This window comes from Rahnella sp. PD12R (assembly GCF_019200965.1).
GTDB classification, from domain to species: domain Bacteria; phylum Pseudomonadota; class Gammaproteobacteria; order Enterobacterales; family Enterobacteriaceae; genus Rahnella; species Rahnella laticis.
Window position 1 is genome coordinate 115,343 of record NZ_JAHTMS010000001.1, and the last position, 461,373, is coordinate 576,715.

At 53.8% G+C, this 461,373-nt stretch carries 401 protein-coding genes, 10 tRNA genes, 1 other RNA gene, 3 pseudogenes and 2 riboswitches (1 of these 417 running past the window's edge); of the genes and pseudogenes, 215 read left to right on the forward strand and 200 right to left on the reverse strand.

Features of this window, described 5'->3' with window-relative positions; genetic code table 11:
- The 3 genes from upp to hda form a co-directional block, all read left to right on the forward strand.
- Positions 1-158 carry the end of a uracil phosphoribosyltransferase gene (gene upp / locus KWG64_RS00510; protein ID WP_104922995.1) on the forward strand. 469 nt of this gene lie to the left of the window's left edge, so the window shows 158 of its 627 coding nt (coding positions 470-627); its start codon lies off the left edge, out of view; it ends in the stop codon at positions 156-158.
- A 79-nt stretch (positions 159-237) separates the two neighbouring features.
- Positions 238-1,530 (forward strand): uracil permease, encoded by a 1,293-nt coding sequence (uraA, locus tag KWG64_RS00515; protein ID WP_195814259.1) that lies wholly within the window; start codon positions 238-240, stop codon positions 1,528-1,530.
- A 165-nt stretch (positions 1,531-1,695) separates the two neighbouring features.
- A complete protein-coding gene (hda, locus tag KWG64_RS00520; protein ID WP_104924777.1) occupies positions 1,696-2,403 on the forward strand; it encodes a DnaA inactivator Hda in 708 nt (235 codons plus the stop codon).
- A 59-nt stretch (positions 2,404-2,462) separates the two neighbouring features.
- Here the strand turns inward: hda and arsC are convergent, their stop codons facing one another.
- Positions 2,463-2,819 carry an arsenate reductase (glutaredoxin) gene (arsC, locus tag KWG64_RS00525; RefSeq protein WP_218520632.1) on the reverse strand — a complete coding sequence of 119 codons (357 nt, stop codon included), beginning with the start codon at positions 2,817-2,819 and terminating at the stop codon, positions 2,463-2,465.
- Between the two features lie 26 nt (positions 2,820-2,845).
- Positions 2,846-4,222 (reverse strand): annotated as a pseudogene (locus KWG64_RS00530) (M48 family metalloprotease); the annotation flags it as partial.
- A 420-nt stretch (positions 4,223-4,642) separates the two neighbouring features.
- On the opposite strand from KWG64_RS00530, the gene KWG64_RS00535 reads away from it, so the two are divergent.
- Complete coding sequence (locus KWG64_RS00535) at positions 4,643-5,707, forward strand: AI-2E family transporter (RefSeq protein ID WP_218520633.1); 1,065 nt, start codon at positions 4,643-4,645, stop codon at positions 5,705-5,707.
- A gap of 109 nt (positions 5,708-5,816) precedes the next feature.
- Here KWG64_RS00535 and bcp read toward each other — a convergent pair whose 3' ends face one another.
- Positions 5,817-6,284 (reverse strand): thioredoxin-dependent thiol peroxidase, encoded by a 468-nt coding sequence (gene bcp, locus KWG64_RS00540; RefSeq protein ID WP_195823609.1) that lies wholly within the window; start codon positions 6,282-6,284, stop codon positions 5,817-5,819.
- Positions 6,285-6,309: 25 nt separating this feature from the next.
- Entirely contained in the window at positions 6,310-6,876 is a 567-nt protein-coding gene (locus KWG64_RS00545) for a glycine cleavage system transcriptional repressor (RefSeq protein WP_152327942.1), read from the reverse strand.
- Positions 6,877-7,021: 145 nt separating this feature from the next.
- Here KWG64_RS00545 and dapA point away from each other — a divergent pair, with 145 nt between their 5' ends.
- From dapA to ypfH, 7 genes are all read left to right on the forward strand, one after another.
- Complete coding sequence (dapA, locus tag KWG64_RS00550; RefSeq protein WP_152327943.1) at positions 7,022-7,903, forward strand: 4-hydroxy-tetrahydrodipicolinate synthase; 882 nt, start codon at positions 7,022-7,024, stop codon at positions 7,901-7,903.
- A 16-nt stretch (positions 7,904-7,919) separates the two neighbouring features.
- The gene (bamC, locus tag KWG64_RS00555) at positions 7,920-8,999 is read left to right on the forward strand and encodes an outer membrane protein assembly factor BamC (protein WP_195823608.1); all 1,080 of its coding nucleotides are present in this window, start codon (positions 7,920-7,922) and stop codon (positions 8,997-8,999) included.
- Positions 9,000-9,055: 56 nt separating this feature from the next.
- Positions 9,056-9,769 (forward strand): phosphoribosylaminoimidazolesuccinocarboxamide synthase, encoded by a 714-nt coding sequence (purC, locus tag KWG64_RS00560; RefSeq protein WP_015698209.1) that lies wholly within the window; start codon positions 9,056-9,058, stop codon positions 9,767-9,769.
- Between the two features lie 226 nt (positions 9,770-9,995).
- Positions 9,996-10,874, forward strand: coding sequence for a neutral zinc metallopeptidase (locus KWG64_RS00565; protein ID WP_195814254.1), 879 nt, complete (start codon positions 9,996-9,998; stop codon positions 10,872-10,874).
- A gap of 114 nt (positions 10,875-10,988) precedes the next feature.
- The gene (locus KWG64_RS00570) at positions 10,989-11,441 is read left to right on the forward strand and encodes a DUF441 domain-containing protein (protein WP_101075569.1); all 453 of its coding nucleotides are present in this window, start codon (positions 10,989-10,991) and stop codon (positions 11,439-11,441) included.
- Between the two features lie 10 nt (positions 11,442-11,451).
- Complete coding sequence (locus KWG64_RS00575; RefSeq protein WP_218520634.1) at positions 11,452-13,491, forward strand: tRNA(Met) cytidine acetyltransferase TmcA; 2,040 nt, start codon at positions 11,452-11,454, stop codon at positions 13,489-13,491.
- A 108-nt stretch (positions 13,492-13,599) separates the two neighbouring features.
- Positions 13,600-14,250, forward strand: a complete 651-nt coding sequence (ypfH, locus tag KWG64_RS00580; protein ID WP_152327947.1) for an esterase — start codon at positions 13,600-13,602, stop codon at positions 14,248-14,250.
- Positions 14,251-14,317: 67 nt separating this feature from the next.
- Here the strand turns inward: ypfH and KWG64_RS00585 are convergent, their stop codons facing one another.
- From KWG64_RS00585 to KWG64_RS00610, 6 genes are all read right to left on the reverse strand, one after another.
- Positions 14,318-15,418, reverse strand: coding sequence for a phosphoserine transaminase (locus KWG64_RS00585; protein ID WP_218520635.1), 1,101 nt, complete (start codon positions 15,416-15,418; stop codon positions 14,318-14,320).
- A gap of 2 nt (positions 15,419-15,420) precedes the next feature.
- A complete protein-coding gene (locus tag KWG64_RS00590) occupies positions 15,421-16,692 on the reverse strand; it encodes a RimK family alpha-L-glutamate ligase (protein ID WP_218520636.1) in 1,272 nt (423 codons plus the stop codon).
- A 129-nt stretch (positions 16,693-16,821) separates the two neighbouring features.
- Positions 16,822-17,007: a YpfN family protein gene (locus KWG64_RS00595; RefSeq protein ID WP_152327950.1), complete on the reverse strand. Its 186-nt coding sequence runs from the start codon at positions 17,005-17,007 to the stop codon at positions 16,822-16,824.
- A gap of 15 nt (positions 17,008-17,022) precedes the next feature.
- Positions 17,023-17,697, reverse strand: a complete 675-nt coding sequence (locus KWG64_RS00600; RefSeq protein ID WP_218520637.1) for a M15 family metallopeptidase — start codon at positions 17,695-17,697, stop codon at positions 17,023-17,025.
- Positions 17,694-18,821, reverse strand: coding sequence for a succinyl-diaminopimelate desuccinylase (gene dapE, locus KWG64_RS00605; RefSeq protein WP_218520638.1), 1,128 nt, complete (start codon positions 18,819-18,821; stop codon positions 17,694-17,696). Before dapE ends, KWG64_RS00600 begins: the two co-directional genes overlap by 4 nt.
- 1 nt (position 18,822) lies before the next feature.
- Entirely contained in the window at positions 18,823-19,206 is a 384-nt protein-coding gene (locus tag KWG64_RS00610) for an ArsC family reductase (RefSeq protein WP_218520639.1), read from the reverse strand.
- Positions 19,207-19,405: 199 nt separating this feature from the next.
- Here KWG64_RS00610 and ypfM point away from each other — a divergent pair, with 199 nt between their 5' ends.
- Positions 19,406-19,465: a protein YpfM gene (gene ypfM, locus KWG64_RS25840; RefSeq protein ID WP_152328030.1), complete on the forward strand. Its 60-nt coding sequence runs from the start codon at positions 19,406-19,408 to the stop codon at positions 19,463-19,465.
- A gap of 174 nt (positions 19,466-19,639) precedes the next feature.
- On the opposite strand, the gene acrD is transcribed toward ypfM, so the two are convergent.
- Positions 19,640-22,795 carry a multidrug efflux RND transporter permease AcrD gene (acrD, locus tag KWG64_RS00620; RefSeq protein ID WP_218520640.1) on the reverse strand — a complete coding sequence of 1,052 codons (3,156 nt, stop codon included), beginning with the start codon at positions 22,793-22,795 and terminating at the stop codon, positions 19,640-19,642.
- 315 nt (positions 22,796-23,110) lie between these two features.
- Between acrD and KWG64_RS00625 the strand changes: the two genes are divergently transcribed.
- Together KWG64_RS00625 and nudK are read left to right on the forward strand one after the other, a co-directional pair.
- Positions 23,111-23,401: a helix-turn-helix domain-containing protein gene (locus KWG64_RS00625; RefSeq protein ID WP_195814246.1), complete on the forward strand. Its 291-nt coding sequence runs from the start codon at positions 23,111-23,113 to the stop codon at positions 23,399-23,401.
- A 72-nt stretch (positions 23,402-23,473) separates the two neighbouring features.
- Entirely contained in the window at positions 23,474-24,064 is a 591-nt protein-coding gene (gene nudK, locus KWG64_RS00630) for a GDP-mannose pyrophosphatase NudK (RefSeq protein WP_152327956.1), read from the forward strand.
- A gap of 67 nt (positions 24,065-24,131) precedes the next feature.
- On the opposite strand, the gene KWG64_RS00635 is transcribed toward nudK, so the two are convergent.
- A complete protein-coding gene (locus KWG64_RS00635) occupies positions 24,132-25,307 on the reverse strand; it encodes a hypothetical protein (RefSeq protein WP_218520641.1) in 1,176 nt (391 codons plus the stop codon).
- 256 nt (positions 25,308-25,563) lie between these two features.
- On the opposite strand from KWG64_RS00635, the gene KWG64_RS00640 reads away from it, so the two are divergent.
- Positions 25,564-26,634, forward strand: coding sequence for a DUF1176 domain-containing protein (locus tag KWG64_RS00640; RefSeq protein WP_218520642.1), 1,071 nt, complete (start codon positions 25,564-25,566; stop codon positions 26,632-26,634).
- 90 nt (positions 26,635-26,724) lie between these two features.
- On the opposite strand, the gene ybcJ is transcribed toward KWG64_RS00640, so the two are convergent.
- On the reverse strand, positions 26,725-26,943 hold the full coding sequence (ybcJ, locus tag KWG64_RS00645) for a ribosome-associated protein YbcJ (RefSeq protein WP_152327959.1): 219 nt from the start codon (positions 26,941-26,943) through the stop codon (positions 26,725-26,727).
- A gap of 32 nt (positions 26,944-26,975) precedes the next feature.
- Complete coding sequence (gene folD / locus KWG64_RS00650; RefSeq protein WP_195823599.1) at positions 26,976-27,848, reverse strand: bifunctional methylenetetrahydrofolate dehydrogenase/methenyltetrahydrofolate cyclohydrolase FolD; 873 nt, start codon at positions 27,846-27,848, stop codon at positions 26,976-26,978.
- Between the two features lie 185 nt (positions 27,849-28,033).
- On the opposite strand from folD, the gene KWG64_RS00655 reads away from it, so the two are divergent.
- Both KWG64_RS00655 and KWG64_RS00660 read left to right on the forward strand, forming a co-directional pair.
- Positions 28,034-28,951 carry an L-lactate dehydrogenase gene (locus KWG64_RS00655; RefSeq protein WP_218520643.1) on the forward strand — a complete coding sequence of 306 codons (918 nt, stop codon included), beginning with the start codon at positions 28,034-28,036 and terminating at the stop codon, positions 28,949-28,951.
- 147 nt (positions 28,952-29,098) lie between these two features.
- A tRNA-Arg gene (locus KWG64_RS00660) sits at positions 29,099-29,175 on the forward strand.
- A gap of 46 nt (positions 29,176-29,221) precedes the next feature.
- On the opposite strand, the gene KWG64_RS00665 is transcribed toward KWG64_RS00660, so the two are convergent.
- Complete coding sequence (locus tag KWG64_RS00665) at positions 29,222-30,181, reverse strand: quinone oxidoreductase (RefSeq protein ID WP_218520644.1); 960 nt, start codon at positions 30,179-30,181, stop codon at positions 29,222-29,224.
- A gap of 137 nt (positions 30,182-30,318) precedes the next feature.
- Here KWG64_RS00665 and KWG64_RS00670 point away from each other — a divergent pair, with 137 nt between their 5' ends.
- The gene (locus KWG64_RS00670) at positions 30,319-31,242 is read left to right on the forward strand and encodes a LysR family transcriptional regulator (protein WP_218520645.1); all 924 of its coding nucleotides are present in this window, start codon (positions 30,319-30,321) and stop codon (positions 31,240-31,242) included.
- Here the strand turns inward: KWG64_RS00670 and KWG64_RS00675 are convergent.
- Positions 31,227-31,562: a hypothetical protein gene (locus tag KWG64_RS00675; protein ID WP_152326409.1), complete on the reverse strand. Its 336-nt coding sequence runs from the start codon at positions 31,560-31,562 to the stop codon at positions 31,227-31,229. The genes KWG64_RS00670 and KWG64_RS00675 overlap by 16 nt on opposite strands.
- A 322-nt stretch (positions 31,563-31,884) precedes the next feature.
- Between KWG64_RS00675 and KWG64_RS00680 the strand changes: the two genes are divergently transcribed.
- The 3 genes from KWG64_RS00680 to KWG64_RS00690 all read left to right on the forward strand — a co-directional run bounded on the left by KWG64_RS00680 (position 31,885) and on the right by KWG64_RS00690 (position 34,601).
- Entirely contained in the window at positions 31,885-33,324 is a 1,440-nt protein-coding gene (locus tag KWG64_RS00680; RefSeq protein ID WP_255562076.1) for a sugar porter family MFS transporter, read from the forward strand.
- 32 nt (positions 33,325-33,356) lie between these two features.
- Complete coding sequence (locus tag KWG64_RS00685; protein ID WP_218520646.1) at positions 33,357-33,911, forward strand: sugar O-acetyltransferase; 555 nt, start codon at positions 33,357-33,359, stop codon at positions 33,909-33,911.
- A 282-nt stretch (positions 33,912-34,193) separates the two neighbouring features.
- On the forward strand, positions 34,194-34,601 hold the full coding sequence (locus KWG64_RS00690; protein WP_218520647.1) for a cupin domain-containing protein: 408 nt from the start codon (positions 34,194-34,196) through the stop codon (positions 34,599-34,601).
- 64 nt (positions 34,602-34,665) lie between these two features.
- Here the strand turns inward: KWG64_RS00690 and KWG64_RS00695 are convergent, their stop codons facing one another.
- The 3 genes from KWG64_RS00695 to KWG64_RS00705 are packed head-to-tail and all read right to left on the reverse strand — an operon-like array spanning position 34,666 to position 37,391.
- Complete coding sequence (locus KWG64_RS00695; protein ID WP_218520648.1) at positions 34,666-35,571, reverse strand: MurR/RpiR family transcriptional regulator; 906 nt, start codon at positions 35,569-35,571, stop codon at positions 34,666-34,668.
- A 57-nt stretch (positions 35,572-35,628) separates the two neighbouring features.
- Positions 35,629-36,549: a PstS family phosphate ABC transporter substrate-binding protein gene (locus tag KWG64_RS00700; protein WP_218520649.1), complete on the reverse strand. Its 921-nt coding sequence runs from the start codon at positions 36,547-36,549 to the stop codon at positions 35,629-35,631.
- Positions 36,546-37,391 carry a substrate-binding domain-containing protein gene (locus KWG64_RS00705; RefSeq protein WP_218520650.1) on the reverse strand — a complete coding sequence of 282 codons (846 nt, stop codon included), beginning with the start codon at positions 37,389-37,391 and terminating at the stop codon, positions 36,546-36,548. Before KWG64_RS00705 ends, KWG64_RS00700 begins: the two co-directional genes overlap by 4 nt.
- A gap of 519 nt (positions 37,392-37,910) precedes the next feature.
- Here KWG64_RS00705 and KWG64_RS00710 point away from each other — a divergent pair.
- From KWG64_RS00710 to KWG64_RS00725, 4 genes are all read left to right on the forward strand, one after another.
- Positions 37,911-40,097 carry a TonB-dependent siderophore receptor gene (locus KWG64_RS00710; protein ID WP_218520651.1) on the forward strand — a complete coding sequence of 729 codons (2,187 nt, stop codon included), beginning with the start codon at positions 37,911-37,913 and terminating at the stop codon, positions 40,095-40,097.
- A gap of 314 nt (positions 40,098-40,411) precedes the next feature.
- Positions 40,412-41,395 (forward strand): diguanylate cyclase, encoded by a 984-nt coding sequence (locus tag KWG64_RS00715; protein WP_255562060.1) that lies wholly within the window; start codon positions 40,412-40,414, stop codon positions 41,393-41,395.
- 50 nt (positions 41,396-41,445) lie between these two features.
- Entirely contained in the window at positions 41,446-41,811 is a 366-nt protein-coding gene (locus tag KWG64_RS00720; RefSeq protein WP_195814232.1) for a hypothetical protein, read from the forward strand.
- Between the two features lie 50 nt (positions 41,812-41,861).
- Positions 41,862-42,380, forward strand: coding sequence for a cupin domain-containing protein (locus KWG64_RS00725; RefSeq protein ID WP_218520653.1), 519 nt, complete (start codon positions 41,862-41,864; stop codon positions 42,378-42,380).
- Positions 42,381-42,423: 43 nt separating this feature from the next.
- Here the strand turns inward: KWG64_RS00725 and KWG64_RS00730 are convergent, their stop codons facing one another.
- Positions 42,424-42,669 (reverse strand): hypothetical protein, encoded by a 246-nt coding sequence (locus KWG64_RS00730; RefSeq protein ID WP_104922965.1) that lies wholly within the window; start codon positions 42,667-42,669, stop codon positions 42,424-42,426.
- Positions 42,670-42,969: 300 nt separating this feature from the next.
- Here KWG64_RS00730 and KWG64_RS00735 point away from each other — a divergent pair, with 300 nt between their 5' ends.
- The 4 genes from KWG64_RS00735 (at position 42,970) to cspE (ending at position 47,718) form a co-directional block, all read left to right on the forward strand.
- Complete coding sequence (locus KWG64_RS00735; protein ID WP_218520654.1) at positions 42,970-45,087, forward strand: prolyl oligopeptidase family protein; 2,118 nt, start codon at positions 42,970-42,972, stop codon at positions 45,085-45,087.
- 189 nt (positions 45,088-45,276) lie between these two features.
- On the forward strand, positions 45,277-46,410 hold the full coding sequence (locus KWG64_RS00740; RefSeq protein WP_218520655.1) for an ABC transporter substrate-binding protein: 1,134 nt from the start codon (positions 45,277-45,279) through the stop codon (positions 46,408-46,410).
- A gap of 183 nt (positions 46,411-46,593) precedes the next feature.
- Complete coding sequence (locus KWG64_RS00745; protein ID WP_218520656.1) at positions 46,594-47,331, forward strand: DUF2076 domain-containing protein; 738 nt, start codon at positions 46,594-46,596, stop codon at positions 47,329-47,331.
- A 177-nt stretch (positions 47,332-47,508) separates the two neighbouring features.
- Positions 47,509-47,718: a transcription antiterminator/RNA stability regulator CspE gene (gene cspE, locus KWG64_RS00750; RefSeq protein WP_009636912.1), complete on the forward strand. Its 210-nt coding sequence runs from the start codon at positions 47,509-47,511 to the stop codon at positions 47,716-47,718.
- Positions 47,719-47,794: 76 nt separating this feature from the next.
- On the opposite strand, the gene KWG64_RS00755 is transcribed toward cspE, so the two are convergent.
- The 3 genes from KWG64_RS00755 to crcB form a co-directional block, all read right to left on the reverse strand.
- Positions 47,795-48,982, reverse strand: coding sequence for a multidrug effflux MFS transporter (locus KWG64_RS00755; protein ID WP_218520657.1), 1,188 nt, complete (start codon positions 48,980-48,982; stop codon positions 47,795-47,797).
- A gap of 9 nt (positions 48,983-48,991) precedes the next feature.
- The gene (locus KWG64_RS00760; RefSeq protein ID WP_195814226.1) at positions 48,992-49,648 is read right to left on the reverse strand and encodes a TetR family transcriptional regulator; all 657 of its coding nucleotides are present in this window, start codon (positions 49,646-49,648) and stop codon (positions 48,992-48,994) included.
- 463 nt (positions 49,649-50,111) lie between these two features.
- Positions 50,112-50,495 carry a fluoride efflux transporter CrcB gene (crcB, locus tag KWG64_RS00765; RefSeq protein WP_104922959.1) on the reverse strand — a complete coding sequence of 128 codons (384 nt, stop codon included), beginning with the start codon at positions 50,493-50,495 and terminating at the stop codon, positions 50,112-50,114.
- 65 nt (positions 50,496-50,560) lie between these two features.
- A riboswitch (Fluoride riboswitch) is annotated at positions 50,561-50,623 on the reverse strand.
- 73 nt (positions 50,624-50,696) lie between these two features.
- On the opposite strand from crcB, the gene KWG64_RS00770 reads away from it, so the two are divergent.
- Positions 50,697-51,128: a GNAT family N-acetyltransferase gene (locus tag KWG64_RS00770; protein WP_218520658.1), complete on the forward strand. Its 432-nt coding sequence runs from the start codon at positions 50,697-50,699 to the stop codon at positions 51,126-51,128.
- Positions 51,129-51,131: 3 nt separating this feature from the next.
- On the opposite strand, the gene KWG64_RS00775 is transcribed toward KWG64_RS00770, so the two are convergent.
- Positions 51,132-52,478 (reverse strand): aminotransferase class I/II-fold pyridoxal phosphate-dependent enzyme, encoded by a 1,347-nt coding sequence (locus KWG64_RS00775; protein ID WP_218520659.1) that lies wholly within the window; start codon positions 52,476-52,478, stop codon positions 51,132-51,134.
- Between the two features lie 210 nt (positions 52,479-52,688).
- Between KWG64_RS00775 and KWG64_RS00780 the strand changes: the two genes are divergently transcribed.
- From KWG64_RS00780 to KWG64_RS00800, 5 genes are all read left to right on the forward strand, one after another.
- The gene (locus tag KWG64_RS00780) at positions 52,689-53,651 is read left to right on the forward strand and encodes a nitrate ABC transporter substrate-binding protein (RefSeq protein ID WP_255562061.1); all 963 of its coding nucleotides are present in this window, start codon (positions 52,689-52,691) and stop codon (positions 53,649-53,651) included.
- Positions 53,652-53,664: 13 nt separating this feature from the next.
- Complete coding sequence (locus KWG64_RS00785; protein ID WP_195823563.1) at positions 53,665-54,459, forward strand: deaminated glutathione amidase; 795 nt, start codon at positions 53,665-53,667, stop codon at positions 54,457-54,459.
- A 182-nt stretch (positions 54,460-54,641) separates the two neighbouring features.
- Positions 54,642-55,550 (forward strand): ABC transporter substrate-binding protein, encoded by a 909-nt coding sequence (locus tag KWG64_RS00790; protein WP_218520661.1) that lies wholly within the window; start codon positions 54,642-54,644, stop codon positions 55,548-55,550.
- Positions 55,547-56,530: an amino acid ABC transporter permease gene (locus tag KWG64_RS00795; protein WP_195814220.1), complete on the forward strand. Its 984-nt coding sequence runs from the start codon at positions 55,547-55,549 to the stop codon at positions 56,528-56,530. The genes KWG64_RS00790 and KWG64_RS00795 overlap by 4 nt, the downstream gene beginning before the upstream one ends.
- On the forward strand, positions 56,527-57,324 hold the full coding sequence (locus KWG64_RS00800) for an amino acid ABC transporter ATP-binding protein (RefSeq protein ID WP_152326429.1): 798 nt from the start codon (positions 56,527-56,529) through the stop codon (positions 57,322-57,324). The genes KWG64_RS00795 and KWG64_RS00800 overlap by 4 nt, the downstream gene beginning before the upstream one ends.
- A gap of 49 nt (positions 57,325-57,373) precedes the next feature.
- Here KWG64_RS00800 and KWG64_RS00805 read toward each other — a convergent pair whose 3' ends face one another.
- On the reverse strand, positions 57,374-58,438 hold the full coding sequence (locus KWG64_RS00805; protein WP_218520662.1) for a diguanylate cyclase: 1,065 nt from the start codon (positions 58,436-58,438) through the stop codon (positions 57,374-57,376).
- 258 nt (positions 58,439-58,696) lie between these two features.
- On the opposite strand from KWG64_RS00805, the gene tatE reads away from it, so the two are divergent.
- Positions 58,697-58,900: a twin-arginine translocase subunit TatE gene (gene tatE / locus KWG64_RS00810; RefSeq protein ID WP_095921144.1), complete on the forward strand. Its 204-nt coding sequence runs from the start codon at positions 58,697-58,699 to the stop codon at positions 58,898-58,900.
- Positions 58,901-59,002: 102 nt separating this feature from the next.
- Here the strand turns inward: tatE and lipA are convergent, their stop codons facing one another.
- The 14 genes from lipA to leuS all read right to left on the reverse strand — a co-directional run bounded on the left by lipA (position 59,003) and on the right by leuS (position 74,064).
- Entirely contained in the window at positions 59,003-59,968 is a 966-nt protein-coding gene (gene lipA, locus KWG64_RS00815; protein ID WP_152326431.1) for a lipoyl synthase, read from the reverse strand.
- Positions 59,969-60,277: 309 nt separating this feature from the next.
- The gene (locus KWG64_RS00820) at positions 60,278-61,219 is read right to left on the reverse strand and encodes a YbeF family transcriptional regulator (RefSeq protein ID WP_218520663.1); all 942 of its coding nucleotides are present in this window, start codon (positions 61,217-61,219) and stop codon (positions 60,278-60,280) included.
- A gap of 160 nt (positions 61,220-61,379) precedes the next feature.
- Positions 61,380-62,063: a lipoyl(octanoyl) transferase LipB gene (gene lipB, locus KWG64_RS00825; RefSeq protein WP_218520664.1), complete on the reverse strand. Its 684-nt coding sequence runs from the start codon at positions 62,061-62,063 to the stop codon at positions 61,380-61,382.
- A 72-nt stretch (positions 62,064-62,135) separates the two neighbouring features.
- A complete protein-coding gene (ybeD, locus tag KWG64_RS00830) occupies positions 62,136-62,399 on the reverse strand; it encodes a DUF493 family protein YbeD (RefSeq protein ID WP_101075657.1) in 264 nt (87 codons plus the stop codon).
- A 125-nt stretch (positions 62,400-62,524) separates the two neighbouring features.
- Entirely contained in the window at positions 62,525-63,733 is a 1,209-nt protein-coding gene (dacA, locus tag KWG64_RS00835; protein WP_101075658.1) for a D-alanyl-D-alanine carboxypeptidase DacA, read from the reverse strand.
- Positions 63,734-63,887: 154 nt separating this feature from the next.
- Positions 63,888-65,039 carry an endolytic peptidoglycan transglycosylase RlpA gene (gene rlpA / locus KWG64_RS00840; protein WP_218520665.1) on the reverse strand — a complete coding sequence of 384 codons (1,152 nt, stop codon included), beginning with the start codon at positions 65,037-65,039 and terminating at the stop codon, positions 63,888-63,890.
- Positions 65,040-65,048: 9 nt separating this feature from the next.
- Positions 65,049-66,161, reverse strand: coding sequence for a peptidoglycan glycosyltransferase MrdB (gene mrdB / locus KWG64_RS00845; protein WP_112287630.1), 1,113 nt, complete (start codon positions 66,159-66,161; stop codon positions 65,049-65,051).
- Positions 66,162-66,167: 6 nt separating this feature from the next.
- A complete protein-coding gene (mrdA, locus tag KWG64_RS00850) occupies positions 66,168-68,072 on the reverse strand; it encodes a peptidoglycan DD-transpeptidase MrdA (RefSeq protein ID WP_152326435.1) in 1,905 nt (634 codons plus the stop codon).
- Between the two features lie 38 nt (positions 68,073-68,110).
- On the reverse strand, positions 68,111-68,581 hold the full coding sequence (gene rlmH, locus KWG64_RS00855) for a 23S rRNA (pseudouridine(1915)-N(3))-methyltransferase RlmH (RefSeq protein ID WP_013576495.1): 471 nt from the start codon (positions 68,579-68,581) through the stop codon (positions 68,111-68,113).
- Between the two features lie 3 nt (positions 68,582-68,584).
- Positions 68,585-68,902, reverse strand: coding sequence for a ribosome silencing factor (gene rsfS, locus KWG64_RS00860; protein WP_152326436.1), 318 nt, complete (start codon positions 68,900-68,902; stop codon positions 68,585-68,587).
- Positions 68,903-69,108: 206 nt separating this feature from the next.
- Positions 69,109-69,786: a nicotinate-nucleotide adenylyltransferase gene (gene nadD, locus KWG64_RS00865; RefSeq protein ID WP_195823557.1), complete on the reverse strand. Its 678-nt coding sequence runs from the start codon at positions 69,784-69,786 to the stop codon at positions 69,109-69,111.
- Between the two features lie 14 nt (positions 69,787-69,800).
- Positions 69,801-70,841, reverse strand: a complete 1,041-nt coding sequence (holA, locus tag KWG64_RS00870) for a DNA polymerase III subunit delta (protein WP_195814215.1) — start codon at positions 70,839-70,841, stop codon at positions 69,801-69,803.
- Positions 70,838-71,467 (reverse strand): LPS assembly lipoprotein LptE, encoded by a 630-nt coding sequence (gene lptE, locus KWG64_RS00875; protein WP_195823556.1) that lies wholly within the window; start codon positions 71,465-71,467, stop codon positions 70,838-70,840. Before lptE ends, holA begins: the two co-directional genes overlap by 4 nt.
- Before the next feature lie 14 nt (positions 71,468-71,481).
- Entirely contained in the window at positions 71,482-74,064 is a 2,583-nt protein-coding gene (leuS, locus tag KWG64_RS00880) for a leucine--tRNA ligase (RefSeq protein ID WP_218520666.1), read from the reverse strand.
- 269 nt (positions 74,065-74,333) lie between these two features.
- On the opposite strand from leuS, the gene KWG64_RS00885 reads away from it, so the two are divergent.
- Entirely contained in the window at positions 74,334-74,831 is a 498-nt protein-coding gene (locus KWG64_RS00885) for a zinc ribbon-containing protein (RefSeq protein ID WP_195814212.1), read from the forward strand.
- A gap of 49 nt (positions 74,832-74,880) precedes the next feature.
- Here KWG64_RS00885 and KWG64_RS00890 read toward each other — a convergent pair whose 3' ends face one another.
- From KWG64_RS00890 to miaB, 9 genes are all read right to left on the reverse strand, one after another.
- Positions 74,881-75,606: an amino acid ABC transporter ATP-binding protein gene (locus tag KWG64_RS00890; RefSeq protein WP_195814211.1), complete on the reverse strand. Its 726-nt coding sequence runs from the start codon at positions 75,604-75,606 to the stop codon at positions 74,881-74,883.
- On the reverse strand, positions 75,603-76,280 hold the full coding sequence (gene gltK / locus KWG64_RS00895; RefSeq protein ID WP_195823554.1) for a glutamate/aspartate ABC transporter permease GltK: 678 nt from the start codon (positions 76,278-76,280) through the stop codon (positions 75,603-75,605). The genes KWG64_RS00890 and gltK overlap by 4 nt, the downstream gene beginning before the upstream one ends.
- 2 nt (positions 76,281-76,282) lie before the next feature.
- Positions 76,283-77,023, reverse strand: a complete 741-nt coding sequence (locus KWG64_RS00900; RefSeq protein ID WP_195814209.1) for an amino acid ABC transporter permease — start codon at positions 77,021-77,023, stop codon at positions 76,283-76,285.
- Between the two features lie 190 nt (positions 77,024-77,213).
- Complete coding sequence (locus KWG64_RS00905) at positions 77,214-78,110, reverse strand: amino acid ABC transporter substrate-binding protein (protein WP_165059420.1); 897 nt, start codon at positions 78,108-78,110, stop codon at positions 77,214-77,216.
- Between the two features lie 437 nt (positions 78,111-78,547).
- Entirely contained in the window at positions 78,548-80,077 is a 1,530-nt protein-coding gene (gene lnt, locus KWG64_RS00910) for an apolipoprotein N-acyltransferase (protein ID WP_218520667.1), read from the reverse strand.
- 7 nt (positions 80,078-80,084) lie between these two features.
- The gene (gene corC / locus KWG64_RS00915; protein WP_101075684.1) at positions 80,085-80,963 is read right to left on the reverse strand and encodes a CNNM family magnesium/cobalt transport protein CorC; all 879 of its coding nucleotides are present in this window, start codon (positions 80,961-80,963) and stop codon (positions 80,085-80,087) included.
- A 111-nt stretch (positions 80,964-81,074) separates the two neighbouring features.
- Positions 81,075-81,548, reverse strand: coding sequence for an rRNA maturation RNase YbeY (gene ybeY, locus KWG64_RS00920; RefSeq protein WP_218520668.1), 474 nt, complete (start codon positions 81,546-81,548; stop codon positions 81,075-81,077).
- Positions 81,545-82,621, reverse strand: coding sequence for a PhoH family protein (locus KWG64_RS00925; RefSeq protein WP_195814206.1), 1,077 nt, complete (start codon positions 82,619-82,621; stop codon positions 81,545-81,547). The genes ybeY and KWG64_RS00925 overlap by 4 nt, the downstream gene beginning before the upstream one ends.
- 269 nt (positions 82,622-82,890) lie before the next feature.
- The gene (gene miaB, locus KWG64_RS00930; protein ID WP_195823552.1) at positions 82,891-84,315 is read right to left on the reverse strand and encodes a tRNA (N6-isopentenyl adenosine(37)-C2)-methylthiotransferase MiaB; all 1,425 of its coding nucleotides are present in this window, start codon (positions 84,313-84,315) and stop codon (positions 82,891-82,893) included.
- Between the two features lie 188 nt (positions 84,316-84,503).
- On the opposite strand from miaB, the gene ubiF reads away from it, so the two are divergent.
- The gene (ubiF, locus tag KWG64_RS00935) at positions 84,504-85,688 is read left to right on the forward strand and encodes a 3-demethoxyubiquinol 3-hydroxylase (RefSeq protein ID WP_218520669.1); all 1,185 of its coding nucleotides are present in this window, start codon (positions 84,504-84,506) and stop codon (positions 85,686-85,688) included.
- Between the two features lie 107 nt (positions 85,689-85,795).
- Here ubiF and KWG64_RS00940 read toward each other — a convergent pair.
- The 11 genes from KWG64_RS00940 to nagB form a co-directional block, all read right to left on the reverse strand.
- Positions 85,796-85,870, reverse strand: a tRNA-Gln gene (locus KWG64_RS00940).
- 44 nt (positions 85,871-85,914) lie between these two features.
- A tRNA-Met gene (locus KWG64_RS00945) sits at positions 85,915-85,991 on the reverse strand.
- Positions 85,992-86,083: 92 nt separating this feature from the next.
- A tRNA-Gln gene (locus KWG64_RS00950) sits at positions 86,084-86,158 on the reverse strand.
- Between the two features lie 65 nt (positions 86,159-86,223).
- Positions 86,224-86,298, reverse strand: a tRNA-Gln gene (locus KWG64_RS00955).
- Between the two features lie 23 nt (positions 86,299-86,321).
- Positions 86,322-86,406: transfer RNA gene (locus KWG64_RS00960), tRNA-Leu, on the reverse strand.
- Positions 86,407-86,414: 8 nt separating this feature from the next.
- Positions 86,415-86,491: transfer RNA gene (locus KWG64_RS00965), tRNA-Met, on the reverse strand.
- 227 nt (positions 86,492-86,718) lie between these two features.
- Positions 86,719-88,383, reverse strand: coding sequence for an asparagine synthase B (gene asnB, locus KWG64_RS00970; protein WP_120506273.1), 1,665 nt, complete (start codon positions 88,381-88,383; stop codon positions 86,719-86,721).
- A gap of 362 nt (positions 88,384-88,745) precedes the next feature.
- Positions 88,746-89,498 carry an HAD-IIA family hydrolase gene (locus KWG64_RS00975; protein WP_101075809.1) on the reverse strand — a complete coding sequence of 251 codons (753 nt, stop codon included), beginning with the start codon at positions 89,496-89,498 and terminating at the stop codon, positions 88,746-88,748.
- 57 nt (positions 89,499-89,555) lie between these two features.
- Positions 89,556-90,779 (reverse strand): N-acetylglucosamine repressor, encoded by a 1,224-nt coding sequence (locus KWG64_RS00980; protein ID WP_195814203.1) that lies wholly within the window; start codon positions 90,777-90,779, stop codon positions 89,556-89,558.
- 20 nt (positions 90,780-90,799) lie between these two features.
- Positions 90,800-91,939 (reverse strand): N-acetylglucosamine-6-phosphate deacetylase, encoded by a 1,140-nt coding sequence (gene nagA, locus KWG64_RS00985; protein ID WP_218520978.1) that lies wholly within the window; start codon positions 91,937-91,939, stop codon positions 90,800-90,802.
- Between the two features lie 149 nt (positions 91,940-92,088).
- Positions 92,089-92,889, reverse strand: a complete 801-nt coding sequence (gene nagB / locus KWG64_RS00990) for a glucosamine-6-phosphate deaminase (protein ID WP_152326454.1) — start codon at positions 92,887-92,889, stop codon at positions 92,089-92,091.
- Positions 92,890-93,362: 473 nt separating this feature from the next.
- Here nagB and nagE point away from each other — a divergent pair, with 473 nt between their 5' ends.
- From nagE to chiQ, 4 genes are all read left to right on the forward strand, one after another.
- Positions 93,363-95,309, forward strand: a complete 1,947-nt coding sequence (gene nagE / locus KWG64_RS00995) for a PTS N-acetyl glucosamine transporter subunit IIABC (protein WP_195814202.1) — start codon at positions 93,363-93,365, stop codon at positions 95,307-95,309.
- A 191-nt stretch (positions 95,310-95,500) separates the two neighbouring features.
- Positions 95,501-97,171, forward strand: coding sequence for a glutamine--tRNA ligase (glnS, locus tag KWG64_RS01000; protein ID WP_218520670.1), 1,671 nt, complete (start codon positions 95,501-95,503; stop codon positions 97,169-97,171).
- Between the two features lie 468 nt (positions 97,172-97,639).
- A complete protein-coding gene (locus KWG64_RS01005; protein WP_165059726.1) occupies positions 97,640-99,052 on the forward strand; it encodes an OprD family outer membrane porin in 1,413 nt (470 codons plus the stop codon).
- Positions 99,053-99,065: 13 nt separating this feature from the next.
- Positions 99,066-99,407 carry a ChiQ/YbfN family lipoprotein gene (gene chiQ, locus KWG64_RS01010; protein ID WP_195814200.1) on the forward strand — a complete coding sequence of 114 codons (342 nt, stop codon included), beginning with the start codon at positions 99,066-99,068 and terminating at the stop codon, positions 99,405-99,407.
- Positions 99,408-99,560: 153 nt separating this feature from the next.
- On the opposite strand, the gene fur is transcribed toward chiQ, so the two are convergent.
- The gene (gene fur, locus KWG64_RS01015; protein WP_152326459.1) at positions 99,561-100,016 is read right to left on the reverse strand and encodes a ferric iron uptake transcriptional regulator; all 456 of its coding nucleotides are present in this window, start codon (positions 100,014-100,016) and stop codon (positions 99,561-99,563) included.
- A gap of 316 nt (positions 100,017-100,332) precedes the next feature.
- The gene (gene fldA, locus KWG64_RS01020) at positions 100,333-100,860 is read right to left on the reverse strand and encodes a flavodoxin FldA (RefSeq protein ID WP_095921178.1); all 528 of its coding nucleotides are present in this window, start codon (positions 100,858-100,860) and stop codon (positions 100,333-100,335) included.
- 410 nt (positions 100,861-101,270) lie between these two features.
- Between fldA and KWG64_RS01025 the strand changes: the two genes are divergently transcribed.
- Positions 101,271-102,935 carry a methyl-accepting chemotaxis protein gene (locus KWG64_RS01025; protein ID WP_218520671.1) on the forward strand — a complete coding sequence of 555 codons (1,665 nt, stop codon included), beginning with the start codon at positions 101,271-101,273 and terminating at the stop codon, positions 102,933-102,935.
- 65 nt (positions 102,936-103,000) lie between these two features.
- Here KWG64_RS01025 and ybfE read toward each other — a convergent pair whose 3' ends face one another.
- Complete coding sequence (gene ybfE, locus KWG64_RS01030) at positions 103,001-103,282, reverse strand: LexA regulated protein (RefSeq protein WP_104924773.1); 282 nt, start codon at positions 103,280-103,282, stop codon at positions 103,001-103,003.
- 255 nt (positions 103,283-103,537) lie between these two features.
- Positions 103,538-104,326: an esterase gene (gene ybfF, locus KWG64_RS01035; protein ID WP_195823982.1), complete on the reverse strand. Its 789-nt coding sequence runs from the start codon at positions 104,324-104,326 to the stop codon at positions 103,538-103,540.
- 233 nt (positions 104,327-104,559) lie between these two features.
- Between ybfF and seqA the strand changes: the two genes are divergently transcribed.
- The 3 genes from seqA (at position 104,560) to KWG64_RS01050 (ending at position 107,695) form a co-directional block, all read left to right on the forward strand.
- Positions 104,560-105,114, forward strand: coding sequence for a replication initiation negative regulator SeqA (gene seqA, locus KWG64_RS01040; protein ID WP_218520672.1), 555 nt, complete (start codon positions 104,560-104,562; stop codon positions 105,112-105,114).
- Between the two features lie 24 nt (positions 105,115-105,138).
- Complete coding sequence (gene pgm / locus KWG64_RS01045) at positions 105,139-106,782, forward strand: phosphoglucomutase (alpha-D-glucose-1,6-bisphosphate-dependent) (RefSeq protein WP_218520673.1); 1,644 nt, start codon at positions 105,139-105,141, stop codon at positions 106,780-106,782.
- A 172-nt stretch (positions 106,783-106,954) separates the two neighbouring features.
- Positions 106,955-107,695 (forward strand): PadR family transcriptional regulator, encoded by a 741-nt coding sequence (locus KWG64_RS01050; protein WP_218520674.1) that lies wholly within the window; start codon positions 106,955-106,957, stop codon positions 107,693-107,695.
- Here the strand turns inward: KWG64_RS01050 and kdpE are convergent.
- Genes kdpE through KWG64_RS01080 form a run of 6 tightly spaced genes read right to left on the reverse strand, consistent with a single transcriptional unit; the run spans position 107,685 to position 115,593 of the window.
- On the reverse strand, positions 107,685-108,374 hold the full coding sequence (gene kdpE / locus KWG64_RS01055; RefSeq protein WP_195814195.1) for a two-component system response regulator KdpE: 690 nt from the start codon (positions 108,372-108,374) through the stop codon (positions 107,685-107,687). The two genes, KWG64_RS01050 and kdpE, sit on opposite strands and share 11 nt — an antisense overlap.
- Entirely contained in the window at positions 108,371-111,070 is a 2,700-nt protein-coding gene (kdpD, locus tag KWG64_RS01060) for a two-component system sensor histidine kinase KdpD (RefSeq protein ID WP_218520675.1), read from the reverse strand. The genes kdpE and kdpD overlap by 4 nt, the downstream gene beginning before the upstream one ends.
- 10 nt (positions 111,071-111,080) lie before the next feature.
- On the reverse strand, positions 111,081-111,674 hold the full coding sequence (kdpC, locus tag KWG64_RS01065; RefSeq protein WP_218520979.1) for a potassium-transporting ATPase subunit KdpC: 594 nt from the start codon (positions 111,672-111,674) through the stop codon (positions 111,081-111,083).
- A gap of 30 nt (positions 111,675-111,704) precedes the next feature.
- On the reverse strand, positions 111,705-113,771 hold the full coding sequence (gene kdpB, locus KWG64_RS01070; RefSeq protein ID WP_218520676.1) for a potassium-transporting ATPase subunit KdpB: 2,067 nt from the start codon (positions 113,769-113,771) through the stop codon (positions 111,705-111,707).
- A gap of 43 nt (positions 113,772-113,814) precedes the next feature.
- Positions 113,815-115,503 carry a potassium-transporting ATPase subunit KdpA gene (kdpA, locus tag KWG64_RS01075; RefSeq protein WP_218520677.1) on the reverse strand — a complete coding sequence of 563 codons (1,689 nt, stop codon included), beginning with the start codon at positions 115,501-115,503 and terminating at the stop codon, positions 113,815-113,817.
- Positions 115,504-115,593 (reverse strand): K(+)-transporting ATPase subunit F, encoded by a 90-nt coding sequence (locus KWG64_RS01080; RefSeq protein WP_101075733.1) that lies wholly within the window; start codon positions 115,591-115,593, stop codon positions 115,504-115,506. It lies immediately after the preceding gene.
- A 315-nt stretch (positions 115,594-115,908) separates the two neighbouring features.
- Here KWG64_RS01080 and KWG64_RS01085 point away from each other — a divergent pair, with 315 nt between their 5' ends.
- The 6 genes from KWG64_RS01085 to KWG64_RS01110 all read left to right on the forward strand — a co-directional run bounded on the left by KWG64_RS01085 (position 115,909) and on the right by KWG64_RS01110 (position 121,015).
- Positions 115,909-116,115, forward strand: coding sequence for a YbfA family protein (locus tag KWG64_RS01085; protein WP_104924772.1), 207 nt, complete (start codon positions 115,909-115,911; stop codon positions 116,113-116,115).
- 186 nt (positions 116,116-116,301) lie between these two features.
- The gene (locus KWG64_RS01090) at positions 116,302-117,255 is read left to right on the forward strand and encodes a DUF523 and DUF1722 domain-containing protein (RefSeq protein ID WP_218520678.1); all 954 of its coding nucleotides are present in this window, start codon (positions 116,302-116,304) and stop codon (positions 117,253-117,255) included.
- A gap of 10 nt (positions 117,256-117,265) precedes the next feature.
- Positions 117,266-118,705 (forward strand): deoxyribodipyrimidine photo-lyase, encoded by a 1,440-nt coding sequence (gene phrB / locus KWG64_RS01095; protein ID WP_218520679.1) that lies wholly within the window; start codon positions 117,266-117,268, stop codon positions 118,703-118,705.
- 35 nt (positions 118,706-118,740) lie between these two features.
- Positions 118,741-119,721 carry an MBL fold metallo-hydrolase gene (locus tag KWG64_RS01100; RefSeq protein ID WP_218520680.1) on the forward strand — a complete coding sequence of 327 codons (981 nt, stop codon included), beginning with the start codon at positions 118,741-118,743 and terminating at the stop codon, positions 119,719-119,721.
- 256 nt (positions 119,722-119,977) lie between these two features.
- Positions 119,978-120,493, forward strand: coding sequence for a hypothetical protein (locus KWG64_RS01105; RefSeq protein WP_195814188.1), 516 nt, complete (start codon positions 119,978-119,980; stop codon positions 120,491-120,493).
- A 9-nt stretch (positions 120,494-120,502) separates the two neighbouring features.
- Positions 120,503-121,015 carry a DUF5384 family protein gene (locus KWG64_RS01110; protein ID WP_218520681.1) on the forward strand — a complete coding sequence of 171 codons (513 nt, stop codon included), beginning with the start codon at positions 120,503-120,505 and terminating at the stop codon, positions 121,013-121,015.
- Between the two features lie 60 nt (positions 121,016-121,075).
- Here KWG64_RS01110 and KWG64_RS01115 read toward each other — a convergent pair whose 3' ends face one another.
- Positions 121,076-122,539 (reverse strand): FGGY-family carbohydrate kinase, encoded by a 1,464-nt coding sequence (locus KWG64_RS01115; protein ID WP_255562062.1) that lies wholly within the window; start codon positions 122,537-122,539, stop codon positions 121,076-121,078.
- 13 nt (positions 122,540-122,552) lie between these two features.
- Positions 122,553-123,842, reverse strand: coding sequence for a nitrate/nitrite transporter (locus KWG64_RS01120; protein WP_218520682.1), 1,290 nt, complete (start codon positions 123,840-123,842; stop codon positions 122,553-122,555).
- Positions 123,843-124,161: 319 nt separating this feature from the next.
- Here KWG64_RS01120 and KWG64_RS01125 point away from each other — a divergent pair, with 319 nt between their 5' ends.
- The 5 genes from KWG64_RS01125 to KWG64_RS01145 all read left to right on the forward strand — a co-directional run bounded on the left by KWG64_RS01125 (position 124,162) and on the right by KWG64_RS01145 (position 129,652).
- Positions 124,162-124,947, forward strand: coding sequence for an SDR family oxidoreductase (locus tag KWG64_RS01125; RefSeq protein WP_152326474.1), 786 nt, complete (start codon positions 124,162-124,164; stop codon positions 124,945-124,947).
- A 68-nt stretch (positions 124,948-125,015) separates the two neighbouring features.
- On the forward strand, positions 125,016-126,470 hold the full coding sequence (locus tag KWG64_RS01130; protein WP_165059451.1) for an FAD-binding oxidoreductase: 1,455 nt from the start codon (positions 125,016-125,018) through the stop codon (positions 126,468-126,470).
- 82 nt (positions 126,471-126,552) lie between these two features.
- A complete protein-coding gene (locus tag KWG64_RS01135; RefSeq protein ID WP_218520683.1) occupies positions 126,553-127,917 on the forward strand; it encodes an MFS transporter in 1,365 nt (454 codons plus the stop codon).
- Positions 127,914-128,696: a hypothetical protein gene (locus tag KWG64_RS01140; RefSeq protein WP_218520684.1), complete on the forward strand. Its 783-nt coding sequence runs from the start codon at positions 127,914-127,916 to the stop codon at positions 128,694-128,696. Before KWG64_RS01135 ends, KWG64_RS01140 begins: the two co-directional genes overlap by 4 nt.
- The gene (locus KWG64_RS01145) at positions 128,693-129,652 is read left to right on the forward strand and encodes an electron transfer flavoprotein subunit alpha/FixB family protein (protein WP_218520685.1); all 960 of its coding nucleotides are present in this window, start codon (positions 128,693-128,695) and stop codon (positions 129,650-129,652) included. The genes KWG64_RS01140 and KWG64_RS01145 overlap by 4 nt, the downstream gene beginning before the upstream one ends.
- Here the strand turns inward: KWG64_RS01145 and KWG64_RS01150 are convergent.
- From KWG64_RS01150 to KWG64_RS01160, 3 genes are all read right to left on the reverse strand, one after another.
- Positions 129,649-130,215 carry a glycerol-3-phosphate responsive antiterminator gene (locus KWG64_RS01150; RefSeq protein ID WP_101075745.1) on the reverse strand — a complete coding sequence of 189 codons (567 nt, stop codon included), beginning with the start codon at positions 130,213-130,215 and terminating at the stop codon, positions 129,649-129,651. The genes KWG64_RS01145 and KWG64_RS01150 overlap by 4 nt on opposite strands.
- Positions 130,216-130,302: 87 nt before the next feature.
- Complete coding sequence (locus tag KWG64_RS01155; protein WP_218520686.1) at positions 130,303-130,575, reverse strand: ferredoxin family protein; 273 nt, start codon at positions 130,573-130,575, stop codon at positions 130,303-130,305.
- Positions 130,572-131,855, reverse strand: coding sequence for an FAD-dependent oxidoreductase (locus tag KWG64_RS01160; RefSeq protein WP_218520687.1), 1,284 nt, complete (start codon positions 131,853-131,855; stop codon positions 130,572-130,574). Before KWG64_RS01160 ends, KWG64_RS01155 begins: the two co-directional genes overlap by 4 nt.
- Positions 131,856-131,984: 129 nt before the next feature.
- Here KWG64_RS01160 and KWG64_RS01165 point away from each other — a divergent pair, with 129 nt between their 5' ends.
- Positions 131,985-132,728 carry a type 2 GTP cyclohydrolase I gene (locus KWG64_RS01165; protein WP_195814179.1) on the forward strand — a complete coding sequence of 248 codons (744 nt, stop codon included), beginning with the start codon at positions 131,985-131,987 and terminating at the stop codon, positions 132,726-132,728.
- A 116-nt stretch (positions 132,729-132,844) separates the two neighbouring features.
- Here the strand turns inward: KWG64_RS01165 and KWG64_RS01170 are convergent, their stop codons facing one another.
- The gene (locus KWG64_RS01170; RefSeq protein ID WP_218520688.1) at positions 132,845-134,290 is read right to left on the reverse strand and encodes an MFS transporter; all 1,446 of its coding nucleotides are present in this window, start codon (positions 134,288-134,290) and stop codon (positions 132,845-132,847) included.
- 228 nt (positions 134,291-134,518) lie between these two features.
- Here KWG64_RS01170 and pxpB point away from each other — a divergent pair, with 228 nt between their 5' ends.
- Genes pxpB through nei form a run of 5 tightly spaced genes read left to right on the forward strand, consistent with a single transcriptional unit; the run spans position 134,519 to position 138,304 of the window.
- Complete coding sequence (pxpB, locus tag KWG64_RS01175) at positions 134,519-135,184, forward strand: 5-oxoprolinase subunit PxpB (protein WP_218520689.1); 666 nt, start codon at positions 134,519-134,521, stop codon at positions 135,182-135,184.
- Entirely contained in the window at positions 135,178-136,107 is a 930-nt protein-coding gene (pxpC, locus tag KWG64_RS01180) for a 5-oxoprolinase subunit PxpC (protein WP_195823530.1), read from the forward strand. Before pxpB ends, pxpC begins: the two co-directional genes overlap by 7 nt.
- A complete protein-coding gene (gene pxpA, locus KWG64_RS01185; protein ID WP_195823529.1) occupies positions 136,097-136,834 on the forward strand; it encodes a 5-oxoprolinase subunit PxpA in 738 nt (245 codons plus the stop codon). The genes pxpC and pxpA overlap by 11 nt, the downstream gene beginning before the upstream one ends.
- A 25-nt stretch (positions 136,835-136,859) precedes the next feature.
- Entirely contained in the window at positions 136,860-137,510 is a 651-nt protein-coding gene (gene pcp, locus KWG64_RS01190) for a pyroglutamyl-peptidase I (protein WP_195823528.1), read from the forward strand.
- A complete protein-coding gene (gene nei / locus KWG64_RS01195) occupies positions 137,510-138,304 on the forward strand; it encodes an endonuclease VIII (protein WP_218520690.1) in 795 nt (264 codons plus the stop codon). Before pcp ends, nei begins: the two co-directional genes overlap by 1 nt.
- 61 nt (positions 138,305-138,365) lie before the next feature.
- Here nei and KWG64_RS01200 read toward each other — a convergent pair whose 3' ends face one another.
- Positions 138,366-139,649 (reverse strand): citrate synthase, encoded by a 1,284-nt coding sequence (locus KWG64_RS01200; protein ID WP_152326489.1) that lies wholly within the window; start codon positions 139,647-139,649, stop codon positions 138,366-138,368.
- An 828-nt stretch (positions 139,650-140,477) separates the two neighbouring features.
- Between KWG64_RS01200 and sdhC the strand changes: the two genes are divergently transcribed.
- The 25 genes from sdhC to pnuC all read left to right on the forward strand — a co-directional run bounded on the left by sdhC (position 140,478) and on the right by pnuC (position 162,834).
- On the forward strand, positions 140,478-140,867 hold the full coding sequence (gene sdhC / locus KWG64_RS01205; protein WP_104922897.1) for a succinate dehydrogenase cytochrome b556 subunit: 390 nt from the start codon (positions 140,478-140,480) through the stop codon (positions 140,865-140,867).
- Positions 140,861-141,208: a succinate dehydrogenase membrane anchor subunit gene (gene sdhD / locus KWG64_RS01210; RefSeq protein ID WP_152326490.1), complete on the forward strand. Its 348-nt coding sequence runs from the start codon at positions 140,861-140,863 to the stop codon at positions 141,206-141,208. Before sdhC ends, sdhD begins: the two co-directional genes overlap by 7 nt.
- Positions 141,209-141,211: 3 nt before the next feature.
- On the forward strand, positions 141,212-142,978 hold the full coding sequence (sdhA, locus tag KWG64_RS01215) for a succinate dehydrogenase flavoprotein subunit (protein WP_152326491.1): 1,767 nt from the start codon (positions 141,212-141,214) through the stop codon (positions 142,976-142,978).
- Between the two features lie 19 nt (positions 142,979-142,997).
- Positions 142,998-143,714 (forward strand): succinate dehydrogenase iron-sulfur subunit, encoded by a 717-nt coding sequence (locus KWG64_RS01220; protein WP_195814169.1) that lies wholly within the window; start codon positions 142,998-143,000, stop codon positions 143,712-143,714.
- Between the two features lie 393 nt (positions 143,715-144,107).
- Positions 144,108-146,915: a 2-oxoglutarate dehydrogenase E1 component gene (gene sucA, locus KWG64_RS01225; protein WP_195823526.1), complete on the forward strand. Its 2,808-nt coding sequence runs from the start codon at positions 144,108-144,110 to the stop codon at positions 146,913-146,915.
- A gap of 45 nt (positions 146,916-146,960) precedes the next feature.
- Positions 146,961-148,190: a 2-oxoglutarate dehydrogenase complex dihydrolipoyllysine-residue succinyltransferase gene (gene odhB / locus KWG64_RS01230; RefSeq protein WP_101077380.1), complete on the forward strand. Its 1,230-nt coding sequence runs from the start codon at positions 146,961-146,963 to the stop codon at positions 148,188-148,190.
- Positions 148,191-148,286: 96 nt separating this feature from the next.
- Complete coding sequence (gene sucC / locus KWG64_RS01235; protein WP_101077379.1) at positions 148,287-149,453, forward strand: ADP-forming succinate--CoA ligase subunit beta; 1,167 nt, start codon at positions 148,287-148,289, stop codon at positions 149,451-149,453.
- Complete coding sequence (gene sucD / locus KWG64_RS01240; protein ID WP_195814167.1) at positions 149,453-150,325, forward strand: succinate--CoA ligase subunit alpha; 873 nt, start codon at positions 149,453-149,455, stop codon at positions 150,323-150,325. Before sucC ends, sucD begins: the two co-directional genes overlap by 1 nt.
- Before the next feature lie 720 nt (positions 150,326-151,045).
- On the forward strand, positions 151,046-152,614 hold the full coding sequence (cydA, locus tag KWG64_RS01245; RefSeq protein ID WP_218520691.1) for a cytochrome ubiquinol oxidase subunit I: 1,569 nt from the start codon (positions 151,046-151,048) through the stop codon (positions 152,612-152,614).
- A 15-nt stretch (positions 152,615-152,629) separates the two neighbouring features.
- A complete protein-coding gene (gene cydB / locus KWG64_RS01250) occupies positions 152,630-153,769 on the forward strand; it encodes a cytochrome d ubiquinol oxidase subunit II (RefSeq protein ID WP_195814166.1) in 1,140 nt (379 codons plus the stop codon).
- Positions 153,770-153,779: 10 nt separating this feature from the next.
- Entirely contained in the window at positions 153,780-153,893 is a 114-nt protein-coding gene (cydX, locus tag KWG64_RS01255; protein WP_101077375.1) for a cytochrome bd-I oxidase subunit CydX, read from the forward strand.
- 2 nt (positions 153,894-153,895) lie between these two features.
- A complete protein-coding gene (gene ybgE / locus KWG64_RS01260; protein WP_195814165.1) occupies positions 153,896-154,189 on the forward strand; it encodes a cyd operon protein YbgE in 294 nt (97 codons plus the stop codon).
- 151 nt (positions 154,190-154,340) lie between these two features.
- Complete coding sequence (gene ybgC, locus KWG64_RS01265; RefSeq protein WP_095921211.1) at positions 154,341-154,745, forward strand: tol-pal system-associated acyl-CoA thioesterase; 405 nt, start codon at positions 154,341-154,343, stop codon at positions 154,743-154,745.
- A complete protein-coding gene (tolQ, locus tag KWG64_RS01270) occupies positions 154,742-155,431 on the forward strand; it encodes a Tol-Pal system protein TolQ (RefSeq protein ID WP_013576430.1) in 690 nt (229 codons plus the stop codon). Before ybgC ends, tolQ begins: the two co-directional genes overlap by 4 nt.
- 11 nt (positions 155,432-155,442) lie before the next feature.
- A complete protein-coding gene (gene tolR / locus KWG64_RS01275) occupies positions 155,443-155,874 on the forward strand; it encodes a colicin uptake protein TolR (RefSeq protein WP_013576429.1) in 432 nt (143 codons plus the stop codon).
- A gap of 115 nt (positions 155,875-155,989) precedes the next feature.
- Positions 155,990-157,243 (forward strand): cell envelope integrity protein TolA, encoded by a 1,254-nt coding sequence (tolA, locus tag KWG64_RS01280; RefSeq protein ID WP_218520692.1) that lies wholly within the window; start codon positions 155,990-155,992, stop codon positions 157,241-157,243.
- Between the two features lie 130 nt (positions 157,244-157,373).
- Positions 157,374-158,666, forward strand: coding sequence for a Tol-Pal system beta propeller repeat protein TolB (tolB, locus tag KWG64_RS01285; protein ID WP_195823523.1), 1,293 nt, complete (start codon positions 157,374-157,376; stop codon positions 158,664-158,666).
- 47 nt (positions 158,667-158,713) lie between these two features.
- The gene (gene pal / locus KWG64_RS01290) at positions 158,714-159,223 is read left to right on the forward strand and encodes a peptidoglycan-associated lipoprotein Pal (RefSeq protein WP_152326499.1); all 510 of its coding nucleotides are present in this window, start codon (positions 158,714-158,716) and stop codon (positions 159,221-159,223) included.
- A gap of 9 nt (positions 159,224-159,232) precedes the next feature.
- Positions 159,233-160,027: a cell division protein CpoB gene (gene cpoB, locus KWG64_RS01295; protein ID WP_152326500.1), complete on the forward strand. Its 795-nt coding sequence runs from the start codon at positions 159,233-159,235 to the stop codon at positions 160,025-160,027.
- 197 nt (positions 160,028-160,224) lie between these two features.
- A tRNA-Lys gene (locus tag KWG64_RS01300) sits at positions 160,225-160,300 on the forward strand.
- Positions 160,301-160,314: 14 nt separating this feature from the next.
- Positions 160,315-160,434: non-coding RNA, RtT sRNA (locus KWG64_RS01305), on the forward strand.
- A 70-nt stretch (positions 160,435-160,504) separates the two neighbouring features.
- Positions 160,505-160,580 (forward strand) — tRNA-Lys (locus KWG64_RS01310).
- 68 nt (positions 160,581-160,648) lie between these two features.
- A tRNA-Lys gene (locus tag KWG64_RS01315) sits at positions 160,649-160,724 on the forward strand.
- Positions 160,725-161,005: 281 nt separating this feature from the next.
- Positions 161,006-162,070, forward strand: a complete 1,065-nt coding sequence (nadA, locus tag KWG64_RS01320) for a quinolinate synthase NadA (protein WP_195814162.1) — start codon at positions 161,006-161,008, stop codon at positions 162,068-162,070.
- A gap of 41 nt (positions 162,071-162,111) precedes the next feature.
- Complete coding sequence (pnuC, locus tag KWG64_RS01325) at positions 162,112-162,834, forward strand: nicotinamide riboside transporter PnuC (RefSeq protein ID WP_218520981.1); 723 nt, start codon at positions 162,112-162,114, stop codon at positions 162,832-162,834.
- A 64-nt stretch (positions 162,835-162,898) separates the two neighbouring features.
- Here pnuC and zitB read toward each other — a convergent pair whose 3' ends face one another.
- A complete protein-coding gene (zitB, locus tag KWG64_RS01330; protein WP_195814161.1) occupies positions 162,899-163,849 on the reverse strand; it encodes a CDF family zinc transporter ZitB in 951 nt (316 codons plus the stop codon).
- 129 nt (positions 163,850-163,978) lie between these two features.
- Positions 163,979-164,320, reverse strand: coding sequence for a protein YbgS (locus KWG64_RS01335; RefSeq protein ID WP_195814160.1), 342 nt, complete (start codon positions 164,318-164,320; stop codon positions 163,979-163,981).
- A 213-nt stretch (positions 164,321-164,533) separates the two neighbouring features.
- Here KWG64_RS01335 and aroG point away from each other — a divergent pair, with 213 nt between their 5' ends.
- Positions 164,534-165,586, forward strand: coding sequence for a 3-deoxy-7-phosphoheptulonate synthase AroG (gene aroG / locus KWG64_RS01340; protein ID WP_152325451.1), 1,053 nt, complete (start codon positions 164,534-164,536; stop codon positions 165,584-165,586).
- Between the two features lie 66 nt (positions 165,587-165,652).
- On the opposite strand, the gene KWG64_RS01345 is transcribed toward aroG, so the two are convergent.
- The 8 genes from KWG64_RS01345 to KWG64_RS01380 all read right to left on the reverse strand — a co-directional run bounded on the left by KWG64_RS01345 (position 165,653) and on the right by KWG64_RS01380 (position 173,082).
- Positions 165,653-166,123: a GNAT family N-acetyltransferase gene (locus KWG64_RS01345; protein WP_218520693.1), complete on the reverse strand. Its 471-nt coding sequence runs from the start codon at positions 166,121-166,123 to the stop codon at positions 165,653-165,655.
- Between the two features lie 82 nt (positions 166,124-166,205).
- Positions 166,206-166,958 (reverse strand): 2,3-diphosphoglycerate-dependent phosphoglycerate mutase, encoded by a 753-nt coding sequence (gene gpmA / locus KWG64_RS01350; RefSeq protein WP_152325453.1) that lies wholly within the window; start codon positions 166,956-166,958, stop codon positions 166,206-166,208.
- A 205-nt stretch (positions 166,959-167,163) separates the two neighbouring features.
- Positions 167,164-167,496, reverse strand: coding sequence for a PsiF family protein (locus tag KWG64_RS01355; RefSeq protein WP_152325454.1), 333 nt, complete (start codon positions 167,494-167,496; stop codon positions 167,164-167,166).
- A 163-nt stretch (positions 167,497-167,659) separates the two neighbouring features.
- Entirely contained in the window at positions 167,660-168,706 is a 1,047-nt protein-coding gene (gene galM, locus KWG64_RS01360; RefSeq protein ID WP_218520694.1) for a galactose-1-epimerase, read from the reverse strand.
- Positions 168,700-169,848 carry a galactokinase gene (gene galK / locus KWG64_RS01365; RefSeq protein WP_218520695.1) on the reverse strand — a complete coding sequence of 383 codons (1,149 nt, stop codon included), beginning with the start codon at positions 169,846-169,848 and terminating at the stop codon, positions 168,700-168,702. The genes galM and galK overlap by 7 nt, the downstream gene beginning before the upstream one ends.
- Positions 169,848-170,897 carry a galactose-1-phosphate uridylyltransferase gene (gene galT / locus KWG64_RS01370; protein ID WP_218520696.1) on the reverse strand — a complete coding sequence of 350 codons (1,050 nt, stop codon included), beginning with the start codon at positions 170,895-170,897 and terminating at the stop codon, positions 169,848-169,850. The genes galK and galT overlap by 1 nt, the downstream gene beginning before the upstream one ends.
- A gap of 19 nt (positions 170,898-170,916) precedes the next feature.
- Complete coding sequence (galE, locus tag KWG64_RS01375) at positions 170,917-171,933, reverse strand: UDP-glucose 4-epimerase GalE (protein WP_195814154.1); 1,017 nt, start codon at positions 171,931-171,933, stop codon at positions 170,917-170,919.
- Positions 171,934-172,176: 243 nt separating this feature from the next.
- Positions 172,177-173,082 carry a LysR substrate-binding domain-containing protein gene (locus KWG64_RS01380; RefSeq protein ID WP_218520697.1) on the reverse strand — a complete coding sequence of 302 codons (906 nt, stop codon included), beginning with the start codon at positions 173,080-173,082 and terminating at the stop codon, positions 172,177-172,179.
- Between the two features lie 137 nt (positions 173,083-173,219).
- Between KWG64_RS01380 and KWG64_RS01385 the strand changes: the two genes are divergently transcribed.
- Positions 173,220-173,984, forward strand: a complete 765-nt coding sequence (locus KWG64_RS01385; RefSeq protein ID WP_218520698.1) for a hypothetical protein — start codon at positions 173,220-173,222, stop codon at positions 173,982-173,984.
- A 35-nt stretch (positions 173,985-174,019) separates the two neighbouring features.
- Here KWG64_RS01385 and modF read toward each other — a convergent pair whose 3' ends face one another.
- The 3 genes from modF to KWG64_RS01400 all read right to left on the reverse strand — a co-directional run bounded on the left by modF (position 174,020) and on the right by KWG64_RS01400 (position 176,641).
- Complete coding sequence (modF, locus tag KWG64_RS01390; protein WP_218520699.1) at positions 174,020-175,486, reverse strand: molybdate ABC transporter ATP-binding protein ModF; 1,467 nt, start codon at positions 175,484-175,486, stop codon at positions 174,020-174,022.
- A 128-nt stretch (positions 175,487-175,614) separates the two neighbouring features.
- Positions 175,615-176,397 (reverse strand): molybdenum-dependent transcriptional regulator, encoded by a 783-nt coding sequence (gene modE / locus KWG64_RS01395; protein ID WP_218520700.1) that lies wholly within the window; start codon positions 176,395-176,397, stop codon positions 175,615-175,617.
- A 79-nt stretch (positions 176,398-176,476) separates the two neighbouring features.
- Entirely contained in the window at positions 176,477-176,641 is a 165-nt protein-coding gene (locus KWG64_RS01400; protein WP_195814345.1) for a hypothetical protein, read from the reverse strand.
- Between KWG64_RS01400 and KWG64_RS01405 the strand changes: the two genes are divergently transcribed.
- From KWG64_RS01405 to modC, 4 genes are all read left to right on the forward strand, one after another.
- A complete protein-coding gene (locus KWG64_RS01405) occupies positions 176,586-176,744 on the forward strand; it encodes an AcrZ family multidrug efflux pump-associated protein (protein WP_152325463.1) in 159 nt (52 codons plus the stop codon). The genes KWG64_RS01400 and KWG64_RS01405 overlap by 56 nt on opposite strands.
- 185 nt (positions 176,745-176,929) lie before the next feature.
- A complete protein-coding gene (gene modA / locus KWG64_RS01410; protein ID WP_195823510.1) occupies positions 176,930-177,703 on the forward strand; it encodes a molybdate ABC transporter substrate-binding protein in 774 nt (257 codons plus the stop codon).
- A gap of 227 nt (positions 177,704-177,930) precedes the next feature.
- Positions 177,931-178,620 (forward strand): molybdate ABC transporter permease subunit, encoded by a 690-nt coding sequence (modB, locus tag KWG64_RS01415; RefSeq protein WP_104922867.1) that lies wholly within the window; start codon positions 177,931-177,933, stop codon positions 178,618-178,620.
- Position 178,621: 1 nt separating this feature from the next.
- The gene (gene modC / locus KWG64_RS01420) at positions 178,622-179,683 is read left to right on the forward strand and encodes a molybdenum ABC transporter ATP-binding protein ModC (RefSeq protein WP_195814148.1); all 1,062 of its coding nucleotides are present in this window, start codon (positions 178,622-178,624) and stop codon (positions 179,681-179,683) included.
- On the opposite strand, the gene KWG64_RS01425 is transcribed toward modC, so the two are convergent.
- Positions 179,680-179,934: a helix-turn-helix domain-containing protein gene (locus KWG64_RS01425; protein WP_195814147.1), complete on the reverse strand. Its 255-nt coding sequence runs from the start codon at positions 179,932-179,934 to the stop codon at positions 179,680-179,682. The genes modC and KWG64_RS01425 overlap by 4 nt on opposite strands.
- A gap of 143 nt (positions 179,935-180,077) precedes the next feature.
- On the opposite strand from KWG64_RS01425, the gene KWG64_RS01430 reads away from it, so the two are divergent.
- On the forward strand, positions 180,078-180,350 hold the full coding sequence (locus tag KWG64_RS01430) for a helix-turn-helix transcriptional regulator (RefSeq protein ID WP_218520982.1): 273 nt from the start codon (positions 180,078-180,080) through the stop codon (positions 180,348-180,350).
- 63 nt (positions 180,351-180,413) lie between these two features.
- Here KWG64_RS01430 and KWG64_RS01435 read toward each other — a convergent pair whose 3' ends face one another.
- Positions 180,414-181,235 carry a pyridoxal phosphatase gene (locus tag KWG64_RS01435; RefSeq protein WP_218520701.1) on the reverse strand — a complete coding sequence of 274 codons (822 nt, stop codon included), beginning with the start codon at positions 181,233-181,235 and terminating at the stop codon, positions 180,414-180,416.
- Positions 181,236-181,416: 181 nt separating this feature from the next.
- Between KWG64_RS01435 and pgl the strand changes: the two genes are divergently transcribed.
- Together pgl and KWG64_RS01445 are read left to right on the forward strand one after the other, a co-directional pair.
- Positions 181,417-182,418, forward strand: coding sequence for a 6-phosphogluconolactonase (gene pgl, locus KWG64_RS01440; RefSeq protein ID WP_195823507.1), 1,002 nt, complete (start codon positions 181,417-181,419; stop codon positions 182,416-182,418).
- A 254-nt stretch (positions 182,419-182,672) separates the two neighbouring features.
- Positions 182,673-184,184, forward strand: a complete 1,512-nt coding sequence (locus KWG64_RS01445) for a methyl-accepting chemotaxis protein (RefSeq protein ID WP_195814145.1) — start codon at positions 182,673-182,675, stop codon at positions 184,182-184,184.
- 72 nt (positions 184,185-184,256) lie between these two features.
- On the opposite strand, the gene KWG64_RS01450 is transcribed toward KWG64_RS01445, so the two are convergent.
- The 3 genes from KWG64_RS01450 to KWG64_RS01460 form a co-directional block, all read right to left on the reverse strand.
- Positions 184,257-185,537, reverse strand: coding sequence for a putative acyl-CoA thioester hydrolase (locus KWG64_RS01450; RefSeq protein ID WP_218520702.1), 1,281 nt, complete (start codon positions 185,535-185,537; stop codon positions 184,257-184,259).
- A gap of 169 nt (positions 185,538-185,706) precedes the next feature.
- Positions 185,707-186,402, reverse strand: coding sequence for a type 1 glutamine amidotransferase domain-containing protein (locus KWG64_RS01455; protein WP_218520703.1), 696 nt, complete (start codon positions 186,400-186,402; stop codon positions 185,707-185,709).
- A 27-nt stretch (positions 186,403-186,429) separates the two neighbouring features.
- Positions 186,430-187,467, reverse strand: coding sequence for an NADP-dependent oxidoreductase (locus KWG64_RS01460; RefSeq protein WP_195823503.1), 1,038 nt, complete (start codon positions 187,465-187,467; stop codon positions 186,430-186,432).
- Between the two features lie 270 nt (positions 187,468-187,737).
- On the opposite strand from KWG64_RS01460, the gene aphA reads away from it, so the two are divergent.
- Complete coding sequence (gene aphA / locus KWG64_RS01465) at positions 187,738-188,451, forward strand: acid phosphatase AphA (protein WP_101077409.1); 714 nt, start codon at positions 187,738-187,740, stop codon at positions 188,449-188,451.
- 60 nt (positions 188,452-188,511) lie between these two features.
- Here the strand turns inward: aphA and KWG64_RS01470 are convergent, their stop codons facing one another.
- Both KWG64_RS01470 and KWG64_RS01475 read right to left on the reverse strand, forming a co-directional pair.
- On the reverse strand, positions 188,512-189,291 hold the full coding sequence (locus tag KWG64_RS01470; protein ID WP_208951617.1) for an ABC transporter substrate-binding protein: 780 nt from the start codon (positions 189,289-189,291) through the stop codon (positions 188,512-188,514).
- 35 nt (positions 189,292-189,326) lie between these two features.
- Positions 189,327-190,481 (reverse strand): methionine aminotransferase, encoded by a 1,155-nt coding sequence (locus tag KWG64_RS01475; protein WP_218520704.1) that lies wholly within the window; start codon positions 190,479-190,481, stop codon positions 189,327-189,329.
- A gap of 157 nt (positions 190,482-190,638) precedes the next feature.
- Here KWG64_RS01475 and KWG64_RS01480 point away from each other — a divergent pair, with 157 nt between their 5' ends.
- Positions 190,639-191,601, forward strand: coding sequence for a LysR substrate-binding domain-containing protein (locus KWG64_RS01480; protein ID WP_218520705.1), 963 nt, complete (start codon positions 190,639-190,641; stop codon positions 191,599-191,601).
- Between the two features lie 42 nt (positions 191,602-191,643).
- Here KWG64_RS01480 and bioA read toward each other — a convergent pair whose 3' ends face one another.
- On the reverse strand, positions 191,644-192,921 hold the full coding sequence (gene bioA / locus KWG64_RS01485; RefSeq protein WP_218520706.1) for an adenosylmethionine--8-amino-7-oxononanoate transaminase: 1,278 nt from the start codon (positions 192,919-192,921) through the stop codon (positions 191,644-191,646).
- Positions 192,922-193,057: 136 nt separating this feature from the next.
- Between bioA and bioB the strand changes: the two genes are divergently transcribed.
- From bioB to bioD, 4 genes are read left to right on the forward strand one after another with little or no spacing between them, the layout of a single operon-like run.
- Positions 193,058-194,095, forward strand: a complete 1,038-nt coding sequence (gene bioB / locus KWG64_RS01490; protein WP_218520707.1) for a biotin synthase BioB — start codon at positions 193,058-193,060, stop codon at positions 194,093-194,095.
- Between the two features lie 2 nt (positions 194,096-194,097).
- The gene (gene bioF / locus KWG64_RS01495) at positions 194,098-195,249 is read left to right on the forward strand and encodes an 8-amino-7-oxononanoate synthase (RefSeq protein ID WP_218520708.1); all 1,152 of its coding nucleotides are present in this window, start codon (positions 194,098-194,100) and stop codon (positions 195,247-195,249) included.
- Entirely contained in the window at positions 195,233-196,024 is a 792-nt protein-coding gene (gene bioC / locus KWG64_RS01500; RefSeq protein ID WP_218520709.1) for a malonyl-ACP O-methyltransferase BioC, read from the forward strand. The genes bioF and bioC overlap by 17 nt, the downstream gene beginning before the upstream one ends.
- 47 nt (positions 196,025-196,071) lie before the next feature.
- Entirely contained in the window at positions 196,072-196,761 is a 690-nt protein-coding gene (gene bioD / locus KWG64_RS01505; protein WP_218520710.1) for a dethiobiotin synthase, read from the forward strand.
- A gap of 9 nt (positions 196,762-196,770) precedes the next feature.
- Here bioD and KWG64_RS01510 read toward each other — a convergent pair whose 3' ends face one another.
- Complete coding sequence (locus tag KWG64_RS01510) at positions 196,771-197,481, reverse strand: ABC transporter ATP-binding protein (protein ID WP_195823489.1); 711 nt, start codon at positions 197,479-197,481, stop codon at positions 196,771-196,773.
- 1,144 nt (positions 197,482-198,625) lie between these two features.
- On the opposite strand from KWG64_RS01510, the gene uvrB reads away from it, so the two are divergent.
- The 3 genes from uvrB (at position 198,626) to KWG64_RS01525 (ending at position 201,665) form a co-directional block, all read left to right on the forward strand.
- Positions 198,626-200,632 carry an excinuclease ABC subunit UvrB gene (uvrB, locus tag KWG64_RS01515; protein ID WP_152325483.1) on the forward strand — a complete coding sequence of 669 codons (2,007 nt, stop codon included), beginning with the start codon at positions 198,626-198,628 and terminating at the stop codon, positions 200,630-200,632.
- 52 nt (positions 200,633-200,684) lie between these two features.
- On the forward strand, positions 200,685-201,053 hold the full coding sequence (locus tag KWG64_RS01520; protein WP_195823488.1) for a VF530 family DNA-binding protein: 369 nt from the start codon (positions 200,685-200,687) through the stop codon (positions 201,051-201,053).
- A gap of 87 nt (positions 201,054-201,140) precedes the next feature.
- Complete coding sequence (locus KWG64_RS01525) at positions 201,141-201,665, forward strand: isochorismatase family protein (RefSeq protein ID WP_195823487.1); 525 nt, start codon at positions 201,141-201,143, stop codon at positions 201,663-201,665.
- Positions 201,666-201,754: 89 nt separating this feature from the next.
- On the opposite strand, the gene yvcK is transcribed toward KWG64_RS01525, so the two are convergent.
- On the reverse strand, positions 201,755-202,663 hold the full coding sequence (gene yvcK, locus KWG64_RS01530; protein ID WP_195823486.1) for a uridine diphosphate-N-acetylglucosamine-binding protein YvcK: 909 nt from the start codon (positions 202,661-202,663) through the stop codon (positions 201,755-201,757).
- A 296-nt stretch (positions 202,664-202,959) separates the two neighbouring features.
- A riboswitch (molybdenum cofactor riboswitch) is annotated at positions 202,960-203,117 on the forward strand.
- Here yvcK and moaA point away from each other — a divergent pair.
- From moaA to KWG64_RS01560, 6 genes are all read left to right on the forward strand, one after another.
- Positions 203,107-204,093: a GTP 3',8-cyclase MoaA gene (gene moaA, locus KWG64_RS01535; protein ID WP_218520711.1), complete on the forward strand. Its 987-nt coding sequence runs from the start codon at positions 203,107-203,109 to the stop codon at positions 204,091-204,093. Its footprint overlaps the riboswitch before it by 11 nt.
- A gap of 31 nt (positions 204,094-204,124) precedes the next feature.
- The gene (gene moaB / locus KWG64_RS01540; RefSeq protein ID WP_218520712.1) at positions 204,125-204,637 is read left to right on the forward strand and encodes a molybdenum cofactor biosynthesis protein B; all 513 of its coding nucleotides are present in this window, start codon (positions 204,125-204,127) and stop codon (positions 204,635-204,637) included.
- A gap of 2 nt (positions 204,638-204,639) precedes the next feature.
- The gene (moaC, locus tag KWG64_RS01545; RefSeq protein WP_195823484.1) at positions 204,640-205,143 is read left to right on the forward strand and encodes a cyclic pyranopterin monophosphate synthase MoaC; all 504 of its coding nucleotides are present in this window, start codon (positions 204,640-204,642) and stop codon (positions 205,141-205,143) included.
- On the forward strand, positions 205,140-205,385 hold the full coding sequence (gene moaD / locus KWG64_RS01550; RefSeq protein ID WP_195823483.1) for a molybdopterin synthase sulfur carrier subunit: 246 nt from the start codon (positions 205,140-205,142) through the stop codon (positions 205,383-205,385). Before moaC ends, moaD begins: the two co-directional genes overlap by 4 nt.
- 1 nt (position 205,386) lies before the next feature.
- Complete coding sequence (moaE, locus tag KWG64_RS01555) at positions 205,387-205,839, forward strand: molybdopterin synthase catalytic subunit MoaE (RefSeq protein ID WP_152325490.1); 453 nt, start codon at positions 205,387-205,389, stop codon at positions 205,837-205,839.
- 118 nt (positions 205,840-205,957) lie between these two features.
- Entirely contained in the window at positions 205,958-206,668 is a 711-nt protein-coding gene (locus KWG64_RS01560; RefSeq protein ID WP_013576373.1) for a Bax inhibitor-1/YccA family protein, read from the forward strand.
- A gap of 461 nt (positions 206,669-207,129) precedes the next feature.
- Here KWG64_RS01560 and KWG64_RS01565 read toward each other — a convergent pair whose 3' ends face one another.
- Both KWG64_RS01565 and mdtG read right to left on the reverse strand, forming a co-directional pair.
- Complete coding sequence (locus KWG64_RS01565; RefSeq protein ID WP_218520713.1) at positions 207,130-207,402, reverse strand: hypothetical protein; 273 nt, start codon at positions 207,400-207,402, stop codon at positions 207,130-207,132.
- Between the two features lie 21 nt (positions 207,403-207,423).
- On the reverse strand, positions 207,424-208,629 hold the full coding sequence (mdtG, locus tag KWG64_RS01570) for a multidrug efflux MFS transporter MdtG (protein WP_195814126.1): 1,206 nt from the start codon (positions 208,627-208,629) through the stop codon (positions 207,424-207,426).
- Positions 208,630-209,009: 380 nt separating this feature from the next.
- Here mdtG and rhlE point away from each other — a divergent pair, with 380 nt between their 5' ends.
- A complete protein-coding gene (rhlE, locus tag KWG64_RS01575) occupies positions 209,010-210,413 on the forward strand; it encodes an ATP-dependent RNA helicase RhlE (protein ID WP_195814125.1) in 1,404 nt (467 codons plus the stop codon).
- A gap of 71 nt (positions 210,414-210,484) precedes the next feature.
- On the opposite strand, the gene KWG64_RS01580 is transcribed toward rhlE, so the two are convergent.
- Entirely contained in the window at positions 210,485-211,132 is a 648-nt protein-coding gene (locus KWG64_RS01580; RefSeq protein WP_218520714.1) for a metalloregulator ArsR/SmtB family transcription factor, read from the reverse strand.
- Between the two features lie 120 nt (positions 211,133-211,252).
- Here KWG64_RS01580 and KWG64_RS01585 point away from each other — a divergent pair, with 120 nt between their 5' ends.
- The 4 genes from KWG64_RS01585 to pbpG all read left to right on the forward strand — a co-directional run bounded on the left by KWG64_RS01585 (position 211,253) and on the right by pbpG (position 215,342).
- Entirely contained in the window at positions 211,253-212,698 is a 1,446-nt protein-coding gene (locus tag KWG64_RS01585) for an MFS transporter (RefSeq protein ID WP_195814124.1), read from the forward strand.
- A 58-nt stretch (positions 212,699-212,756) separates the two neighbouring features.
- Positions 212,757-213,686, forward strand: coding sequence for a tRNA dihydrouridine(16) synthase DusC (dusC, locus tag KWG64_RS01590; RefSeq protein WP_218520715.1), 930 nt, complete (start codon positions 212,757-212,759; stop codon positions 213,684-213,686).
- 51 nt (positions 213,687-213,737) lie between these two features.
- Positions 213,738-214,163, forward strand: a complete 426-nt coding sequence (locus KWG64_RS01595; protein WP_218520716.1) for a VOC family protein — start codon at positions 213,738-213,740, stop codon at positions 214,161-214,163.
- A gap of 240 nt (positions 214,164-214,403) precedes the next feature.
- Positions 214,404-215,342 (forward strand): D-alanyl-D-alanine endopeptidase, encoded by a 939-nt coding sequence (gene pbpG / locus KWG64_RS01600; protein WP_195823477.1) that lies wholly within the window; start codon positions 214,404-214,406, stop codon positions 215,340-215,342.
- A gap of 297 nt (positions 215,343-215,639) precedes the next feature.
- Here the strand turns inward: pbpG and KWG64_RS01605 are convergent, their stop codons facing one another.
- Positions 215,640-216,272: an aspartate/glutamate racemase family protein gene (locus tag KWG64_RS01605; RefSeq protein WP_218520717.1), complete on the reverse strand. Its 633-nt coding sequence runs from the start codon at positions 216,270-216,272 to the stop codon at positions 215,640-215,642.
- A 266-nt stretch (positions 216,273-216,538) separates the two neighbouring features.
- Between KWG64_RS01605 and KWG64_RS01610 the strand changes: the two genes are divergently transcribed.
- From KWG64_RS01610 to KWG64_RS01630, 5 genes are all read left to right on the forward strand, one after another.
- Positions 216,539-217,258 carry a gluconate 2-dehydrogenase subunit 3 family protein gene (locus KWG64_RS01610; protein ID WP_195814119.1) on the forward strand — a complete coding sequence of 240 codons (720 nt, stop codon included), beginning with the start codon at positions 216,539-216,541 and terminating at the stop codon, positions 217,256-217,258.
- Positions 217,259-217,314: 56 nt separating this feature from the next.
- Positions 217,315-219,087 (forward strand): GMC family oxidoreductase, encoded by a 1,773-nt coding sequence (locus KWG64_RS01615; RefSeq protein ID WP_152325501.1) that lies wholly within the window; start codon positions 217,315-217,317, stop codon positions 219,085-219,087.
- 2 nt (positions 219,088-219,089) lie between these two features.
- Positions 219,090-220,397 carry a cytochrome c gene (locus KWG64_RS01620; RefSeq protein ID WP_218520718.1) on the forward strand — a complete coding sequence of 436 codons (1,308 nt, stop codon included), beginning with the start codon at positions 219,090-219,092 and terminating at the stop codon, positions 220,395-220,397.
- 228 nt (positions 220,398-220,625) lie between these two features.
- Positions 220,626-221,240, forward strand: a complete 615-nt coding sequence (locus tag KWG64_RS01625; RefSeq protein ID WP_218520719.1) for a hypothetical protein — start codon at positions 220,626-220,628, stop codon at positions 221,238-221,240.
- Positions 221,241-221,440: 200 nt separating this feature from the next.
- Positions 221,441-222,031, forward strand: a complete 591-nt coding sequence (locus KWG64_RS01630; RefSeq protein ID WP_152325503.1) for a Yip1 family protein — start codon at positions 221,441-221,443, stop codon at positions 222,029-222,031.
- Positions 222,032-222,107: 76 nt separating this feature from the next.
- Here KWG64_RS01630 and dld read toward each other — a convergent pair whose 3' ends face one another.
- Positions 222,108-223,799 carry a D-lactate dehydrogenase gene (gene dld, locus KWG64_RS01635; RefSeq protein ID WP_218520720.1) on the reverse strand — a complete coding sequence of 564 codons (1,692 nt, stop codon included), beginning with the start codon at positions 223,797-223,799 and terminating at the stop codon, positions 222,108-222,110.
- A gap of 206 nt (positions 223,800-224,005) precedes the next feature.
- On the opposite strand from dld, the gene phnC reads away from it, so the two are divergent.
- The 4 genes from phnC (at position 224,006) to phnE (KWG64_RS01655) (ending at position 227,834) form a co-directional block, all read left to right on the forward strand.
- Complete coding sequence (gene phnC, locus KWG64_RS01640; protein ID WP_195814115.1) at positions 224,006-224,839, forward strand: phosphonate ABC transporter ATP-binding protein; 834 nt, start codon at positions 224,006-224,008, stop codon at positions 224,837-224,839.
- 114 nt (positions 224,840-224,953) lie between these two features.
- Positions 224,954-225,886 (forward strand): phosphonate ABC transporter substrate-binding protein, encoded by a 933-nt coding sequence (gene phnD / locus KWG64_RS01645; protein WP_015698041.1) that lies wholly within the window; start codon positions 224,954-224,956, stop codon positions 225,884-225,886.
- A 161-nt stretch (positions 225,887-226,047) separates the two neighbouring features.
- Positions 226,048-226,911 carry a phosphonate ABC transporter, permease protein PhnE gene (gene phnE / locus KWG64_RS01650; RefSeq protein WP_218520721.1) on the forward strand — a complete coding sequence of 288 codons (864 nt, stop codon included), beginning with the start codon at positions 226,048-226,050 and terminating at the stop codon, positions 226,909-226,911.
- The gene (gene phnE, locus KWG64_RS01655) at positions 226,911-227,834 is read left to right on the forward strand and encodes a phosphonate ABC transporter, permease protein PhnE (RefSeq protein WP_218520722.1); all 924 of its coding nucleotides are present in this window, start codon (positions 226,911-226,913) and stop codon (positions 227,832-227,834) included. The genes phnE (KWG64_RS01650) and phnE (KWG64_RS01655) overlap by 1 nt, the downstream gene beginning before the upstream one ends.
- Before the next feature lie 75 nt (positions 227,835-227,909).
- Here the strand turns inward: phnE (KWG64_RS01655) and KWG64_RS01660 are convergent, their stop codons facing one another.
- Complete coding sequence (locus KWG64_RS01660; RefSeq protein ID WP_218520723.1) at positions 227,910-229,031, reverse strand: cupin domain-containing protein; 1,122 nt, start codon at positions 229,029-229,031, stop codon at positions 227,910-227,912.
- 157 nt (positions 229,032-229,188) lie between these two features.
- Complete coding sequence (locus KWG64_RS01665; RefSeq protein WP_195814112.1) at positions 229,189-230,568, reverse strand: NAD-dependent succinate-semialdehyde dehydrogenase; 1,380 nt, start codon at positions 230,566-230,568, stop codon at positions 229,189-229,191.
- A 360-nt stretch (positions 230,569-230,928) separates the two neighbouring features.
- Here KWG64_RS01665 and KWG64_RS01670 point away from each other — a divergent pair, with 360 nt between their 5' ends.
- Both KWG64_RS01670 and ddlA read left to right on the forward strand, forming a co-directional pair.
- Complete coding sequence (locus KWG64_RS01670) at positions 230,929-231,258, forward strand: DHCW motif cupin fold protein (protein WP_101077302.1); 330 nt, start codon at positions 230,929-230,931, stop codon at positions 231,256-231,258.
- Between the two features lie 52 nt (positions 231,259-231,310).
- Positions 231,311-232,408 (forward strand): D-alanine--D-alanine ligase, encoded by a 1,098-nt coding sequence (ddlA, locus tag KWG64_RS01675; protein WP_218520724.1) that lies wholly within the window; start codon positions 231,311-231,313, stop codon positions 232,406-232,408.
- 131 nt (positions 232,409-232,539) lie between these two features.
- Here the strand turns inward: ddlA and KWG64_RS01680 are convergent, their stop codons facing one another.
- From KWG64_RS01680 to KWG64_RS01695, 4 genes are all read right to left on the reverse strand, one after another.
- Positions 232,540-232,797, reverse strand: a complete 258-nt coding sequence (locus tag KWG64_RS01680; protein WP_218520725.1) for a DUF1471 domain-containing protein — start codon at positions 232,795-232,797, stop codon at positions 232,540-232,542.
- Between the two features lie 153 nt (positions 232,798-232,950).
- Entirely contained in the window at positions 232,951-233,208 is a 258-nt protein-coding gene (locus KWG64_RS01685; protein ID WP_013576350.1) for a YdgH/BhsA/McbA-like domain containing protein, read from the reverse strand.
- A 167-nt stretch (positions 233,209-233,375) separates the two neighbouring features.
- On the reverse strand, positions 233,376-233,633 hold the full coding sequence (locus KWG64_RS01690) for a YdgH/BhsA/McbA-like domain containing protein (RefSeq protein WP_195814106.1): 258 nt from the start codon (positions 233,631-233,633) through the stop codon (positions 233,376-233,378).
- A 415-nt stretch (positions 233,634-234,048) separates the two neighbouring features.
- Entirely contained in the window at positions 234,049-234,306 is a 258-nt protein-coding gene (locus tag KWG64_RS01695) for a hypothetical protein (RefSeq protein WP_218520726.1), read from the reverse strand.
- Positions 234,307-234,508: 202 nt separating this feature from the next.
- Between KWG64_RS01695 and KWG64_RS01700 the strand changes: the two genes are divergently transcribed.
- Together KWG64_RS01700 and KWG64_RS01705 are read left to right on the forward strand one after the other, a co-directional pair.
- Positions 234,509-235,168: a TetR/AcrR family transcriptional regulator gene (locus KWG64_RS01700; RefSeq protein WP_165059540.1), complete on the forward strand. Its 660-nt coding sequence runs from the start codon at positions 234,509-234,511 to the stop codon at positions 235,166-235,168.
- A gap of 3 nt (positions 235,169-235,171) precedes the next feature.
- Complete coding sequence (locus tag KWG64_RS01705; protein ID WP_218520727.1) at positions 235,172-236,059, forward strand: oxygenase MpaB family protein; 888 nt, start codon at positions 235,172-235,174, stop codon at positions 236,057-236,059.
- Between the two features lie 2 nt (positions 236,060-236,061).
- On the opposite strand, the gene abgT is transcribed toward KWG64_RS01705, so the two are convergent.
- From abgT to KWG64_RS01720, 3 genes are all read right to left on the reverse strand, one after another.
- The gene (abgT, locus tag KWG64_RS01710) at positions 236,062-237,585 is read right to left on the reverse strand and encodes a p-aminobenzoyl-glutamate transporter (RefSeq protein ID WP_218520728.1); all 1,524 of its coding nucleotides are present in this window, start codon (positions 237,583-237,585) and stop codon (positions 236,062-236,064) included.
- Between the two features lie 92 nt (positions 237,586-237,677).
- Complete coding sequence (locus KWG64_RS01715; RefSeq protein WP_218520729.1) at positions 237,678-239,132, reverse strand: M20 family metallopeptidase; 1,455 nt, start codon at positions 239,130-239,132, stop codon at positions 237,678-237,680.
- Positions 239,132-240,448 carry a M20 family metallo-hydrolase gene (locus KWG64_RS01720; protein WP_101077292.1) on the reverse strand — a complete coding sequence of 439 codons (1,317 nt, stop codon included), beginning with the start codon at positions 240,446-240,448 and terminating at the stop codon, positions 239,132-239,134. Before KWG64_RS01720 ends, KWG64_RS01715 begins: the two co-directional genes overlap by 1 nt.
- 345 nt (positions 240,449-240,793) lie before the next feature.
- Between KWG64_RS01720 and KWG64_RS01725 the strand changes: the two genes are divergently transcribed.
- Both KWG64_RS01725 and KWG64_RS01730 read left to right on the forward strand, forming a co-directional pair.
- Positions 240,794-241,690, forward strand: a complete 897-nt coding sequence (locus KWG64_RS01725; RefSeq protein WP_218520730.1) for a LysR family transcriptional regulator — start codon at positions 240,794-240,796, stop codon at positions 241,688-241,690.
- A gap of 157 nt (positions 241,691-241,847) precedes the next feature.
- On the forward strand, positions 241,848-242,954 hold the full coding sequence (locus KWG64_RS01730; protein ID WP_218520731.1) for a suppressor of fused domain protein: 1,107 nt from the start codon (positions 241,848-241,850) through the stop codon (positions 242,952-242,954).
- A 754-nt stretch (positions 242,955-243,708) separates the two neighbouring features.
- Here the strand turns inward: KWG64_RS01730 and KWG64_RS01735 are convergent.
- On the reverse strand, positions 243,709-245,205 hold the full coding sequence (locus KWG64_RS01735; protein ID WP_218520732.1) for an MFS transporter: 1,497 nt from the start codon (positions 245,203-245,205) through the stop codon (positions 243,709-243,711).
- A gap of 364 nt (positions 245,206-245,569) precedes the next feature.
- On the opposite strand from KWG64_RS01735, the gene KWG64_RS01740 reads away from it, so the two are divergent.
- The 4 genes from KWG64_RS01740 to KWG64_RS01755 are packed head-to-tail and all read left to right on the forward strand — an operon-like array spanning position 245,570 to position 249,442.
- Positions 245,570-246,505, forward strand: a complete 936-nt coding sequence (locus tag KWG64_RS01740; protein ID WP_218520733.1) for an ABC transporter substrate-binding protein — start codon at positions 245,570-245,572, stop codon at positions 246,503-246,505.
- A gap of 59 nt (positions 246,506-246,564) precedes the next feature.
- Positions 246,565-247,734 (forward strand): ABC transporter permease, encoded by a 1,170-nt coding sequence (locus tag KWG64_RS01745; RefSeq protein ID WP_218520734.1) that lies wholly within the window; start codon positions 246,565-246,567, stop codon positions 247,732-247,734.
- On the forward strand, positions 247,731-248,675 hold the full coding sequence (locus KWG64_RS01750; protein ID WP_195814098.1) for an ABC transporter ATP-binding protein: 945 nt from the start codon (positions 247,731-247,733) through the stop codon (positions 248,673-248,675). The genes KWG64_RS01745 and KWG64_RS01750 overlap by 4 nt, the downstream gene beginning before the upstream one ends.
- A complete protein-coding gene (locus KWG64_RS01755; RefSeq protein ID WP_152325527.1) occupies positions 248,672-249,442 on the forward strand; it encodes an ABC transporter permease in 771 nt (256 codons plus the stop codon). The genes KWG64_RS01750 and KWG64_RS01755 overlap by 4 nt, the downstream gene beginning before the upstream one ends.
- Positions 249,443-249,505: 63 nt before the next feature.
- On the opposite strand, the pseudogene KWG64_RS25845 reads toward KWG64_RS01755, so the two are convergent.
- Positions 249,506-249,607: pseudogene (locus tag KWG64_RS25845) on the reverse strand (hypothetical protein); the annotation flags it as partial.
- Positions 249,608-249,831: 224 nt separating this feature from the next.
- Here KWG64_RS25845 and yedA point away from each other — a divergent pair.
- From yedA to KWG64_RS01800, 8 genes and pseudogenes are all read left to right on the forward strand, one after another.
- Positions 249,832-250,749, forward strand: a complete 918-nt coding sequence (yedA, locus tag KWG64_RS01765) for a drug/metabolite exporter YedA (protein WP_218520735.1) — start codon at positions 249,832-249,834, stop codon at positions 250,747-250,749.
- Between the two features lie 243 nt (positions 250,750-250,992).
- Positions 250,993-255,084: an RHS repeat-associated core domain-containing protein gene (locus tag KWG64_RS01770; protein ID WP_218520736.1), complete on the forward strand. Its 4,092-nt coding sequence runs from the start codon at positions 250,993-250,995 to the stop codon at positions 255,082-255,084.
- Positions 255,081-255,389: a hypothetical protein gene (locus KWG64_RS01775; protein ID WP_218520737.1), complete on the forward strand. Its 309-nt coding sequence runs from the start codon at positions 255,081-255,083 to the stop codon at positions 255,387-255,389. Before KWG64_RS01770 ends, KWG64_RS01775 begins: the two co-directional genes overlap by 4 nt.
- A gap of 177 nt (positions 255,390-255,566) precedes the next feature.
- A complete protein-coding gene (locus tag KWG64_RS25585) occupies positions 255,567-256,049 on the forward strand; it encodes a hypothetical protein (RefSeq protein ID WP_255562063.1) in 483 nt (160 codons plus the stop codon).
- Entirely contained in the window at positions 256,042-256,242 is a 201-nt protein-coding gene (locus tag KWG64_RS01785) for a hypothetical protein (RefSeq protein WP_218520738.1), read from the forward strand. The genes KWG64_RS25585 and KWG64_RS01785 overlap by 8 nt, the downstream gene beginning before the upstream one ends.
- 226 nt (positions 256,243-256,468) lie before the next feature.
- Positions 256,469-257,053: pseudogene (locus tag KWG64_RS01790) on the forward strand (RHS repeat-associated core domain-containing protein); the annotation flags it as partial.
- A 2-nt stretch (positions 257,054-257,055) separates the two neighbouring features.
- Entirely contained in the window at positions 257,056-257,364 is a 309-nt protein-coding gene (locus KWG64_RS01795) for a hypothetical protein (RefSeq protein WP_218520739.1), read from the forward strand.
- Positions 257,365-257,497: 133 nt separating this feature from the next.
- Positions 257,498-258,076 (forward strand): hypothetical protein, encoded by a 579-nt coding sequence (locus KWG64_RS01800; RefSeq protein ID WP_218520740.1) that lies wholly within the window; start codon positions 257,498-257,500, stop codon positions 258,074-258,076.
- 93 nt (positions 258,077-258,169) lie between these two features.
- Here KWG64_RS01800 and mglC read toward each other — a convergent pair whose 3' ends face one another.
- From mglC to KWG64_RS01835, 7 genes are all read right to left on the reverse strand, one after another.
- Positions 258,170-259,180, reverse strand: a complete 1,011-nt coding sequence (gene mglC / locus KWG64_RS01805) for a galactose/methyl galactoside ABC transporter permease MglC (protein WP_101075966.1) — start codon at positions 259,178-259,180, stop codon at positions 258,170-258,172.
- A gap of 18 nt (positions 259,181-259,198) precedes the next feature.
- Positions 259,199-260,734: a galactose/methyl galactoside ABC transporter ATP-binding protein MglA gene (gene mglA / locus KWG64_RS01810; RefSeq protein ID WP_195812832.1), complete on the reverse strand. Its 1,536-nt coding sequence runs from the start codon at positions 260,732-260,734 to the stop codon at positions 259,199-259,201.
- Between the two features lie 223 nt (positions 260,735-260,957).
- On the reverse strand, positions 260,958-261,956 hold the full coding sequence (gene mglB, locus KWG64_RS01815; RefSeq protein WP_195812833.1) for a galactose/glucose ABC transporter substrate-binding protein MglB: 999 nt from the start codon (positions 261,954-261,956) through the stop codon (positions 260,958-260,960).
- Between the two features lie 251 nt (positions 261,957-262,207).
- Positions 262,208-263,239 (reverse strand): HTH-type transcriptional regulator GalS, encoded by a 1,032-nt coding sequence (galS, locus tag KWG64_RS01820; protein WP_152324227.1) that lies wholly within the window; start codon positions 263,237-263,239, stop codon positions 262,208-262,210.
- Positions 263,240-263,509: 270 nt separating this feature from the next.
- Complete coding sequence (gene yeiB, locus KWG64_RS01825; RefSeq protein ID WP_218520741.1) at positions 263,510-264,664, reverse strand: DUF418 domain-containing protein YeiB; 1,155 nt, start codon at positions 264,662-264,664, stop codon at positions 263,510-263,512.
- Positions 264,665-264,814: 150 nt separating this feature from the next.
- Positions 264,815-265,483: a GTP cyclohydrolase I FolE gene (gene folE, locus KWG64_RS01830; protein ID WP_218520742.1), complete on the reverse strand. Its 669-nt coding sequence runs from the start codon at positions 265,481-265,483 to the stop codon at positions 264,815-264,817.
- A gap of 124 nt (positions 265,484-265,607) precedes the next feature.
- On the reverse strand, positions 265,608-266,735 hold the full coding sequence (locus KWG64_RS01835) for a YbfB/YjiJ family MFS transporter (RefSeq protein WP_218520743.1): 1,128 nt from the start codon (positions 266,733-266,735) through the stop codon (positions 265,608-265,610).
- 200 nt (positions 266,736-266,935) lie between these two features.
- Between KWG64_RS01835 and KWG64_RS01840 the strand changes: the two genes are divergently transcribed.
- From KWG64_RS01840 to fghA, 3 genes are read left to right on the forward strand one after another with little or no spacing between them, the layout of a single operon-like run.
- Positions 266,936-267,862 carry a LysR family transcriptional regulator gene (locus tag KWG64_RS01840; RefSeq protein ID WP_218520744.1) on the forward strand — a complete coding sequence of 309 codons (927 nt, stop codon included), beginning with the start codon at positions 266,936-266,938 and terminating at the stop codon, positions 267,860-267,862.
- Positions 267,863-267,909: 47 nt separating this feature from the next.
- Positions 267,910-269,034, forward strand: coding sequence for an S-(hydroxymethyl)glutathione dehydrogenase/class III alcohol dehydrogenase (locus KWG64_RS01845; protein ID WP_152324232.1), 1,125 nt, complete (start codon positions 267,910-267,912; stop codon positions 269,032-269,034).
- Positions 269,035-269,046: 12 nt separating this feature from the next.
- The gene (fghA, locus tag KWG64_RS01850) at positions 269,047-269,904 is read left to right on the forward strand and encodes an S-formylglutathione hydrolase (protein WP_218520745.1); all 858 of its coding nucleotides are present in this window, start codon (positions 269,047-269,049) and stop codon (positions 269,902-269,904) included.
- A gap of 1,000 nt (positions 269,905-270,904) precedes the next feature.
- Here the strand turns inward: fghA and gsiD are convergent.
- The 5 genes from gsiD to KWG64_RS01875 all read right to left on the reverse strand — a co-directional run bounded on the left by gsiD (position 270,905) and on the right by KWG64_RS01875 (position 277,351).
- Positions 270,905-271,819, reverse strand: a complete 915-nt coding sequence (gene gsiD / locus KWG64_RS01855; protein ID WP_195825026.1) for a glutathione ABC transporter permease GsiD — start codon at positions 271,817-271,819, stop codon at positions 270,905-270,907.
- 8 nt (positions 271,820-271,827) lie between these two features.
- Complete coding sequence (gene gsiC / locus KWG64_RS01860) at positions 271,828-272,748, reverse strand: glutathione ABC transporter permease GsiC (protein WP_195812840.1); 921 nt, start codon at positions 272,746-272,748, stop codon at positions 271,828-271,830.
- Positions 272,749-272,857: 109 nt separating this feature from the next.
- A complete protein-coding gene (gene gsiB / locus KWG64_RS01865; protein ID WP_195825028.1) occupies positions 272,858-274,414 on the reverse strand; it encodes a glutathione ABC transporter substrate-binding protein GsiB in 1,557 nt (518 codons plus the stop codon).
- A 73-nt stretch (positions 274,415-274,487) separates the two neighbouring features.
- A complete protein-coding gene (gene gsiA / locus KWG64_RS01870) occupies positions 274,488-276,344 on the reverse strand; it encodes a glutathione ABC transporter ATP-binding protein GsiA (protein ID WP_101075980.1) in 1,857 nt (618 codons plus the stop codon).
- Positions 276,341-277,351 (reverse strand): isoaspartyl peptidase/L-asparaginase family protein, encoded by a 1,011-nt coding sequence (locus tag KWG64_RS01875; protein WP_218520746.1) that lies wholly within the window; start codon positions 277,349-277,351, stop codon positions 276,341-276,343. The genes gsiA and KWG64_RS01875 overlap by 4 nt, the downstream gene beginning before the upstream one ends.
- Positions 277,352-277,633: 282 nt before the next feature.
- Here KWG64_RS01875 and tsgA (KWG64_RS01880) point away from each other — a divergent pair, with 282 nt between their 5' ends.
- The gene (gene tsgA / locus KWG64_RS01880) at positions 277,634-278,833 is read left to right on the forward strand and encodes an MFS transporter TsgA (RefSeq protein ID WP_195812843.1); all 1,200 of its coding nucleotides are present in this window, start codon (positions 277,634-277,636) and stop codon (positions 278,831-278,833) included.
- Between the two features lie 82 nt (positions 278,834-278,915).
- Here tsgA (KWG64_RS01880) and KWG64_RS01885 read toward each other — a convergent pair whose 3' ends face one another.
- Positions 278,916-279,824 carry a LysR family transcriptional regulator gene (locus KWG64_RS01885; protein ID WP_195812844.1) on the reverse strand — a complete coding sequence of 303 codons (909 nt, stop codon included), beginning with the start codon at positions 279,822-279,824 and terminating at the stop codon, positions 278,916-278,918.
- 159 nt (positions 279,825-279,983) lie between these two features.
- On the opposite strand from KWG64_RS01885, the gene xapA reads away from it, so the two are divergent.
- Together xapA and tsgA (KWG64_RS01895) are read left to right on the forward strand one after the other, a co-directional pair.
- Entirely contained in the window at positions 279,984-280,817 is an 834-nt protein-coding gene (gene xapA, locus KWG64_RS01890) for a xanthosine phosphorylase (protein ID WP_218520747.1), read from the forward strand.
- A gap of 9 nt (positions 280,818-280,826) precedes the next feature.
- Positions 280,827-282,023, forward strand: coding sequence for an MFS transporter TsgA (gene tsgA / locus KWG64_RS01895; protein ID WP_218520748.1), 1,197 nt, complete (start codon positions 280,827-280,829; stop codon positions 282,021-282,023).
- A gap of 72 nt (positions 282,024-282,095) precedes the next feature.
- Here tsgA (KWG64_RS01895) and KWG64_RS01900 read toward each other — a convergent pair whose 3' ends face one another.
- Complete coding sequence (locus tag KWG64_RS01900; protein WP_101075987.1) at positions 282,096-282,329, reverse strand: DeoR family transcriptional regulator; 234 nt, start codon at positions 282,327-282,329, stop codon at positions 282,096-282,098.
- Positions 282,330-282,574: 245 nt separating this feature from the next.
- Here KWG64_RS01900 and moeA point away from each other — a divergent pair, with 245 nt between their 5' ends.
- Both moeA and moeB read left to right on the forward strand, forming a co-directional pair.
- The gene (gene moeA / locus KWG64_RS01905; protein WP_218520749.1) at positions 282,575-283,816 is read left to right on the forward strand and encodes a molybdopterin molybdotransferase MoeA; all 1,242 of its coding nucleotides are present in this window, start codon (positions 282,575-282,577) and stop codon (positions 283,814-283,816) included.
- A 2-nt stretch (positions 283,817-283,818) separates the two neighbouring features.
- Complete coding sequence (gene moeB, locus KWG64_RS01910; protein WP_218520750.1) at positions 283,819-284,580, forward strand: molybdopterin-synthase adenylyltransferase MoeB; 762 nt, start codon at positions 283,819-283,821, stop codon at positions 284,578-284,580.
- A gap of 181 nt (positions 284,581-284,761) precedes the next feature.
- On the opposite strand, the gene KWG64_RS01915 is transcribed toward moeB, so the two are convergent.
- Together KWG64_RS01915 and KWG64_RS01920 are read right to left on the reverse strand one after the other, a co-directional pair.
- Complete coding sequence (locus tag KWG64_RS01915; protein WP_101075990.1) at positions 284,762-286,354, reverse strand: ABC-F family ATPase; 1,593 nt, start codon at positions 286,352-286,354, stop codon at positions 284,762-284,764.
- Positions 286,355-286,542: 188 nt separating this feature from the next.
- Positions 286,543-287,430, reverse strand: coding sequence for a nucleoside-specific channel-forming protein Tsx (locus KWG64_RS01920; protein WP_101075991.1), 888 nt, complete (start codon positions 287,428-287,430; stop codon positions 286,543-286,545).
- A 351-nt stretch (positions 287,431-287,781) separates the two neighbouring features.
- Here KWG64_RS01920 and KWG64_RS01925 point away from each other — a divergent pair, with 351 nt between their 5' ends.
- Positions 287,782-288,243: an antitoxin Xre/MbcA/ParS toxin-binding domain-containing protein gene (locus tag KWG64_RS01925; protein WP_195812849.1), complete on the forward strand. Its 462-nt coding sequence runs from the start codon at positions 287,782-287,784 to the stop codon at positions 288,241-288,243.
- Positions 288,240-288,698: an RES family NAD+ phosphorylase gene (locus KWG64_RS01930; RefSeq protein ID WP_218520751.1), complete on the forward strand. Its 459-nt coding sequence runs from the start codon at positions 288,240-288,242 to the stop codon at positions 288,696-288,698. The genes KWG64_RS01925 and KWG64_RS01930 overlap by 4 nt, the downstream gene beginning before the upstream one ends.
- A gap of 45 nt (positions 288,699-288,743) precedes the next feature.
- Here KWG64_RS01930 and KWG64_RS01935 read toward each other — a convergent pair whose 3' ends face one another.
- Together KWG64_RS01935 and KWG64_RS01940 are read right to left on the reverse strand one after the other, a co-directional pair.
- Positions 288,744-289,196 (reverse strand): DMT family transporter, encoded by a 453-nt coding sequence (locus tag KWG64_RS01935; protein ID WP_218520752.1) that lies wholly within the window; start codon positions 289,194-289,196, stop codon positions 288,744-288,746.
- A 3-nt stretch (positions 289,197-289,199) separates the two neighbouring features.
- A complete protein-coding gene (locus KWG64_RS01940) occupies positions 289,200-289,634 on the reverse strand; it encodes a DMT family transporter (protein ID WP_195812971.1) in 435 nt (144 codons plus the stop codon).
- 117 nt (positions 289,635-289,751) lie between these two features.
- Here KWG64_RS01940 and KWG64_RS01945 point away from each other — a divergent pair, with 117 nt between their 5' ends.
- A complete protein-coding gene (locus tag KWG64_RS01945; protein WP_218520753.1) occupies positions 289,752-290,681 on the forward strand; it encodes a LysR family transcriptional regulator in 930 nt (309 codons plus the stop codon).
- Positions 290,682-291,274: 593 nt separating this feature from the next.
- Here the strand turns inward: KWG64_RS01945 and KWG64_RS01950 are convergent.
- From KWG64_RS01950 to betI, 4 genes are all read right to left on the reverse strand, one after another.
- Positions 291,275-291,733 carry a GNAT family N-acetyltransferase gene (locus KWG64_RS01950; protein WP_218520754.1) on the reverse strand — a complete coding sequence of 153 codons (459 nt, stop codon included), beginning with the start codon at positions 291,731-291,733 and terminating at the stop codon, positions 291,275-291,277.
- A 122-nt stretch (positions 291,734-291,855) separates the two neighbouring features.
- Entirely contained in the window at positions 291,856-293,541 is a 1,686-nt protein-coding gene (gene betA / locus KWG64_RS01955; RefSeq protein ID WP_218520755.1) for a choline dehydrogenase, read from the reverse strand.
- Between the two features lie 24 nt (positions 293,542-293,565).
- Positions 293,566-295,035 (reverse strand): betaine-aldehyde dehydrogenase, encoded by a 1,470-nt coding sequence (gene betB / locus KWG64_RS01960; protein WP_218520756.1) that lies wholly within the window; start codon positions 295,033-295,035, stop codon positions 293,566-293,568.
- A 45-nt stretch (positions 295,036-295,080) separates the two neighbouring features.
- Positions 295,081-295,668, reverse strand: a complete 588-nt coding sequence (gene betI, locus KWG64_RS01965; protein WP_218520757.1) for a transcriptional regulator BetI — start codon at positions 295,666-295,668, stop codon at positions 295,081-295,083.
- Positions 295,669-295,904: 236 nt separating this feature from the next.
- On the opposite strand from betI, the gene KWG64_RS01970 reads away from it, so the two are divergent.
- Positions 295,905-297,959: a choline transporter gene (locus KWG64_RS01970; protein ID WP_217153151.1), complete on the forward strand. Its 2,055-nt coding sequence runs from the start codon at positions 295,905-295,907 to the stop codon at positions 297,957-297,959.
- A gap of 54 nt (positions 297,960-298,013) precedes the next feature.
- Here the strand turns inward: KWG64_RS01970 and KWG64_RS01975 are convergent, their stop codons facing one another.
- Positions 298,014-298,889: an alpha/beta fold hydrolase gene (locus tag KWG64_RS01975; protein WP_218520758.1), complete on the reverse strand. Its 876-nt coding sequence runs from the start codon at positions 298,887-298,889 to the stop codon at positions 298,014-298,016.
- 171 nt (positions 298,890-299,060) lie between these two features.
- Here KWG64_RS01975 and leuC point away from each other — a divergent pair, with 171 nt between their 5' ends.
- Together leuC and leuD are read left to right on the forward strand one after the other, a co-directional pair.
- Positions 299,061-300,467: a 3-isopropylmalate dehydratase large subunit gene (gene leuC / locus KWG64_RS01980; protein ID WP_218520759.1), complete on the forward strand. Its 1,407-nt coding sequence runs from the start codon at positions 299,061-299,063 to the stop codon at positions 300,465-300,467.
- Between the two features lie 10 nt (positions 300,468-300,477).
- Positions 300,478-301,086, forward strand: coding sequence for a 3-isopropylmalate dehydratase small subunit (gene leuD / locus KWG64_RS01985; protein WP_195812860.1), 609 nt, complete (start codon positions 300,478-300,480; stop codon positions 301,084-301,086).
- Positions 301,087-301,091: 5 nt separating this feature from the next.
- Here leuD and KWG64_RS01990 read toward each other — a convergent pair whose 3' ends face one another.
- The 5 genes from KWG64_RS01990 to KWG64_RS02010 form a co-directional block, all read right to left on the reverse strand.
- Entirely contained in the window at positions 301,092-302,006 is a 915-nt protein-coding gene (locus KWG64_RS01990; protein WP_218520760.1) for a LysR substrate-binding domain-containing protein, read from the reverse strand.
- A gap of 24 nt (positions 302,007-302,030) precedes the next feature.
- Positions 302,031-303,137: an endonuclease/exonuclease/phosphatase family protein gene (locus KWG64_RS01995; RefSeq protein WP_195825046.1), complete on the reverse strand. Its 1,107-nt coding sequence runs from the start codon at positions 303,135-303,137 to the stop codon at positions 302,031-302,033.
- A gap of 245 nt (positions 303,138-303,382) precedes the next feature.
- Positions 303,383-305,059, reverse strand: coding sequence for a kdo(2)-lipid A phosphoethanolamine 7''-transferase (gene eptB, locus KWG64_RS02000; protein WP_218520761.1), 1,677 nt, complete (start codon positions 305,057-305,059; stop codon positions 303,383-303,385).
- 236 nt (positions 305,060-305,295) lie between these two features.
- Positions 305,296-306,753, reverse strand: coding sequence for a heavy metal sensor histidine kinase (locus KWG64_RS02005; RefSeq protein ID WP_255562064.1), 1,458 nt, complete (start codon positions 306,751-306,753; stop codon positions 305,296-305,298).
- On the reverse strand, positions 306,746-307,420 hold the full coding sequence (locus KWG64_RS02010) for a heavy metal response regulator transcription factor (protein ID WP_218520762.1): 675 nt from the start codon (positions 307,418-307,420) through the stop codon (positions 306,746-306,748). The genes KWG64_RS02005 and KWG64_RS02010 overlap by 8 nt, the downstream gene beginning before the upstream one ends.
- Positions 307,421-307,632: 212 nt before the next feature.
- Here KWG64_RS02010 and KWG64_RS02015 point away from each other — a divergent pair, with 212 nt between their 5' ends.
- From KWG64_RS02015 to KWG64_RS02030, 4 genes are all read left to right on the forward strand, one after another.
- The gene (locus KWG64_RS02015; RefSeq protein ID WP_152324262.1) at positions 307,633-308,256 is read left to right on the forward strand and encodes a hypothetical protein; all 624 of its coding nucleotides are present in this window, start codon (positions 307,633-307,635) and stop codon (positions 308,254-308,256) included.
- A 26-nt stretch (positions 308,257-308,282) separates the two neighbouring features.
- Positions 308,283-308,924 carry a cytochrome b/b6 domain-containing protein gene (locus tag KWG64_RS02020; protein WP_218520763.1) on the forward strand — a complete coding sequence of 214 codons (642 nt, stop codon included), beginning with the start codon at positions 308,283-308,285 and terminating at the stop codon, positions 308,922-308,924.
- Positions 308,917-309,681, forward strand: a complete 765-nt coding sequence (locus KWG64_RS02025; protein WP_218520764.1) for a molybdopterin-dependent oxidoreductase — start codon at positions 308,917-308,919, stop codon at positions 309,679-309,681. Before KWG64_RS02020 ends, KWG64_RS02025 begins: the two co-directional genes overlap by 8 nt.
- A 379-nt stretch (positions 309,682-310,060) precedes the next feature.
- Entirely contained in the window at positions 310,061-310,396 is a 336-nt protein-coding gene (locus KWG64_RS02030; protein WP_218520765.1) for a DUF1493 family protein, read from the forward strand.
- A gap of 110 nt (positions 310,397-310,506) precedes the next feature.
- Here the strand turns inward: KWG64_RS02030 and ompX are convergent, their stop codons facing one another.
- Entirely contained in the window at positions 310,507-311,040 is a 534-nt protein-coding gene (gene ompX / locus KWG64_RS02035) for an outer membrane protein OmpX (RefSeq protein WP_195812882.1), read from the reverse strand.
- Positions 311,041-311,438: 398 nt separating this feature from the next.
- Between ompX and rhtA the strand changes: the two genes are divergently transcribed.
- The 10 genes from rhtA (at position 311,439) to ybiO (ending at position 321,164) form a co-directional block, all read left to right on the forward strand.
- On the forward strand, positions 311,439-312,413 hold the full coding sequence (rhtA, locus tag KWG64_RS02040) for a threonine/homoserine exporter RhtA (RefSeq protein WP_218520766.1): 975 nt from the start codon (positions 311,439-311,441) through the stop codon (positions 312,411-312,413).
- 189 nt (positions 312,414-312,602) lie between these two features.
- Entirely contained in the window at positions 312,603-313,166 is a 564-nt protein-coding gene (locus KWG64_RS02045; RefSeq protein WP_218520767.1) for a fasciclin domain-containing protein, read from the forward strand.
- Positions 313,167-313,230: 64 nt separating this feature from the next.
- The gene (locus KWG64_RS02050; protein ID WP_152324271.1) at positions 313,231-313,812 is read left to right on the forward strand and encodes a sigma-70 family RNA polymerase sigma factor; all 582 of its coding nucleotides are present in this window, start codon (positions 313,231-313,233) and stop codon (positions 313,810-313,812) included.
- Positions 313,809-314,486: an anti-sigma factor domain-containing protein gene (locus tag KWG64_RS02055; RefSeq protein WP_218520768.1), complete on the forward strand. Its 678-nt coding sequence runs from the start codon at positions 313,809-313,811 to the stop codon at positions 314,484-314,486. The genes KWG64_RS02050 and KWG64_RS02055 overlap by 4 nt, the downstream gene beginning before the upstream one ends.
- 416 nt (positions 314,487-314,902) lie before the next feature.
- The gene (dps, locus tag KWG64_RS02060) at positions 314,903-315,406 is read left to right on the forward strand and encodes a DNA starvation/stationary phase protection protein Dps (protein ID WP_015696542.1); all 504 of its coding nucleotides are present in this window, start codon (positions 314,903-314,905) and stop codon (positions 315,404-315,406) included.
- 102 nt (positions 315,407-315,508) lie between these two features.
- Positions 315,509-315,775, forward strand: coding sequence for a DksA/TraR family C4-type zinc finger protein (locus KWG64_RS02065; protein WP_152324284.1), 267 nt, complete (start codon positions 315,509-315,511; stop codon positions 315,773-315,775).
- 401 nt (positions 315,776-316,176) lie between these two features.
- The gene (gene glnH / locus KWG64_RS02070; RefSeq protein ID WP_152324285.1) at positions 316,177-316,920 is read left to right on the forward strand and encodes a glutamine ABC transporter substrate-binding protein GlnH; all 744 of its coding nucleotides are present in this window, start codon (positions 316,177-316,179) and stop codon (positions 316,918-316,920) included.
- Between the two features lie 110 nt (positions 316,921-317,030).
- Complete coding sequence (glnP, locus tag KWG64_RS02075; protein WP_152324286.1) at positions 317,031-317,690, forward strand: glutamine ABC transporter permease GlnP; 660 nt, start codon at positions 317,031-317,033, stop codon at positions 317,688-317,690.
- Complete coding sequence (gene glnQ, locus KWG64_RS02080) at positions 317,687-318,409, forward strand: glutamine ABC transporter ATP-binding protein GlnQ (protein WP_165058189.1); 723 nt, start codon at positions 317,687-317,689, stop codon at positions 318,407-318,409. The genes glnP and glnQ overlap by 4 nt, the downstream gene beginning before the upstream one ends.
- 529 nt (positions 318,410-318,938) lie before the next feature.
- Positions 318,939-321,164, forward strand: coding sequence for a mechanosensitive channel protein (gene ybiO, locus KWG64_RS02085; protein WP_218520769.1), 2,226 nt, complete (start codon positions 318,939-318,941; stop codon positions 321,162-321,164).
- A 466-nt stretch (positions 321,165-321,630) separates the two neighbouring features.
- Here the strand turns inward: ybiO and KWG64_RS02090 are convergent, their stop codons facing one another.
- Complete coding sequence (locus tag KWG64_RS02090) at positions 321,631-322,941, reverse strand: PAS domain-containing methyl-accepting chemotaxis protein (RefSeq protein WP_218520770.1); 1,311 nt, start codon at positions 322,939-322,941, stop codon at positions 321,631-321,633.
- Between the two features lie 340 nt (positions 322,942-323,281).
- The gene (gene rlmF, locus KWG64_RS02095; protein ID WP_152324291.1) at positions 323,282-324,250 is read right to left on the reverse strand and encodes a 23S rRNA (adenine(1618)-N(6))-methyltransferase RlmF; all 969 of its coding nucleotides are present in this window, start codon (positions 324,248-324,250) and stop codon (positions 323,282-323,284) included.
- Between the two features lie 197 nt (positions 324,251-324,447).
- On the opposite strand from rlmF, the gene KWG64_RS02100 reads away from it, so the two are divergent.
- Entirely contained in the window at positions 324,448-325,080 is a 633-nt protein-coding gene (locus KWG64_RS02100; protein WP_218520771.1) for a flavin reductase family protein, read from the forward strand.
- Positions 325,081-325,152: 72 nt separating this feature from the next.
- Here the strand turns inward: KWG64_RS02100 and KWG64_RS02105 are convergent, their stop codons facing one another.
- The 4 genes from KWG64_RS02105 to dinG form a co-directional block, all read right to left on the reverse strand.
- Entirely contained in the window at positions 325,153-327,015 is a 1,863-nt protein-coding gene (locus tag KWG64_RS02105) for a M3 family metallopeptidase (protein ID WP_218520772.1), read from the reverse strand.
- 111 nt (positions 327,016-327,126) lie between these two features.
- A complete protein-coding gene (locus tag KWG64_RS02110; protein WP_104921359.1) occupies positions 327,127-327,468 on the reverse strand; it encodes a zinc ribbon domain-containing protein YjdM in 342 nt (113 codons plus the stop codon).
- 791 nt (positions 327,469-328,259) lie between these two features.
- The gene (ybiB, locus tag KWG64_RS02115) at positions 328,260-329,222 is read right to left on the reverse strand and encodes a DNA-binding protein YbiB (RefSeq protein WP_218520773.1); all 963 of its coding nucleotides are present in this window, start codon (positions 329,220-329,222) and stop codon (positions 328,260-328,262) included.
- A 61-nt stretch (positions 329,223-329,283) separates the two neighbouring features.
- The gene (gene dinG, locus KWG64_RS02120; RefSeq protein ID WP_195812892.1) at positions 329,284-331,458 is read right to left on the reverse strand and encodes an ATP-dependent DNA helicase DinG; all 2,175 of its coding nucleotides are present in this window, start codon (positions 331,456-331,458) and stop codon (positions 329,284-329,286) included.
- Between the two features lie 312 nt (positions 331,459-331,770).
- Here dinG and ompC (KWG64_RS02125) point away from each other — a divergent pair, with 312 nt between their 5' ends.
- Both ompC (KWG64_RS02125) and KWG64_RS02130 read left to right on the forward strand, forming a co-directional pair.
- Positions 331,771-332,880 carry a porin OmpC gene (gene ompC / locus KWG64_RS02125; RefSeq protein WP_195812893.1) on the forward strand — a complete coding sequence of 370 codons (1,110 nt, stop codon included), beginning with the start codon at positions 331,771-331,773 and terminating at the stop codon, positions 332,878-332,880.
- A gap of 205 nt (positions 332,881-333,085) precedes the next feature.
- Positions 333,086-333,892 (forward strand): 5'-nucleotidase, lipoprotein e(P4) family, encoded by an 807-nt coding sequence (locus KWG64_RS02130; RefSeq protein WP_218520774.1) that lies wholly within the window; start codon positions 333,086-333,088, stop codon positions 333,890-333,892.
- Between the two features lie 754 nt (positions 333,893-334,646).
- On the opposite strand, the gene cirA is transcribed toward KWG64_RS02130, so the two are convergent.
- The 6 genes from cirA to yieE form a co-directional block, all read right to left on the reverse strand.
- Entirely contained in the window at positions 334,647-336,620 is a 1,974-nt protein-coding gene (gene cirA, locus KWG64_RS02135; protein ID WP_218520775.1) for a catecholate siderophore receptor CirA, read from the reverse strand.
- Positions 336,621-336,806: 186 nt separating this feature from the next.
- Positions 336,807-337,643: an ABC transporter ATP-binding protein gene (locus KWG64_RS02140; protein WP_104921353.1), complete on the reverse strand. Its 837-nt coding sequence runs from the start codon at positions 337,641-337,643 to the stop codon at positions 336,807-336,809.
- Positions 337,643-338,725: an iron ABC transporter permease gene (locus KWG64_RS02145; protein WP_218520776.1), complete on the reverse strand. Its 1,083-nt coding sequence runs from the start codon at positions 338,723-338,725 to the stop codon at positions 337,643-337,645. Before KWG64_RS02145 ends, KWG64_RS02140 begins: the two co-directional genes overlap by 1 nt.
- A gap of 41 nt (positions 338,726-338,766) precedes the next feature.
- The gene (locus KWG64_RS02150) at positions 338,767-339,942 is read right to left on the reverse strand and encodes an ABC transporter substrate-binding protein (protein WP_218520777.1); all 1,176 of its coding nucleotides are present in this window, start codon (positions 339,940-339,942) and stop codon (positions 338,767-338,769) included.
- A gap of 212 nt (positions 339,943-340,154) precedes the next feature.
- Positions 340,155-341,630, reverse strand: coding sequence for an amino acid permease (locus KWG64_RS02155; RefSeq protein WP_195825073.1), 1,476 nt, complete (start codon positions 341,628-341,630; stop codon positions 340,155-340,157).
- A 134-nt stretch (positions 341,631-341,764) separates the two neighbouring features.
- Positions 341,765-342,634, reverse strand: coding sequence for a DNA-binding transcriptional regulator YeiE (gene yieE, locus KWG64_RS02160; RefSeq protein ID WP_152324304.1), 870 nt, complete (start codon positions 342,632-342,634; stop codon positions 341,765-341,767).
- Between the two features lie 270 nt (positions 342,635-342,904).
- Here yieE and KWG64_RS02165 point away from each other — a divergent pair, with 270 nt between their 5' ends.
- The 3 genes from KWG64_RS02165 to KWG64_RS02175 all read left to right on the forward strand — a co-directional run bounded on the left by KWG64_RS02165 (position 342,905) and on the right by KWG64_RS02175 (position 345,352).
- Complete coding sequence (locus KWG64_RS02165) at positions 342,905-344,005, forward strand: YeiH family protein (RefSeq protein WP_218520778.1); 1,101 nt, start codon at positions 342,905-342,907, stop codon at positions 344,003-344,005.
- 88 nt (positions 344,006-344,093) lie between these two features.
- Positions 344,094-344,951: a deoxyribonuclease IV gene (gene nfo, locus KWG64_RS02170; protein WP_165058213.1), complete on the forward strand. Its 858-nt coding sequence runs from the start codon at positions 344,094-344,096 to the stop codon at positions 344,949-344,951.
- Between the two features lie 2 nt (positions 344,952-344,953).
- Positions 344,954-345,352, forward strand: coding sequence for a hypothetical protein (locus KWG64_RS02175; RefSeq protein ID WP_218520779.1), 399 nt, complete (start codon positions 344,954-344,956; stop codon positions 345,350-345,352).
- Positions 345,353-345,821: 469 nt separating this feature from the next.
- Here KWG64_RS02175 and fruA read toward each other — a convergent pair whose 3' ends face one another.
- From fruA to fruB, 3 genes are read right to left on the reverse strand one after another with little or no spacing between them, the layout of a single operon-like run.
- Complete coding sequence (gene fruA / locus KWG64_RS02180) at positions 345,822-347,519, reverse strand: PTS fructose transporter subunit IIBC (protein ID WP_218520780.1); 1,698 nt, start codon at positions 347,517-347,519, stop codon at positions 345,822-345,824.
- Positions 347,520-347,534: 15 nt separating this feature from the next.
- Entirely contained in the window at positions 347,535-348,470 is a 936-nt protein-coding gene (fruK, locus tag KWG64_RS02185) for a 1-phosphofructokinase (RefSeq protein ID WP_056778537.1), read from the reverse strand.
- Positions 348,467-349,597, reverse strand: coding sequence for a fused PTS fructose transporter subunit IIA/HPr protein (gene fruB / locus KWG64_RS02190; RefSeq protein WP_218520781.1), 1,131 nt, complete (start codon positions 349,595-349,597; stop codon positions 348,467-348,469). Before fruB ends, fruK begins: the two co-directional genes overlap by 4 nt.
- A 475-nt stretch (positions 349,598-350,072) precedes the next feature.
- Here fruB and KWG64_RS02195 point away from each other — a divergent pair, with 475 nt between their 5' ends.
- The 4 genes from KWG64_RS02195 to KWG64_RS02210 all read left to right on the forward strand — a co-directional run bounded on the left by KWG64_RS02195 (position 350,073) and on the right by KWG64_RS02210 (position 355,052).
- On the forward strand, positions 350,073-351,287 hold the full coding sequence (locus KWG64_RS02195) for a sugar efflux transporter (RefSeq protein WP_218520782.1): 1,215 nt from the start codon (positions 350,073-350,075) through the stop codon (positions 351,285-351,287).
- Positions 351,288-351,467: 180 nt separating this feature from the next.
- Positions 351,468-352,145, forward strand: a complete 678-nt coding sequence (locus tag KWG64_RS02200) for a VWA domain-containing protein (RefSeq protein WP_218520783.1) — start codon at positions 351,468-351,470, stop codon at positions 352,143-352,145.
- A 4-nt stretch (positions 352,146-352,149) separates the two neighbouring features.
- A complete protein-coding gene (locus KWG64_RS02205) occupies positions 352,150-352,902 on the forward strand; it encodes a PP2C family serine/threonine-protein phosphatase (RefSeq protein ID WP_218520784.1) in 753 nt (250 codons plus the stop codon).
- Positions 352,903-352,904: 2 nt separating this feature from the next.
- Positions 352,905-355,052 (forward strand): topoisomerase DNA-binding C4 zinc finger domain-containing protein, encoded by a 2,148-nt coding sequence (locus KWG64_RS02210; protein WP_218520785.1) that lies wholly within the window; start codon positions 352,905-352,907, stop codon positions 355,050-355,052.
- 141 nt (positions 355,053-355,193) lie between these two features.
- On the opposite strand, the gene KWG64_RS02215 is transcribed toward KWG64_RS02210, so the two are convergent.
- Positions 355,194-355,448, reverse strand: coding sequence for a YkgJ family cysteine cluster protein (locus tag KWG64_RS02215; protein ID WP_101076044.1), 255 nt, complete (start codon positions 355,446-355,448; stop codon positions 355,194-355,196).
- A gap of 244 nt (positions 355,449-355,692) precedes the next feature.
- On the opposite strand from KWG64_RS02215, the gene yeiP reads away from it, so the two are divergent.
- Both yeiP and KWG64_RS02225 read left to right on the forward strand, forming a co-directional pair.
- Positions 355,693-356,265 carry an elongation factor P-like protein YeiP gene (gene yeiP / locus KWG64_RS02220; protein WP_218520786.1) on the forward strand — a complete coding sequence of 191 codons (573 nt, stop codon included), beginning with the start codon at positions 355,693-355,695 and terminating at the stop codon, positions 356,263-356,265.
- 274 nt (positions 356,266-356,539) lie between these two features.
- Positions 356,540-358,009 carry a mannitol dehydrogenase family protein gene (locus KWG64_RS02225; RefSeq protein WP_218520787.1) on the forward strand — a complete coding sequence of 490 codons (1,470 nt, stop codon included), beginning with the start codon at positions 356,540-356,542 and terminating at the stop codon, positions 358,007-358,009.
- A 58-nt stretch (positions 358,010-358,067) separates the two neighbouring features.
- Here the strand turns inward: KWG64_RS02225 and KWG64_RS02230 are convergent, their stop codons facing one another.
- Positions 358,068-358,799, reverse strand: a complete 732-nt coding sequence (locus tag KWG64_RS02230; RefSeq protein WP_195812905.1) for an FCD domain-containing protein — start codon at positions 358,797-358,799, stop codon at positions 358,068-358,070.
- A gap of 257 nt (positions 358,800-359,056) precedes the next feature.
- Positions 359,057-359,365: a hypothetical protein gene (locus KWG64_RS02235; protein WP_195825079.1), complete on the reverse strand. Its 309-nt coding sequence runs from the start codon at positions 359,363-359,365 to the stop codon at positions 359,057-359,059.
- Between the two features lie 212 nt (positions 359,366-359,577).
- On the opposite strand from KWG64_RS02235, the gene KWG64_RS02240 reads away from it, so the two are divergent.
- The 8 genes from KWG64_RS02240 to yejF all read left to right on the forward strand — a co-directional run bounded on the left by KWG64_RS02240 (position 359,578) and on the right by yejF (position 369,855).
- A complete protein-coding gene (locus KWG64_RS02240) occupies positions 359,578-360,552 on the forward strand; it encodes a GTP-binding protein (RefSeq protein WP_218520788.1) in 975 nt (324 codons plus the stop codon).
- A 61-nt stretch (positions 360,553-360,613) separates the two neighbouring features.
- The gene (locus KWG64_RS02245; RefSeq protein ID WP_218520789.1) at positions 360,614-361,327 is read left to right on the forward strand and encodes a phosphatase PAP2 family protein; all 714 of its coding nucleotides are present in this window, start codon (positions 360,614-360,616) and stop codon (positions 361,325-361,327) included.
- A 428-nt stretch (positions 361,328-361,755) separates the two neighbouring features.
- Positions 361,756-362,331 carry a bifunctional murein DD-endopeptidase/murein LD-carboxypeptidase gene (gene mepS / locus KWG64_RS02250; RefSeq protein WP_152324316.1) on the forward strand — a complete coding sequence of 192 codons (576 nt, stop codon included), beginning with the start codon at positions 361,756-361,758 and terminating at the stop codon, positions 362,329-362,331.
- A gap of 165 nt (positions 362,332-362,496) precedes the next feature.
- Complete coding sequence (locus tag KWG64_RS02255; RefSeq protein ID WP_255562066.1) at positions 362,497-364,080, forward strand: cyclic di-GMP phosphodiesterase; 1,584 nt, start codon at positions 362,497-362,499, stop codon at positions 364,078-364,080.
- A gap of 200 nt (positions 364,081-364,280) precedes the next feature.
- Positions 364,281-366,086 carry an extracellular solute-binding protein gene (locus KWG64_RS02260; RefSeq protein WP_218520790.1) on the forward strand — a complete coding sequence of 602 codons (1,806 nt, stop codon included), beginning with the start codon at positions 364,281-364,283 and terminating at the stop codon, positions 366,084-366,086.
- Between the two features lie 10 nt (positions 366,087-366,096).
- The gene (gene yejB, locus KWG64_RS02265) at positions 366,097-367,191 is read left to right on the forward strand and encodes a microcin C ABC transporter permease YejB (RefSeq protein ID WP_165058222.1); all 1,095 of its coding nucleotides are present in this window, start codon (positions 366,097-366,099) and stop codon (positions 367,189-367,191) included.
- Positions 367,191-368,240 (forward strand): ABC transporter permease, encoded by a 1,050-nt coding sequence (locus KWG64_RS02270; protein WP_195825084.1) that lies wholly within the window; start codon positions 367,191-367,193, stop codon positions 368,238-368,240. The genes yejB and KWG64_RS02270 overlap by 1 nt, the downstream gene beginning before the upstream one ends.
- A gap of 1 nt (position 368,241) precedes the next feature.
- Complete coding sequence (yejF, locus tag KWG64_RS02275; RefSeq protein ID WP_218520791.1) at positions 368,242-369,855, forward strand: microcin C ABC transporter ATP-binding protein YejF; 1,614 nt, start codon at positions 368,242-368,244, stop codon at positions 369,853-369,855.
- Between the two features lie 17 nt (positions 369,856-369,872).
- Here the strand turns inward: yejF and KWG64_RS02280 are convergent, their stop codons facing one another.
- Positions 369,873-370,217 carry a YejG family protein gene (locus KWG64_RS02280; RefSeq protein WP_015689537.1) on the reverse strand — a complete coding sequence of 115 codons (345 nt, stop codon included), beginning with the start codon at positions 370,215-370,217 and terminating at the stop codon, positions 369,873-369,875.
- A gap of 680 nt (positions 370,218-370,897) precedes the next feature.
- Here KWG64_RS02280 and KWG64_RS02285 point away from each other — a divergent pair.
- From KWG64_RS02285 to KWG64_RS02295, 3 genes are read left to right on the forward strand one after another with little or no spacing between them, the layout of a single operon-like run.
- The gene (locus KWG64_RS02285; RefSeq protein WP_218520792.1) at positions 370,898-371,512 is read left to right on the forward strand and encodes a sorbitol dehydrogenase family protein; all 615 of its coding nucleotides are present in this window, start codon (positions 370,898-370,900) and stop codon (positions 371,510-371,512) included.
- Positions 371,512-373,167: a GMC family oxidoreductase gene (locus KWG64_RS02290; RefSeq protein ID WP_195812914.1), complete on the forward strand. Its 1,656-nt coding sequence runs from the start codon at positions 371,512-371,514 to the stop codon at positions 373,165-373,167. The genes KWG64_RS02285 and KWG64_RS02290 overlap by 1 nt, the downstream gene beginning before the upstream one ends.
- Positions 373,164-374,567, forward strand: a complete 1,404-nt coding sequence (locus tag KWG64_RS02295) for a cytochrome c (RefSeq protein ID WP_218520793.1) — start codon at positions 373,164-373,166, stop codon at positions 374,565-374,567. The genes KWG64_RS02290 and KWG64_RS02295 overlap by 4 nt, the downstream gene beginning before the upstream one ends.
- A 60-nt stretch (positions 374,568-374,627) precedes the next feature.
- Here the strand turns inward: KWG64_RS02295 and KWG64_RS02300 are convergent, their stop codons facing one another.
- Entirely contained in the window at positions 374,628-375,371 is a 744-nt protein-coding gene (locus KWG64_RS02300) for an SDR family oxidoreductase (protein ID WP_218520794.1), read from the reverse strand.
- A gap of 12 nt (positions 375,372-375,383) precedes the next feature.
- Positions 375,384-376,148 carry a gluconate 5-dehydrogenase gene (gene idnO / locus KWG64_RS02305; RefSeq protein WP_218520795.1) on the reverse strand — a complete coding sequence of 255 codons (765 nt, stop codon included), beginning with the start codon at positions 376,146-376,148 and terminating at the stop codon, positions 375,384-375,386.
- Positions 376,149-376,354: 206 nt separating this feature from the next.
- Here idnO and KWG64_RS02310 point away from each other — a divergent pair, with 206 nt between their 5' ends.
- The gene (locus KWG64_RS02310) at positions 376,355-377,338 is read left to right on the forward strand and encodes a LacI family DNA-binding transcriptional regulator (RefSeq protein ID WP_218520796.1); all 984 of its coding nucleotides are present in this window, start codon (positions 376,355-376,357) and stop codon (positions 377,336-377,338) included.
- 175 nt (positions 377,339-377,513) lie between these two features.
- The gene (locus KWG64_RS02315; protein ID WP_165058233.1) at positions 377,514-378,869 is read left to right on the forward strand and encodes an MFS transporter; all 1,356 of its coding nucleotides are present in this window, start codon (positions 377,514-377,516) and stop codon (positions 378,867-378,869) included.
- Positions 378,870-378,919: 50 nt separating this feature from the next.
- Here KWG64_RS02315 and KWG64_RS02320 read toward each other — a convergent pair whose 3' ends face one another.
- The gene (locus tag KWG64_RS02320; RefSeq protein ID WP_218520797.1) at positions 378,920-379,573 is read right to left on the reverse strand and encodes an L-fuculose-phosphate aldolase; all 654 of its coding nucleotides are present in this window, start codon (positions 379,571-379,573) and stop codon (positions 378,920-378,922) included.
- Positions 379,574-379,801: 228 nt separating this feature from the next.
- Here KWG64_RS02320 and fucR point away from each other — a divergent pair, with 228 nt between their 5' ends.
- Positions 379,802-380,533 (forward strand): L-fucose operon activator, encoded by a 732-nt coding sequence (gene fucR, locus KWG64_RS02325; protein ID WP_218520798.1) that lies wholly within the window; start codon positions 379,802-379,804, stop codon positions 380,531-380,533.
- Here the strand turns inward: fucR and KWG64_RS02330 are convergent.
- Positions 380,530-381,741 (reverse strand): Bcr/CflA family multidrug efflux MFS transporter, encoded by a 1,212-nt coding sequence (locus tag KWG64_RS02330; protein ID WP_218520799.1) that lies wholly within the window; start codon positions 381,739-381,741, stop codon positions 380,530-380,532. The two genes, fucR and KWG64_RS02330, sit on opposite strands and share 4 nt — an antisense overlap.
- 28 nt (positions 381,742-381,769) lie before the next feature.
- Positions 381,770-382,477, reverse strand: a complete 708-nt coding sequence (gene rsuA, locus KWG64_RS02335) for a 16S rRNA pseudouridine(516) synthase RsuA (protein WP_218520800.1) — start codon at positions 382,475-382,477, stop codon at positions 381,770-381,772.
- 390 nt (positions 382,478-382,867) lie between these two features.
- On the opposite strand from rsuA, the gene KWG64_RS02340 reads away from it, so the two are divergent.
- Positions 382,868-384,631: a DEAD/DEAH box helicase gene (locus KWG64_RS02340; protein WP_218520801.1), complete on the forward strand. Its 1,764-nt coding sequence runs from the start codon at positions 382,868-382,870 to the stop codon at positions 384,629-384,631.
- Positions 384,632-384,783: 152 nt separating this feature from the next.
- Positions 384,784-385,074: a 50S ribosomal protein L25 gene (rplY, locus tag KWG64_RS02345; RefSeq protein ID WP_095922802.1), complete on the forward strand. Its 291-nt coding sequence runs from the start codon at positions 384,784-384,786 to the stop codon at positions 385,072-385,074.
- Positions 385,075-385,311: 237 nt separating this feature from the next.
- Here the strand turns inward: rplY and yejK are convergent, their stop codons facing one another.
- Complete coding sequence (yejK, locus tag KWG64_RS02350; protein ID WP_218520802.1) at positions 385,312-386,313, reverse strand: nucleoid-associated protein YejK; 1,002 nt, start codon at positions 386,311-386,313, stop codon at positions 385,312-385,314.
- 222 nt (positions 386,314-386,535) lie between these two features.
- On the opposite strand from yejK, the gene KWG64_RS02355 reads away from it, so the two are divergent.
- From KWG64_RS02355 to KWG64_RS02380, 6 genes are all read left to right on the forward strand, one after another.
- Positions 386,536-386,763, forward strand: coding sequence for a YejL family protein (locus KWG64_RS02355; protein ID WP_104921319.1), 228 nt, complete (start codon positions 386,536-386,538; stop codon positions 386,761-386,763).
- A 24-nt stretch (positions 386,764-386,787) separates the two neighbouring features.
- A complete protein-coding gene (gene yejM, locus KWG64_RS02360; protein WP_218520803.1) occupies positions 386,788-388,569 on the forward strand; it encodes an LPS biosynthesis-modulating metalloenzyme YejM in 1,782 nt (593 codons plus the stop codon).
- Positions 388,570-388,761: 192 nt separating this feature from the next.
- Positions 388,762-389,727, forward strand: a complete 966-nt coding sequence (locus tag KWG64_RS02365; protein WP_218520804.1) for a glutathione S-transferase family protein — start codon at positions 388,762-388,764, stop codon at positions 389,725-389,727.
- Between the two features lie 79 nt (positions 389,728-389,806).
- Positions 389,807-390,049 carry a DinI family protein gene (locus KWG64_RS02370; protein WP_152324336.1) on the forward strand — a complete coding sequence of 81 codons (243 nt, stop codon included), beginning with the start codon at positions 389,807-389,809 and terminating at the stop codon, positions 390,047-390,049.
- A 219-nt stretch (positions 390,050-390,268) separates the two neighbouring features.
- Positions 390,269-392,041 (forward strand): penicillin-binding transpeptidase domain-containing protein, encoded by a 1,773-nt coding sequence (locus KWG64_RS02375; protein WP_218520805.1) that lies wholly within the window; start codon positions 390,269-390,271, stop codon positions 392,039-392,041.
- Between the two features lie 502 nt (positions 392,042-392,543).
- Complete coding sequence (locus KWG64_RS02380) at positions 392,544-392,930, forward strand: helix-turn-helix domain-containing protein (RefSeq protein WP_218520806.1); 387 nt, start codon at positions 392,544-392,546, stop codon at positions 392,928-392,930.
- Between the two features lie 127 nt (positions 392,931-393,057).
- On the opposite strand, the gene ompC (KWG64_RS02385) is transcribed toward KWG64_RS02380, so the two are convergent.
- A complete protein-coding gene (gene ompC / locus KWG64_RS02385) occupies positions 393,058-394,179 on the reverse strand; it encodes a porin OmpC (RefSeq protein WP_195812927.1) in 1,122 nt (373 codons plus the stop codon).
- Positions 394,180-394,947: 768 nt separating this feature from the next.
- Between ompC (KWG64_RS02385) and KWG64_RS02390 the strand changes: the two genes are divergently transcribed.
- Positions 394,948-396,936 carry a DUF4034 domain-containing protein gene (locus KWG64_RS02390; RefSeq protein WP_218520807.1) on the forward strand — a complete coding sequence of 663 codons (1,989 nt, stop codon included), beginning with the start codon at positions 394,948-394,950 and terminating at the stop codon, positions 396,934-396,936.
- An 825-nt stretch (positions 396,937-397,761) separates the two neighbouring features.
- Here KWG64_RS02390 and KWG64_RS02395 read toward each other — a convergent pair.
- The 4 genes from KWG64_RS02395 to KWG64_RS02410 all read right to left on the reverse strand — a co-directional run bounded on the left by KWG64_RS02395 (position 397,762) and on the right by KWG64_RS02410 (position 416,472).
- Complete coding sequence (locus KWG64_RS02395; protein ID WP_104921308.1) at positions 397,762-398,931, reverse strand: HlyD family efflux transporter periplasmic adaptor subunit; 1,170 nt, start codon at positions 398,929-398,931, stop codon at positions 397,762-397,764.
- Positions 398,932-398,948: 17 nt separating this feature from the next.
- Complete coding sequence (locus KWG64_RS02400) at positions 398,949-401,126, reverse strand: type I secretion system permease/ATPase (protein ID WP_218520808.1); 2,178 nt, start codon at positions 401,124-401,126, stop codon at positions 398,949-398,951.
- Positions 401,127-401,174: 48 nt separating this feature from the next.
- A complete protein-coding gene (locus KWG64_RS02405; RefSeq protein ID WP_218520809.1) occupies positions 401,175-402,554 on the reverse strand; it encodes a TolC family outer membrane protein in 1,380 nt (459 codons plus the stop codon).
- Positions 402,555-402,630: 76 nt separating this feature from the next.
- On the reverse strand, positions 402,631-416,472 hold the full coding sequence (locus tag KWG64_RS02410; RefSeq protein ID WP_218520810.1) for an Ig-like domain-containing protein: 13,842 nt from the start codon (positions 416,470-416,472) through the stop codon (positions 402,631-402,633).
- 845 nt (positions 416,473-417,317) lie between these two features.
- Between KWG64_RS02410 and KWG64_RS02415 the strand changes: the two genes are divergently transcribed.
- Genes KWG64_RS02415 through rcsB form a run of 3 tightly spaced genes read left to right on the forward strand, consistent with a single transcriptional unit; the run spans position 417,318 to position 421,832 of the window.
- On the forward strand, positions 417,318-418,448 hold the full coding sequence (locus tag KWG64_RS02415) for an MFS transporter (RefSeq protein ID WP_218520811.1): 1,131 nt from the start codon (positions 417,318-417,320) through the stop codon (positions 418,446-418,448).
- Positions 418,449-418,486: 38 nt separating this feature from the next.
- Positions 418,487-421,177, forward strand: coding sequence for a phosphotransferase RcsD (gene rcsD, locus KWG64_RS02420; protein WP_218520812.1), 2,691 nt, complete (start codon positions 418,487-418,489; stop codon positions 421,175-421,177).
- 4 nt (positions 421,178-421,181) lie between these two features.
- Positions 421,182-421,832, forward strand: coding sequence for a response regulator transcription factor RcsB (gene rcsB, locus KWG64_RS02425; protein ID WP_013574620.1), 651 nt, complete (start codon positions 421,182-421,184; stop codon positions 421,830-421,832).
- 72 nt (positions 421,833-421,904) lie between these two features.
- Here rcsB and rcsC read toward each other — a convergent pair whose 3' ends face one another.
- A complete protein-coding gene (gene rcsC / locus KWG64_RS02430; protein ID WP_218520813.1) occupies positions 421,905-424,775 on the reverse strand; it encodes a two-component system sensor histidine kinase RcsC in 2,871 nt (956 codons plus the stop codon).
- Between the two features lie 149 nt (positions 424,776-424,924).
- Positions 424,925-427,576: a DNA topoisomerase (ATP-hydrolyzing) subunit A gene (gene gyrA / locus KWG64_RS02435; RefSeq protein WP_195812940.1), complete on the reverse strand. Its 2,652-nt coding sequence runs from the start codon at positions 427,574-427,576 to the stop codon at positions 424,925-424,927.
- A 260-nt stretch (positions 427,577-427,836) separates the two neighbouring features.
- Here gyrA and ubiG point away from each other — a divergent pair, with 260 nt between their 5' ends.
- The 4 genes from ubiG (at position 427,837) to yfaE (ending at position 432,829) form a co-directional block, all read left to right on the forward strand.
- Positions 427,837-428,574 (forward strand): bifunctional 2-polyprenyl-6-hydroxyphenol methylase/3-demethylubiquinol 3-O-methyltransferase UbiG, encoded by a 738-nt coding sequence (gene ubiG / locus KWG64_RS02440; RefSeq protein ID WP_195825113.1) that lies wholly within the window; start codon positions 427,837-427,839, stop codon positions 428,572-428,574.
- Positions 428,575-429,077: 503 nt separating this feature from the next.
- On the forward strand, positions 429,078-431,360 hold the full coding sequence (nrdA, locus tag KWG64_RS02445; RefSeq protein WP_195825114.1) for a class 1a ribonucleoside-diphosphate reductase subunit alpha: 2,283 nt from the start codon (positions 429,078-429,080) through the stop codon (positions 431,358-431,360).
- Between the two features lie 77 nt (positions 431,361-431,437).
- Positions 431,438-432,568: a class Ia ribonucleoside-diphosphate reductase subunit beta gene (gene nrdB, locus KWG64_RS02450; RefSeq protein WP_195825115.1), complete on the forward strand. Its 1,131-nt coding sequence runs from the start codon at positions 431,438-431,440 to the stop codon at positions 432,566-432,568.
- Positions 432,569-432,829: a class I ribonucleotide reductase maintenance protein YfaE gene (gene yfaE / locus KWG64_RS02455; protein WP_195812944.1), complete on the forward strand. Its 261-nt coding sequence runs from the start codon at positions 432,569-432,571 to the stop codon at positions 432,827-432,829.
- Between the two features lie 132 nt (positions 432,830-432,961).
- On the opposite strand, the gene KWG64_RS02460 is transcribed toward yfaE, so the two are convergent.
- The 3 genes from KWG64_RS02460 to KWG64_RS02470 all read right to left on the reverse strand — a co-directional run bounded on the left by KWG64_RS02460 (position 432,962) and on the right by KWG64_RS02470 (position 435,498).
- Positions 432,962-433,444: a hypothetical protein gene (locus KWG64_RS02460; protein WP_218520814.1), complete on the reverse strand. Its 483-nt coding sequence runs from the start codon at positions 433,442-433,444 to the stop codon at positions 432,962-432,964.
- A gap of 40 nt (positions 433,445-433,484) precedes the next feature.
- A complete protein-coding gene (locus KWG64_RS02465; protein WP_218520815.1) occupies positions 433,485-434,690 on the reverse strand; it encodes a nicotinamide mononucleotide deamidase-related protein YfaY in 1,206 nt (401 codons plus the stop codon).
- Positions 434,691-434,952: 262 nt separating this feature from the next.
- Complete coding sequence (locus tag KWG64_RS02470) at positions 434,953-435,498, reverse strand: YfaZ family outer membrane protein (RefSeq protein ID WP_218520816.1); 546 nt, start codon at positions 435,496-435,498, stop codon at positions 434,953-434,955.
- Positions 435,499-435,819: 321 nt separating this feature from the next.
- On the opposite strand from KWG64_RS02470, the gene KWG64_RS02475 reads away from it, so the two are divergent.
- Positions 435,820-437,253, forward strand: coding sequence for a catalase (locus KWG64_RS02475; RefSeq protein ID WP_218520817.1), 1,434 nt, complete (start codon positions 435,820-435,822; stop codon positions 437,251-437,253).
- Positions 437,254-437,308: 55 nt separating this feature from the next.
- Here the strand turns inward: KWG64_RS02475 and menE are convergent, their stop codons facing one another.
- From menE to KWG64_RS02580, 21 genes are all read right to left on the reverse strand, one after another.
- On the reverse strand, positions 437,309-438,685 hold the full coding sequence (menE, locus tag KWG64_RS02480; RefSeq protein ID WP_218520818.1) for an o-succinylbenzoate--CoA ligase: 1,377 nt from the start codon (positions 438,683-438,685) through the stop codon (positions 437,309-437,311).
- The gene (menC, locus tag KWG64_RS02485) at positions 438,670-439,671 is read right to left on the reverse strand and encodes an o-succinylbenzoate synthase (protein WP_218520819.1); all 1,002 of its coding nucleotides are present in this window, start codon (positions 439,669-439,671) and stop codon (positions 438,670-438,672) included. The genes menE and menC overlap by 16 nt, the downstream gene beginning before the upstream one ends.
- Positions 439,671-440,528, reverse strand: coding sequence for a 1,4-dihydroxy-2-naphthoyl-CoA synthase (gene menB / locus KWG64_RS02490; protein ID WP_195816357.1), 858 nt, complete (start codon positions 440,526-440,528; stop codon positions 439,671-439,673). Before menB ends, menC begins: the two co-directional genes overlap by 1 nt.
- Positions 440,515-441,312, reverse strand: coding sequence for a 2-succinyl-6-hydroxy-2,4-cyclohexadiene-1-carboxylate synthase (menH, locus tag KWG64_RS02495; protein WP_218520820.1), 798 nt, complete (start codon positions 441,310-441,312; stop codon positions 440,515-440,517). The genes menB and menH overlap by 14 nt, the downstream gene beginning before the upstream one ends.
- Positions 441,309-442,982, reverse strand: a complete 1,674-nt coding sequence (gene menD / locus KWG64_RS02500) for a 2-succinyl-5-enolpyruvyl-6-hydroxy-3-cyclohexene-1-carboxylic-acid synthase (protein WP_218520821.1) — start codon at positions 442,980-442,982, stop codon at positions 441,309-441,311. The genes menH and menD overlap by 4 nt, the downstream gene beginning before the upstream one ends.
- Positions 442,983-443,005: 23 nt before the next feature.
- Entirely contained in the window at positions 443,006-444,346 is a 1,341-nt protein-coding gene (menF, locus tag KWG64_RS02505) for an isochorismate synthase MenF (RefSeq protein WP_218520822.1), read from the reverse strand.
- A gap of 230 nt (positions 444,347-444,576) precedes the next feature.
- Positions 444,577-444,885: a DUF883 family protein gene (locus KWG64_RS02510; protein ID WP_195816361.1), complete on the reverse strand. Its 309-nt coding sequence runs from the start codon at positions 444,883-444,885 to the stop codon at positions 444,577-444,579.
- Between the two features lie 104 nt (positions 444,886-444,989).
- A complete protein-coding gene (locus tag KWG64_RS02515; RefSeq protein WP_218520823.1) occupies positions 444,990-445,505 on the reverse strand; it encodes a DUF1097 domain-containing protein in 516 nt (171 codons plus the stop codon).
- 204 nt (positions 445,506-445,709) lie between these two features.
- The gene (gene nuoN, locus KWG64_RS02520) at positions 445,710-447,170 is read right to left on the reverse strand and encodes an NADH-quinone oxidoreductase subunit NuoN (protein ID WP_195816364.1); all 1,461 of its coding nucleotides are present in this window, start codon (positions 447,168-447,170) and stop codon (positions 445,710-445,712) included.
- Positions 447,171-447,176: 6 nt separating this feature from the next.
- Positions 447,177-448,706 carry an NADH-quinone oxidoreductase subunit M gene (gene nuoM / locus KWG64_RS02525; RefSeq protein WP_218520824.1) on the reverse strand — a complete coding sequence of 510 codons (1,530 nt, stop codon included), beginning with the start codon at positions 448,704-448,706 and terminating at the stop codon, positions 447,177-447,179.
- Between the two features lie 97 nt (positions 448,707-448,803).
- Positions 448,804-450,651, reverse strand: coding sequence for an NADH-quinone oxidoreductase subunit L (gene nuoL, locus KWG64_RS02530; RefSeq protein ID WP_218520825.1), 1,848 nt, complete (start codon positions 450,649-450,651; stop codon positions 448,804-448,806).
- Positions 450,648-450,950, reverse strand: a complete 303-nt coding sequence (nuoK, locus tag KWG64_RS02535) for an NADH-quinone oxidoreductase subunit NuoK (RefSeq protein ID WP_004936014.1) — start codon at positions 450,948-450,950, stop codon at positions 450,648-450,650. The genes nuoL and nuoK overlap by 4 nt, the downstream gene beginning before the upstream one ends.
- Positions 450,947-451,504: an NADH-quinone oxidoreductase subunit J gene (gene nuoJ / locus KWG64_RS02540; RefSeq protein ID WP_101076100.1), complete on the reverse strand. Its 558-nt coding sequence runs from the start codon at positions 451,502-451,504 to the stop codon at positions 450,947-450,949. Before nuoJ ends, nuoK begins: the two co-directional genes overlap by 4 nt.
- A gap of 12 nt (positions 451,505-451,516) precedes the next feature.
- Positions 451,517-452,059, reverse strand: coding sequence for an NADH-quinone oxidoreductase subunit NuoI (nuoI, locus tag KWG64_RS02545; RefSeq protein WP_101076101.1), 543 nt, complete (start codon positions 452,057-452,059; stop codon positions 451,517-451,519).
- A gap of 14 nt (positions 452,060-452,073) precedes the next feature.
- On the reverse strand, positions 452,074-453,051 hold the full coding sequence (gene nuoH, locus KWG64_RS02550; RefSeq protein ID WP_013574595.1) for an NADH-quinone oxidoreductase subunit NuoH: 978 nt from the start codon (positions 453,049-453,051) through the stop codon (positions 452,074-452,076).
- Positions 453,048-455,774, reverse strand: a complete 2,727-nt coding sequence (nuoG, locus tag KWG64_RS02555; protein WP_218520826.1) for an NADH-quinone oxidoreductase subunit NuoG — start codon at positions 455,772-455,774, stop codon at positions 453,048-453,050. Before nuoG ends, nuoH begins: the two co-directional genes overlap by 4 nt.
- Before the next feature lie 144 nt (positions 455,775-455,918).
- A complete protein-coding gene (nuoF, locus tag KWG64_RS02560) occupies positions 455,919-457,280 on the reverse strand; it encodes an NADH-quinone oxidoreductase subunit NuoF (protein ID WP_104921273.1) in 1,362 nt (453 codons plus the stop codon).
- The gene (gene nuoE, locus KWG64_RS02565; RefSeq protein WP_255562067.1) at positions 457,277-457,813 is read right to left on the reverse strand and encodes an NADH-quinone oxidoreductase subunit NuoE; all 537 of its coding nucleotides are present in this window, start codon (positions 457,811-457,813) and stop codon (positions 457,277-457,279) included. Before nuoE ends, nuoF begins: the two co-directional genes overlap by 4 nt.
- A 2-nt stretch (positions 457,814-457,815) precedes the next feature.
- A complete protein-coding gene (gene nuoC / locus KWG64_RS02570; protein ID WP_218520827.1) occupies positions 457,816-459,615 on the reverse strand; it encodes an NADH-quinone oxidoreductase subunit C/D in 1,800 nt (599 codons plus the stop codon).
- An 81-nt stretch (positions 459,616-459,696) separates the two neighbouring features.
- The gene (locus KWG64_RS02575; RefSeq protein ID WP_101076105.1) at positions 459,697-460,371 is read right to left on the reverse strand and encodes an NADH-quinone oxidoreductase subunit B family protein; all 675 of its coding nucleotides are present in this window, start codon (positions 460,369-460,371) and stop codon (positions 459,697-459,699) included.
- Between the two features lie 22 nt (positions 460,372-460,393).
- The gene (locus KWG64_RS02580; protein ID WP_104921271.1) at positions 460,394-460,837 is read right to left on the reverse strand and encodes an NADH-quinone oxidoreductase subunit A; all 444 of its coding nucleotides are present in this window, start codon (positions 460,835-460,837) and stop codon (positions 460,394-460,396) included.
- Positions 460,838-461,373 lie beyond the last annotated feature (536 nt).

The window sequence follows — 461,373 nt, forward strand, 5'->3', positions numbered from 1 at the left end:
TGGTGCTGGTAGCGGCACCGGAAGGGATCGCCGCTCTCGAAGCTGCGCATCCGGACGTCGAGCTGTACACCGCCTCAGTAGATCAGGGGCTCAACGAGAAAGGCTACATCATGCCGGGGCTCGGCGATGCGGGCGACAAGATATTTGGTACCAAATAAGCAGCAAGCAATAGCCGACTGAGAAGTCGGCTTTTTTTTGATTTTTTTTTACTCGTCATCATTCACAGAGGATCAATTTATGACCCGTCGTGTCATCGGGGTAAGCGAGCGTCCGCCTTTACTGCAGACAATCCCCCTGAGTTTCCAGCATCTGTTTGCCATGTTTGGTGCCACCGTTCTGGTTCCCATTCTGTTCAAAATTAACCCGGCAACGGTGCTGCTGTTCAATGGCATAGGGACTTTGCTGTATTTATTTGTCTGTAAAGGCAAAATACCGGCGTATCTGGGTTCAAGTTTCGCGTTCATTTCACCGGTGCTGTTGCTGTTACCGATGGGGTATGAAGTGGCGCTGGGCGGATTTATTGCCTGTGGTGTGTTGTTCTGCCTGGTGGCGCTGATTGTTAAGAAAGCCGGGATTGGCTGGATTAATGTAATGTTCCCGCCTGCGGCGATGGGCGCAATCGTTGCCGTCATCGGGCTGGAGCTGGCCGGTGTGGCTGCCAATATGGCCGGTTTGCTGCCGGCTGACGGCGTACCGGTGGATTCCAAGACGATCATCATCTCTCTGGTGACGCTGTCGGTGACTATTCTGGGCTCTGTGCTGTTCCGTGGATTCCTGGCCATTATCCCGATTCTGATTGGCGTGCTGGTGGGTTATGCGCTGTCTTTCTTTATGGGTGTCGTGGATGTTTCTGCGATCGCAAACGCGCACTGGTTTGCTCTGCCAACTTTCTATACACCGCGTTTTGAATGGGTGGCGATCCTGACCATTTTGCCTGCGGCGCTGGTGGTTATTGCCGAGCACGTCGGGCATTTAGTCGTGACAGCGAACATCGTGAAGAAAGATTTGCTGCGTGATCCGGGCCTGCACCGTTCGATGCTGGCAAACGGCCTTTCTACCGTGTTGTCCGGTTTCTTCGGTTCTACCCCCAATACCACGTACGGCGAAAACATTGGCGTGATGGCGATCACCAAGGTTTACAGCACCTGGGTTATCGGCGGCGCGGCGATTCTGGCAATCCTGCTTTCGTGTATCGGGAAACTGGCCGCGGCAATTCAGGCCGTTCCGGTTCCGGTGATGGGCGGCGTTTCCCTGCTGTTGTATGGCGTGATTGGGGCGTCCGGTATCCGCGTGCTGATTGAATCTAAAGTGGATTACAACAAAGCGCAGAACCTGATCCTGACTGCGGTGATCCTGATCATCGGCGTCAGCGGCGCGAAGATCCACATCGGTGCGGCGGAGCTGAAAGGCATGGCGCTGGCCACGATTGTCGGTATCTTCCTGAGCCTGTTGTTCAAAGTGATCGAGATTTTCCGCGGCGAAGAACAGATCATTGATATCGAAGACGAGCGGGAAAATCCGCCAGTCTGAGGGTGATCATTCCTGACCGGTTTGCCAGCGCGCAACCGGTCAGGTGCTCGGATCGCAAGCGGTTGCACCGGGCACAGTTCATTTCACCGCGGATCCTTGCTAGAATTCGGCAGTTCCTTTTATTGACGTGACAACATCTGCGGTCTTCATACCGCTTTGGTTGAGGTGCTTCTGAATACGCCGGCACAGCTTTCCCTGCCACTTTATCTGCCCGATGATGAGACTTTTGCCAGTTTTCATCCGGGGGAAAACTCTTCTCTGCTTTCTGCGATTCAGACCGCATTGCATCAGGAACACGGCACGTATATCTATTTTTGGTCCCGCGAAGGCGGTGGCCGCAGCCATCTTTTACACGCTGCCTGCGCCGAATTATCGCAACGCGGTGAAGCCGTGGGTTACGTGCCTTTAGACAAGCGCGCTTATTTCGTCCCTGAAGTGCTGGACGGCATGGAGCATCTGGCGCTGGTTTGCATTGATAATATCGAAGGGATTGCCGGAGATGATGAATGGGAAGCGGCCGTTTTCCATCTTTATAACCGCATTCTCGAAACCGGTCGCACGCGCCTGTTTATTACCGGCGACCGTCCTCCGCGCCAGCTGAATCTCAGCCTGCCGGATCTCGCTTCCCGTCTCGACTGGGGGCAAATCTACAAACTCCAGCCGCTTTCCGATGAAGAAAAACTTCAGGCATTACAGCTGCGCGCCAAACTGCGCGGGTTTGAATTGCCGGAGGATGTGGGCCGTTTCCTGTTAAAACGTCTGGATCGCGAAATGCGGACATTGTTCATGACGTTAGATCAGCTCGATCGCGCCTCGATTACAGCGCAGCGGAAACTCACGATCCCGTTTGTGAAAGAAATTCTGGGGCTGTAAATCAGGGCTGACCGGAGAGGATCCGGGTTCGTGTGGCGAACCCGAATTTGACGCGGGGATTACAAAATCTCTTTCACCTGTTCCGGCGGCCGGCCTAAACGCGCTTTGCCGTTGGCAATCACAATCGGACGTTCAATCAGTTTCGGGTTTTCCACCATCGCCTGCAAAAGCTGAGCTTCACTCAGGCTTTTATCGGCCAGATTCAGCGTTTTATAAATTTCCTCGCCTTTGCGGATTAATTCCCGCGCAGAGCTGAATCCCAGCTTTTTCAGCAAACCTTGCAACGTTTCGACAGACGGAGGCGTGTCCAGATACAGGATCACTTCCGGCGTAATGCCTTCATCTTCCAGCAGTTTCAACGTTTCGCGACTCTTCGAGCAGCGCGGATTGTGATAAATCGCAACTTCACCTGACATAACTTTCTCCCTGATAGATTCAGACATCAGCCTTTCTGATACTGACGGAAACGCCCCTGCAACTGGCGGAGCTGATCAATACGTGCGTCGTAACGGGCCTGTTCCAGGCTGCCTAATTTCTGCAATGCGCTGGCATTACTCAGCATTTCAATTGCCTGATCCAGACGCCCGACCAGCGCCATACTTTCAGCGCGCGCGGCCAGTTCCTGCGCACGCAAGCCTTGCGCGGCAGCGGCCTGAGACAATAAATCCCAGCCGTTCGGGTCGCCCGGATAATTGAACGTATAACGGTTCAGGATTTTCATGGCGTTGGCCGGTTTCGCACCTTCCAGATAGGCATTTGCCAGGTTCAGCTGCAAAACAGGGTTGGAACTGGTCGCCGCACCGGCCTGCTCCAGACGGGCGATCGCCTGCGGAGCGCGTTTGCTGTCGATGTCATTATCGGTGGACAAATCGAGCAACCATTCGTTGCCCGGATAGGTCGTCAGCAGCGGCTCAAGAATGGCGCGCGCCTGATCGAATTTTTTCGCTTTATAGAACAGCAATGCGTGGCCATATTTCGCCGCCAGCTGCTCGCGTACATTGCCGTTGCTCAGCTTTTGCAGATAGTCATCGGAAAGTGGATAGCTTTCTGAGCCGTACATCCCGAGGATACGCACTTTCGCCATCACGTAGTCCTGTGACGACTGGACGAACAGATGTGGCATCTGGTTGGCGCGGTTACGGATATCGGCCAGACGGCTGTCCGGCAGCGGGTGCGTCAGCAGCATTTCCGGCGGACGCGTCGAATAACTGGCCTGATCGGCAAGCTTTTGCAGGAATGCGGGCATGGCCTGCGGATCAAAGCCGGAACGCTGCAACACCTGGATCCCGATGCGGTCGGCTTCCTGTTCGTTGGCCTGCGTGAAGCTGATCATCCCCTGCGCGGTTCCGGCCAGCGTGCCGGTCAGCGCCGCCATCCCCATTTGCGGGCTGGCCATTGCCAGAAGAATCGATCCGAGTGCACCAACCCAGGTCAGCGGCGCGTTACGCTGCTGATCTTCCATCGCACGCGCCAGATGGCGTTGCGTTACGTGAGAAATTTCGTGCGCCATCACCGAAGCCAGCTGGCTTTCGTTATCGGTATAACGAAACAGCGAGGAGTGAAGAACCACGTTGCCGCCGAAGAAGGCAAAGGCGTTCAGCTCATCGTTATTGACGATAAAGAAATGGAAAGGCGTGCGGACGGAATACGCGTGGGCGACCAGACGTTGCCCGAGCGCGTTAATGTATTGATTCAGCAGTGGATCGTTAATCAGCGGCGTACTGGCGCGCATCTGACGGACGTAAAAATCGCCCATCTGCAATTCCTGATTAATACTGAGCGTCCCGCCTGCGGTGGTGCCGATGTCGGGAAGCTGATCGCTCGACACGGGCGCTGACGGTGAACGGGTGTTTTGGGATGAAGAACCAACGGGCGTCGACCAGAATGAACTGTCGTCGGCTCCTGCGGGGAGGACTGTGCCAGCGAACAGGCTGCCCAGGCACAGGGCGATCACCGTTTTTTTCAACCGCATTACCATAAACATTTGCTTCCCAATAAGTTAACCGCGATGCCGATAAGCATTAAGAGCCTTTCATCCATGAACTGTTGGTCACACCATTATTTTGTGACGCTTTTCTTTGCGCCGGTCTCTATAGTAGCTATCCTCGTGAGAGTTTAAAACACTCCGCAGCTACAGTTGTGTGACAACGAAATTTGAAGATAGTTACTTGTGTCTGAGCGCGCAGGGAACGAACAGCGCAAACCCGCCAGACCCGAAATTTACAGGAGTGTTTTCACGATGTTGGACATGTTATTGCAATGGTATCGCCGCCGCTTTACTGACCCGCAGGCCATCGCGCTGCTGGCTATTCTGGTGGCGGGTTTTTGTATTCTTTATTTCCTCAACGGCATTCTGGCACCGCTTTTAGTGGCGATTGTGCTGGCGTATTTACTGGAATGGCCGACGGTGCGGCTGCAACATATCGGGCTTTCGCGCACGCTGGCGGTCAGCGTAGTGCTGATTATATTTGCCGGTATTTTACTGCTCGGCATGTTTGTGGTGGCGCCGGTGACGTGGCAGCAGGGCGTTAATTTGCTGGCCGATTTGCCGAGTATGCTTAACCGTTTCTATGATTTTGCCGCCACATTGCCCAAGCGTTATCCGGCGCTGGTGGATGCGGGCATCATCGATATGATGGCCGAAAACCTGCGCAGCAAGCTGTCGGGGCTGGGCGAATCCGTAGTGAAATATTCACTGGCGTCGCTGGTCGGGTTACTGACGCTGGCGATCTACCTGATTCTGGTGCCGATGATGGTGTTCTTTTTGCTCAAGGATAAAGAGCAGATGCTGAACGCCGTGCGCCGTATCTTGCCGCGCGATCGCGGTCTGGCCGGGCAAGTCTGGGCAGAGATGAATCAGCAAATCACCAATTATATCCGCGGAAAAGTGCTCGAAATGATCATCGTGGGTGTGGCGACCTATCTGGTGTTCTGGGTTATGGACTTGCGTTATTCGCTCTTACTCGCCGTGCTGGTAGGCGTGTCGGTTCTGATCCCGTACATCGGTGCGATGCTGGTGACTATTCCGGTCGTTATTGTGGCGATGTTCCAGTGGGGGCTTGGCGCGGATTTCTGGACGCTGATTATGGCGTATCTGGTGGTTCAGGGAGTAGACGGCAACGTTATCGTGCCGCTGCTGTTCTCGGAAGCTGTAAATCTGCATCCGCTGGTGATTATTCTGTCGGTGGTGGTATTCGGCGGGTTGTGGGGATTCTGGGGCGTGTTCTTCGCGATACCGCTGGCCACACTGGTCAAGGCCGTGGTTCATGTCTGGCCGGATGAATCCCTGAACGAAACCGTTTGAGAGGGCGGCAGATTGTGGTTTAGCAGCAATAAAAAAAAGCGCGTCTGCGCTTTTTTATTTTCCACTACCGCAAGCCAACTTTGTGAAGGTGCGAAGGTGACCTTTTGGCTCAGTTACCGTTGAGGTAAGCCATCACAATGTCGTGGTGGTTGGTAGTTTTGAAGTCGTCAAAGACTTTCTCAACCTTGCCATTTCCGTCGAGCAGGAAGCTGATGCGATGGATGCCGTCGTAGGTTTTTCCCATAAAGGATTTTTCACCCCAGACGCCAAACTGTTCGCAGACCTGATGATCTTCATCGGACAGCAATGTGAAGTTCAGCAGCTCTTTTTCTGCGAAGCGTGACAGTTTTTCTGGCTTATCGGTGCTGATCCCCAGCACTTCAACGCCTGCGCTTTTCAACTGATCCATGTTGTCGCGAAGACCACAGGCCTGCACGGTGCAGCCCGGCGTCATCGCTTTAGGGTAGAAATAGACCAGGACTTTCTGTCCCTGGAAGTCGGCCAGATTAATTTGTTCACCATCTTGATCGGGCAAACTAAATTGCGGCGCAGGGTCACCGGCTTTCAGTGGGCTCATTGTCTTTCTCCGTATCTCTTAGCTGTTACTGCAGTTTATCTTCATTCTCAGAATAACTAACGACATTAATACTGCCTTGCGCTTTCAGTTCTGTACATAGCTGATGGAACGCTTGCTCAATAATTGCCGGGTCGGTATTGGCGGCACTGTGCGCGGTCATCTGAATAGATAACTGTGCGGGCGTGGTCGCATCGGCCGGACGTGTTTTTGACGCAAGTTCGGCGATATTCATCTGATGTGTATCGAATAAATCAGTAAAACGCTCAATCAGATGAGGGGAGTCTTTGACATCCACTTTTACCCAAACCGTAGCAGGCATCGGCGGGCGTTCATGTGCGCTGGTACGCTTCATCACGATCAATAATTCCAGCTCTGCGCCTTTTTGCGGCAGGGTGGATTCAATCAGCGTGATGGCATTCCAGCTGCCGGAAAGCAGCATAATAAACGTAAATTCATCGCCGAGCATCGCCAGACGGCTGTCTTCGATATTACAGCCGCAGCTGCTGACCTGACGGGTGATGGTGTTCACGATACCCGGACGATCGGCACCTAATGCGGTAATAACCAGATAATGTTGTTGTGGCTGCGGCAAATTGTGTCTTCCTGTCGTGCTTGGGAGTATTCCCAAGGTAAACATAAAAAAAACCGCCGGACAAGCGCTTACCGCTCGTTGTTTGCTTGCTTTTGCAGTGGTGTCAAAAGTACCATGAGTGACCTGTTTGTGGAGGGGAAGGTCAATGTTTACGGGAAGTATTGTTGCACTGGTTACGCCGATGGACACCAAAGGTGCTGTCGATCGCGCGAGTCTGAAAAAACTGATTGATTATCATGTGTCCAGTGGTACTGCGGCGATCGTTTCCGTTGGCACGACCGGTGAGTCGGCAACGTTAAGCCATGAAGAGCACGGTGACGTGGTTCTTCAGACGCTGGAACTGGCCGATGGACGCATTCCTGTTATCGCCGGGACCGGGGCAAATGCCACCGCCGAAGCGATTTCTCTTACACAACGCTTTGAAAATAGTGGCGTTGTTGGCTGCCTGACGGTCACTCCCTATTACAACCGCCCGACGCAGGAAGGCCTGTATCAGCATTTTAAAGCGATTGCTGAAAACACGTCTCTGCCGCAAATTCTCTATAACGTGCCTTCACGTACCGGCTGCGATATGTTGCCGCCGACCATCGCGCGTTTAGCAAAATTGAAGAATATTGTTGCTGTTAAAGAGGCAACAGGGAACTTAAGTCGTGTTAGTCAGATCCAAGTGCTGGTTGATGATGAAGATTTCATTCTGCTGAGCGGCGATGACGCCAGTGGTCTGGACTTTATGCAGCTCGGCGGTAAGGGCGTTATTTCCGTCACTGCCAACGTAGCTGCCCGTGAAATGGCTCAACTGTGTGAGCTGGCGGCCTCCGGTAACTTTGCCGAAGCACGTCGCCTGAATCAGCGCCTGATGCCGTTGCATCAGCATTTGTTTGTAGAAGCAAACCCAATCCCGGTGAAATGGGCCTGTAAGGCACTGGGTTTGATGGCAACCGATACTCTGCGTCTGCCTATGACGCCGTTAACAGATGCTGCCCGTCCGGTCGTGGAAGAAGCATTAAAAAGCGCCGGTTTGCTGTAACTCTTAGGAAGATTTGATGGCCTCTTTATTTGACAAGAATAGTTTCCAGATGACCCATTTGCAGAAGTCTGCCGTAGCAAAAGTGGTCGGGGTTTCCCTGATTATGTTGCTGGCCGCTTGTTCAAGCGATCAACGTTATAAGCGCCAGGTAAGCGGCGATGAATCCTATCTGGACGCCGCTGCGCTGCATGAGCTGAAAGCGCCAGCGGGCATGATTTTACCGGTTCAGAACGGTACGTATGAAATTCAGGCCGGTTCAATGCAGGGCGCTGTCGGTAAACAACTCGACATTCGTCCGCCGTCCCAGCCTCTGGCCTTACTGAACGGTTCTCAGACCCAGTTCTCTGGCGATAGCAGCACCGTGCTGCTGGAAAACACGCCGCAAAACCGCGACCTGTGGAACAGCGTAGTGAAAGCCGTTGAGCAAAATAATTACAAAATTGCTAACCGTGATGATGCTAACCAGACTCTGACCACAGATTTCGTTAACTGGAATCGTGCGGATGAAGACTTCCAGTATCAGGGCCGTTATCAGATCAGCGTGAAACAGCAGAGCTACCAGTTAGCGCTGACCGTGAAAACGCTTGAGCTGAAACAGCAGGATAAAGCGGTCACAACAACCGCTGAAATCCAGCGTTACAACAGCCAGATGATGAACGCCATCACGGCGAATCTGGATAAAGTGCAGCAGGATACTCAGGCACGCCTCGACAACCGTCGTGTGGGTGAGATTGATGTCCAGAGCGGCGCGGATGATACCGGTTTACCGGTGCTGATCGTTCGTTCAACGTACGGCGTAGTGTGGGATCGCCTGCCGAATGCCCTGGCGAAAGCCGGCATGAAAGTCACCGACAGCAGCCGTCCGCAGGGTACATTGTCCGTGACCTACAAACCACTGAACGACGACGCGTGGCAGACACTGGGTGCGAAAGATCCGGGCCTCACTTCCGGTGATTACAAAATTCAGGTCGGCGACCTCGATAACCGTAGTAGCTTGCAGTTCCTTGATCCGAAAGGACATGCTCTCAGCCAGTCGCAAAACGACGCGATGGTGGCGGTCATGCAGGCCGCGTTTAGCCAGAGCAGCGCAAAATAATACCAAGGGGCTCCGGCCCCTTTTTACATCTGTTTTTTCCACTGGAGTAAGTAAAGATGCAAAAGTTAGCTGAGTTGTATCGCGGCAAGGCGAAAACCGTCTACACCACCGAAAACCCGGACCTGCTGGTACTGGAGTTCCGTAACGATACGTCAGCACTGGATGGTCAGCGTATTGAGCAGTTCGACCGTAAAGGCATGGTTAACAACAAATTTAACCATTTCATCATGGCTAAGCTGGAAGAAGCGGGTATCCCAACGCAAATGGAACGCCTGTTGTCTGACACCGAAGTGCTGGTGAAAAAACTGGATATGGTCCCGGTTGAATGCGTTATCCGTAACCGTGCTGCGGGTTCGCTGGTAAAACGTCTGGGCATTGAAGAAGGTCTGGAACTGAACCCGCCGTTGTTCGATCTGTTCCTGAAAAACGACGCGATGCATGACCCGATGGTCAATGAGTCTTACTGCAAGACCTTTGGCTGGGTAAACGAGGAAAACCTCGCGCGCATGAAAGAGCTGAGCTACAAAGCGAACGACGTTCTGAGCAAACTGTTTGACGATGCCGGTCTGATCCTGGTCGATTTCAAACTGGAGTTCGGTCTGTTCAACGGTGAAGTGGTGCTGGGTGATGAATTCTCCCCGGACGGCAGCCGCCTGTGGGATAAAGAAACCCTGAACAAGATGGACAAAGACCGTTACCGCCAGAGCCTCGGTGGCCTGATCGAAGCGTACGAAGAAGTTGCGCATCGCATCGGTGTAAAACTGGACTAAGCGACCGCTATTTTTTTAGCGGGGCTGCGCAATCGTTTACGCGGTGCAGCCCGGTGTTCAACGGGTGATGAAAATCATCACCCGCTCTTTTCTTTACGTTTTATTTTCCCTTTTCCTCACTGTTTTATTTCATTTAAATATTCCTCGCCTAAAATTACGTCCCTTCGCAGATGGTATTAATCGTGTGCGCTGGCTAGTCTTTAAAAAAACAGTCCGGAGGTGGGGTATGCGTTGGCAAGGGCGTCGCGAAAGCGACAATGTAGAAGACAGACGCGGAGAAGGATCTAACGGCGGGCCGGGAATGGGCGGTGGCGGAATGCGCCTGCCTATCCGTGGCAAAAGCGGCATCGTGATTATTATCGTCGTGCTGGTGGCCGGTTATTACGGCATCGACCTGACGCCGCTGATTGACGGCGGTCAGTCCGGCGACATACAGCGTCAGACGCAATCGCAATCCATCAGCCCGAAAGATGACGAGCAGGCAAAATTCACGTCCGTGATCCTCGCGTCAACAGAAGACACCTGGAAAGAAATTTTCCAGAAAGAGGGGATGACTTACCGCGAGCCGAAACTGGTGATGTACCGCGGCTCAACCCGAACCGGCTGTGGCACCGGTCAGTCGGTCATGGGGCCATTTTATTGCCCGGCGGACAGCACGGTTTACATCGATCTGTCTTTCTATCAGGATTTGCAGAATAAGCTCGGCGCGGGCGGCGATTTTGCGCAGGGTTATGTGGTTGCGCACGAAGTCGGCCACCATGTGCAAAACCTTCTGGGCACCGAGCGCAAAGTTCGTCAGATGCAGCAGGGCGCTTCGCAAACCGTGGTGAATCAGCTTTCCGTAAAAATGGAACTTCAGGCTGACTGTTATGCCGGTGTCTGGGGCCACGCGATGCAGCAGCAAAACGTCCTGGAAGAAGGCGATTTAAAAGAAGCGCTGGATGCCGCGCAGGCGATCGGCGATGACCGTTTGCAGCAGCAAAGTCAGGGGCGCGTCGTGCCGGACAGCTTTACGCACGGCACGTCTCAGCAGCGCTACACCTGGTTTAAACGCGGGTTTGACACCGGTAATCCTGACCAGTGCAACACCTTCGCCAGCCGCTGATTAAGTGAGAATAAGCTCTGGTCTGCCAGTAAAAACTGTTCAATAATCAATGTCCGACTTTGAGAGGCTCACTGAGCCTCTCTTTCATCTGCATGTTGAACCGCTGGGAACGCCATGGCTTTTCTCGATCCAACCCTTTTAATTTTGCTCGTTTTTGCCGGTCTCGGAATTATCAGTCACAACAGTGCCGTCACTATCGCAATGTTTTTTCTCCTGACGGTGCGCATTACACCGCTCAATAATTTCTTTCCGTGGATTGAAAAATACGGCCTCACCATCGGCATTATTATTTTAACCATTGGCGTGATGGCACCGATTGCCAGCGGCAAAATCAGCGCCAGTACGGTAGTTCACTCTTTCTTTCACTGGAAATCCATTCTGGCGATCCTGGTGGGCGTGCTGGTGTCATGGCTGGGCGGACGCGGTTTGACGCTGATGGGCAGTCAGCCGCATCTGGTGGCGGGTCTGCTGGTCGGGACGGTGCTGGGCGTGGCGATGTTTAAAGGCGTTCCGGTCGGGCCGCTGATTGCGGCAGGTCTGCTGTCGATGCTGGTGGGAAAAACCTGAGCGATAACCCATGGATATTGCGCTAAAAAATACCCTGCAACAGCAGATGCTTGAACAAGGCGTTCGCCGTCTGCTGGTTTTCAGCGGCGAGGCCACGTGGTGTGCCGCACAGGCGGAGCAGTTCGCGCAAGGACAACCTGGCGACTGGGTGTGGGTCGGTGGGTATTCCCCGGCAGGCGCGCAGTCTGTGACTTTTTCTGCGGTTCACACGTTGCTGGGGCAGGAAAAACTGCACGGCATATTCGACGCGCGAACCGGGCTGAATGCCGACGCGCTGGCGGTGTTTTCCGGCATTCTGAAAGCGGGAAGCTGGCTGATTTTACTGGTGCCGGAATGGGATGAGTGGCCGCAGCGTCCTGATGCCGACAGTCTGCGCTGGAGCGAACAGCCGCAGGCGATCCCGGCCCCGCGTTTTATCCAACGTTTTCAGACTTTATTGCTTAATCATCCTGAAATTTCCGTGTGTCGCCAGAATGCGCCTTTAGCCATTTCACCCTTATCACCCGCCGTTGCGTGGACACCGCCCGACGGCCAGCCAACGCCTCAGCAGCATCTGATTTTACAACAGCTGCTGAGTGCGGACTCCGGCGTCTGGGTGCTGACGGCACCGCGCGGTCGCGGCAAATCAACGCTGGCCGGCATGCTCGCCAGCCTCTGGCCGGGCACCTGCCGGATAACCGCGCCGGGTAAAGCGTCCGCAAATCAAATCCTCAGTCATCTTCCGGAATCGGCCTGTTTTATCGCACCGGATGCCTTGCTCGCATTATGTGACGCCGGGCCGGTGACGGACGCCGACTGGCTGATAATCGATGAAGCGGCGGCGATCCCCGCACCGATGCTCATGGCGCTGATCGCGTCGTTTCCCCGCGTTTTACTTTCCACCACGGTTCAGGGCTATGAAGGCACCGGCCGCGGTTTTCTGCTGAAATTCTGCGCCTCGCTGCCGCACTGGCATGATTTACGTCTGACCGAACCGGTCCGCTGGTCAGCACGCGATCTGCTGGAGCCGTTCATCAGCGAGTTATTGCTGTTTTCGGAAGACATTCCCGCCGGAGATACCACGACAGGAACGTCCGAAATATTCTCCATCGATGCCGGCGACTGGCTGCGTGAACCTGCGCTTTTACAGCAGTTTTACGGTTTACTGACCAGCGCGCATTACCGCACCTCGCCGCTGGATTTACGCCGCCTGCTTGATGCACCGGGCATGATTTTCAGTGCCGCGCGGCAGAAAAACACACTGACCGGTGCGCTGTGGCTGGTGGAAGAGGGCGGGCTGAGTGCGGAACTGGCGCATGAAGTCTGGGCCGGAAGGCGGCGTCCGCGCGGGAATCTGGTCGCACAATCTCTTGCCGCGCACGCCGGTTTCCCGCAGGCAGCGGTTTTGCGTTCGCGCCGCATCAGCCGTATTGCTGTTCATCCGGCGTTCCGGCGTCAGGGAATTGCCAGCGAGTTGCTGATGCAGCAAAAACATAGCGCGCAGCAACAGGGGCTGGATTTTATGTCGGTCAGTTTCGGGTATACCGATGAACTCGCCGCGTTGTGGCAGCAGGCCGGTTTTCGTCTGGTGCGCGTGAGTACGCAGAAAGAGGCCAGCAGCGGATGTTACGCCGCGATGGCGCTGTTACCGTTAAGTCATGCCGGAAAGGCGCTGACGGATGCCGCAGAGTCGCAGCTCAACCGCGACTGGCGCTGGCTGGCACCGGAGATTGACCGCCAGCTGCCGCTCCCGTTAACGGGTGATTTATCATCAGATGAAGCCGACTGGCGCGAACTGGCCGGATTCGCGTTTGCGCACCGGCCGCTGGAAAGCAGTTTACCGGCGCTGAACCGCCTCTTATTGCAACTTTCCCTGCCGCTGGTCGCCCTGCGCGCTTACCTGCAACAGGGGAAAAGTGTCGCCGACATTGTGCAGATGCTGCGGCTGAATGGCCGGAAAGACCTGCTGGTCCGCTGGCGTCAGGAAACGGCGCAGGCGCTGAAAGCCACAGATGCGGCGGCGTGTGAGATTTGGCGTCAGCGGGCAATTTCTCCTCGCACTGGCGATTAAATCAACGGTTTTATTGCAAAAAATGGAAAGACTCGTTCAATAAAACCCGATTTCACTGACCGGCGGGCGGCGTATAGTAAGGCCATTAACCTACAACGGGAGAAATTCATGAGCTCAGAACAGATTATTGTCCAGCAACCGGAAGAAAGAGCTAACCAGCTGATTTTACTGTTTCATGGCGTGGGCGATAACCCGATTTCCATGGGCGAGATCGGCAAGTTTTTTGCGCTTTCTTTTCCACAGGCGCAGGTTATCAGCGTCGGCAGCCCGGACATCTGTGATTTTGGCCGTGGCTTCCAGTGGTTCTCCGTGCAGGGCGTGACTGAGCAAAACCGTCAGCCGCGTGTCGATGCGGCGATGCCCGCATTCGTCGAAATTGTCCGCGACTGGCAGCAGAAAACCGGCGTGCCGCCGGAACATACCACGCTGATTGGTTTCTCTCAGGGGACCATCATGGCGCTGGAATCCACCAAAGTGGAAGAACATCTGGCTTCGCGCATTGTGGCTTTCAGCGGACGTTTCTCCGTCCTGCCGGAAAAACCGATTTCTGCCGGTACGGTGGTGCATTTTATTCACGGTGAACAGGATCCGGTGATTAATCCGTTCCAGTCAAAAAGTGCCGCTGAGCGCCTCAAATCATTAGGCTGTGATTGCACCCTGAATCTTCAGCCGGGCATGGGCCACGGGCTGGATTCACACATGATCAATACCGCGATTGCGCATTTGAAAAACTACGAACCGAAGTCTCATCAGCACTGATTTTTACCTGTAAAAAAGCCCCCGCCTGTTGATCCGCCGGGGGCTTTTTTATTGAGATCACAGAGGCTTATTTGCGGTTATGGCGCAGGAAGTCATCCATGAAGTTGGTCAGTTTCTCTGCCGCTGGCAGTGAAAGCGCGTTGTAGATTGAGGCACGGATCCCGCCAATGGCGCGGTGACCCGCCAGACCAGAGAAACCGGCTTCATGGCTTTCTGCCAGGAATTTTTGCTCCAGCGTTTCATCCGGCAATTTAAACGCCACGTTCATCTGTGAACGGTCTTCCTTACTGCTCCAGCCTTTGTAAAATCCGTCGCTGTTATCAAGCATCGCGTACAGCAATTCGGCTTTATGGCGGTTGGTTTGGGCCATATTTTCCAGGCCACCCACGTCGTTGAGCAGCCAGCGGGTGACCAGCAGAACCACGTAAATCGCAAAGACCGGCGGTGTATTCAGGTTGGAATGGGATTCAACCTGACGGCGGTAGTTGAGAAAGGTCGGCAGTTCGTCGGAAGACGCTTTCACTACGGTGTCATGCACCAGCACGATAGTCACACCGGCCGGGCCGATGTTTTTCTGGGCGTGAGCGTAAATCACTGAGAATTTATTGGCATCGCACGGTTTTGACAGGAAATCAGAGGACATATCGCAGACGCGCGGCACATCGTCGCGGCCCACAACGCGCTGGAATTGCAGCCCTTCCACGGTTTCGTTCGAAACGTAATGCAGATACGGTGCGTCCGGTGAAAAGTCCAGTTCGTCATCAGATGGCAGACGGTTAAAACCACAGGACTCACCGCTCCACAGCACTTTTACCGGGCCTTCGCGACGCGCTTCGGTCACCACCTTGCTGCTCCAGTAGCCGGTATCCAGATATTCAGCCGCATGTTTCTGGCCGCGAAGTAATGTCATCGGCACCATGGAAAACTGCTGCGTGGCGCCGCCTTGCAGAAACAGAATATGAAAATCCTTAGACAAGCCGAGCAGGGTACGGATGTTGTTTTCCGTTTCTTCGACGACGGCAGCGAACCAGTCTGAGCGGTGGCTGATCCCGAGGATCGACAGACCAACCTCCGGCACTTCTTTGATGGCGGCCTCGACCTGCGCCAGAACCGTTTCCGGCAATGCGCCGGGGCCACCAGAGAAATTCAGGGCGTTACGTGAAATCATGTTTATTCTTGTCCTGTTAGCGCATCAGCGGAAGTGTCGGCGTGCGCAAAGGCACGGGATAACAGCAACTCGCGGCATGCTGTTTTAACTTTATTCATATGGATTTGTTTGTGCGGGAACATGACTTCCAGATCCATGGCGTGAACCACCATTGCCGGGTCAATTTCAAAGACCAGCAACGAGCCGTCGGGCGCTTCGCTGCAATCAATCCCGACATAATCGAGTTGAGTTGTGTCATAAATGGCCTTCAGTGCGGCCTGGTGGCGCGCGGCGAATTCGTGGAAACTCGTCAGGAAAGCCGCTTCTTCTTCACGTTTTTTGTGATCTTCATACATCGCCGCGTTGACGTAATGCACCATCCAGTGCGATGAAATAGCCATATGGCAGGCGTAAGGTTTACCGTCGATCAGCGATATGCGGTACTTACGGAACTGGCCGTCCGCATTGCTGTAATCAATGAATTTCGACAGGAAATAATCTTCAACGCCAACGCGCGCAAGGTAACCTGCCAGTTCGTCCTGCCGGGTGATTTTCTCCAGACCGTGGCCGCCGTGCGAACCCGCCGGGCGCAGGATCACCGGGAAATCACTGCCCGGTAATGCATCGCTCAGCGTCATTTGCCCGCTTGCGACCGCAGTAAGCAGCGCGTGCGTCACCGGATACGCCTGCGCGATGGTGAGCCCCGGTTTGTTTTGTAAAACGCGGCTGGCGATGTGGCGTTCTGAATTCGGAATGCACTCGGGAGCGTTGATCACCGGCACCGGCCACTGGCGGGTCACGGTTTCCAGTTGTTGCAACAGGAACAGATTTTCGGTGGTCGCGCTGATGCCAATCATCAGCAGGTCATGTTCAGGAATGGGCGCCTCAAACGGCGCTTCCGGCGTGATGTAGTAATAAATCAGGTCGATGTCGCTGTTTTCCAGCAGACAGTCGAGGGGCACGTTGGCGGACAGCGTGCCGGGCACCATCAGCATCAGTAAACGCAGTCTTGCCGGTTTTTGCGCCGCGCGGAGGGTATAAACCTGCTGCATCGCCAGCGCCTGATTCTGGATAGTCAGACCCAGATCGGTGCGTTGCAGGCACAGCATCACCGTGGAAAGGTTCATCCACAAAATGGCATCATCAGGATTTTGCTGCGCACGCGTGACCAGTTCCTGCGCGATCTCGGTGCACTCGTCACCGGCTATGCTCATGCGTAAAAATGGAGCAAGCCCCAGAAATTGCGTGGCGTCGAACGTCGCCTGCTCTGGTGTCGGGGTTGTTAAAGTTGGCAAAGGACTCGTCTCTCCGTACGTCAGTTTCACGTCACATGATACTGGCCGGAGAGAGAGTCAATCGGCGGAGAATCGCTACATAATCCGCCGACTAATATTGATTAGGTTTTTTAGCCGTGCTGACCGGTGTTACTTTTTCTTCGGCCAGTCATCGTCTTTATCCCACTCGGCATTGTTGTCGCGATGCGGTGGAAGTTCAGGTTTATCTTTCAGGTATTTCTTCACATCCACACGGCGTAACTCTTTCATCCCGCTGATAAACATGCCGATCAGAATGATCAGAACGATCCACCAGTAATCTTTAATCCACTCCATGGCGTGCTCCTTAATTTATGTAGGGTTTAGGGCGATAAAACGCGGAAAAATTGTCGCTATCTCACTGATGACCCAGTCAGAACCGGCGATATCCTGGCCCTGCCACGCGCTGATAAGCACCTCCGGCGTCAGCTGTGATTCGCATTGCTGTGCCAGAGGGCGATAACTCAGGTGCCAGGGTTCAACGGCAACGCCGCCACGATCCTGCGCAAAAGGCCGGTAAAAGCCAAACGCTTCCATGTGCGCCGACATCCAGAGGTTCAGCGGATGAAAATAGCCGTTTTCCTCGTATTCCCACGGCTCCAGTTGCAGTGTCCGGCCTTCCGGCAGCAGAGACGGATCGTAAACATCCAGATCGCTGCCCCAGTGGTGGCGGCTTGCGCCCGGCAGTGCCGACCAGCGCAGGATCAGTTCACAACGTTCAGCGGCAGACAACGTGCTGATGTCCACCGGCTGGCTGTTCTTATCTAATACTGGTCGCTCGCCGCGAAATTTGCCATTCCAGATGGCCTGCTGGCGACTGAAATCACGAAAAGTACTGGCGGGCTGCAAATTAAACCCGGCCTGCGTCGCTGCTTTTTGCATTTCTGCAAAGGCACCGGCGGCGGCTTTTTGTAACCGGTGCGGGCCTTCGCCCAATGTGACCAGATGCGCGTCTGAGCGACCGGTCAGCATTTCGTGGCTGATCATGCGACTAACTGTTCCATAATGCGCTGATACATACGGCTGAGAACCTGCAAATCGGCGGCATGTACGCATTCGTTGATTTTGTGGATGGTGGCATTCACCGGCCCCAGTTCGACCACCTGAGCGCCCATCAGCGCGATGAAACGCCCGTCAGAGGTTCCGCCGGTGGTTTGCAGTTCTGGCGTGATTTCGCTGTAGTGGCGAACGGCATTCACGACGGCGTCAACCAGTTCACCGCGGGACGTCAGGAACGGCTGGCCGGACACCACCCAGTTCAGGGTGTACTGAAGATTGTGGCGATCCAGCAGTTCAGCGACGCGCTGCTTAATAATGGCATCGGTCAGTTCAGTGCTGAAGCGGAAGTTAAACTGCACATACAGCTCGCCGGGGATCACGTTATTGCTGCCGGTACCGGCATTGATATTGGCGATTTGCATGCTGGTCGGCGGGAAGAATTCGTTGCCGTTATCCCAGATCGTCGCGACCAGTTCGTTGAGCGCAGGCATTGCGCGGTGTACCGGATTATCGGCCAGATGCGGATAGGCAACGTGCCCCTGAACGCCATGCACGTGCAGGTTGGCGGTCATCGAGCCGCGACGGCCATTTTTCACAATATCGCCCACGCGGGTGGTGCTGGACGGCTCGCCGACCAGGCAAAAATCCAGGCGCTCTTTGCGTTCCATCAGGGCGTTAACCACTTTGACGGTGCCGTTCACGGCGCTGGCTTCTTCATCGGAAGTGATCAGAAACGCCAGACGGCCTTTGTGATTCGGGTTTGCTGCCACAAAACGTTCAGCCGCGACCACCATCGCCGCCAGCGAACCTTTCATATCGGCAGCGCCACGGCCATACAGCATGCCATCGCGCAGGGTTGGCTCGAACGGGCCGGTCACCCACAAATTGTGATCGCCGGTCGGTACGACGTCAGTGTGCCCGGCAAATGCCAGGGTTTTGCCTTCACCGCGTGTCGCCCAAAAATTGAGGGTATCGCCAAAATTCATTGGCTCAATATGAAAACCAATGGCCTGCAGGCGGGCAATCATAATTTCCTGGCAGCCTGCATCGTCCGGGCTGAGGGAAGGGCGGCGGATTAACTGCTGGGCTAAATCGAGAACCGGACAACTCATGTTACTTCACCTGTGCGAGAAATTGCTGATAGCTTTCTGGTTTGAATCCCAGCAGAGACTGGCCATCTGGCGCCAGTAAGAAAGGGCGTTTGATCACCGCCGGATGTTCAAGCATCACGGCTTTAGCGCTGGCTTCGTTATCACAGGCCGTGCGCGTGGCTTCATCCAGCTTGCGCCAGGTGGTGCCGCGCGTGTTGAGCATCGCTTCCCAACCCTGTTTGCTGATGAGGTTTTGCAGCAGCGCGTCGTCCAGGCCTTCAACCCGATAATCGTGGAACTGGCATTCAACGCCATTTTCTTCCAGCCAGCGGCGGGCTTTTTTGACGGTATCGCAATTTTTAATGCCGTAAAGAATAAACGTGGTTTGAGCAGACGTCGTTGCCATAAAAAAACATAACCTGTGAGTAATAAAGGAACTTTTGACCAGCGCAAAAAGCGGGACACGAATAATTCACATAATGAGGCAAAACGCGGGCAGGATCCAGACGGGGCGGGATTGTGATCGCGATTAAACAATCGCGAATGAATTTTTGCGTGTACAAAAAATAGACGTATAATGACGCCGTCCAATCAAGGGTAGAAAAATGTTAGAGCAAGAATTAGGTAACTGGAAAGACTTTATCGACCGTATGTTGAAAGCGTAATTGCCCACAGTACCAGCGACAAAGCAAAGAGAAGATTTATTCACCGTGTCAGCGCGTCATAATAAAAACGTTTGTTCAGGAAGACCATTACGTCCATTAAGCGACGATTTACACCAGCCAATAAATCATTAATAAAAAAGGCGTTAATTCACATTAACGCCTTTTTTGTGCCTGTTATTTGTGTTCGCGCGGGGCGGTGGCGACGATATCTGAGATGACCGGTTCACCGGTTTTCCCCGGGAAGCGGCGGCGGACCAGCACAAAGAACAGCGGAACGAAGAAGATTGCCAGAACGGTGGCAGAAATCATCCCGCCGATAACCCCGGTACCGACTGCGTGCTGACTCGCAGAGCCCGCGCCGGTGCTGGTCGCCATCGGCAAAACCCCGAAGATAAACGCCAGCGACGTCATCAGAATAGGGCGCAGACGCATTCTTGAGGCTTCGAGCGTGGCTTCCACCAGCGCTTTGCCTTTGTGGTTAAGGTCATTGGCAAACTCGACGATCAGAATGGCGTTTTTGGCCGACAAACCGATAATGGTTAACATCCCGACCTGGAAGTAAACGTCGTTTTCCAGCCCGCGCAGCCACGTTGCAATCACCGCCCCGATTACGCCTAACGGCACCACCAGCATGACCGAGAACGGAATCGACCAGCTTTCATAAAGCGCCGCCAGACACAGGAATACGACCAGCAGGGAGATGGCGTACAGCGCCGGAGCCTGCGCACCGGAAAGGCGCTCCTGATAAGAGAGCCCCGTCCATTCAAGGCCGAATCCGGCAGGCAGTTTCGCCACCAGTTTCTCCATCTCATCCATCGCCGTACCGCTGCTGACGCCCGTTGCAGCTTCACCGACAATTTCTACCGCAGAATAACCGTTGTAACGTTCCAGTCGCGGCGAACCGGTCTGCCAGTGCGACGTGGTGAATGCGGAGAACGGCACCATCGTTCCGCTGGAATTGCGTACGTACCATTTATTCACGTCGTCCGGCAACATACGGAACGGTGCGGCGGCCTGAACATAAACTTTCTTCACACGTCCGCGATCAACGAAGTCATTTACGTACGTGGAACCCCAGGCGGTGCTCAGCGTGCTGTTGATATCCGCAACGGAAACCCCCAGCGCCTGCGCTTTTACCTGATCGATGTCGATCTGCAACTGCGGGCTGTCATCCAGACCGTTATGACGAACGCGGCTCAGCGAGCTGTCTTTGCTGGTCATTTCCAGAAGCTGATCGCGCGCGGCCATCAGTGCGTCATGGCCATTCCCGGCGTGATCCTGTAATTCCATATCGAAACCGGCAGATGTCCCCAGCCCGTTGATGGCCGGTGGTCCGCTGGCGATAACACGTGCCTCGCGGATGTGACGGAATTCTTTGGTCGCGCGGTCAATAATGTCGAAGACAGAGTTATGGCCGGAAGTGCGTTTGTCCCAGTCCGTCAGGCTGATAAACAGTCGGGCAACGTTCTGACCGTTACCGCCCGGGCCTGCGCCCAGCGTGGAGAACACGGAAACCACATCATTCTTCTCTTGCGACAGGAAGTAGTGCTCGATTTTTTCGACCACTTTTTGCGTCTGTTGCAGCGTTGAACCCGGCGGCAGCTGAACCTGAACAGTCAGTACGCCCTGATCTTCCTGCGGCAGGAATGATGTCGGCAGCTTCACAAACAGGAACGCCAGAATGCCGAGGATCAGCAGATAACCCAGCATATAACGCACGCTGTGACGGAGAATACTGCCAACGCCGCGTTCATAACGGTGCGCATTCTTATCGAACGTGCGGTTAAACCAGCCGAAGAAACCGGTTTTGCCGTGGTGATGGCCCTTGGCAATCGGCTTGAGAATGGTTGAACACAGCGCCGGTGTGAGGGTCAGCGCGACAAAGACGGAAAGCACCATCGCGGCGACAATCGTGATGGAGAACTGACGGTAGATCGCCCCGGTTGTACCGCCAAAAAACGCCATCGGGATAAATACAGCCGACAGCACCATGGTAATACCCACCAGCGCACTCTGAATTTGCCCCATCGATTTTCGCGTTGCGTCTCTGGGGCTTAGCCCTTCCTCGCTCATCACGCGCTCGACGTTTTCCACCACCACGATGGCGTCATCGACCAGCAGCCCGATGGCGAGCACCATCGCGAACATTGTCAGGGTGTTGATGGTGTAACCGAACTGATGCAGCACCACGAACGTCCCCAGCAAAACCACCGGGACGGCAATGGTCGGGATCAGCGTGGCGCGGATATTTTGCAGGAACAGATACATCACGAGGAACACCAGCACGATCGCTTCGAACAGCGTTTTCACCACGTCGGTGATCGCCGCTTTGACGAATGGCGTGGTTTCATAGGCGATGCGGGTTTCGAGCCCGTGCGGGAAGTATTTTTCCAGTTCCGTCAGACGTGCGCGAACCAGTTTGTCGGTTTGCAGTTCGTTGGCGCCGGACGCCAGCTGCACGCCCATACCGGACGCGGCCTGGCCGTTGTACCGGCTGAGAATACTGTAGTCTTCGGCACCCAGACCGACGGTTGAGACATCGCCGAGTCTGACCTGCGAACCGTCCTGATTCACTTTCAGGGTGATATCGCGAAACTGTTGCGGCGTTTGCAGCTGCGACTGCGCGTTAACCGTAGCGTTGAGCGCCTGTAAATCAACCGACGGCGCGCCGCCGAGCTGTCCGACTGCCACCTGACTGTTCTGGTTTTCAATCGCCGTCACCACATCGCTGGTGGTCATCTGGTAGTTAGTCAGCTTGTTCGGATCGAGCCAGATACGCATCGCATATTGCGTGCCGTAAGCGGTAATGCTGCCGACGCCGTCGATACGGCTTAACGGATCCTGAATATTGGAGGCCACATAGTCGGCGATATCCTGCTTATCCATGCTGCCGTCGGTGGACACGAATGCGACGGTCATCAGGTTGGTATCACCGGTTTTTGAGACGGTGACCCCCTGTGTTTGCACCGCCTGTGGCAATCTCTTCATCGCCTGTTGCAGCTGATTTTGTACCTGCTGTAAGGCCTCATTCGGGTCGGTTCCGGCCACAAAACTCAGGGTAATCTGTGATCTGCCGTTGCTGCTGCTCTGAGAAGACATGTACATCAGGTTGTCTAACCCGGTCATGTTCTGCTCGATGATTTGTGTCACCGTGTTTTCTAACGTCTGAGCTGATGCGCCCGGATAAGTGGCGGTTATACGCACATTTGGCGGAGCCAGATCGGGGTACTGTTCAACGGGCAAAGAATAGATAGCCAGTGCGCCGGACAAGGAAATGATGATCGCTAAAACCCAGGCAAAGATCGGGCGATCGATAAAAAAGTTAGCCATGCGTCAAGAACCTCGTTGTCACTCTGGCGTGAGTGACTAACATCAGCAAACAAACAGAGCGTCAGTAATCTGACAAAAAAATCCCCTGAAAAGGTTTTCTCAGAGGCAGTACCGTCCGGAAAGGACTGAGCGAGTGTTAGGGTGTCGTTCTACGTCAATGCACTTTACCTTCTCATTCCCGATAAAACGTGGAGAAATAAAGGAGATAATGTAAAAAAGCCTCCCCGCACACAGGGTTATGTCTCACACGTATTCGCTGAAACAGTCTACGCTTTGGCTATCTTCTTTTTATGACAATACGCAGGGGTCGTCCAGATGAGTTTGACTTTGAATTCAGTGTTTGCGCGCCGTCTCTATCTTTGCTGGTTGCTCGATAATGAACAAAAACCGAATGTGCCTAAACTGATGGAAATTACCGGCTGGCCGCGCCGCACTTTACAGGACGTGCTGAAAGCGTTACCGGGCATGGGTATCGAACTGGAGTTTGTGCAGCAGGGCGTGCGCAACAACGACGGCTACTATCAGATTTCCGGATGGGGACCGCTGGATCCTCAATGGATTGCCCGGCATCGCGGGCAACTTCTCGACGCAATTGAGCACGGCTGACGCTGGCAGGGGCGTACTATTGCGGCTATGATATCGGGCTTCTCTCACCACTTCTGAGCGGAGGCACGCTAAATGTCATCTCATGGCAGGTCATCTAAAATCGAAAACGTCCGGACCGAGTTACTCTCTGATAACTGGTATGTTCTTCGAAAATTCACCTACGACTTAATCAAACGCAACGGTGAACGTCAGCCGCAATCCCGTGAAGTGTATGACCGGGGAAACGGTGCGACCATTTTGCTTTATAACCGGCCAAAGAAAACCGTTCTGCTGATCAATCAGTTTCGTATGCCAACCTATGTCAACGGTAACCCGACCGGCATGTTGCTGGAAACCTGCGCAGGTTTGCTGGACGACGATTCGCCGGAAGACTGCATCCGTAAAGAAGCGATTGAAGAAACCGGTTTTGCCGTCGGGCACGTCGAGAAACTCTTCGAATGCTACATGTCACCGGGCAGCGTGACGGAAATCGTTCACTTTTTTGCCGCAGAATATGATGAATCGCAGCGGGCGAATGCTGGCGGTGGCGTGGAAGATGAAGATATTGACGTGCTGGAAGTGCCGTTCACCGAAGCGCTGGCGATGATCAAAGATGGCCGCATCAAAGACGGTAAAACGATTATGTTGCTGCAATACGCGCAGTTGCAGGGCTGGCTGGCGTAAAGGTTTTAATCCCGAAAAGGCATTGTTATCTTAAAAGTCAAAGGCACCCGCAGGTGCCTTTGTTGTTTTAGTGTTCCAGACTGATGGCGGTGCTCCCTGCGTGGCCTTTCAGCGCTGACCACGGCAAGACTGACCATTCCGGGCTTTCGCACGAACGTTGTACGCGGGCGAACGTCGGATCAAAATACAGGCCCTTCGGTGTGAAATACCACGCCGGGAACTGCCAGACGGACGGATCCGAATAATCGCAGTCGTCGTCACTATCGTCGGTCGGCTTCTTCATCTGTTCCGGATGCGCCGCAGTAAGCTGTTTCACCAGCCACGGTGCCCATTTTTTATCGCGGTACGCGGCGAAGGTATCGAAATCTACGTCATTTTTGCCCGGTGAGGCGCGATCTTCCGCATTGAGATAATGGAACGGCGCGCCGTCACCGACCCACACGATATCTTCCAGCGTCAGTGTATCCGCCGTTTGGGCGTTCATATTGACCGGCGCTTCGCCGAAATCAGGATGCGCACCGCCACAATCATAGGACGTGAACAGACTGACGCTGACGACTTCCGGACTCATGAATTCCGGCGTAACCGTCTGCTGATATTCGCCCTGACCAAACCGGCTGGCGCCGAGCATACACGCATGCCATCCGCTGACTTCCTGCCATAAACGGGTGCGCAGTTTCTGGTTCATCGCCTGCAAACTGGCGTCCGGATAACCGGACACAATCTCGAAAAGCGTGATTTTCGACTGAGGCTCAACCCACCATTGCAGCTGATAACCCATGAAATTCTCGCTTTTACCGGCCTTCAGCTGCAATTCAGATAACCGCAGATACTCGTAAGGATCGGTATGAATCAGCGAACCGAGGTAGCTGTCGTCGGTAGCCGCCGCCGGAAGTTGCGCAGGTTTTAGCGTCACCGGCAGCGTTTTGCCCTGCGGGTTGGTCCAGTTGCCTTGCCAGCCACCGTTTTCATCTTTGGTCAGGGTAAATTCAGGACGTGGCGTATCGTCAAAATCGTCCAGCCCTTCCTGAAGTTTGAGTTCCTGCCCGTCCAGCGCGCCGTTGAGTGGCAAATCCAGATGGTACTTCTGATAAAAGTACCGGCCCGTCACTTCGTCAGGTTTATTCATGTCCAGCTCAACCACTATGCTGGTTTTTCCCAGTGTGCCGGTGTACACCACCGGCGGCTCTTCCGCCCACGCGGACAGAGAGAACAACGTTATCAGCCAAATCCATAACTTCATCTGAATCTCCCGGAGAAATGAACATCATCCTTTCGCCATTTTTTTTCGTTATTGGCGGAGTCAGTGTACTGAAAGTTTCGTTACGTCACCATTACGTGATTTCGTAAGTGGTGAAAAATAAATGCCTGCAAAAAAATAAATCCGGCAAAGTATCTCTTTCTTATTTCGAATAAAAAATGCTGCATTGTTGGCAGAGTCTTGGCGGCGGTTACGCTATTATCAAAAAAGATAATTTCGAACAGAGCAGAAACTCATAATGAGCAGATGGATTACCGCCCCTTTATGCCTGCTGGCCGGAATGCTGGCTTTCAGCGCGCAGGCCGAGCCAACGCAGGCAATTTATAACGACTGGCAGGTCAGCTGCGACAATCTCAATCACTGCGTCGCCCGAAATTCTCAGGACGGGCAGGAGCTGGTGATGAAAATTACCCGCGAAGCCGGGCCGGAAGGTAAATCGACTGTCAGCATTGATTACCAGCGCAACAGCGATGAACAGTCTGCTGAAGCGCCAATCGCCAGCCGTTTGCAGATGAATGGCAAAACGCTGAGCTTTAATCATCGCGAATGGGATGTCAGCAAAAAACACCTTTCTACCGGTAACCGTCTGGTGGTGAATGATTTTATTGCCGCTATCCGTGAAGGCAGCAGCATTCAGCTGGCCGGTAAAGCCGATACCGCGCAGCCGGTCAGACCGGTTATTTCACTCAAAGGGCTGAAGGCCGCTTTGCTGGCAATCGATGCACAGCAGGAACGCGTTGGCACGAAAACTGCCTGGGCGAACCGCGGAACGAAGCCGGTCAATACCGTTCCGCCGATCCCGGCAACGCCAGTTCTGCCGCGTTTCAGCGAACCTCATGCGCTTTCTGAAACTGAGATTTCGGCGATTACGCAGAATGCCGCGACGACCATTGAGAACAACGATTGCAGCCTCGACCCGTCGGAGCGCGAAGTGCATATCTTTGCACTCAGCAACGAGAAAGCGCTGATGACGGTGAATTGCGATATGGGCGCGTATAACCTTTACGCGCTGGGATTCCTGGTTTCGCGGCAGTCACCGTATAAAATGGACGATCTGGCGCTGAGCATGCCGTTCAAACTGGGCGAAGACGACCAGTCTCCGGAACTCATCAATGCTGATTTTGATCCGAAAACCGGATTGCTGACGACCTACGATAAAGGCCGTGGCGTCGGAGATTGCGGCGTCTCTTCCCGCTGGATATTTGATGGCAAAGCATTCCGCCTGGCCGCGTTTGCGTCAGAGCCAAGCTGTGACGGCTACAGCAGCGGCGGAGAATGGCCGGTGTTGTGGGTCACACAGGCTCCGTAATCTGGTCTTTGCCCTAAAGCAGACATAAAAAATGCCCTGTCAGCGTGAAGCTTGCAGGGCATTTTTTTGAAGCCGGATTGGGTCAGAAGATTAAACTGACGCCTTCACCACGACTTTATTGCTGGCGAACTCAACGTTCTGGTCAGCAACGATTTTGCAGCGTTTACGGGTTTCGACTTTACCGTTGACCTTAACCTGGCCTTCAGCAATCACCGCTTTAGCGGTACCGCCACTGTCACACCAGCCCATAAATTTGAGCAGGTCGCACAGTTCAACGTGCGGATGTTTTTCGAGAAAAAAAGTTTCCATGTATTCCTGACTTTTTGTGTAGAGCTAATTGTTTAAGACTTATTGGCGCTGATATCGTGATATTCCTCGCAAGCCTGCAAGGTATTCTGGATCAGCGTCGCGACCGTCATCGGGCCAACACCGCCCGGCACCGGTGTGATAAAGGAAGCACGCTCAGCGGCGGCATCATATTCCACATCGCCGACAACTTTACCACTTTCCAGACGGTTTATACCGACATCAATGACAATCGCGCCCGGTTTAATCCATTCGCCCGGAATAAAACCCGGTTTACCGACGGCAACCACCACCAGATCGGCGTTTTCGACGTGATGGCGCAGATTTTTAGTGAAGCGGTGCGTGACCGTCGTGGTGCAGCCCGCCAGCAGTAATTCCATGCTCATCGGACGGCCAACAATATTGGATGCGCCGATCACCACGGCGTTCAGCCCGAAAGTATCAACGCCATAACGTTCGAGCAGGGTCACGATACCGCGCGGCGTACAAGGGCGCAGCGTTGGCGCGCGCTGGCACAGACGCCCCACGTTGTACGGATGGAACCCGTCGACGTCTTTGTCAGGATGAATACGCTCGAGCACCTTGATGTTATCAATGCCCGCAGGCAGCGGAAGCTGAACCAGAATACCGTCGATTTCGTTGTCGTTATTCAGCTGATCGATAAGGCCAAGCAGTTCGCCTTCGGTGGTCGTCGCCGGTAAATCGTAAGAGCGGGAAATAAACCCGACTTCTTCGCAAGAACGGCGCTTGCTGGCGACATAAATCTGCGATGCCGGATTTTCACCGACCAGCACGACAGCCAGCCCGGGAGCACGTTTCCCTTCCGCCAGTCGTTGTTGAACACGCGCCGCAACTTCGTTTCTGACTTGCTGCGCAATCGTTTTACCGTCAATAATCTTTGCTGCCATCAGGGAGTAAATCCATCAATTAAAAAATGCAGGGGGATGCGCCTATTTTGTCAGAAGCAGCGGGCGCTGTCAGGCGTTGAATGCGAATAACTTGTTATCGGCGGGTGAGAATTTAACCTGAGACAGTGGCGAAAAAAGTGTCTATTTTAGATGTGACTCTTTTTAAATCATGAGGAAAGGAATAAATGACACGTAAAGTGGGAATCATCGGTGCCGGGCACGTGGGCGCTGACGTCGCGTTTTCATTGGTCACACAGGGCCTGTGCGACATCATTGTTCTGCTGGATGAAAATGAAAAGAAAGCTGCGAGCCAGTCGCTCGAACTGCGCGATATGGCTTCACTGACTGCTTCGCGCGTTCAGGTCATCGCTAATGATTACAGCGAATTGCATGACGCTGACGTGCTGGTCATCGCCGTCGGCCCTAAAACGCTGTTACGCGAAGACCGTTTAGAAGAGCTGGCCGAAACCCGTGCGGCAGTCCGTGAAGTCATTCCCCCTGTCATCGCCAGCGGTTTTGGCGGCGTTATTATCAATATCACCAACCCGTGTGACGTGATCACCCAGATTATTCAGCAAACCAGCGGTCTGCCGGACTCGCAGGTATTCGGCACCGGCACGTCTCTGGATACCGCACGGATGAAACGCGTCGTCGGCGAGTTTTTCGGTTTTGACCCGAAAAGCGTCACGGGCTACGTGATGGGCGAACACGGTGAATCGCAGTTTGTCGCCTGGAGCACCGTCACGCTCGGCGGACGTCCGGTCGCTGAACTGGCAGGCGATCGCGATGTTGACTGGGCAAAAATGGACGACGCCGTTCGCGGTGGCGGCTGGGAAATCCTGCAAGGGAAGGGCTGGACCAGCTTTGGTATTGCGACCGCGACGGCGCGTCTGGTGGATGCCGTGCTATCCAATGCGCAGAGCGTATACCCGGTTTCCGCGTGGGATGAAGAACTTAGCGTGTATATCGGGCAACCTGCGGTGATCGGCATAAACGGTATCGTACAAACTTTGCAGCCGGAACTGACCGCCTACGAAGGCGTGGCGTACCACGCCTCCGCGCGTGTTATCACCGCTGCACTGAAATCTGAGCACGAAAAATAACCACCGCTGATGACATCGACTTATCAGGCATACCGGGAATAACGGCTAATTGTTCAGGCATTAAGCAGAGAGTTTAAAAGCCATTGACTCAACCCGGTCTGCCCGTATAATCCGAACCCGCAACGCTCCCAATTTGGGACAAGCAATGCGCCCTTAGCTCAGTTGGATAGAGCAACGGCCTTCTAAGCCGTAGGTCACAGGTTCGAGCCCTGTAGGGCGTACCATCCTTACTTGTTTTAACGTCTTCAAAAATCCGCTAAACAATTTCCCCTAGGGTACCAATACAATCTTGCCGCTGAAGCTTCGGGTTTCCAGCAGGCGGTGCGCATCTGCGCCGGATGATAATGCGAACTGAGTGACCGGCGGAAGAACGACGCAGCCTTCTTTAATCAGGGCAAAAAGCCGGTCTGCGCGGCGCTGGCGCTCTTCGGCAGAGGTCAGATACGTCCAGAGATCGGCACCCAGTATGCCGTGAGAGCTGAGCTGGAGGCGGGACGGATCGAACTCAGCAAGCGCGCCGCCGGACATACCGAACAGCACTACGCGGCCGCCGTCTTTCAGGGAATCCAGACTTTGGGTAAGCGTTGTTCCTACCGAGTCGAATACTACATCGCAACCCGCGCTCTGCCACAAACGTACCTGCTCAGGCCAGATGTCATAATTTGCAGCCGCATCTGCACCAAGCTCCAGACATGCTTTCTGCTTTTCCTGGCTTGATGCCACAGCAAAGGCGTGGATGCCCTGATGTTTTAGCATCTGAAGCAATAAACGCCCGACGCCACCCGCGGCGGCCAGCACGGCGACGTGCATTCCGGCGCGCAAAGGCAGCACATCGTGAAGCAGATAATCGGCGGTCAGACCTTGCAGCAAAACAGCAGCAGCATCGGTTTCGGACAGCCATTCCGGTAAGCGGATTGCGTGGTCGACCGGCACCCGGATATGGCTGGCGTGTGCCAGCGGGACATCAGCAAAACCGACGCGATCGCCAGTTTTCCAACCTGTAACATTTTCCCCGACCGCAATGACCCGGCCAGCCCCTTCATAACCTGCGATATACGGCGAGGTCCCGGCCAGCGGATAACGGCCCTGACGGCGGTAAATATCAGCAAAATTCAGCCCGGCTGCGGTGACCGCGACCAGTAATTCTCCTGAAGACGGAACGGGATCCGCCGTCTCATGCAGATGTAATACATCGGCCGAACCCGGATTTTCAAAAACCAGTGCTTTCATTGCCTTTCCTTAACTCAATCTTTGTGAATATTGCGGCGATTATCGTGAAGCGGGCGCAGGAGATAAACAGAGGTCTGCTTTATTTATTCGATAATAAAAATTTATAATGGCTCACTTTACCTTCACGGAGCAGAGCAATGGATTACTTAAAGTGTGTCGAATCGTTCATCGCCGCGACAGAATCCGGTAGTTTTACGGCCGCCGCCGATAAACTGGGTATCACGCCTGCAATGGTCGGTAAGCACATCCAGATGCTGGAGACGCGCACGGGCTGCGTGCTGATTAACCGGACCACCCGGCGTCAGGGGCTGACGGAAGCAGGGCACCGTTTTTATCTTTACGGAGTGCAGATCCTCTCAACGATAGAAGATGCCGATTCTCTGGCGCGTCATCTTAACGAACAGGTCACGGGCATGCTGCGTATCAGCGCGCCGGTTGCTTTTGGTCAGCGTATCCTCACGCCAATATTGTCGAAATTTTTGCAACACTATCCCGCCGTCAACGCCGATCTGGTTCTGAGCGACCGCCGTGTGGATATGATTGAAGAGCGTTTTCAGATAGCGATACGTATTGGTAATCTTCAGGATGAAGGTTATGTCGCCGTTCCTTTGCCCCCTTATGAGATGGTGCTGGCAGCCTCACCGTCGTATCTGGACACTCACGGAACACCGGTAACGCCCGCTGATTTAGCCCGACATAATTGTGTCAGTTTCAGCCAGTGGCGCTCTGCTCATCGCTGGCAACTTCTGGGGCCGGAAGGGCAGGTTGATATCGATATCGTCCCGCGCCTTACCGTGGATTCCGGTGAAGCTATCCGTCAGGCCGCATTATCTGGCCTGGGCGTCGTTATGCATTCCTGCGTCACGCTGCAAGATGATATCGACGCCGGACGGCTGAACCGCGTATTACCCGATTACGCGCCGGTATCCAGACCAATGCATTTACTCCGTTTACCCATAAGGCCCGCCGCTACCGTGGTTTCATCTTTCTTTGAATATTTTATGCAGGAATTAGTCCCGCAGCGGGGATTGCCTGCTGGTGATGGTCACATCATCGGGTAAGTTATCTTTTTCTTCACTTTCCCCAGTTTGTCGCTGGCCTTCTCCGACAGCTCAAACAGGACCGGCAGGATATGCGCTGAGGCTTTCAGGTAGGCGCTGACCTGCAAAATGCCTTCGGGCGGCAGCAATTCTCCGTTCTCCAGCCCTTCACTCAGGCACAGCAAACCCTGACACAAACCTTCGGCGGATTCGGACGCCAGTGCGCTCAGGTCGTAAAGCTGCCCCTCGTTAAAATTCCCCAGATCCAGCCCGGCAACCAGTGAGCGAAAAACGGTGACTGAGTTTTGCTGAAATGCTGTGCCGCTTTCGAAATTCATCATGATGTTTATCCTGCGTCAGTAAAATTGAAGCAGCTTTCCGGGCCGCCTTTAATTGCGTTGACTCTATTCCTGACCGGAAAATAAAGAAATGGCCTGTATGTATTTACAGTGTTTTTAATTCAAATCTGGAAAGTGCCTCGCAAATCGTGAGGGGGCGGCTGACACGTTTACTTGCTGTGATTACTGCGGGCTGGTGATCTTGATCACAAAAAATCCGGCGCAGCACGATTGTTTATATATGTACCCGTCCTGCTCTCACTGCGGGGGTGAGTTGTGCTTATCGTGAAGACCGGATTTATTTTTTTCTGATGTCCGTCGCTGTATTTCCTTTTATCCGGAGAAAAAAATGTCGTCATCTGATGTAGCAAAACTGACTGAAAACCCGCTGAAAAATACCAAAGTGATGAACCTCTTTGTGTCTTTTGCGGCGGCAATGGCCGGGCTGCTGTTCGGCCTTGATATCGGTGTGATTTCGGGTGCGCTTCCCTTTATTACTGACCATTTCGTCCTTACCAGCCGGCAGCAGGAATGGGTCGTCAGCATCATGATGCTCGGTGCGGCGTTCGGGGCGCTTGCCAATGGCTGGCTCTCTTTCCGGCTGGGGCGCAAATACAGCCTGATGGCCGCAGCATTATTGTTTGTTCTCGGTTCGCTTGGTTCAGCGTTTGCTTCGAGTGTTGAAATTCTGATGGTTTCTCGTCTGATCCTCGGATTTGCAGTTGGCATCGCCTCTTATACTGCGCCTCTCTATCTCTCTGAAATGGCATCAGAAACTATCCGCGGCAAAATGATCGCGATGTATCAGCTGATGGTAACTCTCGGTATTTTGCTGGCCTTTTTGTCTGATACGGCGTTCAGCGCAAGCGGCGACTGGCGCGCCATGCTGGGGGTTCTGGCGATCCCCGCATTAGTTCTGATGCTCGCGGTCTGCTTTTTACCCAACAGCCCGCGCTGGCTGGCGGCGAAAGGGCAACATATTGAAGCAGAACGTGTGCTGCGGATGTTGCGCGATACCTCTGAAAAGGCCCGTCAGGAACTGAATGAAATTCGTGAAAGTTTGAAGCTAAAACAGGGCGGCTGGAATTTATTTAAGGCCAACAGCAATGTGCGTCGGGCGGTGTATCTCGGCATGTTATTGCAGGCCATGCAGCAATTTACCGGCATGAATATCATCATGTATTACGCGCCGAAAATTTTTAATCTGGCCGGATTTACCAGCACGCGGGAACAGATGATTGCCACGATTATTGTCGGCCTGACGTTTGTTTTGGCGACTTTTATTGCCATCGGCATGGTTGATAAAGCGGGGCGTAAACCTGCGCTGAAAATAGGTTTCAGCGTGATAGCGCTCGGAACGCTGGTGCTGGGATATTGCCTTCAGCAGTTTAATCACGGAACGGCGGGAGCCGGGCTTTCCTGGCTATCGGTGGGGATGACGATGATGTGTATCGCCGGGTACGCCATGAGTGCTGCGCCGGTGGTGTGGATCCTTTGTTCTGAAATTCAGCCCCTCAAAAGCCGCGACTTTGGTATCACCTGCTCTACGACCACCAACTGGATTTCCAACATGATTATCGGTGCGACGTTCCTGACGCTGATGGACAATATTGGCGCCGCCGGGACATTCTGGCTGTACACCGCGCTGAATCTCGCGTTTGTTGTGATTACTTTTATTCTCATTCCTGAAACGAAAAACGTGACGCTTGAACAGATTGAAAGAAATCTGATGGCAGGGAAAAAACTGCGGGATATCGGGCAGTAAGCCGGTTATAAATTTTGAATAGGGAGAAGATTATGTCTGCGCTGACATGCATGGTTAACAGTCTGGATTATCCGATTAATGATGAGGAACTTATTGAAATCCGCTACCAGACCCGGGACAAAGTGGACGAGTTTAATGCACTCGGTGCGCGCCAGGTGGCTGAGAAAGACAGCCTGGTCAGAAAAATATTCGGTCAGGTTGGGAACAACGTTCATTTTGAAAAAGGCATGCGCATCGATTACGGTATTAATACGACGATCGGGGACAATGTTTTTATCAATTTCAATTTTGTCCTGCTCGATTGCGCGCCGGTGTGTATTGGGAATAACGTTTTTATCGGGCCGGATGTGCAAATTTATACCGCTCAACATCCGCTGAATATTGATTTACGCAGGGAACATATCGGGAGCGCGCAGCCGGTCACAATCGGGGATGATGTCTGGATTGGCGGAGGGTGCATCGTTCTGCCGGGCGTCACTACCGGAGCGGGAAGTACAATTGGTGCTGGCAGCGTGGTGACTCGTTCTATTCCACAGGGCGTTATTGCCTGTGGTAATCCGTGCCGGGTAGTTCGTCGGGTAGATTAATTGTGTTAAAGAAACTCCTAAGTCAAATTTAAGTGTTAAAAACATAAAAAAGCCCGCTCCAGGCGGGCCGCAAATGCGAAAAATACAATATTTCTTAAAGTCCGCAAAGGATGAATGAAATTCTAATAAAAATCAATAAATTATCAATTTTTCTAATATTGCATCAGCCGTGCCTTGTGTTTTATTTATGAATCCCGCTCATAACTCCTTTCATATTTTGTCATCTAGTCGTTTAAACGGAATGTCTGTACCTTTTATCAGAACGAGAAAACGGAGAATAAAATGTCTGACAAAATGAGAATTACCAAAAGCGGTTCTGTTCCTTCGCAGAATGGCCCGGAAAGCTATTTTACCGGCAAAGTGCGCATCGATGCGCCGTTCAGCGGTACTGAATCTGCGCGTGTTGGCGGCGCAACCGTGACGTTTGAACCGGGCGCGCGCACGGCATGGCACACGCATCCGCTGGGCCAGACGCTGATCATCACTCACGGTCGTGGGTGGTTGCAGGAAGAGGGCGGTGAAATTCGCGAAATGAATGTCGGCGATATCGTGTGGATCCCTGAAGGGGTTAAACACTGGCACGGCGCGACGTCGGGAAATGCAATGACCCACATTGCGATTGCCGAATCTCTTAACGGCAGCCCGGTTGAGTGGCTGGAAAAAGTGACAGACGCTCAGTATCAGAAGTGATTTTTAGGCATCTGAAATGAACGCGATCCTGTCCGGTTGTGCCGGACGGGATTTCTGCGTTTTTTCATCCGCGCGGATTTTTGCGGGGCTTGGTCATGGAATTACTCAGCTCATAAAGCCGGTTCATGGTCTGAAGCGGGACTTTTGGTGAAGAGGCGGCCAGCGCCAGCACCAGAATTTCGAGGCAAATGACAGGTGTGCCGTGGACGGGGATTTTTTCCGCATCAGCGCTGCGAGGAATAAACACCACGCAGTCCGCTTCTTTGATAAAAACGGATTCGGCCGAGCCGGTCAGTAAAATAGTTGAAATCCCCAGGCGTTTGGCTTCCGCCAGCGTTGTGACACCTTCCCGATGGGCGCTGCGTTGCGCCATCATAATCAGCACATCGCCCGGACGCATGCCGATCAGTTGCTCACTCAGCGACGCGCCGGTGCGGTTAAGCACATACGCGGGCGTCCCGTTACGGTTGAACAAACGGGCGGTATATTCCGCCAGCAGCGAGGAAGCCCCGATGCCAAAAATGGCTATCCGGTCGGCGGCCTGCAACAACGCGTTGGCACGCGAAAGCGCCAGCCGGTTCTTCTCCTCCGACAGCATCTGGCAGGTATAAAGGTAGCCGTCCAGCACGAAATCAATGCTGGAATTGGTATCCGGCGTCAGGGAACTCACCGTTGTTGCCATCTTTGCCGACGACGTCAGCGACTCCCCGAGATAACTGGCCAGCACATTTTTCAGATCGCGCAGGCCGGAAAATCCCAGCGCCTGAATGGCACGCACGACCGTAGCATCCGAGCTTTGGGTATCTGCCGCGATTTCCATGGCGGTTTTATCCAGCACTGCGCCCCGGTGAGTATGAATATACTGTGCGACGGCAAACAGGCGCGGTGATAACTGGTTTTTGCGCAGGCGGAAACGTTCGCCGTAGAGATCCGGGCCGGAGCGGTTGGGTTTAGTCTTCGGGTTTTTCACAGTTACGCCTGTTCATTCACATTGCTGCCATTTTTTACAGTGTACTTCGGGAGCGCCTTACAGGCTTGCCAGTCTTTGCCGTTGATGAGCCAGCATTGACGGTTCAAGCGGTACGTATCCTTCCGGGCTGTGAGTTTGTGCGGCCACAATAGCTTGTCCGGCATCAGACAGCGTCATTTCCAGCCAGGCTTTAACCAACGGATCCAGCGTGGCTCCCGGCGGCAGGTCAAAGCAGAACGAAACATAGCTTGAAAGCGGATAATTCCCCTGCGCCACATTGACTAAATCCGGCGAATAAAATGCGGTATTTGCTTCTGAGGCCAGCGGCAAAATACGCACGTCGTCAGAGAACAGTGCCGCGTTGCACCAGCCCAGGCAGCCCGCCCCGAACGGGTCTTGCGCCACCGCTTCAATCACGGCGCGGCGATCGGCGAGACCTTCATAATGCGCAGGATAATGACGACCGGCCAGATGTGCGTGCCGGAAAGCGGTGGCGTATTTCCCGTTATCCCGCAGGCCATAAAGATGAATGCGCCGGTTGTGCCATTTGCCTTCCAGCCCCAGTTGTTGCCAGTCAGTGATATCTCCGCTGCTATGCCCTGAAGAGAAAACCGAGGCCAGCTGCGCCATGGTCAGCCCCGGCAAAGGATTATCGCGGTGAACATAAATCGCAGGCGGGCTTTTGGCTTCCGGACGCGGCCCGTGGCCGGTATATCCGACATGGATTTCCGTTGGCCGGTAGCCTTTTACGCGCTCAAAAGCTGCCAGTTCATGAGGCCATGGCGCGCGTGACATCGGTGCCAGCCAGCTGGCGTCAGCCGCCAGTGCCATAATCGCCGTGGACGAGCCTTCCAGCGTGCAGTCGAAAGAAATTGCCGGATTCGCTTCGCAAAAAAGTGCGCACCACGGAAGAACCAGAGAAGCCATGCCGTCATTTCCGACAACCGGCAGCGGGAGATTAAGTGTGTTTGAATTCATGAATGCACCGCGATTATTGCACGCTGCTGAGCGAGTTCAGCAGGTTCCAGAGGCAGACAGGTTGTATCTGCGATAATTGCCTGACCTTCATCGGAAAGCAGGAAACCGGCCAGTTTATGTGCGTCGGGGCCTTCACCGGCGGGCAGATAAAGATGCAGAAAACGGGTAAGCGGGTCGCGCGCCTGACCGCTCAGAGGCACTTTACGTAAAAGCGGATGTTCTCCGGCGGTGTCAGCAATGCCAATGCCGTCTGGCGTATTCTCAAGCCGCGCCAGAAGCGTGGCCGAATCCGCCACATATTCAGTCCGCGCAGTCAGTTCACGTCCGGCAAATAAATGCTTTTGTAAGAACACCTGAAGGGCGCTGTCTTCCGGCAGGCTCAGCGGCAGAATACTGGCATCGTGAGAAGACGTAATGAGTTGTCCCCAGTTCGAAAAATCACCCTGTGCATTTCCGCGCGTGAAAATCTGTGAAAGCTGGGTCACCGAAATTTCAGTCAGTGGATTACTGTGATGCACGTACACGGCTGGCGTTGCCGGACTGACCGCAAGCTTCACAGAAGACGGTGCTGAGCCGCGCTGCTTTTTATACGGCACGGATTCCGTGGGCGTAATTTCTCTTTCAATCAGCGCCATCGTGGCACGACGGTTAATCAGAAAGGCAAACGCGGCATCGTCATGGCAAAAAGTGGCGGCGACTGCAATATCAGGGTGAACAAGACGGAATGCCGCAATGATTTTTTCAACCAGCGGCGCGAGTTCTGGCTTGGCGGTAATTCTGATAACGCTTTTCTTTTCAGTGGGGTACTGCGCTGGAGCGGGCAGGGGGCTGTCCGGGTTCAATCTGTTATTCCTTCTGGCTGAGTCTTTAAAACTTGCGCGGATCGTGTGGAACTCTTCCCGATACTGTATGAGAAGAATTATCATTATCTTTTAAGAATCATGATGAAGTACGTAACTGTAGTAGTCAACGCTACGAAGGTGTGCCGGAAAATCAGGGCTTCCCCGGGCGGGTTTTGCAGAACAGATTATGAAAATAATATATTCAATTTCAGAGGGATATAAAAAATAAAATCCCGGTTTTTACCCCGCAGGACTTCTCTTTTTTTCACTTCACCGCCTGACGTTTACTACTACAGTCCCGCGTGATGGAATGATAATCATTCTAATTTAGTGAGCACTTTGATTCCTGTAAGATTGAGCAGGAACTGGCCAGCGGCGCCTGTGTTTCGCGCAATAACCGGGTCAGTAATCAGGTTTTTTTTCCTGAGAAAGTCGGCGCGGATGTGCTGACAGAATAATAAAAGCCGGCCTGAAATTAATTTTGATTTAAATACTTTTACGTATGTTTTTGGGGATTGTATGAACTTCAACAAAATGAAAAAAAATGCGCTGGCGCTGTTAATTGCCAGCGTTCCTGTTTTATTGCCTGTCAAAGAAAGTCTGGCTGAAACGCTTTCCGGCGAAAATAGCGTTAATCACCCTGATCAAAGTAGTGATAATAAAAATCAGCAAAAAGATGACACCATTGAAGTTAACGGAACTTCTTACAGCGAACCTTCAGGATATATTCCCGGCTATGCTGACGTAGGGGCTTATCAGGGACGCGATATGATGGATGTTCCCGCGTCAGTCAGCGTCGTTTCCAAAGACATTATTCAGGCGCAGCAGGGCACCGGCTTATTTGACGCTTTGCGAAATGTGGCGGGTATTGTTCGCCAGCAACAAAGCGGAATTGCTTACGACCAGCTTTCCGTTCGCGGTATTAATCTGGATAACCGCTCAAGTTATATGTTTAACGGCGTTCTGCCTTTTGATAATAACCTGCCGATCCCGATGGAAGATAAAGAGCGTATGGAAGTGCTGAAAGGCGCATCGGCACTTTATTATGGTTTTGTCGCGCCCGGCGGCGTGGTGAATATGGTGACCAAACGGGCGGGGCAGCAGCCTGTCAGAGCGGTAACGTTTTCGACCGATGATAATGGATCGTCCCTCGCGCACGTCGATCTGGCTGACCGCTTTGGTGAAGAGAAGAATTTTGGCGTCCGCATCAATGCCGTCACCAATAATATCCATACGCCGATAGACGGCGATAATGGTAACCGCCGGATGTTCAGCGCCGCGCTGGACTGGCAGGCGACGGACCGGCTTTTACTCAAATATGACTATGAGTCAATCCGGGCACGCATTACTGAACAGGCGGCAATCGCCACACCGACCGCCGTTAACGGCGTCATGACCATTCCTTCGATACCTGATTCGAAAAAGTTGTTATCGATGAAAGGAAAAGACACACATTCCTCGGCAGAAACGCACTTACTTCAGGCTGAATATGCCCTGACCGATAACTGGACGGGTAAAGTCAGCGCCGGGCAATCGCGTACAAGGCGTGACCGCTGGTTGTGGGTATTTGATAATTACAATGCGCAGACCGGCGAGGGAACTGTTTATGGTGCCGATCAGCCCGGCCAAGATTATCTGAACCAGAACGTCCGGGCGGAAATTAAAGGCACATTTGATACCGGTTCCGTTGAGCATGAACTGCTGTTTGGTGGCAGCCAGAACCGCCTTTACCAGCCGAGTTTTGAGACCTACATGTATTCTGCCGCGCAGAATATGTATGACCCGGTGACCATTACATCGCTGACGCGCGCGGCTAAAAACAGCAAAAAAACGCTGACTGACCGCAGCTTTAAAGAACAAACTATCCGCGACGGCGGCCTGTTCCTGCAAGATTGGATCACGCTCAACGATCAGTGGCAGGTGACCGGCGCTGTACGTTACGGGCGCTATACCAGCCAGCAGCTTGATGCGGCTTCCGAAGATGTTCACGCGGTTACGCCAGCCGTCAGCGTGCTTTATAAAGTCACGCCGGATATCAGCCTGTATGCCAGTTATGTGGAAGGTCTGGAATCGGCGGGAACGGCACCATCAACCGCCGCTAACGCCGGGGAATCCCTGAAAGCGGCGGTCAGCAAACAGAAAGAAGTGGGGATCCGCACACGGGTTTACGGCGGACTTTATGCGTCGGCGGCTTATTTCGAGTTGAAACAACCGTCTGCCAGTACCGGCGATGATCTGATTTATTCCCTTAACGGCGAAGCACGATTCCGCGGCGGGGAATTCTCGCTTCAGGGCGACGTCACGGAAAATACGTCGGTGATGGGTTCTGTCATGTTGCTGAGTGCGGAAGTCACCTCAACCACCAATGAAAAGCTGCTGGGGAAAACGCCGGAAAATACGCCGAAAAAAGTGGCGAACATTTTCATCAACCACAAGCTGGATTTCATCGACGGCCTGGCGGTTAATGGTGGCGCGTATTATGTCGGTTCACGGCCGGTGAATGCCCAGAATCAGGCGTTTGTGGCGGGCTATACGACGTACAACGTGGGCGCGAGTTACACCACAAAACTGGCCGGAACCAAGGCCACATTCCAGGCAACCGTGAATAATGTGACCGATAAACGTTACTGGAGCGCAGCAGGCAGCGGCCAGCTGGCGGTCGGGATGCCAAGAACGTTACTTCTTTCCTCGACGTTCGAATTTTAACTTCTCAGGCAATTCAGGACGGGCGGCAAATAAGCTGCCCGTTTTCTCCCTCACGATAAATTCTGCACGTCTGATTTAGCTTTTCGACTTTTTATCCTAAATTACCGCCTTATTCGCTGAACCGTTTTATTTAAGCCTAAAAAACCCCGATGTTCGGCCCATTAAAACCGGTGCTTTCAGTAGCTCTGTGATATCTAACTCGACTACTATAAATAAAAATCAATCATAGAGTCTTTTCTGGTATGGCATATTTTTCTACAGATGAAAGTCTCGTTCGTGAGCGTTCAGATCGTTTCTTACGACGAATGTACTTAATGCGCATACTTGGCACTTTTCTCTGTTTTTTCCCTGTCGCCTCGGTGCTTTTAGAACGCGAAGTTTCCTGGATCCCGCTGGGTTTTCTGGTGCTGAACGCGTTTGTCTGGCCGCACGTGGCGATGCTGATTTCCCGCCGCTCCAAACATCCCAATCAGGCTGAGTTCAGAAACCTGGCGTTCGACGCCATTGCCGGTGGCGCGTGGGTCGCGCTGATGGGCGTGTGTCCGCTGCCTTCTGCGATCATTACGTCTATTCTGGTTGCCGACCGGTTTTCTGCCGGTGGCTGGCAATTACTGCGCCGCGCCGCGCTGTTTTACTGTGCCGGATTTATCCTGTGCTGGCCGCTTTCCGGGATGAGCCTTTATACCGAAGTGAGCGACCGGACGTTATGGCTGACGCTGCCGCTTTCCACGATTTACATTATCGCGTTCAGCGCTGCCAATTATTCCATTTCCCGCAAACTGCGCGATAAGCAGCACGAACTGGAGAAATCGGCGCTGATGGATCCTTTTCTTGGCCTGCCAAACCGGCGTTTGCTCGATCGCCGCCTGATGCTGGAATTTGAACGTTCAAAGCAGGATCTGGCCTGTCTGATGGTGCTGGGCGTCGATGATTTGAAAATGGTGAATGATCTGTTCGGACGCGAAGCGGGCGATTATGTTTTACGATCGGTATCGACTATTTTGCGTAAGGAAACGGCTGAGCACGATTTTCCGGCCATACTGGGCGGAGACGAGTTTGTGGTGATACTGCCGGGCATTTCCGAAGAAGAAGCGTATGCGGTCGGATACCGGCTGCTGCTGAAAACATCGGAAATTCGCCTGTCGCAGGATTCCGGTTTTCAGTGCTCGCTGAGCATTGGCGTGGCGACATCCAGAAATCATGAGAATTACAACCAGTGGCTGGCCGCCGCAGAACGGGCATTGGTGAGCGTGAAAAAGAATGGAAAAAACAGCATTGGCAGCGCGGGCAGGGCTTAGGCCGTTGTTCATCTACACTGAATAGAATGGAAGATGTCTCGGGATAAATAATGAAAAATATCAAAATAATGATGGTAGCAGCGGTGGCAGCAGCAACTTTATTGGCAGGATGTTCATCGATTGATGAACCCGTTGGCGCGGAAGTCTACCGGCCTGCAAACTTTGATGCTTCATTTGCGCAGGGGCAGGCGAGCTATGCGTCTTCCGTATTCTCCATTCTGGAACGTCAGCGTCGTGCGGATACCTATAAAAAGATCTTCGATTTTTGTACAGGCAAATTCCAGACGCTGGGTGAAAGCAATGACGGTGACCGTGTACACATAAGATTTGCGTGCCTGCCGAAACCGGCGACGCAAAGCACGTATTCAAACCAAAGCACTTACTCAATTCAACAAAAATCCCCGTCGCTGTACTGAGGCTGACTGCGTAAAACACATGCAGCGACCGGCGGGAAACGGAGTCAACGATGAGCAAGGAAAGACCCGACTTTATCGCCAACTGGCGTGAGCTCGAAGGGCCGGACGACAGCAGTTATCCGGGCGATGATGAACTGATGTCGATTGGTGCACCGCTCGGCAAAGCGCTGGGGCTGACGCGTATCGGCATTCATCATGAACGTCTGCTGCCGGGGCGACGTACCTGTTACGCGCATGCTGAAAGTTCTGAAGATGAGTTTGTTTATGTGCTGGAAGGGCAGCCTGATGCGTGGATAAATGGCCACCTGCACCGGCTCAAACCCGGCGACGCCGTGGCGTTTCCGCACGGCACCGGCATCTGCCATACCTTCATCAATAACAGTGAAGATGAAGTGCGTCTGCTGGTCGTTGGCGAAGCAAATAAGCCGGAAAACCGCATTTATTATCCGCTGAATCAGGAATATGAAGCGACGCGTAAAGACCGCTGGCTGGATGTGCCGGAACAGAAGTTTGGTGACCACGACGGGATTTCAGATTCCCTAAGGGAAGCAAACAAAAAGCCGGTGTAAAAACCGGCTTATTTGGAATTCATTCATGAAATTGAAGGGACGCTCACTGGATCCCCAGTGACTGCCAGCGTTGCTGACAATACGGCATCATGCGATGAATTTTCAGGCTCTGCGCCTGATGGCGGTTCAGGGAATAACCCTCCGGCGTAATCTCTAAAGTGTCGCCGGTTTGCAGTGTAAAGTCGTTATCAACAGACAGGATCAACTTCAGGTTTTTGAATGCCTGAATGCAGATATATTTCAGTCCGGTCTGTGGGATACTCAGGATATCTATGATTTTCCATTCCATATTCTCGCTCCTTTCCTGTTGCTGCCTGATTTCTGTGTCCCTTTTTCTACCTCAGATCCACGTCATTTTTTGTCATCACAAGGTAATGATTTCTTTATAGGCGTTCAGATAATTTGAATGCTTGAACTGACTCACAAAAAGAAGGCGAGAGAGCCCTCCGGGATCGCATATTCGGATTTTTCGGAAAGATTGCGAATCATCCCTGTTTGAAAAACGCTTGAAATGGCGTGAGCAAAACAGTTATCTAAACCCCAAGTCTGATTTTTGATTTATTTCTCAGGACGGGAAGGACGCGACGATATGACCACAGATTCACGTGAAACAGATTTACGCAAAACAGTGCCAGAAAACGGGCAGGACGAATTTATCTGGCTGGAAGGTTTGCGCAATGAAAAAGCGCTGGCCTGGGCACATGAGCAAAATTCGGTCACACTTTCTGCTTTTACGCACGGAAAGGATTTTGACACGATCCGCGAAAAAGTCCTTCAGGGGCTGAATTCCCCGGAGCAAATTCCGGGTGTCTGGAAATGCGATAACGACTGGTACAACTTCTGGCAGGATGCGAAAAATCCAAAAGGATTGCTGCGCAAAACCACGCTCGATGAATTCCGCAAAGCCGAGCCGCGCTGGGAAACTGTGCTCGACGTCGATGCGCTGGGGAAAGCCGAAAATATTGAATGGGTTTTCTCTGGTTTCTGGAACCTGAAACCGGGCTTTGAGCGCGCTTTCGTGGTGCTTTCACCGGACGGCGGCGATGCCTGCGAAGTCCGCGAATTTGATTTGAAAGCCAAGGAATTTGTCACCGGCGGTTTTTATCTGCCGGTAGCCAAAAGCCGCATCAGCTGGATTGATTTCGACCATATGTTTGTCGCCACCGATTTTGGCGAAGGCTCGATGACCGATTCCGGCTATCCGCGTATCGTGAAAATCTGGCAACGCGGAACGCCGCTCGGCGAAGCGGTGACAGTTTACAGCGCCGGGCAAAAAGACATGATGGCTGCGGGTTATCAGGAATCCGGCGGGGACATCAAACGCAATTACGTGGTGCGGGTTATCGACTTCTATCATCGCGAAGTTTTTCTGGTGGATGACACCCGCGCGCTGGTCAAAATCGACATTCCGGACGATGCCAAATTCACCACCTGGCAGGAATGGATCCTTATCGAACCGTCCAGCGAATGGCAGGTGAATGGCCAGCGCTGGCCGTCCGGTTCGCTGCTCACGATGAATTTCGACGCCTTTATGGCCGGAGAACGCACGCTGAAACCGCTGTTTGTTCCGGATACCGGTTCAGCGCTCAGCGGCGTGACGCAAACCCGCGATCAGCTCAACGGTTATTCACATACCCGCGATCACATCATTCTCAGTCTTACCCGTGATGTGGTGAATCGTCTTGAAGTGCTGACGCCAGAGAACGGCGAATGGCAGCGTGCACCCTTCGGGCATGTGCCGGCGCTGAGTAAAATCAGCGCCTGGGGAGTGGATGATAAAACCAACGAATACTTCATGAGCGTCAGCGGTTTCCTGCAACCTGCGAGCCTTTCGCTGGGCAATCTGGACAACGGCGCTGACGCCGAAGCCGAATTGCTGAAACAGGATCCGTCGCATTTTGACGCCTCCCGCTATCAGGTCAGCCAGCATTTTGCGCAATCTGACGACGGGACGCGCGTACCTTATTTCGTCGTCAGCCGCAAAGATGTGGTTTATGACGGCAAAAATCCGACGCTGTTATACGGTTATGGCGGTTTTGAAGTGTCGCTGGAGCCTTATTATCTGGGCGTCAGCGGCGTGTCGTGGCTGGATCGCGGCGGCGTTTTCGTGGTCGCGAATATCCGTGGCGGTGGCGAGTACGGGCCTGAGTGGCATAAAGCCGCGCTGAAAGAAAAGCGCCTGCGTGCGTATGAAGATTTTGCTTCAGTGGCGAAGGCGCTGATTGCCAGCAAAATCACGTCACCGGCGCATCTGGCGGCGCAGGGCGGCAGTAACGGAGGCCTGCTGGTGGGCAATATGCTGACACGATATCCGGAACTGTTCGGTGCGATAGTCTGCGAAGTGCCTCTGCTGGATATGCAGCGCTACACACAGATTTCCGCGGGGGCATCGTGGATTGCCGAATACGGCGACCCGCAAAAGCCGGAAGAGTGGGCGTTTATCCGCGAATTTTCGCCGTATCACAATATCGACCCGCAGAAAAAATATCCGCCGGTATTATTCTCGACCGCGACCAGCGATGACCGCGTCGGGCCGGATCATGCACGTAAAATGGCCGCGAAGATGCAGGCACTGGGTATTCCTGATGTGTATTTCTACGAGAACACCGAAGGCGGGCACAGCGCGGCGGCGGACAAAACGCAGTCGGCGTTTAAACGTGCTCTGGTGAGCGAGTTCCTGCTGCATTTCATCGGGCGTAAACCGTAACTCCCGTGCACGGCGTGACATGACTGAGCGGGGAAAATTTCCCGCTCAGTCATATTTCGACATGTTTTATCAGGCTTTTTCCCTTCCAAAAGCGTTGCCTCGCCCTTCATTCCTTGTTTATTATTTCCGCTTCATTTGATAACAATTATCAAAATCATTTCTTATTCATTCTCATTTTCGGGGATTTGCATGTTAAAGAATACCGCTCGCGTGCTGTCTGTCGCAGGTCTGATGGCCGCCTCATTTTCCACTTTTGCTACCACCTATCCGCTGACTGTTACCGATCTTAGCGGGCAGAAAGTGACGCTCGACAAAGCCCCGCAGCGCATCATCTTGCAGGATGGCCGCGATATTCTGGCACTTGCCGTGCTGGATAAAGCCGATCCGTTTAAGCGCGTCGTGGCGTGGAACAATCTGCTGAAAACCACCGACAGCGGCACCTGGGACATGCTGAAAAGCAAATGGCCTGAGTCATCCAAAATTCTGGATATGGGATTCACGGACAAAGGGCAGGTTGATCTGGAAACCGTGATTTCCAAAAAACCTGATCTGATGATTGCGCAGGTACGTGCGAAGAATTCTCTGGCACAGGCGGGTGTGCTGGATAAACTTGCCGCGCTGCACATCCCGGTTGTGTTTGTTGACTACGAAGCAGATCCGGCGAAAGACACGGCACCGAGCATCGAGCTGCTGGGTAAAATCGTGAATCAGGAAGACAATGCCCGCGCGTACACCGCGTTCTATAACGAGCACTTCCGGAGCATTCAGAAAGCCGTTGCGGCCATTAAAAACAAACCAAACGTGTTCATCGAGCCGATTGCCGGTCGCGATGATTCCTGCTGCTTTACCCACGGCGACGCGGGCTGGGGCAAACTGATTCAGGCGGTAGACGCCAATAATATCGGCACCAAATTGCTGCCGGGCGCATCAGGCACGGTTTCTCTGGAGCAGGTGATCAGCATGAAGCCGGATGTTTACATCATGACCGGTTCCGCGCGCCCGAGTAAAAACGGTTCCGTGACCCACATTCTGCCGTTCGGTTATGGCGCGAATGAAGCCAGCATCGATAAAGAGGCGAAAGTTCTGCTTTCCCGCACCGGCGTGGCGCAGATCCCGGCGGTCAGCAGCCAGCACGTTTACGGCGTTTACCACCAGTTCTACAACCACCCGTACAATATCGTCGGGATGGAATATCTGGCGAAATTCATTTATCCGGAACAGTTTAAAAATCTGGATCCGGCAAAAACCTACCACGACCTGGTGCGTAACTATACCAATCTGCCGGATCAGGATTTCATTCTGGGTTGGTCACCGAAGAAATAAGTCTTTGAGTCTCCCCGCCTGTGGCCTCGCAGGCGGGTTTTCAACCCCGTCATGGCGTTTCTGCACAAACTTTACCTCCGTCACATTTGTTGACACTCCGTTAATTCATACAAAAATATAACTGTATTACTGTATCTGCATAACGCCGACTGGCGTAGTACGACACATCAATAAGGTGAATTTATGCAATCTGAAGAACAGCGTTTAATTGACGGGCTTTTTAGTCGCTTACAACAGGCTGAGTCCAATACGGCACCGCGCGATGCGGAAGCTGAACGTGTGATTCAGGCCCATATCCGCCAGCAACCGTCTGCCCCTTATTACATGGCGCAGGCGATGATTATTCAGGAAGCGGCGCTGACTAAGCTGAATGCTCAGGTGAAGGAACTGCAACAGCAAAACGAACAGCTGCAACAGCAGGCGCAAAATGCGAAACCGCAAAGTACCGGTTTCCTCGCCGGGCTGTTTGGCGGCGGTTCGGCACAACCTGAACCTGCGCGTCAGTCCTCGCAAGGCAGCCAGCCGATCCCGGGCACGCAGGCCTGGGGCGCACAGCCTCAGCAGCAACAATACGCGCCACAACAGCAGGCTCCGGCTCAGGCCGCGCCACAGGCACCCGGCTTTCTGGGCAGCGCGCTGCGGACTGCCGCCGGTGTTGCGGGCGGGGTTGTGCTGGCAGATATGCTGACCGGAATGTTCCATCACAGTCAGCCGCAGGAAATCGTCAATATCATTGAAGAGCCACCGGTGCAGGATCTGAATCCTGCCGACAGCAGCTTCCTCGACAACTCGCAGGGCTTCGACAGCAATGTGCCGTCCTGGGAAGATGCCTCACTGCATAACGATAATTCTGATTTAGGGTTTGGTTCTGACGACTTTAATTCCGACGATTACAGCAACGACGACGATTCGTTTTTCTAACCGCTTGATGTCAGACGGCTATTAAAGGCCGTTCTGACAGCAGAAAACGGCGGCAGAAAGTGAAGAGTGAGAGCTTTATCGCTTATTGCCATCAGAATTCTGGACAAAAGTTAAATCTGTTGCTGTACTGTATTTGACACACGTTTTGTGTCCAACATTCACGTAAAGGTAAGTTTGATGTCTAAGATTAAAGGTAGCGTTAAGTGGTTCAATGAATCTAAAGGTTTTGGTTTCATTACCCCTGAAGATGGCAGCAAAGATGTTTTCGTTCATTTCTCTGCTATTTCCAGCAACGGCTTCAAAACCCTTGCTGAAGGCCAACGCGTAGAGTTCGAAATCACCAATGGTGCCAAAGGCCCGTCGGCTGCTAACGTTATCGCTATCTGACTTTAGCCGATTTCTTAAAAAACCCGCCGAAGCGGGTTTTTTTTTGCCTGTACATTGGTGCGTATAACGGCAAACCTTACGCGGTTTTGCGCACCAGCGTTACGAACATCAAAATGGCGATCGCGTAACAACCTAAAATCGTCAGGCCCATCGACAGAGCAGGCATGCTGCCAAAACCGGTGACCGGTACGGCAATCGCACCCAGCGCAAACATACACACGCCCAGCAGTGCCGACGCGCTCCCCGCATTTTTCCCCTGACTTTGCATCGCCAGCGACCCGGCGTTCGGCCCGATAATCCCGATCACCATCACCGAGAAGAACAGCGGAACCAGCAGCGTCACCAGCGGCGCATTCAGGCTGGCAGCAATCACCAGCGCAACAGATGCTACGGCCGCAATCACTAAACCGGCTTTAACCAGCGCCATTTCACCGAAACGACGGCTGAGGCGCGTGGAAACCTGCGCAGAAATCACCAGTCCGATGCCGTTAATGGCAAAACACATGCTGAACATCTGCGGGCTGAGATGGTAAATCTGTTGCAGTACGAAAGGAGAAGCGCCGATGTAGGCAAACATTCCCGCCATGATAAAACCTTGCGTCAGGCACAGCCCCATAAACGGACGATGTTTCAGCAGGCTGAATACGGAACCGAGCATGCTGAAAATACCACCTTGCGCACGGCGTTCCGGCTGCAAGGTTTCATGCAGTTTCAGGGATGAGAAGCTGAACAGCAGGATGGCAATAAAGGCCAGCACGGCGAAAATCCCCCGCCAGTTCATCCAGCTGAGCATGGCGCCACCCAGTACCGGCGCGATAATCGGCGCCAGTCCGTTTACCAGCATCAGCAGCGCGAAGAACCGTGTGAGTTCATGGCCGTTGTACAAATCTCTGGCGACGGCGCGTGAAAGCACAGCGCCGCCTGCGCCCGCAATGCCCTGTAACAGGCGGGCGACAATCAGCTGATTGATGTCCTGCGCGACGGCGCACCAGACCGATGCCGCGAGCAGTAACGCGAGCGACCACAGCAAAGGACGCATGCGGCCATAACGATCGCTGAGCGGGCCAAACAAGAGCTGGCCGAAACCGAGGCCGAGTAAACCGGCGGTCAGGCTCAGTTGTGCGCTGGCGGTGGAAGTGTTGAGATCGCCGGCCATTTCAGGCAATGCAGGCAGATATAAATCTGTACATAACGGGCCGAGGGCGGCAAGCGAGCCGAGAACCAGGGCGTAACCGAGGCGTTTTTCTTGCAGATGAGCGCTCATGGTAAAAGTTTATTCCAGTTTGCTGGTGGTTAAATCCGTTTCAAAGAGATCCTGGAAGTAGCGATTGTATAAAGCTTCCAGATGCTCTGCGTCGGCGTGAACGGTAGTCATACGTCGGAATGCGGTGCCCTCACAGATCACCGCCAGAGATTCGACTTTCGCCGTCATTTCAGCCTCTGAAAATTGCGGGAAAGTGGCACTGAGAAGGGATTTTGCTTCGCTGAACAGTTGTTTTTCTGAATCGCGCCAGATTTTTTCTACGATAGGATTGCGGGTCGCTTCTGCGGCAACCTCAAGCATCAGCGCGTGGTCAATCTCTGCCTGTTCTTTTTGTTCGATACACTGATCTTCTTTATAAGGCGCGCTTAAATTGCCAATCCGGCGGTGTGCCAGGTTGTGAGCAACCTGCTGCAAGTTATGCGCGTTGCCGGTCATCAGGCGGATTTTCTTCATCACGATGCGACGAACAATTTCTTCGATGATGGCGTCTTTATTGGCGAAATACCGGTAAATCTGCCCCACACTGAGCTGCGACGTTTTGGCGATTTCGGCCATGCCTGCACCATGAAAACCGTGTTTGCGAAAACACAGCCGGGCGGCAGCAATGATCTGGTCGCGTCGCGCACTGATACGCGCGTCTTTACTGCAAAGTTGTGGGTGAAGCATGGATACCTGGCACCTCTGTTGAAAATGAGTGTGAACGATCATTCTCAATTATAGGCAATAAGGAGGAACAGGTAAATATTTGTATTATGAATGGAATGAAAAGTGACGTTTCGTTTCAGCGCGGTTTGCAGGGATTCAGAAAGGCAAAAGGCGCATCCATCAGGAATGCGCCGTCGGCGGAAAGGGGAGTATTACTGGCGCGCAGGGCGCATCTGTCTAACCAAAATATGCCTGTAAAAAAGCCACTACAGTAAGAATACACAGGGCAACAACCAGAAATTCAGAAGACGTTTTTGGAACGGAAAACATGGCATACCTCAATTTAGAAACCTGAGCGGTTTTGCCATTATCTGCAGATAACATGAAGGAAACATTAAGAAACGCAGAGAAGAGGTGAAGCTGCGTCACAAATTTGTTACGGCGATGCCCGTTGTCATAAAAAAGGCATCGCCGGAAGGTAGGATCAGTGCGCCGTGTACCAGCTGACCAGCATGAAACCGAGCAACGTCAGGGCAATTGAACCGAAAAGATTAAGCGCGATATTGAGCAGGGCATCGCCAAAACGGCCCATTTGCAACAGCGTGACGACTTCAAGGGAAAACGTGGAAAAGGTGGTCAGCCCGCCGCAAAAACCGGTGGTAATGAGCGCCTTAACCACCGGATCGACGCTGTTCATCCGGCCAAAAATCGCGATAGCCAGGCCAATAATAAATGCGCCGATGAGATTGACGGCCAGCGTACCGAGAGGCACCACGGGCGTGATCACATTCATTTTAAGCCCGAGATACCAGCGAGCGACACTGCCAACCGCACCACCAATCAACACAGCAAGAAAGGTACTGAACATAAAAAAACCTTAAAAATAAGTGAAATTCAGAAAGGCCCGGGCACGACGCTACGAACCTCTCGCGAGATTGCGTAGACATCATCAGCCGGTAAAGGCGGTTTGGGAGGAATGTCATCTCCATATTGCAGGCGGTAAGTTTACAGTGTGTGATAGCGATTGTGTAGCCGCGAATGAGAAACAGATTTTAACAAGGAAATAGCCATGTTAATCAGAGAAGGTGATGTGAACGACGCGCAGGTTCTGGCGGGATTACTCGGTGATCTGGATTATCCTAATACGCCGGAAGCGATCGCTGAGCGGATCGTCGCAATGGCCGCCAATCCGGACAGCCGATTGCGGGTAGCCGAGAGCGAAGGGCGCGCCGTCGGTTTTATTTCGCTGCATTTTATCCCGCAAATCGCTCTCGCCGGTGAATTCTGCCGGATCAGTTATTTGTGCGTGAGCAGTGAATCGCGCGGCGGGGGGATCGGGCAACAATTGCTCGATGAGGCTGAAAGGCTGGCCGCCGACCGTGGCTGTGACCGGATGGAAGTTCACAGCCATACGCGCCGTGTCCGCGCGCACGTGTTTTACGCCCGCGCGGAATATGAAGAATCGCCTAAGTATCTGATGAAAAAGCTGACTCCCCGCTGACCATCATGCGCCCAGCGCCAGAACGATGGCGTCGGCAATCAGGTCGACTTTCTCAGGTTTAATCTGGCTGGTGCTGATACGGATAAACTGCCCCGGCCCGATGCGGCTGCGCTCGCCGGGCAGAACAGCAATGCCGCGCGCCGCCAGCGTGACCAGCGCAAACTGTTCCGACGGAACGGGGATCCACATCGCCAGCCCGTCGCGTTCCGGGATATTGACTCCGCGAATGCGCAGGGCGTCAGACATTGCTTTGCGGCGCTGAGCATAAACCGCTTTCGCGTGGGCAATGCTTTCCTGCGTTTTAGAATCTTTGATCAGCCATGCCAGGGCTTCCTGCAAAATACGGCTCGACCATCCCGCCCCGAAATTCCGGAATGATTTGATTTGTTTGATTAAATCTTTCGAACCGGAAATCACCGCCAGCCGTAAATCCGGCCCGTAGGCTTTGGAATACGAACGGACATGTACCGTGCGATCCGGCAATACGCTGCCCATGCTGACGGGCGCGTAACGGGATAATTGCCCGATGCCGTCATCCTCAATAATCAGCGTATTCGTGTGGCGGAGGATTTCGGCAAGCTCCGCGTAACGCTCCGCATTCATGGCGTGGCCGCAGTGTGAATGGGTACGCGGCTGATAAATAAACGCGGACGGATTTTTGGACAACGACAGACTTAGTGATTCCGGCGTCGGGCCGAACTCATCGCATTTTACCGGGATCACCTGCGCGCCGAGATTATCCAGCATATCGAGCAAACGCGTGGCGGTGGGGTCTTCAATCGCCACGACCGAGCCTTGCATGAGCAGGGTTTGCAGCGTGAGATTCATGCCGTCAAATCCGCCGTCGGCAGACATAAACGCCGGTGCGTCGTAAGGCCAGTCGTGACGCGCGGCCTCCAGCAGAGAAGGCGCGATGGCTTCGCGCTGATAGCTGTTCAGATTATCTGCGCCCACGCCGTGCTGCATGGCTTCTCGCAAATCAGGCAAAAGCGCCGGGTCGGGCGATGACAGCGCCAGATCCGCAATAATATGCTCGCCAAAGTTACCGATTTTTTCAAACCTTGCCGGTCGGGGTGACAGCATGTCGCCGCACACCCAGACGCCGTTGCGGCCTCGCCCGGCAATCACTTTTTGGCGACGGAGCTGACCCCAGGCGGCCGATACCGTGGCCGGGCTGACGCCCAGAGCCTGCGCCAGTTCACGGACGGCGGGCAGATGCGTGCCGATCTCGATGACGCCGGAACGGATCATCGCCGCTGTTTCAATTGCAATGCCCCGCATCGAACGATCCTGTAATTGTGTCGCTAACCATTCTGCATCCAGCGTTTTTTCGAGGGGTTTATCTGCCATGTTTTTGCCTTTTGTTCAGTAACAAAGATTCTATTGTACATATTAATTTATGCAATTAGTATCAAACTTAGCCAGCGGAGGCGATAAAATAATCACATTGCGCTGAACATGATCTCCTTCGTAAAAGAATTTGGTGCGTTTCCGATAAGGTTTGTAAACGCACAGTTGTCTTTCTGCATATCAACCATGCTGACACTTAAGGGGATAGATGTGACGATTACCATCAGGCTGGCTGTTCGTGACTGGGATTATTTTACGCCGCTGGCATTGGGCGACCTTAAACCTGAAGGGTTTAATCTCGAGATAGATCGCGTGGGAACGCTGGTGGATAACCTGGCGACCAGTGATAAATATGACGCGGGTGAAGTCTCTTTCAGCCGTTATGCGCAGGGGCGGGCTCGCGGTGAATCTGATCTGCTGGCGATCCCACACTTTCTGATGCGCGGCTTCCGCCAGCGCTGCATCATCACCCGTGAAGACAGCCCGCTGACCGAACTTTCTCAGCTGGCGGGCAAGCGCATCGGCCTGACCGGCTGGCAGGATTCCGGCAACACCTGGACCCGCACGCTGCTGGCGCTGGAAGGCGTCGGTATCGAAGACGCAAACTGGTACGTTGGACGTCTGACGCAATCGCATCCGGTTGTCGATCGTCTGGCCGGATTTGGTCGCGAAGGGCGCATTGAAGCGGTGCCGGAAGAGCGCCCGATGATGGAACTGTTGCAGGAAGGCTGGCTGGACGCCGTATTCACGCCATTCATGCCTGACGGTTTCTTCAAGTCTGATTCCGGTTTCCGTCAGTTCCAGCCTGATTTCCGTGCGGCAGAGCTGGCCTATTTCAACCGCGTGGGTTACATCCCCGGCATTCACCTGCTGGCGATTAAACCTGACCTGGCCGAAGAACATCCGTGGCTGCCTCAGGCGCTGAGTGAAATCATCGACCGTTCTTATCAGGTCTGGATGGATAAACGCGCAAAATATGCCGATACCACACCGTGGCTGCTGGACGACTTACGTCGCACGGTGGTTGATTTACCTGCGGACTGGAACGCAAACGGTTTCGCTGCCAATGAAAAAATGATCGATGATTTTGCACATGAATTATATGCCCAGAAGCTGACGGCGCAGCGCCTCACACCGGCTGATTTGTTCCCTCAGTTCGCCACACAAAAGTGACGGGAGAGTAAAAATGAAAGTTGCATTAGGTCAGTTTGCCGTTTCCCGCGAATGGGAAGCCAACGTTGAAACCTGCCTTTCGCTGATGGCGAAATCTCTGGAAGCAGGCGTGGATTTACTGGTGCTGCCGGAAGGTATTCTGGCGCGCGACATTACCGATCCGGATCTGGTTCTGAAAGCCGCACAACCGCTGGATGGTCCTTTTGTCAGTCAGCTGGTGGCCGCCAGCCGTGGCAATCAGATGACGACCATGATGAGCGTTCATACGCCAGCACCCGATGGTCGCGCGTGGAACGTACTGATTTCTATCAGAAATGGTGAAATCATTTCAGAATACCGTAAGCTGCATCTTTACGATGCGTTCTCCTCGCAGGAATCCAAAAACGTCACGCCGGGCAGCGATGTACCGCCGCTGGTGGAGGTTGCTGGTTTTAATGTCGGCCTGATGACCTGTTATGACGTGCGTTTCCCGGAGCTGGCGCGTCGTCTGGTACTGGATGGCGCGGACGTGCTGGTCTTGCCGGCTGCGTGGGTCAAAGGTCCGCTGAAAGAAATGCATTGGGAAGTGCTGGTCACGGCCCGTGCGCTGGAAAACACCACGTATATGGTCGCCGTCGGCGAATGTGGCGAACGTAATATCGGTAACAGTATGGTGGTCGATCCGCTGGGCGTGGCGATTGCGCGCGCGGCTGAAGCCCCTGCACTGGTTTTTGCTGAGCTGGACAAAGACCGTCTGGCGCATGCCCGTAAAGTATTGCCTGTGCTGGCGAACCGCCGCTTCGGTTTGCCGCAACTCCGCAATGACTGAACCTGACCGCAGCCGGTCCTCAACGGCTGCACCGTCCGGTGAATAAAGCAGTACCGAGCGCCTCACCATGGAACTCGTTTTTCATAAGACTTAAACAAGATCTGAGCCAGGGAAGGTTTTCATTATAAATACACAACATTCATAAACTCACAGACCGACTTTTTACACAGAGGAATAAGAGAATGATGGCAAAAAAATTACGTCAGGCTGCTGCACTGACCGCTGCATTACTTTCCGTAACGTCCATGAATGCCTTTGCTGCTGAAACGGTGGCGATCCCGGCTCAGACGATGGATCCGGCAATTCACGCCAAATTACCTGCGGATATTCAAAAATCCGGTGTGATGACCTCTGTGAACAACGGCTCGTTTCCTCCGTACGAAATCGTGACCGGGGCGAATGGCCTGGACGGTGCGAGTGCGGATCTGGCGCATGCACTGGCAGAAGTGCTGGGTGTGAAAATTGAGCACGCTTCCGTAAGCGGTTTATCCGGCATTCTCAGCGGAATGGCGGCAGGGCGTTATCAGATGGGCATCGGCCCGATTGGTGATTACCCGGATCGTCAGGCGAAAAATGATTTTATTGATTTTGTGAAAGAGTACGTCGTGTTCGGCGTGCGCAAAGGCAACCCGGAAAATATTAATTCTCTGGATGATACCTGCGGTAAACGCATCGCCGTCATGGCGGGTGGTTCTGCCGAACAGGTGATCCGCAAGCAGTCTGAAGTGTGCGTGAAAGACGGTAAACCGGCGGTTACCGTACAATCTTTCTCTGACCAGCCTACCTCGATTCTGGCTGTGCGTTCTAACCGTTCGGACGCGTTCTTCTCTTCTCAGGCACCGCTGACCTATTTTGTTGAGAAAGCGAATGGCCAGCTGGAACTCACCGGCACCGGAAAATCCAATGGTTTTGGCGATATTTTCCAGGGAACGGTGGTCGCGAAGGATTCTCCTGTGCGGGACGCTATTCTGGCGGGATATCAGAAACTGTTCGATAACGGGACCTACGCCATCATCATGAAAAAATGGGGTCTGGAAGGCAACATGATCCAGGCGCCGGGGATCAATCTGGCAAAGGCACAACCTAAATGACTGATAAAACGTATAGTTCAAAGCCGGCAGTCAAGGACGACTATACGCAGGATCCACGACGTAACGTTGAGTTTTCCCACGCGCCACGCAACATTGGCCGCTGGATTGCGTGGATTGTCGTGCTGCTGATTGCCGCCGATGTGATTTGGGCCGTTTCGCATAACCCGAATTTCGAATGGCATGTGGTCGCGCAGTGGTTCACGGAAGCGACGATCATCAAAGGCCTGGGCGTTACGCTCGGCCTTACCGTGGTGTCCATGTTGATCGGGGTGTTCATCGGCCTGATGCTGGCGATCGCCCGTTTGTCTGACAGCCTGTTGCTGCGCAAACTGGCCGGTTTATACATCTGGTTTTTCCGTGGCACACCGCTGCTGGTGCAGCTTTTATTCTGGTACAACATGTCGACGCTGTTCCCCCGCGTGGTGATCGGCATCCCGTTTGGGCCGGAATACATGAGCTGGAATACCAATGATCTGATCACCCCGCTGACGGCGGCGATTGCCGGTCTGGCGCTGAATGAAGCGGCGTATATGGCGGAAATCATTCGTGCCGGTTTGCTGTCGGTTGATAACGGACAGGCCGAAACGGCGCAGGCCTTCGGGATGAGCCGTGGCCGTGCGCTGCGCCGGATTATCATTCCACAGGCGATGCGTTCGATCATTCCGCCAACGGGTAACCAGCTGATCAGTATGATCAAAGCGACATCGCTGGTCAGCGTGATCGCGATGGGCGATTTACTGTACTCGGTGCAAACCATTTACAACCGCACCTTTGAAGTGGTGCCGATGCTGATGGTGGCGGTGGTCTGGTATCTGCTGATCACCTCAGTGCTGAACCTCGGCCAGTCGGCGATTGAACGTTATTATTCCCGTGGGACACGCCGCACGGTGGCGAGCGCCAAGCGTCGTCAGGAAAATGCGGAAGAAAAAGCGGTTCCTGTTATGAATCCACCGGGCCTGGCCCGCAAGGAGGACTTATGAGTCAACTTTCTGCCGACGCTCAGTCATCCGAAACGGCATCTCTGGTTGTTGCCCGTAATGTACATAAAAGCTATGGCGATAACGAAGTGCTGAAAGGCATTGATCTGGATGTCAAACCCAGCGAGGTGGTGGTGATTTTGGGGCCTTCTGGATCCGGGAAATCCACGTTCCTGCGTTGTATTAACCATCTGGAAGATATCGACCGTGGCTCAATCATGGTGGGTGGCGAGCAAATTGGTTACGAGCTGCGTGGCGACAGGTTGCATAAATTGTCCGAACGGGCGATTGCGCGCCAGCGCCGTGATATTGGGATGGTGTTCCAGCAATTTAACCTGTATCCGCACATGACCGTTTTGCAAAATATCATTGAAGCGCCGGTCGGTGTGCATAAGGAAAGCCGCCATGAGGCCGAAAAATATGCCCGTGAGTTGTTGCAGAAAGTCGGGCTGAGCGACAAAGCCGATGCTTATCCGCGTCATCTTTCCGGGGGGCAGCAGCAACGAGTAGCGATTGCCCGCGCGCTGGCGGTGAAACCGAAACTGATGTTGTTTGATGAGCCGACGTCGGCGCTCGACCCTGAACTGGTGGGGGAAGTGCTGGCGACGATGCGTGATCTGGCGCAGCAGGGGCTGACGATGATTGTGGTCACGCATGAGATTGGGTTTGCGAAAGAAGCGGCTGACCGGGTGGTCTTTATGGATCGCGGTTATGTTGTCGAGCAGGGCGCGGCGGATGAAGTGCTGGTCAATCCGCAGCATCCGCGTACGCAGGCGTTTCTCAGCCGCTTTATCTGACGCTTACCGCAGGAAAACCAGACGGGCTGAAACCGGGAACCGGGCAAGTTTAACTTGCCGTTTCCACCCGGTTCCGCCCGTTTTTTTTGGCTTCATACAATGCGTGGTCAGCGGCATTCAGCCAGTGTGTCGCGGTTTCCTGAACGTCATCACATTCAGCAATGCCTGCGCTGATGTGGATCCTCAGGTCAGGATGTTGCGGAAACAGGCTGTTATCGAGCCGGATTTGCAAACGTTCTATCGCGCGCCGGGCCTGTAGCTCCGTGCTGTGCGGCAAAATAGCGGCGAACTCATCACCACCAAACCGGCCGATAATATCGGCGGCGCGCATCGTGTGCTGTAGTTCCTGCGCCAGCAGAATAATGGCCTGATCGCCGACGCTGTGCCCGTAATTGTCGTTAATGGCCTTGAAGTGATCGATGTCGATCAGCACCAGCGTGGTTTTATGCCGGTAACGGCGGAAGCTTTCCAGCTCGGTGTTAAGCAGCGATTCCCAGTGGCGACGGTTGTACAGCCCGGTCAACCCGTCGCGCACGCTAATTTGCATGATGGCCTGTTTATGTTCGGCCAGTTTTCGCGATGTGCGGTAGGTGACGTTGCCGAGAAAAATCGGGTAAATCATGATCATTGGCAGGCAGAGATAAAGCTGGAACGGTGTGGTTTCGGGCATGAAGGGGATATCGGCGACAAGCAGCAGCGCAATGGCAACTGTGATTTGCGCGATAACGCACCGGAAGAATAACCGCTGGCCGCCTGCGGAGATATTATTCATGCCCATCATGGCAAAAATGGTGGCGGAGGGCAGGGCGTTGAAGCCCATCATCGCAATCCAGATGCCGCCAAAAATCGCGTCGGCCTTCAGGTTGTTGATTTCACTGTTAAACGGGGTTGCCGAACGTTTTGCTTTCCAGTAGGCAATGTGCGGCCAGATGAATCCGTTTAAAAACAGCAACAGCCAGAGCCAGACGGGCGTTGTGTGCTCAATCATCACCGAGCCGACACAAAAACTGCCCGTTCCCAGTCCTACGATGCGGGGCAAATAAGTCCTTTTGGCAAAACGTATTCCGGAATGATGAGTATCGTTAACCAGAGTCGTATGAAGCTTTTTCGGCATCGGTTCTCATTACAGGGTCAGTTAACCCGGGCTAATAAATCTGGTCGAAATCAAATTTGAAGGTGTTTTACAGATTTTAAAAACTGAAAGATTTTATGAGCGTGCTATTCAAGCTCATAATAGCTTACTGTGGTCATAATGCGCACAGTTCTGGATCCGTTCTGTTACATTTTAGGGTTGTATTAACGTCGCGAATGGCCGTTAATAACGGCAAATTGTCACTGCTGTATTCCAGCACTCAGTGTAAAGAAGGTATGTATGGAAGGTCTAAGTATTACTAAATTGTTGGTGGTCGGCGTGCTGATCGTTCTGTTGTTCGGTACCAGCAAACTGCGTTCTCTGGGCGGTGACCTCGGTGCTGCACTGCGTGGCTTCAAGAAAGCCATGAATGATGATCCGGCACCTGCTGAAAAAACCACTGCCGAAGAAAAACCAGCCGAACGTGTAGAACACAAAGACTGAGTTTTTACGAAGTTTTTTCCGGTTACACATTTCGGGCATTAAAAAAGGTTGTTCTTGCGAACAACCTTTTTTGCGTTTTGGGCATCAAGAAGTAACGAGATATTACTTCACTTCTAACCCTTTGGCCTGCAGATCGGCGTGATAAGACGAACGCACGAACGGGCCACAGGCGGCGTGCGTGAAGCCCATTTCCATCGCCGCTTCTTTCATCTGGTCAAACTCTTCCGGGCTGACGTAACGCTGCACCGGCAGGTGGTGACGGCTGGGTTGCAGATATTGGCCCAGCGTCAGCATGGTGACGCCGTGGCGGCGCAGGTCACGCATCACTTCGATGATTTCTTCGTTTGTCTCACCCAGACCGACCATCAGGCCTGATTTGGTTGGGATTTCCGGATGCGCTTCTTTGAAACGTTGCAGCAGCGTCAGTGACCATTCGTAGTTAGCGCCCGGACGAACCTGACGGTAAACACGCGGCACGTTTTCCAGGTTGTGGTTAAACACATCCGGCGGACTGGCGTTGAGAATATCCAGTGCGCGATCCATACGGCCACGGAAATCGGGTACCAGTGTCTCGATTTTGATGGTCGGGTTTTTAGCGCGGATCGCCGTGATACAGTCGGCAAAGTGCTGCGCGCCGCCGTCACGTAAATCATCACGGTCAACCGAGGTGATGACGACGTAACGCAATCCCATATCCGCGATGGTTTGTGCCAGTTTTTCCGGTTCATTGGTATCCGGCGCGGTCGGACGACCGTGTGCCACGTCGCAGAACGGGCAGCGGCGTGTACAGATTGCGCCGAGGATCATGAAGGTCGCGGTGCCGTGGTTGAAGCACTCTGAAAGGTTCGGGCATGCGGCTTCTTCACAAACGGAGTGAAGGCCATTCTTGCGCAGTGCGGATTTAATGCCCTGAATTTTCGTTGAGTCCGCAGGCAACTTGATTTTCATCCATGCCGGCTTACGTAACATTTCCTGCCGGTCACTGACCACGGTTTTCACCGGGATTAACGCCATCTTATCTGCATCGCGGTATTTGACGCCGCGTTCCATCTGAATCGGTTTACTCATAATCTTGCAGCTTCCAGGTTCGTCTCTCGTAACTCGAGTTTTTTCAGGACATTCAATGAACTGGCTGATTCATCAAAAAAAGTAGAAATAATACGGAAATTATATCATTGAAGCATCACCGGATTCAGCCCTTACACATGGCCTGAAGTGCTAAATGCTGCATTTATTTAACCTGAAGAAGACTTTAGTCTTTAAAAATCATTCTTATTTAACACTTAATCTTATGATAAATATGATTTTTTAAGTGCGTCTCTTGTTATCTTCTTTCGGTGTTAATGGTGTGTAAATATTTTCGCCTATACCGAAAATTCAGCCGGAAGACGTCAGCGGTTCATCTTGTGAGAAAGCCAGTTTGATCGCATCAATAATCATGCTCAGCGTTTTGTCGCTTTTTGCCGTTTTGTTGTAATACATGATGATATCAAATGACACCGCTGGAATATCCGATTCGAGGATATCGACCGGAAAACTCTTTTGCAGCAGTTCGACCATTTTTCTCGGCAATATCCCCAGCAAATCCGTGTTGGCAACCATCGAGAGAGTATTGATCGCGTTATAGCTGGTAAACACAATAGGGCGGTCAGGCAGGGAGCCGCTGATTTCAAACTGTATACGTTTGAGATCGCTGGCATTTGTCATCACAGTTGTCTGCGGCATGGCCAGCGCCTGTTCGAGCGTAATGGTTTTATCCAGCGTCGGATGATTCTTTCTGCACACAAATACCGCGGTATCTGACATCAGCCGGATGCCTTTCAGCGACTTGTTAAACAGCGGGCTGGTATCAATCACTAAATCAGCACGATGCTGGATCAGCGTATCTTCCGGGTCGCTGAGGGGCAGATGTTTCAGCGTGTAGTTGCTGTTGATTTTCATCAACTCTTTGAGGATCAGCGGAAACGTTTGTAGTGCAACAAACGGGTAGCAACTGATGGTCAGTACACGGGATTTGTCGTTATCGTGCGTGAAGTCCAGACCGGTGAGAATCGAGCTCAATCCCTGACTGATGTGCTGATGCAAATTAATGGCGTACGCCGTCGGGCTGATACCTTGTCCGTTGCGGATAAAGAGCGGATCGGGAAAGGTATTGCGTAATTTCTGAATGGACTGGCTGACTGACGACGGCGTCAGGTTCAGCGCTTTGGCGGCGTGAACAATACCTTTATGCAGATATACCGCTTCGAAAACGGTGAGCAAATTGAGATCAAGGTTACGAAGTTTATTCAGGCTGGCACTAATATCTTTATCATCCATAAATGTTTCCCGGCAGTGTGAAGGACTGTCCCGGTTATGAGCCGGGAAGTGTGCTTATCCGTAAGCGATAAAATGCTAAAAAGTTCAGCGGGTGATAGTAAACCAGAATGCGAAGTAAAACTGCTAAAACGTTGATAAGTCTGATGGTAAAGCACAGAAATCAGAGCGGAGAAGTTACGTACTGCTCAATTTGCCAGGGCAGATAATCCACTTGCTGATAATCAAGACGGTGATTGAAGGATTTCACCAGAACCGGCATAACCTGATCAACGGTCAGCCCCGGCTTTTCCAGGCTAGCCTGTGTCATTTCCAGACCTGCATATCCGCACGGGTTAATCCGGTGAAACGGCTCGAGATCCATATCAATATTCAATGCCAGCCCGTGCAATGAACAACCTTTTCGAATGCGCAGGCCGAGGGAGCAAATCTTTTTGCCATCGACATAAACACCGGGCGCATCGGCACGCGGGTAAGCATCGATAGAAAAGTGCGCCAGCGTATCCACTACGGTTTGTTCGATAGCTGTGACTAACTGACGGACGCCCAGTTTTTTCCGCTTCAAATCGACCATCACATACATCACCTGCTGGCCCGGTCCGTGATACGTGACCTGACCGCCGCGATCGCTTTGGATCACCGGAATATCGCCGGGCATTAAAACGTGCTCTGCCTTTCCTGCCTGACCCTGAGTAAATACGCGCGGATGCTGAACCAGCCAGATTTCGTCCAGCGAGTCGGCGTTCCGGTGCTCAGTGAAATGGTGCATGGCCAGAGAGACAGGCTCATACGGCTGAAGGCCAAGCTGGCGCAGTACGATACGTTCTTGCGGATTATGTGATTGCACGGCAGTTATCGTCAGTAGGAGGAGGGAAAACGCGCGACAGAATTTCTCTCGCGCGGGTCGGTCAGAAAGGGCTTACAGCACCATGCGGACAATTTCGATATTACCCAGTTCAGAATACAGGGTTTCGACCTGATCGATGTGGGTGGCGGTGATCGTAATTGAAACGGAGTGATAATTCCCTTTACTGCTCGGTTTTACCTGAGGGTTGTAGTCGCCAGGCGCATGGCGTTGCACGACTTCCACAACCTGGTCCACCAGCTCGGGTTGTGCCAGGCCCATTACTTTGTAGGTAAAGGAGCAAGGGAATTCGAGCAGTTCGTTCAGTTTGGTTTTCATGTGCACTCCAGCGTGTTGTACAGCGTATTAAGTTTTATCTCTGAAAGTATAACTCCCGCCGAAGCGGGAGCCATAATCTATACCGATTATATGGGGATTGTTGCAAACTTTTTCAAGCGGGCAACTTAGCCAAACCAGTGGTGGAACATCAGCTTGATATAATCGACGATGCGGCCGAAGAAACCGCCTTCTTTCACTTCGTTCATCACGACCAGCGGACGTTCATCAATGGTTTTACCATCAAGCTGGAAATTGATTGAACCCACGACCTGATTTTTCTGCAATGGCGCGTGCAGTTCAGGTGTGTTCAGCACATAGCTGGCTTTCAAATCTTTCATGCGGCCGCGCGGGATGGTCAGATAAGCATCTTTCTCAACGCCCAGCGCAACGCGATCGGTATCACCGAACCAGACTGGCTCAGAGGCAAATTCTTTACCTGCTTTCAGCGGAGAAACGGTTTCGAAGAAACGGAAGCCCCAGGTCAGCAGTTTTTTGCTTTCAACTTCACGGCCTTTATAAGTATGGCCGCCCATGACAGCAGAAATCAGACGCATCTGGCCTTCTGTTGCGGATGCCACCAGGTTATAACCCGCGGAATCGGTATGGCCGGTTTTGATGCCGTCAACGTTCAGGCTGTTATCCCACAGCAAACCGTTACGGTTCATCTGGCGGATGTTGTTGAACGTGAACTCTTTTTCTTTATAGGTTGCGTACTCTTCCGGTACATCGCGGATCAGTGCCTGACCAATCAACGCCATGTCGCGAGCAGAACTGTACTGACCGGCGGCATCCAGACCATGAACGGTACCGAAATGGGTGTTTTTCAGGCCCAGCGCGTTCACGTAGTTGTTCATGATAGCAACGAAAGCATCCTGACTTCCTGCGACGTGATCGGCCATTGCCACACAGGCATCGTTGCCTGATTGCAGAATAATGCCGCGGTTGAGTTCAGAAACCGGCACGCGATCGCCAGGTTTGAGGAACATCAGGGAAGAACCTTTGAACACCGGGTTACCGGTTGCCCATGCGTCCGGGCCCACGGTGACGATATCGGTCGGAGAGATTTTGCCGGCTTTGATGGACTGACCGATAACATAGCTGGTCATCATTTTGGTCAGGCTGGCGGGATCACGACGCGCATCGGCATTCATTTCTGCCAGAACTTTGCCGGAGTTGTAGTCGATCAGGACGTAGGCTTCTGCATCAATTTGCGGAACGCCAGGGATCATTGTTTTTAAATTAACATCGTCGGCATAGGCGGACGCTGCACTGAAAGTGATTACGGTGCCAAATGCGAGGCTTTTGACTAAACGTGAAGTGTTTACAAGTTTCATGATCGGGACAACAACATCCGTGGAGGTAAGTGATAAACGTGCGCCACTATAGCAGAAGAGTCATAAGTCAGACATCTTCGATTACCGGCGCTTACTGACTTTTACTTATAAGAAAAGGGACTTATAAGTCCGGGGCCTGAGCCCCGGAGGGGTATTACATGCTGGCAGTGACAAAAGACTGCTGCTGGGCTTCGCTGGCGAGCCGCTGTTGCAGCTGTACCGCCTGCTGGCGCGTGCTGAAGGGCCCAAGCTGAACGCGGTAAGTGCTGCCATTGGCCTGCACTTTGCCCGGAACATTGAAGCGCTGGCTCAGGCTTTTCTGCCATAACTGTGCGTTCTGAGGATTACTCAGTGCGCCGACCTGTACCATATAACCAGAGCTCGGAATGGCAGTAGTATGCGCGGGTGCGGCGGCAACCGGCGCGGAAGAAGCCGCGATAACTGGCGCCGCGCTGGCTGTTACCACCGGCGCGACAGGTTCGCTGCCTTCAAGAACGCCCGAGCGCAATGGCGTTGGCGCACTCAGAAAACCGCCGCCGCCGCTGTTGCCGGACATTGTGGTGGCCGCAGGCACATTTGCGTTGCTGCTGTCTTCGTCATTGGTCAGCGGTGCTGCGTTCGGATTGCTCAGCGTATTGTTGCTGATCGGACGCACGTCAGACGTGTTGACCGGTTCTGAGGACAGTGTCGGCGTACCCATGCTGCTGGCACCCAGGCTCGGGCGTGATGGCAGGGCATAGGATTGCTTGGCTACGGTGGTACCGATGGTGCCCGGGCCTGACATCGTTCCGTCCGGTGCAACGTTAATGAAATCAACGCGGACTTTGGTGCTGTTAGTCAGGTTCAGACGATCTGCAGCAGCCTGAGACAAATCAATGATTTTGCCCGGAACATACGGGCCACGGTCATTTACACGCACCACCAGCATACGTCCGGTTGCCATATTGGTAACGCGCACATAGCTTGGAATTGGCAGGGTAGGATGCGCCGCCGTCATGGCTGTCGGGTCGAATTCTTCGCCAATCGCCGTGGTATTACCGCCGTTTTCCTGACCGTACCAGGCTGCCTGACCGACTTGCGAGAAGTTTGACGGATCTTTGACGATCTTATAGGTTTTACCGTTGACGGTATAATCCTGCATCGTGCCCTGATTATAAGGTTCGTAACGCGGATCAGCCCCGCCGATTTCCACCACAGGGCCGTTGTAGGCTTGTTGCGGTGCCGGTTGTTGTTGCTGAGTTTCATCAGTGGCGCAGCCACTTAACAGCAAACCGATAATGACAGCTCCAAGCCACTCCTTACGCATTGCTCACCTCTATAAATTTTTTGACAACATTTTTCGATGAGTATGTATCGACATGACGATACCAAACCCTGCCATTAGCACGATGAGTGCCGACCCGCCATAGCTGACCAGAGGCAAAGGTACCCCAACTACCGGGACAATACCACTGACCATACCGATGTTAACAAACACATAAACGAACAGAATCAACATCAAACCACCGGACATTACGCGCCCAAATGTGGTCTGCGCATTGGCCGCGATCACCAGTCCGCGCATGATAAGGCACAGGTAAAGCCCGAGCAGAACCAGCACGCCGATGAGGCCCAGTTCTTCGGCCAGTACGGCAAAGATAAAGTCGGTATGACGCTCTGGCAAGAATTCCAGCTGTGACTGCGTTCCGTGCAGCCAGCCTTTGCCTGAGAGGCCGCCGGAGCCAATCGCAATTTTCGACTGAATAATATGATAGCCCGCCCCGAGCGGATCGCTTTCCGGATCAAGCAGCATCATGACGCGGTCTCGCTGATAATCGTGCATCAGGAAGAACCACAATATCGGAATAAAGGCGGCGACCAGAATGGCGGCGACGGCAATCAGTTTCCAGCTCATGCCCGACAGGAACAGGACAAACAGGCCTGATGCGGCAATCAGAATTGACGTCCCGAGATCTGGCTGCGCAGCAACCAGCAGGGTAGGGATGAAAATCAGCGCCAGTGCAATGGCGGTATTTTTCAATGATGGCGGGCAAACGTCGCGGTTGATAAAGCGGGCGACCATCAGCGGAACGGCTATTTTCGCCAGCTCTGACGGCTGGAACTTGATAATCCCTAAATCCAGCCAGCGTTGCGCACCTTTACTGATACTGCCAAACGCATCGACCAGCACCAGCAGGAAAACGCAGAATATATAAAGATAAGGCGCCCAGCTTTCATAAACGCGCGGGGGAATTTGCGCCATCACCAGCATAATCACCAGGCCCATCAGGATCTGACCGATTTTACGTTCCATCATGCCCATGTCCTGACCGCTGGCGCTCCACATCACGAACGCACTGTATGTCAGCAGCGCAAGTATGATCAGCAACATGGTCAGGTCGATGTGCATTTTCGACCACAATGATCTTTTTTGTTGGTTCTCAGTCATTGCCGGTTAATCACCTTCAGTTCCCGGTGGCGCGGGTGCGTCAGCCGGCAGTTGTGTCGTGTTATCGCCCAGTAAAATATGGTCGAGTATCTGCCGCGAAATTGTCCCTACCGCCGGGCCTGCACCACCGTTTTCCAGCACTACAGCAACGGCGACGGTCGGTTTGTCATACGGCGCGAAAGAGGTCATCAGTTTGTGGTCACGCAGATGCTCAGCAATCTTATGCGCATTATAGATTTCATTGGCTTTCAAACCGTAAACTTGTGCTGTCCCGGATTTCGCAGCCGCTTTGTAAGGCGCATCGGCGAAATATTTACGGGCCGTACCGTTCGGACGGTTGGCAACGCCATACATCCCGTCTTTCGCAATTTCCCAATAACCGGAATGGATATCGCCAATCTGCGTGGTTTCCTGCTGCTGATACGGCACCTGTTTGCCATCCACTTTCGTGCTCAGCAACAGGTGCGGCGTTTTGACATTGCCGTCATTAATCAGCGTGGTCATGGCTTTCATGATTTGCACCGGCGTTGCGGTCCAGTAACCCTGACCGATGCCGACAGGAATAGTGTCACCCTGATACCACGGTTTTTTAAAGCGTTTAAATTTCCAGTCGCGGTTTGGCATATTGCCGCTGCGCTCTTCGGATAAGTCGATACCGCTGTACTGACCATAGCCGAATTTCCCCATCCATTCAGAAAGACGGTCAATCCCCATGTCGTACGCAACCTGATAGAAGAAGGTATCCGCCGATTCCTCAAGGGCTTTGGTCACATTCAGGCGGCCATGACCCCAGTGTTTCCAGTCACGATAGCGCTTGTCTGAGCCGGGTAACTGCCACCAGCCGGGGTCAAACAGAGAGGTGTTTTTGTTGATCACGCCGGTCGTCAGCGCCGACACGGAAATATACGGTTTCACGGTTGACGCCGGAGGATAAACGCCTTGCGTGGTACGGTTGATCAGCGGTTTGTTCGGATCGTTTAACAACGAACTGTAGTCTTTGCTGGAAATCCCGTCGACGAACAGATTCGGATCATAGCTTGGGTTAGACACCAGCGCGCGGATTGCGCCGTCACGCGGATCAGTAACCACCACGGCGGCGCGGCTGCCGGTCAGCAGGACTTCAATATATTGCTGAAGCGGCAGGTCGATGGTCAGATAAATATCTTTCCCGGCCTGAGGCGGCTCCTCATGCAACTGGCGGATCACGCGGCCACGGTTGTTAACTTCCACTTCTTCATAGCCGGTTTTGCCGTGAAGTGTGTCTTCGTAAAAACGTTCGATGCCGAGTTTACCGATATCATGCGTCGCGGCGTAGTTTGCCAGAATGCCGTCTTTATCCAGACGCTCAACGTCGCGATCGTTAATTTTCGACACATAGCCTATAACGTGCGTGAGGGCCGAGCCATACGGGTAATAGCGGCGCTGATAGCCTTTGACTTCCACACCGGGGAAATGGAACTGGTTCACGGAGAAACGTGCGACCTGAACTTCTGTCAAAGCCGTTTTCACCGCAATAGACGTAAAGCGACGCGAACGCTGGCGCTCTTTTTTGAAGTTCTCGATATCGTCCGGGGTTAAATCAACGATAGGTTTCAGCCCTTCGAGCGTGGCCTGAAGATCATCGACCTTTTCGGGCACAAGTTCGAGCTGATAAATAGTGCGGTTTAACGCCAGCGGAGTTCCGTTGCGGTCATAGATAATGCCGCGGCTTGGCGCAATCGGCACCAGCTTGATCCGGTTATCATTGGAACGGGTCTGATAATCCTGAAAACGGACAATCTGCAAGTTATACAAATTGAAAGCCAGGATACCACTAAGTAGCAGAATGCCTATGAACGCCACCAGTGCACGGCGCACAAAGAGGGCTGATTCAGCCGTATAGTCGCGAAAAGGGTTACGATCTATTTTCATCCCACTACTTAATTCATGTTGCTGACATTCACCACCCGTTATTCGCGGTGGTATGGATGATTAGTGGTAATACTCCAGGCGCGGTAAAGGCTTTCCGCGACCAGAACCCGAACCAGCGGGTGAGGAAGTGTCAACGGAGAGAGCGACCAGCTCTGTTCCGCTGCGGCTTTACAGGCCGGTGCCAGCCCTTCCGGGCCGCCGATTAACAGGCTGACATTTCGTCCGTCCTGTTTCCAGCGTTCCAGTTGTTGCGCCAGTTGCGGGGTTTCCCACGGTGTGCCCGGAATATCCAGGGTTACAATGCGATTACCTTTACCGACAGCAGCCAGCATCTGTTCGCCTTCTTTTTCAAGAATGCGTTTGATATCAGCGTTCTTACCGCGTTTCCCTGCCGGAACTTCAGTCAGTTCAAACGGCATATCTTTCGGAAAACGGTGCAGGTAATCGTTAAAACCGGTTTGTACCCAGTCAGGCATTTTTGTGCCGACGGCGACAAGTTGCAGTTTCACGCATTAACCCCAGAGTTTCTCGAGCTCATAAAGCTGACGGCTTTCTTCCTGCATGACGTGAACGATGACTTCGCCCAGATCGACAACAACCCAGTCGGCTTCGTTGATGCCTTTCACGCCCATCGCGTCCATACCGGCCGCTTTCACTTCTTCAACCAGATGTCCGGCGATAGCCACTACATGGCGGCTGGATGTACCGGTACAAATAATCATGCAATCAGTAATACTGGATTTACCTTTAACATCAATGGCAATGATGTCTTGTGCTTTCAGGTCGTCGACTTTATCGACAACAAAATCTTGGAGCGCTTTACCTTGCAAAGGTTCCCCCTGGGGATGTTTGAAACAATTGACCTCACAAGACAGCCGACGGTGAATCACCGAAGTAAAGGCCCGTCTCATGATGGATACACATAGCGGTAATCAGGAAAACAACTGAAAACGTTTAACAATCAATACATTGTATTGGTTAATCACGCAGCGTTATCGAGAGCCGAAATTAAGCGGCGCAGTATACCACGCGTTAGCTACTCGCGGTACAAGCCCTGTGATTCTATATAGCGCTCAACGGCAGATGGCAGCAAATCTGAGCAATCAAGCCCCGCATGACGTCGTTCGCGGATTTCCGTCGCTGAAATATCTAGCAGCGGCGTATTGGCCTGATAAATGAATCCGGCGGGTTTCAGTTTGAGTTTCTCCGCATCGGCCACCCGGTGTGCGTCGTACCAGCGCTGGAGCGCCGGCGTATCGAGCTGTTCCTGATATCCCGGACGCGCCATCACCACCAGATGACAAAAATCGAGCAACGATTCCCAGCGGTGCCACTTGTGCAAGGTCAGCAATGAATCCTGGCCAATGATAAACGCCAGCGGGCAATCATCGCCATGTTCTTTACGTAACGTTGCAAGTGTCTCAATGGTGTAGGACGGCGTATCGACATTCAGCTCACGTGAGTCCACGGAAAACAACGGATTACCTGCAACGGCCAGCTCAACCATGTGCAGACGCTGTTGCGAGCTGGCTTCCGGTTGCGGGCGATGAGGCGGCACGTTGTTTGGCAACAAAATGACCTGAGCAAATCCGGCCTGTCCGGCCAGGCTGGTCACCGGTTTCAGGTGCCCGAAATGAATCGGATCAAAGGTTCCGCCGAAGAAAGCCAGTAATGGTGCCGGGCGTGAGAAAGAATGTGAAGTGGTGAGTGACATACCGGTGTCCTGCTTCAATACGAACCCGAACCTACATAATCAACCGGCAGCGGTTTTCCACACAATAACATGGAGAGGCTTTCCAGTTCTGACCAGACAGACTGACCATAATCCTGTTTCAGGGTGATTTCCATTTGAGTCAGCAAACGGACAGCCTGCGTCAGATGTTCGAGTGATAAACGTTGTAACGCCTGCGTCACCAGCGTCCGGCGGTTTTGCCAGACCTTTTGCTGATCAAAGAGCGTGCGCAATGGCGTCGAATCCATTTTACGCTTCAGGTTAAGCAGCATCAGAAGTTCGCGTTGCACGGTTCGCAGCAAAATAACCGGTTCGCTGTCTTCCTGCTGTAGCTGACGCAAGATGTGCCAGGCACGTTTGCTTTTACCTGCCAGCAGTGCGTCGAGCCAGTGATAGGGCGTAAAGTGCGCGGCGTCGTTGACGGCCGTTTCAACGCGTGGCAGCGTGAGTTTTCCGTCAGGATAAAGCAGGGAAAGCCGCTCGAGGGACTGAGCTAACGCCAGCAGATTGCCTTCATAGCAATAACATAAAAGCTGGTTTGCCGGTTCATCCAGTTCAAGCGATAACGCCTGAGCGCGGCGTGTGACCCAGCGGGGAAGCTGCGCCTGTTCCGGCGTCTGACAGCTGACAAACACGCCTTTATCACTCAGCGCTTTAAACCATGCGCTGTTTTCCTGCGCTTTGGTCAGTTTGGTTCCGCGCAGCAACAGTAAGATGTCGTCATGCAAAAGGGTGGTCAGCTTGAGTAATTGTTCTGCCATCGGCGCAGTCGGGCCATTATCAGGCAGGATCAGCATCAGGGTCTGGCGGCTGGCAAACAGGCTCAGCGCCTGACAGATACTGAAAATTGACTCCCATTCGGTATGGGTGTCGAGGGCAAAAGTGTAGTGTTCCTGAAAATCAGAAAGCTGAGCCGCTTTACGGATGCTGTCCTGACTTTCCTGCAAAAGCAGAGGATCGTTTCCACATAACAGATAACAGGCGCGCAGCCCCTCACGGAGCTGCGCGGCAAGTTGTTCCGGGTAAATTCGGATCATTTTGCGGAAGTGCTGGCCGGAGCCGGGGTTGATACTTCAGAGGTATCATACGACGTGCTGTCAGCTGACCGGGTAGAAATCACTTCTACCTGGCCATTCACTTCATCCGCTTTACGCAGTTCTGACGCATGAACCGTCAGTAACTTACGGATCAGCTGCTGAGCCGCCTGCTGACGCATCTCTCCGATAATAATGTCCTGCTCGTTATCTTTTGCCAGCGCCGTTAACGGGTTGTCAAAGAAGGCGCGGAACACTTTTACATGGATCGGATAGAGGTCTTTACCCGGCATCAGGACTGTTGCACTGACGTCCATTTGCATCTGGTATTCAGCTGTTTTCCCGTCCTGGAAAATTGACGCGGTGCTTCTGCCCGTCGATTCACCACCGATACGCAGCGACGGAATATTCTTACGCTGTTCTTTGGTTGGATCATCAACAATGGTGACGTTACTCAGACGTAACTGAGTTCGTATGTTACGCGTCAACGGACCGTACGGGTCACTACTGTCCAGAACGATGGTTCTCAGCTCGTCCGGAACGTTGGTTTTTCCACGTAAGTGAAAACCACAGCCTGCTGTTACCAGCACTGCTGCGGTCAGCAGCAGCGTCATTATAGGATGTCGCACAGATCCTCCTTGACTCAACCTACAACCAGGTTAAGCAGTTTGCCCGGGACGTAGATTACTTTGCGGACCGTAACCCCATCCAGATATTTTGCGACCAAATGTTCTTCTGCCGCACGCTCGCGCACTTGTTGCTCGGTAGCATCAGCGGCTACGGTGATTTTAGCACGTACTTTACCATTCACCTGCACAACGACCAGTTTGGAATCTTCGACCATGGCCTGCTCATCAGCCTGTGGCCACGGCGCAGTATCCACATCACCTTCACCGTTCAGCGCCTGCCAGAGGCTGAAGCAAACGTGCGGGGTGAACGGATAAAGCATGCGGACAACGGCCAGCAGAGCTTCCTGCAACAGTGCGCGATCCTGTTCAGTTTCCTGAGGTGCGCGGCCCAGCTTGTTCATCAGCTCCATCACCGCGGCGATTGCGGTATTGAAAGTCTGACGACGGCCAATATCGTCGGTGACTTTGGCGATCGTTTTATGCAGGTCGCGACGCAGATCTTTTTGCGCTTCGTTCAGGGAAGCCGCATCAAGGGCAACGGCCGGGCCTTTTTCGGAATGTTCATAAGCCAGTTTCCAGACACGTTTCAGGAAGCGGTTCGCCCCTTCAACGCCGGATTCCTGCCATTCCAGCGTCATTTCTGCCGGAGAAGCGAACATCATGAACAGACGTACGGTATCCGCGCCGTATTTATCAACCATGACCTGCGGGTCGATGCCGTTGTTTTTAGACTTGGACATCTTGCTCATGCCGGCATAAACCAGCTCGCGGCCCTGTGGGTCAGTCGCTTTGGTGATACGGCCTTTTTCGTCGCGCTCAACGGTAGCATCGGCCGGAGAAACCCAGACGCGCTCGCCGCCGTTGCCGGTGTAGTAGAACGCATCCGCCAGAACCATGCCCTGACACAGCAGACGTTTAGCCGGTTCGTCAGAATCGACCAGGCCCGCATCGCGCATCAGTTTGTGGAAGAAGCGGAAATACATCAGGTGCATGATGGCGTGTTCGATACCACCAACATACTGATCAACCGGCAGCCAGTAGTTAGCCGCAGCCGGATCCAGCATGCCTTCGTCATACTGCGGGCAGGTGTAACGCGCGTAGTACCAGGATGATTCCATGAAGGTATCGAAAGTGTCGGTTTCACGCAGACCCGGCATACCGTTCACTGTAGTTTTCGCCCACTCAGGATCGGCTTTAATCGGGCTGGTGATGCCGTCCATGACGACGTCTTCCGGCAGGATAACCGGCAACTGATCTTCTGGTGTCGGGATAACAGTACCGTCTTCCAGTGTGATCATCGGGATTGGCGCACCCCAGTAACGCTGACGGGAAACCCCCCAGTCGCGCAGACGATAGTTCACTTTGCGCTGGCCCACGCCCTGAGCGACCAGTTTATCGGCAATCGCATTGAAGCCATCTTCGTGATTCAGACCGTCGAATTCGCCGGAATTGAACAGCGTGCCTTTTTCGGTCATGGCTTCTGCGTTGACGTCCGGCTGGCTGCCATCCAGATTCAAAATAACGGGCTTAATCTGCAGGTTATATTTGGTGGCAAATTCCCAGTCGCGCTGGTCGTGGCCCGGAACGGCCATTACTGCGCCTGTGCCGTATTCCATCAGGACAAAGTTGGCGACCCAAACCGGCAGTTTTTCACCTGACAGCGGATGAACCGCATACAGGCCCGTTGCCATGCCTTTTTTCTCCATGGTTGCCATTTCTGCTTCGGCAACTTTGGTATTGCGGCATTCGTCAATGAAATCGTTCAGGGCTGGATTATTGATAGCGCCCTGTTGTGCCAGCGGGTGACCGGCGGCAACAGCCACATAGGTTGCGCCCATGAAAGTATCAGGACGGGTCGTGTAAACCGTGACTTTTTCGTCGCTGTCCGCCACGTCGAAAGTGATTTCCACACCTTCGGAACGGCCAATCCAGTTACGCTGCATGGTTTTAACCTGCTCAGGCCAGCTTTCCAGCGTGTCCAGATCGTTGAGCAGCTGATCGGCGTAATCGGTGATTTTGATAAACCACTGTGGAATTTCTTTACGCTCAACCTTGGTATCACAACGCCAGCAGCAACCGTCGATAACCTGTTCGTTCGCCAGAACGGTCAGGTCATGCGGGCACCAGTTAACGGCGGAAGTCTTCTTATAAACCAGGCCTTTTTCATAAAGCTTGGTGAAGAACCATTGTTCCCAACGGTAGTAATCCGGTTTGCAGGTCGCGATTTCGCGATCCCAGTCATAGCCGAAGCCCAGCAGTTTCAGCTGGTTCTTCATGTATTCGATGTTTTCGTAAGTCCACGGCGCCGGTGCTGTGTTGTTTTTCACCGCGGCACCTTCGGCTGGCAGGCCGAATGCATCCCAGCCGATAGGCTGCAGAACATTTTTACCGAGCATGCGCTGGTAACGGGAAATCACGTCACCAATGGTGTAGTTGCGCACGTGTCCCATGTGGAGACGACCTGACGGATAAGGCAACATGGAGAGACAGTAATATTTCTCCTTACCAGGCTGTTCGGTAACTTTGAAGGTTTGCTTCTCTTGCCAGTGAAGCTGAACGTGTGACTCAATGTCTTCTGGACGGTATTGCTCTTGCATGGCGGCCGGTGGTCCTGTGAGTGAAAACAGCTACGCCTGTAGCTCAAAAAGTTTTAATCAAAAGATCCGCATAGCATAGCCGATAAGCGGAGGGTGCAACAACACCCGCTGAAGGGCTAACGGGGATTTCTGCCTTCTTCTGACGCATTATTCATAATCTGCGAGCCAGCCCGGGATAATCTGCGCAACGTATCAGGGATTTACGTCTAAAATAAAGACAATACGCTCCCGCCGGGCAAACGGTCATGTCAGTTCAAGGAGAGGAAGTTATGAGCAATATTACGCAATCTTACCGCCAGTTAGTGTCTTCGCTGACCGAGCGGTTAAAAAATGGCGAACGTGATATCAGCGCACTGGTGCAGGATGCCCGTGTCCGTCTGCAACATGAAGGTAAGTTGTCAGAAATTCAGATTGAACAGTTAACCTCCGCCGTCAGGCGCGACCTGCATGAGTTCGCGCGCAGTTACGGCGAAAGTCAGCGCGCGGTGGCTGAAGATGACGGAACCGACAGCGTATTTTTACGTGTGATTAAAGAAAGTCTGTGGAAAGAACTGGCTGACCTGACGGACAAAACGCAGCTGGAATGGAAAGAAGTGTTTAAAGACGTCAGCCATCATGGCATTTATCACAGCGGGGAAGTGGTGGGGCTGGGAAATCTGGTTTGTGAAAATTGTCATTTTCATCTGGCGGTATACACGCCAGAAATTCTGAGCCGCTGTCCAAAATGCGGAAATACCGAATTTAGCCGTCGCCCGTTTGAACCGTGATATTTGATTGCCTGCTTCCGGAGCAGACCGGAAGCAGGCAATTCACGTTTTAGTGCAGGATTTTCGCCAGGAAATCGCGGGCACGATCAGATTCCGGATTATTGAAGAAGTCGTCTTTATTACGGTCTTCCACAATTTTACCTTCATCCATGAAAATCACGCGGTTTGCCACTTTACGGGCAAAGCCCATTTCGTGGGTGACCACCATCATTGTCATGCCTTCGTTTGCCAGCTCAACCATTACGTCCAGCACTTCGTTGATCATTTCCGGATCAAGTGCGGAAGTCGGTTCGTCAAACAGCATAGCGATAGGATCCATACATAATGCGCGGGCGATAGCGACACGCTGCTGCTGTCCGCCGGAAAGCTGGCCGGGGAATTTGTTGGCGTGAGCGGATAAGCCCACACGTTCCAGCAATTTCAGGCCTTTTTCTTTCGAGGCTGCTTTATCGCGTTTCAGCACTTTTACCTGAGCAAGCGTCAGGTTGTCGATGATCGATAAATGCGGGAACAGCTCAAAATGCTGGAACACCATGCCGACTTTTGCGCGCAGCTGAGCCAGATTGGTTTTTTTGTCATTGACCGGCGTGCCGTTGACCAGGATTTCGCCTTTCTGAATCGGCTCCAGTCCGTTAACGGTTTTGATCAGCGTCGATTTACCCGACCCGGAAGGCCCGCAAACAACCACAACTTCACCTTTTTTAACTTCGGTGCTGCACTCGGTCAGCACCTGAAAGTGCCCGTACCATTTAGAAACATTCTTCAGTGAAATCATGAAACGGTCCTTTTCTTCAAATAACGCACCAGCAAGGAAGCGGAAAGGCTGATAACAAAGTAAATAAGTCCTGCAAACAGCACCATCTCTACCAGCGTACCGTCACGGTCGCCGATATTGGATGCGCTGCGGAAGAAGTCGGCGAGGCCCAGAACATACACCAGCGAGGTATCCTGGAATAAGACGATCGCCTGGGTCAGTAACAACGGCACCATCGCGCGGAAGGCCTGCGGCAAAATCACCAGTTGCATGGACTGCCATTGGGTCATGCCCAGCGCCAGCGCGGCAGAAGATTGCCCGCGGGCAATACTGATAATCCCGGCGCGAATGATTTCGGAATAGTAGGCCGCTTCAAACAAGGCGAACGCAACCATCGCTGAAATCAGGCGGATATCCGTCTTAGGGGATAAACCGAGCACTTTTTGCAGGAAGCCGGGCACAATCAGATAGAACCACAACAACACCATGACCAGCGGCACGGCGCGGAACAGGTTGACATAAGCCGAGGCAAACCAGCTGACCGGTTTGAAAGACGATAAACGCATCACCGCCAGCAGCGTACCCCAGAGGATACCGACAACAATCGCCAGCGACGTGATTTTCAGGGTGATGACCATGCCCTGCCACAAATACGGCAGGCCGGGGCCGATAGAACTCCAGTCAAATTCATGCATTCTTATTTACCTCCCATGTTGCCCGGCAGGCGGACTTTACGTTCTACAAAATGCATCAGGAGCATGATGACGGCATTGATAAGGACGTAGGCAACGGTAATCGCAGTAAATGATTCATACGCATGAGCGGAGTAATCAAGCAACTTGCCGGCTTGTGCCGCCATATCGACCAAACCGATGGTGGACGCGATAGCCGAGTTTTTGACCAGGTTAACCATTTCGGATGTCATCGGTGGCACGATCACGCGGTACGCGTTCGGCAGCAAAACATAACGATAGGTCTGAGGCAGCGTCAGGCCCATTGCCAGACCGGCATTACGCTGGCCGCTTGGCAGTGACTGAATGGCCGCACGCACCTGCTCGCACACGCGGGCAGCGGTGAACAGACCGAGACAGATTACTGACGAGGAGAAGAATTGCACATTCGGTGCCAGCTCTGATTTAAACCACATACCGATATTTTCGGGCAGCAGTTCAGGCACAACCAGATACCAGATAAAGAATTGCACAATGAGTGGCACGTTACGGAAGAGTTCAACGTAACAGGTGCCGATACCGGAAAGGATTCGGTTGGGAACGGTACGCAGTATCCCGAAAAGTGAACCGACGAAGAACGCGATAATCCAGGCGCAAATCGACAGCGCGACGGTGACCTGAAATCCATTCCAAATCCAGCCAAGGTAGGTGGTATTCCCAAAGGGGGCTTGTTGCAAAAATATGCCCCAGTTCCAATCTATTGACATAAAAACTCCGTAAACCGGGTAATGAACTACCCATCTGAGTGATGACGTGATCCGCGTGAAAAATGATTGGAAGGATATGCGGGGTGGGGAACGACCACCCCGCATCCGGTCTGCATCATCACAGGCTGGTGGTCCAGCCTTATTCTTTAATTACACTTCTCTTGGTTATACCCGTCTGTCTGGTATTTTTTTACAGTGCTTTATCGTTTGGTGCTTTGAACAGGGCTTTCATGTCGTCAGACAGTTCAAAGTTCATGTTCAGATTCTTCGGAGGAATCGGTTTTTTGAACCAGGTTTCAAACCACTTGGTCGCTTCACCGGAAGTCTGTGCTTTCACGATGGTGTCATCGACCAGTTTTTTGAAGTCGGCATCATCTTTACGCATCATGCAGCCATACGCTTCTTTGGACTGCGGAGTCCCGATGATTTCCCAGTTGTCTGGTTTTTTGGCTTTCGCACGTTCACCGGCTAACAGGGCGTCATCCATCATGAAGGCAACGGCACGACCGGTTTCCAGAGTACGGAACGAGTCACCGTGGTCTTTCGCGCTGATGATGCGCAGATCCAGTTTTTTCTCTTCGTTAAGCTTATTAAGCAGCACTTCAGAGGTTGTCCCGGAAGTCACCACAACGGTTTTGCCTTTCAGATCAGCGAAGTCTTTAATCTCAGACCCTTTCTTCACTAACAGACGGGTGCCGATAACGAAGATAGTGTCGGAGAAAGCGGCTTGCTGCTGGCGCTCGAGGTTGTTGGTGGTAGAACCACACTCAAAATCATAGGTGCCGTTTTGCAGCAACGGAATACGGTTCTGCGAGGTGATTGGCATCATTTTGACCTGCAGGTTTGGCAGGTTCAGTTTTTTCTTAACCGCGTCAACAATGGCGTCGGAATAGTCCTGTGAATAACCTACGACTTTCTGTTCGTTATTGTAGTAAGAGAATGGCACTGAGGATTCGCGGTGACCTACCACGATAACGCCATTGTCTTTGATTTTTTTCAGGGTGCCGGTCAGTTCTTCTGCGTGAGCAAAGCTGCTTACGGCAACGCTTGCCAACACTACGGATAACGCCAATTTGCGCAATTGCATGTCCAACTCCTTGCTGTCATTAGGGATCCAAATCACGGATCAGAAAGTGCTAATGCCTCGTCATATGAAGCTAGAAAATAACTGAATGTGAATTTTATGAAACCACATTGTTTCTTTTTTGAGACGAGACACGCACCAATTAAAAGCAATTAACGGGCTATGCACTTTGAAAGTGCATGAGGAATAGCCTTTTTGTTCCAAAATGATGCACGACGTCATAAAAAGTAACTAATCAGATATCTTTCAATTAGATGTAGCAAGAGTCATGCCAGAAAGCCTGATTTAACTTCATCACCGGTCAGATAATCAGCGCTTAATGCCGGGTTTATCACAAACGACAGCAGGTAAAAGGGGAAGATTGCTGGGGTTAAAAAGAAGATGCGACAAAACAGTTCAGGCGCCCGAAGACGCCTGATTTAAAGAGAAAATACGAAAACTCAATTTTTGCGACGGCCCAGCCACAGTGCCGCGACGGCCATGATGAGGGTTACTATCCACACCGGCCACCAGCCAACGCGAGCATACGGCGTCATACCGGTTGTCGGCGTGACCTTCACGTTCAGCACCTGACGGGTAAACTGCGGAATTTGGGCGGTTACATCGCCCTGAGCATTCACTACGGCGGTAATACCGTTGTTGGTGCTGCGCAGCAACGGGCGGCCTAATTCCAGCGAACGCATACGCGCCATCTGGAAATGCTGCCACGGGCCAATCGAATGTCCGAACCAGGCATCGTTGGAAATGGTCAGCAGGAAGTTGGTGTCCGGCCGCAGGTTGTCGCGCACCTGTTCGCCAAATACCACTTCATAACAAATAGCGGTGGTCAGATTGAGCCCGCTGACAAACAACGGCTTTTGCACATAATCCCCGCTGGTCAGGCCTGACATTGGCAAATCGAAGAACGGCGCGAGAGGGCGCAGCAGCGTTTCCAGAGGAACAAATTCACCAAAGGGCACCAGATGGTGTTTGTTGAAACGGTTGTCGTCCGGGTAGCGATAAGTTTGTTCACCGCCCAGCACGATGGCGCTGTTGTACACCTTCATGCCTTCTTCATTGCGGCGTGCGTCGATAATCCCGGTGACCAGCTGAGTCCCGTGAGAACGGTAAATATTATCCACCATGCTCAGGAAGCCCTGCTGATCGGACTCAATATCGGAAATCGCGGATTCCGGCCAGATGATCATGCTGGATTTGCCAAGATAAGGACGGCTGAGATCCAGATACGTTTGCAGTGCGCTTTCCAGCGCCTTCGGATCCCATTTCATGGACTGCGGAATGTTGCCCTGAACCAGTGCAACATCAACAGCTTTCTCAGGCTGTTCCTGATACCAGTGGATATGACGCAGCGGCCATGGCAGCAACAACATTGCCAGCGCAATAATACCCGGGGCTTTCCGGCGCTGGTAAATGGCATAAACCAGCAGACCGCTCAGTGAAGTTAGTAACAGCGTAATGCCGTTCACACCGGTGATTGGCGCAAGGCCTTTCAGGGGGCCATTGATCTGGCTGTAACCGAATTCAAGCCACGGAAAGCCGGTCAGTACCCAACCGCGTAGGAATTCAGTAATTTGCCACAGTGCAGGCGCGGCAATTGCCAGTTTCCACCAGGTGGTTTTTGGCCAGAGTTTGCTGAAAATACCGGCAAACAGCATGGTGTACAGCGACAAATAAGCCGCCAGCAAAATCACCAGGAAAAGGTTGATGGCTTCCGGCATGCCGCCAAAGGTGGCGATACTGACGTAAACCCAGTTGACGCCTGTTCCAAACAGGCCAAATCCCCAGCAGAAACCTATCCACGCGGATTGCGCCGGACGGCGATCCAGCGTAAATGCCAGCAGACCGCAGAGTGAGACGATTGCGGCAGGCCAGAAATCATAGGGGGAAAAAGCGAGGGTGCCACAGGCACCGAATAAGAGCGCCAGCAGGGCGCGAACCCGCTGGCGTTGATATAAAGAGGCAATTGCCATGGAGTAATTATTCTTCCAGTATCGGTTGCGGCGCGTCGTCCGGTATTTTTACGTGAACCTGAATAATACGGCGGCTGTCTGCCATCGCAACCTTGAACAGGTAACCGTCAATTTCAATGCTTTCGCCTCGTGCCGGTAAATGGCCGAAGGACTGCATAACCAGACCACCAATCGTATCGACTTCGTCGTCACTGTAATGGGTCTGGAAGACTTCGTTAAAATCTTCAATCGGTGCCAGCGCCCGGACGGTGTAGGTATGGCGGCTAAGCTGGCGGATATCCAGATCTTCAGCTTCGTCATACTCATCGTCGATCTCACCGACAATCAGTTCGAGAATATCTTCGATAGTGACCAGGCCGGATACGCCGCCGAATTCATCGACAACAATCGCCATATGGTAACGCTGGGAGCGAAACTCCTTCAGCATGCGGTCAACACGTTTGCTTTCGGGAACCACCACGGCGGTTCTCAGCACTTTATCAATGCTGAATGGCTCGGACTCTGTGCGCATAAACGGCAGCAGGTCTTTGGCCATCAGGATGCCTTCAATGTGATCCTTATCTTCGCTGATCACCGGGAAGCGGGAGTGTGCGGATTCGATGATGACATCGAGGCACTCTTCCAGCGGTTGATTGCGTTTGAGCGTGATCATTTGAGAACGTGGGATCATGATGTCCCGGACGCGCTGCTCGGCGATATCCATCACGCCTTCCAGCATGTCACGGGTATCGGGGTCGATCAGATCGTTTTGTTCTGAGTCACGGATCAGCTCAACCAAATCGCCACGGTTTTTAGGTTCACCGTGAAAGAGCTGGTTAAGGATAAGGGAAAAGAAGCCCTTCTTGGGACTGGGGCTGTCACTATTTTGTGAATGGTCATCGCTCATGGCGTTTGGTTTAGTTTTCTCGTGTTGGTGGTCATTATGATCAACTCTTAGCCTGAAACGCCTGCGGGAGAGTGATCTCCGTAGCACGCGTTGTATGAATCCGGGCTATTTTCAGTTGTCTTCTTTTTCCGAAATATAGGGATCAGGATAACCCAGTCCCAGCATGATTTCAGTTTCAATCGCTTCCATCTCTTCGGCTTCTTCATCAACGATATGGTCATAACCCAGCAAATGCAAACTGCCGTGGATAACCATATGCGCCCAGTGATCCCAAAGTTCTTTTTCCTGCTCTTTGGCTTCCTTCTCAACAACCTGACGACAAATAATCAGGTCGCCGAGCAGCGGCATTTCCATGCCCGGAGGAGCTTCAAACGGGAAGGATAACACGTTGGTCGGTTTATCCATGCCACGATAAGTCATGTTTAATTCATGGCTTTCCGGGATGTCGACCAGGCGGATGGTCACTTCCGACTCTTCCTGAAACTGCGGAAGCACAGCTTCCAGCCAGGTCTGGAAGTCATTTTCTGACGGTAAACCTGCGTTTTCTTCGCAAGCGATTTGTAGATCGAGGATTACCGTGTTCATTGACTAACCTGCTGGGATGCGTTGTTTTGATGTTCATGTTTACGCTCTGCGGCAATCGCATCGCGACGTTTTTGGTCTTCTTCTTCCCACGCTTCGTAAGCTACAACAATTCGTGCGACAACAGGATGACGGACGACGTCCTCACTGTGGAAGAAGTTAAAGCTCAGTTCTTCAACCGAAGACAATACTTCAATGGCGTGGCGCAGGCCTGATTTCTGATGGCGCGGCAAGTCGATTTGCGTGACGTCACCGGTGATAACCGCTTTCGAGTTAAAACCAATACGGGTCAGGAACATCTTCATTTGTTCGATGGAAGTATTCTGGCTTTCATCGAGAATAATGAAGGCGTCATTGAGCGTACGCCCGCGCATATATGCCAGCGGAGCCACTTCAATAACGTTGCGCTCAATCAGTTTTTCAACTTTCTCAAAGCCGAGCATTTCGAACAGCGCGTCATACAGCGGACGCAGATACGGGTCCACCTTCTGACTCAGATCACCCGGCAGGAAGCCCAGCTTTTCACCGGCTTCAACGGCAGGGCGCGTCAGCAGAATACGGCGCACTTCCTGACGTTCCAGCGCATCAACGGCAGCGGCAACGGCCAGATAAGTTTTACCCGTACCGGCAGGCCCGATACCAAACGTGACGTCGTGATCCAAAATATTAGCAACGTACTGCGCCTGATTCTTCGTACGCGGTTTGATCACGCCACGCTTGGTTTTAATGATGACCGCTTTGCCAAAATCAGGCACGCTTTCAGCCGTTTGCTCAAGCACGCGGCTTTCTTTAATCGCCAGATGGATTTTTTCAGGATCGATATCCTGAATCTCACCACGCAGCGGCGCAGTGTCTACGTATAAGTCGCGCAGAATATCAGCGGCTGCCGCAACCGGCAGGCTCTTTCCAACAAGTTTAAATGCGTTATCACGACGGTTGATTTCAACGCCCAACCGGCGTTCCAGTTGTTTGATATTGTCATCAAACGGCCCGCACAGGCTCAGCAGACGCTGATTGTCTTCGGGCTCCAGTAAAATCTCTTGTGTTACAACGTTCAAACTTATCCTTTGGGTCACTCTGGACCAGTTTACCCTGCATAATTCAGGGTACGTTCAGTGAGACATACGGCCGTAAACTGCTTACAGCCGTCAACCATACCTGAGTTAATAATACATGCCCTTGGCAAAATATGCTGCGGCTTGCCGGCAGTTACATGAACCTGCATCCGGATATGCGGCCTTTCCTGGAAAATTAAACCCTTGAAGCTGGTGTTGCGTCTGAATTCTCAAAAGAAACAGGACGCCGGAGCGCCCTGTGGGGTTCTGTCATTCTTCGCTTTAATGATTCAGGGCTGATAGATCCCAACGCCCAGTTCATTTTCTTTGCGTGTGCGGGCAATAACAGATTGCGGTGATTCGTGCAGGCGCAGCGCCATTTGTTCTTCTGTGCGGATGACCACGCCACGCAGGGAGTTGGCGTAGACATCGACAATTTCGACATCCACGAATTTGCCAATCATGTCCGGCGTGCCTTCAAAATTGACCACACGGTTGCATTCTGTGCGTCCGGTCAGTTCCATAATGTCTTTACGGGACGTCCCTTCGACCAGAATGCGCTGAACGGTACCCAGCGTGGCGCGGCTAAACCGCATCACCTGCTGCGTGATCCGGTCCTGTAGCAGCGCCAGACGCTGTTTCTTCTCGTCCATGCTCACGTCATCGACCATGTCGGCCGCAGGTGTTCCCGGGCGTGGTGAGTAGATGAAGCTGAAACTGACGTCGTAATTGACCTGCGCAATCAAATCCATAGTGCGTTCGAAATCATCGTTGGATTCGCCCGGGAAGCCGATGATGAAGTCAGAACTGAAATGGATATCCGGACGCGCAGCCCGCAATTTACGGATAGTCGATTTGTATTCCAGCACCGTGTGAGGGCGTTTCATCATGGTCAGAATGCGATCAGAACCGCTCTGAATAGGCAGATGCAGGAAGCTCACCACTTCAGGCGTGTCTTTATAGACCTCGATAATATCGTCAGTAAATTCTACCGGATGGCTGGTGGTAAAGCGGATGCGGTCTATACCATCGATGGCCGCCACCAGACGCAGTAATTCTGCAAACGTGCAGATGCCGCCGTCAAAGGAATCGCCGCGGTAGGCGTTGACGTTTTGCCCCAGCAGGTTAACTTCACGCACGCCCTGAGCGGCAAGCTGAGCGACTTCGAACAGGACGTCATCACAAGGGCGGCTGACTTCTTCGCCGCGCGTGTAAGGCACCACGCAGAAACTGCAATATTTGTTGCAACCTTCCATGATGGAGACAAATGCGGTCGGGCCATCTGCGCGTGGTTCCGGCAGACGGTCAAATTTCTCAATTTCCGGAAAGCTGATATCCACGACCGGGCTTTTGGTGCCGCGAACATGGTTGACCATTTCTGGCAGGCGATGCAGGGTTTGCGGGCCAAAAACGATATCAACGCAGGGCGCACGCTTACGCAGCAATTCCCCTTCCTGAGATGCCACACAGCCGCCGACGCCGATAATAATATCCGGGTTTTTCTTTTTTAATAATTTCCAGTGTCCCAGCAGGCTGAACACTTTCTCCTGGGCTTTTTCCCGGATTGAACAGGTATTCAGCAGCAGAATGTCTGCTTCTTCAGCGTTATCCGTCAGCTGGTAACCGTGGGTGCTATCAAGAAGATCGGCCATTTTGGATGAATCATATTCATTCATCTGGCAGCCCCAGGTTTTTATGTGCAGTTTTTTAGTCATCAGCGTGTCAGTACTCAATACGGGGAACATTAGATCGGCAGTGCCGCAGTGCATAGCGTTGTTCAGGGGCGGTATTGTAAACCCTCACCTTAGCGCTGACCAGTGCGGGAAAGCAGCTTAGGCCCTGATGCTGACACAAAAATCCGGTACACTTCGCATAATGAACTGAAATAGAAAGCTGGAATAAAATGAATAATTCAGAGAAGTCATTTGATGCAGTGATTGTCGGTGGCGGGATGGTAGGCGCTGCGGCAGCGCTCGGACTGGCCCGTCAGGGGCTTCAGGTTGCACTGATCGAAAATGAAGAGCCGGCTGAATTTGACGCATCAGCGGCGGCAGACCTGAGAATTTCCGCGATTGGCTGCGCTTCGGTACGGTTCTTGCAGAAATTAGAGGCGTGGCCTGCTGTTGAAAAAATGCGCTCGGTGCCGTATCGCCGCCTTGAAACCTGGGAAGTTGACGGTTCCGACGTAAAATTCGATGCGCAATCACTCGGATTACCGGAGCTGGGATTCATGGTCGAAAACCGTGTGCTTCAGCTGGCGCTCTGGCAGCAGTTTAGTGCTTTCTCCAATCTGACCCGTTTCTGCCCGGCGAAACTGCGTCATCTCCTGCAGCATGACGATAAAACCTGGTCACTTCAGCTGACGACCGGTGAACTGCTGCGTACAAAACTGGTCGTCGCGGCCGACGGGGCGAATTCTCTGGTGCGCCAGCTGGCGGGCATCGGCGTTGATGGTTGGGAATATCGCCAGCACTGTATGCTGATTAACGTTGAAACCGAAACGCCGGATCAGGATGTCACCTGGCAGCAGTTTTTCCCATCCGGCCCGCGCGCATTCCTGCCGTTGTTTGGCAATCAGGCGTCGCTGGTGTGGTACGACAGCCCGCAGCGCATCCGTTATCTGAAAACGCTGAACATGAAACAGCTGACGGCGGAGATTATGCTGGCCTTCCCAGCACGTCTTGGAAAAATCAATGCAATAGCAGCGGGCGCATTCCCGCTGGTTCGCCGCCATGCGCAGCGTTATGTCCTGCCAGGGCTGGCGCTGGTGGGCGATGCGGCGCATACGATCAATCCGCTGGCCGGGCAGGGCGTGAATCTGGGTTATCGCGACGTAGAAGCATTGCTTTCGGTGCTGGAAAAAGCGCGTGACCACGATGAAGCGTGGAGCAGCGAGAGCGTGCTGATGCGTTATCAGCGTCAGCGTCGCCTGGATAATCTGCTGATGCAAAGCGGCATGGATTTGTTCTATACCGCGTTCAGTAACGATCTGGCACCCGTCAAAGCATTGAGAAATCTGGCACTGATGACGGCACAACGTGCAGGGGTACTGAAAACCAAAGCGCTGAAATATGCATTAGGAATTTAATTAAGTGAGAGAAGGGCTGGCCGGATGAATGTCGGCTTGCCTTTTTTTTTGAGTCTGACTCAACCGACAGATAGCAAAAAGCCCGCACGAGGCGGGCTTTCTTAATGTGGCTGGGGTGCCAGGATTCGAACCTGGGTATGCTGGTATCAGAAACCAGAGCCTTACCGCTTGGCGACACCCCAATTTTAAAACTCACTACCTTTTGAGCAGTGTACTGCAAGTAAAATGGTGGCTACGACGGGATTTGAACCTGTGACCCCATCATTATGAGTGATGTGCTCTAACCAGCTGAGCTACGTAGCCAAATTCTACTGACTTACTTCAAAACTTCAAGCACTAATTTAACTAACTTAATAATAAATTTCAAGTGCTTACCAATTATACAGAAAGAAGTATGGCTGGGGTACCTGGATTCGAACCAGGGTATGCTGGTATCAAAAACCAGTGCCTTACCGCTTGGCGATACCCCAACAGTACAACTTCTTCAAATTGGTTTTTTCTCACATTCACACCAGAGGTGCGAAGGGTAAGAAAATGGCTGGGGTACCAGGATTCGAACCTGGGAATGCTGGTATCAAAAACCAGTGCCTTACCGCTTGGCGATACCCCAACTGTGCTGCCGACTCGATGAAATGGTGCGGGAGGCGAGACTTGAACTCGCACACCTTGCGGCGCTAGAACCTAAATCTAGTGCGTCTACCAATTTCGCCACTCCCGCAAAAAAGATGGTGGCTACGACGGGATTCGAACCTGTGACCCCATCATTATGAGTGATGTGCTCTAACCAACTGAGCTACGTAGCCATCTTTTTTCGCGCTACCTTCATCGGCGTTGCGGGGCGCATTATGCGTATATGACCGTTTTGCGTCAACACCTTTTTTGGAGAAAAAGGCGTGAGAGCGTCCATTTGTCTGGCTTATAACCACTCTGGTGATTAATTGGGCAAAAGACATTATTTTTACTGGCTTTACCCATAAAAAAACGGGCCTGAAAAGGCCCGCTTGCTTCATGGAGAATAACCGGTAAAGGCTTATTTATACGCTGACTGGTGAACGCCAACCGCACGGCCAGAAGGGTCATCCATGTTTTTGAACGCTTCATCCCATTCGATGGCTTTCGCTGAAGAACAGGCCACTGACGGGCCGCCAGGAACACATTCAGCCGCGCTTGGAACCGGGAACAGTTCTTCGAAAATGGTGCGGTACAGGTAGCCTTCTTTTGACGTCGGCGTGTTGTACGGGAAACGGAAATGCGCAGTTTCGAGCTGTTGATCGGTAATCTGCTGAGACGCGACTTCTTTTAACGTATCGATCCAGCTGTAACCTACGCCGTCAGAGAACTGTTCTTTCTGGCGCCATGCAACGCTGTGTGGCAGATAAGATTCAAAACATTCGCGCAGGATATGTTTTTCCATTTTGCCGTTGCCGCACATTTTGTCTTTCGGGTTGATGCGCATTGCGACGTCGAGGAATTTTTTATCCAGGAACGGTACGCGGGCTTCAACACCCCAGGCGGACATCGCTTTGTTGGCACGGGCACAGTCATACATGTGCAGAGCCAGCAATTTACGTACGGTTTCTTCGTGGAATTCTTTCGCGTTCGGCGCTTTATGGAAATACAGGTAACCGCCCAGTACTTCGTCGGCACCTTCGCCGGACAGCACCATCTTGATGCCCATCGCTTTGATTTTACGGGACATCAGATACATTGGCGTTGACGCACGAATAGTGGTCACGTCGTAAGTTTCGATGTGATAAATCACGTCACGGATAGCGTCCAGACCTTCCTGCACGGTGAAGTGAATTTCATGGTGCACGGTGCCTAAATGGTTTGCGACTTCCTGAGCAGCGCGCAGATCCGGAGAACCTTCCAGACCGACCGCGAAGGAGTGCAGTTGTGGCCACCAGGCTTCGCTCTGATCTTTATCTTCAATGCGGCGACCGGCAAATTTCTTGGTAATGGCTGAAATCACGGAAGAATCCAGACCACCGGACAGCAGCACGCCGTAAGGCACGTCAGACATCAGATGGCTTTTCACGGATTCTTCCAGCGCATCTTTCAGTGCCGCAGCATCAGTGACGTTATCTTTGACGTTTTCGAAATCGAACCAGTCACGCTGGTAATATTCACGGATTTCGCCTTCCTGGCTCCACAAATAGCTGCCCGCCGGGAATTCTTTGATGGTGCGGCAAACCGGCACCAGCGCTTTCATTTCAGACGCCACGTACATGTTGCCGTGCTCGTCATAACCCATATAAAGCGGGATGATGCCCAGATGGTCGCGGCCAATCAGGTACGCGTCTTTTTCTGTGTCATACAGTATGAAGGCGAACATACCTTGCAGTTCGTCGAGGAACGCCGGGCCTTTTTCCTGATACAGCGCCAGAATGACTTCACAGTCAGATGCGGTCTGGAACTCATACTTGTCGCCCAATTCAGCGCGCAGAGCCTGATGGTTGTAGATTTCGCCGTTTACAGCCAGAACGTGGGTATGTGCTGCGTTGTACAAAGGCTGTGCGCCGTTGTTCACGTCGACAATCGACAGACGTTCATGCGACAGAATCGCTTTGTCGCTGGCGAACACGCCGGACCAGTCTGGCCCGCGGTGACGCATCAGGCGCGAGAGTTCCAGCGCTTTTTTGCGCAGCTCGACGGAGTCAGTTTTGATATCGAGCACACCGAAAATTGAACACATATTTCTATCTCCCTAACGACGTTTCTCTGGCTGTCATTTTTATGTTTGCGAATGAGGATCAACGTTGCCGTTCTTTCAGTTTTAGTCAGGCTTTGTTGTGTTGCTGACTATGAAAATGCGTCAAAACCCTTGTGTTGTGCAAGCAGTTTAACGCTCTTCTGATAAATAGTGTGTTGGTGAGGCTGGTTTGTTAGCGGATATTCAGTTTAATGGTTTTTTTGTTGATGGATTATCAATTTAATGCCGAAAAATTGGTGGGAATTCAAAAAAACAAAAAAACGGATAAAAATCAGTCAGCAAGGTAAAAAAAAACGAGCCTGAATGCAGATTCAGACTCGTTTTCACAGACTTACCCGACGCGGTCAGATGATATCGATATCCGCGACTGAAGGATAAATCCAGGTCGGGCGGAAAGGCATTCCTTCAATATCGTTAAGTGAAGAAACACCGCTCAGCACCAGGATCGTTTCCAAACCCGCCTGAAAACCGGCCAGAATATCAGTTCGCAGGTTATCGCCAACGATGACCGTACCTTCTGAATGTGCCTGCATTTTATTAAGGGCAGAACGGATAATCCACGGGCTCGGTTTGCCGACATAAAACGGCTTACGTCCGGTGATTTTCTCAATCGGCGCGCACAATGCGCCACAGGCAGGGACGAAACCGTGGCCATGATTGTCCGGGTTTGTCGCAATAAAACGCGCACCGTTCGCCACGAAATACGCTGCTTTATGGATCATGTCCCAGTTGTACGAACGCGTTTCGCCGACGATCACAAAGTCAGGATTGATGTCTGTGATGGTAAAACCCGCTTTATACAGCTCGTGAATCAGAGCGCCTTCGCCAACGACGTAGGCTTTTTTGCCCTCCTGACGTTTCAGGAAATCAGCCGTCGCCATCGCGGACGTGAAGAACGCGCTTTCCGGCACTTCAAGACCGGCAGCGCTGAAGCGGTTTGCCAGATCCTGAGCGGTTTGGGAAGGGTAGTTGGTGAGAATGACCAGAGGCATTCCCTGTTCCTGAATTCGGGCCAGAAAGCGATCGGCGCCGGGTACAGCAGTGTTGTCGTGCAACAGCACGCCATCAATGTCACAGATTACATTCTTAATTGTCATGATTTCCAAACCCACATTTTCAGCCCCATTCCTGGCAGCCCATTACTATAGCACGCCTTAATTTTCCATCAGACGCTGCAACAGAACGCCATTCAGCATAGCCCGTTTGACCAGCGCAAACGCACCAATCGCGGACTGATGATTAAGCGCGGAAGTCACAACAGGTAGATTGCGGCGGAAATCTTTCAAAACCTGAGCATTAATGCAGTTTTGGATGGCCGGCAGCAGGACTTTATCCGCTTCCGTAATTTCACCGGCAATCACCACTTTTTGCGGATTAAACAGGTTAATTGCAATGGAAACGCCTTTGCCAAGCTGACGGCCCACATGCTCAATCACTTCAGTGGCCAGCGCATCATGGCGATTGGCGGCTTTGCAGATAGCGGAAATTGAGCAATCGTTCAGGCTGAGTTTGCTGGCGTAGCCCTGCGTGAGCAGATGACGTACACGGTTTTCGATAGCGGCATTCGCGGCGACCGTTTCCAGGCAGCCGAAGTTGCCACAGTGGCACCGTTCGCCCAGCGGGTCGATCTGAATGTGGCCAATTTCACCCACGTTGCCGTTACTGCCGAGGAAAATCTGGCCGTTAACGATAATCCCTGCGCCGGTACCGCGGTGAAGACGAACCAAAATGGAGTCCTGACAGTCGCGGGTTGCCCCGAAATAGTGCTCGGCAAGGGCCAGACTGCGGATATCGTGGCCGACAAAGCTGGTTACTTTGAATCTGGCTTCCAGCGCATCGACTAATTTCCACGCACCGACGCTGATATGCGGCATGTAGCGGACGATGCCTTTATTCGGGTCGACCAGGCCTGGCAAGATCACGGAAATGGCAATCAGCTCGCGAATTTTGCGCTGATTCAGCTCGATAAATTGCGAGATCGCCTCAAATAAGGCGTTCTCAAGCGTTTCCTGAGTGCGTTCTGGCAGTGAATAATGTTGTTCGGCCAGTGATTTTGCGCTGAGATCGTAGAGCGTGATGGTCGCGTCATGGCGGCCAAGTCGAACGGCGATGGTATGAAAAGGGCGGGTTTCGGTGATGATTGAAATAGCGCGGCGACCTCCGGTGGAAGCCTGCTGATCCACTTCTTTGATCAGCCCGCGCTCAAGTAACTGTCGGGTAATTTTGGTGACACTGGCGGGCGCTAACTGGCTCATGTCGGCGATTTGAATGCGCGAAATGGGCCCTTGTTGGTCAATCAGGCGGTAAACCGCCGCGCCGTTTAACTGCTTAACCAGATCAACGTTGCCGATTTGTGCCTGCTGTCCGCCAGTTGTCATCAATGCTGTTATCCGCTCAATTAAACTTCGTCACCATTAACGATAGTTTTTGTGATTTTAAAATCATGAGTGAACGCGGTGAGGTTGGCGACTTTGCCTGCTTCAATGCTGCCCAACTGGCCGTCGAGGCCAATCGCGCGGGCCGGATAAAGCGATGCCATACGCAACGTTTCATCCAGTGCAATGCCGACATGTTCAACGCTGTTTTGAACTGCTTCGATCATGGTCAGCGCAGAGCCGCTCAGTGTTCCGTTTTCGTCCACACAGAGTCCGTCACGGTAGTATATTGTTTTACCGGCAAAAATGAACTCATCAATATTGGCACCCGCTGGCGCAGTGGCGTCGGTGACCAGCACCAGTTTCTCGCCTTTGAGCTTTTTCGCGTTACGAATATTGGCGTAATCGACATGCAAACCGTCGGCAATCACACCGGTATACACCTCCGGTGTATCGAAGATTGCACCAATAAGGCCAGGCTGACGACCTGTAATCGCCGGCATTGCATTATAAAGGTGCGTTGCGAAGGTGATACCAGCCGCAAAACCGGCGCGGGCTTCGGCATACGTCGAATTGGAATGGCCTGCGGAAATCACAATTCCGGCAGCGCGCAGCTGGCGGATATAGCGGGATTCAACCTGTTCCGGCGCAAGCGTCAGTTGCGTGATGACATCGGCGTTTTCACACAGAAAATCAATCATGGCGTCGTCGGGCTTACGGATAAAGGCCGGATTGTGGGTGCCTTTTTTCAACGGGCTCAGATACGGGCCTTCAAGATGCAGACCCAGCGCCTGATTCGGATATTTTTCCAGATACGTGCGCATTACGCTAACGCCCTGCTTCATGTAGTCATCGCTACAGGTGATCAGCGTAGGTAAGAAACTGGTACAGCCGGATTTTTCGTTGGCTTTCTGCATGATTTCTAACGTTTCTACGGAAATTGCTTCCAGTGAATCGTTGAACTGCACGCCGCCACAACCATTAAGTTGCAGGTCGATAAATCCGGGGGCAAGAATGGCACCGTCCAGATCGCGGGTTTCCACATTGTCCGGCAGCTCGCTGACCGCGCAGACACGTTCGATTTTGCCATCGGCAATCACGACCGCATGGTTATCCAGAACGTCGTGGCCGGTATAGATCCGGCCGTTAATCAAAGCGTACATCATGCCCCCTCGTTCGCTTGCCCTTCTCCAGTCACGCTGCTGCTGCGTTGGCTGCCTTACTCACTCCGGTCACTTACTTCAGTAAGCTCCCGGAGATTCGCGTCGTTGCCGCCTTGCTGCAACGCGACTGGCTTTGGGCATAAATTTTGTTAAAGGTTTTTCATATTTTCCGCTTCTAACTCGCGGAAATATTTAACAGTTTTGACTTTCAGTTCCATGGTGGACGGCTCGTCACACACCATAACGGCTTTTGCATGCAATTGCAGGCAACTGATGGTCCACATGTGGTTAATGTTCCCTTCGACGGCCGCTTCAAGCGCTTGCGCCTTCGCGTGGCCGGTGACCAGAATCATCACTTCTTCTGCATCAAGCAGTGTGCCCACGCCAACGGTCAGGGCGTATTTTGGCACCTGAGAGACGTCATTGTCGAAGAAACGGGAGTTCGCGATGCGGGTTTCGTGTGTCAGGGTTTTGATACGGGTGCGTGAAGCCAGTGAAGATGCCGGTTCGTTGAAGGCAATGTGACCGTCGTTGCCCACGCCACCCATGAACAGGTGAATTTTACCGTAAGACTTAATTTTTGCTTCGTACTGACGGCATTCTTCGTTGACGTCTGGTGCATTACCATTCAGCAGATTGATATTTTCGCGTGGAATATCAACGTGATCAAAGAAGTTTTTGTACATGAACGTATGATAGCTCTCAGGGTGTTCCTGCGGTAAGCCAACATATTCGTCCATATTGAAGGTAACCACGTTCTTAAAGCTAACCTGGCCTGCTTTATGCATGGCGATTAAATGTTTGTAAGCTTCGAGTGGTGTGCCACCGGTAGGTAAGCCCAAAATGAACGGGCGGTCGGCAGTGGGTTTGAAGGCGTTAATACGCTCAACGATATGACGTGCTGCCCATTTGCCAACTTCAGTGGTGGTGTTTAAAGGAATAAGTCTCATCACGTACCTCTTAGTTTCAGAATATTGAATATACTGTGTATATCCTTTGTCCTTGACGTTGCAGGGGTGTTGGCTGCTTTCGAATCTCTGCCTGGCTTAACGGAGTAAGCGCAACGGATTTTTCGATTGCCGCCTGCCTGTAACCCAGTGACTCCGGATAAGGAAGTCAAAGCTGTTTTGGTTCAGGGCGGTCATGTTAAGCGTAAACCACCGTGACGGTTTGTGGCTGGCACAATGCCGTCTAGATTTTTTTAATGATAAAATAAGTTTTGTGTGTTGACCAGCCTGATGGCATGTTATGGCCTCTTTTTGGTGACATTTCTCACAAAAATAGAGGTTTTAATTTGCGATACGAAATAATCTTTTTACACTCGCAAAGCAGTTGGTTAAATCGGAACGGTAAATGAGTAAAGGTAGTAACCATACTAATTAAACTACTTAGGTGATTCGCCTGGCGGCGGATAGGGGGAAATGTGAATATTCTTGGATTCTTTCAGCGTTTAGGCAGAGCACTTCAGCTGCCGATAGCCGTGCTACCGGTCGCTGCGTTACTGCTGCGTTTCGGTCAGCCTGATCTTCTTAATATGCCGTTCATCGCGCAAGCCGGTGGCGGGATCTTCGATAACCTGGCCCTGATTTTTGCTATTGGTGTGGCATCAAGCTGGTCTAAAGACAACGCGGGTGCTGCGGCACTGGCGGGTGGTATTGGTTATTTCATTCTGACCAAAGCGATGATTACCATCAACCCGGCCGTCAATATGGGCGTTCTGGCAGGTATCATCACCGGTCTGGTCGGCGGTATGGTTTACAACCGCTGGTCTGATATCAAACTTCCTGATTTCCTGAGCTTCTTCGGTGGGAAACGTTTCGTTCCTATCGCAACAGGCTTCTTCTGTCTGATTCTGGCCGCGATCTTCGGTTACGTCTGGCCTCCGGTGCAGGATGCAATCCGCGCCGGTGGTGAGTGGATCGTAGGTGCAGGCGCATTCGGTGCGGGTATCTTCGGTTTCGTAAACCGTTTGCTGATCCCAACCGGTTTGCATCAGGTTCTGAACACCATCGCATGGTTCCAGATTGGTGACTTCACCAACGCAGCAGGCACAGTATTCCACGGCGACATCAACCGCTTCTACGCGGGTGACGGCACCGCAGGGATGTTCATGTCCGGCTTCTTCCCTATCATGATGTTTGGTCTGCCAGGCGCAGCATGCGCAATGTACTTCGCAGCACCGAAAGAACGTCGTCCACTGGTGGGCGGTATGCTGGTCTCCGTTGCGGTGACTGCATTCCTGACCGGTGTGACCGAGCCGTTAGAATTCCTGTTCATGTTCCTTGCTCCGCTGCTGTATTTAGTCCACGCCATCCTGACCGGGATCAGCCTGTACGTTGCAACTGCGCTGGGTATCCACGCTGGCTTCTCCTTCTCTGCGGGTGCGATTGACTACGCGTTGATGTACAACCTGCCGGCGGCAAGTAAAAACGTCTGGATGTTGCTGGTGATGGGTGTTGTGTTCTTCGTCATCTACTTCGTACTGTTCAGCGTAATTATCCGCATGTTCAACCTGAAAACGCCGGGCCGTGAAGACGACGCCGACCATATCGGTGAACCGGAAGCGAACAGCAATACTGAAGAAGGTCTGAACCAGCTGGCCGTGAGCTACATCAGCGCACTGGGCGGCTCTGATAACTTCAAAGGTATTGATGCCTGTATTACCCGCCTGCGTCTGAACGTGAAAGATGCCGGTACTGTTGATGATGCAGCCTGTAAACGTCTGGGTGCGTCCGGTATTGTTCGTCTGAACAAACAAAGCATTCAGGTTATCGTCGGTGCAAAAGCGGAATCTCTGGCTGATGCAATGAAGAAAGTGATGGCGCGTGGTCCGGTTGCGGCAGGCAGCGCAGCAGCACCTGTGGCTGTGAAAGCGGCTCCGCAGGCTGTTCCGAATAGCGTTAAAGCGGTCGTTGAAACGCTGGTGGCTCCGGTTACCGGTGACATCGTAGCGCTGGATCAGGTGCCAGACGAAGCCTTCGCCAGCAAAGCGGTAGGCGATGGTGTCGCGATTCGTCCTACGGATAAAACAGTCGTCGCTCCGGCTGCGGGTACCGTGGTGAAAATCTTCAACACCAACCATGCGTTCTGCCTGGAAACCACTTCCGGCGCTGAAATCGTGGTGCACATGGGCATCGACACCGTTGCACTCAACGGCCAGGGCTTTACCCGCCTGGTTGAAGAAGGCGCAACGGTCACTGCCGGTCAGCCTGTACTGGAACTGGATCTGGCTTATCTGAACGCTAACGCGCGCTCAATGATTAGCCCGGTTGTGGTCAGCAACATCGATGATTACACCGGTGTGATTTCACTGGCCAGCGGTTCCGTCGTAGCCGGTCAGACCAAACTGTTTGAGATTCAGGGTAAATAATTTCCTGACGCTGATTCAGTTGAGTTAAGTCTTAGCGGGAAGAGAGCAATCTCTTCCCGTTTTTTATTGTTTACGGACACGCGGTATGCAGATAACCACGATTTTATGCAAGTAACGGTTGTTTCCCGACGTGGCTTGTTGGAACATAACAGGTTATCTGTAGAGTCAATGTTGCGTAGAGGAATTGCACAATGAGTGAGGCTGAAGCCCGCCCAACAAATTTTATCCGTCAGATTATTGATGAAGATCTGGCGACCGGGAAACACAATACCGTTCATACCCGTTTCCCGCCCGAGCCTAATGGTTATCTGCATATCGGCCATGCGAAGTCTATCTGCCTGAACTTCGGTATTGCGCAAGACTATCAGGGGCAGTGCAACCTGCGTTTTGACGATACCAACCCGGCAAAAGAAGACATCGAATTCGTTGAGTCGATCAAACACGACGTCCAGTGGTTAGGTTTCGGCTGGAGCGGTGATATTCACTATTCTTCCGACTACTTCGATCAACTGCACGGCTACGCGCTAGAGCTGATCAACAAAGGTCTGGCTTACGTTGATGAATTGTCTCCGGATGAAATCCGCGAATACCGTGGCTCGCTGACGTCCCCGGGCAAAAACAGCCCGTACCGCGATCGCAGCGTAGAAGAAAACATCGCGCTGTTCGAAAAAATGCGCAACGGTGAATTCGCTGAAGGCGCGGCGTGTCTGCGTGCAAAAATCGATATGGCGTCGCCATTCTTCGTTATGCGCGATCCGGTTATCTACCGTATTAAGTTTGCGGAACACCATCAGACTGGCAAAAAATGGTGCATCTACCCGATGTATGATTTCACCCACTGCATTTCCGATGCGCTGGAAGGGATCACCCATTCGCTGTGTACGCTGGAATTCCAGGACAACCGTCGTCTGTACGACTGGGTTCTCGATAACATCACCATCCCTTGCCACCCGCGTCAGTACGAGTTCTCCCGTCTGAATCTCGAATATTCCATCATGTCCAAGCGTAAGCTGAACCTGCTGGTGACGGATAAAATCGTAGAAGGCTGGGACGACCCGCGTATGCCGACCGTTTCAGGCCTGCGTCGCCGTGGTTACACTGCCGCGTCAATCCGTGAATTCTGCCGTCGTATCGGCGTGACGAAACAGGACAACAACGTCGAAATGATGGCGCTGGAATCTTGTATTCGTGACGATCTGAACGAAAACGCACCGCGCGCCATGGCTGTCATCAATCCGGTTAAAGTGATCATTGAGAACTTTACCGGTGAAGATGTGCAAATGGTGAAAATGCCCAATCATCCGAGCAAACCGGAGATGGGGACGCGCGAAGTGCCGTTCACCCGTGAGATTTATATCGATCAGGCTGATTTCCGCGAAGAAGCGAACAAGCAATACAAACGTCTGGTGCTGGGCAAAGAAGTTCGTCTGCGCAATGCGTATGTCATCAAAGCGGAACGCATTGAGAAAGATGCCGAAGGTAATGTGACGACGATCTTCTGCTCATACGACATCGAAACGCTGAGCAAAGATCCTGCCGATGGCCGCAAGGTGAAAGGCGTGATCCATTGGGTTTCCGCTACTGAAGGCAAACCGGCGGAATTCCGTCTGTATGACCGTCTGTTCAGCGTGGCAAACCCGGGCCAGGCAGAAGACTTCCTGACCACGATCAACCCGGAATCCCTGGTGATCGCGCACGGTTTCGTTGAGCCTTCTCTGGTGGCTGCACAGGCTGAAATCAGCCTGCAGTTCGAACGTGAAGGTTACTTCTGTGCTGACAGCCGCTATTCCAGCGCTGAAAATCTGGTCTTCAACCGTACCGTTGGCCTGCGTGATACCTGGGAATCAAAACCCGTCGCGTAAGTCACCGATGAACGATTGCTAAACGCAGCTCCGGCTGCGTTTTTTTATGTCAGAAATTCACGGAATTTTCTTTTTCATCGCGAATTAATGCATTTTTCATGTTTGCTTTTTAGGACCTTCCTTTCCGAATATCAGAGTGCTGAAACGTTTAAATCAATACGATTTTTACTTAATTATCTGTTTTATTTGTCGATTGTCAGAGTCCACTGATTTAAACCTTCGCATTCCTCGTTTGTTACACTTTTTCATCTTTATGTGCACTTTGTCATACTTCAGCCATCAGGGTTTAATTACCCATTGATAATTCGCGTCGCGAAAAATACTCTTAATCCTGCTTTATACGGTTACGCCTCTGGCGGCCGCTTTTAATACCCGTTTGGGTTTTGCACGTTTTTTTAGTCAAAATGAGGAATTTCTATGCACAAGCACCTTAACAGGGGCAGGGGATCGGCTTACCTGAAACCTGTGATGTACACGCTGGCTGGCACTTTGTTGGGCGGCGGAATGATGTTCCCTGAAGAGGCCAGAGCGGCTGGCTTTATTGATGATTCGACGCTGACCGGCGGTGTGTATTACTGGCAGCGCGAACGCGACCGCAAAGATTTGAACAAAACCAAAGAAGAAACCCGCCCTGACGGCACAAAAGTCACGGTGAATAACCCCGATTACGACAAATACGCCACCAACCTTTCGCACGCGACCGCCAACCTGAATCTCGATTTCTCCTCCGGCTATGCCTGGGACATGTTCGGTATCGACGTCGCCGCATTTACCGCGATCGAATTAGCCGAAGCCAGCGACAGCGGACACCCGAACGAAATCGCGTTCTCCTCCAAAAACCATGCGTATGACGAAGATTATTCCGGCGATAAAGGCGGCGTCAGCCTCTATAAAGCGGCCGGTAAATTCAAATACGGCGGATTCTGGGGCCATGCTGGTTACATTCAGCCGACCGGACAAACGCTGATCGCCCCGCACTGGAGCTTTATGCCGGGTACCTATCGCGGTGCCGAAGCCGGGTATAAACATGATTTTGGGGATCCGGGCGAACTGAGTTTCTCCTACATGTGGGCGGATGAATACAAATCGCCGTGGCATCTGGAGATGGATGATTTCCGCCAGAACGACAAGAAAACCGGTGTTTCCTATATCCACTCGCTGGGTGCGAAATACGACTTCAAAAATGATCTCGTGCTTGAAGCGGCTTTCGGTCAGGCTGAAAGTTACGTCGATCAGTACTTCGCCAAAGCGTCGTACAAAATTGATCTGATGGGCAACCCGCTCACCACCAGCTACCAGTTCTACGGCGCGGAAGATCGTATCAGCAACCAGAACGATCCGAACAGCCTGTATGACGGTTTGGCCTGGTTGCAGGCACTGACTTTCGGTTATACCACCGGCCAGTTCAACTGGCGTCTGGAAGGGACGATGGTCAAAGCTGAGGGGAATCAGGGTTATTTTTTACAACGCATGACCCCGACGTACTCTTCTTCTAACGGACGTCTTGATGTGTGGTGGGATAACCGTTCTGACTTCAACGCCAACGGCGAAAAAGCGGTTTACGCCGGTGTGTTATACGATCTGGCGAAATGGGATCTGCCGGGCTTCGCAGTGGGCGGTTCTTATGTTTACGCGTGGGATGCCAAACCGAGTACCAATCCAATCTATGACCAGAGCCAGCGCCTGAAAGAAAGTGCCTGGAGCCTTGATGCGCTGTACACCATTCAGGAAGGTCGCGCGAAAGGTACGCTGTTCAAACTGCATTACACCCAGTACGACAACCACTCGGATATCCCGAGCTGGGGCGGCGGTTACGGCAACATTTTCCAGGATGAAAAAGACGTGAAATTCATCGTTATCGCTCCATTCACTATTTTCTGAGGACACTAAACCGATGAATAAATTACTGATGATGGTCGTGACTTCCCTGTTACTGGCCGGTTGTGCGCCAACGGCTACGCAAACCGAAAATGCGAAACTACGCCAGGCGTACAGCAACTGCATCATAAAAGCAGAAGGCTCGCCGGACAAAGTGGCGTCGTGCCAGACCATTCTTGATGTTCTGAAACAGGAACAGGAGCACAAGCAGTTTGCCGATCAGGAAACCGTGCGTGTGGTGGATTATCAGCGCTGTCTGACGGCGCGTAAAACCGGCGATGGTCAGGCTTACGCGGCAGACTGCGGCAAAATCTGGCAGGAAATTCGTTCTAACAATTCGCCAAAGCCAGCTAATTAACAGGATGTGAACGCTGAGTCATATATTGGCGCCTGATATAAAGAAACAACAAACCCCGGCTTGCCGGGGTTTTGCGTTTTAACTCTCTGCCTGAATCGCTAACATAAAAAAACCGCCTTTCAGCGGTTAATTTATTCGGACTGACCGTGCAGATTACTGCGCAGGTTTGTCATTGTGCAAAGATTCATCTTCGCGGCAATCGCCCGCTTCACAGTGGCCGTACAGATACAGACTGTGGTTGGTCAGTTTGATACCGTGTTTCTTCGCAATCTCACGCTGACGGCCTTCAATGTATTCGTCGCGGAATTCAATAACGCGGCCGCAATCAAGGCAGATCAGGTGATCATGATGATGTTGCTGAGTCAGTTCGAAAACAGACTTGCCGCCTTCGAAGTTATGACGGGTAACGATACCGGCGTCATCAAACTGGTTCAGAACGCGGTAAACCGTCGCCAGGCCAATTTCTTCACCCATATCAATCAGTTGCTTGTACAGATCTTCCGCACTAACGTGATGACCTTCCGGCGCTTGCAGCACTTCCAGGATTTTGAGGCGCGGAAGCGTGACTTTTAAGCCGGCTTTCTTCAGTGCGGTGTTGTTGTCAGTCATGCGGATTCAGTCCTGTTACTATGTGCTAATCAAGTTGAGGCATGCAGCCTGTGGCATCGGCGGCACAAAAATTTGTCGTTTAAGGATTCTTCGTTTAAGGGAAGTGTGCCGATTCTCAAAAACGTAGCCTGTTAATAAAGATCACAAAATGCCTGTCACATTCAATTATGCAACGACTTGATCGATAGAAAAAACAGATGAACTCAGTGTACCTTGATACCACCGAAAGTTACAATTTTGTAGCGGTTAAATTGTTAATTTCAGTAATAGTTTGGCCCTTCAATTGTAGAATAAATCCTCAGGGCCAACAGGGTTTTTAGCCAATAATTTCTGAAAGGCTCAGTTCTTCTGTGATCTGTTTGACCCATGCATCAACACGTTCGTTGGTCAGTTCCGGCTGACGATCTTCGTCAATTGCCAGCCCGATGAAGTGCTTATCATCGGCCAGACCTTTTGAAGCTTCGAAATGATAGCCTTCAGTTGGCCAGTGACCCACGATCACCGCGCCGCGTGGCTCGATGATGTCACGCACGGTACCGAGCGCATCACAGAAGTATTCGGCATAGTCTTCCTGGTCGCCGCAGCCAAACAGCGCAACCAGCTTGCCTTCGAAATCTATCTCTTCCAGCGTCGGGAAAAAGTCGTCCCAGTCACACTGCGCTTCACCGTAATACCAGGTTGGAATACCGATCAGCAAAATATCGAATTTTTCCAGATCCTCTTTGCTGCTCTTCGCAATGTCATGCACCTCTGCAACATCTTTACCCAATTGCTTCTGGATCATTTTCGCGATGTTTTCGGTGTTACCTGTATCGGATCCAAAGAAGATACCTACTACGGCCATAAGATTACCTAACCTCTTGTTCTCAATGAAGTGCTCTGCATTGCAGGCAATAATAACGCAGATGATAGCAAACTCGCGCGGCGGAGAATATGTTTCAGCTCGCCTTCTTAACTGGTGGATAAGTTTATCGGGCAATCTTTTTAAGTGTTATCGCCTTCGTGTGCTTTAAATAACCTCAAACTTATTGAGGATAAAAGCAAAATTAAGAAATAATTTCCGCCACTCCTTAAGTTTGCCCGTTGAACGCCGATAGATGATGCGAGAGGAATCTCAACATAATAAAGAAATCGATGCCCGGAGAGGTGTTCAAACATGTCCGGGGGCAAACGCCTGCTGGCTACCTGTCTTGATTCTCCGCATCCCCGTCAATCCTCAGACCAGAAACAGTCCTGTTTCGAGAGAGGCATATCGTGCAGTTTTTAAAAAATATTACCATCAGGGCCGCATTATTAACGATTCTGGGCATTTTTTGCGTCATGTGGGCGAGTGTGTCTATTTACACCGTCACCTCCCTGAATACGCTCACGCAGAACACCCAAAACAGTACCGAACTGGTCAACAATATGGCGCTGATCAATAAAGGAAATGATCAGTACTTCCGTACCGTCACACGCTTAAGTCGTGCCGTGGGGCAGCTTCAGGCGGATCCGTCAAAAGGGCCGGAAATTTTTGATACGGCAAAACAGTCACTCGATGGTCTGTCACAGGCGCTGGCGAGTTTCAAAACGGCTCCGCATCCGGGATTAGATGAAGCGTCAGTTCAGGAACTGGTCTCAAGTTGGGAAAGTCTGGTCACGCAAGGCGTTACGCCGTTATATTCAGCGGCCGTTGGCAAAAATTTCGATGCCTATAATCAGCTGGCGAACGATACCGTTCCAGCGCTGAGCCGCAATTTTGGTGCCTCAATGACAAAAGTCAGCGGGCAGATTGCGGTCGATTTCGAGGCGGCGCAGACCAAATCAAACCATCTGACTTATTACAGCAAAGTTATTCTGCTGACGGCTTTTTCTCTCGGCCTGCTTATTTTGCTGCTGACCGACCGTTATCTCGTGATGGCGCTGGTGAAACCGCTGGATAAAATCCGCGATCACTTCGCCGTAATTGCCAGCGGCGACCTGACGCATTACCTGGAAGAGTTCGGCAAAAACTGCGCGGGTAAACTGATTCCGCTGCTTAACGTTATGCAGTCCAGCCTGGAAAATACTGTTCAGACCATCCGCAACTGTACCAACCACATCTATCAGGGCGCGTCCGAAATCTCAGCCGGGAATAACGATCTGTCTTCCCGTACTGAAGAACAGGCATCCGCACTGGAAGAAACGGCAGCCAGTATGGAAGAGCTGACGGCAACGGTAAAACACAATGCAGACAACGCGCATCACGCCAGCCAGCTGGTGATGGAAGCGTCTTCTACCGCGCAGAAGGGCGGTAACATTGTGGCTGACGTCGTGAGCACCATGAAAGATATCTCCGGCAGCTCGAAGAAAATTGCGGAAATCACCTCTGTTATCAATAGCATTGCCTTCCAGACTAACATTCTGGCGCTGAATGCCGCGGTAGAAGCCGCGCGTGCAGGCGAACAGGGGCGTGGGTTTGCGGTGGTCGCCAGTGAAGTCCGGAATCTGGCACAGCGCAGTGCGCAGGCGGCGAAAGAAATTGAATCGCTGATCAGCGAATCCGTTTCCCGCGTCGACAGCGGTTCAAAACTAGTGGAAAACGCCGGTCAGACTATGAACGAAGTGGTGCGTTCAATCACGCATGTTACGGATATCATGGCGGAAATCGCTTCGGCGTCTGATGAGCAAAGCAAAGGCATCAGCCAGGTTGCGGTTGCGGTCACACAAATGGACAGCGTAACGCAGCAGAACGCCGCACTGGTGGAACAGGCTTCACACGCGGCGGTTTCGCTGGAAGAGCAGGCTTCATTGCTGAACAACGCCGTCGCAACGTTCAAACTCAAAGACAGCATCACGAATGTCGGAAAACGACCTGCCAGCGTGGTTCCTCAGCCGTTGTTACGGCCTGCAACCGGTGTAATGACATCGAAAAGCAGTGAAAACTGGGAAACGTTCTGAGGTAAGGGTTAAGGCGTAAAAGGAAAGAAAACAGGCGGATAACCGGAAGGTTATCCGCTTTTTTATCAGCCTTCCTGACCGTTAAGATGCGACAGCAACATCTCTTCAATCAGTTCGCTACGACTGATATTGCGTTCTTCTGCCAGCTTATTGAGGGTATCAACAGCATCGGCGTTCATTTTCAGCTCTACGCGACGCAGACCGCTCGCTTTATCGCGGCGTAACTGGTTGCGCTTGTTGATCCTGAGCTGTTCATCACGGGAAAGCGGATTAGTTTTTGGACGCCCCGGACGGCGGTCATCTGCGAACAGATCAATCGTCGTGCGATCCAGTTGTTCTTTTGCCATAGGTAGCGGTACAACCAGGGAAGTTTTTACATCGGAAAACGGCAAGCCGATTCCTGACGAGCGTTTCACACATTTCGGGCTAAGAAACCCTGACCCAATTTACCCCCCGTAACTCGACCTGAGTAAAACGGGGCGGCAAAATTATAGCGCGCAATCATACACTGGCGCGCCTGGGGTTCACAACGCCTGATTGCCCTGATTTCACGTTAACTTTCGAAGTTGTGCAGACTTTTTGCACAATTTATCCCCAGGATGTTAAACCGAAGGCGAATCGATGAAACGATGCACAGCGCGCAGGACGGCGTCGGGTTTTTCTGCGTGCACCCAATGACCGGCTCCGGCGACCACATAGGCTTTTGCCTGTGGGAACTGACGGCCAATATCTTCGCGATACGCATCCTGCACATAAGGCGAATCCCCGCCACGGATGAACAGCGCCGGACGATCCCACGCCGGAACCTCTTCCCAGCCGACAATTTTGGCATACTCGCTCAGCAGAACCGGCACATTGAAGCACCATTCTCCCTGCCGGAAGGACTTCAGCAGAAACTGAATCACGCCGTCTTCCTTTATATACTGATGCATGCATTCGGTGGCGGAAGAGCGATCGCGCAATCCGGCTCCGGTGACGGCATTAATCGCAGCAAAAATCTCATCGTGACGGCGCACGTGATAATCCACCGGCGCAATATCGATGGCGATGAGCTTTTCAATTCTGTCGGGGATCAGCGCCGTCAGTGCCATAGCCGCTTTTCCGCCCATGGAATGGCCGATTACGATGAATTTTTGGAAACCGACTTCATCTAACGTTTCCATTAAATCCTGCGCCATCGCGGCGTAAGACATCTCAGGCGAACGCCCGGATTGCCCGTGATTACGCAAATCAACCTGCAACACTCTATGCTGTTGTTTCAGGTCGCGGGCGAGAATCCCCAGATTATCAAGGGTTCCGAACAGTCCGTGGATCAGGAGAACCGGCAGCGCATCGCTGCCAGCGACTTCAGGTTCTTGCAGGCGATAATGTAATTTCATGGCGAAGTTCATACAGATAAACAATCTCATTAGGTTATCATGAGTAGCGGATGATTTTTTTAAAACAGAAAGTTTCTGCCAGATGCCTGAGCGGGATTTGACAACGTGGAACAGAAGGCGAACGCGGCGAAAACGGGAAGTAATCTGCTTTTTGCTTAGCGACGCAATTCACCTGTTCGTAAACGCGTAGAAATTTGTATAATCCTTTTGAATGAATTTAGTAGAAAAAACAGTACTGGATAAAGATGAAAACTATTGAGGTTGACGAAGAACTCTACCGCTACATTGCCAGCCACACGCAAGCAATCGGTGAAAGTGCGTCTGATATTTTGCGCCGTATGTTGAAATTTACTGCCGGCCAGACCGCTCCTGCCGCGCCAGTAACGTCCGCCGTTATTGCCGGGACCGTCGCACAGGAAAAACCTGCTGCCACCGCCGCGCCGACGTCGCGTGATAAAGTCCGCGCCGTTCGCGAACTGTTACTGTCTGACGAATATGCAGAGCAGACCAAAGCGGTTAACCGCTTTATGCTGATCCTGTCGACCTTGTATTGCCTGAACCCAAAAGAATTTGCCGCTGCGACCGATTCACTTCATGGCCGCACGCGTACCTATTTTGCCGGTGACCAGCAAACCCTGCTGCAAAACGGCATTCATACCAAGCCTAAACACGTTCCCGGAACGCCGTATTGGGTTATTACGAACACCAACACAGGTCGCAAACGCAGCATGATCGAACACATCATGCAGCTCATGCAGTTCCCGGCGGAACTGACTGACAAAGTGTGCGGCACCCTCTAATTTCAGCGTAAGGGAGAAACGCCAGTGGCTAATCACCCCCGTGCAGGGCAACCTGCTCAGCAAAGCGATTTGATCAATGTGGCGCAGTTAACGTCACAGTATTACGTTCTGCAACCGGACCCGCAAAACCCGGCCCATGCAGTGAAATTCGGTACGTCCGGTCACCGCGGCAGTTCGTTGCGTCACAGCTTTAATGAAGCGCATATCCTGGCGATTGCGCAGGCGATTGCTGAAGTGCGTAAAGAGCAGGGCACTACCGGCCCGTGCTACGTGGGGAAAGATACCCACGCGCTGTCCGAACCGGCGTTTATCTCTGTGCTGGAAGTGCTGACGGCCAACGGCGTTGACGTCATTGTGCAGGAAGATAACGGTTTCACCCCGACTCCGGCGGTGTCTCACGCGATTCTGACGCACAATCTCAAAGGCGGCGCACTGGCCGATGGCATCGTCATCACGCCTTCGCACAACCCACCGGAAGATGGCGGGATTAAATACAACCCGACCAACGGCGGCCCGGCAGATACTAATCTGACGTCGGTGATTGAGAAACGCGCAAACGCATTGCTGGCGGCGAAGCTCGCAGGCGTCAAGCGTCAGTCTCTGGATCTGGCGTGGAAGAGTGGTCATCTGGTGGCGCAGGATCTGGTTCAGCCGTTTATTGAAGGGCTGACCGACATCGTAGATATGGCCGCGATTCAGAAAGCAGGTCTGAAACTGGGTGTGGATCCTCTCGGCGGTTCCGGTATCGAATACTGGAGGCGTATCGCAGAGCATTACAAACTGGATCTGACGCTGGTTAACGATGAAGTTGATCAGACTTTCCGCTTCATGCATCTCGACCACGACGGTGTGATCCGCATGGACTGCTCGTCTGAATCCGCGATGGCCGGCTTGCTGGCGCTGCGTGATAAATTCGATCTGGCCTTTGCAAACGACCCGGATTATGACCGCCACGGTATCGTGACGCCTGCCGGTCTGATGAACCCGAACCATTATCTGGCGGTGGCGATTCAGTACCTGTTCCAGCATCGTCCGCAGTGGGGCAGAGACGTCGCCGTCGGCAAAACGCTGGTTTCCAGCGCGATGATCGACCGCGTTGTTGAAGACTTAGGCCGTAAACTGGTCGAAGTCCCGGTGGGTTTCAAATGGTTCGTGGATGGCCTGTTTGACGGCAGCTTCGGTTTTGGTGGCGAAGAAAGTGCAGGGGCTTCTTTCCTGCGTTTCAACGGCACGCCGTGGTCTACCGACAAAGACGGGATCATCATGTGCCTGCTGGCGGCAGAAATTACGGCCGTGACCGGTAAAAACCCGCAGGAACATTACAACGAACTGGCTGCCCGTTTCGGCGCGCCAAGTTACAACCGTATTCAGGCGCCTGCGACTCACGCGCAGAAAGCCGCGTTGTCCAAACTTTCTCCTGAACAGGTGAAAGCAGACACACTGGCCGGTGACCCGATCACCGCCCGTCTGACAAACGCGCCGGGTAACGGCGCGTCTATCGGCGGTCTGAAAGTGATGACCAAAAACGGCTGGTTCGCCGCACGTCCGTCCGGTACTGAAGAAGCGTACAAAATCTATTGTGAAAGCTTCCTCGGCGCAGAACACCGCGAACAAATTGAAAAAGAAGCCGTGGAAATCGTCAGCAAAGTTCTCGCTGACGCCAAATAACACCGTTTCTTAACTGCACCGAAAGCGCTGATTATTCAGCGCTTTTTTTTTGCTCTAAATTTCGATGTAAAAAAGATATATCTAAATGCGCATTCAGACTTGCCAGATTCTGAAATTCGATCTAGTTTAGATATATCGAAATAATTCGATATATCTAAATAGGACATCAACTATGTTTAGCAAAATGTTTGAAGGCCGCCATCGCGGTCACGGAAGCAGAGAAGAAGGGCGTCGCGGTCATTGCCGCCATGAGTCATCTTTTGACGGTCAGAGCGGCGATCACAGCGAACGTCATGCGCTGCGCCGGGACGGGCGTCATCGTGGTGAAGAACACGGCGAAGGGCGTCGTGGTGAAAGAGGTGAAGGTCGCGGGCGCGGTGAAGGCCGCCGCGGAGATCGTGGTGTGCATCGTCTGTTTGAGCACGGTGATTTACGCCGCGTGCTGCTGGCGCTGGTTGCTAAAAAACCGAGTCATGGTTATGAGCTGATCAAAGCGATTGAAGAAGCGTCTTCCGGCCTGTACGTGCCAAGCCCGGGCGTGATTTACCCGACGCTGACGCTGCTCGAAGAACAGGATTTCCTGGAAGCCATCGCCACCGGTAATGGCCGCAAAAGCTATCAGATTACCGAAGCCGGAAAAACGGAACTGGCGCAACATCAGGCCGCTGTCGATGTGATTTTCGCCCGTCTGGCCGGGGCTTCCCGTCCGCGCGGTAATAATCTGGCAGAAGGTATTCATGAAACCATGCAGCGTCTGAAACACGCCCTGCGCGGAAACATGATGCGCGCCGATATTACGCCGGAGCAGGTCGTGCGTGTGAATGCGATTTTGCAGCAGGCCGCCGGTGATATTGAAGCCGCTTTTGCGGATGAAAAGCCCGACACCGACGCACCGGATGCCTCTAAGGCATAAAGCGATAACCCACGCCGGTTTCCGTCAGCAGATGACGCGGACGGGTGGCATCGGCCTCCAGTTTCTGGCGTAAATGCCCCATGTAGATGCGCAGATAGTGGCTGTGTTCGACGTAATTCGGGCCCCAGACGTGGCTCAGTAACTGACGCTGAGTAATGACTTTGCCGCTGTTTGCCAGCAGTTCGGCCAGCAGGCGAAACTCAATCGGCGTCAGATGGCAATCTTTGCCTTCACGCTGTACGCGGCGGTTGATCAAATCTACCGTAACGTCAGCAAAAGTAATCAGCGGGCTTTCCTGTGAATTGCCCGCATGACGACGCAGCGCCACGCGCACGCGCGCCAGCAGTTCACCGACGCCAAATGGCTTGGTGAGAAAATCATCGGCACCGGCATCCAGCGCCGCAATCTTATCTTCCTCGCGGGTGCGGGCCGATAGCACAATAATCGGGATGGCACTCCAGTGGCGCAAATCCCGGATGTACGTCAGGCCGTCACCGTCAGGCAAACCGAGATCCAGAATAATCAGATCCGGTTTGCGGGTGCCGGCTTCAATCAAACCGCGCTGCAACGTTTCACTTTCAAATACCCGCAATCCTTCCGCCTCAAGCGCTGTGCGCACAAAGCGGCGGATTTCTTTCTCGTCTTCCACAATTAAAATATTTACCGGGGATGCGCTCACGTTGCCTCGTCGATGTCAGTGTCCATATCCGTTTCCATGTCAGGCAGTGCTTCCAGCGGAAGCCTGAAGCGGAAACGCGCGCCGCCGTCCGGGGCATTTTCAGCCCAAATCCGTCCGTCGTGTACTTCAATAATGGCACGACAAATCGCTAATCCCAAACCCACACCCGGAATTGCCGATTCTTTATTCCCGCGGGCGAATTTCTCGAAAATCGCATGCTCCGCGCCTTCCGGAATTCCCGGCCCGTTATCCCAGACTTCGATCTCCAGCCAGTCGCCGAGCGGCAACGCTTTGATGCCGATGGTGGCACCGACACCGGCATATTTATGGGCATTTTCCAGCAGATTGATCAGCACACGTTCAATCAGGCTTGCATCGCAATTGACCAGCACCATTTCGGCAGGCAAATCGATTTTTATCGTATCGTTCGCCAGCACCGGTTCCAGCATACGCAGGGCGCTGCCGGTGATTTCCTCCACCGACTGCCACTCTTTGCGCAGATTAAAACCGCCGGACTGAATGCGCGCCATATCCAGCAAATTATTCACCAGCCGCGTGGTGCTCAGCACCTGCTGGCGGATCTGGCTGGCCTGTGGTGCATGTTTCGAGCCTTCGGAGGCCAGATCCAGCGTCAGGATTTCCGCCTGTCCGAACAGCACGGTGAGCGGGGTGCGTAAATCGTGGGAAAGCGCGGAAAGCAGCGAGTTGCGCAGTTGCTCACGCTCCGTTTCCAGACGCGATGACTCCGCGCTGGTCGCCAGATGAAGACGCTCAAGGGCGTTGGCGATCAGCACCGTAAACGTCTGTAACAGCCGCTGCTGTTCCGGCACCAGAAGCTGACGGATATTCGGCGGCTCAACCGCCAGCAAACCGCGCGATTCGCCCGAGGCCACCAGCGGCAGAAGCTGATACGGCACGCCGGGCAGCGTATCGGTCCCGGCCCCGGCGGGCATTTTTTTATCGAAACTCCAGCGGGCAATGGCGTCATCCACCACAATCGAGGTGATTTCACCGGCCGGTTGCACCAGTTCACCGTGTTCATCAGGCAGCAAAATGGCTGTTTTGGCGTTCAGGCTGGAGGAAATGAAGTGACGGCTGGTTTGCGCTATCGCTTCCGGCGTCAGCGACTGGCTCAGCCCTTTGGACATTTCATAAAGATGCTGCGCGCGCTTTTCACGGTGACGGGCGATGCGTGCCTGATAACGCACACCGGCGGTCAGATTCCCGATCAGAATTCCGACGATCAGCATGACGCCGAACGTCACCAGATATTGCGCGTCAGTGACGGCCAGCGATCCGCGCGGTTGCACGAAAAACAGATCAAAGCTGACGACGTTGATCACCGCCGCCAGCACCGACGGCCAGCGGCCATAAAACAGCGCCACGATCACCACGCCGAGCAGATACACCATCACCAGGTTGGCCTGATCGAACGCGGGCACCAGCCACTGTGAAAGCACCGTAATGATGGCGCACAGCGCGACGGCCAGCGCACATCCGCGGATCTGGCGGCTGAAGCGGTCAACGAATGTCCGGGGATCCTGCTCTTTTCGCGACGCATTATGCGGGGTGTCTTCCAGACCGACGACAATCAGATCGAGATCGGGCCCGATCTCCGCCAGCTTATCGGCAAAGCTCGGGCCGAATTTCCAGCGTTTCTCGCGGCGGCGGCCGGTCATCACTTTGCCCAGACGGTGCTCGCGGGCGTAGCGCAGAATCGCCTTTTCTTCCTGCGGATCGGCCAGCGTGGCGGTTTCTGCGCCGAGCTCCTGCGCCAGTTTCAGCGCATGCAAAATGGCGCGGCGCTGGCTTTCCGGCAAACGGTGCAGGCGCGGGGTTTCGACATAAACCGCATGCCACACGCAGCCAAGACGCGCCGCCAGACGTGACGCGACGCGAACTAGTTTCTCGTTGCCGCCGTCGTGACCGATGCACAACAGCAACGCATCGCGGGTATGCCAGACGCGGCTGACGCCCTGATCGTCGCGGTATTCGCGCATCTGGTCATCGACGCGGTCGGCGGTGCGGCGCAGAGAAAGTTCGCGCAGGGCGATCAGATTCCCTTTACGGAAGAAGTGTTCGATGGCACGTTCGGCCTGGCCGGGGATATAAACTTTGCCTTCTTTCAGGCGCTGACGCAGGGAGTCGGGCGGTAAATCCACCAGCACCACTTCGCTGGCATCATCAAATAAACGGTCGGGCACCGTTTCTCGAATAATAATGCCGGTCACGCCGCTGACCACGTCGTTCAGGCTTTCGAGATGCTGAACGTTCACCGTAGTAAACACGTCGATACCGGCATCGAGAAGTTCTTCGACGTCCTGCCAGCGTTTGGGGTGGCGGGAACCGGCAGCATTACTGTGCGCCAGTTCGTCCATCAGGATCAGGGCAGGGCGGCGGGCCAGTGCGGCGTCGAGGTCAAATTCGTAAACCTGACGGCCGCGGTGGTGAATGCGTTTCGGCGGGAGCTGTGACAGGCCGGGCAGCAGCATTTGTGTTTCCTGCCGCCCGTGGGTTTCCACCACACCCACCAGCACGTCGAGGCCGGTGGCGCGCAGACGCTGTGCTTCCTGCAACATAGCGTAGGTTTTCCCGACGCCCGCACAGGCGCCGAAAAAGACTTTCAGTTGCCCGCGCGGCTTCTCATTGGCGAGTGCCAGTAAGCTGTCGGGATCCGGCCTGTTCTCTTCCTTCATACTATCCTTATTATTCAGCTTTCAGCTCATCCAGCGCCCGGTTGAGGCCGAGCACGTTAACGACATCCGGCCCCAGAAAACCAATCAGCGGTGATGAGGTATTATCATCAATTAATTTATTCACTTGCGCCAGTGCCAGCCCGCGCGCGGTGGCAATCCGCTGCGCCTGCCATTGCGCGGCTTCCACGGAAATCTGCGGATCCAGCCCGCTGCCGCTGGCGGTCACCAGATCCACCGGCACGGCCGCCGGGCTTTGCGGATTGGCTTTACGCAGCGCCGCCACGCGATCTTTCACCGCCTGATCCAGCGCCGGATTACTGGCGGCCAGATTGCTGCCGCCGGACGCCATCGCGTTATACGGTGAATCCGATGTCACAGACGGACGCCCCCAGAAGTAATCATTTCGGGTGAAATTCTGGCCGATAAGCGCGGAACCCACGAGTTTATTGCTGCCGTCTTTGAGCAGCGAGCCCATCGCCTGCGGGCGGAATACCAGCTCAGAAACGCCGGTGGTCAGCAGCGGATAGACCACACCGGTGGCCAGCGTCAGCAGAACGGTCATCACCAGAGCAGGGCGGACATAAGCAGTACGGGTTACAGACATCATAGTTTCCTCAGACAGTTAACGTAAACTTCAGCTCAGGTGTAAAACAGTCAAAATCATATCAATCAGCTTGATGCCGACGAACGGTACCAGCAGCCCGCCCACGCCATAAATCCACAGGTTACGGCGCAACAGCGACGCGGCGCTCATGGCTTTATAGCTCACGCCTTTCAGCGCCAGCGGGATCAGAAACACAATCACCAGGGCGTTGAAAATAACCGCAGACATAATGGCCGATGACGGAGACGTCAGGTGCATCACGTTCAGCGCGTTCAGTTGCGGGTAGGTCGCCGCAAAGGCTGCCGGGATAATTGCAAAGTATTTTGCGACGTCGTTGGCGATACTGAACGTAGTCAGCGAACCGCGCGTCATCAGCATTTGTTTACCGATGTGCACCACTTCAATCAACTTGGTCGGGTTGGAATCCAGATCCACCATGTTCCCGGCTTCTTTTGCGGCTTGTGTGCCGGAGTTCATGGCTACTGCCACGTCAGCCTGCGCCAGCGCCGGGGCGTCGTTGGTACCGTCGCCGGTCATGGCAACTAAGCGACCTTCCGACTGATACTGGCGGATCAGCGCCAGTTTGGCTTCCGGCGTGGCTTCGGCCAGAAAATCATCCACGCCCGCTTCGGCGGCAATCGCGGCGGCGGTCAGGCGGTTATCCCCGGTGATCATCACCGTTTTGATGCCCATCTTGCGCAGCTCGGCGAAACGTTCTTTGATGCCGCCTTTGACGATATCTTTGAGTTCGACCACGCCCAGCACTTTCGCGCCTTCTGCGACGACCAGCGGCGTACCGCCTTTGCGTGCCACTGTTTCTACCAGCCCGTCGACCGCTTTCGGGAACGTACCGCCGTTGGATTCCACATGACGGCGGATGGCGTCAACCGCGCCTTTACGGATATTCCGGTCGCCGACGTTCACGCCGCTCATGCGGGTTTGCGCGGAGAACGGCACAAAAGTGGCGTTCAGAGAATGAATATCGCGTTCGCGCAGATTAAAGCGTTGTTTCGCCAGCACCACGATACTACGGCCTTCCGGCGTTTCATCGGCCAGCGACGATAACTGCGCGGCATCGGCCAGTTCCTGTTCCGTCACCTGTGGCGCAGGCAGGAACTGCGAGGCCTGGCGGTTACCCAGCGTAATGGTTCCGGTTTTATCCAGTAGCAGCACATCCACGTCACCGGCGGCTTCCACCGCACGACCACTGGTGGCAATGACGTTGGCTTCCAGCATGCGGCTCATCCCCGCAACGCCGATGGCGGAAAGCAAACCGCCGATGGTGGTCGGGATCAGACAAACCAGCAGCGCGACCAGAACGGTGACGGTCACCGGAATGCCCGCGTGGCTGGCGTCCACGCTAAACAGCGAGAACGGATACAGCGTGGCGGTTGCCAGCACGAAGACCAGCGTCAGTGCGACCAGCAAAATGGTCAGCGCCACTTCGTTTGGCGTCTTGCGACGTTTCGCGCCTTCGACCATGGCAATCATACGATCCAGGAACGTATCGCCGGGGTTGGCCGAACACTCGACCACCAGCCAGTCGGACAGCACGCGTGTCCCGCCGGTGACGGAAGAAAAGTCACCGCCGGATTCGCGGATCACCGGTGCGGATTCCCCGGTGATGGCGCTTTCATCCACGGACGCGCCGCCGATCAGCACTTCGCCGTCACACGGCACGGTGTCTCCGGCTTCGATCAGGACATAATCGCCTTTACGCAGCGTATCGGCCGCGACTTTGATCACCGGTGATTCCGGGCGCGGTTCGTAAATCTTCTTCGCCCAGCTGGTTTTCTGCACGCCTTTCAGGCTCTGCGCCTGCGCTTTACTTCGGCCTTCCGCCAGCGCTTCGGCGAAGTTGGCAAACAGCACGGTGAACCACAGCCACAGCGACACGCTACCGGTGAAAGCGGCGCTGCCGTCGGTGTGGTGTGACAGAATCGCCAGCCAGATAAGCGTGGTGAGAATACTGCCCAGATACACCACGAACATCACCGGGTTGCGCCACTGAACGCGCGGATCCAGTTTTTTCACCGAATCCAGCAGGGCGGTGCGGATCAGTTGAGGTTCAAATAATGCACGTTGTTTACGGCTCATTTTATTAATCTCTATATTCATTAATTCAACGAATTACGCAGCATTACTGTGCTGACCAAACCTGCAAATGTTCCGCGACCGGACCCAGCGCCAGCGCCGGAATAAAGGTCAGCGCGCCGACTAACAGCACGGTGCCGACCAGCAGGCCGATAAACAGCGGGCCGGACGTTGGCAGTGTGCCGTTACCGGCTTTCTGACGTTTTTTCGCCACCAGCGAACCGGCGATAGCCAGTACCGGCAGGATCACGCCAAAGCGTCCGAAGAACATACATACCGCCAGCAACAGGTTGTAGAACGGCGTGTTGACGCTCAGCCCGGCAAATGCGCTGCCGTTGTTATTCGCGGCAGATGACACGGCGTAAAGCACTTCGCTGAAACCGTGCGCGCCGGGGTTTGCGATCCCCGCGCGACCGGCGTCGGTGACCAGTGCCAGCGCGGTGCCGAGCAGCACCAGTGTCGGTGTCACGAGGATTGCCAGCGCGGTCATCTTCATGTCGTAAACGTCGATTTTCTTGCCGAGATATTCCGGCGTACGGCCAATCATCAGCCCGGCGATAAATACTGTCAGCAGCACGAACAGCAGCATGCCGTACAGCCCGGAGCCCACGCCGCCAAACACCACTTCACCGATCTGCATCAGCCACATCGGCACCATGCCGCCGAGTGCGGTGAAAGAATCGTGCATGGCGTTAACCGCGCCACAGGAGGCCGCCGTCGTGACTACCGCATACATTGCCGAGGCCAGAATGCCGAAGCGGCTTTCTTTCCCTTCCATATTGATATTGCTGGTGGCACCCAGCGCAGTGAAGTGCGGGTTGCCTTGCAGTTCGGCGTACATCACCACCACGACTGACACCACGAAAATCACCGACATCGCCCAGACCAGCGCGTTGCCCTGACGGTTGTCACCGACCACGCGACCAAAAGCAAAACACAGCGCGCAAGGGATGATGAAAATCGCCAGCATCTGCGCCATGTTGGTCAGCGCCGTCGGGTTCTCAAACGGATGCGCGGAGTTCGCACCGAAGAAACCACCGCCGTTGGTCCCCAGCATTTTGATGGCTTCCTGAGAGGCCACCGGCCCCATCGGCAGCGTTTGCTGCAAGCCTTCCAGCGTGGTGATGTGCTGATACGCTTCAAAGTTTTGAATCACGCCTTGACTGACGAAGAACAGCGCCAGCAGGAATGACACCGGCAGCAGCAGATAGATTGTGATGCGCCATAAATCCGTCCAGGCGTTACCGATGGTTTGCGCGGAAGGGCGTGCAAAAGCGCGGATCAGCGCAAAGGCAACGGCGATACCCGTGGCGGCAGAAAGGAAGTTTTGTACCGTTAAACCGGCCATCTGACTGAGATAGCTCAGCGAGTTTTCGCCGCTGTATGCCTGCCAGTTAGTGTTGGTCACGAAGCTGACGGAGGTGTTAAACGCCAGATCCCAGGACATCCCGCCGAAATGCTGCGGGTTCATCGGTAAAACGCCCTGCGCCATCAGCATGGCGGTCAGGACAATAATCCCCAGAATGTTGAATACCATGATCGCCAGCGCGTACTGCCACCAGTTCATCTCAGCCTCGCGGCTACCGGAAGTGCGTAATACGCCGTATTCGATGCGCTGTAAAAATGCGCCGGGCTGTCCTTCAATCAGTTGAGCAATAAAGTTACCCAGTGGTTTTGCCAGCAGCAAAAGCACCAGCATAAAACTGGCAATCATTAAGAATCCGGTTGCGGCCATTTAAAAATCCTCCGCATTCAGCAGGGCATAAACCAGATAGCCGAGCAGCAGGAGAACCAGCAATGCGCCGCAGATTACGCCAACAGTCACAATCCACCTCCACAGGTGTGTTTTTATGTTGGGAGGAGAATATGAAAAGGCGGGAAAAGATCCTGAAAAGAAAGGGCATTGCGGTGTAAAAAAAGTATAAAAATGCGCAAATAAAAAACCAATTTGAAACTTAACAAGCGTTTTTATTTAACCGTTCTGTAACACAATTACAGCGATAGCCAGAAATTGGCGAAAATTTACACTTTAAAGTGGTCAGATGAGTAGTAAAGTTTCACCAGTTGCAGTAAAATTATTCACAACTTCCAGTTTCCGAAAAATTTGCACAGGAGCAACGCTATGTCTGATAAGTCCGATATGACTGACTACACGCCGTACACAATGACCCGCATTCTGGCCCGCCGCGCTTTTGTGCTGGCAGCCGGAGTTCTGGCCCTGCCGGTCATGCTTTTCCGTTCAGACCGCGCCCGTTTTTACAGCTATTTACACCGTGTGTGGATGAAAACCAGCGACAAACCGGTCTGGCTGAGCCACGCAGAAATGGCGACACAAGACTTTTACTGATTTGTGAACTGAATCGATTCTTACAGTCGTGCCCGATTAAACCCCGTTTCCCAAACGGGGTTTTTTATTGTCCTTTTCAGAAAACCTGTACAACATTATTTTTATGTATAACTTATGCTAAGGTTATACATGAGGGTGATGATCTGCTGACACTCCCATTTCTTCCTTCAACGCCGGGAGCTGACAATGACGAAAACAATTCCTATTGGCATCAGCGCATGCCTGCTGGGTGACAAAGTCCGTTTCGATGGCGGCCATAAACGTTTTGCGTTTGCGGTAGAACAACTCGCGCCTTACGTTCGCTTCGAACCGGTTTGCCCGGAAATGGCGGTTGGCCTGCCGACGCCGCGTCCGGCACTGCGGCTGGTCAGAAAGGACGATGGCATTGCGATGCGTTTCAGTAATGATGAAACCATTGATATCACTGACAAAATGCAAAATTACGCCGAAATGCGAGCCGCGCCTATGACGCACCTGTGCGGCTATATCGTTTGCGCGAAACCCCCAAGCTGCGGCATGGAGCGCGTGCGGGTTTACAGCGCCAACGGTAAGGATGCGAAGAAAAGCGGCACCGGGATTTTTACCGCGGAGCTGATGAAACAGCATCCGTGGCTGCCGGTGGAAGAAGACGGCAGGCTCAATGATCCTGTCTTGCGCGAGAATTTTGTTGAACGCGTTTTCACGTTGTTTGAGCTGAATCAGCTTCGCGAAAGCGGCCTGACACGCGGCAAACTGATGGCGTTTCACAGCCGCTACAAACTTTCCCTGCTGGCCCATTCACAGCCGGAATACCGTGAGCTCGGGCGTTTTGTCGCCGCGATGGCGGAATGGGATTCCCTCGATGAATACTTTCTTGAATACCGCCAGCGCCTGATGAATCTGTTGCAGCACAAAGCCACGCGTCGCAATCACACCAATGTGCTGATGCACGTTCAGGGCTATTTCCGTAAACAGCTGAATTCGTCACAGCGTCAGGAACTGGCGGGGCTGATCGACCGTTACCGTCAGGGCGTGCAGCCGCTGCTCGCGCCCATCACGTTACTGAAACATTACATGTCGGAATATCCCGACGCCTACCTTTCGGGCCAGCGTTATTTTGAGCCCTATCCTGAAGCCTTATGCTTACGATACGGACATTAGAAGGACAGTTATGACCACGCATTTAGTCTGGTTCCGCAACGATCTGCGCATTACCGATAACCGTGCTTTACACGCCGCCTGTGAGGATCCGCAGGCGCGCGTGATCGCGATATTTATTGCCACGCCGGAGCAGTGGAAACAGCACGAGATGGCGCCGCGTCAGGCGACGTTTATCTACCAGCACCTTCAGGCATTACAGCATTCCCTGGCAGAGCGGGGTATTCCGCTGCATTACCATCAGTGTGATGATTTTGCTGACAGCGTGAGCTGGCTGAAAGATTTTTGCGCCAGTGAAAAGGTTGATGCGCTTTTCTACAACAAACAGTATGAAATCAACGAGCGTGAGCGGGATCTGGCGCTGGAAAAAGCGGTCAGCGATACCGTAATGTGCCACGCTTTTGATGACAGCCTGCTGTTGCCACCGGGGTCTGTTACCACCGGTAACGACGAAATGTACAAAGTTTACACGCCGTTCCGACGGGCTTTTTTGGCGCGGCTGACGGAGTCGGACAGCCGTTCCCTGCCTGCGCCGCAGACGCGTGAAAACGCCGAAAAACCGGTGATGCACAAACTGATGCCGTTTGATTATCCGCTGGCGGCCATCGGGGATGATTTTGCCATCGGCGAAGAAGCCGCCCGCAATCAGCTGCGCAGTTTTTGCCGCGAGCAGGTGCAGGATTACCTCGAACAGCGCGACTTACCGGCCATCGACGGCACCAGCTCGTTGTCGCCGTATCTGGCAATTGGCGTGCTTTCGCCGCGTCAGTGCCTGAACCGTCTGCGCACGGAGTGCCCCGACGTGCTGGAAAAAACCGACGGCGGCGCGTTCGGGTGGCTCAACGAACTGGTGTGGCGCGAGTTTTACCGCCATCTGATCGTCGCCTGGCCGAAGCTTTGCAAACATCAGCCTTTTGTGGATTGGACTGACGGCGTGCGCTGGCGCGATGCGCCGGACGATTTACAGGCGTGGAAAACCGGCAAAACCGGCTATCCGATTGTGGATGCGGCGATGCGTCAGCTAAATTCCACCGGCTGGATGCACAACCGCCTGCGGATGATTGTCGCCAGTTTTCTGGTGAAAGATTTACTGATCAACTGGCGCGAAGGCGAGCGCTATTTCATGTCGCAACTGCTCGACGGCGACCTTGCCGCCAACAACGGCGGCTGGCAGTGGGGCGCTTCCACCGGTACCGACGCCGCACCGTATTTCCGCATTTTCAACCCGACCACGCAGGGCGAACGGTTTGATAAAGCCGGGCGCTTTATCAAAGCCTGGCTGCCTGAGCTGGCGGATGTGCCGGAACGAGACATTCATCAACCGCATCGTTGGGCTGAAAAACAACATCGCGTGCTAGACTACCCGCTGCCGGTTATCGATCACGCCCGTGCCCGCAAGGACACGCTGGCGGCGTTTGAGGCGGCGAAAAAGCGCAGTCAGCCTGAGGGCTGACCTTATCGAGGCTCACCACGACAAGGAGCGATGTGATGAAAAAATACCTGCTGGTGCTGATGATTGGCTGCTGGATTAACCCGGCCGCCGCGGGCTTTGATGTCATCGCCCTTGGGGTGAACGGCGGCGTCGAAGAAGGCAATCTGACGTCGTATCTGGTGCGCAGCGATGACCAGAAACTGTATCTCGGGCTGGATGCCGGGTCGGTTTTACCGGGGATCCGCAAGGCGCTGGAGAAGGGGAATTTCCCTGAGGTGACGGCAGAAAACGCCGCCCCGCTGACGCCGCTGGGCGCTGTTTTCCGTAATCTGATTGGCGGTTATTTTATCAGTCATGGTCATCTCGACCATCTGGCCGGGCTGATTATCAGCTCGCCGGAAGACACGAAAAAGCCGATTTACGGCACCGCCGACACCATCGGCACATTGCGTCAGCACTACTTCAATGGCCGCGTCTGGCCGAATTTCACGGATTCCGGCAGCGGCCTGCGCATCGGCACGTATCGCCTGAATCTGCAACGCCCGGATCAGCGCTTTTCACTGGGGCTGACCGGCCTTGATGGCCGCATCTTCCCGCTCAGCCACGGCGGCACGCCGTCGAGCATGATTCTGGTCAGCCGCAATAAAGAATCTTTTGCTTTCTTCGGTGATACCGGCCCGGATGAAGTGGAGAAATCGAAAAACCTCGACGCCACCTGGCGCGTGCTCGGCGAAGAGATCAAAGCGAAACGCCTGAAAGGGATGATCATCGAAACGTCTTATCCGGACGGCGTGCCCGACAGCAAACTTTTCGGACATCTGACGCCCGACTGGTTGCTCAAAGAACTTGGCTACCTGCAACAATACGCCGGTGGCGAAGGCTCGCTGAACGGGCTGACGGTGATTATCAGCCACGTCAAACCCAGCCTGAAAGCCGGTGCCGATCCCGAAAAAGAGATTATGGCGCAGCTTGAGAAAGGCAATAATCTGGGCGTGAAGTTTGTCCGGATGCAGCAGGGTGACAAACTCGGCCTTTAATTATTTTCCTTCATGACAATGAGCCTGATTTTGATTAAAAATCAGGCTCCTGTTCAGCCCGAAATTAATTGAGATTAGTCCGAAGCAATTGTGGAGAAATAAAATTCCCGCAAACGGCGTGTGGACATTAATTATGGACGAAGTGTTAAGGAACCGTCAGGGTGAATGACAAATCCTGACGGCACGTAAAAATTCCCCGCCGTATTATTTCCTGAGTTTATTTCTCCTACAGAAATGCAAAGCACAGGGAAGAACCGTGAAAAAACAAAACGCAGTTGCCGTCTCATCTTTATTATTAGTGAGCTTATTATCTGGCTGTCAGTCTAATGCCGATCAATATGCGGCTGACGTATTTACCCCCACACAATTAAATTCCCCGCAGGAAACACACACGATAAATATCCTTTCTGTCCTGCCGGCAAAAGTGGCGGTCAGTAATGCGGAGAATCACAACACGGCGGTGATGGTCGGAACGGTGATTGGCGCCATCGCCGGTGCTGTCGCAGGTTACGCGCTGGGTCACGGCGGTGATCTGGCGACAGCCGGCGGGGCCATTGGCGGTGGTACGATTGGTGCGGTTAGCGGTTCAACGGTGAAAACCCAAAATATCGTGGAAGGCGTCAGCCTCAGCTATAAAGACGACACCAAAATTTTCACCTCTGTACAGGTCGGGCGTCCGTGCCAGTTTACTACCGGTCTGGCTGTTATATTTATTACGCAGAAGAATGAAACCCGTATTCAGCCGAACGCAACCTGCCCGGTAAATAAATAAGGGATGAAGATGAAAAATAAAATAGCGCTGTTATTTATTTGTACAATTATTACTCCGGCTGCGGTTTATTCCGCCGATTTACAGCAGCAATTATCCAGTGTGGCGCAGGCTGAAAATCAGGGGCGAGTCGAACAACAGGCGCGCTGGGATGAATATGACGCCCGCGCCGAAGCCTGGTATCAATACCGTGAGGTAGAACGGAATAAGCGTATTGCGGCAGCGAATGCCCGTGCAAGGGCGAAGGAAGCGGAGCGCCTCAAAGATAAACACCGCGACCAGAATTATGAAGACCAGCTGCGGCAACTGAAGATTGATAAACAGAAGCTGGAAGTCGAGCAACTGGCCGCGCGAACGGCGCATGAAAATGAATTTATCGCGCAGGATCTCAAACAGCAGGCCGCACAGACCGACGTAACGCAGTCGCAGGCCGACGCCAACCGCAATCTCTCGCAGGGAAAACAGGCGCAGATGATCAGCGAAGGTAAAGCGCAGGAGATCAAAGCCGGGAAGTGGTTCAATTAATGCAGAGGTTTGCAGGAAACGCCGCCCTTCAGCGCGCAGGCAGAAGGGCGGCGCAATGTGTTAATCCACCAGCGGGCTCAGCGCCTGCAATAGCGGATCTAAATGGGTATTCATTTTCTGATAAACGTCGGCATTCAGGGCGTTATAAAGCTGATGGTTCTTCCCGTCGGGCGTGAAATGTTCGCCCATCCGCACCATCTTTTCGGTCGCTTTTTCGTAGCTGTCAAAAACACCCGCGGCCATTCCGGCATTGACCGCGCACCCGACGGCGGCCGAGCCTTTCATCAGATTACGTCGGGTCGGCACCCCAAACACGTCGGCGAAGATTTGCATGAATAAATCACTGTTTGCGCCGCCGCCGGAAATAATCAGGCCTTTGAACGGTACGCCCAGTTCGTCTGCCATCTTATCCATATGATTTTTCATGGTAAACGCGATGCCTTCGAGCATCGAGCGGTACATATGCGCGCGGGTATGGCGTCCGTCAAACCCGATCATCGCGCCTTTACGGAACTCGGCTTCTGACGGCGGTGCCCAGTCGTGAACCGTCAGCAACCCTTCGCAGCCTGCCGGAATTTTCGTCGCTTCACGGTTGAGTAATTCTTCGATGCTCAGGTTTTTCTCCTGCGCATCGGCCAGCGCGGCGGCACCAAACTGGTCGCGGAACCAGCTGATGGTCCACATTCCGCGGCGCACGCCCATACATTCATACAAATAACGCCCCGGAATTGACGCCTGGAACGGCCAGAAGTTTTGCGCATTTTTGACGTTTTCGTGGCCGAGAACCATCGCGCCAATATAGGTTCCCAACGAAATCAGTGCGATACCCGGCTCCAGCGTGCCAGCGCCCAGCGCCTCGACGGCTTTGTCGTGCGCGGTAGCAATCACCGGGATCCCGGCGGGCAGGCCAATCTGACGCGCGGCTTTTTCACTCAGATAGCCGAGCATCTCACCGGGTTTTACAACATCGAAAACCTGACTGCGGCTCAGGTTGCAGCTTTCCCATTGTGTCGGATCGGTGCTCCAGTCGAGCGTGTCATTGTCCATTGGCCACCAGCCGATGTAATTGGCGCAGGTATCTTTGAATTCGCCGGTCAGGCGGTGAGTGATGTAGCCGGACGTCGTCGTGACATATTTCACCTCGCCGTAGCACTCAAGTGGCTGATAAGGTTTATTCAGGCGCTTATCCATCCAGTTGATCACCGGCCACGCCAGCTCGCCGTTGCCTTTGAGCAGCACGCGGCAGCAGCGGATGACGCACACGCCCATCGCCAGAATCTGGCTCGCGTCGCCGCCCTGCGCGTGGAAGTTGTCCATGACTTTGCCGAAAGCGACTTTCAGGGAATCCCACAGGTCATCGTCCGGGTGTTCAGCCAGCAGCGGCGCGGGGATATCCAGTTTTCGCAACGCCTGTTTGCCTTCGCAGATGACGTTGCCTTCCGTATCGAAAATCACCACTTTTGCACTTTGTGTACCGACATCCACGCCCATCAGATATTTTTTGTTCATTGAAAAGCTGTCCATGTTTAACGCTCCGTTAGATGAATTCCTGTTTTGGCTGCTTTGCGGTCCCGGCCGGAACGGCGTGGCTGCGGATATTTCTGATCATTAATGCCGTAAAAATGAGCACCATGGCCGTGGCCGCGAGGCCGAGCAACCACATGTTGCGATAGGCCACGGCGGCGGGCAGGGTGTCCTGCCAGTGGCCGACCAGCGGATAAACAAACACGTCCGGCAGAAAGCCAATCACTGAGCAAATTCCGACCGTGGTGCCCATGATGTATTTCGGCGTGCGGGCTTCGCCGATGCCGGCAAAATACAGCCCGCGCGAGGCGTAACAGGCGAACGCCAGCAGCAAAATAAGGCCGATGCCAATGAAGACGGATGACGGATGCGCGTTGGTTATCAGCAAAACGGCCAGCGTGATAATGCTGACAAGTGACAGCAGCTGAACGGCGCGGGTCGGGGATTTCAGCCGGGTATAAGTGGTGATAATGCCGCCCAGAGGGCCGCACAGTGCGCGGAAAATCTTGTTGATGACGATGCCCATATAGCTGGCGGCGACCAGCGTCATGCCATACATTTCCGTCAGATAGTTGGTGGAATAGCTGAGGATCGCGTAGATGGTGTAAACGCCGAAAATAATCAGACTGCAATACCAGGTGGTACTGATTTTCAGCACCGAAGTGATGTCTTTCAGGCTGAATTTTTGCGTGCCGCTCTCGTCGCTGCGCACCGTAAAACCGTCCTGCACGAAGAACCAGCACAGCACGCCCAGCAGGATATAAACGCCGCTGTAAATCAGGATCACGGCTTTCAGGCTGGCCGGATTTTCCGGGGCGAACAGGGAAAACACCCACATGGTAAAGACCGCCAGCGCCATCACGCCGACGCCGCGCAGGCCTTCCATCCAGCCCATGATTTTGCCCTGTTCCTCGTGATTCCCGAGCAACGACGCGGCTTTTATGGAAACGGACCACAGCATTAAAATCGTGGTAATGGCAAACGCCACCTGAATGACGATCATCACCCAGAACGGCGGATAGACGGCCATTAATAAGCCCAGCAGGCCGGTGATGATCATGGCGAAACTCATCATTTTTTTGTGTGAGAATTTATCGGCAATAATTCCGCTGGGTGCATATAAAATAATCGCCGTAATACCGAATGTGCTCATAATTAACCCTATTTCGGTATTGGAAAATCCCATGAACTTTGCCATGGGTATTTGGTAGATATAACGCAAGTAAGCCAGGTCAAAACTGACACCGCCGCTGATACTTATTATTGCCAGCGTCAGCCAGCGACGAAAATTAGAAGATTCCATATTGCTGCCCTGTATTTTTAGCGGATTAAGGCAAAAAAAAAGAGAAAAGCAGACTTCCCCGCAGGAGGGAAGTTACTTTTCTCTTGATCTCTGGTAACTGAGAATAGTAATAGCATGCCGCAATATTAATTTACCGTGAGAAATCTCACAGAATTATTAAACGAGTTTTTTGTGAGTCTGCTCACGGAATCCGGCTAATTAAACATGGTACACCTTAAAGCCAGTTACTAGAGCCGATGAGAAAAGTAGCTTCCCTTTATTTCCGGGGAAGATTGCTTTTCTCTTTTTTTTTGGATTTTTTCAGGTAAGGAGCTTCACCATGTCGTTGAACGCGCTGAATGAGTTTTCACTGGATTTCTTCTCTCTGAAAGGAAAAACGGCCATCGTCACTGGCGGAAACAGTGGTTTGGGCCAGGCCTTTGCGGTCGCACTGGCCAAGGCCGGAGCCAATTTGTTTATTCCGAGTTTCATTATGGACAAAGGTGAAACGCGTGAACTGATTGAATTGCAAGGAAGTCGCGTTGAGTTTATGCAGGTAGACATCACCGAGAAAGGCGCACCGGCGCGTGTGATTGAACAATGCCTGAAAACCTTCGGCACGGTGGATATTCTGGTCAACAACGCCGGGATCTGTAAGCTCAATAAAGTGCTGGATTTTGGCCGTGAAGACTGGGATCCGATGATTAATATAAATCTGACCGCGGCGTTCGAATTAAGCCATGAAGCCGCGAAAATCATGATCCCGAAAAATGAAGGGAAAATTATTAATATTTGTTCGCTGTTCTCTTATCTGGGCGGGCAATGGTCTCCGGCTTACTCCGCCACCAAACATGCGCTGGCTGGCTTTACCAAAGCGTATTGCGATGAGCTGGGACAATATAATATTCAGGTCAACGGCATTGCACCGGGATATTACGCCACCGACATTACGGTTGAAACCCGGAAAAACCCGGTCACCAATCAGCGCGTATTAGATCACATTCCGGCAAACCGCTGGGGAGAAACCCAGGATTTAATGGGGACAATGGTCTTCTTAGCCAGTCGCGCGTCAAATTATGTTAACGGACACCTTGTGGTTGTCGATGGCGGTTATTTAGTCCGTTAATTTTGTTATGCGTATTCAGGGTGGTTCCTGAGTCTGATTTAAATTTACTGAAGAAATAAGGATTATTTATGTCGTTATCCCGTGAAGCCATTGTTGATCATTTAAAAGAGATCGTCGGTCCGGCGCAGGTCATTACCGATGAGGAAGTGCTGAAGAAAAACAGCGTCGATCGCTTCCGTAAATATGCCGATATTCATAACGTTTTCACGCTGCCACTGCCTGCGGCGGTCGTGAAACTGCACAACACGCAGCAGGTCTCCGACGTGCTGGCGTTTCTGAATAAACACGAAATTAACTGCGTGCCGCGTACCGGCGCATCCGCCACTGAAGGCGGGCTGGAAACCGTGGTGAAAAACTCGGTGGTGCTCGACGGTTCCGGTCTGAATAAAATCGTCAAAATCGATATCCGCAATATGCAGGCCACGGCGCAGTGTGGCGTGCCGCTGGAAGTGCTGGAAAATCAGCTGCGTGCGCAGGGTTACACCACCGGACATTCGCCGCAGTCCAAGCCGCTGGCGCAGATGGGCGGCCTGGTCGCCACGCGCAGCATCGGGCAGTTTTCCACGCTGTATGGTGCCATTGAAGACATGGTGGTCGGGCTGGAAGCGGTGTTCCCGGACGGAAAAATCACGCGCATCAAAAACGTGCCTCGCCGCGCGGCCGGGCCGGATATCCGTCATGTGATTATCGGGAACGAAGGTGCGCTGTGCTATATCACTGAAGTCACAGTGAAAATTTTCAAATACATGCCGGAAAATAATCTGTTCTACGGTTATACGCTGGAAAACATGCAGACCGGTTTCGACATTCTGCGTGAAGTGATGGTTGACGGTTATCGGCCGTCCATTGCCCGCCTGTATGATGCCGAAGACGGCAGCCAGCATTTTACGCATTTCGCCGACGGTAAATGCGTGCTGATCTTCATGGCCGAAGGGACGCCGGGCATTGCGCGGGCGACCGGTGCAGGCATCGAAGGGATTGTGGCGCAGCATCCGGAATGTCAGAAAGTGGACAGCGCGCTCATCGAACGCTGGTTTAACCACCTGAACTGGGGCCCGGAAAAAGTGGCCGCAGAGCGTGAGCAAATCCTGAAAACCAATAACATGGGCTTCACCACGGAAGTCTCCGGCGACTGGTCGAGCATTCACACTATTTATGAAAATGTCATTCGCCGCATTCGCGATGAATTCCCGCACGCGGACGATATCACTATGCTCGGCGGTCACTCCTCACACAGCTACATCAACGGTACCAACATGTATTTTGTCTACGATTACAACGTGATGGACTGCAAGCCGGAAGAGGAAATCAACAAGTACCACAATCCGCTGAACAAAATTATTGTCGAGGAAACCATTAAGCAGGGCGGCTCGATGGTGCATCACCACGGCATTGGCAAACACCGCACGCACTGGACCAAAGATGAGCACGGCAGCGCCTATTACATTCTGAAAGCGCTGAAAGACGTTTACGACCCGAAAGGGATCATGAATGCGGGCACAATTTATCCGATTGAAAAGTAGTTACTTTTGCCTTCCCCTCTCACGGGGGGAAGGCCGGAACGGGCCGCCGGTTTTACGTCCCTGATTCGACACGGAGCGCAACATGGCCGCAGATAAAACGGTTCAGGTCAGTATGGATGACATCCCGCTCAACGCCTTTCACATCAAAATGGCCGGGCTGACGTTCGGCGCGCATCTGACAGACGGTTATGTGCTCGGCATGATTGGTTTTGCGCTGGTTCAGCTCACGCCGCAAATGCAGCTGACGCCGTTCTGGCAGGGGCTGATCGGCAGTTCCGCGCTGTTTGGCCTGTTTATCGGCAGCCTGGTTCTGGGATGGTTATCCGATCATATTGGCCGCCAGAAAATCTTTAATTACAGCTTTATTATCATCACGCTGGCCTCTGTGGGTCAGTTTTTTGTCCAGACGCCAGAACAGTTGTTCTGGTTGCGTGTGCTGGTGGGTATCGGGCTGGGCGGTGATTATTCCGTCGGGCACACCATGCTGGCGGAGTTTTCCCCGCGTAAACATCGGGGCATTTTGCTCGGTTCATTCAGCGTGATCTGGACGCTCGGCTACGTCAGCGCCACGCTGACCGGACATCTGATGGCCGATTTCGGCCCGGACGCCTGGCGCTGGCTTCTGGCCTCCTCGGCGATCCCGGCGGTTCTGATTATGTTGCTGCGCATCGGCACGCCGGAATCCCCGCGCTGGCTGATGCAAAAAGGGCAATTCGCGGCAGCGCATCGCGTCGTGCTGCGCTGTTTTGGCCCGAACGTCACGCTCAATGATGAGATCGCCGTGGCGACTTCGCATCATCTTAAAACCCTTTTTTCGGCCAGATACTGGCGGCGGACGGCGTTTAACAGCCTGTTCTTTGTCTGTCTGGTGGTACCGTATTTTGCGATTTATACATTTTTGCCCGCCATTATCACCCTCATTGGCCTGACGCCCGGTCTGAGCACGGATTTGCTCCTCAATACTTTGCTGGTGGTGGGATCGCTGGCCGGAATTGGCCTGACGGTGACCTGCTCCCGACGCGGCTTTCTGATTGGCTCGTTCCTTTTGCTGACGTTTTGTCTGGCGGTGATGAGCGTACTTCCTGAAGGTTACGCCGGATTAACGCTCTTTCTGTTTGCCCTGTTCACACTGGCTATTTCAGCGGTCAGCAATCTGGTCGGCGTGTTTCCGGCGGAGAGTTTCCCCACCGATATCCGCTCGCTGGGCGTCGGATTTGCGACGTCGATGAGCCGTTTCGGTTCGGCTATCGGCACCGGTTTACTGCCGGTTTCCGTGCTGACGCTGGGGATCCAAAACACCACGTTGCTGCTGGCGGGAATATTGCTGCTGGGCGCGGTCATTTCGATTCTCTGGGCACCGGAAACCAAAGGCATGACGCTGGTCGGCGCGTCGTCGGTCAGCGCATCTTCACCGCTTACCGTGGTGAAACAAGGAAATGGCCTGTGAATATTGTTGTGTGCGTAAAAGTGGAACCGGATTTATCAATGCTTTCTGCCAGCGACTGGCAGGCGGCTGAGCGCGGCGACATTCCCTATGATTTCGCCCGCTGGCAGCTGAGCGGATTTGACCAGAGCGCGGCAGAAATGGCCCTGAACCTGGCGGAAGCCTGCCTGACATTGCTCACCGTTGGCGGCGAACAGATCACGCCGGTGCTGAAAACGTTGCTGGCGCTGGATTTTCAGCGCGCGGTGCGCATTGATGCAATGTCTGAGGACCTGCGTTTTCATCCCGAAGCCATCGCTGCGCTGATTGCCGGTTTCCAACATCAGGACGAAAAAGCCGGGGTGATTATTTTAGGCCCGCAGAGCAGTGAAGGGCAGAACCGGCAAACCGGACCGCTGCTGGCGGAAATGCTGGGCTGGCCATGCATCACGCAGGTTTGCGATATCGGGCGCGCTGAAGACCCGACGTTGTTGCGCGTCGTCAGGAAAACGCCGGAAGCGGTGCAAACACTCACTGTGCGTCTGCCGGTGGTGCTGGTCGCCGGGCAGGCTGCGCAGGATCGCCTGTTGCGAATTCCGACGCTGAAACAAAAACTGGCGGCGGCGCGCAAACCTCTTGATGTCCTGCGGGCAGCATCGCTCGCGAAATTACCGCCGGTGCCGGTCGTTACGCTGGCTCTGAAAAATTCGCGGCGCGGCGCAATGATCATTGAAGGCGGCAGCCCGGCGGACAAAGCCCGGACGCTGTATACCGGTTATCTGAAATCGCGGGGGAACCGATGAACATCGCTATTATTCTGGATTGCCGCCAGCGGGGATTTTTGTCTCAGGCGCAGATGCAAAATGATTTTCTTCGCGCGAACCCGGTGTTGTCCGGTTCCGCCGAGTTGTGGTTGCTGTATGACGCAGATAAGCCGGACGCGTTACCGCAAATGGCCTGCGATATCCGGCATGTCGTCTGGATTTCACTTCCCGAAAACGGCCTGGCGGAACCGGCGCTTGAGGCTCTGATGGCGCTGTTTGATCAGCGTCCGGCAGAACTTTTACTGTGCGCAAGCGGTGAAGCAGCGGACGAACTGGCCACGCGGCTGGCGTACCGGATCGGTGGTGTCAGCGGAACCGGTGTCGCCGAAATCGAAAAAAGTGAAACGCACTGGAGCGTCGTAAAACCCGCGTACGGCAGCCGGATGCGGGCGACGCGCACGCTGAACGGTTCCCCGCTGTGTATCTCGGTGGCAGCAACGGGGGGGGAACCCGCACAAACCGCGCCGGTTCACGCGCACCAAACGGATTTTTCGCCGCCGCCTGCATCAGCCGGCTGGCTGGTGGATTTTCAGCAGGAAACGCGGCCAGCGGATAACGGTTTGCACAATGCCTCCGCCGTTCTGGTGATCGGGCAGGGCGCGGGCAGCGCGGAACAAGTGCGGCGGCTGGAGGCATTCGCCCGACAAATCCACGCGGAGCCGGGATGCAGCCGTCCGGTGGCGATGAATGCCTGGTGCGATATGTCGCGGATGGTGGGGATTTCCGGCGTGGTCGCGGCGCCCGACGTGTGCATCGTGGCCGGCGCATCAGGCGCCGCGGCGCTGATGGCAGGCATTGATCGCAGTGAATTTATCGTGGCAATCAATACCGACCCGCATGCCGCGATTTTTGCGCAGGCGGACGTCGGCATTGTGGATGATCTGGATGACGTTTTGTCTGCGCTCGCCGCCTGTTATTCCTGCACCAGCGTTTAGAATTTCAGCTGCCATACGCCGGTGTTGGTGGTGGAAACAGCCACCGCACCGGCGTTCAGCGCGCTGGTCGCATCTTCTAAATCACACACCAGCCCGCCGGCAATAATCGGCAAATCGATTTTCTCCGATACCCAGCCCAGCACTTTCGGCATGCAGCCCGGCAAGATTTCCACACAATCCGGGTTCGACTGCGCCACCTGTTTATCGATGTTGTGAAATGAAATCGAGTCGAGCAGGAACATCCGGTGAATACCAAAAAATCCCTGCGCTTTCGCGGCTTTGATCATCGAGGCTTTGGTGCTGATGATGCCATCTGCCGTGGTAACGATTTTCAGAAAATTAATCACGATCTCTTTATTGGACGTGCCGTCCAGCAGATCGACGTGGATAAACGCGTATTTTTCAGCCTTTTTGATCCGCTGAACAATCGCGCCGATATTGCAGATATTCCCGTACAGCACCGAGATGATTTTGCAGTCCGACAGCAGGGCGGCGTTCAGGCTTTCAGTGTCTTTCACTGCGGCGATGACCGGGTGTTGATTCAATAATTGCAAAATAGACACAGGTGAAGCTCCGTTGAAATGTAATGTTATGCAACTGAAAACATAGCAGCTTTCCGTGTTTACAACCCCGCGCCACCTCCCAGAGTTTTACCCGAAACGAAATGTCACGCCGCAACCGGCAGCCGGATAACGCCAGAGGGAAAACGCCTCGTCGCGGCAGACAATCCGGCAGGTGCCGCACTCCAGGCAGCCGTTGGGATCAAAGGTGATTTCTCCGGCTTCGTTCATCCGGTAAAGCCCGGCCGGGCAGGCATTCAGCAGGATCTTCAGCGCACTTTGCTGCGCGTTGCCGGCCACCACAATGTGGGCGGAGTTTTCCGGCTGATAGTGATTTTTGGCGAGTTTGTCATTCAGGTTCACAGGCTACGCGCTCCTTTACGCAGGTCTTTCAGTAACTGCCACAATCCGGCACGGCGGGCATGACGCCAGAGTAAGCGGCGAAGCGGCACGGACGGTTGTTCGCCGACGTGAAAAAGACTGTGCAGCAGATCAGCGGAAAGTTGCGGATAGCGGCTGAACGCCTGTGGCGAACTGAGTAAATCGGCGGGCAAATGGCGGTATTGCGTCATCAGCGGCCACAGCGCGCTGCGCTGCAAATGTTCGCGGTATTGGGAAAGTGAGGCGGCGCTGAAATCGTTGTTCCGATGCGCATGAATCAGCGTTACGGCCGCGGCCTGCGCAGACATCATCGCCAGATCCATTCCGCGAACCGTGTGCCCTGCATTCAGACAAAAACCGGCGCAGTCACCGGCAACCAGCCAGCCATCGCCGGACAGCGGCGCCAGGGCATTCAGCCCGCCTTCGGGGATCATGTGCGCACTGTATTCCATGACTTCAGCCTGTTTAAGCAACGGGCGCAGGGCGGGATGTTGTTTGAAGTCGTCAAGCATCTGCGGCAGGCTGCGCGCACTGTCGCTGAGCTGAGAAAGGTTGCAGACCACGCCGAGCGAGAGAGTGTCTCGATGGGTATACAGAAAACCGCCACCGACTTTTCCGGCGGTCGGCTGCCCCGCAAACAGCCATGCGCAGCCCTGATCGCCTTCCAGCCCGAAACGTTCTTCCAGTTTTTCACGCGGCAGCGCGAGCACCTCTTTTACGCCCGTTGCCATGTTTTCCGCAGAGGGTTTTGGCGACGCGAGACACCGTTGCGCCAGAAGCGAATTCGCCCCTTCCGCCAGAATAACGGCGCGCGCGGTCAGATGGTCATCGCCGATTCTGACGCCGGTCACTCGGCTCCCTTGCTTCATCAACCCTTCGACCTGCGTATCCTTAATGCACTGCGCACCGGCGAGCTGCGCCTGTTCCATCAGCCAGGGATCAAACCGCGCGCGCAATACGGTCCATGAGCAGGCGGCGTCAGCAGTCTGCCGGTGATCCAACGTTGTCATGCTGTCGCCGGTCAGCAGCGAGAGCCTTTCCTGCGTTACGCGGCGTTCAAGCGGGGCGCTTTGCGCGAAACCGGGCAGAATTTGTGAAAGAGTGTGCGTGTAAATGCGCCCGCCGGAACTGTTTTTGCTGCCCGCCTGCGCGCCCCGTTCCAGCAAAATAACGCTGAGCCCCGCGCGGGCTAACAGCAATGCACTGGTACAACCGGCTATTCCGCCGCCGACGACGATGACGTCACAATCATTTTCCTGCATCTTCTTCAGTCCGTTGAAAAGTGAGGAAACCAGAATAACAATCCGGCAGTTCCCGTCATTGATTTTGAGCAGGACTGGCGTTGTCGTATATTATCTGCTGCATTCGCCACGACAGATAAGTGAAACTCCATGAACAATTTCCAGCTTGAAAAGCTGATTAACCAGAAACTGGATATCAGCAACTACAAAGATTATGCGCCGAACGGTTTGCAGGTCGAAGGCCGCAGCAATGTGCAGCGCATCGTGACCGGCGTCACGGCTTCTCAGGATCTGCTGGATGCCGCCATCGCTGTTGAAGCCGATGCGATTCTGGTTCACCACGGTTATTTCTGGAAAGACGAACCGGCTGAAATTCGCGGCATGAAACGCAACCGTCTTAAAACGTTGCTGGCGACTGACACCAATATGTACGCCTATCATTTGCCGCTCGACGGCCACGCGGAACTGGGCAATAACGCGCAACTGGCGAAGCTGTTTGGCATTACCGTGCAGGGCGAAATCGCGTTGCTGCTGCCGTATGGCGAACTCGATACGCCGCTTAGCGGCAACGAATTCCGTCAGCGCATCGAAAGAATTCTGGATCGCAGCGTGCTGCACAGTGCGCAAAATGCACCGGCGGAAATCCGTCGTGTGGCGTGGTGTTCAGGCGGCGGTCAGGGCTACATTCAGAAAGCGGCAGAATTTGGCGTGGATGCGTTTATCAGCGGTGAGGTTTCTGAGCAAACCATTCACATCGCCCGCGAGATGGGGCTGCATTTCTTTGCCGCAGGCCATCACGCCACAGAACGTTACGGCGTGAAAGCGCTGGGCGAATGGCTGGCGGCGGAACATGGGTTAGATGTGATGTTTATCGACATCGATAACCCGGCTTAAGGGCTATCTTATTGGTCATTTTGAATCCGGGCAGTGCTCGTGACAGTCACGTACTCAGTGTACGCTCCCGTCCCTGCGCGCTGTCCGAATCCAAACTGACTGCAACGATTACGCCCTTACTCTGATGATGTTTTCTTCTGCGTTTCCTCTGAAACGCTGTCTTCCAGCAGCGTAAATGCCCGCTGTAATCCGGTATCCACTTCAGGGTCTGCGCCCTGCGGTGGATATTTGCTTTCCTCTTCTTCCCCGACGGGCTCTTCGTCTGTCTCTTCGATAACCGGTTCAACCACGTTTTCGGGGGCGGGCATGGTGTCCTGAATCATCTGTTCGTCAAACGCCGGATTCAGCGCCGGTGACAGCGGTGAACTGCTCAGGCTGTCCGGCATGGCGATGTGCGGAACGGGTGCATCGACCGCCATTTGCATTTCTTCTTCTTTCTTGGATGTACGGCTTAACGCCACAATGCCAGCGCCGCACAACGCGAAAAAGGCATACAGAATATTGCCACCCAGCGGCTGGATCAGCGCGCCAACGGCTAACGGCCCGATACAGGCACCGACGCCAAATGCCATCAGCAAACAGGCGGACAGCGAAACGCGCCGCTCCGGTTCAATCATGTCATTCGCCAGCGCGACCACCAGCGGATAGAGCGTGAACTGCATCAGGCTGACGATAAAACCGATGCCGAGCAGCAGCGGGAAAGAGATATGGCTGAACAGCGCCAGTGGCAGCGCCGTCAGCGCCAGCAAAATGGCGTTAATCCGCATCAGCATGTTGCGGTTATAGCGGTCAGACAGCCAGCTCAGCGGGAACTGCGCCAGCAGCCCGGCGAAAATCGCCAGCGCCATAAACAGACCGGTTTGCTGCGTAGTGAGCGATTGCTGACTGGTGTAAATCGGTGCCATACCGTAGAACGACCCGACCACCATGCCGATGACCAGCGTGATCGCCAGCACTTTGGGAATGGCGCGGATGAAGAATTTCAGCTCCATCGGCGCGGGAGACATATGGCCGACGTTGGTGCGCGTGGTTAACGCAATCGGTACCAGACACAGCGCAAAACACAGCGCGATAACGATCAGCGTTCTGACGCCTAAATCGCTGTTGAGCATCAGAACGACCTGACCGAGCGACATCCCGAGATACGACGCCACCATATAAAATCCGAAGACCACGCCGCGCTGGTTCGCTTCGGCCTGATCGTTGAGCCAGCTTTCCAGCACCATATATTGCACCATCATGCACAGACCGATGATCAGGCGCAGCACCACCCAGACCGAGATAATATCCGTCAGGCCATGACCGAGTACGGCGGCGGTGATAATCCCTGAACAGGATACGTAGGCGCGGATATGCCCGACGCGGGCGATCAGGATATGGCCGACTTTGCCGCCAATCACCAGCCCGATGTAGTTCGCCGCAATGATGGCACCGATCATCGCGCCGCTGACGTTAATCGCCGACAGACGCAGGGAAATGTAGGTAGTGAGCAGGCCGGAACCCAACAGCATCAGTAATGTGGTGGTGTAGAGCGGAAAAAATAAGGCCAGTGGCTTTTTCACGACGTCTCCCTTTCATTTGTGGCGAAAGCGTTATCCAAACGCTAAAAAAAACAGCAACATTTCTGAGAGTAGCAGTTGAAGGCGGCGGGGGAAACCCTGAAGCCGGGAAAGCACGGGCGGACAGGTTGACATGTCCGGTCGGTTTCACGCATAACAGAGAGTAAGTTTCGATTCATTGAGTTGCTGAATAACCCGATGATCCACAACCTTTCTTTAAGGAGTGCCTGAGTGCAACGAGCACGATGTTATCTGCTGGGTGAACGCGCAGTAGTGCTGGAGCTGGAGCCGCCGGTGTCGCTGGCAAGCCAGCAACGGATCTGGGGGCTGACCCAGCGTTTGCAGGATCGTGCTGCCTATCCCGGCGTACGTGAAGTCATTCCTGGCATGAATAATCTGACCGTTCTTCTGACCGATGCCCAGAGTTCTGCGCTGGACGCGATTGAGCGCCTGCAAACCTGGTGGGAAGAGAGCGAGGCCATCGTGCCTGAATCGCGTTTAATTGAGATCCCAGTGATTTACGGCGGCGAGTACGGGCCGGATCTCGGGAATGTCGCGCGCCATAACGGCATGTCCGAGAGCGACGTTGTGGCACTGCATTCCGGCATTGATTACACCGTCTATTTTCTCGGTTTCCAGCCGGGCTTCCCTTATCTGGGCGGATTGCCGGATAAACTGGCGACACCGCGTCGCGGCGAACCGCGCCTGTCAGTGCCTGCCGGTTCCGTCGGGATTGGCGGCAGCCAGACCGGGATTTATCCGCTGGCCACGCCGGGCGGCTGGCAGCTAATCGGCCAGACAACGCTTGCCATGTTTGACCCGCTGCGGGAACAGCCGACGCTGCTGCTGCCGGGCGACAGCGTGCGCTTTGTGCCACAAAAGGAGGGCGTATGCTGAAGGTTTTACGCGCAGGCATGCTGACCACGGTTCAGGATCCGGGGCGCAGCGGTTATCGCCAGCAGGGAATCAGCCAGTCGGGCGCACTGGATACGCCCGCGCTGCGGATTGCCAATCTGCTGGCCGGCAATGACGAAAACGCTGCCGGGCTGGAAATCACGCTCGGCCAGTTCAGCGCACAATTCCACCGGGAAGGCTGGATTGCGCTGACCGGCGCAGGTTGTCATGCGCAGCTCGACGGCAAAGAAATCTGGACGGGCTGGCGTTACGCCGTCAGGCCGGGGCAAGTACTCACTCTTAAAACGCCGGTGCGCGGTATGCGCAGTTATCTGGCGGTGTCCGGCGGGATAGATGTACCGGAAGTGATGGGCTCGCGCAGTACCGATCTGAAAGCGAAGTTCGGCGGTTTTCATGGCCGTCAGTTGCAGGACGGCGACGAACTGCCGACGGGCGACACGTATAATCCGCCTGAAAAATCCGGCGGGATTAAGCAGTTGTTATTCGGTAACCGTATCCGCGCGTTGCCGGGGCCGGAGTATCAGGAATTCAGCGCGCAATCCCGCGAAGAGTTCTGGCGCGCCGCCTGGCAGCTCAGCCCGCAAAGTAACCGCATGGGATATCGCCTGCACGGGCATGTGCTGAAACGCGAAACCGACCGCGAGTTGCTTTCCCACGGGCTGCTTCCCGGCGTGGTGCAGGTTCCGCACGGCGGCCAGCCGATTGTGCTGATGGCCGATGCGCAGACCACCGGCGGTTATCCGCGCATTGCCTGCGTAATCGAAGCCGATTTATACAATCTGGCGCAAATCCGCCTTGGCGAGCCCATTCACTTTGTGAAATGTACGCCGGAAGAAGCGCAGAAAGCGCTGCATGAGCAATCACGTTTTATCGAACAGGTGAAATGGGGGCTGTATGGTCGTTGATCTGAATGCCGATCTGGGGGAAGGCTGCGCCAATGATGAGGCGCTTTTGCAGCTCGTCAGTTCGGCGAATATTGCCTGCGGTTTTCATGCCGGAGACGCACAGACCATGCAGCAGTCCGTGCGCTGGGCGCTGAAATACGGCGTGGCGATTGGCGCGCACCCGAGCTTTCCGGATCGCGAGAACTTTGGCCGGACGGCCATGCAACTTCCGCCGGAAACCGTGTACGCGCAGGTGGTGTATCAGCTCGGTGCACTCGCTGCTATCACCCGCGCCGAAGGCGGCAAAATGGTGCATGTAAAGCCGCACGGTATGTTGTACAACCAGGCGGCGACCGACGCGCTGCTGGCGGATGCCATTGCCCGCGCGGTGTATGACGTTGACCCGACCCTTCGTTTAGTCGGGCTGGCGGGAAGCGAACTGATCCGGGCCGGTGAACGCCTCGGGCTGCAAACGCGGCAGGAAGTGTTTGCCGACCGGCGTTATCAGAGTAACGGCACGCTGGTGCCGCGCAGCCAGCCGGATGCGATGATTGAGAGCGATGAACTGGCGCTGGATCAGACGCTGGCGATGGTGCGTGAACAGAAAGTACTCAGCCGCGAAGGCGTCTGGGTTCCGGTGCAGGCCGACACCGTTTGTCTTCACGGTGATGGTGAGCACGCACTGACCTTTGCGCGCCGTCTGCGCGAAGCGTTTGGTGAGCAGGATATTCAGGTCAGCGCAGGCTGACTTCAGCAAAATCAGGGGAATACCTATGCGTAAAGTCTTAGTCACCGGTATCGAGCCGTTTGATGGTGAAAAAATTAATCCGTCCTGGGAAGTGGTGAAGCAGTTGGGTGATCTGGAGTTGTCCGGTGCGAAGATTGTGGTTCGCCAGTTGCCGTGCGTGTTTGGCAAAGCTATCGACGCGCTGAATGTCGCTATTGATGAAGTGCAGCCGGAAATGGTGATTTGCGTCGGGCAGGCGGGCGGTCGCAGTGATTTCAGCATCGAACGCGTGGCGATAAACATCAACGATGCGCGTATCCCTGATAACGAAAACAATCAGCCGGTGGATGAGACGATTGTCGCTGACGGCCCAGCCGCGTATTTCTCCACCTTGCCGATTAAAACCATTGTGAACGGGTTACGCGAATCCGGTATTCCGGCTTCTGTCTCGCAAACGGCGGGCACCTATGTGTGTAATCACATTATGTATGGCCTGCTGCATCGTCTTGCCCAGCCGTCGTGCAAAGTGGTGAAGGGCGGGTTTATCCATATTCCTTATCTGCCGGAGCAGGCCGCGCGTCATCCGGGCGCGCCGAGTATGTCGGTTCACACGGTGCTCAATGCGCTTGAGCTGACAATTGCCATCGCGCTGCATACCGAGCAGGATTTGCGAATTGCCGAGGGTGCGACTCACTGATGCCTGAAGGTCCTGAAATTCGCCGCGCTGCCGATTTGCTGGCAGCCGCGGTGGTGAACAAGCCGCTCACGGATGTCTGGTTTGCTTTCCCTAATCTGAAGCCTTACCAGTCCGCATTACGTGGTACCAAAATTACGGCGATCGAAACCCGCGGAAAAGCGTTGCTGACGCACTTTTCCAATGGCCTGACGCTCTACAGCCACAACCAGCTTTATGGCGTCTGGCGGATTATTCAGGCCGGTGAAACGCCGAAGGAAACCAAACGTTCGCTGCGGGTAAAACTCGAAACCACGGACGCGGCGATCTTGCTGTACAGCGCGTCTGAGATCGGGCTTTACGATACGGCGGAAATTGAAAATCATCGGTTCCTGCAACGTATCGGGCCGGACGTGCTGGATGAAACCCTGACCGTCGCGCAGGTTCGTGAGCGGTTACTTTCGCAGAAATTCCGCAACCGTCAGCTCGGCGGGATGTTGCTTGATCAGGCATTTCTGGCCGGATTGGGGAATTATCTGCGGGCGGAAATTCTGTGGCTGGCAAAATTGCTGCCCGACCATAAACCGAATGAACTGAATGACGCAGAACTGGATGCACTGGCCGATGCCTGTTTGGCTGTCGCGCGTTTGTCCTACGCCACGCGCGGGACAATGGATGAAAATGTGCATCACGGTGCGTTGTTTCGTTTTAAAGTTTTCGGGCGGACGGGGAAACCCTGCGAGCGTTGCGGCGATCCGATTGAAAAGGGCAGCGTGTCTTCACGGCCATTTTTCTGGTGCCCGGTTTGTCAGGTGTAATGAAAACGTTGAAATGAAAAAGGCTCCCGCGGGAGCCTTTAAAGTCTGAGCAAGTCAGAACTTATTTTTTCAGCTGAGAATGGAAATCGCGTTTGTCGTAGCCGGTGTAAAGCTGACGAGGACGGGCGATTTTGATGCCGTCCTGGTGCATTTCGCTCCAGTGAGCAATCCAGCCAACGGTACGCGCCATCGCGAAGATCACGGTAAACATGGACGACGGAATGCCCATGGCTTTCAGGATGATGCCTGAATAGAAATCGACGTTCGGATACAGTTTCTTCTCGATGAAGTACGGGTCGTTCAGTGCGATGTGCTCCAGCTCCATCGCCACTTCCAGCAGGTTGTCTTTCAGATCCAGCTCTTTCAGCACTTCATGACAGGTTTCACGCATCACTGTGGCGCGCGGGTCGTAGTTTTTGTAAACACGGTGACCGAAGCCCATCAGGCGGAAGGAATCATTTTTGTCTTTCGCACGCTTAACGAATTCCGGGATGTGATCCACGCTGCTGATTTCTTCCAGCATTTTCAGTGCGGCTTCGTTTGCGCCGCCGTGCGCAGGTCCCCACAGGGAAGCGATACCGGCTGCTATACAGGCGAACGGGTTAGCGCCAGAAGAACCGGCGGTACGGACGGTAGACGTCGAGGCGTTCTGTTCGTGATCGGCGTGCAGGATCAGAATACGGTCCATCGCACGTTCCAGAATCGGGTTCACTTTATATTCTTCACACGGCGTGGAGAACATCATGTGCAGGAAGTTACCGGCATAAGACAGGTCGTTGCGCGGATACACAAACGGCTGGCCGATAGAGTATTTGTAACACATCGCGGCAACGGTCGGCATCTTGGACAGCAGACGGTAAGCGGCGATTTCGCGATGACGTTCGTTTTCGACGTCAATGGAGTCGTGATAAAACGCCGCCAGTGCGCCGGTCACGCCACACAGTACGGCCATCGGGTGAGAGTCACGACGGAAACCGTGGAACAGGCGGGTGATCTGCTCATGAACCATAGTGTGACGGGTCACATTGGTTTTGAATTCTTCGAACTGCTCCGGGGTTGGCGCTTCGCCGTTCAGCAGCAGGTAGCTGACTTCCAGGAAGGTTGACTCTTGCGCAAGCTGGTCAATCGGGAAGCCGCGGTGTAACAGAATACCTTCGTCACCGTCGATATAGGTGATTTTGGATTCGCAGGATGCAGTAGAGGTGAAACCGGGGTCATAGGTAAAAAGACCTTTTGAACCGAGGGTTCGGATATCAATTTCATCCTGACCCAGCGAGCCGGTAAGCACGCTTAGTTCAATCGGGTCGTGACCTTGTAGGGTAAGTGTCGCTTTCTTATCAGCCATTTACAGTCTCCTTAGCGCCTTATTTTTAAAAATCAGTAACAACAGAAATGCCTGGAAGCGACGCCTTGAAAGGTCATTATTATTGTCAGCCTTAACTCTGCGATCGGATGGGGAGGGAACGTAGAGCTGAGTCGAATTGCAGTCTCAGACTGCTCTGTGACCAACAAGCGGCGTTTCATCGTTGTTAACGATTCGGTAAATCATTACTGTTCTGTCGCTCAGTACCTGTGAAGAGTATGAGGATTTACACAATCCCCACTTTTGCATAACTTGGGGCTACAGGGAAGACCCTGCATCACGATTGTGTGATCCACTGATTCTTCAGAGACTTTCACCATTTTGGTGCGGTTGGTGTCAGCCGGTATGTGCTCAGTATCACAGTCCTATAGGGATAGCTCATATGTAATGGAAATGTTGATCAAATGTCAAACTAGATAATTTATTTTGTGCCTTTTATGGAAAATGAGAGCTAACTCACTGTTTAAAAGAAATGTGAATAAAGCATTTGTAGGGCAATTGTAATAAGAATGTGATCAACCTATACTCCTACAAGGTCTCCGGGCAATCCGAAGTAGGAGCACCCAGCATCATCTTTTTTGTCTTGAATTTATGAAAATGGACTTAAAGGAAAAACACATTTCTGCGCCGTTTAAGCACATCGGATGTCGTTGTTTGAGCGCGGGAAATGAGAGCTTTTAGGAGCTCAGCTTTCTAACGTGATTGGTGTTGTGAGAATGCGGCCAACGCACCCACAGCGGCAGGAACGCAGGAAAGGATGCTGTCTGACATACTGCTCCGGGCCGGAGGAAGTAAAATAATAAGAGCTGTGTGGGCAAAACCGTGAAAAAACAAAGACCTGTCAATCTGGATCTGCAAACGATCCGGTTTCCCGTTACTGCGATAGCGTCCATCTTACACCGAGTCTCTGGCGTAATAACCTTCGTCGCCGTCGGTATCCTCCTCTGGCTGTTAGGTTTGTCTCTCTCTTCTCCTGAAGGGTTTGCACAGGCTGCTGCCATCATGAATAGCTTCTTCGTCAAATTCATCTTTTGGGGAATACTCACTGCGCTGGCCTATCACGTTTGCGGTGGCGTCCGCCACTTGCTGATGGATTTTGGCTATATCGAAGAGAGTTTGGCTGCCGGTACCCGTTCTGCCCAGGTGGCAATCGGTCTGACCGTCGTGCTGTCAATTCTGGCTGGAGTCCTCGTATGGTAAGCAACGTTTCTGCATTGGGACGCAATGGTGTGCACGACTGGCTGTTACTGCGTGCTTCCGCGATCATCCTCACCTTGTACATCCTTTATATTCTGGGCTTTGTGGTTCTGGCTCAGGAACTGACTTTTGATGTCTGGCATGGCTTCTTCTCTTCCTCCATCACGAAAGTATTCACACTGCTGGCATTGCTGTCGATTTTGATTCATGCGTGGATCGGCATGTGGCAGGTGTTAACGGACTATGTCAAACCGCTGGCCGTCCGACTGGTGCTGCAACTGGCCATCGTCGTCACGTTAGTGGTTTACCTACTTTACGGAACAATTGTTGTTTGGGGAGCGTAGTAAATGAATCTGCCAGTCAGAGAGTTTGATGCTGTCGTTATCGGTGCAGGTGGCGCCGGTATGCGTGCCGCGTTACAGATTTCACAACAGGGCCTGTCCTGCGCCCTGATTTCCAAAGTCTTCCCGACCCGCTCCCATACGGTGTCTGCTCAGGGCGGTATTACCGTTGCGCTGGGTAACACGCATGAGGATGACTGGGAATGGCATATGTACGACACCGTAAAAGGTTCCGACTACATCGGTGATCAGGACGCCATTGAATATATGTGTAAAACCGGGCCGGAAGCGATTCTGGAACTCGAACACATGGGATTGCCTTTCTCCCGTCTTGATGACGGCCGTATTTATCAGCGTCCGTTTGGCGGCCAGTCGAAGAACTTCGGCGGCGAGCAGGCGGCACGTACCGCGGCGGCAGCCGACCGTACCGGTCACGCCTTGCTGCACACGCTGTATCAGCAAAACCTGAAAAACCACACCACGATTTTCTCCGAATGGTATTCACTGGATTTAGTGAAAAACCAGGACGGCGCGATCGTCGGGTGTACCGCAATTTGTATCGAAACCGGTGAAGTTGTTTACTTCAAAGCCAAAGCGACCGTGCTGGCAACCGGCGGTGCAGGCCGTATTTATCAGTCCACCACCAATGCGCACATTAATACCGGCGACGGCGTGGGCATGGCATTGCGTGCCGGTGTGCCGGTGCAGGATATGGAAATGTGGCAGTTCCACCCGACCGGCATTGCCGGTGCCGGCGTTCTGGTAACAGAAGGCTGCCGTGGTGAAGGTGGTTATCTGCTCAATAAAGATGGCGAACGTTTCATGGAACGTTATGCGCCAAATGCCAAAGACCTGGCGGGTCGTGACGTGGTGGCGCGTTCCATCATGATCGAAATCCGTGAAGGCCGTGGCTGTGAAGGTCCGTGGGGCCCGCACGCCAAACTGAAACTCGATCATTTGGGTAAAGACGTTCTGGAATCCCGCCTGCCGGGTATTCTGGAATTGTCGCGTACCTTTGCGCACGTCGATCCGGTTAAAGAGCCGATCCCTGTTATCCCAACTTGCCACTATATGATGGGCGGCATTCCGACCAAAGTGACCGGTCAGGCGCTGCGAGTGAACGCACAGGGTCAGGATGAAGTGATCCCGGGCCTGTTCGCGGTCGGCGAAATTGCCTGCGTTTCCGTTCACGGTGCCAACCGTCTCGGCGGTAACTCACTGCTCGATCTGGTGGTCTTTGGCCGTGCAGCCGGTATGCACTTGCAGGAATCCATTCAGGAGCAGGGCGCAAGCCGCGATGCGTCTCAGGACGATATCGATGTGTCTCTGGAACGTCTGAACCGCTGGAACAACACCCGTTCGGGTGAAGATCCGGTGGCTATCCGTAAAGACCTGCAATCGTGCATGCAGAATAACTTCTCGGTCTTCCGCGAAGGGGATGCAATGGCGAAAGGTCTGGAAGAGCTGAAAGTAATCCGTGAGCGTCTGAAAAGCGCGCGTCTGGATGATACCTCCTCGGAATTCAACACCCAGCGCGTCGAGTGTCTGGAACTGGATAACCTGATGGAAACCGCGTTCTCGACCGCCGTCTCCGCAAACTACCGTACCGAAAGCCGTGGCGCACACAGCCGCTTCGACTTCCCGGAACGTGACGATGCGAACTGGCTGTGCCACACGCTGTATCAGCCGGAAACAGAAAGCATGACCCGCCGTGAGGTGAACATGCAGCCTAAGCTTCGCGCGGCCTTCCCGCCGAAAGCGCGTACTTACTAGGGCGAAGCGGAGACAGATTATGAAACTCGAATTTTCGATTTATCGCTACAACCCGGACGTTGATGACGTTCCGTACATGAAAGATTACGTGCTGGAAGCCAAAGACGGGCGCGACATGATGTTGCTCGACGCGCTGATTTTGTTGAAAGAACAGGATCCTACGCTGGCGTTCCGCCGCTCATGCCGTGAAGGCGTTTGTGGTTCAGACGGCGTGAACATGAACGGTAAAAACGGCCTGGCGTGTATCACGCCGGTCTCAACGTTACGTCAGGGCAGCAAGAAAATTGTTATCCGTCCGTTGCCAGGATTGCCGGTTGTGCGCGACCTTGTTGTGGACATGGGACAATTCTATAAGCAGTATGAGAAGATTAAGCCTTACCTGTTGAATGATGGGAAAAATCCTCCGGCGCGCGAACATTTACAGATGCCGGATGAGCGCGAAAAACTGGACGGATTGTACGAATGTATTCTCTGCGCCTGTTGCTCGACGTCCTGCCCGTCTTTCTGGTGGAACCCGGACAAATTTGTCGGTCCGGCAGGCCTTCTGGCCGCTTACCGTTTCCTTATCGACAGCCGCGATACCGAAACGCAACCGCGACTCGACGATCTGAACGATGCTTTCAGCGTATTCCGCTGCCACAGCATCATGAACTGTGTGAGTGTGTGTCCTAAAGGTTTGAACCCGACGAAAGCGATCGGGCACATCAAATCGATGCTGCTACAGCGGGGCGCCTGAGTTCATAAGGTGATGCCATCAGCGGGAACTCAGGTTCCCGCTGTTATTTACCCGCTTTTGGTTTCGCTTTCTTTAGTTACAAATGCCGTAACTGAGGCTTTGATAGCAAATAAGTAATTTTTTAATAACAAAGTAGCAACAAGTGCAACAAAGTTGCGCCTGACAGGAGTAAGATAGCCGGGTAAAAATCAGGGGGATGGAAAAAAGGGGAAAAAGAAGCAGGGCAACTTCAAAAATCAGTCACGCATCTGGCGGATTTCTGAAGGTTCCTTGAAGAGCCAAACGCTCAACCAACGAACTGTTTTAGTATGGAAAACCGTTTTACCGCGGTGTATCACGGTCAATATTATTAACCACGGCGAAAACTAAAGCTTCAAAGCTTAAGGGATCACGATGCAGAACGGCGCAATGAAGGCCTGGCTGGATTCCTCCTATCTGGCGGGTGCAAACCAGTCTTACATAGAGCAACTCTATGAAGACTACTTAACCGATCCTGGTTCCGTTGACGATAGCTGGCGTTCGATTTTTAAACAGCTACCAACAGTGGGTGTGAAACCAGAGCAACTCCATTCTCAAACTCGCGACTACTTCCGCCGCCTGGCGAAAGATGCGTCACGTTACAATTCCTCCATCAGCGATCCTGAAACGGATGCCAAGCAAGTTAAGGTGTTGCAGTTAATCAATGCCTTCCGCTTCCGTGGTCATCAGAACGCGAACCTTGATCCCCTCGGCCTGTGGAAACTGGACGATGTACCGGATCTGGATCCTGCGTTCCATCATCTGACTGAAGCTGATTTCCAGGAAACCTTCAACGTCGGTTCTTTTGCCATTGGCAAGGAAACCATGCAGCTCGGCGAGCTGTATAAAGCCCTGAAGCAAACCTATTGCGGTTCCATTGGTGTGGAATACATGCACATCACCAACACCGAAGAGAAACGCTGGATCCAACAGCGCGTCGAATCCGTGGCCGGTCGTGCGAAATTCACCAATGACGAGAAGAAAACGTTCCTGAAAGAACTGACCGCAGCAGAAGGTCTGGAGCGTTATCTGGGCGCGAAATTCCCGGGCGCAAAACGCTTCTCTCTTGAAGGTGGCGATGCGCTGGTTCCGATGCTGAAAGACATGATCCGTCATGCAGGCAAAAACGGAACGCGCGAAGTGGTGCTGGGTATGGCGCACCGTGGCCGTCTGAACGTGCTGATCAACGTACTGGGTAAAAAACCTCAGGACTTGTTCGACGAGTTCTCCGGCAAACATAAAGAACACCTGGGTACCGGTGACGTGAAATACCACATGGGCTATTCGTCTGATGTGGAAACCGAAGGCGGTATGGTTCACCTGGCGCTGGCGTTTAACCCGTCGCACCTGGAAATCGTGAGCCCGGTGGTTATCGGTTCTGTTCGTGCCCGTCGCGACCGTCTGGACGAAGCGCGCAGCAATATGGTTCTGCCAATCACCATTCACGGTGATGCGGCGATTACCGGTCAGGGCGTGGTTCAGGAAACCCTGAACATGTCGCTGGCACGCGGTTATGAAGTGGGCGGTACCGTGCGTATCGTCATTAATAACCAGGTGGGCTTCACCACCTCGAATCCAAAAGATGCGCGTTCCACCGATTACTGTACTGATATTGCGAAAATGGTGCAGGCACCGATTTTCCACGTCAATGCCGATGACCCTGAAGCGGTCGCTTTCGTGACCCGCCTGGCATTGGATTTCCGTAACACCTTTAAACGTGACGTCATGATTGATCTGGTTTGCTACCGTCGCCACGGCCATAACGAGGCCGACGAACCGAGCGCAACCCAGCCACTGATGTACAACAAGATCAAGAAACACCCGACGCCGCGTAAAATTTATGCTGACATTCTGACCGAGCAAAACGTGGCCAGTCTCGAAGATGCCACGGAAATGGTCAATTTGTATCGTGATGCGCTGGATGCGGGCGAGTGCGTGGTGGAAGAGTGGCGTCAGAACGACATGCACACTTTTACCTGGTCACCGTATCTGAACCACGAGTGGGATGAAGCTTACCCGAACAAGGTTGAGCTGAAACGCCTGCAGGAACTGGCGCGTCGCGTCAGCCATGTGCCGGATGCTATCGAAATGCAGTCACGCGTTGCCAAGATTTACGGCGACCGTAACGAGATGGCCGAAGGTAATAAGAAATTCGACTGGGGCGGCGCGGAAAATCTGGCGTACGCTACGCTGGTTGACGAAGGCATTCCGATCCGTCTGTCGGGTGAGGACATGGGGCGCGGCACTTTCTTCCACCGTCACGCCGTGATCCACAACCAGAAAAACGGTTCCGTGTATGTGCCGCTGTCGAATATTCATAACAGCCAGGGCATGTTCAACGTCTGGGATTCCGTGCTTTCCGAAGAAGCGGTGCTGGCGTTTGAATACGGTTATGCCACGGCTGAGCCGCGTACGCTGACTATCTGGGAAGCGCAGTTCGGCGATTTCGCCAACGGTGCGCAGGTGGTTATCGACCAGTTCATCAGCTCCGGCGAACAGAAATGGGGCCGCATGTGTGGTCTGGTGATGTTGCTGCCGCACGGTTACGAAGGGCAGGGGCCGGAGCACTCCTCCGCGCGTCTGGAACGCTATCTGCAACTTTGCGCTGAGCAAAACATGCAGGTTTGTATCCCGTCGACCCCGGCGCAGGTTTACCACATGATCCGTCGTCAGGCGTTGCGCGGTATGCGCCGTCCGCTGATCGTCATGTCACCGAAGTCTCTGTTGCGTCATCCTCTGGCGGTTTCTACGCTCGATGAACTGGCCAACGGCAGCTTCCTGCCAGCGATTGGTGAAGTAGACGAACTGGATCCAAAACAGGTTAAGCGCGTGGTGATGTGCTCAGGCAAGGTGTATTACGACCTGCTGGAACAACGTCGCAAAAACGAGCAAACCGACGTGGCTATCGTTCGTATCGAACAGCTGTATCCGTTCCCGCACAAAGCGATTCAGGAAGTGCTTGAGAAATTCTCACACGTTCATGATTTCGTCTGGTGTCAGGAAGAGCCGCTGAACCAGGGCGCGTGGTATTGCAGCCAGCACAACTTCCGTGAAGTGATTCCTTTCGGGGCTTCTTTACGTTACGCAGGACGTCCGGCCTCTGCTTCTCCGGCAGTGGGTTACATGTCCGTTCACCAGAAGCAACAGCAAGATCTGGTTAACGATGCGCTGAACGTTAAATAACGCGTTGGCGTGAGTTAACACTATGGAACATAAGAAGGATTTATAATGAGTAGCGTAGATATTCTGGTCCCTGACCTTCCTGAATCCGTGGCAGATGCGACGGTTGCAACCTGGCATAAAAAACCGGGCGACAGCGTTGAGCGTGACGATGTACTGGTAGAAATTGAAACCGATAAAGTGGTTCTGGAAGTGCCGGCAAGTGAAGCCGGTATTCTGGACAGCATTATCGAAGATGAAGGCGCAACGGTCATTTCCCGTCAGATTCTGGCGCGCATTCGTCCGGGTAACAGCTCCGGCAAGCCAAGCACTGAGAAAAGCTCCGATAAAGAAGCGACTCCTGCTGCACGCCATACCGCCGCTCTGGAAGAAGAAAGCAACGACGCACTCAGCCCGGCAATCCGCCGTCTGATTGCCGAGCATTCTCTGGATGCCAACGCGATCAAAGGCAGCGGTGTCGGTGGTCGTCTGACCCGTGAAGATGTCGAGCAACACCTGGCGAAAGCCAAAGACGCGAAACCTGCGGCTGCACCAGCAGCGGCTCCTGCCGCGACCAGTGCTGCACCGGCTCTGGGTTCACGCAGCGAAAAACGCGTGCCGATGACCCGTCTGCGTAAGCGTGTTGCTGAGCGTCTGCTTGAAGCGAAAAACAGCACCGCAATGCTGACAACCTTCAACGAAATCAACATGAAGCCAATCATGGATCTGCGTAAGCAGTACGGTGATGGTTTCGAAAAACGTCACGGTGTACGCCTGGGCTTCATGTCTTTCTATCTGAAAGCCGTGGTTGAAGCGCTGAAACGTTACCCGGAAGTGAACGCCTCTATTGATGGCGAAGATGTGGTTTACCACAACTACTTCGACGTGAGCATCGCCGTTTCTACGCCTCGCGGCCTGGTAACGCCGGTTCTGCGCGATGTGGATACGCTGGGTATGGCTGACATCGAAAAGCAAATCAAAGAGCTGGCGATCAAAGGCCGTGACGGCAAACTGAAAGTGGAAGAGCTGACCGGCGGTAACTTTACCGTGACCAACGGCGGCGTCTTCGGCTCACTGATGTCGACCCCGATTATCAACCCACCGCAGAGTGCGATTCTGGGCATGCATGCCATTAAAGATCGTCCGATGGCGGTGAACGGTCAGGTTGTGATCTTGCCAATGATGTATCTGGCACTGTCCTACGATCACCGTCTGGTTGATGGCCGCGAATCTGTCGGCTTCCTGGTGACCATTAAAGAAATGCTGGAAGATCCGGCTCGTCTGCTGCTGGACGTTTAGTCCCCGGCGGAACGAAAGAAATAGAGATCGTAAAAATCTGTGGCACAGCCCGCTGTGCCCTGATAAGCCTTCCTACTAAAGAATGGATAGAACATCATGAATTTACACGAGTATCAGGCGAAACAGCTGTTCCTGCGCTACGGCCTGCCAGCACCAACGGGCTTCGCCTGTTCCACGCCGCGTGAAGCGGAAGAGGCTGCATCGAAAATCGGTGCCGGTCCGTGGGTGGTAAAATGTCAGGTTCATGCCGGTGGCCGCGGTAAAGCGGGCGGCGTGAAAGTCGTGAAAAGCAAAGAAGAAATTCGTGCTTTCGCTGAACACTGGCTGGGTAAACGTCTGGTGACTTACCAGACAGACGCACTGGGTCAGCCGGTTAACCAGATCCTGGTTGAATCCGCGACAGACATCGACAAAGAATTGTACCTCGGCGCTGTGGTAGACCGCAGCTCACGCCGCGTGGTGTTCATGGCGTCTACTGAAGGCGGCGTGGAAATCGAGAAAGTGGCGGAAGAAACGCCACACCTGATCCACAAAGTTGCACTGGATCCGCTGGCAGGTCCGCAGCCTTATCAGGGCCGTGAACTGGCATTCAAACTGGGTCTGACCGGTAAGCAGGTTCAGCAGTTCACCAAGATCTTCATGGGTCTGGCCAACATCTTCCTTGAGCGCGATCTGGCGCTGATCGAAATTAACCCGCTGGTGGTGACCACCGCTGGCGACCTGATCTGCCTCGACGGCAAACTGGGCGCAGACGGCAACGCATTGTTCCGTCAGCCAGAATTGCGTGAAATGCGCGATTACAGCCAGGAAGATGCCCGCGAATCTCAGGCCGCGCAGTGGGAACTGAACTACGTTGCGCTCGACGGCAACATCGGTTGCATGGTGAACGGTGCCGGTCTGGCAATGGGTACCATGGACATCGTGAAACTGCACGGTGGTGAACCGGCTAACTTCCTGGATGTTGGCGGCGGTGCGACCAAAGAACGCGTAACAGAAGCCTTCAAAATCATCCTGTCCGATGAAAAAGTGAAAGCCGTCTTCGTAAACATCTTCGGCGGTATCGTACGTTGCGACCTGATCGCCGACGGTATCATCGGTGCGGTGGAAGAAGTGGGCGTCAGCGTACCGGTTGTGGTGCGTCTTGAAGGTAACAATGCCGAGCTGGGTGCCAAAAAACTGGCAGACAGCGGTTTGAACATCATTGCAGCGACCAGCCTGACGAATGCGGCTCAACAAGTTGTCGCGGCAGTGGAGGGGAAATAATGTCGATTTTAATCAACAAGAACACCAAAGTTATCTGCCAGGGTTTCACCGGTAGCCAGGGGACTTTCCACTCCGAACAAGCTATCGCTTACGGCACAAAAATGGTTGGCGGCGTAACGCCAGGCAAAGGCGGCACCGAACATCTGGGTCTGCCAGTGTTCAACACCGTTCGCGAAGCGGTTGAGACCACCGGCGCGACGGCGTCTGTCATTTATGTTCCCGCACCATTCTGCAAAGATTCCATTCTGGAAGCGCTGGATGCAGGCATCAAGCTGATCATTTGTATCACTGAAGGTATCCCGACGCTGGATATGCTGGTGGTTAAAGTGAAACTGGATCAGAGCGATGCGGTCATGATCGGGCCAAACTGCCCGGGCGTGATCACCCCGGGCGAATGTAAAATCGGCATCATGCCGGGCCACATTCACCTGCCGGGCAAAGTGGGTATCGTTTCCCGCTCGGGTACGCTGACGTATGAAGCGGTTAAACAGACTACAGATTACGGCTACGGCCAGTCTACCTGTGTCGGTATCGGCGGCGACCCGATCCCGGGCTCTAACTTCATCGATATCCTGAAGCTGTTCCAGGAAGACCCGCAGACCGAAGTGATCGTGATGATCGGTGAGATCGGCGGTAACGCGGAAGAAGAAGCGGCGGCTTATATTCAGGCACACGTGACCAAACCGGTTGTGGGCTACATCGCCGGTGTGACTGCGCCAAAAGGCAAACGTATGGGCCACGCAGGCGCCATCATTGCCGGTGGTAAAGGTACGGCTGACGAGAAGTTTGCTGCACTGGAAGCTGCAGGCGTGAAGACTGTTCGCAGCCTGGCCGATATTGGCGAAGCCGTGAAATCTGTTCTGCCACAGTAAGTATTGCCCGTCGCGCCGGGCCCTGTTCCGGTGCGAACTGAGTCATTTCATATGACTCTACGATTCGACATGTTGGCCACCCTCGGGTGGCCTTTTTTATTTTTAAGCTAAATATTTAACAATCGCCGATATGAGCTATATTTATTAACAGAGCACGATAGGTTCATTGGAAATAAAAAGTTAATAAATGGGTTTTAAAAGGTAGCGATTTAGATATTTAGCACAACCATAAAAACACAACAAATTAACAATAAATACACCATTAAAGATCAGTGAAACCAACGGTTAACATCCTGAAATGTTTTTTCAGAAATTGATGTAGATATTATAGAAATAAACAATGAGATAGGCTTAAATTGCGTCAGATCAATTCCGGCGATCTGCACTGTTTTGTCGTTAAATTGACCTGTACGCGGAAATCCGCTTTGGGTCACTAAAAAACCTATTTAATGTGTGGGATTACTGGCGTAACATAATGGTCCTGTAACATCAGTTTTTTGTATGTTTACTTTTCCCCGAGATTTTCCCGTTCATCAGCCTCTTAGAGGCTCGCTGGTCGTGTCTTTTCCGGGTATCAGAATGCCTTGAACGGCTTCACTCAGCTGAACTCTGCATTTCTGTTCTACACACATTTGAATACTGGTAGTCATGAGGCGTTCCGGCAACCGGTTCGTCAAAGATCGCAATTTGGGGTCTTCCTCCGAGGAGCAAGGGGTCAAGATGTTTGATATCGTTGAACTGTCGCGTTTACAGTTTGCTTTAACAGCCATGTACCATTTCCTATTTGTCCCATTAACGCTGGGTATGGCGTTTATACTGGCAATTATGGAAACGGTGTATGTGCTTTCCGGCAAACAAATCTATAAAGATATGACCAAATTCTGGGGCAAACTTTTTGCAATTAACTTTGCAATTGGCGTTGCTACCGGTTTAACCATGGAATTCCAGTTCGGGACTAACTGGTCATATTTCTCACATTACGTCGGTGATATCTTCGGTGCGCCTCTGGCGATTGAAGGTTTGATGGCGTTCTTCCTGGAATCAACATTAGTCGGCCTCTTCTTCTTCGGTTGGGATCGCCTGTCTAAAGTTCAGCACATGGCGGTGACCTGGTTTGTTGCCCTCGGCTCAAACCTGTCTGCTTTGTGGATCCTGGTGGCGAATGGCTGGATGCAAAACCCGATTGCATCAACCTTCAACTACGAAACCATGCGCATGGAAATGGTCAGCTTCTCCGAGCTGGTTCTCAACCCGGTTGCGCAGGTTAAATTCGTACACACCGTTGCATCCGGTTATGTGACAGGTGCGATGTTCGTTCTGGCTATCAGCTCTTACTACCTGCTGAAAGGTCGCGATGTGGGCTTTGCAAAACGCTCTTTTGCAATCGCGGCAAGCTTCGGTCTGGCGGCTGTACTGTCTGTTATCGTACTGGGTGATGAATCCGGTTACGAAATGGGTGACGTACAGAAAACCAAACTGGCGGCAATCGAAGCCGAGTGGGATACCCAACCTGCACCGGCCAGCTTCACGCTGTTCGGCCTGCCAAATCAGGACAAAATGGAAAATGAATACGCCATTCAGATCCCTTATCTGCTCGGCCTGATTGCAACGCGTTCTGTGGATACGCCGGTCACCGGTCTGAGAGACCTGATGGCGCAACACGAAGTGCGTATCCGTAACGGGATGAAAGCGTACAACCTGCTGGAAGAGTTACGCGCAGGGAATACCGATCCAACCGTTCGCAGTGACTTTGAAAAAACCAAGCAAGACTTGGGCTACGGTATGTTGCTGAAACGCTATACCGACAAAGTGACTGATGCGACTGACGCACAAATCCAGAAAGCGACGAAAGATTCTATTCCGCGCGTTCTGCCTCTGTACTTCGCATTCCGTATCATGGTTGCCTGCGGCATCCTGATGCTGGTTCTGATTGGTCTGTCATTCTTCGCAGTGGTTCGCGGTAAAATTGGCGAAAAACGCTGGCTGCATCGCGCCGTGTTGTTTGGCCTGCCATTGCCATGGATTGCGGTTGAGTCTGGCTGGTTCGTTGCGGAATACGGCCGTCAGCCGTGGGCGATTGGTGAGGTCTTACCAACGGCCATTGCGCACTCCTCATTGACGGTCGGTGATGTGCTGTCATCAATGATCCTGATCTGCGGCTTGTACACCCTGTTCCTGGTCGCTGAGATGTTCCTGATGTTCAAATATGTACGCCTGGGGCCAAGCAGCCTGAAAACAGGGCGCTATCATTTTGAAAAACCTTCAGCCCCGCTTGAGCAAGCTCAGTAATTAGGGAGTCCGACTATGTTCGATTATGAAAGTTTACGGTTCATCTGGTGGGCGCTGATTGGCGTGCTGTTTATCGGCTTCGCGGTCACCGATGGATTTGATATGGGTGTGGGGATTCTGGTGCGGATCATCGGTAAAACCGATACCGACCGCCGGATCATGATCAATGCGATCGCCCCGCACTGGGACGGCAACCAGGTCTGGCTGATCACTGCCGGTGGTGCGTTATTTGCTGCGTGGCCGATGGTTTATGCAGCAGCGTTCTCGGGTTTTTATGCGGCGATGGTTCTGGTGCTGTGTGCATTGTTCTTCCGTCCGCTGGGCTTTGATTACCGTTCAAAACTCGATAACGCGCGCTGGCGTGGAATGTGGGACTGGGGCATCTTCATTGGTAGCTTCGTGCCATCGCTGGTCTTTGGTGTGGCCTTCGGTAACCTGTTACAGGGCGTGCCGTTCCACATTGATACCGACCTGCGCCTGTTCTATACCGGTAACCTTATTCAGCTGCTGAATCCGTTTGGTATTCTGGCCGGTCTGGTCAGCCTGACCATGCTGATTACGCAGGGCGCAACGTATCTGCAAATGCGTACTGTCGGCGAACTGCATCTGCGGACCCGTAATGCGTCGCAGATTTCTGCACTGATCATGATGGTCTGCTTCCTGCTGGCGGGTATCTGGCTGGTTAAAGGGATTGATGGCTTCACCGTGACTTCTGTACTGGATCACGCGGGCCCGTCAAATCCGCTGCACAAAACGGTTTCTCATGAAGCGGGCGCATGGCTGGCTAACTTCAACAAGATCCCCGCTTTGTGGGCTATCCCTGCACTGGGTGTGATTCTGCCGCTGCTGACAATCCTGTTCTCCCGTTTGAATAAAGCGGCACTGGCTTTCGTCAGTAACTCACTGACTATCGCCTGTGTGATCCTGACGGCCGGTATCACTATGTTCCCGTTCGTCATGCCGTCAATCACTGATCCTAACGTCAGCCTGACCATGTGGGATGCAACGTCTACCTTACTGACGTTGAGAGTGATGACCGTTGTGGCGTGTATCTTTGTGCCAATCATCCTGATTTACACCTCATGGGCGTATTACAAGATGTTCGGTCGCCTCGATAAAGCGTACATCGAGAACAACAAGCATTCGCTGTATTAAGGAGAAAACCATGTGGTATTTTGCCTGGATCCTCGGCACCTTGCTGGCTTGCTCGTTTGGTATCATGACCGCGCTGGCACTTGAGCACAGCGAAGCCAACAAAGCTGCAAAAGAAGAGAAGTAACGATGAGTGTGATCGCGGATAAAGTTTACGCCATCACAGACAAGGGCCCCTTGCGGGCCCTTTCCCTTGTGATGTCGCTGCTGCTTGCCGGTTGTGTTTTCTGGAAACCGGGCATGTTTGCCTCGTCGACCAGCCAGCTGGAAGTGTGGCACGGGCTCATTCTGATATGGGCTGTTTGTAGCGGTGTTATTCACGGTCTGGGTTTTCGTCCGAAAAATTCGGTGTGGAAATCATTTTTTTCACCGTTACTGGCGATGATCGCACTGGCTGCGGGTCTGTTTTACTTCTTCAGCTGACTTTTATCGTCTTAAAAATACACAGATTTACAGTAATCTTCCTATGGGCCGCTCCGGCCCATAATTATTTTCGTTCCGGCATTGCAACCCATTCCCAACCCCAATTCTCTTGCGTATAGTAGTGCCGTCAAATTGCATTACGGGATGTAGAGTGAGTAATTCGTTGTTCCGATGGCCGGTTCGTGTCTATTACGAAGACACAGACGCGGGAGGTGTGGTCTACCATGCCCGATACGTCGCCTTTTTTGAAAGGGCTCGCACAGAGATGTTGCGCCAACGCAATTTTCACCAGCAGCAGTTACTGGGTGAACACGTCGCTTTTGCTGTCCGCCGCATGACGGTCGAATACTTTGCACCAGCTCGCTTAGATGACTTGCTGGATGTTCAGAGTGAGATTACGTCCATTCGCGGAGCTTCTCTTACTTTTGCACAACGAATTCTTGATTCGCATGGAAACCTTCTGAGTTCTGCAGAAGTGTTGATTGCATGCATTGATCCACACCAAATGAAGCCCCGAGCGCTTCCTAAGTCTATTGTCGCGGAGTTTAAGCAGTGACTGACATGAACATTCTTGATTTATTTTTGAAGGCCAGCATCCTGGTCAAGCTGATTATGCTTGTCCTGGTGTGCTTTTCTATCGCGTCCTGGGCGATCATCATTCAACGCACGAAAGTGCTGAATGCCGCCACCCGCGAGGCAGAAGCGTTCGAAGATAAATTCTGGTCCGGTATTGAGCTTTCCCGTCTGTATCAGGAAAGCCAGGGCCGTCGCGAAACCCTGAGCGGGGCAGAGCAAATCTTCCATTCTGGTTTTAAAGAATTCGCCCGTTTACACCGTGCCAACAGCCACGCGCCAGAGGCGGTGATTGAAGGGTCTTCACGTGCAATGCGCATTTCCTTCAACCGTGAACTCGAATCTCTTGAAACACACATTCCTTTCCTTGGCACCGTCGGTTCCATCAGCCCGTATATCGGTTTATTCGGTACGGTCTGGGGGATCATGCACGCCTTTATCGGTTTAGGTTCCGTGAAACAAGCGACCCTGCAAATGGTTGCTCCAGGTATCGCAGAAGCACTGATTGCTACGGCGATTGGTCTGTTTGCCGCTATCCCGGCGGTTATGGCGTACAACCGCCTTAACCAGCGCGTGAACAAGCTTGAGCAAAACTACGATAACTTCATGGAAGAATTCACGGCTATCCTGCACCGTCAGGCTTTCTCTCGCGAAACCAGCAGTAACTAAAGGGGGAGAGTATGGCTCGTTCACGAGGTCGTCGTAACCGGCGCGAAGGTAAGTCGGAGATCAACATCGTTCCGCTGCTGGACGTACTGCTGGTTCTGTTACTGATTTTTATGGCGACAGCACCGATCATTACCCAGAGTGTGGAAGTTGACTTACCTGATGCGACGGATTCTAAAACGGTGTCCAGCGATGATAACCCGCCTGTGATTGTTGAAGTTTCAGGCGTTGGTCAATACACCATTGTGGTGGATCATCAGCGCATGGAACAACTGCCTGAACAACAGGTTATCGCAGAAGCGACCAGCCGTATTCAGGCCAATCCGAAGACGGTATTCCTGATCGGTGGCGCAAAAGATGTGCCTTATGATGAAATCATCAAGGCGCTGAATATGCTGCATCAGGCTGGCGTGAAGTCAGTCGGATTGATGACACAACCTATCTGAGGATAGGTAATTTGTAACACTTATTTGAAACCCGGCATTCCCTGGCTTGCTAAAAGATTAAGGCAGGCGCTACAGGATCCCGGGTTTTTAGTAATCCTGTCTTGGGAAATCTATTTTGGTAAAGGCAACTGCAACTGAACAAAACGATAAGCTCAAACGCGCCGTTATTGTTTCGGTCGTTCTGCATATCATCATTATAGCCCTGTTGATTTGGGGATCGCTGGACGAAGATACCAGCATGAGCGGTGGCGGCGGCGGTAGCGATATCTCAGCCGTAATGGTTGATCCAAGTGCTGTGGTCGATCAGTACAACCGTCAGCAACAGCAACAGGCTGATTCCCAACGTGCTGCCGCAGCGCGTCAGAAAAAATCAGAGCAACAGGCTGAAGAGCTTCAGCAGAAACAGGCCGCAGAACAGCAACGTCTGAAAGAGCTTGAAAAAGAGCGTCTTCAGGCACAGGAAGATGCGAAGCAGCAGGCGCAGGAACAGGCTCAGCAGCAGAAACAGGCCGCTGAACAACAGAAACAAGCGCAGCAGGCTGCTGAGCAGGCGAAAGAACAACAGAAGCAGGCCGAAGCTGCTGCCGCACAGGCGAAAGCTGAAGCGGCAAAAGAAGCGGCTCAGGCTAAGGCCGATGCGGCGAAAGAAGCTGCAAAAGCGCAGGCTGATGCACAGAAAAAAGCCGCAGCCGAAGCGAAGAAACAGGCTGAAGCTGAAGCCGCCGCCGCAGCTGCGGCCGCGAAAAAACAGGCGGAGGCTGACGCGAAGAAAGAAGCGGCTGCTGAGGCGAAGAAACAAGCTGCCGCAGAGGCTAAAGCTCAGGCTGCCGCCGATGCGAAAGCGCAAGCTGACGCAGACGCCAAAGCAGCAGCGGATGCGAAAGCCGCCGCAGCCGCTGAGAAGAAAGCTGAAGCGGCTGCAGCTGCCAAGAAAGCCGCAGCCGATAAGAAAGCGGCCGCTGCCGCTGCCGCAAAAGAATCTGCTGACGCAAATAACTTATTTGACGGGCTGGCCGATTCTAAAAATGCGCCGAAAGGTTCAACGGGCGGTGGGGCTTCTGCTCCGGCAGGTAAAGGAACACAGAAAAAGGCGGGTGCATCCGGTGCCGATATTGCTAACTATGGCAGCCAGATAAAGGCGGCTATCGAGAGCAGATTCTATGACGCGTCATCGTATGCGGGTAAAACCTGTTCATTGCGCGTTAAAATGAACCCGGATGGCTCGCTTATCAGCGTGTCAGCGGAAGGTGGGGATCCAGCACTTTGTCAGGCAGCGCTTGCCGCGGCCCGACAGGCGAAGTTCCCGAAACCGCCTTCTGAAGCAGTCTATGAAGTCTTTAAAAATGCTCCGATAGATTTTAAACCGTAGAAAGACGAAAATAATTTCTTTTCAGAATTTTACGATAGATTGCAGGGTGTAATTCTAGTTTTGTATGCGTTGGTTTGTTAAAATTCTGCTAAATTATCGCGGGCAGATACGTCCAGATAAGGGAGATACAATGAAGCAGGCATTTCGAGTAGCGTTCGGCCTTTTGATGATGTGGGCATCTGTAGCACATGCAGAAGTTCGCATTGAAATTACTCAGGGCGTAGATACCGCTCGTCCGATTGGCGTTGTGCCATTCAAATGGGCGGGTCCGGGTACTCCACCTGAAGATGTTGGCGGCATTGTTGCTGCTGACTTACGCAACAGCGGTAAATTTAACCCTATTGATGCATCGCGCATGCCACAACAGCCAACCTCAGCGGCAGAAGTTACCCCTGCCGCCTGGACTGCTTTGGGCATCGATGCCGTTGTTATCGGTCAGGTTCAACCTGCAGCCGATGGCAGCTATGTTGTTTCTTACCAGTTGGTTGACACCTCGGGTGCTCCGGGCACCGTACTGGCACAAAACCAGTATAAAGTGACTAAACAGTGGTTGCGTTATTCTGCCCATACCGCCAGTGATGAAGTTTTCGAAAAACTGACCGGTGTTAAAGGCGCATTCCGCACCCGTATCGCTTACATCGTGCAGACTAACGGTGGCAAATTCCCGTACGAACTGCGTGTAGCGGATTACGATGGTTATAATCAGTTCGTTGTTCACCGTTCACCAGAGCCTCTGATGTCTCCGGCCTGGTCTCCGGACGGTAGCAAACTGGCTTACGTGACTTTCGAAAGCGGTCGTTCAGCGTTGGTTGTGCAAACACTGGCGAACAGTGCTATCAAACAGATTGCCTCTTTCCCACGCCACAACGGTGCTCCGGCATTCTCTCCGGACGGGTCTAAACTGGCATTCGCGTTGTCCAAAGACGGCAGCCTTAACCTGTATGTGATGAACCTGGGTTCAGGTCAGATCTCTCAGGTCACTAATGGCCGTAGCAACAATACCGAACCAACCTGGTTCCCGGACAGCCAGAACCTGGCGTTCACGTCGGATCAGGGCGGTCGTCCTCAGGTATATAAAGTTAATATTAATGGCGGTGCGCCTCAGCGTCTGACATGGGAAGGCTCACAGAATCAGGACTCTGACGTAAGTGCAGATGGTAAATTCCTGGTCATGGTGAGCAGCGCCAGCGGTACACAGCACATCGCTAAACAAGATCTGGCAACGGGAGCCGTTCAAACATTGACGGACACGTTCCTGGATGAAACGCCTAGCCTCGCACCAAACGGCACTATGGTTATCTACAGCTCCTCTCAAGGACTGGGTTCTGTATTGCAACTGGTATCGACTGATGGGCGCTTCAAAGCGCGTCTTCCGGCAACTGATGGACAGGTCAAATTCCCTGCCTGGTCGCCGTATCTGTAATGCATAGAAAACTATGTATGGCAAAAAATTATAAAAGGATCGAATAGATGCAACTGAATAAAGTGCTGAAAGGGCTGATGCTGGCATTGCCTGTTCTGGCAGTCGCTGCGTGTAGTTCTCACAAAAACGCGGACAACGACCAATCAGGTATGGGTCTGAACTCTGGCACTGGCGCAGAAAGCGGCAACATGTCTTCTGAAGAGCAAGCTCGTCTGCAGATGCAAGAACTGCAGAAAAACAACATCGTTTACTTTGGCCTGGACAAATACGATGTTTCTTCAGAATTCGCTCAGATGTTAGACGCGCACGCAGCATTCCTGCGTAGCAACCCGTCTTACAAAGTGACTGTTGAAGGTCATGCTGACGAACGTGGTACTCCAGAGTACAACATCGCCCTGGGCGAACGTCGTGCTACTGCTGTTAAAATGTACCTGCAAGGTAAAGGCGTTTCTGCCGACCAGATCTCTATCGTTTCTTACGGTAAAGAAAAACCAGCTGTACTGGGTCATGACGAAGCGGCTTACGCTAAAAACCGTCGTGCCGTACTGGTTTACTAAGAGAATAGTATGAGCAGTAACTTCAGAACTCACCTGTTGAGTCTGTCGTTACTGGTTGGCGTAGCGGTCCCATGGGCCGCTACTGCCCAAGCGCCAATCAGTGATGTCGGCTCAGGCTCGATAGAAGATCGGGTCACCTCTCTGGAGCGTATTTCTAACGCTCACAGCCAGCTATTAACTCAACTCCAGCAACAACTTTCTGATTCCCAACGTGATATGGATACTCTTCGTGGTCAAATCCAGGAGAACCAGTATCAGTTGAGTCAGCTTGCTGATCGTCAGAAGCAGATTTTTAACCAGATGGACAGCCTGAGTCAGGGTGCCGCCGGAGCCGCCAGTACGGGCGCTGCAGCAGCCACTGGCGACGCATCTGGTAATGCTGCGGCCGCAACGTCTGACGCAGGTGCTGCACAAGCCCCTGCAAGCACAGGCGATGTGAACAGCGACTACAACGCCGCTGTTTCTCTGGCGCTGGAAAAGAAACAATATGATGAGGCGATCGCTGCCTTTCAGAGTTTCGTTAAAAAATACCCGGATTCTACATACCAGCCTAATGCCAACTATTGGTTAGGCCAGCTGTATTACAACAAGGGTAAAAAAGACGACGCTGCTTATTATTTTGCGGTTGTGGTCAAAAACTATCCGAAGTCCCCAAAAAGTTCTGACGCGATGTTCAAGGTTGGGGTGATCATGCAGGAGAAAGGGCAGGCCGATAAAGCAAAAGCCGTCTACGCGCAGGTCATAAAACAGTACCCAAACACAGACGCGGCAAAACAAGCTCAAAAACGTTTATCTGCGAAGTAGTTCCCAATTCAGGACCGGAAAATGTACATATCGTGCATTTTCTGGGCTTGAGTGTGTGAAAGTCCAGCAGTTAAGCATCTTTGTGAAAATTAAAGTTGCACTGAAAAGTTAAATAAGTAATATATGCCGCCGTTGCCCAGACAACTCCAAACGGCTAACGCTGTTAGAGATTTAGGCAATTTGCAGTAGGTTTAGATGGGCCGTTAGCTCAGTTGGTAGAGCAGTTGACTTTTAATCAATTGGTCGCTGGTTCGAATCCAGCACGGCCCACCACTTTTAAAGTGGATTATGTAGTGAAGCAGTGATGGATGAGAACTCTGGTTCGAGCCGAGCGAAGCGAGACGACAACGCGTAGCGTTGCCCGCAGGGTGAGGTCGAAGACCGAATCAATCCAGCACGCCCCACCAAATCTAAACAAACAGCAAGTGGCTTGCACACCAACTGCAAGACACGAAGGCAGTCAGAAGTATTCAGGAAGGGCCGTTAGCTCAGTTGGTAGAGCAGTTGACTTTTAATCAATTGGTCGCTGGTTCGAATCCAGCACGGCCCACCACTCTTTAAGTGTAAGGTCCTGAATCAGTTTCTGTAAGCCGTGAAGTCAGTAGTACAAAGCATTTAGATGGGCCGTTAGCTCAGTTGGTAGAGCAGTTGACTTTTAATCAATTGGTCGCTGGTTCGAATCCAGCACGGCCCACCATCTAAATCTTAAAATTCAGAAAAAAGCGCCTTTAGGCGCTTTTTTCGCATTCAGACCCCTGTATTTCTCACATTATCTTAATCTGCCTTTATCCACATAATCCCGATACACCTCTCTTTTAAGTCCAGTAAACATTTAAAGCCTTAAGAACAAAATTTGGACGACTTACCTCGTTTTTTACGGTATTTTGTTTAGCATACAAAACCAGTGGGTTTAATCTGTTAAACCGGCTGTGGCTTACGGCCTTCAGGCGCATTGCCTGACAGAATGAGATGAAGAGTATGAGCGAAACATTGGATCTGAATGCGACGGTGTATCCTTTCCCGCCTAAACCCGCAGTTCTGAATGCAGACGAAAAGACCTTCTATAAAGAGAAGATTAAGAAACTGCTGAAAGAGCGCGACGCCGTTATGGTCGCGCATTATTACACTGATCCTGAAATCCAGGCGCTGGCAGAAGAAACCGGCGGCATCGTCGCGGATTCACTGGAGATGGCCCGTTTCGGCAGCCAGCATCCGGCGTCAACGCTGCTGGTGGCGGGTGTCCGGTTTATGGGGGAAACGGCCAAAATCCTCAGCCCTGAAAAAACGGTTCTGATGCCGACACTCAACGCGGAGTGCTCACTGGACTTAGGTTGCCCGGAACAGGAATTCTCGGATTTCTGCGACAGCCACCCCGATCGCACCGTTGTGGTCTACGCTAATACCTCGGCGGCAGTTAAGGCGCGCGCGGACTGGGTCGTCACTTCAAGCATTGCGGTTGAACTGATTGAATACCTGGATAGTTTGGGTGAAAAAATCATCTGGGCTCCGGATCGTCATCTCGGAAATTACGTCCGTAAGCAGACGGGGGCGGATGTACTCTGCTGGCAGGGCGCCTGTATCGTCCATGACGAGTTTAAAACCCAGGCGCTGACCCGGATGAAAGGTTTGTACCCAGATGCGGCCATTCTGGTGCATCCTGAGTCCCCTCAGGCGATCGTTGATATGGCGGATGCCGTCGGTTCTACAAGCCAGCTGATTCAGGCCGCAAAAACGTTGCCGCAAAAACAGCTTATTGTGGCAACGGATCGCGGTATTTTTTACAAAATGCAGCAGGCGTGTCCGGATAAAGAATTGTTTGAAGCGCCGACAGCTGGTGAAGGCGCCAGTTGCCGGACCTGCGCGCATTGCCCGTGGATGGCGATGAATGGCCTGAAGGCTATCGCCGAAGGGCTGGAGCATGGCGGAGCAGAACATGCCATTGAAGTGGATGAAGCGCTGCGTGTGAAATCACTGATCCCGCTGAACCGTATGCTTGATTTCGCGGCTCAGCTGAAATTACGGGCGCAGACTAAAGCGCTTTAAGCCGAAGGTATTTTCAGAACAATTAAGGGAAGGACGTGATGATGGATTTCTTCAGTACCAGCAACATTTTGATTCATATTCCTCTTGGGAAAGGAGGGTATGATCTTTCGTGGATTGAAGCCGTCGGGACGATTTTCGGTTTGCTTTGCATCTGGTTCGCCAGCAAAGAAAAGCTGATCAACTATCCGTTCGGCCTGATCAACGTGACGCTGTTTGCGATTATCTTCTTCCAGATCCAGCTTTATGCCAGCTTGCTGCTTCAGGTGTTCTTCTTCGCCGCCAATATTTATGGCTGGTACGCCTGGAGCCGCCAGACAGCCGATCAGCAGGCGGAATTGCAGATCCGCTGGTTGCCGCGCGGCAAGGCGCTGTTATGGGGCGTTATCTGCGTGGCAGGGATCGCGCTGATGACCTTCAATATTGATCGCGTTTTCGCCGCGCTCACGCTCGTTGCAGTGAATGTGATGCAGGCGCTGGGGCTTAACGTCAATATGCCCGAGCTTCAGCCCGATGCGTTCCCGTTCTGGGATTCATCCATGATGGTGCTGTCGATTGTCGCGATGCTGCTGATGACGCGCAAATACGTTGAAAACTGGCTGGTGTGGGTGGTGATTGATGTCATCAGCGTGGCTATTTTTGCTTATCAGGGCGTTTATGCCATGGCGCTGGAATATGTTCTGCTGACGCTGATTGCCCTTAACGGCTCATGGCTGTGGATCAAAAGTGCCCGACAGAACGGTTCGCGGCCATTGCAGAAAATCTGATCCGTATCCCATAAAAAACGCCTCCATCCGGAGGCGTTTTGCTTTCAGGCGCAGAACCACGGAATCAATGATGATGCGCGTGGCTGTGCCCGTGGTGATCGTGTCCGGAGCTTACTGACTGAACTTCGTTGATCTCACAATCCGGTGTTTCACAACGGCCGTATTCCATCTGAATGGTGGCGTGGCCGATACGGCACTTGTCGAGCAGATGGTGCTGTATGCGGTCGAGCAGGGCGTCATGGTCATGTGGCGGAACAACCTGCACGTGTAGCGTCATCAGGCGCTGTTCACCAATTTGCCAGACGTGAACGTGGTGAACGTTGCGCACTTCCGGGATGCTCATCGACAGATCCTTGCGCAGCTTATCGATATCAATTTCCTGCGGCGTCCCTTCAAGCAGTTCGTGGAAACTCTCGCGCATCAGCCTCCATGCATTACTGAGCACTAAGCACGAAACCAGCACCGACAGAATCGGGTCGATAGGCGTCCAGCCTGTGTACATAATGATCAGCGCCGCCGCAACCGCCCCGATAGACCCCAGTAAATCGCCCAGAACATGCAGCGCCGCAGCGCGCACGTTGATATTGGCTTTCTCTTCGCCCTGATGCAGCAACCAGAACGCCAGAATATTGGCAAAAAGCCCGGCGATCGCAATCACCAGCATGGTCGTACCCATCACCGGCTGAGGGCTGAAGAAACGGGCGATGGCCTCCCACACGATCAGCACGACGATCACCAGCAGTGCGGCGGCATTCACAAACGCCGCCATGGTGGTCAGGCGCAAATAACCAAACGTATGCCGGGCGTTGGGCTTACGTTTTGCAAAACGCACGGCTAACAGTGCAACCAGTAAGGCTGCGGCGTCAGTCAGCATGTGCCCGGCATCGGCGAGAAGTGCCAGCGAGCCGGAGATCAGGCCGCCGATCACTTCTGCCACCATGAAAATCACGGTGACCAGAAATGCCAGCAACAGCCTGCGGCCATTCTTATCCTGAGGTAGTAAAGAGGAAGACATATAAGTATTCACAAAAGAGATGAACAGAGATCATAACAATAACGTAATCGTCATGTGATGCAAGAAAGGGGCAGAGAAGAAAAAGAGGAACCGAAGTTCCCCTTTGTCAGTCATTTACTGCTGATGAAATCAGTTACCGGTAGCTTTGGACTGATTGGTTCCTGGTACCTGATCTGGGCAGCGGCCGTCTTTACACATGGCCTTTTTGTGGTCTACGGTCTTTTTGCTCGCATTGTGGTGAGCTTCAGTCGTAGATTTGTGTTTTTTCTTGTGGACTTCATTAACAGGCTTATCGGTTTCGTTGATTTTGCTGTTATCGACTCCGTTCGGTGCGATTTTCTGGATTGAGCCAGGAGCATCCGCCTGATTCGCTGAGCCATTATTCGAACCCGTATCTGCGCCTTCTGCGAATGCGGCACCTGAAGCCAGGGCCATTGTGGCGGTCAGTAACACTATTGCAAGTTTCTTCATAACCTCATCTCCATCTTTGGTTGTGATTCGTTTTTTTCGTGCTCGTCGTGGTGAAGCCAATGATTAGGAAGCTTAGCGAATGAATTCATGTCCTGAATCAAAATGAGACTATTCGTAGGTGTCAAAGTAGGTTTACACCGGCTATCAATACGGCTAGATTGAACGCGGTCAGCGTTTCGCTTTGTCTCTTATGAACACCCGAATGGAACAGTTATGAATTATCAAAACGACGATTTACGCATCAAAGAAATTAAGGAACTTTTGCCACCTGTAGCGTTGCTGGAAAAGTTTCCCGCCACTGACAAAGCGGCAAAGACGGTGTCTCATGCACGCAATGCGATTCATAAGATCCTGAAAGGAAACGACGATCGTCTTCTGGTTGTCATCGGCCCTTGCTCAATCAACGATCCTAAAGCCGCTAAAGAGTACGCAGCACGCCTGCTGAAAATGCGCGAAGAATTGCAGGGTGAACTGGAAGTGGTCATGCGCGTTTACTTCGAAAAACCGCGTACGACAGTCGGCTGGAAAGGGCTGATCAACGACCCTCATATGAACAACAGCTACCAGATTAACGATGGTTTGCGCATTGCCCGCAAATTGTTACTGGATATTAACGACACCGGCCTGCCTGCGGCGGGTGAATTCCTGGACATGATCACGCCACAATATCTGGCGGATTTGATGAGCTGGGGCGCGATTGGCGCACGTACAACAGAATCTCAGGTTCACCGTGAACTCTCCTCCGGTTTATCCTGCCCGGTAGGTTTCAAAAACGGTACCGACGGCACCATCAAAGTGGCGATCGACGCAATTAACGCAGCCGGTGCGCCGCACTGTTTCCTGTCTGTGACCAAGTGGGGCCATTCCGCTATCGTCAACACCAGCGGGAACAACGACTGCCACATCATTCTGCGCGGCGGCAAAAAACCAAACTACAGCGCTCAGGACGTGCTGGAAGTGAAAGACGGCCTGAAAAAAGGCGGCCTGCCAGCCCGCATCATGATCGACTTCAGCCACGCCAACAGCAGCAAACAATTCAAAAAACAGATGGAAGTCTGTGAAGACGTTTGCGGTCAGGTTGCCGGTGGCGAACAGGCGATTATGGGCGTGATGGTTGAAAGCCATCTGGTCGAGGGCAATCAGAGTCTCGACAGCGGCGAGCCACTGGTTTACGGCCAGAGCGTGACCGATGCGTGTATTGGCTGGGAAGATACCGAAGTGTTGCTGCGTAGCCTTGCGAACGCAGTCAAAGCGCGCCGCGGCTAATCCCTCACAGCAATTCTGAACTGAGCCCCGTTAATGCGGGGCTTTTTTGTGGCTGCAAAACACGGCTCACAATTCGCAACGCATATCCATGCAAAGCAGGCTGGCATTTGCCAGTTCCGAGCGATAAACGCTTTCCTTTACCAGACAGAATCCGTTTCTTTTGTAGAACTCAAAAGCATTAGGTGTCGATGACAGCGTCAGTTCAGAAAATCCCAGCGACTTTGCTTCCGCTTTTATCGCGTTGAGTATCTGCGTCGCGAGGCCTTTTCCTTCAAATCCGGGACGCGTAAAAATGGCTTCAACGCTTGCGTTTTCAACATCAATAAATCCGGTGGCGGCCGGAAAACCTTCTGGTGAATCCGTAACAAAAAAAGGATTGCGGGTAATCGCGTTCGGGAATCCTGCCGGCATCTGATCGGGTGTCCATGCCGTCAGGATTGATTCTGCGTAAGTATTTTTGCATCCGTGGCGGATAGCCAGGTTCCTTATTTCCCAAAGCTGTTCTGCTTCATGTACTGATGCGCGTCTGACGGACATTGAATTCTCCTTACTGAAACCTGCAAAAAAGGCATGCTTTCGCATGCCTTTTTGTATTTCCGATTAGCTCAGAAACCGCTAATTACTTCGCTTTACCCTGGTTTGCCACGGCCGCTGCTTTCGCTGCGATTTCATCGGCATTGCCCAGATAATAACGTTTGATTGGTTTGAAGTTTTCGTCGAATTCGTAAACCAGTGGAACACCGGTAGGGATGTTCAGTTCCAGGATTTCGTCTTCGCTCAGGTTATCGAGATATTTAACCAGCGCACGCAGGGAGTTACCGTGTGCAGCAATAATCACACGCTCGCCGCTTTCGATGCGAGGTTTGATGACATCAGTCCAGTAAGGGATAACGCGGTCGATGGTCAGCGCCAGGCTTTCTGTGGTTGGCAGCTCTTCAGGTTTCAGTTTGGCATAACGCGGGTCATGGCCAGGGAAACGCTCATCGGCGCGATCCAGTTCTGGTGGAGTCACAGCAAAACCACGACGCCATTGTTTAACTTGCTCGTCGCCGTACTTCTGTGCTGTTTCAGCTTTGTCCAGACCCTGTAACGCGCCGTAATGACGTTCGTTCAGTTTCCAGGATTTCTCAACCGGCAGCCATGGCTGGTTCAGTTCGTCCAAAACGCTCCACAGAGTATGGATGGCACGTTTCAGCACGGAGGTGTAAGCGAAGTCAAATTGGAAGCCTTCGTCTTTCAGCAACTGACCCGCAGCTTTTGCTTCAGTACGGCCCTTGTCGGACAGTTCAACATCATGCCAACCGGTAAAACGGTTTTCTTTGTTCCACTCACTTTCACCGTGTCTTACCAGCACCAGCTTGGTTACAGCCATAGCTAAACTCCTCAGTTAACTGAATTTTCAATGATAACAGTTATCATTATAGGGTCTGGGCATCCCTATCGGCAATCTGAATGTATTCAGGAAACCTATGTGTGACGCCCGTTTGTCTTAAACATAACGAATTTGCTGTGGCGATGTAAAACAAAACGCGCAGACGGTCACCCGGACAGCGCGTTTTGTGCAAAAGGACAGCAGATTAGCTGGCTTTTTTCAGGCAGGTACTCATGAAGGTTTTGCGGGCGTCGCCTTTAAGTTCTTGTTTCGCCGCATCAGCATTACAGGTTTTCATCTTTTTCTGCTGAGGGTTCATTTTATCGTCTGTTTTGGCCTCGGCTTTCAGGCAGTTGCTCATGAATTTTTTGCGCTCATCGCCCTTAAGCGATTGTGTGGTGGCCTGCTGATTACAGTCGGTCATTTTCTGGCGCTGCTCAGTCTGAGCGGGGGAAGGCACTTTTACAGGATCCGCGGCCAGTGCAGAACCCGCCGCACATAAGGTCGCCAGCAGGGATAACACAACGGGTAAACGCATAACGAACTCCTTTTTGAACGTCCTTTTCGCAGGACACTCTCTAAGCGTAGATGCGGGAGGCGGCTTTAGCTGAAAAAGTGCTGACGCAGATGCGTGATGAGTCACAAATTTGCAGAAGGGAAAAGCGTGAAGGGCAGGTTCGGATGAGCCTGCCCGGAGAAGATTACAGCGCGAAGAACTGGTAGGTCGTGGCAGATTTGTACGTCTGGCCCGGTTTAATCCAGCAGCTTGGCTGCGGCCAGGTCGCATGGTTGGGGCTGTCCGGCAGAAATTCACTTTCCAGCGCAACGCCGCTGTAGCTGGCATATTGGCCGCCGCTACGGTTTGGCGTGCCACCGAGGAAGTTGCCGCTGTACAGCTGCACTGCCGGTGCCGACGTGAACATCGTCATTTTTACTTTGCCATCGGCTGACCACAAATGCGCAGCCGGATTTGTGCCGGCATTGCAGGTGCGGTTCAGCAAATACGCGTGGTCGTAACCTTTCACACGCTGCTGATCGCGATCGCTGAGGAAATCTTTCGCCAGCGTTTTCGGCGCATTGAAATTCATGCCGGTATTTTCAACGGGCGTCGGATCGGCACACGGGATCCCGTCGCTGTCGACCGGCAGGAAGCGGTCAGCAAACAGTTGCAGCTTGTGCTGTCGCGCATCGGTGCCTTCGCCGTCGAGATTGAAATAAGCGTGATTGGTCAGATTGACCGGGCACAGCTTATCCACCGTCGCTTCATAGCGGATTTCCAGACGGTTATCGCCGGTCAGCTGATAATGCACTTTCGCTGTCATATTGCCCGGATAACCCTGATCGCCGTCGGCAGAAAACAGCCCGAACGTCAGTTTCTGCGCGGTTTGCTCAAGAATTTTCCAGCGACGCGCATGAAAACCTTCCGGGCCGCCGTGCAGCTGATGTACGCCCTGATTGGCGACGACCAGATGCGGTTTGCCTTCAATCTCGAACTGCGAGCGGGCGATGCGGTTGGCGTAGCGCCCGACGGTCGCGCCAAGATAGGCGCTCTGATTCATATAGTCGTGCGGTGTCTGGCAGCCTAGCAGCAGTTCGCGGCTCGAGCCGTCAGCCAGCGGCAGCGTAAAGGATAACCAGGTCGCGCCCCAGTCCATGAATGTGGCGGTTGCGCCCGCCGCATTCTGTAGCGTCACCTGTTCAAACGGCTGGCCATCGGGCGCCAGCTGTGTGTTTTCAGGTTTTAACATATGCCAGCCCCCTGGGAAGCGGTGCAAACGTAGAAGGTTTCTTTCAGGCCGCTGTGGGCGTGATATTGCTGCTCAACGGCGTGACGGACTTTGTCTACCATCTCTGTCGGAACGAGTGCCACGATGCAGCCGCCGAAGCCGCCGCCGGTCATGCGCACGCCGCCTTTATCGCCAATCACTTCTTTGACGATTTCGACCAGTTTGTCGATTTGCGGAACGGTGATTTCAAAATCATCGCGCATGGAGGCGTGAGATTCCGCCATCAGTTCGCCCATGCGTTTCAGGTCGCCGCTGGCCAGTGCGTCAGCCGCTGCCAGAGTACGATCGTTTTCCGTGATTACGTGGCGTGCACGGCGTGCAACCACCGGATCCAATTCATCCTGAATGGAGAAGAACAGGGCAGGGTCCACGTCGCGTAAGGCTTTCACACCGAAGAAGCGGGCGGCCACTTCGCACTGTTCGCGGCGGGCGTTGTATTCGCTGTCAACCAGACCGCGTTTCACGTTGGAATTGATGATCACCACGGCTGCGTTTTCCGGCATAGACACCGCGCGGGTTTCCAGAGAACGGCAGTCGATCAGCAGGGAATGGTTTTCTTTGCCGAGGGCAGAAATCAGCTGATCCATAATCCCGCAGTTGCAACCGACGAACTGGTTCTCGGCTTCCTGACCGTTCAGCGCCAGCGCCACGCCGTCCAGCGGCAAATCATAAAGAGATTTCAGCGCCTGGCCGACGGCGACTTCCAGAGATGCAGAAGAACTCAGCCCTGCGCCCTGAGGCACGTTGCCGCTGATCACCATGTCTGCGCCGGAGAAATCTTTATTACGCAGCATCAGATGTTTCACCACGCCACGCACGTAGTTGGCCCACGGATGCGCGTCACTGTGCAGGATCGGTTCGTCGAGAGAGAACGTATCTTCCTCGTTGTCATAATCGGCGGCGATCACGCGGATCACGCGGTCGTTGCGCTGTGCGCAGGCGATCACCGTTTCATAATCGATGGCGCAGGGCAAAACGAAGCCGTCGTTGTAATCGGTATGTTCGCCAATCAGGTTAACGCGACCCGGCGCTTTGATGGTGATCGTGGCAGGGTAACCGAATTTGTCGGCAAAGATTTCCAGGGTTTTGGTTTTCAATTTCATTATTGTTCTCCGGCTTCACGATAGTGGATATCACTCACCGCCCGCAGACGCTCGGCAGCTTGTTCCGCCGTCAGGTCGCGTTGGGTCTCAGCCAGCATTTCGTAGCCGACCATAAATTTGCGAACCGTGGCTGAACGCAGCAACGGCGGGTAGAAATGGGCATGCAGCTGCCAGTGTTCGTGGTCGCATTCGGTGAACGGCGCGCCGTGCCAGCCCATGGAATACGGGAAAGAGCACTGGAACAGATTGTCATAGCGGCTGGTCAGTTTTTTCAGCGCCAGCGCTAAATCACTGCGCTGGGCATCGGTCAGCCCGGTAATGCGCTTAACGTGAACTTTTGGCAGCAGCAGCGTTTCGAACGGCCACGCCGCCCAGTAAGGCACCACGGCCAGCCAGTGTTCAGTTTCAACCACAGTGCGGCTGCCGTCTGCCAGCTCACGCTGCACGTAATCCACCAGCATTGGCGAACCTTGTTCGTCGAGATAAGTGCGTTGCAGCTGGTCTTCGCGCTCGGCTTCATTAGGCAGGAAACTGTTCGCCCAAATCTGGCCATGCGGATGCGGGTTAGAGCATCCCATCGCCGCGCCTTTATTCTCAAAAACCTGCACCCACGGATAGGTTTTCCCTAAATCCGCGCTTTGCTCCTGCCAGGTTCTGACGATTTCCGTCAGGGCTTCTACGGAAAGCTGCGGCAGCGTTTTGCTGTGGTCCGGCGAGAAACAGATAACCCGGCTGGTGCCGCGTGCGCTCTGAACCCGCATCAGCGGGTCATCGTTTTCCGGCGCAAACGGCGTGTCCGGCATCAGCGCCGCGTAATCGTTGGTGAACACGAAAGTGCCGGTGTATTTCGGGTTCACATCGCCCGTTACGCGGGTATTGCCCGGGCAGAGAAAACAGTCCGGATCGTGCGAGGGCAGAACCTCCTGCGAAACGGCTTCCTGCTGGCCCTGCCACGGGCGTTTGGCCCGGTGCGGGCTCACTAAAATCCACTGATCGGTCAGCGGATTGTAGCGGCGATGTGGATGATCAATCGGGTTAAACGTCGTCATAAACTTTCCTTGGTCTGCCTTAATCCGGGTAGCCCTGCGGGTTTTTCGATTGCCACAGCCAGGTGTCATTGGCCATGTCTTCCAGCGTGCGTGTCACTTTCCAGTTGAGTTCTTTGGCGGCTTTGGACGGATCAGCCCAGTAGGCTGGCAGGTCGCCCTCGCGGCGCGGTGCAAACTTGTAGTTCACCGGTTTGCCACAGGCTTTGCTGAAGGCTTCAATCACTTCCAGCACGCTCTGGCCGAACCCTGCGCCGAGGTTGTAAATGTGTACGCCCGCTTTGTTGTGCAGGGTTTTCATTGCGGCGATGTGGCCGTCGGCCAGATCGACCACGTGGATGTAATCGCGAACGCCGGTGCCGTCAGGCGTCGGATAATCGTTACCGAATACCGCCACAGATTCGCGGCGACCCACGGCCACCTGAGCAATAAACGGCATCAGGTTATTGGGCACGCCCTGCGGATCTTCACCCATCAGGCCAGACGGATGCGCGCCAACCGGGTTGAAATAGCGCAGCAGGGTAATGCTCCACTCCGGTTCAGCACGCTGCACGTCTTCGAGAATTTGTTCGACCATCAGCTTGCTGCGGCCATAAGGGCTGGAGGGGTTGCCGGTCGGGAAATCTTCGACATACGGGGTTTTCGGCTGATCGCCATACACCGTAGCGGATGAGCTGAAAATCAGGTTCTTAACGCCCGCAGCGCGCATTGCTTCAACCAGCACCAGCGTGCCGGAAACGTTGTTATCGTAATACGCCAGAGGTTTGGCGACGGATTCCCCGACGGCTTTCCAGCCCGCGAAATGAATCACGGAATGGATATGGTGTTCACTGAAGATCTTATCGAGGAGTGCGCGGTCGCGGATATCGCCTTCATAGAACAGCGGCGTTTTGCCGGTCAGCGTATTGATACGTTCCAGAACGCTGACTTTACTGTTGTGAAGATTATCCAGAATGATTGGCGTATAGCCCGCATCAATCAGTTGCACGCATGTATGGCTACCAATGTAACCGCTACCACCTGTGACTAAGACGTACATAATCGCTCCTCGATGATTATCATGATGCAACGATAACACGCTGCAAGGCTGAAAAAGGTGATCCATCCCCAATAAAATGGAATCGCTTACACAAACAGTTTACCACCTTTCAGTGCCGCTATACAGGTGCTGTGCGCCGCACAGAAAGCCTGCGGGAGCGTGCCGGAAGCCAGAAATACCGCTAAGTGTAATCGCTTACATTTTGTGGTGTGATTTACTCACCGCAGACTTTTGCGTCATTTTTCAGACTCCAGCCGGAGGGAAAGCCGACATTTTATCCAGTAACCAGTGACGCAGGATCCCGATATCCTCGCGTGTGCTTTTCTCTTTTGTGGTCACCAGATAATAATTTGCACCGGGGAGATGGTGCGGGAAGGGAACGGTGAGGATGCCTTTTTCAATGAAATCCCGCGCCAGCAAACTGCTGACAATCGCCACGCCCTGGCCGGCAATCGCAGCCTGAATTGCGTGAGTTTCATCGGTAAAACGCAACCCGTTGTCGATGTTGAGATCTTTCGGGCCGAAATGCGCACGCCAGTTTTCCCAGTCCGGTGAAGGGCGGGGAATGTGACGATTCTCAACATGAAACAGTGTGACGCGCGTCAGGTCTGCCGGGTTTTTCAGCGCCAGCGCCGGGCTGGCGACCAGAATAAACGTGTCGTGATAAAGCAGTGTGGAATTCAGCGACTCATCGGCAGATTCGCTGTAACGGATCGCCACATCCACGGTATTACGCGTTAAATCCACCAGTTCAATGCCGGTATGCAGCCGCAAATCCATCGCCGGTGCTGCCTGTTTTAAATCCGCCAGCCGCGGAACCAGCCAGTGCGTCAGAAAATTCGAGGTGGTCGTCAGCGTCAGCGCAGGCGGTAATCCTGCGTGATGAATTTCTTCCACGGCAGCCTGTAAACCGGCAAAAGCCTGGCGCGTTGCCTGCCGCAAAATTTGCCCGGCGGCGGTCAGCTTCACCTCGCGGGCGCTGCGTTCAAAAACGGCAGTGCCCAGCGCCTCTTCCAGAACACGGATCTGGTGACTGATCGCCGTAGCCGTCACACCGATTTCTTCGGCAGCGCGTTTAAAGCTGGCCTGCTGTGCCACCGCGTCGAACGCTTTCAGTGAACCCAGAGGCGGTAAGCGGATTTTCTTCATGATGAGTTATTTTCATCCGTGGCTGAAATCTATGACTTTGAGTCTCCTAAAATAGGCGGTGTAAGCTCCTTTATCAATACGATGAGGATGAATAACGTTCATCCTGATATAGCAAGGTTTCGGTTAAGGAGTTCTGTATGTCTGCCATTAATTTCCGGGTGCCAGCGCTGGCCTTTTCGCTCGGCGCTTTATTTATTCTGTCGCTGACCATGACGCTGCTGGGTGTGGTGCATCAGGGGCTGGACACGCCGCTAACGCACAGCTTTGCGGGCGCGGCGGCTATATTTTTCACGTTGTTTATGATCAGCGAGCGTTATAACCCGCAGCCGCTTTTGCCGCAGACCTTGCGGGTTTGCACCGAATTGCAGATAAGCCTCTGGACCAGCGTTTTCTTTGCGGCCCTTTGCGTACCGGCTTTCTTCCTGCTGGCCTGGCTGCTGAAAAACAGTTACGGGTTTGGTCTGCTGCAAATCCTCCTGAGCATTGCCCTGATCTTGCTGATGGTCCGGGCGGGCCATGCGCTGGGAGAAAAGGTTCCGGCCGAATTCACCCGCGATAAACGCCTGCTTCTGGGCTTTACGCTGGCCGCCGCCGGTACAGGGATGATTGCTGTGATGCAGGAAGGTTGCGCGTTCTGGCTGGCGCCGCTGCCCGCGATGATCCTCAGCGGTGTGGGGCTCGGGATGGTGAATCACGCCAGAAATATCAGGTTGCAGGTGATTGCGGCGCAGGGAAGATGGCTCAACGGCGTGGCGCTCATCGCCAGCACTGTGGTTACACTGGCGTTGCTGACAATGATTGTGACGATTTATCCGGGCTATGCGGGACTGGAAAACGGGTTCACGCTGTTGGGGATTTTTGCCCTGGCGGGCATGGTGGTGGCGCTGATGGCCGAGGCGTAAAACCGCCCTCCATGAACCGGAAGGCGGGTGAAAAATCAGAGCGCGTCAATCTGATAACGGTAGATATCGCTTTCAGGGATAAAGCTCAGGCGGTGCGTGATGCACTCCGGCGCATCTTCCGCGTGATGCGAAACGAACAGCAATTGGGTGTCGCCTTCACCAATCAGAATATCGACGAAACGACGCACCAACTGGCGGTTTATCGGATCCAAACCCTGTAACGGTTCGTCGAGGATCAGCAACGCCGGATGTTTCACCAGTGCGCGGGCAATCAGCGCCAGACGTTGTTGCCCCCAAGACAGGCTGTGGAAGGGGGTATCACCGGAATTGCCGCCGAGGCCGAGTAATTCCAGCCACTGATTTGTGAGGAATCTCTGGCGATCAGAAACCGCCTGATAAATGCCAATCGAATCGAAGAATCCGGAGGTGATCACGTTGCGGACGCTGGTGCTGACGCGGTAATCCAGATGCAGGCTGCTGCTGACATAACCGATGTGGCGCTTGATGTCCCAGATGGTTTCACCGCTCCCGCGGCGGCGGCCAAACAGCGTCAGGTCATTGCTGTAACCCTGCGCGTGATCGCCTGTGATCAGGCTGAGCAGCGTCGATTTCCCTGCGCCATTCTGCCCGGTAATCTGCCAGTGCTGACCGTGATCAACCTGCCAGCTTAAGTTGTGCAGGATCGGTTTATCGTTGTATTGCACCACGCCGTCGCGCAGCACGATCAGCGGAGAATCTTGTGGCGGCGTAACGCGAGCCGTCGGATCTTCTGCTTCCGGCACTGCCATGCCGCTGAGGCTTTCGCTGTGCGCCAGTTGTGCGACCAGCGCATCGGCCATGACCTGTTCGCGCGGGCCGAAGGAGGCCAGCGTGCAATCCGCCAGCACACCGACGTTTTGCACAAATGACGGAATATCGTCGAAGCGGTTGAGCACCAGCACCATCGTCTGACCTTCGCCGGAAAGGGTTTCCAGCAACTGCGCCAGCTGAGCGCGGGCATTGACATCGAGCCCGTCGAACGGCTCGTCGAGCACCAGCAGATCTGGCCGCTGCATCAGCACCTGACACAGCAATGTCTTGCGGGTTTCGCCGGTGGATAAATATTTGAACCGCCGATCGAGTAATTTTTCGAGTCCAAACTGAGCGGCTAGGGCAGCGCAACGGGCAGGATCGCGCACTTCTTCCTGAATAATTTCCGCCGTCGTCCGGCCGGTATCGTCTTCCCCTTCACTCAGTAAATCGGTGTTATTGCGTTGCCATTCATCAGCGACCAGTTTCTGGAGTTGCTCAAACGACAGGCGAACGATGTGCGGAAAACTGTTTTCACGCGTCCCTTTCAGCAGGGTTATATCGCCCGCCAGTGCGCGGGCCAGCGCAGACTTACCGCTGCCATTTGAGCCGACGAATGCCCAGCTGTCGGCCTGATGAATACTGAGATCGGAAAGTGTGAGGGTTCGGGTATCGCTGAGGCGAAAAACGCCTTGCGAGATATGCAACGACATTCTGCTATCCCTTTGAATTTACCTTTTGATTGATAAATTAAGGGATAAGCGTTGCACTCTCTCAAGTCAATTGACAATTCTGCAAAATGTTAACGCTGATTCTGCAAGATTGTGATTTTTTTATCTTTTCAGCACAGTGTGGCGAGGATCACCTTGTCATCATCAAACTGCGCGAAGATGCTCTGGCCGGTTTTCAGTGCCAGACGGTCAACGTCGCTGTTGGGCACCGTGGCGCACAACGTTTCGCTGCTGGGTAATTTCACCAGCACTTCGCAGTTTTTCTCACCGCGCTGAATACTGATGACATCACCCTGCAGCGCGTTATGCGGATTTTCTGCCGTATAGCCGAGCGTGATCCACGGCGCTTTGATCAGCACCAGCACTTCTTTGCCCGGCGTCAGTGCCAGACGGTCGGCGCTTTGCTCGGTGATCGCCGCACGAATTTGCGTTTTGCCGTCGGCCAGCATGATGTCGATATGCTGCTGAACAACCTCGTGCGAACGGTCAATAACGTTGCCGAAAAACTGATTGCGGGCGCTGGTTTGCAGTGAGAAACGCGAAATCGCCGCAAGCAGGCTGTCGAGCGGCAGGGAGTCTTCTTTCAGTACATCAAAGGCTTTTTGCTGGATTTGCGCCAGCAGTTCATACAGCTGAATCAGGCGTTCGCCGTAAGGCGTCAGAACGGCGCCGCCGCCCCCTTTACCGCCGGTGCTGCGTTCAACCAGGGTCTGGTCTGCCAGCTGATTCATTTCATTGATAGCATCCCATGCGCTTTTATAGCTGATGCCTGCGAGCTTCGCGCCCTGACTGATTGAACCGGTATGTCGCACCTGTCGCAGCAATTCGATGCGGCGCGGATCGGCGAACAATCGCTGCTGGAGTTTAAGGGTTAAGAGAATTTCGGCTTGCATTGCAGCGTCCTTATTAGAATCATTATTCATTGTCGCCGCTAAACCCGCAGGCAGGCAAGTTGGCTAAATGCTAAAGTAATCACAGTCCCGTACTGTTATTATCCGCAACAGATTGATTTTTCGTTTTGACTTCAAGCACGAAGTCCAACAACGCCTTCGGGCCGTTCAGCCAGTTAAGTGAGGCTATCATGTTAGAATTATTAGAAAGTTTGCTTTTCGCTGCCATCATGGTACCGATTTTCATCGCGGTTATCCTGGGTCTGATCTGGGGACTGGGCGAAATTTTCAACGTTATTTCCAATGTCGGCCACTCTAAAGAGTCCCGAAATACCCCGATTGTAAAATGAGTTAAGGGGTTTAACCCGCTTTCCGAAGAGCCCGGCCATTGTGCCGGGCTTTCTATTTTCAGGGTGAGATCAAGAAACCGCAGGTTCTTAATGTCTGCGGGGATAAAACGGATGACATCATTTTTTTCGACGCTATATTGGTGCTTACATAACGTAACATCTACTTATAAGGAAGAAGAAAACTGATGAAAACTTCATGGGGCAAATTGTTAACCGCTACCGTCATGGTCGCCGGTCTGGGCGTTCAGGCTCAGGCTGCTGAAAAAATTACGGTCTTTGCCGCCGCGTCGCTGACCAATGCATTGCAGGATATCGCCACGCAATATCAGAAAGAAAAGGGCGTGCAGGTTGTCTCCTCTTTCGCCTCCTCTTCAACGCTGGCGCGCCAGATTGAACAGGGCGCACCGGCAGATATGTTCATCTCTGCCGACCAGCAGTGGATGGATTACGCCATCAGCAAGCAGGAAATTGTTGATAACACCCGTTACACCCTGCTGGGCAACGAACTGGTGCTGATTTCTGCGAAGAGCAGCAAAATCGATAAAGTCGATATTTCTGAAAAAACCGAATGGACCAAACTGCTGGGCGACAGCCGCCTGGCGGTGGGCGATCCCGACCACGTTCCGGCCGGTATTTATGCCAAAGAAGCCCTGCAAAAACTGGGTGCCTGGACCACGCTGGAGCCAAAACTGGCGCGCGCCAGCGACGTTCGTGCGGCAATGGCGCTGGTAGAACGTGAAGAAGCGCCACTGGGTATCGTTTATGGCTCTGATGCGGTTGCCAGCAAAAAAGTTAAAGTGGTGGGCATCTTCCCGGCAGCCAGCCACAAGCCGGTTGAATATCCGATGGCGATTGTGAAAGGCCACGAAAATGCGACTGTCAGCGGTTTTTATGATTATCTGAAAACGCCAGCGGCCGCTGAAATCTTCAGGAAATACGGTTTCACACCGCGAGGATAATCCGTTTATCGCCGAACCCCTTAAGTCATCCCTCCGGGGATGACTTCATATTTGTTCCACGTTGTTATGTAATATTAAAGCGCTGATCCTTTCCTGTTATCGCGAATGCAAAATGCCACGAGTACCCAATCTTGCGTCCCCCTGTGGCGGCTGATTAAAGGCTTTACCTTTTTTGCCGATATTTTATGTTTACGGCTTCACATTTTATTCAGGACAAATGAACCGACATGATGTTGAGTGAATATGAGTGGCAGGCGGTACTTCTCAGTTTGAAAGTCTCGAGCCTGGCCGTTGTTTGCAGTCTGCCGCTTGGTATTCTGATGGCGTGGATTTTGGTCCGCTGCCGCTTCCCCGGCAAATCCCTGCTCGACAGCATTATCCATCTGCCGCTGGTATTACCGCCGGTGGTCATTGGTTATTTGCTGCTGGTGGTGATGGGGCGACGCGGTGTGGTGGGGCAGTGGCTCTATAACTGGTTCGGCTTCAGTTTCAGTTTCAGCTGGCACGGCGCCGTGCTGGCGTCCGCCGTTGTGGCGTTTCCGCTGATGGTGCGGGCTATCCGCCAGTCGCTTGAGGCTGTTGATCCCAAACTTGAGCTTGCCGCCCGGACGCTCGGTGCGTCGCCGTGGCGGGTATTTTTCACCATCACGCTGCCGCTTTCGGTGCCCGGCGTTATCGTCGGCATCGTGCTGGCCTTCGCCCGCTCACTGGGTGAATTTGGCGCGACCATCACGTTCGTTTCCAACATTCCGGGGGAAACGCGCACCATTCCGCTGGCGATGTATACCCTGATTGAAACCCCCGGCGCAGAAAGTGCCGCCGCACGGCTTTGCGTGCTGGCGATCCTGCTGTCTCTGGCGGCGTTACTGATTTCTGACTGGCTGGCAAAACGCAGCCGCATACGGCTGGGAGGCTGAAATGCTTGAACTCGATTTCAGCCAGAAGCTGGGCGACCTGGATTTACAGATTTCACAGGAACTGCCCGCACAGGGCATCACCGCGATTTTCGGTTTGTCCGGCGCGGGAAAAACGTCCCTGATCAACGCCATCGGCGGGCTGACCAGACCGGACTCAGGGCGTATCGCGCTCAACGGGCGAATTTTATCCGACACGCAGAACAACATTTTTCTGCCGCCGGAAAAACGCCGCGTGGGGTATGTTTTTCAGGATGCGCGCCTCTTTCCGCATTATCGCGTGCAGGGAAATCTGCAATATGGCATGGCGCCGTCGATGCGCGGCCAGTTCGACAGCATCGTCCGTCTGCTGGGTATCGGCGCTTTGCTTGATCGTTTCCCGCTGACGTTGTCTGGCGGCGAAAAACAGCGCGTGGCGATTGGCCGTGCGCTGCTGACCGCACCGGAAATTCTGCTGATGGACGAACCGCTGGCAGCGCTGGATCTTCCGCGTAAACGCGAGCTGATGCCCTATCTGGAGCGTCTGGCGCAGGAAGTCAGCATTCCGATTTTGTATGTGACGCACAGCCTGGATGAGATTCTGCGTCTGGCGGAAAAAGTGATGGTGCTGGACGCCGGCAAAGTGCTGGCGATGGGCGCGCTGGAGGAAGTGTGGGCGAGCAACGTCATGCGTCCGTGGCTGCCGAAAGAAGAGCAGAGCAGCGTGCTGAACGTCAGCGTGCTGGAACATCATCCGCGTTACGAAATGACGGCGCTGGCGATTGGCGACCAGCGTTTATGGATCAGTAAAGTGGAAGAGGCGCCCGGCACGCCGCTGCGCGTGCGCGTGAATTCCACCGACGTTTCGCTGGTGCTGCAACCGACCGCCAACAACAGCAGCATCCGCAATATTTTGCCCGCGAAAGTGCTGGAATGTCTGGACGTGGGCAATCAGGTGGAAGTGAAACTGGCGATGGCCGATCACATTCTCTGGGCACGCATTACGCCGTGGGCGCGCGATGAACTGATGGTGCGTTCAGGCCAGTGGTTGTATGCGCAGATTAAAAGTGTGTCGGTGAACCGTTAAGCTTTTGACGCGTGATACAGCGCCAGAACTTTTTCGGCGAATTCGTCATCGATAATATAGAAATAACACTCCGGCACATTCAGCACGCGGGCGAAATGACACATGGTGTCGAAGTTCGGGCTGTAGGTGCCGTTTTCATATTGTGAAACCCGCGAACGCGCGGTGCTTTCATCAATTCCCGCCATAACGCCGAGTTTTTCCTGCGTCAGTTTCGCCTTTGTTCGGGCAGATTTCAGTCTGTATGAGATCATCGTCAATAACCACAAAAAGAGTATTGACGTTATGTTTAGCATTACTTAACATTATTGTTGTTTAGAGTTACTAGACATTGTAAGGTGAAAGTGTAGTTCACTTTCCTGAATGCCGTACAAACAACAAAGGATGAACGATGAGAATGGAAGATGACTGGCACCCGGCAGATATCATCGCCGGGTTACGTAAGAAAAGAACCACGCTGGCGGCGGTATCGCGGGAAGCCGGTTTAGGTTCCTCGACGCTTGCAAATGCGCTGGCACGTCCGTGGGCAAAGGGCGAAATGATTATCGCTAAAGCGCTGGGCGTGCCGCCGTCGGCTATCTGGCCGAGCCGGTATTTTGATGCACAGATGCGGTCAATTCCGCGCTGCATACGATCCGTGAAAATCAAACCCGAATTAAAGACCGACTGATGATTTTGTGGCAGAAAAAACGCCTTCCTCTGTAGCAGGGGAAGGCGCGAAAAGGCGCAGGGATTATTTCAGGACTTTCGTGCGGATAACTTCTGCAATGCCCGGCGTTTCGTGGTCGCCAATGACCAGCGCCGCGCGTTCTTTTATCGCATCCGCCGCATTGCCCATCGCCACGCCCAGACCGACATTTTCCAGCATGCTCAGATCATTGTAGTTATCGCCGAACGCGACCACATCCTGCATGCTCATCCCCTGAGATTCGACCCATTCCTGCAAGCGACGGCCCTTGCTGTTGCCGCCTTTCGCCACGTCTACCTGATCGTGCCACGACCATTCGCAGGCCAGACCCAGATCGTTTTCCACCTGTGCGGCAAACGTATGCAGGGCATCAAGATCCTGATGCGACGTGGCGAATTTCCAGATGGACTGCGCCTCGTCTGCGGCTTCACGCAGGCTGTTCACCTGAACGATATTCGGACGCTGATGTTCCGGCAGGCTCTGACCCCAGGCAATCGAACGGGTCACGTGGCCGCTGGGTTGCTGATACAGCATTGCATCATCGACATACAGCAGGCCGTGAATGCCGTGATGATCCAGCAGGTCGATGACTTTTTTAGCTTTCACGCTGTCGAGCGGATCGGAAGTTAATACCTTACGTGCCTGATAATCATACAAATAAGTCCCGTTACAGCAGATAGCAGGTGTATCGAGTTCCAATGCCTGATAAAACGGATGGATTGCCACATGATGGCGACCGGTGACGACAACCACTTTAATGCCTTGTGCGCGGGCATCGGCCAGCGCAGCAAGGGATTCAGGAAGAATACGTTTTTGACGGTCCAGCAGCGTACCGTCGAGATCGAGCGCAATAATGCGATAAGTCATGAGCAGTCCATCGTAAGTGTGGGTGGATCGAAGAAATTATCATCATGTTACCGTGTTAAGCCTGCTAATTAAACCTTGGATCCGGCACCTTTAGTGCCGCCAGTGCGTTGAGTTATCGTGTTAACCTGAGCTACGCTTTTTAAAAGTCTACCCACTCATTCGGTTTTAATAAGGAGATGTGATGAAGCAAGTCGTCTACGTTGCCAGCCCTGATAGCCAGCAAATCCACGCTTTTCGTCTGGCGGATAATGGTGAACTGAGCCTGCTGCAAACGGTGGAAGTGCCGGGACAGGTTCAGCCGATGGTGCTCCATCCTGACGGTCATCGTTTGTATGTCGGCGTGCGCCCGGAGTTTGGCGTACTGACGTACCATATTGACCACGAAGGGAAACTGGAAGAAGCCGCAATGGCTCCGCTGCCGGGCAGCCCGACGCATCTGGGGATCGACCTTCAGGGGCGTTTTGTGTTCTCGGCTTCTTACAGCTTCAACAACGTCAGCATTCATCCGCTGGATGAAAAAGGTCACGCGCTGGCACCGGTTCAGGTTCTGGAAAACATCCAGGCGCCGCACTCTGCCAATATCGACCCGACCAACCAGTTGCTGATGATCCCGGCGCTGAAAGAAGACCGCATTCGTCAGTACGATTTCAGCCAGAAGGGCGAAGCGACGCCACATCAGACCGCCAGCGAGCTTCGGACCGTTGAAGGTGCCGGTCCGCGCCACATGGCATTCCACCCGAATCATCACTTTGCCTACTGTGTAAATGAGCTCAACAGCAGCGTTGATGTGTACCAGAAAGACGTCGGCACCGGCGAATATCGTCAGGTTCAGACGCTCGGCGTGATGCCGGCTGATTTTACCGGCACCTGCTGGGCGGCCGATTTGCACATCACGCCGGACGGAAAATTCCTCTACGCCTCTGACCGTACGGCCAGCCTGATTTCTGTTCTGTCAGTTTCCGAAGATGGCAGCGAGCTTACGCTCACAGGGCACCATGCGACGCAAACTCAGCCGCGCGGTTTCAATATCGACTTCACTGGTCAGTACGTGATCACGGCGGGTCAGAAATCCGATGCCATTGAAGTGGCGAAAATTAATCCGCAAAACGGCCAGCTGACCACGCTGAAAACTTACCCGGTGGGCAAAGCGCCGATGTGGGTAAGCATTCTGGAAATTGATTAATCACTCTGGTGTATTAGTGAGATTGTCTAATGTTTATGTTTTAACATCCCAATAATACCGCCACGGAATAATGATCAAGCCCCTGTAATAAGGGGCTTTTTTATTGCCTGAACCTTTCGGGCGATTGATAAGAAATATTTTAACTTCTCTCTAAATGTTAATCATTGCCGGTCGATAACTCTCCCGTTATTCACTCATTCTTCGGTGGCATTGCCACTTCAGAGTCAGTCCATTTGGAAATCAGGGAGAAGAAAATGAATGTACTTTCAGGGATCGCTGGCAAAGTTCGTCATGCCACCATCGCTGGCAAACTCGGTGCCGGTTTTGCACTGGTGCTGTTGCTGGGATCCTTTATCGCTGTGTCGGGCATTTATCATCTGACCAGCATCAACCAACGCGCCGAAAAGGCCACGCTGCTTAAAACCGTTAACGACTTACTCAGCGGTGCAAAATTTTCCCGGCTTTCATACATGGCCAGCAAAGACCCAAAATATGTTGAGGAAAACCGCCAGGCGCTGGATAAGCTCGAAGCCCGGCAGGCGCAGGTCGCGGCCTATTCCTGGGATGCCGAAGATCAGCCTCTGGTGGACGCCATGCCTGAAAACATCCGCCGTTACCGCGAAAGCTGGCAGCAAACGCTTAATCCTCCGGCAGGCAGCGATCTGCAACAAATCACCGCACAACTGGCGCAGGCCGGGCTGGCGCTGACGTCCGCATCCAATACGCTGCTCGATCATGAAATGGGCAACCTGCACGAAGAAGTCACCCGAACCATTCAGGAAATGCTGGCGATTATCGCCGCGACGGTGATCGTGGGCGTGCTGATTTCCTGGCGTACGACGCGCGGGCTGACCCTTCCGCTGCGCCGCACACTTGCCACCGCTGAACGGATTGCCGCAGGCGACCTCTCAACGCACGCCACCAGCCACAGTCATGACGAAGTGGGGCAACTGACCCGTGCGATTGAAGGCATGAATAAAAACCTGCACGGCATCATCGGTGATATCCGCGAAGGGGTGACTCAGGTCACGCGTGCCTCGAGTGAGATTGCAGCGGGTAACATTGATTTGTCGGCGCGTACCGAAGAACAGGCGGCAGCGCTGGGGCAAACGGCGGCCAGCATGGAGCAGCTCACCTCGACGGTGAAACAGAACGCCGATAACGCCACGCAGGCCAGCCAGCTGGCGTCCGATGCGGCCGTGACGGCAGCACGCGGCGGCAAACTGGTCACCGACGTGGTGGGCGTGATGAAAGAGATTGCCGTCAGTTCGAAGCAAATTTCTGAAATCACCACCGTCATCAACAGCATTGCCTTCCAGACCAACATTCTGGCGCTAAATGCCGCCGTTGAAGCGGCGCGTGCCGGTGAACAGGGCCGCGGCTTTGCGGTGGTTGCCAGCGAAGTGCGCAGCCTCGCGCAGCGCAGCGGGCAGGCCGCCAAAGAGATCGAAGGGTTAATCGAAAAATCGGTGACCAACGTGAATAACGGCTCAACGCTGGTGGAGAAAGCGGGCGATACGATGGAAGAGATTGTCGGTTCCGTCCGTCACGTTACGCAGATCATTCATGAGATTGCGTCGGCGTCGGATGAACAAAGCCGGGGGATCAGCCAGATTGCGCTGGCCGTGGCCGAAATGGACACCGTGACACAGCAGAATTCCGCGCTGGTTCAGCAGTCCGCCAGTGCTGCGGCGTCGCTCGATGAACAGGCGCTGAATCTGGAACGCACGGTTTCGGTATTCCGTCTCGGCAACGAAAGGGCATAGCCGGTAAGATCTTCAGGTAAAAAAATGCCGCCGGAGTTTCCTCCGGCGGCATTTTTATTGCGTCAGACTGAATTACTTCGCAGGCTGAGTCAGCACATTGTTGTACTGCCACAGGCGGTTGAAGTTGGTGTCATTCAGGTTGCGCTGCTGTTTTTCATCTTTCGGCACGTTGCCCACAAACGGATGACCGGAGAAGACGGCGTCGCCCCACGGGTTCATCTGGTCGTAGCTGCTGTCGAAGCTGCTGTCGCGAATGACCAGCTGGCTGCTGGCATCGTTAGCATCCCACGCGCGGCCCATTTTCGCTTTCGCTGCCTGCTCGAAACCACGGTCGCCGGTCAGATTGCTGTCGATCACCAGGAAACCGTAAGGTGCGGTGGCTGGCGTATTCGGTGCGAAGATGGACGCCTGTTTCACGCCGCGGCTGCTGACGGTGTGGAATTCAACGTGGTCGAATACGGCATTAGCACGACCAAACACGTAATCCACGTCACCCACGATCAGGCTGTTATGCACGTAAGCACGGCTGTAACGGCTGTTGTCTGTCTGGTTGTGGATGTTGGCGGTGTTCACCATAAAGGTGTTCTGGCGGCCAATCAGACGGACGTTGTCGAGGATCACGTTGTCGCCGTCGGTACGCAGAGCAACGGCTGAATGATCGCCGCCGTCAACGGTATCAAGCAGGGCGTTACCAATGGTCAGGTTCTGCACTTGCAGGCCGTTGCTTTGTGACCAGACGGTCGCCGTACAAACTGTGCCGATGGTTTCGGTCGTCAGATTCGCACAGTTCTGGAACATATAGAATGCACGGTCGCCCGGCAGGAACTGGCCGTTAGGGCTGACGGTTGCGCGGTACGCCGCCGGTGCCGCAGAGGCTTCCAGCGTTTGCGTCAGCGTGACATCCGCAGAGCTGTTGCCTGCACCGAATAAGGTCACTGGCGGCGCGCCAGCCGGAATGTAAACCGCGCCGTTGTAAGTGCCCGGCAGGATTTTAATGAAGATACGCTCACCGTGGTTACGCACGGCCAGTGCTGCATTTACCGCCTGTTGTACGCTGGAATACGATGCGCCATCGGTGCCTAACTGCGGGCCAACCACAAAGTTGGTTTTCGCCGCGTCAGTGCTTGCCAGTTTAGGGAACCAGCCCTGTTGCTGAACCTGCAAAGAAGGGCCGCCAAAGGCCAGATAATTTTTCGCTGTAAAGTTGGCCGCTTCGTCCGCTGATAACACGGGCAGTGACGCGGTGCCCGGCGCAACCTGGCTGGATAAGCCTTGATGGCTGCTGCTACATGCCGCCAAAATCAGGCTGGCAGACAACATAGCGCACGCGCGTGACAGGGTGGAAATTTTCACTGTGACTGACTCCTTGATGAAGAAAGTTATTCTTTTTTTCAATGTCGCGGCCATTGCCGCAATAAAAAAACGGCGGCCAGTAAAACTGACCACCTTTTCTGCGTCTTTTATACCACAGGAATCAGCTGTATATCACTGTCAGTGATGCTTTGCCGCCAGCCGCGTCAGATCATTTGCTGATCTCTGCGCCGCCGAGCAATTTCAGCAAGGCTTGTGCGACGGCTTTGGACGACGCCGGATTCTGCCCGGTGATCAGCTTGCCGTCGGTGACAACGTACGGACGCCAGTCAGCGGCTTTGCTGTAATCGCCGCCGTGCTTTTTCAGCTCGTCTTCTACCAGGAAAGGCACGATGTCCGTCAGCCCGACGGCATCCTCTTCGCTGTTGCTGAATCCGGTCACGCGCTTGTCTTTGACCAACGGCGTGCCATCGTCAAGCAGCACGTTGCGCAAAACGCCGGGCGCGTGGCAAACGGCGGAAACCGGTTTGCCTGCCGTCCAGAACGCCTTAATCAGCTCCACCGAATGCGCGTCTTCCGCCAGATCCCACAACGGGCCATGGCCGCCGGGATAAAAAATAGCGTCGAAATCAGCAGCATTCACCTCCGCCAGTTTCACCGTTGTGGCGAGCGCGTGTTGAGCGCTTTTATCCTGACGAAAACGCGCCGTGGTTTCAGTCTGTGCATCCGGTTCATCGCTTTTTGGATCCAGCGGCGGTTGCCCGCCTTTCGGCGACGCCAGCGTCAGTATCGCGCCGGCATCCAGAAATTCGTAATACGGTGCGGTGAATTCTTCCAGCCAGAAACCGGTTTTCTTTCCGGTTTCGCCGAGCTTATCGTGCGATGTCAATACAATCAGTAATTTCATGTTACCTCCTGTGGACGCAGTCAGGGATCAATCCTGCCCGACACGAACGACCAGTTTGCCAAAGTTTTTACCCTCAAGCAGACCGAAGAACGCCTGCGGTGCGTTTTCCAGCCCTTCAACAACATCTTCGCGGAACTTCACTTTCCCTGCTTCAAACCATTCGCCCATCTGTTTTGCAAATTCCGGATAACGATGGCCGTAATCATCAAAAATAATGAAACCCTGCATGCGCAGACGCTTTCTCAAAATCGTGCTGGCAAGCAGTGACAGGCGGTCGTGGCCTTCTTTCAGACCGGTGGCGTTGTATTGCGAAACCAGACCGCATACCGGAATACGGGCTTTGGTATTGAGCAACGGAAGAACCGCGTCAAACACCGCGCCGCCGACATTTTCGAAATAAACGTCGATGCCGTCAGGGCAGGCGGCTTTGAGACGTTGGTCCAAATCTGGCGCGCGGTGATCTAAGCATTCGTCGAAGCCGAAATGCTCCACGGCGTAGCGACATTTCTCTTCACCCCCGGCGATACCCACCACGCGGCAGCCTTTGATTTTACCGATTTGTCCGACCAGGGATCCGACCGGCCCGGTGGCTGCGGCGACCACCAGCGTCTCGCCCGGTTTCGGTTCGCCGATATCCAGCAGCCCCATAAACGCGGTGAAGCCCGGCATCCCCAGTACGCCCAATGCCAGAGACGGTTGCCTGAGCGCAGCGCCTTCCAGCTTTTTCACTTCATCCGCATTCACAACGGCGTAATCCTGCCAGCCGGTTCTGCCCACGACGAGATCGCCGGTCTTGAAATCCGGGTTGTGGGATTCCACCACGCGGGACACTCCGCCGCCGGTCATCACTTCACCGATTTGCACCGGCGCAGCATACGAAGGCGCGTCGGACATCCGCCCGCGCATGTAAGGGTCAAGAGAAAGCCAGACGGTGCGCAACAAAAGCTGGCCTTCTTTGGCCACGGGCAGCGGAGCTTTTTCCAGACGGAAATTGTCATCAACAGGTTTACCATGAGGGCGGGACGCCAGAACGATGCGGCGGTTTTCAGACTGAGATTGAGACATACCAATACCTTCCCGTTTCATATAAGAGAGTTAAAAGTCGACGTAATTGGGAATAAGTATAGGACGCGAAGTTGTTTTCGCATGAAGCGGTTTATGCCATGTGCTTATGAGTCATGCGTTTTATCTCCAAACTGTGACCATCATCTTTTCCTATGACTTTGTCCGAGAAATCCCTTTAAGTCTGTGAAGGGCGCAGGTATGTTCGGTAAGGTTTTTGACCACTTGCTCCGTTTTATCTTTCAGATTAATAAGCATAAAAAAGGGATCCCGATGCGTAAAACACCTCTGGCACTCAGTGCCGTTTTCCTGCTGCTCAGCCTTGGCCAAACGGCGACGGCAAAAGACGCTGCACCCGCGCCGCTGTATCCGGGCGTTAACGTTGCACAACTTGCCCAACAGTCGCCGGTTCACTGGGTTTCTGTCGCGCAAATTGAAAACAGTCTGCAAGGCCGTCCGCCGCTGGCGGTGGGTTTCGATATTGATGACACGGTGTTGTTTTCTTCGCCGGGCTTTTACCGTGGCCAGCTGGAATTTTCTCCGGGCAAACAGGACTATCTGAAAAACCCGAAATTCTGGGAAAAAATGAATAACGGCTGGGACGAATTCAGCATGCCGAAAGACGTGGCGAAAAGCCTGATTGCCATGCACCTCAAACGCGGCGACAGCATTTATTTCGTTACCGGGCGCAGTGAAACCAAAACCGAAACCGTCACCAAAACCTTGCAGAATGATTTCCAGATCCCGCAAGACAAAGTCAATCCGGTGATTTTTGCCGGTGACAAAGCCGGGCAGAACACCAAAACGCAGTGGCTGAAAGATAAGCAGATGAAGATTTTCTACGGGGATTCGGACAACGACATCACCGCCGCACAGGCCGCCGGTGCGCGCGGCATCCGCGTATTACGTGCGTCAAACTCCAGCTATAAACCGTTACCGCAGGCCGGCATCTTTGGCGAAGAAGTGATTGTGAATTCTGAGTACTGATAAGAAAAGCAGTGGCAGGATTTGCGCCTCACCGTAATACAGGTGAGGCGCAGAAAAAAATTACTTCACACTCACATCAATATCGCCGAAATATTTCTTCGAAAGCGTCTTCACTACGCCATCGTTCTGCACTTTGGCGATGGCGGTGTCGAGTTTTTCTTTCAGCGCGGCATCACCTTTGCGCAGGCCGAAGGCAATGCCGCTGCCGAGGATTTTATCGTCGCGCACGGCGTCGCCGACAAAGCCGTAATCCTTGCCATCAGGACGTGACAGGAATCCGCTCTGGCCTGCCGGAGCCAGCACTAACGTGCCGTCCAGACGCCCTGAGGACAAGTCCAGATACACCTGGTTCTGATCCTGATAAGAAACGATATCCACGCCTTTCGGTGCCCAGTGCGCCTGCGCGTAACTTTCCTGAATCGAGCCCTGCAATACGCCGATGTGTTTGCCTTTCAGCGCATCAACGGTCGGCAGCAGGCCGGAATCTTTTTTAGCAATCAGCTTCGTCGGTACGCGGTAAATCACGTTGGTGAAATCGATCGCCTGACGACGCTTTTCGGTTACGTTCATGGCGGAGTTGATTGCATCGAATTTACGCGCCTGAAGGGCGGCAATCAGGCCATCGAAAGAGGTGTCGTACCATTCGCATTTCACGCTGGCCGCGGCGCAAACGGCATTACCTAAATCAATATCAAAGCCCTGCAATTCGCCGGTGGCGCTTTTGGATTCAAACGGCGGATACTGCGCTTCCAGACCGAATTTCAGCGTGGAACCGTCTGCCAGCGCAGAAAAAGACGCCACGGCACAACCTAACAGCAATGCGATTTTCAATTTTTTCATTATTCACAATTCCCCTGCGGTATCAGAAAGTAGGCTCAGACGCGACACAGACGGCGTGCGCCTTCGTACAGCGTGTCGTTATCTTTGGCAAAGCTCAGGCGGATAAGCCCAGTGGGTTTGTTATTACTGTAAAAGGCCGACAGCGGGATGGTGGCAATCTGGTGATCCCGGATCAGGCTCAGCACAAATTCATCGTCGGTCAGCGGGCTGAAATGACTAAAACGCGCCAGCATAAAGAAACTGCCACGGCTTGGGAGTAATTCAAAGCGGGATTCGCTCAGCGCTTCCGCCAGCAAATCGCGTTTTTTCTGATAAAAATCCGCCAAACCGAGATAGCTTTGCGGATCGGCCAGCGCTTCGGCAAAGGCAACCTGCATCGGCGTGTCGGCGGAGAACACCATAAACTGATGCACTTTGCGGATTTCGTCCATCAGTTCCGCCGGTGCCAGGCAGTAGCCCACGCGCCAGCCGGTGACGTGATAGGTCTTGCCGAACGACGACACAATGACGCTGCGCTCGGCCAGCTGCGGATGGCAGGCCATGCTTTCGTGGCGCTCGCCGTCGAAAACGACGTGCTCGTAAACTTCGTCCGACAAAATCACGATGTCAGTGTCTTTGGTCAGCGCCGTCAGACGTTCGATGTCGAAATCAGTGAAAATCGCGCCGGTCGGGTTGTGCGGGCTGTTGATGATGATCATGCGCGTGCGGCTGTTGATGGCGCTCGCAACCTGATCCCAGTCGATGCTGAAATCTTCCATCGACAGGCCGATCGCCACCGGTTTTGCGCCCTGTAAGCGGACAATTGGCGCGTAGCTGTCAAACGACGGTTCGAAATAAATAACTTCATCGCCCGGATGCACCAGCGCGCTGATGGCGGAATACAAGCCTTCGCTGGCGCTGGCAATCACGGTAACTTCGCTGTCGGCGTCATAATGGCAACCGTAAAGCGCTTCAACTTTGGCGGAAAGCGCATGGCGCAGCGCGGCCACGCCGCTCATCGGCGCATACTGGTTATGACCGTCGCGCATGGCTTTGGCAACGCTGTCGATAAGCGCAGGCTGGCAGGAGAAATTCGGTGCGCCCTGCGATAAGTTCAGGGCATTGTGCTCGGCGCTTAGCTGGCCAATCACGGTGAAAATAGTGGTGCCGACATCCGGTAATTTAGACTGCGGCGACATCGCGCTTTTCATAGCATTTTCCCCAAAGGAAACAGGCCGGGCGGCCATGAGAAGGTTAAAACGGGTGTTTAACGATTAAGCAGCAGTTCGCCTGTGCCGACAATGGAAAATTTGTCATACTCGCCATGATCAGCCGTCATGGCTAAATGCTGAATTTACCGGGGGCTCCGTGACACTTTCGCCTGAACTGTCGTATCTGAATGCACTGAATTTACCGTCGCTCAACGTGCTAAAAACCTTTGCTGTCGTCGCGCAAACCCTGAACCTGACGCATGCCGCCACGTTGCTGCACATCACGCAGGGCGCGGTCAGCCGCCAGATAACCGGCCTGGAAACGTCGCTGGGGTATCCGTTGTTTTTACGTCAGGCCCGCGGGCTGACGCTGACCCCGCGCGGCGCGCAACTATTACCGCCCGTGCAGCAGGCACTGTCGCTGATGGGTGATGCGCTGAAACGCGTCGGTTCACACCCGGACACGCTGCGGATCAAATGCCCGACCTGTTCGATGCGCTGGTTATTGCCACGCGTGATCCAGCTGCAAAACGACCGGCCTGATATGCGCATCGAACTGACGGCCTCGATTGCGCACGGCGTGGATTTCAGCAATGAACATTTTGATGCCGCCGTGATTTTCGGGCGGCCACCGGAATCGCAGCGCCGCGCGCATCATCTGTTTGACGAAGTGCTGACGCCGGTCTGTACGCCGGATTTTTTGCCCCGCCATAAAGGGAAAACTGCGGTTGCCGATCTGGCAGATAAAACGCTGCTGCACCCGACCCGCGACCGCCGCGACTGGCTTTTGTGGCTGCGGGAAGAGGGCGTGCAGGGGTTGCCGTCGGAGAAATCACAGCATTTCGATACGCTGGATCTGGCGATTAATTCGGCACTTCAGGGTTATGGCGTGGCGATCGGCGATCTGACGTTAATCGAAGATGACTTGCATGCGGGCAGGGTGATTGCGCCTTTCCCGTTATGCGTGGCGAGCGGCGCATCTTATACGTTGTTGTATCCGGAAAACCCGACGCCCGCACTGAAAGTGGCAATTGATTTTCTCAATGAACAGGCGCGTCTCAGCCGGGAAAAGCTGAGCGCGCTATTGTCGACGTCACACCGGCTGGTCAGCGCCGTGTGAGCAATGCCGTGTTATCAATAAAGTGTGATCAATACCTGGTGATCAATAGAGCGCGCCGAGGGCGCTGGCAATGGCACCGGTCAGTTTACGGAGTTCTTCCTGCGTGATGATGTACGGCGGCATCAGGTAAATCAGCTTGCCGAACGGACGGATCCACACGCCCTGTTCCACGAAATGTTTTTGCAGTTGCGCCATGTTGACCGGCTGGTGCATTTCCACCACGCCAATCGCGCCGAGCACGCGCACGTCGGCCACTGCCGGATGTTCGGCCAGGGGCAGTAATTCATTTTTCAGCTGTTTCTCGATATTGAGCACCTGCGCCTGCCAGCGGTTTTCCGACAATAAACGCAGGCTGGCATTGGCGACCGCGCAGGCCAGCGGATTGCCCATAAACGTCGGGCCGTGCATGAAACAACCCGCTTCGCCGTTGCTGATCACTTCCGCGACATGCCGCGTGGTCAGCGTGGCGGAAAGCGTCATATAGCCGCCGGTCAGCGCTTTGCCGAGGCAGAGAATATCTGGCGAAATTTTCGCATGGTCACAGGCAAACAGCTTGCCGGTGCGGCCAAAACCGGTGGCAATCTCATCGGCAATCAGCAGTATGCCGTACTGATCGCACAGGTTACGCACCCGTTTAAGATACAGCGGATGGTAAATCCGCATCCCGCCCGCGCCCTGAACCACCGGCTCTAAAATCACCGCGGCAATTTTGCTGTGGTTTTCATCGAGCATTTTGGCGAAAGGCGCAATATCTGCTTCGTCCCATTCGCCGTCAAAACGGCTCTGCGGCGCGTCGGCAAACAGATGCTGCGGCAGATATCCCTGATACAAACTGTGCATCGAATTTTGCGGGTCGCAGACCGACATCGCGCCGAAGGTATCGCCGTGATAGCCGTTGCGCAGCGTCAGCAGCGTCTGACGTTTCTCGCCGCGCGCATGCCAGTATTGCATCGCCATTTTCAGCGCCACTTCCACCGCCACCGAACCTGAATCCGCCAGAAACACGCATTCCAGCCCGGCAGGCGTCATTTCTACCAGACGGCGCGACAGCGCGATGGCTGAAGGATGCGTGATGCCGCCAAACATGACGTGCGACATTTTGCCAATTTGCTCAACCGCCGCCTGATTCAGCTGCGGGTGGTTATAGCCGTGGATCGCCGCCCACCAGGACGACATGCCGTCCACCAGCTCACGCCCGTCAGCCAGATGTAAAAGCACGCCGGACGCCGATTCCACCGGATACGCGGGCAGCGGTTTGGTCATGGATGTGTACGGATGCCAGATGTGGCGCTGGTCGAATTCGATATCGGCGGGGCTCATAAAGGATTCCTGCGGGCGGTAAGTTGTAAACTAAAAAATGTAATTCTCGTTGACCGTAAACTAAAACGAATCGAGAATGGTTGACAGTATACCGACCATAAAAACGTTCACGAAACATTTATTTTGGAGTTGTCGCATGACTACCCGCACCCAATGGACGCTTGAAAAAACTCAGGCACTGTTTTCCAAACCTTTCCTTGAGCTGATGTTTGAAGCCCAGCAGGTTCACCGTCAGCACTTCGATCCGCGTCAGGTTCAGGTCAGTACGCTGTTGTCGATCAAAACCGGTGCCTGTCCGGAAGACTGTAAATATTGCCCGCAGAGTTCCCGTTACAAAACCGGGCTGGAATCTGAGCGTCTGATGGAAGTCGAGCAGGTGCTTGAATCCGCCCGTCAGGCGAAAGCCGCCGGTTCGACCCGTTTCTGCATGGGCGCCGCGTGGAAAAACCCCCACGACCGTGACATGCCGTACCTCGAGCAAATGGTGCAGGGCGTGAAAGAACTGGGGATGGAAACCTGCATGACGCTCGGCACGCTGAACACCACGCAGGCGCAGCGTCTGGCGCATGCCGGTCTGGATTTCTACAACCACAATCTGGATACCTCGCCGGAATTTTACGGCAGCATCATCACCACCCGCAGCTATCAGGAACGTCTGGATACGCTGTCGGAAGTGCGCGGCGCGGGCATTAAAGTCTGCTCCGGCGGCATTGTTGGTTTAGGTGAAACCGTCAAAGACCGTGCCGGTCTGCTGATGCAGCTGGCGAACCTGCCGGTGCCGCCGGAAAGCGTGCCGATCAACATGCTGGTGAAAGTGAAAGGCACGCCGCTGGCCGATAACGACGACGTCGATCCGTTTGATTTTATCCGCACTATCGCCGTGGCACGCATCATGATGCCGCAGTCGTATGTCCGTCTTTCCGCCGGTCGCGAACAGATGAGCGAACAGACGCAGGCGATGTGCTTTATGGCCGGTGCCAACTCCATTTTCTACGGCTGCAAGCTGCTGACCACGCCAAACCCGGCGGAAGATAAAGATCTCATTCTGTTTGGCAAACTGGGGCTGAACCCGCAGGTATTCGAAACAGAAATGGGCGATAACCAGCAACAGGCCGCGCTGGCCGAACAGCTGGTTCATGCCGATACCGCACAGTTCTACAACGCCGCCGTCTGATCATGAGCTGGCAAACGCGGATTAACGATGCCGTTGCCGCCCGCAAAGAAGCGGCGGCTTTTCGTGTGCGTCAGCCGAACAACGGCGGCAGCGCGCGGTTTCTGACACAAGGTGACAAACGGTATCTGAATTTTTCCGGTAACGATTATCTCGGCCTGAGTCAGGACGCGGACGTGATTGCCGCATGGCAGAAGGGCGCTGAAAAATACGGCGTGGGTAGCGGCGGTTCCGGGCACGTCACCGGCTACAGCGTGGCGCACGCCGAATTTGAACAGCAGCTGGCGCAGTGGCAGGGCTATCCGCGCGCGCTGCTGTTTATCTCCGGCTTTGCGGCCAATCAGGCCATTCTTGCCTCGCTGATGCAGGGCGACGATCGCGTGCTGGCGGATAAACTCAGCCACGCTTCTTTGCTGGAAGCCGCTGCCCATGCGCCTTCGCAGTTGCGGCGCTTTCACCACAATCAGCCGGATTCCCTGCAACGCTTGCTGGAAAAACCGGTGGACGGTGAAACGCTGGTGGTGACCGAAGGGGTGTTCAGTATGGACGGCGACGCTGCACCGCTGGCGGAACTGCATCGACTGGCGCAATCGCACGAAAGCTGGCTGATGGTGGATGACGCGCACGGCGTGGGCGTCACCGGTGAAGAAGGGCGCGGCAGTTGCTGGCAGCAGGGCGTACGGCCTGAACTTCTGGTGGTCACATTCGGTAAAGCTTTCGGGTGCAGTGGCGCGGCGGTGCTGTGTGCTGATGCCACCGCGGATTACCTGTTGCAGTTCGCGCGTCATCTGATTTACAGCACGGCGATGCCTGCGGCGCAGGTTTGCGCGTTACAGGCCGCGCTGGTACGAGTCCGGCAAGACGACGGCCTGCGTGATAAACTGGCGGCCAATATTGCCCGTTTCCGCGCCGGGGCTACCGGATTGCCTTACCGGCTGACCGCTTCACAAACGGCCATCCAGCCGGTGATCGTAGGCGAAAATCAGCCTGCTTTAGATCTGGCAGCGGCATTGCGCGAACGCGGGGTGTGGGTCAGTGCTATCCGTCCGCCGACGGTGCCTCCGGGCAGCGCGCGGCTGCGTCTTACGCTGACGGCGGCACACAGGCCGGAAGATATCGATTTTTTGCTGGAGTCCCTTCATGGGTGCAGTCACTGAATTAGTGAATAAACAAGCGGTGGCCGACGCGTTCAGCCGCGCCGCCGTCAGTTATGAAAGCGCCGCACAATTGCAGCGTGATGTGGGTGAAACGTTGCTGTCGCTGGCAGAACCTTACCTGAAAGATGCAGGAAAAACGGTTGTTGACGCCGGTTGCGGGACGGGCTATTTCAGCCGTTACTGGCGCGCTCAGGGGAAAAACGTGATTGCGCTGGATCTCTCCGAAGGCATGCTGAGCCGTGCCCGTGAGCTGGATTCCGCTGATGAATATGTGCCGGGAGATATCGAGCGTTTACCGTTTGCCGATAACTCGGTTGATATCTGTTTCAGCAATCTGGCGGTGCAGTGGTGTAACGCGCTGCCGCGTGCGCTGGAAGAAATGCACCGCGTCACCCGCAACGGCGGGCTGGTGATTTTCTCCACGCTGGCCGAAGGTTCGCTCAGTGAGCTGGCCGCCGCGTGGATGAAAGTCGATGGCCGCCGTCACGTGAATCAGTTCCTGACGCCCGACAAAATCGCCGAAGCCTGCGCGCCGTATCGCCATGAAGTGACCTTCAGCGATCACGTCGCCGAATTCCCGGACGTGATGTCGCTGATGCGTTCGCTCAAAGGCATTGGCGCGACGCACATCAAAAATGGCCGCCTCGGCGGGCTGGGCGGGCGCGAGCGTCTGCAATTGCTGGAAAAACATTACGTCCGCCGCGACGGCGTTCTGCCGCTGAATTACCGGCTGGTTTACGGCATTTTGCAGGTGGAAGAACTCATTCCCCGCTGATTTAAAAGAAACAGTTACACACACCAGGCGCGACGCAGAAATAAGACATGAAACAAAAATACTTTATTACCGGCACCGATACCGAAGTCGGAAAAACCGTTGCCACAACCGCATTTTTACAGGCGGCAGCGTGCGCCGGGCACAAAACTGCCGGATACAAACCGGTGGCGTCAGGCAGTGAAATGACGGCAGAAGGGCCGCGCAACAGCGACGCACTGGCGCTCCAGGCCTACAGCACCGTCGGGCTGTGTTATGACGAAGTCAATCCGTGCACGTTTTTCGAGCCGACGTCGCCGCATATTGTCAGCGAGCTGGAAAATCGCCCGATTGACCCGCAGGTTTTATCCGCCGGATTGCGTCATCTCGAACCGCTGGCCGACTGGGTGGTGGTGGAAGGGGCAGGAGGCTGGTACACGCCGCTGACCGCAGATTATACGTTTGCGGACTGGGTGATTGCCGAGCAACTGCCGGTGGTGTTAGTGGTGGGAATGCGGCTGGGCTGCATCAATCACGCCGTGCTGACGGCGCAGGCCATCGCGCAAAGTGGTTTGCATCTGGCGGGCTGGATTGCCAATGATGTGCAGGAAACGGGGAAGCATCATCAGGCATACATGGCGACGCTCACGCGTATGCTGCCTGCGCCGCTGCTGGGCGAGATCCCGTTCCTGAGTGCCGGTCTGGACATCAATCTGGGGCAATATCTGGATCTGGAACGTCTGCTTCCTGATGGTGAATGAAGTACGGCGTCAGACCGTCAGATAATTTTTGATTAACGTCTCGTCAAGCTGTGCCAGCGTGCCTTGTGCCACGTTGCGCCCGCCGTCCACCAGACAAAACCGGTCAGCGACGCTGCGGATAAACGGCAATTTATGCCCGACCAGAAGCAGCGTCAGACCGAGGTCACGGTTCAGGCGGTGAATGATGTTACCCATATTCGCCGCCATCGACGCACTGGTGTGTTCGGTCGGTTCGTCGAGGATCAGCAGTTCAGGCTCCTGAACCAGCGCGCGGCTGATCGCCAGTTGCTGTTGCTGGCTCTCATCGAGCTCTCCCGCTTTACGCGTTCCCATTTCCTTAAGCGTCGGAAACAGGTCGTAGACCTCTTCAGGCACGCGACGCGTCTTATTCCGGCTGGCCATCATGGCAATTTGCAGGTTTTCATCCACACTCATCTGCGAAAAAATCTGCCGTCCCTGTGGCACATAACCGATGCCGATTTGCGCACGGCTTTCCACCGGAAGATTTAATAAACTCTGAGGCTCTTCGTCGCGCGACTGCCAGGATATCGCCCCGCTTTTCACCGGAAGATGGCCCATAATGCAGTTCACCAGCGTGGTTTTCCCCACGCCATTTCGCCCGATCAGGCACGTACATTGACCGCGGTACAGTTCGAGATTGATATCCCACAGAATATGTTTTTGCCCATAATACTGATTAACTGATTTTACACTTAACATCAGACCTCCCTCCCACACGGAGCATTCCGCTGAACTTCGCTTTGACCGCCACTGTCATATTTCTGACATTTATGTTCCGCTGTTAATGCCGTAACACAGAATTAAATTCCGTTGATTACCGGCCAACCTCTCAGCATCAATTGCAGATAAACAGCCATTAACCAGTGATAAATGGGGTTAACCGCTTTTTCCTTGCACTAAAAATGACATTGCTTAGCAAAAAACAGGGTAATCATCAGATTTCACTTTCAGGTGAAAAAAGCGGTTCCGGCTGCAGGAAACGCTTCCTACAGTGACACTGCAACTCTCAGGCCAAGTTTGTAAAAGTGCCGGGGAAAAGAGAAGTTACAGGGGTGTTAACAGCGGAGCGCAGGGCGATTTAGGATTATTCATTAACGTTGTTGAGGTTTTGTGACATCCGTTCAGACGCGGGAGAAAGGCAACTGCACTTTGCCAGTGCTGCTCTCTCTGATTTTGGTGCAAACGTAACGGGAATAAGAAGCAAAAAAATCCTGATGAGATGCACTTTTGGATTTTGCAAGAAACATCCGACCAGAAATCTAGGCAAAATAGGCATAAATAAGGAGATAAAAAAGATAAAAAATAACTAAAAAAGACCACTTGGGTGGCCTGAAAGCCTAAATGATGTTTTTTACCAACTCCCGCCGTGCGGGGCGCGCTGAGACTTATCCACTATTCCTGTGGATAACCATGTGCATGAGAGTGAGAAAAGATGCTACAGGCGAGTCAGGGCGCGGGTTGTGCTCACTTTGCCCGTATTCGCAGCTTTTTAATGATGTTGTTTATAATCAGTGAGTTAGTTAAAAGCAATATGCCCGTAATTCGTTCGTCATAGTTGTGTCAGAATTCGTCAACCTGTGGTCAGAAAGTTAACGGATGAAAAATTTTGGGGATAATTGTCACCTGATGGTGAGAATTCTTTTTCGTAATAACCTAAAAAAGTGCAGATGCAGCAACCGGTTAAATCACCGGTGATTTTTATCGATTGGAGGCTGGTTTTATATACAGTATTATAAGGCGGTAAAATCAAGGCTGGCAAAATTCGCGGAGTCTTTCATACTGTTTTTCCGTGAGCGCCTTACGTACGGCCTTATGCGTTTTCATTTCAGCCAGGTAGCCCGTCATGAGTAAAGAGTTCAAACTGCATTCCGAATTTAAGCCATCAGGCGATCAGCCTGAGGCAATACGCCGTCTGGAAGAAGGGCTGGAGAACGGTCTGGCGCACCAGACGTTACTCGGCGTTACCGGTTCCGGTAAAACCTTTACCGTCGCGAATGTGATTGCTGACCTGAACCGGCCAACGATGGTTCTCGCGCCCAATAAAACTCTCGCGGCGCAGTTGTATGGCGAAATGAAAGAGTTCTTCCCGGAGAACGCCGTCGAATATTTCGTTTCTTACTACGATTATTACCAGCCCGAAGCGTACGTCCCGAGTTCAGACACGTTTATCGAAAAAGATTCCTCGGTGAACGAACACATCGAACAGATGCGCCTTTCCGCCACCAAAGCGCTGCTTGAGCGCCGCGACGTCATCGTGGTGGCATCCGTCTCGGCGATCTACGGTCTGGGCGACCCGGATCTGTATCTGAAAATGATGCTGCATCTGACCAAAGGGATGATTATCGATCAGCGCGCGATCGTGCGCCGTCTGGCTGAGCTGCAATATGCCCGCAACGATCAGGTTTTCCAGCGCAGCACTTTCCGCGTGCGCGGCGAAGTGATCGACGTCTTTCCGGCTGAATCAGACGATCTGGCGCTGCGCATCGAGCTTTTCGATCAGGAAGTCGAGCGGCTTTCCCTGTTTGACCCGCTGACCGGTCAGGTGCAGCACGAAGTTCCGCGTTTCACGATTTACCCGAAAACGCACTACGTCACCCCGCGTGAACGTATTTTGCAGGCGATGGAAGAGATCAAAGTCGATCTGGCCGATCGCCGCAAGGTGCTGCTGGATAACAACAAACTGCTCGAAGAACAGCGTCTCAGCCAGCGTACGCAGTTTGACCTCGAAATGATGAATGAGCTGGGTTATTGCTCGGGCATCGAAAACTATTCACGGTATCTCTCCGGACGCGGTCCGGGCGAGCCGCCGCCGACGCTGTTTGACTATCTGCCTGCCGACGGTTTGCTGATTGTCGACGAATCCCACGTCACCATTCCGCAAATCGGCGGGATGTACAAAGGCGACCGCTCGCGAAAAGAAACGCTGGTGGAGTACGGTTTCCGCCTGCCCTCGGCGCTGGATAACCGCCCGATGCGCTTTGAAGAATTTGAGGCGCTGGCGCCGCAGACGATTTATGTTTCCGCCACACCCGGCGCTTACGAGCTGGATAAATCCGGCGGCGACGTGGTGGATCAGGTGGTGCGTCCGACCGGCTTGCTGGATCCGATTATTGAAGTGCGCCCGGTGACCACGCAGGTCGACGATCTGCTGTCGGAAATCCGCAAACGCGTGGCCATCAATGAGCGTGTGCTGGTCACCACGCTGACCAAACGCATGGCCGAGGATTTGACCGAGTATCTGGAAGAACACGGCGAGAAGGTGCGTTACCTGCACTCTGATATCGATACCGTCGAGCGCGTGGAGATTATCCGCGATTTGCGTCTGGGTGAATTCGATGTGCTGGTGGGCATCAACTTGCTGAGGGAAGGGCTGGATATGCCGGAGGTTTCTCTGGTGGCGATCCTGGATGCCGACAAAGAGGGCTTCCTGCGTTCAGAACGTTCGCTCATTCAGACCATTGGCCGTGCGGCGCGTAACCTCAACGGTAAAGCCATTCTTTACGGCGACAGAATCACGAATTCGATGGCGAAAGCGATCGGGGAAACGGAGCGTCGTCGTGCGAAACAGGAAGCTTACAACCTGGAAAATGGCATTACGCCGATGGGCCTGAACAAGAAGATTTCCGACATCCTGCAACTGGGGCAGCCAAAGACCAAAAAGAACAAAGACAAGCGCGATGCCGAAGCGGCGCAAACCTACAAATCGCTTACGCCTAAAGCGCTGGAACAGCGCATTAAGGAGCTGGAAAGCAAGATGTATGCGCATGCCCAGAACCTGGAATTCGAAGAAGCGGCCAATACACGCGACGAACTCCACGCCCTGCGCGAGCAGTTTATTGCTCTTTCGTAAGGGAAAAATGCTAAAGTGCGCGGCCTGAAAATTGATAAGGAAAAGCGAGCCAATGACTGATACACCACAAAATCCCGGTGCGGCGAAAGATCCGCTGCACGGCGTCACGCTGGAAAAACTGCTGACAACGCTGGTGGATAATTTTGGCTGGCCCGCACTGGCTTCGCAGGTCAACATCAACTGCTTCAAAAGTGACCCAAGCATCAAGTCCAGCCTGAAATTCCTGCGCCGCACGCCGTGGGCGCGCAAGGAAGTGGAAACGCTGTATCTGGATTTTATTGAAGGCCATTTGCGCCCTGATATGACGCGCAGCAAACGCCGCACGCCGTTATCCGCTGAAAAACCGCTGAAACCCAAAGTCAGCACTGCGAAACCTGCCGCTGACAGCCCGTGGAATAATCATCCGCTGACCAAAAAATAACAGCCGTTTCCACCGGTTTTTTGAACTGTGAAAAAGCCCCGCGATCTGTAAAGTGAAGCGGGTTTTTTTTATTGCGCGGAGAGAAATGTGACCGGAAAAAATGTACTTATTGTGGTGGATATGCAAAACGGAGTGTTCGCATCGCCACGTTATGACCGCAGCGGGCGCACCGCGTTAATTAACCAGCTGATTGACCGGGCTGGGCGCATTATTTTCATCCAGCACGCAGAAGGTGAAATGACCGAAGGCAGCGAATTCTGGCAGGTTTTGCCGGAACTTCATCAGCCGGCGGATTCTGTTTCCGTCACCAAAACCGCCTGTGATTCTTTCTACCGCACCCGTCTTGATGAAGTGCTGAAAGATCTCAATGCGACTGGCTTTACGGTGTGCGGATGTGCCACGGATTACTGCGTGGATACCACCATTAAAGTCGCTGCCAGCAAAGGCTACGCGGTAACCGTTGCCTCCGATGCGCACACCACCGGCGACAGAACCCACGTCACGGCTGAGCAGTTAATCGGCCAGCACAACGAAGTCTGGCGCGAATTATCCGTGCCGGGAAATCCGGTGATGGTGAAAACCACCGCTGAAATCCTGGCAGGCTGGGCATAACGCCAGGCAGCTTTGTGAAACGGTGTGCATGAAAAAGGCCGCATTGCGCGGCCTTTGTCTTTATATTTCCAGAATCATTTTCTCCGCACTCAGTGCATTTTTTGCAGCACTTCTTCTACCGCCATCCGCAACATATCGCGGTCATGGCGATACGGAATATCGCTGGCTTCGAGCGGGCTTTGAATAATCAGATGCGCTTTGGCGCTTTCGCCCAGCGTCACTTTCGGCCCGACAATCGCGGCGTCAGCGCGACGGCCAATGCGTTTTTCGATCATGTCCAGCTTGTTATCAAGCGTCAGCGACGCCGCGGCCACGCTCAGCTCTTTCCCCAGATTGCCGATATAGACGATGTGCGCACGGCTGCGGCGCAGGGCGGTGGTGAGATCTTCCATCAGCAACAGCGGCATCAGACTGGTAAAGAAACTGCCGGGGCCAATCAGGATGAGATTCGCTTCGGCGATGGCGTGCAACGCTTCGCGCGTGGCCGGAACCTGTGGCTCCAGCAGTAATTCGCGCGGGATTTGCGTCAGTTTATCGACATTCACTTCGCCGTGAACCCGCTGACCGTTTGCATCGATCGCGGCTAAATCTACCGGCTGCTCGGACATCGGAATCAGCTCAGCGTCCACTTTCAGCAGACTGCGCACCAGATTGATTGCTTCCAGCGGCCGGACGGTCAGGTGATCCAGCGCGCGCAACATCAGGTTGCCGAGATTGTGTCCGTCCAGTTCACCCTGGCCGCTGAAGCGGTATTCGAACATCGCCGAGGCTAAGCTCGGTTCGGTGATCAGCTGGTTGAGGCAGTTGCGCATATCGCCCCAGGCGATGCCGCCCACCGAACGGCGGATACGGCCGGTCGAACCGCCGTTGTCGGTCGTGGTCACAATGCCGGTGAGACGCGGGCCCAGCGAGGAAAGAGAAGACATCACGCGGCCCAGGCCGTGCCCTCCGCCTAATGCCACCACCCGGTCGAGGTCAGCTAATGTTCTATTGCGCATAAAGATCCTTGTGAAGCGGCCAGAGGTGAGAATAGTGCGTGCTCAGGGCACAATAAAGATGCAGCAGATAATCGTTTTGCCGGGAGATTTTACCTAATTTTGCAACAGGATGTTATCCCTTCGCCGCACTCTCAGCGCTTTCAAAATCAAGCGGTTTTATCGTTGAAAATGCTCTCTTTTGTTGTGAAAAAACGTTATATATCAAAATGCATAACGAAAAACCACCTTGGCGATCCGGTCTTCAGAGCGTTAAACTGTAGCCCGTTACCCGAATTCTTCATCGTTCTGCACTGAACGTGTTGAATCAACTCCTAGCCCTGGTTCCTAAGTTGCCTTTCTGACGTTGTTCCCACAGAAACAATATGGAGCTCTGGCCGTGACAATCAGTCACCAGGGTGCATGGCAGAAATGCCCGCATCTCCCGTATTTGGAAAGGTGTTTAGGTGCTTCAACTTACTGATGCTTTTGCCCGCAAGTTTTATTACTTGCGGCTGTCGATCACTGACGTGTGCAATTTTCGTTGCACCTATTGTCTGCCGGACGGTTACAAGCCGCACGGGCACAGCAATAAAAGCTTTCTTTCGCTCGATGAAATCCGTCGGGTCAGTCGCGCGTTCGCCAATCTGGGAACGGAAAAAGTGCGCCTGACCGGTGGAGAACCGTCGCTGCGCCGCGATTTCTGCGACATCATTGCCGCCGTTCGCGAAAACCCCTCAATTAAAACGCTGGCCGTCACCACCAACGGTTACCGCATGGCGCGTGATATCAGCAAATGGCGCGATGCCGGGCTGACAAACATTAACGTCAGCGTCGACAGCCTTGATGCCCGCCAGTTTCACGCCATCACCGGGCAGGATAAATTCCGCGATGTGATGGCCGGAATTGACGCCGCGTTTGACGCCGGTTTCAGCAAGGTCAAAGTCAATACCGTGCTGATGCGCGATGTGAATCATGCCAGCCTCAACACCTTCCTCGACTGGATTAAAACCCGTCCGGTTCAGCTGCGTTTCATCGAGCTGATGGAAACCGGCGACGGCGGCGATCTGTTCCGCAAACATCATGTTTCCGGCGAAGTCCTGCGCGAGCAGCTTGTCCGTCAGGGCTGGCAGTTGCAGATCCGCTCACGCAGCGACGGCCCGGCGCAGGTGTTCAGCCACCCGGATTATCTGGGCGAGATCGGCCTGATCATGCCGTATGAAAAAGACTTTTGTGTCAGCTGCAACCGCCTGCGCGTGTCCGCGATCGGCAATCTGCATTTGTGTCTGTTCGGCGAGCAGGGCATTCCTCTGCGCGATTTACTGGCCGACGATCTTCAGCAGGACGATTTGATGGACAGGATCCAGGGCGGTCTCAGCCGTAAAAAACAAACGCACTTCCTGCATGAAGGCAATACCGGGATTACTCAGAACCTGTCGTTTATCGGCGGCTGAGTCCGGCATTAATCGTTTAAGGAGCAAACTGATGAGCAAAGCCAGCAAAGAATTTTTGCCTTTATCTGTCGCGATCATGACGGTTTCTGACCGCCGCACCGACGCGGAAGACACCTCCGGCCATTACCTGAAAGAAGCCGTGACCGAAGGCGGCCACCACGTTGTGGCGCAGCAAATTGTTAAAGAGAGCATTTACAGCATTCGCGACGTGGTTTCTGCGTGGATTGCAGATGAAAAAATTCAGGCCATTTTGATCAACGGCGGTACCGGTTTTAATGCCGGAAATAATACGCCGGAAGCCCTGAAGCCGTTATTTGACCGTGAAATTGAAGGTTTCGGCGAGCTGTTCCGCATGGTGTCTTTCGAAGATATCGGCACCTCGACTATTCAGTCACGCGCCATCGGCGGTATTGCCAATCAGACGGTGATTTTTGCCATGCCGGGATCAACCCGAGCGTGCCAGACCGCCTGGGAAAATATCATTGAAGCGCAGCTCGACGCCCGTCAGGGACCGTGCAATTTCACCCCACATTTGAAGAAATAAGCATGTCTGAATTAACCCACATTAATGCGTCCGGTGATGCCCACATGGTGGACGTTTCCGGCAAAGCCGAAACGGTTCGCGAAGCCCGTGCCGAAGCTTTTGTTGAGATGGCTGCCCAAACGCTGGCGATGATCATTGACGGCAATCATCACAAAGGGGATGTGTTTGCTACCGCGCGCATCGCCGGAATTCAGGCTGCCAAAAAAACCTGGGATTTGATCCCGTTGTGTCATCCGCTGTTGCTGACCAAAGTGGAAGTTAAGCTTGAAGCGCAGCCGGAACATAACCGTGTTCGTATCGAATCCCGTTGCCGGTTAAGCGGCAAAACCGGTGTGGAAATGGAAGCGCTGACTGCGGCTTCCGTCGCCGCGCTGACCATCTACGACATGTGTAAAGCCGTTCAGAAAGATATGGTGATCGGCCCGATCCGCCTGCTGGAAAAAAGCGGCGGTAAATCCGGCGACTTTAAGGCGGAAAGCAAGGCTGAAGGTAAGGTGGAAATATGATCGACATTTTATTCTTCGCCCAGGTTCGCGAGTTAACCGGGACGTCCAGCCTGCAACTACCGGCTGATTTTTCCACCGTGGAAGATTTGCGCAATTCCCTGACCGGACGCGGTGACCGCTGGGCGCTGGCGCTGGAATCCGGCAAATTGCTGGTGGCGGTCAATCAGACGCTGACCACGATGGCGCATCCGCTGGTAGCGGGGGACGAAGTGGCGTTCTTCCCGCCAGTGACCGGGGGCTGAGATGGACAGGACAAAAATTATTGTTGATGCCGCCCCGTTTAACGTTGGCGAAGAGTACAACTGGCTGGCGCAGTCAGACGCCGACGGCGCGGTAGTGACGTTCACCGGCAAAGTGCGCAATCACAATCTGGGCAGCCACGTCACGGCGCTGACACTGGAGCACTATCCGGGCATGACCGAAAAAGCGCTGGCGGAGATTGTTGAGCAGGCGCGCGCGCGCTGGCCTTTGCAAAGTGTTTCGGTTTATCACCGCGTCGGGCCGATGTATCCGGGCGATGAAATTGTCTTTGTCGGCGTCACCAGCGCTCATCGCGGAATGGCGTTCGAAGCCAATGAATTTATTATGGATCAACTGAAAACGCGCGCACCGTTCTGGAAGCGCGAGGCGACGGAAGAGGGCGACCGCTGGGTCGATGCCCGTGACAGCGATAAAGTCGCGGCGGCGCGCTGGTAAATAGTGGTTCAACCGCACCGACTCCTCCCATGCTTTTCCCGCCAACTGTGATACGCTTTAAAAAATCGGGAGGCCATTTTGGCCTCATTATTGTCCTCCATGCAAAAGGGTAATCATCATGGATCGATATCCACGTAGTAACGGTTCAATTGTTGAACGCGCAAATACGGGCATTCAGGCGTACATGGCGCAAGTGTATGGCTGGATGTTCTGTGGCTTGCTGCTGACGGCATTTGTTGCCTGGTATGCTTCCGGCTCCGAAAAAATCATGAGTTTTGTTTTTTCCAGCCAGATTACGTTCTTTGGTTTGATCATCGCCCAGCTGGCGCTGGTCTTCGTGATTTCCGGCATGGTGAATCGCCTGAGCGGGACGGTCGCCACCGGCCTCTTCATGTTGTATTCCGCCCTGACGGGTCTGACGCTTTCCAGCATTTTCCTCGTCTACACCGGTGATTCCATTTTTGGGACATTCATTGTCGCAGCGGGCATGTTTGGTGCGATGAGCGTTTACGGTTACGTGACCAAGCGTGATTTAACCGGCATCGGCAGCATGTTGTTCATGGCGCTGATTGGTCTGGTTCTGGCGTCACTGGTCAACATGTGGCTGAAAAGCTCGGGTCTTGCGAACATCATTTCCTACGCAGGCGTGCTGATCTTCGTCGGCCTGACTGCCTACGATACCCAGAAGCTGAAAAACATGGGTGCGCAATTGTCGGCGGATGACCGCGATAATTTCCGCAAATATTCCATCGTAGGCGCACTGACGTTGTATCTGGATTTCATCAACCTGTTCCTGATGTTGTTACGGATTTTCGGTAACCGCCGGTAATTGTTTTTGATTTCAAATTTTATGAGAGGGGCGCTGAAAAGCGCCCTTTTTTTATGCCAGAGCCGGACATTGACGGCTTCTTAAAGCAGATCGAGAAAGTTTCGGTTTTTCAGGCTGCGCCCGGGCTTGAAGAAGATCGAGAAAGTTTCGGTTTTTTCAATGGCGGTGATCGCTTGACTCGCAGCGCCGAAACCGACCAAAAGAGGCCAGGACGGGCCTCTCTTGGATCTCTCACGTCTTTTTAACTGCGCGCTACCGCTCGCTGGCTATGTTTCAGCAATTCCTGCTAGTGCCGCAAAACCCCGCCGCTGCGCGGTTCCCTCCCGTCGGGTTACAAACCGCGCGAAAAGATACGCGGTTTTCCACCTCTCCATACGGCGCGATTTTTGAAAGCGGCCAATAGCTTATCTAAATTCAAAAACAGAGCGGCGTTTATCTTTTAAGAATGTAATCTGGCGTGCTCAAAAATCCTGCTGAACGGAGCGGCTTCGAGACCCCAGGCTCGAAGACCGAGCGAAGGAACCGCGCAGCGGCAGGGTTTTGCGCCACACACAGGAGTAACAGAACATGTCCATCGCTCCAGCGACAGCGCGTGTTGTAAAAAGACGCGGAGAGTCCAGAGAGGGGCCGTCCTGACCCTCTCTGGTCGGTTTCGGCGCCTGCCGTTGAGCGATCACCGCCATTGAAAAACCGAAACCGTCTCGATCAATTTTTAAATCAGAAAGTTTCACCATTTCCAAATGGCTCCCTCCCGATCACGGAATCCTCACTCTCCCTGTCGGCACCTGCCGGAAACTCCACCATACCTGTACGGTGTTAAACAGCACCAGAATCGCGGTCACGATAAATACCCAACGGAATCCGAACAGCGCGGAAGCGCTGGAACCTATCAGCGGCCCGACGACATTCCCGAGGTACATAAACGACTGGTTATATCCAAATATCCGGCCAGTGACCTGATCACTGCTGTATTTCACCAGCAACGCCTGCACCGCGGGCATTAACGCGCCATCGCCGAAACCGAGCATAAAACGCAGAACGCCGAGCTGGACGGGGGTTTTGATCAGTGCCATCAGGCAGAACAGCAGGAAGCAAAAGACCAGCGCGGCGATGAGTATCCGGTGCGCACCGATGCGGTCGCCGAGTTTACCCAGTTTGGGTGCCGCCAGTAATGCCGACACGCCGGGCACGGCGGCAATCACGCCACTGATAAACGCGATATTGCTGGTATCGGACGAAAGCTCACGGATAAACAGCGTCAGTATCGGGCTGATGGAACCGTTTGCCAGCTGGATCATCATGGTGGTGACGAACAGGCTGACAATCAGCCACGGGTAGGGAAGTGTGGTAAACACCGCTTTACCGCTCAGGCGGTTGGCTTTGGTGACCGGCACCACGCGCTCTTTGATCAGGAAAAGGGTGATCAGGAAACTGATAAACAACATGCCGCTGGTGACGAAAAACACGGTGCGCAGGCCGAGATGGTCAGCCATAAAACCGCCTAACAGCGGGCCGATAATGACACCTGAAACCTGACCGGTGGACAGCGTCCCCAGCGCCCAGCCGCTTTTGTCGCGCGGCACCTGCGAGGCCACCAGCGCCATCGCGTTCGGAATATAGCCGGACGTTAAACCCATCAGCGTGCGCAGGATGAAAAGCTGCCAGACGTTGGTCGCAAAACCCTGCAACATCATGACAATCGCCATGCCCAGTGCGGCGCGCAGCAACATGAGTTTGCGGCCCTTGCGGTCAGCGAGGCTGCCCCACAACGGCGCGACAATGGCGGAAACCAGGAAAGTCCCGCTGAACACCAGCCCTGACCACAAACTCAGGGATTCATGAGACGTAACACCCAGCTGTTCGATGTAAAGCGGTAAAAAAGGCAGGATCTGACTCATCGCCATGCCGGTGAAAAAGCACCCGAGCCAGACGGAGATTAAGTTTATTTTCCAGGTTTCCATGTTGCAGCGGTGTAGCCTTATGGACAAAAGAGAGTGAAAGTGAAAGAAGCATAGCAAGCTAATCCGGGGATTGGGACGCAAAAAGTGGGAAGCCATTCATCAGCTTTATAATTGATTATCCTGTATCAAAGTTTCGGATTAATACCGCAGATTATGCCGCCAGAAAGCGTCACTAAAGTTTGCATTTGTCACGCCCGGTTACAGGCCGGAAGCAGATAACTTCGCGCGGCACGGCGTTCTGTGCTAGTATCCGCACAACTGGCGCACTGCAGTTTGTGCCGAATCCTCGTGGTAATGCCTCATTTGCCTCGTCTGATCATCCATTCTTGAAACTGCACCGAACCCCGTTCGGGTTAGAGTGGACTGGAGCTTTTCCTTATATGTCATTTGATTCCCTCGGCTTAAGTGCCGAAATTTTGCGTGCTGTTGAAGAACAGGGCTATCGCGAACCTACGCCTATTCAGCGTCAGGCTATTCCTGTCGTGCTCGAAGGTCGTGACCTGATGGCGAGTGCGCAGACCGGTACCGGTAAAACCGCTGGTTTTACACTGCCACTGCTCAACATGCTCAGCCATACCAACGCGCAATTCAAAGGACGTCGCCCTGTTCGTGCGCTGATCCTGACCCCAACCCGTGAGCTGGCGGCGCAGATTGGCGAAAACGTACAGGCTTACAGCAAATACCTGACCCTGCGTTCGCTGGTCGTATTTGGTGGTGTGAGCATTAACCCGCAGATGATGAAACTGCGCGGTGGCGTGGATGTTCTGATCGCAACGCCGGGTCGTTTGCTGGATCTGGAACATCAGCGTGCTGTTGATTTATCTCAGGTTGAAATTCTGGTGCTTGATGAAGCTGACCGCATGCTGGATATGGGCTTCATCCATGATATCCGTCGCGTGCTGGCGAAACTGCCTGCCAAGCGTCAGAACCTGCTGTTCTCCGCGACGTTCTCTGATGAGATCAAAGGTCTGGCGAGCAAGTTGCTGACCAATCCTGCTTCTGTTGAAGTGGCCCGTCGCAACACCGCTTCTGCGCAAATTGAACAAAGCGTTCACTTTGTTGATAAGAAACGTAAAAGAGAATTGCTGTCTCAGATGATCGGTGAAGGCGACTGGAAACAGGTGCTGGTCTTTAACCGTACCAAGCATGGTGCGAACCATCTTGCTGAACAGCTGAACAAAGACGGCATTACTGCCGCAGCAATTCACGGCAACAAAAGTCAGGGCGCGCGTACCCGTGCGCTGGCTGATTTCAAAGCCGGTTCAATCCGTGTTCTGGTCGCCACTGACATCGCCGCGCGCGGTCTGGATATCGATCAGCTGCCACACGTTGTGAACTATGAACTGCCAAACGTACCGGAAGATTACGTTCACCGTATCGGCCGTACCGGTCGTGCAGAAGCCACCGGTGAAGCGATTTCTCTGGTGTGCGTGGATGAACACAAACTGCTGCGTGATATCGAGCGTCTGCTGAAACGTGAAATCCCGCGTATCGCGCTGGAAGGTTACGAGCCAGACCCGAGCATCAAAGCTGAGCCGATCATCAATGGTCGTCAGGGCAATGGTGGCGGCGGTCGTGGCGCGCCACGTCAGGGCCAGCGTCCGGGCGCACCGCGCTCTGGTGCTCCACGTTCCGGCGCTCCGCGTCAGGGCGGTAACGGTCAGCGTACCGGCAACGGCGGCACGTCGGAAAACCGCGGTTCCGGCGAAAACCGTCCGGCACGTTCGCGTCCTGCACACGCAGGCCAGCGTCGTACGGGTAACGGCGGCACCGGTAACAAATAAGATTTCAAAATCTGTATCGAAATCTGCATCAAACCGCCTTAACCGGCGGTTTTTTTTCGCCTGAAATCCGGCTAACGGATCACATACGCACAGCGGCGCGCGCCCTGTAAAATATGCTCAGTGCGTTCAACGTTCGCCTCCAGCACATCACGGAAGACATCCCGCTCGGCGCGGCAAAACCCCTGACAGGTCGTTGCGGCGGCGCAAATCGGGCAGTGGTTTTCGACAAACAGATAACAGCCGTCTTCCTGCAATGTCCAGTCCGCCATATACCCTTCGCGGGTGCGGATTGCCGTCAGCCGTTGCAGCCTTTCTTCCAGCGAATTCGCGCCTTTCATCGCCTGCCGGTAATTATCCAGCGTCTGGCTTTCACGCGATGTAATCAGCTGATCCAGTGCGGATTCGCCCAGCGACGTGCGGATAAGCTGAAGAAGTTGTACGGTCAGATCGGCGTGCGCGTCGGGAAAGTGCGCATGCCCTTTGGCGGTCAGTTGCCAGTATTGCGCCGGACGCCCGACGCCCTGTGACACGGCTTTCGCTTCCACCAGACCGTCTTTTGCCAGTTTTACAAATTGCTGCCGCGCCGCTTCGCCGGTCGTACCCAGCAGATGGCCCGCATCGCTGGCCTGCATTTCCCCGCGGGTTTTCAGCAGCGTCATTAAGCGCTCAGCGACGCTTTGCCGGACGTCATTTTTATTTTCCAAGTCGTTGCTTGACATATCGCCTCGCCGGGTTCTAGATTATGTAAAACATATTCCAAGTAATTTCTTGTTTTAATCATACCATAATCACAACGCGCTTCAATGTGCGGAAAACATAAACCAAAGGGACGAAGAGAAATGTCGGAAAGTCAGAGCGGCTGGAAGGATTTATTCAGTGCGGAAAACCGGGGAAGCGCCATCACCCTCAGCGCCGGCGTCGCGCTATACGCCACCAACAGCTACATCGTGATTACGATTTTGCCATCCGTTGTGCAGGATATCGGCGGGCTGGCGTGGTACGCGTGGAACACCACGCTTTACGTCGTCTGCTCGATTCTCGGTTCGGCGCTTTCTGCCCGGCTGATGCGAACCGCCGGACCGCGCGGCAGTTATCTTATGGCGACCGGTATTTTCATCGCCGGTGCTGCGCTTTGTACCGTTGCGCCGAGTATGCCGGTGCTGCTTATCGGGCGCGCCTTGCAGGGGCTGGGCGGCGGTTTCCTGTTCGCGCTGTCTTACGCGATGATAAATCTTCTGTTTAAAGAATCTCTCTGGCCCCGCGCGATGGCGCTGATCTCCGCGATGTGGGGGATTGCGACGCTGGTTGGCCCGGCGGTCGGCGGTATTTTTGCAGAGCTGCACGCGTGGCGCTGGGCGTTCGGTCTGCTTCTGCCGGTCACGTCATTATTTGGCTTGTGGGTCTGGCGGATCCTGCCTAAATCTCAGCGGGAGAAACAGCCGGAAGAACCGTTGCCGCTGATGCAACTGGCGCTGCTGACCGGCGCGGTGCTGGTGGTTTCGGCGGGCAGCCTGTCTTCGCACGGGCTGATTAATCTGCTCGGCTTTGTGATTGCGGTGGTGATGATCCTTATCCTGCGCCACCGTGAATTTACCGCCAATGTCAGGCTGTTGCCGCGTAACGCGCTGCGCCGTTCATCGCCGCTTTATGGCCTGTACCTGGTGATGTCGTTGCTGATTATCGGCCTGGGCTGCGAGCTGTTTGTGCCTTATCTGCTGCAACATTTGCACGGCCAGACGCCGCTGGCGGCCGGATATATTACTGCTGCCGCCGCTGCGGGCTGGACGTTAAGTGAAGTCGCCAGCTCAGGCTGGACGGGGCGTCGTGCAGATAATGCGATTGTTTCCGGCCCGCTGATTCTGGCTGTCGGCTTACTGTTATTGCTGTTCACCGTGCCGGTGGCTTTCGGAATGCCGTGGCTGAATATCAGCGGGGTAGTACTCGGGCTGACGCTGGCCGGTTTTGGCATCGGGCTGGGCTGGCCGCACCTGCTGACCCGTGTGCTGCAACAGGCACCGGAGGAAGATCGCGAAAAAGCCGGTGCGTCGATCACCGTCGTGCAGTCTTTCGCCTCTGCGCTGGGTGCCGCGCTGGCCGGAACGGTGGCTAACTTCTCCGGCGTGAATCAGGGCGATGCGGGCGCTGCCAATGCCGCGTTCTGGATGTTCCTGCTGTTCGCTGTTCCGGCGTTTCTGGCGGTGTGGATTGCCCTGCGTTCCGTGAGGGCGCGGCAAAGAAATGCGGGCGTGAATGAAACGTTAAGCACCGATTTGTCACAGGGATAATTGCCCGGAGGCGGGCCTTGCGGTAATCTTGCGCGTCATTTTTAAGGGTTGAACTGCGATGCGCGTATTACTGGCTCCGATGGAAGGTGTGCTTGATCCCCTGGTTCGTGAACTTCTCACTGAAGTGAACGACTACGATTTGTGCATCACTGAGTTTGTGCGTGTTGTGGATCAGCTGCTTCCCGTCAAAGTCTTCCACCGCCTGTGCCCGGAATTAGAACACGACAGCCGCACGCCTTCCGGCACGCGGGTTCGTGTACAGCTTCTCGGTCAGTATCCCGAATGGCTGGCCGAAAACGCCGCCCGCGCCACTGAACTGGGCTCTTACGGCGTGGATCTCAACTGCGGCTGTCCGTCGAAAATGGTTAACGGCAGCGGCGGCGGTGCCACGTTACTCAAAGACCCGGAGCTGATTTATCAGGGCGCTAAAGCCATGCGCGCCGCGGTGCCAGCGCATTTGCCGGTGACGGTAAAAGTACGTCTGGGTTGGGATTCTCTGGAGCGCAGTTTTGAAATCGCCGACGCCGTACAACAGGCGGGCGCGACAGAACTCACCGTACACGGACGCACCAAAGAAGACGGTTACAAACCTGAGCGGATTAACTGGCAGGCGATTGGCGAAATTCGTCAGCGGCTGAGCATTCCTGTGATTGCCAACGGTGAAATCTGGGATTACGCCAGCGGGCAGGCTTGCATGCAAACCACCGGCTGTGACGCGGTCATGATCGGGCGCGGCGCGCTGAATATTCCCAACCTCAGCCGCGTGGTGAAATACAACGAACCGCGCATGCCGTGGGCGGATGTGATGACGCTGTTGCAGAAATACACCCGTCTGGAAAAGCAGGGCGATACCGGTTTGTATCACGTTGCGCGTATCAAACAGTGGTTGAGTTATTTGCGTAAAGAGTACGAAGAGGCGACAGAGTTATTTACTGAAGTGCGCGTGCTGAAGACGTCGAAGGAAATCGCCGTACGCATCAACCGGTGACTGAATTCCATGCCTTCTCCACGCGGCAACGCTTAAAAATGGAGGAGTATCATGGACAATAAAGACATCGGCCTGAGTCACATAGCTTTTGCCGTTAAAGATCTCGACGCCAGTATCGCTTTCTATCAGCAATTTGCCGGAATGAAAGTCATCCACCGGCGCGGCGAAAAAGGCACCCCCGCCCGGCCTGTTGCCTGGCTCAGCGACATGACCCGCCACTTTGCCTTAGTCCTGGCAGAAGACCCGCATTCTACCGACACTCAGCTCGGCCCGTTCGGGCATCTCGGTATTGCCTGTGCCTCGAAAGAAGCGATGGACGCCAAACTTGCCGAGGCGCGTGATGCGGGCGTTCTGCGTCAGGAACCTACAGACTCCGGCGCGCCTGTCGGCTATTGGGCTTTTCTGGATGACCCCGATGGAAATACGCTCGAACTTTCCTTCGGGCAGGAAATCGGATATTTAATCGACCATCAGTAATTACCGGATAATCAATAATAAAAACGGGCAGGGATCTGAAACCCTGCCCGTTGTCGTCTGAACTCCCTTCAATCTTACGCAAGTGTTCACTAACTCGCCATTGCACGGTCTGCGGGTGGTTGTGACAGACTTTGTGACAAATAGATTTGAAAATTGCGAGTGCTAAGACTATTCCTGTCACTTATAATTCCCGCCGCTGTTCCGACATAACTTCATGACAACTTTCTTAAATACAGAGCAATGCATGTGAAAATCCGTCTTCTGGTTCTGAGCTTATTAGCCTTAAATACAGGCATGTTGTCTGCACCTGCCGCCTTCGCTGCAAAGCACGAGCAGGCCGTCGCCCCGATTGTTCAAATTGCTTCCGGCAGCGCCATGGTGGTGGATCTTAAAAGCCACGAAGTGATTTATTCCCGAAATCCGGATGAAGTGAGGCCGATTGCCTCCCTGACCAAACTGATGACCGCGATGGTGACGCTGGATGCGAATCTGCCGCTGGATGAAGTGATCAACGTTGATATCAGCAATACGCCTGAAATGCGTGGTGTGTTTTCCCGCGTAAAACTCAACAGTGAAATTACCCGCCGCCAGATGATTCAGCTGGCGCTGATGTCTTCCGAAAACCGTGCGGCAGCCAGCCTGGCGGCACATTATCCAGGGGGGTATTCGGCGTTTATCAACGCAATGAATGCCAAAGCGAAATCCCTCGGCATGACGCATACGCATTACGTGGAGCCGACCGGGCTTTCACCGCGTAACGTTTCCACGGCGCGCGATTTAACGCGATTGCTGCTGGCGTCCCAGCGCTATCCGCTGATCGGCCAGCTCAGTACCACGGCTGAGAAAACTGCGGTGTTCAGCCATCCTGCCTACGCACTGCCGTTCCGCAATACCAACCATCTGATCATGAATCCGTCGTGGAGCATTCAGCTGACCAAAACCGGTTATACCGACGTTGCCGGTCATTGTCTGGCGATGCGCACCACCATTAACGGCAAACCGGTGACGCTGGTGGTGATGGATGCGTTCGGGAAATTTACTGCCTTTGCGGATGCGAACCGTCTGCGCACCTGGATGGAGACCGGTAAAACCGTGCCTGTTCCGCAGATAGCGAAGAACTACCGCAAGCAGAAAGAGCAGCAGAAAACACAGCCATCGGTAGAAGAAGCCGACGATTAAATATCGCCTTTCTGCGACACGAATTATTTAGGGTATTTAGATTGTTCAAACTAAAAAGTCCGGCGCAGGTGCCGGACTTTTGTTTTATACGCAGACTGACGATTTTCAGAAAATCAGTTTAAACACCCCGGTCAGGGTCAGTAAGCCGACGATAAAGATGATGGCGATGATCCACAGAATAATTTTCATGTTTTCTCCTTATCACACCCTTTTGTCGTCATCAGCTAAGTTGGCTAAGCCAATGATTATTCCACTTTCAGTATAGCCAATCCTGCCATTTGCGCTTTTCCGCCAGTCTTAAACCGCGACGACCGCTCTCAGGCCGCATTCCGGGCTGGTGAGCGGTTTGCCCATTTGTGTGAACTGCGCCGCGCCGGTCATCGATGCCTGAGCCAGCACCACTGCGGCTGCGCCTTCAATATATGCCGCGTCGGCCGCTGCGGCGACAGTCTGCAAATATCCCGCTAAATCTCCCTGCTTAAACTTGTCCCAGGCCCCGGCTACCAGACGCATTTCCAGCGCGGCGTCGGGATGTTTTTCTGTCTGTTCAAACAGCTTCCGGGTCGGGCCGAGCGTAGTTTCCACCGCACATAACACCACTACTTTTCCGGCTGTTTTCATCGCGGCTTCGGCCAGCGCCTGATCAACGCGCAAAACCGGCACCTGCGTATTTTCAGCGGCGGCCGCGGCGGCTGCGCCCAGCGTTGAACAGGTAAGTAAAACGCGATCGCTGTCCTGACTCAGTGCCAGCAAAACCTGCGCCGTTTCTTCAAGAATTTCAGGCGTCAGCCCGCCAGCGTGTTCTGCGGCCGCCAGTAAATCCGGGCGGGAAATATGGCGGAATGCATGGTGATTCAGCCCCAGCTCCTGCGCTGCATTTTCAAAAACCGCGATGTTGCTGTCTGCCGTGTGTAAACAAGTGATGCGCATGGACGTCTCCGGAAAGTGTGATGACTCTACGTTAACGATTTTTGAGCTTCCCGTGGAGGCTTATTTGCCTGTAAAAATTTGTTAATTAGTGTACTAACTCAATGCAAAATAATTAACTTATTGATTTTAAATCGTTAAAATATGAACCCGTTGGTTCGAAATTTCTTACTTTCATCTAACATCTTCGTATAATCTCCGTCACAAATATAAACCCATGTCTGATGTGGGTAAGTCACCTCTCAATGTGCGTAAACAGGAGAATTATCGTGAAACGCAGACACTTTCTGACCTCGATGGCGGTGCTGTTATTCAGTACAGCCTTAAAGGTTAAAGCCAAAATTTTCTCCGGCGGTATGCCGTGGATTATCCATTCGGTTCGTCCGCCAAAACCCGTGGTTGCCGGGGAATGGACGTTCTTCACCGCCGCTGAAGTCAGCCTGATTGAAACGCTGGCTGACCGGATTATTCCGGCTGATGAGCTGAGCATCGGCGGGAAAGAGGCGGGCTGTGCGGTCTTTCTCGACCGTCAGCTGAGCGGCGATTATGGCAACGCGGTCACGACTTACCGCCTCGGGCCGGTGATTCAGGACGGTTTACCGCAGGCCGGCCCGCAATATAAAGATACGCCAGCCGAACGCTACCGGCTGGGGCTGGCCGCGCTGAACAGCGTGGCGAAAGCGCGTAATGGGGGCAAAAACTTTACCGAACTGACCGGTGACCAGCAGGATGATTTACTGCGCCGCGTGGAATCCGGCGAGATCCCGCTGACCGGCGTCAACGGCCAGCTGTTCTTCAATATGCTGGTGCAGAACATGCGCGAAGGCTTTTTCTCCGACCCGCTCTACGGCGGCAATAAAGACATGGCTGGCTGGAAAATGATTGGCTTCCCCGGCGCGCGGTATGACTTCCGTGATGTCATCGACCGCCGTGGCGAAGATCTGCATATCGAACCCGTCAGCATGCTGACCCAATACGAAAAATCATAAAAAACCGGCAACGCACGGGCTTTGATTATTGAGATTTTTTCAGGAGTACATGTCGTATGAGTAATAAAAGAGAGAAGGTCGATGCCGTGATTGTCGGCCTCGGCTGGGCGGGTTCGCTGATGGCCAATGAACTGACGCTGGCTGGCCTGAATGTGGTCGCCATTGAACGTGGTTCATGGCGCGATACCAGCAATGATTTCCCGACCACCATTGATACCGACGAACTGCGCTTCGTCAGCCGTCGCGCGATTATGCAGCCCACGGCGGTAGAAACCCTGACCTTCCGTAATAACCCGATACAGCAGGCGCTGCCGCTGCGCGAGTTTAATACTTATCAGTTTGGGATGAACGTCGGCGGGGCGGGCACGCACTGGAACGGCATGACCTGGCGCTTCCTGCCTTATGATTTCCAGAGCTACAGCCAGACGGTTGAACGCTACGGTAAAAACAAATTCCTCGAAGGAATGCAGGTTCAGGACTGGGGCGTGACGTTTGATGACGTTGAACCGTTCTACGATAAATTTGAACGTTACGCCGGGACGTCCGGGAAAGCCGGTAACATCAAAGGCGAAAAAATTGAAGGCGGCAACGTCTTCGAAGGCCCGCGCAGCCGGGATTATCCGCTGCCGCCGCTCAAGCGTACCCAGCTGTCGATGATTTTCGACAAAGCCACACGCGAGATGGGCTATCACCCGTTTGCGGTGCCGGCGGGCAATACGTCCGGCGCGTATACCAATCCGCTGGGCGTCAACATGGCGCCGTGCACATATTGCGGTTACTGCGAATTCTTCGGCTGCGGCAACTGGTCGAAGAGCAGCCCGAATGCCTGCATTTTGCCTGCGGTGATGCAGCGCCCTAATTTTACGGTGATCACTGAGTCTGAAGTGTTGCGCGTCAACAAAGCGCCGGACGGCAAAACCGCCACCGGCGTGACGTTCATTGGCAGCGACGGCGTGGTGTGGGAGCAACCGGCGGACATCGTGGTGATTTCTGCTTATCAGATGGATAACGTCCGCCTGATGCTCCTTTCCGGCATCGGCCAGCCTTACGACCATAAAACCGGTGAAGGCGTGGTCGGGCGTAACTATGCATACCAGACCATTTCCGGCGCAGGTTTCTTCTTCGAAGACGAAATGATGAATCCGTTCATCGGCGCAGGTGCGCTGTCACAGGCCATTGATGATTTCAACGGCGATAACTTTGATCACACCGGTCATGACTTTATCGGTGGCGGCGTGGCGCTGGTGCATTCCACCAACGGACGCCCGATCGGTTATTCCAACAATGTACCGCCCGGCACACCGCGCTGGGGCGCTGACTGGAAAAAAGCGGTCAAACACAGCTACCAGAACTACAACAATATTTATTGTATGGGCAACAGCTATCCGCACCGCGACGTGTTCCTCGATCTTGATCCGGAATACAAAGACCGCCACGGCCAGCCGCTGCTGCGCGTGACGTTCGACTGGATCGAAAACGACAAACGCTCAGCGAAATTCATGGCTGACCGCTCGGTTGAAATCGCGCATGCGATGGGGGCAAAAACCGTTGTGCGTCAGGAACCGACGGCTAAACCGTTCTCGCCAATGGATAACCTTTCTTCCCACACCACGGGCGGCGCCTGCATGGGCGACAACCCGAAAACCAGCGCGGTAAACCGCTATCTGCAAAGCTGGGATGTGCATAACGTCTTCGTTTGTGGCGCATCGGCATTTGCCAATAACGGCGGTTATAACCCGACCGGCACGGTGGGCGCGCTGACTTTATGGGCGGCAGAAGCGATTAAAACCCAATATCTGAAATCCCCTGGTCCGCTGGTGAGGGTTTAAGCATGAGAATGAAAAAAACGTTAGCGGTGATTGCCGGTGTGGTCGTCATCGGCGGGCTGGGTTTTGTCGGTGTAAAAATGGGGTACAACGCCAGCCAGTCTGGCGAATTTCAGGCACCCGAACCGGCGGCGATGACCGGTAAAACGGCCATCGAACGCGGTAAATATCTGGCGCTGGCAGGGGACTGCGTGGCCTGCCATACCGCGCCGGGCGGTGGCAAGCCGTTTGCCGGAGGCTATGGTCTGAACACGCCGTTCGGCACGATTTACGCCACCAATATCACGCCGGATAAAGAAACCGGCATCGGCGGCTGGACCGATCAGCAGTTCATTAATGCGGTGCGTAACGGCAAAGGGATCAACGGGGAAAACCTCTATCCGGCGATGCCTTATAACGTCTATGCCAAGGTCAGCGATCAGGATCTGAAAGACATCAAAGCGTACCTGAATACCGTGCCCGCAGTGCATTACGACGGGCCGAAAACCGATCTGCCGTTTCCGTATAACATCCGCCTGATGATGTTTGGCTGGAACCTGTTGTTCCTGAATACCGCTCCGTTTAAGGCCGATCCTGCGCAGTCAGCAGAATGGAACCGCGGCGCGTATCTGGTGGAAGGGCTGGGGCACTGCACATCGTGTCATACGGCGAAAAATCCGCTGGGGGGCGATAACTTTGGGGTGCATTTGCAGGGCGGAGAACTTCAGGGCTGGTTTGCGCCGGAAATCACCGGGAATGTCCGTCAGGGGCTGGGTGACTGGAGCAACGATGAAATTGTTCAGTACCTGAAAACCGGCGCGAACGCCCGTACCGTGGCCTCCGGCCCGATGGCGGAAGCGGTGACAAATTCGCTGCAACACCTGTCGGATTCCGATCTTCATGCCATTGCGGTTTACCTGAAAAGCTTACCGGGCAGCAAAGATGAGTCTGTCCCGCTGGCAGCAGATTCAGCCATGGCAAATGGCAAAGCGCTGTATGCCGATAACTGTGCGGCTTGTCATCAGAATTCCGGTGAAGGTGTGCGCAATATGGTGCCCGCGCTGAAAGGCAACAACGGCGTTCAGGCCAGCCAGCCGACGAATATTCTGCATGTGCTGATGAACGGTGCGCAGGGTGCCGCGACGCTCAGCAACCCGACCAGCGCGGATATGCCGGAGTTTGGCTGGAAAATGACGGATCAGCAAATGGCCGATGTCAGTACTTACATCCGCAATGCGTGGGGAAACCAGGCGCCTGCGGTCAGTAAAGACGATGTGGCGAAGGCGAGGAAAACTCAGGACGGCGCGGCGGCGTTGCATAACCCTGCACCGTAAAAAAACCTGAGCGTTTCATCAGGAGTCCCCGTAACGGAGCCGCGTAAGCGGCTCTTTTATTTGGTATTTATTCATTTTATCAATGCAATTCCATAAGACATAGATTCATAAATAATCACACCCTGAACGAGAAAGAAATTGATTTGAGGTGTTAATTTATACAGTGCAGACTGACCGAAGATTAAGGATGCCTAAACAAGGATTAGCTTACGTGAGGGATAACACATCATGTTTCAGCTCAGGATGCCAGATTGCTGGCCAGTCAACCCGATGCTCTATCTGCCCGGTGCCCTGACAGTACCGGAAGACTTTAAGGGAGAATGGATTATGGAAGCGTTAATGCAAAGCCAGATTAACAGTATCGAAAAGCAGGGAATCAAAAACGGTGAGGAAATCGCGGGCCTTAATTTGCGGATGGGAAAGGTTGAACAGCAAGTTGTTCAGCTTACAGAGGTCGTTACGGATACCAATCTCCGTGTGGGAAAACTCGAACACCAGATGGTCACACTCACCGATGCGGTGACGGATATCGGCGTTCGCGTGGGAAAAACGGAGGAAAGTATTATTCGCATCGATAAGCATCTGGTCAGGATTGATGAACATCTGGTGCGAATTGACGATCATCTCGTTCTCATTGATAAGAAATTTGACCTGGTAGATGAGCGCTTTGACAAAATGGATGCACGATTTAATTCCGTGGAGTCGCAGCTGGCGGTTATTCAGTCGAATTACATGACCAAGGATATTTTCCACATCTATATTACAAAACAGACCCATTGGATCATGGGCATGATGGTGGCACTGGCTGGTGTGGTGTTTACCGCTGCCCGCTATATCCACTAATCTTCAGGGAAATTCCATTCTCCGCCATCAACATCCTCTGCAACAGGGGATGTTGTGCCGCCAGCAAACCGCTTAATAACGGCTATAATATAAACAGGCTGCCACCTTCTTGTTGCCCTTGTAACATTTATCAAACGGGCATTCCCGAAGGTTTATCATCGTACGCCGCTGGCGGCTTTCGGCGCACAAGGGGGTGTTTCATGGGTAATCATGTCTGGGGACTGTTATCTCATCCAGGTCCCGAATTGCAGCAAATCCAGCGTGAACGGGAAACCGTTTCACATGTTTATTCCCACCATGTTTTTCTGATGGCGCTGATTCCGGTTGTCTGTTCCTTTATCGGGACAACGCAGCTGGGCTGGAATTTCGGTGACGGCCAGAAGCTGATGGTTTCCATGTTCACCGCGTCCTACATCGCTGTAATTTTCTATGTTCTGATGCTCGCCGCTGTTGCTCTGATGGGGCGAATTATCTACTGGATGGCGCGTCGTTATGACAGCCGCCCGACACTCAACAGTTGTATCGTGTTTGCCGGTTACGTTGCCACGCCGATGTTCCTCAGCGGGATCGTTGCGCTTTATCCGATGGTCTGGTTATGCCTGTTTGTCGGGCTGATTGGCCTTTGCTACAGCGGATATCTGCTGTACCTCGGTATTCCAAACTTCCTCAACATTGACCACCGCGAGGGGTTCCTGTTCTCCAGCTCGACGCTGGCGATGGGGGTTCTGGTTCTTGAGTTGTTACTCGCACTGACCGTGCTGATGTGGGGTTATGGAACGAAATTGTTCTAACCAATGAGATGAGGTCGGAGTGACGTAGTATCCCTCCCCTGAAAAGGGGAGGGTTGGTCAGAAGCCCTTCACAGCGTTACTCCTGCCAGTTTTTCAGCTTACTGGTTTTGCCGATCCCCGGGTTAAAGCTGTTGGTCGGGTCGGCCTGCCGGTAAAATTCCTTCAGATGCGGTTTCGCAAGATAGAGATGTCCCACGTTGTGTTCCGCAGGATATTCAGCACCTTTGGCATCCAGCAATTCAAGCATGCGGTGTTTCAGCGCCTTACTGTTCGCGCCTTTTTTGACGATGTAATCCTGATGGAAAACGTGGCACATAAAGTGGCCGTAATAGAGTTTTGCCACCAGCTGATTATCGATATCCTCCGGCAACGTTTCAAACCAGTCGCGATCGTTTCGGCGCAGTGCGATATCCAGCGCCAGAATGTCTTCCACTTCTTTCTCATGCACGGCGTGATAACGAACGGCGGCACCCGCTGCAGCGAACCGGTGCAGAAACGCTTTTTTGCCTTCGTCGGCGGAACAGATAAAGAAATCGCCCTGATTTTCGCTGAAGAAACGGGTCAGGAACGTTCTGGCTTCATCAATTCCGGGGCCGGACATTTTCAGCAATAAGTGATGTTCAAACCGGTCGCGATATTGTTTCATGCGCGGCGGTAAATGGTTCGGCAACGCTTTACTCAGGCACTGCATTACGCGGTCGCTGAAATGTTTCGGCAGGAAAGGCACCTTGCTGGCGTGTGCGTCAAACTTTCCTTTGACGGTAAACATATCCGGCATTTTGTCTGTACCGAGCTTGTCGATCATCAGGAACGTATCTTTACCGTACACTTCGGTGATATCGAAAATATCCCGGTGCATGTATTCGCCTGCCACCGGCAGGTTTGCGAAATCCCGCAGGATCTGACGACGTAATTCGGTGAGCACCGCCGTGTCGTTAGTGCCGATGTAGAAAACCTGCTGCTGGGTTTCTGCCGGGAAAGTATCGAGACGAACGGCGAAAACCGCCAGCTTCCCGGCACAGCCCGAGGCTTCAAACAAACGGCGCTCATCGGCGTTAAAGCGTGATGGCGTATCGGCATCCACTTCGCGGACACGCGCCGCGTAATCATGGTCCGAAGCCAGTCGCTGATCGTGCAGAATATCAGCTTCGAGATAATCGCCTTTTTCCAGCCGTGTCAGAATCTCTTCCGGCGTCTCACCCAGATTGATCCCCAGATGGTTTATCAGCCGGAGTTCTCCCTGCGCATCAATCTGCGCATACAACGCCATTTCCGTATAAGCCGGACCACGTTTCACCAGTGAACCGCCGGAATTGTTGCAAATCCCGCCGACGACGGAGGCACCAATGCAGGATGAACCGATGACCGAATGCGGCTCGCGGTTATACGGCTTGAGAATTTTTTCGAGCTTATACAACGTGCTGCCGGGGAAACCGATCACCTGATGGCCGCCGTCGAGCAGCTGGATCTGATCGAGTTTCAGGGTGCTGAAAATGACGATGTCGCGGTCATAATCGTCACCGCTCGGCGTCGAACCTTCGGTCAGCCCCGTATTGGCGGCCTGCATGATGACAATTTTGTCGGCCGCGATGCAGGCTTTAAGCAGTTGCCATTGTTGAAGTAATGTTTGCGGGAATACCACCGCCAGCGCCTTGCCGCCGCCGGAGCGAAACCCCTTGCGGTAGCGCTCGGTATTGCTGTCGCCGGTCAGGACATGGCGGCTTCCGGCGATTTCTTTCAGCGTGGTGATGAGTGACTGATTATCCATTTCATCTTCCTTTTTTTGACGTAGGCTCTGCAATCATAGACTTAAATGCCACATAACAGGCTACACATCATTCAGGATAATTACCGAGGGATTTCTCTTAAGTTGCTACATTTTTGTCATATGCTGTCCACTAAATCGTCATTGATGTGTCACAAAACTCGCGCTTAATGAACGCCAGATAACGATAGCAACCGAGAGACAGCATCATGGCGCAAGCTCAACTTAAGCTGGCACAGGCTGAATATCCTCAGGCCGGGCAGCAACATCTGAACAAAGTGCTGGACGTGAAAGGCCTGGTGAAATCCTATAAATCAGGTCAGCGTGTTCTTAATGACATCAATTTCGATCTTCACGCCGGTGAATTTGTTGCGGTCATTGGCCGTTCCGGTGCCGGGAAATCGACTCTGCTGCACGTGCTTAACGGCACAATCCCGTTAACCGACGGCAGTGTGGTGTGTCATTACGAAAACGGTGAGCAGCAGCAACTGGCGGGGCTGACCGGCAAGGCGCTGCGTCGCTGGCGTTCGGGCTGCGGCATGATTTTCCAGGACTTCTGCCTGGTTCCGCGTCTGGACGTGTTAACCAACGTGTTGCTGGGGCGTCTGAGCCACACCTCCACGTTTAAATCCTTCTTTAATCAGTTCGATGATGAAGACCGCGCCCGCGCGATTTCCCTGCTGGAATGGTTGCACATGTTGCCGCATGCGCTGCAACGTGCTGAAAACCTTTCAGGTGGTCAGATGCAGCGTGTCGCTATTTGTCGCGCCCTGATGCAAAACCCGAAAATTTTACTGGCCGATGAACCGGTTGCCTCGCTGGATCCTAAAAATACCCTGCGCATCATGAATGCCCTGAAAAAGGTCAGCGAAGAGAACATCGCGGTGATGGTTAACCTACATTCCGTAGAACTGGTGAAAGATTACTGCACCCGCGTGATCGGCATTGCGAAAGGGCAGATTATCTTTGATGGTCATCCGGATCAGTTAACCGACGGGATCTTGCAGCAGTTATATGGTGAAGAACACGACGTTAATTCCTGATGCTCACGCGTTGTTATGAATGTTTTAATAAATAAAGTCCGTATTTTATTTCGGAAATAAATTTTAGCCGTACTTATTTTCACTTTCTCTCAATCTACACAAGGTCATCATTAAATGAAGAAGTTATTACGTCTGGCGGTCTTTGTTGCAGGTTCCCTTACCGCAATGCACAGCATGGCAGAAGATGCGCCTAAAGAATTGAATTTAGGTATTTTGGGTGGTCAGAACGCCACACAGCAAATCGGCGATAATCAGTGTGTAAAAGATTTCTTCGATAAAGAATTAAATGTGGATACCAAACTGCGTAATTCATCCGATTACTCAGGTGTTATTCAGGGATTATTAGGTAAGAAAGTCGACATGGTATTAAGCATGTCGCCTTCTTCTTTCGCGTCTGTGTATATTAATAACCCGAAAGCGGTGGATCTGGTCGGTATCGTAATCGATGACACTGATAAATCCCGCGGTTATCACTCCGTTGTTGTCGTCAAAGCGGACAGCCCGTACCAGAAATTGTCTGACCTGAAAGGCAAATCATTTGGCTTTGCTGACCCGGATTCCACGTCCGGTTACCTGATCCCGAACCAGACTTTCAAGAAAGAGTTTGGCGGTACGACGGATAACAAATACAACAACTTCTTCTCCAGTGTGACTTTCTCCGGTGGCCACGAGCAGGATATCCTCGGTGTGCTGAACGGTCAGTTTGAAGGCGCGGTAACCTGGGCTTCCATGATTGGCGATCGCGAAACCGGGTACACCTCCGGCGCGTTCAACCGCATGATCCGCATGGACCATCCGGATCTGATGAAGAAAATCCGCATTATCTGGGAATCCCCGTTAATTCCTAACGGTCCGATTTTGGTTCGCAGCGATTTGCCACCGGCATTTAAAGCGAAGCTGGTTTCAGCCATTAAGAAACTGGATAAAGACGATCATGCTTGCTTCGTTAAAGCCGTTGGCGGTAAACAGCATATCGGTGAAACGTCTCTGGCGGAATATCAGCAGATTATTGATATGAAGCGTGAATTGACGAAGGGCGGTCGCTAATTCTTAGCTCCCTCCCCTGCGAAGGGGAGGGTTGGGGTGGGGTATTAATGGCAATTCAGTAAGCGAATGATTTTATCATTATTGTCGTTTGTAATACCCCCTCCTGACCTCCCCCTTCGCAGGAGGAGGAATAATGATTACCTGAAACCGGAAATATTATTTTGAATAAAGACTTCAATCGTTATTACCAGAATATACGCGGTAAGCAAAAGCGCGAGGCGCTGATCTGGTCAGGGCTGATGCTGCTGTTATATTTATGGTCTGGCAATGTTTCCGAACTTAATCTGAAAACTATTATTGTTTCAGCTCCCAGCTTTTTTGATTATATCGGTCAGACGGTTCCAGTACTGCACTGGTCATTATTATTCGCAGACGGACACACCGAAGGTTCTCTGGCTTACTGGGGATACCGTCTCAATATTCAGTTACCGCTGATTTGGGAAACTATTCAGCTGGCATTGTCTTCAACGATTTTGTCTACCGCGCTGGCCGTTATTCTGGCGTTTCTCGCCGCCAGCAATACGGATTCCCCAAAATGGGTGAAATTCAGTATCCGCACGTTTGTGGCCTTCCTGCGAACCATGCCTGAACTGGCCTGGGCCGTGATGTGCGTAATGGCGTTTGGCGTCGGGGCGATCCCGGGCTTTATCGCGCTGACCTTACACACCGTCGGCAGCCTGACAAAATTGTTCTACGAATCTATCGAAACCGCGTCGGACAAACCGGTGCGCGGCCTGAGAGCCTGCGGAGCAGGGCGCTTGCAGCGCATGCGCTTCGCTATGTGGCCTCAGGTTAAACCTATCTTTTTATCCTACAGTTTTATGCGCCTGGAAATTAACTTTCGCCAGTCAACCATCCTCGGCCTGGTGGGCGCAGGCGGGATTGGTCAGGAACTGATGACGTCCATCAAGCTCGACCGCTATGACCAGGTCAGCATGACGTTGCTGCTGATTATTCTGGTGGTTTCCGGGATGGATTATCTGTCGGGTAAATTACGCAAACGCGTGGTGGAGGGCACTTTCTGATGTTAACTGACGCGCTTGAACCTCATGTTATTGCCGGTCTGAAACAGCAGCATGCGCATCTGTTTTCCGCACAACGTCGTTACCTGCGTTATCTGGCAATTCTGGCTGTCGTGATTGCGTTGTATTACGTCTATTTCTTCAGCTATTTCGGTATTCCGTGGAGCGAAGTGGTACGCGGCACCCGCGAAGTCGGGCGTTATTTCCTGCGCATGTTCGTGTGGCACAACGTTTCCGAATGGCCGTTTATGTATTACTTCTCGCAGATTGCGATCACGCTGGCGATTGTGTTTGCCGGGACGGTCACCGCCTCTTTCCTCGCACTGCCGCTGTCTTTTCTTGCGGCGCGAAATGTGATGTCCACGCCGGTTCTCCGGCCGGTTTCACTGGTGATCCGCCGTATTCTGGACGTGCTTCGCGGCCTGGATATGGCGATCTGGGGGCTGATTTTTGTCCGCGCGGTGGGCATGGGGCCGCTGGCCGGCGTGCTGGCAATTGTGATGCAGGATTTAGGCTTACTCGGCAAGCTTTATGCAGAAGGCCACGAAGCAGTCGAACGCTCACCCAGCCGCGGCCTGCGGGCGCTGGGTGCATCTCCACTACAGACGCACCGTTTTGGCATTTTCACGCAGTCTTTCCCGACGTTTCTGGCGCTGTCGCTGTATCAGATTGAGTCCAACACCCGTTCTGCTGCCGTTCTCGGTTTTGTGGGCGCGGGCGGTATCGGTCTGGTTTATGCGGAAAATATGCGGTTGTGGAACTGGGATGTGGTGATGTTTATCACACTGATTCTGGTCGCTATCGTCATGACGATGGACAAGATTTCAGCGATGCTGCGCGCCAAATATATTCTGGGTGAAGAGATTGATCTGTTTGTGCCGGAAGAGCGGAAAATGAAGCCGCCGGTCGAATTGTATAAGCCCTGATTCGGACCGGTCTTAAAACTAAAAAGGCGGTATCCACCGGATGCCGCCTTTTGTTATAAACGGGCAACAGAAATATTACTCGTCAAAATACCAGTAACCCTGATTCACCAGATCGGTGAACACGGCCATGAACGCCGGATCCTGCACGGCATCGCCCAGCTCTTTTTTACCGATCAGCATGAAACGGCAAAGCGCATCCGCCGCCTGATGTTGATCGGTTTCCAGCGCTTCACTGTTGACGAAGAAACGGTCGCCGACGTTCAGCACGCGCAGACCGCTCAGACGGGTCAGGCTGTCGCCCTGCATCAGTGCATCCACGATTTCGTGGGTTTCATAGGGCGGTTCGGCGTGCGCGATGTCCAGCTCATGGCGCGGCGTGGTTGCAAAACGTCCGAACCACTGTCTGAACGCTTCCGGCTGATTGATCAGGTCATGCATCATATTGCGCACGCGATCCAGCTCGTATTCTTCTACTTTGCCCACATGATCGCGCAGCGCTAAATCCGGGTCGCTGTAGTGGTCGCCACCTAAATCATTTTCCAGCGCGTAATCGGCAAAGCTGCTGATGAAGTCGCGGGTATTCGGGCCACGGAAACCGACGGAATAGTTGAGCGCGGTTTCATGGGTAAAACCGTCGTGCGGGAAGCCCGGCGGAATGTACAGAATGTCGCCCGGCTCGAGATCTTCATCGATGATCGGCGTAAACGGATCGACATGCAGCAACGCCGGATGCGGGCAGAACTGGCGCATCGGCAAGGCATCGCCCACGCGCCAGCGACGGCTGCCCATTCCCTGAATGATAAACACATCGTACTGATCGATATGCGGGCCAACGCCGCCGCCGGGCACGGAATAGGAGATCATCAGATCATCCAGACGCCAGTCCGGCAGCACGCGGAACGGGCGAACCAGTTCAGCCGCGGGCAGATGCCAGTGGTTCACCGCCTGGGCCAGCAGCGACCAGCCGGTTTCACCCAGCCCGTCGAAATGCTCAAAAGGCCCGTTGCTCGCCTGCCATTCACCATTTTTATGGCTCACCAGACGGCTGTCCACTTCAGGTTCCATCGCAAGGCCGGCTAATTCATCGGGAGTGATCGGATCGACAAAGTTTGTAAATGCTTTTTTTAATACAACAGGTTGTTTCTGCCAGTATTTTTCTAAAAATTCCGGCCAGTCCAGATTGAGTTCATACGCCATGTGATTTACCAGTGGGAAGACAAACGGGCCTGATTATAGAGAGGCTGGCGGGTATGCCGCTTTGTCATTAATCAAGGGATCACAAAAGACCGGCGGAGGGAGGGAATTTCCCTCTCCGGGCGGAGAGGGAAGTGTTACGGGAAAGTGCAGACGGGTATTAAGACTTCGCGGCAAGCACCACCAGTTTTTGGTTCACAAACTCTTTGATCCCCAGATCTGACAGCTCGCGGCCAAAACCGGAGCGTTTTACCCCGCCGAAAGGCAGCTCGGCGGCGGTATCTGTCGGTGAATTGACGTACACCATCCCGGTTTCAATCTGGCTTGCCAGCTTACGGGCGCGGTTGAGATCGGTCGTGAATACCGAACCGCCCAGGCCGTAGTGCGAGTCGTTGGCCAGTTTCACCAGTTCCTCGTCGTTTTTGACGATATACACCTGCGCAACCGGGCCGAAAAACTCCTCGAAGTAAGCCGGATTATCACGCGTGATGTGCGTGAGGATCGTCGGCTCGAAGAAGTTGCCCGGATTTCCCGCCACTTTCTTGCCACCGAAATGCAGTTTTGCACCGTGCTTCACGGCGTCATCCACCTGTTTGCTCAGCGTTTTCACCGCGTCGGCTGAAGACAACGGCCCAAGCGTGGTGGATTTATCCAGCGGGTCGCCGATTTTAAGTGCCTTAAAGTGTTCAGTGAATTTTTTCAGGAATTCATCGGCCACTTTTTCATGAATGATAAAGCGCTTGGCGGCGGTACAAACCTGCCCGGCGTTGGAAACACGCGCCTGAGCACCGGCTTTGGCGGCGTGATCAATATCGGCATCATCCAGCACTGCGAAAACGTCATTCCCGCCCAGTTCGAGCGTGGATTTTTTCAGTTTACCGGCTGCACGCGCCGCCACAATCGCCCCGGCTTTTTCCGAACCGGTCAGTGCGACGCCCTGAACGCGATCGTCATCAATGATTGATGCGACCTGATCCTGCGAAATAAACAGATTGGTATAGGCACCTTTTGGCGCACCGGCTTCAGAAACCAGTTTCTCAAACGTTTCTGCGCAATGCGGCACGATGCTGGCGTGTTTTACCAGCACGCTGTTACCGGACGCGAGATTCGGCGCAAGCACGCGCATCAGCTGATAGAACGGGAAGTTCCACGGCTCGACGGCCATGATCACACCAATCGGGTGATGCTCGACCCAGGCTTCGCCGAGGTCAGATTTATACGGCACAGGTTTGAGAAATTCCTCTGCGTTTTCCGCGTAGAATTTCGCAATATCCGCGCAAATCTGTACTTCGCCACGGCTCTGACCGATGAGTTTTCCCATCTCCACGCTGACCACTTCTGCCAGTTCATCGACCCGCGAAGCCATCAGCTCGGACAATTTATGCAGCACTTTGATCCGCTGTTTGATATCTCCCTGTGCCCAGTCGGATTTATACAGGGCATGCGCGGTGGACAACGCTTCTTCAACCTGCTTGTCGTTATGCGTCTGATATTCTTTGATGAGTTTGTTATTGAAAGGATTTATCGTCTGATATGGCATCTGTTGCTCCTTGTTTTGTGGCGCGCCGGATAAGGTCATCAGCGCGTTGGAATTGAGGTGCGTTCGATTTACTGCCCCGGGTCTGCTTCTTAACGCTTGTTTCGTCACACTGCCAATAAGCATAGTCGATAAAACGTGAACCCTGTCTCACAGACATCTCATGCAACACATGCGTTTCGGGCTTTTTAGCGGCGTGCGCACAGGCCTTGCCATCCGCGGGCTGCCGCCTGTCTCTAAGAACAATCGCCTTTACTCAACTTTGCGGTGAAAGGGCTTTCGAATTGTTTTCAGCAAGCGATTGATAAATTTGCCGCTCACTTTTATGCTGGCTTTCCTTCCTTTTCCGACATTGAGAAACTCATGAAGCTTGATGCGATCCCTTTTTGCACGACCGACTGGAACGACGTGACGCCCACCCAACATCCGGGCGATGTCGGGATGGCGCTGTGGCGCACACAGAAATTTGGCGATATCCGCGTGCGGGTCGTCGAATATTCCGCAGGATACGAGGCCGATCACTGGTGCAGTAAAGGGCATGTGCTGTTTTGCCTGGAAGGGGAATTGCACACGCGCCTGGAAGATGGCCGCACCTTTACCCTCTCGCCGGGCATGAGTTATCAGGTGGCGGATAATGCGGAAGCGCACCGTTCCTCAACCCCGGTCGGGGCTAAATTGTTTGTCGTTGATTAGTCGTACACAGAAAAATCGCCGCCAGCGTGAGGCTGGCGACAAGGAGCAGCAGGTGAGTAAATTACGGGTAGGCATCATTTTTGGCGGCAAATCGGCTGAGCACGAAGTGTCATTACAATCGGCAAAAAATATTGTGGATGCCATTGATAAAGAACGTTTTGACGTGACGTTGCTGGGCATTGATAAGAAAGGCGAGTGGCATATTAACGATGCCAGTAACTACCTGATTAATGCTGAAAATCCGTCGCTGATTGCCCTGAATAGCTCGAATAATCAGGTCGCGCTCATTCCGGGGCAGACTGAAAATCAGCTGATTGAAACGCACAGTTCCAGCGCATTGTCGCAGGTGGATGTAATCTTCCCGATTGTTCACGGAACGCTGGGCGAAGATGGTTCATTACAGGGGCTGCTGCGCATGGCAAACATTGCGTTCGCAGGTTCCGGCGTATTGGGTTCGGCCGTCAGCATGGATAAAGATGTGACCAAGCGACTGTTGCGCGACGCGGGTTTGTCCGTTGCGCCTTTTGTCACCCTGACCCGTGCAAATCGTCAGAAATATACGTTCGCTGAAGTTTATAAGCAGCTCGGTTTACCGCTGTTTATCAAACCTGCTAATCAGGGATCGTCCGTTGGTGTCAGCAAAGTGAGTGACGAAGCGGGTTTCCTGAGTGCACTGGAAAAAGCGTTCAGCTTCGACCACAAAGTGCTGGTGGAGTCCGCGATTAAAGGCCGTGAAATCGAATGCGCGGTACTCGGCAACGATTATCCGCAGGCCAGCGTATGCGGCGAAGTCATCCTGCACGACGAGTTTTATTCCTACGACACCAAGTACATTAATGAAGCCGGCGCATCGATTGCCGTTCCCGCCGATTTGCCGCAGGAGACGCATGACCGCATTCGTGCCATCGCATTGCAGGCATTTCAGGTGCTGGAATGCCGGGGCATGGCGCGCGTCGATGTGTTCCTGACAGAACAGGGTGACGTCGTTATCAATGAAATCAACACGCTGCCGGGCTTTACCAACATCAGCATGTACCCGAAACTGTGGGCGGCCAGCGGTTTAAATTACAGTGATCTGATCACGCGCCTGATCGAACTGGCGCTGGAGCAACACGAGCAGGATAACCAGCTTAAAAGCTCAGCGAACTGATTTGTAAGATGTGCTGTAAAAGAAAAGCAGGGAGAAATCCCTGTCTGGGGGGATCAATTCAAAAATCTCCTCAAATCGCAGACACGAAAAAGGCGGCAAACGCCGCCTCTTCTGCTTACTGCTGATGACTCTTATTTGTACAGTTCAGCTGTACCGTACAGATGGTTGTCACCGGATGCACCGATGATGCGGTATGAACTTGCACCGGCTTCACTGGCTTTTGCATTCAGTTTGTTCTGCAGGCTGGATAAATCGTTACCTGAAGATGCGCTTACCACACCGATTGCTTGCTGACCGGTTGGTGCAGACTGAACTTCAGTCGCTGCCAGAGTCGAGAATGAAGCAGTGGCCAGTGCGATGGCGGCGAGAGTCATAGTGATATTTTTCATGATAGTTTCCTCGATTTCGTTTATCTGAGCTTTGCCAGGCGTTGTCATCAACGTTCATTTAATGTGCAAAGCTATCTTCTGTCCGATACAACATCTAGCTTATTAATCGTTAACTAAATGCCGCTTAACCCTTTATCAAATCGTACTTCGTGCTTATTTATACAGCTCAGCAGTACCGTACAGGTGGTTTTCACCTGAAGCACCGATGATGCGGTATGAACTTGCACCGGCTTCGTTTGCTTTAGCGTTCAGCTTGTTTTGCAGGCTGGACAAATCATTGCTTGAAGAAGCACTTACCACACCGATTGCCTGTTGGCCTTCTGGTGCAGACTGAACTTCAGTCGCTGCCAGAGTTGAGAATGAAGCGGTAGCAAGGGCGATTGCAGCTAATGTCATAGTGATGTTTTTCATGATTTCTTCCTGTTTTAATCTGTTTATCAGCAGGTGGTTTAGGTCAGACGTTATTTGTTAACGTTCGATAATTAAATCTTAGACCGGGATCACATTCTGTGCAACTTAATTATTTATTAATCGTTAACTAATTGTGCGGAACAATCTGCTAACCCATGTCTCTGTGCTTATTTGTACAGCTCAGCAGTACCGTACATGTGGTTTTCACCAGAAGCACCGATGATGCGGTATGAGGTTGCGCCGGCTTCAGTCGCTTTTGCATTCAGTTTTGACTGCAAAGTCGTCAGGTTACCGTTTGAAGAAGCGCTGATAGTCCCGATGGTTTGTGCACCTGCCGGAGCGGACTGAACTTCAGTTGCTGACAGAGCAGAGAAAGAAGCGGTAGCGAGTGTCAGGGCAGCGATTGTCATTGCGATAGTTTTCATGATTTGTATTCCTGTTCATTAATTTTTGTCTGGGGTGACGTTTTCGGCAGCCCCGTTATTCGGTCAACGTTATTTATTACTTAACGTTCGATAAGTAAATGGTAAAGGGTGTTGAGAGTTTGTGCAAGATGTTTTTTTAATGAATGTTAACTTATTGTGCTGTGACGAATATCACATCAAAACGCATTGTTGTTTTTGTTTTGTTAAATTTATGTTTTTAAAATGATTCGCCTGTCAGATAGAGTTCGGGCTTATCCAATATTGTGCTGAATGAATCTTTAATGATCGCTAAGTTAATGGTTGGTTCCGGCGGGAGAGGGTGTTAAAACTAGGGTCGGCTTAAAAAAGATAAGGCAGCAAATGCCGCCTTATCGTAATTCCTGCTCTGACATTCTGTCGTCAGTGGCCGGTTTCCTTAGTAGTAAATGGAAGCCGGTTTATGACCTGAAGTCATCGGTGCAGGTGGCTGAGTCGGAGAAGTGGAAATACGGCCCTGTTCGACTTTTTTGTTCGTACAGGTTGCCGGGTTACAGAAGTTACTGTCACCGGTCACATTGACCATCGCCACTTCCTGACTCTGTACTGGCATCATGATAACCTGCTGTGCGGCAACATTGGCAACCGGTACAGCGGTTAATGCCAGAACTGCAAGAAGGATTTTGAAGTTACTCATGATGTTTCGTCCTGGGTATTTTGCTTTTATAAAGCGCTTATAGCTGTGCAGCTTTGCGGGTGTGAGTGATTTTCTTATCGCTCGATAATTAAATGATAAACTCCGCTGGACTTGTGCGCAACTATTTTTAATAATGATCGTTAAGTTATTTCTAAAAACAATTTTTATAACCATTATCACAAGGGTGATGGAAGGAGGGTGTATGAGCACTGAACAGACGGCTTTGGTCCGGAAAAGTCGCGGTCGCCCAAAACAGTTCGACCGTGGAACTGCTCTGAGCAAGGCCCTGAATTTATTCTGGCGCCATGGTTACGAGGCCACTTCATTAGCTGATTTGGTCGAAGCAACCGGTGCAAAAGCGCCAACTTTGTATGCCGAATTCGGTAATAAAGAAGGGCTTTTCCGCGCAGCCGTTGAGCACTACGTTAAAAATTTCTACGAAAAAGGACGCTGTCTGCTGAGCAGACCTGATTTGTCCGTTGAGCAGGCGATTGACCAGTATTTGCGTGCCATTGCAAACTTGTTTACTGACTGCGATACGCCGAGCGGTTGCTTCATGATCAGCGCATCGTCCGGGATGTCTTCATCTTCCGCGGATATTGCCGAAATGCTGCGTGAACACCATCTGTCGCAGGAACGGACATTGTTCGAATATTTCGAGAAACAGAAACAAAGCGACAATCTGGCTGCTGTGACTGACAGTGCCCTGCTGGCGAAATACCTCGCCTGTACCATTCAGGGTTTCTCTGTCCAGGCGCGCGATGGCGCAACGGCGGCTGAGCTTAATCGTCTGATCGACGTGGTCATGAATCTGTGGCCGGAGCTGACAAAAAACACCGTGCAAATCACTGCTGCGCATTAACGGATGTCTGAATTTCGTCAGTTTTTAAGAAAGAGAATAGAACGCCAGGTGCTGAGTATTTCGGGCCTGGCGTTAGGCGGTATAGACTTCGAGAATCCCGCGGGCGATCCGGGGCTGTTTGGCCCTGAAAGCGTAACCTGGCGAATTCACGGAGACTTTTCTTCGATGCTTTGCGGCGGTGTCAGTGCCTTGCTGCTGCAAATGCTTCACCCGCTGGCGCTCGCCGGTGTCTGGGATCACTCCTCATTTCGCGAAGACATGCTCGGCCGCCTGCGCCGCACCAGTCAGTTTATTTCCGGAACGACATTTGCCCCGACCCGTGATGCCACCGCGCTCATCGAAAAAGTAAAATCCATTCATCTTCACGTGACCGGCACCGATGCGTACGGCACGCCTTACGCTGCCAGCGACCCGGATTTACTGGTCTGGGTACACGTCGCGGAAGCGTACAGTTTTCTGCAATCTCATCTGCGTTACCGCAATCCCTCACTCAGTTCAGCCGAACAGGACCGCTATTATCAGGAATTTGCCCGCGTGGCAGAAAGTCTCGGGGCGGTGAACGTGCCTGACAGCGTTGCGGCGGTAGAAGCCTATTTGCAGGCCATGCGGCCGCAATTACGCTGCGATGAAAGAACGCGGGAAGTCGTGCGGTTATTGCGTAATGCGCCTGCGCCAAGCCGTCTGGCTAAACCGGTCGGCAGCCTGATGATTCAGGCCGGTATCGAGCTTTTGCCCGCCTGGGCGGCGGAACAACTGGGGATTTCCCTTTCCCCGGTTAAGCGTAAAACGATTCGTTTTGGCACCCGCCGCATCGCCGGTATTCTGCGCTGGGCGGTAAGAAACGGCTCATGGCATCGCGCGATGCGCCGCATGGGCCGCTTACCTTCCTGAACTTATAAATGCGGATAAACGCCCGGTCCGATCGGTAAACCCAGCAGATACCAGCCGACCAGCATCAGCAGCCATACCACGAAAAACACAATCGGGTACGGCAGCACCAGCGAATAATAGGTGCCAAGTTTCGCCTCTTTGTTGTACCGCTGGAGGAATCCGAGGAACAGCGGCACAAACGGCGACATCGGTGCCAGCGGGATCACTGAGGAATCGGCAACGCGGAACACGATCTGCGCAAATGCCGGATGGAACCCCAGCAGCATAAACATCGGTACGAAAATCGGTGCCAGAATCGACCAGATCGCCGAGCCGCTGGCGATAAACATACACAGCAACGCCGACAGAAAAATCAGCCCGAGGAACGCCGGAATTCCGGTCATGCCGAGATTTTCCAGCACATCCGTCAGCCCGATCGCCATAAATTTCCCCATATTGCTCCAGTTGAAAAACGCCACAAACTGGGAGAGCGGGAACACCATCACGATAAAACCTGCCATTGACTTCATGGGATCAACCAGCAAATCCGGCACATCGCTGGCGCTGCGGATTTGCTTCGTCACCATGCCGTAAGGCACCGAAATCACGAAGAAGAACAAAATGATCAGCGGCACGATGCCCTGAATAAACGGAGACGGGATGATGCCGCCGGTTTTCGGATTACGCAGCGGAGCGGCTTCCGGCACCACCAGCAACGCGACCAGCCCGATGAACACCAGCGCCGCAATCCCGCTCACCATCAGGCCGCGGTTCTGTTCCGGCGTCAGCTTCTTCATCTCTTCGTTACGTTCGCCGCGATAAACCGGCAGACGCGGTTCGACAAATCTGTCGGTCAGAATGGCCCCGACAATCGTCAGTAAAATCACTGACGCGGCCATGAAATACCAGTTATCGATAACACTGACCTGAACCGCCGGATTAATTGCTTTTGCCGCCTCGGTACTCAGCCCGGAAAGCAGCACGTCTGTGGTCACAATCAGCAGATTTGCCGTAAAGCCGCAGCCCACACCGGCGATCGCCGCCAGTAAACCGGCCACCGGATGACGCCCGACCGCCAGGAAAATCAGCGCGCCCAGTGGCGGCATCACCACCAGCGCGGCGTCGGACGAAATATGGCTGAAGAAGGCGATAAAAATCACCATATAGCTGGCGTAACGGGCGTTCACTTTCGACGCCATTTTATACATCAGGCTTTGCAACAGCCCGACGCGCTCCGCCAGACCTGCGCCGATCACCAGCGCCAGAATCGAGCCGAGCGGGGTGAACCCGCTGAAATTCTTAATTACGTTCGGCAAAATCCACTGGATGCCTTCCACGCTCAGCAAATTTTTAACGTGAATAACTTCGCCGTTACTCGGATTTACCGCCGTAATATTCAGCCACGAAATCACTGCGCTGGCGACCATCAGAATGGCAATCAAATAAACAAATAACAAAAACGGATTGGGAATTTTATTACCTACACGTTCTACCCACTGGAGAAAACCTCCCGGGCTCTGGCCGGAGTCTTGTGCTTCAATACTCATCTCTTAACCCTCTGTCGTGTTTGATTTTTTTATATTTATGCCGCCCGTCTCTGCCGGAACGGGGCATGCGCGGGCGGTTTACTCGTCGTGATTTATTTCAGTGGCGAAGGTTTTACGCCTGCCGGAATTGGGCAGTGATACGGACGACGTTCGCGCAGGGCGTCGCGTTCTTTCTGGCACGCCGCGAGTAAATCGGGCTGCGTAAACAGTTCGATGGCTGTGGAGGACATCACTTTTGCCGCAAGACACATGCCTTTGTGCGCAATGGACGTGCGCCCCTGCGACACAATCTGCCAGGTGTGCAGCGGCGAACCGACCGCAAAACACGGGCTGAAGCACTGCGCGGTTGGCACCAGCCAGCTGACATCGCCGACGTCGGTGGAGCCGTAGAGAATATTGTTGTTGGGTGCATAAGGCGCGACGGCGCTGGTCAAGGGGGACGTGCGCAGCGTTTCGGCGAACGCCATCCCTTCCGCGCCGCTGGTGCGGGAGATATTCAGCAGATTGTTATCGATATCCTGCTCCGTCAGCGTGGCGTGAATTGACGCCGCAAACGCCTGCTCCTCGGCCGTGTATTGCGGTGCGCCAAACGCCTTAACGTACTGATACATCGCGTTTTCCAGCGTGCGGTTCGGCACGTAATTGGAACAGGCTTTGTCAAAACGCATCGACATCCTAGTACCGGTCATCAGCGCCGCGCCTTTGGCAATATCTACCACGCGGTCGAAAATCCCCTGCGCCTGATCCATCTGCGGCGCGCGCACCAGATACAGCACTTCCGCATCGGCCTGCACCACGTTCGGCGAAATTCCGCCCGCGTTGGTGATGGCGTAATGCAGCCGCGCTTCCTGAATAATGTGCTCGCGCAGGAAGTTGGAACCGGTATTCATCAGCGTCACGGCGTCCAGCGCGCTGCGGCCCAGATGTGGCGCAGCAGCGGCGTGTGAGGACACACCTTTAAAGCTGAACGACGCCTGAATATTGGCCAGCGTCTGGTTGCTGAACATGCCGCTGTACGTTTCCGGATGCCACGTCAGCGCGGCATCGACGTCATCAAACAGGCCTTCGCGGGCCATAAACGTTTTGCCGGAACCGCCTTCTTCGCCCGGACAGCCGTAAAACCGCACCGTGCCCTGAATGTTTTCGCGTTCCATCCAGGCTTTTACCGCCAGCGCGCCACCGAGCGCCGCCGTCCCGAGCAAATTATGCCCGCAGCCGTGGCCGTTGCCGTTTTCGATCAGCGGCTGCGCGATGTCGCATCCGGCTTTCTGGCTCAGCCCGGCCAGTGCGTCGAATTCGCCGAGGAGGGCAATCACCGGTTTGCCACTGCCGAAGCAGGCGATGAACGCCGTTTCCATGCCACCGACGCCGCGCTCAATCGAAAATCCGCTGGCTTCCAGTTTGTCTGCCAGCAATGCTGAAGAAAACGATTCGGCGAAACGGGTTTCCGGATGATCCCAGATGGCGTCGCTGATTTCCGCCAGCGCCGGTTGCTGGTTATCGATAAAATCATTGATGAAATTGACAATGTTTTGCTGCGCAGCCATCAGTTTTCCCCTTTGAATTCAGCGATATTCAGCGCCAGTGCGGCCAGCGTTTTGATGCCCTGCATCATCACTTTTTCATCGAAATCAAACAGCTCGTTGTGATGCCCTGCGCTCAGGTCAGTGCCGAAAATCACGTAAGAGGCTTCACCGCCGCGCGCTTTCACACGTTCCATCATGTACGTCGCATCTTCAGAGCCCGCCGCGCCTTCCTGACGGTCAATAATCTCTTCAAATTCACCCAGTTTTTCCGCCTGCTGATGGATGTAATTCACCCACGCCGCCGTCGGTTTACTGCTTTGCGCTGCGCCCATCAGTTTGATGTCGAATTTCACCTGATGCATTTCGGCCGCGCCGGAAATCACTTTCAGCGCCTGCTGATAAATGAATTCGTTGACTTCATTGGTAGAACCGCGCGTTTCGACTTTCATCATGGCGGAAGAGGCGACGACGTTGCGGCCGGTGCCTGCCTGCAATACGCCGACGTTGACCCGTGAACTGCCGCCGCTGTGGCGGGGAATGGCGTGTAAACCGAGCGTGGCCTGCGCCGCCGCCAGCAGGGCGTTGCGGCCTTCTTCCGGTTTGCCACCGGCATGCGATGCCACGCCGGTGAAGCGCACGTCGAGCTTGGTGGTTGCCATGAACGTGTCGTTGCCGCAGACAATATGATTAGCCGGAACGCCGGTGCCGATATGGACGGCGGTGAAGTAATCGACGTCATCGACCACGCCCGCCGCGACCATGGATTTCGCGCCGCGCGTGCCTTCTTCCGCAGGCTGGAAAATCAGTTTTATCGTGCCGCAAAGCTTATCGCGCGCCTGCATCAGCACTTCCGCCAGGCCTAAACCGATCGTGGTGTGCCCGTCGTGGCCGCAGGCGTGCATCATGCCGTTATTGGCAGAAGCAAATCCTTCGCGGAACGGGCGATGCGCCTCGTCGAGCACCTCGTTTAAATCCAGCGCATCCATGTCGACGCGAAATCCCATCACCGGGCCGGGACGTCCGGTTTCCAGCGTGGCAACAATGCCCGTGAAACCGCCGGAAAAATGCGGCATCCAGCGGGCAATTGCGCCCTGTTCCAGCGCGCGTTGCTCATGTTCGGCCAGCACGGCGGCCGAAGGCAAACCCATGCGCGAATCCGCATCGATAACGTCTTTTCCCAGTTTCAGCGCGTACCCGAGTTTCTCCAGCCGGTCGGCCACCAGCGTGGACGTACGAAATTCCAGCCAGCCGGATTCGGCGTATTTATGCAGGTCACGACGTTGTGTTTGCAGGGCAGGGAACAGCTGTTCAACGTGTTCAGAAATCTCATTAACCATCACGGACTCTCTTTTTTTACAGACATGCAGGCTTTCTGCCAGAAGCAGAAAGGAGGAAATCTTGTTTGGGGGAGTGCGCGCCGGAGCACGAAAACTGGCACAACAAACCCAGACCGGCGGGCGCGAAGCGCAAACCAGTAACCCGTAATTTGTTGCCGTTTGGAGGAATAATCCGCAGGGAAAGGCCCGGCGGAAGAGACTGCATCGCGGCATTTTTGCCGTCGTATCGGTCAGCGTTTTATGACGAACGTCTGCCTTATGTGTTTTTCAATGTACACAAAGCGATCAGGGCATATAAGATGCCAAAATCTTCTTAGTGATAATCAGGGGTTATCAAAGAATCTCATGCCATCACAAATAAAAATGCATCAGCTGCGGGCGTTTGTGTCCGTGGCGCGGCAGGGCAGCATTCGTGCCGCCAGCCGTCTGCTCAATCTTTCCCAGCCTGCGCTGACCAAATCGATTAAAGAGCTGGAAGAAGGGCTGGGCGCGAGATTATTTGTCCGCCGCCGTCAGGGGGTGACGCTAACCGATTGTGGTGACGCATTTTTTAAACGCGCCAGCCTGATTCTGGAAGAGCTGCGCGTGGCGCAGGAAGACATCGCTCAGCGCCTCGGCGGCACCAGCGGCAGGGTGAATATCGGCGTCGGTGCCAGCATTGCGCGCACCATCATGCCGGAAGTGATCGAGCGTTTTCATCGGGAATTCCCCAATGTGAAGGTGCGTATCGCCGAAGGCCAGCTGGTGTCGATGATCCCCGAACTGCGTCAGGGCGAGCTGGATTTCACCGTCAACACCTATTATCAGGGCCCCTTTGATAACGAACTGTTATACGAAAAGCTGATGGATAAAGAGTACCGCGTGGTCGCCAGACGCGGGCACCCGATGCAAAACGCGCGCTCGATGAAAGAATTGCTGCACTGCGACTGGACCATGCCGACGCCGCGCGGAAGTTATTACAAACTGCTCAGCGAAGTGTTTAGCGAGATGGACGCCGAGCCGGATATCAGCGTGATTTGCGAGACGTTTATGTCCTGCACCAGCCTGATTGCCAAAACCGATTTCCTCAGCGTGTTATCCGTGGATGTGATTAATGACCCGGTGATTGGCCAGAGCCTGGTGGCGCTCGATCTGGATCTGCCGCTGCCGACCGCGACGTTCTATCTCATTCAGCGACGTGATACCACGCTCACGCCCATGGCGGCTCATCTGGCGCAACTGTTCCGGCTTTATTGCCAGTAATAAGAACAACCGGTAACAAACCGCATTCGCGGAAAAAGCGCGAGTTTTGATGATTTATCGGGGATTTTTGGGAATATTGCCCGTTATCGGGCTGGCTTATCCGTTCTACACTGACCATCACAGGGAATAATAAGCTTCCTAATATTGCCGAGGTCATATGCGCCAGTCCGACATTGTTGCTGAAGTCAGTAACGACAAACAAACCCTGACCGCGCTGGTCGAACAGGACAACCGCGTGGTGTATTTCTACATTTTCGCCCGCGAAGATCTGCGTGACCGTTTTCCGAAAATGCGTGCCTGCTGGGTGCGCAATCTGGTGCCTGCGCCTTTGCACGATGACACCGCCGCCACCGAACAGGGCATCGCGCCGCTGCTGGCCGCGCCTTATTGCCGTAATCTGGAAGGCGAAGCGCCGCTGGATCCGTCGCAGATTCAGATCCTGTGGAACGAAAGCGATGACGGCGCGGCGTTGTGGTATCAGGGGTTGCTGCTGGCGGTGATCCCCGGCTGGAGTTTGTATATCGATCACTCGGTGTGTTATTCCGCCGGATGCATCGCGCAGAACCCGCTGACTTTCCCGCTCGGTTCCGCCTCGACGAATACGCAGTGCGAGCTGGCGGAAAAGACCCGTTTATTCTGGCGTGACTGGCAAAATGAATTCAGCAATCCGTGGCCGAAAATCCAGCGCAAACTGCTCGAGTCCTACGAAGATCGCTTTGGCCCTTCGCTGAAATATTACCTGATTAACCAGGGCAGCTGGCCTCCGATGGCCATTTCCCAGCACGAAGACGAAGAGAATTATTACTTCTTCACCGTCGGTATGAGCATCCGCCCCATGCCGCAAATCGACATCATTTTCAACGATGAAGCCGAAAAGCATCGCCGCATTGAACTGGCGTTTTCCGTCGGAAAAGAATACGTAACCGAAGAGAACGCCGTGCAGATGGCGAGCGCGCTGTCCGGTTATGCGCAAATCCCGTGGACCACGCTCAGCTGGCTCGGCGAAGGCCACACGCTGATGTCCCCGATGGCACCGTTGGGCTTCGAAGGCCACGTCATTTCCTCCGCTCTGTGCGGCCCGGCCAATAAAATGGACCTGCCAGAGATTTACGGCGATCCGGTGAATCAGTTCTGGGTAAGCCCGATATTTACCAGTGAACTGGAATACGCAAAAGGGAAACCGAATGGCGGATTTGAGCTGGTCGGGGCGATGATCGAGAATGGAATCGGGTTTGTGTTTGCGCCGAGAAGCGCGGTGATCTGAGCCGGAGCCACGGCTTTGTGGCTTTAAATTCAAAGCCTTGGATTGCCGCACAAACCGGCCTTAAGTTCAAGGTCGTGGGCGTCGGCCCACACCGACTTGGGGGCGGCATATCGCCGCCGCCCCCAAGACCCCCGGGCTCTTTCACTGCGCGCTACCGCTCGCTGGCTATGTTTCAGCAACTCCGGCTAGTGCCGCAAACGTCGCCGCTTCGCGGTTCTTTCGCTTCGGGTTCGAACCTGCTCGTAAAAAGACTCTCGCCGTTTCTCACCGCTCGCTCAACGTCGTTTTGAAAGCGGCCAGTGGCTATTTAATTCGAAAGATTCATGCTGGCTGGTTTTGATTTGCTCCTTCCCCTCTCACGAGGGGAAGGCCGGGATGGGGTGTTGGTTTTAGCGACACAGTGGCCTGCTAAACCCCCTCCCGGCCTCCCCCTTCGCAGGGGGAGGAGCAAACCAAATCGTTGTTATTTTTGAGAAAGGATAGATGGCGCGCTCAGAAATTTTGCTGACCGAGGGTTCGAGACTGCAAGGCTCGAAGCCCGCAGGGAAGGCACCGCGTAGCGGCAAGATTTCGCGCCACACGCCGGAGTGACAGAATATGTCCATCGACCCAGCGGTAGCGCGTGTTGGAAAAAGCGTGGGAGATCAAAGAGGGAGGCGCTTTCCTCCCTCTTTGGCGGTTTAGGCGTCAGCCGCTGAGTGGGCACCGCTCATGAAAAACCGAAACTTTCACCTTTCTGAAAGATGTTAAGCCGTCAGTGCCGCGGCACCGGCACATCAAAATCCTCAGCGTCCACGTCATACCCCGATGGCTCCCAGCGTATTGCCGTCAGCACGATAAGCCCCGCCAGCGGCGCTAACGCGATCACCCAAAACACGCCTGTGCCTAACGCGGCGGAAAGCACCGGGAACAGGAACAGGGAAACCGTTGAGCTCGAACGCATCAGCGTCTGGTTGAAACCGACACCCATGCCGCGCAGCGACGTTGGGTAGCTCAGCGAGGCAAATGTCATGGTGTGCGAACCCGGACCGAAGCCCTGACCGAACAGGAACAATGCCAGCATCGCGATGGAAATCGCCGCTTCGCCGCCGTCGGCAGGACGGCCAACCAGCGCCAGGCCGATCATCGCAACGAGCTGACAGGCATAACCGGCATAAGTCATTTTCCATGCACCAAATTTAGACACATAGCGCACGGCAATCAGGCCGCCGACAAACGCGAAGCACAGGTTCAGGCCGAGCGAGAACAAAATGGTACTGATCATCGATTGTTGCAGGAAGCTTGACAGAATCACCGGCAGACCGAACGCCACGGCGTTGTAGGCAAATGATGATGCGACGGCAGTCACCGTCGCCAGCACGGTGCGGTGCAGGTAAACGCCCTGTAACAGTGTGCCGTAGTTGCGCCAGGCGGCTTTACGCACCTTCACCTGCGGCGTTTTGTCTGCGTCATCCGCAACCACCGCATTGATATTGTAGGATTTACGCAGGATAGCCGCCGCACTTTGCAGGTCGCCCTGATTTGCTGCCCAGACCGGTGATTCATTCATATAACGGTGACGGATGGCGATAATCAGAATGGCCGGAACCGCGCCAAAACCGAGGATTAAACGCCACAGCCAGTCGGTGTGCGTGGCGGGCAATACCGCGTAAAGCAGCAGAACCAGCAAATAGGAAACGCTGATGGCGGCGTACCACGTTGGGCACCACATCGCCACGCGCGAGGCTTTATTGCCGCGCCCCTGAAGCTTTGAGAACTCCGCCAGAAACGCCATCGCGACCGGTAAATCGATACCGACGCCGAGGCCCATCACAAAGCGCGAGCCGCCGAGCACCCATTCGTTTGGTGCAAAAGCACAGGCCAGTGCGGCAATCACGAAGAAGAACATGTCGGCCATAAAGACGCGGTAACGGCCAATTTTGTCGGTCAGATAGCCGCCGAAAAGCGCGCCGACAATCGCCCCGAAGGTGATCGCGGAAGCCACAAAGCCCGCGCCGGAAGGCGTCAGGCCGAACTGGCGGGTGATATCTTTCATCCCGAAGGCCAGCGCGCCGAGGTCGTAAGCGTCGAGGAAAACGCCGCCCAGTGCGATAGCAATCACGATGCGCGCGTCGCTGATTTTCGCAGCGCCACGGTTCACTAACTGAGTAATATCGGCAGCGGAACGAATCACCACCGGCTTGTCAGACGCAGAATCTGCGCTGTAATCCCCTGAAGAGGCGGCGGGAGAGGCCGCAATTGAATCAGACATTGTTGTGTTTACGCTTTTTGACAAAAAAACCAGCATAGAGGCGAGGTGATGCCGGTCACAAGTCCTGATTCAGCGATACGTAAAAACAAATGGCTATAAGTTAAAGCTAAGTGATCTAAGACCCATTCCGCATCAATAAACCGGCGTTTTGGCGCGCCCGCTTAGCGCCTTGATTCAATGCTAATTTATTGAAAATACTTTGCAGTTTTTGGCAATACGGCAATCCGGGTTTTTGGATTACCCTTCTTCAGCCTGCGCAAAATTGGACTATCCTTGTTAGCACGCTGTTTTCACTGATGAAAGCCAATTTGAAAGTCTGTCGCCCGGCGACACAATCTAAAAAAAATCAATAAGAGGACATACCATGACTGCAATAAAAGGGCGGGTGCGGGGACTGACCGCAGCAATGCTGGCGCTGTCGGCCATGAGCTTCACCGCGCACGCGGCAGACGATACGGTGCGTGTTGGCTCGAAAATCGATACCGAAGGGTCTTTGCTGGGTAACATCATTATTCAGGTGCTGGAAGCCAACGGCATTCACACCACCAATAAATTGCAGCTGGGTACGACCAAAGTGGTGCGCGGCGCGATCACCGCCGGGGAAATCGATATTTACCCGGAATACACCGGTAACGGCGCGTTCTTCTTCTCTGATGAAAAAGATCCGGCGTGGAAAAATGCGCAGGCCGGTTTCGATAAAGTGAAAAAACTCGATTACGACCAGAACAAGATTGTCTGGCTTGATCCGTCTCCGGCGAATAACACCTGGACTATCGCGGTGCGTCAGGATGTGGCGAGTGCGCATGATCTGAAATCGCTGGCCGATTTGGGCAAATTCATCAGCAGCGGCGGGGATTTCAAACTGGCGGCGTCGGCAGAGTTTATCGAGCGTCCGGATGCATTACCGGCGTTTGAAAATGCCTACGGCTTCAAGCTGAATCAGCAACAACTGTTGTCGCTGGCGGGCGGTGATACGGCGGTGACGATAAAAGCGGCAGCGGAAAAAACGTCCGGTGTGAACGCGGCGATGGCGTATGGCACCGACGGCCCGGTGGCCGCGCTCGGCCTGCAAACGCTGGAAGATCCGAAAGGCGTGCAGCCCATTTATGCGCCAGCGCCGATCATCCGCGAAGCCGTGCTGAAAGCGCATCCGAACATTCCTGATCTGCTGAAACCGGTCTTTGCTTCCCTCGATACCAAAACGCTGCAAACGCTGAACGCGAAAATTGCGGTTGATGGTCAGGATGCGAAGAAGGTCGCGGCGAAGTATTTGCAGGACAAAGGTTTCGTTAAAAAATAATCGGGCAGTGACGCCCTGAACGCGGCCTTCGGGCCGTGTTCACTGAATCAGGTAACGTTTTGGCTCATCATTCACCCGTTAAAAACCGCGTATTGCTGACGCTGGTTTTCCTGTTATTGCTGGCCGGTTCCGGACTGGCCTTTCTTAGTCATGCGCCTAACCGGCTGGTGTCGGGACAGGGCATTTCACTGGCCTCGCTGCTGCACGGTTATACCTTTTTCGTGCTTCTGCCGGTGATATTGCTGGTGGTGAGCGCTTTTCTTACGTTGTTTGGCCGCAGCCATTTACTGGTGATGTTGCTGGCAGAGATTCTGCTGGCGGCGCTGGTCTGGCTGGCCGGACACACCGCGGTGCAACTGACTGGCGGCAACGAAGACAGCATTGCGCGCACCTCGCTCGGTGGCGGTTTCTGGGCGGCAGCGGCGCTGTGTCTGCTGATTGCCTCCGACGCCATTTCCCGTTTTACCCGCAATCACACCCTGCGCATTTTGCTCAATATCCAGATGCTGATCCCGGTGATTTTGCTGCTGTTTTACGGCCAGCTTTCGGAGCTGTCGCTGCTGAAAGAGTATGACAACCGTTCGGACGTGTTCAACGACGCACTCTGGCAGCATCTGGGGATTTTGTTGGGCACGCTGATGCCTGCGGTGCTGATCGGCCTGCCGGTCGGTTTGCTCTGTCATCGCAATGCGCGCTGGCGCGGGCCGGTGCTGTCGGTGCTCAATATTATTCAGACCGTGCCGTCGATTGCGCTGTTTGGCCTGCTGCTTGCGCCGCTGGCCGGGCTGGCAAAAGCGCTGCCGTGGCTGGCCGAACATGGGATCAGCGGTATCGGGCTGGCCCCGGCGATTATCGCGCTGGTGCTTTATTCCCTGTTGCCGCTGGTGCGCGGCGTAATTGCCGGGCTCGATTCCGTGCCGGAGGCGGTGACGGAATCCGCACGCGGCATGGGCATGAACCGCGGGCAGGTCTTTTTCCGCGTCCAGATGCCGATCGCGCTGCCGGTCATCCTCACCGGCATCCGTATTGTGGCGGTGCAAACGGTCGGAATGGCGATGGTTGCGGCGCTGATCGGCGCGGGCGGGCTGGGGGCGATTATGTTCCAGGGCCTGTTAAGCAGCGCGCTGGATCTGGTGCTGCTCGGGGTGATCCCGGCGGTTCTGATGGCCGTAGTGGTCGACAGCCTCTTTAAATTCGCAGTCTCAATTTTGGAAACTTCACGCAGATGATTCATTTCAAGCAGGTAAGTAAACACTTCGCTGGCAAGGCGGTCGTGCGTGACCTGACGCTGGAAATGGCCAAAGGCGAGTTCACCGTGCTGATCGGCACGTCCGGTTCGGGGAAATCCACCACGCTGAAGATGATCAACCGGCTGGAAGAGCACGATCGCGGCGAAATTCTCTTTGCCGGTGAACCGATTGAAAAATTTCGCGCGCAGGATTTACGCCGCCGGATGGGGTACGCCATTCAGTCGATTGGCCTGTTTCCGCACTGGACAGTGGAGGAGAACATCGCCACCGTGCCGCAGCTGCTGAAATGGCCGAAGGCCAAAATCCGCGACCGCGTGACCGAATTGCTCGAGCTGCTGAGCCTGGATCCGAAACAGTTTCGCACGCGCTATCCGCACCAGCTTTCCGGCGGGCAGCAGCAGCGTGTCGGCGTGGCGCGTGCGCTGGCGTCAGACCCGGAAGTGTTGCTGATGGACGAACCGTTTGGCGCGCTCGATCCGGTGACGCGTGCGACGTTGCAGGAAGAAGTGGCGCGTATTCATAAACTCTCGCACCGCACCATTGTGCTGGTGACGCACGACATCGACGAAGCGCTGGCGCTGGCCGACCGCATCGTGCTGCTCAACGACGGGCAGGTGGTACAGCAGGGCACGCCGCTGGAATTACTGACCAAACCTGCGACGCCGTTCGTGCGTGATTTCTTTGGCGGCAGCGATATGGGCATCCGTTTGCTGTCCTTGCAGGAAGTCGGTTCGCGCACGCGGCAGGGCGAATATTACGCCGGTAACGAAAAACCTCTGGTGGCGTCGATGAGCCTGAGCCAGGCGCTGTCAAAGTTTGTCGCGCAACAGGTTCAGCAACTGCCGGTGGTGGATGAGCACGGGCAGCCAGTCGGTGTGCTGCATTTTGCGGATCTGACGACGACAGGGAACGGTGTATGAAACACGGCTTACGGCGAGTTCTCACGGATCCTTTCATCTGGGTACTGGCGTTGTTACTGGCGCTGATTTTCGGGATGACGTCCCTCGGCGGGCTGTTCCACTGGATGTTTCCCGCGCTCAGCAGGCCGGTATATCAGCAGGAAAGTTTCGCCTCGCTGGTGGAAGCGCACCTCTTGCTGGTCGGTGTTTCCAGCCTGATTGCGGTGGTGATTGGTGTGGCGGCGGGCGTAGGAGTGACGCGTCCGGCGGGGAAGGAATTCCGCTCGCTGGTCGAAACGCTGGTGGCGATGGGGCAGACGTTTCCACCGGTCGCCGTGCTGGCAGTAGCGGTGCCGGTGATGGGATTCAGTGAAAAACCGGCGATTATTGCGCTGGTGCTTTACGGACTTCTGCCCATTTTGCAGGGAACGATTGCCGGGATTGAATCGGTGCCAGCGTCGGCACGCGAAATTGCGCAGGGCGTCGGGATGAGCCGCTGGCAGATGCTGAGAAAGGTCGAAATACCGCTGGCTGCGCCGGTGATCATTGCCGGTATCCGCACGTCGGTGATCATCAATATCGGGACGGCGGCGATTGCGTCAACGGTCGGGACATCAAGCCTGGGGTCGCCGATTATTATCGGTCTGAGCGGTTTTAATACGGCGTATGTTTTGCAGGGCGCGGTGATTGTCGCGCTGCTGGCGATTTGCGTGGATATGCTGTTTGAACGCTGGAGCCGCTGGCTGCAACGGTGGCAGCAGCGGTCTGGCGGTGAATCAGTGCGCTGACGTCGAAGACGGCGCCGGAACTACAGAAGGGGCGTCGTTATCGCTGACCGGTTTGGCGTCGTCCTGAATCACCACCGCATAACCTGCGACCATCACGCCACCAATTGCGCCAATCGCCATCAGGCCGAACAGTGCGATAAATAATTTTTTGCCAAGCGAATTCATGTGCAGTACCTCGGAAATTTGAACGACGAATTATAAATTGTTTACCTCCTCCTGCAACACACTATTCATGCGCTAATTACGTTAACCGCCAATGCCTCTCATTTTTTGTCATATGCAGAAACTTTTTAGCAACATTTTGACGCGATCGCACAGATTCCCTTGCCGGTAATCGTGCCAATAGCGTTAACTGTTTGCCTTTATTATCACGCTAATAAGTTATTCCTATGACTGCCTCTGTGACCCGTTCCCTGCTGCCGTTAATCGCAGCACTGTTTGCGCTGTATTTTATCTGGGGTTCTACCTATTTCGTGATCCGCGTGGGCGTGGAAAGCTGGCCGCCGCTGATGATGGCCGGGCTGCGTTTCTTTGTTGCCGGATGCATTATGTTCACGTTTTTGCTGCTGCGCGGGCATAAAGTGCCGACGCTGAAACAGTGGATGGCCGCCGGTGCGGTGGGCATTTTGCTGCTCTCTGTCGGTAACGGTCTGGTGACAGTCGCCGAACATATGCAGGTGCCGTCGGGCATTGCCGCAGTGATGGTCGCCACCGTTCCGCTGTTTACGCTGTGTTTCAGCCGTCTGTGGGGAATGCCCAACAGCCGTCTGGAATGGACCGGCGTGGCTATCGGCCTGTTCGGGATTGTGCTGCTCAATACCGGCAGCAATCTGGAAGGAAACCCGTGGGGCGCGGCGCTGATTTTGCTGGCCTCGCTGAGCTGGGCGTTTGGTTCGGTGTGGAGTTCGCGTCTGACGCTTCCGGTTGGCCTGATGGCCGGTGCGGCGGAAATGATTATTGCGGGCGTGGTCTTGCTGGTTGCCAGCCGTATCAGCGGCGAACATCTTGCTGCCGCGCCAAAACTGAGCGGTTTTCTGGCGCTGGGCTATCTGGTGGTTTTCGGCTCGATGATTGCCATCAGCGCTTACATGTTCCTGCTGAAAACCGTGCGTCCGGCCGTCGCCACCAGCTATGCCTATGTGAACCCGATAGTCGCGGTTTTGCTGGGTATCGGCTTCGCCGGTGAATCCCTTTCGCCGGTCGAATGGGTCGCGTTAGGCGTCATTCTTTGCGCCGTTCTGCTGGTGACGCTGGGTAAATTCGTCTTCGGCCGCCGCAAAACGGTGATTAAAGAGGTGAAGGTTTAACTCCCGCTCTGAATACTTTCAACTTATGGATCCCTGACTTCATGTCGGGGATTTTTTGTCTGCTCCCCTTCACTTATTCTGCATTCCTCATACCTGTGAACCGCCTCACAACGCGCACGCCTTTTAAGGTTTAGCTTCTGTCATCACTCTGATTTTGTTGTATTTATTTGATGAATAAAACAATGGATACCCCACCTTCAAATCAATCATTCCACGGACGCTTTACCCAAAAGGACTTTACCCATGACCGGATTTCCCGCTGCGCGTCAGCATGATATGACCGCCATTGGCGGCCCGGTTGTGCAGGGCTCGCTGGGCGTAATGATTGGCGCACCTACGGGCGTCGCCTGCTCGGTGTGCCCCGGCGGCGTAGTGGAAGGCAGCCCCGTGAACCCGTCGCTCGGTGCCAAAGTCCTGCCCGGCGAGACCGATATTGCGCTGCCCGCGCCGCTGCCCTTTGTGCTATCGCGTTCTTACAGCAGCTATAAAACGGATACGCCCGCGCCGGTCGGGATGTTCGGCCCCGGCTGGTCGGCGGCGGCGGATATCCGCCTGCAAATCCGTGCTGACGAACTTATCCTTAACGACAATGCCGGGCGCAGCATTCATTTTCACCTGCTTCCGTCCGGCCAGATTGCCTTCAGCCACAGCGAAAAACTCTGGCTGGCGCGCGGCGGCACCGGTAAGCAGCCTGATAATCATCTGCTCAGTCCGCTCTGGCAGGCCCTGCCGGAAGCACTGCGCAACAGCCCGCATTACTATTTTGTGGCTAATGACGCCACCGGCCCCTGGTGGATTTTGGGCTGCGTGCAGTTACCCGCAACCGCTGAAGACGTGCTGCCGCGCCCGTTGCCGTCGTCCCGTGTGCTTTTGGGGTTGTCCGACCGTTTCGGCAATCAGCTTAACTATCACCGCGACGCAGAAGGCGAATTCGCCGGGCAGATCACCGGCGTCACCGACAGCTGCGGGCGGCGTTTCCGCCTTGAATTAGTCACGCTGCCGGATTTCAGACCCGCCCTGAATACCGCCTGGGGTTCTGACTGTGGGGTGCGGCTTTCCGCCGTCTGGCTGACGAAGGATGCGGCGTTTCCGGATTTGCCGTCAAAACCGCTGGCCCGCTATGACTACACCCCGCGCGGCGAGCTGAAAACCGTTTATGACCGTGCCGGTGAAGTGGTTCGCGAGTTTAACTGGCACAGTGAAAATACCGGACTGATGGTGGCGCACCGCTATGCCGGACGTCCGGCCACGCGCTATGTTTACGATGCATCCGGCAAGGTCATTTCGCAGGTGAATCCCGGCGGCCTGAACTATCAGTTTGAATACGGAAAAAATCAGACACGCGTCACCGACAGCCTCGGGCGGCTGCGCGTGTATCATTTTGAGGGCGAGAAAGGGTTGCGGCGCGTGGTCAGGCTCGATAACGCCGACGGCAGTTGTGTGCAAAGCACCTTCGACAGCCGCGGCGGGCTGACCTCGCAGACTGATACCGCCGGGCGCGCCATCGAGTTTCATCTCAACCCGGCCAGCGGCGACCTGACCGAAATCGTCCACCCCGGCGGCGAAAAACGCAGCCGGTTCAGCTATAACCGCGCCGGGCAGCTGATTTCGGCCACCGCGCCCGACGGACGCCACGTAGAGAAAACCTACGATATTTTGGGGCGTCTGACGGCTGAGACCGACGCCCTGAACCAGACCCGCCGCTATCACTACGCCGACGACAAGAGCGCACAGCCCTGCGCCACCGAAGACGCGGCAGGCGGACGGCAGACGCTGGAATGGAACGCGGCCGGCTTGCTAATTGCCTTCACTGACTGCTCCGGGTTTAAGACGTCATACCGCTACAACCGCGCCGGCCAGCCGGTGGAAATCCTGCACGAAGAAGGGATGCAGACCCGTTTTGCGTACGACGCGCGCGGCAGGCGGATTACCCGGGAAGATGCCAGCGGCGCAAAAGCGCTTTGGGAATACAACGCCGCGGGCGACATCATCACCGTCACCCGCCCGGACGGCACGCAGTCCACGCAGACTTACGATGAGCGCGGCAACCCGACCTCGCAGACCGAAGGCGGGCTCACGCGGCAAACCGGATTTGACAGCGCGGGCAGGCTGGTACGGCTGGTTAATGAAAACGGCGCAGAAACGCATTTTGCCTACGACGTCATGGACCGCCTGATACAGGAAACCGGCTTCGACGGGCGCGTGCAAAATTATCAGTACAACGCCGCCGGTCAGTTAATGCATAGCGATGACGCCGGGCTTGTTACGCACTGGCACTACGACGAGGACGGCCAGCTTATCCGCCAGCAGCGMCCKGAMACSGACGAYGGCCCGGACGAGGTGCTGTGGCAGTACGACGCCGCCGGACGCGTSAACGAAAYCGCCCACCGCAGCGAAACCCATCTGGTCACCGTGCGCTTTCAGYACGACGACAACGATAACCTGACCGGCGAGCGGCAGGTTATCCGCAACGCGCACGGCGATTTGCTGTGGCAGCACACCGTCCGCCACCAGTTCGACCCGCGCGGTTTTGAGGTTTCCGTCCGCTACGACGGCCTGCCGGAAATCCACTGGCAGACCTACGGCCCGGGCCACCTGCTGGGCGTGAAGCTCGGGCACGACGTGGGGCTCGAACTCAGCCGCGACCGTTTGCACCGCGAAACCACCCGCCGGTTCAGCCAGAACTGGCAGAGCGAAAACGCCTACTCACTGACCGGGCAGCTCGCCGGCCAGCACACGCCGGACGTCGGCCATCCGAACCTGATACGCCTCTACGAGTACAACGACGCCGGGCAGATGACGAAGATGACCACCGGCCTTGGCGACCATCACTATGACTACACACCAGCCGGACGTTTAAACAGCGTCAGCTCACCCGACGGCTTTCTCGCCACCCTGACCGACCCCGCCGGCAACCGCAGCGTCACGCACCACGACCTCAGCGTTCCACCGGAAGATGCGCGGCCGGTCTGGTACCACAACCGCGTGCAGCGCGATGAACGTTACCTTTATGAGTACGACCGGTATGGCAACCTGACCGAAAAACGTCCGTTCCACGCGGGCCGGATGCACACCCCGCACGGCGGCGGGGCCATCAGCCATTTGGCCTATGACCAGGCGCACCGCCTGACGCGCCTGACAACGGAAGAGGACGGCCAGACGCTGATGCGGGCACGTTACATCTACGACCCGCTCGGGCGGCGGGTGGGCAAACACGTCAGCCAGATAAACCCGCAATCCGGCGAAGCACAAACGCAGAACACCTGGTTTGGCTGGGACGGYGACCGGCTGGTGCTGACYGARAACCGCGACACCCAGCTGCACACGRTTTATCACCCGGGCAGCTTTGTCCCGCTGCTGCGCGCGGAGCACGCMCGGATGGAAGACAGCCACCGCACGCTRGCGGAAAAGCTCGAGGAAGACGCCGGCAGCCCGTTCCCCGSCGAYATCCAYCAGCGCTTTAACGACATCGAAAAGGAAATCCGCCGKAACGACGTCAGCGACGCGCACCTGCAGTGGCTGGATTCTGTGGGCCTRAAAACCGAMAGCCTCGCSCCGTGGATTGAACCGCTGCCGGACGCCGGTGAACTCAAACTGCACCTGTACCACTGCGACCACCTGGGCACGCCGGTTGCGCTGATTAATCACAAAACCGGCAAGGTGGAATGGGACGCGATTTCAGACGTCTGGGGCAACGTGGTGGACATTTTTAATCCTTACAAACTGCGTCAGCCAATTAAAATGCAGGGCCAGCATTACGACGAAGAATCAGGGCTGCATTACAACCGCCACCGTTATTATGACCCGGCACTGGGACGGTATATTACGCAGGATCCGATTGGGTTGAGAGGGGGGTGGAATTTATATGCGTATCCGCTGGACCCGGTTCTGGGAATGGATCCACTGGGTCTCGAAACTAACCAATTTGAAAGTGCAGATAAGGCTGCGTTATATGCGCTAAGGATGTGTAACGCAGATTCAATTTCAGAAAATAAAGAGTTTGGGGGTTTAATTTGCAAAAATAAGCAAGGCTATTTCTCTACAGGACCAGTGAAAGGAACCAATGCTGGGGTTAATCCATATTCGGCAGGTTGTCCGAAAGAGAGTGATAATGTGGGTGTTTATCATACACATGGGTATTATTCTGATAAGTACGGAAATATAACTTTAAAGAAAAATGATTATTACGACACATTGCACTTCTCTGAAAAAGACAAAGATAGTGCAAACTACTTTTCTAAAGGTAAGAGCGAATTTTCATCTTACTTAGGGAAACCAGATAATACCTATTCAAAATACAATCCAAAATCTAAAAAGATAAGTGATATAAAATGATTCCTTTCAATGGATTTCTCACTGTTACATTGTTGATTTCTTGTTGTGTAAATGCGGAAGCTTTAACATTAAATTATGATGAAATAATAGCGGTAAATTTAATGGTTAACGATTTGGCCGAAAGAGGAATTTCAATTGCAGACTACAAGTCAATCATTGAGAATAATGAAAAGACAATAAAAATTGCTCTCGTTAAAGATAATCAACCAATTGAGTTGCAAGGTGGGGGCGATATGGAGTTAAAATACATAATTAGCAAAAAAAACAAAAAAATAATTTTATTCGAAAAAAACTTTGGGAAATAAAAAAATTAGTTATAAGCTTCAAGGGGTTCCTACCAGAGATAGAAGCTTCCTTTATTTCTGGACAAATCGAACAGGCTCAAAGGCGACTAATTTAGAGCATGCTGATTAATTTCAATCTTTAACGATTAATTATTTCTCAACAATAAAATAATTTGCTTAGGGAAAAGAGAGGAAGATGTGAGTACTGAAACCTTTTTTCGAAAAAAATCTGAGATAACTTGTCGGTTGCTCCAATTAGATTATAAATACCCTCATTACGCATGTCTTAGCTTCATGACACCGGATGTATTTGCGTATTTCCTAACTGTATACATGAGATTGGCGGTGGAAGACATTAAATTGGAAACAGATATGACTGCATACGTCATGAAAACAACGCCATTACAAGAAGAAGTAATGATTAATTATATTAATGAAAGCTACCCTAATGGTGTTGGATATAACATAGCTAAGCACAATTTCTCAACGATGGTTGCAGATTCTTTTACAAAAGCAAATGTTGGACAAAAAATCATGACAGATGCTATATCTCAAGGGATGTTACCACAACCCCCTCCGACGATGGGTTTTGTAGGAGGGATGCTTTCTGGAAATACAGGGATTCAAATCAATCAGGGCGCTTCGATTCCTTCATATTTTTCGGAGTTCAATCATGAATAAAGGATGTGGTTTCCTGTTATTAGCAGTCATTGCCCTTGTATGTTGGGGGGGGCACTACATCTACTATATACTTAATCATGGTGAACTCGCCAATAAACCAATCTATGCTGCCATGCAAGGAGTTGAATTAACATACAGAGATAAAAATAAAAACAAATCAAGAGAATTTATTTATCTAAAAATATATATATGAAAAATATGATCTACTTGGTATTAAAATTAAAAGTAATCAGTTCCCGTACTTTTGGATAATTACAAATGTACATATCAGAGATGACTCAATTCCAGAGAGCATTTACATGCTGAGTCCCTCAGATAATTTAATATTAAAATGCACTGATTTATATGAGTTTGAAAGAAGTGAGGAATTTGATAAAGTTGTTGAGGATTATTTAAACTCCAAATGCACTAAGTAGAATTACAACCGACATCGTTATTATGACCCGGCACTGGGACGGTATATTACGCAGGACCCGATTGGGTTGAGAGGGGGGTGGAATTTATATGGTTATCCGTTGGACCCTGTTCTTGGAATGGATCCATTAGGCCTGATTGTGATCGTGACAGCAAAGGATGCAAAAGAAGCTAAGATATTAAAAGACGCCTATGCCAGATTAAAGAAAAGAAAAAGAGGCAAAGAGATAACAGCACCCTTAGAGAAGTCAAAAGATAGATACACGATAAACTCGGTTTATCATGATGCTTATTACTGCCCCTTTGGAACAAAAGCTAAAAAATGCAATGGAAAAGACCGGGCAGTTTTTATTGATCCAAACAACACTATATTATTGCCTACTACCAACGGAATGGAGCCGATATCAAAAGCAGCAATGCTCGGTCATGAGTTAGGCCATGCTGGAGGTATTAAAGATGACGGAACAGATAAGATGAACAACATAATCATCAATGAAAACCCAATTAGGGCAGACTTGGGAGAAAACCCAAGAACAGAGTACAGCATATCAACTATCACCTGGCAGGCTTGTACAAAAGGAAAAAAATAACGGTGACGCGTATTGTTTTTTATTTTTTACTTCTTTTGAGTGGAGTAACGTATGGTTGTGATGATGTAGGAGTGGTCTATTATTACGGTTTTGATATAGAAAGAATTACTGGTATTACAGAGCCAATGATAGTTGAATATGGTGACTTATGTTATATTAGCAGCACTGACTTTTTAAATTATTTATCTCCCAGCACTAGCCGAAATTATCAAAGCAATGATATACGCGCCAAAATATGCTTCTACAGAGACAATTGTTTTTATGTTGATAAAGATGGTTTTGTTAGAAACAAAAAAAATTTTACATATTAGATAAAAATAAGATTTGAAAAGGGACTGCTATTACCTAAAAAACATACGTCCTTTGCACAATCTAATTCCTGCAGAACTAATACGGATAGGACAAAAGGATGACAGCTACAGCAGATTGTGGAGTTGAATTTTGATGACTACATCACTTTTTAGTGCAACTCTATTTTATGCAACTGCACAGATATTTATGCCTATGGCAAATGCTTCTGAAGTTGCACTCGAGAAATCAAGTATAAGTAATTGTGAAAGCGTGACTCTCGTACGTAAAAACGTCGGGAATGCATACAAAGGAAGCGTCACTAATGATGATTACTCTATGTCACTGGTGATTCCCAAAGGGCTCATAGGATGGGGAGGCGTTGCAGAAGATGCACCATTTCACGGATTTACCATTTTCCTTGAAAAAGCTGATAGTTCAAGTGCGTGTATTGTTTTTGACATTCACGTAAGGGTCAATGCTGAAGATAAACCAGTCCGACTGCATTCATCACATCGCATTAAAATTAAAAATATATCAGGCTGGCAATCTATTAACAGAATAATAACCAAAGGAGAGGATATAGTTGTTATTACTACTGCGTTATCCTACACCAAGGCAGGTGATATGATTGACAGTGAAATAACGATGATTGTACCTAAATTAAAATATACTGAGAAAAAGGTTATTTATGATACTTTCATTAGTTCGTTTAAAATTTCTGCAACGCGTTAGTTTTAATTTTCTCACTATCACCAATCAAAATAAAAGCCCCTAACAAGATTAGGGGCTTCCCTTTAGAAAATTAAGCTAAAGTCTGTCAGTACATTACTTCTTCTTAGCGTATTTCAAAGAGTCCAGCGCCACCGCGAAGATGATGATGCTGCCTTTTATGATGTACTGCCAGTAAGGGTTCACGCCGATGTAGGTCAGGCCGTAGTTGATGACGGTGAAGATCAGTACACCGGTCACCACACCTGCCACAGAACCCACGCCACCGGCGAATGACACGCCGCCGACCACGCAGGCTGCGATGGCATCGAGTTCATACATAAAGCCGAGGTTGTTCGTTGCACTGCCGATACGCCCTGCTTCCAGCAAACCACCGAATGCGTAGAACACACCGGACAACGCGTAAATCATGATCAGGTTTAACGGAACGTTTACGCCTGAAACTTTCGCAGCTTCCGGGTTACCACCGATAGCAAAGATGTTTTTGCCGAAGCGGGTTTTGTTCCACAGTACCCAGACAAAGGCGATAGCAATCAGCGCATAGAATGTGATGTAAGAAAGCTTCAGGCCGCCCAGGTGAATAAACCCTTGTGCGAATTGTGAGAAGCCCGGGTCAAAACCCGCCACTGGTGATGAGCCGACATAATCGTAATACAGGGAGTTAATCCCGTAGACGATAATCATCGTACCCAGCGTAGTGATAAACGGCGTCACGTTCAGGTAAGCAATGATAATACCGTTCAGCAAACCAATTAACGCGCCAACAATACACACGGTCAGAATAACCAGCGGAATTGGCACAACTTCGAGATGCGGGAAGACCTTGTTGACGTTATCCATCGCCTGCAACATGGTGGCTGCAACAACCGCCGCTAAGCCCACCTGACGCCCTGCTGACAGATCGGTACCCTGTGTGACGATAAGCCCTGCCACGCCCAGCGCGATAATAACGCGCACGGAGGACTGGGTCAGAATGTTACTTAAGTTGACCAGACTGAGGAAGCTTGGATCCTGAATGATAATAATTGCCAGTAAAACCAGCAATACCACATAAATCCCGCCCTCTTTTAAATAAGTGAGCACACTTTTCTTATTTAATGCTTTCATAATAAGAACCCTTAAAAATTAGAGATGCAAGGAAGCCAGGCGTAATATTTCATTCTGCGAAGTCGTTTTTGTATCAACGATGCCCGCAACCTGTCCATTACTCATAACCAAAATTCTGTCAGTAATACCCAGCAACTCAGGCATTTCAGAGGAGATAATAATGATCCCCTTCTCTTTTTTAGCCAACTCGGTGATTAACTGGTAAATTTCAAACTTAGCGCCAACGTCAATCCCGCGAGTTGGTTCATCCAGCATTAATATTTCAGGATTGGTTAATAACCAGCGCCCGATAATAACTTTTTGCTGATTCCCGCCAGACAATGAACCAATACTGGTTTTATGTCCCGGCGTTTTCACCCGCATGGAATCGATAACCCATTGGGTATCGCTTTTCATGCGCGAGGTATCCAGTAAACCGGCTTTATTCTTATATTGACGAATATTGGAAATCAGCGAGTTAAAGCCGATATCCAGATACGCATAAATACCGGTTGAACGACGCTCTTCTGTCACCAGCGCAAAACCATGGTTAATGGCTTCATTCGCACTGTGATTATTAATTTTTTTGCCGTGGAGCTTAATGGTTCCGGCGACTTTCTCACGGATACCAAACAGCGTTTCGACAATGTCTGTACGCTTCGCACCGACCAGACCGGCGATCCCGAGAATTTCGCCTTTATGCAAATCAAAAGAGATATCGCGAATGGAAGGCTGGCGCAGCGACGTCAGATTGCGCACTTCGAGAATGACTTCACCCGGTTTGTTCAGGCGATCAGGAAAACGCTGGCTCAGTGAACGCCCCACCATCATGGAGATGATTCTGTCCATATCGAGGCCTTCGAGCGGCTGAGTGGCAATCCACTGGCCGTCGCGCAGAATGGTGATCTCATCGCACAGCTGGAAGATTTCTTCCATCTTATGAGAGATATACACAATCCCGCAGCCGCGATCTTTCAGCTTACGGATAATCGTGAACAAATGGTTCACTTCTTTTTCCGTCAGGGAAGATGTCGGTTCGTCCATGATGACGATTTTTGCGTTGTAGGAAAACGCCTTGGCGATTTCGATCATCTGCATCTGCGAAACGGACAGCTTACCCACCTTGTCGCGCGGGTCGATATCAATGTCCAGTTCGTCAAAGATCGCTTTGGTGTCTTTGTACATTTTGTCCTGATCAACAAAAATGCCTTTGGTCGGATAACGACCCAGCCACATGTTGTCCATGACAGTACGTTGCAACACCAGGTTTAATTCCTGATGCACCATCGACACGCCTTGCTCAAGCGCTTCTTTTGAGCTTTTAAAATTAACTTCTTGTCCCTGAAAAAGAATAGTTCCGGAGTCTTTACTGTAAATTCCGAAAAGACATTTTAATAATGTGGATTTACCCGCGCCATTTTCACCCATTAATGCATGGATGGAATGCGGACGCACTTTTAAATTCACATTATCTAACGCCTTAACGCCTGGGAATGATTTATTAATACCGCTCATTTCCAGCAGGAATTCACCTGGCTTTTCTGTTTTTGTGTCAGAGAGCGAAATATCGGCCATAGTTGTACCTGGCTAAAGATAAAAATAAACGGGTTATTAATACCTGATGTCAGTAATGCAACCGGCAAGCAAACCTGCCGGCTGCATTATGACATGACGTCCTGTCAGACAAGCATTAACGTCTAATCACACTTACTCTTTATTTACGGCTTAACCGCAATTATTTTTGCCACTGCTTAGCTTTTTTTTATTGCTGTCTGTATTTACTGCTGCCCGCGTATTCTTATTTCACAAACTCAGACAGGTTGTCTTTGTCTACTGCGACGTAAGGAATACGAACGACTTTGTTTTCAATTTTCCAGTTAGTGCCATCGGCTGCTGGTTTACCGGCTGCCAGATTTTTTGCCAGATCAAACGTGGCTTTCGCCTGGTTGTTTGCATCGTTAAGCACGGTACCGGCCATTGCGCCTGATTTCACCAGTGCCAGCGCTTCAGCCAGGGCATCCACACCAAATACAGGAATGCTGGATTTGTTATGAGATTTCAGTGCTTCTACAGCACCCATTGCCATTGCATCGTTGTTGGCGATAACCACTTCGATTTTGTTAGCGTTCGGGCCGGACAGCCATGCGTCCATTTTATCTTTCGCCTGAGCGGTATCCCACATTGCTGTGTCGAGTTGCAGCTGATCAGTTTTCAGGCCTTCTTTACCATTCAGAGTGCTGATGACGTATTTGGTACGCGCTTCAGCATCCGGATGGCCAGGTTCACCTTTAATCAGCACATATTGGATCACGCCGTCTTTGTTCAGATCCCAGGCCGGGTTCGCTTTCCAGTGTTTAGCAATCAGCTCACCCTGGATAACGCCAGACTCTTTAGAGTCAGTCCCGACGTAATACGCTTTGTCGTAGCTGTCTAAATCTTTACGGGAAGGTTCTTTGTTATAGAAAACGACAGGAATGCCAGCACCGCGGGCTTTCTCAATAATGACCGGGGCAGCAGCCGGGTCAACCAGGTTAATGGCCAGGGCTTTAACCCCTTTCGCCAGCATGACGTCAACCTGGTCGTTCTGGGTGGACTGGCTGTTTTGCGAGTCATTCATCAGCAGTTGCACATCTGGAGAAGCTTTCGCATCTTTCTCGATGGCTTTGCGGACTTCGGACATGAAGTTGTCATCGTATTTATAGATGGTGACACCGATTTTAGTATCAGCAGCGTGTGCGGCAAAACCAAACATCATGCTCGCAGCCAGAGTAGCCAGTGTGAAAACCTTTTTATTCATTTGTATCTCCGGTTATGTAGGGTGTTACAGAATTTGGCACCGGAAATCCCTGCGGGAGCAGTACAGCTCCACGTCATGATTGTGGGTGCCTGCCATCCTTGACTTATAACGTCCTGACTCGCTGTGAAACCAGTCCGGTAACGCCGGACACAAAGTGAATCATGTTGAAAACGAATGCATCATAAAGGCCGCGATGTTAATAAACTGTGAAAGTTCTCACAGATTGAAAACGGTTACATCGCGTTATTTGATCAATAAGTGACGGGTGCCACATTTTGCCACGGCGCCACAGAATGGCGTCTGACCAGCGTCGGCATAAAACAATGCGAAACGCCCGTAGCTAACTGTTCTGCCGCGCCTTTTAATGCCAGCTCGGTGGCGAGCGTCGCCATTGAGACAATCGGGTAACGCACCGTCGTCATTTTCGGGCTGGTGTACCGGGCAATCGGGATATCGTCAAAACCCACCAGTGAGAAATCGTCAGGAATGTTAATTCCGTTTTCTTTCAACACGGCCATCGCCCCCGCCGCCATCGAATCGTTATACGTGAAGACTGCGCTCAGATGCAGATTGCGCCCGAGGAGTTCGACCATCGCCGCTTCTCCGCCCTGCAAATCTGGCGAACTTTGCGCACGCCAGGCCGCAGGGGGTGCAACAGCAGAATGATGTGCCTGCGTCATAGCCTGCAGATAACCCTGATAGCGCTGCAAATCATCTTCAATGCCGTGGCTCGATCCGATATAGCCGATGCGCTGATGTCCCTGAGACAGCAACAGACGCGTGGCCATTTCTGCCCCGCTGACGTTATTGAGCCACACGCAGCGATGCTCGTAGCCCGGAATAACGCGGTTAATCAGCACCATACCGGAAACCTGATCCATAAAGCGTGAAAGCTCGTCATCACCGAGCGCCTTGGAATGCACGATGAGTGCGTTACAGCGCTGGCGAATCAATACTTCAATGGCATGCCTTTCTTTTTCGGCAATATGATAGCTGTTACCTATCAGAACGTATTTCTGATGCTGCTGAGCGACGGTATCCACCGCTTTCACCAGCGCGCCAAAAAAGGGATCTGACACGTCCATTACGACCACGCCGATGGTGTCGCTGGTTTGCGTTGCCAGCGCCTGTGCGTTGGCGTTAGGCCGGTATCCCAGCGTGGCGACGGCCTGCAGAACCTGCTCGCGGGCTTCTTTGCTGGCGATAGACGGATTGTTCAGAACACGGGAAACAGTGGCGACAGACACGCCCGCCAGACGGGCGACATCACGAATTGTGACCATTTGTCGCTCCGTCATCAGCCAGAGAGTGGTACGGAGGAATACGGAAATGATTAACCCAGGAGGTAAAAAATGCAGACAAAGAGAAGCGAGGTGAAGTGCTCATGGCGTTTCCTTTTTTAGTGTAGTGGTCGTCAGACTGGCACGACCGCTATCCTAAACATTTTGCGAAACCGCCTGCGTGAATCACGTCACAGGAAAGAAAACGTTTACATACAATTCTGCAACGTTCATCTCAAATCTATAATTTAGGGTGATAGATCTGCGCTTACCTCAGGCTGTTTTCACCTCAACGCCCGAGGCTTTAATGGTCAGCGTTCGCCATAACCATTCCAGCGGCCCCTGACGGAAATAACGCAGCCACAGCAGCGTCACCAGCAGGTTACACGCCCACACCAGCGGCACCAGCGCCAGCAGTTGCAGCCGGTCGAAGTGCAGGAAGAAGCCGAAGAAATTGAAGAATGTGGTGCAAATCAGCGTCTGTAACAGGTAATTGGTCAGCGCCATGCGGCCAACCTGAGAAATCCAGTGAACCAGCCGCCAGCGCGAAATTACCGACCAGAAGCCATAACACAGCGCCAGATAGCTGACTGCCTGCATCAGAGAGCCAATTTCACGCGGAACCTGCAACAAAAAGCCGCTCCAGCGGTAGTCCCAGCCACTCTTCCATTGCAGGTAAATCGCCGGAATTTGTATCAGCAATGAAAGCGGTAACAGCACCGCCGCCACTTTGCGGTAATGCCGTTCGCTGAATTCGCCTTTCAGCCAACCGCTGCGCATCAGCCCCGAGCCGATTAACATAGCGCCCGCCAGTTCCCAGCCGTATTGCGCACCAATCGCCAGCAAACTTGAAGACAGGAGATCCAGCCGGTTCTGAATGGCTTCCCAGCCGCCTTTCAGCCGCCAGTATTGCTCATACTGAATTTCAGCCGGTCCCGGCAGCCAGAAACTCCCTGCTTTGGGCGAAGAAATCACGCCCAGAATCGCCAGCACCGCGACGCCGATGAGATACAAAATAATCCCGGTCGACACCAGCGACTGGCTGCTGCGCCCTTCCCTCACCATGCGCCAGCACACCAGGCCAATCAGCCCGTAGGACAGCAAAATATCGCCGTCCCACAACAATGTGGCGTGGATCAGGCCGCACAACAATAAAATCGAAAGACGCGACTGGATCCAGTGTTTGCCGCGCGGCAGCAGCAAATACAAACCGCCGCCAAACAGCATGGCAAACATCATCAGAAATTTACCCTGCGCAACGGCGTCGAGCACCGCCCAGGTCCAGGCGTCAGAAGCAGAAGGAAGACCGGCATAGGCCGGATTCAGATAGGCGGCCTTCGGTAAGCCGAACGCGCTGATGTTGAGCAGAAGAATGCCAAAAATGGCCAGGCCACGGGCAAAATCGAGCGTGGCAATACGTGAGCGCACCCGGAAATTCCTTTTGAGGATTATTTGGATTTTAAGAATAAGTGAAGAGAATGACAGAGGCCACTATTCAGGTAAATGAAGTTGTCGCGAGGAGAGCCCGATGCGCTGACACAAGTCAGTGATTCGGGTCTCCTCATGCGTACTTTGGGATCAGGAATGGCGGACGGTACGCAGGAATTCCTGACGTGTATTCTGGCTGGACTTGAACAAACCGCCCAGAGAGGTGGTGGTCGTTGCGCTGGTTGCATCACGCACGCCACGGGCTTTCACGCAATAATGCACGGCATCAATCGACACGGCCACGTTTGGCGTGCCGAGCAGCGTCTGTAACGCCACCAGAATCTGCTGGGTCAGACGTTCCTGAACCTGCGGACGCTGCGAGAAGAACTGCACGATGCGGTTGATTTTCGACAAACCGATCACGGTATCTTTTGGCAGATACGCCACGGTGGCTTTCCCGTCGATGGTCACGAAATGGTGTTCGCAGGTGCTGGTCAGGGTGATATCACGCACCGTCACCATCTCATCCACTTTCATCTTGTTTTCGATGACAGTGATTTTCGGGAAGTTCGCGTAATCCAGTCCGGAGAAAATTTCATCAACGTACATCTTCGCGATACGACGCGGCGTTTCCACCAGACTGTCATCGGAGAGATCCAGATTGAGCAATTGCATGATGCCAGTCATATGTTCCTGGATCCGCTGTTTGCGCGTTTCGTTGTCGATCGGCAGGGCTTCACGCAGAGGGGTTTCCAGACCACGGGCTAACAACGCCTCATGGACCAAAATGGCTTCTTTACTCAGGATTGGGGTTGGCATTCATTCTTCTCCGGCAGGTGTAATCACTTTGACGCAGATCACGCCAAAGTGAGGTGGCTTACTGTAGTGGAGAGCGGATTCAGAATCCAGTGATTGCTTGCCTGATGGATGAAAAAGCGACAAGTTACCGGTTATCCCGGACCACCAGCGCACCCGCAATCACAAAACCGGCCAGCGCGACATACAGCGCCGGTTCCAGATGATGCGTCAGCGCGGTGGATATTGCCGACAGCACTGGCCCGAACAACTGCCCGACCGCGTATCCTGTGGTCAGCAACCCGGCCATATACCGGCTGTGATTGGGCGCCAGCTCGCGGCTGTACTGTAACGCCAGCTGAACCACGCTGAGAAAACCGCCGCCCGTCAGCAGCGCACCGAGCGCCAGCCCGCTGACGCCCGGGACCACTTCCGCGCACAAAATACCCAGCCCCTGGACCCATAACGTCAGTGCCAGACGCGTATGCGTGGTGAGACGATGCCGGGTCAGAATGCCAATAACGATGCCGATCACCGCCGCGCCGCCGAACACCGGCCAGACAAACTGCGCAAACAGGCTGTCAGGAAAACGTGCCGTCGCCATCTGCGATAAAAACGTGGCAGGCAGGATGTAGCCGAAGCCCGCCAGACTGTAGCTCCATACCAGACGTTTCAGCGCCGGTGTCATGACCAGCGGTTCCGCCGCCACATGCGAACGATGCAAATCGCCTTTGCGCGGTAAATTCGGCGTGATAATCGCCACGAAAATCAGCGCCAGCACGCCGTACACCGACCAGGCCTGCGCGGACGTCAGCTGCAAACTGTGGATCCCCACGGCCAGCATTCCGCTGAGGAAAATCCCGACGCCCGGCCCGGCAAACACCGCTGCGCTCAGCGCCGGACGGCAATAATGCGCCAGCCGTTCATTACACCACGCCGACACCATCACCATCGCCCAGCCGCTGGTCCAGCCAATCAGGAAGCGCACAATACTGTGCAGCACTTCACCGGAAATCACCGCCGACAGTAATGTCAGTACCACGCCGCCCCACACGCCCAGCCATAACCGGCGTTCGAGGTGTTTGGTCGCACGCATTCCGTCAAACGCGCCACACAGATAACCGAGATAGTTGAAGGCGGCGACTAAACCCGCGCCGGTCAGCGTGAACTGATGTTCAGCTATCATTAAAGGAACTTGCGGCGTAAAGGCGAAGCGCCCGATACCCATCGCGACGACAAAAGCCAGAAAACCACTTAGCGCAATCCGAAAAGCCATAACTGCTCCGCTGTAAGAAACCGCAATGCAACATGGTAGAAACAATGAGTAAACATACTCAAAGCCCGATAATGAAAACAGAGGATTTCTGAAAAGAAAGTGAATTGGACGTTGTCAGCTATGATGCCTTGCGGATACAATCACGAAAACTGAATAATACAAACCAAGTTGTTTACGATAAGAGAACACAGGAACTCATTATGGATCTCACCCAGTTGCGGATGTTTTGCTGCGTGGCGGAAACCGGATCGCTGGCGCGGGCGGCAGAACAGCTGCATCGCGTGCCGTCGAACCTCACCACCCGTTTGCGTCAGCTCGAACTCGAACTGGGCACGGACTTGTTCATCCGCGAAAAGCAGCGTATCCGCCTTTCAGCGATGGGCCATAACTTCCTCAATTACGCCGAACGTATTCTGGCGCTCAGTGACGAAGCGATGAGCATTACCCACGCCGGTGAACCAGCGGGGAATTTCGCGCTGGGTTCGATGGAAAGCACCGCGGCCACCCGCCTGCCTTCGCTGCTTGCGGCTTATCACCAGAAATTTCCGCAGGTGGCACTTTCGCTTGTCACGGCGACGTCCGGTGAAACCATCGACAGCGTGCGGGCTGGCCGCTTAGCCGCCGCGCTGGTCGACGGACCGATTGATTTTGACGATCTGAACGGCTGCATCTCTTTTCGCGAACGTATGGTGGTGATTTCTCCGCCCGGGGAATCACCGCTTGAACTCCCGGCAGGCCGCAGCGGACATACCGTTTTCGCATTCCGCCCGAGCTGTTCCTACCGCCAGCGTTTGCAGGCGTGGATTAAAGAGATGAATGTGTCGGTGGCAAACACCATGGAAATTCAGTCCTATCATTCGATGATGGCCTGCGTCGCCAGCGGCGCGGGGATTGCGATGATCCCGCGTTCTGTACTGGAACAATTACCCGGCCACGAACGGGTACAAATTCACGAAATCCCGGATGAATTCGCCGATACCGCCACCTGGCTTATCTGGCGACGGGACGCCTTCAGCCCCAATGTCCGGGCGCTGAAAGAACTGATCATTGAACAAAATGACGGGGTGATCCCGTTACTGAAACATCCTCTTGCCGGCGAAAATGACCCGGTGATGGATCCGGCATAAGCCAACCCTTTTAACTAAAAAACACCTGACGAGAATGGAGTACGACCATGGAAATGATTAAAACACGCGCCGCCGTCGCCTGGGGCCCGAATCAACCTCTGTCCATCGAAGAAGTGGATTTGATGCCACCGCAAAAAGGCGAAGTGCTGGTGCGTATCGTTGCCAGCGGCGTATGCCACACCGACGCCTACACCCTTTCCGGCAAAGATCCGGAAGGCGTTTTCCCGGCAATCCTCGGCCATGAAGGCGGCGGCGTAGTGGAAGCTGTCGGCGAAGGCGTGACCAGCGTTGCCGTTGGCGACCACGTGATCCCGCTGTACACCCCGGAATGTGGCGAATGTAAGTTCTGTAAATCCGGTAAAACCAACCTGTGTCAGGCGATCCGCACCACGCAGGGTAAAGGCCTGATGCCGGATGGCACCACGCGTTTCTTCAAAGACGGCCAGCCGATTTTCCATTACATGGGGACTTCGACTTTCTCCGAATACACCGTGGTTCCTGAAATTTCACTGGCGAAAATCAACAAAGAAGCGCCGCTGGAAGAAGTGTGTCTGCTCGGTTGCGGCGTGACCACCGGTATGGGTGCTGTGATTAACACCGCGAAAGTGAAAAAAGGCGACACCGTGGCAATCTTCGGCCTCGGCGGCATCGGTCTTTCGGCGATTATCGGCGCAGTGATGGCGGGCGCAGGCCGCATCATCGGTATCGATCTGAACACCAGCAAGTTCGATCTGGCCCGTAAACTCGGCGCAACTGATCTGATTAACCCGAAAGATTTTGATAAGCCGATTCAGGACGTGATCGTCGAAATGACCGACGGCGGCGTGGACTTCTCCTTCGAATGTATCGGCAACGTGAACGTGATGCGTTCCGCGCTGGAATGCTGTCACAAAGGTTGGGGCGAATCGGTCATTATCGGCGTTGCCGGTGCCGGTGAAGAAATCTCCACCCGTCCGTTCCAGCTGGTAACCGGCCGCGTATGGCGTGGTTCCGCATTCGGCGGCGTCAAAGGCCGCAGCCAGCTGCCAGGCATTGTGGAACGTTATCTGGACGGCGAATTCGCCCTGAACGATTTCATCACTCACACCATGCCACTTGAAGAAATCAACGAAGCGTTTGATTTGATGCACGAAGGTAAGTCTATCCGTACGGTTATTCATTTTAACAAGTAAGGAAAGTTTTCGATGAGCAGCTCGATTGAACTACTCGAAGAACACCGGATGTTTGGCGGCTGGCAGCAGCGCTACCGCCATACTTCGGCCAGCTTGAATTGCGGCATGACGTTCAGCATCTACCTGCCACCGGCAAAAGATGACACGCCGCCGCCCGTGCTGTACTGGCTGTCGGGCCTGACCTGTAATGATGAAAACTTCACGCTGAAAGCCGGGGCGCAACGCGTCGCGGCGGAACTGGGCCTGATTCTGGTGATGCCGGATACCAGCCCGCGCGGTGAGGATGTCGCCAATGACGACGGTTACGATCTCGGTCAGGGCGCAGGTTTTTACCTGAACGCCACGCAGTCGCCGTGGGCGGCGCATTACCGGATGTACGATTACCTGCTCGATGAACTGCCTGCGTTAATCAGCGGACATTTCAGGGTCAGCGACCGTCAGTCGATCTTTGGTCACTCGATGGGCGGCCACGGCGCACTGATGCTGGCACTGCGTAATCCGCAGCGTTTCCATTCTGTTTCCGCGTTCGCACCGATTGTGAATCCGGCGCAGGTTCCGTGGGGACGTAAAGCGTTCAGCGCCTATCTGGGTAACGACGAAAGCCAGTGGTTGCAGTACGACAGCTGCCACCTGCTGAGTTCACTGCCTGCGGATCAGGTGCCATTCCCGATTTTAGTCGATCAGGGTGATGGCGATCAGTTCCTCGCAGATCAGTTGCAACCGGCAAAACTGGCCGAAATCGCCCGCCAGCGCGGCTGGCCGTTACAGCTGCGCGTGCAGCCGGGGTACGATCACAGCTACTTTACGATTGCCTCGTTTGTGGAAGATCACCTGCGGTTTCATGCAGGGTACTTGCACTCGAAAGGGTGATTGCAAAAGCCGTTGCAATGACGGCTTTATAATTGCTGAACGAGTATATTTCGGTTTCTCAATAGCAGTTATCGCTCAGGCATTTACGCCGAAACCGACGAGAGAGGAAAGTGCTTTTCCTCTCCCGACTCTCCTCGCTTTTTTACTGCGCGCTATCGCCGGAACGACGGACATGTCCTTGTGCTTCCGTGGGTGGCGCAAAATCCTGCCGCTGCGCGGTTCCTTCTCTCGGTGCTGGAGCCTCAGGTCTCCAGCCCGCTTCGTTCAGCAGGTTTTTTTGAGCGCGCCATAGTGACATTTTATTAGCTCATCTGATTTCGGTGGCTTTATTACATTAATTATAATATTAAGATATCTCGCATCGGTATTTTTTAAGGCTAAACATGCTCAAGATTTAATATCAAGATAGAGGTAATAAGCTTCAGGATGATTTAAAATTAAACGTTACTCGCCTGAGGAAGACTGAATTTAAATTCATTTATATCATATGATTACATTAATCCAGATAGCAGTTATTCGTTCTATCAATGCGACAAACTTTTTAGTTTAATAATCATTCCCGGCTTGATTAACGCATTATTTTTGATAATATCCTCGCGTTGCCCATTGAGGCCTTTAAGATTCACCCTTTCCCTTCGTGGGACCGCGAAGCCTGATTAGTAATAATCAGGCTTCTGCCATTTAAGTAGTTCCGAATATATTTTTTATTTATTAATCTGTACGAACTATAAAACGAATACACCTGTTTTTAAAATACCCTCAAGGCGCAATCAGAAAGTTTGCTGAACGAAGCGGCTTCGAGACCTAAGGCTCGAAGACCGAGAGAAGGCACCGCGCAGCGGCAAGCTTTCGCGCCAGTCACGGCGTTAACTGAAACATAGCCAACAAGCGGCAGCGCGCAGTGAAAGAGCCCGGGATTCTCAAGGGGCGCGGCGACAGGCGCTCCTTGAGGCCAGTTTGGGTGGCAACCCAAGGTCTTAGGGATACTCCCCAAAAAACACTAATTTTTCAATTTCGGATCCAGTGCATCTCTCAACCCATCCCCCAGCAGATTAAACGCCAGTACCGTCAGGAATATCGCCAGGCTCGGGAATATCGCAACGTGCGGGGCCATCACCATGTCGGCGCGGGCTTCGTTGAGCATCGCGCCCCACTCCGGCGTCGGGGGCTGTGCGCCCATGCCGAGGAACGATAAACTCGCGGCGGTGATAATCGATGTGCCTATGCGCATGGTGAAATACACCACGATGGAAGACAGCGTACCGGGCAGAATGTGGCGGAACAAAATGGTGGCGTCCGATGCGCCGATGCTGCGCGCTGATTCGATGTAGGTCTGCTGTTTCAGTACCAGCGTGTTGCCGCGTACCAGACGGGCGAACGCGGGAATGCTGAATATTGCCACGGCAATAATCACATTCGACATGCCGTTGCCCATCACGGCGACCACGGCAATCGCCAGCAGAATGCCGGGGAAGGCGAACAGCACGTCGCAAATACGCATGGTAATGCGGTCCCACGCCCCTTCGTAGTATCCGGCCAGCAAGCCGAAAAAGGTGCCAATAACCGCGCCCAGCACCACGGAAAGCACACCGGCGGCCAGTGAAATGCGCGCGCCCATCAGGATACGGCTGAAAATATCCCGCCCGAGCGAATCTACGCCGAGCCAGTGCATCACCGACGGCCCTTCGTTCAGACGGTCGTAATCGAAGTAATTTTCCGGATCAAACGGCACCAGCCACGGCGCAAAGATCGCCGCGGCGATCAGTAAAAGAATGAAAACGCCCGCAATCATTGCGATATGTTGCCGGCGAAAACGCCGCCAGAACGCTTTCCACGGCGTTCTTACCGCCTGCGGGGTTTCGGGTGTGATTATCGGCAAGCTCGCCAGTACGGCATTTCTCCGCCAGTTTTTCATGCGCCTGCTCACTTGTATCGGATAGAAGGGTTAATCACGGCGTACAGCATGTCCACCAGCAGATTGATGAGGATGAATTCGAGCGAGAAGAGCAGCACTTCGGCCTGGATCACCGGGTAATCGCGCATCTCCACGGAATCCACCAGCAACCGCCCTAACCCCGGCCAGTTGAAGACTTTCTCGACCACGATCGAGCCGCCCAGCAGGAAACCAAACTGTAATCCCATCATGGTCACAACCGGGATCATGGCGTTGCGTAGCCCGTGTTTTACCACCACAACGGCTTCATGAACGCCCTTCGCCCGCGCCGTGCGCATGTAATCTTCCTGCATCACTTCGACGAAAGATGCCCGGGTAAAGCGCGCCATAATGGCCGCCACTGCCGCGCCCAGCGTGATGGACGGCAGAATATAGTGCTGCCAGCCGTCTGCGCCGACGGTCGGCAACCAGCCCAGTTCAACGGAGAAAACCTGCATCAGCAGCATGCCCAGCGCAAAGGCCGGGAAGGAGATACCGGAAACGGCGAGCGCCATGCCCAGACGGTCCGGCCAGCGGTTGCGCCAGACGGCGGAGACTACGCCAATGATCAGCCCGATAATCACCGACCACAGCATGCTGGTCAGCGTGAGCCAGAACGTCGGCATAAAGCGGGAGCTGATTTCGTCAATCACCGGGCGTTTCGACACCATCGAATGCCCGAAATCGCCGGTCAGCGCGTTGCCGAAAAAGGTGAAGAATTGCTGATAGAGCGGTTTATCCAGCCCTAAATCCTGACGGACCAGCGCCACGACGCTGGCGTCCGCGTCCTGTCCGGCCATCAGACGCGCCGGATCACCCGGCAAAAGATGTACAAATAAAAAGACCAGCACTGCCACAATCAGCAATGTCGGAATCAATCCCAGTAATCGTTTCAGAAAATAATTAAGCATGATTCGCTGTCTGTGATTTCACGGTATGACATCCCTGTTCCTGCGGCGGAACAGACGAGTTCGGGACGCGGAGTCTGTGAACCCCGCGCCCTGAAAGCTTCACCGCATATTATTTCACATCGGCATCATCAAAGCTGAACGCCGTATCCGGCATCACATAGAAACCTGTCAGACGTTTGTTGTTGGCAGAAACCAGCCGCTCAGTCACCAGGAATGCCCACGGCGCGTCGGTCCAGATTTGTTTCTGGGCATCGGCGTACAGTTTGGCTTTCTCGGCTTTGTCGGTCGTTTTCAGCGCGTCGGACAAATCTTTATCCACCTGCGCATTGCTGTAGAACGCGGTGTTGAACTGCTTCGGTGGCGCAGCCTGGGTTGAGAACAGCGGCGACAGCGCCCAGTCAGCTTCGCCCGTTGACGCCGACCAGCCGGTATAGAACATCCGGATCCCCGCGTCTTTCTGCCCGACGTTTTCGACCTGCGCCGCACGCTGCGCGGCATCCATCGCGGTTACGGTGACTTTAATACCCACCTGCGCCAGCTGCTGTTGCGTGAACTGCAACACTTTCTGCGCGGTGCTGTTGTTATGTGAAGACCACAGCGTGGTGGTAAAACCGTCCGGATAACCCGCTTCTTTCAGAAGTTGTTTGGCTTTTGCCGGATCGTATGGCCACGGTTTGAATTTCGCGGCGTACTCAATCCCCTGCGGCAATGGCCCTTCGGAAGGCACAGCGTAACCGGCAAACGCGACTTTAATCAGCGCCTGTTTGTTGATGGCGTAGTTGATCGCCTCACGCACTTTCACGTTATCGAACGGTTTTTGCGTGACGTTAAAGCTGATGTAACGATGCAAAATTGACGGCGCGGCCACCAGATCCAGTTTCGGGTTTTTCTCCAGCAGCGCGGCCTGCTCGTAAGGCACCGGGAACGCCAGATCGGCTTCACCGGTTTGCAGCATCGCGGCGCGGGTGTTGTTATCGACAACCGGGCGCCAGGTGATGGTGTCGAGTTTAGGCTCGCCTTTTTTCCAGTAACCGTCGAATTTCTTCACTTTCACGAAATCGGTCTGATTCCACTGATCCAGCGTATACGGGCCGGTGCCCACCGGATGGAAACCGATCTCTTTGCCATATTTGGTCAGCGCCGCCGGGGAAATAATCACGGCCGACGGGTGCGCCAGAATATTGATGAACGCCGAAAACGGTTCTTTCAGCGTGATTTTCACCGTGGTGTCATCCACCGCTTCCGTGCTGGCGATATTTTTAAACAGGTTGTAGCGCTTGAGATGATTGTCAGGATTACTGGCGCGGTCAAAGTTAACTTTTACCGCCGCCGCGTTGAAGTCGGTGCCATCCTGGAATTTCACGCCCGGATGCAGCTTGATGGTGTAAACCAGACCGTCCTTGCTGACCGTGTAGCTGTCCGCCAGCACGTTTTCCAGCTTCATGTTTTTATCGAAGCCAAACAGCCCCTGATAGAAGGATTTTGCCACCGCCTGCGACAGGGTGTCGTTCGCATCATAAGGATCAAGCGAGGTGAAGTTAGAGCCTACGGCGATCACAACGTCTTTGGCAGCCCATGCTGAAGCTGAAGCCAGAGAACCGAAAATAGCGGCAGCAAGCACCGCCTGGCGGATCACGTTCTTACCTTTACGTTTCTGCTGATTCATGTCAGTTCCTTTTCCTGTCTTACCCGTTTGTCTTACAAAGAATTGGCGCTTAAAAAACAAGCCACCACAAAAATCAGTAAAGCCCCGCGATAGCGTGCCGGGCGACAAAATGCCCTTCGCCGACCTGCACCAGCGGGGCGACCAGCGGCTCGTCGTTGAGCGCACGGATCGGGCTGGGAATTTCATCCACCAGCAAGGCCTGTTCTTTTCTTTTATGCGCCGGATCGGCCACCGGCACCGCCGCCATCAGTTTGCGGGTATACGCGTGCTGCGGATTTTCAAACACCGCGCGCCGCGTGCCGATTTCAACGATTTGCCCGAGATACATCACCGCCACGCGATGACTGATACGCTCGACGACCGCCATGTCGTGAGAAATAAACAAAAACGCCAGCCCGAACTCTTTCTGTAAATCCATCAGCAAATTAATGATTTGCGCGCGGACAGACACATCGAGGGCGGAAACGGATTCATCCGCAATCACCACTTTCGGATTGAGCGCCAGCGCGCGCGCAATACAAATCCGCTGACGCTGACCGCCGGAAAATTCGTGAGGATAGCGCTGCGCGTGTTCCGGCAGTAGCCCGACTTTTTCCAGCAGCCAGGCGACGCGCGCCTCGGCCTCTGCGCCTTTCGCCACATTGTGCACCAGCAGCGGTTCCATAATGGAATAACCCACCGTCAGGCGCGGATCGAGCGAGGCATACGGATCCTGAAAAATAAACTGAATATCGCGCCGCAGGTGTTGCAGCGCACTGCCGCTGACATCGGTCAGCACCTGGCCGTTAAACGTAATCGTGCCGCCCTGACTTTTCACCAGTTTCAGCAGCGAACGGCCGGTGGTGGATTTCCCACAGCCAGACTCGCCCACCAGCGCCAGCGTTTCGCCCGGATGTAAGTCAAAGCTGACTTTTTCCACGGCATGAACGCGGCGCGTCACGCGGTTGAAAATGCCACTGCGCAGATCAAAACGCGTGACGAGATCGCGAACCTGCAAAACCGGCGGCGCACCCGGCGTCAGGGTGTCCTGCACCAGTTCCGGGTCACTTTCTTTTTGCTCCTGCACAGGGAAACGCGCGGGCAACGGTTTACCGGCCATCGAACCTAATTTTGGCACCGCCGCCAGCAGCGAGCGGGTATAGGGCTGTTGCGGCGCACGGAAAATCGCGCCCACGTCGCCGGTTTCCACGCTGTTGCCCTGATGCATGACCAGCACGCGGTCGGCAATTTCAGCTACCACGCCCATATCATGAGTGATAAAAATCACGCCCATCTGCATCTCTTTTTGCAGCACGCGGATGAGCTGTAGAATCTGCGCCTGAATGGTCACATCCAGCGCCGTTGTCGGTTCGTCGGCAATCAGCAGCGCGGGTTTGCACGACAGCGCCATCGCAATCATCACCCGCTGGCGCATGCCTCCGGAAAGCTGATGCGGATAACTGTCGAGAATGTTTCGGGCTTCAGGAATGCGCACCAGATCCAGCATCCGCAACGCTTCGGCGCGCGCAGCCCGGCTGTCTTTGTTCTGATGCAGGCGGATGGATTCCGCGATTTGCTCGCCCACCGGAAACACCGGATTGAGCGAGGTCATCGGCTCCTGAAAAATCATCGCAATATCGGCACCGCGCAGGCTGCGCATGGACGATTGCGACGCCGCCATTAAATCCACCACTTCGGCATTTCTGCGGCGAAAAAGCATGTCGCCCTGGGAAATCTGCCCGCCGCCCTGCTCCACCAGCCGCATCAGCGCCAGCGACGTCACCGATTTACCGGAACCCGATTCGCCAACAATGGCCAGCGTTTCGCCGCGCCTAACCTGAAAGCTGAGATTATTCACAGCCGGAATAATTTGCCCTTCATGCGAAAACTGCACGCTGAGCTGGCTGACGGCCAGCACATGGTCAGGCGGCAAAATAACCGGGCTGCTCATCGGTAAATACTGACGACGGATGCGTCACCCACACGGGCAAATCCGCGGTACATGCCTTCGCTGTTAAATGGCAAAACGACGTTGCCAAAGCGGTCGATGGCGATCATTCCGCCGCTCCCGCCCATCGGCAGCAGCTTTTCCTGCACCACTTTGTGCGTGGCTTCTTCGAGCGTTAAACCGGCATATTCAATCAATGCCGCGACGTCATACGCCGCGACCGTGCGCATAAAGACTTCGCCGGTGCCGGTGCTGGAAATCGCCACGGTGTTATTACTGGCGTAGCAGCCTGCACCAATAATCGGGCTGTCGCCGACGCGTCCGGCCTGTTTGTTGGTCATGCCGCCGGTGGATGTCGCCGCTGCCAGGTTGCCCTGCGCGTCCATCGCCACCGCGCCGACGGTACCAAATTTATGTTCAGGATCGATCGGGTCGCCAGACGGCTGAGCATTCAGGGACGCCCCGTCGTGATCGAGCATCACGCCGCCGTCTGCCGCAATTGCGCGCTGCAACTGTTCGAAACGTTCCTGCGTGTAGAAGAATTCCGGCTCTACCATTTCCTGCCCGTGCTTGCGGGCAAACGCTTCCGCACCCGCGCCGGTAAACATGACATGCGGGCTGTTTTCCAGCACCTTGCGCGCGGTCAGAATCGGGTTGCGGATATGATTAACGCAGCTGATGGCACCGGCATCCAGCGTGCGGCCATCCATGATGCAGGCATCCAGCTCATGCGTGCCCTGATGCGTGAAAACGGCACCTTTCCCGGCATTAAATAACGGGCATTCTTCCAGTAAACGCACCGCTTCTGTGACCGCATCCAGTGCGCTGCCGCCCGCCGCCAGAATGGCCTGCCCGCTGGCAACAATACGTTCCAGCTCGGCTAAATAATGTTGTTCTTTTTCACGACTCATTGCTGCGCGGGTAATCGCCCCGGCACCACCGTGAATGGCAATGACCGGACGCTTCTTGTCCGAAACGGAACTCGCTGAATTATCAGTAGAAGAACTCATTAGAACTGCACCCTGAGTTGTTGTATTTATGTATACAGAAAGTGATGTTGCCCTGTTTTTTGACTATATTTAGCCCGCTACAGTATGTAAAGCAGAAATGTAAAACTACAAAAACGCGCTAATTGCTTAGATTGTTTAAGAAAATCAAATACGAAGATTGAATAAACGTCCAAGACAAACCGTTAAAGAACAGGAATAATAAACGTCCTAACCGCAGATATAAGCACCTCTGGCAAAGCTTACTGTGGCCTTCTTATATTTTTTATTTTTAGGAAATCAGTTATGGAAACTGTTTATAACCGCCGTCGGATCAACGTGATCTCGTGGCTAAGTTACTTCTTTACCGGTGGGCTGGTTTCCACTTTAGGGATTGTCATCGGCCCGGTGGCGACCGCTTTCAATAAAGAGCCTGCATTTATCGGCCTGATGTTCTCACTGATGAACATCGGTTTGTTCCTGCCGATCATGATTAGCGGCATCCTGATGCGTAAGTTCGACCTCGGTAAGCAGCTGATTACCGGCTCAATTATCACCATTCTGACCTGTATCGCCCTGTTCGTGATGCCGTCCATCACACTGTTCGGCGTCGGGGTATTCCTGATTGGTGCGACGGCGGGCCTGATGATGTCTATCGGCAGCTATCTGGTTGTGCGCATCAACGATGATCCGAAAAAGCGTTCTGCCAACCTGATTTTCACCGACTTCTTCTTTGCGCTGTCCGGCATGACGCTGTCGCTGGTACTCGGTTTCCTGTTCAAACATGGCGCAAGCTGGCTGGCGATGTACGGCATCATGGGCACCCTGAGCGTGCTGATGATTTTGCTGTGCGTGGGCCAGAAATTCCCGGTGGTCGCTAAACCGGAAGCCGTGGCGAAACAGGATCGTGAAGCGAAAGAGCCGTGGGGCTTTGCCGCGTACGTGCTGTGTTTTGCGTTGTTTGCCTTCGTCTTCAGCGAACTGGTTTTCACCCTGTGGATGCCAAGCTGGTTGCATGAACACTTCGGTCTGGACACTGACCGCGCCGCGATCTACATCACCACTTACTGGATGGTGAAAGCGATTGGCCTGTTCCTTAACCAGTTCACCGTGCGTTTCGTCAAACTGCGCACGTTCCTGTTTGTCTCCGCGATTGTTGGCTTAATCAGCCTGTGCGTAGTGACACACAGCGAAAACACGGCGCTGGTGATGGTTGCAGTGGGCCTGTTCGGGTTCTGTAACTCAGGGATGTTCTCCGGCCTGATGAGCTACGGCAGCCTGCAGGTGAAAAACTCACCGCCAACGCTGACCTCTGCCCTGCTGACCACCGCGTCAGTCGGCACGCTGATTTTCGCGTCATTCTCTTCGTTCATTTACCGCGAATATGGCCTGTTCTGGGCGCTGAACATCGCTACCGTTTCTTACGTACTTCTGGTGCTGGCGGTGATTATTGCCGGTATCCGCAGTAAAGCAGAAAAGATTCATCGCGAAATGTCTGTCGGCTGAAGGGCAGACTGAGTGGTTAAATAAGCCGCGGGAAATTCCTGCGGCTTTTTTTTGGGCTGAGATTTGTCCGAATCGAAATGAGTCAGAGCAGATCAAGAAAACGTGCTGCCGCCGGTGTCACCGAATCCGCCTGATAAATGGCGTAGAGATCGGCGGGCAGCATTTCCGTCAGTGCGCAAAACCGCACACCTGGCCAGTGGATCCGCGCATAACTTTCCGGCAACAACGTAATTCCGTAACCGTTCGCCACCAGCGCCAGCGCAGTCTGCGGCTCATTCACCTGCTGTTTCACCTGCGGCAGAAAACCGTGCTGACGGCACATCGAATACAAATAACTGCCCAGACTCGACGTGTTCATCGGCATCAGAATAAAATCTTCATTCGCCAGCTGGCTGAACGCCACACTGTTTCTGACCGCCAGCGGATGATTTTCTGACAGCGCCACGGCCACATTCTCACGTCCCATCAGCTTGCTCGATAATCCCTGCGGCAGCGCCAGCTTTGCCTCGCGCCAGATGCCGATATCAATCCTTTGCAGCTGCAACGCATCGATTTGCTGAACCGGCGTAAGTTCGGTAATCGACCAGCTGATTTCCGGCGCATGCCTGCCGAAATTGTTCAGCACCGGCATCAGCGGCCCCCACGCGGCAGTGCCCACCGTACCAAACTGAATATGCCCGATTTCCCCCCGGCCAATTTTGCGCACCTGATGCAAGGAACGGTTGATGCTGTCGAGCATCAGCCCTGCTTCGCGCATCAGCGCCGCACCCGCCGGTGTCAGCGACACGGAACGGGTGGTACGCAGAAACAGCGGCGTGCCGAGCAGATGTTCCAGCTCTTTGATATGCAGGCTCAGCGGCGGCTGCGACATATTGAGCCGCACCGCCGCTTTGCTGAAACTCAGTTCCTCGGCCACGACGCGAAAGTAGTGCAGCAGGCGGAGATTAATCTGGCCGAGATCGAAAACTGAATCAGTGAATGGTCGCGTCACATTTTCTCCAGCAACATTTATTTTCCCTTAAATATTAGCGTATTGGATTTATAGATTTTGACTATAAATCCCCGTGGCGAACGGTATTAGACGCCACAGGCCGCTCACCCTAGCATTGCCTTCAACTCAACCCTACTGTCAATAATGAGAGAAGTGATCATGCTCAATAACAACGCGTATGACTGTGCAGCAATTATCCGCCAGCGTGCTCCGGGCTTTATTCCGCGCGCCGCGCTTATCTTAGGTTCCGGCCTCGGCACGCTGTGTGACGATATGTCCGGTGCGATTACCATTCCTTATCACGACCTGCCGGGGTTCCCGCAAAGCAGCGTCGTCGGCCACGCCGGTGAACTGGTTCTGGGCCATCTCGAAGGTGTACCGGTAATGTGTATGAAAGGCCGCGGCCATATGTATGAAGGCCACGGTATGTCAGTGATGACCAGCGCGGTGCGCACCTTCAAACTGCTGGGCTGTGAATTCCTGCTGGCGACCAACGCCGCCGGTTCCATGCGCAAAGAAGTCGCGCCTGGCCGTTTGGTTGCGCTCACCGACCACGTCAGCTTTATGCCGGAATCCCCGCTGGCAGGCCCGAATGACGACCGTTTCGGCCCGCGCTTCTTCAGCCTGGCGAACGCCTATGACAAAGATCTGCGCGCACAGCTTCACGCTGTCGCCGGCAAACTGGGCATCGACGTGGCAGAAGGTGTATTCGCCGCCTACACCGGCCCGAACTTCGAAACGCCTGCAGAAATCCGCATGATGCAAACCCTCGGCTGCGACGTCGTCGGCATGTCCATCGTGCCGGAAGTGATTTCTGCGCGACACTGCGGCCTCAAAGTGCTGGCGGTTTCTGCCATGACCAACTTTGCCGAAGGTTTATCCGACACCCCGCTTTCCCACGAACAAACCCTGAGCTGCGCAAAACTGGCGGTAGGCGATTTCACCCGACTGATCCGCGCGTTCTTCGCTGACCTGTCAGCGGCTGGAAAATAAGAGGCGTCTATGGAACAGGCATTCAACCGCCAGCGGATCAATATGATTTCCTGGCTGAGTTATTTCTTCACCGGCGCGCTGGTTTCAACGCTCGGTATCGTGATCGGCCCGGTGTCGCAGGCGTTTGGCAAAGACCCCGGATTTATCGGACAGATGTTTACACTGATGAACATCGGCCTGTTTCTGCCGATCATGATAAGCGGCGTGCTGATGCGCAGATTCAATCTGGGCAAACAGCTGATTACCGGCTCAACCGTCTCTGTGCTGACCTGCATCGCGCTGTTCCTGATGCCGACCATCACCATGTTCGGTATCGGCGTTTTCCTGATTGGCGCGGCGTCCGGCATCATGATGTCCATCGGCAGCTATCTGGTGGTGCGCATCAATGAAGATCCGAAGAAACGTTCGGCGAACCTGATTCTCACCGATTTCTTCTTTGCGCTGGCGGGTGTGATTCTGTCTCTGCTGCTGGGGTATTTATTCCAGCATGGCGCAAGCTGGCTGGCGATGTACGGCGTCATGGCGGTGCTGAGCCTGATGATGATCGTGCTGTGCGTCGGGCAGAAATTCCCGTCGATTCCGCAGACTGTTGAGAAAGAATCATCAACCGGCCAGCAGCACGGGCGCTGGGGCGTTTCGGTGTGGGTGTTGTGCTTCGCGCTGTTTGCTTTCCTGCTGGCAGAACCGGTGTTCACCATGTGGCTCCCAAGCTGGCTGAAAGAGCATTTCGGGATGGCGGCTGACCGCGCGGCGTTCTACATCACAACCTACTGGACGGTGAAATCCATCGGCCTGTTTGTGAATCAGTTCACCGTTCGCTTCGTGAAACTGCGCACGTATCTGCTGATTTCAGCGGGTGTCGGGCTGGTGAGTCTGGCCGTTGCGGCTAACAGCGGGAACCCGATGCTTATCCTGATTTGCGCCGGTCTGTTTGGCTTCTGCAATTCCGGCCTGTTCTCCGGCATCATGAGCTACGGCAGTTTGCAGGTCAGAAATTCGCCGCCAACGCTGACGTCTGCCCTGCTGACTATCGGCACCATCGGGACGCTGATTTTCTCCACGCTGTCGTCGCTGGTGTACAGCCAGTACGGGTTATTCTGGGCGCTGAATACCGCGACCATCGCCTATGTCTTCCTGCTGGCGGCGCTGATTTTTGCCTCAGTCAACAGCAAAGCCGAAGCGCTGGAGCAGCAACCGGTACACTGATTTACTTAAGTATTGTGTATAAAAAAGGGAAGACTCTGCGGAGCCTTCCCTTTTCTTATTTCACTGCCGTGATTAAAGCTGCGGGCAGCGCTGCAAACTGTTTAGCCAGGATGTTTCAGGCTGAGCAACCAGACGACGGGCGCGACCGTGACGACGCAGAATCAACCCTTTATCCTGCATTTCACTCAGGTCACGACGAATGGTTTCAAGACTCACATCCAGCGATTGTGCCAGTTCGCTTACCTGTAACACTTCATGCTGTTCTACCAACTGAAGGATGGCCTGATGGCGATTTTTTTTAAGCACCGGTTATTCCTGTATATTTGACAGTTGTGTGACTCATGTCACAAATAACGGAAACCATCATACCTGCGTTACATTGTTAATTTTGGGATCGATCTCAATTTTTCAGGAATCCCCACGAAGTTTTTACGCCTTCCGCAATTTTTGGTTCGCCGCGTTTCTCTGTCATACTGTGCGCATGCTCCAATTCCCCGCCCGGTTCCGGTGAAAACACCCGTTCCGCCGGGATGAACCTCAAAGGAATTTTCATGGAATTCAATACTGCCGGTCTGATCTCGCTGGAAGAAGCGCTGGAAAAAATGCGCGCTTATGTCCCGTCCAAAACAGCGAAAGATGCCGAATCTCTCCCGCTCGCTGCCGCCGCAGGCCGCATTACCGCCACGCCGGTGAAATCCCCGGTTTTCGTCCCGCCTTTTGATAATTCCGCGATGGACGGTTACGCCGTGCGCTGTGCCGATTTGCACACGGACGCCGTTCTGCCTGTGGCAGGTAAAGCCTTTGCCGGTGCGCCTTTCCACGGTGAATGGCCTGCCGGAACCTGCATCCGCATCATGACCGGCGCGCCGGTTCCGCAAGGTGCCGACGCGGTGATCATGCAGGAACAGGCCGACGTGTCGGAGGCGGGCGTGCGGTTCACCGCAGAAGTGCATAAAGGCCAGAATATCCGTCTGACCGGCGATGACATCAAACAAGGCGACAGCGTGCTGCCTGCGGGTGTGCGCCTCGGCGCAGCTGAATTGCCACTGCTGGCTTCTTTAGGTGTGACGGAAGTTAACGTCTGGAAAGCGCTGAAAGTCGCGGTGTTTTCGACCGGGGACGAACTGCAACCCGTCGGCACGCCGTTAGAGGAAGGCCAGATTTACGACACCAACCGTTTCGCCGTGCGTCTGATGCTCGAACAGCTCGGCTGCACCGTGCTGGATTTAGGGATTATCCGCGATAATCCGCAGGCGCTGCGCAAAGCCTTTGAAGAAGCCAATGCCTTTGCCGATCTGGTGATTTCCAGCGGTGGCGTGTCCGTGGGTGAAGCCGATTACACCAAGCAAATGCTCGATGAACTGGGTGAGATTGGTTTCTGGAAACTGGCGATGAAACCGGGTAAACCATTCGCGTTCGGCAAATTGCAGGACAGCTGGTTCTGCGGCCTGCCGGGCAATCCGGTTTCTGCTGCACTGACGTTTTATCAGCTCGTGCAACCGTTTATCGCTCAGCTTTCCGGCCACACCGCCTGGCAGTTTCCGCCGCGCCTGAAAGCTAAGGCCTTGACACCGCTCAAGAAATCCGCCGGACGCCTGGATTTCCAGCGCGGTATTTTCAGCACGAACGCCGAAGGCCAGCTCGAAGTACGGACCACCGGCCATCAGGGCTCGCATGTCTTCAGCTCATTCAGCCTTGCAAACTGTTTTGTGGTGCTTGAACGTGAGCGCGAAAACGTCGCCGCAGGCGAAATCGTAGAAATCGAACCTTTCAACGCCCTGCTTCGGAGCTGATCATGGCGACGCTGCCGGAACTGACGGACGCCGAAACCCTGCGTTATAACCGCCAGATCGTGCTGAAAGGGTTTGATTTCGATGCGCAGGAAAAGCTGAAAGCCAGCCACGCGCTGATTGTCGGCCTCGGCGGTCTGGGCTGTGCGGCGGCGCAATATCTGGCAGCCGCCGGAACAGGCACGCTGACATTGCTGGATTTCGACACTGTTTCGCTGTCCAATTTGCAGCGCCAGACGCTGCACACTGACGCCAGAATCGGCATGTCGAAAGTGGCATCCGCTGCGCTGGCGCTGGCGGCAATCAACCCGCACATTCAGCTGAATCAGGTTGACGCTCTGGCCGATGACGAAATGCTGCGCGAACTGATTGCCGCCTGCGACATTGTTGTCGATTGCACCGACAACGTCACGACGCGGAATCAACTCAATCAGCAATGTTTTACGCAGAAAAAACCGCTGGTGTCCGGTGCTGCCATCCGCATGGAAGGCCAGCTGAGCGTATTTACGTGGCAGCCCGGCGAGCCGTGCTATCGCTGTCTGAGCCGTCTGTTTGGCGAAAATGCGCTGACCTGCGTCGAAGCCGGCGTAATGTCACCGCTGGTCGGCACCATTGGAAGCTTGCAGGCCATGGAAACTATCAAGTTGCTGACTCACTTCGGCGAAACGCCACGCGGAAAACTGCTGATGTACGACGCCATGACGCTGCAATTTCGCCAGATGAACCTGATGAAAGATCCAGGTTGCGAGGTTTGCGGTAATCACTGATTCTCAGATTTAAGACACAAAAAAACCGCCGGATAATGGCGGTTTTTTAATGATACTAACCTCTAAATCATTCGAGTTGCATCAAGGCGGCAACTGAGTGAATCCCCGGGAGCATACATCAGTATGTGACCGGGGTTCGCGAAGGCAGCCAACGCAGAGGCAGCTTGAAGGATGACGAGGTTTAGTTGATGCCCTGGCTGCGCAGGTAGTCTTCGTAGTTACCGGAGAAGTCGATGACACGGGTCGGTGTCATTTCCAGAATACGCGTCGCCAGCGAGCTGACGAATTCACGGTCGTGGGAAACGAAGATCAGCGTGCCTTCGTACATTTCCAGCGCCATGTTCAGTGACTCGATAGATTCCATATCCAAGTGGTTGGTTGGTTCATCCATGATCAGGATGTTCGGACGCTGCATCATCAGTTTCCCGAATAACATACGACCTTTCTCACCACCGGAAAGCACTTTCACTTTCTTCTTGATGTCGTCCTGACCGAACAGCAGACGCCCGAGAACACCGCGCACCGCCTGCTCGTCGTCTTTCTCGGATTTCCACTGACTCATCCAGTCGAAAACGTTCAGGGTATCGTCGAATTCATATTCGTGATCCTGCGCGTAGTAACCGATTTTTGAGTTTTCAGACCATTTCACTGAACCACTTTCCGGCTCATGCTCACCGACCAGCGTTTTCAACAGGGTCGATTTACCGATACCGTTGGCGCCCAGAATCGCGACTTTCTCGCCGACTTCCAGCATCAGGCCCAGGTTTTTAAACAGCGGACCGTTGTCGAAACCTTTGGTGATTTTTTCCACTTCCAGCGCATTACGGAACAATTTCTTGTCCTGCTCAAAACGCATGTAAGGGTTCTGGCGGCTGGACGCTTTGATTTCGTCGAGCTGAATTTTATCAATCTGACGGGCACGGGAAGTTGCCTGTTTAGATTTGGAGGCGTTGGCGCTGAAGCGGCTGACAAATGATTGCAGCTCGGCAATTTGCGCTTTTTTCTTGGCGTTATTGGCACTCAGAAGTTCACGAGCCTGCGTTGCCGCCGTCATGTATTCGTCGTAGTTACCCGGATAAACACGCAGTTCGCCGTAGTCCAGATCCGCCATGTGCGTACACACCATGTTCAGGAAGTGACGGTCATGCGAAATGATGATCATGGTGCTGTTACGCTCGTTCAGCACCTGCTCCAGCCAGCGAATGGTATCGATGTCCAGGTTGTTCGTCGGTTCGTCGAGCAGCAGAATTTCCGGGTCAGAGAACAGCGCCTGAGCCAGCAATACGCGCAGTTTAAAGCCTGGTGCGATTTCGCTCATCGGGCCGTAATGTTGCTCAACAGGAATGCCGACGCCCAGCAGCAGTTCACCGGCGCGGGATTCGGCGCTATAGCCGTCCATTTCGCCGTAAGCGACTTCCAGATCAGCCACTTTGTAGCCGTCTTCTTCGCTCATTTCTGCCATTGCATAAATGCGGTCGCGCTCTTCCTTCACTTCCCACAATTCGGTGTGGCCCATGATCACGGTGTCCAGCACGCTGAACTGTTCGAATGCGAACTGATCCTGGCGCAGTTTACCCAGACGCTCGTTCGGGTCGAGGACCACGTTGCCGCCTGATGGCACTAAATCGCCACCGAGGATTTTCATGAAAGTGGATTTACCACAACCGTTCGCGCCAATCAGGCCATAGCGGTTACCGCCGCCAAATTTGACGTTAATGTTTTCAAATAACGGCTTGCTGCCGAATTGCATGGTGATGTTGTAAGTACTTAGCACAACGCTCGCTCTTCATTGGGAAATGTGATTTGGCGCGCATTATGCCACAACGGCGCGGCGGGATCGCCTGTAGTTGTGGTCATTTTTCACTCAATAGCTAAAAAAGTGTGTTATGCGCAGGATTATCAGAGGGTCAGAAAAGCAAAAAACCCGGCATCAGCCGGGTTTTTTCGGGTTAACAACTGAAATCAGAAGTTGTAACCGATCACGCCATAGTAACCCCAGCCGGTAGATTTCACGTCGAAATTACCATTACCGAAGTTCAGCTCAGCGCCGTCAGCCCACTGGCCGCCGTTGTGGAAGTAACGCGCCACGAACGAGTAATGCCAGTGTGTGTAGTTCAGCGAGAGGATGTGGCTGGACGCGATAGAGTTGTTAGAACGCGCTTTATTGCCGTTCAGGTCACGGAAATCGTCATCGCCCAGTGAGGAGCCCCAGTCAAAGTTGGTGAACCCGATGTAGCTCAGGTTGCCGCCCCACAGCTGCGTCAGAGGAACGAAGTATTTCACTTTGAAACGGTAGCCGTCCCAGCTGTTTTCGTTCGCTGCGCCGTAGTTTTCCCACTGGTATTTTGCATACACGTTCAGAGACAGGCTCATTGGCAGATGGGTATCAATGTCGGTACCCAGACCCATATACCAGGTGTTCTGACGGTTATCGCTGTCCGGGCCCATATCGTAGATATAGTTGTTCGCGAAGTACCATTCTTTGAACGGACCAAAGCTCAGGTCAGTGCCGGTCAGCTTATCGATAGAGAAGCGCGGTTCGATTTCCATAAACAGCGGAGAACCGTTCTTATCCCAGATACCGGTGTCGTTGCCGTTACCTGCACCGAAAGTTTTAGGAATATCGATATAGCCGTAGAAATCAAACCAGTCTTTGTGCGCAAACGCTTCATATTCAAGATAAACATCGTTACGCAGAGTAGGCCCGAAGCGGGTGTCGGCGCTGCCTACCACGTTGACACTTTGGTGCCACCAGTCAGAAACAAATTCGCCCTTGCTATCATCAGCGAGCACGGTCGCGCTGTAGGACAAAGCCATCAAAGCGCCTGCTGCAATAATTTTATTTTTCATATTTTTACCAGAAGCGGGGGTGGGACAACGCCTTGCCACTTTCAGGCGTTGCATAAATAGAACCCTAAAACTGTGATCCGCAACCGATTGCTGCACATAGTGCAATAAACATGCAATTTCCAGTCACTTCCTACAAGAGTTAACTTTTCTTAGCTAATAAATAGATTTGGTCAAGGTTTGTCAATTTCTGTTTCATCCTGATACATGCTCAACGTGACATTGATCACATTTATGTTTCATGGTGATTTCATCCGCCTGTCATCTGAGCAAAACAAAAGGTGTACACAAATCCACCGCACCGTTAATTGTCATGCTATAGTTATGACAATTAACGGTGCGGAGACCGACATCATGAGTTCAAAAATTACCGGGCTGTCTTCCAGACAAATGAAAGAGGCTGTAACGCCGCTGTGGGAATCTGCGGGGCTTCCCGCAGGCAGCGGAATCAGTTTGCTAAATGCCATACAGAAAGGTTTTCCGGTTGATAGTATCAACCGCCTGAACACAGAGCTGGGGTGGCCGAAAATGGTTTTGCTGGAAATAATGGGGATTAACGAGCGCAATTATGCGCGGCGTAAAGCGGGAAACGGATTGCTGAAAAGCGACGAAAGCGAGCGCGTGGCGCGGCTGGTACGCACCATCGATGCGGCGACGGATCTGTTTGAAGGCGACCGCATCGCGGCGCTGGACTGGATAACCCGCCCTGCTCCGGCGCTGGCAGGTTCAAGGCCGCTGGAGTTGTTGTCTTCTGAAGCGGGTGCGGTGGAAGTGAACCGGCTGATTGGCCGTCTTCAGCACGGGGTATTCAGTTGAAGCTGTTTCGCATTATTCAGACCCAACATTTAGCCACGGCCTGGACAGGTGCCGGAGCCCAGATTTACGGTGGCCGCTGGAACCCGCCGGGCAGGCCGGTGGTGTATCTGACCACCAGCATCTCACTGGCGATCCTCGAGATTCTGGTGCATTTACAAAACAGTATGCTGATGCGCTCATACACTCTGCTCAGTATTGAGGTGCCGGATACACTGCTCGATACGCTTGAGGTCGATGAGCTGGCCGCGGACTGGCGCAGCCCTTCGCCGCCGGACAGCACGCAGCGTCAGGGCGAAGCGTGGCTGGCAGAAGGTGAACACGTCGGGCTGAGGGTTCCGTCGGTCATTGTCCCGACGGAATATAATGTGCTGCTTAATCCGCAGCATCCGGATTTCGCGCCGTTGCTCGATTCCGCAGAACGCGAGCCCATGATGTTTGACCCGCGTCTGCAATAATTTTCCCGCTATATGGCATGCGGCAAACCGGCCCGTGCCCCGCCCTTAGGCTGCTTTCCGGTTGCTCCGGTAAATCAGCGCCAGGGCAATAATCAGACAGGGAATCGCCGCGAGACGGTGCCATGACAGTGCGATTTGCGGGTTATCCAGCCAGCCGAAATTGTCGATGAGCATTCCCATCGCCAGTTGCCCTAAAATCACGGCCACCGTAGCAACCGCCGTCCCTACCCGCGGCACAGCTGTCACCATCACAATGATGTAAGGCACACCAAATAACGCGCCCATCAGCTGCCATTTAGGTACGGTGAGCAACGTTGCCTGCTGCGGCGTTTGCAGAAACAGAATCAGCACCGCCGTGATAGCCGCGCCGACGCTGAACGTCAGAAATGCGCTTTTCAGGACGCCAACCTTTTCGCCCAGCTGCCCGTTCACCGCCGCCTGCATACTCAGCGCCGCACCGGCCACGATAGCCAGAATAATCATAATCATTTCAGTCATTGGTTAACCCCAGGCAATCAGAACAAGTGCAGCAACAATAAACACCAGCGCCAGCAGGCGTTCACCACCCACTTTTTTATGCGGTGTGCCAAACCAGCCGAAATGGTCGATCAGAACACTTTTCGCCACCTGCCCTGACAAAATTGCAATCATCGTCATCCCGATACCAATCACCGGCGTCGCAATAGTCAGCACCACGACATATACCGGCCCCAACACGCCGCCGAGCAGTTGCCAGCCGGGTTGCTCAGTATAAGAGGGCGCATTCCGCGGGCTGAAAAACAGCACCAGTAAACCGGTCAGCACCGCGCCGACGCCAAAAATGCTGAGCGTCGCCCACAAGTGCCCGACTTCGGTTCCCAGCGGGCCGATAAGCCCCGCTTCCAGCGAAAGCCCCATCCCCGCCAGAACGACCAGCGGAATTAACATCAGATTCATCATTGCCCTGTTCTCATTATTTTTACTGCCCGGTATTTAAGAAGCGGCGACTATAGCGTGACAACGTTATGCGAAAAACCGCACAATCAGGAAAATACCTTTGCAGGAATCGCACAGATGAAAAGTTTCAATCAGATCAACATTCAGTCTTTGCGCCTGTTTGTGGCGGTGCTCGATCAGGGGAATTTCTCCGAAGTGGCCCGACGCGAAGCGATGTCCCCTTCCACGGTTTCGCGCGTGATTGCCCAGCTGGAGCAGGCATTACAGACGCAGCTGCTGTACCGCAACACGCGGGCGGTCAGCCCGACAGAATCCGGAAAGTTACTGGCGGAGCATGCGCGTCAGGTGCTGACACAGCTGGATCTCGCCGAGCAGGATTTGCAGGAACAAAGCAGCGAACCGGGCGGGCTGGTACGAATTAATGCGCCGGTGGTTTTTGGTCAGCGTCATGTTGCGCCCTGGCTGCCGGAACTGAGCACACGTTTTCCACGGCTGAACATCGAACTGATGCAGACGGATGATTTCATCGATCCGTTGCAGGACAGCGTAGATCTGCTGATCCGGATTGGCGTCATGGCCGATTCCACCCTTCAGGCACGAACGCTCGGGCACCAGAATTTCCGTCTCGCCGCCAGCCCGGCATATCTCGCCCGCGCAGGCATGCCGGCCACGCCGGACGATCTTTCAAACCATAGTTGTCTGGTTTTTAAAGGGTTTGCCGGTTCCCAGCGCTGGTACTTCCGCCAGCCGGAAAAAGAATGGCGTTCATGGAACCTGCGCGGCGTACTCACCAGCAATAACGCTGAAACCCTGACGCAGGCAGCCATCGGCGGAATGGGGTTAGTGGTTTTCCCAACCTGGCTGATTGGCGATGCACTGCGCGCCGGAACGCTGGTGAGCGTGTTGCCGGAGTACCAGGTTTCCACGTCGCCGGAACCACAGACTATCTCGGCGTTGTACCCGAATGCCCGCAGGGCTTCGGTTAAGGTGCGGGTGGTGATTGATTATCTGGTGGAGAAGTTTGGCTTACCAGCCTATTGGGAATAAAGCGGTGTTCACTCAGCTCAGGTCAAAACCTTGGGTTGCCACCCAAACCGGCAAGACCTTGGGCTCGCCGCCCAAACCGGCCTCAAGGAGCGCCTGTCGCCGCGCCCCTTGAGAATCCCGGGCTCTTAAACTGCGCGCTATCGCTGGGACGATGGACATGTTCTGGCACAACAGCGTGTGGCGCGAAATCTTGCCGCTGCGCGGTTCCTTCCCCGTGGGTTCGAGCCACAGGTCTCGAACCCACGGTCAGCAACATTTCTGAGCGCGCCAGATTGCCTTTGTAAAAGATTAAAACCAGCCTGATTTTGAATTTAGATAAGCCCCCAGCCGCTTTCAAAAATCATGCCGTAGCGAGAGGTGGAAAACCGCGTATTTTTTCGCGCGGTTTGTAACCCGAGTGCAGGGAACCGCGCAGCGGCGGGATTTTGCGGCAATAGCTATGGCACCTGAAACAGTGCCAGCCAGCGGCAGCGCGTAGTTAAAAAAGCGCAGAGTCCAGAGACCCGCGCGTTACCGGGTCTTTGGTCGGTGTGGGCCGATGCCCACGGTTTTGACCTTAAAGTTGAAGTTGAAGTTGAAATTGAAATTGAAAACTAAACCTTAAACTCCATCCCGACATGCGCGATCCCATCTTCATCATAAATCTCCGTATACGCCACAAACCCCAGCCTGCCGTAAAACTGTTGTAAGTGCGCCTGCGCGGAAATCGCAATCCGCTCGCCCGGCCAGTGTTTCTGGCACGCCGCCAGCGCCTGTTCCATCAGCTGATACCCCAGTTTCAGGCCGCGTGCGGAAGGCGCGACGATCACACGTCCGATGGCGACGTCATCTTCATGACGCAAAATACGCGCGTACGCCGCCGGTTTCCCGTCGAGCCATGCGACGATATGACGGTTTTCGCCAGCCAGATCCTGCCCGTCGATATCCTGATAAACACAGGTTTGTTCGACCACAAACACTTCACTGCGCAGGGCCAGAATGGCGTAAATCTGCGCGGCGTTAAGTTCGCTGTGGTGATAATCCTGCCAGTGGAGAGAAGAAGATTCGCTCATGAATAGATGCCCCGCCCTTACCTGAATTCGCCGTTATCTGGCTGCAAAAAAAAAGAGATATCCCGAAGAATATCTCTTTGTATCATGCCTTAAAGGCTATTTGTAACCAGCCTGTAAAAACATTAAGGCAGATTTTTTAACGGTTCGGTGCGTACCGGCGCGTCGCCTGCGGTGTAGTAATCCGCCGTGCTGCGCGGCAGGGGCTGACGTCCGCGGATTTTGTCAGCAATCTTCTCGGCAATCATGATCGTCGTAGCGTTCAGGTTGCCGGTGATGATTTGCGGCATGATGGAAGCATCGACCACGCGCAGCGCTTCGGTGCCGTGAACACGCCCCTGCCCGTCCACTACCGCCATTTCGTCGGTGCCCATTTTGCATGAACAGGACGGGTGGAACGCCGTTTCCGCATGTTCGCGGATAAACGCATCCAGCTCTTCGTCGGTCTGCACATGTTTGCCCGGGCTGATTTCACGGCCGCGATAAGCATCCAGCGCCGGTTGTGCCATGATTTCACGCGTGATGCGGATAGCATCGCGGAATTCCTGCCAGTCCTGCTCGCTCGCCATGTAGTTAAACAAAATGCTCGGATGCTGATGCGGATCTTTCGACTTTACCTGTACGCGACCGCGGCTTGGCGAACGCATCGAGCCTACGTGCGCCTGGAAACCGTGCTCTTTCACCGCGTTACTGCCGTTGTAATTAATCGCCACCGGCAGGAAGTGATACTGAATATTCGGCCATGCAAATTCTTCACGGCTGCGGATAAAACCGCCCGCTTCGAACTGATTACTCGCGCCAACGCCGGTGCCTTTGAACAACCATTCCGCGCCGATCGCGGGCTGATTGTGCATCTGCAACGCCGGATACAGCGAAACCGGTTGGGTACAGCTGTATTGCAGGTACATTTCCAGGTGATCCTGCAAATTCTCGCCGACGCCCGGCAAATCATGCACCACCGGAATATCCAGCTTATTGAGCAATTCTGCCGGGCCAACGCCCGAACGTTGCAGAATTTGCGGAGAGGCTATCGCGCCGCTGCACAGCAACACTTCCCGCTTCGCTTTGGCCTTCACCGCTTTATCGCCGTCACCTTTGAAATAGCTGACGCCCACGGCGCGCTTGCCTTCAAAGAGGATTTTGTCGGTCATGGCGTGCGTGACGATAGTCAGATTCGCGCGCGGTTTTGCCTGATCAAGATAACCGCGAGCGGTACTGGCGCGGCGACCTTTCGGCGTTACGGTCCGGTCCATCGGGCCAAAACCTTCCTGCTGATATCCGTTCAGATCGTCAGTGCGCGCATAACCGGCCTGAACGCCTGCTTCAATCATCGCGTGGAATAGCGGATTGTTGCCTTTTTTAGGCGTCGCGACGCTCACCGGGCCATCGCCACCGTGGAAATCATTCGGGCCGATATCACGGGTTTCTGCCTTGCGGAAATACGGCAGGCAATCCAGATAACTCCAGTCTTCAAGCCCCGGCGCTTTTGCCCAGTTGTCGAAATCCATCGCGTTACCGCGGATGTAACACATGCCATTGATCAGCGACGAACCGCCCAGCCCTTTGCCGCGTCCGCATTCCATACGGCGGTTGTTCATGTGCGGCTCCGGGTCGGTTTCATACGCCCAGTTATAACGGCGCCCCTGCAACGGGAAAGCCAGTGCGGCAGGCATCTGCGTGCGGAAATCCAGACGATAATCCGGGCCACCGGCTTCGAGCAGCAGTACATTGACGGCGCTGTCTTCGGTCAGTCGGGTGGCGAGCACGTTGCCGGCAGAACCGGCACCAATAATGATGTAATCGTAATCCATTAAAATCTCCTCTGTTGCGGCGGATTAAAAGACTGAGCTGAATTCGCCCAGTTCGACCTGCACGGATTTGATTTGGGTGTAATGCTCAAGCGTGGTGACGCCGTTTTCGCGCCCGACGCCGGAATGTTTGTAACCGCCCACCGGCATTTCTGCGGCGGATTCGCCCCAGGTGTTGATCCAGCAAATCCCGGCTTCCAGCTTGTGGATCACGCGGTGCGCGCGGTTGAGATCTTGCGTGACCAGCCCGGCGGCCAGACCGTATTCGGTATCGTTGGCGCGGCGGATCACTTCTTCTTCACTCTCGTAGGTCAGGATGCTCATCACCGGCCCGAAGATTTCTTCGCGGACGATCAGCATGTCATCGCGGCAGTCGGTAAAGACCGTCGGGGCAACGTAAGCGCCACGGGCAAAGTCGCCGGTGGTGATGCGTTCGCCGCCGGTCAGCAGCGTTGCGCCTTCGCGTTTGCCGCTTTCGATGTAACGCAGCACGGATTCCATGTGCGCGAAGCTGACCAGCGGGCCGAAGTTGACGTTCTCATCCGTCGGGTCACCCGGACGGATGCGTTTCACGCGCTCAAGCACTTTCGCCTCAAAAGCTTTGTGCAGCGATTTCGGAATGAATACGCGCGTGCCGTTGGTGCAGACCTGCCCCGAGCTGTAGAAATTCGCCATCATCGCGATGTCGGCGGCTTTATCCAGATCCGCGTCGTCGAAAATAATCAGCGGAGATTTGCCGCCGAGCTCCATCGTCACTTCTTTCAGGGTCGATGCCGACGCGCTGGCCATCACTTTCTTACCGGTTTTGATGCCGCCGGTGAAAGACACTTTGGCGATGTCAGGATGATCCGTTAATGCCTGCCCGACGTCTGCCGCACCGGTGACGACGCTGAATACGCCGTCCGGCACGCCGGCTTCGGTGTAAATTTCCGCCAGCTTCAGTGCGGTCAGTGACGTATTTTCACTTGGCTTGAAGACCATCGCGTTACCGGCCGCCAGCGCAGGTGCGGATTTCCACAGCGCAATCTGAATCGGGTAATTCCACGCGCCGATCCCGGCCACAACGCCCAGCGGTTCGCGGCGGGTGTAAACAAAGGAAGAATCGCGCAGCGGGATCTGCTGGCCTTCGATGGCAGGAATTAATCCGGCGTAATATTCCAGCACGTCTGCGCCGGTCACGATATCTACTGCCAGCGTTTCGGACAGCGGTTTACCTGTGTCGTCGGTTTCTATCGCCGCCAGCTCATCGTTGCGGTCGCGCAGAATATCTACCGCACGGCGCAGGATGCGCGAACGGCTCATGGCCGTCATCGCTGCCCAGACTTTCTGGCCTTTTTGCGCGGCTTTCACCGCCAGATCAACGTCGGCGTGCGTGGCGGATTGCACCTGCGCAATCACTTCGCCATTGGCCGGATTCACGGCGTCGAAGGTGTCATCCCCGGTGCTGTCCTGAAAACGCCCGTTGATATAAAGTTTTTGCTTGCCGTAGCGGGACATAAATCTCTCCTCGGTCTGTGCGGTCTGATGGATTCTCTGCGTGAATTACGGCGTAACCAGCTGCGACTCAATGTGGCGGCGGGTAATTTGCATCGCCTCGGCGCGGTTAAATTCCTTACCGCTCAGCGCACCGCGCAGCCACAGGCCGTCAATCAGTGCTGCGGTACTTTGCGCCGCGAGTCGCGCTTCGCCTTTGGGCAGAAAACGCCTGAATTCAGAACATAAATTTGAATAGAGCCGGCGGCTGTTGACCTGTTGCAGCCGGTACAACTGCGGGTGATGCATGCTGCTCGCCCAGAAGGCCAGCCAGGTTTTCATCGCCGCGCTGTTGGTCTGACTGTCGTCAAAATTGGCTTCTGCAATCGCATGCAACCGCGCCGTCGGTGCGGTATCCATCAGTTGCGACAACCGCAACTGCACCCCTTCCCCCAGATGACTGAGCAGGTAGCGCATGGTCGCTTCCAGCAGCCCATTCTTGTCACGAAAATAGTGACTGATGATGCCGTTGGAGACGCCTGCGCGGCGCGCAATTTGCGAAATCGAGGCATCGTGCATCCCGACTTCGTTCACTGCGGCCAGCGTTGCCTCAATCAATTGCTGCCGTCTGATGGGCTGCATTCCTACTTTGGGCATGGATCCGGCTCCTGAAAATGAGCGGGTTGAGACGCGCTTAAAAAACCGTTTTTTTACGCTTTCGTCCAACCTTGTTAACGCTCTGACGTCACCTATTTAACTTTTTTTTGATTGAACGTTCAATTAAAAATGCATATATTTTATTACCAATACGTTAGTATTTTGTATGATTATTGAGATGAATTTAGCGCCAATTTATTGAAAAACAGTGAATAATTAACAAGACAGGGGAAAAGATGGCGATTGCCGATACGAAAGAGAAATTACCTGAGAAACCACGTGACCAGCTCAACAAGGTGGTATTTTTCACCTCCGCCGGTCTGATTTTAGCCTTCACTTTGATGACCATTTTCTTCACCGATTTATCGGGAAAATGGATCAGCCTGACGCTCAACTGGGTATCCGCCACCTTCGGCTGGTATTACATGCTGGCGGCGACGCTGTACATCGTGTTTGTAGTGTTCATAGCCTGTTCGCGCTTTGGTTCGATCAAGTTAGGCCCTGAACAATCCAAACCCGAATTCAGCATGATGAGCTGGGCGGCGATGTTATTTGCTGCCGGGATCGGCATCGATCTGATGTTTTTCTCGGTCGCCGAACCGGTAACGCAATACATGTTGCCGCCGGAAGGCAACGGCCAGACGCTGGAAGCCGCGCGACAGGCAATGACCTGGACGCTGTTCCACTACGGGCTGACCGGCTGGGCGATGTACGCGCTGATGGGCATCGCGCTGGGGTATTTCAGCTACCGTTATAACCTGCCGCTGACCATCCGTTCGGCGCTCTACCCGATTTTTGGCAAGCGAATCAACGGGCCTATCGGCCACAGCGTGGATATCGCCGCCGTCGTCGGGACAATTTTCGGGATTGCAACAACGCTTGGGATCGGCGTTGTGCAGCTGAACTACGGGCTGAAAGTGCTGTTCCATATTCCGGAAAACCTGACCGTGCAGGCAGCGCTGATTTTGCTGTCGGTGATCATGGCGACGGTCTCGGTCACGTCCGGCGTGAATAAAGGCATCCGTATTCTTTCGGAGCTGAACGTGCTGCTGGCGCTGGGGCTGATTCTGTTCCTGCTGTTCTTCGGCAACACCGAATTCCTGCTGAACGCGCTGGTGCTGAATATCGGCGATTACATCAACCGGTTTATGGGTATGACGCTGAACACCTTTGCGTTCGACCGCCCGACCGAGTGGATGAACAGCTGGACGCTGTTCTTCTGGGCATGGTGGGTGGCGTGGTCGCCGTTTGTCGGCCTGTTCCTGGCGCGTATTTCCCGTGGCCGCACCATCCGCCAGTTTGTGCTGGGTACGCTTATCATCCCGTTCGTCTTCACCCTCCTGTGGCTGTCGATTTTCGGTAACAGCGCGCTGTATCAGATTCTGCACGGCAATCTGGATTTTGCGAACGAAGTGATCGCGCACCCTGAGCGCGGCGTTTACAGCCTGCTGGCGCAGTATCCGGGATTTACGCTCAGTGCGTCTGTCGCGACCATCACCGGCCTGCTGTTTTATGTCACTTCGGCAGATTCCGGTTCGCTGGTACTGGGTAACTTCACCTCAAAACTGGCGGATATTAACAACGATGCGCCGAACTGGTTGCGGATTTTCTGGTCAGTCACCATCGGCGTGCTGACGCTCGGCATGCTGATGACCGACGGCGTTTCTGCGCTGCAAAACACCACGGTCATCATGGGGCTGCCGTTCAGTTTTGTGATTTTCTTCATCATGGCCGGGCTGTATAAATCCCTGCGTCTGGAAGATTACCGCCGCGCCAGCACCCAGCAAACGCTGGCACCGCTTCCGGCGACGAGCGACGCGGCGCTGAACTGGAAGCAACGCCTTTCACGGGTCATGAATTATCCGGGCACGCGCCATACGCAAAAAATGATGGATACCGTGTGCCGTCCGGCGATGCAGGAAGTGGCGCAGGAACTGGAATTGCGCGGCGCGAAAGTCACGTTCAACGAACATGAGCCGCAGGAAGATGAAAAAATCGGGCCGCTGGAATTGCAGGTAGCGCTGGGCGAAGAGCAGAACTTTGTGTACCAGATCTGGCCGGTACGTTACGCGGTTCCGGCGTTTACCTACCGTGCCCGCGCCGGGAAATCGCACTATTACCGGCTGGAGACGTTTCTGCTCGAAGGCACGCAGGGCAATGACCTGATGGACTTTACGAAACATCAGGTGATCAATGACATTCTGGACCAGTACGAACGTCATCTGAATTTCCTGCATATTAACCGTGAAGCGCCGGGGAATACGCTGACATTCCCGGAACAACCGGTTTAACACAGAATTACAAAAACCCGCGAAAGCGGGTTTTTTAATGCCCGGATGCCCGCGTTATCGCAGGAACGGCAACACCTTCTCCAGCAGCAGTTCCGGCTGTTCTTCGGCAATATAATGGCCGCAAGGCAGCGCTTCACCCTGCACGTCTTCAGCAACTTTGCGCCACTCTTCCAATGGCGCAAAACATTGACCGACAGTGCCTTTTTCGCCCCAAAGCACCAGCAACGGACAACTCAGTTTGCGGGCTGCATCCAGATCTTCTTTGTCGTGTTGCAGGTCGATACTTGCCGACGCCCGATAGTCCTCGCAAATCCCGCGCGCCGTTCCATTTTGTTGCAGACAGCGCAAATAATCTGCGTAAGCTTCGTCGGTGAAAGGCTGCATACCGGCGCTGCGGCTGCCCATGACGCTGCGCAGATACTGATCCGGATCGGCGGTGATCAGCGTTTCCGGCAGCGGCGCCGGGCGGATCAGGAAAAACCAGTGCCAGTAAGCACGGGCAAAAGCTTCATTGGTTTGCTGATACATGGAAAGCGTCGGCGCGATATCCATCAGCACCAGGCGTTTAACGGCCTGCGGATGATCGAGCGCCAGCCGGTGCGCCACGCGGGCGCCCCGGTCATGGGCAATAACGCTGAACCTGCTGAAGCCGAGCGCGGCCATTAACTCCCGCTGGTCTTGCGCCATTTCGCGTTTGCTGTAGCGCAGATGTTCCGCGTCGGGTTCGGGTTTGCCGCTGTCGCCATAGCCACGCAAATCGGCCAGAACGACGGTGAACTGAGACGTCAGAAACGGCGCGACTTTATGCCAGATAGCCTGTGTTTGCGGGTGTCCGTGCAGCAACAGCAGAGGCTCGCCCTGCCCGGCGATCCGGTAGGCGATCTCCGTTCCGCTGACCTGCATACGGCCTTGGGTAAAATGTTCAAACATGGGTGTTCTCCTTTTTTACCCATCTTAGTCGCTGGCTTTTCAGCAACAAGGTCACAAATGAAGATTGCTGCTTCACGATCTGTGTTTTGAGACACCACACTCAGGCCGTTGCCCGGGAACGGGTAATTTTGCGACGCTGGCATTATCCATTACGTTCATCAGGGCAATGAAATGAAGCCAAAAACGCTGTATGAAAAGCACATCGACAGCCACACCGTCCGCACGCTGGACGACAAAGGGCACGTGTTGCTGTACATCGACCGGCAGGTGATTAACGAGTACACCAGCCCGCAGGCTTTCAGCGGTTTGCGCGACGCGGGCCGTCGCGTCTGGCGGCCTGAAACCTCACTGGCCGTGGTCGATCACGTCAATCCGACTGCGCCTTTGCGCACACGCCAGATGCCGGACGCCGGTGGCGCACGCCAGGTTTCGTATCTGGCGGAGAACTGCGCAGAATTTGGTATTGAGCTGTTTGATATTCTTGATTCCCGTCAGGGCATTGAACACGTTGTCGCACCGGAGCAGGGCTTTATCTTGCCGGGCATGGTGATTGCCGCCGGTGACAGCCACACCACCACGTATGGCGCGCTCGGCGCATTCGGTTTTGGTATCGGCACATCAGAGATTGAACATTTGCTGGCAACCCAGACGCTGGTCTACAAACGCCTGAAAACCCTGCGCGTGACGGTAAATGGCGAGCTGCACAACGGCATTACCGCCAAAGACGTGGTAATGGCGCTGGTGGCGAAAATCGGCGCTTCGGGAGCAACGGGTTATGCCATCGAGTTCTGCGGTCAGGGCATCGATATGCTGAGCGTCGAAGGCCGCATGACCATCTGCAATATGGCGGTGGAAGCCGGTGCGCGCGGTGCGTTTATGGCGCCGGATGACAAAGTGTTTGCTTACCTGAAAGACAAACCCCGCGCGCCAAAAGGCCAGCAATGGCTGGAGGCCGTCGACGTCTGGCGTACGCTGCACAGTGACCCGGACGCCGTGTTTGACCGCGAAGTTGAGCTGTGCGCCGCAGATATCGCCCCGATGGTCAGTTGGGGAACCAGCCCGGATCAGGCACTGGCGATTGGCGGACGCGTACCCGATCCGCAATCCGAACCGGATCCCGCACGGCGCAAAGACCTGCAACGCGCACTCAGCTATATGGGATTACGTGCCGGGCAACCGCTTAACAGTATCGGCATCAGCCACGCCTTTATCGGCTCCTGCACCAATGCGCGCATTGAAGATTTGCGCGCCGCCGCTGACGTTGTGCGCGGCAAAAAAGTGGCGTCAGCGGTACGGGCGATGATCGTTCCTGGCTCAAGCCAGGTGCGTGCACAGGCCGAAGCCGAAGGGCTGGCAGAGATATTTATTGAAGCTGGTTTTGAATGGCGGCAGTCCGGCTGTTCAATGTGTCTGGCGATGAACGACGACGTGCTTTCACCGGGTGACCGGTGTGCGTCGAGCACCAACCGCAATTTCGAAGGCCGTCAGGGTGCCGGTGCACGAACCCATCTGATGAGCCCGGCGATGGTTGCCGCCGCCGCAATTTGCGGTCATCTGACCGATGTTCGCGAAGTGTGAGGAGAAAAACATGCAAGCATTTACCGTGTTAACCGGCGCAGCCGCGCCCTTCCCGGCGGCCAACGTCGATACCGATGTGATTATGCCGAAGCAGTTTCTGAAAGGCATCGACCGCAGCGGTCTGGATCAGGGCGTTTTCTTTGATTTGCGGTTTCAGGCCGACGGCTCACCCGATCCGGCGTTTATCCTCAACCAGCCTGCGTGGCAGGAGGCTAAATTCCTGCTGGTCGGCCCGAACTTTGGTTGTGGCTCAAGCCGTGAACATGCGGTATGGGGGCTGAAACAGCTGGGGATACGGGCGCTGATCGGCACCACGTTTGCGGGGATCTTTTTCGACAACTGCCAGCGTAACGGCGTGCTCACTGTTCAGCTCACCCCGGAACAGTGGGCACAGCTGGCTGAACAGGTTACGCAGGCACAAAGCAACGAAATTACCGTCGATTTACCGGCGCAAACAATAAGCTTGCACGATGGCAAAGAGATCGCTTTCAACATCGACGAACTGAGCAAAATGTCCCTGCTCAACGGGCTGGATGCGGTGGGGAATACGCTGCGTTACAGCGATGAAATCCGCGAATTTCAGCAGGCGCATTTGCAGCGTAATCCGTGGCTGGCGTGAAAACGTTATTGCAGTAACTGGCTAAAGCGCTGATGCAGGAATTCAACGCAAACCCGCAGTTTTGCAGAATCTGCCAGCCGTGTGGGATAAACCGCCCAGACGCTGGCGGGCTGGGAAAACTGCGGTAAAACCTGCACCAGTTCGCCCCGGTCGATGTAAGGCCGGACATCCCACTCAGAGCGCAAAATAATTCCGTGATGTTTCAGCGCCCACTGCAACACCACTTCGCCGCTGTTAGATGACAACACGCCTTTGACCCGGACGCGCTGTTCCTGCCCTTCTCCGGTCAGCGACCAGATGCCAAACGGGTTGTCGCGTTCTTTGAGCACCAGACACTGGTGTTGCGTCAGGGCGTCCAGAGAAGCCGGTTCGCCGTGTGTGGCCAGATACCGGGGAGACGCGCAAAGGATACGCTGATGCTGCGCCAGCTTTTTACCGATGTGCTGTTCGGGAATGTCATCGCCGACCAGAATTTCGAGATCAATACCTTCAGCGACCAGATCAACAACCCGGTCGAACAGGTCGAGGCGCAGGTTAAGCTGCGGATAACGTTCGGCCAGTTCTGCAACAGCGGGCGCAACGTGGCAGCGCCCGAAACCAAACGAACTGCAAATATGCACGTTGCCGCGTACCTCGCTGCGGGAATCTGAAACATCACCCATAAACTGATCGAACGTGTCGAGAATTTGCAGCGCCCAGCGTTGCGCCCGTTCGCCATCTTCAGTCAGGCGAACGCCACGGGTCGAACGATGCAGCAAACGGGTGTTCAGGGACTCTTCGAGGATCTGAATACGCTTACTGACATAGGCCGGAGACTGCCCGAGTTCGGTCGCCGCCGCGGCAAAGCTTTGCTTGTTCACCACCGCCAGAAAAACCCGTAAGTCTTCGGCCAGCGGCAAACGGTCACGTTCAGTGGTCATGGTTTAAGCCCGTAAGCCCTCACATTATTTGTTATTGGCAGGATTTTTATTGTGCGGATAGATATCCGTAAGTTTTACACCCGCCAGTTCCAATTTTTCCCTGGCTTCTTCCAGATCGTCGTTTTCGATTTCCAGCGGCTCCTGATCTTTCCCCTGACAAGGGGTCAGCGCCAGTTCGACCAGGATCGGGAAGTGATCGGAGCCCATGAAATCCAGCCGTTTCAGATCAATCAGCGTGAAGTCTTTGCTGTGGAAAACGTGATCCAGCGGCCAGCGCAAAAACGGATAGCTCGCATGAAAAGTATTGTACATACCCCGGCCACGGCGCGGGTCGAGCAATCCGCTGATTTTCATGAATAAACGGGTGGTTCGCGACCACGCGACATCATTCAGGTCACCGGTCACAATGGTCGGGAAATGCGCTTTCGCGGCGGTATGCCCGACGGCGATCAGCTCACCGTCACGGGCGGTTGATTCATCCGCTTCGGTCGGGCTTGGCGGCCTCGGGTGCAGGCAGTGAAGCACCACCTGTTCGCCCGACGGCAGTTCTGCGCGAAAATGCATGGAAGGAATATCTTTCGCCACCAGAAACTGAATCTGCTCGCCGTGCATCGGCAAACGCGAATAGACATGCATACCGTAGAGGTTATCCAGCGGGCAGCGCAGGCTGTGCGGGTAATCGGCCTCCAGCGGAGCCATCTGGTCTTCCCACCACTGGTCGGTTTCCAGCAGCACGATAATGTCCGGTTTATGTTCCTGAATCTGACTGAGTAACTGCGCGCTCTCCCGGTTGGTAGTGAGCACATTGCTGTTCATGATTTTGATACGCGAATGGCCATTGGGCACCGTCTTTTTTACCTGCACGCGGTACAAACGGGTGTAAGGCAGGATCCACCAGCCCTGATACGCCATGCAGGCGACCGTCAGGATAATCACAATACCGGTCAATACGCCATCAAACGGTAAAATCAGCAGTTCAGTCAGAAGAAAAAGCAGACACAGGGAAACCATTTGCAGGCGCGGGAAATCCCACACACGCACCCACCAGCGCTGATTTTTGGAAAGAGGAAGCAGCGTCAGTAAGGTCATGATGACCGTCAGAACGCAGACGATAATTCGGAGTGCTTGCATCGGTTATCAGCCCTGATAAAGAGAAATCAATTAGTAATACCCTAGATAATTCGCATTGCAGGAAGGCGGCAAGTTGAGGAATCCCGATGAGCTGACATAAGTCAGTGATTCGGGTGAGTAAACGTAGCCAACGCACATGCAACGTGAAGTATGACGGGAATTTTGTTAACCGATTGTGGCTTAAAAACAGGGAGGATGTCGCCGCCTTTTTCATTCATCAGAAAAAGACGGCGATTTTAGCGGTATTACTTCGCCGGTGCTGCCGGATCAGGCGTATGGCACCAGTTGTGCTGCTCTACAATCCCGCCGTTTGGCGAGGTGTAGCCGATACAGCCGAGAATGGTGTCGTACAGTTTTTCATGGAAGGCCGGTTTCTTCTCAGCAGCCATTTTTTGCAACTGTTCGAAACTGGTCTTGTTCTGATCGTTAGACAGGAACTTGTCCGACGCCCAGACCATGATCGGCACTGTGCGTTGCTCAACTGGCGCATGATCACGTGGCGTACCGTGGAAATGCATGCTTTTGGAAATGGATTCGCCGTGATCGGATGCGTAGAAAACAATGGCGTTTTTATCGCGCAGCTGATCAAACACCTGCGACAGGAAGTAGTCGGTATAAAGCAGCGTGTTGTCGTAAGCGTTGATCATTTCCTGCGTTGAACAGGAGTCATCGATGCCCATACATTCCGGCTGATATTTGGCAAATGAGCGCGGATAACGGTCTGAATACAGGTAATGCGAGCCCTTGGTATGCAGAATAATCAGGTGTTTGCCCTGCGGATGATTGGCCATCGAATCCTTCATTTCATCGACCAGCAGCATGTCATCGACCGGCTTGCCTGCGTTACGTTTTTCAGAGGCGATGTTTTCACGCAATGAATAATCATCGGCGCGGGTTTTGTTGTAGAACCAGGCTTCACTTTGCATGGAATACAGCTCAGAGCTCCAGCCGTTGCTTTTCAGCACGGAGAAAACGTTCATCTCTTTCAGGGTACGCTGCGGCGCTTCCGAAGCGCCGCCTTCACGCACAAACATGCAACGCAGGGAAAGTTTGGTGGCGGTATCGCAGGAATAGCCCTGTAACGCGACCAGATTTTTCTCTTTATCGAGGTTCGGCGTGTTGTCGCGGTCGTAGCCGTAAAGGCCCATGTGGTCACGACGCGCGCTCTCACCGATAACGAATACCACGTACATATCTTTGGCATCCGCCGGGGCGGTATAAGTGAAATGCTTCACCGGATCGTAAAGATTTTTGGTGTCTTCGGCCTGGCTGTAGCTGCTGTAAGAGTACAAACCCAGCGCGGACAACCAGTTGGACGGAGAATAGGTTCCTGCCACGACGCCGCCGTAGCTTGCCATCATGCGGTTACTTTCTTTGTCATGACGGTCCTGCACTTTGCCCATCAGGCGGAGCGGCATGTAACAAAGCAAACCGGAGATCACCAGCAGGCCGGTTTTGACCGCCACTTTTTTAAAAGTAGTGTGTTTAAGAGCGGCGCCCGGCATCGTGCTGAGCCACAGCAACAGAACCGGGATCAGGCTGACAAGCGCCGTCCAGGCCACAAAATGCGTGCCGACAGATTCTTTCGATAAATCAATGGAGTCTGATGCCAGCGCTGCCGCCAAAATCCCGTAGCCGATATCGACGTTGAACAGGATCATGTAATAGCTGGCCGCCGCCGAGGAAATCACAATGGCAGTCATCAGCACACGGAAAACCGTTTTGCCGGTATAGGAGAGCAGCATACAAAGGAAGTAAACCAGGGCAAAACACGCCACCATCTCGACCGCTATCGACAGCACATTGTCATAATGAAGCTGGCTGTAACGGCGGATGAAAATCGGAAGGTTTAACAGGATCCCAAGATAAAGCGCAATAAAAACAGAAATGCTCTGCAGCGAAAGTGAACGTATTTTATGCATTAGTAATAAATGGCTCTTTTGTGAGTCTGTTTTACGTCGTACTGACCGTTCGAACCGGAGGATAAAACCCACTCCTTAGGACTATTCAGACCCCGGGACGAGCATTTTTGTTCAACTTCAAAGGTTTCTGCTATTGTGATAATGTAACTAAATTAACGAAACCCTTACTTTTCAATAAGTAAAAAATGAATTTTCTCTAAAATTTTCTGAACTTTTTCCGAACCGTTGAAGAATTATTAAGAAAGCCTGTGATCCGGATCGGATAATGGCCCCGGGAATGACAGCGTGAACCGGGTCTCACCCTGCGGCGAACTCGTTACCCGAACGCTTCCCTGATGCAGTGCCATGATCGCCTGAACTATCGATAAACCGAGACCGCTGGAGCTGCCGCCTTCACTGCGCGATGCATCGGCCCGGTAGAAACGGTCAAACAGTTTGCCCAGTTTTTCCGGCGGGATCGGACTGCCCTGGCTGGTCACATGAACCTCCATGCCTTTCCCCTGCGGGTGCGCGCTGATCATGATGGTGCTGCCTTCGTGCCCGTAACGCACGGCGTTGGCGACAAGATTGCTGATCGCGCGCTGAAACAAGATAGCGTCCGCGTACAAAATCCCCTGCCCTTCGCCGTACAACACCATTTCACGCTCTTCCGCCAGACCTTCAAAATATTCCTGAATACGGGTGATTTCAGAGGAAACATCAATACTGGTGATGGTTAAAACAGACCGTGCGTCGGTGGCGCGGGCAAGAAACAGGATGTTTTCCACCATGCGGGAAATACGTTCCAGCTCTTCCATATTGTTTGCCAGCAGCGTTTCATACTCTTCCACCGAGCGCGGCTGATATAACGCCACCTGGCAATGCCCCATCAGCGCGCCCACCGGCGTGCGGATCTCATGCGCCAGATCGGCTGAAAACTGGGTCAGGCGCTGATAGCCTTCCGAAAGCCTTTCCAGCATGTCGTTGAAAGAATAGATAAGTTGCTGCAATTCCTGCGGCGCATTCTCCGTGCTCAGCCGGGTCGACAGGCTGGAGGGATGAATTTGGGTGGCCTCCTGCGCCATGTTGCGTAAAGGCTTTAAGCCTCTGCGGATCACAACATAACCGAGTGCGGCAATCAGCAAATAGGCGAACAGCACGGCGCCAATGATTTCCCAGCGGAATGTTTCCAGCAGACGCGATTCTTCTGTCATGAAATGCGCGCCGGTAATTTCTACCGTTCTGCCATCCTCAATCTGCACACTTGCACGGGCAAAGCGCACCGGCGTTCCGTCCGGTGCCATCAGGTGATGCACGGTCTCCAGGGTGAGCGGCTGGCCGTGAGGCACCGGCGCAACCGGCGGTAAGATCAGCTGCGAAGGATTGACGTTAATCAGCGGCAGCTCGCCTTCGAGACGAAAAGTCAGAATATCGCGCTCGTTGCCGAGCATATTTTCAAACAAACCGGGATTGCGGCTCAGCTGTGATAATGGAAATTCATTCGCCAGCAGATGGCGGAAATACTGCACGCGCCCGCTGACCTGATAATCAGCACGGCGAACCAGCTCTTTATCCATCGAATAATAGAGATAAAAACCGACAGCGCTGACCACCAGCGAGGCAATCAGCGCAAACAGCAAAGTCGCCCGCAAGGTCAGCGACATCGCTCGTTTTGAGGCGGACGGGCGGGCAGTTTCTTTCATCACGTTAGTCATTGCGCACTTCACAAACGTAGCCAATGCCACGCACGGTATGGATCAGTTTCACCTCAAAGGCGCGATCCACCTTGGCGCGCAGGCGCTTGATCGCCACATCCACAACGTTGGTATCACTGTCAAAATTCATGTCCCAGACCTGCGAGGCGATCATGGTGCGCGACAGCACTTCGCCTTCCCGGCGCATCAGCAGCTCCAGCAACATAAATTCTTTATTGGTCAGCGCGATGGTCTGATCCTGACGGGTCACACGGCGGCGCAGCACATCGAGATTCAGATTGGCGACTGAAAACGTGTCCGGTTCGCGTGCCGTCGGGCGACGCAGTAAGGTGCGGATGCGCAGCACCAGCTCGGTAAATGAAAACGGTTTAATCAGATAATCATCAGCGCCGAGCTCCAGCCCGTGAATGCGATCCTGCACTTCGTCACGCGCCGTCAGAAACAGCACCGGCACATCACTTTTTTTACGCAGCACTTCCATCACCTGCCAGCCATCAAGGCCGGGCAGCATGACGTCGAGGATCACGGTGTCATATCCCTCTTCCAGCGCCAGAAACAGGCCATCCGCGCCGTTGCGCGCCAGATCCACGCTGTAACCCGCCTCCGTCAGCCCTTTTTTCAGGTAGTCGCCTGTGCTGACATCATCTTCTATCACCAGTATCCGCATTCAGGCCCTCGGCGCCGCAAGACCATTCTCCCAAAGAATGATTCAGAGGAAGTTTATCAGTTTCATCAGACACCTTTGATGACAATTTTGTCATCAACTTGTCATCAACCAATCCCGGTTTATCGTCCACTCTTAATGAAGTTATTCATCACTGGCCGGTTCAGTGATTCATCTAACAGAATGAAATAACGCTAGAAAATGGAGAGTTGATCATGAACACACCTACACGCCTTGCCGGTTTATTACTGGGTTCCCTGCTGATGTGCAGCGGAATGACATCCGCCTTCGCGGCCGATAACGTGATTAAACCGACGCGCGGAACCATTGATTCAGTTAATGACTCATCTGTGCAAATCACCACCCGTCAGGGTGAAAAGCTCGATGTGAAGCTGACTGACCAGACCAAGATCAACGCCGTCACCAAAGGCCAGATCAGTGATATCAAACCCGACAGCTTCATCGGTACCGCCGCGGTTCCGCAGGCTAACGGCACGCTGAAAGCGCTGGAAGTCCACGTCTTTGCGCCAAGCCTGCGCGGCAGTGGTGAAGGCTTTAACCCGTTTGAATCCGCTGACGGCAAAATCAACACCATGACCAACGGCACCGTCGGCAAACTGGTCAACAGCAATGGCCGCACGCTGACCGTGAAGTATCACGATGCTGAGAAAACCGTTGTTGTTCCTGACGACGTTCCTGTGGTTCTGCTGGCACCGGGCGACCGCAGCCTGCTGAAACCGGGCACTAAAATCGTGCTGTTCGCCATGAAAGATGACAAAGGTGCGCTGGTTGCCCGTGGCATCGCCGCCGGTAAAGACGGCATCGCGCCACCGATGTAATCAGGCTGTTTAACAGGAGATTTACCGTGAAACCTCAGCCCTCTTCAGTTCGAAAACGCAGGATCCATTCCTGGCCGGTGCGTATCAGCCACTGGATTAATCTTCTGGCAATGATTGGCATGGTGATGAGCGGCTGGGGGATTTATAACGCGGATCCCCTGTTTCCCTTTACGTTCCCGCAAAACACCACGCTCGGCGGCTGGCTGGGCGGCAACATCGCCTGGCATCTCGCCGTGATGTGGCTGCTGGCAGCTAACGCTCTGTTTTATCTGCTGTGGGGCGTTTTCAGCGGCCATTTTAAGCGGGACTTTTTCCCGTTTTCAGCCCGCAGCGTCTGGCGCGATACCGTCCGTGCCCTGACCTTCCATCTGCCCCATAAACTCGGCCAGTACAACGCCGTGCAAAAACTGATGTACAGCGGTGTTCTGCTACTGGGGCTACTGCTGGTGCTATCCGGTTTATCCATCTGGAAACCAGTGCAGTTCAGCGGGCTGGTGTGGCTGTTCGGCGGGTTCGATATTGCCCGTTATGTGCACTTTTTTGCGATGAGTGGCGTGATGCTGTTCGTAGTCATTCATGTCCTGATGGTGGTGCTGGTGCCGAAAACATTTGTGGCGATGCTCACCGGCGGCAAGGCAATGAACAAAGAGGAAAGCGCCGATGAGTGAAAAATCACAACGGCCAAAAATCATTCTGGAGCCCGATCAGCGCAAGCAGCTGGTGAATATACAGCGCCGTTTACTGCTGCGCTCAGGATTAACGCTCGGTGCAGTTTCCATGCTGACCGGCTGTAATTTGCAGGACGGCGACGAAGTCGACAAAGTGCTGTGGGCGATGTCGCGCTGGAATGACCGCGTTCAGGGCTGGTTATTTGGCGGGCAGAAGCTGGCGCAAACTTACCGCGCCGACCAGATTACGACACCGTTTCGCTTCAACGCGTATTACCCCGAGTACAATGTGCCGGAAATCGACATCCCGAATTACCGGCTGGAAGTGTCCGGGCTGGTGCAAAAGAAAGCCTCGTGGACGCTGGAACAACTTCAGCGCCTGCCGCAGGAAAGCCAGATCACCCGCCTGATTTGCATTGAAGGCTGGAGCGCTATCGGGCAGTGGAAAGGCGTGCCGCTCAAAACATTTCTTCAGCACGTCGGAGCCGATCTGACGGCTAAATATGTCGGATTTAAATGCGATGATCGCTATTACTCAAGCATCGATATGGCCACCGCGCTGCATCCGCAAACCATTCTGGCACTGGATTTTGGCGGCAAACCACTGCCTCCGGATTTCGGGTACCCGCTTCGGCTGAGAATGCCCACCAAGTTAGGCTTCAAAAACGCCAAACATATCGGCGCGATTTTCGTCACCAATAATAATCCGGGCGGTTACTGGGAAGACCAGGGTTATAACTGGTTTAGCGGGATTTGATAATACCTTAGCCCTTTATTCTATATTCCGGCTGAAATTAAATAAGTAGATTTCATTATCCGGACCAATAATAGAGGGCCTTTCCAGCCATCCCTGCAGGAAAGGCATAATTTCAACTTCATTATTTAAATTACTTGTCTTAAAAAACTCTCATTTCATTTAAGCCAGACTGATTAGTGAAATAGTTAACGGCTCATCAATTATATTTTTAAAACCCTGCAAAATAACACAAAATATATAACCCAGATCAACAAATAGGCTTTTTAACAGCAGAGTTCACTTCCTCTATATTGCTGAATTTTGTCCCCCGTAATATACAAGGATTCATAAACACGCCATTAAGAGACTACAACATGCTTGCGCGGAGTGAAGATAAAATATGGTAGATGATATTGAACAACGCATATACGCGCTTGTCAGGCCTTTTAACGGCGTTTATCTTTTCAATAATAAGAAGAGGCAGAAGATTTTTACTCCGGAGACGGATCTTGATACAGATTTAAAGTTAGATGTAGGAGAAGCGGAGGATTTAATGGATAAGTATTTTTCTGAATTTAACGTTCAGAGAGATAACTTTTCTGTTGAAAATTATTATCCGTATGAACCTTTTTCATGGAATCCTTTTAAAAAAAGAATTCTTATTCCCGTGCCTGATTTCACCATAGGAATGTTAATAGAATCGGCCAAAGCAGGCCGCTGGTTGTACGATCAATGAAAAGGAGTTTTAACGATGCTGTACCAGTTCACAGACATAAAAAAACCGCTCTTTCGAGCGGTTTTTGTTTTCGCGATAGGGTAACGGCGAGCGTTACACAGGGCGAAGAATTAGAAGCTGTAACCCACGCCTGCGATCCAGGTGCCAACATCAACACTGCGGATGCGGGACTGTTCGTAGGAAACGTCCAGAGCAACGTTCTGGATTGGGTTGAACTGCAGACCAGCACCGTAAGAGAAACCATAATCGCTGGTGTCTGATTTTTCACGGTTAGCGGTAGAAGCCACGTTTTCGTTGTACTGGAATTTACCGTAGCCCAGACCGATCACGCCGTAAGCAGAAACCCAGTCGTTGATGCGGTATGCAGGACCTGCAGTGATGCCGTAGTACTGTGCTTTACGGTAGTCACCAGAAGTCGGGTTGCTATCGTCCTGAATGTAAGTGAAAGAGCCGATAACGCCCAGTGGGTTGTTATCTTGCTCGTAACGGTACTTCAGGTTGAAGCCGTTTGCTTTGTTTACAACGCCTTGTGCGTCACCCTGAGCGTAGCCAGCAGAAACGGTGCTGGTACCAGCGAATGCGCTAGAGGAAACACCCAGTGCTACAACGCAAGCTAATGCGGAAAGACATGCAATTTTTTTCATAAACCACCTCAAAAAGAGAAACCAAAGTAACCTTCACGTTCCAAAATATAACAAAAACCAGTGTGAAACTCTGCCTCAATTAAGATGTCCAAAGCATCATATGGTGTAACAGGAAGTTTCCAGTACTAAGTATCTATCTAAATTTATTGAGATTTTCGTCACTAAAACTATAAGATAAACTTATTGAACTTTTTGGAATTAGCAGATAATTCCTAAATTTTTGGGCAAAAAAACGCCACTTTTTGACAATTTTTTAAGAAACGCATTCTGAAAAAACTTTTTTTTGAGGATTTTTTCCCGCGTGATTTCCCACTACACTGACTGTGCTTTACCTTTCTTTTCAAAACTATAAATCTGAAGATTCCGAATTCATGGGATCACCTCAAAAGGCGCAATGGATGTCACAGTCAGAACAAAATCAGCCGCAGGACTCTCAGGACGCGGCACATAATAATGGCCCGCCACTTCCCGCGTTACCCCGGAAAGCTTCACCGCTGATCGCCATCCTTTTATTACTCGTCGCGATGCTCTCATTACAGGGTGGCGCGTCGCTGGCCAAAACGCTGTTTCCGGTCGTCGGGCCGCAAGGGGTGACCGCGCTACGTCTGGGCATCGGTTCTATACTGTTACTTCTCTATTTCCGACCGTGGCGGCTTAAAATGCGCGGCGGCAATTTCCGCGCGCTGCTGATGTACGGCCTGGCGCTCGGTTGCATGAACTACAGCTTTTATCTGGCGCTGCGGACCGTGCCGTTAGGGATCGCAGTTGCACTCGAATTCACCGGGCCGCTGGCCGTTGCGATGTTTTCCTCGCGCCGTCCGGTCGATTTCATCTGGGTCGTACTGGCCGTTGCCGGGCTATTGTTCCTGCTGCCACTGGGGCAAAGCGCGGGGGGAGTGGATCTAAAAGGTGCCTGTTTTGCGCTGATCGCCGGTGCCTGCTGGGCCGTTTATATTCTTGCCGGTCAGAAAGCGGGCAGCAGCTACGGGCCGGGTACGGCGGCGATAGGCTCTGTGATTGCCGCGCTGATCTTCTTTCCGATCGGAGTCGCGCAGGCGCATACCTCTATTTTCAGCTGGGAGATTTTGCCGTTAGGCCTGCTGATCGCCCTGCTCACTTCTGCAATCCCTTACTCGCTGGAAATGATGGCGCTGACCAAACTTCCGGCCAAAACGTTTGGCACGCTGATGAGCATGGAACCGGCGATGGCAGCACTTTCAGGGATAATTTTCCTGGGTGAGTTCCTGACGGCCTCACAGTGGCTGGGGCTGGCCGCGATTATTGCGGCGTCTGCCGGTTCGACGCTGACGCTGCAACGCAAAGCCAAAATAGAAACGGTCGATATTCCGGGCAATAATCCTTCAGGGAAGTAAATTCATCCCGAATCTTCAAAAAAGCCACGTCATCACGATGTGGCTTTTTTCTTTTCTATCAATATGTTGAAAAATACTTTCGTCTTTTTCATTTTATTTCATCTTTTCCTGCATCCAAAAGCAGGGGGTCATTCGTATGTATAGATGTGAGGCAAGACCTTACCTACTTAACCTACGAAGGACACCATCATGAAAACATTACTCCGTACCGCTATCTGTGCTTCTCTTCTGCTGAGCACTGCGTCAATGGCTGCAATGATGTCTCAAGAAACCACCATGGTCGGTGGCGCTGAAATGTATCCGTCTAAAAATATCGTAGAAAATGCCCTGAACTCTAAAGATCACACCACGCTGGTGGCTGCCGTTAAAGCCGCAGGTCTGGTCGATACCTTACAGGGCAAAGGCCCGTTCACCGTGTTTGCCCCTACCAATGCCGCCTTCGCTAAATTACCGGCTGGCACCGTTGATAGTCTGGTGAAACCGGAAAACAAAGCCACGCTGACCAGCATCCTCACGTATCACGTGGTTGCGGGTAAATATGAAATGAAAGATCTCGAAAAACTGCTGAAAAAAGGCAACGGCACCGCAGAGCTGAAAACCGTAAACGGCCAGCCACTGTGGATCCTCAATAACGGCCCGCACAATATTCAGCTTAAAGATGGCAAAGGGAATATCGCCAATATCAGCACTTATGACGTCCAGCAGAAGAACGGTGTGATCGACGTCATTGATACCGTCCTGATGCCAAAATAATACCGACTATACTGAGGGCATGATTTCTTTATGAAACAGCACCTCAGCAAGTCAGGACGGGCGAATGCATGACAATTTTTTAGTTAAGCCAACACCAGAGAATGCGCTGGAAGTACAGCGTGAACTGATGAGCGCCATGGCCGTTGGCGATCGACAGGCATTTGAGCAGTTATACCGTCTGACGTCCCCCCGGTTGTTCGCCGTCGCATTACGCATGTTGCGCCGGCACGCCTGGGCAGAAGAAGTTTTGCACGACAGCTACATCACCGCGTGGAACCGCGCCGGTTCGTATAATCCGGCGCTCAGTTCCCCGATGACCTGGCTGACACATATTGTCCGCAACCGCGCCATCGACTGGATGCGCGGAAGCGACAATCAGCTCGATGAGCTGGATGACGACGTCATGAACAGCGACGCCAGCGACGTTGATGAGCCTTTGCAACGGCTGCAACAGGACAGCGATGCCAAAATTCTGGCGGCCTGCCTGGCGCACCTTCCCGCAGAACAACGACAGAGCCTGATCCTTGCCTATTATCAAGGCCTGTCTCACGGCGAGGTTTCCTCACATTTACAACAACCCCTGGGGACGATAAAAAGCTGGATCCGTCGCGCCCTGGATCACCTTAAGAGCTGCGTCGGACTATGAAAAGTAGAAGCCATTATCAGGCTGCCCTCGCAGCCGAATATGCACTCGGCACCCTGCGCGGCGCGGCGCGGATTCAGTTCGAGCGTAAAATGCGCGATGACCCGGCGTTAGCGGCTGAAGTCGCCCGCTGGCAGGAGGCGTTTACCCAGCTCGATAACCAGATTATCCCGGTGATCCCACCCGCTTCGGTCTGGAAACGCATTCAGCACAATCTGACCTTACAACCTGAAAAACGCCCTGCTCCGGCGAAAAGGCCGGTACGCGGATACATTGGCTGGGCGCTGGCCGCCGGGCTGGCGGCATTGTTGCTGATCCCTCACCTTCTGGTACAACCCGTCGCGCCAACACCGGTCGCCATTCTGGCCAGCAGCGCCGGGCAGCAAAACGGGCAATGGGTGGTCAGCGTCGATATGAGCACGCGCAGCCTGTTGCTGACACCGCTCAGCGCACCGGATCTGGCGGCCGACCGCAGTCTGGAACTGTGGGCTATTCCGCCGGGCGGCAAACCGCGTTCGCTCGGCTTGCTCAACACGCAGCAACCGACGCAGTTAACGCTGGCCGCAAAAATGCCGGACCCGGGTTATACGCTGGCGATCAGCCTGGAACCTCGCGGCGGTTCTCCAACAGGACAACCGACCGGCGCAGTGCTTTACAGCGGAACGCTGGCACTGTAATCCTTTCAAGTTATTTATATAAAACGGCAGATATTCTTCTGCCGTTTTGGCTAATTCTATTCAAAATAAATAATTACCCGCTCTGACTGTTATTTTCCGCCATTACACATGAGTATTATGAATATATATTCACACCAGAAGTTACATTCGAAAATATTTACCACACTTAAATGAAAATAATTATCACTATTAGCACTTATTAATTCCGGAATAAAAAATACAATTACGGATGAATCCTATGCACCTGAGAAATCAGTATGATAGGTTAAACAGGTCGGCGAGACAGTCCTTTTAGACACACGCTATCAGAACGATAGGAACGACTGCCCTGCAAAATTGTGATTTATTGCTATACTGAATGCAGTTAAGAAATACATTATTTAGCGTTTATTTTAATGAAACAAGGAGATATGAATATGAGTACCGCTAAACTGGTCAAAACGAAATCTTCTGAACTTATCTACACACGCAACGATTTAGATGAGAGCGTTAAACTCAATACCATCAAAGTGCTTAACCGTCTGGTGACTGAATATATCGATCTGTCGCTGATTACTAAACAGGCACACTGGAACATGCGTGGCGCAAACTTCATTGCCGTCCATGAAATGCTCGACGGCTTCCGCACTGCGATTATCGACCATCAGGACACCATCGCAGAACGTGTCGTTCAGTTAGGTGGCGTTGCGCTGGGTACCGTGCAGGTTGTTAACGATAAAACCCCGCTGAAAAGTTACCCGACCAATATCCACACCGTACAGGAACACCTGAAAGCGCTGGCTGAACGTTATGCTGTTGTGGCTAACGATACCCGCAAAGCCATCAGCGAAGTGGAAGACGAAGATACCGCAGATATTTTCACTGCCGCATCCCGTGACCTGGATAAATTCCTGTGGTTTATCGAATCTAACATCGAGTAATCACATTCCGGCACCGCAGGATCAGGCTGCGGTCATCTGAGTGATTAATGCGAAGCGGGTTGGCCTTTAATGCCAGCCCGTTTTACTTTTCCGGAGGTCACCATGGCAAGCGGATGGGCGCAAGATGGCGCCGTTCAGGACCAGATTGATTCAACGGTAAATGACGCGGTTGACCGCGCACGACAGTCGCTCGGACATGGCGAAAGTGCCCATTTCTGCCGGGAATGCGGAGAGCCGATCCCGGAAGCTCGCCGGAAAGCGCTTCAGGGCGTTCAGTATTGCGTCACCTGCCAGGCTGAGCTGGATAAAAAGCAGCAGGATCATGCCGGATATAATCGCCGGGGAAGTAAAGACAGCCAGCTGCGCTAGATTTTTTTCTTATGACGGGTTGCACCATTATGGTTCAACCCACCTCGGTTTTTACTCAGTTCCCACCCTTCCCCTCTTTACATCTGCTTCAATATTGAGCAGTGGTTTTACGCACGTTCTGAAAAAGTTAGAGCGAGTTATCATTTGGATGGCATGATTGTTAATTAATGATTGTTTAAAATACAACATCTGGTTAATGATGACGCGATGCACCATGAGAGAACATTGCAAGATGTAACAATGCACCACAAATGTGCAATTCCGGATTAATCCGCAGCTTGAACGGTTCAGCAAGACGATAAGCCATTGAATTTTAAAATAGATGAATAATGGCATGAATTTTGCAGATAAGCGTCGTAACATAAGGTCGTTCCCATAATATGTACAAAGGAAATTCACTGATGAAGTCACTCTTAAAAGTTTCCCTGGCCGCGCTGACCCTGGCCTTTGCCGTTAGCTCACACGCAGCAGACAAAAAACTGATCGTAGCTACCGACACTGCGTTTGTACCGTTTGAATTCAAACAAGGCGACAAGTATGTCGGCTTCGACATCGACCTGTGGGACGCGGTCGCTAAAGAGATGAAAGTCTCTTATGAACTGAAACCAATGGATTTCGGCGGCATCATCCCTGCCCTGCAAACTCACAACATCGATCTGGCACTGGCCGGTATCACCATTACACCAGAGCGTAAAAAAGCGATCGACTTCTCTGACGGCTACTACAACAGCGGCCTGATGGTGATGGTTAAGAGCAACAACGACGCTATCAAAAGCGTTAATGATCTGAAAGGCAAAGTGGTTGCAGTGAAAAGCGGCACCAGCTCCGTTGACTACATGAAAGCCAACGTGCAGACCAAAGATCTGCGTCAGTTCCCGAACATCGACAGCGCTTACATGGAACTGGGTACAGGCCGTGCTGATGCTGTAATGCACGACACCCCGAACATTCTGTACTTCATCAAAACTGCCGGTAAAGGCCAGTTCAAGGCCGTCGGTGATTCACTGGCTGGTCAGCAATACGGCATCGCCTTCCCGCAAGGCAGTGACCTGCGTGAGAAAGCCAACGCGGCTCTGAAAACCATCAAAGAGAATGGTACTTACGCGGCAATCTACAAAAAATGGTTCGATACTGAACCTAAGTAAGTTTTTTTCATTTAAGTCGTTCCTCTATATAGAAATCTGACTTGATAAGAAGCGCCTGACGGGGAATTCTCCGGACAGGCGCAGTTTGTTGTTTTACCAGGAGATAATCCATGCAGTTTGACTGGAGCGTAATTTGGCCCGCTCTGCCTATCCTGCTCGAAGGCGCCAAGATGACATTGTGGATTTCGGTCCTCGGTCTGGTTGGCGGTCTGATTATTGGTGTGATTGCGGGTTTTGCCCGCGCGTTTGGTGGCTGGTTTAGCAGCAACATCGCACTGGTATTTATCGAGCTCATTCGCGGTACGCCTATTGTCGTACAGGTAATGTTCATTTATTTCGCACTGCCGATGATGGTTCCCGATCTGCGTATCGACCCGTTCAGCGCGGCGGTGGTGACAATCATGATCAACTCAGGTGCGTACATCGCTGAAATTACGCGTGGCGCCGTGTTGTCCATCCATAATGGTTTCCGCGAAGCGGGCCTGGCGCTGGGTCTGTCGCGTCGTGCGACCCTGCGTTACATCATCATGCCGCTGGCGTTGCGCCGCATGCTGCCACCGCTGGGCAACCAGTGGATTGTGAGTATCAAAGATACCTCGCTGTTTATCGTCATCGGTGTCGCCGAGCTGACCCGTCAGGGCCAGGAAATCATCGCCGGTAACTTCCGCGCCATGGAAATCTGGAGTGCGGTTGCCGTTATCTATCTGATCATCACGCTGGCTCTGAGCTTTGTTCTGCGCCGCTTAGAACGCAAACTGAAAATTATATGATTGAATTCAAGAACGTCTCAAAACACTTTGGTAAAACCCAGGTGCTCCACGACATCGATCTGAACATTTCTCAGGGTGAAGTCGTGGTTATTATCGGGCCATCCGGTTCCGGTAAATCCACTTTGCTGCGTTGCATCAACAAGCTGGAAGAAATCACGTCCGGCGAACTGATTGTCGATGGCCTGAAAGTGAATGACCCGAAAGTCGACGAACGTCTGATCCGCCAGGAAGCCGGGATGGTTTTCCAGCAGTTCTATCTGTTCCCGCACATGACAGCGCTGGAAAACGTGGCTTTCGGCCCGATCCGCGTTCGTGGTGCGTCGAAAGATGAAGCCAATAAACTGGCGAAAGAATTGCTGGCAAAAGTCGGTCTTTCCGAGCGTGGTAACCACTACCCGTCTGAGCTTTCCGGCGGACAGCAACAGCGTGTGGCGATTGCCCGTGCGCTGGCGGTGAAACCTAAACTGATGCTGTTTGATGAGCCAACCTCTGCGCTGGATCCGGAACTGCGCCATGAAGTATTGACCGTCATGAAGCAGCTGGCCGAAGAAGGCATGACGATGGTTATCGTGACGCACGAAGTCGGCTTCGCCGAGAAAGTGGCATCACGGTTAATCTTCATCGATAAAGGGCGTATTGCGGAAGACGGTAAACCGGCGGATCTGGTGAATAACCCACCGAGTGAGCGTCTGCGGGAGTTCCTGCAACACGTTTCCTGATTTGCAGGGAGGCCGCCTGCAAAGGGGGCGGCTTTAAATGCTTCTGATCGAGAATATTTCAGTTTCTTACGGACGGCGATCGCCCGATTAAGGTCAAAACCTTGGGCTCGCCGCCCAAACTGGCCCAAAGGGTTTTAAACGAAACCCTTTGGAATCCTGCGTTTTATTAGATACGCGCTATCGCTGGGTCGATGGACATATTCTGTTATTCCAGCGTGTGGCGCGAAATCTTGCCGCTGCGCGGTTCCTTCCTCGAGGGCTTCGAGCCCGGGGTCTCGAACCCTCGGTCAGCAAAATTTCTGAGCGCGCCATCTCACTTTTTTTCCAAGATAACAGTCGGTTGATTCATTCCGCAATCCGTTCCCCGAGAGTTCGGCAGACGATTTCTCGGCCTGAACCAGTACCCTAACCACGCCTTGTAGCACGTCCTTTCACAAATTCTTGCCACAATTTTTCTACAATACCGTCACCGATGCTTTACCCTTAGGGCAGCAACACTTCCGACTAACGCTATTTTGAGAGAGGAACAATGCCGCATAACGACAGGACTCCGTTGGCTCACCGCATCCAGACACCGATATTTTCAGCTCTGCTGTTTATCACAATCTCCCTGTTCAGCGCCTTCAGCCATGCGGCTGAGGAAAAATCCGCCGCTGCCGATCAACAGAAAGCTTCTTACGCCGCGCTGGCCGATATTCTTCAGGATGATAAAGCCCGCGCCCAACTCATTACCCATCTGCGGGAAGCCGCCGGAACCACGCCGGCAGCAAAAGCGCCTGACGAAAACACCGCTCCGCAGGCTGAACAGCTTTCGCTGATTGACCAGCTGGTGGATACCACGCAGCAAACCGCCTCCGGATTTATGAAGCGCGTACAGCAGCTTAAAGACACCATCAATTCCGGCCCGCAGCATCATTTTAATGCCGCGCGTTTCTTCCCGGCGTTGGGGTATTTTTTGCTGACCGTCGCCGTGACCTTTGCTTTTTTCCATCTGATTCGCCGGTTAATCGGGCCGCTTTATCTGCGCCTCGGACGCTGGGGAAACCATGCGCGGCTGAAAGAAGCGCACTGGTACAAACTGCCCGCCAGCATCATCGGGGCGTTCGCGGTTGACCTCGGTATTCTGCTGCTGACCGTCGCCGCCGGTAATTTGTTCACGCAATATTTCAACGGCGGCAGCCCGCTGATTGCGCGCCTGCAGGCTTTGTTCCTCAGCGCCTTCGCGGTGATTGAATTTTTCAAAGCCGTTTTGCGCCTGATCTTTGCGCCCGGCTTCAGCTACCTGCGCCCTTTCCCGCTGGCGGATGTCACGGCGCGCTACTGGAATACCCGTCTGGCGTGGGTCAGCGGGCTGATTGGCTACGCGCTGATGGTCGGCGTACCGGTGGTTGCCACACAAATCAATTACACCACCGCCGCTGTGGTGAATTTCGTGGTGATGCTGGCCCTGACGGTTTACGCCAGCTGGCTGATTCTGCATAACCGCCGCACAATCCATCATGAATTCAACCTGCTGGCTGAACGTTCGATGGCATTTTTCAGCGTCATCCTCCGCGCCCTCGGGCATGTCTGGCATTTGCTGGCGGTCAGTTATTTCGTGGTGTTGTTCTTCCTTTCGCAGTTTGATTTTGCCGGAAGTCTGCGTTTTATGATGGCCGCAACGATTAAAAGTCTGGTGATTATCGGCATCGGCGCGCTGATCTCCGGCCTGCTTTCGCGCTGGATTAACCGCCGTATCACCCTGCCCGATGACGTTAACCGCCGTTACCCGCTGCTGCAAAAGCGCATTAACTCGTACATTCCGGCAGGTTTAAAAATCATCCGCGTGCTGGTGGTGCTGAGCGTAACGCTTTCGCTGCTCGATGCGTGGCAGATTTTCAATCTCAACAAATGGTTTATGACGGAGACCGGCGAGAAAGTGATCAGCGGTCTGGGCCATATGCTGTTTATTCTGTGCTTCGCCATCGTGGCCTGGACGCTGCTTGCCAGCGTGATTGAACATCGTCTGGCGCAGGAACTGAGTAACGGCGCACGTCCGAGCGCCCGTGAGCGCACGCTGCTGACCCTGTTCCGCAACGTTCTCGCGATTGTGATTTGTACGATCACCATTATGATCATGCTCTCGCAGGTCGGGCTGAACATCGCCCCGCTGCTGGCCGGTGCCGGTGCGCTCGGTCTGGCCGTCAGTTTCGGTGCGCAGACACTGGTAAAAGACGTGATCACCGGTATTTTCATCCAGTTCGAAAATGGGATGAATACCGGCGAATACGTCACGGTGATGGGCATCAGCGGCACGGTTGAGCGCATGACCATCCGCTCGATTGGCCTGCGCGATATCTACGGCGTGTATCACATCGTTCCCTACTCTTCGATAACGACGCTTTCGAATTATGAACGTGAGTTTGGCGTCTACCGGGCCAGCTATAACGTCAGCCGTAATGAAGACGTGGACGCCGCCAACGCCGTCCTGCGTAAGGCCGTTGAAGCTCTGCAACAGGATGAAAACATCAAACCGTTATTGCTCGGCGAACCGACTTATCAGGGTGTCGTGGGATTAGGCGATCAGTTCTTCACCCTGCGGGTGCTGGTGCGCACAAAGGCGCTGGAACAATGGACGGTGCAGTATGCGTTAGACCGTTTAGTGAAGAATCACTTTGCCGCCGCAGGGATTGAGATGCCGAGGCAGGCGGTTCAACTTTATGCCGATGAAGCGGCATCGCAGCTGGCTACAGTACAAAACGGCTTTAAGCCTTAAAACCTTCAATCGAGATTATTTCGGTTTCTTACGGACGGCGATCTCCCGGTTAAGGCAAAACCTTGGGCTCGCCAGCTCACCTCTCCTGAAAGATTTAACCACTACGCTTTTGAATTGAGAAATGCCATTGGCCGCTTTCAAAACGACGTCGAATGAACGGTGAGAAACGGCGAGAGTCTTTTTTCGAGCTGGTTTGAACCTGAAATGAGAGCACCGCGCAGCGGCGGCGTTTGCGGCACTAGCCGGAGTTCCTGAAACATAGCCTGCCAGCGATAGCGCGCAGTAAAAAAAGCGAGGAGAGTCGAGAGAGGAAAAGCACTTTCCTCTCTCGTCGGTTTTGGCGACAACAGCTGAGCGATCACCGCTAATGAAAAACCGAAACTTTCTCAGTCTGCAGTAAAAAGCCGGTGTGGATAGCACCCCGAAGGTTTTAACACCGCCTGATGCCCGGTATGGCATCAAAAGATTAATGCCTCGTTTGCCCCTGATCCCCGGTGATAACCGAAAACTCCGCCATCATCCGCACCAGATCCTGCATCCCCAGATTGACCTGATTAATCACATCGCCCGCATTGCGGCTCAGCGCGACACCGCCGCCCGCGCGGTTAACGCAGTTCCCCATGCCGTCGATTGCCGCCAACACACCGTCGCGGATGCTTTGCGTCAGCTGATCAATCTCCACGGCGGCTTTCCGCGACTGATCCGCCAGCGAACGCACTTCACCGGCGACCACGGCAAATCCTCTGCCCTGTTCGCCCGCGTGCGCGGCTTCGATGGTGGCGTTAATCGCCAGTAAGTTGGTTTGCGAAGAGATGCGCCGGATGGTATCCACCATCTCGCCAATCCTTTCTGAGGTTTGGCCGAGCTGGCCGATAATGTCCGATGTGCGGCGCGCCAGCGCTTCGACTTCCTGCATATCTTCCACGGCTTTCTGGACGATGGTGACCCCTTCTGCCGCCGTTTTGTCCGTGGTCAGCGACAGTTCGTGGACATGCGTCATCATGCTTTCCTGCTGACGCTGCTGCGCCATCTGGCTGGTAATATCCTGCGCGATTTTGACGATTTTCAGCACCTTGCCGTCATCATCCATGACCGGGTTGTAGCTGGCTTCCAGCCAGATCGCCTGGCCGCGACCGTTCATCCGCTCGAAACGCCCGAGGATAAATTCTCCGTTACGCAGACGCTGCCAGTGATTTTTATATTCGTGGGTATCACCAAACTTCGGCAGACAAAACATCGCGTGAGGGTGGCCTTTGATTTGTTGCAGAGAATAACCCATGACTTTCAGGAAGTTATTGTTTGCAGAAATCACATTACCTTCGGGGGTAAAGGTAATCAGTGCCATTGAACGTTCAAGTGCTTGTAAAATTCCCTGATGTTCGTGCGATTCTGTAATTCTTTCAGAGACATCACTGGCAATTTTAATTATTTCAGTGACTTTGCCTTGTTTATTTTTAACAGGAACATAAGTGGCTTCGAGCCAGATTAATTTTCCACTTTTATGTACTCGTTTAATATTCCCGCTGATGGACTTTCCCTGCCGTAAACCTTCCCAATGCAAGCGATAGGCATCGCTGGCAACGAACTCTGGCGTGCAGAAAATCCGGTGAGGCTGACCAACGACTTCCTGCCTGTTGTAGCCCATGCCCTTAAGGAACAGGTCATTGACCTCAAGCACCACGCCGTCTGGCGTGAAGACAATCATCGGGACAGCGTCCTGAAGTGCTGCGAATTTATCACGCCATGCCGTACTAAACTGATGAGAAAATAATTGCATAGGACAGACACCCTGTGGCTGATAACGTGAATTAATGCGTGGTCGCAATTAATTTAAAAAATACACACGTGCTAATACCTGTGGGTTATTCGTCAAATAACGATAATCCACAGAACATTAGTCTGACCCCTGGGCGGGTTTTAGGCAGGTTTGCTGAAGCTAAACAAAACGCGTTTGAATAAAATCACGCGATAAATCATTACCAGGATAATTAATCAACTTTCTTATAGTGAATTAAGCATAATTTAATCCAATGAAAAAGAAAGGTCAGGCAGGAGTATTTTTTCCAGCCTGTTTGTCGTCAGAATAACAGGCTGGAATAAAGAAGATTACAACGTGATCAGACTGACCAGCGCTTAATCGCCCAACTTTTTTGCTGCGATGGCGTCAGGAAAGTCCAGGCGACGAAGCGGCTGATTTTATTCCCCTGCGTCATCTCAATGGTGCGGATATCCGTCACACCCTCTTCGTTGAGCGCATCATACAGTAGCGGAAGTGTTGTTTTTTTAGATACCAGCACGGTGTACCAGAAACAGTTCTGTGCTTTACCGGCGCTCTCTTCCGCCATGCGGACAACAAACGCTTCTTCGCCGCCTTCACACCACAGTTCGTTGTGCTGACCGCCGAAGTTCAGATCCGCCGTACCGGCACGACGATCCAGCCCAAGATTCTGACGTTTACGCTGGCTGCCTGACGCCGCATCTGCCGCAGACGCATGGAACGGCGGGTTGCACAGCACGGCATCATAACGCTCGTCGTGACGGATAATGGTATCGAGAATACGCGGCGGTTTCGCCTGCAAACGGAAACGTACCTGATTGGTCAGCTGCGGGTTGGTCGCGACAATTTTCTTCGCGGCAGCCATCGAAACCGGGTCAATCTCACTGGCGGTGAAACGCCAGCCGTATTCACGCAGGCCGATAATCGGATAAATACAGTTCGCACCCACACCGATATCCAGCACGGAAATGTCTTTACCCTGCGGGATATTGCCGTTGTTGCAGCTGGCCAGCAAATCCGCCAGATGGTGAACATAATCAGCACGGCCCGGAATTGGCGGACAAAGATAATCTGCCGGAATATCCCAGTTTTCAATCTGATAGCAGTCACGCAGCAAAGCACGGTTCAGCGCTTTTACAGCCTGCGGATTGGCGAAATCGACGGACAGATCGCCCCATTTATTTTCACTGACAAACGGCGCCAGTTCCGGGCTGCTGGCAATCAGGGCCGGGAAATCATAGCGGCTGCGATGACGATTTCGCGGGTGAAGACCGCTTTTTTCCTGAGGGAAGACTTTCTTTTTTTCCACCTGATTGACTCTCCGAAAGGTGTTGCGCGACGCATACAGCATGCGATGGGGCGTTGATATTCATGAATGGCGCACAAGATAACACAAACCGCGGCGGCCTGCCGCGCGCATCCGGGCACATAAAAACGCTCAGTGCCTGTTTAAAACGGGTAATGTACGAATCAGTGTTTTGATGAATCTTTTAACTGAGGAATATCATGAGCGTTGATGATCGTTATTATTACGAACCTGCAAGCGGTCACGACCTGCCGCATGACCCGTTAAACGCCATTGTCGGCCCGCGTCCGATTGGCTGGATCTCCTCGCGCAATGCCGCCGGTCAGCGAAATCTGGCACCTTACAGCTTCTTCAACTGCTTCAATTATCGCCCACCGATCATTGGTTTCGCCAGCAGCGGCTGGAAAGACAGCGTGGCGAATATCGTCGAAACCGGCGAGTTTGTCTGGAATCTGACCACGCGCCCGCTGGCGGTCAAAATGAATGAAAGCTCGGCCACGCTGGAACGCGGCGAAGACGAATTTGCGTTTGCTGGCCTGACGCCGCAGCCGGGCAAGATTGTGGCGGCCGACCGCGTGCTGGAAAGCCCGGTAAACTTTGAATGCAAGCTGACGCAGTGCATTCAGTTAGAAACCGCCGCGGGCGGAAAAATTGATACCTGGCTGGTGCTCGGTGAAGTGGTGGCCGTGCATATCGCGCCGCACCTGCTGGTTGACGGTATTTATCAGACCGCCCTCGCCGAGCCGGTTTTGCGTGCCGGTGGCCCCTCGGCTTACTACGGTATATCTGAAGATTTGCGGTTCGATTTAACACGCCCCGACGCCCGCAAGTAACCACTGATTTAAGCCATTAAAAAACCGCCACAGGTTCAGCACCGGATGGCGGTTTTTTACGCTACGACGCGGTTATTTCGAACCGTAATTCTGATCGACAAAATCCGCGAAATCCTGACACATTGCCTCATCGCCGTCGGCGCTGTCAGCCAGGATGCGTTTCCCGTCTACCACGCGAATATGCACGTTGAGATCGAAACTGGCTTCCGGCTGTTCACGCTCAGAAGCCTTCTCAATCGTGCGCTGCGCATCTTCCCACGCGGCGTCTACCGTCTGATTACACGCCTGCGCCAGATAATCCGGATTGAAGCCCTCGCCGGTCAGGCTGCGCAAGGTATCGTCGTGGCTGACGCTGTTGCCAGGCGTCCAGTAATGCTTCGCCAGATCCGGGCCAATCGCAGGGTTATCGGTCAGATAGCCGTCACGTTTGAGGAAGAACGCACGCGTTTGTTCGACGGCCATCAGCGCCAGCAGGTAGCCCTGATAAGAACAGGCGGATTCCATCGACAGTAAATGCGGGATCGCCAGCGTCGGACGCGGGCTGCCGGTCACGCCGAGAATATGCGTTTCGACGTCACGCGCCAGCGCTATCATGGCTTCAGGCGTGCGTTTTTCATCCGGCCACTGATAAAGCTGCCATTCGAAATACGGCACCAGCAGAATATGGCGCTCGTTAAAAGAGCGCATTGGCTGGCGGGCTTCGATACTGGCGCGGATCAGTTCATCCGGCACCGGCTCATCCGCCGTATTTTTCGCATAACGTTTCAGCCAGTCTGCGTCTTCCAGCAGGCTGTCGCAGAACATCGACTGCGTTTCGGCGTAAGCCATGGACGTCGGCGGGAATTCCTGCGAGAAGCATGGCGCATTCTGGCGGATATTGGCAAAGTGTGCCGCGTGGCCGCCTTCGTGGAACAACGTATTCAGCCCGCTTCCACCGCTGCCAATCTGATCCGGCTTTGCCAGGCTGGTGAAGTTGATCACCGCAGGGATCCATTTACCATTGTCATAAAACGGCGGCACCGGCCCGTGCATAAAACCATTCTCGTATTTGCCTTCACGCACCAGTAAATCCAGCTGCATTTCCGCGCCGTTGAAACCGATGTTCAGGCGCTTAAAGCTGTCAATCCAGCGGCGCAGGGAATCGGCAAACGGGAAATAAGGATCCAGCTGACGGGTCACGTCACCGGCGCTGGCGAAGCGGATATTCCACGGCAACAGCGCAGCGTCGCCTTCGCGGGCAACCAGCTCATTCAGGCTGCGCGTGTTGCTCTCACGCGTCTGCTCTTCGAACCGGTCAAGGATGGCGAATAGCTGTTCCGGCGACATGCGCTCGGTTTTATTCACCTTGTAATCGAAGTAATTGCGATAACCCAGCTGACGCGCAAAGCGGTTACGCAGGCTGATCAGCTGCGGCAAGCCGTTATGCAGCAGCCACTCTTCCAGCTCACGTAAGGCGTTTTGCGAACTGCGGCGGTACGCTTCATTTTCGTTATTCGCCTGATTGGTCAGCAGCTCGCCCAGCGAGGCATTGACGCGCTCGCCTTTGCTGTTGATGTGCGTCATGCGGTACTGCTTACGTTTGCCAAACAGCGCGGATTCCGCCTGAATGATTTCATCGAGCAGCGCCAGCGCTTCAGGGTCTTCGATGACGTTGCAGTCGAAGAAACTCAGCCAGCCGCGAAGGCCGTGCAGCAGCGCATCACGTTCTGCATCCGGCGTTTGTTTTTCGAGACGTGCGATGGCCTCACGCAGCTGCGCGGGACGGGTCGGTTCGGAGATAAAGCGTTTATAAGCCGTTTCGGCGGCGGAGAAAGCACTGGAGACATTTTCATCGCCGGTGCCCATATAGTTTTGCCAGAACAGATTTTCTTTGTTCCGGTGGACTTCGAGGTAGTCGTGATTGAGGGCGTTAAAATAGTCCTGAGCCTGTTTCATGTAATCTTCTCTGCTGAATGTTAAAGAGATTTTACATTGAGTGTATGTTCAGTCAGCGGTTCTGTCGATACGGCAAAACCGCTGAATGCGGGCAGGCTTCAGAATTTGGGATTAGTTTTTCTTAACAAACTCAGATTTGAGTTTCATCTGCCCAAAACCGTCAATTTTGCAGTCGATATTGTGATCGCCTTCAACCAGACGGATGCCTTTCACTTTGGTGCCGATCTTCAGCATGGAAGAACTGCCCTTCACTTTCAGGTCTTTGATTACCGTGACGGAATCACCGTCCGCCAGCAGATTACCGTTGGCATCCACGACCTTCAGCGTATCGTCATCACCCGCCGCATCACCGGCCAGTGCCCAGACATGTCCACATTCAGGGCAATTGAGCATTTCACCGTCCTGCCAGGTGAATTCAGATTTACATGTCGGGCAACTTGGTAACGTTTCCATAACTAAAACCTCAGGTTATGCTTTTAAAAAAGCCATTAAAATCATGAAATAAATTTCACACATGCCCTATTTTAGCTTTTAACCACACATTTGAACAGGGTAAGAGGAGTTTTGGGATATCAGACCGGATATCCGGGGCGGTTTTCTCACTTGCAGGGAGGGGGCTTACAGCGGATCGAGAAAGTTTCGGTTTCTCAATGGCGGTGATCGCTTGGCTCAGGTCAAAACCTTGGGTTGCCACCCAAACCGGCAAGACCTTGGGCTCGCCGCCCAAACTGGCCCAAAGGGTTTTAAACGAAACCCTTTGGAATCCTGCGTTTTTTTAACTGCGCGCTACCGCTCGCCGGCTATGTTTCAGGTACCACAGCTATTGCCGCGAAAACTTGCCGCTGCGCGGTTCCCTTACTCGGTTTCGAGCCATTGGTCTCGAAACACTTCGCTCGGCAAGCTTTCTGAAAGCGGCCACTGGCTATGTAATTCAAAGGCAATTTTGTGGGGTCTTTCAAAATGGTGAGATGGCGCGCTCAAAATCCAGCTGAACGGAGCGTCTTCGAGACCTATGGCTCGAAGACCGAGTGAAGGCAGCACGAAGTGCCTGGATTTGCGCCACATGCTGGAGCAGCTGAACATGTCCATCGTCCCAGCGGCAGCGCGCAGTTTAAGAGCCCGGGATTCTCAAGGGGCGCGGCGATAGGCGCTCCTTGAGGCCCGTTTGGGTGGCAACCCAAGGTGTTGACCTGAGCCGAGCGATCACCGCGCATGAAAAACCGCCTCTAATCCCCGGTCTGGGATTAAAACACCTGTTCTATGATCATCATCGCTTCCGCTAAATCCCCCGAAACGCCACTCCCCACCAGACAACACGCGAGCTGAATCAGGATCGCCTGCGGGATATCACGCTCGCCGTTCAGACACTCGTTGATGAAAGCCACTGTCGCTGCGACGTCTTTTGAGGCCGGGATAACGGCATCCGTAAATTCCTGTTTTTCAGCCAGAACGCTTTGTTCACCACCGGCGATAAAGTGCGTCTGCGGGAAACGTTGCGGGTTAGCGTACACTTCGCCTTCGGTGCCTTGCGTGAGCAGACCGCGGCCATCGATCTGGCGGAAAAATGAGGAAACGCGCTGCACGTATTCCGGGTGAGAAACGCTGGATAAACGCAGTGAATCCTGCCCGATAAATGGCGTGATGAGTTTTGCCAGTGTATGGCTGCTGTTTCGAACGCCCATCTGCCAGCGCAGGGCCAGCTGTTTTTCAATGGGCGGACACAAAACGGAAACCGGCACAAATACCGGCGCGTTGCCTGCGTCAAGTTGCTGCTGGGCTTGTTCCTGAGACCGGGCGGCTTCGATACCCAGCGCGCGGAAAATCTCGGCGCTGGTGATACGCGTCGGGTCTTCGTCTACACCGTGAACCAGCACCGGTAAACCCAGACGGCTGAGCAGAATCGCCAGCAGAGGCGTGAGGTTCGCCTGTTTCCGCGCACCGTTATAGGTCGGGATCACCACCGGCAGCGGGCGATTTTCCGGTGCCTGAAGGCGCATCACAAACTCTTCCATCGCGCTGTAAAAACCGAGCATTTCTTCTTCGGCTTCGCCTTTGATACGGAACGCAATCAGCAACGCGCCGAGCTGTAAATCAGGTACGTCACCGGCGAGGATTTCGCGATACAGCGCGTGCGACTGCTCCCGGTCCAGATCGCGGGCATGGTTTTTTCCGCGTCCGACTTCTTTGATGAGTTTGGTGTAATCCATCGTACCGTTACCTTATCAGTTCAACTGCTTATTCAGGGTAAACAAGACTCTGCGAGAAAAGTCACCGGCGGCGCGTACGGCGACGAGCGGGCTCTTTTTTCGCGGTTTTAAGGAGATCCGGACGCTTCACCGACCCCGGCGCAGGCATTTCAGGTTGCTCAATCGGGAACACCGGCAAAGCCGCCAGCAGGCGCGAACCGTAGCTTTTGGTCAGCAAGCGGCGGTCATAAATCACGATTTCACCGGTGCATTCATGGCTGCGGATCAATCGCCCGACCTGCTGGATCAGGTTGAAAGACGCGCTCGGCAGACTTTGCACTTCAAACGGGTAACGCTTCAGCGTTTTCAACCATTCGCCTTCCGTCAGAATCACCGGGCTGTCCACCGGCGGGAACGCAATTTTATGAATATGCACCTGCGTCAGCAATTCGCCTTTCAGATCCAGTCCTTCGGCGAAGGATTGCAGGCCAATCAGCACGCTGGTGGTGCCCGCAGAAACACGTTTGCGGTGCTCCTCGACCAGACGATAGCGCGGCTGATCGCCCTGTACCAGCAGCATCAGACGCAGATCCGGCAGCAGTGAGACGAACTGTTGCAAGGCGCGGTTACTGGCGAACAACACCAGCTGACCGGTATGTTTTCCTTTCGCCAGCTCCGTGCGGAAGAAATCTGCCATCTCCTGCAAATGCGCCGCTTCGTTCGCCAGAACCGGCTCAAGCGTCATTTGCGGGATCACCAGTTTCCCCTGCGTCACGTGATTAAACGGGGAATCGAGGCTGACAAAACGGTCGCCCGCTTTTTCGTTCAGCCCGCTCATTTCCTGAATGCGCGAGAAACTGTTGAGCGAACGCAACGTTGCGGACGTCACCACCACGTGCGGCACCTTGCGCCACAGCATTTTTTCCAACTGTTCGCTGACGCGGATACCCGCGCAGTGAAACACCAGATGCGTCTGGTTATCAAAATATGTACGCGTCACCCACTTGCCGATTGGCGCGTTTGACGCTTTATCCAGCGCCGCCAGCCGCCACAGTTTGCTCATGGTTTCGAGATAACCCTGCATGCGGCTCATGTGCAAAATCGCCCGGTGCAGACGCATGATGTCGTGCTTGCCGGTTTTTTCGCTGAGATCGTTCACCATGAATTCCGCCAGACTGCGCAGCCCGTCGGTCAGCTTAAACAGACGGCTGCATTGCTCCGTCAGTTCAGGCGGCAACGCGCCCAGCTCAAAACGGTACTCGGCTTCCGGCTGGTCCGGCGGCAGATACTGGCTCACCGATTGCTCAATCAGCAACAGCAGCTCGCGCATCTCCGCGCAGTGATTTTGCAGGCGCTCGGGATTGGTCAGCGGCGGCGGATTTTTCGGTGTAAACAGCGCCAGACACTGCTCAATCTGGCGCACAAAATTGTCCAGTTGCAGGTGGTTCCAGACGGCCGTAATTTCGGCGTCCACTTCCAGCGCATCGCGTGCGACTTCCGGCAGATGGTGGCCTTCGTCGAGCACCAGCAGCAAATCTTTGGCCGGCGGAAGCACGGATTCGGATTCCAGCGCCGCCATCACCAGCGCATGGTTGGTGACCACCACATCGGCGCTTTCAATCTCTTTTCGCGCCACAAAATACGGGCATTCGCGAAAATAGTGACAGTTACGGCTCAGGCAATTGGCTTTATCGGTGCTTATTTTTATCCACAACGGATCGTCGATGGTTTTCTGGTAGTGATCGCGCAAACCGTCCCACTCGTAACGTGAGAGCGCAGTTTCCAGCGTTTTTGACAGTTTCTGTTCTTCACCGCTGGAAGGCGCAAGTTCATCGCCGAGAAATAATCCCAGATCGCCTTGCGCGTTTTCATTGCTCATCGCCGCCAGATTGCGCGGGCAAACATAGCGCCCGCGCCCGAAAGCGCCGGTAAATTTCAGGTCGGGAATGATTTTTTTCAGCAGCGGTAAATCTTTACTGAAAATCTGATCCTGCAGCGCCACGTTGGCCGTGCTGACAATCAGCGGCTTTTCTTCTTCACGACTGACGGCAATGCCAGGGATGAGATAGGACAGCGTTTTCCCGACGCCGGTCGGCGCCTCGATGGCCAGATGCCGGGCAGAATCACCGGAGAAAACTTTCGCCACCTCCGCAATCATCTCGCGTTGCGGAGCACGGGGAATGAAATCCGGAATTTGCTGTTGCAGGGCTTTATACCACTGGCTTATCTGATTTTTTACTGCGGGGGAAAGCGCCATGCATCTCTTTTTTGTACGTCGGGACAGGAATGTTGGGGTCTATTGTCACACAGACCCGCCTGCGGCGCAGCCCGAAATCACGACCAAATTCGCCTTATAATTCGGCATAAAAAGTGGAGGACTTGTAAAAAAAAGAAAAGTTCATTTCTGATTGTCATAAATTGATCACAAATCTACGGTAAAAAATCCTCGCTAAGAAAATTCCCAGCCAATGCGGAATGAATAGCAAAAATGATGATTAGCGTCTTTCCACAAGACTTCATATAAAGCTTTCCAGAAAAGCTTTTAATAAAAAATGCAGGGTACAAATTCATGAAACGTAATATTTTGGCACTTTTAATTCCTGGTTTACTGATTGCATCAGGAGCTCACGCAGCGGAAGTTTATAATAAAGACGGTAATAAACTGGATCTGTACGGTAAAGTTAAAGGGCTGCATTATTTCTCTGATTCTGCCAGCAATGACGGTGACCAGAGTTACATTCGTTTCGGTTTTAAAGGCCAGACACAAATTAATGATCTGATCACCGGTTACGGCCAGTGGGAATACAACGTGATGGCTAACCACGCTGAATCTGACAGCAAAACGCCAAGCACGACCGGTACTAAAACCCGTCTGGGCTTTGCAGGTTTGAAATTCGGCCAATACGGTTCCATCGACTATGGCCGTAACTACGGCGCACTGTACGATGTTGAAGCCTGGACCGATATGTTCCCTGAGTTCGGCGGCGACGGTTACACCAAAGCTGACCGCTTCATGACTGGCCGCACCAACGGCGTGGCAACCTACCGTAACCGCGGCTTCTTCGGCCTGGTTGATGGTCTGAACGTTGCCGTTCAGTACCAGGGTAAAAACGAAAACGACGGCCGCAGCAGCAGCACCGCAAACGGTGACGGCTATGCCCTGTCGACCACTTACGCACTGGGTGATACCGGCGTGAGCTTCGGTGGTGCTTATGCTTCTTCTGACCGCACAACCGGCCAGAGCAATTCTACTTACGGTAAAGGCGATAAAGCAGACGCCTGGACCGGCGGCATGAAATACGATGCAAACGGTGTTTATTTAGCCGCTATGTATGCTGAAACTCGTAATATGATCGCTATTACCGTGCCTGGCGGTATTGCTGGCGCACCCGCTGGCAGCGGTTTTGCTAATAAAACACAAACTTTCGAAGCTGTTGCACAATATCAGTTTGAAAATGGCCTGCGTCCGTCACTGGGTTATGTTCAGACTAAAGCAAAAGATATTGAAAACATCGGCGATGCAGACCTGGTTAAATATGTTGACGTAGCGGCAACTTATTATTTCAACAAAAACATGTCCGCGTATGTTGATTATAAAATCAACCAACTGTCTGACGACAATAAATTGGCTCTGAATAACGACGACGTGACGGCTGTCGGTCTGGTTTATCAGTTCTGATTTAAGTCAAATATCCTCCCTCATTGTTATTTCTCTGTCTTTGATTTTTTTCGGCCGGACTCACCCTCCGGCTTTTTTCATTTCTGCCATTTTCCGGCACGCCTCGCGTTAATCGTCATAAACTCTTCCACACCTCGCTGAATCTGCTACAGTTTTAACGATTTTCATGAATGCGAATCTTTCTTAACAAGCATAGGGATGACTAATGAATAAAATTTCGCTTTGCACCACCAGTGCGTTGATGATGCTGGCTCTCACCGGCTGCGCGCAGCAAAAGCCGGATGCCCAGCAGAAACTGAACGATCAGTCGGTAATGGCGCTGAACTGGTTCCAGCAATCCGGTGAATATCAGGCGCTGGCTTATCAGGCATTTAACACCGCAAAAATGGCGTATGACCAGGCCAAGCCACTGGCGGGACAAAAGAAAGCCGTCATCGTCGATCTTGATGAAACTATGCTTGATAACAGCGCTTACAGCGCGTGGCAGGTCAAAGCGAACCAACCGTTCGACAGCAAAACCTGGTCACAATGGACGGCAGCCCGTCAGGCAACCGCCGTTCCGGGCGCAGTTGAATTCGCCAACTACGTGAATACCCACGGCGGCACAATGTTCTATGTATCAAACCGCAAAACCAGTGAATACGCCGCGACCGTCGATAATATGAACCGCCTGGGCTTCACGGGTGCCAACGACAAAACCGTGTTACTGAGCTCCGATACCTCCAACAAACAGGCTCGTTTTGACGCCGTCAAAGCCGCCGGTTATCACGTTGTCTTATACGTGGGCGATAATCTGAATGACTTCGGATCCGCCACTTATCATCAGAACAATGAACAGCGCCGCGCCTTCGTAAACCAGAACCATCAGCAGTTCGGCACCCAATATATCGTTCTGCCGAACCCGCTGTACGGCGACTGGGAGAGCGGTCTGGCGAAGGATTACAACAAGTTGTCGCCGGAAGCGAAATTATCTGTCAGAGAGCAGAACCTGAAGGCGTGGAGCGGGAAGTGATCGCTTTTAGAAAGCTGTCAAACTTTTCCGGTTCCACCGGAAGCTCAGATCGAAGATAACTTGGTTTATCGCTGACCGAGAAGGTTTCGGTTTATCACTCGCCGTGGGGGTTGGATCGAGAAGATTTCGGTTTCTCAATTGCAGTGATCGCTCGGCGGCTTGTACCGAAACCGACCAGAGAGGGCCAGGACGGGCCCTCTCTGGACTCTCCACGTCTTTTTAAAAACAAGCGCTTTCGCTGGGGCGACGGACATGTTCTGCGACTTCCGCGTGTGGCGCGAAATCTTGCCGCTGCGCGGTACCTTCCTCGAGGGCTTCGAGCCTTGCGGTCTCGAACCCTCGGTCAGCAAAATTTCTGAGCGCGCCAGATTGCCTTTGTAAAAGATTAAAACCAGCCTGTTTTTGAATTTAGATAAGCTTCCGGCCGCTTTCAAAACGACGTTGAGGGAGTGGTGAGAAACAGCGAGAGTCTTTTTTCGAGCAGGTTCGAGCCCGAAGCGAAAGGACCGCGCAGCGGCGGCGTTTGCGGCACTAGCGGAGTTGCTGAAACATAGCCAGCGAGCGGTAGCGCGCAGTTAAAGAGCCCGGGATTCTCAAGGGGGGTGGCGACAGACCACCCTTGAGGCCGGTTTGGGTGGCAACCCAAGGTCTTGACCTGAGTTAAGCGATCAATGCAATTGAAAAACCGAAATATCCTCAATCAGCCCCTCGCTGCAAGCGAGAAAAAAGCCGCTTTTGCAGCGGCCTCCTGCAATCAGAAACTGTAGTCGATAGCCGCAAAGTACCGGCGTCCGTCCTCGTTATAACTGTAGTCATCCCGGTTCAGGTCTTTATCCGTCAGGTTCAGCACCCCGGCCCGCAGTTTCACGGCTTTATTCACCTGATACGAACCGCCAGTGTTCCAGACGGTGTATCCGCCCGGCGTGGCGTTACCGTCGGTGACAGTGCGGCTTTTGCCTTTATAGTTGGCGGAAACGTAGAAACTCCAGGCATCCCACGGTTTCCAGTCCAGCGTGGCATTACTGGTGTGGAATGGTAGTTCGGACAACGGTTTATTTCCGCCGTTGCTCAGGTCGCGCGCGTCGTTGTAGGTGTAGTTCAGCTTCAGGTTCAGCACGTCGGTGACCGGCAGGCTGACTTCGGTTTCAAGGCCACGGATGCGGGCTTTATTGACGTTGTAGTAACGGAAGATCGGATTACCGCTGGCGTCAAAGCCGACAAAGTTCGCGTAGGTCGGCGCCAGATTGCGGTTGGCGGTGCGGATAACGGTGATCATGTCGTCGATATCGTTCTGGAAAACCGTGGCGCTGGCGCTCACATCTTCCAGCCAGCCTTCCTGACCGGCGTAGTACATGCCGAATTCCACGCTTTCGCTGGTTTCTGCTTTCAGGTCTTTGCTGCCCACCACATTACAACTGCCGCGGCAGGAAGCACTTTGCCAGTCCGGGCTGAGCTGTAACAGGGACGGCGCTTTGAAGGCCGATGCCCAGCCGCCTTTTAGCGTAACGGTGTCGGTGGCGTTGTAGACCAGGTACGCACGCGGGCTCCAGTTGACGCCGTAGTTTTCATGGTCGTCCATGCGCACGCCGCCGGTCAGCGCGAGGCTTTCGAAAATACGCCATTCGTCTTCGAGGAACAGCGCGTACTGATTGGCCTGCGTGCTGCCGCCGCTCTTCATGTTGACGCCATCTTCGAGTTTATCGTTACGGTATTCACCGCCAAACGTCAGGAACTGGTTGTAATCCCCCAGCGGGATCACGACTTTGCCGTCGAGGGAATTATTCTTCGAGGTGATGGTTTCAGCGTTTTTGTTCTCGATATTTTCACCGTAGAAACGCAGTTCAGTATTCGCCAGCCCCCAGCGCCCGTTATGGCCCAGCGAGTAGTTTTCGCGCTCAATGCGGTTTTTATCCAGCGTGTCGGAATCTCTGTCCTGACGATCCATACCGTAGCCGAACGTCATATCCTGATCTTCGGTTGGCGTCAGTGAGAATTCCACATTGGCGTTGCGCGACGTGTAGCCTTCAATGCGTGGCTGGCCGGTGCTGCCGCTGGCGGAGCTGGCCTGATCTTTCTCACGTTTACCTAGCGCGCCGTAGACTTTTACGCCGAGCAGATCGTCAACCAGCGGGCCGCTGGCGAAGAAATTTCCGTTGCCGCTGTCGCCGCGATCGCGGTGTTCCTGAACCGTGGTGTCCGCGCTCAATGTGCCGTGCCACGCGGTGCCAACTTTGCGGGTGATGATATTAACCACGCCGCCCAGCGCATCGGAACCATAAAGTGAGGACATCGGCCCGCGCACCACTTCGATACGTTCGATTGATTCCGCTGGGATCCAGCTTAAATCGAAATCGTTATGGCGGAATACGGCGTTGCGGGAATTCACGCGTTTGCCGTCAACCAGAATCAGGGTGTAACCGCTGCCCAGCCCGCGGATACTGACGCCCTGACGGTTGTCGCTTTCATTGGTGATTTGCACGCCCGGCACATCTTTCAGAACATCTTTCAGGTTCTGAACCGGTTTTTTTTGCAGGTCTTCGCGGGTGATGACGCTGATACTGGCTGGCGCATCTTTGAGGTTTTGCTGGATGGCGGAAGCCGTCACCACCATCTGGTCTTCTTTTTCTTTCACTTCAGAAACATCTTCTGCCATCGCAGGACACGCGGCGGCAAACAACTGAGCGAGCAGCCCGGCTTTGATCGCCGGTGTAAATTTGACCTTAACCATTTATTCTCTCCATGAGATAAAACAACCCCGCCGGTGCGGGACGTTGTAATTAAATTCCGTCAAACCGGTAAACGCGGCGCGAACAAACCCGCCCGGTTTATCAGGATGTTTTTATTAGTTTCAGGCTCACAATGTGAAAGGCGGACGCCGCTGCGTTGGCTGCGTCCGTTTTTATTTCGTCAGAACTTAAATCGAAGGGTCGCTGACCAGTCCGTCGATGAGGATCTGCGGCGTTCCCTGCGAGCAGCGTTCAATTCTCCCGCGCACGCCGTAAACGCGCGCAAGACTTTCCGGGGTGATCACCGCTTCCGGCTCGCCGTCAGCAATCAGATTACCGTCCTTGAGCATCAGCACGCGGTCGCCGTGGCGCAGCGCGATATTGATGTCATGGACCACCACCACGGTCACGATATTGCGTTTTTGCGTTTCCTTGCGCACCAGATCCATCACGTGAAACTGGTAGTTCAGATCGAGCGCGCTGAGCGGTTCATCCAGCAGCAGCAGCGATGGCTGGCGGATCAGCGATTGCGCCAGCCCGACCAGCTGTTTCTGCCCGCCGGAAAGCTGATCCAGATAACTCAGCGCCAGATGTTCAATACCAAGCTGACGCAGCAGCGCCATCACGCTGTCCGTGCCTTCAGAGGCTTTTCCTTTACCGCCGGACGCACGCTGCGCCACGATAATGGATTCCAGCACATGCAGATGTACACCGGCTGGCAGCGTTTGCGGCAGATACACCACCTGCTCCGCACGGCGGGCAAACGGCATCGGCATTAAGTCGTGACCGTCGAGCAGCAACTGTCCTTCCGCCCGGTTAAGCCCGGCCAGCGAACGCAGTAAGGTGGATTTCCCGCTGCCGTTCGGCCCGAGCAGCACGGTGATTTTCCCGCGCGGCAACATCGGTACGTTCAGGTTGCGGATCACAGGGCGCTTCGGATAACCGGCGTTGAAATCGCGGATTTGCAGCCCCTGCGTGGCGGCATTGAGCAACGTTTGCGGATCGGTTTCGAGCATCGCTGACATCAGACGTTCCCCCTGTGGCGAAGAATAATGCTGAGGAAGAACGGCACGCCGACCAGCGAGGTCACGATACCGACAGGAATAATGACGCCCGGCACCAGATTTTTAGACGCGACCGACGCCATCGACAGCACCAGCGCACCAATCAGCGCGCTCGCCGGCAGATAGAAACGGTGATCTTCACCAAACATCAGGCGCGCAATGTGCGGCGCGACCAGCCCGATAAAACCAATCGGCCCGACAAACGCCACCGCCAGCGCGGAAAGAATACTGATACGCAGCAACGTGCCCAGACGTAAACGACGCACGTCGATACCAAAACTCACCGCGCGATCTTCACCCAGACGCAGTGCGGTCAGCTTCCACGCGCTCATCATCGACCACGGCAGCAGAATCAGAAACGCCAGCAGCATCACGCCCAGTTTCACCCACGACGCACGCGCCAGGCTGCCCATCGTCCAGAAAACTAAGCCCTGTAAGGTGTCTTCGGTGGCGATGAACTGCATCAGGGAAACCAGTGCGTTGAAGGTAAAGACCAGCGCGATACCAAACAGCACCACGCCGGAGCTGGCGACGCGCGTCCAGCGGGTGATGCCGTCAAGCATCAGCGCGGCGAGCAGCGCAAAGATAAAGGCGTTCGCGGAGATAAACCATTGATCCGGGATCCCCGGAATGCCGATACCCAGCACGATAGCCAGTGCCGCGCCGAACGCCGCCGCAGAAGAAACTCCGAGCGTAAACGGGCTGGCCAGCGGGTTGTTCAGGATGGTTTGCATTTCTGCACCCGCCAGCCCCAGAGACATCCCCACCGCCACTGCCATCAGCGCGTAAGGCATGCGGATATCCCACACAATCACCCGCGTGCCCGGATCTGCCGCTGCCGCATCGAACAGCGTTTTCCACAGCGTACCGAGTGACAACCCCGACGGCCCCATAATGAAATCAATCACCAGTGAGACGATAATCGCCAGCACCAGGACCAGCATGATTAACAGACGGCGGCGGACGATATTCTGGTATCGCCCCATCACGCTGTTGTCGGTAATGGCTTTCACCGCCAGCGCGGGTTCGGTCGTTGTACTCATGATTCGCTTCTGTCTCTTTAACGTAAAAACTGACGGCGGAATTACTTGCCGCTTTCCGGTTTAACCGCATCCGTCCAGTAAGTGCCTGTCGGTTCCACGGCAAGGAACTGCTTATAGAGTTGTTTCTGCGTTTCCTGCGGATCCAAATCCGCAAACTTCTCCGGATAAAATGCTTTGGCAAAGACCTGCACGGCCAGCACGTTATACGGCGAATTGTAATAATTGTGCCAGATGCCAGAACTGCGGCCATCTTCCACGGCTTTCAACGTGCTGATGCCTTTACGCTGCAAGAGCGGCGTCAGGCTGGCACGTGCTTCTTCCGGCGTGGTTTGTGCGCCGAGCACTAACCCGGCTGGCGCAGGATCACCCGCTTTCGCCGGTTTCCCGCCGCCGCTGACCAGATAAACATCCGGCTGCGCCGCAATCACTTTTTCGAGATTGACCAGACCCAGCGGCCCCGGCAGCAACGGTTTGGCAATATTAACCCCACCCGCCTGATCGATGAAATCACCCATGTTGCCTTTACCGGCAGAACGGCAACATTCATCCGCGGTGGAAGCGCGTAATTCGATAAAGACTTTCGGTTTATCCTGCTCAGGAATGTCTTTCGTCACATCCGTGACGCGTTTGATGTTGTCCTGATAAAAGCGGATATAGTCCTGCGCCTGTTTTTCGCGGTTCAGCACTTTGCCCAGCAATTCCATGCTCGGCAGCGTATTTTTCAGCGGCGACGTGCGGAAATCCACAAAGACCACCGGCACACCGGCTTTCTGCAACTGTGTCACCAGCGCACTTTCTTTGCCCGGCCCGTGGCCCGACAAACCAAAAATCGCTAACTGCGGATTGAGCGTCAGCACTTTTTCGGGACTGATGCTGTCAGCGCTGGTGTTACCAATCAGCGGGATTTTGTCGATCTGCGGGAATTTAGCCTGATACGTCGCGTACGTTTGCGGATCCAGCTTACGGAAATCGCCCTGCCAGCCCGCAATGCGGTCAAACGGCTTCTGGCCTTCGAGCAGGGAAACGGCAAAGAACAACCGCCCTTCTCCCAGCACTACACGCTGGACGTCATCCGGCACCGTGACCGTTCTTCCGGCAATATCCGTGACCGTCACCGCCTGAGCGCTCAGGCTCAACATGCCAAGGGTGCATCCTAATAATCCGCCAGCAATTCGTTTGCTGAACAGCGTACTGATAAAATTCTGCTGATAATTCATCTTCTTCCGATTCCTTTACGTTTCCCTGAAGTGGGGCTAACAATAAAAGAAATGATAACGATTATCAATGCAGTTTACAGAACCTATCAAGGTTACAGAGAGATTGGGCGCGGGGAAACAGGGCTGAAGTAACAAAGCATTACGGAAAGAAAGGTATAAAAAAAAGCGGAGCCTGAGCTCCGCCTTTGCAACAAAATAGCCGTTCCGGTCAGTTATTTATCAACGTGTTCCGGGAATTCCATTTCGCTGTATTTCACCACTTTGGTGCCTTTGGTCAGCTTGTAGCCAAACCAGATGATCAGGAACAGTGGCAGACCAATGTACGTCGCCGCAACGCCCCCCCAGTCAATGGTATCTTTCAGGAACGCCTGATAGTTCTGGCCCAGCGTGATGATCAGACACAGCACAAACGCAAAGACCGGGCCGAACGGGAAGAAGCCGGACAGATAAGGCAGTTTCTTCAGGTCAAGACCTTGTGAAACATAGCCGCGACGGAAACGGTAATGGCTCACCGCGATGCCCAGCCAGGCAATAAAGCCCGTCATACCGGACGTGTTCAGCAGCCACAGGTAAACGGTCTGGTTACCAAACATTGAGCTCAGGAAGCACAGCGCGGCCACAATGGTGGTGGCGTAAAGTGCATTGCGCGGCACGCCGCCTTTGGACAGTTTGGCGAACATGCGCGGCGCTTTGCCTTCGCTGGCCAGCGTAAACAGCATGCGGGTTGACGCGTACATGCCTGAGTTACCGGCAGACAATACGGCGGTCAGGATCACGGCGTTCATCACCGCAGCGGCGGAAAGCAGACCGGCATTACGGAACACCAGCGTGAACGGGCTGACGGAGATATCGCCCACTTCGTTACGCAGCAAGCTTGGATCGGTGTAAGGAATGATCAGGCTGATGACCAGAATCGCCAGAATATAGAACAGCAGGATACGCCAGAACACCTGACGCACTGCGCGCGGGATATTTTTACCCGGGTTTTCAGATTCACCGGCGGCCACGCCAATCAGTTCGGTTCCCTGGAAGGAGAAACCGACGATCATCGCTACGCCTATCATCGAGGCAAATCCGCCTGCGAACGGCGCATCACCGATAGTCCAGTTGTGCCAGCCCGCGGTTTCAGCACCGCGCATAATGCCGGTGATCATCAGCACGCCCACGGCGATGAAGATGATGACGGTGACCACTTTGATTAGCGAGAACCAGTATTCCGCTTCGCCGAAACCGCGTACGGAAATGTAGTTAAGCAGGAAGATCAGGCCGAGGAACAAGGCGCTCCAGATCCAGCCCGGCGTGTCCGGGAACCAGTAGTTCATCACCAGCTGTGAGGCCACGAGGTCAACGGCGATAGTTACCGCCCAGTTGTACCAGTAGTTCCAGCCCAGTGCGAAACCGAAACCTTCTTCGACATAACGGGAACCATACGTGGAGAATGAACCGGAAACAGGCATGAATGCCGCGAGTTCACCGAGGCTGGTCATCAGGAAGTAAACCATGATGCCGATCAGTGCGTAGGACAGCAGTGCGCCGCCCGGGCCCGCCTGTGAAACTGTCGCGCCGGAGGCGACGAATAAACCCGTACCAATTGAACCGCCGATGGCGATCATCGTTAAGTGACGTGCCTTGAGCTCGCGACGCAGTGTGGGAGCCACCTGCGTATTTTTTGTAGGTTGTTGAGCCATTTTTACCCTATATCCGCTCGTCATTATAAAATTTAAGCGCGGATTGTAGCAAAACCTGCCGCTCTGAATAGCAGGAACGACCTGTTATAAGACACCTTCATAACAGGCCGTGGATCATTAGTGAAAGACCGTAATCAGGATTCGCGACAATAGGTTAAAAACCGCGATAAGGCGTTTGAGATGTGTTTCTGACGGTGATGAATGAGATAAAGCTTACGCACCAGCGGGGCAACCGGCAGGCGGATTTCCACCAGTGAGCCGCTGCTAAGCTGCTCGGCAATCACCCGGCGCGACAGACAGCTGATGCCAATTCCGTGACGCACCGCGTGCTTGATGGCCTCGGAATTTCCCAGTTCCATCACCAGATTGAAATCCGGCAACTGTGGCAGCAACATGTGATCTAACACTTCACGCGTACCCGAGCCGCGTTCACGCAAAATCCACGGTTCCCGCGCCAGTGCTTCCAGTGAAACCGTCTGCCCTGCCAGCGGATTTTCCGGCGCGACAAACACCACCAGTTCGTCATCCAGCCACGGTTGCGTAATCAGCTCTGGCAACTGGCACGGCCCTTCGATAAGACCCAGATCCACCCGAAAATCAGAGACGGCGTTAATCACGTCATTGGTGTTGCCGACGTTGAGTTCCATCGGCGTATGCGGGAAATCCAGCCGGTATTCCGCAATCATCGCCGGCAGCATGTAATTGCCGATGGTGCTGCTGGCACCGATGCGCAGCGAACCGTTATCGTGGTTAAACAGGCGCTCGATTTCGCCCGCCTGCTCAAGCAGCGCCAGCGCTTTCGGGTATAACAGACGCCCATGCTCATTGATTACCAGCCGTTTACCGACACGGTCAAATAACTGCACGCCAAGCTGACCTTCGATATCGGCCAGTGCGGCACTCACCGCGGATTGCGATAAGGAAAGCACAACCGACGCCTGCGTGGTCGACCCGCTTTTCAGCACCTCGGCGAAAACTTCAAGTTGTCGCAATGTTATGTGCATAAATGTCCCGCTATCCTTACAAGCCCTCCGGTCCGTTGATGGCTTGTTCAAAATGTCTGCTCAGAAATCTGTTCAGAAGAAAAACCGCCGCGTATCGCACGCTTTCTCTTTCTTCAGTATAGACCCGTAGATCGGGGCGACCATTTTGCCCCCGGTTTTCAGCGCATTCTATACCAGTTTTTCAGATAGGTTATAAAGTTATAATCAATTTCATTTTTATATAAGCGCGGCGTAGCCTTATCGCATCACTCCTTAGATGAGGAAACGACGATGAATACATTGCCGCTCAATAAACGCGACACACTCAAAAATACCGTTCCGCAACCGCTGCGGATTAGCCGTGTCATTCCCGGCCTGGCGCTGACCGGCGTCATTACTGCTCTGGCTATCTGGCTGAGTGATTTTCCGGCGTTAAGCCAGCTAGGGCTGAGTGCGCTGACGCTGGCGATCGTTATCGGCATGGTTATCGGCAACACGTTTTATCCTGCCGCCCGGCCATGGTGCGAGGAAGGCGTCACGCTGGCAAAGCAGCGCCTGTTACGGCTCGGCATCATTCTTTACGGCCTGCGGCTGACGTTCGCGCAAATCGCTGACGTCGGCGCAACCGGTATTCTGATTGACGCCATGATGCTGTGTTCCACCTTCGCGCTGGCCTGCTGGCTCGGTCAACGCGTGTTTAAATTAGACCGCGATACCTCGATGCTCATCGGCGCAGGCAGCAGTATTTGTGGCGCGGCCGCCGTGATGGCGACAGAACCGGTGCTCAACGCCAAAGCCGAAAAAGTCACCGTCGCGGTGGCTACGGTCGTTATTTTCGGCACCGCCGCCATCTTCCTGTATCCGTGGTTATGGCAGCTTAACGCGCATTATCACTGGGTGAACTTCACGGCTGCACAGTTCGGGATTTATACCGGCTCAACGGTGCATGAAGTGGCGCAGGTGGTTGCCGCCGGTCAGGGTGTCAGCCCGGACGCTGAAAACGCAGCGGTGATTGCCAAGATGATCCGCGTCATGATGCTGGCTCCGTTCCTGCTGCTGTTATCCGGCTGGATTGCCCGCGGCAAAACTGTGAAAGAAGCCGGTGAGAAATCAGGTTTGCGTAACATCACCATCCCGTGGTTCGCGCTGATGTTCATTCTGGTGGCGGCGTTCAACTCGCTGGATATTCTGCCGCACAGCTGGATCCCACCGCTCATCACGCTCGACACCGTACTGCTTGCGATGGCGATGGCAGCGCTTGGCCTGACAACACACATCAGCGCACTGCGTCAGGCGGGGCTGAAACCGATGTTGCTGGCGGCGATATTGTTTGTCTGGCTGATTGCTGGCGGCGCGGGGATCAACGAACTGGTTCAGCATCTTTTTGGCTAATGTTGCGGGTTTTAACACTTCTCTGCTGCGCCTGCCTTGTGCAGGCGCTATCATTCTCCCTTAGATGAAGAATAAATGAGGAGCGGAAATGAAGTTTATAGGAGCACACGTGAGTGCTGCGGGCGGCGTCGATCAGGCCGTGCTGCGGGCACACGAGCTGGAAGCCACAGCTTTTGCGCTTTTCACCAAGAACCAGCGTCAGTGGAAAGCGGCACCGTTGCCGGAAGACGTCATTGAAAAATTCAAAATAGCCTGTGAAAAGTATGGCTATCAGAGCAACCAGATTTTGCCGCATGACAGCTATCTGATTAACCTCGGTCACCCGGTCACCGAAGCGCTGGAAAAATCCCGCGAAGCCTTTCTTGATGAACTGCAACGTTGCGAACAGCTCGGCCTTTCGCTGCTGAATTTCCATCCGGGCAGCCACCTGATGCAAATCGACGAAGACAAATGTCTCGAACGCATTTCTGAATCCCTGAACATCGCGCTGGCACAGACACAGGGCGTCACCGCCGTCATCGAAAACACCGCCGGTCAGGGCAGCAATCTGGGTTTCCGCTTTGAGCATCTGGCGAAAATCATTGATGGCGTTGAAGACAAAAGCCGCGTCGGCGTCTGCATTGATACCTGCCACGCTTTCGCCGCTGGTTACGATCTGCGAACTGTCGAAGAGTGCGAGAAGACCTTCAAACATTTCGAAGACGTTGTCGGATTTAAGTACCTGCGCGGTATGCATCTCAACGATGCGAAGAGCGAATTCAACAGCCGCGTCGACCGCCACCACAGCCTCGGTCAGGGGAACATTGGCAACACGGTGTTCAGCTGGATGATGCGTGACGCGCGGTTTGACGGTATCCCGATGATCCTCGAGACGGTTGATCCGGAGATCTGGAAAGATGAGATCGCGTGGCTAAAAGGGGAAGCGGCGGCTGAAGTCGCGGCTTAAATTTGCAGATAGCCGCTGCAAGTGGCGGCCTTAAAGGCTTGGATCGAGACGATTTCGGTTTATCACTTGCAGTGATGCTTAAAACTCAGGTCAAAACCTTGGGTTGCCACCCAAACCGGCAAGACCTTGGGCTAGCCGCCCAAACTGGCCTCAAGTTCAACACCTTGGGCTCGCCGCCCAAACTGGCCCAAAGGGTTTTAAACGAAACCCTTTGGAATCCTGCGTTTTTTAAACTGCGCGCTGCCGCTCGCTGGCTATGTTTCAGCCGCCACAGCTATTGCCGCGAAAACTTGCCGCTGCGCGGTTCCCTTACTCGGTTTCGAGCCATTGGTCTCGAAACACTTCGCTCGGCAAGCTTTCTGAAAGCGGCCACTGGCTATGTAATTCAGCATGCTTTTTGAAAGCGGCCGGAAGCTTATCTAAATTCAAAATCAGGCTGGTTCTAATCTTTTAGAAAAGGCAATCTGGCGCGCTCAGAAATTTTGCTGACCGAGGGTTCGAGACCGCAAGGCTCGAAGCCATCGTGGAAGGCACCGCGCAGCGGCAAGATTTCGCGCCACACGCCGGAGTAACAGAACACGTCCGTCGACCTAGCGATAGCGCGCAGTTTAAGAGCCCGGGATTCTCAAGGGGCGCGGCGATAGGCGCTCCTTGAGGCCAGTTTGGGTGGCAACCCAAGGTCTTGACTTGGGTTTTAAGCATAACCGCATATGAAAAACCGAAACCTCTCGATCCAGCCTTCACTGCAAGTGAAAAACCAAAACTTTCTCGATCCAAGTCTTTAAGGCCGTCACTTGCAGCGGCCATCTGCAAAAAAAAAGCGCGACTCATTTTTAAGTCGCGCTTCTCTCACCTGCTGAACAGCAATTATCAGGCTACTTTAGCCGCCAGCTGCGCATCTGAACGTTTCAGAACCGCATAAGCGCCACCCGCCAGAACGGTACCGGCGATAATCGCCACCAGGTAACCGAGCACCGGTGTGATTGCGCCTGGGATCAGCAGAACAAACAGACCACCGTGTGGTGCCATCAGTTGCGCATGGAATGCCATGGACAACGCACCGGTCAACGCACCACCGGCGATACAGCACGGCAGAACACGCATCGGGTCACGGGCAGCGAACGGAATCGCACCTTCGGAGATAAAGCACAGGCCCAGAACCAGCGCTGCTTTACCACCTTCGCGTTCACTTTGCTCGAACTTGTTACGCGCGAGCAAGGTCGCCAGACCCATCGCCAGTGGTGGCACCATACCGGCAGCCATGATGGCGGCCATTGGTGCGTACACGGAAGAACTCAGCAACGCGACGCCGAATGCGTAAGCCGCTTTGTTTACCGGGCCCCCCATGTCGGTACACATCATCGCACCGAGGATTGCGCCGAGCAGTACGGCGTTCGCAGTACCCAGAGATTGCAGCCATGCGGTCAGACCTGCCATGATTTTTGCCACCGGCGTACCGACAACATAAATCATCACCAGACCCGTAATCAGGCTCGCGACCAGCGGGATGATCAGGATAGGTTTCAGGGCTTCCATACTTTGCGGTAACTTCAGCTTGCCGCTGATAGCTTTCGCCACGTAACCCGCGAGGAAACCGGCGATGATACCGCCAAGGAAACCGGCACCGGTGCTCACGGCTAACATACCGCCGATAAGACCCGGCGTCAGGCCAGGACGGTCAGCGATGGAGAAGGCAATAAAGCCCGCCAGAACCGGAACCATCAGCGCGAAGGCTGAAGCGCCACCGATTTGCATCAGCGCAGCCGCCAGCGTGCCTTTTACTTCAAAGGCTTTAATACCGAAAACGAAGGACAACGCGATACACAAGCCACCCGCCACAACCATCGGCAGCATGTAAGACACGCCGGTCAGCAGGTGACGATATGGCCCGGAACCGCCCGCTTCTTTCTTCTTCGCCGTGGAAGTTGCGCCCTGTGCGTTAGGGGCAAACACTTCCGCTTCAACCAGTGCTTTATCCAGCTCCTGTTTGGTCTTTTTCAATGCCAGACCGGTAGAGGTACGGTACATCGGCTTACCGGCGAACTTCGCCAGATCCACTTCGATGTCAGCCGCAACGATGACCAGATCTGCCGCCGCCACTTCTTCAGGCGTGATGGCGTTACCGGCACCGACGGAACCGCGGGTTTCCACTTTCACCCACCAGCCGCGTTTTTTCGCTTCGCTTTCAATGGCTTCAGCCGCCATGAAAGTGTGCGCCACGCCGGTCGGGCAAGCGGTGATAGCAACGATACGTTTTGGACCAGCCGCAGCGGCAGGTGCTGACACGGCAACAGCCGGTGCCACGTAAGGTTTGGCTTCTGTCAGTGCGCGAGCCAGAAATGCCTGAGGATCGCGAACGGCATCCGCCACATCGCCGGTATAAATGTTTTTACCTGTCAGCGTCGCATCGTTGGGTACGGTTTCACCGGCCACGATCACAACTTCAGCGTCAGCGGCCTGATCGACCACCTGATGCCCTGCTTTCGCCGCAGCAGCAGCGAGCAAATTTTTCGCCAGATGGCTGCGAGCCTGTCCCAGCGAACTGTCTATCATCAGCAGCGTTTTCATTCTGCCTCCTGCGGATTAAAAGGGTTTCAGATCAACACGGGCCATCATCGCCGCGAGCTGCGGACGATCGGTGACACCGACATTACTCTGGCTGACAGCCAGTGCGGCAACAGCCGTTGCCAGGCGTAACGTATGTTCGCTGGATTCGCGCATCAGCAAGCCGTAGATCAGGCCACCGACCATGGAATCACCGGCACCGACGGTGCTGACAACTTCACAGGCTGGCGGTTTGGCGATCCACGCGCCGGAGGCGTTAACCCACAATGCGCCTTCAGCACCCAGAGAAATCACCACGTGGGCAATTCCCTGATCACGCAAGGCATGCGCAGCTTCTACCACGTCACTCAGTTCCGGCAATTTACGGCCAGCCCAGATTTCCAGTTCACGGCGGTTTGGTTTAACCAGCCACGGTGCAGCTTTCAGACCGGCCACCAGGGCTTCACGGCTGCTGTCGAAAATGATGCAAGGACACTGCGCGCGCAGACGTTTCATCCAGTCAGTGAATGCGTCAGGATCAACGCCCGCTGGCAGGCTGCCGCTCACGGCGACCATGTCGAACTGACCCAGCCAGGACAGGGAGTCCGTCACGAAACGTTCCCAGTCTGCCGGCGTCACATTGAAGCCGGAGAAGTTGAAGTCGCTGACTTCGCCATCTTTTTCGGTCAGTTTGACGTTAATACGTGTACGGCCATTGACGACCTGGAAGCGGTTCGCGATGCCCAGATCGCTGAACAGCAACTGGAAGCCGTCCTGATTTTCTTTGCCCAGGAAGCCGCCAACGGTGACGTCGATGCCGAGATCTTTCAGCACTTTCGCAACGTTGATGCCTTTACCGGCGGCGTGCAGACCGGTAGTCTGCACCAGATTGACTTCACCGCGTTCGATTTCAGGCACATAGCCCACTAAATCGTACGCAGGATTTAAGGTAATTGTGGCGACCCGACGGCTCATGCGCCCTCCCCTAGACCTTCGGCAATCGCTTCGCCGATGGTTTTTAATGCCAGTTCTGCATCTTCACCACTGGCGGTAAAGCGCAGGTGGTGACCTTTTTTCACGCCCAGCGCCACGACTTTCATCAGGCTGCGGCCGTTGGCAGGTTTACCGCTGCCATCAAGATTGGTTACGGTGATTTCACTGCTGAACTGTTTGATCACGTTCACTAATGCCGTGCCCGGACGCGCATGCAGGCCATGTTCGTTACGGATAACGAATTCAGCCGTCAGCACGTTGGCTTGTTCTTCGACTTCGCTGGTCAGCAATGCCAGCACGCCAACGGCATCTGCCGTCAGCAAGCGTTCAGCTTTATTGGCAATCAGCAGATCGCTCAGGTAATTCAGCACGTCCAGCGGCTGGTCGTCAGCGACTGAAATCGTCAGCAGCATAGAAACCTTTTCACCGGCCAGATCAAACGCCTGCTGCGCGCGGCTGACGGTGGCAGCACTTTTCAGGTTGCCTTCCGTACTGTCGCTCAGCCAGATGCCGTGACCCAGATTCAGAGGTTTACGGCTGATTACGTCGCTGACGAAAGCGGTATCAACGGCACCCACCTGTTGCAGACGGCCTGCGTTCAGCGCCTGTAATGTGATCAGACTTTCCGCCGCCACATCAACAGCAATCAGCTGGGTATCAAACAGGAATTCAGCGGCATTTTTCTCGCCCATCAGCAGGCTGCGCAGTTCTTCAGCTGAATCTGTTTTTGCCAGACGCTCAGCCACGCTGTCGTCACTTAAGACGTGCGTCAGCTGACGCAGCAAACCGAGGTGTTCATCAGAACGCGCTGCGATGCCGATAACGACATAAGCAGTCTGCCCTTCGCCCCATGCGATGCCCTGCGGGAACTGGAAAACCTGAACGCCGGTATCCAGCACCAGATCACGGGTATCGGTGGTGCCGTGCGGGATAGCAATGCCGTTGCCAAGGTAGGTAGAAGTTTGCAGCTCACGCGCTAACATGCCGTCTACATAGCCTTCGCTGACGCGGCCAGCCTGAGTCAGTGCTGCTGCGACCTGGCGAATTGCTTCCTGCTTATCGCTGGCAGCCGCACCGAGATGAATATCTTGCTGTGACAGTTGGAACATAATTCTCCTCTCCTGCTGAAATTGAATCGTTTCAGCTTTACTGAGAAAAAAGGAGCGCCATCAAATTTCAGAAGAGAAACTGACAACGCTGAAACGTTTCAAGGAGTCTTAATCCGGCCTGTTTTTAAATCAAGCTTTCCCTGATTTGGCGTAACAATTTTTTGATGCCACGCACAGTTTCCTTTTTTGCGACGCCCTGAAGCCTGTGACTTAACGCAAATGCTGAAGTCAGGCTGAAGCGGCCAAAAACAGTTTAGCTGAAGTCAGCTGACGGGTTTGAGTGGATGACCTCCTGTGACCGGGCGGCTGCCGGTTTGGGTTATTTTTAACACAATGTGCGGTTTTATTATTCAGTATGGCAAATACACTCCGGTTTACATTTTTGATGATCAAAACCTGTTTTTGTTTTTTTTAAACTGTCGTAACATTCGCGCAAATTTCGTCCTCCTTCTCTTCACTCTGGTTCAGCTATCTAATGCGAATTTCTACAACGTCAGCCCGCCGCTTACCCGACATGACGTCGACTGCTTTTTTGATCATCGCCTTTCTCACAGGAATTGCCGGTGCCCTTCAGACCCCGACGCTCAGCCTGTTTCTGACTTCTCAGGTGCACGTCAGCCCGTTTATGGTCGGCATCTTCTTTACCGGCAGTGCCGTGATTGGCATTTTCGTCAGCCAGCTGCTGGCGACCTGGTCGGACAAGCGCGGTGACCGCAAAACGCTGATCCTGTATTGCTGCATTCTGGGCGCGCTGGCGTGTGTCCTTTTCGCCTTCAACCGTAACTACTTTATTTTGCTGTTTATCGGCGTTTTATTGTCGAGTTTCGGCTCCACCGCCAACCCGCAAATGTTTGCCCTTGCGCGCGAGCATTCCGAGAAAACCGGGCGCGAAGCCGTGATGTTTAGCTCTATTTTGCGCGCACAGGTTTCGCTGGCATGGGTTGTCGGGCCGCCGCTGGCTTTCGCCCTGTCGATGGGATTCGGATTTACCTTCATGTATTGCGCCGCCACGCTGGCGTTTCTGCTGTGTGGCGTAATGGTCTGGATGTTCCTGCCTTCCATGCCTAAAGCACACATCAAAACGACCGCCACACTGGAAGCCCCGCGCCGCAACCGCCGCGATACGCTGATGTTGTTTATCGCCTGCTCCCTGATGTGGGCGGCCAACAGTATTTATCTGATCAATATGCCGCTGTACGTGGTGCGCGAACTGGGCTTGCCTGAGAAACTGGCCGGCGTGCTGATGGGCAGTGCCGCCTGTCTGGAAATCCCGACCATGCTGATTGCCGGATATCTGGCAAAACAGTTAGGTAAGCGTTTCCTGATGCGCTTTGCCGTGCTGGCGGGAGTGATTTTCTACACCTGTATTTTGTTTACGACCGGAGCCGCAGCGATGATTGCTTTACAGCTGCTGAACGCCATTTTCATCGGCATTCTGGCCGGTATCGGTATGCTGTATTTTCAGGATTTAATGCCGGGTCAGGCGGGAGCGGCAACAACGCTGTTCACCAATTCCACCCGTGCAGGCTGGATCCTCGCCGGTTCACTGGCGGGCGTGATTGCGCAGTTCTGGACGTACCACGCGGTGTTTTACGCCGCACTGGTGATGGTCGTGGGCGCGGTTGCGTGCATCTGGAATGTGAAAAACGTCGATAAGCCAGCGGAAGAAACGCCGGAAGCCGCAGCTTAAGGCGCGGTATCGGCTTCGAGTTTAATGAGATAAGTCAGTGCCTGGTCGCGACTTTATAGCTTGGTATTTCGACCAGACAATAATTAGACTAGCATTTGCCCTACTTGATCACACTCCCAAGCCAAAATTGTTAGTACTATGCCCTTAAACAATATCAACATTGTGTTTTAAGGAAGCTTAATGAACAATTTTGAACAACAGCCTTTCAGTGATGCAGAGTTTGCGGAAAATCCTGAGCAGAGATGCCCGGTTGTACTTCTTTTAGATACTTCATATTCAATGAGCGGCAGGCCTATTTCAGCGTTGAATGATGGGCTTTCTTCGCTTAGAACTGAACTCTCAAATGATCCAATGGCATCTAAGAGAGTCGAATTAGCAATTGTAACGTTCGGCCCCGCTGAGGTTAAATCTGAATTTGTCACAATCGACAATTTTTATCCCGAAACATTCGAAGCTAATAACGCAACTCCAATGGGCGAGGCCATTTTAACCGGCTTAGACATGCTAAAAATACGCAAGCAGAAATACCGTGACAATGGTGTGAAATATTATCGCCCTTGGATTTTCCTAATAACAGATGGTGCTCCTACAGATAACTGGGATGAAGCCAGACGCCGAGTTCACGAAGGCGAAGAAAGAAAAGAATTCATGTTCTATGCCGTGGGTGTTGAACAAGCCGATATGAACGTTCTTAGACAGATTGCAGTGCGGCAACCTCTGAAGCTGAAGGGATTAGAGTTTAAGGAACTATTTCAGTGGTTATCAAGCTCACTTAGTGCAGTTTCGCAATCAAATCCTGGCGATGCCGTTCCGCTAAAAAATCCAGCAGCACCTGATGGTTGGGCTATAGCGGAGTAAATGCATGATCTGGAAATGGGCTTCAGCATCTGTAGTTGGAACGTCTCACATTCGATCTGGCACGAAACTTCAAGATGCTTATGCAGTCACACAAATTAATGATTCGATTGTCTTCGCAGTAGTATCAGATGGCGCAGGTAGTGCGCAATTTGGTCAATATGGAGCATGGATTACATGTCGTTATTTAAAAAATCGTTTTCGCGAATGGCTGAAAAACAACCAGAATTTAAATTTACCATCCGATGAAGAGTTGATTGATTGGGTTGATGAATTACGTGATCTGATATTTTCGATAGCTACTCGAAGAAGAAGCATGCCTCGCCAGTTTGCTGCAACATTGGCAGTAATTGTTATTTCTTCTGAGGAAGTTATGACGTTGCATGTAGGTGATAGTGCTATAGTTGGCAGGCAAGGGAATGAATGGGATGTATTATGCTGGCCAGAAAATGGTGAATATGCCTCCACGACTTATTTTATTACTGATAGCCCGGAACCTCGCCTAAATATAAAGCGGCAGCCCCGTATTTATGACGCTTTTGCACTGTTCTCTGATGGCGTAGGCGAATTTGCCCTGTCACAGAATGAACAAAAAGCCTACTCTCGTTTTTTCGAACCTATGTTACGACCGGTAGATAATACTATTGGTGAAGGGCGATTAATTCCACTTTCGATTCAGTTGGCTACATATCTTAACAGTGCATCAGTTTGTGAACGTACAGATGATGACAAGACATTGATTCTTATTTCAGGAAGATAAACATGCAGAGAGTGGTCATTGGAAAAGATCATGTTTTAGTTGCAGAAATGATTGGTAAAGGCGGTGAAGGCGAAGTCTATACGATCCAAGGACGCAAGGGAGAAGCCGTAAAAGTTTACAATACCAATTTACGTTCGAAACGCGAAAAAAAAGTCCGCGCTATGGTAGACGCAAGATTTTCATCCCAAACGAATCTTGTAGCCTACCCTAGTGAAATTGTCTCTGATAATGCAGGGAACTTTTTAGGTTTTACCATGCATCTTTTTCCTGGCTATCGGCCTCTACATGAATTGTATAGCCCGAAATCACGCCAACGCCATTTCCCTAAAGCAGACTATCGGTTTTTGATACGAGCCGCGCTAAACCTGGCACGTGCTGTTGGTGAAGTACATCAGATTGGCAGTGTAATTGGTGATTTAAACCATTCAGGAGTTTTGGTTGCTCAGGATGCTACTGTTGCATTGATTGATGCAGATAGTTTCCAGTTTCGTTTAAAGGGTATTCCGTACCCATGCTACGTTGGTGTGCCTGAATTTACTCCCCCCGAACTACATGGAAAAAGTTTCGCCTCGGTCGAAAGAACAATTGACCACGATAGCTTCGGTCTCGCTGTTGCTATCTTTCATCTCTTATTCATGGGGCGCCATCCGTATTCAGGGCGCTATACTGGACCAGAAATATCCATGAGTGAGGCTATTGCTCAAAACCGTTTCGCATTTTCCCTGACTCGCCAAACACAAACGCAAACAACTCCACCACCGGGTGCTTTAACATTAGATATGTTCCCAGATGCTGTTGTCCAAGCATTCGAACAAGCATTTGGTATGAAGCCAGGTGCCCGGCCAAATGCCAAATCCTGGATTCATGTTTTGAAAATACTGGAAAACTCAATAAATCACTGTAGCAAAATAAAAACACATTATTACCCTAGCAAAGCAAGGGGTTGTGTGTGGTGTAAGCTTGCACAAAATAATGCTTTTGATATGTTCCCGGATTTAGAATCGGTATTATCAAACATCTCGTCTGATACAAGAGGCACCGAAAATTCCATTAAAGAAATACTTGCATTTAATTTCCCCACCGCTGCAGATTTATTACCACCCATCTCGACTCTAAATATAAAATATCATCCATTACAAAACACTAGATGTGGAAAATCAAAATATACCTTATTAGGAATATTAATGATGGCGGGAGCAGCAATTGGTTTCTTCTATGCTGCACAACTCTTTTTTGTATGGATTGGTTTTGCAGTCTGGGGATATACCTTCTTTTCTGATAGTAAAGCTAACCCCTCTATTTTCTTGGATGCTTACCGACAGTCAGATATAAGGGTACAACAAGAGTTAGATGCTTTCTTACAACGCAATGGTCTCATAGAAATTGTGAAAATTCGTAGAGACCTTGATATCGCTATCTCTGCTTATAGCGGACATGATGCTTTGCTCATTCATGATTTGGCGATTTTAAATTCTAACCGTGAAACAAGGCAGCTTATGGCCTTTTTAGACAGTTTCCCTATCCGTCAGGCCAACATATCTGGAATAGGTCCAGCAAAAACCGCAACGTTAATTTCTTTCGGGATTGAAACAGCTGCCGATATAAACCGCATCGCAGTATTGCAGGTGCCTGGTTTTGGCCAGGTAATGACAAGCAGGTTGACAAGCTGGCGACGAGAAAAAGAAGCTAAATTTAAATACAATCTTACAAGAAATGCTCAAGATACAGCTGATGAAATCGCGCTTCGAGGGCAATATACCGCCAAGAAAGCCAAGCTAGAAAACACAATTCGGAACGGTCTTGGTGCCCTTAAAAATGCCAAGAGCCTTCTGGCATCTTTGCCAAAAAAGGCCATCGAAGACAGTGCGCTATTCAATGTTCTCGCAGCACGAGCACAAGCACAACATGACCTGATAGAACTCGGAATACCTGTTCCCCCTTCTTCAGTAACACTGTCAGTAGCGTTGCCTCAGCAACCTGTGATACAAACCTCGAGAAGCTCTGGAACAGCAAATATCAGTAGCGGTAACGCCACCTTAAGCGTACCTAGCTGTCCGATGTGCGGCTCTTTAATGTTGCTACGTTCCGGTAAATATGGAAAATTCTGGGGCTGTTCACATTATCCCCGCTGTAGGGGAACACGAAAATAAACTCATTCTGTTAGCGGCCAACAGTTTCACGCGTTTGCAAATATTTTTACCACTTTGATTAAAAACAATATATCATCCATAAAATAAACACCTGAAATATATGAATATTTATGAATATTTTTTAGTCCCCTTAATGCTGGCTTAAGGCGCGGTATCGGCTTCGAGTTTAATGAGATAAGTCAGCGCCTGATCGCGGTGTGTGAAACACATTTCGCGGCTGGCCTGCAGGCTGCCGCAAACTTTTGGCCGCAGCGGCGAGGTGAAAATCTGGCACAGGAAGTTATCGGCCAGATGAATGCAGCGGGTGTTGGCGGGTTTGCCGTCCGGCATTCCGGGGATCGGGCTGGAAATTGAAGGCGCTATGCAACAGGCTCCGCAATCGGTACGACAGTCCATTAACAGCCTCCTCAGGCCACATTTTGAGACGCGACAATAGCAGGCGCGCAACACCGCCACCAGCGAAATATTTACTACTCTTTAACACTGTATATCGAACATTTTTAATGTCGGCAGGCAGACCACTAAAATTGCGTCAGAAAGCGGGTTTTCCAGACTCTTTTTACGCTATCTGCTTGCCTGAAATCAGCGGCGCGGGTAACGTGTCGCAAATTATTATTCTCTCTGCTGACAGGTTATTTATATGGCACGTGCTAACGAAATTAAACGCGGCTTGGTTGTGAACTACGACGGCAAATTGCTGCTGGTAAAAGACATTGATGTGCAGAGCCCGAGCGCCCGTGGTGCCAGCACCTTATACAAAATGCGTTTCGCCGATGTGCGTACCGGCGGCAAAGTGGAAGAACGCTTCAAGGGTGACGACATTCTCGACACCGTGACCCTGACCCGCCGTAAGGTGAATTTCTCCTACGTTGACGGCGATGAGTACATCTTTATGGATGACGAAGACTTCACACCTTACACCTTCAACAAAGCACAGATTGAAGAAGAGTTGCTGTTCATTCCTGAAGAAGGTTTACAGGGTATGCAGGTTCTGACGCTCGACAGCCAGCTGCTGGCGCTGGAAATGCCACAGACGGTAGATCTGGAAATCGTTGAAACCGCGCCGGGCATCAAAGGTGCGTCTGCAAGCTCACGTACTAAACCGGCTGTGATGGCTACCGGCCTGAATATTCAGGTGCCAGAATATCTGAGTTCCGGCGACAAAATCCGCATTCATATTGCTGAACGTCGTTATATGGGCCGCGCTGACTAAGGTCAGCTGCCCCGCTTTTTATAGGGAACGCCACGGCGTTCCTTTTTTTTCGCCCTGGATTTCTCATCACAAATATCTCAGACACTCGATCTGCATCACAAAACGAGCGGCTGTGTGGACTTACCAATTCCCCTTTCTATCATATGACTTTACACTCTAAAGCCTGATTTCGGCTTAAATCGTCGCTTTATCCAGCATAATTTTCAGCTTACGGGTAAACAGCCCCAATTTGGCCTGACCAATTTCATTATTTCTGACTTGCCTGGAGTATTGCATGAAAACTATTGCCACAGCGTCCCTGCCAGCAGCAGTGTCATTACCTGGTTATGATCGTGACGCATTGAAAAGCCGCATTGTTCATCTCGGATTTGGTGCTTTCCATCGCGCCCATCAGGCATTGCTGACCAACCGGGTGTTAAATCAACAAGGTGGCGACTGGGGGATCTGTGAAGTCAGCCTGTTTGGCAATGAGTCATTAATCAAAAGTTTACGCGGGCAGGATCATCTTTTTACCGTGCTGGAAAAAGGTGCCGAAGGGAATCAGGCCATTATCGTCGGCTCAGCGCATGAGTCGGTCCACGGCGGGATCGACGGGCTGGATGCCGTGCTGGCAAAACTGACCGAGCCGCAGGTAGCGATTGTTTCACTGACCATCACCGAAAAAGGCTATTGCATTGAACCCGGCTCCGGCGAGCTGGATCTGCAAAACCCAAAAATTCAGCAGGATCTGGCCGGTGGTCAGGCACCCTGCACAGCGCCCGGCGTGTTAGTGGAAGCCCTGCGTCTGCGTCATGAACGCGGCCTGCCAGGCTTTACCGTACTGTGTTGCGACAATATTCCTGAAAATGGTCTGGTGGTCAAAAACGCCGTTCTGGGTATGGCGAAAGCCCGCTCAGCCGAACTGGCGAAGTGGATCACTGAGAACGTTTCTTTCCCAAGCACTATGGTTGACCGTATCGTTCCGGCGGCCACGGACACCACGCTGGAAGAAATCACCGAAGCGCTGGGCGGCGTGACTGACCCGTGCGGCATTGCCTGCGAACCGTTCATTCAGTGGGTGGTGGAAGATCACTTTGTTGCAGGCCGCCCGGACTGGGAAAAAGCCGGTGCGCAGATGGTTTCCGACGTTCTGCCGTTTGAAAAGATGAAGTTGCGGATGCTGAACGGCAGCCACTCGTTCCTGGCCTATCTCGGTTATCTGGCCGGTTATCAGCACATCAACGATTGCATGGAAGATGCGAATTATAAAGCAGCAGCCCATCGTCTGATGCTGTCCGAACAGGCACCGACGCTGAGCGTAGAAGGTGTCGATCTCACCGCTTATGCCGACAGCCTGATTGCCCGTTACTGCAACACGGCGCTGAAACACCGCACCTGGCAAATCGCCATGGACGGAACGATGAAGCTTCCGCAACGTATGCTCGACTCCATCCGCTGGCATGTAAAAAACGGCGGTTCTTACGAGTTACTGGCGCTCGGCGTTGCGGGCTGGATGCGTTATATCGGCGGAACGGATGATGCGGGTCAGCCTATCGAGATTAAAGATCCGATGGCTGAAACTCTGGCTGAAATCGTGGCATCTACCGCTGATGGCGAGCCGCGTGTGAAAGCGCTGCTTGCGCTGACGGGCGTATTCGGTGAGCAATTGCCGCAGGAAGAAAAAGTGGTGCAAGCTATTCTGAATGCGTATGCCGATCTGCAAAGGGTTGGCGCGAAGAAAACCGTCGCGAAATACGTGGGCTGAAAATCCATCGTATGAAGAAACGGCTGCTCCGGCAGCCGTTTCTTATTGTGGAGCAGGATCAGTCATTCAGTTCCGAAGGTACCGACGAAAACAGGAAGCCGTCAAAAGACGGGTCATCGGCATCCGAGACTTTCAGCAGCATATCTTTTACGTTTTCCAGATGCTGCCACATGGCCTGTTTCGCGGCCTTGGCATCACGGCGTAAAACCGCCTGAAGGATCGCCTGATGGTCCAGCAGCCATATCTGGCTGTAGTTTTTATCCCCGACGTGCTGGTGGATCCCTTCCCACATTGAGCTGCGCTGGCGAATCTGCCATAAATCGTCCACCAGTTTTACCAGTACGCTGTTTTGAGATGCCTGCGCCAGCAGGGCGTGGAAACGCTGATCTTCCACGTCATCCGAAACACCGCGCGCAATACAGCTTCGCTGCGCTTCAATCGCATCACGCATTTGCAGAATGTCGGTTTTGGTGGCCTGCATGGCAGCAAATGCCGCCACTTCGCTTTCCAGCAACTGCCGCGCCTGCAACAGTTCAAACGGGCCGTAACCTCTGTCCGCGTCTTCCTGCGGCAACACATCAGGCTGGTGCAGCACGTAAACGCCGGAACCTTTGCGGACTTCAACGACCTTCTCAAGTTCGAGCATAATCAGTGCCTCACGCACCACGCTGCGGCTCACCGAGTAAGATTCCGCAATATCACGTTCCGGAGGAAGGCGGTCGCCAGGGGCGTATTTTCCGGCATGGATATCACGGCGCAGATGGCCGCCAATCTCCTGATAAAGTCGCATAATGTCGCCCCGCTGGTGATGCTATGAAATTGGTCCTACACCTGAAACGGCTTTTTCAGCGTTCCGGATGCCTGATACAGGAGGGGAAATTATAACATGTGGGCACAAAGGGGAAGAACCAGAGGGGAAAACTGACGACCCGGTCAAAATTGGGTCAGCCAGTTTTCAAAGTTGTCGGGCCACTTTACCCTGACACTGTCCGGGCAAAAATGACCGGTGATGAACTAATCAGAAATGCTCATCGTTTTTATGCGGCTTTAATTGTAGGACACCGTCATCAGCGCCAGATGGGGATTGTTGTTCACCTGTTGCGTCGTGACGTGGCCTAAAGACAGTGGAAGGCTGAAAGAAAGTGGATTCGTCGCGCTGATCTGACGCGCCTGCGTAACTTTCGCAGCGCCCCGCTCACAGCTGCTGACAAGCTGACTTCCACCGGTTTTGAAGTTACATCCACCTTCAACAATTGCGCCATAAAAATGGATAGTACCGGTTGATCCCGCGCTGGCGTACTGCATCATCCCTGAGGCCAAAACTCCCAAAAACAGTACCCATTTGATTCTGTTCATGGCAACACCTCATTTGAATTTACATTTTTAAAATTCACGATACATCCATTTAACATTAATACATCTAAACCAATTAGCACCTGTCCGCTCAAAATAATTGGGTGCCGCGACGTTAAAACTAAGCAATCCATGTTATCCATCGGCACAGCGCTGGATTTTCTTAAGTCGGCATTGCACATTGACGTGTAAATTTATGAAAAGGACATATGAAAATGACCAAAACCAACCTGATTACCGGCTTTCTGGGCAGCGGCAAAACGACGACGCTGCGCCATCTGCTGGCTCAGAAGCCAGAGGGAGAAAAATGGGCTGTATTGGTCAATGAATTTGGGGAAGTCGGGATTGACGGGGCATTGCTGGCCGACAGCGGCGCAGTGCTGAAAGAAATTCCCGGCGGATGTATGTGTTGCGTGAATGGCCTGCCGATGCAGGTAGGTCTCAATATGTTATTGCAGCAGGCAAAACCTGACCGTCTGCTGATTGAACCGACCGGGCTGGGCCATCCGAAGCAGATCCTTTCTTTGTTAACGTCTGAAGTTTACAAAGACTGGCTGACGCTCAACGCGACGTTATGCCTGATGGATCCCCGCCAGTTGAGCGATCAGCGCGTCATCGATAATGAAAACTTCCGCGATCAGCTTGCTGCAGCAGACGTCATTGTCGCCAATAAATCCGATGTGGTGCAGGCGCAGGACAATCAGGCACTGGAAGCCTGGTTCAGCCTGAACGGCGGCGGACGTCAGCTGGTGATTGCCTCTCAGGGTGAGATTGACCCGGTGTTGCTCGATTTACCCCGTCTGAATCTGGCCGAATTGCCCGCGGGTAAGCATCATCATGCGCACGCCCCTGCGCGCGGGCTGGCCGCCCTTAGCCTGCCGGAAACACAGCGCTGGCGTCGTGCGTTGAACGAAGCCGACGGCTACACCAGCTGCGGGTGGATTTTTGATGCTGAAACCGTATTTGATACCGCGGGTATTCTCGACTGGGCGCGTCTGGCACCGGTCGACCGCGTGAAAGGCATTCTGCGTATTAAAGAAGGGACGTTGCTGGTAAATCGTCAGGGTAATGACCTGAGTATTGAAACCAAACCAATGGCGCCCTCAGACAGCAGAATTGAGCTGATTACTCGCGATAAAGCACAATGGAACACATTACAATCCACTTTGTTGAAGGTTCGTTTAAGTTAAACCGATTAAGTTAACGCTGACTAAATTAATACTTATCCTGCTAACAATAGGGCTTCCTGCTATGTGGCGCCGAAATATTCCAGCAATCCTGATACTCAACGTATCAGGCGTTGCTCTTTTCTTATCTTTCTATTTACCTACAAACCACGGTTTCTGGTTCCCGATTGATAAATCGATTTTCTTCTTCTTTAACCGTCACCTGACGACGGACGCCTGGTTCCTGCATCTGGTTGCGGTGACCAATAACCGTGCTTTCGACGTGATTTCCCTGCTGGCAATGGGAGTGCTTTATCTGAGCTACTTCCTGAAACAAGATAACGCCGGCCGCCGTCGTTACATCATTATTGGCTTTGTGATGCTGCTCACCGCCGTGGTACTCAATCAGCTCGGGCATTTGCTGCCGGTAAGCCATAAGAGCCCGTCGCTGAGTTTTGAGGGCGTTAACCGCGTCAGCCAGCTGACCGGGATCCCGACCAAAGATTCGTCCGCAGACAGCTTCCCGGGCGACCACGGTATGATGCTGATTATTTTCTCCTGCTTCATGCTGCGTTATCTGAGCAAGACGGCATTTGTGATTGCACTGGTGATCACCGCCATCTTCTCGCTGCCGCGCGTAATGATCGGGGCGCACTGGTTTACGGATATCGCGGTAGGTTCACTGTCTGTGGTGCTGGTCGGGGCAAGCTGGTGGCTGATGACGCCCGCCAGTGATTTGCTGATTAACTGGCTGGAGAGAAAACTCCCCGGTAAAAAAAATCCTATTAAGCCAGCCTGATTTTTCCATACATATAATTTAATTATGATCAGGCAGAACGTTTTGTTCTGCCTGAACTTTTTTCCAGACAATTCCCAGATATACTTTGCTAAATTATTGCTTGGAAACCCGCTTGCGATGCGGTTTTAACCCAAATTAGTATAAAAATCGCCCATCCTTTTTAACATCTTTACTTACATCAGCTTACATCACAATTTCTTATAAAAAATCCCGTAAAACCTCTCGCAATCCCTTATTCATTACGGTAATCTCCAAAACGCTTGAACAGAAATGTGGCAAAAACACCCGGTTTGAAGGAAAAAACGTGCTCTGACGCACATTTTGCCCGTTAGGTGTTTGTCCCATCTGATCGCGGCAGGTAGTCTCGCTTGGTTTGGTAATTTTAATAACGATTTCATCGTTAAGGACAGCAAGGGATAACAACAATAATGGTCAAGTCTCAACCGTTTCTGAGATATATCACGCGGTTAATTCCCGCGATTGGCGCAGCAATTATTCTTTCTGCGTGTAGTGGTACACATTCTTCGAACACAGAAAACGCACAAACTGATATGCGTGCAGTAAATGACAAAGACGGTCTTCTACTGCAAGCCTCTCAGGATGAATTCGAAGCAATGGTTCGTAACGTCAACGTTAAATCCAAAATTATGGATCAGTACGCTGGCTGGAAAGGCGTTCGTTATCGGTTAGGCGGTGACAGCAAGCGTGGTATCGATTGCTCAGCGTTCGTCCAGGTAACATTCCGCGAACAATTTGGTATGGACCTTCCGCGTTCGACGTATGAACAGGAAGAAAAAGGTAAGAAAATCCAGCGCTCTAAACTGCGCCCGGGTGATCTGGTATTGTTCGGTGCGGGCTCAACAGGGCGCCACGTCGGAATTTATTTAGGTAATGATCAGTTCGTTCATGCTTCCACCAGCGCTGGTGTGATGATTTCGAACCTGAACGAGACTTACTGGAATAAACGGTACCGCGAAGCAAGACGAGTTCTGGCTAACGGCTGATTCCGTTACCCCATGATTTAATTCTTGTTGTCCTATACCAAGCGAATAAAAAAACGTCATCTCCGGATGGCGTTTTTTTGTGCCTGTAATAAAGTGTATTAAGGGTCTGGTGTTTTTTATCTACGTTATACTTTTATTTCTTTCGCGAGAAAAAGGGCAAAACACATGGGTTTACGAACGGCGCTGACACACACCGTATTGCCCAAGCGCCGTTATTTGATACGAAGCCTCCTTTTTTCAGTGCTGTTCTTCATTCTGTTTATTATTGTCACGCTGACCGTGATCAAAGCCAACAATGCCCGCGAGCAGGGGCAGATTGCCGAAAGAACCTCAGAGTTCAGTTCCCGCTATTTTCATCAGCTCACCGACACAATGCGCAGGATTGGTCTGCTGACGTCGGAATCCTGCCCTTCCGTTGCCAGTGAAATTAACCGCGATGCCGCGTTCAGCATCGGTGTCCGCGATTTCCAGCTGGTGCGCAACGGCATGGTTTTCTGTTCTTCCGCTTCCGGTAACCAGAACATTTCGGCCACAAGCTCACTTCACGATATTGATTTCGATAAAATGATGAGCATTGATTTGCAAATGGGCACCCCGGCAGTGCCCAATCGCCCGGTGATTATTGTCTGGCAGCGTAATCCCGGCGCATCGAACGATGGCGTGATTGCCACGCTGGAACTGACTCTCTCGCCTTATATGCTTTTTGCACTGCCCGGCACCGGCTATCGCGGTTTTGCGCTGCTTATCGGTGACAGCGCGCTGATCTCTTCCAAAGAAGGCCTGATTCCGGTCAGCAAGCTACCGCACAGCCATTTCACCGAAGTGAACCCCGGCGATCTCCCGTTCACGCTGCGCCTGTACTCCCCTTCCCTGACCGGCGACAACATTCGTTTCACCCTGCTCGGCGGATTGCTGCTTAGCCTGCTGGTGTGTGCGCTGATCTATTTCAGCCTGCTCAACCGGCACAACGTCGAACGTGAAATTCTTCGTGGCCTTAAAAACAAAGAATTTTTCGTGGAATACCAGCCGGTCATTGAATCCAGAAGTTTGAAAGTCACCGGCCTGGAAGCCCTCTTGCGCTGGCAACATCCGATTGAAGGGCGCATTCCGCCGGATATCTTTATCGGTTACGCCGAAACGCAGGGTCTGATTGTCGAACTGACCCAGCATATGATGTCGATGGTCGCCGCCGACGCGCACCAGCTGCAACACGCGTTACCTGAAAAATCTAAACTCAGCATCAATATTTCCCCGCACCACATGAGCAGGGTCAGCTTTCATGACGACGTGCTGAATTTTATCGAGGCGTTACCGGAGAATGCGTTTCAGGTGATTTTCGAAATTACCGAACGTGGAATGATCGATACCGAAGGCGCGCTGCGGGAATTCAACTGGCTGCGGCACCACAATATTGAGATTGCCATTGATGATTTCGGCACCGGGCACAGCGCGCTGATTTATCTGGAAAAGTTCACGCTTGATTACCTGAAAATTGATCGCGGATTCGTGATGTCCATTGACCAGAAAACGCTGATTGCGCCGGTGCTGGATACCGTCCTTAAGCTCACCGAAGAGCTGAAACTCAAGACCGTGGCAGAAGGTGTTGAAACCGAGTTGCAGTCGCAATATCTGCGCAATCACGGCGTCACCTATCTTCAGGGTTATCTGTACAGCAAACCGCTGGGCATCGGTGAACTGATGAATTTCATCCGCGATTTCAATGAGAAAGAAGCGACGTACCAGATTTAATCTCTATCAGCGCTATATCTTTTGTTCCATTTTTCTCTTCGCCGTCTGCCCCTGAGTGTGATAAAAAGGCCGAAATCAGGGATGAAACCTGAGGCTGATGTGTTACAAGGTCTTAGCGATCAATTGATTACCACTGAACAATAGCCTGCGGCAATCATGTCCGCGCCATGTTGTCGTCATCACAGGAGTGCAGATCCAGGATGTTTTCTCGCGTGCTTGCCGTTGCGCTGTGCCTGCTGAGTCTCAGCGCACAGGCCGAGGTCATACAAGACAGCTACGCGTTCGCTATTTTAGGCGAACCGAAATATGTCTCAAACTTCACCAGCTTTGACTACGTCAATCCCGCCGCGCCGAAGGGCGGGCAGATCACGCTGGCTGCCATCGGCACTTATGACAATTTCAACCGTTTCGCTTCCCGCGGTAATCCGGCGGTGCGCAGCGGTTCGTTGTATGACCCGCTTTTCACGACATCGAGTGATGAAATCGGCAGCTACTATCCGCTGATTGCCGATTCCGCCCGTTACGACAGCCAGTACCGCTGGGTGGAAGTGGATATCAATCCCCGCGCCCGTTTCAATGACAACACGCCGATCACCGCCAGCGACGTCGAATTCACGTTCAAGAAATTCATGACGGAAGGCGTTCCGCAGTTCCGCGTGGTTTATAAAGGTGTGGAAGTAAAAGCCATCTCACGGCTGACGGTACGCATGGTGCTGCCGAAAGCCGACAAGGACATGATGCTGGGGCTGCTCGGCCTGCCGATCCTGCCCAAAGCATTCTGGGAAAAACATAAATTCAATGAGCCGCTGAGCACGCCACCGCCGGGCAGCGGCCCTTATCGCATCAGCGATTACAAGCTCGGCCAGTACATCACTTACTCGCGCGTGCCGGATTACTGGGCCGCCAATCTGCCGGTGAACCGGGGTCGTTATAATTTCGATACGATCCGCTACGACTACTATCTTGACGATAACGTTGCCCTTGAAGCTTTCAAATCCGGCGCATTTGATTTCCGAATGGAAACCTCGCCAAAGAACTGGTCAACGCAATATCAGGGCGGGAATTTCAGCAAAAACTTTATCGTGAAGGCCGATGAGGAAAATCAGGCCGCGCAGGATACGCGCTGGCTGGCGTTCAACATTCACCGCCCTCAGTTTGCCGACCGCAAGGTGCGCGAAGCCCTGACGCTGGCTTTTGATTTCGACTGGATGAACCGGGCGCTTTACTTCGATGCCTATCAGCGCGTTGACAGTTATTTCCAGAATACGGAGTACGCTGCGAAAGATTACCCGAACGTAGCAGAACTGGCGTGGCTCGGGCCGCTCAAGAAACAGGTTCCGGCTGAAGTGTTCAGCACGCTGTATAAACCACCGCGCACGGACGGCTCCGGCAATGACCGGGAAAATCTGCTGAAGGCGACTGCGCTGCTGAAAGAAGCCGGCTGGGAAGTCAGAAATCAGGTGCTGGTCAACAGCAAAACCGGCAAGCCGTTTACCTTTGAACTCCTGCTGCCCGGCGGCGGTAACTCGCAGTATGTCCTGCCGTTCCAGCACAATTTGCAGCGTCTGGGCATCAAAATGTCGATTCGTGAAGTCGACAATTCTCAGTTTGTCCGCCGCATGCGCCAGCGCGATTACGACATGATCCCGACGGTTTATCCGGCGATGTCTTACCCGAGCAGCGATTTACAGATTTACTGGAACACCAAATATCTGGATTCCACTTACAACAAACCGGGCGTCAGCGATCCGGCCATCGACAAACTGACCGATGAGATTGCCGCTAACCAGGGCAAACCGGACGCGCTGCTGTCGCTCGGCCATGCTTTGGATCGGGTGCTGACCTGGAATATGTATATGATCCCGATGTGGTACACCCATCACGAACGCTATGCCTATTGGGATAAATTCTCGATGCCTGCGATCGCTCCGGCCAACGGACTGGAGCTGGATACGTGGTGGTATGACATGAACCGTGCAGCGCGTCTGCCTGCACAACGCCGTTGAGGAGCACAATGTGGCCGCTTATCTCTTAAGACGACTGCTTCTGGTGATCCCAACGCTTTGGGCCATCATTACCATCAACTTTTTTATCGTGCAGATTGCGCCCGGCGGCCCGGTAGATCAGGCCATAGCGGCGATAGAAATGGGGCAATCCAGCGGCTTGCCGAATTCTGCCGGTAACAGCGGTAACGGAAAAGCGTCACCCGGCGTGGCCCAGTTTGGCGAAGGCCAGTACCGCGGCGCGCGCGGGCTGGATCCTGAAGTTATCGCAGAAATTACCCATCGCTTTGGTTTTGATAAACCGCTGCACGTCCGCTATTTCGAAATGCTCTCCAGCTATGTGCGCTTTGATTTTGGCGACAGCCTGTTTCGCGGTTCAACCGTCATGGGGCTGGTGAAAAGCGCGTTGCCGGTGTCTGTCAGCATCGGTTTGTGGAGCACGCTGATTATTTATCTGGTGTCGATCCCGCTGGGCATCCGCAAAGCGGTGCGCAACGGTTCACGGTTTGATACCTGGAGCAGCTCGTTCATTATTATCGGCTACGCCGTGCCGTCGTTTTTGTTTGCCATCCTGCTGATTGTTCTGTTTACCGGCGGCAGTTATCTCGACTGGTTCCCGCTGCGCGGGCTGACATCACCCAACTTCGACACGCTGCCGTGGTACGGGAAAATCACCGACTATCTCTGGCATGTCACATTACCGGTGCTGGCGACGGTCATTGGCGGGTTCGCGACGCTGACCATGCTGACCAAGAACTCTTTTATGGATGAAGTGAGCAAACAGTACGTCGTGACCGCGCGGGCGAAAGGGCTGAATGAAAAGCAGATCTTGTACCGTCATGTCTTTCGCAACGCCATGCTGCTGGTGATTGCCGGTTTCCCGGCCACGTTCATCAGCATGTTTTTCACCGGCTCCCTGCTGATTGAAGTGATGTTTTCCCTGCAAGGCTTAGGATTGCTGGGCTATGACGCCATCGTCCAGCGCGACTTCCCGGTGATTTTTGGCACGCTTTACGTTTTCACGCTGATTGGCTTGCTGCTCAATATCGTCAGCGACATCACTTACACGCTGGTTGACCCGCGTATCGACTTCGAGGGCCGTCACTGATGACCGTGAGACTCTTCAAACTCAGCACTGTCACTCAGGCGCGCTGGGCACGTTTTTGCCAGAACCGTCGCGGATTCTGGTCCCTGTGGATCTTTATGGTTCTGCTGGCTCTGGTGCTGCTGTCCAACGTTCTCGCCAACGACAAGCCGCTGCTGGCGCGTTATCAGGGGCACTGGTATGTGCCTTTTATGGTGAATTACAGCGAAACCACGTTTGGCGGTGAGCTGGAAACGCCCGCGGATTATCAGGATCCGTTTGTGCTCAAACAGCTGGAAGATCACGGCTGGGCCATCTGGGCGCCGGTACGCAGCAGCTATAACTCGATTAATTTCTCGACCACGCAGCCCTTCCCTTCCCCTCCCTCGGCGAAAAACTGGCTGGGCACCGACAGCAACGGGCACGACGTGCTGGCGCAGATCCTCTATGGCTTACGGATCTCGCTGTTCTTCGGCATTTTCCTCACCGTCCTGACCTCTGTCATCGGCATTATTGCCGGTGCCACGCAGGGTTATTACGGCGGGCTTATCGACCTGCTCGGGCAGCGTTTTATCGAAGTGTGGTCCAGCATTCCGACGCTATTCCTGATCATTATTCTGGCCAGCGTGGTGCAGCCCAACTTCTGGTGGTTGTTGCTGATTACCGTGCTTTCGGGCTGGATGACGCTGGTGAGCGTCGTGCGCGCCGAATTCCTGCGCACCCGTAATTTTGATTACATCCGCGCCGCGCAGGCGATGGGCGTCAGCGACCGGGCCATTATGTGGCGTCATATGCTGCCCAATGCGATGGTTGCCACACTGACGTATTTGCCGTTTATTCTTTGCGGCTCCATCACCACGCTGACGTCGCTGGATTTCCTCGGTTTCGGATTGCCGCTGGGTTCGCCTTCACTGGGCACATTACTGATGGAAGGCAAAAATAATTTGCAGGCACCGTGGCTGGGCATCAGTGCATTTGTCGTGCTGGCGTCCCTGTTGTCCTTGCTGATTTTCATCGGTGAAGCGGTCCGCGACGCCTTCAACCCTTCGGCACATCACGGCGAGGCGCTCTGAGATGACGGACTCTTTACTGCAAATCCGCAACCTGAGCGTGGCTTTCCGTCAGGGAAATCAGCAGCGTGAAGTGGTCAGCGACGTGTCCCTGAATATTCACGCGGGTGAAACGCTGGCGCTGGTGGGCGAATCCGGCTCAGGCAAAAGTGTGACCGCGCTGTCCGTGCTGCGCCTGCTGCCTTCCGTCGCCGTCTATCCGCAAGGAGATATTCTCTTTGAAGGCCGGTCGCTGATTAAAGCCGACGGCACGGCCCTGCGCCAGATCCGCGGCAACCAGATTTCGATGATTTTTCAGGAGCCGATGGTTTCACTGAATCCGCTGCATACGCTTGAAAAGCAGCTGACTGAAGTGCTGACGCTGCATCGTGGTCTGCGGGGTGATGCGGCGCGGAGCGAAATCCTCAGCTGTCTTGATCGTGTGGGTATCCGCCAGGCGGCTTCCCGTCTGCGGGATTTCCCGCATCAGCTTTCCGGCGGCGAACGCCAGCGCGTCATGATTGCCATGGCGGTGCTGACAAAGCCAAAACTGCTGATTGCCGATGAACCGACAACGGCGCTGGACGTGTCCGTTCAGGCGCAGATTTTATCCCTGCTCGACGAACTGAAGCAGGAAATGGGCATGGCGATGCTGTTTATCACCCACAACCTGCGCATCGTGCGACGTCTGGCGGATAACGTTGCCGTGATGCAACAAGGGCGTCTGGTTGAGCAGCAGCCACGTGCCACCCTTTTCAGCCAGCCTCAGCATCCTTACACGCAACACCTGTTGCAGGCCGAACCGCAGGGGCGCCCGCAGCCGCTGAAAGGGGAGCCTGCCGTTTTGCTGGACGTGAAAAACCTGGATGTGGGCTTTCCCGTCAAACGAGGCCTGCTGCGCCGCACCGTCGGCGTTAAACACGCCGTAAATCAGGTGAGTTTTCAGCTGCGGCGTGGCGAAAGCCTCGGCGTGGTGGGCGAATCAGGTTCAGGGAAGAGCACGACCGGGCTTGCGCTTTTACGTCTGATGAAATCTCAGGGCGAAATCTGGTTTGACGGCCAGCCGCTGCACACTTTTTCGCGCAAGCAAATGCTGCCCTTCCGCAGCCGGATACAGGTCGTGTTTCAGGACCCTTTCTCAGCGCTGAACCCGCGATTTACCGTGGAGCAGATTATTGCGGAAGGTTTGCTGGTTCACCGGAAAGTGAGTGCGCAGGAGCGCGAACAGGAAGTGATACGGGCGATGCAGGAAGTCGGGCTGGATCCGCAGAGCCGTCACCGTTATCCGACTGAATTCTCCGGCGGTCAGCGCCAGCGTATTGCTATCGCCCGCGCCCTGATTTTACAGCCTGAAATGCTGATTCTGGATGAACCGACATCGTCTCTGGACAAATCGGTGCAGGCGCAGATTCTGGCGATCCTGAGCGAACTTCAACAACGTCACGGCCTGACTTATCTGTTTATCAGCCATGATTTGCATGTCGTCCGGTCTTTGTGTCACCAGCTTTTGGTGCTCAGGAATGGGGAAGTGGTCGAACAGGGAGATTGCGAGCAGATTTTTACCGCGCCGCAGCAGCCTTACACCCGTGAATTGCTGAGTGCGTCAGATGCGTTCGATTCGCAGGAGCAAATCGCCTGACGTTGTGATCAGGCGGTTCAGAATGGATAAAGTGCGGTGACAGATTCCGCGATTGCCGCGCCGATATTTTTCAGGCAGCAAAGGGTCGCGCTTTCATCTTCACGGTGGACGAATAAACACGGTTCGCCGTCGATTTCAACAATCGCCGCTTTAACCTGAATATCTTCTAAGGCATCAGTTAACTGGTGCATCACCTGCCAGGCGAATTCGCCCTCATGGCTCAGCAGTTTCAGGCCGATCAGATTGTTATCTTCATCGTTACCAGGCAGCGGAATCGGTTCAACTTTGATACCGGCAAAACCTGACAACCAGCGATAACTTTGCGGCAAACGATGTACTACCGAAAGTTGGATATTATTCACGTGGTTCCCCAGACAATGATGTTAACCAATTATCTACACGATATTTTTACAAAATAGCTACAACTTCACTGATTAAGTTATAGCCGACAGACTTTGCTTTGCCCACTTCTCGCTCAAATAATTAACATTAAATTAACGTCATTCCAGCGCAAGCTCACAGACCCAGCTATTTTTATGTCTGCTCCCGATGAATCTGAGAGACAGATCTCATTTTGGCTTATTTGTAACCTTTTTAGTCTTGATTCACAACCATTTTAATCAAATGACGCTACTTTTTATTGCATTTTTATTTACATTTAATATACAAATTGATGATATGAAATGTCTCATAAACGTGAATAAAAAGCATAAAATCAGACAGTTAAAATCAATCCTGACTTTTCGCACCGCGCTTCATGGTGTTAATTTCATTTTGAAATGAACCAGTTGGTTACAAAATTCACGGCGTCGCATCATACGTTAAAATCTGGATCTAATGTTAATAAATCCGCACAATTTGTTTGCACAATTTATTCTTCTTTGGCTTATCATCCGCATCGTTATTACTGGTATACCCTATCGCAGAGACCACAGGGCATCATCAACCTGCTGATAAGTCTCGACATTAGCGACATATAATAAGAATCAGATAAGCAAATCCTGAGTTATTTAGCTCACACCCAATCCCAGCGAGAAATGAGATGGAAAACGATCCTTCAATCATGGCAAGCAATAACACCGAAAATGGAACCGGTTTCAGTCGTCGCGAACTGCTGAAAGGACTGACTTCCGCGATGGTCGCAACGACCCTTCTCGGCTTTCCTTTCCTGAGCCAGGCGGAGAAAGAAACAGCCACGCAGTCACCGGTCATCTTCGGTCAGTTCTATCTGGTATCACAGGCCATCACCGAGCATAAAAATATCAGTGAAGGAACTTCTGCCCAGATTTTCAATGCCTTCTTCCGCTCTCAGCCTGACTTCCCGGCTCAGGTCAGCAAACTGCATGCACTGGTTAAACCGGGGCAGGCTGCGAAAGATTTGCAGAAAGCCGCGCAGCAGAACGGTCTGGGCGAACTGGTGACGAGCATCGTCACAGCCTGGTATACCGGCACGGTCGGACATGGAACCGATTCCATTCTGGTCTCTTATAAAGATGCGCTGATGTATCGCCCGGTCAGCGACGGCCTGATTGTGCCGACCTACTGCGGTAACGGCCCGCTGTACTTCACCGCCGCGCCACCTGATGCCGCGATGCCTGAGTCCATGAATGCCGATCGTTTTACCCGTACTTCTGAATCTGATGTGAGCAAAGCCTGATGAAAAAACCCGTATTTACCGCAGACGGCGATGCGTCTGCTGATGTGATTGTTGTCGGTTCCGGCGTCGTGGGCGGCATGATTGCCGATCAGCTGGTCAGCGAAGGTTATTCCGTTCTGGTGCTGGAAGCCGGTTTACGCATCGAACGTGCACAGGCCGTCGAAAACTGGCGCAACATGCCGTTCGATAACCGCGCAGGTTCTGATTTCCAGGGGCTGTATCCGCAGTCAGAAAACGCCCCGGCCCCGCTGTACTTCCCGGAAAATAACTACGTTCATCTGACCGGCCCCAGTGCGGGCAGCTTTAAACAAGGTTATCTGCGCACCGTCGGCGGCACGACCTGGCACTGGGCGGCGTCCTGCTGGCGTCACGTCCCGAACGATTTCAAAATGAAAACGCTGTACGGCGTGGGCCGCGACTGGCCGATTTCGTATGACGAACTCGAACCGTATTACTGCCGCGCAGAAGAAGAAATCGGCGTTGCAGGCCCGAACGATCCTGAGCTGCAATCCCCTTCCGAGCGCAGCAAGCCATACCCGATGGAACAGGTTCCTTACGGCTATGGCGACACGCGTTTTGCAGAGATTGTGAACCCGCACGGTTACCGCTCGGTGCCCATCCCGCAAGGGCGCAGCACCCGTCCGTGGAACGGCCGTCCGACCTGTTGCGGCAATAACAACTGTCAGCCAATCTGCCCGATTGGCGCGATGTACAACGGTATCGCACACGTCGAACGCGCTGAAAACAAAGGTGCCGTGGTGCTGGCCGAGGCGGTGGTTTACAAGATTGATACCGACGAAAACAACAATGTGACGGCGGTTCACTGGCTGGATAACCAGAAAAAATCCCACAAAGCGACCGGCAAAGTGTTCGCGCTGGCCTGTAACGGCATTGAGACTCCGCGTCTGCTGCTGATGGCGGCCAACGATAAAAACCCGAACGGCATCGCCAACTCCTCTGATCACGTGGGCCGTAACATGATGGACCACTCCGGTTTCCACTGTACGTTCATCGCCAAAGAGCCGCTGTGGATTGGCCGTGGCCCGGCGCAGAGCAGCTGTCTGGTCGGCCCGCGCGACGGTGATTTCCGCAAAGATTATTCCGCCAACAAAATGATCCTCAACAACATCAGCCGCGTGATCCCGGCAACCTCCAAAGCGTTGCAGATGGGGCTGGTGGGTCAGGAGCTGGACGAAGAAATCCGCCGCCGCTCCATCTTCGGCGTGGACTTGTCCATCAGCCTGGAGCCGTTGCCGGACCCGGATAACCGGCTGACGCTGAGCAAAACCCGTAAAGATCCGCACGGTTTGCCATGCCCGGATATTCATTACGACGTCGGCGATTACGTGCGTAAAGGCGCGGAAGCGGCGCATAAACAACTTGAGCATATCGGCTCGCTGTTTATGGCGGAAGAATTCAACATCACCACCAGCCTGAACGCCAACAACCACATTATGGGCGGAACGATCATGGGCAACGATCCGAAGGATTCCGTGGTGAACGGCGATTGCCGGACTCACGATCATGCCAACCTGTGGTTACCGGGCGGCGGCGCGATCCCGTCTTCCAGCGTGGTGAACAGTACGCTGACCATGGCCGCGCTGGCGCTGAAAGCCGCAGACGACATGTCAAAAAAACTGGCAGGTGCAGCATGAAAAAACTTCTCACTGCCTGCCTGTTAAGTGCGTCCCTGAGCGGTTTTGCCGTCGCACAGGACAATCAGGCTGAACTCGTCCATCAGGGCCAGGAAGTGGCGACCGCCGCAGACTGTCAGGCCTGCCATACGGCACCTGAGGGTGGAAAACCGTTCGCGGGCGGATATGAAATCCATTCGCCGATGGGCACGATTTACACCACCAACATCACGCCGTCGAAGCAGTTTGGTATCGGGAATTACACCGAAGAACAGTTCACCCGCGCCGTGCGCGAAGGGGTGCGTCCGGACGGTGCAAATCTCTATCCGGCCATGCCTTACACCTCTTACAGCCATATGAGCGATGCCGATATGCACGCGTTGTATGTCTATTTCCAGCAGGGTGTGAAGCCGGTCGAACAGCCGAATACCGAAACTGCCCTGCCGTTCCCGTTCAACATGCGTATTGCGATGGCGGGGTGGAACCTGATGTATCTCGACAGCACGCCGTTTAAACCGGATCCGACCAAAAGTGAGCAATGGAACCGGGGTGCGTATCTGGTGAACGGTGCCGGGCATTGCGACACGTGCCATACGCCGCGTAACCTGATGATGGGTTCGGTGACGGATAAACCGCTGGCGGGCGGCATGGTTGGCCCGTGGTACGCGCCGAACATCAGTTCTGATCCGGTCAGCGGCATTGGCAACTGGTCGCAGACTCAGCTGGTGGAATACCTGAAAACAGGCCGGACCGCCGGGAAAAATCAGGCCGCAGGCGGTATGGCGGAAGCGGTGCAAAACAGTCTGCAATACATGTCTGACACCGATCTGAACGCGATTGCCTTCTACCTGAAAAACAGCACGCCGGTTCGCGATCCGCGCGATACACAGGCGGCAGATACCTTCGGTAAGCCGGTGAATGTGGAAGATGGCCTGCGCGGCGCGCATCCGTTTAACGCGAACAAAACTATCGACAACGGCGCAGCACTGTTCAGCGGATATTGCGCCAGCTGCCACCAGCCGGATGGCTCAGGCAGCAAGAATCAGGCGTATCCGTCGCTGTTTAATAACACCGCGACCGGCCTCGGGAATGCGTCGAACCTGATCTCCGCCATTCTTTACGGCGTCGATCGCCAGGTGGGCGACCATCATGTTCTTATGCCGAAATTTGGCGTGGGTTCGTATGTCGGTCAGCTCGACGATCAGCAGATTGCGGATATCTCCAACTATGTGCTGAAAAACTACGGCAACGCGGGCGTTCAGGTCAGCGCGCAGGATGTGGCGGTATTACGCGCAGGCGGCCCGGTGACACTTCTGGCGAAACTGCAACCGTTCATGGCGCCGGCGATGGTCATCGGCGTGATCATTCTGCTGGTGCTGATTTTCTGGCTCGGCAGAAAGCGTAAAGTCAGAAAAGCATAATCACGAAAGATGAAATGCAAAACGGCCCGGTTCGGGCCGTTTTTTTGTAAGCGAAAAGCGTTACCCCCGCCCGACCAGCGGCATGGCGCTGGCCATCACCGTCATGGTCAGAACGTTGGTGCCCGGCGGTAATCCGGCCATAAAAGCCACGGCTTCACCGACGCGCTCCACCGCAATGACCGGCTCTTCGGCAATATGTCCGTCGGCCTGCATCCTGCCTGCCAGCGCTTTATTGCCCATATCCGTGGCGGCATTTCCGACGTCAATCTGTCCGCACGCAATATTGAATGCGCGGCCATCAAGTGCCGTTGATTTGGTCAGACCGGTAATCGCATGCTTGCTGGCAGTGTAAGGCGCGGAATTCGGACGCGGCGACTGCGCGGAAACCGAGCCATTATTAATTATGCGGCCGCCCTGCGGAGACTGCTGTTTCATCAGTTTTACCGCCGCCTGCGTACACAAAAATGCGCCGGTCAGATTGGTGTTGATCACCGAAAGCCAGTCTTCTACCGCAAGCTCATCAATGGGCACCTCTTTCACGTTGTTTCCGGCGTTATTGAACAGTAAATCCAGCCGCCCGAAGGTTTCCTGAATATCCGCAAACAGCGCGGCGACCGACTGAGGGCTGGTCACATCCAGCTGACGCGCCACCGCTTGTCCCGGTGCAAACTGTGCCACGGCCTGCGCCAGTTTTTGTGTATTGCGCCCCGCCAGAATGACCGTAAACCCAATACCCGCCAGCGACTTCGCGGCGCTCAGCCCGATACCGCTGCCACCGCCGGTGACCAGTGCGATTTTGCTCATAATTTTCCTTTACTAAACTGCGGCCAGCATTCCGCCGTCGATGAACAAAAGATGCCCGTTAACAAAGTCAGATGCTTTCGATGACAGATAAACCGCACCGCCGACCAGCTCTTCCGGGTTGCCCCAGCGCGCGGCTGGCGTGCGTTTGCACAGCCATTCGGAAAACTCTTTGTTATCGACCAGCGCCTGCGTCATGTCGGTTTTGAAATAGCCCGGCGCAATGCCGTTCACCTGAATATTATAGCGCGCCAGTTCGACACACATCCCGCGCGTCAGCATTTTCACCGCGCCTTTTGAGGCAGCGTACGGCGTTATGGTGTCGCGGCCCAGCTCACTTTGCATCGAACCGATATTGATAATCTTGCCGCGCTCGCGCTGGATCATGTAACGCGCGACCGCCTGTGACACCAGGAAAACAGACTTCTGATTCACCGCAATCACGTCGTCCCAGTCTTTTTCCGGGAAATCGGTAAATTTGTGGCGGCGCTGGATCCCCGCGTTATTCACCAGCACATCAATCGGGCCAATGGCCTTTTCGATATGGTCAATCGCCTGATTCACCGCCTGGCTGTTCGTGACATCAAATGACACGGCGTGCGCGATAAACCCTTCCGCACGCAGCGCTTCAGCGGCCTTTTGTGTCGATTCCTGCTGCGTGCCGTTGACGATAATTTCCGCCCCGTGCTGCGCCAGCCCTTTCGCCAGCAGGAAACCCAGACCGCGCGTGGAACCGGTGACCAGAATCTTTTTATTATCCAGGGAGAAGAGATTTGTCATGACGTTGGCCTTATTAAAAAGCTGCTTATGAAAAGTTAGCCCCACTACAACGGTTTACCGGCGGCCAAACTGTGATGCAGATCACTTTGAAGAATGTTAAAAAACCCTGTTACTCCCGATGTGATCATCATCATTTTGATAACAATCTCCGGCGCTTTCTGTTTCAATAATCGGATATATTTTGGGAAATAATCAGGGAAACCCGCATGAGAAACCAGCGCGTGACATTACAGGACATCGCCCAACTGGCGGATGTTACCAAGATGACGGTCAGCCGTTTTCTGCGCACGCCGGAAAAAGTCTCTCCTGAAACCCGCGAGCGCATCACCAAAGTCATGGAAGAAGTCGGTTATCCGCTGGAAGAAGCCCGCGGACCGGCCAAAGCGCCGCGCATCGGCATTCTGGTGCCCTCTTTTAACAACCAGATTTTCTCCGATTTGCTGGCTGGTATTGAGTCCGTGACGTCCGCGCAGGGCTACCAGACGCTGGTGGTGAATTACGATTACAGCAAGGACCGCGAAGAAGAGCACATTATCAACCTGCTTGGTTATCAGCTGGCAGGGCTGATCCTCACGGATTCCGTGCATACCCTCAAAGCCGATAAGTATCTGAATGCGGCTGAAATTCCGGTCGCTCAGGTGATGGATCTCGACGATCAGAATGGCCGTATTGCGGTTGGTTTTGATAATCAGCAGGCCGGATATGACATGGCGAATACGCTTCTCGCCAGCGGTAAAGAGCATGTGGTTTATTTCGGTTCGATGTCGGACGCGCGTGACCAGAAACGCTATCAGGGCTACAGCCGGGCAATGGGTGAACGTGGGCTGACGCCGGTGCATATCACGCCGAATAAGGTTTCATCGGTGTCTATCGGTGCCGGAATGTTATCGATGGCGCGCCAGCTGTATCCGCATACCAATGCAATTTTGTGTACCAACGACGATATTGCCGTCGGTGTGTTACAGGAATGTCTGAAACTGGGCATCCGCGTCCCGCAGGACATGGCAATTTCAGGTTTTCACGGGCTGGACATCGGGCTGGCGACCACGCCGTTGCTGGCCAGCGTTATTACGCCGCGCTTTGAAATGGGCAAGGTTGTCGCCGAAATATTGCTTAAAAAAATCAAAAACCTGCCAACTATTGAGCGTGTCGATCTGCACTACCGGATTTCCCTCGGCGGCACGATTTAACGTGCCCTTTTCTGCAATTCCCCTCCTTTCGTCCTGCACGCGAACTGCGGTGCAGGATCACGTTGCAGGTAACACCTTTTCTTAACATAATTCAACGTGACTCCTGTCACGAAATACTTTCCTCAAAATGCTTTTATTAGGTCATCGCCGGATACAAGCACACAGAGGAAAGACGATGAATAATAAAATTCCTAAGGCCCGCTGGTTACGTGTAATAGCCCCAATACTTATCGCCTGTATTATTTCCTTCATGGACAGGGTCAATATTAGTTTTGCCATGCCCGGCGGAATGGATGCCGAATTAGGCATCACCGCATCAATGGCCGGTCTGGCTGCCGGTATCTTCTTCATCGGGTATCTGTTTTTACAGGTGCCCGGCGGAAGCCTGGCGGTTCACGGCAGTGGCCGTAAATTCATTGCCTGCTCGCTGATTGCGTGGGCGGTAATTTCCATTCTGACCGGCTTTATTACTAACCAGTATCAGCTGCTGTTCCTGCGTTTTGCGCTGGGTGTGGCAGAGGGCGGGATGTTGCCGGTGGTGCTGACGATGGTCAGCAACTGGTTCCCGGATAAAGAACGTGGCCGCGCCAATGCGTATGTGCTGATGTTCGCGCCGCTCGGCGGGATGATTACCGCGCCGCTGTCCGGCCTGATCCTGGATACGCTCGACTGGCGCTGGTTGTTCATCATCGAAGGGGCATTATCTTTCGTGGTGATGCTGTTCTGGTGGTTCACCATCAGCGACCGTCCGGAAGAAGCGAAATGGCTGTCTGAGCGCGAACGCGATTATCTGGTCACCGAATTAAACCGTGAACGCGAAGCACTGCGGGCGCTGGCACCGGTCAATAACGCGCCGCTCAAAGAGGTCTTTCGCAATAAATCTATCGTCAAACTGATTGTTATTAACTTCTTCTATCAGACCGGGATTTACGGCTACACGCTGTGGCTGCCTACTATCCTGAAAAACCTCACCGGCGGCGACATGAGTTCAGTCGGCATGCTGGCGATTATCCCTTACGTCGGCACCATGCTGGGGATCCTGGCGATGTCCGTACTGTCCGATAAAACCGGCAAACGCCGCATGTTTATCGCCCTGCCGTTGTGCGGTTTCGCCGCCTGTCTGGCTGCGTCCGTGGCGTTTGGTCACAATATTATGGCGGCCTACGGTTTTCTGGTCGGTGCCGGGTTCTTCCTGCAAGCCGCGACCAGCGCCTTCTGGACTATACCGGGTAAAGTCACCACGCCGGAAGTGGCAGGCAGCGCACGCGGTGTGATTAATGGTCTGGGGAATCTCGGTGGCTTCTGCGGCCCGTATCTGGTCGGTGTATTAGTCAGCCTGTACGGCCAGAGCACGGCGATTTATGCGCTGGTCGCATCCCTGCTGATTGCCGCTCTGGTGACCACGCTGTTGCCGAAAGAGTGCGATATGGCGCTGATCCCGGGCGCAAAAGCCAAGGCTATGGCGGATGAATATGCCCGCGCCAAAAAAGCCCGCAAACTCCAGCAAATGGAAGCGCAGGGCGTGAACTGAGTACTTTTGCATACGCTGATGCCCGTCATGTCGTGACGGGCATTTTTATTTCAGGCTTCTTCCCGCGTAATAATCCCGTAGTGATGGAATTTGTTCAGCACCGCTTCCATCGCTTCATCGGACAGAACCGGCACTTCCGGCGTCACCGGCAGCAGCAACAGATAAAGCCTCGCCAGCACTTCAACTTCCTGCGCCAGCCAGAGCGCTTTCTGCAAATTACTGCCGCAGGCAATCATTCCGTGGTGTTGCAGAAGAATCGCTTTGGATTGTCTGATCGCCGCTTCGGTATGATCAGACAATGCCTGCGACCCGAAAATCGCGTACGGCGCGCACGGGATCACCGTGCTGCCGGTCGCCGCAATCATGTAATGAATGGCCGGAATGGGCCGGTTAAGAATGGAAACCGCCGTGCAATGCACTGCGTGGTTGTGAACAACGGCCTGTGCGTCCGGTCGCGCGCGATAAATGGCCTGATGGAAACGCCATTCGCTGGACGGCGTTTTGGCCGGATCGTGTCTGCCGTCTTCGCTGACCTCGACGATCTGCCGCGCCGTCAGCTCTTCATACGGGATCCCGGTTGGCGTAATCAGCATTCCGTCGCCATAACGCACGCTGACATTGCCGGACGTTCCCTGATTCAGCCCCATGCGCGTCATTTGCAGGCAGGTTTCTATAATTTGTTCGGCCAGCTGTTCTCTTTTCATGTTTGCCCCGTCGGTTTTGGTCTGCGTATTGTTGGTTTCTGTCACCTTATTTTGTAACGCAGGCAGCGCTGACCGGTGGACGGGCGGTAAAAATGTGACTGGCTTCTGATTATCCCGCATTCAGGGAACGATTCGCGCAAACCGCCACGCATTGGCGTGTCCGTTTCAGCGCAAAATGTTAAAAACGGTCATTCGGGATTGCCGTCGTTGCCGGGAGAAAAATAAAAAATGAAAGCAGTGCGTCATCAGGCCATCCTGCAACTGATCCGCGAAACGGGCAGCCAGAGAACGGAAAATCTGGCCAGCCATTTACAGGTCAGCAAGGAAACCATCCGCCGCGACTTGCAGGAATTACAAACCCAGGGCCAGCTGATCCGCCGCCACGGCTGGGCGAAAATCGTTAAGCGGGAAACGCAGGACAGCGGGGATTCTTTCCGCGCCCGGCAAAAAAGCCATCAGAGCCGGAAAGCGGACATTGCCCGGCAGGCGCTGTCGTGGATTGATGAAGGAATGGTGATTGCGCTGGATGCCAGCTCGACCTGCTGGTCGCTGGCGCGGCAGCTGCCGGATATCGGCATCACTGTGTTTACCAACAGCGCCCGCGTGTGCCGGGAACTGTCCGGACGCCAGAATATTCAGCTCATCAGCTCCGGCGGCCGGCTTCTGCGCAAATACGACTGTTACGTTAATCCGGCGCTGTTCTCACAGCTGAAAACGCTGGAAATTGATCTGTTTCTGTTTTCCTGCGAGGCGGTGGACGCCGCTGGCGCAATCTGGGATTCCAACGACAGCAATGCGGAATACAAAATCGCCCTGCTCCGGCGCGCGGCGCAGAGCCTTTTATTACTTGATAAAAGTAAACTGAACCGGACCAGTGAAGTGCAGATTGGGCATCTTGACGATATCACTCAGGTCATTTCCGACCTGAGTGATGCAGAGCAGGAAAGCGAAAAACCTTAGTCGGCCAGCGCCTGCGCCGTGACTTTCGCCGGACGGCTGGCGTAGAGATACAGCAACGTGGCAGCAATGACGCAAAACGCCATCGAACCGACCATCGGCCAGGCACTTTTGGCGGTAAACAGCGAAAGCACGGAACCAATGGCCGCGCCGGTGCCAAAACGAATCGTGCCGGCCAGAGAGGCCGCGGTGCCCGCCATGTGCGGGAAGTCATCCATGATGACCGCCATCGCGTTGGAGGTCACCATCGCAATCACGCCAACATAGCCCGCCACGCCAATCACCATCGCCCAGAACGGCAGCCCGAACGCACAGACCACCAGCAGCCAGATGCCCATCGTCAGCTGAACAAACAGGCCGAAACGGAACATTTTCACCGCGCCCGCACGGCGCACGTTGCGGCTGTTAATCAGCGTCAGGATCACCAGCGCTACGATGTTCAGCGCAAAGTAGAAACCGAAATGCTGCGGCGAAACGTGATTGAGTTCGATGTAAACAAACGGTCCGGCGCTGAGGAAAGAGAACATTCCGGCAAACGAGAAACCGCTCGCCAGCATGTAGCTCAGCACGCGCTTGTGGCGGAACAGGGAGACGAAATTGCCAACGGTGGTGCGCAGATGGAATTTTTGCCGCCGCTCTTTGGGCAGCGTTTCCTTGATGTAAACGCCCACCAGCGTGGCGGCGATTAACGCCGCAATCGCCATCGCCCAGAAAATCGCGTGCCAGCTGAAAATCGCCATCAGCAGACCGCCGAGCATTGGCGCGAGCAGCGGCGCAACGGTCATCACCAGCACCACAAAAGACATCATTCGCGAGAATTCGTCTTTGGTGAACATGTCACGCATCAGCGCGTTGATGACCACACTGGCCGCTGCCGCCGCTAAACCGTGCAAGAAACGCATCCACACCAGCTGTTCGACGGACTGCGCAAGCGCACACGCACCGGCCGCCACAGCAAAGATCAGTACGCCCCAGAAGATAACCGGCTTACGCCCGAGGCTGTCGGCCATCGGTCCGTAAAACAGCTGCCCGATAGCAAAACCCAGCACATACGCGCTGAGGGTCATTTGCACGCTGCCCGCCGCCACACCATATTCCTCGGCGATAACGGGCATGCTTGGCAGATACATATCGATAGCCAAAGGCATCAGCATCGATATCAATCCCAGGATGAAAATCAGTCCGATGTGGGATACCGGTTTTTCTTGCACTTTCAGCTGCTCCAGTTAACAGAAAAAACTATCGCGAGGGAACGCCAACGCTGGCAATTTCCTGCTCAGTTAAAGGCCGGTACTGGCCCGGTTCTAAATCTTCATCCATCACGATTTCGCCGATCCGCTCACGGTGCAGCGCGACCACGCGGTTACCGACTGCCGCAAACATACGTTTCACCTGATGGTAACGGCCTTCGCTGATGGTCAGACGCACCAGGTTCTCTTCGATTTGCTCGAGTTTCGCCGGTTTGGTCAGGGAATCTTCATTGTGCAGCTGTACGCCCGCTTCAAACTGCGCGGCGGTGTCGTCAGCCAGCGGATTTTCGAGCGTAACCAGATAGGTTTTCTCGCAATGATGGCGCGGCGAAGTGACTCGGTGCGACCACTGGCCGTCGTCGGTCATTAACACCAGACCGGTGGTGTCGATGTCCAGACGCCCTGCGGCATGCAGCTTGTACGCCACCGGCTCTTCGAGGAAGTACAGCACGGTCGGATGATCCGGGTCATCGGTGGAACACACGTAACCCTGCGGTTTGTTAAGCATGAAATAACGCGGGCCGGTGATGAGATCCAGCACATTGCCGTCGAACTCGACGCGCTGTTCAGGGCTGATTTTCATCGAGCCGGTTTTGACGATTTCGCCGTCAACGGTGACACGTTTGTTGCGCAGCTCACGTAAAACGAGCGCGCGGCTTACACCTAATTGCTGAGATAGAAACTTGTCCAGACGCATTGGATAGTCTTGCCTTCGTGGCGATCTGAGTGATCGCGTTACTGATAAAACACAAGACCCCGCCGCTGCAACAGGGCAACTGACAGGGTTCAGGGTTGTTCGATTCGTAATACTTTCAGTTCGTATAGCTGCAACGAGTGATTATTACTTCGAGGGGGCAGATTCACTGCCGCATTGAGCGGAAGAGTATAGCCGTGCTTGGCGGCGCATCCTAGGAGGAAGAGGAAAAATAAGCAGGCTAAACATTCACGGCAGGTGATTTGATTGCAGATCGCCATTGGGCAGATTTCTTGGCATACTTCACCACTGTAGTTATTAACAGTGATCGTTATTAACAATGATCGTAAATAACAGGCTTTTTTAATAAGTCAGTCTGAGGTGATTCTCCCCGTGACCGCTTTTACCCTTCGTCCCTATCAGCAGGATGCCGTTGACGCTACGCTGCGTCATTTCCGCCAGCACGATGAACCGGCGGTGATCGTATTGCCTACCGGTGCCGGAAAAAGCCTGGTGATTGCCGAGCTGGCCAGGGTGGCGCGCGGGCGCGTGCTGGTTCTGGCGCACGTCAAAGAACTGGTCGCGCAGAATCACAGCAAATACCTTTCTTACGGGCTGGAAGCGGATATCTTCGCGGCGGGCCTGAATCTCAAACAAAGCAGCGGCAAAGTGGTGTTCGGCAGCGTGCAGTCCGTTGCACCCAATCTGGCAGAATTCAGCGGTGAGTTTTCCCTGCTGATTGTCGATGAGTGCCACCGAATTTCCGACGACGATAACAGCCAGTACCAGCAAATTATCGGCCATCTTAAAGCGCAAAACCCGCGTCTGCGGCTGCTCGGGCTGACGGCAACGCCCTATCGTCTGGGTAAGGGCTGGATTTATCAGTATCACCATCAGGGCATTGTGCGCGGCGATTCCAACAGCCTGTTCCGCGATTGTATTTACGAACTGCCGCTGCGTTACATGATTAAAAACGGCTTTCTGGTGCCGCCGGAACGGCTCGATATGCCGGTCGTCAGCTACGATTTCAGCCGGTTGCAGGCCAACAGCAACGGGCTGTTCAGCGAGGCAGATCTTAACGATGAGTTGCGTCAGCAAAAACGCATCACGCCGCACATCATCAGCCAGATTGTTGAGTTCGCGCACGACCGCAAAGGCGTGATGATTTTTGCCTCAACGGTGGAACACGCCGGTGAAATTTTTGGTTTGTTGCCCAAAGGCGAAGCGGCGCTGATCAGCGCACAAACCCACGCCGTCGAACGCGACCGGCTGATCACCGCCTTTAAGCAGCAGGAACTGCGCTATCTGGTGAACGTCTCGGTGCTGACCACCGGCTTTGACGCGCCGCATGTCGATCTGATTGCGATCCTGCGCCCGACCGAATCCGTCAGCCTGTATCAGCAGATTGTCGGGCGCGGGCTGCGTCTGTCGCCGGGCAAAACGGATTGCCTGATCCTCGATTACGCCGGCAATCCGCATGACCTGTTTACGCCGGAAGTGGGCAGTCACAAACCGGCGGGCGACAACAAACCGGTGCAGGTTTTCTGCCCGGCCTGCGGTTTCGCCAATATCTTCTGGGGAAAAACCACCGAAGACGGCACCGTCATCGAACATTTTGGCCGACGATGTCAGGGCGTGCTGGAAGATGACGACGGCAACCGCGAGCAGTGTGATTTCCGTTTCCGCTTCAAAAGCTGCCCGCACTGCGGCGCGGAAAACGATATTGCGGCGCGGCGCTGTCATCAGTGCCAGGAAATTCTGGTCGACCCGGACGATATGCTGAAAGCCGCGCTGCGCCTGAAAGATGCGCTGGTGTTGCGCTGCGGCGGCATGAACCTTGAACACGGGCGCGACGACAAAGGCGAATGGCTGAAAATCACTTATTACGATGAGGACGGCGCGGACGTTTCCGAGCGTTTCCGCCTGCAAACGCCCGCGCAGCGGATGGCGTTTTTGCATAATTTCCTGCGCCCGCATCAGCGCGCACCGGGCGTGCCGCTGGAATGGAAGTCTGCCGCAGATATCGTGGCGCAGCAGGTTTTACTGCGTCATCCGGATTTTGTTGTCGCGCGGATGAAGGGCCAGTTCTGGCAAGTGCGCGAGAAGATGTTCGATTATGAAGGGCGTTACCGACGCGCCAATGAGCTGCGCGGGTGAGTAAATAACCTGAAACCGGCTATTTATATTGCTGCAACCGCCCTGCTCCGGTATCATACCGCCCGCTTTCGCCTTGTGTGGAAGCTTGTAGTACTCAACTCGTCACTCGGTCGCAGGTGGCGGGGCAAACTTTCTTATATAGAGAAACAGACATGTTCACTATCAATGTAGAAGTACGTCCACAGGACGAGCAGGGCAAAGGTGCGAGCCGCCGCCTGCGTACAGAAAACAAATTCCCAGCTATCGTTTACGGTGGCTCAGCTGCTCCAGTTTCTATCAAACTGGACCATGATTCTGTTAAGAACATGGAAGTTAAAGCGGAGTTCTACTCTGAAGCTATTACTCTGGTTATCGACGGTAAAGAAACCAAAGTTAAAGTTCAGGCTGTACAGCGTCACCCGTTCAAGCCAAAACTGGCTCACATCGACTTCGTTCGCGTTTAATCGCTGACTGAGTTGTTGCGCATCGGGACGCCGTGCGAGAACAAATAAAAAACGCCGCCATAGCAATATAGGCGGCGTTTTTTATTGTCTGCGGTTTACCGGCGATGCCGGAATACCCTTGATAATTCAGGTTGCAGGAAGGCGGCAAGTTCGCGAATCCCCGGGAGCTTAGATAACTAAGTGACCGGGGTGAACGAGCGCAGCCAACGCGCCTGCGGCCTGAAGTATGACGGGGATTTATTTGCCCGCTTTACGCTGTAACTGATCCCGCAGGTTCGGCGGCGTGCCTTTAATGGTCAGCGTATCGGTCGCCGGATCCCAGAAAATACGTTCGCCCATTAACATCGCATCGAAGTTAATACTCAGGCCACCGCCGCTGCCGGCAAATTTGGTCAGCTGGCGAAGCGTGCTGCGATCGGCCGGGAACGTTTCTTCCAGCTGATAACCTTGTTCCTGCGTGAATTCTTTGAATTTCTTGTCATTCCACGGCGGCAGCTCTTCGGATAAATCATCCAGCGCAATTTCTTCGCCCGCCTGCAACTGCTCGTTACAGTAGGTGTACACCTGCTGACGATAGTTCTGACGCTCATTTTTATCGAGCTGCGCTTCAGTACAGAAATCATCTACCGCCTGCAACAAACCGCGGTTTTGCGCTTTGGTATCCAGGCCTTCAGAAGCGCCCAGGAAATCCATGAAGAAGTCAGAAACTTTGCGCCCGACGCGGCCTTTCAGGAACGTCAGGTAGCGGGAAGATTCAGGATTGGTTTCCCATTCGGTCAGATCAATACGCGCCACGATATCGGCGTGATTGATATCCAGATAATGGATGCTGCTGACGTCCAGCTGTTCGTTGACGCGCATGCTGCTGCGGCTGTTAAGCACGGCAACCAGCAAATATTCCACGGCCAGGAAACGGTAATGACAAAACAGCACCACGCCGCCTTCTGCGAACGGATATTTTGCCAGCTCATCACGAAGACGCCCGGTCGCGGCACGGCTGAATGACAGGAAATCGTCGTCCCCTTTACGGCAACTGCGCAGCGCCGCTGACAGCTCGCTGTCTTCGTTGAACAGGCCATAGGCTTTGCTTTTCACGCTGTAAACACGGTGCAGTTCAGCCATCATTTCATCAACGGCGGCATTCGGCGTCAAAAGCGTATCGCGCAGCACAACATCCAGCGTTTGCTCATCACGTTTATTCAACTGGTGCAGAGCGATCTGCTCAATATCCAGACTCATGGGGACTTTCTCCTGTAAGAATTGCAGCCGTATAAGAAGGGTCTGCCTGCGGGGCGTATTCAAACACCGAAGCGCCAAAGCCGCAACTGGTTCCAGCCCCTGAAATACTGATTCACAGATACGATCACGACCCCGACACGACCCCCGTTATAAAAATGCGGAAAGTGGTGGCGTGATCGGCTAAGATATTGGACTTTGTCAGATCAAGAAGCACATTACTCTATGGCACAATCATCCCGTTACAGTGACGAACACGTTGAACAGATCCTTTCCGAGCTGGCAACTGTTCTGGAAAAACACCGCGCCCCGACCGACCTTTCTTTGATGGTCCTGGGCAATATGGTGACAAACCTTATTAACACCAGCGTCGCTCCTGCACAACGCAAAGCATTGTCCCAATCTTTTGCTAAAGCTTTGCAAGCGTCGATAAGAGAAGATAAAGCCCATTAATTCACTCATTGCCCAGACCCTCTCATGGTGACAAATAGTCAGCGCTATCGCGAAAAAGTTTCCCAGATGATCAGCTGGGGCCACTGGTTCGCCCTCTTCAATATCCTGTTGATTCTCGGGCTCGGCAGCCGCTACCTGTTTGTTTCTGACTGGCCTTCCTCTCTGGAAGGGCGTATTTACGCGCTGGTCAGCTGGCTTGGGCATTTCAGCTTTATCGGTTTTGCCGCCTACTTACTGATTATCTTCCCGCTGACGTTTGTGGTGATGTCGCAACGGCTGTTGCGATTCTTATCCGCGATACTGGCAACCGCCGGGCTGACGCTGATTCTGGTCGACACCGAAGTGTTCACCCGCTTCCACCTGCATATTAATCCGGTGGTCTGGGAACTGGTCGTCAACCCGGGTCAGGGCGAAATGGCACGTGACTGGCAGCTGATGTTTATTGCCGTGCCGGTCATTTTCCTGCTCGAAATGTTATTCGGCACCTGGGCGTGGCAAAAGCTGCGCAGCCTGAACCGCCGTAATTTCGCCAAGCCCATCGTTGTGCTGTTTATCGTGAGCTTCTTTGCGTCGCACCTGATGTACATCTGGGCGGATGCAAATTTCTATCGTCCGATTACCATGCAGCGCGCGAATCTTCCGCTGTCGTATCCGATGACGGCGCGTAAGTTCCTCGAAAAACACGGTCTGCTGAATGCCGAGGAATACCAGAAGCGGCTGATTGAGCAAGGGAATCCGGAAGCGCTGGCGGTGGAATATCCGCTTAACAGCATCAGTTTTGCCAAAACCGGCTCGAAATATAACCTGCTGATGGTCGTGCTGGACGGCGTGCATGAAGCGACGCTCGATCAGGACATGCCTGCGCTGGCCGATTTCGCCAAGCACAATATTCGTTTTGACCAGCATTTCAGCTCCGGCAACCGTAACGACACCGGCCAGTTTGGCCTGTTCTATGGAATTTCACCGACCTATATGCAGGGCATTCTGGCCGCTCGTAAACCTTCTGCGCTGGTGACATCGCTGGAGCAACAGGGTTATGAGTTTGGTCTGTTTGCTTCGGACGGCTTTGACAGCCCGCTGTATCGTCAGGCGCTGCTGACTGATTTCACCTTGCCTGCGCCGGTAAAACAGTCGGATGCACAGACCGTTTCTCAGTGGCAGCAATGGCTGAATGTGCGCGGCAACGGTCCGTGGTTCTCCTACGTCAACCTGAATGGCATCAGCAGCACATTGCGTCAGGACGGCGACAGCGTACCGGTCGGAAATACGTTTATTCATCGCTATCAGCGCGGCGCGCAAAGCGTTGATCAGCAAATTGCGGTCATGCTGCAATCGCTGAAAGATCGCGGCGATCTGGATAAAACCGTGGTGGTGATTACCGCTTCGCACGGTATGGAGTTTAACGAGAACGGCACCTGGGGTTCGGGTAACGCGATGAACCGCCGCCAGTTGCAGGTTCCGCTGATTATCCACTGGCCGGGCACACCGGCTCAGAGTATCAGCAAGCTTACCGATCACGCGGATGTGATGACCACGCTGATGCAGCGTCTGCTTCACGTCACCACGTCACCGGCAGATTATTCGCAGGGTGAGGATTTGTTTGCCGCGAAACGCCGTCACAACTGGGTCACGACCAGCGACGACGGAACGCTGGTGATCACCACGCCAGACCAGACGCTTGAGCTGGAAAGCGACGGGGATTACCGCGCCTTCGACATTAACGGCAAACGGATTAAAGATCAGAAGCCGGAACTTGGCCTGCTGTTGCAGGTACTGACCGACGAAAAACGCTTCCTGGCCAATTAATCGTTTTGCAGGACACCTGAAAAACCAACCTTAACCGGTTGGTTTTTTTATGAAATCAGCCCCTCCGCTTCCCGTCAAAATCCCCTTCAGTTTATTTGACCTTCTTTATGAAAATTATGTCGTTTATGGGCTGATACAAAACCGCTACGGTAGGTTCATCAACAATAAAAACGTTATCGGAGTGCAGCCATCGTGTCGGGACTGGTCAACGGAAAATGGGTAAGCGGCGACGTCGCTAAAGAAGAAATCAAAAACGGTGCCTTTCATCGCGAGGAAACCGCGTTTCGTGAAACACACATCGAGCCGCAGGCAGGCCGTTATCAGCTTTTCGTTTCTTATCTGTGCCCGTGGGCCTCGCGCACGCTGATATTCCGCCATCTGAAAGGGCTGGAAACGTTTATTTCCGTTTCCATCGCACAACCGGTCATTGGCGAAAATGGCTGGACGTTCGACGAGCCGCAGGACGCAGGAGATAAAATCCCGGCCATCCGCCACGTTCATGAGCTGTACACCGCCAGCAATGCACATTACACCGGCAAAGTCTCCGTGCCCGTTTTGTGGGATCGCCAGGAAGGCCGCATCGTGAACAACGAATCAGCCGATATCATCCGCATCCTTAACCACGCTTTCGACGCGCTCAGCGGCAATCAGGATGACTTCTACCCTGCCCCGCTTCGCGAGGAAATCGACCGCTGGAACGAAATTATTTATCACGACGTCAACAACGGCGTGTACAAAACCGGTTTTGCGAAAACGCAGGAAAGCTACAACGTGGCAGTCACCCGGCTTTTCAGCACGCTTGATACGCTGGAAAGCCATTTAGACAGCCACCGTTATATCGCCGGGGAGTATCTCACCGAAGCCGACTGGCGTTTGTTCGTCACGCTGGTGCGGTTCGACAGCGCGTATCACGGCGCTTTCAAATGCAATATCCGCCGTATTGAGGACTACCCTAATCTTTCAAATTATTTGCGTGAACTCTATCAGTGGCCGGGGATCAGCGACACCGTCAATCTGGCGCACATCAAACAAGGCTATTACGGAATTCTGTGGCTGAATCCAACCGGAATTGTCCCGGCGGGCCCGGAACTGGATTTACGACGCGCCCATAACCGTGAACGGCTGGACAGTCTGGGCATCATCCAGAAACTACGCTAAAAATTGCTTGGACCCGCAAAGATAACACTGTATATTTCAACAGTTATTTTTCTCCCCCAGCCAGAAAACGAGGAAAGCTATGCGGGTCGAACTGATTTTTGACAAACGGAATGTCTCAAGGATCCCAAATGCCAGTGAAAAAATTGAGGCAGAACTGGTTAAGCGGGTGCACCGCATGTTCCCTGACGCTGAAGTAAAAGTGAAACCGATGCAGGCCAACGGGCTGAATACGCACGGTGCCAGCAAGCAGGAACGTTCGCAATTAAACCAAATGCTGGAAGAAATGTTTGAAGAAGCCGACGAATGGCTTTCGGTGGAGTAAAAAGGCGCGTCCCCGTTGCACTTGGTTACAAAGAGCAATTGAAATAAACAACCCATAGCTATCGCTTAATATAAGATGTGAACGTTATATAAATTCATTATCTATCAGAGCGATGAGCCGCCGTTTTATCGGGCACAACCTGGATTATTTTCATCCGGCTTACTGCCTTCGCGCCATCGCTTTTCGCTTCAAACGCGTCAATGACTTTGCGAAACAGCCATGCCACCGAGCCCAAGAAAATCCAGCGCCCAACCTCATTTTTACACCAAGCGCTTTGCGCTGATTTGTCTCGGCATTGTCTGCTGTCTGGCGCTTCTGCTGGGCCGCGTCGGCTATTTACAGCTGCTCAACCAGCCTATGCTGGAAAAAGAAGCGGATTCGCGTTCACTGCGTTCCAGCATTATCCCCGCCGGGCGTGGCACGATTGCCGACCGCAACGGGCATCCTCTTGCGCTCAGTGTGGCGTCAAAAGATATTATTGCTGACCCGTTCCGTATTCTGGAACTGCACAGTGACCTCAACAGCCCGAAATGGCAATATCTGGCTTCTGCGCTGAATGTCCCGCTTTCGCAATTACAGCAAACCATCAACAGCGATCCGCAGCGCCGTTTCGTTTATCTCGGCCGAAAAATCGAAGAAGGCATTGCCGGTGATATCGGCCAGCTGCATCTCGGCGGCGTCTCCAGCCAGAACGATGACAGCCGCTATTATCCGATGAGTGAAGCCGCAGCGAACCTCGTCGGCGTGGTCGGTACTGATAACGAAGGCCTTAACGGCATCGAAAAAGGTTTTAATGCCTTGTTGCAGGGCAAACCCGGCATGCGCGAATACCGTCAGGATCGCCACGGCAACGTTATCGGGATTTTGAAAGAAGTCGCGCCGCAACAGCCGCCGACGATAAACCTCAGTATCGACAGCTTTATGCAGTACGTGTTGTATTCGCGGCTGCGTGAAGGCGTATTGCTCAACCAGGCAGAATCCGGCGCCGCCGTGCTGGTCGACGTGAACACGGGTGAAATTCTGGGAATGGCTTCCTTCCCGTCTTACAACCCGAATAACTACGCGGGCGTTCAGCCTAAAGATATGCGTAACGTTGCCATCAGCGACAGTTTTGAACCCGGTTCGACAGTCAAACCGCTGGTGGTCATGGCCGGTCTGGCGCGTCGTATGATTCGGCCAGATTCCGTACTCGATACCCATCCGTACACCGTTAATGGTCACCTGATTAAAGACGTTGGCCACTGGCCAGCGCTGACCATTACCGGCATCTTGCAAAAATCCAGCGACATCGCGGTCTCACACATTGCACTGGCGATGCCTGCCAACGTGCTGGTTCAGCTATATCAGTCGTTCGGGCTGGGTAAAGCCACGGATTTAGGGATTGGCGGCGAAAGCAGCGGTTACTTCCCGGCGCACCGTGACCGCTGGGCGGACATCGAACGCGCCACGTTCTCCTTCGGCTACGGCCTGCGCGTCACGCCGCTGCAAATCGCCCGTGAATACGCCACCATCGGCGCGGAAGGCATTTACCGTCCGCTGTCGATCACCAAAGTCACGCCTCCGGTGCTCGGCACCCGCGTGATGTCCGCCGACGTGGTCAGAACGGTTATTCATATGATGGAAAGTGACGCCCTGCCCGGCGGCTCCGGCCTCAGCGCCGCGGTGCCCGGTTACCGCTTAGCGATTAAAACCGGTACTGCCGAAAAAATGGGTGCCAGTGGCAAATACGATGGCGGTTACATCAACTACACCGCCGGTGTTGCACCGGCCAGTAATCCGCGCGTGGCGCTGGTGGTGATGGTCAACAACCCGCAGGCCGGTAAACACTTCGGTGGCTCGGTCGCGGGACCGATTTTCGGGCATATCATGGGCGAAATTCTCAACCACATGAACATCGCGCCGGATGCACTGGTGCCGGAAACACCGCCAACCACCGTTATCAATGGCGGTCAGAAAACGGATCTGGTGCGTCGCCCGGCGACTGATGGTTAAACGAAGCGCAGAAAAATCGCAAAAAAACGCTGACCCGCTGGATCTCACCGAAAGAAGCGGTTAACGTGCGGATGTTTTGTCAGTTGAAGTCCACGCGGAGGAAGAGCGGCGCGCTCTGTCAGAAAAAAAATGAAACGGCTTCTTATCGTTTTTATCGTTTTTGTCGCAGTTTGTCTGGGCGTTATTGCCCTCAATATGCAGGGTAGCGGCCCCTGGTAAACAGCGTTCATGAGGGAGAAATCACTGTGCCAACCGGTAAGAACTTCGTCATTTTGATCGTTCTTATTCTCGTCGGGATTGTTGTGGTTGACGATGGCATAGCGCGGTTAATTCACTGGATCCTGCTACGTTAACATGATGGCCCGCCAGACGACGCTCGTCGTTCTGTCCACCGGGCCATTTCTGCCAGTTGTCTGCTACGCCATCAACTGAGCAACACCTGCCACGCCATCATGCCGAAGTCGTGTATAATAGGGATATTCAACCTTAATACAGACTGGTTATGGCTCAGGACATTCATATCGCTATCGTCTGCGCACTCAGCAAATGGATTGAAGGCCATCTTGGTCGCGTCATCCATCTTGAAGAACTGGCTGAGTATTCAGGCTATTCGCTTTGGCACATGCAAAAATTATTCAAAGAATCGACAGGCATTTCTCTGGGGAAGTACATCAGGGAGCGCCGTCTGGCGAGCGCTGTTTATCAACTGAGCAGAAGTGAAACCCCAATTTTCGATATCGCGATGGATTTCGGATTTGGCTCGCAGTCGCATTTCACCTACATGTTCCGTAAGCGTTTTAACATCACGCCTCATGAATTCCGCCAAAACCCGGACATCGAACTCGACGTTTCTCCCCCACTTCATCTGATCCATCAGAAATCAGCCTGAGAATCGCAGTCTTTCAAAAATAAAAAACGCGGCCATCAGAGGCCGCGTTCTTTTACTGCTTTTTTGACTGCTTGTACTCAAAGTCTTGCAAAAACTAAGCGCTATTCTGTGTCTGAGAAAGGCACTCTTAGAACTGATACACCAGACCTACCGCAGTCACGTCATCGGTGTTGATACCGGCGTTGTCTGTGAAGGTGCTGCTGTCGATCAGGTTGATTTTATAGTCAACATAGGCCGACATGTTTTTGTTGAAGTAGTAAGTCGCACCCAGGTCGACGAATTTAACCAGATCCTGATCCTGGTAATTGTTGCCCAGACGGTCGCTACCCAAATCTTTACCGCGGGTTTGGTTATATGCCACGAACGGACGCAGACCGAAGTCGAACTGGTAGCTTGCGTAGGCCTCGAATGCCTGAGACTGGTTAGCATAGCCGTAAGCTTCTGAGTCGGTAGAACCGAAGCGTGAAGCGTTATAAGCCTGAGTAAACATGGCGGCCAGATAGACATTGTTGGCGTCATATTTCAGACCACCGGTATAACCTTCGGCTTTTTTACCGTCGCCCATGATGCCGGCAGCTGAGTTTTGCTCGTCGGTACGGTCAGAGTTGAAGAATGCACCCGCCACGCTGACGCCCGCGCCAATATCGTAGCTCAGGGACATACCGTAACCGTCGCCGTTCTGCGTCAGCACATTACGTGTGCCAGGTTCAGAACCGCCGCTGTCATTTTTACCCTGATATTGCAGAGCGAAATGCAGGCCGTCGACCAGGCCGAAGAAGTTGTCGTTACGGTAAGTCGCCACGCCGTTGGTACGCTGATAGAGGAACTGGTCAGCGCCGTAGGTGGAACCATCGAACTCAGGCTGCATGTCGGTCCATGCGGCAACGTCGTACATTACGCCGTTGTTACGACCATAGTCGAAAGAACCCATGTCACCGAATTTCAGACCCGCGAAGCCATAACGCGTGAATGCGGTATTGTCGGAGCTTTCAGCCTGATTGGCCTGAACCTGATATTCCCACTGGCCGTAGCCGGTCAGCTGGTCGGTGATCTGTGTTTCACCTTTGAAGCCCAGACGGATGTAGCTCTGATCGCCGTCATTGCCTGCGTTGTTTGAAAAGTAATGCAAACCATCAACTAAACCGTAAAGGTCCAGTTTATTACCATCTTTATTATAAACTTCTGCCGCACTTGCTGAGCCTGCAACCACTAACGCAGGGATCATGAGTGAAAGAACACGGAGTTTCATTTTTCTGTCCTCGATAGGTGTCGGACCGTGCCACTGAATGTAAAGTACACGTTTTTTTACTGCTTTAGATATTGCATAACGCTTGTATGAATTTTGGCCCGACATGGCAAATCCATTCTCTGGATATAATTACTATTAATCCAGAAAGAAAATGATACGAAATTAGTTAAGACATTTCCTATTTATGAGAAGGTGTAACAATTTATTAAAATTGAGCGCTTTTAGAGCTGCAAATAATTGTTAAAATAAAGCACGCAAAGCTAATTTAATAAGTAACTCAATAAAAACAATAAGATATCTCAGATGCTTACCGCACTAAGTGATAAAGCAACTTTCACGCAATAATATATACTTCATCTCGCTATCATCATTATTTGTTATTCTATTACCCTCATTCCCCGTCTTGTGGAAACAACAGCCGACCCTTAGTGGTCGGTTTTTTTTGATTTTTATAAGAAATAATAACTTAATGTGATATTCATCACTTAATTATATCGCGCACAACAAGTACTTTTCTCCATAATTACCTCACAGTTTCTCCATTATTCACAACCCGATTTTCTTAATAGTTGATATCTAATCCTAGGAATTATTAAGGAATTTCCGGAATATTATTAATTAATATTGTGGAGAGGGTTTATTGGTCAGCGACGGTTCAGATCCGCTACTATACGCAAAGTCAGACCAATCCCGCTGATCGCTTCAGGGGAGACCGGTACACTGCCGGTGCCACGCAAGACCTTATTTTTCAACTGTTCAGGGAACCCCATGCCACAACAGGACCAGCCAGATAACATTTCCAAAGCCAGAATGCTTCTGGCAACCCGCCGTTTTCTCAAACTCGACGAGTGGCTGTTGTCACATATGCGTAGCTGGCAGAATCAGGGCGAAAGCCACAGCGATTACGGATTATTAATGCATCCGTCCACGCTGTTTGGCGGCACGGAGTTCCAGGCGCTGAATCCGCTGGAGATCCTCAGCGACTGGGCGCAGCAATGTCCGCAGAGCTATCATGCACATGTTTTGCTGGGGATGGTCTGGCACGAAAATGCCTGGATGATCCGCCAGGCACCCAATGAAGAAGACATTGAAGATCACCAGTGGCTCGGTGCCCAGTTGTGCTGTGATTACGCCGTGCTGGCTTTCCTGAAAGCCATTGAACTGCATCCCCGCCCGACCCACGCTTTCCGCCATATGATGAATCTCAGCGGTGGCTTTGGTGAACCGTACTGGCTTAAATCTTTATTCGCCGGTGAAATCCCCAAACCGCTGCATGAGAAATTCTCGATTCAGGGCAGCGAAATCTGGCAGGCGGGCATCGCGCATATCCATGCACTGGGTTTTGAACCCGCGACGCACTGGCCGCAGGCTTTGCCTGCCGCCCTGCAACAAACCCGTAAAGCGGATGAAGAAGCGCTCAGTTACTGGCTGCGTATGGCGATGTCGGTACGCCACACGGACGTCGGCACGATGGAATCCTACCTTTTATTCCATTCCGCATTCTGGGGCGGCAGCGATGAGCAGCAGATGCTGATTATCGACAGCCCGCTGTGCGCGGAATTCAGCGACGATGAACGCAACCAGTTCCGCGCAAATGCGCTGTGCGATGCCTTATCCGGTGAAATCGCGGATCGGGAATCCCCGCGCGCCGCGCAATTACAGCAACAGCTGGCCGGTTTACTTGCACAACCGCTGGAGCCCGCCACCCGCGTCCGTTTGCTGGATCTGGCCGGGATCTGCATGGCGTACTGGCAGGATGACGACCAGGCGGGGCTGGCGGTATATCAGGATCTCTTTGCGGTTTCCCCGCAGGCGATGCCCGGTCATTTTGCCGCGCTCTTTATTTCCCGTGCGGTGCTGGCGAACGGCCATCAGGAAGGGTTGCCAGTTCTGACGCAGTTGCTGACCCGTGCGCTGAGTCAGGCCATAGATCCGGTGCTGGTCAGCTTCGCCGCCGCCGCGTTGCAATATGGTTTGTACGGATTGCCCGCCAGACCGGAGCTGAGCAGCGGATTAATGGAACACGCCTGGTCTTTGATGCAGCAATCCGGTGACGAACAGCCGGTGAAAGATCTGGTCACGCTGGCGCACGACATGGCGATCAACGACGATCTGGACGCTGCGCATTTCCTGATGACCGAAATGGCCCGTCACGGCAGCGCCATTCACTGCTATGAACTGTACTTTCTCTACCGCAACGGCTGGCATCAGGATGTGCCGGAGCAATATCACAATGACAGCAACGCGATGGATTGCGTGCTCAGCGCCGCACGCTCCGGGCTGGTTCCGGCGATGTTTACCTGCGCCAACGCCCTGCGTGAAGGCCTCGGCGCTGAGCCGGATTACGAGCAAGCCATGCACTGGTATCAGCGCGCCGCCGACTCCGGACATCTCTCCGCCGCCTACTTCCGCGCCAGCTGTGCGCTGGATAACGGTACAGAAGCGGAAAAACGTCTCGCTACCGGCCAGTGGCTGCCCGAGATTCTGCATAACGCCGCGCATCCCGATCGCGCCGAAGCCGCCTACACGCTGGGCATGGCATGGCTGACCGGCACCGGTACGAAGAAAAACCGTTACACCGCCAGCAAGTTTATTGAGTTTGCTCTCGAACTGAATCCCGAATCCGAAGCCGCCAGACAGGTGCATCAGGATCTCAACGGCTCACTGCGGGCACGCATGAATTTATGGCAGGATAAACGGAAAGCCGAAGTGGAAGATCCGATCGCGGAGTTTCTGCGCCAAGAGCCGCTGGAATAAGCTAATACTGGAGTTTTGTACCTTTTGGAAAGGTGCAAATTTAGGTTTTTTCATGTGGGGTGATCGCTCAGTTCAACACCTTGGATTGCCATCCAGACTGGCTTCAAGTTCAACACCTTGGGCTCGCCGCCCAAACTGGCCCAAAGGGCGCGTTAACGCGCGCGCCCTCTGGACACCCGCGCTTTTCAACTGCGCGCTGCCGCTCGCTGGCTATGTTTCAGCAACTCCGGCTAGTGCCGCAAACGCCGCCGCTGCGCGGTACTTTCGCTTCGGGTTCGAACCGGCTCGGAAAAGACTCTCGCCGTTTCTCACCTCTCACTCAACGTCGTTTTGAAAGCGGCCACAAACTTTCTAATTCGCAACCTCACCGCTGATTGCTACTTAAAAATGCCGTTGAATTTAGATAAGCCTCCAGCCGCTTTCAAAAAGCATGCTGAATTACATAGCCAGTGGCCGCTTTCAGAAAGCTTGCCGAGCGAAGCGTTTCGAGACCTGTGGCTCGAGCCGAGCGAAGCGAAGCGAGACAGCGTCACGAAGTGACGACCCGAAGGGCAAGGCCGCAGGCCGAGTAAAACCGAGTAAGGGAACCGCGCAGCGGCAAGTTTTCGCGGCAATAGCTGTGGCGGCTGAAACATAGCCAGCGAGCGGCAGCGCGCAGTTAAAAAAACGCAGGATTCCAAAGGGTTTCGTTTAAAACCCTTTGGGCCAGTTTGGGCGGCGAGCCCAAGGTGTTGAACTTGAAGCCAGTCTGGATGGCACCCCAAGGCTTTAACCTGAAATTTCAGGCTTTTAAAAGCCGAATAAACAGGCGGCTTACCTGTTAACTTACCGCTCCCTCAACGACTCCTTCACTTTATTCAATGGCTTAATCAGGTAATCCAGAACACTTTTCTGCCCGGTCTTGATATCCACGTTCGCCACCATGCCCGGCACAATCGGGAACTGGCGCCCGGCTTTGTTGGTCAGGAACGCTTTGTCCGTCCGGACGTAAACCCGGTAGTAATACTGGTCGCGCTTCACTTCATCCTGCAAGGTGTCCGGCGAAACGCCTTCGACTTTTCCTTCGAGATCACCATAAATCGACGAGTCATAGGCTGAGATTTTTACCGTGGCCGGTAATCCTGGCCGGATGTAGGCAATGTCACGCGGGTTGATGCGCGTTTCGATCAGCAGCTGGTCTTCAATCGGGACGATTTCCATCAGTTTGCCGCCCGGCTGGAGCACGCCGCCGACGGTGGAGACCTGAATGTCTTTTACGATGCCGTGAACCGGTGAATACAGCTCGGAACGCGTGACCTGATCCTCTTTACCCGCCATGACCTGCAACTCTGCATCCAGATCGGCGTTGTTTTTCACCTGCTCTTCACGCGCACGCACCGCGTACTGGTTAGTCGCATCGTCGATTTTGCCGCGCAGTTCGCTGGCCTGACGTTTCAGGCGGATAACTTCCACCTGCCCCGCCGCACCTTTGGCGACCAGCGGCTGGGTCATATTGATTTCGTCATTCACCAGTTTGAGAGACTGATTCAGGTTGGTCACTGTCTCATCACGGTTCTGCTTACGCGATAAATAAAGCTGACGTTCGCGTGCCACCAGTTCCGGGGATTTCATGGTTTCCGGGCTGAATTTCAGCGGTGCACCGGTCAGTTCCGCGCTCAGACGCTCAGAAGACGCGCGAAGGGTTCTGACGCGTGACGCCGCTTCGCCATAGTTTGATTGCGAACGGGTCGGGTCGAGCTGCGCCAGAAGCTGGCCGCGGCTGACGACCGAGCCTTCCTGCACCATCAGTTTTAAAATCACGCCGCCGTCGAGAGAATCAATCTGCTGCGCTTTGCTCGACGGCGTCACTTTACCGGTACCGACCGTCACTTCATCCAGCACGGCAAAACGCGCCCAGACGAAAAAGACCAGCAGGCTGCCGAGCGTCACCCAGATAATCCACGACACTTTCCGGCTTTCGGCTTCGAACTCATCATTCAATGTTACATGTGCCATGCGGAACCCTTAGCAGCTCAGGCTGCGCCCTGTTTGGTTTCAGCCACCACCGCCGCGGCCGGAGCCGGTGTGTTGGTGGCGGCAGTTGCCAGAATTTGATCCCGTGGCCCGTCGGCGACCACCCGTCCGTTATCCATCACCACAATTCTGTCGACCAGTTTGAGCAGCGCCGGACGGTGTGTGACCACAATCAGCGTGCGTCCGACCAGCCAGGCGTGAAGCTGGCGGATCACGTAATCCTCAAGCTGTTCATCCATCGACGCGGTCGGTTCATCGAGCAACACCACCTGCGGATTTCGTAAAATCATGCGGCTGAGCATCACCATCTGGCGCTGTCCGCCGGACAATCCGCGTCCGCCTTCGTTGATGATTTTATCGAGGCTGGAGGCATCGGCCTGCACCATCGACAACGCGCCGCTGATGCGCAGCGCCTGTAGCATTTCCTGATCGGTCGCATGCGGATACCCGAGCATCAGGTTCTGGCGCAATGTGCCGAAGAACAGCCGCGAATCCTGGGACAGATAACCCATCTGGCGGCGGATATCCGCCGGTTCGACTTTGGTCATGTCGACGCCATCAATCAGAATTTTGCCCTGCGACGGGCTGGCCTGGCCGGAAAGCAATTTCAGCAGCGTGGATTTACCCGCCCCGACTTTGCCCAAAATCGCCACGCGTTCGCCGGGTTTGATTTCCAGCTGACCAATGCCGAGCACGTTCGGCGAATTCTCTTTGTCGTAGGTATATTGCAGATTGCGCACGTTGAAATGGCCGCTCAGCGTCGGGCAATGCGACAGTTCCGCATCAGCCGGACGGTCGACCGGTTTTTTCAGCAGTTCATCCAGCCCGCGCATGGCGCTTTTCGCATGCTGCCAGCGGGAAAACACCATCGTCAGCTGCATTAAGGGCGCGATGGTGCGCGAGGAAAGCATGCTGCTGGCGACCAGCGTACCGGTAGTGATATCGCCGCTCAGCACCAGATACACCCCGAACACCAGCATGCCGCCGTAGGTCAGTTGCTGAACCGTCGATGCCCAGCCGGTCAGGCGCGCGCCCCACAAACGTTGCTTCATGCCCACGGCAGCGCTGACTTCATGAGTCTGCTCCCACTGACGCTGGAAATACGCCTCCGCCTGCAAGGCTTTGATGTCTTCAATCCCTTCGATGGTTTCCACCAGCACGGCGTTGCGCAGCGCACTTTCACGCATGCCTTCTTTCGCCAGTTTTGCCATCGGCCACTGGATCAGAATGCCGGGGATGACAATCAGCGGAATAGCCAGCAGCGGGATGATCACCAGCGGGCCGCCAATGAAGAACATGATGCCAAGAAACAGCAGGACAAACGGCATATCGGCGGCGGCGCTGACGGTGGTGGATGTCAGCAGTTCGCGCACCTGATCGATTTCGCGCAGCTGGGAAATAAAGGAGCCGGTGGATTTTGGCCGGTCGTCATTTTTGATGCTCATCGCCCGCACGAAAAACAGCGATGACACCTTGAGGTCAATCTTTTTGCCCATGAGATCCGACACCAGCGTGCGCATCAGGCGGATGACATATTCCATCCCCGCCGCCAGCACCACGCCGAAGAACAGTACCCACAGCGTTGGGAAAGATTGCGCCGGGATCACCCGGTCGTAAACCTGCATGGAGAACAGGATGCCCGCCAGTGCCAGCACGTTACCCAAAATGGAAGCCAGCGAGATTTCTGCAATTTTGCGCCCGGAACCGCGGAAGTTTTCCCAGAACCAGTGTTTTTTATGCGGCTGAACAAACTGGTCGATACGCTGATCGCGCCCGCGAGGCGCCACACCGACCAGAAAGACCGGGCCGGTACTTTGTTCAAGCAAGGTCACCAGTTCCGCCGAACGCAGTAAATCGCCGCCGTCGCTCAGCCAGTAATCGACGTTACCGTCATCGTGCAGCTGTTCAAGTACTGCGATACCGCCCTGCTCCAGCGTAATAACGGCAGGCAAAACTTCCTGCCGCCAGCGCACCTGATTCCAGCTGACCATGCCGATTTGCAAACCCATCAGGCCGCTCAGGCGATCAAGCTGACGGCGTAACGGCTGATGTTCGAACCAGCGCATTTGCTGGCGCAGAAAAAGGGGATCTGCTGGCTTACCGAATGTTTCGGCCACGCGCCCCATGGCGCTTATCCAGACGTCGATCGACAAAGGTGTTGCTGCTTCATTGCTCATTTCAACCTCGTTATCGAATGCTTCTGGCTTCTCCCGGCGGCTCTGTTTTTACAGTGCCGGGAGGGTGTCACCGGATTGTTTCTGGCGGTCAATACCCAGCATATCGACCAGATTATCGACCGCCGCGGCGTAACGCACTGTGGCGTCCCAGCCGTCATACAGCGCGCCGATACGCATGGTGTCGGCCTGAAAAACGTCCTGCTCGACGCTGAGCAAATCGTTCAGGCTGCGCTTGCTGAGTTTGTACTCGTCCTGATACACGCTGCGGGTGTGCGTGGCGCTGGAATACTGTTCCTCGCCAGCCACCTGCCGCTGCTGGCCGCCGATCATGTCGGCATAGGCGGTGGAGGCTTTCTGGTTGATATCCAGCTTGGCTTTTTCCACATCCGCCTGCGCCGCCTGACGCTGGCCTTCCGCCGCACGGACTTTGGCGCTGACCGCGCCGCCCTGATAGACCGGCGCATCCACCGCCAGCTGGAGCTGATCGTCCCAGTACGCACCGCTGCCGCCGTTGTTGTCATAACGCGTGCGCCCGGCCTGGACTTTCACCGTCGGCCAGTGCTGCGCCTCAGCCTGATTGACCTGCTCAATCGCGGCCTGCTGCTTGGCCTGCGCCGCGCGCACCAGCGTGCTGTTTTCATAAGGGATTTTGTCGAGAGTGACTTTCTGATTGAGCAGACTTTCAGGCAGGTCCGGCAGGTCGTCAGATACCACACCGGTCAGTACGGTCAGCTGCGCCTGTGAGGAACGCGCCTGCGCACGGTATTGTTCGACGGTGGCCCGCATTCCGGCAATGCGGGTTTCCGCCTGCAAGACGTCAGACTGAGAACTCAGTCCGGCGTCGGCGCGCAGTTTGGCGGTATCCCTGACGCGGGTCAGCGATTCGATATTGTCCTGAGACGCCAGAACCAGCGCCTGATAGCGTTTGACCGACAGATAGGCCTGCATGGTGCTGAGCGCCACGTCAGTCATCGTGCTGTAAAGTGAAAACCGGTAAGAGTCCGAAAGATACTCCTGCTCACTGATACTGCCGTTGGTTTTGCCGAAATCCCACAGCAGCTGGCTGAGCTGAATGCCCGCTGACCCGTTGCTGCTCTGGTCTCCCGAGGCATACGTCTGACGGGATTTCCCGCCCGCCCCCTGTAAGGAAACCTGCGGATACCACGCACTTTTCGCCGCATCCAGATTCCCGCCGCCCACGCGGATTTGCGCCGCCGCTTCCGCAATTTGCGGATTTCGCGCAAACGCCCGCAAGATGGCATCACGTAATGTCAGACTGGCGCGCATCTCTTCCGTCGGTGCCGCCTGCCAGTTAAATTCCGGCTGTTTAACCGCCGCCACAACCACATTGAAATTCCCTGTTAACCCGGTCAGGCACAAGGTGCCCAAGATGACGGCCACGGGCCGTATCGCTTTCTTATTTTTCATTACCGACACCACTTAATTACGCCGATTGTTTTGGTGTTGCGCCTCCCCCCGCTAAGAAGGGAGGCGCAGGTCTGGCTTAGTTTTGCTGAACGTGTAAACCGTGTTGCACCAGTACGTCTCCCAACGTGTTGGATGCATCCAGTGAAGCATTGTGGTAAACGTCGAAGGTCAGGCCATCCACCGTGCGTTGCCCGGTTTCAGCCCACGCGCCGTCGGTGCCCATTTGCAGGTTCACCAGGCTGCCTTCGCCCCCTTTGATGATCACTTCATCCGTCGGGTTGTCCTTCACGTTCAGCGCCTCGTGCAGATTCAGCGAGATGCTGTTGGTGCCGGAAGTGCCCAAATCGAAGATGTCGATATGTTCAACTTTCAGCCCGAGCAGGGTCAGATCCAGATGCTGGTTAGTGCCCGCCAGCAGCAAGGTATCGACACCGGTTCCACCGTCGATTTGCGAGAAATCAAGGGTATGAACCGAAATGGTGTCGTTACCGGAGCCGCCGATCGCCACGCCGTCCGTTGCCGTCAGGTCGATGGTGACGCCACCAATTGAGAACGCCGTGTCCGCATGAGATGTGGTTTCCGACGTTGTACTGGTCGAAGTGCTGGCGGCAGACGAACTGGTGTCCGCCGTGACCAGCGGATCGGTCAGCGTACTGGTGGTGTGGGTGGTGGTGTCTGTGGTTGAGCTGGTATCGGTGGTGTGAACCGCCGCCAGCGTATGGGTGTCCTCGACTGCCAGAGACTGCACAGCGAGCGTCTGGGTGTCAGCAGGCAACGTTGAACCCACGGTCAGCCCGACATGCGCATCAAAACCATTACCTGCCACATCGACGGCTTTAAGCTCAACAACCGCGCCAAGTAATGCCGCCAGCAACCCGGTCAGTCCGTAACTGCTCAGCAATGCGCTGCTGAACTTAACGGTCCATGAACCATCGGACTGAACGGTTCCCGCCAGCGTATTCCCCAGCAAGGTCACGCTCACCAGACCGCCTTGTGCGATGTTGCGGCTGGTCCCGCTCAGCGTCAGCCCCTGTCCGCCCAGAATACCGCCCACCACGCCAAGGGTCAGGCCGAGTAACGGATTGAGCGCCACCAGTGGCAGTTCATGGGTCAGCACGGTCAGCAGATTCGAGGAGGTCGCAATGTTGCCCACCGCGTCCGTGACCACCACGGAAACCTGCGTCGAACCGTCGGCCAGCCCTTTGAGTTCTGCGGAGGTAAACGGCACGCTCCAGACGCCGTTAGTGATGGTGCCGGTATGCGTCACCGTCCCGACGGTCACGCTCACCGTGCCGTTCGCCAGGTTGGACGTCCCGGTAATGTTGGTGTTCGCGCCCGCTTCCGCCGCATTCAGATAATGGTCGCCACCAAACAGCGTGTTGACCACCAGCGATGGCAGCGTATGAATCCCCACCGTCGCCGTTGCGTTGCCGCTTACCGCATTACCGGCGGCGTTAGTGACAGATGCGCCCACGTTCAGCGTACCGTCGAGCAGGCTCGAAAGCGTCAGTTGCGGGATCGCGACACTAAAGGTGCCGTCGGCTTTCACCAGCGCGGTCAGGATATTACCGCCGACGTTGATGCTGACGGTCGAACCCTGCGCGTTAGTGGTCGTCCCGCTGATGGTCTGGGTGAGCAGCGCATCGGCGGCGTTGAGCAGGCCATCGCCAAACAGCGGATTGAGGGTAATGGTTGGCAGAGACTGCGCGACCACGCTCAGTACACTGGTCACCGACGCCGGGTTGCCGGTGGCATCCGTCAGGCTGGCGACCACGTTTGGCGAGCCATTGAGAATGGTCTTCAGATCCACCACCGGAACGGTGACGCTGAATACGCCGCCGGTACCGGTTGTTGCCACGTAGTTTTTACCGTTGAGGCTAATCTGTACCTGAGTTCCCACCGCCACGTTGCTGGCGACACCGCTGATGGTCTGACCCGTCAGCAGGTCAACGACGTTAAGCACGCCATCACCAAAGATTGGGTTAAGAACAATCGATGGCAGATTGTGGATACCGACGTTGATGCCGACAGTATTCGATGCGGTGTTGCCCACCGGATCGGTCACCGAGGTGACGATCGTCAGATTACCGTCAAGCAATCCGGCCAGTTGCAGCGGCGAGAGTGACGCGGAGAACTTGCCGTCGCTGCCCACTGTTGCGGTCAGATTGAACAGACCGCCGCCGACGTTGATATTGACCGTTTCACCGACGCGCCCGTTTGTGACCGTCCCGCTGATGGTCTGCGTGAGCAGTGCTTCGGCGGCGTTGAGAATTCCGTCACCGCCAAAGATCGGATCCAGCACGATTTTCGGTATCGCGTTGACAATGGACGTCAGCGAACCATTGACCGTGGTGGTGTTGCCACCGCTGTCCGTGACCGAAACGCCGACCACAAAGGTGCCGTCGCCCAGCGCTTTCAGGTCACCCGGTTGCAGGGTGATGCTGAAGGCACCGGTGTTGTCGGTCACGCCGAGGAAGGTTTTTCCGCCGAGCGTCACCTGAACCTGCGTGCCGGTCGCCACACCACCGATCGTCCCGCCAATCACCTGCGTGGTCAGGGCGTCAGCGGCGCTGAGCAGCCCGTCACCCAGCACGGAAGTCAGGTTAATGACCGGTCTGACGAGGTCGAGTACGGCGTTGGCCGCCGCAGTGCCGACGTTACCTGCCGCATCCACGACGCTGACGCTCACCGCCGCTGTCGTACCAGCCAGCGTGCTGAGAATGTCCGGTGTGACGGTGACCAGGAAATGCCCCGTCGCATCGACCACGCCATTAATCGTCTGAGTACCGACCTGCACCGCAATCGCCGTTCCTGCTGCCACGTTCGACACGGTCCCGCTGATCGTCTGACTGACCAGCAAGTCGGCGATATTGAGCACGCCGTCGCCAAACACGGTGTTAAGCACGACGGTTGGCAGGTTGTGGATGGCAATGCCCACCGGAATATTGGTGCTGGTGGAGTTGCCCGCCGGGTCTGTCAGCGTAATGCCAATGTTCAGATTGCCGTCGAGCAGCGTCGCCAGATCACCCGGCTGGATGCTGATGTTCCAGGTTCCCGCCGTCACCGTCGTATTGTAGGTTTTACCCCCCAGCGTGACGGTCACCTGCGTGCCATTCACGGCCGTTGCCACCCCGCCGATCGTCTGCGCGGTCAGCGCTTCGACCGCATTCAGCAGGCCATTGCCGCCAAAGATCGGGTCAAGCGCGCCGAGTACCGGCAGCGTTTTCAGGACGTTGATGTTCAGCGGTTCAACTTTAACGTTACCGGCTGCATCGGTGATGGTCAGGTTCAGAACCTGCGCGCCATCACCCAATGCACCCAGCAGCGTTGCCGGAATGGTGAAGGCCCATGCTCCGTTGGCCCCGACGATGGCAGACAGCGGCGTGCCGTTAATCACGGTAGACACCACTGAACCCACGCCTGCGCCAATTGCCGTACCACTGAGGATTTGCGCGACCTGAGATTCCGCCAGATTAAGGTAACCGTCGGTCAGCCCCAGTCCGCTGGCCACGCTCACGTCGAGCAGTTTGTTGAAGAAGATATCCAGACCGGTCGAAACGCTGGTGGTGTTACCCGCCGCATCGGTGACCGTCGCCGCCAGAGTCAGGGAACCGTCGTTGAGCAACAACATCTGCGCCGGGGTGAGGTTCAGCGACCAGGCGCCGCCCGGCTGAATGAGCGCCGTCCCGATGGTCGCGCCACCGAGTGTCACCGTTACCGTCTGACCATCCGCACCGGAAGACGTCCCGCCAAGCACGACGTTGACCAGTGATTCCGCCAGATTAATGATGTTGTTTCCGGCAACCGCATTAAGGGCGAGCAGCGGCGCGGAAGTATCGACAGTAATCGGATGTGGCGTTGCAGTTCCGAGGTTACCGGCGGCATCCGTCACCGTGGCGGTGATGGTGTTACCGGTGCCCTGTGGCAGCGCCTGCAAATCGGCGGCCGGTACGCTGACCGACCAGAGACCGCCTGCCAGCACGGTCGTGGTGTAGGTTTTGCCGTTGAGCGAAACGGTCACCACACTGCCCACATCGTTATTGTTGTTATCAACCACCGTACCCGAAATGGTTTGCGCCGATTTCGATTCAAGGTTGTTGATGGTGTTGTCGGCGGTAAAGGCGTTGATGGTGACCACTGGCGCGCTGGTATCCACCAGCACGTTTTGCGTGGCGTTAGTCGGTGGAAGAATGGTGGTTGCCGTGACCGTTGTATTGGTGCCGTTCACGAATTCAGAAGCCGCCACAGAAACTGACCAGATCCCTCCGGTCACCGTCGCCACATGCCCATTGCCCCCCACAGTCACACTCACCAGCGTACCGTCCGGCACGTTGATGGATTTACCGGAAACGGTAATGTTGGTTGGATTGTTATCCGCCACGTTGATCACGTTGTCGCCGGTAACCGGATCAATGCTCAGCGTTGGCGTGACCGGCGGCGTCAGATCCACGGTGACCGGCAGGGAAGCACCGTTCGCCAGGTTACCGGCCAGATCGGAGACCTGTGCGGTGATAATTTGACCGTCAGACAGCGTAGCCAGTTCGGTTGGCGTCAGCGTTACGGTCCAGGAACCATTCGCCTGCACGGTGGCCTGATGCGTAATACTGCCAATCGTCACGGTCACCTGTTGCCCGGTCTGCACATTCAGGGTGGTCCCGGTAATGGTTTGCGGGTTCTGGCTTTCGGCGTAGGTCAGGTCGAAGCCCGCACCGGCGAACGACGTCACAGCAACCGTTGGCAACTGGCTCACCGCAATCCCGGCTTCCGTGGTCGCCGTGCCGCTGTTACCGCCACCGTCAGTCACGGTAACCACAACCGGCTGTTCCCCCTGCGCCAGCGCTGCCATTTCGGCAACGGTTAACGTTGCTGTCCAGTTGCCGTTGATATCGACCGTCACATTCGCCACCGGCCGGCCGCCGATGGTGACGGTCACCACCTGCCCGAGTTCAGCCGCGCCAGACAAACCGGTGGTGCCGGTCAGCTGTTGCGGTGTCAGTGCTTCACTGGCGTTCAGATAACCATCGCCAAACGGTGTGTTGATGGTGACATCCGGTGGTGTCAGGTAGCTGGTGAACGGCTGGGTCACGGACACGCTGTTCCCCGCCGCATCGGTGACGGTAACGTTAATGTCATGCGTGCCGTTGCCCAGCGAGCTGAGTACGCCCGCCGGTAACGTCACTGACCAGCCACCGGTCGCCGGATCAACCGTCGCGGTGTAGGTCGTGCCGCCGACATCAATGGTCAGTTTGACGTTCTGGTTATTGCCGAGGATCCCAGTTGTGCCGGTAATGGTATTGGCACCCGCCGCTTCGGTGATATTTAAAATATCATCGCCGAATGCCGGATCAATTCCCGGAACCGGTGGCGAAAGGTGTGAGGTAAAGCTCAGCGTGGCATCCGTATGGTTACCGACAGAATCCGTCGCGGTGACCGTGATGGCATGCGTTGCCGTCGCCAGCCCGAGGGATGCCAGCTGGGTTGGCGTCAGGTTAAGACTCCAGACGCCGGTTGCCGCATCCACCGTTGCCGTAAACGGACTGCCCGCGATGCCCGCAATGGCGACGCTGACAGTTTGCCCCGCGCCAATCACGCCGGTCGTCCCGGTAATGGTTTGTCCGCCGGTCGCCACCGAGGCTTCCGTAATGTTCAGTGTGCCGTCACCAAATGGCAAATCGATGGTAGGCGCTGGCAGGGAATGAATCTGCACTCCGACGGAAACGGGCAGCACCGAGGAATTTCCGGCGCTGTCGGTCACGGTCACCACCACCGGCCAGGTGCCATCCTGCAAGGACAACAGCTGGGCGGATGTGAGTGAAACGCTCCAGGTTCCGTTCGTTGCATCAACCACAACCGGCACAGCATTACCGTTGATGACCACGGTAACGGTCTGGCCCGGGCTGGTGATCCCGGTGGTGCCGGTGATGACCTGCCCCAGCGGATTAGACGCTTCATCGAAGTTCAGGATGCCGTCGGTAAATGGCGTGTTGATGCCAGCTACCGGCAAGGTATGCGTCAGTGCGGTGAAATCAAGGGTTCCGGCAGTGCTGACATTGCCCGCGCTGTCGGTGGTGGTCACGCTGATGGTGTGCGTCGCATCCGCCAGCCCCTGCAACAGGCCGGAAGGCACGGTGGCCGTCCAGACGCCGTTATTGCCGACCGTTGCCAGCACCGGTGTGCCGTCAATGGTCACCAGTACGGTCTGGCCCGGGCCGGTAATACCCGTAGTACCGGTAATCAGCTGAGTGGCTGCCGCTTCAGCGACGTTCAGAATGCCGTCGGTGAACGGCGTATTAATCGTCGGAACCGGCGGTGCGCCCAGCTCGATATCCAGACTGGCGCTGGAAGACGCCGGGTTACCGGCCACGTCCTGCGCCGTCACGGTGACCTGCACCACGCCGCTTGTCAGGTCGCTGAGCGCGCCCGGCGCAACGGTTGCAGTCCAGCCAAGCCCGTCCGGATTGACCGTCCCCGATACCGGCGTCGCCAGCCCCGGAATGGTCACCAGAACGATCGACCCCGGTGCCAGCCCGCTGCTGGTGCCGGTGAGCGTGATCCCGGCAGCCGCTTCACTGATATTGAGCACGCCATCACCGGCCACAACGCCCAGCGTCAGCGCTGGCAGCGCATGGATTGCCAGCGTGAAATTAGCCGAGTTACTGGCGGTGTTTCCGGCTGCATCGCTGACGCTGACGCTGACCGTTTTGTTGCCGTCCGTGGTGATGGCCTGAAGATCCACGCCCGGAATATTCAGCGTCCACACGCCGGAGTCGTTGGCCGTGCTGAAGTAATCCTTACCGTTAAGCGTGATTTTGACGACCAGATTCGGGTCCGTCAGACCGGTCAGCGGAAGGCCTGCCACGGCCTCAGCCAGATTGATGTAACCGTCACCGCCGGTATTCACCGTGACACTCAGCGTCGGAGCAATCAGGTCTACCGTGACGTTTTGCGTCGCGGTCGCCACGTTTTGCGCCACGTCATCCGCCGTTACGGTGAAGGTGTTATTGCCCGCTGGCAATTCCTGCACCTGCGCCGCCGTCAGCGGAATGCTCCAGCTGCCATTGGCCTGCACGGTCGCGGTATAGGTGTGGGTATAACCTTCACCGGTGATGACCAGCGTGATAATTCCGCCCACAGGAACATGGGTAGACGTCCCGGTAATGGTCGTCGCCTGGTTGTGTTCGATGATGTTGAAGTTGCCGTCGCCGTCGCCGGACACCGCGTTAATGGTCACCGTTGGCAAATCACCCGGCTGGGCAATCACGGTGGCATTGTGCGACGCCGTCGCCGGGTTCTGCGCCGTGTCAGTCACGGACGCCGTCACCGTCAGCGGCCCGTCGGACAATCCGACCAGATCTTCCGCAGGTACACTCGCCTCCCAGCTTCCGTTTGGCTGTACGATAGCGGTGTATGTGGTTCCATTAAACACGACCGAGACAATCTGACCTGCTTCAACGTGCGTGGTGGTCCCGGTGATCGGGACATCATTCCCTTTCTCGATAGCGTTGATGTAATCATCGGTGGAAACTGCGGTAATGGTCAGCGTTGGCAAATTAGCCGCAGACGCATCAACGCTGAAGGTATGGGTTCCGGTTGTGACGTTACCGGCCGCATCGGTGATGGTTGCCGTCAGCGTGTAGGTCGTATCCGTCAGTGCCTGCACCACACCACTTGGCAGCGTGAAGCTCCAGTTGCCATCCGGCTGGACAACGGCGTTGTAAGTCACGCCGTTGAAGCTCAGCACGACAGAAACCGTCTGGCCGGCATCCGGCAGATCGGACGTTCCGCTGATCACCACCGGTTGCAGCGCTTCGGCGGCATTGATGATGTTATCCGTCGCCACCGGGTTAAAGCTCAGTGTTGGCAACGTGTAATCAACTGTGATTGCACTGCTGACGGTGCCCACGTTGCCGACGCTGTCGGTTGCCGTGACCAGAACCGTTTGCGGGCCTTCAGATATGGCCTGCAAATCCGTTGCGCTGAGGGTAACAGTCCAGACACCGTTCGCATCGACAGTCGCCGGGTGATTGACGCCCTCAATATTCACCACAACCGTCTGGCCTGCGCCCAGAAGACCTGTCGTCCCGGTCAGGGTTTGGGCAACATCGGCTTCGTTGCGGTTGAGGAAGGTATCGCCAAACGGCGTGTTGAGTGATGGCACCGGCGGATGCGCGGCAACCACGGTGTACGTTTCCGTCGTCGTCGTGGTATTGCCCGCCAGATCTTTCAGCGTGGCGGTCAGCGTATAGCTGCCGTCTGCCGTGCCGGTCAGCGTCCCCGCCGGAACATCGAAGCTCCACGTACCGCCAGGTTGCACGAGGGCCTGATAAGTCTGGCCGCCAAATTGCAATGTCACTGTCTGCCCGGCATCGGCGGCATCCGCCTGCCCGGAAAGCGTGATAATACCGGCCAGTTCCTGCGCGTTGATGACGTTATCGCCTGCAACGTTGGCAAGCGTCAGCGTCGGCGGTGTGAAGTCGATATTGACTGAACCGGTCGTGGTGCCCGTATTTCCTGCGGCGTCCGTGATGGTGACGTTGATCGGCGTCGGGCCTTCGGTGGCGTTCGTCAGAGTGCCCGCTGGCACGGTGACCGTCCAGGTGCCGTTGCTGGCTACGGTGCCGGTCAGGGTATGACCGTCGATGATCACCTCAACCGTCTGGCCGTCGCCGGTCAGGCCGGTAGTCCCGGTCAGAGTCTGCGCGGCGGCCGCTTCGGTGGTGCCCAGCTGGCCGTCACCAAACGGAGTATTGATTGTCGGGACAGGTTCCTGCGTGTAAATGCCGATATCGACCGTACTGGTGACCGGCCCCAGATCGGTGCTCACCGTGGTGGCGATCACATGGCTGGTGCCATCCGCCAGCCCCGCAAAGGCGGATGACGGAATATTCACTGACCAGTGACCGGCGGCATCAATGACCGTTGTCGGGTAATTCTGCCCGCCCAGCGAGACGGTGACGACGGTGCCAATCGGGACGTTGCTGGTGGTGCCGCTGACGGTGATCCCCGCCGCCGCCTCCGTTGCGTTGACGTTATTGTCACCGGCAATGGTGTCGATGGAAATGCCGCCAAGTGTTGAGTTCACGGTGATCGCATCGCTGCCGGCCGCCGGGTTACCTGCTTTATCGCTGACGGAAACATTGATGGACGCCGGACCGTTGCCCAGTTCCTGCAAATCAGCCGCCGGAACGGAAACGCTCCACGCGCCGCTGGCCAGCACGGTGGCGCTGTAAGTGTGCGTGCCCAGCGTGATGGTCACCGTCTGACCGGCTTCCACATGGGAGGTCGTTCCGCTGATGAGCTGCGCGGTCAGGCGTTCTGCGCCATCGAGCGTATTGTCACCGGCGAAGGCATTCACAGTAATCGTTGGCAGAAGGGCCGGATCCGCCACGATAGTCACCGGTGTGCTGGAGCTGCCGGTATTGCCTGCCGCATCGGTAATGCTCGCCGTCAGGGTGTACTGACCGTTGGCAACGCTGGCCAGCGCGTCAGCCGGAATATTCACCGTCCACGCACCGCCTGCCGCGACCACACCGGTATACGTGTGCCCGCCGATGGAAACCGTCACGGTCTGGCCGACTTCTGTCACGCCCGTCGTGCCGGTTACCGCAATAACCGCGTCCGCTTCTGCGGCATTAATGGTGCCATCACCGGCAACCGGGTTAATTGAGACGGTCGGTGCGACGGTATCAACGGTGACCGGAACCGTGATGTTGCTGGTATTTCCCGCGGCATCGGAAGCCGCGACCTGAACCGTTGTCGCCCCCTGACCCAGCGAGGAAAGCGACGTTGACGGAACGGTGACGGTGAATGAACCATCGCCGCCCACCGTTGCGGTATACGTTTCCCCGCCCAGTGTGACAGTCACCGTCTGGCCACCACCTGAAACGCCGGTATTCCCGGTCAGCGTCTGGCTGACGCTCGTTTCAGCGGCATTCAGAATGCCATCGCCAAATGGCGGGTTGAGGGTCACGGCTGGCAGGTTATGAATAATGACGTTCAGAACGTCGGTGCTGCTGACCGGGTTTCCGGTGGCATCGGTCGCGCTGACACGAATGGTGTTCGGGCCATCGCTGAGTGTCGCCAGATCGCTGGCAGAAACCAGCGCACTCCAGGCACCACCCACGCCGACGGTGGCGGTGTAGGTTTTACCGTTCAGCGTAATGGTCACGACGCCGTTCACCGGCACGTTGACCGAGGTTCCGCTGATGGTGACACCCGCCGCCGCCTCAAGGGCATTCAGCTGGTTATCGCCGGTCACCGGATCAACGGACAGACCGCTTTGCAGATTGTTAACGGTAATCTCTTCCGAACCGCTGGCCGGATTCCCGGCTTTATCGAGCACGGTGGCGGTGATTTGCAGCGTTCCGTTAGCCAGCGCAGTCAGCGCAGAAGAAGGGATGCTGGTGCTCCAGCTGCCATTGGCCTGCACGGTCGCCGTGTAAGTAATACCGTTGAGCAGGATGGAAACGATCTGACCGGCTTCCACATGCGTGGTCGTACCGCTCAGGGTCTGTGCCGCTCTCTGCTCGGCGCCATCGACAATATTGTCACCGGTAAACGCATTGAGGGTAAGGGTCGGCGCGGAGGCCGGATCGGCCACCAGCTGAACATTCGATGTCACAGTCGTGCTGTTGCCTGCAGCATCGGAGAGCTGCACGGTGACCGGATACTGACCATCCGCAACGCCCGCCAGCGCCCCTGCGGGGACAGTGATACTCCATTGACCATTGGCCCCCACGAGGCCGACGTAAGTCTGGCCGCTCAGCGTGAGAATAACGTATTGCCCTGCCTCAGCGATCCCCGTCGTGCCGGTCACCACAATATCGGCGGCCACCTCAGCGCTGCTGATATATCCGTCGCCACTGATCGGATTGACGGTCAGCGCCGGCGGTGTGAAATCCACCACAACCGATCCATTGAACGTTCCCGAATTGCCTGCACTGTCGGTAGCCTGTACCACAATGGCATTATTGCCCGACGGCAATGCCTGCAAATCAGCGGAAGGCAGGCTGACGTTCCAGGTACCGTCAGTTGCGACAGTGGCGTTATAGGTGTGCCCTCCCAGCGTGACAGTGACGGTCTGACCATCGCCGGTTTTACCCGTCGAACCCGAAAGTATTTCAGCCGTTGCCGCTTCGGCAATGCTCAGGATCCCGTCGCCAAATGGGAGATTCAGGCTTGGAGTCGGGTTAACCGCATCATAAACCACTGAAATACTGTTACTTACCGTCGTACCATCCATTGCCTGAACAACCGCAACGAACTGCAGGTTGCCCGTCAACCCCTGGGCCGCGACTTGCAAATCCGCTATCGATATTTGTACCGCCCATGTGCCATCTGGTTGCACCAGCGCCAGGCGGGTCAGCAATCCAAAAGAAAGCTGGACTAACTCAAAAGTTGATACCCCCAGCGTCGTACCGGTAATCAGGAAGCCGTCAGCGGTTTCCTGTGCGTTGATGATATTGTCACCCGCAATCGGCGCAATCGAGATCCCTTCCTGAGACGAATCCACATTAAAGGTGTCAGTTGCAGGCGCGGCGACGTTGCCTGCTTTGTCAGAGACATTGGCGGTAATAGTCTGCTGATTATCCCCCAGCACAATCATATCCGCGGCAGGAATAATCACATTCCAGTTTCCACCGGCCTGAACGGTTGCCGTGTAGGTGTGGCCGTTTAATGTGATGGTGACAATCTGCCCCGCCTCTACACGGCTGGTCGTTCCGCTTAATTGTTGCGCGGTCTGGCGTTCAGCGCCGTTGATGAAATCATCGCCGGTAAACGGATTGATGCTAATCAGCGGCGGCAGAAGCGGATCGGAAGCCACGTGGATCGTGCTGGTATTTGTGGTGGAGTTACCGGCAGCATCGGTCAGGGTCGCCGTGACCGTGACATTTTGATCGAGATTGCTCAGGGAACCGGCCGGAATATTCACACTCCAGGTGCCGTTCGGCTGAACGATTGCACCGGGATAATCCACGCCATTGATCGTAACAACCACCGGACGCCCGGCCTCAGTCACCGACGCCGTCCCGGTCAGGGTCATCGCGCCCGCCGCTTCGGCCACGCTGATATAACCGTCGCCTTCCAGCGGATTAACAGTGAGCGTTGGCGCAACGGTGTCAACGCTCACCGGCGTGGTGAGGGTGTTATGGTTGCCCGCGGTGTCCGTTACGGTCACCGTAATATTGTTGGTGCCTTGTGGCAGAGTGCCGAGCACAGACGGCGGTACGCTGACGGTAAAGCTGCCGTCGCTGTCGACCGTGCCGGTCAGTTGCTGCCCGCCAATAGTCACGGTGACGGTCTGGCCGTCGCCTTTCAGGCCGGTGTTACCCGTCAGAATCTGCGTTGCGGCGGATTCGCTGCCATCGAGCGTGTTATCGCCGCCAAATACCGGATCCAGCGTTGGCGGTACGCCGTGAATGGCCACATTCAGATCGGCAGTCTGGCTGATGGTATTGCCCTGAGCATCGACCAGACTGACGGTCAGGGTCGTTTCGCCATCGGTCAGCGCCTGTAGCGCCGTGGAAGGCACGCTCAGGCTCCAGCCACCACCGGCGTTGGTGGTGGTGTGATACGTCACGCCGCCGAGAACCACGGTAATTTGCGTTCCGGCCGCGACATTTGACGTCGTCCCTGTGATCACCAGCGCGGACTGTGCTTCGGTCGCGTTGAGCTGGCCGTCGCCGGAAACCGGATTGACGGTCAGAATGCCCGCGCTGTCATTGATGACAAAGCTTTCCGGCGTCGTGGTCGAGTTACCGGCGGCATCCGTCAGCGAGGTGGTGAGGGTGTAATTCCCCTCGGCCAGCGCAGAAACGACGTTGGCCGGAATCGTCACGGACCAGGTGCCTTCTGAGGTCACGGTGGCGCTGTAGTGCACGCCGTTAAGTACCACATCGACGGTGCGTCCGGCTTCAGAAACCGAGGCGGTTCCGCTCACGACCAGCGGTTGCTGATGTTCAATCGCATCGATGACGTTGTCGCCATCCACCGGATTGACGGTCAGTACCGGCGGTGTGGTATCCACCACCACGGTGACGCTTTTGGTCACAGACTGCCCGTCAGTGCCGGTCACGGTGACGGAAACGACATAGGTACCATCTGCCAGATTTTGTAAATCAAGCGACGGCAGATTGATATTCCATTTGCCGTCCGCGCCCACTGTGCTGGTGTAGGATTTTCCGTTGATGCTCAGGGTGATGGTCTGACCCGCAGTCACGTTACCTGCAGTACCCGAGAAAATTTGCGCAATGCGCGATTCAGCCGCATTGAGGATGTTGTCACCGGCAAACGCTCCGAGGGATAACGTGGCTGGCTGGCCACTGCCAACAGTCCCGCCGCCGTTATTACCACCGCTATTCCCGCCGTTGTTTCCGCCATTGTTACCGCCGTTATTGCCCCCGTTGTTGCCGCCATCGCTTCCGCCGTTATTACTGCTGCTGCCCCCGCCACCACCGCCGCCACCTGCGGCAATCGCGATACCCGCGCCGAGCGCCACAACGCCCAGCACCGCGGCTAATACGCCCGGGCTAAAACTGGAGGAGTCTTCAAGCAAAACACCGATATCCGGGATGGTCTGATAAGCGGGAACAATCGGTACGGCACCGGCTGTGGCACCGGTATCCACAAACGCGGCGTGTTCAATCGGATGAACACCATCATCGAATACCAGAACGCTGTCTTCGGTACCTTCGGTGTTGAAGAAGCTGTGGTAGCGGACGGTGCTGCCGTCTTTCATGTGGATGACGAGATCATTGCCCACGCGCTCATAGCTGGACACCGCTTCACGGGTGCCGTGAATGCGAATTATGCTGGCCTGATTGAGGGTAACATCCTGACTGGCACTGGAAACCTGAGAGATTACTGCACCATTTTTACGAGAGAGAACATCAATAACAACGCTACCGTTCTGAGCCATGTTGTACCCCTATAACATCCAGTTGAGACTCACACGCGCATGGCCCACGCTTTCCGGTAACGGAAAAGGGAGGTTCAGCAGGTATGAAGACCATTACGAAAATGGGTTAACTTCCAACTGGTGTTTAGGAATGCCATAGACTACAAATCGAGCAATTGACACGTCATTTAAGACTAAAATGTTCTTTTTATGTAATCGTTACGGTAACTTTTTGTCCGAAACTCCATAAGTTATATGCATGATTTAAGTTAAATGCATAAAAAAAAGATAATCTTTAAGATAAAAATTATTTATCGTTCTGAGTGGAAATATAAGTTTGACGGGGGGTAATTCCTGTTCTAGCCCAAAGCGTTAAAAAACAACATGATGATAAATAACAAGTTTGCAACTTTCCCTTAAAGACTAAGCGGGATCATTATTAATAAAATCAAGCATTAGCCACACTGATAACTCATCAAATTGACTTACCAATTGTGTGATCGCCTCTTAGATTTTCTGGCACTAATGTATTCCGCCGGTAAATAATTAAGACTATGCGCAATCACAGTGACTTATGCTTTCTGATAAAATGCCCGGTTAGTAAGTTTGTGTGCTGTTTTTCAGCGCCTGACAGCCGTTAAAAGGCGACGGATTAAGCGAAAAACCGGGTTGTCGTGCAACCCCTTCCGGCCCGTTTAAGAGAGATAAAAACCGGCAGGCAGGATTGATTAATTTTTTTTATAATTTCGCCAATCAGGACAAAGGGATTTTGCACCATGCCTCATGACCCGCTGCTCACACAGCCTGCTACAGAAAATGTTTCAGACGTTGATTCACAGAATGCTTCAGAAGAACGGAGCGCCGCAATGCCTCAGCCCGGCGTCGCACAGCAACACGCGACACGGCTTATTTTTCTGCTTTCCGGCTTTGCCATGGCAGCCTGGGCACCGCTGGTGCCGTTTGTGAAATTGCGGCTGGATATCAGCGACGGCACGCTGGGATTATTGCTGCTGTGTATCGGCGCAGGCTCGACGTTTTCGATGCCGCTGACCGGTTTTCTCACCGGTAAACTCGGGTGTAAAACCGTGATTTTAATCGCCAGCACATTGCTTTTGCTAGCGCTGCCGTTACTGACGCTGATGAACAGCGTGGAAGGTATGGCGCTGATTTTGCTGGTGTTCGGCGCAGCAATTGGCATGGTCGATGTGGCGATGAACGTTCACGCCGTGGTGGTCGAAAAAGCCAGCGGACGCGCGATGATGTCCGGGTTCCACGGCTTTTTCAGCATGGGCAGTATTTTTGGCGCACTGGCGATCACCGGCCTGCTTTTTCTGGGCCTAACACCGTTTATTTCAGTGATGATCGTGGTGGCCGCGCTGGCCGTTTTAGTGGTGCTGACCAGCCCTCATTTTTGGAAAGACACCCGCCACGACGGCGACGGGCCGATGTTTGTTCTGCCGCGCGGCTGGGTGATTTTGCTCGGTTTGTTATGTTTTGTGATGTTCCTGACCGAAGGCTCAATGCTGGACTGGGGCGCGCTGTTCCTGACCACGGAACGCGGTGTTTCCGCCCATCAGGCCGGTCTGGGTTATGCGGTATTTTCCATTGCGATGACCATTGGCCGCCTGACCGGCGACCGTATTATTGCGGCAATGGGACGTTATAAAGTGCTGATGTTTGGCAGCCTGTGCGCCAGCCTCGGCATGATTTTACTGACCACGGTGGACAATCTCTGGTTTGCCGGTCTGGGCTTTATCATGACCGGTTTTGGTGCGTCGAATCTGGTGCCGATCATGTTCAGCGCCGCGGGGAATCAGACGGCGATGCCCGCCAGCATGGCTATCGCTTCCGTGACAACCCTGGGTTATGCAGGTATTTTGGCAGGTCCCGCGCTGATTGGCTTTATCGCGCAACTGAGCAGTTTGTCTGTCGCACTGGGCTGCGTGGCGGCAATGATGTTATGTGTCACGGTCTGCGCGAAAGCCGTGCTCCGATAAAAGAGTGATAACAAGAATGAAGGAAAAAATTCATCATCATGGCTGGTAAATATTTATCACTGACATCAACCAATATTACGCGTTTCTTCTGGTTGTTCATCCTGTTGCTGGTCGTGGGGCTGGGCCTTTACGGTTACAACTACACCAACGCGTACATGAACGACAAACTGCACACGACGCAAACCCTTGCCGATCAGTTGCAGAAGCGCATCGATAAATATCGCTACATGACCTACCAGATTTACGATGATTTTTCCGGCCAGCCGATGACGCCCGATGCGGTGAATGCGCAGGAAATTCGTCTGCGTCAGGATATGTTCTTCGTTTCCAAGCCGCACAAGAAAACGGATGCGCTGATTTTCGGCACGCACGACAGCTCGACGCTGGATCTCACGCTGAAAATCTCGGCGTTTCTTGACGATCAGTGGGGCTCAGCCACCCTGCCTTATTCCCTGTATTACCTCAACGGCCAGGACAACAGCATGATGCTGATTACCACCGTGCCGTTGCAGCAGCAGGATTCCCGGCTGAAAGAAAACTATTTCACCAGCACGCTGCAATCGCGCCGTGCGGAAATGCTCCAGCAGGCCAACACGCTGGACGAGCGGGAAAGTTATTCTCCGCTGCGCAAATCCCGTCAGAGCAACGAATATTCATTCTCCCTGCGCACGACCTTCAATAATCCGGGCCATCTGGCGACGGTAATTGCCTTCGATTTACCGATGAGCGACCTGATCCCGTCAAGCATGGCGCGGGATAATTTCCAGCTCAACGGCAATACCGCGGACGTCAATGAAGGAGATCCGACCGACGATGGCGCTGCGAGCACTATTACGCTGCAAGGCTGGTCGCTGGTCTTTAATGTTCCGCTGAACAATTCTCCGCTGTCGCTGACTTATCATGTGCCGCTGTTTAGCCTGGTTGTGGATCTGTCGCGCAACAACTTCTGGCTGATCCTCATCAATCTGTTCCTGATGGGGCTGGCGATGGCGAGCATCTATTTCATCCGCCATCAGTACATCCGCCCGAGCGAGAATATGGCGGCGCAGTTACAGATGCAGCAGGCGCTTAATCAGGAAATTATCTCCGGTCTGCCGCTCGGTTTGCTGGTGTACAACTTCAGCAACCACAGCGTGATCCTGAGCAACAAGATTGCCGATCAGCTGCTGCCGCACCTGAGCCTGAATAAAATTGCCAATATGGCCGAGCAGCATCACGGCACGATCCAGGCCACCGTCAATAATGAGGTGTACGAGATCCGCATGATCCGCAGCCAGATTTCACCGGAAACCTACCTGTTCATGCTGCACGACCAGGACAAAGAAGTGATGGTGAACCGGACGCTGCAACAGGCCAAACGCGAGTTCGAAAAGAATCTGCAGGCGCGCAAACTGATGCTGCATAACCTGGGCATTGAGCTTAACCAGCCGCTTCAGGAACTCAATGGACTGGCGCAGGCGCTGACCGAAGAACAGCAACCGGAAGAGCGCCTGACGCTGGAAGCCAAGCTGCTCAACGAATCGCGTAACGCGCTGACGCTGGTGGACAATATTACCCTGCTGACGCGTCTGGAAACGCAGGACTGGCAGCCTTCCAGCGACGGTTATGTGTTATCGGCGATGGTTGATGAACTGTTGCTCGACGCCCTTCCCCGCCTCAGCCAGAAAGGGCTCGGGTTGCTGAACCATTTCCAGATTGCGCCGGAAGCGTCCTTCGTGGGCGATATGCAGGCGGTGAAGAAAATTCTGTCACTGCTGATTGATTACGCCATCGTGACCACGTCGCTGGGCAAAATCACGCTGACCAGCGAACAGGACGAAGATCGCCCGGATCAGCTGATTTTCCACATTACCGACACCGGCAGCGGAATTTCGAAGGAAGAATTGAGCAATCTGAATTATCCTTTCCTGAGCCAGACGTTAGTCGATCGCTTTAATCACGGGTCAGGACTGACGTTCTTCCTGTGTAATCAGCTGTGCAAAAAGCTCGGCGGCCAGCTCGAAATCCGCAGTAAGCTGAACATCGGAACCCGCTACACCGTGCGCGTGAAACAGCGTCCGCAGGCGCAGGAAGTCGAAGCCGAACATGAGAAACTGCTCAATGATGTCACGGTTTTACTCGACATCACGTCGGAGGAAGTTCGCGGCATTGTCACCCGTACCATGAATGCGTACGGCGCGGTGTGTATTGTGGCAGATGAGCGCCAGGTGACGCGCGAGTACGACGTGCTGCTGACGGATAACGCGCAAAACAGCGATAAATATACGCTGCTGCTGACCGACGATGAAGCCGGTTTCCAGCCGCTTGAAAAGCATTATATTCGCGTCAATTACAACATCAGCAGTGCGCTGATCGACGCAACCTTACTGTTAATCGAACAGCAATTTTCTGTTTCCGATGACAGTGTTTCACCCGAAGAACCCGGCGAAGACTCTCTCGACCAGTACGAAAAGCAGTTAAAATCAAGCGATTACTATCAGCTTTTTGTCGAGACAGTACCGGAAGATCTTGAGAAACTGTATAATGAAAACCAACGTCGTGATTTTACGTCACTGTCACAAACAGCACATCGCCTTAAGGGGGTATTCGCCATGCTGAATCTGACTCCCGGCAAGCAAATGTGCGAAGCGTTAGAACAATACATCGCAGACGGCGATGCATTACAGATTACTGAAACCATCAATCACATTGATTCTTTTGTCTCCAGACTGCTCCAGCAAGGTAGCTAATCACATGAATAATATGAACGTAATTATTGCTGATGACCATCCTATCGTCCTGTTTGGTATTCGTAAGTCCCTTGAACAAATTGAATGGGTGAACGTTGTCGGCGAATTCGAAGACTCGACAGCACTGGTTAACAGCTTAAGCAAACTTGACGCCCATGTTCTGATTACTGACCTTTCAATGCCGGGCGACAAATTCGGCGACGGCATTACGCTGATCAAGTACATCAAACGTCACTATCCGCAGCTGTCCATTATTGTTCTGACCATGAACAATAACCCGGCGATCCTGAGCTCAGTACTGGATCTGGATATTGAAGGGATTGTGCTGAAACAGGGCGCGCCAACCGATTTACCCAAAGCGCTGGCCGCGTTGCAGAAAGGCAAGAAGTTTACCCCTGACAGCGTTGCCAAACTGCTGGAAAAAATCAGCGCCAACGGTTACGGCGACAAGCGTCTGTCTCCGAAAGAAAGCGAAGTTCTGCGTCTGTTTGCAGAAGGCTTCCTGGTGACTGAGATTGCTAAAAAGCTGAACCGCAGCATCAAAACTATCAGCAGCCAGAAGAAATCTGCGATGCTGAAACTGGGCGTGGAAAACGATATCGCCCTGCTTAACTATCTGTCTTCCGTCAGCTCTCAGCCGGTCGATAAAGACTAACGTTTCAGGACGTTACTCTGATTGCTGAACGTTAAGATATAAAAAAGGCACCTCCGGGTGCCTTTTGCTTTTCTATTCCTGCTCACTTTCCCGCTTTTTGCGGACCAGCGCGCTGTAGTAACTCAGCGTATCGCGCAACGTTTCCAGCGTGACCGGTTTCGACAGACAGTTATCCATCCCCGCTTCCAGACAACGCTGACGTTGCTCGGCCAGTGCGTTGGCCGTCACACCAATCACCGGCAGCGTATGGCCCAGCTCACGCAGTTTTTGCGTCAGGCCGTAACCGTCCAGCCGTGGCATGTTGACGTCACTGAGCACGATGTCGATATCGTGAGAACGCATGGCGTCCAGCGCATCCATACCGTCATTCGCCGTCACCACGACGTATCCCATCGTGCCCAGCTGATCTGCCAGCAGACGCCGGTTGATCGGATGGTCATCTACCACCAGCAACGTGATATCGCTGTAATCGTGAACCACAGTGATTTCCGGTGCCGGTAAACCGCCCTCTTCTGCTGACGTTTCCAGCCGGTAAATACGGTTTAGCAGCGCGGTGATTTCCAGCGGTGTCGAAGTGCTGTGAACCCAGTACCCCGGACGCGTCTCGACCGGCGGCCCGATGTGCGCGATAGAAAACTCAATCTGCGCCGCCAGTTCACCTTTGTGGATGAGCGGCGTATCGGTGATCAGCACATCTTCGCGCTGGCTTTGCATTCCCGCCTCAAAGCGCTGAATATTTGCGCCGTGGTAACGCAACAGCTGCATCAGATAGCTTTCCAGATACGCGTTACGCACATCCAACCAGACCGTTTTGTCCTGCCAGTTATCGAGCGGTTCTGCGGACGGGAACGTGGCGTTGTAAAGCGGAATACGCACGGTAAACGAACTGCCCAGCCCCGGTTCGGATTCGACGTCAATATCGCCATCCATCAGGTTGATCAGCTTTTCACAAATCGCCAGCCCGAGCCCGGTGCCCTGGAAGTGGCGCTGCACGCCGGTTCCGACCTGGAAGAACGGGTCAAACAGGCGCGTGATTTCCCGCTCCGGGATGCCCACGCCGGTATCGCGCACCTGGAATTCCAGATAATTACCGCAGGTTCTGACGTTCAGAACGATACAGCCGGTATCGGTAAATTTGATCGCGTTATTCAGGATATTGGAAATCACCTGTTGCAAACGCACCGGATCGCCGTTAAACGACAGCGGCACGTTGTGCTCGATAAAGCAGTAAAGGCCGAGGTGCTTTTTCACCACCAGCGGCAGGTAGTTGCCGGCAATATGGGTAATCACTTCACGGCACGAGAATTCCTGCGGCTCGATTTTCAGCTGCTCGGATTCAATTTTCGAGAAGTCGAGAATATCGCTGATGATTTTCAGCAAAAGCGCCGAGGAGTTGTTCATCGCCGTCACCAGGCGGTCAACGCCCTGCGGCAGACCCTGCGTTTGCAGTAAATCCAGGTTACCGATAATCCCGTACAGCGGCGTACGCAATTCATGGCTGACCGTCGCCAGGAACATGGATTTCGACTGGCTGGCCTGTTCCGCCGCATTGGCCATTTCCTGGAGCGATTCCTCCATTTTCACCCGCGAGCTGACATCAATCAGAACGCAGATCGCCACGTCCTCATTCCGGTAGCGCGAGTGAACGAAACTCAGCTGGATATTGTTGTTATTCTTGGTAATCACATCAACAAAATTGACCTGCTGATCGCAGATGATCCGCGTAATACGCTGGCGGTCTTCCTGCGTCAGCATATTGATATAATTATGCGCCAGCTCGTTACTCAGGATATTCACGCCATCGCTGATGCGCAGAATCGAAATCCCCACCGGCGCCGAGGCAACAATTTTATGGTTAAACTGCTCATGCTCTTCCAGACGGAAGGCGTTTTCTTCCGCCGGTAAAAACATCTTGCGTTCAAATACCCAGGCCAGAATAAACAGCAGCAGGCCGGAGAAAATATTCAGCAATACGGCGTTGAAAATCAGTATCTTGAACCGTTCAAGCAGCGTGTTGAACGGCATTGAATAAACCACGCTCAGCGTGGATGGCGTCAGCGGCTTTTTATAAATGAGATCTTTATAGCCGTTCATGTAGCCGAAATAGGAGCTTTCTTCCGGGTAATTTCCCAGCGTCGCCGTGTTGCCGTCATCTTCAGAAATGCTCAGCAACGGCTGATCGTCTTCATCCAGCAGCGTCACGCCGGTGTGCTGGGCGTTAGGATTCAGCAAATCTTCCAGACGCAAATTTTGCTGAATACCCATCAGCGCTTCGAGTTTATTACCGACATAAATTGGCGTTAACACATACAGATAGCCGGAATCTTTATTGCCGGATTGCGACACCCAGTACAGGCTGTTGGCTTTGTCCTGATTCTTACCGTTGCGGTATTGCAGGATTTTCTCGTGCAACGATTTCAGCTGCTCCTGACTTTCACGCTCCAGCGGTTCGCTGCTGACCCCAAAATCCACCAGACACAAATTCTCGCCGCTGATATAGAACACGCGGTTCAGATCGTAGGCATCGGAGAAATTGTCTTTCCAGTAATGGATCATGTTACCCAGCGAGGCCAGCGAGTTGCGGTAGCTGCTGTTGATCTGGGAACAGTCGGATTCAGGAAACAGCGAAAGATAGGTCGGTGGCGTGTTTTTGGTGCTGATCATGCCATTGATGATATCCAGCCCGTTCATAGAATCGCTGAGACGCTTTTCGGCCATAAACTTTATGCTGTGCATGACGTCATTGGAGTTTTTGACGTAGCTCTGCGCCAGATCGTAGTTGAGGTTATCCTCATCGCGGATCTCAGATTCTTTGTTGTGGAAGATATTCAGCACATAAAAGGTGGTCAGCAACACACCCAGTGTCCACAACATAAGCGCCAGCACCCGGAAAAGGTAACGGGAGATTCTCAACGTTGTGCGAAACGAAGCAAGATATTTCAAGGATTAACCATTGGTGTAGCGGCTCAGTGAGCAGGATACGATTGAGATTCAGAATACACTATTGTCGTGGTTTCTAAAAAATACGATGTTAATAAAAAAGGCATAACACGTTGCCATGTTATGCCCTTCATTTATCCGACTAAGAAAACTTATTCTTCTTCGTCGTCTGCTGGCTGATCGTCTTCACCTTCTGCGTCGTCCGGCAAATCGGCTGCTTGTGCCGCTTCCAGTTCGCCCGCTTCAGTGGCTACGCCATCCAGTTCTTCGTCTTCTACCGGCTCTGCAACACGTTGCAGACCGACGACGTGTTCTTCTTCTGCGGTACGGATAAGCGTCACACCCTGAGTGTTACGGCCTACGGTACTCACTTCAGAAACACGGGTACGCACCAGCGTACCGGCGTCGGTGATCATCATGATCTGATCCGCTTCATCTACCTGAATCGCGCCAACAACCGGTCCGTTACGCTCGCTCACTTTGATTGAGATAACGCCCTGCGTTGCGCGGGATTTGGTTGGATATTCGGTGGACTCAGTACGTTTACCGAAGCCGTTTTGCGTCACAGTCAGAATACAACCGTCGCCGCGTGGGATAATCAGGGACACAACGCTGTCGCCTTCACCCAGACGGATACCGCGAACACCGGTCGCCGTACGGCCCATCGAGCGGACGGCTTCTTCAGAGAAGCGCACCACTTTACCGGCCGCAGAGAACAGCATGACTTCATCTTTACCGTCAGTCAGGTCAACACCAATCAGCTCATCACCCTCGTTCAGGTTGATGGCGATGATGCCGGCGCTGCGTGGACGGCTGAAATCGGTCAGAGCAGTTTTCTTCACGGTACCGCTGGCGGTGGCCATGAACACATGGCGGCCTTCTTCGTACTCGCGTACTGGCAGAATGGCGGTAATACGTTCGTTTGGCTCAAGCGGCAGTAAGTTGACGATCGGACGGCCACGGGCACCGCGGCTGGCTTCCGGCAACTGATAGACTTTCATCCAGTACAGACGTCCGCGACTTGAGAACATCAGAATGGTGTCATGGGTGTTAGCCACCAGCAGACGGTCGATAAAGTCTTCTTCTTTAATACGTGCGGCTGACTTGCCTTTACCACCACGACGCTGCGCTTCATAGTCGGTCAGAGGCTGATATTTCACATAACCCTGATGCGACAATGTCACCACAACGTCTTCCTGATTGATCAGGTCTTCGATGTTGATGTCAGAAGAGTTCGCCGTAATTTCGGTGCGACGCGGATCGTTATACTGATCGCGGATCGCTTCCAGCTCTTCACGAATGACTTCCATCAGACGGTCAGGGTTGTTAAGGATGTACAAAAGCTCGGCGATTTGAACCAGCAGCTCTTTGTATTCATCCAGCAGTTTCTCGTGCTCAAGGCCGGTCAGTTTCTGCAAACGCAGATCCAGAATCGCCTGTGCCTGCTGTTCAGTCAGGAAGTATTTTCCGTCGTGAATACCAAACTCAGGTTCCAGCCATTCAGGACGGGCCGCATCATCACCGGCGCTTGCCAGCATCGCAGCAACGTTACCCAGATCCCATGAACGCGCAATCAGGCCCGCTTTCGCTTCAGCCGGAGATTGTGCAGCACGGATCAGTTCAATGATTGGGTCGATGTTTGCCAGCGCGATCGCCAGTGCTTCAAGGATATGCGCACGGTCACGGGCTTTACGCAGTTCGAAAATAGTACGGCGCGTTACGACTTCGCGGCGGTGACGAACAAACGCAGACAGGATTTCTTTCAGACCGAGAATTTTCGGCTGACCCTGGTGCAATGCCACCATGTTGATGCCGAAAGAGGTCTGTAGCTGAGTTAGTGAATAGAGGTTGTTCAGAACCACTTCACCGACGGCATCGCGTTTGATTTCAATGACGATACGCATACCGTCTTTGTCGGACTCATCACGCAGAGCGCTGATGCCTTCGACACGTTTTTCTTTCACCAGCTCGGCGATCTTTTCGATCAGACGGGCTTTGTTCACCTGATACGGGATCTCGTGAACAATGATGGTTTCGCGACCGGTTTTGGCGTCCGCTTCCACTTCAGCGCGGGCACGGATGGAGATTTTGCCACGGCCGGTACGGTAAGCTTCTTCGATACCACGACGACCATTGATGATCGCCGCCGTCGGGAAGTCAGGCCCCGGGATGTGTTCCATCAGCCCTTCAATGCTGATGTTTTCATCTTCGATGTACGCCAGACAGCCGTTGATCACCTCAGTGAGGTTATGCGGCGGAATGTTGGTCGCCATACCGACCGCGATACCTGACGAGCCGTTAACCAGCAGGTTAGGAATACGCGTTGGCATTACCGCAGGAATTTGTTCGGTGCCGTCATAGTTTGGCACGAAATCGACAGTTTCTTTTTCTAAGTCTGCCAGCAATTCGTGTGCAATTTTTGACATGCGGATTTCGGTATAACGCATGGCGGCGGCGGAGTCGCCATCCACCGAACCGAAGTTACCCTGCCCGTCCACCAGCATATAGCGAAGTGAGAAAGGCTGAGCCATACGAACGATGGTGTCATAAACAGCAGTATCACCGTGCGGGTGATATTTACCGATAACGTCACCGACCACACGGGCCGATTTTTTGTAGGCTTTATTCCAGTCGTTACCGAGGACATTCATTGCGAAAAGTACGCGGCGGTGCACCGGTTTCAAACCATCTCGCACATCTGGGAGCGCACGTCCGACAATGACGGACATCGCATAATCCAGGTAAGAGTTTTTCAGCTCTTCTTCGATGTTAATCGGTGTGATTTCTCTGGCAAGGTCGCTCATGGAGCTGCTATCCCTCTACTGATTATTCATGGCCGCTGCCCACGTAGGCATATATAGCGCAAAGGTGTAAAACTATACCACAAACCAGCCAAACGTGGAAAACAACCTCCCCCTTTTGCGCAGTATTGTCCAACATGATTCAAACCTTTGCGCAAAGCGCGTGAATTCGTACAAAGATTAGCCAGTGGCGACAAAACTGAACCAAACCGGACGGAATATGTATAATCCGCTCATCTGGATATAAGGAGTTCATCACGCTCATGACAACCACACCGGCCTCTAAGCCACAGAATATTGACCATGAAGAAATCGCCAAGTTTGAGGCCGTCGCCTCGCGCTGGTGGGATCTGGAAGGCGAATTCAAACCCCTTCACCGCATTAATCCACTTCGCCTGAACTACATTCTTGAGCGCGCCGACGGCCTGTTCGGGAAGAAGGTTCTCGACGTCGGCTGCGGCGGCGGAATTTTAAGTGAAAGCATGGCGGTGGCCGGCGCAGAAGTGACCGGTCTGGACATGGGCGGCGAGCCGTTGCAGGTCGCGCGTCTGCATGCGCTGGAAAGCGGTGTGAAAGTCACTTACGTGCAGGAAACGGTTGAAGCGCACGCCGAAGCCCATCCTCAGCAATACGATGTTGTCACCTGTATGGAAATGCTGGAGCACGTGCCGGATCCGGCGTCCGTGGTTGCGGCCTGCGCCCGTCTGGTGAAGCCCGGCGGCCACGTCTTCTTCTCCACCATCAACCGCAATAACAAAGCCTGGCTGATGGCGATTTTCGGCGCAGAATATGTGCTGAAGATGGTGCCTAAGGGCACGCATGACATCAAAAAGTTCATCAAGCCTTCAGAGTTGCTGAACATGATTGACCGCACGCCGCTGTTTGAACGCCACATTATGGGGCTGCATTACAACCCGCTGACGGACCATTTCAAGCTCGGGCCAAACGTCGATGTGAATTACATGATTCATACCCAGGCTGAAAATAACAGCGCGAGCTGAGTGCGCGAAATCACCCCCACGTCAAGCCCGGAAGATGCGTTCCGGGCTGAAATCTTCAGACTTTTCGCGAACATCCCTGCTCATAATTTCACTTAAACCTTAGTTTTTAGGGCGTTGGTTCATCCGGCAGCCGCAACATGTTTTTTTAGAATAGTTATCCAGATCAATATAGCGTTTTTTTCTAACGTTTAATAAACCGGCAGTCGATCACCTTTCGCAAAAATATAAGAAAATCGTATCTCAGATATTGACAGGTTTGTCGCGCCAGCAATGACGGACTCCTCAGGCTTGAGGCAAAAATTTCTCCCCAACTTATCCACAAAACAGGCCATTTTGTTCACTTGCAAAAGGGCCATTCAGTCACTATCTTGTCATCAGAAAATAACAAACCCACAATATATTGTGTTTATATCCTGACCAGCACACAAGGGACTCTTTGTGCTGTCGCGCGTGTTTTCACGGCAAGGTCAGGCACTGTATAAACCTTTGAGGTATCGCCCCGAATGAACCAAAGTCTGCTTGTTACTAAACGTGATGGCCGCACAGAACGCATCAACCTTGATAAAATCCACCGTGTCATTGACTGGGCAGCGGAAGGTCTTCAAAACGTATCAGTTTCTCAAGTAGAACTTCGTTCACACATCCAGTTCTATGACGGGATTAAAACCGCTGATATTCATGAAACGATTATCAAAGCGGCTGCCGATCTGATCTCCAAAGATGCCCCGGATTACCAATATCTGGCTGCCCGTCTGGCGATCTTCCATCTGCGCAAAAAAGCCTACGGCCAGTTTGAACCGCCAAAACTGCTGGCTCAGGTCACCCGCATGGTTGAAATGGGTAAATACGACAAACATCTGCTGGAAGACTACACGGCTGAAGAGTTCGAGCAGATGGACAGTTTTATTGACCACTGGCGCGACATGAATTTCTCCTACGCTGCGGTCAAACAGCTCGAAGGGAAATACCTGGCCCAGAACCGTGTGACCGGCGATATCTACGAGAGCGCACAGTTCCTCTATATTCTGGTTGCCGCGTGCCTGTTCTCCGGCTACCCGCGTGAAACCCGTCTGGACTACATCAAACGTTTCTACGACGCAATTTCAACGTTCAAAATTTCCCTGCCTACGCCGATTATGTCTGGCGTGCGCACCCCGACCCGTCAGTTCAGCTCCTGCGTTCTGATTGAATGTGGCGACAGCCTGGATTCCATCAACGCAACGTCCAGCGCCATCGTGAAATACGTTTCCCAACGTGCCGGTATCGGCATCAACGCCGGTCGCATCCGTGCGCTGGGCAGCCCGATCCGTGGCGGCGAAGCGTTCCACACCGGTTGTATCCCGTTCTATAAACACTTCCAGACTGCGGTGAAATCCTGCTCTCAGGGCGGCGTTCGCGGCGGCGCAGCGACATTGTTCTACCCGATGTGGCATCTGGAAGTAGAAAGCCTGCTGGTGCTGAAAAACAACCGTGGTGTTGAAGGCAACCGCGTCCGTCATATGGACTACGGCGTGCAGATCAACAAACTGATGTATCAGCGTCTGGTGAAAGGCGGCGATATCACGCTGTTCAGCCCGTCCGACGTGCCTGGCCTGTACGATGCGTTCTTTGCCGATCAGGACGAATTCGAGCGTCTGTATGAGAAATACGAGCAAGACAGCAGCATCCGTAAGCAGAAAGTGAAAGCGGTTGAGCTCTTCTCACTGATGATGCAGGAACGTGCTTCTACCGGCCGTATCTACATTCAGCACGTTGACCATTGCAATACTCACAGCCCGTTTGATCCGGCTATCGCGCCCGTTCGCCAGTCCAACCTGTGTCTGGAAATCGCGCTGCCAACCAAACCGCTGGACGACGTGAACGACGAAAACGGCGAGATTGCGCTGTGTACGCTGTCTGCCTTTAACCTCGGCGCGATTGATAGCCTCGACGATCTGGAAGAGCTGGCGGTTCTGGCCGTTCGCGCACTCGACGCCCTGCTCGATTATCAGGATTACCCGATCAAGGCCGCAAAACGCGGTGCGATGGGCCGCCGTACTCTGGGTATCGGCGTGATCAACTACGCGTACTATCTGGCGAAAAACGGTGTGCGTTATTCTGACGGCAGCGCCAATAATCTGACGCACAAAACGTTCGAAGCCATTCAGTATTACCTGCTGAAAGCCTCCAACGAACTGGCGAAAGAACAAGGTGCCTGCCAGTGGTTCAACGAAACCACTTACTCGCAAGGCATCATGCCGGTCGATACGTACAAGAAAGATCTGGATGCAATTTGCGACGAGCCACTGCATCTGGACTGGGATTCCCTGCGTGAAAGCATCAAAACCCACGGCCTGCGTAACTCCACGCTGTCCGCGCTGATGCCTTCCGAGACGTCTTCGCAGATCTCCAATGCCACCAACGGCATCGAACCACCGCGCGGCCACATCAGCATTAAAGCGTCGAAAGACGGCATCCTGCGCCAGGTTGTGCCTGAGTATGAGCGTCTGAAAGATCAGTACGAATTACTGTGGGACATGCCAAACAACGACGGTTATCTGCAACTGGTTGGCGTGATGCAGAAATTCATCGACCAGGCGATTTCGTCTAACACCAACTACGACCCGTCACGCTTCCCGAACAGCAAAGTGCCGATGAAACAGTTGTTGAAAGACCTGCTCACGGCCTACAAATTCGGCGTAAAAACGCTGTACTATCAGAACACCCGCGACGGTGCTGACGATGTGCAGGAAGACATGAAAGCTGAAGTAGCTGACGACTGCGAAAGCGGTGCCTGCAAAATCTAATCGTCTGTTTTAAATAAATTATATTTTATAAAACCCCCGTCAGGGGGTTTTTGCCGAGTAATTCGAGGAAGAGAGTTATGGCTTACAGTACTTTTTCGCAGAACAAAAACGATCAGCTTCTTGAGCCAATGTTCTTTGGCCAGTCAGTCAACGTTGCCCGTTTCGACCAGCAGAAACATGAGATCTTTGAGAAGCTGATCGAAAAGCAGCTGTCCTTCTTCTGGCGCCCTGAAGAGATTGATGTTTCCCGCGACCGTATCGATTTTCAGGCCCTGCCGGATCACGAAAAACACATCTTCCTGAGCAACCTGAAATACCAGACTCTGCTCGATTCCATTCAGGGACGCAGCCCGAACGTTGCGCTTTTACCGCTGATTTCCATTCCAGAGCTGGAAACCTGGGTCGAAACCTGGGCGTTTTCAGAAACGATTCACTCTCGTTCTTACACGCACATCATCCGTAACATCGTGAACGATCCGGCGATTGTGTTTGACGATATCGTCACTAACGAAGAAATCCTCAAGCGCGCGAAAGACATCTCCGGTTACTACGACACGCTGATCGAAATGACCAGTTACTATCACCTGCTGGGCGAAGGCACGCATCAGGTGAATGGCAAAACCGTCGTGGTAAACCTGCGTGAACTGAAGAAGAAACTCTACATCTGCCTGATGAGCGTTAATGCGCTGGAAGCCGTGCGTTTCTACGTCAGCTTCGCCTGTTCGTTTGCCTTTGCTGAGCGCGAACTGATGGAAGGGAATGCGAAAATCATCAAGATGATCGCCCGCGACGAAGCACTACATCTGACCGGTACTCAGCACGCGCTGAACCTGCTGCGTTCAGGTCAGGACGACCCGGAAATGGTTGAGATTGCCAAAGAGTGTGAGCAGGAATGCCACGACCTGTTCGTGCTGGCTGCGCAACAGGAAAAAGACTGGGCGGAATACCTGTTCAAAGACGGTTCCATGATTGGCCTGAACAAAGACATTCTGTGCCAGTACGTGGAATACATCACCAACATCCGCATGCAGGCCGTGGGCCTGACCGCACCGTTCAAAACCCGCTCTAACCCGATCCCATGGATCAACGCGTGGCTGGTTTCTGACAACGTGCAGGTTGCGCCGCAGGAAGTGGAAGTCAGCTCCTATCTGGTCGGCCAGATTGACTCTGAAGTTCACGCCGACGATTTGAGTGATTTCGAGCTTTAAATGACGGACAGGACGATCACACTTTCAGCAACCGGCCAGCAACTGGCCTGCAAATCCGGCCACCGGAATTTGCTGGAAGTGTTTGAGCATCATCAGGTTGAAGTGGAATACCAGTGCCGGGAAGGTTATTGCGGATCATGCCGCATGAAGCTTGTTCGCGGGACGGTTGAGTACAGTGAAAAACCCCTGGCGTTTGTGGCGGAAGGCGATGTCCTTCCCTGCTGCTGCCTGCCGGTGGGGGATATTGAAGTTGAATTTTAGCAGGCTGCTGCCCGTACCCGCTGTTGAGATTGGCTTCCGGTTTAAATTCTAAATCAAAATCAAGGTCGTGGGCATCGGCCCACACCGACCAGAGGGAGAATAAACCTTCTCCCTCTGGACTCCCGCGTTTTATCACTGCGCGCTGTCGCTGGGCCGATGGACATGTTCTGAGGCTTGGGCGCGTGGCGCAAAACCCTGCCGCTGCGCGGTGCCTTCTCTCGGTGCTGGAGCCTTGGGTCTCCAGCCCGCTTCGTTCAGCAGGATTTTTGAGTGCGCCATCTCACTATTTAAGAGAATCGATTTTGGTGCTTCTTCGTTTTTAAGAATAATGAATGGCATGGCAAGGTTGCGAACTAAAAAGCCATTGGCCGCTTTCAAAACGGCGTTGAGTGAGCGGTGAGAAACGGCGAGAGTCTTTTTTCGAGCAGGTTCGAACCCGAAGCGAAAGGACCGCGCAGCGGCGGCGTTTGCGGCACTAGCAGAAATTGCTGAAACATAGTCAGCGAGCGGCAGCGCGGAGTTAAAAAGCGCGGGTGTCCAGAGGGCGCGCGCGTTAACGCGCCCTTTGGGCCAGTTTGGGCGGCGAGCCCAAGGTTTTGCCAGTTTGGGTGGCAACCCAAGGTCTTGACCTTAAAGTTTCCCTGGCTTTGCAAAGCTAAACCTTCGCCACCCGATCCAACCACGGATAATCCGCCACCACCTCCCACCCGTTAAGATAACGCCTCAGCATATCCATCGCGACCATCGCCATCGTCTCCTGCCGTAACGTCAGTCCGTGCCGCGTGGCGGTATAACGGATCGTCAATCCGCTGGTACCGGACGGCGTATGCAAGGCAAGGCTAAGCTGATCGCCTGATAATGCCCCGACGGCCAGCGCGAGTTGTGCGCCGGTGGTTTCCGCCAGCCCCTGTGCCCGCGCCAGCAGGCATTCGAGGGATTTTTCCGGTGACGCTTCTTCGCTGTGCGCCAGCAGTTCTCCTCCGGCCAGCGGAACGCCTGCGCTTTGCAGCCGCCAGTTCAGCAGGCCGCCGGTGAAACTTTCACTCACCGCAAGACGCAGATCTTGTGCCAGCAGACGCTCAGCCAGACGATCCGGCAAACTCCCCAGACCTTCAAAAATTGTGCTCTCACCCGCCACTTCGCGGACGCGTTCGAAAGCTTTATGCATCGCCGCTTCCTGCGAACGCGGGCCGGTGACTTTCAATTCGATTATCGGTGACGATGAGCGATAGCCCATCACCACGCCTTCCGGAAGCTCAAGTTTATCCAGCTCGGTGGCGAGATCGCTTTCGCCGCGTCCGAAGGTGGTCAGACGCAGACACAACGGCGCTTCGAGTGCGGGAAATTGCTTGTGAAGGCGCGGAACAATTTGCTGTTCAACCATTACTTTGAATTCGGAAGGTACGCCCGGCGTGAAGAAAATCTGGCAGCGGTTGAGCCTGACGCTAAACCCGCAGGCCGTGCCGACCGGGTTATCCAGCAGTTCGGCGTTGGCCGGGATCTGCGCCTGTTTACGGTTGGATTCAGCCATCGGGCGGCCACGTTCGTTGAAAAATGCCTGCATGGTTTTGATCCAACCGGCATCTTCCACCAGCTCAACGCCGCAGGCTTTGGCGGCAGCCAGCGCGCTCAGGTCATCCGTTGTCGGCCCTAGCCCGCCGTTTACAATCAGCACATCGGCGATATGGCTGCGTTCTTTGAGAACGGCTACCAGCGCTTCCAGACTGTCGCCGACAGTTTCGCGGCTGGTCATCGGTAAACCCTGTTCGAACAGATAATTCGCCAGCCACGCGGAATTGGTATCCACAATCTGGCCGTGCAGCACTTCATCACCCGTACTCAGCATCTCAACCCTAAGCATCCCGTTCTCCTTCTGTTTTTTGTCACTCCACTGTAGAAAGGCTCAGGCCGAAACACAATTGCAAAAGCACAAAGTGAGAGTGCGAAAATGAACTTTCAGACGAAAAAAAAGCCCGCTGAGCAGGCTTTATCAGAAGATTTCCCTAAAGATTTCGGGTTGCAGAAAGGCGGCAAAAGAGCGAATCCCCGGGAGCATACACAAGTATGTGACCGGGGTGAGCGAAAGCAGCCAACGCATCTGCGGCCCGAAAGATGACGGGGAATCAGAAATTGATTGCGCCGCCGAGGTAGGCGCCATCGGCCACGATGTTGTCGCGGTTGCCGCCTTTGCCGTCCAGCGCCATGTAGCGGTAACCCACGCTCACGGTCACTAACGGAATCGCGGTCAGACGCACGCCTGCATTCGCTTCTTTATAGTTGCCAATGCCGCTGGACAGTGAATCCGGGGAATAATAGTAATCACCGTACAGGGTGAACAGTTTAGCGATTGGCAATTGCAGGCCGCCACCGACTGCTGCTGCGTAACCTTCGTCACCGTCTTTCGGGTTGGTGTAAAGCCCTTTACCGCCAACGGTGGCCATGAACGGACCCAGCGGGATGTTGTAGCCCAGACCCAGACCGGCAACATCGCCGTCGTCATCGTTATGTGTCCAGTCACCGCTTAACGCCAGACCCGGAGAAGTGGTGCCGAAGCCCACGCCTAAGTGAGTGTAATGCTCGCCAACTTCACCATTCACGCTGATTGCATTTGCAGAAGCAGCCGCGAACATCAGGCTGGCAGCAACACCAGCGACAAGAAACTTTTTCATTATTTATCCTAAATAATTGCTAAACGACAATGATTCTTCCGCGTGAAGTCTAAAGCAATTCACTCTGTTGTAACAACTTTTTGGAACTTTAAAACATTCGCGAAAAGGCGGTAAATTGTAAGAAACATCGATTTCATTGATGAAACGACGATTTCTAATCGGAATGATAACTCCAGCCTATTTGCCCCTGATCAATATAGGGTTTATTACTTGTGGGTAGAGTGAATTTTGCTTAGGAAAGCAACCCTCAGACAAGGAATGTAAAAAAGGCTTCCACAGCCCCTTTTACCCCACACCCGTTTCAAACTGGAAGGAATTGTCATGACGAAGAAAGGATTAACAACAGCCTCTGGCGCACCCGTCGTCGATAATAACAATGTCATCACCGCAGGCCGCCGTGGCCCGCTGCTTCTGCAGGATGTCTGGTTTCTTGAGAAATTAGCGCACTTCGACCGCGAAGTGATCCCTGAGCGTCGAATGCACGCGAAAGGTTCCGGCGCGCACGGTACCTTCACCGTGACGCACGATATTACGCAGTACACCCGCGCGAAGATCTTCTCTGAAATCGGCAAGCAAACCGACATGTTTATCCGTTTCTCCACCGTGGCCGGTGAACGCGGCGCGGCGGATGCAGAACGTGATATCCGCGGCTTCTCCATGAAGTTTTACACCGAAGAAGGCAACTGGGATTTGGTCGGTAATAACACGCCGGTATTTTATCTGCGTGACCCGCTGAAGTTCCCGGATCTGAACCACGTCGTGAAACGCGACCCGCGCACTAACCTGCGTAACCCGGCGTATAAATGGGACTTCTTCTCGCATCTGCCTGAAGCGTTGCATCAGCTGACCATCGACGTCAGTGACCGTGGCCTGCCAACGTCTTACCGTCACATTCACGGTTTCGGCAGCCACACCTTTAGCTTTATCAATGCAGAAAATGAGCGTTTCTGGGTGAAATTCCATTTCCGCTGCCAGCAGGGTATTGAAAACCTGATGGATGACGAAGCCGAAAAACTGGTCGGCACCGACCGCGAAAGTTCACAGCGCGACCTGTATGACGCCATCGAACGCGGCGATTTCCCGCGCTGGAAACTGTTCGTGCAAATCATGCCGGAAGCGGAAGCCTCCCAACTGCCGTACAACCCGTTTGACCTGACCAAAGTCTGGTTGCACAGCGATTATCCGCTGATTGAGGTCGGTGAATTCGAGCTGAACCGTAATCCGGAAAACTACTTTGCCGAAGTTGAGCAGGTGGCGATGAGCCCGGCGAACGTGGTGCCGGGCATCGGCTTCTCACCGGACAGAATGTTACAGGGCCGCCTGTTCTCTTACGGCGACGCGCACCGTTATCGTCTGGGCGTGAACCATCATCAGATCCCGGTGAACGCACCAAAATGCCCGTTCCATAATTATCACCGCGACGGCGCGATGCGCGTTGACGGCAACAGCGGTAACGGCGTGACCTATGAGCCGAACAGCGCAGGTTTATTCCAGGAACAGCCAGATTACAGCGAACCACCGCTGACGATTGAAGGCGCGGCAGACCACTGGAATCACCGCGAAGATGACGATTACTACACGCAGCCGCGCCTGCTGTTCAACCTGCTTTGCGCCGAAGAACATCAGCGTATGTTTGCGCGCATCGCGGGTGAACTCAAACATGCGTCGCCAGAAACGCAACAACGCCAGCTCGACCTGTTTTATAAAGTCGATCCGGCGTATGGCGTGGGCGTTGAAGAAGCACTGAAAGCCTGATCCGGTTAACACCGTAAGCAGTGATAAGGGCCGCGCGATGCGGCCCTTTTTTCGTCTACGCGGTCAGCGTTTCAATCCACTGCCGGATGCGCAGCCGGGAGATTTTGATACCGCCCTGCGCCAGCGTTTCGGGCAGAGCGTGATACGCCACCGGCAACTGGAAATGCGGCAATTTCCGGCTCAGCCAGAGATTCAGTTCCGCATAAACCAGCCCGGCCTGTGCGTCGAGCACCGCCACCGGACGATGTCCGAACTGTTCATCAGCAACGGGAACCACAAAAGCCTGCGAAACCTGAGGATGGCTGACCAGCACTTTTTCGATATCTTCCGGCTGAATGCCTTCGCCGCCGCTGAAAAACAGATTATCCAGACGCCCGGCGATAAACAGTTCTCCGGCATGCCACCCGCCGCGATCGCGGGTATGCAGCCAGCCGCCGGCATCCGTCAGCGGCGTCAGACCACCGTTTTTCCAGTAACCGGCCGCCAGGCTGTCGGCACGGATGAGGATTTCTTCGTCAGAAATACGGACGTCTTTTCCGGCCAGCGGCATGCCCACACCCGCCGACGCATCAGCGCGTTTGGCCGTCACCGTGGACGCCGTTTCCGTCATCCCGTAACCGCACCAGCACTGAACGCCAGCCTTTTCGGCCTCCGTGGTCAGTTCCAGCGGGATCTGCGCACCGCCGAGCAGTACGTGTCGCAGGGACGCCGGGAATGCCGGCTGTTGCAACAAACGCCAGAGCTGCGTCGGTACCAGCGACGCGTGGCTGCATTCCGCCAGCGCGGCGGCGATATTTTTATCCGCGGCCAGCACCAGCGTGGCACCGGCGGTAAGCCATCGCCAGATAATCCCCTGCCCTGAAACATGAAACTGCGGCAGCGAAAGCAGCCAGCTGTCGTTTTGTGTGAACGGAATCAAACTCAGAACGCCGCGCGCGCTGGCAAGATGCGCGGAAAGGGTATGCGCAGCGGCTTTCGGCAACCCGCTGGAGCCGGAAGTGAGCGTCATTGTTGCAATACGCTCCGGCTGCCATGAAACGCAGCTGACGGAAAACGCGTTACGCAAATGCAGCGGCGTCTGGCTCAGGGACAGCGGCTGTCCGGTCAGATCCAGCACAAAACTGATGTCCAGCTGGGGCAATAATTCTTCGCAAAGGCTCTGCGGCAACTGCGGATTCAGCGGCAGTAAACGCGCGCCAGCCTGCAACAGCGCCAGATAACTGAGCAGCGCATCCAGACTGTTTTTACTGCGCAGCACAACACCCGCGCCTTCACTGATGCCCTGCTGAATAAATCCGGCGGCCAGTGAATCGATGCGATGCTGCAAATCACGCCAGCACCAGGTGATATCCCCGGCTTTCAGCGCCACGGCAAACGGCGAACGGTTAGCCCGTTCACGCCACGGCCAGTCATTGATCATTTGCTCTGCCATACCTTTTCCAGTTGAGAAACATCCGTCAGCGGCAGTGCGGAACCCGGCCATTGCCGGACCAGCTGTGCCTGCATCAGATCCAGCGTATCGAGCCCCGGCACGGCGTCGGGCGTCAGCCATTGCGCGATACGCGCCAGCTGCGTCAGCCCGAGGCTGGATTCAATCGATGAACTGATGACGGCTTCCAGCCCCGCCGCATGGGCCTGCGCAATAAGCTGGCGGCAGCGCAACAGGCTTCCCGTCAGCGTAGGTTTGATGATGATCGCCGCCAGCCCCGGCTCGGCCTGAACGGTAAAGCCGGGCTCGCGCACGCTTTCGTCCCAGGCAATCTTAATGCCGGTGGTACGGGCAAAGTCGCGGGATTGTTCACGCGTCAGGCAGGGTTCTTCTATAAACGCGATGCGGGAACGCAGCTCAGGGGCGACGTGACGGGCAAATCCTTCGGCTTTGACCGGCGTCCAGCTGCGGTTAGCGTCGAGGCGTAAACGCAGCTCCGGCAACGCTTCCAGCAACATGCTGACATTCAGCCCGTCGCCTACCGATTCGTACAAACCGACTTTCACTTTGGCGACTTTCTTGCCAAATAAATCACCCGGCAGTTCGCCCAGACGCGCATACAGTTCATTCGGATCGCCATGACACAGCGGCGCACAGCGCAAACTCATGACTTCCGGCAATTCGCCGCGCAGTTCCGCATCGGCGCAGCTCAGACCGAACGCCACAGAAGGCAAACTGCTGAACGCCGAGGCGACCGCCGTCAGCGATGCGCCCTGCACCCACTGGCTCAGCCCGTGCTGAACGGCATCCTGCGCCTGCGGCAATCCTTCCTGACTAAAACCGGGCAGCGGCGCAATTTCGCCCCAGCCGGTTTTATCGTCCTGCCACAGTGATACCAGCAAACCGTCACGCGTTTTCAGACGCTGATTGCGCAGCACCACGCCCGCCTCCATCGGCAGGCTATACCGGTACACCGTGGCGCGGCGCATTACGGATTACGCTTAAATTTGCTGAAGTCCGGCTGGCGTTTTTCGTTAAACGCGTTGCGGCCTTCCTGACCTTCGTCGGTCATGTAGAAGAGCATGGTGGCGTTACCCGCCAGTTCCTGCAACCCAGCCTGACCGTCGCAGTCTGCATTGAGTGCAGCTTTCAGGCAACGCAGCGCCATCGGGCTGTTCTCCAGCATTTCACGGCACCAGCGCACGGTTTCTTTTTCCAGATCGGCCAGCGGAACCACGGTGTTGACCAGGCCCATTTCCAGCGCGGCTTTCGCGTCGTACTGACGGCACAGGAACCAGATTTCGCGGGCCTTTTTCTGGCCGACGATGCGCGCCATATAAGAAGCGCCCCAGCCGCCGTCGAAGGAACCGACTTTCGGGCCGGTCTGGCCAAAGATGGCGTTATCCGCGGCAATCGTCAGGTCGCACATCATATGCAGAACGTGTCCGCCGCCGATGGAGAAACCGGCCACCATCGCCACAACAGGTTTCGGGCAGGTACGGATCTGACGCTGAAAATCCAGCACATTCAGGTGGTGCACGCCGCTGGCGTCCTGATAGCCGCCGTAATCGCCACGGACTTTCTGATCACCGCCTGCGCAGAAGGCTTTTTCGCCTTCGCCGGTCAGCACAATCACGCCAATACCTTCGTCATTACGGGCATCGTCGAGCGCACGGATCATTTCTTTGACGGTCAGCGGGCGAAACGCATTACGCACCTGCGGACGGTTGATGGTGATTTTAGCGATGCCATCAACAGATTTGTGATAACGGATATCTTCAAATTCGCCGGTGCAGTCACGCCATTCGACCGGCGCATACAGTTCTTTTTCATCAGGATAAATCATGCTCAACTTCCTTTAAGACAGGTGAATTAATGAACGCCAGCGCCTGACGGGCAAATTCCGCCGGATTGTCACGATGGGCGTTATGCCCGGCATTGGCGACGGTACGCAGTTCGAAACCGGACTGCTGTGCAAGATCGATAAACTTGGTGTCAGCGCTGCCACACAGCCATGCCAGCGGGCGGGAAAGCAGGCGCAGTTCGGGGCGTAAATCGGGCTGCACCGACAGCGACGTGGAGGCCAGCATCGCGGCAACGGCGCGGGGATTATTGCCCTCACGCAATAAAACCAGCTCCGCGCGCTGTTCGTCCGTCAGGCTGGAAAACACCGGCTGCTGATACCAGCTGGCGAGTGTCTGCGGCCAGGACGCTTGCGTAAAACGGGCGGCCCATTGCTGATCGTGATGACGGCGCTGCGCGCGCTCAGCCTGACAGGTCAGCCCGGGATGTGCGCCTTCTACCAGCACGCCCTGCAAGCCGGATGTGTCACCGTAACAGGCGTGATACAGGCTGATGCGCCCGCCCAGTGAGTAACCGATCAGCCAGTAAGACGTTATGCCCTGCCCGTTCAGCGTATCGGTCAGCAACTGGCTGACGTCGGCAAAACCGGCGGCGGTAATCGCGGCGGAACGCCCGTGCCCCGGTAAATCCAACAGTAAGCACGGCCATCCGGTCAGCGAAGGCAACAGCGGCCGCCAGTCTTCAGCACTGCCTAACAGGCCGTGGAGAAAGACCAGCCACGGACGCCCTTCGGCTTCGCTACTGAGTCGCGTGCAGGCCAGCGTCATGATGCGCTGACCTCTCTGACTAAATCACGCAGACACTCAGAGCCTTCCGTTTCACTGACTTTCAGCTCGATAAGTTTTACGCCGCCGTGCTGCCAGCACTGGCCGACGGCATCGCGTAACGCACTCATGGAATCGGGGCAGGCGTATTCCAGACCAAACATCGCTGCCGCATGGCTGAATTCGACGTTTTGCGGCATGCAGTAAAAACGCTGGCGCTCGGCCTCAGGCGTCGGCAACAAAGAGAAAATCTGCCCGCCGTTGTTATTCACCACAATGATGACCGTCGGGGCGGAACACTGACGCATCAGCGCCAGCGCGTTTAAATCGTAAAGTGCGGAGATATCGCCGAGAAGCACCAGCGTGGGTTTGCAGGTTGCGCGCTGAACACCGGCGGCGGTTGAAAGCAGGCCGTCAATTCCGCTGGCGCCGCGGTTAGCGAAAACCGGATAACCGGCGGGCAACTGCGCTAAAGCATCGACAAGGCGGACGATCAGGCTGTTGCCGAGAAAAAGCTGGCCGTGCTCTGGCAATAAAGCAGGCAGCAACCACGCCGCAGCGGCCTCACCAAAAGTGCCTTCAAGGCGATTTTCCACGGCGTTCAATGCACGCAGGGAACAGTGTTCCAGCTCTTCTGCCCAGTCCGGCTGAGACTGCGCAGGGTGCGCAAAGAGCCACTCCGCGACATCGGCCTGAATACGGCGGCCGCGGTGCTGCGCCGGATCCTGCCTGCCCGGCAAGGTGTCGATCAGCCAGTATTCCTCCGGCTGGCACGCGGCCTGCCATTGCAGCAGCCGTTTACCCGTCAGCCCGCCGCCAAACTGAATCACCAGCTGCGCCCTCGCCAGGACAGACTGTGCCTGCGGTGACGCCAGCCACAAGTCTGCGCACGGCAACGGATTGCCGGTTGAAGCCTGCACGTCGCTGACCAGCGGCCAGCCGAGTTGCTCAGCCCATTGCGCCAGCAGCTCACTTTCAGAGGCAGAAATGCGTCCGGCGATAATCACGCCGCGTTTTTGCCGCCATGAAAACCAGTCAGACTGCGCCGCCGGATGCTGCACCGGCGAATAAGACAGCCACGGCTGATTTCCCTGCCACCAGTCGCCCAGCGTTTGCAGCCAGTCCTGATGTTCACCGTTATCTTCGCCATAAAGCGGCTCAGCAAACGGACAATTGACATGTACCGCGCCGTGCGTCTGCTGCGCCAGCGCGTTATCGAGAGCCGATACCAGCCAGCGGGCACTGATTTCCGGCGTCGGGCGCGGCAAATCCAGCGTTCCGACGGGATGGCTGGCAAACATGCCGGTCTGGCGGATGGCCTGATTCGCGCCGCAGTCGATGAGCTCTGCCGGACGATCGGCGGTGAGCAACACCAGTTTTTCACCGGTCAGCCCGGCTTCAATCAGCGCAGGATAGAGATTCGCGACGGCGGTGCCGGATGTCACAATCACCGCCACACGTTGCCCGCTGGCTTTTGCCAGACCGAGCGCCAGATGGCCGAGACCACGTTCGTCAAAATGGGTGTGACAGATTAGGTGCGGATGCACCGCGGCCGCAAGGGTCAGCGGCGTGGAACGGGAGCCGGGAGCAATACAGACATGCTGCACATTATGGCGGGTCAGTGCTTCAAGGATCAGCGTCGCCCAGCGACGGTTAAAGACGGCAACAGACATGATGAACTCACTCCGGCAAAGGATTATCCGGCCTGAACGGCAGGCGTGTAATGCTCTTCCAACAATGTCCGCAATCCTGCGGCCTTGTTTTCGATTTCCTGCCATTCCTGTGCAGCGTCTGAACCGGCGACAATCCCCGCCCCGGCGTAAAGTTCCAGCTGATGTCCTTTTACCGCCGCAGAGCGCAATGCCACGGTAAATTCACTTTGTTCAGTACTGAGATACCCGGCAGAACCGGCGTACCACTGGCGGTCAAACGGCTCATAACTGGCGATAAATTCACGCGCGGCCTGACGCGGTAACCCGGCCACCGCCGCCGTCGGTTGCAGACGTTGCAGACATCCGGCGTCATCGGCCTCGGCGAGCTCGCCGTGGATGCTGCGGCGCAGATGCTGTACTTTGCGTAACCGCAAAATCTCAGCAGGCATCACGTCCAGAGAATGCGCCCCGCCCTGCAAACGCTGGCAAATATCATCAACCACCAGCAGGTTTTCGCGCTGGTTTTTGCCATCATTCAGCAGCCATTCGCCGAGCGTTTGTGCTTCATCATCATCAGGATGATTGGCGACAGTGCCTGCCAGCGCTTCGGTGAACAATTCAGTATGGTCGCGCAGGAAAAGACGTTCCGGGCTGGAGCCCAGAAAAGCCTGTTGCGGCGTAAACGCCAGCATGAAGTGATAACAGCGATGATTGACTTCGCGGCTGGCGGCGAGAAAAGCGCAGGCGTTCAGCGGCTGGCTGAGCGTTAAGGTCGTTTTACGGGCGAGAACGACTTTGTCGAATTGCTGCTGCTCAATGCAGGTCAGCGCCTGTGAAATCAGTTCGTTCCACTGCGGTTGTGCGGGCAGATGCTGGTGCTGGATAACGCGGGAAGTGATCGGCGGCAAATCCCGGCTGGCGACCAGCGAACGCAGGAACAACCGGGTGCGTCGTGCTTCATCGCACAATGAGCGGGTGCTGAAAACGGTACAGCGCAGCCAGTAAGTGGTGCCTTTACGGCAGAGTTCAATGCGTGGCAGGAAGAGTGCGTTGGCGGCAAATGCGGCGTCATCGTTGTCCGCATTGAAGGCGTTCAGCCCCCAGATATGCAGATCGGGAATGTCCTGGTACTCGCGGATAAAATCCTGCGCCTGCGACAGGTTACCAAACGCATAGGCATCGCCACACACGGCGGCTTCTTCATCACCATCGCGCTGCTGCCAGTAGAATTTCGGATAGCACGGTTGTGCGGATAACCATTCAAGCAGGCCGGTGTCAGGCTGTTTTTGCAGGGAATAACTGAACTGCCGGATGCCCGCGGTATCAGGCCATTCGCCTGCAAGCGCTGTATCAAGCTGTTCAATGATTGCTGATATTTGTTTCACCGCTACCTCGGGCCATACCGGATGTTTTGTGACGGGCAGAAATACCCTTCTGGATCAAAAAACGGGTTGGATCAATTACGGATGAATTATGCGGCGATACGAAAAATGAAAATATGCGACAGATCAAGCTGAAGTGAGTGACGTTAGCTAAGAAGGAGTATAGGAGGAGAGAAAGGAGTAATCAAACGTTAGGCAGCAGGAGCAGCGAAAACCGCTCCTGCTCAGCGGGATTAGCGTCGAAGAAGGAGGCCAACCACCAGACCTACGGCCGCGCCAACACCGACGCCGTGCCATGGGTTATCGCGCACATAGCTGTCAGTTTGTTCTGCAACTTTGCGGGCTTTTTTACAGTAAGAGCGAGCCTGAGGATCAATGCGCGATTTGATGTCTTTCAGTGCATTTTCTGCACGCGCTTTGATTTGGACATATTTCTCATCGGCTTTATCACCGGAAGATTTCAGCACTTCTTCCAGAGTTTCAGTCAGCATACGCAAATCGTCATCTAACGAGTTCTGCTGTGTCTCAAATTGGTCAGCCATGTTTATCTCCTTATGATGTGAAAATTCACACTGCCTATAACCCTAGCGCAGAACGGGAGTAAATGCCCGCTGGATCCGCATAAACTGCCGTAAATTCGGGAGTTTTAAGAACCTTCTGACCCTTCGGTTTTCACAAAAACGGCAGATTTTTCCGGCTGCGCACGCGATTTTTCACGCTGTTTCGCCAGCCATAATCCGCTGTTTTTCATCGCATAACCGAACACCAGCCCGACCAGCAGCGACACGACGACCTGGCGCCAGTCGCCCTGCGCGGCAAAGGTCGCACACGCGCCGATGAAGGTGCCCGGCACAAAAGCCAGCCATTGTTGCCAGGCCTGAATACACATGAGGAAAGCGACAACGCCGGTCAGCATGTAGCCGAGAATACTCAGTTCCGGGCGCATCGCGCTGCCCGCGATAATGACGACCGCCCAGAAAACGCCGCTCATGCAGGTCAGCGTGCTGATCACGAGTCCGCGCAACCCGCCCTGCGGGCAGGCGAAATAAGCGGTGCAGCCCAGGAAACCTGCCCAGCCGATCAGACCCAGACTGACAGCCACCCAGCCCCAGAGACCGGAGAGGATCCCGGTGGTGATCGCGATCATCACTAAAACATTCATGTTTAAAACCTGCACAAATTTGAACAAGCGCGCAGTTTACGCATTGATGGGAAGAATGGAATGGGGAAGATCACAAATTTAATGTAATGATTCGTTGAACGTACATATAAATGTGATTTACATCACACATCAAGACCTATTAATTAAAGAAGCCGCTCATCTGAGCGGCTTCTTTGTTTGTTACTGCATTCGTGACGGTAAAAATCAGAGCAGCGGTTGGGCCATCTGAACCAGCGAAATCAGCGGTTGCGGGAAGATACCCAGCAACAGCACCAGAATCGCGGAAATCAGAACCACCACGCCGCCTGCCGTTAACGCCCAGTTGTTCGGGGTGTCACGGACCAGCGTTTCCGGCGCGCTGAGATACAGGCTCACGGTCACGCGCAGGTAGTAGTAAAGACCAATCGCAGAACCGACAACCACAGCGCCGGTCAGCCACCACAGATGCGCGGTGACACCGGTCGCAATCACGTAGAACTTACCGATAAAGCCGAGCGTCATCGGAATACCGGCCAGTGACAACATCATCACAGTCATCACCGCGGACAGGATCGGTTTATGCCAGAACAGACCACGGTAGGAGAACAGCGATTCTGCGTCCGGGCCTTTGTACGGGCTGGACATCAGGCTGACCACACCGAACGCGCCGAGGCTGCTGAACAGGTAACCGGCCAGATACACACCGACGGTTTCCATCGACAGCTGATGCGTTTGCACGGCAATCAGCGCCACCAGAAGATAACCCAAGTGAGCGATTGACGAGTAACCCAGCAGACGCTTGATGTTGCTCTGGCTGATGGCCATCAGGTTACCGACCAGAATCGAACAGAAGGCGATAATGCCCAGAACGATACGGATGGCTTCGCTGTCAGCAACCGGTGCATACAGGAACAAACGCATGACCACGGCAAAGATAGCGATTTTGCTGGCGGTCGCCAGGAAAGTCGAAACCGGTGCCGGAGCGCCCTGATACACGTCCGGAGTCCACAGATGGAACGGAACCAGTGACAGTTTGAAGCCCAGACCGACAATCATCATGCCCAGACCGGCCATCAGCAGTGGCTGATGCAGCATCTGTCCGTCGCCCAGGTTTTTGCCCAATGACGCAAAGGACAAATCACCAGATTGTGCGTACAGCAGCGCCATACCGAACAGCAGGAATGAGGAGGCCGCCGCAGACAGCAGCATGTATTTGATAGCGGCTTCGAGCGAACGTTTCTGGCGATAGGCGTAACCGATCAGGCCAAACAATGGCAGGGAAATCAGTTCGATCCCCAGGAACATTGACGCCAGATGGTTAGAACAGGCCAGCAGAATGCCGCCCATGGCCGCGATGAGAACTAACAGGTAGAACTCTTCACGGTTGTCCGGATAACCGGCCAGCCACGGATAAGCAAACGTACTGGTTGCCAGACTCGCCAGCAAGACCAGCCCGATGTAGAACATCGAATAACCGTCAACACGCAGCAGCGGTGTGACGTCCTGCGGCCCGACCTGCCCGACGTAGTAAAGGGAAAGTAAGGCAACGTTCAGCCCGATGACTGTCAGTGTGGCATTGAGAAAATGGTCGCGTCGCCACGCAATGGACAGCATCACCACCACCACCGTCAATCCGACGATCATCAGCGGTAATAGTGCGATCAGATTTTGAAGTGTAAATGTCATGGCGAGTTACGGCCTTGTCGTTGAAATAGTGGAAACTGAAGACCCGAACCAGTGCTGAATGTTGCTCATCGCTGCACCTGAGGTATCCAGAATTGGCTGCGGGAACACGCCCAGCGCCACCAGCAATACCACCAGCAACAGGATGATCGACAATTCACGTGAGGTCATGCCTTGCAGCGGCTCGTCGGATTTTGCTTTGCCGTAATAAGCGCGCTGCATCATCACCAGGGAGTACACCGAAGCGAACACCAGGCCGAAGGTCGAGATGACAGTGATCACCGGAACAACCGGGAAGCTGCCAAACAGGATCATGAATTCACCCACAAAGTTACCGGTACCCGGCATCCCTAAGGTCGCCACGGCAAAGAACAGCGACAACGCTGGCAGGTATTTAATGCGTCCCCACAATCCGCCCATCTGGCGCATATCGCGGGTATGCAGACGTTCGTACAGCTGACCACAGATGATGAACATACCGGCTGCGGACAGACCGTGTGCAATCATCTGAATCACTGCGCCCTGGTACGCCAGCTGGCTGCCGGTGTAAATCGCAATCAGCACGAAGCCCATGTGCGAAACCGAGGTGTAAGCAATCAGACGTTTGATGTCGGTCTGGCAGAACGCCATCCATGCACCGTAGAAGATACCAATCACACCCAGCCACATGGCAATCGGCGCGAACTGATGAGAGGCTTCCGGGAACAGTGGCAGACAGAAACGTAACATCCCGTAGGCCGCGGTTTTCAGCAAGATACCCGCTAAGTCAACGGAACCGGCGGTAGGTGCCTGGCTGTGAGCATCCGGCAACCAGCCGTGCAATGGCACAACCGGCATTTTCACCGCAAAGGCGATGAAGAAGCCCAGCATCAGCAGATATTCAACGTTATGCGACATCGGCGTTTTCAGCAGGTCAGCATAGTTGAATGTCCACACGCCGGTGGCGTTGTAGTGCACGAACACCAGTCCGAGGATGGCAATCAACATCACCAGACCACTGGACTGCGTATAGATGAAGAATTTGGTTGCTGCGCTGATACGCGTTTTACCGTCTGACGCTTTGTGCCCCCACAAGGCAATCAGGAAGTACATCGGCACCAGCATCATTTCCCAGAAGAAGAAGAACAGGAACATGTCGATGGCAAGGAACACGCCGATAACGCCGCCGAGGATCCACAGCAAGTTCAGGTGGAAGAAGCCCTGATATTTCTGGATTTCACGCCACGAACAGAGGATCGCCAGCACGCCCAGCAGGCCGGTCAGCACGACCATCAGCAGGGACAAACCGTCCAGCGCCAGATGGAAGCTGATGCCAAAACGTGGGATCCACGGCACCGAAAACTCGGACTGCCACTGTGGAATACCCGCAGGCGTCGTTAATGAATATCCTCCCTGCAACCACAATTGCACGGAAAGAGCCAGCGTCAGCCCCATCGCAATTAACGCGATCCAGCGCGGTACTTTGCTCCCAAAGCGCTCAGTCTGCCAGCACAGCAGCCCGCCGATAAAGGGGATAAATATTAGCCAAGGTAATAGCATGGCGTGTCGTTCCCTTCTTTTATGCCCGAAGGCTATTTCACTTGCCGGCCCGTTACACCAACGGGCCGGCATTGACAGTTACACCCGTAATGCAGGCTTAAATCACCAGCAGCAGCGCCAGAACAACCACTGCACCGAGCCCCATTGACGCGACATACCAACGCACCTGACCATTTTCACTCAATGTCAGACCACGGTTACCCAGGCGGGCAAAGATCGCAGGCAGATTCATCATTGAGTTCAGCGGGTCACGTTGCAGGAGTTTCGCCACCAGCAGATACGGTTTGACGAAAATCATGTCGTACAGCCAGTCGAAGCCCCAGGCATGGAACCACCAGGTCGTGAAGAAACGGCCCGGTGCGCTTTTCGCGATGCTGTTAACCAGTGAGCGTTTACCCAGATACAGGGCAGCCGCCAGCAGGATACCGGCAATCGCAATCACGCCAGAGGTGATTTCCAGGGTCAGCACGCTGCCATGCGCCAGCTCAGTGGTATCTGGCAGAACACCTTTCAGCGGCGGAACAATCATCGCGCCAATAAAGGTGGACAGAACCAGTAACACCAGCAGCGGCAGGTGGTGAGTGATGCCTTTACCCGCATGCGCTTTGATTTTCTCTTCGCCGTGGAACACGATGAAGATCATGCGGAAGGTGTACAGCGAGGTCATAAACGCCCCTACCAGACCGGCAACCATCAGGTTCAGATGGCCGTTAGCCAGCGCACCCGCGAGGATTTCGTCTTTACTGAAGAAGCCCGCAGTGATGACAGGTAAGGCGGAAAGTGCCGCGCCACCGACCAGGAAGCAGATATAAACAAGCGGAATGGATTTACGTAATCCCCCCATCTTGAAGATGTTCTGTTCGTGGTGGCAGGCCAGAATGACCGAACCGGAAGAAAGGAACAGTAAGGCTTTGAAGAATGCGTGCGTCATCAGGTGGAAGATGGCGGCATCCCACGCCTGGACGCCCAGCGCCAGGAACATGTAACCAATCTGGCTCATGGTCGAGTAAGCAAGAACGCGTTTGATATCGGTTTGTACCAGCGCCGCAAAGCCTGCGAGCACCAGCGTCACCGCACCAATAATACCGACCAGATGCAGAATCTCCGGCGCCATCAGGAACAGGCCGTGAGTACGTGCAATCAGGTAAACACCTGCGGTTACCATCGTCGCGGCGTGGATCAGCGCGGAAACCGGTGTCGGACCGGCCATGGCGTCTGCCAGCCAGGTCTGCAACGGAAGCTGTGCAGATTTACCCACAGCGCCACCCAGTAACATCAGGGTTGCCCAGGTAATTGCCGTGTCGCCAACCGCCAGTTTCTGCGGTGCCAGCACCATCAGCTCACGGAAGTTCAGCGTACCCAGTTCGCGGTAAAGGATGAACAGTGCGAAAGCCAGGAACACGTCACCGACGCGGGTCACAATGAACGCTTTCATCGCCGCTGCGCCGTTAGCCGGGTTGGAGTAGTAGAAACCGATCAGCAGGTAACTGCACAGGCCCACGCCTTCCCAACCGAGGTACATCAGCAACAGGTTGTCTGCCAGTACCAGAATCACCATGCTGGCGATAAACAGGTTGGTGTACGCGAAGAAGCGTGAGTAGCCTTCTTCACCGCGCATGTACCAGGACGCGAACATGTGGATGAAGAAACCGACACCGGTGACCACGGATAACATGGTCATCGACAAACCGTCGAGGGTCAGCGTCGCGGAAATGTTGAAGTTTCCGACCTGCATCCAGTTCCACAGTGTCTGGTTGAAGATTTCAACGCCCGCCGCTTTCTGGCTGAGGAAGTTGATGCCCACATAAATAGTGGTCAGTGCAGCCAGACCAATGGAGCCTACGCCCACCGTGGCTGACGTATTTTCTGACCAGCGACCGCGTGAGAAGGCCAGCAAAATGAAGCCAATCAGCGGGAACAGAATTGTTAAATAGAGTAAGTTCATCCGCGCATCTCACTGACAGTATCAATATTCAGGGTATGGCGACGGCGATACAGTTGCAGCAGCAACGCCAGGCCAATACTGGCCTCCGCCGCAGCCAGACTGATGGCCAGAATGTACATCACCTGCCCGTCTGCCTGACCCCAGTAGCTTCCCGCCACGATAAACGCCAGCGCTGCCGCGTTGATCATCACTTCCAGACTGATCAGCATAAACAGCAGATTACGGCGAACCAGCAGGCCGGTCAGCCCGAGAACAAAGAGAATTGCAGCCAGAATCAGGCCATGTTGTAGAGGGATCATGCTCTCTCCTCCGTTTTTCTTTTTGCCATTTCTGTCGTGACCGGTGCGTCACCAAAAACTTCGCCCGGTTTATGTTCACGACCAATATGGAACGCCACCACCAGACCGGCCAGCAGCAACATGGACGCCAGTTCAACCGCCAGAACGTAAGGCCCGAACAGCGCGATACCGACGGCTTTCGCGTCAATCATGTCGCCTTTGATGCCGTGTTCATGCAATCCGAGAATCGACATGATCATGACCACCAGAAGGATGACCGACAGAATTGAAGGCCCGATCCAGGTTGCGGGTTTCAGCCACGCGCGTTCCTGCTCCTGGACGTTGCCAAGGTTCAGCATCATCACGACGAACACGAACAGAACCATGATGGCCCCGGCGTAAACGATGATCTCCAGAGCACCGGCAAAGTAGGCGCCGAGCGAGAAGAAGACCGCAGCGATCGCCAGTAAAGAGACGATCAGATACAGCAATGCATGCACCGGATTGGTGTGCGTGATAACACGCAATGTCGCCAACACGGCCACCAGGGCTGCAATATAAAATGCAAATTCCATGCTTGCGGCTCCTTAAGGCAACAGACCTTTGACGTTGATCGGTTTGGCTTCGTTTTCCGCTTCGCCTTTCGGCTTACCGTCAACGGCCATACCGGACATCCGGTAGAAGTTATATTCCGGATATTTACCCGGCCCTGAAATCAACAAATCTTCTTTTTCATACACCAGATCCTGGCGTTTGAATTCACCCAGTTCAAAGTCCGGCGTCAGCTGAATCGCGGTTGTCGGGCACGCTTCTTCACACAGGCCGCAGAAGATGCAGCGTGAGAAGTTGATGCGGAAGAATTCCGGGTACCAGCGGCCATCTTTATGCTCTGCTTTTTGCAGAGAAATACAGCCGACCGGACACGCTACCGCACACAGGTTACAGGCAACGCAGCGCTCTTCGCCGTCCGGATCGCGCGTCAGCACGATACGGCCACGGTAGCGCGGAGGTGGATTGACCGGAACTTCAGGGTACATCTGGGTTTCGCGCTTGGCGAAGGCGTGCAGGCCTATCATCCACAAGCTGCGAACCTGGGTACCGAACCCGACCACTATGTCTTTCAATGTCATGGTTTCATCACCCCTTATTGCGCGTTGTACAAGATGACCGCAGCGGTCGCCAGCAGATTAAGTAACGTCAGCGGCAGGCAAACTTTCCAGCCAAATGACATTACCTGGTCGTAGCGGGGACGCGGCAAAGCAGCACGGATCAAAATGAACATCACCATGAAGAAAGCGGTTTTCAGCGCAAACCAGATAAACGGCGGCAGGAACGGCCCCTGCCAGCCACCGAAGAACAAGGTGACGATCAGCGCAGAGACAGTCACGATACCGATGTATTCCCCCACGAAGAACAGACCGAATTTCATACCGGAATATTCAATGTGGTAACCATCGGCCAGTTCCTGCTCGGCTTCCGGCTGGTCAAACGGGTGACGGTGACACACAGCTACACCGGCAATCGCAAAGGTCACAAAGCCAAAGAACTGCGGAATGATGTTCCAGACATGCGCCTGCGAATTCACGATGTCTTGCAGGTTGAATGAACCCGCCTGCGCCACAACGCCCATCAGCGACAAGCCGAGGAATACTTCGTAGCTCAGGGTCTGGGCCGATGCACGCATCGCACCCAGCAGCGAGTATTTGTTGTTACTGGACCAGCCAGCAAACAACACCGCATAGACAGTCAGACCGGCCATCATAAGGAAGAACAAGATACCGATGTTCAGGTCTGCGGCGAACCAGGTCGGGCTGACCGGCACAATCGCAAAGGAGATCAACAGGGACGTAAACGCAATCATCGGCGCCAGCGTAAAGATGGCTTTGTCGGTGAATTTAGGAACCCAGTCTTCCTTGAAGAACATCTTGATCATGTCGGCAACGAGTTGCAGGGAACCGCCCCAGCCGACACGGTTTGGCCCGTATCGGTTCTGGAACAGGCCCAGCAAGCGACGCTCGCCGAAACTCATGAAGGCCCCGCAGGTCACAACGACCAGCAGGATCACAACGGCTTTCAGGATAGCGATCAACGAATCGATCACAACAGGTGTAAACCAGCTCATTGTGCTGCCTCCCGCAGATTTTCAATCGTTGCGCCAACCAGCACCGGTGGAATACCCGGTAAGCCCAGCGGCAGGCCAAGCTGGCCCTGACTGAGGGTTTCACTCAGACGAACCGGCAGTTTAAGCTGCTGACCGGCGCAGGTGAATTCCACCTGAGAACCGGCATTTACGCCTAACTGAGCCGCATCGGCCGGGTTAACCATCACATAAGGTTGTGGCATACGTTGCTGAATAACCGCAGAACGCTGAGTCATTTCTTCACTGCCGAACAGGTGATAGTAAGGCGCAACACGCCAGTTATCGCTCTGTGCAGTAAAGGCCGCCGGAATACCGGTGAAGTAGTCGAGGTTACCCTCCCCTGCTTCAATCAGACGCACACCCGGATCACCGTGGCGCAGACTGCCGCCCACTTCGCTCTGGAATTTGTTCCAGGCTTGCGGTGAGTTCCAGCCCGGCGCCCAGGCGAATGGTACCTGATTGCGGTTGGCTGTCGGGCTGTTGTTCCCTTCCATCGAGAAGGCAAACATGGTGTCTTTATCTTGCGGCTGACGCGGTTCGTGCACGCTGATGTTGGCGCGCATTGCGGTACGGCCACTTGAGCGGTGCGGAGAACGTGCCAGTTTCTGACCACGAATACGGAAGCTGGCGTTTGGCGCGGCTTCCACCATGCCTTTCAGCTGTGGCAGTGCTTCAACGCAGGCGTCGATAACGTGATCAAGCTGAGTCCAGTCCACATGACGGCTGTTGATGGTGGAATGCAGCGAGTGCATCCAGCGCCAGCTTTCCAGCATGGAAACGGTGGTGTCGTAGTAAGCCGGGTCATAAACCTGGAAGAAACGCTGTGCGCGGCCTTCCTGATTCACCAGCGTACCGTCGCTTTCAGCAAAACTTGCCGCAGGCAGGATCAGGCTGGCTTTATCCATGATGCGGGTGCGCTGATGGTCAACGACCAGCAGGTTCTGCACTTTCGCTAACGCTGCGTCCACCTTCGCTGCCGGAGCCTGACGGTAAAGGTCATTCTCCATCACGATGGCGCTGTCAGCGTCGCCACGGGTCAGAAGCTCAAGCGCGTCATCCAGCGTGCCGCCGCCAATCATCGATAAACCGATGCTGTTGGCCGCAGAAGCCACGAAGGTGATGCCGACATTGCTGCCCGCCACTTTCAGTGCTTTCGCGATGTTGGCTGCCGCTTCGATAATCGCGTCAGAACCGGCGTTAGAACCGGTGATGATCAGTGGCTTGCGGGCACCGGTCAGCGCCTGCACGATCACGTCAATTTTCTTGTTCAGGCCTTCAGCCAGATCAGTGACCGCCGGTGCTGAATTATCCAGCGCATGGGCGATAGCAAAGCCGAAACGCGCTTGTTCATCTACCGGCGCGCGGTAATTGTAAGCCGCGATATCATCAAGCTTGGTGTTGTCTACGTTCGTGATGAACAACGGGTGCTTGGCGTGCTGACCAATGTTTTGCACCGCCGCGATTTGCCAGTCGGCAACACGTTGTGCCGCCGCCATCGCGCGCGCTTTACCTTTCACCGCCTGACGGACAGACAGTGCGATACGTGCGCCGGTCTGGGTTAAATCTTCGCCCAGCACCAGAACCGCATCATATTCTTCGATTTCACGCAGCGCTGGCGTGTGAACGCCGCTGTTGCGCAGAACGTTGAGCATCAGTTGCAGACGCCCTTGCTCTGCCGCGTTGATGCCGGTGTAGAAGTTTTCTGCCCCAACCAGTTCACGCAGCGCGAAGTTGCTTTCCAGGCTGGCTCGCGGAGAACCGATACCGATGGTTTTCTTCGCCTGACGGATGATATCCGCCGCGCCCTGCATCGCCTGTTCGGCGTTGAGTTCGATCCAGTCGTTGCCACGCAATTGCAGTGGTTTCTTCGGACGATCTTTCAGGTTCACGTAGCCGTAACCGAAACGACCACGGTCGCAGAGGAAATAGTGGTTTACGGTCCCGTTATAGCGGTTTTCAATACGACGCAGTTCGCCATAACGCTCGCCCGGGCTGGTGTTACAGCCAACAGAACATTGCTGGCAGATGCTTGGCGCAAACTGCATGTCCCATTTACGGTTGTAGCGTTCGGAGTGCGTTTTATCGGTGAACACGCCTGTCGGACAGACTTCTACCAGGTTACCGGAGAACTCGCTTTCCAGCGGGCCATCTTCCGGGCGACCGAAATAGACGTTGTCGTGCGCGCCATAGACACCCAGATCGGTGCCGTCCGCGTAATCCTTGTAGTAACGGACGCAACGGTAGCAGGCGATACAGCGGTTCATTTCATGCGAGATGAACGGACCGAGATCCTGGTTGTTATGAGTACGTTTGGTAAAGCGGTAGCGGCGCATACTGTGGCCGGTCATCACCGTCATATCCTGAAGGTGACAGTTACCGCCTTCCTCACACACCGGACAGTCGTGCGGGTGGTTGGTCATCAGCCATTCCACGACGCTTTCACGGAATTCTTTCGCTTCTCCGTCGTCGATGGAAATGAAGGTGCCATCAGACGCTGGTGTCATACATGACATCACCAGACGACCGCGCGTGTCTTCCGCATTTTGGTATTGCTTAACCGCACATTGGCGGCAAGCGCCGACGCTTCCCAGCGCCGGATGCCAGCAAAAATAAGGAATATCGAGGCCGAGAGAGAGGCAAGCCTGTAACAGGTTGTCCGCTCCGTCTACATCGTATTCTTTGCCGTCTACATGAATCGTAGCCATAGTCAGCATGCTTCCACGTGGCCCACCTGACGGCGGGCGTTAATCAAAAATTCTTGCCGGGTTGGCGTCTGTCCTGTTAGCAGCGCGTCCCTTGTTCCGGGAATTCGCGCACAGCGGGCTCACGTCCGCCGTCTGTTGCCTTCACTACCAGCGTTGTTTGAGCAGGTTGTTTGGCTGAATACCGCCAATCGCCCGCGCATTGTTGTAATGCTGTTTGGCGATACCCGCCTCGAACTCTTCCCGGAAATATTTAATCGCACTCTGCAATGGCTCCACGGCACCCGGCGCGTGTGCGCAGAAGGTTTTGCCCGGACCCAGCTGGCGGCAAAGCTGCTCAAGGGTTTCGATATCCCCTGGCTGGCCTTCGCCACGTTCCAGCGCGCGCAGAATTTTCACACTCCACGGCAAACCGTCACGGCACGGGGTACACCAGCCACAGGATTCGCGGGCGAAGAACTCTTCGAGGTTACGCACCAGCGGAACCATGCCGATTTCGTTATCTACCGCCATCGCCAGCGCCGTACCCAGACGGCTTCCGGCTTTACCAATGCTGGCAAAATCCATCGGCAGGTCGAGATGGTCAGCGGTCAGGAAGTCAGTCCCTGCCCCGCCCGGCTGCCAGGCTTTGAAGGTCAGACCATCGCGCATGCCACCGGCATACTCTTCAAGGATTTCACGTGCAGTCGTACCAAATGGCAGTTCCCATACGCCCGGATTTTTTACCCGGCCAGAGAAGCCCATCAGTTTGGTACCAGCATCTTCACTTTTGCCCGCAGAAATACCTTTGTACCAGTCCACGCCGTGCTCAAGGATTGCAGGCACGTTACACAGGGTTTCGACGTTGTTTACACACGTCGGTTTACCCCATGCACCAGCAGAAGCCGGGAACGGTGGCTTGGAACGCGGGTTGGCGCGGCGGCCTTCCAGCGAGTTAATCAGCGCGGTTTCTTCACCACAGATGTAGCGACCTGCACCGGTGTGAACAATCAGTTCGAAATCAAAACCGGTGCCGAGGATATTTTTACCCAGCAGACCTGCCGCTGTGGCTTCTTCGATCGCGCGACGCAGGTTCACGGCGGCTTCGATGTATTCGCCACGCAGGAAGATGTAGCCACGGTAAGATTTCAGCGCGAACGCGGAGATCAACATGCCTTCCACCAGAAGGTGCGGCATTTGCTCCATCAGCATGCGGTCTTTGTAAGTACCCGGTTCCATCTCATCGGCGTTACACAGCAGATAGCGGATGTTCATGCTTTCGTCTTTCGGCATCAGGCTCCACTTCAGACCCGTGGAGAAACCTGCACCACCGCGCCCTTTCAGGCCTGCGTCTTTCACCAGATTGACGATTTCTTCCTGCGCCATGCCTTTCAGCGCTTTTTCTGCACCGACGTAACCGTTTTTGCTGCGGTATTCGTCAATCCAGACAGGCTGTTTGTCATCGCGCATACGCCAGGTCAGCGGATGCATCTCCGGCGTGCGTTCGATATGTCGGGGTGTATAGGTCATGCGTAGCGCTCCAGTAGCTGGCCGATCGCTTCTGGCGTCAGGTGGCTGTGCGTGTCCTCATCAATCATCATTGATGGACCTTTGTCACAGTTCCCCAAACAGCAGGTCGGCAGCAGGGTGAAGCGCCCGTCTTCGGTCGTTTCGCCCGGCTTGATGTGCAACTGTTGTTCAAGAGCAGCCTGGATCCCCTGATAACCAGTGATGTGGCACACCACGCTGTCACAGTAACGGATCACATGGCGGCCAACCGGCTGGCGGAAGATCTGGCTGTAGAATGTCGCCACACCTTCAACGTCGCTGGCGGGAATGCCCAGAACATCGGAGATCGCGTAGATAGCGCCGTCTGGCACCCAACCACGCGCTTTCTGCACGATTTTCAACGCTTCGATAGAGGCCGCGCGGGCATCTTCGTAGTGATGTTTCTCGTGTTCAATCGCTTCACGTTCAGCATCGCTCAGCACGAACACCGGCGGCGCAAAAGGCTCGCTGACGTTGATGTACTGAACTTCTGAGTCTTTGTTGATATCTGTCATCGTTAGCGGTCCACATCTGACATTACAAAATCGATACTGCCCAGATACACGATCAGGTCGGATACCAGGCTGCCACGGATTACGGACGGGATCTGCTGCAAATGCGGGAAGCTCGGCGTACGTACGCGCGTGCGGTAGCTCATGGTGCTGCCGTCACTGGTCAGGTAGTAGCTGTTGATCCCTTTGGTTGCTTCAACCATCTGGAAAGATTCTTGCGCAGGCATGACCGGACCCCACGACACTTGCAGGAAGTGCGTGATCAGGGTTTCGATGTGTTGCAGCGTGCGCTCTTTCGGTGGCGGCGTGGTCAGCGGGTGATCCGCCTTGAACGGGCCTTCCGGCATGTTTTTGTAGCACTGTTCCAGAATGCGCAGGCTCTGACGAAGCTCTTCCACTTTCAGCATCACGCGGGAATAGCAGTCACTGACGCCATCGCCGGTCGGGATTTCAAAATCGAAGTTTTCGTAGCCAGAGTATGGACGCCATTTACGCACGTCGAACGGAATACCCGTTGCGCGCAGGCCAGCACCGGTGGTGCCCCAGGCCAGAGCGTCGTCAGCGTTATACGCCGCCACGCCTTTGGAACGGCCAATCAGAATGGTGTTTTTCAGAGCCGCTTTGACGTAGGAATCCAGACGCGCTGGCATCCAGTCAAGGAACTCACGCAGCAGACGATCCCAGCCTTTCGGCAGGTCATGTGCAACGCCACCAATACGGAACCAGGCCGGATGCATACGGAAACCGGTGATCGCTTCCACCAGATCGTAAATTTTCTGACGATCAGTAAAGGCGAAGAACACTGGCGTCATCGCGCCCACGTCCTGAATAAACGTAGAGATGTACAGCAGGTGGCTGTTGATTCGGAACAGTTCAGACAGCATCACGCGGATGGTGTTAACGCGATCAGGCGTTACGATACCGGCCAGTTTTTCAACCGCCAGAACGTAAGGCATTTCGTTAACACAACCGCCAAGATATTCGATACGGTCGGTATACGGGATGTAGCTGTGCCAGGACTGACGTTCGCCCATTTTTTCAGCACCACGGTGGTGGTAACCGACGTCCGGAACGCAGTCGACAATTTCTTCGCCATCAAGCTGCAATACGATACGGAACGCACCGTGCGCAGACGGGTGGTTTGGCCCGAGGTTGAGGAACATGAAGTCCTCGTTGTCGGTGCCACGCTTCATGCCCCAGTCTTCCGGCTTGAAGGTCAGCGATTCCATCTCGAGTTCTTCTTTTTGCTTAGTCAGCTCATAAGGGTCGAACTCAGTGGCGCGCGCCGGATAATCTTTACGCAGCGGGTGACCTTCCCAGGTCTGCGGCATCATGATGCGCGTCAGGTGCGGGTGGCCATCGAAGGTAATACCGAACATTTCCCAGGTTTCGCGCTCGTACCAGTTGGCGTTCGGGAACACCTTGGTAGCGGTCGGAACATGGAGATCGTTTTCTGACAATGCCACCTTGATCATGATGTCGCGGTTACGCTCGACAGAGATCAGGTGGTAGAAAACGGAAAAATCCGCAGCCGGTAAACCGTCGCGGTGGGTACGTAAACGCTCATCAAAGCCATGCAAATCGAAAAGCATGACATAAGGTTTTGGCTGTTTTCGTAAAAAGGTAATAGCTTCCAGTACCTGTTCGCGCTTGAACCATACCACGGGAATTCCGGTACGGGTTGCCTGAACAGTAAAGGCCTCTGGCCCAAAACGGTTACGCAATTCGCCGATAACCGGATCATCAAGATGATCACGGGTATGCCATGCTGGCAGGGCTGAATCTTGCGTCGTCAAATCTGTCATATTTTTTTCACCACACTAAATGGTCATTTATGCCGTAAGGGGGACACCTCACCCCTCAGGGTTGACTCTCAGACCGCAGTGTTAAATCTCGTCCGGCGAACGCAGATTTGTCACGGCAATACGCTCAGCACGTTTACGCTCTTTTTCAGACTGCATATTCGCGCGGTAAACACCCTGATCGCCAACAACCCATGACAATGGGCGACGTTCTTTACCGATAGATTCCTGCAGCAGCAGTAATGCCTGCATATACGCTTCCGGACGCGGCGGGCAACCCGGGATATACACGTCGACAGGCAGGAATTTATCCACGCCCTGCACAACAGAATAAATATCGTACATGCCGCCGGAATTCGCACAGGCGCCCATCGAAATCACCCATTTCGGTTCCAGCATCTGGTCGTACAGGCGCTGAATAACCGGGGCCATTTTGGTGAAGCAGGTACCTGCGACCACCATGAAGTCAGCCTGACGGGGTGATGCACGCAGAACTTCTGCCCCAAAACGCGCAACGTCATGCACCGCAGTGAATGACGTCACCATTTCGACGTAGCAGCAGGAAAGGCCGAAGTTGTAGGGCCAGAGGGAGTTTTTGCGTCCCCAGTTCACCATGCCGTGCAATGATTCCTGGAGATTTCCCATGAAAACGCTGCGCTTAACCTGCTCCTGAAGAGGATCGCCGACGACCTCCTGGTTTTGCAGGGGGTAACGGTCGTTCTCACCGTCCGGGTCTATGCGGGTGAGCGTATAGTCCATCTTAATGCCTCGCTATGACTGCTTACTGAGGGTGATTGTTGGTATTAATTGCCGGGCTCGGTTTAACAGGTCCTTTCGAACGTGTTGGGGTCCAGTCGAGTGCGCCAATTCGCACCAGATAGAACAAACCTGCCAGCAGTACCAAAATGAAAATGGTGGCTTCAACGAATCCCGTCCAACCGCTTTCGCGGATTGACGTTGACCATGCATAGAGATACAGGGCTTCAACGTCGAAAATGACGAAAAACATTGCGACCAGATAGAACTTTGCGGAAAGGCGCAGACGGGCAGTGCCCACCGAGGCGATACCTGATTCAAAAGGCGTGTTTTTATAGCGTGCTCTGGCTCTCCCGCCAAGGAACGCGGCGCCCAGTAACATCAGGCAGCACAGCCCAACGGCAACGATAAGAAAAACGGCGAACGCCCAATGTTGAGCGATGACTTCAGTGGCTGTTGACATACTCATTGCTTACTCATCAAAAGTGGCACTTTGGCATCTGCTCTTAGGGTCGGCAGTTTGCGTACCACATCGATTCAAGGGAAGGATTAATAACCACACAGTTCACGGCTCAACAAGGCATTAAGCCAGTGATTTGTTGTGGGCTTTTTACCCTTTTCTATAACCTTTTGTCAACTTTGACAAAAGTATCTCCACATTAGTTTACATGCTTAGCATTTAATTAACATATCATGCGACGGTACTTAAGCTAAATCGTGTCAGTTAAATACCGTGATAAAGCATGGGCCTGGGATGGGAGTTATTACATCTTTCGGGCTTTCCTATTGTCGCAGGAATAGTCGGCTCTTCCACTCTCTTAATAGGGGTATTTTTTTGATCCATGTCAGAGTTCTGTCAATTTTGAGACAGAAATGGCCACACATTTAACAAGTTTTGTTGATTTTCAAAAAACGACAAGCGATTTGCGGAAAAATTTGATGCATTTTTTTAACCTAAAAAAATTCAGGATTTTGCGTTATTTAGTGACGTGATAGTCAACGGGA

What these genes read in the sequence shown, in the direction of transcription:
- uraA (WP_195814259.1), top strand. Translation starts at nt 238, where the DNA reads ATGACCCGTCGTGTCATCGGGGTAAGCGAGCGTCCGCCTTTACTGCAG.
- arsC (WP_218520632.1), bottom strand. Translation starts at nt 2,819, where the DNA reads ATGTCAGGTGAAGTTGCGATTTATCACAATCCGCGCTGCTCGAAGAGT.
- KWG64_RS00535 (WP_218520633.1), top strand. Translation starts at nt 4,643, where the DNA reads ATGTTGGACATGTTATTGCAATGGTATCGCCGCCGCTTTACTGACCCG.
- bcp (WP_195823609.1), bottom strand. Translation starts at nt 6,284, where the DNA reads ATGAGCCCACTGAAAGCCGGTGACCCTGCGCCGCAATTTAGTTTGCCC.
- dapA (WP_152327943.1), top strand. Translation starts at nt 7,022, where the DNA reads ATGTTTACGGGAAGTATTGTTGCACTGGTTACGCCGATGGACACCAAA.
- bamC (WP_195823608.1), top strand. Translation starts at nt 7,920, where the DNA reads ATGGCCTCTTTATTTGACAAGAATAGTTTCCAGATGACCCATTTGCAG.
- purC (WP_015698209.1), top strand. Translation starts at nt 9,056, where the DNA reads ATGCAAAAGTTAGCTGAGTTGTATCGCGGCAAGGCGAAAACCGTCTAC.
- KWG64_RS00565 (WP_195814254.1), top strand. Translation starts at nt 9,996, where the DNA reads ATGCGTTGGCAAGGGCGTCGCGAAAGCGACAATGTAGAAGACAGACGC.
- KWG64_RS00570 (WP_101075569.1), top strand. Translation starts at nt 10,989, where the DNA reads ATGGCTTTTCTCGATCCAACCCTTTTAATTTTGCTCGTTTTTGCCGGT.
- KWG64_RS00575 (WP_218520634.1), top strand. Translation starts at nt 11,452, where the DNA reads ATGGATATTGCGCTAAAAAATACCCTGCAACAGCAGATGCTTGAACAA.
- ypfH (WP_152327947.1), top strand. Translation starts at nt 13,600, where the DNA reads ATGAGCTCAGAACAGATTATTGTCCAGCAACCGGAAGAAAGAGCTAAC.
- KWG64_RS00585 (WP_218520635.1), bottom strand. Translation starts at nt 15,418, where the DNA reads ATGATTTCACGTAACGCCCTGAATTTCTCTGGTGGCCCCGGCGCATTG.
- KWG64_RS00595 (WP_152327950.1), bottom strand. Translation starts at nt 17,007, where the DNA reads ATGGAGTGGATTAAAGATTACTGGTGGATCGTTCTGATCATTCTGATC.
- KWG64_RS00600 (WP_218520637.1), bottom strand. Translation starts at nt 17,697, where the DNA reads ATGATCAGCCACGAAATGCTGACCGGTCGCTCAGACGCGCATCTGGTC.
- dapE (WP_218520638.1), bottom strand. Translation starts at nt 18,821, where the DNA reads ATGAGTTGTCCGGTTCTCGATTTAGCCCAGCAGTTAATCCGCCGCCCT.
- KWG64_RS00610 (WP_218520639.1), bottom strand. Translation starts at nt 19,206, where the DNA reads ATGGCAACGACGTCTGCTCAAACCACGTTTATTCTTTACGGCATTAAA.
- acrD (WP_218520640.1), bottom strand. Translation starts at nt 22,795, where the DNA reads ATGGCTAACTTTTTTATCGATCGCCCGATCTTTGCCTGGGTTTTAGCG.
- KWG64_RS00625 (WP_195814246.1), top strand. Translation starts at nt 23,111, where the DNA reads ATGAGTTTGACTTTGAATTCAGTGTTTGCGCGCCGTCTCTATCTTTGC.
- nudK (WP_152327956.1), top strand. Translation starts at nt 23,474, where the DNA reads ATGTCATCTCATGGCAGGTCATCTAAAATCGAAAACGTCCGGACCGAG.
- KWG64_RS00635 (WP_218520641.1), bottom strand. Translation starts at nt 25,307, where the DNA reads ATGAAGTTATGGATTTGGCTGATAACGTTGTTCTCTCTGTCCGCGTGG.
- KWG64_RS00640 (WP_218520642.1), top strand. Translation starts at nt 25,564, where the DNA reads ATGAGCAGATGGATTACCGCCCCTTTATGCCTGCTGGCCGGAATGCTG.
- ybcJ (WP_152327959.1), bottom strand. Translation starts at nt 26,943, where the DNA reads ATGGAAACTTTTTTTCTCGAAAAACATCCGCACGTTGAACTGTGCGAC.
- folD (WP_195823599.1), bottom strand. Translation starts at nt 27,848, where the DNA reads ATGGCAGCAAAGATTATTGACGGTAAAACGATTGCGCAGCAAGTCAGA.
- KWG64_RS00655 (WP_218520643.1), top strand. Translation starts at nt 28,034, where the DNA reads ATGACACGTAAAGTGGGAATCATCGGTGCCGGGCACGTGGGCGCTGAC.
- KWG64_RS00665 (WP_218520644.1), bottom strand. Translation starts at nt 30,181, where the DNA reads ATGAAAGCACTGGTTTTTGAAAATCCGGGTTCGGCCGATGTATTACAT.
- KWG64_RS00670 (WP_218520645.1), top strand. Translation starts at nt 30,319, where the DNA reads ATGGATTACTTAAAGTGTGTCGAATCGTTCATCGCCGCGACAGAATCC.
- KWG64_RS00675 (WP_152326409.1), bottom strand. Translation starts at nt 31,562, where the DNA reads ATGATGAATTTCGAAAGCGGCACAGCATTTCAGCAAAACTCAGTCACC.
- KWG64_RS00685 (WP_218520646.1), top strand. Translation starts at nt 33,357, where the DNA reads ATGTCTGCGCTGACATGCATGGTTAACAGTCTGGATTATCCGATTAAT.
- KWG64_RS00690 (WP_218520647.1), top strand. Translation starts at nt 34,194, where the DNA reads ATGTCTGACAAAATGAGAATTACCAAAAGCGGTTCTGTTCCTTCGCAG.
- KWG64_RS00700 (WP_218520649.1), bottom strand. Translation starts at nt 36,549, where the DNA reads ATGAATTCAAACACACTTAATCTCCCGCTGCCGGTTGTCGGAAATGAC.
- KWG64_RS00710 (WP_218520651.1), top strand. Translation starts at nt 37,911, where the DNA reads ATGAACTTCAACAAAATGAAAAAAAATGCGCTGGCGCTGTTAATTGCC.
- KWG64_RS00715 (WP_255562060.1), top strand. Translation starts at nt 40,412, where the DNA reads ATGCGCATACTTGGCACTTTTCTCTGTTTTTTCCCTGTCGCCTCGGTG.
- KWG64_RS00720 (WP_195814232.1), top strand. Translation starts at nt 41,446, where the DNA reads ATGAAAAATATCAAAATAATGATGGTAGCAGCGGTGGCAGCAGCAACT.
- KWG64_RS00725 (WP_218520653.1), top strand. Translation starts at nt 41,862, where the DNA reads ATGAGCAAGGAAAGACCCGACTTTATCGCCAACTGGCGTGAGCTCGAA.
- KWG64_RS00730 (WP_104922965.1), bottom strand. Translation starts at nt 42,669, where the DNA reads ATGGAATGGAAAATCATAGATATCCTGAGTATCCCACAGACCGGACTG.
- KWG64_RS00735 (WP_218520654.1), top strand. Translation starts at nt 42,970, where the DNA reads ATGACCACAGATTCACGTGAAACAGATTTACGCAAAACAGTGCCAGAA.
- KWG64_RS00740 (WP_218520655.1), top strand. Translation starts at nt 45,277, where the DNA reads ATGTTAAAGAATACCGCTCGCGTGCTGTCTGTCGCAGGTCTGATGGCC.
- KWG64_RS00745 (WP_218520656.1), top strand. Translation starts at nt 46,594, where the DNA reads ATGCAATCTGAAGAACAGCGTTTAATTGACGGGCTTTTTAGTCGCTTA.
- cspE (WP_009636912.1), top strand. Translation starts at nt 47,509, where the DNA reads ATGTCTAAGATTAAAGGTAGCGTTAAGTGGTTCAATGAATCTAAAGGT.
- KWG64_RS00755 (WP_218520657.1), bottom strand. Translation starts at nt 48,982, where the DNA reads ATGAGCGCTCATCTGCAAGAAAAACGCCTCGGTTACGCCCTGGTTCTC.
- KWG64_RS00760 (WP_195814226.1), bottom strand. Translation starts at nt 49,648, where the DNA reads ATGCTTCACCCACAACTTTGCAGTAAAGACGCGCGTATCAGTGCGCGA.
- crcB (WP_104922959.1), bottom strand. Translation starts at nt 50,495, where the DNA reads ATGTTCAGTACCTTTCTTGCTGTGTTGATTGGTGGTGCGGTTGGCAGT.
- KWG64_RS00770 (WP_218520658.1), top strand. Translation starts at nt 50,697, where the DNA reads ATGTTAATCAGAGAAGGTGATGTGAACGACGCGCAGGTTCTGGCGGGA.
- KWG64_RS00775 (WP_218520659.1), bottom strand. Translation starts at nt 52,478, where the DNA reads ATGGCAGATAAACCCCTCGAAAAAACGCTGGATGCAGAATGGTTAGCG.
- KWG64_RS00785 (WP_195823563.1), top strand. Translation starts at nt 53,665, where the DNA reads ATGAAAGTTGCATTAGGTCAGTTTGCCGTTTCCCGCGAATGGGAAGCC.
- KWG64_RS00790 (WP_218520661.1), top strand. Translation starts at nt 54,642, where the DNA reads ATGATGGCAAAAAAATTACGTCAGGCTGCTGCACTGACCGCTGCATTA.
- KWG64_RS00795 (WP_195814220.1), top strand. Translation starts at nt 55,547, where the DNA reads ATGACTGATAAAACGTATAGTTCAAAGCCGGCAGTCAAGGACGACTAT.
- KWG64_RS00800 (WP_152326429.1), top strand. Translation starts at nt 56,527, where the DNA reads ATGAGTCAACTTTCTGCCGACGCTCAGTCATCCGAAACGGCATCTCTG.
- KWG64_RS00805 (WP_218520662.1), bottom strand. Translation starts at nt 58,438, where the DNA reads ATGCCGAAAAAGCTTCATACGACTCTGGTTAACGATACTCATCATTCC.
- tatE (WP_095921144.1), top strand. Translation starts at nt 58,697, where the DNA reads ATGGAAGGTCTAAGTATTACTAAATTGTTGGTGGTCGGCGTGCTGATC.
- lipA (WP_152326431.1), bottom strand. Translation starts at nt 59,968, where the DNA reads ATGAGTAAACCGATTCAGATGGAACGCGGCGTCAAATACCGCGATGCA.
- KWG64_RS00820 (WP_218520663.1), bottom strand. Translation starts at nt 61,219, where the DNA reads ATGGATGATAAAGATATTAGTGCCAGCCTGAATAAACTTCGTAACCTT.
- ybeD (WP_101075657.1), bottom strand. Translation starts at nt 62,399, where the DNA reads ATGAAAACCAAACTGAACGAACTGCTCGAATTCCCTTGCTCCTTTACC.
- dacA (WP_101075658.1), bottom strand. Translation starts at nt 63,733, where the DNA reads ATGAAACTTGTAAACACTTCACGTTTAGTCAAAAGCCTCGCATTTGGC.
- rlpA (WP_218520665.1), bottom strand. Translation starts at nt 65,039, where the DNA reads ATGCGTAAGGAGTGGCTTGGAGCTGTCATTATCGGTTTGCTGTTAAGT.
- mrdB (WP_112287630.1), bottom strand. Translation starts at nt 66,161, where the DNA reads ATGACTGAGAACCAACAAAAAAGATCATTGTGGTCGAAAATGCACATC.
- mrdA (WP_152326435.1), bottom strand. Translation starts at nt 68,072, where the DNA reads ATGAAAATAGATCGTAACCCTTTTCGCGACTATACGGCTGAATCAGCC.
- nadD (WP_195823557.1), bottom strand. Translation starts at nt 69,786, where the DNA reads ATGTCACTCACCACTTCACATTCTTTCTCACGCCCGGCACCATTACTG.
- holA (WP_195814215.1), bottom strand. Translation starts at nt 70,841, where the DNA reads ATGATCCGAATTTACCCGGAACAACTTGCCGCGCAGCTCCGTGAGGGG.
- leuS (WP_218520666.1), bottom strand. Translation starts at nt 74,064, where the DNA reads ATGCAAGAGCAATACCGTCCAGAAGACATTGAGTCACACGTTCAGCTT.
- KWG64_RS00885 (WP_195814212.1), top strand. Translation starts at nt 74,334, where the DNA reads ATGAGCAATATTACGCAATCTTACCGCCAGTTAGTGTCTTCGCTGACC.
- KWG64_RS00890 (WP_195814211.1), bottom strand. Translation starts at nt 75,606, where the DNA reads ATGATTTCACTGAAGAATGTTTCTAAATGGTACGGGCACTTTCAGGTG.
- gltK (WP_195823554.1), bottom strand. Translation starts at nt 76,280, where the DNA reads ATGCATGAATTTGACTGGAGTTCTATCGGCCCCGGCCTGCCGTATTTG.
- KWG64_RS00900 (WP_195814209.1), bottom strand. Translation starts at nt 77,023, where the DNA reads ATGTCAATAGATTGGAACTGGGGCATATTTTTGCAACAAGCCCCCTTT.
- KWG64_RS00905 (WP_165059420.1), bottom strand. Translation starts at nt 78,110, where the DNA reads ATGCAATTGCGCAAATTGGCGTTATCCGTAGTGTTGGCAAGCGTTGCC.
- lnt (WP_218520667.1), bottom strand. Translation starts at nt 80,077, where the DNA reads ATGGCAATTGCCTCTTTATATCAACGCCAGCGGGTTCGCGCCCTGCTG.
- corC (WP_101075684.1), bottom strand. Translation starts at nt 80,963, where the DNA reads ATGAGCGATGACCATTCACAAAATAGTGACAGCCCCAGTCCCAAGAAG.
- ybeY (WP_218520668.1), bottom strand. Translation starts at nt 81,548, where the DNA reads ATGAACACGGTAATCCTCGATCTACAAATCGCTTGCGAAGAAAACGCA.
- miaB (WP_195823552.1), bottom strand. Translation starts at nt 84,315, where the DNA reads ATGACTAAAAAACTGCACATAAAAACCTGGGGCTGCCAGATGAATGAA.
- ubiF (WP_218520669.1), top strand. Translation starts at nt 84,504, where the DNA reads ATGAATAATTCAGAGAAGTCATTTGATGCAGTGATTGTCGGTGGCGGG.
- asnB (WP_120506273.1), bottom strand. Translation starts at nt 88,383, where the DNA reads ATGTGTTCAATTTTCGGTGTGCTCGATATCAAAACTGACTCCGTCGAG.
- KWG64_RS00975 (WP_101075809.1), bottom strand. Translation starts at nt 89,498, where the DNA reads ATGACAATTAAGAATGTAATCTGTGACATTGATGGCGTGCTGTTGCAC.
- KWG64_RS00980 (WP_195814203.1), bottom strand. Translation starts at nt 90,779, where the DNA reads ATGACAACTGGCGGACAGCAGGCACAAATCGGCAACGTTGATCTGGTT.
- nagA (WP_218520978.1), bottom strand. Translation starts at nt 91,939, where the DNA reads ATGTACGCTTTGATTAACGGCCGGATCTATACCGGCCACGACGTTCTG.
- nagB (WP_152326454.1), bottom strand. Translation starts at nt 92,889, where the DNA reads ATGAGACTTATTCCTTTAAACACCACCACTGAAGTTGGCAAATGGGCA.
- glnS (WP_218520670.1), top strand. Translation starts at nt 95,501, where the DNA reads ATGAGTGAGGCTGAAGCCCGCCCAACAAATTTTATCCGTCAGATTATT.
- KWG64_RS01005 (WP_165059726.1), top strand. Translation starts at nt 97,640, where the DNA reads ATGTACACGCTGGCTGGCACTTTGTTGGGCGGCGGAATGATGTTCCCT.
- chiQ (WP_195814200.1), top strand. Translation starts at nt 99,066, where the DNA reads ATGAATAAATTACTGATGATGGTCGTGACTTCCCTGTTACTGGCCGGT.
- fur (WP_152326459.1), bottom strand. Translation starts at nt 100,016, where the DNA reads ATGACTGACAACAACACCGCACTGAAGAAAGCCGGCTTAAAAGTCACG.
- fldA (WP_095921178.1), bottom strand. Translation starts at nt 100,860, where the DNA reads ATGGCCGTAGTAGGTATCTTCTTTGGATCCGATACAGGTAACACCGAA.
- ybfE (WP_104924773.1), bottom strand. Translation starts at nt 103,282, where the DNA reads ATGGCAAAAGAACAACTGGATCGCACGACGATTGATCTGTTCGCAGAT.
- ybfF (WP_195823982.1), bottom strand. Translation starts at nt 104,326, where the DNA reads ATGAACTTCGCCATGAAATTACATTATCGCCTGCAAGAACCTGAAGTC.
- seqA (WP_218520672.1), top strand. Translation starts at nt 104,560, where the DNA reads ATGAAAACTATTGAGGTTGACGAAGAACTCTACCGCTACATTGCCAGC.
- KWG64_RS01050 (WP_218520674.1), top strand. Translation starts at nt 106,955, where the DNA reads ATGTTTAGCAAAATGTTTGAAGGCCGCCATCGCGGTCACGGAAGCAGA.
- kdpD (WP_218520675.1), bottom strand. Translation starts at nt 111,070, where the DNA reads ATGAAGGAAGAGAACAGGCCGGATCCCGACAGCTTACTGGCACTCGCC.
- kdpC (WP_218520979.1), bottom strand. Translation starts at nt 111,674, where the DNA reads ATGTCTGTAACCCGTACTGCTTATGTCCGCCCTGCTCTGGTGATGACC.
- kdpB (WP_218520676.1), bottom strand. Translation starts at nt 113,771, where the DNA reads ATGAGCCGTAAACAACGTGCATTATTTGAACCTCAACTGATCCGCACC.
- kdpA (WP_218520677.1), bottom strand. Translation starts at nt 115,503, where the DNA reads ATGGCCGCAACCGGATTCTTAATGATTGCCAGTTTTATGCTGGTGCTT.
- KWG64_RS01085 (WP_104924772.1), top strand. Translation starts at nt 115,909, where the DNA reads ATGACTGACTACACGCCGTACACAATGACCCGCATTCTGGCCCGCCGC.
- KWG64_RS01090 (WP_218520678.1), top strand. Translation starts at nt 116,302, where the DNA reads ATGACGAAAACAATTCCTATTGGCATCAGCGCATGCCTGCTGGGTGAC.
- phrB (WP_218520679.1), top strand. Translation starts at nt 117,266, where the DNA reads ATGACCACGCATTTAGTCTGGTTCCGCAACGATCTGCGCATTACCGAT.
- KWG64_RS01100 (WP_218520680.1), top strand. Translation starts at nt 118,741, where the DNA reads ATGAAAAAATACCTGCTGGTGCTGATGATTGGCTGCTGGATTAACCCG.
- KWG64_RS01110 (WP_218520681.1), top strand. Translation starts at nt 120,503, where the DNA reads ATGAAAAATAAAATAGCGCTGTTATTTATTTGTACAATTATTACTCCG.
- KWG64_RS01115 (WP_255562062.1), bottom strand. Translation starts at nt 122,539, where the DNA reads ATGGACAGCTTTTCAATGAACAAAAAATATCTGATGGGCGTGGATGTC.
- KWG64_RS01120 (WP_218520682.1), bottom strand. Translation starts at nt 123,842, where the DNA reads ATGGAATCTTCTAATTTTCGTCGCTGGCTGACGCTGGCAATAATAAGT.
- KWG64_RS01125 (WP_152326474.1), top strand. Translation starts at nt 124,162, where the DNA reads ATGTCGTTGAACGCGCTGAATGAGTTTTCACTGGATTTCTTCTCTCTG.
- KWG64_RS01130 (WP_165059451.1), top strand. Translation starts at nt 125,016, where the DNA reads ATGTCGTTATCCCGTGAAGCCATTGTTGATCATTTAAAAGAGATCGTC.
- KWG64_RS01135 (WP_218520683.1), top strand. Translation starts at nt 126,553, where the DNA reads ATGGCCGCAGATAAAACGGTTCAGGTCAGTATGGATGACATCCCGCTC.
- KWG64_RS01145 (WP_218520685.1), top strand. Translation starts at nt 128,693, where the DNA reads ATGAACATCGCTATTATTCTGGATTGCCGCCAGCGGGGATTTTTGTCT.
- KWG64_RS01160 (WP_218520687.1), bottom strand. Translation starts at nt 131,855, where the DNA reads ATGCAGGAAAATGATTGTGACGTCATCGTCGTCGGCGGCGGAATAGCC.
- KWG64_RS01165 (WP_195814179.1), top strand. Translation starts at nt 131,985, where the DNA reads ATGAACAATTTCCAGCTTGAAAAGCTGATTAACCAGAAACTGGATATC.
- pxpC (WP_195823530.1), top strand. Translation starts at nt 135,178, where the DNA reads ATGCTGAAGGTTTTACGCGCAGGCATGCTGACCACGGTTCAGGATCCG.
- pxpA (WP_195823529.1), top strand. Translation starts at nt 136,097, where the DNA reads ATGGTCGTTGATCTGAATGCCGATCTGGGGGAAGGCTGCGCCAATGAT.
- pcp (WP_195823528.1), top strand. Translation starts at nt 136,860, where the DNA reads ATGCGTAAAGTCTTAGTCACCGGTATCGAGCCGTTTGATGGTGAAAAA.
- nei (WP_218520690.1), top strand. Translation starts at nt 137,510, where the DNA reads ATGCCTGAAGGTCCTGAAATTCGCCGCGCTGCCGATTTGCTGGCAGCC.
- KWG64_RS01200 (WP_152326489.1), bottom strand. Translation starts at nt 139,649, where the DNA reads ATGGCTGATAAGAAAGCGACACTTACCCTACAAGGTCACGACCCGATT.
- sdhD (WP_152326490.1), top strand. Translation starts at nt 140,861, where the DNA reads ATGGTAAGCAACGTTTCTGCATTGGGACGCAATGGTGTGCACGACTGG.
- sdhA (WP_152326491.1), top strand. Translation starts at nt 141,212, where the DNA reads ATGAATCTGCCAGTCAGAGAGTTTGATGCTGTCGTTATCGGTGCAGGT.
- KWG64_RS01220 (WP_195814169.1), top strand. Translation starts at nt 142,998, where the DNA reads ATGAAACTCGAATTTTCGATTTATCGCTACAACCCGGACGTTGATGAC.
- sucA (WP_195823526.1), top strand. Translation starts at nt 144,108, where the DNA reads ATGCAGAACGGCGCAATGAAGGCCTGGCTGGATTCCTCCTATCTGGCG.
- odhB (WP_101077380.1), top strand. Translation starts at nt 146,961, where the DNA reads ATGAGTAGCGTAGATATTCTGGTCCCTGACCTTCCTGAATCCGTGGCA.
- sucC (WP_101077379.1), top strand. Translation starts at nt 148,287, where the DNA reads ATGAATTTACACGAGTATCAGGCGAAACAGCTGTTCCTGCGCTACGGC.
- sucD (WP_195814167.1), top strand. Translation starts at nt 149,453, where the DNA reads ATGTCGATTTTAATCAACAAGAACACCAAAGTTATCTGCCAGGGTTTC.
- cydA (WP_218520691.1), top strand. Translation starts at nt 151,046, where the DNA reads ATGTTTGATATCGTTGAACTGTCGCGTTTACAGTTTGCTTTAACAGCC.
- cydB (WP_195814166.1), top strand. Translation starts at nt 152,630, where the DNA reads ATGTTCGATTATGAAAGTTTACGGTTCATCTGGTGGGCGCTGATTGGC.
- cydX (WP_101077375.1), top strand. Translation starts at nt 153,780, where the DNA reads ATGTGGTATTTTGCCTGGATCCTCGGCACCTTGCTGGCTTGCTCGTTT.
- ybgE (WP_195814165.1), top strand. Translation starts at nt 153,896, where the DNA reads ATGAGTGTGATCGCGGATAAAGTTTACGCCATCACAGACAAGGGCCCC.
- tolR (WP_013576429.1), top strand. Translation starts at nt 155,443, where the DNA reads ATGGCTCGTTCACGAGGTCGTCGTAACCGGCGCGAAGGTAAGTCGGAG.
- tolB (WP_195823523.1), top strand. Translation starts at nt 157,374, where the DNA reads ATGAAGCAGGCATTTCGAGTAGCGTTCGGCCTTTTGATGATGTGGGCA.
- pal (WP_152326499.1), top strand. Translation starts at nt 158,714, where the DNA reads ATGCAACTGAATAAAGTGCTGAAAGGGCTGATGCTGGCATTGCCTGTT.
- cpoB (WP_152326500.1), top strand. Translation starts at nt 159,233, where the DNA reads ATGAGCAGTAACTTCAGAACTCACCTGTTGAGTCTGTCGTTACTGGTT.
- nadA (WP_195814162.1), top strand. Translation starts at nt 161,006, where the DNA reads ATGAGCGAAACATTGGATCTGAATGCGACGGTGTATCCTTTCCCGCCT.
- pnuC (WP_218520981.1), top strand. Translation starts at nt 162,112, where the DNA reads ATGGATTTCTTCAGTACCAGCAACATTTTGATTCATATTCCTCTTGGG.
- zitB (WP_195814161.1), bottom strand. Translation starts at nt 163,849, where the DNA reads ATGTCTTCCTCTTTACTACCTCAGGATAAGAATGGCCGCAGGCTGTTG.
- KWG64_RS01335 (WP_195814160.1), bottom strand. Translation starts at nt 164,320, where the DNA reads ATGAAGAAACTTGCAATAGTGTTACTGACCGCCACAATGGCCCTGGCT.
- aroG (WP_152325451.1), top strand. Translation starts at nt 164,534, where the DNA reads ATGAATTATCAAAACGACGATTTACGCATCAAAGAAATTAAGGAACTT.
- KWG64_RS01345 (WP_218520693.1), bottom strand. Translation starts at nt 166,123, where the DNA reads ATGTCCGTCAGACGCGCATCAGTACATGAAGCAGAACAGCTTTGGGAA.
- gpmA (WP_152325453.1), bottom strand. Translation starts at nt 166,958, where the DNA reads ATGGCTGTAACCAAGCTGGTGCTGGTAAGACACGGTGAAAGTGAGTGG.
- KWG64_RS01355 (WP_152325454.1), bottom strand. Translation starts at nt 167,496, where the DNA reads ATGCGTTTACCCGTTGTGTTATCCCTGCTGGCGACCTTATGTGCGGCG.
- galM (WP_218520694.1), bottom strand. Translation starts at nt 168,706, where the DNA reads ATGTTAAAACCTGAAAACACACAGCTGGCGCCCGATGGCCAGCCGTTT.
- galK (WP_218520695.1), bottom strand. Translation starts at nt 169,848, where the DNA reads ATGAAATTGAAAACCAAAACCCTGGAAATCTTTGCCGACAAATTCGGT.
- galT (WP_218520696.1), bottom strand. Translation starts at nt 170,897, where the DNA reads ATGACGACGTTTAACCCGATTGATCATCCACATCGCCGCTACAATCCG.
- galE (WP_195814154.1), bottom strand. Translation starts at nt 171,933, where the DNA reads ATGTACGTCTTAGTCACAGGTGGTAGCGGTTACATTGGTAGCCATACA.
- KWG64_RS01380 (WP_218520697.1), bottom strand. Translation starts at nt 173,082, where the DNA reads ATGAAGAAAATCCGCTTACCGCCTCTGGGTTCACTGAAAGCGTTCGAC.
- KWG64_RS01385 (WP_218520698.1), top strand. Translation starts at nt 173,220, where the DNA reads ATGTCTGCCATTAATTTCCGGGTGCCAGCGCTGGCCTTTTCGCTCGGC.
- modF (WP_218520699.1), bottom strand. Translation starts at nt 175,486, where the DNA reads ATGTCGTTGCATATCTCGCAAGGCGTTTTTCGCCTCAGCGATACCCGA.
- modE (WP_218520700.1), bottom strand. Translation starts at nt 176,397, where the DNA reads ATGCAAGCCGAAATTCTCTTAACCCTTAAACTCCAGCAGCGATTGTTC.
- KWG64_RS01405 (WP_152325463.1), top strand. Translation starts at nt 176,586, where the DNA reads ATGTTAGAATTATTAGAAAGTTTGCTTTTCGCTGCCATCATGGTACCG.
- KWG64_RS01400 (WP_195814345.1), bottom strand. Translation starts at nt 176,641, where the DNA reads ATGAAAATCGGTACCATGATGGCAGCGAAAAGCAAACTTTCTAATAAT.
- modA (WP_195823510.1), top strand. Translation starts at nt 176,930, where the DNA reads ATGAAAACTTCATGGGGCAAATTGTTAACCGCTACCGTCATGGTCGCC.
- modB (WP_104922867.1), top strand. Translation starts at nt 177,931, where the DNA reads ATGATGTTGAGTGAATATGAGTGGCAGGCGGTACTTCTCAGTTTGAAA.
- modC (WP_195814148.1), top strand. Translation starts at nt 178,622, where the DNA reads ATGCTTGAACTCGATTTCAGCCAGAAGCTGGGCGACCTGGATTTACAG.
- KWG64_RS01425 (WP_195814147.1), bottom strand. Translation starts at nt 179,934, where the DNA reads ATGATCTCATACAGACTGAAATCTGCCCGAACAAAGGCGAAACTGACG.
- KWG64_RS01430 (WP_218520982.1), top strand. Translation starts at nt 180,078, where the DNA reads ATGGAAGATGACTGGCACCCGGCAGATATCATCGCCGGGTTACGTAAG.
- KWG64_RS01435 (WP_218520701.1), bottom strand. Translation starts at nt 181,235, where the DNA reads ATGACTTATCGCATTATTGCGCTCGATCTCGACGGTACGCTGCTGGAC.
- pgl (WP_195823507.1), top strand. Translation starts at nt 181,417, where the DNA reads ATGAAGCAAGTCGTCTACGTTGCCAGCCCTGATAGCCAGCAAATCCAC.
- KWG64_RS01445 (WP_195814145.1), top strand. Translation starts at nt 182,673, where the DNA reads ATGAATGTACTTTCAGGGATCGCTGGCAAAGTTCGTCATGCCACCATC.
- KWG64_RS01455 (WP_218520703.1), bottom strand. Translation starts at nt 186,402, where the DNA reads ATGAAATTACTGATTGTATTGACATCGCACGATAAGCTCGGCGAAACC.
- KWG64_RS01460 (WP_195823503.1), bottom strand. Translation starts at nt 187,467, where the DNA reads ATGTCTCAATCTCAGTCTGAAAACCGCCGCATCGTTCTGGCGTCCCGC.
- aphA (WP_101077409.1), top strand. Translation starts at nt 187,738, where the DNA reads ATGCGTAAAACACCTCTGGCACTCAGTGCCGTTTTCCTGCTGCTCAGC.
- KWG64_RS01470 (WP_208951617.1), bottom strand. Translation starts at nt 189,291, where the DNA reads ATGAAAAAATTGAAAATCGCATTGCTGTTAGGTTGTGCCGTGGCGTCT.
- KWG64_RS01475 (WP_218520704.1), bottom strand. Translation starts at nt 190,481, where the DNA reads ATGAAAAGCGCGATGTCGCCGCAGTCTAAATTACCGGATGTCGGCACC.
- bioA (WP_218520706.1), bottom strand. Translation starts at nt 192,921, where the DNA reads ATGAGCCCCGCCGATATCGAATTCGACCAGCGCCACATCTGGCATCCG.
- bioB (WP_218520707.1), top strand. Translation starts at nt 193,058, where the DNA reads ATGACTACCCGCACCCAATGGACGCTTGAAAAAACTCAGGCACTGTTT.
- bioF (WP_218520708.1), top strand. Translation starts at nt 194,098, where the DNA reads ATGAGCTGGCAAACGCGGATTAACGATGCCGTTGCCGCCCGCAAAGAA.
- bioC (WP_218520709.1), top strand. Translation starts at nt 195,233, where the DNA reads ATGGGTGCAGTCACTGAATTAGTGAATAAACAAGCGGTGGCCGACGCG.
- bioD (WP_218520710.1), top strand. Translation starts at nt 196,072, where the DNA reads ATGAAACAAAAATACTTTATTACCGGCACCGATACCGAAGTCGGAAAA.
- KWG64_RS01510 (WP_195823489.1), bottom strand. Translation starts at nt 197,481, where the DNA reads ATGTTAAGTGTAAAATCAGTTAATCAGTATTATGGGCAAAAACATATT.
- uvrB (WP_152325483.1), top strand. Translation starts at nt 198,626, where the DNA reads ATGAGTAAAGAGTTCAAACTGCATTCCGAATTTAAGCCATCAGGCGAT.
- KWG64_RS01520 (WP_195823488.1), top strand. Translation starts at nt 200,685, where the DNA reads ATGACTGATACACCACAAAATCCCGGTGCGGCGAAAGATCCGCTGCAC.
- yvcK (WP_195823486.1), bottom strand. Translation starts at nt 202,663, where the DNA reads ATGCGCAATAGAACATTAGCTGACCTCGACCGGGTGGTGGCATTAGGC.
- moaB (WP_218520712.1), top strand. Translation starts at nt 204,125, where the DNA reads ATGAGCAAAGCCAGCAAAGAATTTTTGCCTTTATCTGTCGCGATCATG.
- moaC (WP_195823484.1), top strand. Translation starts at nt 204,640, where the DNA reads ATGTCTGAATTAACCCACATTAATGCGTCCGGTGATGCCCACATGGTG.
- moaD (WP_195823483.1), top strand. Translation starts at nt 205,140, where the DNA reads ATGATCGACATTTTATTCTTCGCCCAGGTTCGCGAGTTAACCGGGACG.
- moaE (WP_152325490.1), top strand. Translation starts at nt 205,387, where the DNA reads ATGGACAGGACAAAAATTATTGTTGATGCCGCCCCGTTTAACGTTGGC.
- KWG64_RS01560 (WP_013576373.1), top strand. Translation starts at nt 205,958, where the DNA reads ATGGATCGATATCCACGTAGTAACGGTTCAATTGTTGAACGCGCAAAT.
- KWG64_RS01565 (WP_218520713.1), bottom strand. Translation starts at nt 207,402, where the DNA reads ATGGTGAAACTTTCTGATTTAAAAATTGATCGAGACGGTTTCGGTTTT.
- mdtG (WP_195814126.1), bottom strand. Translation starts at nt 208,629, where the DNA reads ATGGAAACCTGGAAAATAAACTTAATCTCCGTCTGGCTCGGGTGCTTT.
- rhlE (WP_195814125.1), top strand. Translation starts at nt 209,010, where the DNA reads ATGTCATTTGATTCCCTCGGCTTAAGTGCCGAAATTTTGCGTGCTGTT.
- KWG64_RS01580 (WP_218520714.1), bottom strand. Translation starts at nt 211,132, where the DNA reads ATGTCAAGCAACGACTTGGAAAATAAAAATGACGTCCGGCAAAGCGTC.
- KWG64_RS01585 (WP_195814124.1), top strand. Translation starts at nt 211,253, where the DNA reads ATGTCGGAAAGTCAGAGCGGCTGGAAGGATTTATTCAGTGCGGAAAAC.
- dusC (WP_218520715.1), top strand. Translation starts at nt 212,757, where the DNA reads ATGCGCGTATTACTGGCTCCGATGGAAGGTGTGCTTGATCCCCTGGTT.
- KWG64_RS01595 (WP_218520716.1), top strand. Translation starts at nt 213,738, where the DNA reads ATGGACAATAAAGACATCGGCCTGAGTCACATAGCTTTTGCCGTTAAA.
- pbpG (WP_195823477.1), top strand. Translation starts at nt 214,404, where the DNA reads ATGCATGTGAAAATCCGTCTTCTGGTTCTGAGCTTATTAGCCTTAAAT.
- KWG64_RS01605 (WP_218520717.1), bottom strand. Translation starts at nt 216,272, where the DNA reads ATGCGCATCACTTGTTTACACACGGCAGACAGCAACATCGCGGTTTTT.
- KWG64_RS01615 (WP_152325501.1), top strand. Translation starts at nt 217,315, where the DNA reads ATGAGTAATAAAAGAGAGAAGGTCGATGCCGTGATTGTCGGCCTCGGC.
- KWG64_RS01620 (WP_218520718.1), top strand. Translation starts at nt 219,090, where the DNA reads ATGAGAATGAAAAAAACGTTAGCGGTGATTGCCGGTGTGGTCGTCATC.
- KWG64_RS01625 (WP_218520719.1), top strand. Translation starts at nt 220,626, where the DNA reads ATGTTTCAGCTCAGGATGCCAGATTGCTGGCCAGTCAACCCGATGCTC.
- KWG64_RS01630 (WP_152325503.1), top strand. Translation starts at nt 221,441, where the DNA reads ATGGGTAATCATGTCTGGGGACTGTTATCTCATCCAGGTCCCGAATTG.
- dld (WP_218520720.1), bottom strand. Translation starts at nt 223,799, where the DNA reads ATGGATAATCAGTCACTCATCACCACGCTGAAAGAAATCGCCGGAAGC.
- phnC (WP_195814115.1), top strand. Translation starts at nt 224,006, where the DNA reads ATGGCGCAAGCTCAACTTAAGCTGGCACAGGCTGAATATCCTCAGGCC.
- phnD (WP_015698041.1), top strand. Translation starts at nt 224,954, where the DNA reads ATGAAGAAGTTATTACGTCTGGCGGTCTTTGTTGCAGGTTCCCTTACC.
- phnE (WP_218520722.1), top strand. Translation starts at nt 226,911, where the DNA reads ATGTTAACTGACGCGCTTGAACCTCATGTTATTGCCGGTCTGAAACAG.
- KWG64_RS01660 (WP_218520723.1), bottom strand. Translation starts at nt 229,031, where the DNA reads ATGGCGTATGAACTCAATCTGGACTGGCCGGAATTTTTAGAAAAATAC.
- KWG64_RS01665 (WP_195814112.1), bottom strand. Translation starts at nt 230,568, where the DNA reads ATGCCATATCAGACGATAAATCCTTTCAATAACAAACTCATCAAAGAA.
- KWG64_RS01670 (WP_101077302.1), top strand. Translation starts at nt 230,929, where the DNA reads ATGAAGCTTGATGCGATCCCTTTTTGCACGACCGACTGGAACGACGTG.
- KWG64_RS01680 (WP_218520725.1), bottom strand. Translation starts at nt 232,797, where the DNA reads ATGAAAAATATCACTATGACTCTCGCCGCCATCGCACTGGCCACTGCT.
- KWG64_RS01685 (WP_013576350.1), bottom strand. Translation starts at nt 233,208, where the DNA reads ATGAAAAACATCACTATGACATTAGCTGCAATCGCCCTTGCTACCGCT.
- KWG64_RS01690 (WP_195814106.1), bottom strand. Translation starts at nt 233,633, where the DNA reads ATGAAAACTATCGCAATGACAATCGCTGCCCTGACACTCGCTACCGCT.
- KWG64_RS01695 (WP_218520726.1), bottom strand. Translation starts at nt 234,306, where the DNA reads ATGAGTAACTTCAAAATCCTTCTTGCAGTTCTGGCATTAACCGCTGTA.
- KWG64_RS01700 (WP_165059540.1), top strand. Translation starts at nt 234,509, where the DNA reads ATGAGCACTGAACAGACGGCTTTGGTCCGGAAAAGTCGCGGTCGCCCA.
- KWG64_RS01705 (WP_218520727.1), top strand. Translation starts at nt 235,172, where the DNA reads ATGTCTGAATTTCGTCAGTTTTTAAGAAAGAGAATAGAACGCCAGGTG.
- abgT (WP_218520728.1), bottom strand. Translation starts at nt 237,585, where the DNA reads ATGAGTATTGAAGCACAAGACTCCGGCCAGAGCCCGGGAGGTTTTCTC.
- KWG64_RS01715 (WP_218520729.1), bottom strand. Translation starts at nt 239,132, where the DNA reads ATGGCTGCGCAGCAAAACATTGTCAATTTCATCAATGATTTTATCGAT.
- KWG64_RS01720 (WP_101077292.1), bottom strand. Translation starts at nt 240,448, where the DNA reads ATGGTTAATGAGATTTCTGAACACGTTGAACAGCTGTTCCCTGCCCTG.
- KWG64_RS01725 (WP_218520730.1), top strand. Translation starts at nt 240,794, where the DNA reads ATGCCATCACAAATAAAAATGCATCAGCTGCGGGCGTTTGTGTCCGTG.
- KWG64_RS01730 (WP_218520731.1), top strand. Translation starts at nt 241,848, where the DNA reads ATGCGCCAGTCCGACATTGTTGCTGAAGTCAGTAACGACAAACAAACC.
- KWG64_RS01735 (WP_218520732.1), bottom strand. Translation starts at nt 245,205, where the DNA reads ATGTCTGATTCAATTGCGGCCTCTCCCGCCGCCTCTTCAGGGGATTAC.
- KWG64_RS01740 (WP_218520733.1), top strand. Translation starts at nt 245,570, where the DNA reads ATGACTGCAATAAAAGGGCGGGTGCGGGGACTGACCGCAGCAATGCTG.
- KWG64_RS01750 (WP_195814098.1), top strand. Translation starts at nt 247,731, where the DNA reads ATGATTCATTTCAAGCAGGTAAGTAAACACTTCGCTGGCAAGGCGGTC.
- KWG64_RS01755 (WP_152325527.1), top strand. Translation starts at nt 248,672, where the DNA reads ATGAAACACGGCTTACGGCGAGTTCTCACGGATCCTTTCATCTGGGTA.
- yedA (WP_218520735.1), top strand. Translation starts at nt 249,832, where the DNA reads ATGACTGCCTCTGTGACCCGTTCCCTGCTGCCGTTAATCGCAGCACTG.
- KWG64_RS01775 (WP_218520737.1), top strand. Translation starts at nt 255,081, where the DNA reads ATGATTCCTTTCAATGGATTTCTCACTGTTACATTGTTGATTTCTTGT.
- KWG64_RS01785 (WP_218520738.1), top strand. Translation starts at nt 256,042, where the DNA reads ATGAATAAAGGATGTGGTTTCCTGTTATTAGCAGTCATTGCCCTTGTA.
- KWG64_RS01800 (WP_218520740.1), top strand. Translation starts at nt 257,498, where the DNA reads ATGACTACATCACTTTTTAGTGCAACTCTATTTTATGCAACTGCACAG.
- mglC (WP_101075966.1), bottom strand. Translation starts at nt 259,180, where the DNA reads ATGAAAGCATTAAATAAGAAAAGTGTGCTCACTTATTTAAAAGAGGGC.
- mglA (WP_195812832.1), bottom strand. Translation starts at nt 260,734, where the DNA reads ATGGCCGATATTTCGCTCTCTGACACAAAAACAGAAAAGCCAGGTGAA.
- mglB (WP_195812833.1), bottom strand. Translation starts at nt 261,956, where the DNA reads ATGAATAAAAAGGTTTTCACACTGGCTACTCTGGCTGCGAGCATGATG.
- galS (WP_152324227.1), bottom strand. Translation starts at nt 263,239, where the DNA reads ATGGTCACAATTCGTGATGTCGCCCGTCTGGCGGGCGTGTCTGTCGCC.
- folE (WP_218520742.1), bottom strand. Translation starts at nt 265,483, where the DNA reads ATGCCAACCCCAATCCTGAGTAAAGAAGCCATTTTGGTCCATGAGGCG.
- KWG64_RS01835 (WP_218520743.1), bottom strand. Translation starts at nt 266,735, where the DNA reads ATGGCTTTTCGGATTGCGCTAAGTGGTTTTCTGGCTTTTGTCGTCGCG.
- KWG64_RS01840 (WP_218520744.1), top strand. Translation starts at nt 266,936, where the DNA reads ATGGATCTCACCCAGTTGCGGATGTTTTGCTGCGTGGCGGAAACCGGA.
- KWG64_RS01845 (WP_152324232.1), top strand. Translation starts at nt 267,910, where the DNA reads ATGGAAATGATTAAAACACGCGCCGCCGTCGCCTGGGGCCCGAATCAA.
- fghA (WP_218520745.1), top strand. Translation starts at nt 269,047, where the DNA reads ATGAGCAGCTCGATTGAACTACTCGAAGAACACCGGATGTTTGGCGGC.
- gsiD (WP_195825026.1), bottom strand. Translation starts at nt 271,819, where the DNA reads ATGAAAAACTGGCGGAGAAATGCCGTACTGGCGAGCTTGCCGATAATC.
- gsiC (WP_195812840.1), bottom strand. Translation starts at nt 272,748, where the DNA reads ATGCTTAATTATTTTCTGAAACGATTACTGGGATTGATTCCGACATTG.
- gsiB (WP_195825028.1), bottom strand. Translation starts at nt 274,414, where the DNA reads ATGAATCAGCAGAAACGTAAAGGTAAGAACGTGATCCGCCAGGCGGTG.
- gsiA (WP_101075980.1), bottom strand. Translation starts at nt 276,344, where the DNA reads ATGAGCAGCCCGGTTATTTTGCCGCCTGACCATGTGCTGGCCGTCAGC.
- KWG64_RS01875 (WP_218520746.1), bottom strand. Translation starts at nt 277,351, where the DNA reads ATGAGTTCTTCTACTGATAATTCAGCGAGTTCCGTTTCGGACAAGAAG.
- tsgA (WP_195812843.1), top strand. Translation starts at nt 277,634, where the DNA reads ATGGAAACTGTTTATAACCGCCGTCGGATCAACGTGATCTCGTGGCTA.
- xapA (WP_218520747.1), top strand. Translation starts at nt 279,984, where the DNA reads ATGCTCAATAACAACGCGTATGACTGTGCAGCAATTATCCGCCAGCGT.
- tsgA (WP_218520748.1), top strand. Translation starts at nt 280,827, where the DNA reads ATGGAACAGGCATTCAACCGCCAGCGGATCAATATGATTTCCTGGCTG.
- moeA (WP_218520749.1), top strand. Translation starts at nt 282,575, where the DNA reads ATGGAATTCAATACTGCCGGTCTGATCTCGCTGGAAGAAGCGCTGGAA.
- moeB (WP_218520750.1), top strand. Translation starts at nt 283,819, where the DNA reads ATGGCGACGCTGCCGGAACTGACGGACGCCGAAACCCTGCGTTATAAC.
- KWG64_RS01920 (WP_101075991.1), bottom strand. Translation starts at nt 287,430, where the DNA reads ATGAAAAATAAAATTATTGCAGCAGGCGCTTTGATGGCTTTGTCCTAC.
- KWG64_RS01925 (WP_195812849.1), top strand. Translation starts at nt 287,782, where the DNA reads ATGAGTTCAAAAATTACCGGGCTGTCTTCCAGACAAATGAAAGAGGCT.
- KWG64_RS01935 (WP_218520752.1), bottom strand. Translation starts at nt 289,196, where the DNA reads ATGACTGAAATGATTATGATTATTCTGGCTATCGTGGCCGGTGCGGCG.
- KWG64_RS01940 (WP_195812971.1), bottom strand. Translation starts at nt 289,634, where the DNA reads ATGAATCTGATGTTAATTCCGCTGGTCGTTCTGGCGGGGATGGGGCTT.
- KWG64_RS01945 (WP_218520753.1), top strand. Translation starts at nt 289,752, where the DNA reads ATGAAAAGTTTCAATCAGATCAACATTCAGTCTTTGCGCCTGTTTGTG.
- KWG64_RS01950 (WP_218520754.1), bottom strand. Translation starts at nt 291,733, where the DNA reads ATGAGCGAATCTTCTTCTCTCCACTGGCAGGATTATCACCACAGCGAA.
- betA (WP_218520755.1), bottom strand. Translation starts at nt 293,541, where the DNA reads ATGGATTACGATTACATCATTATTGGTGCCGGTTCTGCCGGCAACGTG.
- betB (WP_218520756.1), bottom strand. Translation starts at nt 295,035, where the DNA reads ATGTCCCGCTACGGCAAGCAAAAACTTTATATCAACGGGCGTTTTCAG.
- betI (WP_218520757.1), bottom strand. Translation starts at nt 295,668, where the DNA reads ATGCCCAAAGTAGGAATGCAGCCCATCAGACGGCAGCAATTGATTGAG.
- KWG64_RS01970 (WP_217153151.1), top strand. Translation starts at nt 295,905, where the DNA reads ATGGCGATTGCCGATACGAAAGAGAAATTACCTGAGAAACCACGTGAC.
- KWG64_RS01975 (WP_218520758.1), bottom strand. Translation starts at nt 298,889, where the DNA reads ATGTTTGAACATTTTACCCAAGGCCGTATGCAGGTCAGCGGAACGGAG.
- leuC (WP_218520759.1), top strand. Translation starts at nt 299,061, where the DNA reads ATGAAGCCAAAAACGCTGTATGAAAAGCACATCGACAGCCACACCGTC.
- leuD (WP_195812860.1), top strand. Translation starts at nt 300,478, where the DNA reads ATGCAAGCATTTACCGTGTTAACCGGCGCAGCCGCGCCCTTCCCGGCG.
- KWG64_RS01990 (WP_218520760.1), bottom strand. Translation starts at nt 302,006, where the DNA reads ATGACCACTGAACGTGACCGTTTGCCGCTGGCCGAAGACTTACGGGTT.
- KWG64_RS01995 (WP_195825046.1), bottom strand. Translation starts at nt 303,137, where the DNA reads ATGCAAGCACTCCGAATTATCGTCTGCGTTCTGACGGTCATCATGACC.
- eptB (WP_218520761.1), bottom strand. Translation starts at nt 305,059, where the DNA reads ATGCATAAAATACGTTCACTTTCGCTGCAGAGCATTTCTGTTTTTATT.
- KWG64_RS02005 (WP_255562064.1), bottom strand. Translation starts at nt 306,753, where the DNA reads ATGACTAACGTGATGAAAGAAACTGCCCGCCCGTCCGCCTCAAAACGA.
- KWG64_RS02010 (WP_218520762.1), bottom strand. Translation starts at nt 307,420, where the DNA reads ATGCGGATACTGGTGATAGAAGATGATGTCAGCACAGGCGACTACCTG.
- KWG64_RS02015 (WP_152324262.1), top strand. Translation starts at nt 307,633, where the DNA reads ATGAACACACCTACACGCCTTGCCGGTTTATTACTGGGTTCCCTGCTG.
- KWG64_RS02025 (WP_218520764.1), top strand. Translation starts at nt 308,917, where the DNA reads ATGAGTGAAAAATCACAACGGCCAAAAATCATTCTGGAGCCCGATCAG.
- KWG64_RS02030 (WP_218520765.1), top strand. Translation starts at nt 310,061, where the DNA reads ATGGTAGATGATATTGAACAACGCATATACGCGCTTGTCAGGCCTTTT.
- ompX (WP_195812882.1), bottom strand. Translation starts at nt 311,040, where the DNA reads ATGAAAAAAATTGCATGTCTTTCCGCATTAGCTTGCGTTGTAGCACTG.
- rhtA (WP_218520766.1), top strand. Translation starts at nt 311,439, where the DNA reads ATGTCACAGTCAGAACAAAATCAGCCGCAGGACTCTCAGGACGCGGCA.
- KWG64_RS02045 (WP_218520767.1), top strand. Translation starts at nt 312,603, where the DNA reads ATGAAAACATTACTCCGTACCGCTATCTGTGCTTCTCTTCTGCTGAGC.
- KWG64_RS02050 (WP_152324271.1), top strand. Translation starts at nt 313,231, where the DNA reads ATGCATGACAATTTTTTAGTTAAGCCAACACCAGAGAATGCGCTGGAA.
- KWG64_RS02055 (WP_218520768.1), top strand. Translation starts at nt 313,809, where the DNA reads ATGAAAAGTAGAAGCCATTATCAGGCTGCCCTCGCAGCCGAATATGCA.
- dps (WP_015696542.1), top strand. Translation starts at nt 314,903, where the DNA reads ATGAGTACCGCTAAACTGGTCAAAACGAAATCTTCTGAACTTATCTAC.
- KWG64_RS02065 (WP_152324284.1), top strand. Translation starts at nt 315,509, where the DNA reads ATGGCAAGCGGATGGGCGCAAGATGGCGCCGTTCAGGACCAGATTGAT.
- glnH (WP_152324285.1), top strand. Translation starts at nt 316,177, where the DNA reads ATGAAGTCACTCTTAAAAGTTTCCCTGGCCGCGCTGACCCTGGCCTTT.
- glnP (WP_152324286.1), top strand. Translation starts at nt 317,031, where the DNA reads ATGCAGTTTGACTGGAGCGTAATTTGGCCCGCTCTGCCTATCCTGCTC.
- glnQ (WP_165058189.1), top strand. Translation starts at nt 317,687, where the DNA reads ATGATTGAATTCAAGAACGTCTCAAAACACTTTGGTAAAACCCAGGTG.
- ybiO (WP_218520769.1), top strand. Translation starts at nt 318,939, where the DNA reads ATGCCGCATAACGACAGGACTCCGTTGGCTCACCGCATCCAGACACCG.
- KWG64_RS02090 (WP_218520770.1), bottom strand. Translation starts at nt 322,941, where the DNA reads ATGCAATTATTTTCTCATCAGTTTAGTACGGCATGGCGTGATAAATTC.
- KWG64_RS02100 (WP_218520771.1), top strand. Translation starts at nt 324,448, where the DNA reads ATGAGCGTTGATGATCGTTATTATTACGAACCTGCAAGCGGTCACGAC.
- KWG64_RS02105 (WP_218520772.1), bottom strand. Translation starts at nt 327,015, where the DNA reads ATGAAACAGGCTCAGGACTATTTTAACGCCCTCAATCACGACTACCTC.
- KWG64_RS02110 (WP_104921359.1), bottom strand. Translation starts at nt 327,468, where the DNA reads ATGGAAACGTTACCAAGTTGCCCGACATGTAAATCTGAATTCACCTGG.
- ybiB (WP_218520773.1), bottom strand. Translation starts at nt 329,222, where the DNA reads ATGGATTACACCAAACTCATCAAAGAAGTCGGACGCGGAAAAAACCAT.
- dinG (WP_195812892.1), bottom strand. Translation starts at nt 331,458, where the DNA reads ATGGCGCTTTCCCCCGCAGTAAAAAATCAGATAAGCCAGTGGTATAAA.
- ompC (WP_195812893.1), top strand. Translation starts at nt 331,771, where the DNA reads ATGAAACGTAATATTTTGGCACTTTTAATTCCTGGTTTACTGATTGCA.
- KWG64_RS02130 (WP_218520774.1), top strand. Translation starts at nt 333,086, where the DNA reads ATGAATAAAATTTCGCTTTGCACCACCAGTGCGTTGATGATGCTGGCT.
- cirA (WP_218520775.1), bottom strand. Translation starts at nt 336,620, where the DNA reads ATGGTTAAGGTCAAATTTACACCGGCGATCAAAGCCGGGCTGCTCGCT.
- KWG64_RS02140 (WP_104921353.1), bottom strand. Translation starts at nt 337,643, where the DNA reads ATGTCAGCGATGCTCGAAACCGATCCGCAAACGTTGCTCAATGCCGCC.
- KWG64_RS02145 (WP_218520776.1), bottom strand. Translation starts at nt 338,725, where the DNA reads ATGAGTACAACGACCGAACCCGCGCTGGCGGTGAAAGCCATTACCGAC.
- KWG64_RS02150 (WP_218520777.1), bottom strand. Translation starts at nt 339,942, where the DNA reads ATGAATTATCAGCAGAATTTTATCAGTACGCTGTTCAGCAAACGAATT.
- KWG64_RS02155 (WP_195825073.1), bottom strand. Translation starts at nt 341,630, where the DNA reads ATGGCTCAACAACCTACAAAAAATACGCAGGTGGCTCCCACACTGCGT.
- yieE (WP_152324304.1), bottom strand. Translation starts at nt 342,634, where the DNA reads ATGCACATAACATTGCGACAACTTGAAGTTTTCGCCGAGGTGCTGAAA.
- KWG64_RS02165 (WP_218520778.1), top strand. Translation starts at nt 342,905, where the DNA reads ATGAATACATTGCCGCTCAATAAACGCGACACACTCAAAAATACCGTT.
- nfo (WP_165058213.1), top strand. Translation starts at nt 344,094, where the DNA reads ATGAAGTTTATAGGAGCACACGTGAGTGCTGCGGGCGGCGTCGATCAG.
- fruA (WP_218520780.1), bottom strand. Translation starts at nt 347,519, where the DNA reads ATGAAAACGCTGCTGATGATAGACAGTTCGCTGGGACAGGCTCGCAGC.
- fruK (WP_056778537.1), bottom strand. Translation starts at nt 348,470, where the DNA reads ATGAGCCGTCGGGTCGCCACAATTACCTTAAATCCTGCGTACGATTTA.
- fruB (WP_218520781.1), bottom strand. Translation starts at nt 349,597, where the DNA reads ATGTTCCAACTGTCACAGCAAGATATTCATCTCGGTGCGGCTGCCAGC.
- KWG64_RS02195 (WP_218520782.1), top strand. Translation starts at nt 350,073, where the DNA reads ATGCGAATTTCTACAACGTCAGCCCGCCGCTTACCCGACATGACGTCG.
- KWG64_RS02200 (WP_218520783.1), top strand. Translation starts at nt 351,468, where the DNA reads ATGAACAATTTTGAACAACAGCCTTTCAGTGATGCAGAGTTTGCGGAA.
- KWG64_RS02205 (WP_218520784.1), top strand. Translation starts at nt 352,150, where the DNA reads ATGATCTGGAAATGGGCTTCAGCATCTGTAGTTGGAACGTCTCACATT.
- KWG64_RS02210 (WP_218520785.1), top strand. Translation starts at nt 352,905, where the DNA reads ATGCAGAGAGTGGTCATTGGAAAAGATCATGTTTTAGTTGCAGAAATG.
- KWG64_RS02215 (WP_101076044.1), bottom strand. Translation starts at nt 355,448, where the DNA reads ATGGACTGTCGTACCGATTGCGGAGCCTGTTGCATAGCGCCTTCAATT.
- yeiP (WP_218520786.1), top strand. Translation starts at nt 355,693, where the DNA reads ATGGCACGTGCTAACGAAATTAAACGCGGCTTGGTTGTGAACTACGAC.
- KWG64_RS02225 (WP_218520787.1), top strand. Translation starts at nt 356,540, where the DNA reads ATGAAAACTATTGCCACAGCGTCCCTGCCAGCAGCAGTGTCATTACCT.
- KWG64_RS02230 (WP_195812905.1), bottom strand. Translation starts at nt 358,799, where the DNA reads ATGCGACTTTATCAGGAGATTGGCGGCCATCTGCGCCGTGATATCCAT.
- KWG64_RS02235 (WP_195825079.1), bottom strand. Translation starts at nt 359,365, where the DNA reads ATGAACAGAATCAAATGGGTACTGTTTTTGGGAGTTTTGGCCTCAGGG.
- KWG64_RS02240 (WP_218520788.1), top strand. Translation starts at nt 359,578, where the DNA reads ATGACCAAAACCAACCTGATTACCGGCTTTCTGGGCAGCGGCAAAACG.
- KWG64_RS02245 (WP_218520789.1), top strand. Translation starts at nt 360,614, where the DNA reads ATGTGGCGCCGAAATATTCCAGCAATCCTGATACTCAACGTATCAGGC.
- mepS (WP_152324316.1), top strand. Translation starts at nt 361,756, where the DNA reads ATGGTCAAGTCTCAACCGTTTCTGAGATATATCACGCGGTTAATTCCC.
- KWG64_RS02255 (WP_255562066.1), top strand. Translation starts at nt 362,497, where the DNA reads ATGGGTTTACGAACGGCGCTGACACACACCGTATTGCCCAAGCGCCGT.
- KWG64_RS02260 (WP_218520790.1), top strand. Translation starts at nt 364,281, where the DNA reads ATGTTTTCTCGCGTGCTTGCCGTTGCGCTGTGCCTGCTGAGTCTCAGC.
- KWG64_RS02270 (WP_195825084.1), top strand. Translation starts at nt 367,191, where the DNA reads ATGACCGTGAGACTCTTCAAACTCAGCACTGTCACTCAGGCGCGCTGG.
- yejF (WP_218520791.1), top strand. Translation starts at nt 368,242, where the DNA reads ATGACGGACTCTTTACTGCAAATCCGCAACCTGAGCGTGGCTTTCCGT.
- KWG64_RS02285 (WP_218520792.1), top strand. Translation starts at nt 370,898, where the DNA reads ATGGAAAACGATCCTTCAATCATGGCAAGCAATAACACCGAAAATGGA.
- KWG64_RS02290 (WP_195812914.1), top strand. Translation starts at nt 371,512, where the DNA reads ATGAAAAAACCCGTATTTACCGCAGACGGCGATGCGTCTGCTGATGTG.
- KWG64_RS02295 (WP_218520793.1), top strand. Translation starts at nt 373,164, where the DNA reads ATGAAAAAACTTCTCACTGCCTGCCTGTTAAGTGCGTCCCTGAGCGGT.
- KWG64_RS02300 (WP_218520794.1), bottom strand. Translation starts at nt 375,371, where the DNA reads ATGAGCAAAATCGCACTGGTCACCGGCGGTGGCAGCGGTATCGGGCTG.
- idnO (WP_218520795.1), bottom strand. Translation starts at nt 376,148, where the DNA reads ATGACAAATCTCTTCTCCCTGGATAATAAAAAGATTCTGGTCACCGGT.
- KWG64_RS02310 (WP_218520796.1), top strand. Translation starts at nt 376,355, where the DNA reads ATGAGAAACCAGCGCGTGACATTACAGGACATCGCCCAACTGGCGGAT.
- KWG64_RS02315 (WP_165058233.1), top strand. Translation starts at nt 377,514, where the DNA reads ATGAATAATAAAATTCCTAAGGCCCGCTGGTTACGTGTAATAGCCCCA.
- KWG64_RS02320 (WP_218520797.1), bottom strand. Translation starts at nt 379,573, where the DNA reads ATGAAAAGAGAACAGCTGGCCGAACAAATTATAGAAACCTGCCTGCAA.
- fucR (WP_218520798.1), top strand. Translation starts at nt 379,802, where the DNA reads ATGAAAGCAGTGCGTCATCAGGCCATCCTGCAACTGATCCGCGAAACG.
- rsuA (WP_218520800.1), bottom strand. Translation starts at nt 382,477, where the DNA reads ATGCGTCTGGACAAGTTTCTATCTCAGCAATTAGGTGTAAGCCGCGCG.
- rplY (WP_095922802.1), top strand. Translation starts at nt 384,784, where the DNA reads ATGTTCACTATCAATGTAGAAGTACGTCCACAGGACGAGCAGGGCAAA.
- yejK (WP_218520802.1), bottom strand. Translation starts at nt 386,313, where the DNA reads ATGAGTCTGGATATTGAGCAGATCGCTCTGCACCAGTTGAATAAACGT.
- KWG64_RS02355 (WP_104921319.1), top strand. Translation starts at nt 386,536, where the DNA reads ATGGCACAATCATCCCGTTACAGTGACGAACACGTTGAACAGATCCTT.
- yejM (WP_218520803.1), top strand. Translation starts at nt 386,788, where the DNA reads ATGGTGACAAATAGTCAGCGCTATCGCGAAAAAGTTTCCCAGATGATC.
- KWG64_RS02370 (WP_152324336.1), top strand. Translation starts at nt 389,807, where the DNA reads ATGCGGGTCGAACTGATTTTTGACAAACGGAATGTCTCAAGGATCCCA.
- KWG64_RS02375 (WP_218520805.1), top strand. Translation starts at nt 390,269, where the DNA reads ATGCCACCGAGCCCAAGAAAATCCAGCGCCCAACCTCATTTTTACACC.
- KWG64_RS02380 (WP_218520806.1), top strand. Translation starts at nt 392,544, where the DNA reads ATGGCTCAGGACATTCATATCGCTATCGTCTGCGCACTCAGCAAATGG.
- ompC (WP_195812927.1), bottom strand. Translation starts at nt 394,179, where the DNA reads ATGAAACTCCGTGTTCTTTCACTCATGATCCCTGCGTTAGTGGTTGCA.
- KWG64_RS02390 (WP_218520807.1), top strand. Translation starts at nt 394,948, where the DNA reads ATGCCACAACAGGACCAGCCAGATAACATTTCCAAAGCCAGAATGCTT.
- KWG64_RS02395 (WP_104921308.1), bottom strand. Translation starts at nt 398,931, where the DNA reads ATGGCACATGTAACATTGAATGATGAGTTCGAAGCCGAAAGCCGGAAA.
- KWG64_RS02400 (WP_218520808.1), bottom strand. Translation starts at nt 401,126, where the DNA reads ATGAGCAATGAAGCAGCAACACCTTTGTCGATCGACGTCTGGATAAGC.
- KWG64_RS02405 (WP_218520809.1), bottom strand. Translation starts at nt 402,554, where the DNA reads ATGAAAAATAAGAAAGCGATACGGCCCGTGGCCGTCATCTTGGGCACC.
- KWG64_RS02410 (WP_218520810.1), bottom strand. Translation starts at nt 416,472, where the DNA reads ATGGCTCAGAACGGTAGCGTTGTTATTGATGTTCTCTCTCGTAAAAAT.
- KWG64_RS02415 (WP_218520811.1), top strand. Translation starts at nt 417,318, where the DNA reads ATGCCTCAGCCCGGCGTCGCACAGCAACACGCGACACGGCTTATTTTT.
- rcsD (WP_218520812.1), top strand. Translation starts at nt 418,487, where the DNA reads ATGGCTGGTAAATATTTATCACTGACATCAACCAATATTACGCGTTTC.
- rcsB (WP_013574620.1), top strand. Translation starts at nt 421,182, where the DNA reads ATGAATAATATGAACGTAATTATTGCTGATGACCATCCTATCGTCCTG.
- gyrA (WP_195812940.1), bottom strand. Translation starts at nt 427,576, where the DNA reads ATGAGCGACCTTGCCAGAGAAATCACACCGATTAACATCGAAGAAGAG.
- ubiG (WP_195825113.1), top strand. Translation starts at nt 427,837, where the DNA reads ATGACAACCACACCGGCCTCTAAGCCACAGAATATTGACCATGAAGAA.
- nrdA (WP_195825114.1), top strand. Translation starts at nt 429,078, where the DNA reads ATGAACCAAAGTCTGCTTGTTACTAAACGTGATGGCCGCACAGAACGC.
- nrdB (WP_195825115.1), top strand. Translation starts at nt 431,438, where the DNA reads ATGGCTTACAGTACTTTTTCGCAGAACAAAAACGATCAGCTTCTTGAG.
- yfaE (WP_195812944.1), top strand. Translation starts at nt 432,569, where the DNA reads ATGACGGACAGGACGATCACACTTTCAGCAACCGGCCAGCAACTGGCC.
- KWG64_RS02465 (WP_218520815.1), bottom strand. Translation starts at nt 434,690, where the DNA reads ATGCTTAGGGTTGAGATGCTGAGTACGGGTGATGAAGTGCTGCACGGC.
- KWG64_RS02470 (WP_218520816.1), bottom strand. Translation starts at nt 435,498, where the DNA reads ATGAAAAAGTTTCTTGTCGCTGGTGTTGCTGCCAGCCTGATGTTCGCG.
- KWG64_RS02475 (WP_218520817.1), top strand. Translation starts at nt 435,820, where the DNA reads ATGACGAAGAAAGGATTAACAACAGCCTCTGGCGCACCCGTCGTCGAT.
- menE (WP_218520818.1), bottom strand. Translation starts at nt 438,685, where the DNA reads ATGGCAGAGCAAATGATCAATGACTGGCCGTGGCGTGAACGGGCTAAC.
- menC (WP_218520819.1), bottom strand. Translation starts at nt 439,671, where the DNA reads ATGCGCCGCGCCACGGTGTACCGGTATAGCCTGCCGATGGAGGCGGGC.
- menB (WP_195816357.1), bottom strand. Translation starts at nt 440,528, where the DNA reads ATGATTTATCCTGATGAAAAAGAACTGTATGCGCCGGTCGAATGGCGT.
- menH (WP_218520820.1), bottom strand. Translation starts at nt 441,312, where the DNA reads ATGACGCTGGCCTGCACGCGACTCAGTAGCGAAGCCGAAGGGCGTCCG.
- menD (WP_218520821.1), bottom strand. Translation starts at nt 442,982, where the DNA reads ATGTCTGTTGCCGTCTTTAACCGTCGCTGGGCGACGCTGATCCTTGAA.
- KWG64_RS02510 (WP_195816361.1), bottom strand. Translation starts at nt 444,885, where the DNA reads ATGGCTGACCAATTTGAGACACAGCAGAACTCGTTAGATGACGATTTG.
- KWG64_RS02515 (WP_218520823.1), bottom strand. Translation starts at nt 445,505, where the DNA reads ATGAATGTTTTAGTGATGATCGCGATCACCACCGGGATCCTCTCCGGT.
- nuoN (WP_195816364.1), bottom strand. Translation starts at nt 447,170, where the DNA reads ATGACATTTACACTTCAAAATCTGATCGCACTATTACCGCTGATGATC.
- nuoM (WP_218520824.1), bottom strand. Translation starts at nt 448,706, where the DNA reads ATGCTATTACCTTGGCTAATATTTATCCCCTTTATCGGCGGGCTGCTG.
- nuoL (WP_218520825.1), bottom strand. Translation starts at nt 450,651, where the DNA reads ATGAACTTACTCTATTTAACAATTCTGTTCCCGCTGATTGGCTTCATT.
- nuoK (WP_004936014.1), bottom strand. Translation starts at nt 450,950, where the DNA reads ATGATCCCTCTACAACATGGCCTGATTCTGGCTGCAATTCTCTTTGTT.
- nuoJ (WP_101076100.1), bottom strand. Translation starts at nt 451,504, where the DNA reads ATGGAATTTGCATTTTATATTGCAGCCCTGGTGGCCGTGTTGGCGACA.
- nuoI (WP_101076101.1), bottom strand. Translation starts at nt 452,059, where the DNA reads ATGACATTGAAAGACATAGTGGTCGGGTTCGGTACCCAGGTTCGCAGC.
- nuoH (WP_013574595.1), bottom strand. Translation starts at nt 453,051, where the DNA reads ATGAGCTGGTTTACACCTGTTGTGATCGATTCGTTGATCGCTATCCTG.
- nuoG (WP_218520826.1), bottom strand. Translation starts at nt 455,774, where the DNA reads ATGGCTACGATTCATGTAGACGGCAAAGAATACGATGTAGACGGAGCG.
- nuoF (WP_104921273.1), bottom strand. Translation starts at nt 457,280, where the DNA reads ATGACCTATACACCCCGACATATCGAACGCACGCCGGAGATGCATCCG.
- nuoE (WP_255562067.1), bottom strand. Translation starts at nt 457,813, where the DNA reads ATGACAGATATCAACAAAGACTCAGAAGTTCAGTACATCAACGTCAGC.
- nuoC (WP_218520827.1), bottom strand. Translation starts at nt 459,615, where the DNA reads ATGACAGATTTGACGACGCAAGATTCAGCCCTGCCAGCATGGCATACC.
- KWG64_RS02575 (WP_101076105.1), bottom strand. Translation starts at nt 460,371, where the DNA reads ATGGACTATACGCTCACCCGCATAGACCCGGACGGTGAGAACGACCGT.
- KWG64_RS02580 (WP_104921271.1), bottom strand. Translation starts at nt 460,837, where the DNA reads ATGAGTATGTCAACAGCCACTGAAGTCATCGCTCAACATTGGGCGTTC.